The 453,644-nt window shown below is 70.1% G+C and carries 385 protein-coding genes, 2 tRNA genes, 16 pseudogenes and 1 other annotated feature; of the genes and pseudogenes, 219 read left to right on the top strand and 184 right to left on the bottom strand.

Translation table 11 applies throughout. The annotated features are described in order from the left end of the window. Positions 1–219 precede the first annotated feature (219 nt). Together DK412_RS16455 and DK412_RS16450 are read right to left on the bottom strand one after the other, a co-directional pair. Complete coding sequence (locus DK412_RS16455; protein WP_245446994.1) at positions 220–549, bottom strand: hypothetical protein; 330 nt, start codon at positions 547–549, stop codon at positions 220–222. Between the two features lie 54 nt (positions 550–603). Next, entirely contained in the window at positions 604–1,518 is a 915-nt protein-coding gene (locus DK412_RS16450; protein ID WP_109972815.1) for an EamA family transporter, read from the bottom strand. 317 nt (positions 1,519–1,835) lie between these two features. Here DK412_RS16450 and DK412_RS16445 point away from each other — a divergent pair, with 317 nt between their 5' ends. Further along, positions 1,836–2,717, top strand: a complete 882-nt coding sequence (locus DK412_RS16445; protein WP_109975310.1) for a YihY/virulence factor BrkB family protein — start codon at positions 1,836–1,838, stop codon at positions 2,715–2,717. 40 nt (positions 2,718–2,757) lie between these two features. Here the strand turns inward: DK412_RS16445 and DK412_RS16440 are convergent, their stop codons facing one another. Next, positions 2,758–4,533 carry a glucan ABC transporter ATP-binding protein/ permease gene (locus DK412_RS16440; RefSeq protein ID WP_109972814.1) on the bottom strand — a complete coding sequence of 592 codons (1,776 nt, stop codon included), beginning with the start codon at positions 4,531–4,533 and terminating at the stop codon, positions 2,758–2,760. A gap of 271 nt (positions 4,534–4,804) precedes the next feature. Here DK412_RS16440 and DK412_RS16435 point away from each other — a divergent pair, with 271 nt between their 5' ends. The 3 genes from DK412_RS16435 to DK412_RS16425 all read left to right on the top strand — a co-directional run bounded on the left by DK412_RS16435 (position 4,805) and on the right by DK412_RS16425 (position 7,673). Beyond that, complete coding sequence (locus DK412_RS16435; protein WP_109972813.1) at positions 4,805–5,578, top strand: MotA/TolQ/ExbB proton channel family protein; 774 nt, start codon at positions 4,805–4,807, stop codon at positions 5,576–5,578. 213 nt (positions 5,579–5,791) lie between these two features. Beyond that, complete coding sequence (locus DK412_RS16430; RefSeq protein WP_109975309.1) at positions 5,792–6,622, top strand: flagellar motor protein MotB; 831 nt, start codon at positions 5,792–5,794, stop codon at positions 6,620–6,622. A 193-nt stretch (positions 6,623–6,815) separates the two neighbouring features. Then, positions 6,816–7,673, top strand: a complete 858-nt coding sequence (locus DK412_RS16425; protein WP_204165386.1) for a GntR family transcriptional regulator — start codon at positions 6,816–6,818, stop codon at positions 7,671–7,673. A gap of 111 nt (positions 7,674–7,784) precedes the next feature. On the opposite strand, the gene DK412_RS16420 is transcribed toward DK412_RS16425, so the two are convergent. Continuing rightward, positions 7,785–8,036: a DUF2848 family protein gene (locus tag DK412_RS16420; RefSeq protein WP_162596226.1), complete on the bottom strand. Its 252-nt coding sequence runs from the start codon at positions 8,034–8,036 to the stop codon at positions 7,785–7,787. A gap of 71 nt (positions 8,037–8,107) precedes the next feature. Here DK412_RS16420 and DK412_RS16415 point away from each other — a divergent pair, with 71 nt between their 5' ends. Next, positions 8,108–9,421: an MFS transporter gene (locus DK412_RS16415; protein WP_109972810.1), complete on the top strand. Its 1,314-nt coding sequence runs from the start codon at positions 8,108–8,110 to the stop codon at positions 9,419–9,421. Positions 9,422–9,642: 221 nt separating this feature from the next. Here the strand turns inward: DK412_RS16415 and DK412_RS16410 are convergent, their stop codons facing one another. Together DK412_RS16410 and DK412_RS16405 are read right to left on the bottom strand one after the other, a co-directional pair. Next, positions 9,643–10,161 (bottom strand): CAP domain-containing protein, encoded by a 519-nt coding sequence (locus DK412_RS16410; RefSeq protein ID WP_245446990.1) that lies wholly within the window; start codon positions 10,159–10,161, stop codon positions 9,643–9,645. Continuing rightward, on the bottom strand, positions 10,158–12,833 hold the full coding sequence (locus DK412_RS16405) for a DUF3772 domain-containing protein (protein WP_109972809.1): 2,676 nt from the start codon (positions 12,831–12,833) through the stop codon (positions 10,158–10,160). The genes DK412_RS16410 and DK412_RS16405 overlap by 4 nt, the downstream gene beginning before the upstream one ends. A 657-nt stretch (positions 12,834–13,490) precedes the next feature. Here DK412_RS16405 and DK412_RS16400 point away from each other — a divergent pair. The 4 genes from DK412_RS16400 to DK412_RS16385 all read left to right on the top strand — a co-directional run bounded on the left by DK412_RS16400 (position 13,491) and on the right by DK412_RS16385 (position 15,955). Then, positions 13,491–14,039 carry an HNH endonuclease gene (locus DK412_RS16400; RefSeq protein ID WP_093566531.1) on the top strand — a complete coding sequence of 183 codons (549 nt, stop codon included), beginning with the start codon at positions 13,491–13,493 and terminating at the stop codon, positions 14,037–14,039. A 155-nt stretch (positions 14,040–14,194) separates the two neighbouring features. Further along, complete coding sequence (locus tag DK412_RS16395; RefSeq protein ID WP_162596225.1) at positions 14,195–14,608, top strand: hypothetical protein; 414 nt, start codon at positions 14,195–14,197, stop codon at positions 14,606–14,608. A gap of 124 nt (positions 14,609–14,732) precedes the next feature. After that, positions 14,733–15,113 (top strand): hypothetical protein, encoded by a 381-nt coding sequence (locus DK412_RS16390; protein ID WP_109972807.1) that lies wholly within the window; start codon positions 14,733–14,735, stop codon positions 15,111–15,113. Positions 15,114–15,271: 158 nt separating this feature from the next. Next, a complete protein-coding gene (locus DK412_RS16385) occupies positions 15,272–15,955 on the top strand; it encodes a DUF4142 domain-containing protein (RefSeq protein WP_109972806.1) in 684 nt (227 codons plus the stop codon). A gap of 101 nt (positions 15,956–16,056) precedes the next feature. On the opposite strand, the gene DK412_RS16380 is transcribed toward DK412_RS16385, so the two are convergent. Then, positions 16,057–16,656 carry a DUF4142 domain-containing protein gene (locus tag DK412_RS16380; RefSeq protein ID WP_109972805.1) on the bottom strand — a complete coding sequence of 200 codons (600 nt, stop codon included), beginning with the start codon at positions 16,654–16,656 and terminating at the stop codon, positions 16,057–16,059. Between the two features lie 356 nt (positions 16,657–17,012). On the opposite strand from DK412_RS16380, the gene DK412_RS30255 reads away from it, so the two are divergent. From DK412_RS30255 to DK412_RS16355, 6 genes are all read left to right on the top strand, one after another. Beyond that, positions 17,013–17,165, top strand: coding sequence for a hypothetical protein (locus tag DK412_RS30255; RefSeq protein ID WP_162596224.1), 153 nt, complete (start codon positions 17,013–17,015; stop codon positions 17,163–17,165). Between the two features lie 86 nt (positions 17,166–17,251). Beyond that, positions 17,252–17,785 carry a Spy/CpxP family protein refolding chaperone gene (locus tag DK412_RS16375; RefSeq protein ID WP_245446988.1) on the top strand — a complete coding sequence of 178 codons (534 nt, stop codon included), beginning with the start codon at positions 17,252–17,254 and terminating at the stop codon, positions 17,783–17,785. Between the two features lie 331 nt (positions 17,786–18,116). Continuing rightward, positions 18,117–18,443, top strand: coding sequence for a hypothetical protein (locus DK412_RS16370; protein ID WP_162596223.1), 327 nt, complete (start codon positions 18,117–18,119; stop codon positions 18,441–18,443). 122 nt (positions 18,444–18,565) lie between these two features. Beyond that, a complete protein-coding gene (locus DK412_RS16365) occupies positions 18,566–19,447 on the top strand; it encodes a branched-chain amino acid aminotransferase (RefSeq protein WP_109972802.1) in 882 nt (293 codons plus the stop codon). 89 nt (positions 19,448–19,536) lie between these two features. After that, on the top strand, positions 19,537–20,634 hold the full coding sequence (locus DK412_RS16360; protein WP_109972801.1) for a calcium:proton antiporter: 1,098 nt from the start codon (positions 19,537–19,539) through the stop codon (positions 20,632–20,634). 190 nt (positions 20,635–20,824) lie between these two features. Next, a complete protein-coding gene (locus DK412_RS16355) occupies positions 20,825–21,559 on the top strand; it encodes an IS5 family transposase (RefSeq protein WP_162596222.1) in 735 nt (244 codons plus the stop codon). 159 nt (positions 21,560–21,718) lie between these two features. On the opposite strand, the gene DK412_RS16350 is transcribed toward DK412_RS16355, so the two are convergent. Beyond that, complete coding sequence (locus DK412_RS16350; RefSeq protein ID WP_109972799.1) at positions 21,719–22,753, bottom strand: glutamine synthetase beta-grasp domain-containing protein; 1,035 nt, start codon at positions 22,751–22,753, stop codon at positions 21,719–21,721. Positions 22,754–23,157: 404 nt separating this feature from the next. Between DK412_RS16350 and DK412_RS16345 the strand changes: the two genes are divergently transcribed. Further along, positions 23,158–23,346 (top strand): DUF2735 domain-containing protein, encoded by a 189-nt coding sequence (locus DK412_RS16345; RefSeq protein ID WP_109972798.1) that lies wholly within the window; start codon positions 23,158–23,160, stop codon positions 23,344–23,346. A gap of 18 nt (positions 23,347–23,364) precedes the next feature. Here DK412_RS16345 and DK412_RS16340 read toward each other — a convergent pair whose 3' ends face one another. Continuing rightward, entirely contained in the window at positions 23,365–24,294 is a 930-nt protein-coding gene (locus DK412_RS16340; RefSeq protein ID WP_109972797.1) for a glutaminase, read from the bottom strand. A 195-nt stretch (positions 24,295–24,489) separates the two neighbouring features. Here DK412_RS16340 and DK412_RS16335 point away from each other — a divergent pair, with 195 nt between their 5' ends. From DK412_RS16335 to DK412_RS16330, 3 genes are all read left to right on the top strand, one after another. Then, a complete protein-coding gene (locus DK412_RS16335; protein WP_245446986.1) occupies positions 24,490–25,458 on the top strand; it encodes an FAD-dependent oxidoreductase in 969 nt (322 codons plus the stop codon). Positions 25,459–25,726: 268 nt separating this feature from the next. Further along, the gene (locus DK412_RS30655; RefSeq protein WP_177302962.1) at positions 25,727–25,870 is read left to right on the top strand and encodes a hypothetical protein; all 144 of its coding nucleotides are present in this window, start codon (positions 25,727–25,729) and stop codon (positions 25,868–25,870) included. 43 nt (positions 25,871–25,913) lie between these two features. Continuing rightward, a complete protein-coding gene (locus tag DK412_RS16330) occupies positions 25,914–26,411 on the top strand; it encodes a CinA family protein (protein WP_109972796.1) in 498 nt (165 codons plus the stop codon). 142 nt (positions 26,412–26,553) lie between these two features. On the opposite strand, the gene DK412_RS16325 is transcribed toward DK412_RS16330, so the two are convergent. Next, positions 26,554–27,843 carry a branched-chain amino acid ABC transporter substrate-binding protein gene (locus DK412_RS16325; RefSeq protein ID WP_245446984.1) on the bottom strand — a complete coding sequence of 430 codons (1,290 nt, stop codon included), beginning with the start codon at positions 27,841–27,843 and terminating at the stop codon, positions 26,554–26,556. Positions 27,844–28,253: 410 nt separating this feature from the next. Between DK412_RS16325 and DK412_RS16320 the strand changes: the two genes are divergently transcribed. The 8 genes from DK412_RS16320 (at position 28,254) to DK412_RS16285 (ending at position 35,111) form a co-directional block, all read left to right on the top strand. Further along, on the top strand, positions 28,254–29,393 hold the full coding sequence (locus tag DK412_RS16320) for a PepSY-associated TM helix domain-containing protein (protein ID WP_245446982.1): 1,140 nt from the start codon (positions 28,254–28,256) through the stop codon (positions 29,391–29,393). Positions 29,394–29,489: 96 nt separating this feature from the next. Then, on the top strand, positions 29,490–31,712 hold the full coding sequence (gene purL, locus DK412_RS16315; RefSeq protein ID WP_109972795.1) for a phosphoribosylformylglycinamidine synthase subunit PurL: 2,223 nt from the start codon (positions 29,490–29,492) through the stop codon (positions 31,710–31,712). Positions 31,713–31,727: 15 nt separating this feature from the next. Next, a complete protein-coding gene (locus DK412_RS16310) occupies positions 31,728–31,964 on the top strand; it encodes a BolA family transcriptional regulator (RefSeq protein WP_048444429.1) in 237 nt (78 codons plus the stop codon). 22 nt (positions 31,965–31,986) lie between these two features. Next, positions 31,987–32,508, top strand: a complete 522-nt coding sequence (locus tag DK412_RS16305; RefSeq protein WP_109972794.1) for a DUF29 domain-containing protein — start codon at positions 31,987–31,989, stop codon at positions 32,506–32,508. 27 nt (positions 32,509–32,535) lie between these two features. Next, on the top strand, positions 32,536–32,874 hold the full coding sequence (gene grxD / locus DK412_RS16300) for a Grx4 family monothiol glutaredoxin (protein ID WP_093566515.1): 339 nt from the start codon (positions 32,536–32,538) through the stop codon (positions 32,872–32,874). A gap of 119 nt (positions 32,875–32,993) precedes the next feature. Then, positions 32,994–33,890 carry an NAD(P)/FAD-dependent oxidoreductase gene (locus DK412_RS16295; protein WP_109972793.1) on the top strand — a complete coding sequence of 299 codons (897 nt, stop codon included), beginning with the start codon at positions 32,994–32,996 and terminating at the stop codon, positions 33,888–33,890. Positions 33,891–34,116: 226 nt separating this feature from the next. Then, complete coding sequence (locus DK412_RS16290; protein ID WP_109972792.1) at positions 34,117–34,299, top strand: hypothetical protein; 183 nt, start codon at positions 34,117–34,119, stop codon at positions 34,297–34,299. Between the two features lie 620 nt (positions 34,300–34,919). Further along, positions 34,920–35,111, top strand: a complete 192-nt coding sequence (locus DK412_RS16285; RefSeq protein ID WP_109972791.1) for a hypothetical protein — start codon at positions 34,920–34,922, stop codon at positions 35,109–35,111. A 9-nt stretch (positions 35,112–35,120) separates the two neighbouring features. Here the strand turns inward: DK412_RS16285 and DK412_RS16280 are convergent, their stop codons facing one another. Both DK412_RS16280 and DK412_RS16275 read right to left on the bottom strand, forming a co-directional pair. Further along, a complete protein-coding gene (locus DK412_RS16280; protein ID WP_109972790.1) occupies positions 35,121–36,029 on the bottom strand; it encodes a hypothetical protein in 909 nt (302 codons plus the stop codon). 212 nt (positions 36,030–36,241) lie between these two features. Next, positions 36,242–37,189, bottom strand: a complete 948-nt coding sequence (locus DK412_RS16275) for a ring-cleaving dioxygenase (protein WP_109972789.1) — start codon at positions 37,187–37,189, stop codon at positions 36,242–36,244. Between the two features lie 129 nt (positions 37,190–37,318). On the opposite strand from DK412_RS16275, the gene DK412_RS16270 reads away from it, so the two are divergent. The 6 genes from DK412_RS16270 (at position 37,319) to DK412_RS16240 (ending at position 47,808) form a co-directional block, all read left to right on the top strand. Continuing rightward, the gene (locus tag DK412_RS16270; RefSeq protein ID WP_109972788.1) at positions 37,319–38,296 is read left to right on the top strand and encodes a LysR family transcriptional regulator; all 978 of its coding nucleotides are present in this window, start codon (positions 37,319–37,321) and stop codon (positions 38,294–38,296) included. Positions 38,297–38,505: 209 nt separating this feature from the next. Continuing rightward, positions 38,506–38,775: a DUF6489 family protein gene (locus DK412_RS16265; RefSeq protein ID WP_109972787.1), complete on the top strand. Its 270-nt coding sequence runs from the start codon at positions 38,506–38,508 to the stop codon at positions 38,773–38,775. Between the two features lie 221 nt (positions 38,776–38,996). Continuing rightward, a complete protein-coding gene (gene aceE / locus DK412_RS16260) occupies positions 38,997–41,654 on the top strand; it encodes a pyruvate dehydrogenase (acetyl-transferring), homodimeric type (protein ID WP_109972786.1) in 2,658 nt (885 codons plus the stop codon). Positions 41,655–41,800: 146 nt separating this feature from the next. Then, positions 41,801–43,174 (top strand): dihydrolipoyllysine-residue acetyltransferase, encoded by a 1,374-nt coding sequence (gene aceF / locus DK412_RS16255; RefSeq protein ID WP_109972785.1) that lies wholly within the window; start codon positions 41,801–41,803, stop codon positions 43,172–43,174. Between the two features lie 29 nt (positions 43,175–43,203). Then, a complete protein-coding gene (lpdA, locus tag DK412_RS16250) occupies positions 43,204–45,036 on the top strand; it encodes a dihydrolipoyl dehydrogenase (protein ID WP_109972784.1) in 1,833 nt (610 codons plus the stop codon). A gap of 492 nt (positions 45,037–45,528) precedes the next feature. After that, positions 45,529–47,808 carry an NADP-dependent malic enzyme gene (locus DK412_RS16240; RefSeq protein WP_109972783.1) on the top strand — a complete coding sequence of 760 codons (2,280 nt, stop codon included), beginning with the start codon at positions 45,529–45,531 and terminating at the stop codon, positions 47,806–47,808. 599 nt (positions 47,809–48,407) lie between these two features. Here DK412_RS16240 and DK412_RS16230 read toward each other — a convergent pair. Beyond that, on the bottom strand, positions 48,408–49,316 hold the full coding sequence (locus tag DK412_RS16230) for a LysR family transcriptional regulator (protein ID WP_109972782.1): 909 nt from the start codon (positions 49,314–49,316) through the stop codon (positions 48,408–48,410). Between the two features lie 238 nt (positions 49,317–49,554). On the opposite strand from DK412_RS16230, the gene benA reads away from it, so the two are divergent. The 9 genes from benA to DK412_RS16185 all read left to right on the top strand — a co-directional run bounded on the left by benA (position 49,555) and on the right by DK412_RS16185 (position 58,931). After that, the gene (gene benA, locus DK412_RS16225) at positions 49,555–50,883 is read left to right on the top strand and encodes a benzoate 1,2-dioxygenase large subunit (RefSeq protein ID WP_109972781.1); all 1,329 of its coding nucleotides are present in this window, start codon (positions 49,555–49,557) and stop codon (positions 50,881–50,883) included. 381 nt (positions 50,884–51,264) lie between these two features. Further along, the gene (gene benB / locus DK412_RS16220; RefSeq protein WP_109972780.1) at positions 51,265–51,756 is read left to right on the top strand and encodes a benzoate 1,2-dioxygenase small subunit; all 492 of its coding nucleotides are present in this window, start codon (positions 51,265–51,267) and stop codon (positions 51,754–51,756) included. Positions 51,757–51,766: 10 nt separating this feature from the next. After that, complete coding sequence (gene benC / locus DK412_RS16215) at positions 51,767–52,780, top strand: benzoate 1,2-dioxygenase electron transfer component BenC (RefSeq protein ID WP_109972779.1); 1,014 nt, start codon at positions 51,767–51,769, stop codon at positions 52,778–52,780. Continuing rightward, positions 52,777–53,571, top strand: coding sequence for a 1,6-dihydroxycyclohexa-2,4-diene-1-carboxylate dehydrogenase (locus DK412_RS16210; RefSeq protein ID WP_109972778.1), 795 nt, complete (start codon positions 52,777–52,779; stop codon positions 53,569–53,571). Before benC ends, DK412_RS16210 begins: the two co-directional genes overlap by 4 nt. 32 nt (positions 53,572–53,603) lie before the next feature. Continuing rightward, complete coding sequence (gene catA, locus DK412_RS16205) at positions 53,604–54,539, top strand: catechol 1,2-dioxygenase (protein WP_109972777.1); 936 nt, start codon at positions 53,604–53,606, stop codon at positions 54,537–54,539. A 258-nt stretch (positions 54,540–54,797) separates the two neighbouring features. Next, complete coding sequence (locus tag DK412_RS16200) at positions 54,798–55,967, top strand: muconate/chloromuconate family cycloisomerase (protein WP_109972776.1); 1,170 nt, start codon at positions 54,798–54,800, stop codon at positions 55,965–55,967. Positions 55,968–55,971: 4 nt separating this feature from the next. Next, positions 55,972–56,250, top strand: a complete 279-nt coding sequence (gene catC / locus DK412_RS16195; protein WP_109972775.1) for a muconolactone Delta-isomerase — start codon at positions 55,972–55,974, stop codon at positions 56,248–56,250. A 288-nt stretch (positions 56,251–56,538) separates the two neighbouring features. Next, a complete protein-coding gene (locus DK412_RS16190; RefSeq protein ID WP_109972774.1) occupies positions 56,539–57,885 on the top strand; it encodes an MFS transporter in 1,347 nt (448 codons plus the stop codon). 749 nt (positions 57,886–58,634) lie between these two features. Continuing rightward, positions 58,635–58,931: a hypothetical protein gene (locus DK412_RS16185; protein ID WP_109972773.1), complete on the top strand. Its 297-nt coding sequence runs from the start codon at positions 58,635–58,637 to the stop codon at positions 58,929–58,931. Position 58,932: 1 nt separating this feature from the next. On the opposite strand, the gene DK412_RS16180 is transcribed toward DK412_RS16185, so the two are convergent. Both DK412_RS16180 and hppD read right to left on the bottom strand, forming a co-directional pair. Next, the gene (locus DK412_RS16180) at positions 58,933–60,660 is read right to left on the bottom strand and encodes an ABC transporter ATP-binding protein (protein ID WP_109972772.1); all 1,728 of its coding nucleotides are present in this window, start codon (positions 60,658–60,660) and stop codon (positions 58,933–58,935) included. A 636-nt stretch (positions 60,661–61,296) separates the two neighbouring features. Continuing rightward, entirely contained in the window at positions 61,297–62,424 is a 1,128-nt protein-coding gene (hppD, locus tag DK412_RS16175; RefSeq protein WP_109975304.1) for a 4-hydroxyphenylpyruvate dioxygenase, read from the bottom strand. Positions 62,425–62,538: 114 nt separating this feature from the next. Here hppD and DK412_RS16170 point away from each other — a divergent pair, with 114 nt between their 5' ends. Beyond that, the gene (locus tag DK412_RS16170) at positions 62,539–63,018 is read left to right on the top strand and encodes an Lrp/AsnC family transcriptional regulator (RefSeq protein ID WP_093569444.1); all 480 of its coding nucleotides are present in this window, start codon (positions 62,539–62,541) and stop codon (positions 63,016–63,018) included. Positions 63,019–63,070: 52 nt separating this feature from the next. Here the strand turns inward: DK412_RS16170 and glmS (DK412_RS16165) are convergent, their stop codons facing one another. The 4 genes from glmS (DK412_RS16165) to DK412_RS16150 form a co-directional block, all read right to left on the bottom strand. Next, a complete protein-coding gene (gene glmS, locus DK412_RS16165; protein WP_109972771.1) occupies positions 63,071–64,897 on the bottom strand; it encodes a glutamine--fructose-6-phosphate transaminase (isomerizing) in 1,827 nt (608 codons plus the stop codon). Positions 64,898–65,147: 250 nt separating this feature from the next. After that, a complete protein-coding gene (locus DK412_RS16160) occupies positions 65,148–65,702 on the bottom strand; it encodes a fasciclin domain-containing protein (protein ID WP_109972770.1) in 555 nt (184 codons plus the stop codon). Positions 65,703–65,838: 136 nt separating this feature from the next. Continuing rightward, positions 65,839–66,570 carry an anti-sigma factor gene (locus tag DK412_RS16155; protein ID WP_109972769.1) on the bottom strand — a complete coding sequence of 244 codons (732 nt, stop codon included), beginning with the start codon at positions 66,568–66,570 and terminating at the stop codon, positions 65,839–65,841. Further along, entirely contained in the window at positions 66,567–67,163 is a 597-nt protein-coding gene (locus DK412_RS16150; RefSeq protein ID WP_109972768.1) for a sigma-70 family RNA polymerase sigma factor, read from the bottom strand. The genes DK412_RS16155 and DK412_RS16150 overlap by 4 nt, the downstream gene beginning before the upstream one ends. A 201-nt stretch (positions 67,164–67,364) precedes the next feature. Between DK412_RS16150 and DK412_RS16145 the strand changes: the two genes are divergently transcribed. After that, positions 67,365–68,078: a DUF2270 domain-containing protein gene (locus DK412_RS16145; RefSeq protein WP_109972767.1), complete on the top strand. Its 714-nt coding sequence runs from the start codon at positions 67,365–67,367 to the stop codon at positions 68,076–68,078. 10 nt (positions 68,079–68,088) lie between these two features. Here the strand turns inward: DK412_RS16145 and glmU are convergent, their stop codons facing one another. After that, positions 68,089–69,450: a bifunctional UDP-N-acetylglucosamine diphosphorylase/glucosamine-1-phosphate N-acetyltransferase GlmU gene (gene glmU / locus DK412_RS16140; RefSeq protein ID WP_109972766.1), complete on the bottom strand. Its 1,362-nt coding sequence runs from the start codon at positions 69,448–69,450 to the stop codon at positions 68,089–68,091. Positions 69,451–69,657: 207 nt separating this feature from the next. On the opposite strand from glmU, the gene DK412_RS16135 reads away from it, so the two are divergent. Next, on the top strand, positions 69,658–71,241 hold the full coding sequence (locus DK412_RS16135) for a glucan biosynthesis protein D (RefSeq protein WP_109972765.1): 1,584 nt from the start codon (positions 69,658–69,660) through the stop codon (positions 71,239–71,241). A gap of 11 nt (positions 71,242–71,252) precedes the next feature. Next, positions 71,253–73,403, top strand: coding sequence for a glucans biosynthesis glucosyltransferase MdoH (gene mdoH, locus DK412_RS16130; RefSeq protein ID WP_280953992.1), 2,151 nt, complete (start codon positions 71,253–71,255; stop codon positions 73,401–73,403). A gap of 244 nt (positions 73,404–73,647) precedes the next feature. Here the strand turns inward: mdoH (DK412_RS16130) and DK412_RS16125 are convergent, their stop codons facing one another. From DK412_RS16125 to DK412_RS16095, 7 genes are all read right to left on the bottom strand, one after another. Beyond that, entirely contained in the window at positions 73,648–74,352 is a 705-nt protein-coding gene (locus DK412_RS16125) for a class I SAM-dependent methyltransferase (RefSeq protein WP_109972763.1), read from the bottom strand. Positions 74,353–74,918: 566 nt separating this feature from the next. After that, positions 74,919–76,151 (bottom strand): DUF2336 domain-containing protein, encoded by a 1,233-nt coding sequence (locus DK412_RS16120; protein WP_109972762.1) that lies wholly within the window; start codon positions 76,149–76,151, stop codon positions 74,919–74,921. A gap of 26 nt (positions 76,152–76,177) precedes the next feature. After that, on the bottom strand, positions 76,178–77,239 hold the full coding sequence (locus tag DK412_RS16115) for a transglycosylase SLT domain-containing protein (RefSeq protein ID WP_109975303.1): 1,062 nt from the start codon (positions 77,237–77,239) through the stop codon (positions 76,178–76,180). Positions 77,240–77,357: 118 nt separating this feature from the next. Continuing rightward, positions 77,358–77,570, bottom strand: a complete 213-nt coding sequence (locus DK412_RS16110; protein WP_348629402.1) for a type II toxin-antitoxin system RelE/ParE family toxin — start codon at positions 77,568–77,570, stop codon at positions 77,358–77,360. A 99-nt stretch (positions 77,571–77,669) separates the two neighbouring features. Continuing rightward, a complete protein-coding gene (locus tag DK412_RS16105; RefSeq protein ID WP_109972761.1) occupies positions 77,670–77,963 on the bottom strand; it encodes a ribbon-helix-helix protein, CopG family in 294 nt (97 codons plus the stop codon). A gap of 109 nt (positions 77,964–78,072) precedes the next feature. Beyond that, a complete protein-coding gene (locus DK412_RS16100) occupies positions 78,073–78,699 on the bottom strand; it encodes a flavin reductase family protein (RefSeq protein WP_109972760.1) in 627 nt (208 codons plus the stop codon). Positions 78,700–78,800: 101 nt separating this feature from the next. After that, positions 78,801–79,364, bottom strand: coding sequence for a nitroreductase (locus DK412_RS16095; protein ID WP_109972759.1), 564 nt, complete (start codon positions 79,362–79,364; stop codon positions 78,801–78,803). A gap of 165 nt (positions 79,365–79,529) precedes the next feature. Here DK412_RS16095 and DK412_RS16090 point away from each other — a divergent pair, with 165 nt between their 5' ends. The 5 genes from DK412_RS16090 (at position 79,530) to DK412_RS16070 (ending at position 85,783) form a co-directional block, all read left to right on the top strand. Continuing rightward, complete coding sequence (locus DK412_RS16090; RefSeq protein ID WP_109975302.1) at positions 79,530–81,971, top strand: YfhO family protein; 2,442 nt, start codon at positions 79,530–79,532, stop codon at positions 81,969–81,971. Next, positions 81,943–82,872, top strand: coding sequence for a hypothetical protein (locus tag DK412_RS16085; protein ID WP_109972758.1), 930 nt, complete (start codon positions 81,943–81,945; stop codon positions 82,870–82,872). Before DK412_RS16090 ends, DK412_RS16085 begins: the two co-directional genes overlap by 29 nt. 213 nt (positions 82,873–83,085) lie before the next feature. Beyond that, positions 83,086–83,628 (top strand): TadE/TadG family type IV pilus assembly protein, encoded by a 543-nt coding sequence (locus tag DK412_RS16080; RefSeq protein ID WP_109972757.1) that lies wholly within the window; start codon positions 83,086–83,088, stop codon positions 83,626–83,628. Further along, positions 83,628–84,353, top strand: a complete 726-nt coding sequence (locus DK412_RS16075) for a TadE/TadG family type IV pilus assembly protein (protein ID WP_109972756.1) — start codon at positions 83,628–83,630, stop codon at positions 84,351–84,353. Before DK412_RS16080 ends, DK412_RS16075 begins: the two co-directional genes overlap by 1 nt. Next, positions 84,344–85,783 (top strand): pilus assembly protein TadG-related protein, encoded by a 1,440-nt coding sequence (locus tag DK412_RS16070; protein WP_109972755.1) that lies wholly within the window; start codon positions 84,344–84,346, stop codon positions 85,781–85,783. The genes DK412_RS16075 and DK412_RS16070 overlap by 10 nt, the downstream gene beginning before the upstream one ends. Before the next feature lie 349 nt (positions 85,784–86,132). Here the strand turns inward: DK412_RS16070 and DK412_RS16065 are convergent, their stop codons facing one another. The 5 genes from DK412_RS16065 to DK412_RS16045 all read right to left on the bottom strand — a co-directional run bounded on the left by DK412_RS16065 (position 86,133) and on the right by DK412_RS16045 (position 90,722). Continuing rightward, positions 86,133–86,528 (bottom strand): cupin domain-containing protein, encoded by a 396-nt coding sequence (locus tag DK412_RS16065; RefSeq protein ID WP_109972754.1) that lies wholly within the window; start codon positions 86,526–86,528, stop codon positions 86,133–86,135. A 9-nt stretch (positions 86,529–86,537) separates the two neighbouring features. After that, the gene (locus tag DK412_RS16060; RefSeq protein WP_245446978.1) at positions 86,538–87,344 is read right to left on the bottom strand and encodes a MetQ/NlpA family ABC transporter substrate-binding protein; all 807 of its coding nucleotides are present in this window, start codon (positions 87,342–87,344) and stop codon (positions 86,538–86,540) included. Positions 87,345–87,778: 434 nt separating this feature from the next. Then, positions 87,779–89,791 carry a threonine--tRNA ligase gene (gene thrS / locus DK412_RS16055; protein ID WP_109972752.1) on the bottom strand — a complete coding sequence of 671 codons (2,013 nt, stop codon included), beginning with the start codon at positions 89,789–89,791 and terminating at the stop codon, positions 87,779–87,781. Positions 89,792–89,961: 170 nt separating this feature from the next. Beyond that, the gene (yidD, locus tag DK412_RS16050; RefSeq protein ID WP_109972751.1) at positions 89,962–90,279 is read right to left on the bottom strand and encodes a membrane protein insertion efficiency factor YidD; all 318 of its coding nucleotides are present in this window, start codon (positions 90,277–90,279) and stop codon (positions 89,962–89,964) included. Beyond that, a complete protein-coding gene (locus tag DK412_RS16045) occupies positions 90,276–90,722 on the bottom strand; it encodes an iron-sulfur cluster assembly scaffold protein (protein WP_109972750.1) in 447 nt (148 codons plus the stop codon). The genes yidD and DK412_RS16045 overlap by 4 nt, the downstream gene beginning before the upstream one ends. A gap of 253 nt (positions 90,723–90,975) precedes the next feature. Between DK412_RS16045 and folE the strand changes: the two genes are divergently transcribed. The 3 genes from folE to DK412_RS16030 all read left to right on the top strand — a co-directional run bounded on the left by folE (position 90,976) and on the right by DK412_RS16030 (position 93,687). Further along, a complete protein-coding gene (gene folE, locus DK412_RS16040; protein ID WP_109972749.1) occupies positions 90,976–91,635 on the top strand; it encodes a GTP cyclohydrolase I FolE in 660 nt (219 codons plus the stop codon). Next, positions 91,632–92,054, top strand: coding sequence for a phosphoribosyl-AMP cyclohydrolase (gene hisI, locus DK412_RS16035; protein ID WP_109972748.1), 423 nt, complete (start codon positions 91,632–91,634; stop codon positions 92,052–92,054). Before folE ends, hisI begins: the two co-directional genes overlap by 4 nt. A gap of 112 nt (positions 92,055–92,166) precedes the next feature. Continuing rightward, positions 92,167–93,687: an AMP-binding protein gene (locus tag DK412_RS16030; protein ID WP_204165385.1), complete on the top strand. Its 1,521-nt coding sequence runs from the start codon at positions 92,167–92,169 to the stop codon at positions 93,685–93,687. Between the two features lie 142 nt (positions 93,688–93,829). Here the strand turns inward: DK412_RS16030 and glgX are convergent, their stop codons facing one another. The 5 genes from glgX to DK412_RS16005 form a co-directional block, all read right to left on the bottom strand. Continuing rightward, on the bottom strand, positions 93,830–95,938 hold the full coding sequence (gene glgX, locus DK412_RS16025) for a glycogen debranching protein GlgX (RefSeq protein WP_109972746.1): 2,109 nt from the start codon (positions 95,936–95,938) through the stop codon (positions 93,830–93,832). A gap of 145 nt (positions 95,939–96,083) precedes the next feature. Next, positions 96,084–97,130, bottom strand: a complete 1,047-nt coding sequence (gene dusA / locus DK412_RS16020) for a tRNA dihydrouridine(20/20a) synthase DusA (protein WP_109975301.1) — start codon at positions 97,128–97,130, stop codon at positions 96,084–96,086. A 112-nt stretch (positions 97,131–97,242) separates the two neighbouring features. Beyond that, positions 97,243–98,157: an inositol monophosphatase family protein gene (locus DK412_RS16015; RefSeq protein WP_109972745.1), complete on the bottom strand. Its 915-nt coding sequence runs from the start codon at positions 98,155–98,157 to the stop codon at positions 97,243–97,245. Positions 98,158–98,377: 220 nt separating this feature from the next. Beyond that, positions 98,378–100,699, bottom strand: coding sequence for a methyl-accepting chemotaxis protein (locus tag DK412_RS16010; RefSeq protein WP_109972744.1), 2,322 nt, complete (start codon positions 100,697–100,699; stop codon positions 98,378–98,380). A 212-nt stretch (positions 100,700–100,911) separates the two neighbouring features. Next, entirely contained in the window at positions 100,912–101,550 is a 639-nt protein-coding gene (locus DK412_RS16005; RefSeq protein WP_109972743.1) for an urease accessory protein UreE, read from the bottom strand. A gap of 269 nt (positions 101,551–101,819) precedes the next feature. Between DK412_RS16005 and DK412_RS16000 the strand changes: the two genes are divergently transcribed. The 3 genes from DK412_RS16000 (at position 101,820) to DK412_RS15990 (ending at position 103,763) form a co-directional block, all read left to right on the top strand. Next, positions 101,820–102,089: a hypothetical protein gene (locus DK412_RS16000; RefSeq protein ID WP_048453159.1), complete on the top strand. Its 270-nt coding sequence runs from the start codon at positions 101,820–101,822 to the stop codon at positions 102,087–102,089. A gap of 173 nt (positions 102,090–102,262) precedes the next feature. Further along, on the top strand, positions 102,263–102,988 hold the full coding sequence (locus DK412_RS15995; RefSeq protein WP_109972742.1) for a DnaJ family molecular chaperone: 726 nt from the start codon (positions 102,263–102,265) through the stop codon (positions 102,986–102,988). Between the two features lie 19 nt (positions 102,989–103,007). Beyond that, a complete protein-coding gene (locus DK412_RS15990) occupies positions 103,008–103,763 on the top strand; it encodes an N-acetylmuramoyl-L-alanine amidase (protein ID WP_109972741.1) in 756 nt (251 codons plus the stop codon). 24 nt (positions 103,764–103,787) lie between these two features. Here the strand turns inward: DK412_RS15990 and DK412_RS15985 are convergent, their stop codons facing one another. Next, entirely contained in the window at positions 103,788–104,312 is a 525-nt protein-coding gene (locus DK412_RS15985) for a CoA-binding protein (protein ID WP_093570601.1), read from the bottom strand. Continuing rightward, positions 104,309–105,091, bottom strand: coding sequence for an enoyl-CoA hydratase (locus tag DK412_RS15980; protein ID WP_109972740.1), 783 nt, complete (start codon positions 105,089–105,091; stop codon positions 104,309–104,311). The genes DK412_RS15985 and DK412_RS15980 overlap by 4 nt, the downstream gene beginning before the upstream one ends. A 96-nt stretch (positions 105,092–105,187) precedes the next feature. Here DK412_RS15980 and DK412_RS15975 point away from each other — a divergent pair, with 96 nt between their 5' ends. The 3 genes from DK412_RS15975 to rpsI all read left to right on the top strand — a co-directional run bounded on the left by DK412_RS15975 (position 105,188) and on the right by rpsI (position 106,785). Further along, a complete protein-coding gene (locus DK412_RS15975; protein WP_204165384.1) occupies positions 105,188–105,628 on the top strand; it encodes a PaaI family thioesterase in 441 nt (146 codons plus the stop codon). Between the two features lie 202 nt (positions 105,629–105,830). Next, positions 105,831–106,292, top strand: coding sequence for a 50S ribosomal protein L13 (gene rplM / locus DK412_RS15970; protein WP_093570598.1), 462 nt, complete (start codon positions 105,831–105,833; stop codon positions 106,290–106,292). A 1-nt stretch (position 106,293) separates the two neighbouring features. After that, on the top strand, positions 106,294–106,785 hold the full coding sequence (gene rpsI, locus DK412_RS15965; protein ID WP_093570597.1) for a 30S ribosomal protein S9: 492 nt from the start codon (positions 106,294–106,296) through the stop codon (positions 106,783–106,785). A 99-nt stretch (positions 106,786–106,884) separates the two neighbouring features. On the opposite strand, the gene DK412_RS31045 is transcribed toward rpsI, so the two are convergent. Beyond that, a complete protein-coding gene (locus DK412_RS31045; RefSeq protein ID WP_245446976.1) occupies positions 106,885–107,064 on the bottom strand; it encodes a DUF2380 domain-containing protein in 180 nt (59 codons plus the stop codon). A 494-nt stretch (positions 107,065–107,558) separates the two neighbouring features. On the opposite strand from DK412_RS31045, the gene DK412_RS31040 reads away from it, so the two are divergent. Next, the gene (locus DK412_RS31040) at positions 107,559–110,879 is read left to right on the top strand and encodes a GAF domain-containing protein (protein WP_245446974.1); all 3,321 of its coding nucleotides are present in this window, start codon (positions 107,559–107,561) and stop codon (positions 110,877–110,879) included. A gap of 4 nt (positions 110,880–110,883) precedes the next feature. Next, a complete protein-coding gene (locus tag DK412_RS15940; protein ID WP_109972737.1) occupies positions 110,884–111,258 on the top strand; it encodes a response regulator in 375 nt (124 codons plus the stop codon). 197 nt (positions 111,259–111,455) lie between these two features. On the opposite strand, the gene DK412_RS15935 is transcribed toward DK412_RS15940, so the two are convergent. Continuing rightward, positions 111,456–111,839, bottom strand: a complete 384-nt coding sequence (locus tag DK412_RS15935) for a response regulator (RefSeq protein ID WP_109972736.1) — start codon at positions 111,837–111,839, stop codon at positions 111,456–111,458. 36 nt (positions 111,840–111,875) lie between these two features. Beyond that, complete coding sequence (locus DK412_RS15930) at positions 111,876–113,792, bottom strand: PAS domain S-box protein (RefSeq protein WP_109972735.1); 1,917 nt, start codon at positions 113,790–113,792, stop codon at positions 111,876–111,878. A gap of 930 nt (positions 113,793–114,722) precedes the next feature. Between DK412_RS15930 and DK412_RS15920 the strand changes: the two genes are divergently transcribed. Beyond that, positions 114,723–117,653, top strand: a complete 2,931-nt coding sequence (locus DK412_RS15920; protein WP_109972733.1) for a PAS domain-containing protein — start codon at positions 114,723–114,725, stop codon at positions 117,651–117,653. Positions 117,654–117,752: 99 nt separating this feature from the next. Here DK412_RS15920 and DK412_RS15915 read toward each other — a convergent pair whose 3' ends face one another. The 4 genes from DK412_RS15915 to DK412_RS15900 all read right to left on the bottom strand — a co-directional run bounded on the left by DK412_RS15915 (position 117,753) and on the right by DK412_RS15900 (position 120,389). Then, entirely contained in the window at positions 117,753–118,499 is a 747-nt protein-coding gene (locus tag DK412_RS15915; RefSeq protein WP_109972732.1) for a glutaredoxin, read from the bottom strand. Positions 118,500–118,678: 179 nt separating this feature from the next. Further along, entirely contained in the window at positions 118,679–119,083 is a 405-nt protein-coding gene (locus tag DK412_RS15910; protein WP_109972731.1) for a DUF305 domain-containing protein, read from the bottom strand. Positions 119,084–119,310: 227 nt separating this feature from the next. After that, complete coding sequence (locus DK412_RS15905) at positions 119,311–119,772, bottom strand: hypothetical protein (protein ID WP_109975299.1); 462 nt, start codon at positions 119,770–119,772, stop codon at positions 119,311–119,313. A 158-nt stretch (positions 119,773–119,930) separates the two neighbouring features. Continuing rightward, complete coding sequence (locus DK412_RS15900; protein ID WP_245446970.1) at positions 119,931–120,389, bottom strand: GNAT family N-acetyltransferase; 459 nt, start codon at positions 120,387–120,389, stop codon at positions 119,931–119,933. Positions 120,390–120,548: 159 nt separating this feature from the next. Here DK412_RS15900 and DK412_RS15895 point away from each other — a divergent pair, with 159 nt between their 5' ends. Then, entirely contained in the window at positions 120,549–121,562 is a 1,014-nt protein-coding gene (locus DK412_RS15895) for a chemotaxis protein CheB (protein WP_109972730.1), read from the top strand. A gap of 231 nt (positions 121,563–121,793) precedes the next feature. Here the strand turns inward: DK412_RS15895 and DK412_RS15890 are convergent, their stop codons facing one another. Then, the gene (locus tag DK412_RS15890; protein ID WP_109972729.1) at positions 121,794–122,690 is read right to left on the bottom strand and encodes a hypothetical protein; all 897 of its coding nucleotides are present in this window, start codon (positions 122,688–122,690) and stop codon (positions 121,794–121,796) included. Positions 122,691–122,877: 187 nt separating this feature from the next. On the opposite strand from DK412_RS15890, the gene DK412_RS15885 reads away from it, so the two are divergent. Further along, a complete protein-coding gene (locus tag DK412_RS15885; protein ID WP_109972728.1) occupies positions 122,878–123,954 on the top strand; it encodes a patatin-like phospholipase family protein in 1,077 nt (358 codons plus the stop codon). A 135-nt stretch (positions 123,955–124,089) separates the two neighbouring features. On the opposite strand, the gene DK412_RS15880 is transcribed toward DK412_RS15885, so the two are convergent. Together DK412_RS15880 and DK412_RS15875 are read right to left on the bottom strand one after the other, a co-directional pair. Beyond that, positions 124,090–124,521 (bottom strand): CBS domain-containing protein, encoded by a 432-nt coding sequence (locus DK412_RS15880; protein WP_093568120.1) that lies wholly within the window; start codon positions 124,519–124,521, stop codon positions 124,090–124,092. A 266-nt stretch (positions 124,522–124,787) separates the two neighbouring features. Further along, positions 124,788–125,606 carry a rhomboid family intramembrane serine protease gene (locus DK412_RS15875; protein WP_109972727.1) on the bottom strand — a complete coding sequence of 273 codons (819 nt, stop codon included), beginning with the start codon at positions 125,604–125,606 and terminating at the stop codon, positions 124,788–124,790. 496 nt (positions 125,607–126,102) lie between these two features. On the opposite strand from DK412_RS15875, the gene DK412_RS15870 reads away from it, so the two are divergent. Beyond that, on the top strand, positions 126,103–126,705 hold the full coding sequence (locus DK412_RS15870; protein ID WP_109972726.1) for a PAS domain-containing protein: 603 nt from the start codon (positions 126,103–126,105) through the stop codon (positions 126,703–126,705). A gap of 217 nt (positions 126,706–126,922) precedes the next feature. Here the strand turns inward: DK412_RS15870 and DK412_RS15865 are convergent, their stop codons facing one another. From DK412_RS15865 to DK412_RS15850, 4 genes are all read right to left on the bottom strand, one after another. Further along, positions 126,923–127,291, bottom strand: a complete 369-nt coding sequence (locus tag DK412_RS15865) for a hypothetical protein (protein ID WP_109972725.1) — start codon at positions 127,289–127,291, stop codon at positions 126,923–126,925. 69 nt (positions 127,292–127,360) lie between these two features. Further along, on the bottom strand, positions 127,361–129,316 hold the full coding sequence (locus DK412_RS15860; RefSeq protein ID WP_109972724.1) for an alpha/beta hydrolase domain-containing protein: 1,956 nt from the start codon (positions 129,314–129,316) through the stop codon (positions 127,361–127,363). Positions 129,317–129,526: 210 nt separating this feature from the next. After that, on the bottom strand, positions 129,527–130,228 hold the full coding sequence (locus DK412_RS15855) for an NUDIX hydrolase (RefSeq protein ID WP_109972723.1): 702 nt from the start codon (positions 130,226–130,228) through the stop codon (positions 129,527–129,529). Next, on the bottom strand, positions 130,228–131,130 hold the full coding sequence (locus DK412_RS15850) for a PhzF family phenazine biosynthesis protein (RefSeq protein WP_109972722.1): 903 nt from the start codon (positions 131,128–131,130) through the stop codon (positions 130,228–130,230). Before DK412_RS15850 ends, DK412_RS15855 begins: the two co-directional genes overlap by 1 nt. Before the next feature lie 296 nt (positions 131,131–131,426). Here DK412_RS15850 and DK412_RS15845 point away from each other — a divergent pair, with 296 nt between their 5' ends. After that, positions 131,427–132,431, top strand: coding sequence for a DUF2891 domain-containing protein (locus DK412_RS15845; RefSeq protein ID WP_245446968.1), 1,005 nt, complete (start codon positions 131,427–131,429; stop codon positions 132,429–132,431). Positions 132,432–132,435: 4 nt separating this feature from the next. Here the strand turns inward: DK412_RS15845 and pdxY are convergent, their stop codons facing one another. Beyond that, positions 132,436–133,284 carry a pyridoxal kinase PdxY gene (gene pdxY / locus DK412_RS15840; protein ID WP_109972720.1) on the bottom strand — a complete coding sequence of 283 codons (849 nt, stop codon included), beginning with the start codon at positions 133,282–133,284 and terminating at the stop codon, positions 132,436–132,438. A gap of 218 nt (positions 133,285–133,502) precedes the next feature. Here pdxY and DK412_RS15835 point away from each other — a divergent pair, with 218 nt between their 5' ends. Beyond that, positions 133,503–134,027, top strand: a complete 525-nt coding sequence (locus DK412_RS15835) for a DedA family protein (protein WP_109972719.1) — start codon at positions 133,503–133,505, stop codon at positions 134,025–134,027. A gap of 175 nt (positions 134,028–134,202) precedes the next feature. Beyond that, entirely contained in the window at positions 134,203–135,369 is a 1,167-nt protein-coding gene (locus tag DK412_RS15830) for a GGDEF domain-containing protein (RefSeq protein WP_109972718.1), read from the top strand. Positions 135,370–135,373: 4 nt separating this feature from the next. Here the strand turns inward: DK412_RS15830 and DK412_RS15825 are convergent, their stop codons facing one another. Genes DK412_RS15825 through DK412_RS15815 form a run of 3 tightly spaced genes read right to left on the bottom strand, consistent with a single transcriptional unit; the run spans position 135,374 to position 138,043 of the window. Beyond that, the gene (locus DK412_RS15825; protein WP_109972717.1) at positions 135,374–136,378 is read right to left on the bottom strand and encodes an ABC transporter substrate-binding protein; all 1,005 of its coding nucleotides are present in this window, start codon (positions 136,376–136,378) and stop codon (positions 135,374–135,376) included. A gap of 29 nt (positions 136,379–136,407) precedes the next feature. Continuing rightward, positions 136,408–137,193, bottom strand: coding sequence for an ABC transporter permease (locus DK412_RS15820; protein WP_109972716.1), 786 nt, complete (start codon positions 137,191–137,193; stop codon positions 136,408–136,410). A gap of 22 nt (positions 137,194–137,215) precedes the next feature. Then, entirely contained in the window at positions 137,216–138,043 is an 828-nt protein-coding gene (locus DK412_RS15815; protein WP_204165612.1) for an ABC transporter ATP-binding protein, read from the bottom strand. Positions 138,044–138,323: 280 nt separating this feature from the next. Here DK412_RS15815 and DK412_RS15810 point away from each other — a divergent pair, with 280 nt between their 5' ends. Beyond that, complete coding sequence (locus DK412_RS15810) at positions 138,324–138,806, top strand: MmcB family DNA repair protein (RefSeq protein ID WP_245447761.1); 483 nt, start codon at positions 138,324–138,326, stop codon at positions 138,804–138,806. A gap of 105 nt (positions 138,807–138,911) precedes the next feature. On the opposite strand, the gene DK412_RS15805 is transcribed toward DK412_RS15810, so the two are convergent. Continuing rightward, positions 138,912–139,559, bottom strand: coding sequence for a PilZ domain-containing protein (locus DK412_RS15805; protein WP_109972713.1), 648 nt, complete (start codon positions 139,557–139,559; stop codon positions 138,912–138,914). A 220-nt stretch (positions 139,560–139,779) separates the two neighbouring features. Between DK412_RS15805 and DK412_RS15800 the strand changes: the two genes are divergently transcribed. Both DK412_RS15800 and fhuF read left to right on the top strand, forming a co-directional pair. Continuing rightward, positions 139,780–141,018, top strand: coding sequence for an MFS transporter (locus DK412_RS15800; RefSeq protein ID WP_109972712.1), 1,239 nt, complete (start codon positions 139,780–139,782; stop codon positions 141,016–141,018). Then, on the top strand, positions 141,015–141,818 hold the full coding sequence (gene fhuF / locus DK412_RS15795) for a siderophore-iron reductase FhuF (protein ID WP_245446966.1): 804 nt from the start codon (positions 141,015–141,017) through the stop codon (positions 141,816–141,818). Before DK412_RS15800 ends, fhuF begins: the two co-directional genes overlap by 4 nt. Here the strand turns inward: fhuF and DK412_RS15790 are convergent. The 4 genes from DK412_RS15790 to DK412_RS15775 form a co-directional block, all read right to left on the bottom strand. Further along, positions 141,805–142,983, bottom strand: a complete 1,179-nt coding sequence (locus tag DK412_RS15790) for a glutathionylspermidine synthase family protein (protein ID WP_109972711.1) — start codon at positions 142,981–142,983, stop codon at positions 141,805–141,807. The genes fhuF and DK412_RS15790 overlap by 14 nt on opposite strands. Continuing rightward, entirely contained in the window at positions 142,983–143,639 is a 657-nt protein-coding gene (locus DK412_RS15785) for a DUF1190 domain-containing protein (RefSeq protein ID WP_109972710.1), read from the bottom strand. The genes DK412_RS15790 and DK412_RS15785 overlap by 1 nt, the downstream gene beginning before the upstream one ends. A gap of 7 nt (positions 143,640–143,646) precedes the next feature. Next, a complete protein-coding gene (locus tag DK412_RS15780; RefSeq protein WP_109972709.1) occupies positions 143,647–144,045 on the bottom strand; it encodes a DUF350 domain-containing protein in 399 nt (132 codons plus the stop codon). Positions 144,046–144,189: 144 nt separating this feature from the next. Further along, positions 144,190–145,089, bottom strand: a complete 900-nt coding sequence (locus DK412_RS15775; RefSeq protein ID WP_109972708.1) for a LysR family transcriptional regulator — start codon at positions 145,087–145,089, stop codon at positions 144,190–144,192. A 173-nt stretch (positions 145,090–145,262) separates the two neighbouring features. Between DK412_RS15775 and DK412_RS15770 the strand changes: the two genes are divergently transcribed. From DK412_RS15770 to DK412_RS15740, 7 genes are all read left to right on the top strand, one after another. Next, positions 145,263–146,810: an ABC transporter substrate-binding protein gene (locus tag DK412_RS15770; protein WP_109972707.1), complete on the top strand. Its 1,548-nt coding sequence runs from the start codon at positions 145,263–145,265 to the stop codon at positions 146,808–146,810. A 10-nt stretch (positions 146,811–146,820) separates the two neighbouring features. After that, positions 146,821–147,735, top strand: a complete 915-nt coding sequence (locus DK412_RS15765; RefSeq protein ID WP_109972706.1) for an ABC transporter permease — start codon at positions 146,821–146,823, stop codon at positions 147,733–147,735. Then, complete coding sequence (locus DK412_RS15760) at positions 147,732–148,652, top strand: ABC transporter permease (protein ID WP_109972705.1); 921 nt, start codon at positions 147,732–147,734, stop codon at positions 148,650–148,652. Before DK412_RS15765 ends, DK412_RS15760 begins: the two co-directional genes overlap by 4 nt. A 40-nt stretch (positions 148,653–148,692) precedes the next feature. Next, complete coding sequence (locus DK412_RS15755; RefSeq protein WP_109972704.1) at positions 148,693–150,108, top strand: M20 family metallopeptidase; 1,416 nt, start codon at positions 148,693–148,695, stop codon at positions 150,106–150,108. Between the two features lie 274 nt (positions 150,109–150,382). After that, the gene (locus tag DK412_RS15750; RefSeq protein WP_109972703.1) at positions 150,383–151,996 is read left to right on the top strand and encodes an ABC transporter ATP-binding protein; all 1,614 of its coding nucleotides are present in this window, start codon (positions 150,383–150,385) and stop codon (positions 151,994–151,996) included. Between the two features lie 334 nt (positions 151,997–152,330). Continuing rightward, positions 152,331–153,554: a PLP-dependent aminotransferase family protein gene (locus DK412_RS15745; protein ID WP_109972702.1), complete on the top strand. Its 1,224-nt coding sequence runs from the start codon at positions 152,331–152,333 to the stop codon at positions 153,552–153,554. A 109-nt stretch (positions 153,555–153,663) separates the two neighbouring features. Beyond that, positions 153,664–154,644 (top strand): catalase family peroxidase, encoded by a 981-nt coding sequence (locus tag DK412_RS15740; RefSeq protein ID WP_109972701.1) that lies wholly within the window; start codon positions 153,664–153,666, stop codon positions 154,642–154,644. A 229-nt stretch (positions 154,645–154,873) separates the two neighbouring features. Here DK412_RS15740 and DK412_RS15735 read toward each other — a convergent pair whose 3' ends face one another. The 6 genes from DK412_RS15735 to DK412_RS15710 form a co-directional block, all read right to left on the bottom strand. Beyond that, entirely contained in the window at positions 154,874–155,686 is an 813-nt protein-coding gene (locus DK412_RS15735) for a BLUF domain-containing protein (RefSeq protein WP_109975296.1), read from the bottom strand. Continuing rightward, positions 155,683–157,446, bottom strand: coding sequence for an EAL domain-containing protein (locus tag DK412_RS15730; protein ID WP_109972700.1), 1,764 nt, complete (start codon positions 157,444–157,446; stop codon positions 155,683–155,685). Before DK412_RS15730 ends, DK412_RS15735 begins: the two co-directional genes overlap by 4 nt. A gap of 468 nt (positions 157,447–157,914) precedes the next feature. Then, positions 157,915–158,553: a class I SAM-dependent methyltransferase gene (locus DK412_RS15725; protein WP_109972699.1), complete on the bottom strand. Its 639-nt coding sequence runs from the start codon at positions 158,551–158,553 to the stop codon at positions 157,915–157,917. Positions 158,554–158,668: 115 nt separating this feature from the next. Beyond that, entirely contained in the window at positions 158,669–159,403 is a 735-nt protein-coding gene (locus DK412_RS15720) for a PIG-L family deacetylase (RefSeq protein WP_109972698.1), read from the bottom strand. Then, complete coding sequence (locus DK412_RS15715; RefSeq protein ID WP_109972697.1) at positions 159,403–160,533, bottom strand: acyl-CoA dehydrogenase family protein; 1,131 nt, start codon at positions 160,531–160,533, stop codon at positions 159,403–159,405. The genes DK412_RS15720 and DK412_RS15715 overlap by 1 nt, the downstream gene beginning before the upstream one ends. After that, the gene (locus tag DK412_RS15710; RefSeq protein WP_245446964.1) at positions 160,526–161,746 is read right to left on the bottom strand and encodes a glycosyltransferase family A protein; all 1,221 of its coding nucleotides are present in this window, start codon (positions 161,744–161,746) and stop codon (positions 160,526–160,528) included. Before DK412_RS15710 ends, DK412_RS15715 begins: the two co-directional genes overlap by 8 nt. A 250-nt stretch (positions 161,747–161,996) precedes the next feature. Here DK412_RS15710 and DK412_RS15705 point away from each other — a divergent pair, with 250 nt between their 5' ends. Next, positions 161,997–162,689, top strand: coding sequence for a hypothetical protein (locus DK412_RS15705; protein WP_109972695.1), 693 nt, complete (start codon positions 161,997–161,999; stop codon positions 162,687–162,689). A gap of 439 nt (positions 162,690–163,128) precedes the next feature. Continuing rightward, positions 163,129–164,229: a hypothetical protein gene (locus DK412_RS15700; protein ID WP_109972694.1), complete on the top strand. Its 1,101-nt coding sequence runs from the start codon at positions 163,129–163,131 to the stop codon at positions 164,227–164,229. A gap of 24 nt (positions 164,230–164,253) precedes the next feature. Here DK412_RS15700 and DK412_RS15695 read toward each other — a convergent pair whose 3' ends face one another. Then, positions 164,254–165,447, bottom strand: coding sequence for an MFS transporter (locus DK412_RS15695; RefSeq protein WP_109972693.1), 1,194 nt, complete (start codon positions 165,445–165,447; stop codon positions 164,254–164,256). 91 nt (positions 165,448–165,538) lie between these two features. Here DK412_RS15695 and DK412_RS15690 point away from each other — a divergent pair, with 91 nt between their 5' ends. Further along, positions 165,539–166,099, top strand: a complete 561-nt coding sequence (locus DK412_RS15690; protein ID WP_109975295.1) for a TetR/AcrR family transcriptional regulator — start codon at positions 165,539–165,541, stop codon at positions 166,097–166,099. A 315-nt stretch (positions 166,100–166,414) separates the two neighbouring features. Here the strand turns inward: DK412_RS15690 and DK412_RS15685 are convergent, their stop codons facing one another. Next, a complete protein-coding gene (locus tag DK412_RS15685; RefSeq protein WP_109972692.1) occupies positions 166,415–166,981 on the bottom strand; it encodes a cytochrome b in 567 nt (188 codons plus the stop codon). A 180-nt stretch (positions 166,982–167,161) separates the two neighbouring features. Here DK412_RS15685 and radA point away from each other — a divergent pair, with 180 nt between their 5' ends. The 6 genes from radA to DK412_RS15655 all read left to right on the top strand — a co-directional run bounded on the left by radA (position 167,162) and on the right by DK412_RS15655 (position 175,083). After that, on the top strand, positions 167,162–168,631 hold the full coding sequence (radA, locus tag DK412_RS15680; RefSeq protein ID WP_109972691.1) for a DNA repair protein RadA: 1,470 nt from the start codon (positions 167,162–167,164) through the stop codon (positions 168,629–168,631). 118 nt (positions 168,632–168,749) lie between these two features. Next, positions 168,750–169,343 carry a CvpA family protein gene (locus DK412_RS15675; RefSeq protein ID WP_093568074.1) on the top strand — a complete coding sequence of 198 codons (594 nt, stop codon included), beginning with the start codon at positions 168,750–168,752 and terminating at the stop codon, positions 169,341–169,343. A gap of 283 nt (positions 169,344–169,626) precedes the next feature. Beyond that, positions 169,627–171,129, top strand: coding sequence for an amidophosphoribosyltransferase (gene purF / locus DK412_RS15670; protein ID WP_109975294.1), 1,503 nt, complete (start codon positions 169,627–169,629; stop codon positions 171,127–171,129). A gap of 4 nt (positions 171,130–171,133) precedes the next feature. Next, a complete protein-coding gene (locus DK412_RS15665) occupies positions 171,134–171,922 on the top strand; it encodes an SDR family NAD(P)-dependent oxidoreductase (protein WP_109972690.1) in 789 nt (262 codons plus the stop codon). A gap of 410 nt (positions 171,923–172,332) precedes the next feature. Beyond that, complete coding sequence (locus tag DK412_RS15660; protein ID WP_204165383.1) at positions 172,333–174,528, top strand: EAL domain-containing protein; 2,196 nt, start codon at positions 172,333–172,335, stop codon at positions 174,526–174,528. A 150-nt stretch (positions 174,529–174,678) separates the two neighbouring features. Further along, positions 174,679–175,083 carry a dihydrofolate reductase gene (locus DK412_RS15655; RefSeq protein ID WP_109972688.1) on the top strand — a complete coding sequence of 135 codons (405 nt, stop codon included), beginning with the start codon at positions 174,679–174,681 and terminating at the stop codon, positions 175,081–175,083. Positions 175,084–175,187: 104 nt separating this feature from the next. On the opposite strand, the gene DK412_RS15650 is transcribed toward DK412_RS15655, so the two are convergent. Both DK412_RS15650 and DK412_RS15645 read right to left on the bottom strand, forming a co-directional pair. Next, positions 175,188–176,432: an MFS transporter gene (locus DK412_RS15650; RefSeq protein ID WP_109975293.1), complete on the bottom strand. Its 1,245-nt coding sequence runs from the start codon at positions 176,430–176,432 to the stop codon at positions 175,188–175,190. A gap of 16 nt (positions 176,433–176,448) precedes the next feature. After that, complete coding sequence (locus DK412_RS15645; protein ID WP_109972687.1) at positions 176,449–177,198, bottom strand: SDR family NAD(P)-dependent oxidoreductase; 750 nt, start codon at positions 177,196–177,198, stop codon at positions 176,449–176,451. A 99-nt stretch (positions 177,199–177,297) separates the two neighbouring features. Here DK412_RS15645 and DK412_RS15640 point away from each other — a divergent pair, with 99 nt between their 5' ends. Both DK412_RS15640 and DK412_RS15635 read left to right on the top strand, forming a co-directional pair. Continuing rightward, positions 177,298–177,921: a TetR/AcrR family transcriptional regulator gene (locus DK412_RS15640; protein WP_109972686.1), complete on the top strand. Its 624-nt coding sequence runs from the start codon at positions 177,298–177,300 to the stop codon at positions 177,919–177,921. Positions 177,922–178,179: 258 nt separating this feature from the next. Then, positions 178,180–179,259: an acyltransferase gene (locus DK412_RS15635; RefSeq protein WP_109972685.1), complete on the top strand. Its 1,080-nt coding sequence runs from the start codon at positions 178,180–178,182 to the stop codon at positions 179,257–179,259. A 79-nt stretch (positions 179,260–179,338) separates the two neighbouring features. On the opposite strand, the gene DK412_RS15630 is transcribed toward DK412_RS15635, so the two are convergent. Then, positions 179,339–180,205, bottom strand: coding sequence for an NmrA/HSCARG family protein (locus DK412_RS15630; RefSeq protein WP_109972684.1), 867 nt, complete (start codon positions 180,203–180,205; stop codon positions 179,339–179,341). 120 nt (positions 180,206–180,325) lie between these two features. On the opposite strand from DK412_RS15630, the gene DK412_RS15625 reads away from it, so the two are divergent. Beyond that, the gene (locus DK412_RS15625; RefSeq protein WP_109972683.1) at positions 180,326–181,207 is read left to right on the top strand and encodes a LysR family transcriptional regulator; all 882 of its coding nucleotides are present in this window, start codon (positions 180,326–180,328) and stop codon (positions 181,205–181,207) included. Positions 181,208–181,369: 162 nt separating this feature from the next. Then, positions 181,370–181,540 carry a hypothetical protein gene (locus DK412_RS30645; protein ID WP_177303054.1) on the top strand — a complete coding sequence of 57 codons (171 nt, stop codon included), beginning with the start codon at positions 181,370–181,372 and terminating at the stop codon, positions 181,538–181,540. A gap of 63 nt (positions 181,541–181,603) precedes the next feature. Here the strand turns inward: DK412_RS30645 and der are convergent, their stop codons facing one another. From der to DK412_RS15610, 3 genes are all read right to left on the bottom strand, one after another. After that, the gene (der, locus tag DK412_RS15620) at positions 181,604–182,947 is read right to left on the bottom strand and encodes a ribosome biogenesis GTPase Der (RefSeq protein ID WP_109972682.1); all 1,344 of its coding nucleotides are present in this window, start codon (positions 182,945–182,947) and stop codon (positions 181,604–181,606) included. Positions 182,948–183,147: 200 nt separating this feature from the next. Then, positions 183,148–183,951, bottom strand: a complete 804-nt coding sequence (locus tag DK412_RS15615; protein WP_204165611.1) for a tetratricopeptide repeat protein — start codon at positions 183,949–183,951, stop codon at positions 183,148–183,150. Between the two features lie 161 nt (positions 183,952–184,112). Next, on the bottom strand, positions 184,113–184,706 hold the full coding sequence (locus tag DK412_RS15610; protein ID WP_109972680.1) for an NnrU family protein: 594 nt from the start codon (positions 184,704–184,706) through the stop codon (positions 184,113–184,115). A gap of 102 nt (positions 184,707–184,808) precedes the next feature. On the opposite strand from DK412_RS15610, the gene DK412_RS15605 reads away from it, so the two are divergent. Next, positions 184,809–185,963 carry a hypothetical protein gene (locus tag DK412_RS15605; RefSeq protein ID WP_109972679.1) on the top strand — a complete coding sequence of 385 codons (1,155 nt, stop codon included), beginning with the start codon at positions 184,809–184,811 and terminating at the stop codon, positions 185,961–185,963. Between the two features lie 4 nt (positions 185,964–185,967). On the opposite strand, the gene DK412_RS15600 is transcribed toward DK412_RS15605, so the two are convergent. Continuing rightward, positions 185,968–186,579: a LysE family transporter gene (locus DK412_RS15600; protein ID WP_109972678.1), complete on the bottom strand. Its 612-nt coding sequence runs from the start codon at positions 186,577–186,579 to the stop codon at positions 185,968–185,970. 113 nt (positions 186,580–186,692) lie between these two features. Here DK412_RS15600 and DK412_RS15595 point away from each other — a divergent pair, with 113 nt between their 5' ends. Continuing rightward, positions 186,693–187,607, top strand: coding sequence for a LysR family transcriptional regulator (locus tag DK412_RS15595; protein WP_109972677.1), 915 nt, complete (start codon positions 186,693–186,695; stop codon positions 187,605–187,607). Here DK412_RS15595 and DK412_RS15590 read toward each other — a convergent pair. Continuing rightward, positions 187,583–188,020 carry an EamA family transporter gene (locus DK412_RS15590; protein WP_109972676.1) on the bottom strand — a complete coding sequence of 146 codons (438 nt, stop codon included), beginning with the start codon at positions 188,018–188,020 and terminating at the stop codon, positions 187,583–187,585. The two genes, DK412_RS15595 and DK412_RS15590, sit on opposite strands and share 25 nt — an antisense overlap. A 169-nt stretch (positions 188,021–188,189) precedes the next feature. On the opposite strand from DK412_RS15590, the gene DK412_RS15585 reads away from it, so the two are divergent. The 3 genes from DK412_RS15585 (at position 188,190) to DK412_RS15575 (ending at position 191,902) form a co-directional block, all read left to right on the top strand. Continuing rightward, the gene (locus tag DK412_RS15585) at positions 188,190–189,371 is read left to right on the top strand and encodes a cupin domain-containing protein (protein ID WP_109972675.1); all 1,182 of its coding nucleotides are present in this window, start codon (positions 188,190–188,192) and stop codon (positions 189,369–189,371) included. A 163-nt stretch (positions 189,372–189,534) separates the two neighbouring features. Beyond that, complete coding sequence (locus DK412_RS15580; RefSeq protein ID WP_109972674.1) at positions 189,535–190,485, top strand: LysR family transcriptional regulator; 951 nt, start codon at positions 189,535–189,537, stop codon at positions 190,483–190,485. Positions 190,486–190,564: 79 nt separating this feature from the next. After that, on the top strand, positions 190,565–191,902 hold the full coding sequence (locus DK412_RS15575) for a globin-coupled sensor protein (RefSeq protein WP_109972673.1): 1,338 nt from the start codon (positions 190,565–190,567) through the stop codon (positions 191,900–191,902). A gap of 277 nt (positions 191,903–192,179) precedes the next feature. Here the strand turns inward: DK412_RS15575 and DK412_RS15570 are convergent, their stop codons facing one another. From DK412_RS15570 to DK412_RS15560, 3 genes are all read right to left on the bottom strand, one after another. Next, positions 192,180–194,285 carry an FUSC family protein gene (locus tag DK412_RS15570; protein WP_245446962.1) on the bottom strand — a complete coding sequence of 702 codons (2,106 nt, stop codon included), beginning with the start codon at positions 194,283–194,285 and terminating at the stop codon, positions 192,180–192,182. A 127-nt stretch (positions 194,286–194,412) separates the two neighbouring features. After that, complete coding sequence (locus DK412_RS15565; protein WP_109972671.1) at positions 194,413–195,195, bottom strand: TIGR04290 family methyltransferase; 783 nt, start codon at positions 195,193–195,195, stop codon at positions 194,413–194,415. Further along, entirely contained in the window at positions 195,192–195,803 is a 612-nt protein-coding gene (locus DK412_RS15560; RefSeq protein ID WP_109972670.1) for a histidine phosphatase family protein, read from the bottom strand. The genes DK412_RS15565 and DK412_RS15560 overlap by 4 nt, the downstream gene beginning before the upstream one ends. Before the next feature lie 443 nt (positions 195,804–196,246). Between DK412_RS15560 and DK412_RS15555 the strand changes: the two genes are divergently transcribed. The 7 genes from DK412_RS15555 (at position 196,247) to DK412_RS30640 (ending at position 201,177) form a co-directional block, all read left to right on the top strand. Continuing rightward, a complete protein-coding gene (locus DK412_RS15555) occupies positions 196,247–196,636 on the top strand; it encodes a hypothetical protein (RefSeq protein ID WP_109972669.1) in 390 nt (129 codons plus the stop codon). A gap of 16 nt (positions 196,637–196,652) precedes the next feature. Next, positions 196,653–197,564, top strand: coding sequence for a polysaccharide deacetylase family protein (locus DK412_RS15550; RefSeq protein WP_109972668.1), 912 nt, complete (start codon positions 196,653–196,655; stop codon positions 197,562–197,564). A 283-nt stretch (positions 197,565–197,847) separates the two neighbouring features. Next, complete coding sequence (locus DK412_RS15545; RefSeq protein ID WP_109972667.1) at positions 197,848–199,797, top strand: methyl-accepting chemotaxis protein; 1,950 nt, start codon at positions 197,848–197,850, stop codon at positions 199,795–199,797. A 71-nt stretch (positions 199,798–199,868) separates the two neighbouring features. Next, positions 199,869–200,060 (top strand): type II toxin-antitoxin system HicA family toxin, encoded by a 192-nt coding sequence (locus DK412_RS15540; RefSeq protein ID WP_109972666.1) that lies wholly within the window; start codon positions 199,869–199,871, stop codon positions 200,058–200,060. A 30-nt stretch (positions 200,061–200,090) separates the two neighbouring features. Further along, positions 200,091–200,363: a type II toxin-antitoxin system HicB family antitoxin gene (locus DK412_RS15535; protein WP_109972665.1), complete on the top strand. Its 273-nt coding sequence runs from the start codon at positions 200,091–200,093 to the stop codon at positions 200,361–200,363. Between the two features lie 11 nt (positions 200,364–200,374). Next, positions 200,375–200,497: a ribbon-helix-helix protein, CopG family gene (locus DK412_RS30250; RefSeq protein ID WP_162596220.1), complete on the top strand. Its 123-nt coding sequence runs from the start codon at positions 200,375–200,377 to the stop codon at positions 200,495–200,497. Between the two features lie 518 nt (positions 200,498–201,015). Further along, entirely contained in the window at positions 201,016–201,177 is a 162-nt protein-coding gene (locus DK412_RS30640; RefSeq protein WP_204165382.1) for a hypothetical protein, read from the top strand. Between the two features lie 4 nt (positions 201,178–201,181). On the opposite strand, the gene DK412_RS15530 is transcribed toward DK412_RS30640, so the two are convergent. Both DK412_RS15530 and DK412_RS15525 read right to left on the bottom strand, forming a co-directional pair. Next, complete coding sequence (locus DK412_RS15530; RefSeq protein ID WP_109972664.1) at positions 201,182–202,015, bottom strand: PIG-L family deacetylase; 834 nt, start codon at positions 202,013–202,015, stop codon at positions 201,182–201,184. Between the two features lie 6 nt (positions 202,016–202,021). Beyond that, positions 202,022–202,951, bottom strand: coding sequence for a beta-xylosidase (locus DK412_RS15525; protein WP_109972663.1), 930 nt, complete (start codon positions 202,949–202,951; stop codon positions 202,022–202,024). Positions 202,952–203,267: 316 nt separating this feature from the next. Between DK412_RS15525 and DK412_RS15520 the strand changes: the two genes are divergently transcribed. Continuing rightward, positions 203,268–204,044: a ferredoxin--NADP reductase gene (locus DK412_RS15520; RefSeq protein ID WP_109972662.1), complete on the top strand. Its 777-nt coding sequence runs from the start codon at positions 203,268–203,270 to the stop codon at positions 204,042–204,044. A gap of 34 nt (positions 204,045–204,078) precedes the next feature. Next, positions 204,079–204,813, top strand: coding sequence for an aspartate/glutamate racemase family protein (locus DK412_RS15515; protein ID WP_109972661.1), 735 nt, complete (start codon positions 204,079–204,081; stop codon positions 204,811–204,813). Between the two features lie 140 nt (positions 204,814–204,953). Here DK412_RS15515 and DK412_RS15510 read toward each other — a convergent pair whose 3' ends face one another. The 7 genes from DK412_RS15510 to DK412_RS15480 form a co-directional block, all read right to left on the bottom strand. Then, positions 204,954–205,385 carry an OB-fold domain-containing protein gene (locus tag DK412_RS15510; RefSeq protein ID WP_109972660.1) on the bottom strand — a complete coding sequence of 144 codons (432 nt, stop codon included), beginning with the start codon at positions 205,383–205,385 and terminating at the stop codon, positions 204,954–204,956. Between the two features lie 4 nt (positions 205,386–205,389). After that, on the bottom strand, positions 205,390–206,556 hold the full coding sequence (locus tag DK412_RS15505) for a thiolase domain-containing protein (protein WP_109972659.1): 1,167 nt from the start codon (positions 206,554–206,556) through the stop codon (positions 205,390–205,392). Positions 206,557–206,662: 106 nt separating this feature from the next. Then, a complete protein-coding gene (locus DK412_RS15500; RefSeq protein WP_109972658.1) occupies positions 206,663–207,577 on the bottom strand; it encodes an SDR family oxidoreductase in 915 nt (304 codons plus the stop codon). 17 nt (positions 207,578–207,594) lie between these two features. After that, entirely contained in the window at positions 207,595–208,368 is a 774-nt protein-coding gene (locus tag DK412_RS15495; RefSeq protein WP_109972657.1) for an enoyl-CoA hydratase-related protein, read from the bottom strand. Next, on the bottom strand, positions 208,368–209,891 hold the full coding sequence (locus DK412_RS15490; protein WP_109972656.1) for an acetyl-CoA acetyltransferase: 1,524 nt from the start codon (positions 209,889–209,891) through the stop codon (positions 208,368–208,370). The genes DK412_RS15495 and DK412_RS15490 overlap by 1 nt, the downstream gene beginning before the upstream one ends. A 262-nt stretch (positions 209,892–210,153) precedes the next feature. Beyond that, the gene (locus DK412_RS15485) at positions 210,154–212,262 is read right to left on the bottom strand and encodes an acetate--CoA ligase family protein (RefSeq protein ID WP_109972655.1); all 2,109 of its coding nucleotides are present in this window, start codon (positions 212,260–212,262) and stop codon (positions 210,154–210,156) included. Continuing rightward, on the bottom strand, positions 212,249–213,508 hold the full coding sequence (locus DK412_RS15480) for an ABC transporter substrate-binding protein (RefSeq protein WP_109972654.1): 1,260 nt from the start codon (positions 213,506–213,508) through the stop codon (positions 212,249–212,251). Before DK412_RS15480 ends, DK412_RS15485 begins: the two co-directional genes overlap by 14 nt. Before the next feature lie 120 nt (positions 213,509–213,628). Here DK412_RS15480 and DK412_RS15475 point away from each other — a divergent pair, with 120 nt between their 5' ends. Then, positions 213,629–214,477 (top strand): helix-turn-helix domain-containing protein, encoded by an 849-nt coding sequence (locus tag DK412_RS15475; RefSeq protein WP_109972653.1) that lies wholly within the window; start codon positions 213,629–213,631, stop codon positions 214,475–214,477. Positions 214,478–214,483: 6 nt separating this feature from the next. On the opposite strand, the gene DK412_RS15470 is transcribed toward DK412_RS15475, so the two are convergent. After that, entirely contained in the window at positions 214,484–215,548 is a 1,065-nt protein-coding gene (locus tag DK412_RS15470) for an SDR family oxidoreductase (protein ID WP_109975292.1), read from the bottom strand. Between the two features lie 78 nt (positions 215,549–215,626). Here DK412_RS15470 and DK412_RS15465 point away from each other — a divergent pair, with 78 nt between their 5' ends. Beyond that, positions 215,627–215,992 (top strand): hypothetical protein, encoded by a 366-nt coding sequence (locus tag DK412_RS15465; protein WP_109972652.1) that lies wholly within the window; start codon positions 215,627–215,629, stop codon positions 215,990–215,992. After that, the gene (locus tag DK412_RS15460) at positions 215,989–216,231 is read left to right on the top strand and encodes a hypothetical protein (protein ID WP_109972651.1); all 243 of its coding nucleotides are present in this window, start codon (positions 215,989–215,991) and stop codon (positions 216,229–216,231) included. Before DK412_RS15465 ends, DK412_RS15460 begins: the two co-directional genes overlap by 4 nt. Before the next feature lie 57 nt (positions 216,232–216,288). On the opposite strand, the gene DK412_RS15455 is transcribed toward DK412_RS15460, so the two are convergent. The 3 genes from DK412_RS15455 to DK412_RS15445 form a co-directional block, all read right to left on the bottom strand. Continuing rightward, on the bottom strand, positions 216,289–217,110 hold the full coding sequence (locus DK412_RS15455) for an amidohydrolase family protein (protein ID WP_109975291.1): 822 nt from the start codon (positions 217,108–217,110) through the stop codon (positions 216,289–216,291). Between the two features lie 37 nt (positions 217,111–217,147). Beyond that, positions 217,148–218,146, bottom strand: coding sequence for an aldo/keto reductase (locus DK412_RS15450; RefSeq protein ID WP_109972650.1), 999 nt, complete (start codon positions 218,144–218,146; stop codon positions 217,148–217,150). Between the two features lie 332 nt (positions 218,147–218,478). Continuing rightward, the gene (locus DK412_RS15445; RefSeq protein ID WP_109972649.1) at positions 218,479–218,712 is read right to left on the bottom strand and encodes a hypothetical protein; all 234 of its coding nucleotides are present in this window, start codon (positions 218,710–218,712) and stop codon (positions 218,479–218,481) included. A 217-nt stretch (positions 218,713–218,929) separates the two neighbouring features. On the opposite strand from DK412_RS15445, the gene DK412_RS15440 reads away from it, so the two are divergent. Further along, the gene (locus DK412_RS15440) at positions 218,930–219,850 is read left to right on the top strand and encodes an oxidoreductase (RefSeq protein ID WP_109972648.1); all 921 of its coding nucleotides are present in this window, start codon (positions 218,930–218,932) and stop codon (positions 219,848–219,850) included. Between the two features lie 8 nt (positions 219,851–219,858). Here the strand turns inward: DK412_RS15440 and DK412_RS15435 are convergent, their stop codons facing one another. Then, entirely contained in the window at positions 219,859–220,314 is a 456-nt protein-coding gene (locus tag DK412_RS15435) for a hypothetical protein (RefSeq protein WP_109972647.1), read from the bottom strand. Between the two features lie 183 nt (positions 220,315–220,497). Between DK412_RS15435 and DK412_RS15430 the strand changes: the two genes are divergently transcribed. Together DK412_RS15430 and DK412_RS15425 are read left to right on the top strand one after the other, a co-directional pair. Continuing rightward, a complete protein-coding gene (locus DK412_RS15430) occupies positions 220,498–220,722 on the top strand; it encodes a hypothetical protein (protein WP_109972646.1) in 225 nt (74 codons plus the stop codon). 89 nt (positions 220,723–220,811) lie between these two features. Next, positions 220,812–222,038, top strand: a complete 1,227-nt coding sequence (locus DK412_RS15425) for a DUF2254 domain-containing protein (RefSeq protein WP_109972645.1) — start codon at positions 220,812–220,814, stop codon at positions 222,036–222,038. On the opposite strand, the gene DK412_RS15420 is transcribed toward DK412_RS15425, so the two are convergent. Beyond that, on the bottom strand, positions 222,029–223,882 hold the full coding sequence (locus DK412_RS15420) for an ABC transporter ATP-binding protein (RefSeq protein WP_109972644.1): 1,854 nt from the start codon (positions 223,880–223,882) through the stop codon (positions 222,029–222,031). The two genes, DK412_RS15425 and DK412_RS15420, sit on opposite strands and share 10 nt — an antisense overlap. A gap of 292 nt (positions 223,883–224,174) precedes the next feature. Between DK412_RS15420 and DK412_RS15415 the strand changes: the two genes are divergently transcribed. From DK412_RS15415 to DK412_RS15400, 4 genes are all read left to right on the top strand, one after another. After that, the gene (locus DK412_RS15415) at positions 224,175–224,444 is read left to right on the top strand and encodes a hypothetical protein (RefSeq protein WP_109972643.1); all 270 of its coding nucleotides are present in this window, start codon (positions 224,175–224,177) and stop codon (positions 224,442–224,444) included. A 92-nt stretch (positions 224,445–224,536) separates the two neighbouring features. Next, positions 224,537–226,366, top strand: coding sequence for a dihydroxy-acid dehydratase (gene ilvD / locus DK412_RS15410; RefSeq protein WP_109972642.1), 1,830 nt, complete (start codon positions 224,537–224,539; stop codon positions 226,364–226,366). Between the two features lie 4 nt (positions 226,367–226,370). Beyond that, positions 226,371–227,540 carry a crosslink repair DNA glycosylase YcaQ family protein gene (locus DK412_RS15405; protein WP_109972641.1) on the top strand — a complete coding sequence of 390 codons (1,170 nt, stop codon included), beginning with the start codon at positions 226,371–226,373 and terminating at the stop codon, positions 227,538–227,540. Between the two features lie 802 nt (positions 227,541–228,342). Continuing rightward, entirely contained in the window at positions 228,343–230,001 is a 1,659-nt protein-coding gene (locus DK412_RS15400) for a GMC oxidoreductase (RefSeq protein ID WP_109972640.1), read from the top strand. Positions 230,002–230,162: 161 nt separating this feature from the next. Here DK412_RS15400 and dnaE read toward each other — a convergent pair whose 3' ends face one another. Next, complete coding sequence (gene dnaE / locus DK412_RS15395; RefSeq protein WP_109972639.1) at positions 230,163–233,699, bottom strand: DNA polymerase III subunit alpha; 3,537 nt, start codon at positions 233,697–233,699, stop codon at positions 230,163–230,165. 511 nt (positions 233,700–234,210) lie between these two features. On the opposite strand from dnaE, the gene DK412_RS15390 reads away from it, so the two are divergent. The 6 genes from DK412_RS15390 (at position 234,211) to DK412_RS30635 (ending at position 238,221) form a co-directional block, all read left to right on the top strand. Beyond that, positions 234,211–235,578, top strand: coding sequence for a glutamate--cysteine ligase (locus DK412_RS15390; RefSeq protein ID WP_109972638.1), 1,368 nt, complete (start codon positions 234,211–234,213; stop codon positions 235,576–235,578). 330 nt (positions 235,579–235,908) lie between these two features. Continuing rightward, on the top strand, positions 235,909–236,340 hold the full coding sequence (locus DK412_RS15385) for a hypothetical protein (RefSeq protein ID WP_109972637.1): 432 nt from the start codon (positions 235,909–235,911) through the stop codon (positions 236,338–236,340). A gap of 113 nt (positions 236,341–236,453) precedes the next feature. Further along, on the top strand, positions 236,454–236,708 hold the full coding sequence (locus DK412_RS15380) for a sulfurtransferase TusA family protein (protein WP_109972636.1): 255 nt from the start codon (positions 236,454–236,456) through the stop codon (positions 236,706–236,708). Then, a complete protein-coding gene (locus DK412_RS15375) occupies positions 236,705–237,316 on the top strand; it encodes an NUDIX domain-containing protein (RefSeq protein ID WP_245446960.1) in 612 nt (203 codons plus the stop codon). Before DK412_RS15380 ends, DK412_RS15375 begins: the two co-directional genes overlap by 4 nt. A 184-nt stretch (positions 237,317–237,500) precedes the next feature. Further along, on the top strand, positions 237,501–237,803 hold the full coding sequence (locus tag DK412_RS15370; RefSeq protein WP_109972635.1) for a hypothetical protein: 303 nt from the start codon (positions 237,501–237,503) through the stop codon (positions 237,801–237,803). A 262-nt stretch (positions 237,804–238,065) separates the two neighbouring features. Then, positions 238,066–238,221 (top strand): hypothetical protein, encoded by a 156-nt coding sequence (locus DK412_RS30635; protein WP_204165381.1) that lies wholly within the window; start codon positions 238,066–238,068, stop codon positions 238,219–238,221. A 565-nt stretch (positions 238,222–238,786) separates the two neighbouring features. Here DK412_RS30635 and DK412_RS15365 read toward each other — a convergent pair. Continuing rightward, entirely contained in the window at positions 238,787–239,575 is a 789-nt protein-coding gene (locus DK412_RS15365; protein ID WP_109972634.1) for an enoyl-CoA hydratase, read from the bottom strand. A 138-nt stretch (positions 239,576–239,713) separates the two neighbouring features. Between DK412_RS15365 and DK412_RS15360 the strand changes: the two genes are divergently transcribed. From DK412_RS15360 to DK412_RS15350, 3 genes are all read left to right on the top strand, one after another. Further along, positions 239,714–240,085: a DUF3140 domain-containing protein gene (locus DK412_RS15360; RefSeq protein ID WP_280953951.1), complete on the top strand. Its 372-nt coding sequence runs from the start codon at positions 239,714–239,716 to the stop codon at positions 240,083–240,085. A gap of 258 nt (positions 240,086–240,343) precedes the next feature. Beyond that, positions 240,344–241,579 (top strand): hypothetical protein, encoded by a 1,236-nt coding sequence (locus tag DK412_RS15355; protein WP_109972633.1) that lies wholly within the window; start codon positions 240,344–240,346, stop codon positions 241,577–241,579. 80 nt (positions 241,580–241,659) lie between these two features. Continuing rightward, positions 241,660–242,787, top strand: coding sequence for an FAD-binding domain-containing protein (locus DK412_RS15350; protein WP_109972632.1), 1,128 nt, complete (start codon positions 241,660–241,662; stop codon positions 242,785–242,787). A 530-nt stretch (positions 242,788–243,317) separates the two neighbouring features. Here DK412_RS15350 and katG read toward each other — a convergent pair. From katG to DK412_RS15315, 6 genes are all read right to left on the bottom strand, one after another. Beyond that, positions 243,318–245,618 carry a catalase/peroxidase HPI gene (gene katG, locus DK412_RS15340; RefSeq protein ID WP_109972631.1) on the bottom strand — a complete coding sequence of 767 codons (2,301 nt, stop codon included), beginning with the start codon at positions 245,616–245,618 and terminating at the stop codon, positions 243,318–243,320. Positions 245,619–246,063: 445 nt separating this feature from the next. Continuing rightward, on the bottom strand, positions 246,064–247,116 hold the full coding sequence (locus DK412_RS15335) for a helix-turn-helix transcriptional regulator (RefSeq protein ID WP_109972630.1): 1,053 nt from the start codon (positions 247,114–247,116) through the stop codon (positions 246,064–246,066). A 112-nt stretch (positions 247,117–247,228) separates the two neighbouring features. Continuing rightward, a complete protein-coding gene (locus DK412_RS15330; RefSeq protein ID WP_109972629.1) occupies positions 247,229–247,993 on the bottom strand; it encodes an alpha/beta hydrolase in 765 nt (254 codons plus the stop codon). Between the two features lie 80 nt (positions 247,994–248,073). Then, positions 248,074–249,102, bottom strand: coding sequence for a UDP-glucuronic acid decarboxylase family protein (locus tag DK412_RS15325; protein ID WP_109972628.1), 1,029 nt, complete (start codon positions 249,100–249,102; stop codon positions 248,074–248,076). A gap of 145 nt (positions 249,103–249,247) precedes the next feature. Then, positions 249,248–250,378: a glycosyltransferase gene (locus DK412_RS15320; RefSeq protein WP_109972627.1), complete on the bottom strand. Its 1,131-nt coding sequence runs from the start codon at positions 250,376–250,378 to the stop codon at positions 249,248–249,250. Next, positions 250,375–251,469: a glycosyltransferase gene (locus DK412_RS15315; protein WP_109972626.1), complete on the bottom strand. Its 1,095-nt coding sequence runs from the start codon at positions 251,467–251,469 to the stop codon at positions 250,375–250,377. Before DK412_RS15315 ends, DK412_RS15320 begins: the two co-directional genes overlap by 4 nt. Positions 251,470–251,638: 169 nt before the next feature. Here DK412_RS15315 and DK412_RS15310 point away from each other — a divergent pair, with 169 nt between their 5' ends. From DK412_RS15310 to DK412_RS15290, 5 genes are all read left to right on the top strand, one after another. Then, entirely contained in the window at positions 251,639–253,579 is a 1,941-nt protein-coding gene (locus DK412_RS15310) for an SDR family NAD(P)-dependent oxidoreductase (RefSeq protein WP_109972625.1), read from the top strand. 572 nt (positions 253,580–254,151) lie between these two features. Beyond that, complete coding sequence (locus DK412_RS15305) at positions 254,152–256,260, top strand: glycosyltransferase (protein ID WP_109972624.1); 2,109 nt, start codon at positions 254,152–254,154, stop codon at positions 256,258–256,260. Further along, complete coding sequence (locus tag DK412_RS15300; RefSeq protein WP_109972623.1) at positions 256,257–257,207, top strand: class I SAM-dependent methyltransferase; 951 nt, start codon at positions 256,257–256,259, stop codon at positions 257,205–257,207. The genes DK412_RS15305 and DK412_RS15300 overlap by 4 nt, the downstream gene beginning before the upstream one ends. A gap of 52 nt (positions 257,208–257,259) precedes the next feature. After that, a complete protein-coding gene (locus tag DK412_RS15295; RefSeq protein WP_204165380.1) occupies positions 257,260–258,582 on the top strand; it encodes a hypothetical protein in 1,323 nt (440 codons plus the stop codon). A gap of 61 nt (positions 258,583–258,643) precedes the next feature. Next, on the top strand, positions 258,644–259,447 hold the full coding sequence (locus DK412_RS15290; protein WP_245446958.1) for a PIG-L family deacetylase: 804 nt from the start codon (positions 258,644–258,646) through the stop codon (positions 259,445–259,447). Between the two features lie 114 nt (positions 259,448–259,561). Here the strand turns inward: DK412_RS15290 and DK412_RS15285 are convergent, their stop codons facing one another. From DK412_RS15285 to DK412_RS15275, 3 genes are all read right to left on the bottom strand, one after another. After that, on the bottom strand, positions 259,562–260,608 hold the full coding sequence (locus DK412_RS15285; RefSeq protein WP_109972622.1) for a glycosyltransferase: 1,047 nt from the start codon (positions 260,606–260,608) through the stop codon (positions 259,562–259,564). Next, a complete protein-coding gene (locus tag DK412_RS15280) occupies positions 260,605–262,461 on the bottom strand; it encodes an alpha/beta fold hydrolase (protein ID WP_109972621.1) in 1,857 nt (618 codons plus the stop codon). Before DK412_RS15280 ends, DK412_RS15285 begins: the two co-directional genes overlap by 4 nt. 125 nt (positions 262,462–262,586) lie before the next feature. Next, positions 262,587–263,396, bottom strand: coding sequence for a WecB/TagA/CpsF family glycosyltransferase (locus tag DK412_RS15275; protein WP_162596218.1), 810 nt, complete (start codon positions 263,394–263,396; stop codon positions 262,587–262,589). A 358-nt stretch (positions 263,397–263,754) separates the two neighbouring features. On the opposite strand from DK412_RS15275, the gene DK412_RS15270 reads away from it, so the two are divergent. The 6 genes from DK412_RS15270 (at position 263,755) to DK412_RS15245 (ending at position 270,819) form a co-directional block, all read left to right on the top strand. Next, complete coding sequence (locus tag DK412_RS15270) at positions 263,755–265,137, top strand: lipopolysaccharide biosynthesis protein (protein WP_109972619.1); 1,383 nt, start codon at positions 263,755–263,757, stop codon at positions 265,135–265,137. 1 nt (position 265,138) lies between these two features. Beyond that, positions 265,139–266,155 (top strand): glycoside hydrolase family 5 protein, encoded by a 1,017-nt coding sequence (locus DK412_RS15265; RefSeq protein ID WP_204165379.1) that lies wholly within the window; start codon positions 265,139–265,141, stop codon positions 266,153–266,155. 8 nt (positions 266,156–266,163) lie between these two features. Then, positions 266,164–267,321 carry a glycosyltransferase family 4 protein gene (locus tag DK412_RS15260; protein WP_245446956.1) on the top strand — a complete coding sequence of 386 codons (1,158 nt, stop codon included), beginning with the start codon at positions 266,164–266,166 and terminating at the stop codon, positions 267,319–267,321. Between the two features lie 424 nt (positions 267,322–267,745). Continuing rightward, positions 267,746–267,937, top strand: coding sequence for a hypothetical protein (locus tag DK412_RS15255; protein WP_109972617.1), 192 nt, complete (start codon positions 267,746–267,748; stop codon positions 267,935–267,937). 4 nt (positions 267,938–267,941) lie between these two features. Further along, positions 267,942–268,403: a YaiI/YqxD family protein gene (locus DK412_RS15250; protein WP_109972616.1), complete on the top strand. Its 462-nt coding sequence runs from the start codon at positions 267,942–267,944 to the stop codon at positions 268,401–268,403. A gap of 82 nt (positions 268,404–268,485) precedes the next feature. After that, entirely contained in the window at positions 268,486–270,819 is a 2,334-nt protein-coding gene (locus DK412_RS15245; RefSeq protein ID WP_109972615.1) for an FdhF/YdeP family oxidoreductase, read from the top strand. A 709-nt stretch (positions 270,820–271,528) separates the two neighbouring features. Here DK412_RS15245 and DK412_RS31425 read toward each other — a convergent pair. From DK412_RS31425 to repA, 6 genes are all read right to left on the bottom strand, one after another. Continuing rightward, positions 271,529–271,768, bottom strand: a complete 240-nt coding sequence (locus DK412_RS31425) for an MgtC/SapB family protein (RefSeq protein ID WP_280953950.1) — start codon at positions 271,766–271,768, stop codon at positions 271,529–271,531. Further along, entirely contained in the window at positions 271,765–272,001 is a 237-nt protein-coding gene (locus DK412_RS31420) for an MgtC/SapB family protein (RefSeq protein ID WP_280953949.1), read from the bottom strand. The genes DK412_RS31425 and DK412_RS31420 overlap by 4 nt, the downstream gene beginning before the upstream one ends. Beyond that, a complete protein-coding gene (locus tag DK412_RS15235; RefSeq protein WP_109972614.1) occupies positions 271,998–272,222 on the bottom strand; it encodes a hypothetical protein in 225 nt (74 codons plus the stop codon). The genes DK412_RS31420 and DK412_RS15235 overlap by 4 nt, the downstream gene beginning before the upstream one ends. 304 nt (positions 272,223–272,526) lie before the next feature. After that, positions 272,527–272,730, bottom strand: a complete 204-nt coding sequence (locus DK412_RS15230) for a hypothetical protein (RefSeq protein WP_109972613.1) — start codon at positions 272,728–272,730, stop codon at positions 272,527–272,529. Positions 272,731–272,803: 73 nt separating this feature from the next. After that, complete coding sequence (gene repB, locus DK412_RS15225; protein WP_109972612.1) at positions 272,804–273,895, bottom strand: plasmid partitioning protein RepB; 1,092 nt, start codon at positions 273,893–273,895, stop codon at positions 272,804–272,806. Further along, positions 273,892–275,100, bottom strand: a complete 1,209-nt coding sequence (repA, locus tag DK412_RS15220; protein ID WP_109972611.1) for a plasmid partitioning protein RepA — start codon at positions 275,098–275,100, stop codon at positions 273,892–273,894. The genes repB and repA overlap by 4 nt, the downstream gene beginning before the upstream one ends. 725 nt (positions 275,101–275,825) lie before the next feature. On the opposite strand from repA, the gene DK412_RS15215 reads away from it, so the two are divergent. From DK412_RS15215 to DK412_RS15195, 5 genes are all read left to right on the top strand, one after another. Further along, the gene (locus tag DK412_RS15215; RefSeq protein WP_109972610.1) at positions 275,826–276,080 is read left to right on the top strand and encodes an acyl carrier protein; all 255 of its coding nucleotides are present in this window, start codon (positions 275,826–275,828) and stop codon (positions 276,078–276,080) included. 2 nt (positions 276,081–276,082) lie between these two features. Beyond that, a complete protein-coding gene (locus DK412_RS15210) occupies positions 276,083–277,291 on the top strand; it encodes an acyl-CoA dehydrogenase family protein (protein WP_109975287.1) in 1,209 nt (402 codons plus the stop codon). Beyond that, a complete protein-coding gene (locus DK412_RS15205; RefSeq protein ID WP_109972609.1) occupies positions 277,291–278,268 on the top strand; it encodes an amino acid--[acyl-carrier-protein] ligase in 978 nt (325 codons plus the stop codon). The genes DK412_RS15210 and DK412_RS15205 overlap by 1 nt, the downstream gene beginning before the upstream one ends. Before the next feature lie 7 nt (positions 278,269–278,275). Continuing rightward, a complete protein-coding gene (locus DK412_RS15200) occupies positions 278,276–279,262 on the top strand; it encodes a DUF1839 family protein (RefSeq protein ID WP_109972608.1) in 987 nt (328 codons plus the stop codon). Between the two features lie 376 nt (positions 279,263–279,638). Then, entirely contained in the window at positions 279,639–282,068 is a 2,430-nt protein-coding gene (locus tag DK412_RS15195) for a beta-mannosidase (RefSeq protein WP_109972607.1), read from the top strand. A gap of 238 nt (positions 282,069–282,306) precedes the next feature. Here DK412_RS15195 and DK412_RS15190 read toward each other — a convergent pair whose 3' ends face one another. Continuing rightward, complete coding sequence (locus tag DK412_RS15190) at positions 282,307–284,619, bottom strand: PAS domain S-box protein (RefSeq protein ID WP_109972606.1); 2,313 nt, start codon at positions 284,617–284,619, stop codon at positions 282,307–282,309. Positions 284,620–284,696: 77 nt separating this feature from the next. After that, positions 284,697–285,101, bottom strand: coding sequence for a DUF1236 domain-containing protein (locus DK412_RS15185; RefSeq protein ID WP_109972605.1), 405 nt, complete (start codon positions 285,099–285,101; stop codon positions 284,697–284,699). Between the two features lie 270 nt (positions 285,102–285,371). On the opposite strand from DK412_RS15185, the gene DK412_RS15180 reads away from it, so the two are divergent. Then, complete coding sequence (locus DK412_RS15180) at positions 285,372–286,463, top strand: replication initiator protein A (RefSeq protein WP_109972604.1); 1,092 nt, start codon at positions 285,372–285,374, stop codon at positions 286,461–286,463. 1,209 nt (positions 286,464–287,672) lie between these two features. Here the strand turns inward: DK412_RS15180 and hutU are convergent. From hutU to hutI, 3 genes are all read right to left on the bottom strand, one after another. Further along, positions 287,673–289,337: a urocanate hydratase gene (gene hutU, locus DK412_RS15175; RefSeq protein WP_109972603.1), complete on the bottom strand. Its 1,665-nt coding sequence runs from the start codon at positions 289,335–289,337 to the stop codon at positions 287,673–287,675. A 242-nt stretch (positions 289,338–289,579) separates the two neighbouring features. Continuing rightward, the gene (gene hutH, locus DK412_RS15170) at positions 289,580–291,115 is read right to left on the bottom strand and encodes a histidine ammonia-lyase (RefSeq protein ID WP_109972602.1); all 1,536 of its coding nucleotides are present in this window, start codon (positions 291,113–291,115) and stop codon (positions 289,580–289,582) included. Then, positions 291,112–292,335: an imidazolonepropionase gene (gene hutI, locus DK412_RS15165; protein WP_109972601.1), complete on the bottom strand. Its 1,224-nt coding sequence runs from the start codon at positions 292,333–292,335 to the stop codon at positions 291,112–291,114. The genes hutH and hutI overlap by 4 nt, the downstream gene beginning before the upstream one ends. Before the next feature lie 109 nt (positions 292,336–292,444). Here hutI and DK412_RS15160 point away from each other — a divergent pair, with 109 nt between their 5' ends. The 4 genes from DK412_RS15160 to mqo all read left to right on the top strand — a co-directional run bounded on the left by DK412_RS15160 (position 292,445) and on the right by mqo (position 297,695). Continuing rightward, positions 292,445–293,803 carry a formimidoylglutamate deiminase gene (locus DK412_RS15160; RefSeq protein ID WP_109972600.1) on the top strand — a complete coding sequence of 453 codons (1,359 nt, stop codon included), beginning with the start codon at positions 292,445–292,447 and terminating at the stop codon, positions 293,801–293,803. A 350-nt stretch (positions 293,804–294,153) separates the two neighbouring features. Beyond that, entirely contained in the window at positions 294,154–294,897 is a 744-nt protein-coding gene (gene hutC / locus DK412_RS15155; RefSeq protein WP_109972599.1) for a histidine utilization repressor, read from the top strand. A 137-nt stretch (positions 294,898–295,034) separates the two neighbouring features. Next, a complete protein-coding gene (locus tag DK412_RS15150; RefSeq protein ID WP_109972598.1) occupies positions 295,035–295,541 on the top strand; it encodes a CYTH domain-containing protein in 507 nt (168 codons plus the stop codon). Between the two features lie 453 nt (positions 295,542–295,994). Then, the gene (mqo, locus tag DK412_RS15145) at positions 295,995–297,695 is read left to right on the top strand and encodes a malate dehydrogenase (quinone) (protein ID WP_109972597.1); all 1,701 of its coding nucleotides are present in this window, start codon (positions 295,995–295,997) and stop codon (positions 297,693–297,695) included. 313 nt (positions 297,696–298,008) lie between these two features. On the opposite strand, the gene DK412_RS15140 is transcribed toward mqo, so the two are convergent. Then, on the bottom strand, positions 298,009–298,530 hold the full coding sequence (locus DK412_RS15140) for a hypothetical protein (RefSeq protein ID WP_162596217.1): 522 nt from the start codon (positions 298,528–298,530) through the stop codon (positions 298,009–298,011). A 210-nt stretch (positions 298,531–298,740) separates the two neighbouring features. Beyond that, positions 298,741–299,592, bottom strand: coding sequence for a LysR substrate-binding domain-containing protein (locus tag DK412_RS15135; RefSeq protein ID WP_093569794.1), 852 nt, complete (start codon positions 299,590–299,592; stop codon positions 298,741–298,743). A 170-nt stretch (positions 299,593–299,762) separates the two neighbouring features. On the opposite strand from DK412_RS15135, the gene DK412_RS15130 reads away from it, so the two are divergent. From DK412_RS15130 to hisG, 6 genes are all read left to right on the top strand, one after another. After that, complete coding sequence (locus DK412_RS15130; protein WP_109972595.1) at positions 299,763–300,794, top strand: bile acid:sodium symporter family protein; 1,032 nt, start codon at positions 299,763–299,765, stop codon at positions 300,792–300,794. Between the two features lie 269 nt (positions 300,795–301,063). After that, entirely contained in the window at positions 301,064–302,299 is a 1,236-nt protein-coding gene (locus tag DK412_RS15125; RefSeq protein ID WP_109972594.1) for an O-antigen ligase family protein, read from the top strand. Positions 302,300–302,431: 132 nt separating this feature from the next. After that, entirely contained in the window at positions 302,432–303,967 is a 1,536-nt protein-coding gene (gene hisS / locus DK412_RS15120; RefSeq protein WP_109972593.1) for a histidine--tRNA ligase, read from the top strand. A 229-nt stretch (positions 303,968–304,196) separates the two neighbouring features. Beyond that, positions 304,197–304,496, top strand: a complete 300-nt coding sequence (locus DK412_RS15115) for a transcriptional regulator (protein ID WP_109972592.1) — start codon at positions 304,197–304,199, stop codon at positions 304,494–304,496. A gap of 201 nt (positions 304,497–304,697) precedes the next feature. Beyond that, positions 304,698–305,825, top strand: a complete 1,128-nt coding sequence (locus DK412_RS15110) for an ATP phosphoribosyltransferase regulatory subunit (RefSeq protein ID WP_109972591.1) — start codon at positions 304,698–304,700, stop codon at positions 305,823–305,825. Next, positions 305,825–306,835 (top strand): ATP phosphoribosyltransferase, encoded by a 1,011-nt coding sequence (gene hisG / locus DK412_RS15105; RefSeq protein WP_109972590.1) that lies wholly within the window; start codon positions 305,825–305,827, stop codon positions 306,833–306,835. The genes DK412_RS15110 and hisG overlap by 1 nt, the downstream gene beginning before the upstream one ends. A 372-nt stretch (positions 306,836–307,207) precedes the next feature. Here hisG and hemA read toward each other — a convergent pair whose 3' ends face one another. Further along, entirely contained in the window at positions 307,208–308,488 is a 1,281-nt protein-coding gene (gene hemA / locus DK412_RS15100; RefSeq protein ID WP_109972589.1) for a 5-aminolevulinate synthase, read from the bottom strand. Between the two features lie 242 nt (positions 308,489–308,730). Between hemA and DK412_RS31035 the strand changes: the two genes are divergently transcribed. After that, entirely contained in the window at positions 308,731–308,931 is a 201-nt protein-coding gene (locus DK412_RS31035; protein WP_109972588.1) for a hypothetical protein, read from the top strand. Positions 308,932–309,043: 112 nt separating this feature from the next. Next, positions 309,044–310,333, top strand: a complete 1,290-nt coding sequence (gene murA, locus DK412_RS15090) for a UDP-N-acetylglucosamine 1-carboxyvinyltransferase (RefSeq protein ID WP_093569782.1) — start codon at positions 309,044–309,046, stop codon at positions 310,331–310,333. Between the two features lie 46 nt (positions 310,334–310,379). Here the strand turns inward: murA and DK412_RS15085 are convergent, their stop codons facing one another. The 4 genes from DK412_RS15085 to DK412_RS15070 form a co-directional block, all read right to left on the bottom strand. Beyond that, the gene (locus DK412_RS15085; RefSeq protein ID WP_109972587.1) at positions 310,380–311,423 is read right to left on the bottom strand and encodes a PAS domain-containing protein; all 1,044 of its coding nucleotides are present in this window, start codon (positions 311,421–311,423) and stop codon (positions 310,380–310,382) included. 141 nt (positions 311,424–311,564) lie between these two features. Then, positions 311,565–314,981 (bottom strand): acyl-[ACP]--phospholipid O-acyltransferase, encoded by a 3,417-nt coding sequence (locus DK412_RS15080; RefSeq protein WP_109972586.1) that lies wholly within the window; start codon positions 314,979–314,981, stop codon positions 311,565–311,567. A 168-nt stretch (positions 314,982–315,149) separates the two neighbouring features. Continuing rightward, the gene (locus tag DK412_RS15075) at positions 315,150–315,422 is read right to left on the bottom strand and encodes a YiaA/YiaB family inner membrane protein (RefSeq protein WP_099954130.1); all 273 of its coding nucleotides are present in this window, start codon (positions 315,420–315,422) and stop codon (positions 315,150–315,152) included. A gap of 44 nt (positions 315,423–315,466) precedes the next feature. After that, positions 315,467–316,195, bottom strand: coding sequence for a PspA/IM30 family protein (locus DK412_RS15070; RefSeq protein ID WP_109972585.1), 729 nt, complete (start codon positions 316,193–316,195; stop codon positions 315,467–315,469). A gap of 139 nt (positions 316,196–316,334) precedes the next feature. On the opposite strand from DK412_RS15070, the gene DK412_RS15065 reads away from it, so the two are divergent. Beyond that, positions 316,335–316,958, top strand: a complete 624-nt coding sequence (locus DK412_RS15065; protein WP_109972584.1) for a TetR/AcrR family transcriptional regulator — start codon at positions 316,335–316,337, stop codon at positions 316,956–316,958. 252 nt (positions 316,959–317,210) lie between these two features. Here DK412_RS15065 and DK412_RS15060 read toward each other — a convergent pair whose 3' ends face one another. The 3 genes from DK412_RS15060 to DK412_RS15050 all read right to left on the bottom strand — a co-directional run bounded on the left by DK412_RS15060 (position 317,211) and on the right by DK412_RS15050 (position 321,981). Continuing rightward, on the bottom strand, positions 317,211–317,897 hold the full coding sequence (locus DK412_RS15060) for an SDR family NAD(P)-dependent oxidoreductase (RefSeq protein WP_109972583.1): 687 nt from the start codon (positions 317,895–317,897) through the stop codon (positions 317,211–317,213). Positions 317,898–317,977: 80 nt separating this feature from the next. Further along, positions 317,978–321,148 (bottom strand): PAS-domain containing protein, encoded by a 3,171-nt coding sequence (locus DK412_RS15055; protein ID WP_109972582.1) that lies wholly within the window; start codon positions 321,146–321,148, stop codon positions 317,978–317,980. Positions 321,149–321,402: 254 nt separating this feature from the next. Then, on the bottom strand, positions 321,403–321,981 hold the full coding sequence (locus tag DK412_RS15050) for a MarR family winged helix-turn-helix transcriptional regulator (RefSeq protein WP_109972581.1): 579 nt from the start codon (positions 321,979–321,981) through the stop codon (positions 321,403–321,405). 208 nt (positions 321,982–322,189) lie between these two features. Here DK412_RS15050 and DK412_RS15045 point away from each other — a divergent pair, with 208 nt between their 5' ends. Together DK412_RS15045 and DK412_RS15040 are read left to right on the top strand one after the other, a co-directional pair. After that, a complete protein-coding gene (locus tag DK412_RS15045; protein ID WP_109972580.1) occupies positions 322,190–322,993 on the top strand; it encodes a creatininase family protein in 804 nt (267 codons plus the stop codon). A gap of 64 nt (positions 322,994–323,057) precedes the next feature. Next, on the top strand, positions 323,058–324,020 hold the full coding sequence (locus tag DK412_RS15040; protein WP_109972579.1) for a GTP-binding protein: 963 nt from the start codon (positions 323,058–323,060) through the stop codon (positions 324,018–324,020). Between the two features lie 152 nt (positions 324,021–324,172). On the opposite strand, the gene nhaA is transcribed toward DK412_RS15040, so the two are convergent. Next, positions 324,173–325,375, bottom strand: a complete 1,203-nt coding sequence (nhaA, locus tag DK412_RS15035) for a Na+/H+ antiporter NhaA (RefSeq protein ID WP_109972578.1) — start codon at positions 325,373–325,375, stop codon at positions 324,173–324,175. Between the two features lie 394 nt (positions 325,376–325,769). Between nhaA and DK412_RS15030 the strand changes: the two genes are divergently transcribed. Then, positions 325,770–326,540 carry a potassium channel family protein gene (locus DK412_RS15030; protein WP_109972577.1) on the top strand — a complete coding sequence of 257 codons (771 nt, stop codon included), beginning with the start codon at positions 325,770–325,772 and terminating at the stop codon, positions 326,538–326,540. Between the two features lie 100 nt (positions 326,541–326,640). Here the strand turns inward: DK412_RS15030 and DK412_RS15025 are convergent, their stop codons facing one another. Further along, the gene (locus tag DK412_RS15025) at positions 326,641–327,234 is read right to left on the bottom strand and encodes a helix-hairpin-helix domain-containing protein (protein WP_109972576.1); all 594 of its coding nucleotides are present in this window, start codon (positions 327,232–327,234) and stop codon (positions 326,641–326,643) included. A 218-nt stretch (positions 327,235–327,452) separates the two neighbouring features. After that, positions 327,453–328,343 (bottom strand): NlpC/P60 family protein, encoded by an 891-nt coding sequence (locus DK412_RS15020; protein ID WP_109972575.1) that lies wholly within the window; start codon positions 328,341–328,343, stop codon positions 327,453–327,455. 222 nt (positions 328,344–328,565) lie between these two features. Here DK412_RS15020 and DK412_RS15015 point away from each other — a divergent pair, with 222 nt between their 5' ends. The 4 genes and pseudogenes from DK412_RS15015 (at position 328,566) to DK412_RS15000 (ending at position 331,384) form a co-directional block, all read left to right on the top strand. Further along, the gene (locus DK412_RS15015) at positions 328,566–328,931 is read left to right on the top strand and encodes a hypothetical protein (protein WP_109975286.1); all 366 of its coding nucleotides are present in this window, start codon (positions 328,566–328,568) and stop codon (positions 328,929–328,931) included. Between the two features lie 201 nt (positions 328,932–329,132). After that, a complete protein-coding gene (locus DK412_RS15010; protein WP_109972574.1) occupies positions 329,133–329,594 on the top strand; it encodes a MarR family transcriptional regulator in 462 nt (153 codons plus the stop codon). A 369-nt stretch (positions 329,595–329,963) separates the two neighbouring features. After that, positions 329,964–330,419 (top strand): annotated as a pseudogene (locus DK412_RS15005) (NUDIX hydrolase); the annotation flags it as partial. A gap of 248 nt (positions 330,420–330,667) precedes the next feature. Continuing rightward, positions 330,668–331,384 carry an MgtC/SapB family protein gene (locus tag DK412_RS15000; protein ID WP_109972572.1) on the top strand — a complete coding sequence of 239 codons (717 nt, stop codon included), beginning with the start codon at positions 330,668–330,670 and terminating at the stop codon, positions 331,382–331,384. A gap of 36 nt (positions 331,385–331,420) precedes the next feature. Here the strand turns inward: DK412_RS15000 and DK412_RS14995 are convergent, their stop codons facing one another. Next, complete coding sequence (locus DK412_RS14995; protein WP_109972571.1) at positions 331,421–332,419, bottom strand: LysR family transcriptional regulator; 999 nt, start codon at positions 332,417–332,419, stop codon at positions 331,421–331,423. A gap of 105 nt (positions 332,420–332,524) precedes the next feature. Between DK412_RS14995 and DK412_RS14990 the strand changes: the two genes are divergently transcribed. Beyond that, positions 332,525–333,247 carry an SDR family oxidoreductase gene (locus DK412_RS14990; protein WP_109972570.1) on the top strand — a complete coding sequence of 241 codons (723 nt, stop codon included), beginning with the start codon at positions 332,525–332,527 and terminating at the stop codon, positions 333,245–333,247. Positions 333,248–333,404: 157 nt separating this feature from the next. Here the strand turns inward: DK412_RS14990 and DK412_RS14985 are convergent, their stop codons facing one another. The 9 genes from DK412_RS14985 to DK412_RS14945 all read right to left on the bottom strand — a co-directional run bounded on the left by DK412_RS14985 (position 333,405) and on the right by DK412_RS14945 (position 344,346). Next, on the bottom strand, positions 333,405–335,351 hold the full coding sequence (locus DK412_RS14985; RefSeq protein ID WP_109972569.1) for a cellulose synthase catalytic subunit: 1,947 nt from the start codon (positions 335,349–335,351) through the stop codon (positions 333,405–333,407). Between the two features lie 5 nt (positions 335,352–335,356). Continuing rightward, a complete protein-coding gene (locus DK412_RS14980; protein ID WP_245446954.1) occupies positions 335,357–336,574 on the bottom strand; it encodes a hypothetical protein in 1,218 nt (405 codons plus the stop codon). Between the two features lie 13 nt (positions 336,575–336,587). Continuing rightward, complete coding sequence (locus DK412_RS14975) at positions 336,588–338,225, bottom strand: HlyD family efflux transporter periplasmic adaptor subunit (protein ID WP_245446952.1); 1,638 nt, start codon at positions 338,223–338,225, stop codon at positions 336,588–336,590. Between the two features lie 618 nt (positions 338,226–338,843). Further along, positions 338,844–339,410, bottom strand: coding sequence for a hypothetical protein (locus DK412_RS14970; RefSeq protein WP_109972568.1), 567 nt, complete (start codon positions 339,408–339,410; stop codon positions 338,844–338,846). A gap of 24 nt (positions 339,411–339,434) precedes the next feature. Then, positions 339,435–340,178 carry a porin gene (locus DK412_RS14965; protein WP_109972567.1) on the bottom strand — a complete coding sequence of 248 codons (744 nt, stop codon included), beginning with the start codon at positions 340,176–340,178 and terminating at the stop codon, positions 339,435–339,437. A 19-nt stretch (positions 340,179–340,197) separates the two neighbouring features. After that, the gene (locus tag DK412_RS14960) at positions 340,198–341,094 is read right to left on the bottom strand and encodes an ABC transporter permease (protein WP_109972566.1); all 897 of its coding nucleotides are present in this window, start codon (positions 341,092–341,094) and stop codon (positions 340,198–340,200) included. Positions 341,095–341,098: 4 nt separating this feature from the next. Further along, entirely contained in the window at positions 341,099–342,046 is a 948-nt protein-coding gene (locus DK412_RS14955) for an ABC transporter permease (protein WP_109972565.1), read from the bottom strand. Beyond that, the gene (locus DK412_RS14950) at positions 342,043–343,317 is read right to left on the bottom strand and encodes an extracellular solute-binding protein (protein ID WP_109972564.1); all 1,275 of its coding nucleotides are present in this window, start codon (positions 343,315–343,317) and stop codon (positions 342,043–342,045) included. Before DK412_RS14950 ends, DK412_RS14955 begins: the two co-directional genes overlap by 4 nt. Before the next feature lie 39 nt (positions 343,318–343,356). Continuing rightward, positions 343,357–344,346, bottom strand: a complete 990-nt coding sequence (locus DK412_RS14945) for an ABC transporter ATP-binding protein (protein ID WP_109972563.1) — start codon at positions 344,344–344,346, stop codon at positions 343,357–343,359. Between the two features lie 208 nt (positions 344,347–344,554). On the opposite strand from DK412_RS14945, the gene DK412_RS14940 reads away from it, so the two are divergent. Both DK412_RS14940 and DK412_RS14935 read left to right on the top strand, forming a co-directional pair. Further along, a tRNA-Thr gene (locus tag DK412_RS14940) sits at positions 344,555–344,629 on the top strand. An 85-nt stretch (positions 344,630–344,714) separates the two neighbouring features. After that, a tRNA-Thr gene (locus DK412_RS14935) sits at positions 344,715–344,789 on the top strand. A gap of 126 nt (positions 344,790–344,915) precedes the next feature. Here DK412_RS14935 and DK412_RS31030 read toward each other — a convergent pair. After that, positions 344,916–345,035 (bottom strand): DUF2283 domain-containing protein, encoded by a 120-nt coding sequence (locus tag DK412_RS31030; protein ID WP_245446950.1) that lies wholly within the window; start codon positions 345,033–345,035, stop codon positions 344,916–344,918. Positions 345,036–345,177: 142 nt separating this feature from the next. Beyond that, entirely contained in the window at positions 345,178–345,360 is a 183-nt protein-coding gene (locus DK412_RS14925) for a DUF4258 domain-containing protein (protein ID WP_245446948.1), read from the bottom strand. 300 nt (positions 345,361–345,660) lie between these two features. On the opposite strand from DK412_RS14925, the gene DK412_RS30240 reads away from it, so the two are divergent. From DK412_RS30240 to DK412_RS14915, 3 genes are all read left to right on the top strand, one after another. Then, positions 345,661–345,819 (top strand): hypothetical protein, encoded by a 159-nt coding sequence (locus tag DK412_RS30240; RefSeq protein WP_162596215.1) that lies wholly within the window; start codon positions 345,661–345,663, stop codon positions 345,817–345,819. A gap of 535 nt (positions 345,820–346,354) precedes the next feature. Further along, complete coding sequence (locus DK412_RS14920) at positions 346,355–346,588, top strand: hypothetical protein (protein ID WP_109972562.1); 234 nt, start codon at positions 346,355–346,357, stop codon at positions 346,586–346,588. A gap of 123 nt (positions 346,589–346,711) precedes the next feature. Then, positions 346,712–347,119: a hypothetical protein gene (locus DK412_RS14915; protein ID WP_109972561.1), complete on the top strand. Its 408-nt coding sequence runs from the start codon at positions 346,712–346,714 to the stop codon at positions 347,117–347,119. 4 nt (positions 347,120–347,123) lie between these two features. Here the strand turns inward: DK412_RS14915 and DK412_RS14910 are convergent, their stop codons facing one another. Next, entirely contained in the window at positions 347,124–348,872 is a 1,749-nt protein-coding gene (locus DK412_RS14910) for a sensor histidine kinase (protein ID WP_109972560.1), read from the bottom strand. A gap of 232 nt (positions 348,873–349,104) precedes the next feature. Continuing rightward, positions 349,105–351,210 (bottom strand): hybrid sensor histidine kinase/response regulator, encoded by a 2,106-nt coding sequence (locus tag DK412_RS14905; RefSeq protein ID WP_245446946.1) that lies wholly within the window; start codon positions 351,208–351,210, stop codon positions 349,105–349,107. Between the two features lie 311 nt (positions 351,211–351,521). Here DK412_RS14905 and DK412_RS14900 point away from each other — a divergent pair, with 311 nt between their 5' ends. Beyond that, the gene (locus tag DK412_RS14900; RefSeq protein ID WP_048435019.1) at positions 351,522–351,767 is read left to right on the top strand and encodes a (2Fe-2S)-binding protein; all 246 of its coding nucleotides are present in this window, start codon (positions 351,522–351,524) and stop codon (positions 351,765–351,767) included. 21 nt (positions 351,768–351,788) lie between these two features. On the opposite strand, the gene bfr is transcribed toward DK412_RS14900, so the two are convergent. Both bfr and ribA read right to left on the bottom strand, forming a co-directional pair. Continuing rightward, positions 351,789–352,286 carry a bacterioferritin gene (bfr, locus tag DK412_RS14895; RefSeq protein WP_099899675.1) on the bottom strand — a complete coding sequence of 166 codons (498 nt, stop codon included), beginning with the start codon at positions 352,284–352,286 and terminating at the stop codon, positions 351,789–351,791. Between the two features lie 131 nt (positions 352,287–352,417). Further along, positions 352,418–353,536 carry a GTP cyclohydrolase II RibA gene (ribA, locus tag DK412_RS14890; protein WP_245446944.1) on the bottom strand — a complete coding sequence of 373 codons (1,119 nt, stop codon included), beginning with the start codon at positions 353,534–353,536 and terminating at the stop codon, positions 352,418–352,420. 200 nt (positions 353,537–353,736) lie between these two features. Here ribA and DK412_RS14885 point away from each other — a divergent pair, with 200 nt between their 5' ends. The 7 genes and pseudogenes from DK412_RS14885 (at position 353,737) to DK412_RS14855 (ending at position 362,172) form a co-directional block, all read left to right on the top strand. Then, positions 353,737–354,279: a cytochrome b gene (locus tag DK412_RS14885; RefSeq protein WP_109972558.1), complete on the top strand. Its 543-nt coding sequence runs from the start codon at positions 353,737–353,739 to the stop codon at positions 354,277–354,279. A 506-nt stretch (positions 354,280–354,785) separates the two neighbouring features. After that, complete coding sequence (gene gmd, locus DK412_RS14880; RefSeq protein ID WP_245446942.1) at positions 354,786–355,853, top strand: GDP-mannose 4,6-dehydratase; 1,068 nt, start codon at positions 354,786–354,788, stop codon at positions 355,851–355,853. A 1-nt stretch (position 355,854) separates the two neighbouring features. Next, positions 355,855–356,799, top strand: coding sequence for a GDP-L-fucose synthase (locus DK412_RS14875; protein ID WP_109972557.1), 945 nt, complete (start codon positions 355,855–355,857; stop codon positions 356,797–356,799). A gap of 186 nt (positions 356,800–356,985) precedes the next feature. Then, positions 356,986–357,942: an STELLO glycosyltransferase family protein gene (locus DK412_RS14870; protein ID WP_204165378.1), complete on the top strand. Its 957-nt coding sequence runs from the start codon at positions 356,986–356,988 to the stop codon at positions 357,940–357,942. Between the two features lie 250 nt (positions 357,943–358,192). Then, the gene (locus DK412_RS14865; RefSeq protein WP_109972555.1) at positions 358,193–359,635 is read left to right on the top strand and encodes a mannose-1-phosphate guanylyltransferase/mannose-6-phosphate isomerase; all 1,443 of its coding nucleotides are present in this window, start codon (positions 358,193–358,195) and stop codon (positions 359,633–359,635) included. A gap of 532 nt (positions 359,636–360,167) precedes the next feature. Then, a protein-coding gene (locus DK412_RS14860) for an IS630 family transposase (RefSeq protein ID WP_109972554.1) occupies positions 360,168–361,129 on the top strand; the annotation gives its coding sequence in 2 pieces (ribosomal slippage) (positions 360,168–360,516 and positions 360,516–361,129; 963 coding nt in all). Positions 361,130–361,150: 21 nt separating this feature from the next. Then, positions 361,151–362,172 (top strand): annotated as a pseudogene (locus DK412_RS14855) (IS630 family transposase). Positions 362,173–362,661: 489 nt separating this feature from the next. Here DK412_RS14855 and DK412_RS14850 read toward each other — a convergent pair. The 4 genes from DK412_RS14850 to DK412_RS14840 form a co-directional block, all read right to left on the bottom strand. After that, complete coding sequence (locus tag DK412_RS14850; RefSeq protein WP_109975281.1) at positions 362,662–363,732, bottom strand: glycosyltransferase family 61 protein; 1,071 nt, start codon at positions 363,730–363,732, stop codon at positions 362,662–362,664. Between the two features lie 29 nt (positions 363,733–363,761). Continuing rightward, a complete protein-coding gene (locus tag DK412_RS30235; RefSeq protein ID WP_162596214.1) occupies positions 363,762–364,325 on the bottom strand; it encodes a hypothetical protein in 564 nt (187 codons plus the stop codon). Positions 364,326–366,452: 2,127 nt separating this feature from the next. Then, entirely contained in the window at positions 366,453–366,761 is a 309-nt protein-coding gene (locus tag DK412_RS14845) for a hypothetical protein (RefSeq protein WP_162596213.1), read from the bottom strand. A gap of 225 nt (positions 366,762–366,986) precedes the next feature. After that, on the bottom strand, positions 366,987–367,358 hold the full coding sequence (locus DK412_RS14840; protein ID WP_109972552.1) for a transposase: 372 nt from the start codon (positions 367,356–367,358) through the stop codon (positions 366,987–366,989). 159 nt (positions 367,359–367,517) lie between these two features. Here DK412_RS14840 and istA point away from each other — a divergent pair. Both istA and istB read left to right on the top strand, forming a co-directional pair. Beyond that, positions 367,518–368,801: pseudogene (gene istA / locus DK412_RS14835) on the top strand (IS21 family transposase). Next, positions 368,798–369,673, top strand: coding sequence for an IS21-like element ISMtsp8 family helper ATPase IstB (gene istB / locus DK412_RS14830; RefSeq protein WP_109972551.1), 876 nt, complete (start codon positions 368,798–368,800; stop codon positions 369,671–369,673). The pseudogene istA and the gene istB overlap by 4 nt, the downstream one beginning before the upstream one ends. 67 nt (positions 369,674–369,740) lie before the next feature. Here istB and DK412_RS31025 read toward each other — a convergent pair. Both DK412_RS31025 and DK412_RS14820 read right to left on the bottom strand, forming a co-directional pair. Then, positions 369,741–369,899, bottom strand: a pseudogene (locus DK412_RS31025) (transposase family protein); the annotation flags it as partial. A 238-nt stretch (positions 369,900–370,137) separates the two neighbouring features. After that, a pseudogene (locus DK412_RS14820) lies at positions 370,138–370,613 on the bottom strand (transposase); the annotation flags it as partial. Positions 370,614–370,690: 77 nt separating this feature from the next. On the opposite strand from DK412_RS14820, the gene DK412_RS14815 reads away from it, so the two are divergent. Beyond that, positions 370,691–371,652, top strand: a protein-coding gene (locus DK412_RS14815) for an IS630 family transposase (protein ID WP_109972548.1) whose coding sequence is annotated in 2 segments (ribosomal slippage) — positions 370,691–371,039 and positions 371,039–371,652 — 963 coding nt in all. Because the reading frame shifts where the segments join, the coding sequence is not laid out codon by codon here. Positions 371,653–371,668: 16 nt separating this feature from the next. On the opposite strand, the pseudogene DK412_RS31020 reads toward DK412_RS14815, so the two are convergent. From DK412_RS31020 to DK412_RS14800, 3 genes and pseudogenes are all read right to left on the bottom strand, one after another. After that, positions 371,669–371,890 (bottom strand): annotated as a pseudogene (locus DK412_RS31020) (transposase); the annotation flags it as partial. 712 nt (positions 371,891–372,602) lie between these two features. Next, a complete protein-coding gene (locus DK412_RS30230; protein WP_162596211.1) occupies positions 372,603–372,854 on the bottom strand; it encodes a hypothetical protein in 252 nt (83 codons plus the stop codon). A 14-nt stretch (positions 372,855–372,868) separates the two neighbouring features. Next, entirely contained in the window at positions 372,869–374,983 is a 2,115-nt protein-coding gene (locus tag DK412_RS14800; protein WP_162596210.1) for a glycosyltransferase, read from the bottom strand. A gap of 74 nt (positions 374,984–375,057) precedes the next feature. On the opposite strand from DK412_RS14800, the gene DK412_RS30225 reads away from it, so the two are divergent. Both DK412_RS30225 and DK412_RS14790 read left to right on the top strand, forming a co-directional pair. After that, complete coding sequence (locus tag DK412_RS30225) at positions 375,058–376,536, top strand: DUF6212 domain-containing protein (protein WP_162596209.1); 1,479 nt, start codon at positions 375,058–375,060, stop codon at positions 376,534–376,536. After that, a complete protein-coding gene (locus tag DK412_RS14790) occupies positions 376,526–378,538 on the top strand; it encodes a glycosyltransferase family A protein (protein WP_109975278.1) in 2,013 nt (670 codons plus the stop codon). The genes DK412_RS30225 and DK412_RS14790 overlap by 11 nt, the downstream gene beginning before the upstream one ends. Before the next feature lie 147 nt (positions 378,539–378,685). Here the strand turns inward: DK412_RS14790 and DK412_RS14785 are convergent, their stop codons facing one another. Continuing rightward, a complete protein-coding gene (locus DK412_RS14785) occupies positions 378,686–379,756 on the bottom strand; it encodes an IS630 family transposase (protein ID WP_204165377.1) in 1,071 nt (356 codons plus the stop codon). Between the two features lie 170 nt (positions 379,757–379,926). Beyond that, positions 379,927–380,238, bottom strand: a pseudogene (locus DK412_RS14780) (transposase); the annotation flags it as partial. A gap of 1,651 nt (positions 380,239–381,889) precedes the next feature. Between DK412_RS14780 and DK412_RS14775 the strand changes: the two are divergent. The 5 genes and pseudogenes from DK412_RS14775 to DK412_RS14750 all read left to right on the top strand — a co-directional run bounded on the left by DK412_RS14775 (position 381,890) and on the right by DK412_RS14750 (position 390,800). Continuing rightward, positions 381,890–383,069: pseudogene (locus DK412_RS14775) on the top strand (IS3 family transposase). Between the two features lie 1,528 nt (positions 383,070–384,597). Continuing rightward, a protein-coding gene (locus DK412_RS14770) for an IS630 family transposase (protein ID WP_109972546.1) occupies positions 384,598–385,559 on the top strand; the annotation gives its coding sequence in 2 pieces (ribosomal slippage) (positions 384,598–384,946 and positions 384,946–385,559; 963 coding nt in all). A gap of 630 nt (positions 385,560–386,189) precedes the next feature. After that, positions 386,190–387,245 (top strand): group II intron maturase-specific domain-containing protein, encoded by a 1,056-nt coding sequence (locus tag DK412_RS31565; RefSeq protein WP_348629336.1) that lies wholly within the window; start codon positions 386,190–386,192, stop codon positions 387,243–387,245. Positions 387,246–388,993: 1,748 nt separating this feature from the next. After that, complete coding sequence (locus DK412_RS14755; protein WP_109972543.1) at positions 388,994–389,776, top strand: glycosyltransferase family 2 protein; 783 nt, start codon at positions 388,994–388,996, stop codon at positions 389,774–389,776. Between the two features lie 106 nt (positions 389,777–389,882). Continuing rightward, complete coding sequence (locus DK412_RS14750; RefSeq protein ID WP_109972542.1) at positions 389,883–390,800, top strand: alpha-1,2-fucosyltransferase; 918 nt, start codon at positions 389,883–389,885, stop codon at positions 390,798–390,800. Positions 390,801–391,303: 503 nt separating this feature from the next. On the opposite strand, the gene DK412_RS14745 is transcribed toward DK412_RS14750, so the two are convergent. After that, complete coding sequence (locus DK412_RS14745; RefSeq protein WP_109972541.1) at positions 391,304–392,119, bottom strand: IS5 family transposase; 816 nt, start codon at positions 392,117–392,119, stop codon at positions 391,304–391,306. A 102-nt stretch (positions 392,120–392,221) separates the two neighbouring features. After that, complete coding sequence (locus DK412_RS14740; protein ID WP_109972540.1) at positions 392,222–393,574, bottom strand: IS701 family transposase; 1,353 nt, start codon at positions 393,572–393,574, stop codon at positions 392,222–392,224. A gap of 812 nt (positions 393,575–394,386) precedes the next feature. On the opposite strand from DK412_RS14740, the gene DK412_RS14730 reads away from it, so the two are divergent. From DK412_RS14730 to DK412_RS14710, 5 genes and pseudogenes are all read left to right on the top strand, one after another. Further along, on the top strand, positions 394,387–394,872 hold the full coding sequence (locus DK412_RS14730) for a helix-turn-helix domain-containing protein (RefSeq protein ID WP_109972539.1): 486 nt from the start codon (positions 394,387–394,389) through the stop codon (positions 394,870–394,872). Further along, positions 394,873–395,460 carry an IS630 family transposase gene (locus DK412_RS14725; protein WP_109972538.1) on the top strand — a complete coding sequence of 196 codons (588 nt, stop codon included), beginning with the start codon at positions 394,873–394,875 and terminating at the stop codon, positions 395,458–395,460. It begins immediately after the preceding gene. A 331-nt stretch (positions 395,461–395,791) separates the two neighbouring features. Beyond that, positions 395,792–396,775 carry a UDP-glucose 4-epimerase GalE gene (gene galE / locus DK412_RS14720; RefSeq protein WP_109972537.1) on the top strand — a complete coding sequence of 328 codons (984 nt, stop codon included), beginning with the start codon at positions 395,792–395,794 and terminating at the stop codon, positions 396,773–396,775. Positions 396,776–396,835: 60 nt separating this feature from the next. Next, the gene (gene glmS / locus DK412_RS14715) at positions 396,836–398,662 is read left to right on the top strand and encodes a glutamine--fructose-6-phosphate transaminase (isomerizing) (RefSeq protein WP_109975276.1); all 1,827 of its coding nucleotides are present in this window, start codon (positions 396,836–396,838) and stop codon (positions 398,660–398,662) included. A 352-nt stretch (positions 398,663–399,014) separates the two neighbouring features. Continuing rightward, a pseudogene (locus tag DK412_RS14710) lies at positions 399,015–399,320 on the top strand (transposase); the annotation flags it as partial. A gap of 80 nt (positions 399,321–399,400) precedes the next feature. On the opposite strand, the gene DK412_RS14705 reads toward DK412_RS14710, so the two are convergent. Continuing rightward, a protein-coding gene (locus tag DK412_RS14705; RefSeq protein WP_109972536.1) for an IS3 family transposase occupies positions 399,401–400,503 on the bottom strand; the annotation gives its coding sequence in 2 pieces (ribosomal slippage) (positions 399,401–400,242 and positions 400,242–400,503; 1,104 coding nt in all). A 96-nt stretch (positions 400,504–400,599) separates the two neighbouring features. On the opposite strand from DK412_RS14705, the pseudogene DK412_RS14700 reads away from it, so the two are divergent. After that, positions 400,600–400,862: pseudogene (locus DK412_RS14700) on the top strand (transposase); the annotation flags it as partial. Positions 400,863–400,892: 30 nt separating this feature from the next. Here DK412_RS14700 and DK412_RS14695 read toward each other — a convergent pair. The 5 genes and pseudogenes from DK412_RS14695 to DK412_RS14675 form a co-directional block, all read right to left on the bottom strand. Beyond that, positions 400,893–401,192 (bottom strand): annotated as a pseudogene (locus DK412_RS14695) (integrase core domain-containing protein); the annotation flags it as partial. A 7-nt stretch (positions 401,193–401,199) separates the two neighbouring features. After that, positions 401,200–401,990: pseudogene (locus tag DK412_RS14690) on the bottom strand (IS30 family transposase); the annotation flags it as partial. A gap of 13 nt (positions 401,991–402,003) precedes the next feature. Then, positions 402,004–403,065 carry an IS630 family transposase gene (locus DK412_RS14685; protein WP_171070485.1) on the bottom strand — a complete coding sequence of 354 codons (1,062 nt, stop codon included), beginning with the start codon at positions 403,063–403,065 and terminating at the stop codon, positions 402,004–402,006. A gap of 58 nt (positions 403,066–403,123) precedes the next feature. Beyond that, positions 403,124–403,731 (bottom strand): annotated as a pseudogene (locus DK412_RS14680) (helix-turn-helix domain-containing protein); the annotation flags it as partial. 47 nt (positions 403,732–403,778) lie between these two features. Continuing rightward, positions 403,779–404,698 (bottom strand): annotated as a pseudogene (locus tag DK412_RS14675) (IS3 family transposase); the annotation flags it as partial. Further along, positions 404,313–404,429, bottom strand: a sequence feature (AL1L pseudoknot). It overlaps the preceding pseudogene by 117 nt. A gap of 325 nt (positions 404,699–405,023) precedes the next feature. Between DK412_RS14675 and DK412_RS30220 the strand changes: the two are divergent. Then, on the top strand, positions 405,024–405,320 hold the full coding sequence (locus DK412_RS30220; RefSeq protein WP_162596205.1) for a hypothetical protein: 297 nt from the start codon (positions 405,024–405,026) through the stop codon (positions 405,318–405,320). Between the two features lie 67 nt (positions 405,321–405,387). Here DK412_RS30220 and DK412_RS14670 read toward each other — a convergent pair whose 3' ends face one another. Continuing rightward, positions 405,388–406,557, bottom strand: a complete 1,170-nt coding sequence (locus tag DK412_RS14670; RefSeq protein WP_109972535.1) for an HNH endonuclease — start codon at positions 406,555–406,557, stop codon at positions 405,388–405,390. 1,489 nt (positions 406,558–408,046) lie between these two features. On the opposite strand from DK412_RS14670, the pseudogene DK412_RS14655 reads away from it, so the two are divergent. Beyond that, a pseudogene (locus tag DK412_RS14655) lies at positions 408,047–408,234 on the top strand (IS66 family transposase); the annotation flags it as partial. A 579-nt stretch (positions 408,235–408,813) separates the two neighbouring features. On the opposite strand, the gene DK412_RS14650 reads toward DK412_RS14655, so the two are convergent. The 4 genes from DK412_RS14650 to DK412_RS14635 are packed head-to-tail and all read right to left on the bottom strand — an operon-like array spanning position 408,814 to position 411,984. Continuing rightward, entirely contained in the window at positions 408,814–409,671 is an 858-nt protein-coding gene (locus DK412_RS14650; RefSeq protein ID WP_109972532.1) for a class I SAM-dependent methyltransferase, read from the bottom strand. After that, entirely contained in the window at positions 409,668–410,723 is a 1,056-nt protein-coding gene (locus DK412_RS14645; RefSeq protein ID WP_109972531.1) for a glycosyltransferase family 4 protein, read from the bottom strand. Before DK412_RS14645 ends, DK412_RS14650 begins: the two co-directional genes overlap by 4 nt. Beyond that, positions 410,723–411,124 carry a 6-carboxytetrahydropterin synthase gene (locus DK412_RS14640; protein ID WP_109972530.1) on the bottom strand — a complete coding sequence of 134 codons (402 nt, stop codon included), beginning with the start codon at positions 411,122–411,124 and terminating at the stop codon, positions 410,723–410,725. Before DK412_RS14640 ends, DK412_RS14645 begins: the two co-directional genes overlap by 1 nt. Positions 411,125–411,135: 11 nt before the next feature. Continuing rightward, positions 411,136–411,984 (bottom strand): FAD-dependent oxidoreductase, encoded by an 849-nt coding sequence (locus DK412_RS14635; protein ID WP_109975275.1) that lies wholly within the window; start codon positions 411,982–411,984, stop codon positions 411,136–411,138. 126 nt (positions 411,985–412,110) lie between these two features. Between DK412_RS14635 and mdoH (DK412_RS14630) the strand changes: the two genes are divergently transcribed. Further along, on the top strand, positions 412,111–413,916 hold the full coding sequence (gene mdoH / locus DK412_RS14630) for a glucans biosynthesis glucosyltransferase MdoH (RefSeq protein WP_109972529.1): 1,806 nt from the start codon (positions 412,111–412,113) through the stop codon (positions 413,914–413,916). A gap of 207 nt (positions 413,917–414,123) precedes the next feature. Here mdoH (DK412_RS14630) and DK412_RS14625 read toward each other — a convergent pair whose 3' ends face one another. The 3 genes from DK412_RS14625 to DK412_RS14615 all read right to left on the bottom strand — a co-directional run bounded on the left by DK412_RS14625 (position 414,124) and on the right by DK412_RS14615 (position 417,668). Continuing rightward, positions 414,124–415,242 carry an aminotransferase class V-fold PLP-dependent enzyme gene (locus DK412_RS14625; protein WP_109972528.1) on the bottom strand — a complete coding sequence of 373 codons (1,119 nt, stop codon included), beginning with the start codon at positions 415,240–415,242 and terminating at the stop codon, positions 414,124–414,126. A 299-nt stretch (positions 415,243–415,541) separates the two neighbouring features. After that, positions 415,542–416,669, bottom strand: a complete 1,128-nt coding sequence (locus DK412_RS14620) for a D-alanine--D-alanine ligase family protein (protein ID WP_109972527.1) — start codon at positions 416,667–416,669, stop codon at positions 415,542–415,544. Positions 416,670–416,765: 96 nt separating this feature from the next. Further along, positions 416,766–417,668 carry a LysR family transcriptional regulator gene (locus tag DK412_RS14615; RefSeq protein ID WP_204165569.1) on the bottom strand — a complete coding sequence of 301 codons (903 nt, stop codon included), beginning with the start codon at positions 417,666–417,668 and terminating at the stop codon, positions 416,766–416,768. Between the two features lie 223 nt (positions 417,669–417,891). Here DK412_RS14615 and DK412_RS14610 point away from each other — a divergent pair, with 223 nt between their 5' ends. The 3 genes from DK412_RS14610 to DK412_RS14600 all read left to right on the top strand — a co-directional run bounded on the left by DK412_RS14610 (position 417,892) and on the right by DK412_RS14600 (position 422,601). Continuing rightward, a complete protein-coding gene (locus DK412_RS14610; protein WP_109972525.1) occupies positions 417,892–419,178 on the top strand; it encodes an allantoate amidohydrolase in 1,287 nt (428 codons plus the stop codon). A gap of 39 nt (positions 419,179–419,217) precedes the next feature. After that, positions 419,218–419,631, top strand: coding sequence for a DUF3830 family protein (locus tag DK412_RS14605; protein WP_048450618.1), 414 nt, complete (start codon positions 419,218–419,220; stop codon positions 419,629–419,631). 138 nt (positions 419,632–419,769) lie between these two features. Next, positions 419,770–422,601, top strand: a complete 2,832-nt coding sequence (locus tag DK412_RS14600; protein WP_109972524.1) for an ATP-binding protein — start codon at positions 419,770–419,772, stop codon at positions 422,599–422,601. A 117-nt stretch (positions 422,602–422,718) separates the two neighbouring features. Here the strand turns inward: DK412_RS14600 and DK412_RS14595 are convergent, their stop codons facing one another. Then, complete coding sequence (locus DK412_RS14595) at positions 422,719–423,630, bottom strand: 3-keto-5-aminohexanoate cleavage protein (RefSeq protein ID WP_109972523.1); 912 nt, start codon at positions 423,628–423,630, stop codon at positions 422,719–422,721. 110 nt (positions 423,631–423,740) lie between these two features. Between DK412_RS14595 and DK412_RS14590 the strand changes: the two genes are divergently transcribed. Both DK412_RS14590 and DK412_RS14585 read left to right on the top strand, forming a co-directional pair. Then, on the top strand, positions 423,741–424,721 hold the full coding sequence (locus tag DK412_RS14590) for an acetamidase/formamidase family protein (protein WP_109972522.1): 981 nt from the start codon (positions 423,741–423,743) through the stop codon (positions 424,719–424,721). 4 nt (positions 424,722–424,725) lie between these two features. Continuing rightward, on the top strand, positions 424,726–425,367 hold the full coding sequence (locus DK412_RS14585) for a flavin reductase family protein (RefSeq protein ID WP_109972521.1): 642 nt from the start codon (positions 424,726–424,728) through the stop codon (positions 425,365–425,367). Here the strand turns inward: DK412_RS14585 and DK412_RS14580 are convergent. Beyond that, a complete protein-coding gene (locus DK412_RS14580; protein ID WP_109972520.1) occupies positions 425,357–426,028 on the bottom strand; it encodes an RraA family protein in 672 nt (223 codons plus the stop codon). The two genes, DK412_RS14585 and DK412_RS14580, sit on opposite strands and share 11 nt — an antisense overlap. A gap of 161 nt (positions 426,029–426,189) precedes the next feature. Between DK412_RS14580 and DK412_RS14575 the strand changes: the two genes are divergently transcribed. From DK412_RS14575 to DK412_RS14565, 3 genes are all read left to right on the top strand, one after another. Beyond that, a complete protein-coding gene (locus DK412_RS14575) occupies positions 426,190–427,008 on the top strand; it encodes an SDR family NAD(P)-dependent oxidoreductase (protein WP_109972519.1) in 819 nt (272 codons plus the stop codon). Further along, positions 427,005–427,784 carry a fumarylacetoacetate hydrolase family protein gene (locus DK412_RS14570; protein ID WP_109972518.1) on the top strand — a complete coding sequence of 260 codons (780 nt, stop codon included), beginning with the start codon at positions 427,005–427,007 and terminating at the stop codon, positions 427,782–427,784. Before DK412_RS14575 ends, DK412_RS14570 begins: the two co-directional genes overlap by 4 nt. 62 nt (positions 427,785–427,846) lie before the next feature. Then, a complete protein-coding gene (locus DK412_RS14565) occupies positions 427,847–428,032 on the top strand; it encodes a hypothetical protein (RefSeq protein ID WP_109972517.1) in 186 nt (61 codons plus the stop codon). Between the two features lie 61 nt (positions 428,033–428,093). On the opposite strand, the gene DK412_RS14560 is transcribed toward DK412_RS14565, so the two are convergent. Next, positions 428,094–430,475 (bottom strand): methyl-accepting chemotaxis protein, encoded by a 2,382-nt coding sequence (locus DK412_RS14560; RefSeq protein ID WP_109972516.1) that lies wholly within the window; start codon positions 430,473–430,475, stop codon positions 428,094–428,096. A gap of 130 nt (positions 430,476–430,605) precedes the next feature. Continuing rightward, complete coding sequence (locus DK412_RS14555) at positions 430,606–431,667, bottom strand: SDR family oxidoreductase (protein WP_109972515.1); 1,062 nt, start codon at positions 431,665–431,667, stop codon at positions 430,606–430,608. 286 nt (positions 431,668–431,953) lie between these two features. Here DK412_RS14555 and DK412_RS14550 point away from each other — a divergent pair, with 286 nt between their 5' ends. Further along, positions 431,954–433,816 carry a KUP/HAK/KT family potassium transporter gene (locus tag DK412_RS14550; RefSeq protein WP_245447757.1) on the top strand — a complete coding sequence of 621 codons (1,863 nt, stop codon included), beginning with the start codon at positions 431,954–431,956 and terminating at the stop codon, positions 433,814–433,816. Between the two features lie 233 nt (positions 433,817–434,049). Here DK412_RS14550 and DK412_RS14545 read toward each other — a convergent pair whose 3' ends face one another. Then, entirely contained in the window at positions 434,050–434,481 is a 432-nt protein-coding gene (locus DK412_RS14545; protein ID WP_109972514.1) for a VOC family protein, read from the bottom strand. Between the two features lie 134 nt (positions 434,482–434,615). Here DK412_RS14545 and DK412_RS14540 point away from each other — a divergent pair, with 134 nt between their 5' ends. The 12 genes from DK412_RS14540 to DK412_RS14480 all read left to right on the top strand — a co-directional run bounded on the left by DK412_RS14540 (position 434,616) and on the right by DK412_RS14480 (position 446,213). Beyond that, positions 434,616–435,971 (top strand): SAF domain-containing protein, encoded by a 1,356-nt coding sequence (locus DK412_RS14540; protein WP_109972513.1) that lies wholly within the window; start codon positions 434,616–434,618, stop codon positions 435,969–435,971. 104 nt (positions 435,972–436,075) lie between these two features. Continuing rightward, positions 436,076–437,422 (top strand): IS4 family transposase, encoded by a 1,347-nt coding sequence (locus DK412_RS14535; protein WP_109971307.1) that lies wholly within the window; start codon positions 436,076–436,078, stop codon positions 437,420–437,422. 788 nt (positions 437,423–438,210) lie between these two features. Then, positions 438,211–439,434: an ABC transporter substrate-binding protein gene (locus tag DK412_RS14525; protein WP_109972512.1), complete on the top strand. Its 1,224-nt coding sequence runs from the start codon at positions 438,211–438,213 to the stop codon at positions 439,432–439,434. After that, positions 439,431–440,678, top strand: coding sequence for a cytochrome P450 (locus tag DK412_RS14520; protein ID WP_109972511.1), 1,248 nt, complete (start codon positions 439,431–439,433; stop codon positions 440,676–440,678). Before DK412_RS14525 ends, DK412_RS14520 begins: the two co-directional genes overlap by 4 nt. Positions 440,679–440,796: 118 nt before the next feature. After that, positions 440,797–441,705, top strand: a complete 909-nt coding sequence (locus DK412_RS14515; RefSeq protein ID WP_109972510.1) for an aldo/keto reductase — start codon at positions 440,797–440,799, stop codon at positions 441,703–441,705. Beyond that, complete coding sequence (locus DK412_RS14510; protein ID WP_109972509.1) at positions 441,695–442,411, top strand: NAD(P)-binding domain-containing protein; 717 nt, start codon at positions 441,695–441,697, stop codon at positions 442,409–442,411. Before DK412_RS14515 ends, DK412_RS14510 begins: the two co-directional genes overlap by 11 nt. Further along, entirely contained in the window at positions 442,408–443,754 is a 1,347-nt protein-coding gene (locus DK412_RS14505; RefSeq protein ID WP_109972508.1) for an MFS transporter, read from the top strand. The genes DK412_RS14510 and DK412_RS14505 overlap by 4 nt, the downstream gene beginning before the upstream one ends. Beyond that, positions 443,747–444,400, top strand: a complete 654-nt coding sequence (locus tag DK412_RS14500; protein ID WP_109972507.1) for a class II aldolase/adducin family protein — start codon at positions 443,747–443,749, stop codon at positions 444,398–444,400. Before DK412_RS14505 ends, DK412_RS14500 begins: the two co-directional genes overlap by 8 nt. A gap of 59 nt (positions 444,401–444,459) precedes the next feature. Next, a complete protein-coding gene (locus tag DK412_RS14495) occupies positions 444,460–444,843 on the top strand; it encodes an MbcA/ParS/Xre antitoxin family protein (protein WP_204165568.1) in 384 nt (127 codons plus the stop codon). Then, positions 444,830–445,564, top strand: coding sequence for an RES family NAD+ phosphorylase (locus tag DK412_RS14490; protein ID WP_245447675.1), 735 nt, complete (start codon positions 444,830–444,832; stop codon positions 445,562–445,564). The genes DK412_RS14495 and DK412_RS14490 overlap by 14 nt, the downstream gene beginning before the upstream one ends. 23 nt (positions 445,565–445,587) lie before the next feature. Next, on the top strand, positions 445,588–445,875 hold the full coding sequence (locus DK412_RS14485; RefSeq protein WP_245447673.1) for a DUF4926 domain-containing protein: 288 nt from the start codon (positions 445,588–445,590) through the stop codon (positions 445,873–445,875). After that, entirely contained in the window at positions 445,872–446,213 is a 342-nt protein-coding gene (locus DK412_RS14480; RefSeq protein WP_109972504.1) for a DUF6883 domain-containing protein, read from the top strand. The genes DK412_RS14485 and DK412_RS14480 overlap by 4 nt, the downstream gene beginning before the upstream one ends. A gap of 33 nt (positions 446,214–446,246) precedes the next feature. Here the strand turns inward: DK412_RS14480 and DK412_RS14475 are convergent, their stop codons facing one another. Then, on the bottom strand, positions 446,247–447,191 hold the full coding sequence (locus DK412_RS14475; protein ID WP_109975271.1) for an MBL fold metallo-hydrolase: 945 nt from the start codon (positions 447,189–447,191) through the stop codon (positions 446,247–446,249). A 352-nt stretch (positions 447,192–447,543) separates the two neighbouring features. On the opposite strand from DK412_RS14475, the gene hydA reads away from it, so the two are divergent. Then, the gene (gene hydA / locus DK412_RS14470) at positions 447,544–449,040 is read left to right on the top strand and encodes a dihydropyrimidinase (protein ID WP_109972503.1); all 1,497 of its coding nucleotides are present in this window, start codon (positions 447,544–447,546) and stop codon (positions 449,038–449,040) included. A 57-nt stretch (positions 449,041–449,097) separates the two neighbouring features. Beyond that, complete coding sequence (locus DK412_RS14465; protein WP_109972502.1) at positions 449,098–449,502, top strand: carboxymuconolactone decarboxylase family protein; 405 nt, start codon at positions 449,098–449,100, stop codon at positions 449,500–449,502. 33 nt (positions 449,503–449,535) lie between these two features. Here DK412_RS14465 and DK412_RS14460 read toward each other — a convergent pair whose 3' ends face one another. Then, positions 449,536–450,288: a fumarylacetoacetate hydrolase family protein gene (locus DK412_RS14460; protein ID WP_109972501.1), complete on the bottom strand. Its 753-nt coding sequence runs from the start codon at positions 450,286–450,288 to the stop codon at positions 449,536–449,538. A 10-nt stretch (positions 450,289–450,298) separates the two neighbouring features. Further along, positions 450,299–451,876, bottom strand: coding sequence for a gamma-glutamyltransferase family protein (locus tag DK412_RS14455; RefSeq protein ID WP_109972500.1), 1,578 nt, complete (start codon positions 451,874–451,876; stop codon positions 450,299–450,301). Between the two features lie 302 nt (positions 451,877–452,178). Between DK412_RS14455 and DK412_RS14450 the strand changes: the two genes are divergently transcribed. Then, complete coding sequence (locus DK412_RS14450; RefSeq protein WP_109972499.1) at positions 452,179–452,418, top strand: hypothetical protein; 240 nt, start codon at positions 452,179–452,181, stop codon at positions 452,416–452,418. Between the two features lie 3 nt (positions 452,419–452,421). Here DK412_RS14450 and DK412_RS14445 read toward each other — a convergent pair whose 3' ends face one another. Continuing rightward, positions 452,422–452,637, bottom strand: coding sequence for a hypothetical protein (locus DK412_RS14445; protein ID WP_109972498.1), 216 nt, complete (start codon positions 452,635–452,637; stop codon positions 452,422–452,424). Positions 452,638–452,737: 100 nt separating this feature from the next. Then, positions 452,738–453,325: pseudogene (gene cysC / locus DK412_RS14440) on the bottom strand (adenylyl-sulfate kinase); the annotation flags it as partial. Between the last annotated feature and the right edge of the window lie 319 nt (positions 453,326–453,644).

The following is a 453,644-nucleotide window of genomic DNA, read 5'->3' as shown; positions in this document are numbered from 1 at the left end:
CTCTGCTCCCTGGCGGTATTCCACGAGAACTCTAACGCTGCGATGCCCCGCTTCGATCCAGGGCGATCGTCAGAGCCCGTAGCCTGCAACCGTCGGAGCCTGCTCGTGTTGGCCGGCCGAAATCGAACCCCGTACGTCATCCGGGGTTCTCGCCTTCGGCGATCACCGGGACGACGCGGAGGGATATCGGCGTCCGTGCCGGATCGATCGGGCGGGCTCTCACGGCTCCGGAAAGTACGGCGGCGGGATGTTGTAGATCGGCAGGTTGGTGTTGCGCGGCAGCCAGGCGTGGAAGACCGTGCCGTCTGTCTCGCCGTAGGAGACCGGCTGGACCGGGGCGACGGAGACAAGCGGAGGCCCGGGCCGGCGATGATGCCGGCGGACGTGCCGCACGGCCGGCCGGTGCGGCGCGTCCCTGACGCGCAGCCGGGCATGACCGACGGGCACCGGGCGATACGCCTCGGGCTCGCCATCCGCCGCAGCGGGCGCCAAACCCGCGAGCACCAAGCCCGCGGCGAGCACCGGGATCATCAGGGCGTGGCGCAGCATGCGGGCGGGTCTCCGAGGCGCCGCCAGCCTAAAGCCCCGAATCCCACCAGGGGCTTAACCGCGGCTCGCGATCGCCACACCCACGACCGCCACCACCATGCCGAGGAGCTGGACCGGCGCCAGGGTCTCGCCGAACAACCCGAACGCCATCGCGGCCGAGACCGGCGGGACGAGGTAGAACAGGGCGGCGACGCCCGCCACCGCGCCGCGGCGGATCAGCCCGAGCAGGATCAGGATGCCGCCGACCGACAGGCCGAACACCGCCCAGGCGAGGCCGAGGAGCAGCGGCGCCGAGAAGTCGAATTCTCCCCGCTCGGTCAGGAGCGCCAGCGGCAGGGTGAGCAGCACGGCGCCGACGAACTGCGCCGCGGCGTTGGTGCGCAGGTCGACGGCGGCGGCCGTGCGCTTCTGCCACAGGGTGCCGAGGGTGATGGCGATGGTGCCGCAGAAGCAGACGCCGAGAGCCTCCGGCGGGATGCCGCCGGCGGCCCCGGCCGCTCCGATCCTCGGCGCCAGCACCAGCCCGGCGCCGACGAGGCCGACCGCGATGCCGAGCCAGCGCAGCCCCGAGACCCGCTCGCCGAGGAGCGGCCCGGCCACCGCGGCGGTCAGGAGCGGCTGCAGGCTCGCCACCAGGGCGGCGATGCCGGCCGGCAGTCCGCGATGCACCGCCCAGAACACCGCGTCGAGGTAGAGGCCGTGGATCAGGATGCCGGCCACCATCGCGTCGCGCCAGCCGCGCCAGCCCCGGGGCCATTGGGCACCCACCGCGAGGGCGATCCCCGTCAGGACGATCGCGGTGAGGCCGAAGCGCACGGCCAGGAAGGTCAGCGGCTCCGCATGCGGCGCGATCAGCCGCGCGACGACGAAGCCCGTGGCCCAGATCAGGACGAACAGGCCCGGCGCCAAGCGGGCCGGCCAAGATACCTCGGGGATGGATGCATCGAACAGGGGCAGGAGGCGGCTCATGATGCCTGCGCAACGAGCACGAGCGCGGCCGTTCTGCAACCGGCACCTTGGCCGCATCGCCCCGCCCCCGGCGCGGGCCTCGGGGTGGACGCGGCCGCCGTGCCCGGAAGGACGCGGGGAGCGGATTTCTGGCCGCCCGGCTTTCCAGGACGGGGGAGCGCGCTCTACCTGAGGCAACGAGCCCGCCGGCGACAGTACGCCTGCCGGAGAGGAAGGCCCGCCGGGCGAGCGGTCTGACGGCAATCGCGAGATCCGCCGGAAGCCGGAAGACCGGAGGGCTTCATGACGTCGTCCAGCCCGAGAGCCCGCGCGCCGTGATCCGTCCCCGCACCGCCCTGGAGATCGCCGCGATCGCGGCGCAGCGCTTCGTCGCCCATGACGGCTGGGCGATCGCCAGCCACATCGCGCTCTCGCTCCTGACCTCGCTGTTTCCGTTCCTGATCCTGCTCACGGCCCTCGCCAGCGTGTTCGGCACCAAGTCGCTCGCCGACGAGGCCGGCAACCTCCTGTTCGAGATCTGGCCGAGCGAGGTGGCGGGGCCGATCGCCGGGGAGGTCCACCGGGTGCTGACCGAGCAGCGCGGCGGCCTCCTGACGCTCGGCGCGGTGCTGGCGCTGTACTTCTCGTCGAGCGGGGTCGAGAGCCTGCGGGTCGGGCTCAACCGGGCCTACGGGCTGCGCGAGATGCGGCCGTGGTGGCTGACCCGGCTCGAATCGATCGGCTACGTCATCTGTGCCGCCTTCGCGATGCTGGCCTTCACCTTCCTCGTCGTGCTCGGGCCCCTGGTCTGGCGCGGGCTGGTGCTGGTGGCGCCGGGGCTGGAGCCGCTCGGCCTGACGATCGCGGTCGGGCGGGTGACGGTGACGGTGCTGCTGGTGGCGGGCGTGCTGGTGATCGCCCACAAGTTCATCGCCGCCGGGCGCCGGCCGGTCACGATGGTGCTGCCCGGCATCGCCGTGACCCTGGGGCTGTGGGTGCTGGCGGGCCTCGGCTTCGGGATGTACCTCGACCGGTTCTCGAGCGCCTACGTCTCGACCTACGGGGGCCTGGCGACCGCGATGGTGTTCCTGGTCTTCGTCTACTGGCTCGCCGCGATGTTCCTGTTCGGCGGCGAGATCAACGGCACGGTGATCGCCGCCCGCCGCAGGAGGCTCCAGGCAAGGGCGCAGACCCGGCGGGACACGGTGAAGCTGATGTGAGGCGACGGGGCGGGCTCATGCGCCCGCCCCTCGATCGTGCTCACGCCGCCATCGCGTAATCCGGCTCCGGCGCGGGCGCCATGAACTGGGCCCGGGCGAGCTCGGCGAAGCGGCCGCCCTCGGCCACCAGCTCGTCGAAGGTGCCGCTCTCGACGATCCGCCCCTCGTGGAAGACCAGGATGCGGTCGGCGTCGCGGATCGTCGACAGGCGGTGGGCGATCACGAACGTGGTGCGCCCCTCCATCACGGCTTCAAGCGCGCCCTGGAGCTTGCGCTCGGTGGCGGCGTCGAGGGCGCTCGTCGCCTCGTCGAGGATCAGGACCGGCGGGTTCTTGAGCAGCGCCCGGGCGATCGAGAGCCGCTGGCGCTCGCCGCCGGAGAGCGAGCGGCCGCGCTCGCCGATGACCGTGTCGAGCCCGTCGGGCTGGCGCGCCATGAACTCCGAGGCCTGGGCCCGCTCCAGCGCGTCGAGCATCTCGGCGTCGGTGGCGTCGGGCCGGCCGACCTGGAGGTTCTCGCGGATCGAGCGGGCAAACAGCATCGGCTCCTGGAACACCACGCCGATGTTGTGACGCAAGGACGAGAGGCCGATATCGCGAAGATCCTCGCCGTCGATGCGGATCGTGCCGGAATCGGGGTCGAAGGCGCGGTGCAGGAGCCCCAGCGTCGTCGACTTGCCCGAGCCCGTGGTGCCGACGAGGGCCACGGTCTCGCCGGCCCGCGCCGTGAACGACACCCCGTCGAGGGCCGGGCGGCGGCCGTCATAGGAGAAGCGCACGTCCTCGAAGGAGACGTCGCCGTCGAGCCGCGCCACCGCCCTGGCGCCGGGCCGGTCGTGGACGGCCGGCACGGTGTCCAGGATCTCGAAGAATTCCTGCATCTTCGGCGCCTGCAGGAAGACGCCGTTGACGAAGGCGACGACCTGGTCGAGCCGGGCGACCAGCATGGTGGCGAGGCTCATGAACGAGACCACGTCGCCGACCGTCGCCATCCCGTGGCCGTGCAGCACGATGCCGGTGACGAAGATCGCCGTCATGGTCAGGGTCGCCGAGGCGCGGGTGGCGACGGAGGCCAGCGCCCACCACGACAGGACCGGGATCTGGGCCGCCAGAAGGTCGCGGATGATGCCGTGCATCGCCTCCTTCTCGGCCTTGGCGCGGGTGAAGGACTGGATCACCGCGACGTTGCCGAGCGCGTCCGAGGCATGCGCCGCGAGGCCCGAATGATACGCCTCGACCTTGCCCTGGAGCGACTCGGTGCGGCGCAGCACGAAGGTGGTGAGCGTGGTGAACACCACCATCAGGGCGACCAGGATCGAGCCGAGCTGCCAGTTGAGGAACAGCGTCAGCGGCAGGAGCACGACGAGGGAGACGAGCGCGGCGCAATGGTCGCGGAAGAAGCCGAGCCAGGTGGCGGCCATGCCGCTCGTGCCCTCCAGCATCGCCTTCAGCACCCGGCCGGAATGGTTGGCGGAGTGGAAGGCGAGCGGCAGGTCGAGGACGTGCTCGAAGTAGTTCGCCATCGCCGAGAGCCGGCTGCGATGGGCGAGCCGGTCGGCGTGGAGCGCGATCAGCACGCCGGCGCCGATCGAGAACAGCCCGAACGCCACCCAGGCGCCGACGAGGAGAAGCAGGCTCGACGTGCCGGCGCCGCCGGCCGGCAGGTGGGTGAGGCGGTCAATGATGCGGCCGAACAGCACCGGCTCGGCGAAGGCCGCCACCGCGAGCGCGACGTTCGCGGCGGCCAGAAGCGCCCCGAGGCGCAGATCGGGCCCGAGCTGGCCCATGACCCGAACGTAGAGCCTGATCAACCGCATCGACGGTGAACCCTGATGAGATGCCCTTGTGACGCGGCCCGGACGCTTGCCCGCCGCCTGCCCCGCGCGCGGCCTGTTTGGCGGCCGTTCGATCGCATGGTCGTCTCTATGACAGATCCTCGCTGAACGGCGCATGACGGCGAGGGCCCGGGGCAGCGGCATTTTTACCGTTCGTTGACCCTGTTCGCCGTAACCTCCGGGCCAGGACACACGCGACCGTCCGGTGCCGCGACCGGGGCCGCGCGACGGCGCATGAAGGGGCCGAGCTCAGATGGATATCGCAACCGGCGCCGGCCTCGTCGGCGGCATCGCGGTCGTGTTCGTGCTCATCATGATCGACGGCGGCAACTTCGCCGCCTATTTCGACAAGCACGCGGTCATCGTGATTTTCGGCGGCGCCACCGCCGCCACCATGCTGCGCTTCCCGTTCTCGGTCATCGTCCACGGCGTGCCGATGGGCCTGCGCTACGCCTTCAACATGCGGGCGATCCGGCCGCGCGAGCTGATCGACGAGATCACCAAGATCGCCGACGTGGTGAAGCGCCAGGGCCCGATGGCGATCGAGAACCTCGAGATCTCGGACCCGTTCCTGGCGCAGGGCGTGCGCTACATCGCCGACGGCTACGACCGCGAGTTCATCCGCGACACGATGGAGCGCGACCGCGACAACTTCCTGATGCACCTCGACGAGGGCTCGAAGGTGTACCGCGCCTTCGGCGACTGCGCCCCGGCCTGGGGCATGATCGGCACGATTCTCGGCATGGTGACGATGTTCGCCAACATGTCCGACCCCTCGAAGCTCGGCCCCGCCATGGCGACCGCGCTGCTGGCGACCCTCTACGGCGCGCTGATCGCCAACATGATCACCCTGCCGATCGCCGACAAGCTGCACGTCAAGCTCGAGGAGGAGGACGTCTCGCGCACGCTCATCATCGACGGGGTGCTGCTGATCCGCGACGCCAAGAGCGCCTCGCTGGTGCGCGAGATGCTGATCGCCTACCTGCCGCACAACCACCGTGAAGAACTGGCCGCCGAGGCGGCCTGATGCACCGTGAAGAACTGGCCGCTGAGGCGGCCTGATGCACCGTGAAGAACTGGCCGCCGAGGCGGCCTGATGCACCGTGAAGAACTGGCCGCTGAGGCGGCCTGATGCACCGTGAAGAACTGGCCGCTGAGGCGGCCTGATGCACCGTGAGGAAATGGCCGCCGAGGCGGCGTGAGCGAACTCCGGCGCGAGCGCTTCGAGGAGACCTGGGCGGTGGCTAGAAAGAAGCGCGGGGCCCATGGCGGCCACGGCTGGTTCGTGACCTTCGCGGACCTGATGGCGCTGTTGATGAGCTTCTTCGTCATGATCGCGGCCTACTCGACGCAGGATCAGAAGAAGCTCCAGGCGGTGGCCGGCTCGATGCGCGACGCCTTCGGCAACAACCGCGAGTCGCGCTTCAACGGCATCATCGAGAAGGCCGGCCTGCCGGGCGCGACCCGGCCGCGCGACACCCGCGACGTCGCGCCCGAGAAGGCGACCGACCGGCCCGAGCCGCCCAGCCCCGACGAGGTGCTGCCCGACGGGACCCAGCGCAATTCCTACAAGGACGGGTTCGGCCTCGCCGTGACGTCCCTGCGCCAGGCCCTGCAGGACCTGCCGGAGATCGCCGAGCTGTCGAAGAGCATCGTGATCGAGGTGACGGCGCGGGGCCTCGACATCTCCCTCGTCGACCAGGACAACCGCTCGATGTTCCCGGAGGGCTCGACCCGGCCGAACGACCGCACGCGCCAGGTGCTGGAGCGGATCGTCCCCACCTTGCGCCGCCTGCCCAACCGCATCGCGGTGACCGGCTACACCGCCGCCGACCGCCCCGGCCGCCGCGCCGCCGCGCCGCCCTGGGAGCTCTCCGCCGGCCGCGCGGTCAGCGTGCGCGAGATCCTGGCCGGCAGCGGCCTGTCCGCCGACCGCTTCGCCGCCGTCTCCGGCAAGGCCGACACCGAGCCGCTGTTTCCCGACAACCCCTACCTGCCGGCCAACCGCCGGGTGACGGTGACGCTGCTCAACGAGGCGCCGCCGACGCCACGGGGGGTGGGGTTCCCTTAGCGCCCGACCGGACCGTGCCCTGCTGTGCCTCGCGGCGGAACCTCCGCGGCTGCCCCGGCAGGCCTCCCGGAACTCGCGGCGCGGATACAGGCCAAGGGAACCGGGCGCCGGATCCTGAGCGCCGGTCCTGACGACTCGGACTCGCGTCCCCGCGCCGATCCCGCAGGTATCGGGCCGGAATTTTCTGGTACACGTGGTCCGGTCGCGCTGCGCGCCGCCGCAGGGCCGGCGCCGTCGCATTGCCGGATTTTCGGGAGGTCGGCCGGTTGCGGAGCGCTGGAGCATCATCCGATCGCGCTGCCGCCGGACGATGCTCCGGGTTTTCGGTCTTGCCGCATACCGTCGACGAACCGGTCTCCACTTCGTCGGACCATGCTCCGGGCATCCGAATCTGATCATGAACGAGCCAATCAAAACAAAGAAAATCTCGGGCCGCGACAGGGCTTATAGTTACGTCAGAAACATCATCTTGTCCGATCCCGAGACGGCCGGGACGTTCCTGAACGAACAGGAGCTCGCGGACCGGATCGGGGTCTCGCGGACCCCGGTGCGGGAAGCCCTGTTCATGCTCGCGACCGAGAACCTGCTGCAACTGGTTCCCAACCGCGGGGCACTCGTGATCCCGCCGAGCCCGGACGAGATCCGGCAGGTCATGCAGGCCCGCGAGATGATCGAGGTCTGGTCGGTTCGCCACCGCGTCGCCGACCATGCGAGGATCGCAGCCACGCTCGAGGCGCGGGTGCAGGCTCAGCGTGACCTGCCGAACGACGCCGAATTCGAGACGTTCATCGAGCTCGACCGCCAGTTCCACCTCGACCTGATCCGGTTCTCCGGCAATCCCGTCCTCAGCCAGATGTACGAGGTTCTCCAGGCGCGCCACATCACCTTGGGGATCAAGGCCATGAAGCGCAGCGCCGAGCGGCTGGCGCAGGTTCTCGCGGAGCATCAGGCCATCGTGGACGCCCTCGCCGCCGGCGACCTCGACCGGATCGAGGCGGCGATCCGGGCCCATCTCGACATGACCTTCCGGTCGCTGGTCCTTCCGGTCTGATCCGCCGGCGTCCGGAAGTGACGCGGTTTTCGGCATCGACGTCGCGGGCGGTCCCCCGCGGGGGCGGCCCCGCCGCGAGACCGGGGCGGAGACGCCGGTCGTGGCCTATTCTCACGCGGCCGGCCGAACCTCGATGGAATCGGCGACGCGGCTGAGACGGCCCTGGCCGTCCGCCATCTCGACCCGCCAGCCCTCCGCGACCTGATCGACGCCCTCGATCATGCCGATGATGCCGCTCATCACCAGGGTGCCCGGACGCAGCAGGCCCGCCCCGCGCAAGCGCTCGATCCAGTTGCGCGGCGGCAGGAGGCGGGACGCACCTGCCTCGTTCCGTGCCCAATAATTAGGCGACCGTGGCGCCAATGAGGTCTCGAACCCTGCGCACTCGCGTTGTATACAACATGCATATCAAAGTGGAAAGGAAGCTTCGTTCCATGCAAGCCACCGCCGCCACCGCCGCGGACCAGAAGAACGGCCTCAGGAGAGCCTTCGTCGCAAGTCTCGCCGGGACATCGCTCGAGTGGTACGACTTCGCTGTCTACGGCGTTGCGGCCGCGCTCGTCTTCGGTCAATTGTTCTTCCCGGTCGACGATGCTCTGACCGGCACCCTGAAGGCGTTCGGCACCTACGCCGTCGGCTACATCTCGCGACCGCTCGGGGGCATCGTCTTCGGCCGCCTCGGCGACGTCGTCGGCCGCAAGAAGGTCCTGATCTGGACGCTCCTCCTGATCGGCGTCGCGACCTTCTTCATCGGCTTCCTGCCCTCCTACGCGACGGCGGGCTATGTCGGCCCGGTCCTGCTGGTGCTGCTGCGCTTCGCCCAGGGCGTCGGCGTGGGCGGCGAGTGGGGCGGCGCGGTGCTGCTGACCAGCGAGTTCTCGAAGCCCGAGGAGCGCGGCTTCTGGGCCTCGGCCGCGCAGGTCGGCCCGCCGCTGGGGACGCTCATGGCCAACGGCGTGCTCGCGGTGATCGCCGGCGTCCTGACCAACGAGCAGTTCCTCGACTGGGGCTGGCGGCTCGCCTTCTTCCTCTCGGCCGTGCTGGTGATCTTCGGGCTGTGGATCCGCCACCACCTGGAGGAGACGCCGGTCTTCAAGCTCGTCGAGGAGCGCGGCGACCGGCCGACGGCGCCGGTGACCGACGTGTTCCGGACGCAGACCCGCGCCCTGATCGCCGCGATCCTGTGCCGGGTCGGCCCGGACGTGCTCTACGGCATGTTCGCGGTGTTCGTGCTCACCTTCGCGACGACCCAGCTCAAGATGCCGCGCAGCGAGGCGATCACGGCCGTCATGGTGGCCTCGGCCATCCAGGTGCTGACGATCCCCTTCGCCGGCTACCTGTCCGACCGGTTCAGCCGCAAGCTGGTCTACGGCGCGGGGGCGGTCGGCGGCGGCATCTGGATCTTCGTGTTCTTCACCATGATGACCCAGGCGAGCTTCCCGCTGCTGATGCTGGGCGTCATCGTCGGCCTGTTCTGCCACTCGCTCATGTACGGCCCCCAGGCGGCCTTCATCGCGGAGCAGTTCCAGGCGCGGCTTCGCTACACCGGCAGCTCGCTTGCCTACACCTTCGCCGGCATCATCGGCGGCGCCGTGGCACCGCTGGTCTTCACCTGGCTGCTCTCGGGCGATCCGAGCGGGACGGGCATCGCCATCTACGTGGCGGTGGCGGCCTGCATCACCCTCGTGGGCCTCGCCATGGGCAAGGCGGTCAAGGACGACCTCGACGAAGCCGCGCTCAAGGCCTGAGACGGCAAGTCCGAGACACCGTCTGGCTGTCTCACAGTCTTTCCACCCTCCGCGTCATTCCGGGCTCCGCTGCGCGGCCCCGTGATGACGCGGCGTGTGATCAGTCTGTAGAGGCCGTTCAAACAGGCTCTGAGACAGCAGGAGCGCCCTGGGGCGAATCCCCAGGGGCGCTCGTCTCCGCTTGATCCGCCCGACCGATCCCGGCGCGCGACGATCGCGGCCTACTTCGCCACCAGGAGCGCCCAGTACACCTTGTACTTCGACCCCGGCGCGTAGGCCGTCGCGATCCCCATCCGGGTCGCCGCAGGATCGAGCATCACGGCATTGTGGGAGGGACTCTCGCGCCACCCCGAAAAGGCTTCGGCCAGGGTGTGGTAGCCGGCCGAAAGGTTGGCGGCCGGCTCCGGGTAGCCCATCCGGGCCGCCACGGTCTTGACGATGTCGGCCTGGCTCGGCCGGCCGGCGGCGGCCATCGCGGCGGTCTCGGTCTCGGCGAGGCGCTGGAGGCCGGGATCGAGGGCGAGCGGCGGCAGGCCCTTGTTGCGGCGGTAGGCGGCGATCATGTCGCGGGCGGCACCCGCGTCGATCTCGGCGCCCGTCGCCGCCATCGGCCAGTACAGGCTCGGTCCCGCCGTCGCCCCGGTCGAGACCCGCGTCGCCTCGCTCGCCGAGCAGGCGGCGAGGGCGAGCGGCAGGGCCAGACAGGTCAGGCGCTTCAGCGCGGCGGGACGGAGGATCACGGCACGGTCTCGGGGGTTCGGCGACGCTCGGCCTCGGGCTCCGGGCGGGCTTCGTTCCGGGCCTCGGGGCGGAGGGCGGCAGGGCTCGCCATGCGGGCGATCTGCCCCATGGCGTCCTGCATCGCATCCAGCCCCTGGACCGTGACGATGCTCGCACCGGGTCCGAGATTGGGGATGAGACCCTCGTCCGACAAGGTCTTGAAGACCGCGAAGTTGAGATCGCTCTGCACTTTCGCCTGCGAGCCGACGTCGGTGATCATCGCGATCAGCTCGAATTCGAGGAAGGGGTCGCCGATCTTGCGGAACACCACCCGGGGCGGCGGCTCCTTCAGCACCTCCGGATGGGCCTTGGCGCAGCCGGCGATCAGCTCGGCGGCGTGGACCGGGTCCTGGTTGCGCAGGACGCTCACGGTGATCGTGACCCGGCCGGTGCGGTCGCCGCGCACCCGGTTCTTCACCACGCCGGAGATCAGGTTCGAGTTCGGCACGATCACCGCCGAGCGGTCGAAGGTCTGGATCTCGGTCGAGCGCACGCTGATGCGGCGGACGTAGCCCTCGTTGTCGCCGATCACCACGAGGTCGCCGACCCGGATCGGCCGCTCCCAGAGCAGCAGCAGGCCGGAGACGAAGTTGTTGACGATCGATTGCAGGCCGAAACCGATACCGACCGACAGGGCGCCGGCCACGATGGTCAGCTTTTCGAGGCTCAAGCCGAGATACGAGAAGGCGAGCGCGATGGTGAGCAGGAAGCCGACATAGCCGCTCACCGTCGAGATCGAGTTGCGCAGGCCCGGATCGAGGTCGGTGGCCGGCAGGTAGGTGTTCTCGAGCCAGCGCTGCACCGCCTTGGTGATGACGAGGCCCAGCGTGAACAGCCCGATCGCGATGGCGATGGTCGAGAGCGAGATCGTCACCCCGCCGACGGTGAAGCCGAAGAAGGCGGCCTGCGCCCAGGCGAAGATGTCGGTGGAATCGACGCCCCAGGAGGCGAGCAGCAGCACGCCCGCGGCGGTGAGCAGCAGCACCCGGACGAAGCCGGAGATCAGCACCGCGATCTGGTTGAGCGAGCGCTTGCGCAGGCCCGTATTGGCCTGGAGCGCCGTGGCGATGCGCGAATCGTCCTGGAGGGCGGAGGACACCACGGCGTCGACGCTCGAGATCGCCAGGTACAGGATGGCCGCGGCGATCGCGGTCCACATCAGCTGGTCGATCAGGAACGACGACAGGGCGATGTAGCCGACCAGCGCCGAGACGCCGATCGCCGCCACCACGATCCAGCCGAGGATGCGAAGCGGACCGCCGATGCCGGTATGCGACTCGGCCGCGATGTAGGGGCCGAGGCAGGCCTCGTCGGTCTCGGCGCGCGCCGCGAACCGGCGCAGGCCCTCGGCCAGCACCACCGCGACCACCGCGGCGAAGACGCCCTTGGTGACGATGGTGACCGGCAGGCTGAGCGAGATGCCCTCGTTCAGCCCCTCGATGGTGCGGCCGACCGCGATCACCGAGGCGATGGCGATGACGAGGCGGTTCAGCCGCTCGGCGGTGGCGTCGGTCATCGCGACGAGGCGCCAGGCCGGCCGGTCGGGCGAGAGCAGGGCGTCGGCCATCGCCTCGACCACCGCCACGAAGGCGAGCGAGGCGACGATCCGGTGGGCCGCCGGCAGGAGGCGCACCGGCAGGAGCTCGGTGACGTCGAGGGCGTAGCCGACGAGGAAGCTGCCGAGCACCGCCGGCACCGCGCCGACGAGGAAGACCCGCCAGGCCGCCATCACCCGGACGTAGCGGCTCGGCTGCGCGGTCTTCGACGAGCGGTGGCCGATCCGCGGGGCGATGTGCCGGCGCCCGACATAGAGCGCCACCGAGACGCCGATCGCGAGCGCCAGCAGGAACAGGTTGAGCGCCGTGCCCCGGCGCTGGACCTGGGTGACCGAGTCGTCGAGGGAGGATTTCAGCGCCCGCAGGTCGCGGCTGAGGTCGTTGGTGGCGCGCATCCACAGGTTCGGGCTCACCAGGCCGTCGGTGCGCTCGAACAGGGCGCGGGTGAAGGCGGCGCGGCGCCGGTTGCTGATCTGGTCGGTGATCTGCTCGCTCTGGACCAGGAGCGAGCGGGCCAGCCGCAGGGTGTCGTCGATCTCGGCGACGCCGGCCTCGCGCTGGGCCCGCTCCTGCGCCACGTCGGCGCCCTCGGGCTCCTTGGGCTTCGGCCCGAGCTGGTTCAGCCGCTCCTTCGCGGCGTCCAACCGCGGTCCGAGATGGTCGACCACCTGGCGCAGCCGGTCGGCCACCGGCGGGATGCCCTCGCGCAGGAGGGCGAGGTCGTCCTTGTTCAGCTCGCGGTGGGTGAGCGCCTGCTCGCGCTGGTCGAGATCGGCCTTCTCGGCGTCGAGCTGGGCGCGGATCTGCTTGATCTGCTCGGAGATCGGGGTCTGCGGCGGGGGCTTGGGAGCTTCCTTGGGAGCTTCCTTGGGAGCTTCCGCCGGCGCGGCGGGCTGGGCGGCGGGTTTCGCGTCGCCCTTCGCGTCCCCCTTGCCGGCGGGGGCCGGCGCCTGCGCGACGACCGCCCGCTCCGGCTTCGCCGCGTGTCCCTGGGCCACTTGCCCCTGCGCCGCCGCGAGCCCGGGGCTCAGCAACGCGGCCGCCAGGGCGATCGTCCATCGGCGGAGCTGTCTCATGCGCAATCCTTCTCACCCGCGGGCCGGGCTCGTCTCCCGGCGGCCCGGCCCGTCGGTCACGGCGAAGCGACCGGCGCGGCGGCCGGCTTTCCTCGCGATGGGTCGATTCGAGCCGTCTACCTAGGTCATCCCTCCGGACGAGGGAACCGGCGAGGAAACTGGCGAGGAAACCGGACCGGGGAAACGAGACGGAATGCGGCATCGCGGATCAATGGGGCGAAAATCCGGGGGCGCAAATCCGGGCCGGCCGGCTGCGGCCTCCGGGACGGGATCCCACCTCGGAATCCCGGGGGCGGCAGATTCGTGTGAGGCGTGACGAGACGCCCCGGCCTGAAACCTTCACAACCCTGTCATGCTGCTATTAGACTAAGCCCCAATGGACTCGGCCTTTTCGTTCTGCTGCGGGAGGATGTCGGTGATCGCCCCTCATCAGCAGCCCAGACGGCGCCCGGATCGCATCCCGGCCGCGCCCCCCGGCGTCCGCTCCCCGAGCGGCCGGCGCGGGCATACGCCGTGTCCCCCCACTCTTCCCCCCACTCTCCCCGACCGGCTCGGAGGATAGGCGATGGTCCCCATCCCCTCTCCTGGCGAGCACCGCGAGGACCGGCATCATGCCGGCTCCCCTCGCTGCGGTCGGCCCGTCGCCAGGGCAGGATGATGCTGGACCTTCAAACCCTCGTGCTCAACGCGGATTACCGGCCGCTCTCGTACAACCCGCTCTCGCTGTGGTCGTGGAAGGATGCGTTCACGGCCCTGTTCCTCGACCGCGTCACCCTGGTGGCGAGCTACGACGTCGAGGCGCGCTCGCCCAGCCGCTCGTTGCAGGTGCCGAGCGTGGTGGCGCTCAAGAGCTACGTCGCCATGGCGCGCAGCCCGGCCTTCACGCGCTACAACATCTACCTGCGCGACACGTTCTCGTGCCAGTATTGCGGCCTGCGCCTGCCCTCGGGCGGCCTGACCTTCGACCACGTGGTGCCGCGCTCCCGCGGCGGCCTGTCGAGCTGGGAGAACGTCGTCGCGGCCTGCAGCCCGTGCAACCTGCGCAAGGCCAACCGGACCCCCGAGGAGGCCGAGATGCCCCTACTCAACGAGCCGCGCCGGCCGAGCCGCCACGAGCTGCACCGCCGCCAGCCGGAATTCGACCACCGCCAGTACCACCACACCTGGATCGACTACCTGTACTGGGACAGCGAGCTGGAGACCTGAGCGGGGCGGCGGCCGCCTCCCGATTGATCGTCCGGGCCTGTCGACGAAGGAGCGGAGCCAGGCCTCCCGCGGCGCGCACGCACGCGGCCCTGCGGACCCACGACGAGAGCCGCTACGCCGTCCAGCGGCCGGGCATCGAGTTTCCCTGACCTCGGGTGATCCTCGCCGAGATGGAGAGGAACGGGACGTATAAGCCGGGGCCCGACGTGGCGGTGGTCGATTACGACAACGTGATCGGAGGCAAGCGCTTCACCGAGACGGTGCACCTCCTCGCCGAGGTGGTTGCGAGCACCGACGGGGACCTGACGCCGGTCGGCGGTGCGCGCTGGATCGACGTCAAGGTCAGGCTCTACCGGGAGCACGGCCCCTGCCGGGCCATCCTCGTCGCGGAGCAGGAGCGCGTGCACGTGACGGTGCAGGCCCGCGAGGCCGGTGGCTGGACCTGCCACGTGCTGACCGATCTCGACGACGACCTCGCGGTCCCCTCGGCCGGCCTGTTCTGCCGGGTCGGCGACCTCTACCGGGACACGCGCTGGCAGCCGCGCCGGGGCCGGGCACACCGAACCTGACCGGTTGACCGCGCGACACCCTGGAGCGGCGGGCGCGGATTGGGCTACACGCTGGAGGCTTGTCCCGTCGCGGCCGCGCCGATCCCACCCGGATGCCGGCGCGGCCCGCCAGCGCCGAAAGCCGATGCCGAACACGACCGTGACCGACACCCCAGCGCCCGCCCGCACCCGCCGTGACTGGCCGGGGCTCTTCCTGCGCGCCGTGCTCTCGCTGTTCCTCGGCCTGCCACTTGGTGGCCTCCTCTTCGCCCTGACCGGGCTCGGAATCGCGGTGCTCAACGACGACCCGCTCCTGCAGCACCCGTGGCTGCTCGCCTTCCGCACCCTGGCGGCGGCCGTCTCCTACGTGTTCCTGGGCGGCTTCGCCTGGACGCCGGAGGGCGGCTACGAGAGCATGCACGCCTGGTACGCCGCCGGCGTGGTGCTGGCCTTCGTGCTGATGAGCCGGCCGTGGCGGCGCTGGACCCAGCGGCAGCGGGCGGAACCCTGGCCGCGGCGGGCCTGACGCCAGGATCGGACCCACCCCGGGGCCTGCGCGATATCGCCGCGGTTGCAATCGGGGCTTGGGTGGAACGGAACGTCGGTCGGGCGAGACATTTACTCCCCCCGAGCATCCGGGCCTGCGAGCGCCGGGATGCGTGCCCTTCCTCAGGAGCTCCATCCATGCATCGTCGCGACGTTCTGGTCAGCATGCTCTCCGCCACCGCCGCCCTCGCGGTCACCCGCACCGCCGTGGCGCAACCGACACCGGCCGGCGCCATGCCGACGCCCGTCTACCTGGCGATGGCCACCAAGGGCGGCCTCTTCCTCGAGAACACCGCCCGCGACGCCTTCGCCAAGACCGGCAACCCGCGGGTCAAGCGCTTCGCGCGGGCGGAGGTGACCGAGCAGGTCAATCTCGCCAACAAGATCGACGGCGTGACCGGCGGCAACGTCGCGATGCCGGGCGGCGGCCGGCCGGGTCCCGGCGGCCTCGTCGGCGGCCTGGTGGCGGCGCCCCTGGCGGTCGCGGGCGGCGTCGCCGGCGCGGCGGTCGGCACTGTCGGCGGGGTGCTCGGGGTTCCCGGCGGCGAAGGAGCGCCCGGTGGCATGACCTCGGACGAGCAGAAGGCCCAGATCCAGGCGCAGCTCTCCGGCCTCCAGGGCGGTCCGCAATACGACGCCGCCTTCGTCAACGCCTCGCTCCAGGGCCACCGGGAGGCGCAGATGATCCACGGTTCCTACGCCCAGAGCGGCGAGGATCCGGCCCTGCGCCGCATCGCCGCCGGGGCCCTGCCGCTGATCCGGCTGCACATCTCGCAGCTCTCCCAGATGCAACGGATGATGGGCGGCGGCGCCGAGGGATAGGTCGCGCCCTAAGCGTCGGGCAAAGGCTCCGGCGCTCAGCGGGACGATGCGGACGAGTGGAAGCGCCCCCGAGCCCGAAGGCCGGGGGCGCTTCTCGTCGTTCAGTCCTTCAGGTCCTTCTCGATGTCGGCGAGCAGCGCCAGGTGCTCGCGGATCTGGCCGCGAGCGAGCTTGGCGACGCCGAGCATCTCGCGGTCCTTGCCGCTGCCGAGATAAGCCTCCTGGATCTTCAGGAGCGCCTGGTGGCCCTCGATCTGGCCGCGGATGTATTCGCTGTCGAAGGCCTTGCCGGACTTGGCCTGTTCGAGCTTGTCCAGCATCGCCTTGCCCTTCGGGTCGAGCTGGCCGGTGACATCGGGCTCGGCCGGCGGCTTCACCTGGCCGGACGCGGTCTGGGTCGGGTCGCGCATCGCCTTCAGGACGTCGGCAATGGTCTCCTGCTCGGCGACCTCGAAGCGCGCGAACTGCTTCACGTCGTCATCGGACGCCTTGGTGAGCGCGACGCGGCTCGCCGCGAGGGAGGCCGACCCGGCCGCGAGGGTGTCGGCGATGGCGCGGGCCTCGGCCTCGCCCATGCGGGCGCCGCTGTTGCCAGTTGCCGCGGCGGTCGGACCGCCCTGCAATTGCGCGAGCGCCATGGTGGCGAAGGAGGGTATCGCCATGGCCGAGGCGATGGCGGTCAGTGCGAGACGACGATGCATGGGACACCTTGCTCTACGCGGTGGACGCCCTGATCAGCGGACGCTCTCGGATGCGGAACACCCTCGATCGCGGCCGTGGGAGCAAGCACTAACGTCACGGCGGAAGAGGCGGTTTCAGCGTCGCCTTTCACGAATCGCACGCGATTCGCCTCGCTCGGCGCGCGGCGGCGGGAGATTGCACGGGCGGCGTCCTGCTCCGTTCGCGCCCGCGGCTACGTCCATCGGTGAGGTTACGCCGACCGTCGCTAACGTGTCGTCTGCCGGTGACAGGGCTCATCATCGGCAAGGCCCGATCGGCAGGGCCCATACTCGCCACCCCGGTGGCGAGACGGCCGTGGGGACGACAGAGGCTGGGGATGACCACGATCTTCTTCGGACCACTCCGCGCAGCCGCGGATGGCGGGCAGGGAGGCAGCGGCCAGACGGCCGCCAAGCCGGTCGCGCCGGTGTTCTGCTCGGTGATCGTCGTCTGCCACGTCCTCGACCGGCGCCGGGTGACGAAACCGTAATCCGGTGGCGAGGTCCGGGCCATCCGGCGGCGCGCAGTCTGCGGTCTCGGCGGCCCGACGGGCGGCCGCACGAGGACCTTCGAGCCATGCGACGCCTTCTCACCACCGGGGCCTTGGCAGGAATCTTGAGCGCGGGGATGCTCGGCGGCGCCCTGGCGCTGGCGCCGGACGCGCCGAAGCCGATGCAAGCCGCCCCGGTTCAGGTCGCCCATGCGGGCGACCCGCAGGGCCGGCACCGCCTCAGCGCTGAGGACATGCAGGCCTTCACCGACGCGCGCGTCGCGGCCCTTCATGCCGGCCTCAAGCTCACCCCCGACCAGGAGAAGCTGTGGCCGCCGGTCGAGGACGCGATGCGCAACCTCGCCAAGGTCCGGCGCGATCAGCGCGAGGCCCGGCGCGGGCGCGACCGCGATCCCGTGGCCGAGGCCGCGCCGGACGCGATCCGGGCTCGGGCCGACGCGCTCGCGGCGCGTTCGGACGCCCTGCGCAAGCTCGCCGACGCCTCGCAGCCGCTCTACGCCACCCTCGACCAGGCGCAGAAGCAGCGCGCCGCGATGCTGACCCGGCCGATGGGGCCGCGTCATCACCCGGGCATGCACCGGCACCGCCGCGACGACTGACCTGCCTCCGAACCGCTCCGCACCGCGCGGGCGGTGCGGAGGCTCCTTCCTTCCGGTTTTCTCCCCCAGTGCCGCCCTGGCCCCCGCCACGGGCGGCACTGCCGCATTCGGCGCTCGCAACATTCCGCGCAATCCGCACGCAATCCGGCCATGCGATACCGGAATACGTGATGAAGCTCGGCAGGAACCGACCCCCTGCCGAAACATTGCGAGGAGACGCGCCGCGGCGGGACCATCGCTGCCGACCGGTCCGGCAACGGACCGGGCGGCGCGATCGAACCAACCGAAGAGCAGCCATGACGGACTGAACGGCAACCAGCGGGAGAGGCAGATGGACAACGTCATCCGTCCGGATTTCCAGCGTGCGGCCAAGGCTCGAGCGAACGACGGAAGAAAACCCGCGGCAAGCGCTCCCGTGCAGTACATCAAGACCTACGGCGAGGTCGGCACGCACGCCGTGTCGCTGGTGCGCACCCGCTCGGCCCTGCGCGGCGACGTCTACCAGGTCGTGATCGACACGCCCGGCGGACAGGTCGGCCCGGTCGGCGTCGAGCCGGCGACCGACGACGGCATGTTCGATGCCGACCGCGTCGGCATGGCGGTGATCCGCACCCTCGAATTGCTGGCCCGGCGCTCCGGCGATTTCGATGTCGCCTGAGACAAGCCCGGCCTGATACGCGTCGCGCTCAACCCCCTCCCTCTCTCCCGGACGATTGTCCCGCGTGGACAGCACCCGCCGGGGCGCGCGATCATGCGGGACGCGAGGGTTGGGAGTGCGCGATGGCCGAGCCGACGAGAACCGACGACCGTTTCACCGAGGAGACCTGGACGTTTTTCGAAGGCGCCTGGCACCCGGGCAACGTGCGGATGATGGGACCGCGCACCCACGCCGCCTGGCTCGCCTCGACGGTGTTCGACGGCGCCCGGGCCTTCGAGGGCGTGACCCCGGACCTCGACCTCCATCTCGCCCGGATCAACCGCTCGGCCGCCGCCTTCGGCCTCGAACCGGTGGTGGCGGAGGGCACCTGGGCCGAACTGGTCCGCGACGGGCTCAGGCGGTTCGCGCCCGACGCCGCGCTCTACATCCGGCCGATGTACTGGGCGGAAGGGGGCTTGGGGGGCGCGGTGCGGTTCGACCCGGCCTCGACCAATTGGTGCCTCTGCCTCTACGAGGCGCCGATGCCGCCGCCGACCGGCTTCACCGCCACCGTGTCGCCGTTCCGGCGCCCGACGCCGGACTCGGCCCCCCTCGACGCCAAGGCCGGCTGCCTCTACCCGAACAGCGCCCGGGCGATCGCGGAGGCAGGCTCGCGCGGCTTCGGCAACGCCCTGATGCGCGACGCTTTGGGCAACGTCGCCGAGTTCGCCACTGCCAACGTGCTGATGGCTCGCGACGGCGTGGTCTATACGCCGGTGCCGAACGGCACGTTCCTGGCCGGCATCACCCGCGGCCGGGTGATCGCGCTCCTGCGCGAGGCCGGGGTGACGGTGGTCGAGAAGACCCTCACGGTCGACGACCTGATGGGTGCCGACGAGGTTTTTTCCGTCGGCAACTTCGCCAAGGTCGTGCCGGTGACCGCCCTCGACGACCGGACCTTCGCGCCCGGGCCGCTGTTCGGCAAGGCCCGCGAACTGTACTGGGCCTTCGCGCACCGGGGCTGACGCCTTCCGCTGCCCGGGCTGACGCCTGGACGCCCCCGGCCCCTGCCCTACCCTTGAGTCAGCGGGGCAGTTCGGGGGCTTTCAGGCAGATGATGATCGTGCGGCTCGGGGTGGCGTGGGCGACGGTGGCGGCTTTCGCGGTGTTCGGCGGGAGCTGGCTCGGGGGGCTCGACGCGCCGCTGGTGGCGGCGGGGCTGTTCGCCTGGCTGTTTGCCGTCATCCTGTGGTCGGCCTTCGGGGTCGTGCACGAGGCGGAGGAACTCGCCGACCGCCTCGGCGAGCCCTACGGCACCCTGATCCTGACGCTGTCGATCGTGGTCATCGAGGTCGCGCTCGTCGCCGCGGTGATGCTCGGCGCCAAGGCCGCCCCGACGCTCGGGCGCGACACGATGTTCGCCGTCATCATGATCGTGATGAACGGCCTCGTCGGGCTCGGGCTGATCCTCGGCGGTCTGCGCCATCACCGCCAGAACTACAACCTCGATGGCGCCAGCGCCTACCTGGCGGCGATCATCCCGCTCACCACCATCGCGCTCATCCTCCCGAACTTCACCACCTCGACCCCGGACGGCTCGCTGACGGCGTTGCAGGCGGTGGCGTTCTCGGTGCTGACGGTGGTGCTCTACGGCATCTTCCTGCTGCTCCAGACCGGCCGGCACAGCGACTTCTTCACCGACTTCGTCGCACCGGGCGCCACCGTGGAGAAGAAGGCGCCGCATCCGGATGCGGGCCGGGGCGCGATCCTGCGCCATGCCGGCCTGCTGCTGGCCAGCCTGCTGCCGATCGTGCTGCTGTCGAAGAGCCTGGCGGCGATCCTCGACCACGGCATCAAGGCCCTCGGCGCGCCCTCGGCACTGGGCGGCGTCATCATCGCCGCCATCGTGTTCACCCCGGAGGGCATCAGCGCCGTCAAGGCGATCCGCCGCGACCAGCTCCAGCGCGCGATCAACCTCTGCCTCGGCGCCGTCACCTCGACGGTTGGCCTCACCGTTCCGGCGGTGCTCGGCATCGGCCTGATCTCGGGCCAGCGGGTGGTGCTGGGCCTCGCACCCGCCGAGATGGCGGTGCTCGCCACGACGCTGCTGCTCAGCGTCCTCACCTTCTCGCGCCAGGGCACCACGGTGCTGGAGGGCGCGGTGCACCTCGTGGTATTTTTGACTTATCTGACGCTGATCTTCAGTCCGTGAGGCGGCGCACGCCCTCAAGCGCCTGAGAGCCTGTTTGAGGCCCTCTGCCGGCCGTCCCCATTTGTCTTGCTGGGAACAACCTGGGCTCCGCCTGGCCGGGCGGAGGCAAGAGCAGATGTGGACGGACCGACATCGGACGCGTCACGAGACGCGCCTCAAGAACATAGTTGTCCAGGCAGGCCTGGACGAGATGGCCCGCCTGGTACAGCGCCTCGACCCACCTGGCAGCCCGAGCGCGACGCCGGCCCGCCAAGTCGTGGCGGCGATCGCCTGGCATCTGCGGGTCGGCAGCGCCTGGCGCGCCCTGCCGTCGGGGTTTCCGCCCTGGTGTACGGTCTACGGCTGGTTCCGGCGCTGGGTCGAGAAGGGCGTGCTCGCGATCCTGATGCGGGCCCTGGCCCGGCGCCAGCGGCGTCGCGGCGGTCGTCGCCCGCAGCCCCGGCTGGCGATCATCGATACCCAGAGCGTCAAGTGTATCGGAGTGCGCGGGCCGCGTGGCTACGATGGCGCCAAGAAGCTGGTCGGACGCAAGCGCGTGCTGATGGTGGACGCCCAAGGCTTCATCCTGGCCGTGGCCGTCGTGCCCGCCGACGTGCAGGATTGCGACACGCTGCCGGCGTTGGATGCCGGCAAGGAGCAGTGGCCGAGCCTGCGCCTGGCGATCCTCGACGGCGTGTTCCGGGCCCATCGCTGCGAGGAGTGGTGCACCCTGCACGGCATGCGCTGCGAGGTGGTGCAGAAGGAGCCGGATCAGACGGGCTTCGTCGTGCTCAAGCGGCGCTGGGTGGTCGAGCGGACCTTGGGCTGGCTCAGCCACTGGAGCGGGTTGCTGCGCGAACGGGCCGGTCGCCTCGACGTCGCGACCGGCCGCATCACCTTCGTCGCCTGCCTGATGGCCCTCTCCGCACTCCACAATCCAGCATAAATGTAGACCCTCAAACAGGCTCTGAGTTCGGCAAGGTCGGACCTCAAGCCTGGAACGTCATCCCGGGGGGTGTCAAACCTGTCGGGGAAGGCCGCAACGGAAAACGGCGCGGGCCCCTTCGGGCCCGCGCCGCTCAACGTATCGCCACTCCGAGACGGCTCAGGCCGCGGCCGAGACCTCGGTCGGGACGGTCGAGATCGTCTTCAGGATCTGCGAGGCGATCTGGTAGGGGTCGCCCATCGAGTTCGGGCGGCGATCCTCGAGGTAACCCTTGTAGCCGTTGTTGACGAAGCTGTGGGGCACCCGGATCGAGGCGCCGCGGTCGGCCACGCCCCAGCTGAAGGTGTGGATCGAGGCGGTCTCGTGCTTGCCGGTCAGCCGCATGTGGTTGTCCGGGCCGTAGACGGCGATGTGGTCCTCACGGGCATCCCCGAAGGCCGCCATCAGCTTCTCGAAGTACTCCTTGCCGCCGACTTCGCGCATGTAGGCGGTCGAGAAGTTGGCGTGCATGCCCGAGCCGTTCCAGTCGGTGTCGCCGAGCGGCTTGCAATGGTACTCGATGTCGATCTCGTACTTCTCGCACAGGCGCTGCATCAGGTAGCGCGCCATCCACATCTCGTCGGCGGCCCGCTTGGAGCCCTTGCCGAAGATCTGGAACTCCCACTGGCCCTTCGCCACCTCGGCGTTGATGCCCTCGTGGTTGATGCCGGCGGCGAGGCAGAGGTCGAGGTGCTCCTCGACGATCTGGCGGGCGACCGAGCCGACGTTCGAGTAGCCGACGCCGGTGTAGTATGGGCCCTGCGGCGCCGGGTAGCCGGCCTCGGGGAAGCCGAGCGGGCGGCCGTTCTTGTAGAAGAAGTATTCCTGCTCGAAGCCGAACCAGGCGCCCTCGTCATCCAGGATGGTGGCGCGCTTGTTCGACGGGTGCGGAGTCTTGCCGTCCGGCATCATGACTTCGCACAGGACCAGGACGCCGTTGCTGCGGGCCGGATCGGGGAAGTGGCGGACGGGCTTCAGCACGCAATCGGAGGAGCTGCCCTCGGCCTGCTGGGTCGAGCTGCCGTCGAAGCCCCAGAGCGGGAGCTGCTCGAGGGTCGGGAAGCTGTCGAAGGCCTTGATCTGGGTCTTGCCGCGAAGGTTCGGGGTCGGCGTGTAGCCGTCAAGCCAAATATACTCGAGCTTGTATTTGGTCATCTCGCGTCTCTCTTCAGGTTCCGATGGAGCCCGGCTTCCTCGTCGGCGCCCATCACCCGCCAGCGGCATCCCCTGGCTTGCACGTCCCGTGCCAACCGCGATCGAGGTCGGAACGATCGCAGGAACGGTGCGTTTTCGACCACCCCGGACGGCGGGGGCGACCCGGCGGCACCCTCTTTCTTGGGCATCGAGGCGATGCCCTGCCCGGTTGCGCGTCAGAACGTCAGGACGCACAGCGAAGCGCCACACCCGCCAATTCGCGCGACGGCGCAAGCGGAGGCATGCACGAATTGTAGCCAACCACTGATTTTTCCGTGGTCAAACGGCGCACTTCCCAGGCACACTTCGTTACGAATCTCAGAGGCCGTCGCGAGACCGCGCGGCCCTCACGGGAGGCTTTTCCGATGAGCACCACCGGCCCGCGCACCACGGCGAAGATCTACGCCTTCCCGGTCGGCGGCCGCAGCCGCGGCGGCCGCAACGACTGGGCGCTGCCCGCCCCGGCCCCGCGGGAGCGCGGCCCGCAGATCATGCCGGCGAGCGGCGGCTACCACGACGAGGCGATCCGCGAGGAGCGCGCGCGCAAGCCGTAAGCAGGTGGGGCAGCGGCCTTACTCGCCGAAGATCGACCAGCCGAGGCGCTTCGTCAGCTGCTCCAGGGCGATGCGCCCGAGATGGGAATTGCCGGCGGCATCCAGCCCCGGCGCCCATACGGCGATCGAGGCACGCCCCGGCGCCACCGCCAGGATGCCGCCGCCGACGCCGCTCTTGCCCGGCAAGCCGACCCGGTAGGCGAACTCGCCCGAACCGTCGTAATGGCCGCAGGTCAGCATCACGGCGTTGATGCGCTTGGCCCGCTCGGCCTGCACCACCGACAGGCCGGTGCTGGGATCGCGGCCCGAATGGGCCAGGAACCGCCCCGCCACCGCGAGCTGCCGGCAGGTCATGCTGATGGCGCAGTGGTGGAAATAGACCCCAAGCGTGTACTCGACCGGATTGTCGATCACCCCGAACGACTTCATGTAGTTAGCGAGCGCGACGTTGCGGTATCCCGTGCGCTGCTCGGAAGCCGCCACCGCCTCGTCGATGGTGATGCTCGTGTCCTGGGCCAGGAACTGCATGAAGCGCAGGATCTCGCCGAGCGCCTCGCGCGGCTGGTGGCGCGACAGAATCAGGTCGGTGACGGCGATCGCGCCCGCATTGATGAACGGGTTGCGGGGGATGCCCCGCTCGTATTCGAGCTGGACGACGGAGTTGAACGGGCTGCCCGAGGGCTCGCGCCCGACCCGCCGCCACAGCTTGTCGCCGACCATGCCGAGCGCCAGCGTCAGGGTGAAGACCTTCGAGATGCTCTGGATCGAGAACGGCACGTCGCAATCGCCGGCCGCCGCCACCGTCCCGTCGGCGGCGATCACCGCGAGGCCGAAATGGCCGGGGTCGACCCGGGCGAGCTCGGGGATGTAGCGCGCCACCTCGCCGCGGTCGGGACGCTGGCGCATCTCGTCGGCGATCTCGCTCACGACGGTTTCGGGGTTCGGCACGGAACGGGGCTCCTCAGGGGCAGGAGACAGATGCGCAAGTGAAGCGTGGCCTTATCGGTGCAAGTTCGAGGCCTCAAGCGGGTCGCGACAAGTTCCAGGCCTCGCCGCAAGAGATTTCGCGCGATTGATTGGCACCACAGGGGATTGCCGTGCGTTGACCCCGCGTCTGGAGGCCAGGGCGTGGGAGCGGCAGGATTGGACCGGGACGGCACCATCGGCGACGGCACCATCGCGATCGTCGGGGCGGGCATCGCCGGCGCCGCGGCGGCGCGCCGGTTGAGCGATGCGGGCCGGCGGGTCGTCGTGATCGACAAGGGCCGCGGCCCCGGCGGCCGGATGGCGACGCGACGCGGCCCCGATTCCCTGCGCTTCGACCACGGCGCCCAATACTTCACCGCCCGCGACCCGCGTTTCGCCGCCCTGGTCGAGGACTGGACCGCCCGGGGCGTTGCGGGCGCCTGGGGTGGCGAGGGCCGGCATGTCGGCGTGCCCGGGATGTCCGCGCCGGTGGGCGACCTCCTCGATGGGATCGATCTGCGCTGCGGCCGGGCCGTCGGGCGCCTGGCCAGGGAGGGGCGCGGCTGGCGGCTAGCGGAGGCCGACGGTACGGCCCTGGCGAAGGACACCGCCTTCTCGCACGTTCTCCTCACCTGCCCGTCGCCCCAGAGCCTCGCGCTCCTCGCGAGCGCGGACCAGCACCTGCCGGGCGTCGCCGAGGTGCGCTACGCCCCGTGCTGGACCCTGATGCTGGCTCATGACGGCCCTCCCCTGCCGGATTCCTCGGTGCGCGAGGACCGCGACCCGGAGGCGGTCCTCGCCTGGATCGCCCGGAACGACAGCAAGCCCGGGCGCGAGGACGGTTCAACGCTGGTGGCGCACGCCTCCCCGTCCTGGTCGCGCGCCAACCTCGAATGCACGGCTGACGACGTCGCCGAACGCCTCGTCACCGCCCTGCGCGACCGCATTCCGGTCGGAGAGATCCGCCACCGCGCCGCCCATCGCTGGCGCTACGCCGCGGTCGAGCGGGCGGTGGGCGAGCCCTGCCTGTTCGCGCCGGAGACCGGCCTCGGCTTCGCCGGCGACGGCTGCCTCGGGCCGCGGGTCGAGTTCGCCTGTCTGAGCGGCCTCGCCCTCGCCGAGCGGGTGCTCGCGGAGGGGGCGTGATGGCCCGGACGGTCAAGGTGCGGGAGCACACCGCCGATCGGGTCCGGCCCGGACTAGCCTGGCGCCACATCAGGACCATCGTTCCGCCCAAAGGCGGTGCGACACCTCTCCTGACCGGGATGCCCGCATCCCTCAAAACCGGCGCTGCCGGCCCTCGAAGGTGGTGCCCCCCGGCACCGCCCCAAGCCACAGGGAGCCCATGAACCGGGACCACGGGAGGCCTAGCCTCTCGCGGTTCACCTCTGATCCTTCAAGTCGGGTGAGTCCAATGTCTGATGCGTCCCTTTTCCTCCATATCGGCCTGTCGCTGAGCTTCTGCGGCCTCGTCGGCCTCGGCATCGGCCGGGCCCTCGACGCCTGGGTGCGGCTGGCGCCGACCGGCGCCGACGACGAGGGCGCGCTGGCGGAGTAGGACCCGACCGGCTAGGTTTGTCCCTCCAGCAGGAGGACGCCGCTTGCGCGAATTGATGGAGAGGGCCGGGCTCGTCGCCGCCCGGCTGACGGCCCGGCGGGAGACCGTCGCGGTGGCCGAATCCTCCGCCGGCGGCCTCGTTTCCGCGACCCTTCTGGCCGTGCCGGGCGCCTCCGCCTACTATCTCGGCGGCGCGGTGGTCTACACCGCCCAGGCGCGCCGCGCCCTGATCGGGCTCGACGAGGCCGGGATGGCGGGCCTGCGCAGCGCCAGCGAGCCCTATGCCGAGCGCGTGGCCGCTCTCGTGCGCGAGCGCCACGGCGCGGTCTGGGGCCTGTGCGAGACCGGCGCCGCGGGGCCGGGCGGCAACCGCTACGGCGATGCCGCCGGCCATACCTGCCTTGCCGTCGCCGGCCCCGTCACCCGCCGCCTGACCCGCGAGACCGGCCATGGCGACCGGGCCGCCAACATGGAGGCCTTCGCGGCCGCCATGCTCGACGCCTTCCTCGATGCGCTGACCGAGGCGGACGGGGCTCCGTAGGAGCGTTCATCCGCTCGAGCGTCAGGCCCCTGTCCGATTGTCTCCCAACGATCTGACAACCTCCGGGTCATTCCGGGCTCCGCTACGCGGCCCCGGAATGACGCGGAGGCTGTCAGAACTGTCGGGTGAATGAGGTATGTTGTCAGCTCGGCCGGTCCATCCGGCAGGTGGTCGGCACCAGCGTGTCCTTGGTCTCGACCCGGCCGACCATCTTCCAGCCCCAGCCGGTGCCCTCCTCGTCGAAGCGCATGCCGGGCTCCATCGGGCCGAAGGAGTGGACGAACATCGTCTGGAAATACTGGTGGTCGTCTGGGCGCACATACCCCTCGCTGCCGACATGCGGCTTGAGGCGAGCTTGCTCGAGCTTCGGCGCCACCTTGCGCGCCTCGGACGAGCCGGCCTCCTGCATCGCGGTCAGGAGCGCGTTCATCGCGTTGAAGGCGCGCGGATAGGTCGAGCCGATGCCGGTGCGGGCCCGGAACGCGGTCTCGAAGTCCTGCGCGGCGGCATCGCCCTCGTTGGCGGCGCCCTGCGAGACCTCGAACACCCGGTGGGCGAGCCCGGTCTGGCGCACCACCGAGGGTCCGCCGGTGCCGCCGGCATAATAGGTGTAGAAGCTGGCCTGGAGCCCGGCCTCGGCGGCGGCCTTGAGCAGCAGGTTGATGTCCTGGGCCCAGTTGCCGGTGATGACCGCATCCGCCCCCGAGGCGCGGATCTTGGTGACGTAGGGCGCGAAGTCGTTGACCTTCTGCAGCGGCGTCACCTCGTCGCCGACGATCTCGATGTCGGGCCGCTTGGCCTTCAGCATGGCGCGGGCTTGGGACCGGACCGACTGCCCGAACGAGTAATCCTGGTTGATGAGATAGACTCGTCTGATCTCCGGCCGCGTCTTCATGAAGTTCGTCAGCGCCTCCATCTTGATGTCCGAGTTGGCGTCGAAGCGGAAGTGCCAGTAGTTGCACTTCTCGTTGGTCAGCGACGGATCGACGGCGGAGTAGTTGATGTAGATGACCTGGCGGTTCGGGTTGCGCTCGTTGTGCTTGGCGACGAAGTCGGTGAGCGCGGCCGCGGCCGAGGAGCCGTTGCCCTGCACCAGCACCCGGGCACCGGCATCGATGCCCTTCTGGGCGGCGATCAAGGTTTCCTGCGGGTTGACCTTGTTGTCGTAGGCCAACACCTCGAAGCGGAACTGCTTCTGGCGGGCGTTCAGGATCTCGGCCATGTACTGGAAGTGGCGCAGGCCCGCCTCGCCGGTCGGCGCGCCGCCGCCCGAGAGCGGATCGATGAAGGCGATTTTTACGCTTTCCTGCGCGAGGGCCGGGCCGGCGAGCGCCAGGGTCGCGGCGGCGGCGCCGACCACTGGGATCGCAAACGGGCCGCACAGGGACATTGCGACAACGGCGCCACGCAGCGCCTCGCGGATGGGCGTCATACTTCCTCTCCTCTCGGCCGCGATCGTCTCGAGCCCGCCAGGGCCGGCTTCGCGTTGCCGAGGACGAGAGTCCGGCGCGGGAGAGAGACTCGTCAAGCCGAAACTGCGCCCATTCGCCGTTGTTGGCGCCTTACATGTGAGATGCGCCCATATCCAAAATATATTTTGTAGTTCGACTGGCATTCGGGCTCATTTTGGAATCATTATAATAAATATCCCATACCTGACCCAAATCGAAATCATTGACACCCGCTTCGCCCGGGGCATAAGCGTCACCGCGACGAGGGATATCGGCGGGCGATCTTGCGGCAGCGATCGATCGCCCTGACGCGCGACGCGGGAATACGCACCATGATCCAGCCCGAGGCAGGCTCCGCACCCGCGACCCCGGCCGTCCCGGGGGCCCGCCGGTGAGACCCGTCCTGTTCCAGCTCCACTGGTTCCTCGGCCTGACCGCCGGCCTCGTGCTGATGCTGGTCGGGGTGACCGGGGGCATCCTCAGCGTCGAGGACGAGGTCACGGGCCTGATGAGTCCCGGCATCGTCACCGTGCCGGTGCGGGAGGGCCCGCGCCTGACGCCGGACGCCCTGGTCGCCCGCCTCAAGGAGGAGGCGCCGGGCCGCCGCGTCACGCTGATGACCTTAAGCGGCGCGCCGGACGGTGCGGCGCGGGTGCGGCTCGCCGACGGGCCCGGCCGCGGCACCGAGACCCATGTCGACCCTTACGACGGCCGAATCCTCGGACCGGCCCGGGGCGAGGAGGTCTTCGGCACCGTGCGGCGGCTGCATCGCTGGCTGCTGCTGCCCGGCAACGGCGACGGCTGGGGCCGCACCCTCACCGGCGCCGCGGCCCTGGCGATGATCTATCTCGCGCTGTCGGGCCTGTACCTGCGCTGGCCGAAGGGCCGCCGCGACTGGCGGATCTGGCTGAAGCCGGCGCTCGCCCGCCGCGGCCGGGCGCTGTACTGGTCGCTGCACGCGGTCGTCGGCACCTGGATGCTGGTGCTCTACCTCGTCATGGCGCTGACCGGCCTGTGGTGGTCCTACGGCTGGTACCGCGACGGGGTGACGATGCTCCTCACCGGCCGCCCGGCCGCCGCGGCAGCCCCCGCCCGGGGCATGGACAATAAGGGCATGGGAAAGCGGGACGGTGCGCCCGGCCCCCTCGATCCCGCCTTCGCGGCCTTCACGGCGGCCACGAAAGGCCGCTACGCCACCGCCTCCTTGGCGCCCGCCCGCGAGGGCGAGACGATCCGCATCCGCGCGGTGGCGCCGGACGCCGCTCACCCCCAGGCCCGCGACGAGTGGCGCTTCCGGCCCGACGGCACCCTCGAATCCCGCGACCTCTACGCCGAGCGGCCGCTGGGCGCCCGGCTCACCGGCAGCATGCTCGCCCTGCACGAGGGGCGGTTCTTCGGGCCCGTCGGCTGGATCGCCTTCATGCTGGCGGCGCTCGCCATGCCGCTCTTCGGGGTGACGGGGCTGCTGCTCTATCTCGGCCGGCGCCGCAGCCGGCGCCGGCACGCGGCCGCGGCGGTGCAGACCGCCTGACGATACCGTCGGGCGCGGCTCGCGAGTTGCCTTCCGGTCCCATCAGGCAGTAAGCGCACGGGCAGCAGGGCCGCCCGACCGGCGAGAGGATGCCGCATGATCCGCAACGACGTCTCCATCACGCCCGAGCTCGTGCGCCAGCACGGCCTGACCGAGGACGAGTACCAGCGCTTCGTCGGGCTGATCGGGCGCGAGCCGACCATCACCGAGCTCGGCATCGTCTCGGCGATGTGGAACGAGCACTGCTCGTACAAGTCCTCGCGCCTCCACCTGAAGACGCTGCCGACCAAGGCGCTGTGGGTGATCCAGGGCCCGGGCGAGAATGCCGGCGTCATCGACATCGGCGACGGGCTCGCCTGCGTGTTCAAGATGGAGAGCCACAACCACCCGAGCTTCATCGAGCCCTACCAGGGCGCGGGCACCGGGGTCGGCGGCATCCTGCGCGACGTCTTCACCATGGGCGCGCGGCCGATCGCGGCCCTGAATGCGCTCCGCTTCGGCTCTCCGGACCATCCGCGCACGCCCCACCTCGTCTCGGGGGTGGTCGCGGGCATCGGCGGCTACGGCAACTCGTTCGGCGTTCCGACGGTCGGCGGCGCGGTCGGGTTCCACACGCGCTACGACGGCAACATCCTGGTCAACGCCATGGCGGTCGGCTTGGCCAGGACCGATGCGATCTTCTACGCGGCCGCCACGGGCGTCGGGAATCCGATCGTCTATCTCGGCTCGAAGACCGGCCGCGACGGCATCCACGGCGCCACCATGGCGTCGGCGGCCTTCGACGCCTCGTCGGAGGAGAAGCGTCCGACCGTGCAGGTCGGCGATCCCTTCGCGGAGAAGCTGCTGCTCGAGGCCTGCCTGGAGCTGATGCAGTCCGGCGCCGTGATCGCGATCCAGGACATGGGCGCGGCGGGTCTCACCTGCTCGGCGGTCGAGATGGGCGCCAAGGGCAATCTCGGGGTTGAATTGAACCTCGACGCGGTGCCGACCCGCGAGCCCGGCATGACGGCCTACGAGATGATGCTGTCGGAGAGCCAGGAGCGCATGCTCATGGTGCTCAAGCCCGGCATGGAGGCGGAGGCGCAGGCCATCTTCGTGAAGTGGGGTCTCGACTTCGCGATCATCGGCCACACCACCGACACGCTCCGCTTCGTCATCAAGCACGGCGGCGAGACGGTCGCCGACCTGCCGATCAAGGAGCTCGGCGACGAGGCGCCGCTCTACGACCGGCCGCACCGCCAGAACGCCTACCAGCCGGAGGTCAAGGCGGAGGACGTCGCGGCGCCGATGCGCAACGTCGATGCGCTCGCCAAGCTCGTCGGCTCGCCGGACCTGTGCTCGAAGCGCTGGGTCTACGAGCAGTACGACCACTTCATCCTCGGCAACACCGTCCAGAAGCCCGGCGGCGACGCCGCGGTGGTGCGGGTCGAGGACGGGCCGAAGGGGCTGGCCATCACCACCGACGTGACGCCGCGCTACTGCGAGGCCGACCCGGTCGAGGGCGGCAAGCAGGCGGTGGCCGAGGCCTGGCGCAACATCACGGCGGTCGGCGGCCGCCCGCTCGCCATCACCGACAACCTCAACTTCGGCAACCCGGAGAAGCCGGAGGTGATGGGCCAGTTCGTCGGCTGCATCCAGGGCATCGGCGAGGCCTGCCGCGCCCTCGACTTCCCGGTCGTGTCCGGCAACGTCTCGCTCTACAACGAGACCGAGGGCGTCGGCATCCTGCCGACCCCGACGATCGGCGGCGTCGGCGTGGTCGACGACGTGAACCGGATCGCCACCATCGCGTTCAAGCGCGACGGCGACGCCCTGGTGCTGATCGGCGCGACCAAGGGCTGGCTCGGGCAGTCCGCCTACCTCGCCACGGTCTGCGGCCGCGAGGAGGGGGCGCCGCCCCCGGTCGACCTCGCCGCCGAGAAGCGCAACGGCGACTTCGTGCGCGGGCTGATCACCTCCGGGATCGTCGACACCGTCCACGACCTCTCGGACGGGGGCCTCGCCGTCGCGGTGGCCGAGATGGCGCTCGCCGGCAACATCGGCGCGGTGCTGCCCGAATGCCCGCTGCCGGTCGCCTGCCACGCCTACCTGTTCGGCGAGGACCAGGGCCGCTATCTCCTGGCGGTGGAGCCCGACGCGGTCGCCGACCTGCTCTACAGCGCGAGCGCGCAGGGCATCGACGCGGCGGTGATCGGCGTCACCGGCGCCGATTCGCTGACCCTGCCGGGCGACGAGATCGTCGACCTCGAGACCTTGCGCAAGGCGCATGAGGGCTGGCTGCCGACCTATATGGCGGGCCCGACCGCCGACGCGGCCTGAACAGGAGACGACCCGATGCCGATGGATGCCCGCGAGATCGAGGCGATGATCCGGGAGGCCCTCCCCGACGCCACGATCGAGATCCGCGACCTCGCCGGCGACGGCGACCACTACGCCGCCACCGTCGTGTCGGCGGCGTTCAAGGGCAAGTCGCGGGTGCAGCAGCACCAGATGGTCTACGGCGCGCTCCAGGGGCGCATGGGCGGCGTGCTGCACGCCCTTGCCCTGACCACGGGCGTGCCGCAGGATTGAACCACACCCCGAGGGCCGCCGCATGGACGAGATCCGCACGGATCAGCCGAGCCTCTACGACGAAGACGTCGTCGCCTGGGCGGAGCAGCAGGCGGCGGCGCTGCGCGCTCTGGCGGCGCGACCCGAGCTCTCGAACGTCCTCGATTGGGAAAACATCGCCGAGGAGGTGGAGGCTGTGGGTCTTTCGCAGATCAAGGCCTTCGAAAGCGCCCTTCGGGTCATGCTGATCCACGTCCTCAAGTACTTGTCCGCTCCCAGCGCCCAATCGACACGTTCCTGGCGGGTCGAGATCATCGCGTTCCACGCGACGGCCCGGCGACGCTATGCTCCGTCGATGCGCCAACGGGTCGATTGGGATGACCTGTGGCAAGTCTCGGTAGCGGATGCCGCAGCCGCCCTGGAACTGCACGGCGACGTGCTGGTGTCGGGCCTCCCCGATCGTAACCCGTTCACGCCCGAGGAACTGGTCGCAAAGACCTTCACCCTCGACTGGGCGCTCCTACGCCTCGCCGCGGTCTTGCAAAACCCGCGCGACCATCACTAGCTACGGCATACACGGAAGGTAGAGCCCATGACCGACGTCAACAGCCGCATCGAGACCGAGATCAAGTCCCAGGACGTGGTGGTGTTCATGAAGGGCACGCCGCAATTCCCGATGTGCGGCTTCTCGGGCCAGGTGGCCCAGATCCTCAACTACCTCGGGGTGCCGTTCAAGGGCGTGAACGTGCTCGAGGACATGGAGATCCGCGAGGGCATCAAGGCCTTCTCGCAGTGGCCGACCATCCCGCAGGTCTACGTCAAGGGCGAGTTCGTCGGCGGCTGCGACATCACCCGCGAGATGTTCCAGTCCGGCGAGCTGCAGCAGCTGCTCACCGAGAAGGGCATCGCCACCAGCACCGCCGCGGCCTGATCCAGCGGCGTCATCGCTGATCGGAAAGGGGCGCGCGAGCGCCCTTTTTCGTTGCGTTGCGGCGAACCCGGCCAGCCGCCGACGCGTCTACTCCCGAGGACGGCTCTCGGGACAGCGACATGCACGACGTCATCATCGTGGGCGGCGGGCCGGCGGGCCTGTCGGCGGCGCTCATCCTGGGCCGCTGCCGGCGCCGGGTGCTGCTGATCGATGCCGGCCACCCGCGCAACGCCGTGACGCCGCGGATGCACGGCTTCCTCGGCCGCGACGGCCGCGCCCCCGGCGCCTTGCGCGACGAGGGGCGGCGCGAACTCGCCGCCTACGACACGGTCGAGATCTGGGACGGGCGCGTCGCCGACGCGGTGCGCCGTCCGGACGGCTTCCGGGTGGTGATGGACGACCAGCGCCGGGCCGATGCCCGCCGGATGGTCCTCGCCACCGGCCTGCGCACCGACCTGCCGGCCGTCGAGGGCTTTTCGGAGTTCTGGGGCCACGGCGTCCATCACTGCCCCTATTGCGACGGCTACGAGAACCGCGACCGGCCGCTCGCCGTCTACGGCCCGGGCGACGCCGGCAAGGGGCTGGCGCTGGAACTCACCGCCTGGAGCCGGGACCTGACCCTGTTCACCGACGGGCCCTGCGACCTCGATGCCCCGGAGCGCGACCGCCTCGCCCGCCACGGCATCCGGATCGAGGAGCGCGCCGTCGCCCGGCTCGAGGGCAAGGACGGACGCTTCGCCCGGGTGCGCCTGCGCGACGGCACGGCGCTCGACTGCGCCGCCCTGTTCTTCGTCACCGGGCCCTGCATCCCCTCCCCGCTCGTCGAGCGGCTCGGCTGCGACCTCTCGCGCAAGGGCACGGTGCGCACCGGCGAGTACGAGGAGACGAACGTGCCGGGGCTCTACGTCGCCGGCGACGCCTCGCGGCGGGTCCAGCTCGCCATCGTGGCCGCCGCCGAGGGCGCGATGGCGGCCTTCGCCATCAACACCGAGCTCCTGCGCGAGGATACCCGCTGATTCGTCGGCTGCTTCGTCGGCCGCGCGCGAATCAGCATAGGTCAGGACAGATTTCTCGCGATCCGCGGCGCATCGCCCTCGCATAAATAACGAGGCAGCAGCAAGCGCTTGGCAGGCCGGGCGGCAATCCTTGCCGACCCGGCCGTGACGACAATCGTCCTGTCAAGACTTTATCGAACAGCGAAGGTTTGTTAGCTTTTATTGAACGATCACGGGAGGGGCGCCCATGATAGCGTTGGCGCAGGCATGGCGAGCCGGGCTCACCCGGCGCACGCAGCGCACGGTGCTGGCCCGCGAGGCCACCCCGCGGACGGCCGAGGCGGAGCCGCCCGAGCACCACGAACTCACCGTGCGGGACTTGATCCGCATGGCCCAGTCGGCCCGCGCCGCGTCGGAATCGCGCGGCTGACATACGGGACGGCCGGGCGACCGTCCGGCGGATCCGGAGGGTCGAGAACGCTCGTCTCCCGACGGATGGCAGGGCCTGCCGTGGACGCATCCCGCGGGCAGCCGGTCGCCCTCCCTGCCGGGGCGAACCTGCCCAGGCCGGTGGAACCGATTCACTTGGATCCTGGTTGGGGTGCGCGGCGGGGCGACGGCGGTGTCCGAGGACGACGTCACCTCCCGTCGCGACGATGAATCCCGACGCCGGGGCGGTTCCGGATCGCGTCGGGCCGCATGCCGGCCTGCACGAACGGATAAGCTTTCGCGTGTCGCGAGCCACGACTGATTCGGTATTCGCGGCCGTCCGACGCGCTGCGCCGCCTCGCTTCACCGCAACGCACGCACGATCACCATGCGCCGCACAACGCTCGGCGTGCGTTGCCGCACGCCGATCATGCCGGCGCGCGGTTAGACCCTCCGGCAGTGTTGCAAGGGGCGGATACCGTCTTTGGGTGGTAGGCCGAAACTTTTTCTTGCAGCGTGACGCGCGGTGCGGAACTGTACAAGTTCTTCACCGTTACTGGTTCTCAAGCGTGAGTATGCGTACCCCCCACCAGCCACGGGCCGCGCGCCCGGGGGACAATCATGCCCGATTTCGAGTCACGGAACCTCGACGACGCCGAGAGCCTCGCACGCCTCGCCGAGCTTCTCCATCCCACCAAGGCCGCCCGGACCGAGGCCAAGGCCCGTGGCCGCCGGCGCGCTGCCGCCGGCTTCCTGCCGGCGCAGGGTCCCGCCCCGACCGGGCAGGCGGCGCCGGCCCTGCAGCCCGCCTGAGCGCGGCGCCTACCAGGCCTGCGGGGTGATTATCCCTTTGCTGGTCACCACGACCCAGGACCTGCCGCGGCGCTCGATCGCCTCGACGCGACCGGCTCCCGGCAGCGTATCGCCCGGGCCGACCTCGACGAGGCGTCGATTGCGGTTCTCGATCATCGCCATCCCGTCATAGACGTCGCGCAGCACCCAGCCCTCGATGGTGCCCGGCTTGGCCGCGGCCGCCGGCTTGTCGGGGAGGCTGCCGGTCAGGACCGGCTCCGCGGCCGCGACGTGCTTCGGGGTCACCGCGGGAGCCGCCGCCGTCGGCGCCGGGTTCGGGGCGACCGGAACCGCGGCGACCGGCGCCGCGCCCTGGCGCTTCTCCAGCTTGTCGATCAGCGCGGCGAGGCGGACCGCCTGGTCGCGGTCGGCATGCTCCTGGCGCTCGGCGAGAGCGGCCAGGCGCTCGGCCACGGCCGCGACCTTGCCGGCGAGGTCGCCGTCCTGGCGCTGCAACCGATCCAGGCGCTCGGCGATCTGGCCCAGGCGGGCGCCGGCCTCGGCGCGGCCCTTGTCGGCGGAATCGTGGGCCTGGATCGTCCGGTCGCGCAGGAGCGACAGGTCGGTGGCGAGCCGGGCGGATTCGGCGGTGCCGGCCTCGACCCGCCCGCTGAGACGCGTCCACTCGGCCTGCGGGATGCCGGAGCCAGTCCCCTGGATGGCCCCCATCAGCGCCACCGTGCCGCCGCCCGCCAGCGCGCCGAGGCAGGCCGCGCAGAGGAGCCCGGCGAGGGTCGTCGTCTTCAGCTTCGGCAATCCGGGGAGGCCGCCAAACTTGGGCTTGGCCGGCCCCTGGGCCGGGCCGGGCGCCGCACCGACCGGGGCAGCCGCCGCACCGGCCGGAGCCGGCGCGCCGGCAACGTCGTTCTGATCCACCATGACCCGAGCTTCCCAGAAATCCAGGAAGAATTGGGTAACCATGTTTGCTTAACCGATGGTTACCACGCTCGGACGGCATCGGGAGTGTCGTGCGAGGGCGCGGATACCGGTCCGTCGCGGAAGTTGCAGGGGAAACAAAAAGATGGAGCGGTGCCCGCTCGGGCGCCGCTCCAGTGTGGCCCGGGCCTCCACGGCCCGCGCCCGGTCCCGGCTCACGCCAGCGCCGGCAGCACCCGCTCGATCTCGGCCCGGTGCGGCTCGAGGAAGGCCGGCAGCTTCAGCGCCTCGCCCAAGGCCTCGGCCGGCTCGTCGGCGGCAAAGCCCGGCGCGTCGGTGGCGATCTCGAACAGCACGCCGCCGGGCTCGCGGAAGTAGACCGAGCGGAAGTAGTTGCGGTCGCGCTGCTCGGTCACCTGGAGGCCCAGCGCCCCGGCGCGCTCCGCCATCGCGCCCTGGCCTGCGTCGTCGGCGGCCCGGAAGGCGATGTGGTGGACCGAACCGCCGCCGGAGCGGCCGGGCAGGAAGTCGCCGACCTCCCGCAGGGTGACGTGGCCGCCGAGCCCGGCCGTGCCGGTGTACCGGGTGAGCGTGCTCTCCCGTCCCGTCTCGGTCCAGCCGAACACCTCCGTGAGCACCCGGGCGGTCGGCGCAGCCTCCCGCAGCATGAGGGTCACCCCGTGGAAACCCCGCACCGCGTGCTCGGCCGGCACCTCCGACCCGCCCCAGGCCGGCTCGGCCTCGGCGCCGGCGACGCCGACCAGGGCGAGCCGCATCCCATCGGGATCGCGGAACGGCAGCACCGTCTCGCCGAAGACCTTGGCGGGCGCCTCGAAGGCGATGCCGGCCGCGACCAGGCGGTGCGTCCAGTAGCCGATCGAGCCCGCCGGTACCCGGAACGCCGTCTCCTCGGTCTGCCCGACCCCGACCCGGCCGGGGGCGACGTGCTCCCACGGGAAGAAGGTCAGGATCGTGCCGGGCGCGCCGTCCGCGTCGCCGTAATACAGGTGGTAGGTGCCCGGATCGTCGAAGTTGACGGTCTTCTTCACGAGGCGCAGCCCGAGGACGCGGGTATAGAAGTCGAGGTTGCGGCGCGCCGGGCCCGAGATGGCAGTGACGTGGTGCAGGCCCGCGGAGACGGCTTTGGTCGTGGTGGTGGTCATGGTCGGGAACTCCCGGTGGGCGGGCCGGCGGGGGAGGCTGCCGGCATCGCCGCGATGAGGGCAATCTAGGGGTTGCCCTGGCGGCCAGAAATAGAAACAATCGAAACCCATCGTTTCCGGACACGGCTCATGGCGCTGCCCGATTTCGAGGCCTGGGCGATCTTCGCCCGGGTGGCGCAGACCGCGTCGTTCTCCCGCGCCGCGACCGAGCTCGGCCTGTCGAAGGCGACCGTCTCGAAGGCGGTGAGCCGGCTCGAGCGGCGCCTGGGCGCGGCGCTGCTGCACCGCACCTCCCGGCGCCTGGCGCTGACCGAGGCCGGGCGCCTCGCTCTCGACGGCGCCGCCCGCATCCTGGCGGCGGGCGAGGCGGCGGAGGCCGAGGCCCTGGCGCAATCCACGACGCCCCGGGGCCTGGTGCGCCTCGCCGCCCCGATGTCGTTCGGTCTCGCCCACGTGGCGCCGCTCCTGCCCGACTTCCTCGCCGCGCATCCGGAGGTCGCCGTCGACCTCCACCTGAGCGACGCGCAGGTCGACCTCGTCGGCGACGGCTTCGACTTGGGCCTTCGCATCGCGGCGCTCGCCGATTCGAGCCTGCGCCTGCGCCGCCTCTGCGCCGTCGGCCGCTCGCTCGTCGCCGCCCCCGCCTATCTCGACCGGGCCGGACGACCGGAGCACCCGCGCGACCTCTCGGCCCATGCCTGCCTCGGCTACGCCTACCTGCCGAACCCGGAGCGCTGGCACTTCCACGACGCGACCGGCGCAGAGGCGACGGTGACGCCCGCCGGGCGCTTACGGGCGAACAACGCCGACGCGCTGACGCCGGCCTTGCGGGCGGGCCTGGGCCTCGCGGTGCAGCCCGACTTCCTGGTCTGGGACGACCTGCGCGCCGGGCGGCTCGAACGGGTGATGCCGGGCTGGTCCCCGCCATCGGTCGGGCTCAACCTGCTGATGCCGCCGGGCACCGCCCGGCCGGCCCGGGTCACGGCCCTGGTGGCGTTCCTGGAGCGCCGGCTCGCGGCGGCGCCCTGGGTCGCAGGATCGCGGGGGGCCGAGCCCGGAGCGGCCGAGTCGTTGACCGGTCCGGGTTACAGAATGGCCGACCCGTAACAATGCGGCTTTACAACGGTCTCGGAATCGCCGAGGGGGCGCATACGACCTTCGTCGTAGAAACCAGAGCGGCCGCGTCACGTGCGGCCACTTCCGTCTTGTCAGACTAGGTCCTTGATATCACCGCATTTTTTTGCGGCCGGCCCGGTTCCCACACGGGTCAAAAGGTGCTCTAAGCTCGATGCGGGGGCCGAGTAAGGAAGTATGCGATGAAGTTCCGCGTCGAGGTCGATTGCACCCCGGTCGAGGCACGCCAATTCGTTGGTCTTCCCAATGTCGAGCCGCTCCAGGCGGCGGTGATGGCCGAGGTCGAGCGGCGCATGATGGCCGAGATGGATCGCTTCTCGCCCGACGCGATCATGCGCAGCTGGTTCACTGCCTTCCCCCAGGGCGCGGACCAGATGCAGAACATGTTCCTCAAGATGTTCCAACAGGGCTTCGGGGGATCGACGCCCCCCACGACCAAATCCGAATCTTGAAGACGGCGCGAAGCCGTGATGTTTGTCGGGCCCCGCGGCGGTTCCGGGTTTCCGCACTGCAACGGCGCGGATGATGCGGATGCTCAGAACATCGGCCGCCGCCGGATGAGCTAAACCCTTGCAATATCAGTCGGGTTGCGGAAGCATAGCGGTGGCACGAACAATGCTGACGCCTGCGGCAGCTCGACCCGCCGATCGAGTATGACCTTAGGGAGGATAACGTGGAACGCAGTCGCGATCTCGACCCGGTCGAGACCCAGGAGTGGCTCGACTCGCTCGACGGCGTGCTGGAGGTCGAAGGCCCGGATCGGGCGCACTTCCTCATCGAGCAGGTCATCGAGGGCGCCCGCAAGAAGGGCGCGCCGGTTCCGTACTCGGCCAACACCGCGTACCTGAACACGATTCCGGCCGACAAGCAGGACCCGCATCCGGGCGACCGGGTGATCGAGCACCGCATCCGCTCGGCGATCCGCTGGAACGCGATCGCCATCATCCTGCGCAACAACAAGGACTCCTCCGAGCTCGGCGGCCACATCGCCAGCTTCCAGTCCGCCGCGACCCTGTACGACACCGGCTTCATGCATTTCTGGCACGGCGCCGAGGGCGACCGTGGCGGCGACCTGATCTACGTCCAGGGCCATTCCTCGCCGGGCATCTACGCCCGCGCCTACCTGGAAGGCCGCCTGACCGAGGAGCAGATGCTCAGCTTCCGCCAGGAAGTCGGCGGCAAGGGCCTCTCGTCCTACCCGCATCCCTGGCTGATGCCGGATTTCTGGCAGTTCCCGACCGTCTCGATGGGCCTCGGCCCCCTGATGGCGATCTACCAGGCGCGCTACCTCCGCTACCTGCACCATCGCGGGCTCGCCAACACCGACGGCCGCAAGGTGTGGGCGTTCATGGGCGACGGCGAGATGGACGAGCCGGAGTCCCTCGGCGCGATCTCGCTCGCCTCGCGCGAGAAGCTCGACAACCTGGTCTTCGTGATCAACTGCAACCTGCAGCGCCTCGACGGCCCGGTGCGCGGCAACGGCAAGATCGTCCAGGAGCTGGAGGCCAACTTCCGCGGCGCCGGCTGGAACGTCATCAAGGTGCTGTGGGGGTCGGGCTGGGACCAGCTTCTCGCCCGCGACACCACCGGCATGCTGGCGCGCCTGATGGAGGAGTGCGTCGACGGCGAGTACCAGGACTTCAAGTCGAAGAACGGCGCCTATATCCGCGAGCACTTCTTCGGCAGGTACCCGGAGACCGCCGCCCTGGTGAAGGACTGGAGCGACGACGACATCTGGCGGCTCACCCGCGGCGGCCACGACCCGAGCAAGGTCTTCGCGGCCTATTCGGCGGCGGTGAAGCACAAGGGCCAGCCGACCCTCATCCTCGCCAAGACCGTCAAGGGCTACGGCATGGGCGAGGCCGGTGAGGCCCAGAACATCACCCACCAGCAGAAGAAGATGGGCGAGGCGGTCCTCAAGCAGTTCCGCGACCGCTTCCAGATCGACCTCTCCGACGACCAGATCGCCGAGATCCCGTTCATCCGCTTCCCCGAGGGGTCGCCGGAGCACGAGTATCTCATGGCCCGCCGCAAGGCGCTGGGCGGCCCGCTGCCGGCCCGCCGGCAGCTTTCGCAGGCGTTGCAGGTCCCGCCGCTCGACGCCTTCTCGGCCCAGCTGAAGGAGACCGCGGGCCGCGAGATCTCCACCACCATGGCGTTCGTGCGGGTGCTCAACACCCTCCTGCGCGACAAGAACATCGGCAACCGCATCGTGCCGATCGTGCCCGACGAGAGCCGGACCTTCGGCATGGAGGGCATGTTCCGGCAGTTCGGCATCTTCAGCCAGGTCGGCCAGCTCTACCGGCCCGAAGACGCCAACCAGCTGATGTACTATCGCGAGGACGAGAAGGGCCAGATGCTCCAGGAGGGCATCAACGAGGCAGGCGCCATGTCGTCCTGGATCGCGGCCGCGACCTCGTACTCGCATTCCGACGCGCCGACGATCCCGTTCTACATCTACTACTCGATGTTCGGGTTCCAGCGCATCGGCGACCTGGCCTGGGCCGCCGGCGACATGCGCGCCCGCGGCTTCATGATCGGCGGCACCGCCGGCCGCACCACCCTCAACGGTGAGGGCCTGCAGCACGAGGACGGCCACAGCCACCTGATCTCGGCCACCATCCCGAACTGCGTCTCCTACGACCCGACCTTCTCCTACGAGGTGGCGGTGATCGTGCAGGACGGCCTGCGCCGGATGTATGCCGAGCAGGAGGACGTGTTCTACTACATCACGGTGATGAACGAGAACTACGAGCATCCCGGCATGCCCGACGGGGCGGCGCCCGGGATCCTCAAGGGGATGTACCTGTTCCGCGAGGGCAAGGCGGGCGGAAAGCTCAAGGTCCAGCTGATGGGCTCGGGCACGATCCTGCGCGAGGTCATCGCCGGGGCCGAGCTGCTGGAGCAGGATTTCGGGATCTCGGCCGACATCTGGTCCTGCCCGAGCTTCACCGAACTGCGCCGCGAGGCGATGGCGGCGGAGCGCTGGAACATGCTCCACCCGACCGAGCCGCAGAAGAAGTCCTACGTCGAGACCTGCCTTACGGGCCGTCAGGGCCCGGTGATCGCGGCGACCGACTACATGCGGCTCTTCGCCGACCAGATCCGCCCCTACGTGCCGGGCCGCTACAAGGTGCTCGGCACCGACGGCTTCGGCCGCTCGGATTACCGGGTGCGCCTGCGCGAGTTCTTCGAGGTCAACCGCTACTGGGTCGCCGTCGCGGCGCTCAAGAGCCTGGCCGAGGAGGGCGCCGTGCCGGCCGCCAAGGTCGCCGAGGCGATCGCCAAGTACGGGCTGAACCCGGAGAAGCCGGCCCCCTGGACGGTCTGACGACGACCCGCCGCGAGGCCTCCTCTCCCGTATCGCGGGAGGGGACGGCCTTGCGCGCCCGTCACCTGCCGGAGCGGCGCCCGACCGCAGTACCGTCGAGCACGGCTCCAGACCTTTGATGTACCCGCGTTTCCTGCGACGAACCGGTGTCCACGTCGTCGGAAAACGCCCCATCTGCGTCAAGCATAGCAAAGAATTCGGGAGAGCGCGCAGTGTCGATCGAAGTGAAGATCCCCGATATCGGCGATTTCAAGGACATCCCGATCATCGAGATCCTGGTGAAGGAGGGTGACACCATCGGGGCCGAGGACCCGATCGTGTCGCTCGAATCCGACAAGGCGACGATGGAGGTGCCCTCCCCGTCGGCCGGCGTGATCGAGAAGATCCTGGTCAAGGTCGGCGACAAGGTGAGCGAGGGCAGCGCGGTCCTGCTGCTGAAGGGCGAGGGCGAGGAGAAGGCGCCCGCCGCCGCGGCCGCCGCGACCCCGAGCGCCGGTGCGGCCCCCGCCGCCGACACCGCCGCCCTGATGCCGAAGCAGGAGCCGGATCCGGCGAAGCCCGCCGCTCCCCCGGTCTCCGCGCCGGCCTCGTCCGCGCCGGACTTCTCGAACGTGCATGCGAGCCCCGCCGTGCGGCGTCTCGCCCGCGAGCTCGGCGTCGACCTCACGGGGATCAAGGGCTCGGGCGAGAAGGGCCGGATCACCAAGGAGGACGTGAAGGGCTCGCTGGTGCGCTCCGCCGCCCCCGCTTCCGCGCCGGCCGCGGGCGCGCCCACCGGCGGCATGGGCATCCCGGAGATCCCGGCGGTCGACTTCTCGAAGTTCGGCCCGACCGAGGTCCGGCCGCTGCCGCGGATCAAGAAGATCTCCGGCCCGCACCTGCACCGCGCCTGGCTCAACGTGCCGCTCGTCACCCATTCGGACGAGTCGGACATCACCGAGACCGACGCCTACCGCAAGGAGCTCGACACCGCCGGGAAGGACAAGGGCTACCGCGTCACCCTGCTGTCGTTCCTGATCAAGGCCGCGGTCTCGGCCCTGCGCCAGCACCCGGAGTTCAACTCGTCGCTGAACCCCGAGAAGGACGCGCTGATCCTGAAAAAATTCTACAACATCGGCGTCGCCGTCGACACGCCGGACGGCCTCGTCGTCCCGGTGGTCAAGGATGCCGACCGCAAGGGCATCGTCGAGATCAGCCAGGAGCTGGGCTCGCTGTCGAAGAAGGCCCGCGACGGCAAGCTCGGCAGCGGCGACATGCAGGGCGCCACCTTCACGATCTCGTCGCTCGGCGGCATCGGCGGCACCGGCTTCACGCCGCTCGTCAACGCCCCCGAGGTCGCGATCCTGGGCGTCGTGCGCTCCAAGATGGCGCCGGTGTGGAACGGCTCCGAGTTCAAGCCGCGGCTGATGCTGCCGCTCTCGGTCTCCTACGACCACCGCGTGATCGACGGCGCGCTGGCTGCGCGCTTCACCCGCCACCTCGCCCACGTCCTCGAGGACGTCCGGCGCCTCGTCGTCTGACGTCGAGACCAGAGTAACGAGGTGATCCGATGAGCAACGAAGTCCGTCTGCCGGACATCGGCGACTTCAAGAACGTTCCGGTGATCGAGGTGCTGGTCAAGGCCGGCGACACGATCGCGGTCGACGAGACCATCGTCGTCCTGGAATCCGACAAGGCGACCATGGACGTCCCCTCCTCCGTGGCCGGCAAGGTCGTGGAGGTGAAGGTCAAACCCGGCGACAAGGTCACGGAAGGCGACCTGCTGCTGGTGCTGGAGGGTGCGGCCGCGGCCGGCGCCGCGAAGCCCGCGGTCGCCGACAAGGCCGCTCCGGCTCCCGCAGCGGCCGGCGGCTCGCCGCTCGCGGCGGGAACGGGCCAGGCCGGCTACGGCTCGCCCGCCACCGCCGGCGGGCAGGGTGCGTCCGCGGCGCCGGCCCCGAAGGGCGCGGCCCCGGTCTCCGGCGAGGAGATGCGGGCCGAGGTGCTGGTGCTCGGCGCCGGTCCCGGCGGCTACACGGCGGCGTTCCGCGCCGCCGACCTCGGCAAGAAGGTGATCCTGGTCGAGCGCTGGCCGAGCCTCGGCGGGGTGTGCCTCAATGTCGGCTGCATCCCCTCGAAGGCCCTGCTCCACGCCGCCAAGGTGATCGACGAGAGCCAGGCGATGGCCTCGCACGGCATCAGCTTCGCCGCGCCCCAGATCGACATCGATCAGCTCCGCAGCTGGAAGGAGGGCGTGGTCAAGCGCCTGACCGGCGGCCTCGGGGGCCTGGCCAAGCAGCGCAAGGTGACGGTGGTGACGGGCACCGCCCGCTTCGTCAGCCCGCACCAGATCGAGGTCGAGCACGAGGGCAAGAAGACGATCGTCGGCTTCGACAACGCGGTCATCGCGGCCGGTTCCGAGCCGATCAAGATGCCGTTCATCCCGCATGACGATCCGCGGGTGATCGACTCGACCGGGGCGCTGGAACTCGACGGGGTGCCGAAGCGCCTCCTCGTCGTCGGCGGCGGCATCATCGGCCTCGAGATGGCGACGGTCTACCACGCGCTCGGGTCCAAGGTGACCATCGTCGAGCTGATGGACCAGATCATCCCCGGTGCCGACAAGGACATCGTCACACCGCTGTTCAAGCGGATCTCGAAGCAGTACGAGGCGATCCACCTCAAGGCCAAGGTCACGGCCGTCGAGGCGCTGCCGGAAGGCCTCAAGGTGACGTTCGAGGGCGGCTCGGCCCCGGCGACCGACACCTTCGACAAGATCCTGGTCTCGGTCGGCCGCCGTCCCAACGGCAAGCTGATCGGCGCCGAGGCCGCCGGCGTCGCGGTGGACGAGCGGGGCTTCATCCCGGTCGACAAGCAGATGCGCACGACGGCGCCGCACATCTTCGCCATCGGCGACGTGGTCGGCCAGCCGATGCTCGCCCACAAGGCGGTGCACGAGGGCAAGGTCGCCGCGGAGGCGGCGGCCGGCAAGAACTCGTTCTTCGACGCCAAGGTGATTCCGTCGGTGGCCTACACCGATCCGGAGGTGGCCTGGGTCGGCCTCTCGGAGACCGAGGCCAAGGCGAAGGGCATCAAGGTCGGCAAGGGCGTCTTCCCCTGGGCGGCGAGCGGCCGCTCGCTGTCGCTCGGGCGCGACGAGGGTCTGACCAAGGTGCTGTTCGACGAGGAATCGAACCGCATCGTCGGCTGCGGCATCGTCGGCCCCTCGGCCGGCGACCTGATCGCGGAGGCCGCGCTCGCCATCGAGATGGGGGCGGATGCGGAGGATATTGGGCTCACCATCCACCCGCACCCGACCCTGTCGGAGACGGTCGGCATGGCGGCCGAGGCCTTCGAGGGCACGATCACCGACCTCTACATGCCGAAGAAGAAGGCGCATTGAGGCGATGACTTCGGGGTGGGGCGGCAATCGCCCCGCCTCGCTTCCGGGCGTTCTCGCCGAGGGTGAGCATCTCACCTCTCCCCGCGGGCGGGGAGAGGGCTTTGGTGACCTTGTCGTCACCAAAGCGAGGCGGCGCATCGATCCCTTGGGGATCGACCCAAGGGTGAGGGGGTGTTTCCGAAAGAGTCTCATTCGTCGAGACCCCCTCACCCTCGCCCTTCGGGCTCACTTCATCGACGACAAGGTCGATGAAGTCCTCTCCCCGCCCGCGGGGAGAGGGGAAACCCGCGCTTCTTTCGATATCGTCTGCGTCACGCCGGTCTGTTTGACAGGCACGTAGTTTCGATCTTCCCGCCACTCCCAGCGGGATCACGACCCCAACCTTGAGCGTTCCCATTCCGATCGGCGCCCGACGAAGGCGCCGGCCGGGAGACGACCCCGCGCGCCTCGGCGCACTCGCCTATCCCGCACGACACATCAGGAGGACACGCCATGGACGAGCAACTCGAGAAGGCCGCCCTCGACTACCACCGCTTCCCGACGCCCGGGAAGATCGCCGTGCTGCCGACCAAGGACATGAGCACGCAGCGCGACCTCGCGCTCGCGTACTCGCCGGGGGTCGCCGCCGCCTGCCTGGCGATCGAGAAGGATCCGGCCCAGGCCGCCGAGCTCACCTCCCGCGGCAACCTCGTGGCGGTGATCTCGAACGGCACCGCGGTGCTCGGCCTCGGCAATATCGGGGCGCTCGCCGGCAAGCCGGTGATGGAGGGCAAGGGCTGCCTGTTCCGCAAGTTCGCCGGCATCGACGTGTTCGACATCGAGATCGACGAGACCGATCCGGACAAGCTCGTCGACATCATCGCGAGCCTGGAGCCGACCTTCGGGGGCATCAACCTCGAGGACATCAAGGCGCCGGAATGCTTCGTGATCGAGACCCGCCTGCGCGAGCGGATGAAGATCCCGGTCTTCCATGACGACCAGCACGGCACCGCGATCATCGCCGCCGCGGCGATCCTCAACGGCCTCGAAGTGGTCGGCAAGAAGATCGGCGAGGTGCGCGTCGTCTGCTCGGGCGCCGGTGCCGCCGCCATCGCCTGCCTCAACCTGCTGGTGAGCCTCGGCCTCGACAAGAAGAACGTTCTCGTCACCGACAGCCGCGGCGTCATCTACCAGGGCCGCAACAACCTCGACGCCCAGAAGGCGGAATACGCCCAGGTCACGGACGCCCGCACGCTGGCCGATGCGGTGCCGGGAACCGATATCTTCCTCGGCCTCTCGGCCGCCGGTGCGCTGACGCCCGAGATGGTCAAGGGCATGGCCGACAAGCCCCTGATCCTGGCGCTCGCCAACCCCGAGCCGGAGATCCGGCCGGAGGCGGCCAAGGCCGTGCGCCCGGACGCGATCATCGCCACCGGCCGCTCGGATTATCCGAACCAGGTCAACAACGTCCTGTGCTTCCCGTTCATCTTCCGGGGCGCGCTCGACGTCGGCGCGACCACGATCAACGAGGAGATGAAGCTCGCCGCGGTGCGGGCCATCGCGGAACTCGCCCGGGCCGAGCAGTCGGACGTGGTGACGGCGGCCTACGGCACGCAGGACATCGCCTTCGGGCCCGACTACCTGATCCCCCGGCCCTTCGATCCGCGGCTGATCACCAAGGTCGCGCCGGCCGTGGCGCTCGCCGCCACCGAAAGCGGCGTCGCGACGAAGCCGATGCTCGACGTCGAGGCCTATCGCCGCTCGCTGGAGAGCCGCGTCTACACCTCCGGCACGGTGATGCAGCCGGTCTTCGCCGCGGCGAGCGAGGCGGCCCGCGCCCGCGTGGCTTACGCCGAGGGCGAGGACGACCGGGTGCTCCGGGCAGCCCAGGTGGTGGTCGACGAGGGCCTGGCCCGGCCGGTGCTGGTCGGCCGCCGCGAGGTGATCGCCGACAAGATGAAGGCGCTCGGGCTCCGCATCGAGGTCGGCCGCGACGTCGACGTGCAGGACCTCGACGACGAGGGCTTCCAGGCCCAGGCCGCGCAGGGCTACTACGCGCAGCGCCAGCGCCACGGCCTGTCGCGGGAGGTGGCGCTGGCGGAAGCGCGCCGCAACCCGACCCTCGTCGGCGCCATGCTGCTGAAGCTCGGCCGGGTCGACGGCCTGCTCTGCGGCGGCACCGGCTCCTATCACAGCCACCTGCGCCACGTGCGCGAGGTGATCGGGATGGCGCCGGGGGTGAAGGCGCTCACCGCCATGAGCCTCCTGCAGCTGCCGCGGCACACGTTGTTCATCTGCGACCCCTACATCCACCTCGATCCGGGCGCGGAGGAACTGGCCGACATGACGCTCTTGGCCGCGGCCGAGATGCGCCGCTTCGGCCAGACCCCGCGGGTGGCGCTGGTGTCGCATTCGAGCTTCGGCACCGCCCGCAACCCCTCGGCCGAGAAGATGCGCACCGCGCTCTCGCTCATCACCGAGCGGGCGCCGGACCTCGAGGTCGAGGGCGAGATGCAGGCCGACGCGGCGCTCAGCCGGCCGCTGATGGAGCGGGTGTTTCCGGACTCGCGCCTCACCGCGGAGGCCAACCTCCTGGTGATGCCGAACCTGGATTCCGCCAACATCACCCTGAACGCGCTCAAGGTGGTGGCCGGCCAGGGCATCAGCGTCGGCCCGATCCTGCTCGGCGCCGCCGCTCCGGTCCACATCCTTACCCACACCACCACCGTGCGCGGCATCGTCAACATGACGGCGGTGACCGCGGTCGCGGCGGGAGCGGCGAAGGCGGGCTGAGGTGGGGCGGGACCGCCGGGCGTCAGGCCCGGCGGTCCCGCCTTATACCAACGGCCCAAGATGCTGACGCATCTCGAATTTTCGGCCCCAAGCCAAAGACTTGGCGAAAAGTCGAGGCCGGAACCAAAGGTCGTCTTCAACGACCGTTGGTATTACCCGTTGCGACACCGATGGAGCGCGATCCCCCTCCCCTCTGAGAGCGGTGTACAGGTGCGGGGTAGCACGGGCCGGACTATCACCCGGCGTTCACGCGGCCAAAACGGCGGTCGGAGCCTGTCTGCGCTCACCGGCCGAGTCCCACCCTCCGTCGCGTCATCCCGAAACTCGCCGCAGGCGAGAACCCGGGATCCATGACCGCTGACAGTGCCAAACAAGGCGTGACGCGGTCCGCTCCATCCGGCATCGCCAGCGGGTATGGATCCCGGGTTCCGCTGCGCGGCCCCGGGACGACAAAGGGGGTGGGACGGGCGTCAGCGGGAGAGACTATTTCGTGATGTTGCCTGCTCTGTCACACTCATAACCACCCGTTCCATACCTCACCCGCGACCTCATCCTGAGGTCGTGAGTGGGATGACGCAAGCAATCCCAAGATTCTATCCTCATACCCCGAACGCCAACCCCTCCCGCTCGTAATCCTCCCTCACGCATTGCAGGATCAATCCGATCTCCGGCGAGGGATCGTTCTTGCGATAGCTCATGATCACCGGGATCAGCGCCCGCTCCTCGTCGAGGGGCCGGTAGGCGACGCCGTCGCGGCGCAGGCGCTCGATCGAGGCCGGCACCACGCACACGCCGGCCTCCGCCGCGACGAGGCCGAGCGCGGTCTGGAGCTCGCGCACCTCGTGGATCACCGGCGGCCGCACGCCGTGCTCGCGAAACAGCGCCAGGATGCGGTCGGCGTTGTTGGGCCGCGCGCTCTTCGGATAGAGGATCAGCGCCGTGTCGGCGAGGTCGGCCAGTTTCAGGGGGCCCGGCGGGCGCGCGGCGTCCCAGGCCATCGGCACCGCGACGATCAGTTTTTCATTACGCAGGAGCACCCGGGTGATCGCCGGATCCTCGATCTCGACCCGCCCGAAGCCGACATCGATCCGCCCCTCCTTCAGCGCCGCGATCTGCTCCAGGGTGAGCAGTTCCAGAAGCGTCATGTCGACGTCCGGGCGCCTCATCCGGTAGCCGCGCAGGATCTCCGGCAGGCGGCCGTAGAGCGTCGAGGCGACGAAGCCGATGCGAAAGCTGTTGCGCTCGGCGACGCGCAAGCGCCGGCCGGTCTCGCGCAGGTCGTCGACCCGCTCCAGGATCTGGAGCGCCTGCTCGTAGATCACCCGGCCCGGCTCGGTCAGGCGCACCGGCCGCGAGCCGCGCTCGATCAGCGCGAGGCCGAACTCCTCCTCGAATTGCTGCACCTGCTTGCTCAGCGCCGGCTGGGCGACGTGCATCAGGTCCGCCGCGCGGGTGAAGCTCTGCTCGCGCGCGACGGCCACGAAGTAACGCAGGTGGCGCAGCTCCAATCATTCCTCCCAGGAATGGTTTTGTTCCCAATCGGTCTTGGACCTCGGTATGCCCGTTCCTTAGAACTGGAGAAAGAGGGAACGCTCAGGGCGCGAGCGAGGCTCGGGATGCAAGAGTCCATCCGAGACCACGCCACCCTGCGCAAGACGAGAGACAGGTCCGAGCCGGCCCGCACAGCGCGTGGACCGGCAACGCTCCCTCTCGTCTCGCAACAGCCGCTGCGGCAGGGAGAATATCATGCTGGACGATCTGCATCAGGTGGTCGAGGGTGCGGTCGAGGAGAACGCCGAGACCGGCACCTATCGCTGCCGGCGGGACATCTTCACCGATCCCGACCTCTTCGAGCTGGAGATGCAGCACATCTTCGAGGGCAACTGGATCTACATGGCCCACGAGAGCCAGATCCCGAACCCGAACGACTACTTCACCACCTTCATGGGCCGCCAGCCGGTGGTGATCACCCGCAACCGCAAGGGCGAGTTGCAGGCCTTCGTCAATGCCTGCAGCCACCGTGGCGCGATGGTGTGCCGGCACAAGCGCGGCAACAAGGCGACCTTCACCTGCCCGTTCCACGGCTGGACCTTCAGCAACGGCGGCAAGCTCCTGAAGGTGAAGGATCCGGAGGGCGCTGGCTATCCCGAGAGCTTCAACCGCGACGGCTCGCACGACCTGACCAAGGTCGCCCGGTTCGAGAACTACCGCGGCTTCCTGTTCGGCAGCCTCAACCCCGACGTGAAGCCGCTCTCCGAGCATCTCGGCGAGGCCAAGCGCATCATCGACATGATCGTCGACCAGTCGCCCGACGGGCTCGAGGTGCTGCGCGGCTCCTCGACCTACGTCTATGACGGCAACTGGAAGCTCCAGACCGAGAACGGCGCCGACGGCTACCACGTCAGCGCGACGCACTGGAACTACGCCGCCACCACCAGCCGGCGCAAGGAATCGCACGTCGTCGACAAGACCCGCGCCATGGATGCGGGCGGCTGGGCGAAGCAGGGCGGCGGGTTCTACTCGTTCGAGCACGGCCACCTGCTGCTCTGGACCACCTGGTCGAACCCGGAGGACCGGCCGAACTGGGACCGGCGGGCCGAGCTGGCGGACCAGCACGGGCAGGCGATGGCGGACTGGATGATCAGCCGCTCGCGCAACCTCTGCCTCTATCCGAACGTCTACCTGATGGACCAGTTCTCGTCGCAGATCCGCACCTACCGGCCGATCGCCGTCGATAAGACCGAGGTGACGATCTACTGCATCGCCCCGAAGGGCGAGGCGCCGGAGGCCCGGACCCGGCGGATCCGCCAGTACGAGGACTTCTTCAACGCCAGCGGCATGGCGACCCCGGACGATCTCGAAGAGTTCCGCGCCTGCCAGATCGGCTATCGCGGCCGCGCGGCGCAGTGGAACGACCTCTGCCGCGGCGCCGAGCACTGGATCGAGGGCGCGGACGAGGGCGCGAAGGCGATCGGGCTGAAGCCGCTGCTCAGCGGGGTCAAGACCGAGGACGAGGGCCTGTTCGCGATCCAGCACCGCTACTGGATGGACACGATGCGGCGGCATCTGTCGTAACGCGGCGCCCCTGACCCCTCCCCCCCCGCGGCAGGACTGTCCAGGGAAAATCCCTTTGAGAATCAAGCGCGGGATCCCCTCTCCCGTTTGGGAGAGGGGTAGGGGCGATCGAAGATCGCGCAGGGTGGCGCGCTTCCGTGAAGGCTCCGAGCGTCGATCTGCCCAGCTCGACGGTTCAGGATCATCGCGGAAGCCGAGCCACCCTCACCCCCGGCCCCTCTCCCAAACGGGAGAGGGGAGGCGCGCCAGTTCTTTTACCCGGACAGGCCTGCCCTCCGCGGGGGAGGGGTCGGGAGCCCGACTCACCAACCACACCAAACACGACGGCGCCGCCCCCTCCGGGACGCCGAGCGCCCCCGCACGCCCTCAAGGAGCCCCCCGATGCCCCTCACCCTGGAGCAGGTGCAGCGATTCCTCTACCGCGAGGCCCGCTTCCTCGACGATCGCGACTTCGATGCGTGGTTGGCGCTCTACGCCCCCGACGTCGAGTTCTGGATGCCGTCCTGGGACGACGACGACCAGCTCGTGAGCAATCCGCAGACCGATGTCTCGCTGATCTACTACGACAGCCGCAGCGGCCTCGAGGACCGGGTCTTCCGCATCCGCACCGAGCGGTCCAGCGCCACCAGCCTGCCGGAGCCGCGCACCTCGCACAACATCTCGAACGTCGAGATCCTGGAGCAGGACGAGACGACGTGTAAGCTCCGCTTCAACTGGCTCACCTTCAACTACCGCTACAAGACGGTCGACACCCATTTCGGCACGTCGTTCTACACACTCGACATCAGCAGCGGGACCCCGCTCATCAAGACCAAGAAGGTCGTCCTCAAGAACGACTACATCCACCACGTCATCGACGTCTATCACATCTAGGGAGGGCGCCGTGAACCAGATCGCGCTCAATTTCGAGGACGGGGTTACCCGCTTCATCGCCTGCCGCCCCGGCGAGACGGTGGCGGACGCCTCCTACCGCCTCGGCATCAACATCCCGCTCGACTGCCGGGACGGTGCCTGCGGCACCTGCCGGGTGCGGTGCGAATCCGGCCGGTTCGATCCGGGCCACTACATCGAGGACGCGCTGACCGACGAGGAAGCGGCGCAAGGCTACGGCCTCGCCTGCCAGATGCGGCCGCGGACCGACCTCGTGCTCGCCGTCGCGGCCTCGTCCGAGGTCTGCAAGACGAAGGCGGCCGCCCTCAAGGGCCGGGTCGCGGCGGTCCGGCGGCTCTCCGACACCACCTTCGGGCTCGAGCTCGAAACCGAGGAGCCGGTCGGCTTCCTGCCGGGGCAGTACGTCAACATCGCGGTGCCGGGGAGCGCCCTGGCGCGCTCCTACTCGTTCAGCTCCGTTCCGGGCAGCGCCAAGGCCGAGTTCCTGATCCGCAACATCCCGGGCGGGCTGATGAGCACCTATCTCTCGCAAGGCGCGCGGGAGGGCGACGCCCTCGACCTGACCGGCCCGTCGGGCAGCTTCTACCTCCGCGAGATCCGCCGCCCGGTGCTGATGCTCGCCGGCGGCACCGGGCTGGCGCCGTTCCTGTCGATGCTCGGCACGATCGCGGAGACCGGGGCGGACCAGCCGATCCACCTCGTCTACGGCGTCACGCACGATGCCGACCTCGTCGAGACGGAGGCCCTGGAAGACGCCGCCGCGAAGATCCCGGGTTTCAGCTTCGAGACCTGCGTCGCCTCCCCCGAGAGCCGGCACGCGAAGCGGGGCTACGTCACCGAGCATCTGGCCGATGCGCACCTGCATGGCGGCGACATCGACACCTATCTGTGCGGCCCGCCCGCGATGGTCGACGCGGTCCGCAAGACCTTCGCCGAGCGGGGCCTGAGCCCAGCGAGCTTCCACTACGAAAAGTTCGCGGCGAGCGGCACGGGAGCCGGGGCATGACCGGCTTCGTCTCGCCGAACCGCTTCTCAGGCAAGGTCGCGGTGGTGACCGGCGCGGCGCAGGGAATCGGCCGCGAGGTGGCCCTGCGACTCGCCCGCGAGGGCGCCGCCCTCCTCCTCACCGACCGCTCGGAGATCGTCGAGGAGACGGCGGCCGAGGCCCGCGACCTCGGCGCCAAGGCGGCGGTGCAACTCGCCGACGTCGAGACGTTCGAGGGCTGCGACGCCGTAATGGCCGCGGCGGTGGCGCGACATGGCCGGCTCGACGTGCTGGTCAACAATGTCGGCGGCTCGATCTGGTTCAAGCCGTTCGCGCATTACGCCCCGCACGAGGTCGAGGCCGAGATCCGGCGCTCGCTCTACCCGACCCTGTGGTGCTGCCGGGCGGCCCTGCCGCACCTGCTGGCGGGCGGAGGCGGCAGCATCGTCAACGTGTCGTCGGTGGCGACGCGGGGCGTCAACCGCGTTCCTTACGCCGCCGCCAAGGGCGGGGTGAACGCCATCACCGCCTGCCTCGCCGTCGAATACGCCGAGCACGGCATCCGGGTGAACGCGGTCGCCCCCGGCGGCACCGAGGCGCCGCCCCGGCGCGTGCCGCGCAACTCGGCCCCGCCGAGCGACCAGGAGCGGGCCTGGATCGCCGAGGTGGTGGCCCAGACCAAGGCGTCGAGCCTGATGCACCGCTACGGCACCGCCGCCGAGCAGGCCGCCGCGATCCTGTTCCTCGCCTCCGACGAAGCCTCCTACGTCACCGGCGTCACCCTGCCGGTGGCCGGCGGCGACCTCGGATAATCCCTCACCCAACCACACAAGAGGAAACGCCGATGACCACCCCGTCTCCGATCACCGATTCCGCCGAGGCCCAGGCCCTGTTCGACAAGGTCGCGGGTCTCTCGACCCAGACCGGCAACCCGCGCATGAAGCAGATCGTGCGCCGCGTCGTCGAGGATGCCTGCCGGATCGTCGAGGATCTCGACGTGACGCCGAGCGAGTTCTGGACCGCGATGAGCTCCCTGACCGAGACCGGTCAGAAGAACGAGTTCGGCCTCCTGATGCCGGGCCTCGGCATCGAGCACTTCATCGACCTGTGCATCGACGCCAAGGAGCGGGCCGCGGGCATCGAGGGCGGCACGCCGCGCACCATCGAGGGTCCGCTCTACGTCGCCGGCGCGCCGCTGGCGAAGGGCGAGGCGCGCCTCGACGACGACCCGGAGGACGGCGAGGTGCTGATCGTCGAGGGCCAGGTGACGGGGCAGAACGGCGCGCCGGTGGCGGGCGCCATCGTCGACGTCTGGCACGCCAACACGCTCGGCAACTACTCGGTCTTCGATCGGAGCCAGAGCACCTGGAACCTGCGCCGGCGCATCGAGACGGACGGAGAGGGCCGCTACCGCTTCCGCAGCATCCTGCCGAAGGGCTATGGCTGCCCGCCCGAGGGCCAGACCCAGAAGCTGCTCGACCAGCTCGGCCGCCACGGCCAGCGCCCGGCCCATATCCACTTCTTCGTCTCCGGCCCCGGCCACCGGCAGCTGACGACGCAGATCAACCTCTCGGACGACCCCTACCTGCACGACGACTTCGCCTTCGCCACCCGCGACGGCCTGATCGCCGAGGTGGTGCGGGTCACCGACCCGGTGGCGGTGAAGGCCGCGGGGCTGGAAGGGCCGTTCTCGACCATCCGCTTCGACTTCGCGCTCAACCCGGAGGTGGCGCACGCGCCCGATCCGGTGGTGGTGCGCCCGCACGCGGAAGCCGCGTAGGACGCGACGCCCGAACCCTCCCCCCTCTGCGGGGGAGGGTGGCCTACGAAGTAGGCCGGGAGAGGGGCAGCGCGACGGTGCCGGATGTGGCGCCCTTCACGATGGTCGCAACCTCTCCGGAAGCGGCGTCCCCTCTCCCGCCCCACTCCGTGGGGCACCCTCCCCCGCAGAGGGGGAGGGTTGGGACTGCGCCGGAGGCACCACCCTGGCCACCCAGCCCCCCTGGCTATCCAGCCCCACACATTCCCGAGATACCCCATGCTCGCCAAGAACCAGCTCCACGACGCCGTGCGCCATGCGCCGGACCGAGACCTCACGGTCACCGGGATCCGCACCACGATCGTCGACGTCCCCACCGTGCGGAAGCACAAGCTCTCCCAGACCTCGGTCACCGCGCAGAGCTACGTCATCGTCCAGCTCCGCCTCGCCAACGGCGTCGAAGGCATCGGCGAGGCGGCGACCCTGGGCGGACCGCGCTGGAGCGAGGAGAGCGTCGAGGGCATCAAGGCCACCATCGACGCCTATCTCGCCCCCGCCCTGATCGGGCAGCCGGCCGACCGCTTCGTCACCGCCGGCGAGCGCCTCGACGCCGCGGCCAAGCGCAACAACGCCGCCAAGGCGGCGCTGGAGACCGCCCTGTTCGACGCCGTGGGCCAGAGCCTCGGCCTGCCGGTCGCCGCCCTCCTGGGTGGGGCGGTGCGCACGAGCTTCCCTGTCCTGTGGACGCTCGCCTCCGGCGATCCCGACCAGGAGATCGCGGAGGCCGAGGGGAAGCTCGCGGCGCGGCTCCACCGCACTTTCAAGATCAAGATCGGCGCGCTCGCGCCGGAGGCCGACCTCGCGCGGCTCGCCCGCTTGTCGACGGCGCTCGCCGACCGCGCGACGCTCATCGTGGACGCCAACCAGGCCTGGGACGAGGCCACCGCCCGCCGCTGCCTGCCGCGTCTGGCCGATCTCGGCATCGCGCTGGTCGAGCAGCCGCTGCCGGCCTGGAACATCGCCGGGATGGGCCGCCTGCGGGCGCGGGACGACGGGCCGCCGCTGCTCGCCGACGAGTGCGTGTTCACCGCCCACGACATGCTGGCGGTGGCCGAGGCCGCTGCGGCGGACGCGGTCTCGCTCAAGCTCGTCAAGCATGGCGGCCTGATCGGCCTGCACAAGGTCGCGGCGGTGGCGGAGGCCGCCGGCATCGGGCTCTACGGCGGCTGCCTGCTCGAGAGCTCGGTCGGCGCCGCGGCGCATCTCCATGCCTTCGCGGGCCTGCGCGATCTCGCCTGGGGGTGCGAGCATTTCGGGCCGCAGATCCTCACCGGCGACCTCGTCGCCGAGCCGCTGGCCTTCCACGACTTCGCGGTGCACCTGCCCGACGGCCCCGGCCTCGGCGTGACCCTCGATCCCGACAAGCTGCGCCACTACGCCCGGAGCTGATCCCATGCTGTACTGCGTCGAGATGGACGTCGCGATCCCGCACGGCCTCGACCCCGATCATGTCGCCACGCTGAAGGCCGAGGAGAGGGCCCGCGCCCAGGACCTCCAGAGCCAGGGCAAGTGGCGCCACCTGTGGCGGGTCGCGGGGCGCTACGCCAACATCAGCGTGTTCGACGTCGAGAGCCACGACGAACTGCACGACATCCTGTCCGGACTGCCGCTGTTCCCGTTCATGACGATGCGCGTGACCCCGCTCGCGCGGCATCCGTCGGCGCTCGGCTGAGCGAGAAGAGACGGGGCCAGCCAACCCCCGCCCCTGCCACCCTCCGGGTCATCCCGGGGCTCGCCGAAGGCGAGAACCCGGGATCCAGACGCGCAGGGGGTGCCGAACCAAGTGGAACGCGGCCCGCTCGGTTCTGAAAGCTCCGCGTTTCTGGATCCCGGGCTCCGCTGCGCGGCCCCGGGATGACCCGGAGTGTGAAAGATCTGTCGATTACCTCGAACAGGTCCCGACGCTGCCCGGCGCAAGATCGAGAAAACCCAAACAAATCTTTCAGGAGGAACCCAACCCATGCCCAATCCACGCAGCCTCGACGTCCAGGACGTCATCAACCGCCACGGGGTCTCCCGCTTCCAGGTGCGGATCGTGCTCCTGTGCTTCCTCGTCGTCGCGATCGACGGGTTCGACACCGCCGCGATCGGCTACATCGCCCCGGCCCTGCGGGCCCAGTGGGGCGTGACGCAGAGCCAGCTCGCGCCGCTGTTCGGCGCCGGGCTGTTCGGCCTGATGATCGGCGCCTTCCTGTTCGGGCCGCTCGCCGACCGGGTCGGCCGCAAGGCGATGCTCGTCGTCACCACCGCCTTCTTCGGTCTCGCCAGCCTCGCCTCGGCCTGGTCGACCTCGATCGAGATGCTGACGGTGCTGCGCTTCATCACCGGGCTGGGCTTGGGCGGCGCGATGCCGAACGCCATCACGCTGACCTCCGAATACTGCCCCGAGCATCGCCGCTCCTTCCTCACCATGGCGATGTTCTGCGGCTTCACCGTCGGCTCGGCGCTCGGCGGCTTCGCGGCGGCGCACCTGATCGCCGACCACGGCTGGGCCTCGGTGCTGGTGATCGGCGGCGTGCTGCCGCTCGCTCTCGTGCCGGCGCTGGCCCTCGGCCTGCCGGAATCGGCCCGCTTCCTCGTGCTCAAGCAGGCCCCGGCCGAGGCGGTCGCCCGGCTCCTCGAGCGCATCGCACCCGCGGAGGATTTCTCCGGCGCCACCTTCACGGGCATCGCCAAGCCGAAGGCCTCGCCGATCGGCCAGCTGTTCCAGCCCGGCCTCGTCGCCAGCACGCTGTGCCTGTGGGTGACGTTCTTCATGAGCCTGCTGATCTTCTACCTGCTGTCGAGCTGGCTCCCCACCATCATCAGCAGCGCGGGGCTCACCCTCAAGGAAGCCTCGCTCGTCACGGTCATGCTCGCCACCGGCGGCACCGTCGGCGGCCTCGTGCTCGGCGCGCTGATGGACCGGGTGAACCCGCACGCGGTGCTGGGCCTGTCCTACCTCGCGGCGGCCGGCTTCGTGGCGCTGATCGGCAGTTCCACCGGCTCGGTCACCCTCCTGGTGGCGGCGGTGTTCGGCGCCGGCTTCTGCGTCGCCGGCTCGCAGATCGGCATCAACGCGCTCGCGGCCGGCACCTACCCGACGGCGAACCGCGCCACCGGCGTCGCCTGGGCCAACGCCGTCGGCCGGGTCGGCTCGGTGGTCGGCTCGACGATCGGCGCCTCGCTCATCGGCCTCGGCTACGGCCTGCCGGCGACCTTCGGCATCGTCGCCGTGCCGGCGCTGGCCGCGGCGGGCAGCATCCTGCTCAAGGGCCGGCTCGGCACCCCGGCGGCCCGCCTCGCTCCGGCGCTCCAGAGCACCTGACGCTCCCTTCCCCCGCGCGGGGGCCAGAGCATTTTTTTGACGAAGTGGATACCGGTTCGTCGAAGAAAGTGCGACAAAACGAAGACTTAGAGAGCTTCGCGATTGCAACGCGATCGCGAAGCTCTCTAGTCCGAATCACCCGGCGGTGATTCGAGATGCTCGAAGCCGGCCCCAGAGCCAGCGCTGAGGCGTCCCCGTTACCGATCCCGTTTTCGGCGCCAGCACCGCGGCCGGGCGGTGCCGCTGGGCGGCCGCCCCCGCGACAGGCAAGCCGTGCGACGCCCGGATGACGCGCTGTCCCGAGGATTCCGGCTGGATCCACGCCTTCGACGAACGGGCCACACGGTGCTGGAGGTCGTCGCGGGAGAGATGAGGGCCGCAGGAGCCCTCCGCTCGGTCGGCTCACATCACGAAGCCCGACGATCTCTCCGACGACGGCGCCCGGTCTATGCGAGCCTCGACCGGCCGCAGGCATCGTGGAGCCCGGCCGGCCGGGCCGGCGGTCCAATCCTTCACCAGCGGCATGCCGCCGATCCGGGGCGCGATCCAAATACTATATCTCATTTGTTGTTGCGCGCGACGGTGCGCCGTGGCGGATAGCGGCGGACGAAACCCTGCGCGACCCGTTCCGAGACGGGCCGCCTTCGCTACGTCAAGGGCAGCGACGTCTTTGCGCGCGTGCTACGCCATAAGGCCTAGGCTGTAAGTCCGAATGTTTCTAACATAGATCAAGTACTACCTGTGCGCGCATGATCCTGACATATGACACGACGACGGCCGCCAAGGGTCGTCCCCCCACCCCTCCCCGCGCCGCGGAACTGCTCGCGCACGTCCTGCGCGACCTCGCCCTGTCCTACGAGGCGGAGTGTCCGGGCGGCTTCGCGCGCTTCCGGCAGGCGCTGTCGGTCGAATCGCTCGCGACCATCGCCCGCTTCAGCGGCGCGGCGGCGACCGACGAGGCGGCACTTGCCCTGGGGCGGCAGGTGCACGAGACCCTGCTCGACGTCGAGGAAGACGTCTGGGCGCTGCACACCGCCGCGCACTGAACTACTCGGCCGCGACGATCCCGGCCTGCGCCGCGTGCAGGCGCCGGTAGGCGCCGTTCGCCGCGACGAGCGCCTCGTGCGAGCCCTGCTCCAGGATGCGCCCGTTCGACACCACGGCGATGCGGTCGGCGTGCCGGATGGTGGCGAGGCGGTGGGCGATGACGAGGGTGGTCCGGCCTTCCGTCAGCTCTGCGAGCGCCTGCTGGATCTCGCGCTCGGTCTCGGTGTCGAGCGCCGAGGTCGCCTCGTCGAGGATCAGGACCGGCGGATTCTTCAGGAACACCCGGGCGATCGCCAGGCGCTGCTTCTGCCCGCCGGAGAGCTTGACGCCGCGCTCGCCCACCACCGTGTCGAGGCCGTCGGGCAGCATCGCGATCAGGGCGTCGAGTCGGGCGCGGTGCGCCGCCTCGACGATCTCGGCCTCGCTCGCGTCGAGCCGGCCGTAGGCGATGTTCTCGCGGATCGTGCCGGCGAACAGAAAGACGTCCTGCTGCACGATGCCGATCTGGCTGCGCAGCGACGCCAGGGTCAGGTCGCGGATGTCGTGCCCGTCGATGGTGATGCGCCCGGCCTCGACGTCGTAGAAGCGCGGCACCAGGGAGCACAGGGTGGTCTTGCCGGCCCCCGACGGACCGACGAAGGCGACAGTCTCGCCCGCACCCACCGCGAGGTCGACCCCGTCCAGCACCGGCCGTCCGTCGCCGTAGCCGAAATGCACGCCCTCGAAGCGGATCTCGCCGCGGAACGCGGGCGCGGGGATCGCGCCCGGCCGGTCGACGATGTCGGGGGCGGTGGCGAGCAGCGCCATGTAGCGGCGGAAGCCCGCTATTCCTTTGGGATACGTCTCGACCACCGCGCTGATCTTCTCCAGCGGCCGGTAGAACACCCCGACGAGGAGCAGGAAGCCGACGAAGCCGCCGGGGCTGAGATCGCCCCGCACCACGTAGGCCGCGCCGCCGAGCAGCACGACGATCTGGACGAGGCGCATGCCGAGGTAGTTGAGCGACAGGCTCGCCGCCATGATCTTGTAGGCGTCGAGCTTGGTGGCGCGGTAGCGCTCGTTGTCGGCGGCGAACAGGCGGCGCTCGTGCGCCTCGTTGGCGAAGGCCTTCACCACCCGGATGCCGCCGACATTCTCCTCGATGCGGGCGTTGAAGGCGCCGACGCGGCCGTACTGCGCTTGCCAGTTCCGGGTCATGCGGCCGCCGTAGCGCACGGTGACGAAGGCGATGACCGGCAGGATCGCGGCGGTCATCAGCGCCAGCGGCGGGTGGACGGTGAGCATCAGCCCGAAGGCGCCGACGAGCGTCATCACGGCGATGAACAGGTCCTCGGGCCCGTGATGGGCGACCTCGCCGATCTCCTCCAGGTCCTTCGTGACGCGGGCGACGAGGTGGCCGGTCTTCTGGTTGTCGAAGAAGCGGAAGGACAGCGTCTGCAGGTGGTCGAAGGCGCGGGCCCGCATCGTGGTCTCGATGTTGATGCCGAGCACGTGACCCCAGTAGGTCACCACCACCATCAGCCCCGCATTCGCGACGTAGAGCGCCGCGAGCCCCACGGCCGCGAGCAGGATCAGGCTCCAGTCCTGCTGCGGCAGCAGCACGTCGACGAAGGCCTTCACCGCCATCGGGAATCCGAGCTCGAGCAGGCCCGACAGGATGGCGCAGCCGAAATCGACGAGGAACAGGGTCCGGTACGGCCGGTAATAGGCGAGGAAGGCCTTGAGCATGTCGGTGGGACGGATCTGGCCGGCGGGGGTGGGGCGCAGCCGGCGCGGCGCGCGCGGTCCTGATACGCGGGAAAGCGCGGGCGCGACAAGGTCACGGCGCGTGCCAAAGGGCCGCTCCGGCGGGGAGTGGTCCGGCGGGGAAAGGACAGGGTGGGCCGGGAGGGGTGGCGGTGCTGTCGGCCGGCCGAATGTCAGGATTATTCTAAATCGAATAAGCAGCGGATGCGTTCGCCCGCCGAGGGAGAGGCCACGCGTTTACTTGCCGTCAGCCTCGCGCCACGGAGCAAGGCAGCGTGACAGAGGGCGGAACACAGCCTGTCTGCCCGTGCGTTGTCGCGGCCAGGCACAGACCGGCTTCCATGGTACACCCCCGCCCTTTCCCGGACGACTGGAGCGTCAGCGGAAGGAGATCCGGGATCCAGCACAAAGACTCGCCGCGAAGCGGCTCTGGATGTTGCACCATCACAGACAAGCAGACGCTTCGCGACTTCTCGTGCTGGATCCTGGATCTCCTTCCACTTCGTTTCAGTCGTCCGGGAAAGGGCGGTGGTGGCTTACGAGAACACTGTGCCGGCCCAGCGTCGATGCGGCCCGGCACCCTCTCGGATCAGGCGGCCTCTTCGGGCAGGAGACGCATCACGCCGCGTCGCGACCGTCCCCCGCCGTCAGCACGCCGCGGCGGATCTGGTCCTCCTCGATCGATTCGAACAGGGCCTTGAAGTTGCCCTCGCCGAAGCCGTCATCGCCTTTGCGCTGGATGAACTCGAAGAAGATCGGCCCGATCGCGTTGGCCGAGAACAATTGCAGCAGGATCTTGGTCATCCCGCCCTCGACCACGCCCTCGCCGTCGATCAGGATGCCGTTCCGCTCCATCCGCTCCAGCGGCTCGCCGTGGCCGGGCAGGCGGCTCTCGACGCGGCGGTAGTAGATCGAGGGCGGCGCGGGCATGAAGGCGACGCCGCCGGCCCGCAGGGCCTCGATCGTCGCGTAGATGTCGCGGCAGCCGCAGGCGATGTGCTGGATGCCCTCGCCGTTATAGGCGTGCAGGTATTCCTCGATCTGGCTCTTCGCGTCGGCCGATTCGTTGATCGGGATTCGGATCTTGCCGTCGGGCGAGGTCAGCGCCTTGGAGAACAGGCCGGTCTGCTTGCCCTCGATGTCGAAGTAGCGGATCTGCCGGAAGTTGAAGATCTTCTCGTAGAACCCGGCCCAGACGCCCATGCGGCCGCGATGCACGTTGTGGGTCAGGTGGTCGAGGTAGAACAGGCCGAGCCCCTCCGGCCGCGGGTCGCGCTCGGCGAGCCACGCGAACTCGGCCTCGTAGGGCGAGCCCTTGGCGCCGTACGTCTCCACGAAGTAGAGCAGCGAGCCGCCGATGCCCTTGATCGCCGGCACGTCGAGGGTCTTTGCCCCGTCCGCCGGGTCGGCGGGCTCGGCGCCCAGCGACACCGCGCGGTCGAAAGCCGCCTTCGCGTCGACGACGCGGAACGCCATCGACGGCGCGCAGGGGCCGTGGGCGGCGACGAAGCGGTGGCCGTGGCTGCCGGGCTCCTCGTTGACGAGGTAGTTCACGTCGCCCTGGCGATACACCGTGATCGCCTTGGTGCGATGGCGCGCGACGGCGGAAAAACCCATGGCGCGGAACAGGTCGTGCAGCGCCTGAGGCTCGGGATGGGCGTATTCCACGAACTCGAAGCCGTCGGTGCCCATCGGGTTCAGGGCGGTGACCTCGGCGGCGGGAGCGTCGTGCGGATAGGGGCCCATCGTTTCCTCCGTGCTGATGATCCGCATCACAGCATGGACGGCCCGCGCGGGGCGTGCGAAATCCGGGCGCCGGCCCGGGCTCCATGCACGGATCGTGCATGGACAGAGCCCTCGATGACCGATCCTCTCACCCTCGACGGGTTCGACCTGAAGATCCTCGCGGCGCTCCAGGAGGATGGCCGGCTCGGCAACCAGGAGCTCGCGGAGCGGGTGCACCTGTCGCCGAGCCAGTGCTCGCGCCGGCGCCTGCGGCTGGAGGAGCGCGGCGTGGTGCGGGGCTACCGGGCGGAGCTGGCGCCGGAGCCGCTCGGCCTGCGCGTCACGGTCTTCACCAAGGTCGCGCTCGCCACCCACAACCGCGACAATGCCCGGCGCTTCGCCGAGCTGGTCCGCGGCCTCGACTGCGTGCTGGAGGCCCACGTGATGACCGGCGACAGCGACTACCTGCTGAAGGTGATCGTGCCCGACCTGAAGGCGTTGTCGGGGCTCGTCAACGACGTGCTGCTGCCGCACGAGAGCGTGGCGCACGTCCATTCCTCGGTGGTGCTCGACACGCTGAAGGAGGCAGCGGCGCTGCCGCTGCCGCGCGGATAGGCGGCGGCATACCGAAGCAAGCCGCCGCCGCGCCCGCCGTGACGGGCCGGGCTCACTCCACGGTGACGGACTTCGCGAGGTTCCGCGGCTGGTCGACGTCTTTCCCGAGCACCACGGCGGTGTGGTAGGCGAGCAGCTGCACCGGCACCGCGTAGACGATCGGGGCGACGACCGGGTCGAGGTCCGGCATCATCAGGGTGGCGAGCGTGTCGAGACCGGCCGCGTCGGCGCCGCGCGCGTCGCCGATCAGCACGATCTTGCCGCCGCGGGCCGCCACCTCCTGCATGTTCGAGACCGTCTTCTCGAAGGTCGCGTCGTGGGGGGCGATCACGATCACCGGCACTGCGTCGTCGATCAAGGCGATCGGCCCGTGCTTCAGCTCGCCGGCGGCGTAGCCCTCGGCGTGGATGTAGGAGATTTCCTTGAGCTTCAGCGCCCCCTCGAGCGCCATCGGGTAGGCGGTACCGCGGCCGAGATAGAGCACGTCCCGCGCCTTGGCGATCTCGCGGGCCAGGACCTCGATCTCGTCCTCGCGCTTCAAGGCCTCGGCCATCAGGCCCGGCACCTTGATCAGCGCGTCGACGAGGCGCTTCTCCTGCGCCTCGTCGAGGGTGCCGCGCGCCCGGCCCGCCGCCAGCGCCAGGCAGAGCAGCACCGTGAGCTGGCACGAGAACGCCTTGGTCGAGGCGACGCCGATCTCGGGGCCGGCGAGCGTCGGCACCACGGCGGAGGCCTCCCGCGCGATGGTCGAGGTCGGGACGTTGACCACCGCCAGCGTGTGCTGGCCTTGCGATTTGGCGTAGCGGAGCGAGGCCAGGGTGTCGGCGGTCTCGCCCGATTGCGAGATGACGATCGTCAGCCCGTCCTTCTCCAGCGGCGGCTCGCGGTAGCGGGTCTCGGAGGCGACGTCGATCTCGACCGGCAGCCGGGCCAGCGCCTCGAACCAGTACTTGGCCACCAAACCGGCATAGTAGGCGGTGCCGCAGGCGGTGATCGAGATCCGGCTGAGCTTGGCGAAGTCGAAGGGCAACGCCTCCGGCAGGGCGACCCGGCCCGCCGCCAGGTCGACGTAGTGGGCGAAGGTGCGGCCCACCACCTCCGGCTGCTCGTAGATCTCCTTCGCCATGAAGTGGCGGTAATTGCCCTTGTCGACCAGGAAGGCCTGGGTGGCGATCTTCTGGCGCGGGCGGGCGACGACGTTGCCGGCGACGTCGCGGATCTCGGCGCCGTCGCGGGTCAGGATGGTCCAGTCGCCCTCCTCGAGATAGGTGATCTCGTCGGTGAAGGGGGCGAGCGCGAGCGCGTCCGAGCCGAGATAGGTCTCGCCGTCGCCGAAGCCGACCGCGAGCGGCGCGCCGTGGCGGGCGCCGATGAGAAAATCCTCTTCGCCGGCGAACAGGAAGGCGAGGGCGAAGGCGCCGCGCAGGCGCGGCAGGGCCGCCTCGACGGCGGAGAGGGGCTTCAGGCCGGTCCGCATCAGGTGGGTGACGAGCTGGGCCACCACCTCGGTGTCGGTCTCGGTCTCGAAGACGCAGCCCTCGGCGGCGAGCTCGGCCTTCAATTCGCGGAAATTCTCGATGATGCCGTTATGCACCACCGCCAGGCGCTCGGTGGCGTGCGGGTGGGCGTTGGTCTCGTTCGGCCGGCCGTGGGTGGCCCAGCGGGTGTGGCCGATGCCGATCGCGCCGGCGAGGGGGTTCTGCAGCAGCTTGAGCTGGAGGTTCGACAGCTTGCCCTCGGCGCGGCGGCGCTCCAGGCGGCCGGCTTCCAGGGTGGCGATGCCGGCGGAATCGTAGCCGCGATATTCGAGCCGGCGCAGCGCGTCGACCACCTGTCCCGCCACGGCATTCCGGCCGACGATTCCCACGATCCCGCACATGCTCACCGCCTCACGTCTCGCTCGCAGAGTGTCCCGCTGCGGGACGCCCCGGCCATTGTGCAGGGCATTGCGGCAGGATTCCTGCCGCACCGCACCCGCCACGCTCGCAGCGCTTCTACCGGACCGGCCGGCGATCCGGCGAGTCAACTTGCGTAACGGTTTGTGACGGCCAAGGTTCACCGCAGGGTCGTGGCAGGGTTGACGGACCGTGTGCGGGCGGCCCGGAGGCCGACCCGCCCGGCCGGATGCCTCAGGGCATCATCACCGCGTCGATGACGTGGATGACGCCGTTCGACTGCATCACGTTGCCGATCGTCACCCGCGCCGTGTTGCCCTTGTCGTCGGCCACGAACAGCCGCTTGCCCTTCTGCATCACCGTCAGGGTCCCGCCGGCGGCGGTCTTCAGCTCGGCCTGGCCGCCGCCCTGCTTCACCAGCCCCATCAGGTCCTTCGCCGTGTAGGTGCCGGGCACGACGTGGTAGGTCAGGATCTTGGTCAGCGTCGGCTTGTTCTGCGGCTGGACCAGGGACTCGACCGTGCCGGGCGGCAGCTTGGCGAAGGCGGCGTTGGTCGGCGCGAACACCGTGAACGGCCCGGGGCCGGCCAGGGTGTCGACGAGGCCGGCGGCCTTCACGGCGGCGACCAGGGTGGTGTGGTCCTTCGAGTTGACCGCGTTCTCGACGATCGACTTCGAGGCGTACATCGGCGCGCCGCCGACCATCGGGTTCTTGGCCTGGGCGGCACCGGCGGCCGTCGCCAGGGCGAGGGCGAGGACCAGGGTGCGGGCGTGGGTCCGGATCGTCATGAGGTGTCGTCCCGTCTCTCGGTTCAGCCCCGCTCTCGTCGGGGTCGAGGGCCGGTACGGTGGGCCGGACGGGAAAGTTTCAGGCCGAGCGCTATTTTTTCGCGCGTCTCTGCACGGAGGGCGATTTTTTCGCGCCCTATTCGCGAACCAGGCGGCCGGAATAGACCACCGGCCCGGTCGGGGCGCCCGAGGGCGAACCGCCCGGCGGCTCCACCGACACGGCGAGGCTCGCCCCGTCGAGGACGGCCCGGTCGGCCGCCGGCAGGGGGAGCCGGCTGCCAGCCTCGGCCTGGACGAGGCCCAGCGAGCGCGGGGCGCCCGCCGCCGGGACCACCCAGAGTTCGAGGCTGCGGTCGCGGGGCGCCTCGGCGGCGAGTGCCCGGACCTGGACCGTGCCGGCTCGCGGATCGACCCTTACCACCAGGGCCGGCAGTTCGCCGCCCCGGTTCACCACAGCGAGGTATTGCGACGACTCGGGCGAGAGAAACTCGGGTGAGAGGACCCCGGGCGCGAGGCGCTCGACCGCGATGAACAGGGCGAGGCCGGCGGCGAGCGCCCCCGCGGCGAGTGCGGCGCGGCGCCAGCGCCGGAGCGCCGGGCGCAGGTCGACGACGGAGGGCCGCGGCGCCTCGCCCGGCAGGCGGGCGGCGATGCCCGCCCAGGCGCCGGGCGGCGGTGCGACCTCCGGCACGGCCCCGGCCAGGGGGGCGAGGCGCGCCTCCCAGGCCCGCTCGGCCGCCTGGAGCGCCGGGGAGCCGGCGCGCTCGCGCCGATAGGCCTCGCGCTCGGGGCCGCTCAGGGTGCCGAGCACGTATTCGGCGGCCCGCAGGTCGGTCTCGTCGGGGGCGCTCATGTCGGGGGCGCTCATGCGGCCGCGTCCAGGCAGCCGCGCAGCGAGGCGAGCCCGCGGTGCAGCCAGGTCTTCACGGTGTTGACCGGCCGATCGTAGCGCAAGGCCAATTCCTCCCGCGACAGGCCCTCGCAATAGGCCCGCACCACGCAGTCGCGCTGCACCGGTTCCAGCCGGTCGAGGCAGGTGAGGAGCGCGTCGCGGCTCAGGAACTCCGCCTCGCTGTCCCGGGGATCGGCGACGCGGGCGAGCCAGTCGTCGTCCTCGTCGTCGCTCGCCGGCATCGGCACCTCGCTTCTCCGCCGCACCCAGTCGATGGCGCGGTGGCGCGCGATCGCGGCGAGCCAGGCCATCGGCCGTCCCGCCTCCGGGGCGTAGCCCGCCGCATTCTGCCAGACCCGCAGGTAGCAATCCTGCAGCACGTCCTCGGCGGCGCCCCGGTCCCGGACGATACGCAGGACGAGGCCGAAAAGTTTCGGGGCCGTGCGGTCGTAGAGCGTTCGGAGGGCGTCCTGCCGTCCCGCCGCCACCCGGGCGATCAGCTCGGCCAGGGCGGCGGCCTCGGGCGCGCCGGGCGGCTCTTCGTAGGGACGGTCCTCGACGCGCCGCATCGCTCGAAATCTCCGGGGACGCGCCGCCCCCTCCGACCTCGCCATAGATCAATCGCGCGCGAAGGACCACCGGGCGCGAAGGACCACGGGGTAACGGGCCGGCGTGCCTCGCGATGCGCCTTCCGGTCCCGCCGGGATCTGCGCCATGATGCCGGCCTCCGGGCCCGCACGGTGAAGAGGCCCGGCCGGGGGAGGCCCGCCATGATCGCCGCACCGACGGAGGCCGTCGCGCTCCCGTTCCCGAAGACGCCCTCCGAGACCATCACGGTGCTGGCCCATTACCACCGGGCCGAGATCGCCCGGATGGCCGGCTGGCGCGACCGGATCGACCGCACCACCAACTGGGCGATCACCGTCATCGCCGCCATGCTGTCGGTCTCGCTCTCGACGCCGACGGCGCATCACGGCGTGCTGCTGTTCTGCATGCTGCTGGTGATGCTGCTGCTCAGCATCGAGGCGCGGCGCTACCGCTTCTTCGACGTCTACCGCACCCGGGTGCGCCAGCTCGAGCGGCACTACTACGCCGAGGTTTTCGCCCCGGGGCATACGCCCGACCCCGGCTGGACCCGGCTGCTCGCCGAGGACCTGCGCCACCCGATGTTCCACATCAGCCTGCGCGAGGCCTTCGGCCGGCGGCTGAGGCGCAACTACGGCTGGATGTTCGCGATCCTGTTGCTGGCCTGGGTGCTGAAGATCACCTCGGCCCGGCTCCAAGAAGTGGGAGGCCAGGCGGGAGCCCCGGCGGGCGTCGCCGAGACCACGCACGGGATCCCCGAGATCCTGGCCGGGGCCGGCCTCGGGCCGCTGCCGGGCTGGCTCGTGCTCGCGGGCGTGGCCGCCTTCTACGCCTGGCTCCTCGCGGCGGGCCTGCGCGCCGGCCGCCGCGATCCCGACGACGGGTCGGTGCACGTGTGAAGGCGTGCCCTCACGTCTTCGTCGGCTTCGCCCACCCGGCCTTGACCACCTGCCGGCCGCGGCCGATCGCGAGCGTGCCGGGCGGCACGTCGTCGGTGATGACCGAGCCGGAGCCCACGAAGGCGCCGGCCCCGACCGTGACCGGCGCGACGAGCGCCGAGTTCGAGCCGACGAAGGCGCCGGCGCCGATCACCGTGCGGTGCTTGTTCACGCCGTCGTAGTTGCAGGTGATGGTGCCGGCGCCGAGATTGGCGCCCTCCCCCACCTCGGCGTCGCCCACGTAGGAGAGGTGGTTGACCTTGGCGCCGGCCTTGATCGCGGCGTTCTTCACCTCGACGAAGTTGCCGATCCGGGCGCCCTCCTCCAGCACCGCGCCGGGGCGCAGGCGGGCATAGGGGCCGATCTGCACGCCGGCGGCGAGCCGGGCCCGCTCCAGGTGCGAGAAGGCGTGGATGGTGCAACGATCGCCGACGACGACGCCGGGGCCGAACACCACGTGGGGCTCCACCACCACGTCGCGGCCGAGAACGGTGTCGTGGCTGAAGAAGACCGTCTCGGGGGCGATCAGGGTGGCGCCGGCGAGCATCGCGCGCCGGCGCAGGGTCGCCTGCACCGCCGCCTCGGCGACGCTGAGCTGCACCCGGTCGTTGACGCCCTGCGCCTCGGCCTCCGCCACCGGCACCACCGCGACGGGCAGGCCGTCCGCGACCGCGAGCGCGACGGCGTCGGGCAGGTAGTACTCGCCCGCCGCGTTGGCGTTGCCGATCCGCTCCAGGATCCCGAGGGCGTGGGCGCCCGACAGGGCCATCAGCCCGGCATTGCACAGGGTGACGCGGCGCTCGGCCTCGCTCGCGTCCTTCTCCTCGCGGATCGCCGTCACCCGGCCGTCCTCGACCAGCACCCGGCCGTAGCCGGTGGGGTTCGGGCTCTCGAAGGCCAGCACCGCGACCGCGGCGCCGTCCGCCAGCGGCGCGCGCAGGCGGGCATAGGTCTCCGGCGCGATCAGCGGCGTGTCGCCGAAGGCCACCACCACGTCGTCGGCACCCTCGGTGAGCGCCCGGCGGGCCGCCAGCACCGCGTGGGCGGTGCCGAGGCGCTCTTCCTGCGAAAAGGTCTCGGCGCCGGGAAAAGCCGCCACCACCCGGGCGACGTCGTCGCGGCCGGGCTCGACCACCACGGCGAGGCGCACCGCCCCGGCCTCCGCCACCGACGCGAGCACGTGGGCGAGCATCGGCCGGCCGGCGATGGGGTGGAGCACCTTCGGCAGGGCGGAGCGCATCCGCGTGCCCTTGCCGGCGGCGAGCACGACGGCGAGGAGGGAGCGCGTCCCTGCGGGCTCGGACGTCCCGGTGGGCTTCTGCGTGGCGGTCATCGGCGGCCTGTCATCGTCTCGGGACGTGTGGTCCCTGCTTGGCGCAACCGTCTAGCCGATCGTTCCGGATCGGCAAGCGCGCGGCGTCGCGGCCAGCGTCGCTGACGTTGCGGCGCCTGAGACGCGATTCTTAACCCCCGGTTCAGGACGGATCGTGGTAAACGGCCGGCGCCCCCATCCGAATCCGGCACGGTCCCCTTCCCCACGATGATGCAGCCTCCCACCGCTCAGCCCCCTCGCACAGCCCTCGACCGACGCGCGGTGCTGGCGCTCGCCGGCGGCCTCGCTGCGACCGGCGCAGCGGGCGCGCAGCCGGCGGAGCCGGCGCCGCTGTCGGACGGGCAGCGCTTCGATCCCGGCCAGGTGGTCGAGCTCGCCCGCGCGCTGGCGAAGAAGCCCTACGCGGCGCCGGCCAACGACCTGCCCGACCCGTTCAAGGACCTCACCTACGAGCAGTATATCGGCGTGCGGGCTCAAGCCCCCGCCCTGCTCTGGGCCGGCGAGGGCCGCGGCTTCGTGGTCGAGCCGCTGCACCGCGGCTTCGTGTTCACCACGCCGGTGGCCCTGCACGCCGTCGAGGACGGGGTGGTGCGCCGCATCGCCTACGACCGCACGCGCTTCACGTTCGGCAAGCTCAAACCCCCGGAGGAGGGGCGCGACCTCGGTTTCTCGGGCTTCCGGCTCTATGCCAGCTTCAACGGCGCGGCCCCGTCCGACTGCGCGATCTTCCAGGGCGCGTCGTTCTTCCGGGCGCTCGCCGCCGGCCAGAGCTACGGCGTCACCGCCCGCGCCCTGACCCTGAAGCCGGCCGAGGCGAAGGGCGAGGAATTCCCGCTGTTTCGCGCCTTCTGGCTCGAGCGGCCCGGCGCCGGCACCGGGCAGATCGTGATCCATGCGCTGGTCGATTCCGAATCCGCCACCGCGGCGCTCCGCATGACCCTGCGGCCGGGCGAGGCCACCATCGTCGACGTCGAGGCGACGCTCTGCCCGCGCGCGACCCTGGAGCATGTCGGCATCGCCGGCATGACCGGCGCCTACCTGTTCGGGCCGACCGACCACCGCGGCGCCGACGACGCCCGCCCCGCCGCCCACGAGGTCGACGGGCTCCAGATCCGCAACGGCTGGGGCGAGGCGATCTGGCGCCCGGTGCAGAACCCGGAGACGTTGCAGATCTCCGCCTTCCTGGACCAGGACCCGAAAGGCTTCGGGCTGATCCAGCGCGCCCGCGCCTACGGCGACTACCAGGACGACGTGCAGCGCTGGGAGAAGCGCCCGAGCCTGTGGGTCGAGCCGCTGGGCAGCTGGGGGCCGGGCGTACCGCAGCACGGCTGGGGCGCCGGCGCGGTGCAGCTGATCGAGATTCCGAGCGAATCCGAGGTCAACGAGAACATCCTGACCTACTGGCGGCCCAAGGACCCGGTCGCCAAGGAGATCGCCTTCAGCTACCGCCAGTTCTGGTGCTGGAGCGTGCCCGGCGCGCTGCCGCTCGCCGCCTGCTCCGGCACGAGGGTCGGCAAGGGCACGGGCGGCAAGCGCCGGCTCTTCCTCGTCGACTTCACCGGCGAGGCGCCGTTCGCCGACGGCATCGACCCGAACGCGCTGCAGATCGCGCTCTCCACCGCGCCCGGCAGCATCACGCGCCAGCGGGTCTACCCGTACCCCGAGCGCAAGACCGTGCGGGCGGTGTTCGAGCTCGATCCGGGCAACGACACGTCCTGCGAGCTGCGCCTCATCGTCAAGGCCGGCGACAAACCCGTCAGTGAGACATGGCTGTATCGGTGGACCCCGTGACCCTCGCACAAGTGACTCTCGCTCAAGACCCGGACACCCTCCGCCGCGATGCCCATCCCGTCGCCGTCGCGCCCGCGGTGCCGGAGGAATCCCCCCTCGCCATGCCGGTGCAGGACCTGCACGCCTGGTCGGAGGCGCAGGAGCACACGGTTCCCGGTCGCCGAGCGCCCTGGGGGGCCCGCGCCTTCGTGTTCGGCGGCGGCCTCGCGCTGACGGTCTACGGCGCCGTGCAGATGTACGAGGTCGTGTCGGTCGCCGGCTCCACGACCTGGCTGCAATGGCTGCTGCTCGCGCTGTTCACCCTCAACTTCTCGTGGATCGCGCTGGCCTTCTCCTCGGGGCTCCTCGGCTTCCTGGCGCTGCTGCGCCGGCGCCGGCCGGAGGTGAATCCCGCGCCGCTCACCACCCGCACGGCCGTGGTGATGCCGGTCTACAACGAGGCCACCGCCCGCACCTTCGCGGCGGTCGAGGCGATCCGCGAGTCGATCGAGGCGACGGGCGAGGGCGCGGCCTTCGACTACTGGATCCTGTCCGACTCGACCCAGGCCGATGCCTGGATCGCCGAGGAGCGGGCCTATCTCGCCCTGCGCGAGCGCCTCGGCGAGGGCGCGCGCCTGTACTACCGCCACCGGCAGAAGAACCACCACCGCAAGGCCGGCAACATCGCCGACTTCGTCACCCGCTGGGGCGGCCATTACGACCACATGCTGGTCCTCGACGCCGACAGCCTGATGAGCGGCGAGTGCGTGGTGACGCTCGCCCGCGCCATGGAGGCGGATCCGGATTCCGGCATCATCCAGTCGCTGCCCTTGATCATCAACCGCAACACCCTGTTCGCCCGGGTGCAGCAATTCGCGGCCCGCATCTACGGCCCGGTGATCGCCACCGGCCTCGCCCTGTGGTCGGGCCGCGACGGCAATTACTGGGGCCACAACGCGATCATCCGCACCAAGGCCTTCGCCGACCATTGCGGCCTGCCGGACCTCTCCGGCAAGCCGCCCTTCGGCGGCCACGTGCTCAGCCACGACTTCGTCGAGGCGGCGCTGATCCGGCGCGCCGGCTGGAGCGTCTACATGCTCCCCGAGTTGCAGGGCTCCTACGAGGAGAGCCCGCCCTCGCTGATCGACGTCGCGATCCGCGACCGGCGCTGGGCGCAGGGCAACCTGCAGCACAGCCGCATCATCGGCACGGCGGGCCTCAAGCTCGCCTCGCGCCAGCACTTCGCCACCGGCATCGCCGGCTACCTCGCCTCGCCGCTCTGGGCGGCGCAGCTCGTGGTCGGTATCGCCCTGGCCCTCCAGACCGCCTATATCCGCCCCGAATATTTTTCCACCGAGTTCCGCCTCTACCCGGTCTGGCCGCGCTTCGACCCCGTGCGCGCGCTCCAGCTCTTCGGGATCACGATGGCGATCCTGCTCGCCCCGAAGCTGTTCGGCCTGATCCTCGGCCTGCTCGATGCCACGGTGCGCCGCGCGAGCGGCGGGGCTTTGCGCCTGGTGCTCTCGGCCCTGATCGAGACCCTGCTCTCGGCGCTGATCGCCCCGATCGCGATGCTGGTGCAATCGGGCTCGGTGATCCAGATCCTGCTCCGGCGCGATGCCGGCTGGAACCCGCAACGGCGCGACGACGGCTCGATCCCGCTCTCGGACATCGTGCGCCGGCACCACTGGCACACCATCCTGGGGCTGGTGGCCGGCGTCTCGGCCTTCGCCATCGCGACCTCGCTGTTCCTCTGGATGTCGCCCACCATCCTGGGCCTCGTCCTCGCGATTCCGATCTCCTGGGCGAGCGGGCAACTGGCGCTGGGCCTCGCCCTCAAGCGCGCCGGCCTCCTGATGACGCCCGAGGAGCGGGAGCCCCCGGCGATCGCGGTCGCCGCCAAGGCGATCGAGGCGCGCAACGCGGCTCTGGGCTTCGACGATGCCGACGGGGTGCGGGCGCTCCACGCCGATCCCGACCTCCAGGCCGGCCACCTCGCCTTCCTCCCCCCGGCCGAGTCCCGCCCCCGCGGCGCGCCCCAACCCGACCACGTCATGGCCCAGGCCAAGGTGGTCGAGGCCGAGACCATCGACGAGGCGGCGGGCTGGCTCAACGCCAAGGAGAAGATGGTGCTGCTGCACGACCGGGCGCTGCTCGACCGGCTGGCGCGGCTCGGGGGGTAATCCCCGTACATCGGCGGCCCTGCGCGGCAGACTCGACATCCTCCGACGTCATTCCGGGGCCGCGATAGCGGAACCCGGAATCCACAACCGCCGACGCTTCAGGATGAGGCGGCTGGCGTTCAGACCGAGCCTGCACCCTCAGAGGTCATGGATCCCGGGTTGTCGCCTTCGGCGAGCCCCGGGATGACCCCGTGAGGGGGAAGCCGGCATGGACACGCCGCCCCGCGCATCATGGCGACAATCGTCAGTCGCTCGCCTTCTCCCACTCCATCACCACGAACCACGGCACCCGCCGGTAGCGCGCGACCTTCGCCGGATCGCCGCCCTGCGGCGCCGGCTCGTCGAAGTGGCGCAATGCCAGCCCCTGCCCGAGCAGCAGACTCATGGTGAGCGAGAGCGGCCGGTGCCAGTTGTGCACCCGGATGCCGTGCCACGCCGCCCACTCGGCCCGCTCCTCCAGGTAATCGTCGATCCGGAAGCGGCGGACGCCGTCGGGATCCTCGGTCCAGCCGCCGGCGGTGCAGAAACTCGCCAGGTTGGCGATCAGGAGCGAGCCGCCGGGCGCCAGGACGCGGGCCATCTCGGGGATCGCCGCGCGGATGTCCGGGATGTCGATCAGCGTGAGATAGCTGACGACGAGGTCGAAGGCGCCGTCCGCGAAGGGCAGCGCCTCGGCGCGGCCCGGGAGATAGATGCCCGCCGGATCGCGGGCCCGGGCCTGCCGCAGCAGGGCGTCGGTGGGATCGATGCCGACCGTCCCGACCCCGTGATCCTGCACCATTCGGCAGAAGCGGCCCTCGCCGCAGCCGACATCGAGGGCCCGGCGGAAGCCGCGGCCGCGGATCCGCGCCAGCATCGGCGCATCGAGCACGCAGGCGCGGCCGAAATCGCCTGCCTCGCCCATGTCGGCGATCCAGGCGGCGGCGGACTCGTCCCAGCCATGGGTCATCGGTGATGCTCGGTTCAGGAAGGGGCGCGTCTCTTACGCTCTCCGCGCCGCCGCCTCGCCGAGTTAACCGTTAAGCCGCAGCACGGCGGAAGACCGCGCGATGATGACACGATGTTCCAGGCTTCAAAATCGAGTGCGCCCCGCCGGGGAGCGCGGTCCTTCGCTTCGCCATACCGAGACCACGAAAGAACACCCGAATCTTAATCCCGACGGTTTAAGGATAAAATTCTCTGCAACAAAGGCTTGTCGCTGCACCGCACGGCAGCGTAAGCAAGATGCGCAACCCGAATCGGGAGGAATCGATGAGCGTTTCCGCGCATTTCGTTCGACCGATCTACACCCAATCCGTGATGGTCTCGCTCGCCGGCTACCTCGCCGCGGCGGTGATGTGCGCCGACCGGCGGGCGGTCGGGCGCTGACGGCGTCCGGAGCTTGGCCGATCGGTCGCGCCGGTCGATCGAGCACCCCCACTCCGACGCTTCTCTCCGTGTCATCCCGGGTTCCGCTGCGCGGCACCGGGATGACGTGGAGGGTTGTGAACTCTGCTTGCGAAGCCCGACTGGCTCTCACGCCGCGAGGCGCGGCCGGTCGCGGCGGTAGCTGGCGATCAGGCCGGCGGGGATCGTTTCCGCCGCGGGGCCGGTCGCCGTGTCGGTGGCGGCCTCGCTCGCCAGGGCGCGGGCGAGCAGCCGGGCCTCGTCGCGGGCCGCCTCGGCGTCGAAGCGGTTGAGCAGCGCGACGATGGCGTGGGCATCGGCGAAGGACAGGCGCTCGCAGGCGGTCACCGCGCGCTCGATCATCCGCCGCGACAGGCCGGGGCCGGTGCTCTCGTAGAGGCCGCTCGCCTCCTCGTGCCAGGCGGACATCGCCGCCGCGAAGGCGGGTTCGAGGGCGGGCGGCAGGCCGGCCCGGCGGTAGAGTGCCGCCATGCCGCTGCCGCGCGGATCGTGCAGCAGCCCCGCCACCCGCTCGGCCGCCAGGCCCGAGAGCTCGGTCAGTGCCGCCTCGGTGAAGGCCATCCGGCCCGACAGCATCGCCCGCAGGATCAGCCCGGGGGTGAGCTGGGCGGCGGCGCGCAGATGCGCGACGAGGCGGCGCAGGTCGGCCCGGTCCGAGCCTTCGGCGAGCCCGAGCGTCGCGCGCTCGCGCGCCTCCCGGGTCACCCGCTCGCTGCGCTCGCGCGAGAGCCAGCCGCAGCCGCTCACGAAGGCCGACAGGGCGTTGGCGAGACGGGCGGTCACCGCCTGGCGCACGTCGAGGGGCAGGTCGGCCCGGGCGAGCAGGGCCTCGCGGAGCGCGGCGTCCTCGCCGTGGCGCTCGACCATGCGCAGGAGGCTGCCGCGGGTGATCTCGGCGCCCGGATTGGCGGCGAGCGCCGCGAGGGCGCGGGCGCCGGCGATCTCGGCGAGCGCCCCGCACAGCATGGCCGAGAGGTGGGGCCGCCCGGCGATGGCGACCCGGCCCGACTCGTCGCCGACGGCGGCGCAATCGACGAGGTCGGCATCCGACAGCACGGGCGAGCGCGCCAGCACCAGCCCGGCGATCTCCGCCTGGTCCTGGGCGAGCGCCACCACCAGGGTTCGGGGCGCCTCCGCGGCGTTGGCGCAGGCCTCGGCGAGCGCCCGCCGCACCAGCGGCGAGGGATCGTCGAGGAGCGCCGTGATGGCGGTCTTCGCCTCCCAGCGCGCCGCCGGGTCGAGCTTGGCGTAGAGGTAGGCCCGGGCGAGCGCCGAGGCCGCCTCGGCCCGGCGCCCGGCAGATTCGTGCTGGGTCCAGAGCAGGAACTGGCGGATGATCATCGGCGCGGCTCCGTGAGGGGTTTTTTTCAGGACTGGATCGAGGAGGGCGTGACGGCGGCGCGGGTGCGCCCGCCGAATTCCCGCGGCCGGGCCGGCGGCAGGGGCACGCCGGTCGCCGCAGGGTCTTGGATCGGAACTTGGTTCGGATCTTGGATCGTGTCTCGGAGGGTATCCTGGATCCCGGCCGGCGCACCCGGCGACGGTGCGGGCGCCGCGGAGGCGACCACCGGCCCGTCGCTCGAGCGCGGGAAGTAGCTCGGCGCCGCCGCGCCGCTGCCCCGGCTGCCCCACAGCTTGGCGACGCTGTCGGAGACGGGTCCCCGGCGGGCATCGGTCTGGAACAGCGAGCGCAGGCCGCTGCCGGCCTCGGGCGCGTAGGCGGTCGGCGCGGCGGCCTGCGCGGTGAGCGTGGCGGTCGCCGACGGGACGCCCGGGCTGGTGCCGAGCACGGCGTAGAGCTCGGAGGCGCTGCGGGCCCGGCCGGTGCGGTCGTAGAACAACCCGCGATTGCCGGCGGCGGCTTCCGGCAGGTCGGCGGCGGCGGAGCGCCCCGGCGCGCCCTCGGCGGCCCGGATCAGGGTCAGCGCCCCGCGCACGCCGAGGAGGTGGGCGGCGTAGAGGTCGGCCCGGTTCGGCTCGCGGCCGAGCGCGTCCGAGAGGGCGTCGGCGTTGCGGCGGGTCAGCGCGCCGGCCATCGCCGAGGCGACCTCCGGGTCGCGCCGCAGGTCGAGGATCGCCTGCCGGGCGGCCGGATCGCTCACCGTGTAGCCCCCCGACGAGCGGGCGGTGATCGCGTCGGCGTAGGAGCCGAGGCCGAGCGACGGGCCGTCCTGCTTCATCACCCCGAGCCAGGTCTGCTCGATGAACTGGAACAGGCCGGTGGCCGAGGACGTGCCTGCCTTGGCGCTCGGGTTGAGGCTCGATTCGCGCTGGGCCGTCGAGAGCAGGTAGTCGAAGGCGGCGCCGGTCTTCTCGGCGCCCTGGCGGATCGCGTCGATCACCGGGTTGCCCGAGGCGGCGCGGCCGGTGCCCTGGGCGGCGCCCTGGCTGGCAGTCCCTTGCGACGGCGTGTTGCTGAACAGGAACATGGCGGCCCGGTGGAGCGGCACCGCAAGGCGCGGGCCGGCTCTCTCTCGGGCTTCAGGATGCTGGGGTTATGGTAAAGGAAGATTGAAGCGGGGGCGGGTGACGGGGTCCCGCTTCAACCTACCCCTCATCATCAGGCTCGTGATCGCGATACAGGGCCTCGAAATCCCGTCCGCCGTAGAAGACGTTGGTGATCCGCACCCGATCCGATTCCACCCGGTAGGCGATCACGGCACTGTGCTCGAACGGCACGGTGCGCAGGCCGGGTTCCAAATCGTCGCGGGGGCGCCCGCCGTGGGGGGCGTCGCCGATGCGTTTGCACCGGTCCCGGATCCGCGCACGAAGCCTTTCGCGGTGGTCAGGTTGCGACTGGCTTGCCAGACAACCTGGAAGATGTCGGCCAAGGCTTCCGGCTGAAGCTCAACCCGCAGCCTACGCACGTCCGGCGTCTTTCAGGGATTTCTCCGCTTCCGCGAACAGTTCTTCCAGATGGGCGTCGACCTGGTCGAGCGTGAGTGATGGACGCGGATCGTCCAGCGAACGGCGGATGCGGGCGCGGATGGCGTTCAGGCGCTCGGCGTGCTCCTCCCGCTGGCGCTGCCAGAGGCGCACCGCGTCGCGCAGCACTTCGCTCGTGGAGGCGTATTCGCCTAACGCGACGCTCTCGCGCACCGCGCGGAGCTGTTCGGACGTCATGGTGATGCTGATTGTCTCGGCGTCCTGCATGGCGGACCCTCGGCGATCAGCCATGCCGGTAGCATGAAATCGCACCCGGATCACGCGCGGCCGAGGGTGCGGCCTCCGGCACCACCCAAGCCGCGCGAGGCGCCCGCCCTCACCGCTTCGGCATATCCCCCCCGCCCGCAGGCCGGCGCATCTCGAAGCGGTTCTCGGACACGACCGTGAAGTAATCGAAATAGCCGCCGCGCATGATCGGGCGCATCGCCCCGGTATCCACCCGGCCCTCCGGGGTCACGAAGCGGTCGTCGATGTACATCGACACCACCTGGCCGATCACCATGAAGTAGGCCGCCTCCCCGCCCCCGGCCGGCACCAGCGGGATGGTCTGGAGCCATTGGCATTCGAGGGCGGCGGGAGCGTCCGCCACCCGCGGCGGGCGCACCTTGCGCGAGGGCGCCGTGGCGAGGTTCGCGAAGGCGAACTCGCTCTCGCCGCGCGGCAACGGCGCCGAGGACTGGTTCATCCCCTCCCGCAGGTCGAAGGTCGCGAGGCTGCAGACGAACTCGCCACCCTCCTCCGCGAAGGTCAGCGCGTCCTTGCGGCCGTAGGAGGAGAACATCACCATCTCGGGGCTGTCCCCGACCCCGTTGAAGAACGAGTAGGGCGAGAGGTTCAGCTGGCCTTCGGCGCTGAGCGCGCTGACCCAGCCGATCGGGCGCGGCGCCACCAGGGCCTTGAACGGGTTGTGCTTCAGGGTGCGGGTCTCGGCGTCGTAATGCATCGGCGGTCCCGGGGCGTTTGGAGAGCGGGCGGCCCGCCGGCGCGGGCCTTGAAGGCGACCGGTAGAGCATCCCGGGGGCCCCGAGACCAGCCCGCCGCCAGTCAGTACCGCGTCACGATCTCAGGCAGCGCCGGCCGCGGCCGGTCGGGCGGCACCTGCTCGGCCCGGCCGACATGGACGAAGCCCGCCAGCCGCTCGGCCGGGTCGAGGCCCAGCGCGTCGAGCACCCGGCGGTCATAGGCCATCCACTCCGTGAGCCAGGCGGTGCGAAAGCCAAGACCGTTGGCCGCCACGATGAGGTTCATGCAGGCGGCGCCGGCCGAGAGCACCTGCTCCCACTCGGGGATCTTCACGTGCGTGCCGGCCCGCGACACCACGGCGATCACGAGCGGCGCCTGGGCCAGCCGCCCGGCCTCGAGGGCGAGCCGCTTGTCGTCGGCCTCCGGGTGGTCGGCCCGGTAGGCCTCGGCCACCACGCGGCCGATGCGGGCCTGTCCCTCGCCCTCGATCACGATGAAGCGCCAGGGCGCGAGCTTGCCGTGGTCCGGCACGCGGGACGCGACGGCGAGGATGGCGTCCAGCTCCTCGGGGGACGGGCCGGGGCCGGCGAGCTGCGCCGGCGCGACCGAGCGGCGGGTACGGAGAAGGTCGAGGATTGCGTTCATCTCGGCTTCAGTGGCTTGAGCTATAGCGGACGGACGGAGACGACAGGCTGCCATCCTGGCGCCCCGATGCTCCCTTTAAGCACCATTCCGCCCCGGACGGCCACGTCCGGGCGCGACGTGAAGCCGGGCGCCGGGCGAACCGGGGCCGAGGACGCCGACCGCACCATGACGCGCTCCCCCGCATCCCGTTCCCAATCTGGCCTCGCCCGTTCCTGGAGTTCCCGGGACTTCTGGCTGGCGCTCGCCGCCGTGCTGCTGTTCTGGGCCGCCGCGGCGGCGGTGTGGCCGCTTCACGGCGCGGTGGTGCCGTGGGATTCGAAGAACCACTTCTACCCGATGCTGCGCTACCTCGGGGCGGCGCTCGCGAACGGCGAATTGCCGCTGTGGAACCCCTACCACTTCGCCGGGCACCCCTCGGTCGCGGATCCGCAATCGCTCCTCTTCACCCCGACCATGCTGCTCTTGGCGTGGCTCGACCCGTCGCCGTCGATGGAACTGTTCGACGCGGTGGTGTTCGCCCACCTGATTCCCGGCGCGGTCGCGACGCTGCTTCTCTTCCGCCGCCGCGGCTGGCACGCCGCCGGCGCGGTCGCGGCCGCGATGGTGTTCGTGCTCGGCGGCTCGGCCTCGGCCCGGCTCCAGCACACCGGCATGATCATCTCCTACGGCTTCGTGCCGCTGGCCTGGTGGCTCCTGGAGGAGGCCCTCGCCCGCCGCTCCTACGCCTTCGGGCTCGCCTTCGCGGTGGTGGCCGCCGTGATGACGGTGGGGCGCGACCAGGTGGCGTTCCTGTGCGGCCTGAGCCTGATCGGCGTCGCGGCTCACGCGGTGCTCACGGCGCCGGCGCCGTTCGCCTACCTGCGGGCGCGGATCGGCGTGCTCGCCGTGATGGCGGTGGTCGGCGGGGCGCTGCTCGCCGTGCCCTCGCTCCTCACGATGCAGTTCCTGATGACCTCGACCCGGCCGTCCTTCGGCTACGGCGCGGCGATCATGGGCTCGCTGCCGCCCTCGAGCTTCGCCACCGCGCTCTTCGCCGACGTGTTCGGTTCGCTGCGCTGGACCTACGATTACTGGGGTCCGGACTGGCAATCGATGGACGGCAACACCTGGACCGACCGGGCGGTGAACTACCTCTTCGCCGGGACCCTGCCGGCTCTGCTGATCCTGTGGCACGGCATCGCCGGCGGGCGGCTGGCCGCCCGGGAGATCCGCTATCCGGTCGTCGTGCTCGGCGTCGCCACGCTCTACGCGCTCGGGCGCTACACCCCGCTCTTCGCGCCGGTCTTCGATCATGTCCCCGGCGTCGACCTCTACCGCCGGCCCGCCGACGCCACCTTCGTCATCAATATCGGGCTGTCGCTCACCGCCGGCTACCTCGTCCACCGCTACGTCACGGAGGGCGCGCCCCGGCTCCGGTCGGGCGCCATCGGCTTTGCCCGCGCCGCCCGCCTCGCCCTGCCGGCTCTCGCGCTCGCGGCCGTCAGTGGCATCCTCTTCGTGTCCTACACCTACGCGGCCAAGGCCCAGCACCTGCCGGACGCGCTGCGCGACGGCCTGATCGGCGCGGGCATCGCGCTCGCCGCGGTGGTGGCGATGCTGCGGGCGGCCCCCGGCCGGCGCGCCCTCGTCGCCTCCTGCCTCGTGGCTTTGCTCGGGGCGGAACTCGTCTGGCGCAACGCCGGCAACTCCCTCAACGCCGAGCCGGCGGGCCGCTACGCGGTGTTCCAGAAGCTGCCGCCGGAGCAGCTCCAGGGCCTGACGCTGCTGAAAGCCGAGCTCGACGCCCGCCACGCCAAGGGCGAGCATCCGCGGGTCGAGATCCTGGGCCTCGGCGGCGCCTGGCAGAACGCCTCGATGGTGCTCGGGCTCGAGGACACGATCGGCTACAACCCCCTGCGGCTCGCCGACTACGAGCGCGCCGTCGGCCCCGGCGAGAACGCCGCCGATCCGAACCTGCGCCAGTTCCCCGGCCTGTTCCGCGGCTACCGCTCGCGGCTCGCGAGCCTGCTCGGCCTCGAATACCTCGTCCTCGACCGGCCGGCCGAGCGGCTGCCGCGGCACTTCCCGCAGCTGACCGGCGCCAAGCTGCTCTACGGCTCGGGCGAGATGTGGATCTACCGCCTCGACCCGGCCAAACCCCGGGCCTACCTCGCGACCCGCCTCGTCCCGGTCGATTCCGAGAGCGTGCTCAACCAGGACGAACTGCCCGAGTTCGAGGGCAGCGAGACGGCCCTGGTCGACCAGGACAGCGTACCGAAGATCAAGGGCGGGTTCGGCCTCAAGGATCCGGCCGCGCCGGTGACCGCCGCGACGGGCACGGCGACCATTCTCGCCTATCGCCGCAATGTCGTCACCGTGGAGGTCGAGACCGACCGCGACAGCGTGCTGGTGCTGCACGACATCTTCTATCCGGGCTGGCAGGCGCGGGTGGACGGTGAGCGCCGCCCGATCCTGCGCACCAACCTGCTCTTCCGCGGGGTCGAGGTGCCGGCCGGCAAGCACGTGGTCGAGTTCCGGTTCCGGCCGCTCTCGGTCGACAACCTGGTGGCGGCGGCGAGCGAATTGCTGGCGAGGGACGATGACGCGGGCGAGACGGCGGTTCGGTAAAACCCTGGCGCTCGCGCTCGCAGCGAGTCCTTTCCTTGCGGCGAGTCCTGTCCTCGCGCAGGCGCCGGCCCCGCTCCCGGGCGGGGCGCAAGGCGTCGCGCCGCAGGGCGTGACGCAGGGACCGCCCCCGGCACCGGCCCCCGCCGAGGCCAGCCTGTCCTTGCGGGCGGTGCTGACCAGCGAGGCCAAGCCCCTACGCGGCGGCCTGACCTGGCGGATCTACGAGGACCGGCCGGAGGGCGGCAAGCCCGTGGTGCTGGCCCGCTCCGAGGAGGCGCAACCGACCTTCCGGCTGCCGCCGGGCAGCTACCTCGCCAACGTGACCTACGGCTTCGTCAGCACCTCGAAGCGCGTGACCCTGAATCCGGGGACGGCGAGCGACCAGCTCACCGTCAATGCCGGGGCCCTGCGCCTCTCCGGCGCGGTCGGCGAGGCGAAGATCGCAGGGAGCCAGCTCGCCTTCGCGGTCTTCGTGCCGATCGGCAACAACCCGGAGGGGCGGCTCGTGCGCGACGGCGTCAAGGCCGGCGAGGTGGTGCGCCTGCCCGAGGGCACCTACCACGTCGTCTCGACCTGGGGCGATTCCAACGCGATCCAGCGCGCCGACCTGAAGGTCGAGAACGGGCGCCTCACCGACGCGACCCTCAACCACCGCGCCGCCACCGTGACCCTGAAGCTGGTGGCCTCCCCCGGCACCGAGGCCTTCGCCGGCACCGCCTTCAGCGTGCTGACGCCGGGCGGCGACACGATCCGCGAGGCGATCGGCGCCTTCCCGCAGGTGACCCTGGCGGAGGGCGAGTACCAGCTGATCGCCCGCCACGACGGCAAGGTCTACACCCAGGACTTCAAGGTCGAGAGCGGCGTCGACCGCGACATCGAGGCGATCGCCAAGGACCCCTGAGCGTCAGGACCCCTGAGCGTCAGGATCCCTGAGCGTCGGGCCCCGCGAGCCTCGGCATCGAGTGCGGGGGCCGGGCGCCGGTCCCCGGACGGAAGCGGCTTTCGGCGAACGGGCTAACACCCGATTAAGCGCGCGGCCGGTGTCACGGTGAAGCCCCGAAGTCTCGCGCGACGGCTTATCCGGATCTTAATCCAGCGACGCAACGTTGGCCGCATGCGATGCGTGCGTGACCTCATCCGCGACGAGAAGGGAGCGACGGCCGTCGAGTTCGGCCTGGTCGGCCTGCTGTTCATCGCCATCCTCGTGGGCACGATGACCGTGGCCCAGATCCTGTACTTCGGTCAGAAGCTCGACTACGCGACCGAGCAGGCGTCGCGGCAGGTCCTCATCGGCACGACCCAGCGGACCTCGACCGCCAGCCTGGCGAGCTTCACGCAGGCGCTGTGCGGCTTCCTGCCCGCGGCGATGTCCTGCAGCGACGTCATCGTCAACCTGTACGTCGTGCCGGCCGCCAATCCGGGCTACTACGCCTACGCCAAGTCCGACATGAGCGGCCTGGCGCTGCCGGTCCTGACGCCGGGCAGCGGCCAGTTCTCCCTCGGCAACCGCGGCGACTACCAGTACCTGCAGGTCATCTACCCGATCACCCTTCTGCCGCCCTTCGTGACCGGCTGGCTCGACGCCACCACGACCTACAAGGGCAAGGCGGCCTACCTGCTGATCTCGACCGCCGCCTTCCGCGTCGAGCAGTACTGATGCGGGCCGCCCTCCTCGCCCGGATCCGGCGCTTCCGCCGGGCCGATGACGGGCTCGCCGCCACCGAGCTCGCGCTCGTGCTGCCGATGCTCCTCGTGCTGCTCCTCGGGGGCATCCAGCTCGTCGCCTACGTCAACGCGTCGCGCAAGGTCGATCTGGTGGTGCGGTCGATCAGCCAGATGATCTCGCAGGCGAGGCCCCCCACCGACAACAGCACCGTCAACGGCCTCGTCAACCAGTGGGACCTGCATTTCAGCTACGACGCGTCGCTGGTGCTGTTCCCGTTCCTGATGAGCGAGGCCAAGCGCCAGGGCAAGCAGTGGTGGCAGGTCATCACGATCAACTACGCCAGCATCCAGTTCAAGCCGACCGCCGCGACCTGCGCGGACCCGACCGACCAGAGCGCCTGCTACAGCGCCGGCGTGGTGTGGACCAGCACCGGCACGACGCAGCCGGCGAGCGGGCCGCTCTACCGGCGCTGCGGCGCGACGCTGATCCCGGCCGACAACAATGCGGCCGCGTCCCCGACGACCCTGCCGCGCTCCCTCTACGGCCCCGCCTCGGTGGTGGTGATCGACGCGGTGTTCACCTTCACGCCGACCTTCGGGGCGCGGTACCTGCCCTCGTTCGACATCAAGCGTTCGGCCTACGTCCAGCCGCGCTACGCCCCGCTGATCGACTACGACACCACCGGCAACGACGGAATCGCCACGAAATGTCCCTGACCCGCGCATCCCGGCTCACCGCCGCGCTGGCATCGCTGATGCGGGACCGCGACGGCGGCATCGGCATCATCTTCGGGCTCAGCCTGATCCCGATCGTCGGCCTCGTCGGGCTCGGGGTAGATTACGGCATGGCGATCACCAACCGCGCGCGGCTCGACCGGGCGGCGGATGCGTCGGCGCTCGCCGCCGTGGTGACGGCCAAGGCCTACGTCGCCGCCAACTCGTCGCAGAGCGGCGTCCTCGACAAGGCGAAAGCCGCGGGGGTGGCGCAGGCCGTCAACACCTTCAAGGTCAATACCGGCAGCGTGCCGCTTTCGAGCGTGACGCTGTCGACGCCGGCCGTCGACATCTCGGGCCAGACGATCACCGCCACCGTCACCTACTCGGCGATCGTCCAGAACAGCTTCGCGAAGCTGTTCAGGGTCCCGACCACCACGATCGCCAACACGTCCAAGGCGTCCGCCGACCTGCCGAGCTACCTGGACTTCTACCTGATGGTCGACGTGTCGGGCTCGATGGGCCTGCCGTCGACCGCGAGTGGCATGACCCAGCTCGCGCAGAACAACGACGACATGTACGGCGATTACAAGCAGAACTGCCAGTTCGCCTGCCACTTCCCCGGCAATAAGGGCTGGGGTTTGGCCGCCGGCAAGATCCAGCTCCGCTCGGACGCGGTGAACAACGCCGTCTGCGCGCTGCTGCAGCGGGCCGCAGCGCCGGTGGTACCGAACCAGTACCGGATCGGCATCTATCCGTTCATCAATCAGCTCGCGACCCTCGCGAGCCTGACCAACGACGTGACCGCTCTGAAGACCTCGGCCCAATGCGGAATGGCATGGCCGCTCGCCTTCACCAACCTCCTCGATACCGGCACGACGCAGCTCAACTCGCCCGGCGATCCGACCACCGGCACCGGCTCGGGCGGCACCCATTTCAAGGTCGCGTTCCCGCAGATGAAGGGAATCGTCACCTTGAACGGCTTCGGCGACGGCTCGACCAGCACGAGCCGCAAGCCGTTCGTGTTCCTCGTCACCGACGGGATGCAGAACGGGCAGCACTTCTTCGTCAACGCGAACGGCAAGTACGCCTATCCGGGCAGTCCGTCGAGCTTCCCGGGGTACGGCAATGCCTGGTGGGACGGCTCGCAGCCAAGTCAGATCGACCCGAAGAACTGCGATGCCCTGAAGGCCGCCGGCGCGACGATTTCGGTTCTCTACATCCCCTACAACCAGATCGTCTTCACCGACAAGGGCGGCACCGTCGCCACGGAGAACAACAAGGTCAACGCCTTCAGCCCGACACTGGCCAAGCCGCTCCAGGACTGCGCCTCGCCGGGCTACTTCACCACCGCCGACGGTCCGGACAAGATCACCGCCGCGCTGAACGCGATGTTCGACCAGGCGCTCAAGATGGCGAGGCTGACCCAGTAGGGGGACGGACGCCTACGAGGAACAAGGCCACCGCCGCCGGGCGGCGCGTCTCCTGCGCCTCCGGATCGACCGCGATGCCGTCAAGCGCCTGCCGCGAGGCCTTGCCGAGGACGAGGTTGCGACGGTGCCGGCGCGCCTAGACGACCGCGAGCATGGCGTCACGCTCAAGCAGGCCGAGACGGGACGAGGGCCGCCGAGGGCGGCCCGGATCGGTCGGAGGCGCATCGACGCCTCCGACCGGCGACCACAAGGGGACTCGCCTGTTCCTCGGCCGGCTTGGCGCTGGCAGGCGACCCGGACCGTCGGCGTCCGAGCCGCCCTGAATGCCCGGGCCGGGCAGTGCGAGGGGTTACCGATAGTCCTCCTCTCGCACGTGCTCCCGCCAGTCGACCTCACGGCCGTCGGGGAGCGCCTCGTGGATCGCGAGATGGACGAAGTGGTGGTCCGGGCTCGCGCCATGCCAATGGTCCTCCTCCGCAGCGATCCAGGCCGTGTCGCCCGGGCCGATGGTCAGCAGCTCGCCGCCCCGTGTCTGCACCCTGCCCCATCCCGAGAGGACATGGAGGATCTGCCATGACGGATGGGTGTGCCAGGCCGTTCGCGATCCCGGTTCGAACGACACCCGGTAGACGCGCACGTCGTTCGGTGCGCCGCCGCGGATCACCTCGTCGCGCCACACGGTGCCGACGAAGCCGATTGCCGCGCCCTTGACGGTCGGTGCCGGCGCTTTCCACAGATGGACCATGACGCCGCCTCACCAGCCGGCGAATCCGGCGCCGGGGAACCGCTTCTCCACGAAGCTCCTGACCTCGTCCGACTGATAGGACGACACCAGCTTCTTCACCCAGGGCGCGTCCCGGTCCTTCTTGCGAACGACGATCTCGCAGACGTACTGCGATTGCGGCTTCTCGAGGAGGATCGAGTCGCGCTGCGGGTTGAGACCGGCGAGAAGAGCGTAGTTGGCATTCACCACCGAGGCATCGACGTCGTCGAGGGCGTGCACGAGCTGGGCCGCCTCGAGCTCCTTGAACCGGAAGCCCTTGGGATTCCCGACGATGTCAAGCGGTGTCGCCTTGGACTCGGAGCCGGGGCGAAGCGTCAGCAGGCCGGCTTCCTGGAGCAGGATGAGGCTGCGCGCTTCGTTGGCCGGGTCGCTCCCGATGCTGATCAGAGCCCCTTTCGGCAAATCTTCGATCTTTTTGTACTTCTTGGAATAGACGGCGATCGGGAACAGGACCGTGCGTCCGACGGGAACGATGTCGTAGCCGCGGGCATCGAGCTGCGCTTGCAGGAACGGCCGGTGCTGGTAGCTGTTCGCGTCGAGATCGCCGGCCGCGAGGGCTGCATTCGGCTGGATGTAGTCGTTGAACTCGACGATCCGGACCGTCAGTCCCTCGCGCGCGGCGACCTTGGCGGCGGCCTCGAGGACCTCGGCATGCGGGCCGGAGGTGGCGCCGACCTTGATCGTCTCCGCTCCGGCAGCGCTCAGCGAGCCGACAAACCCCAGAAGGGAGATGAGCGATAACAACATTCGCATGCAGGAACTGCCAATTTCATCCAAGATATTGTTTACCCTGGATTATTGACACAAAGATCCCGAGATAAAATTCCAATCTTCGCGCTATTTTGCGAAACAAACCTACGACAGCAGGGGAAGGTAGGAGATTTTGATCATGCCCGCAGAACGCGATGCCGGGCGCTCGGCCCGGGACCGCGTTGGGATCGCGCAAGAGCGCGCCTGCCGGCTCCGTGGGGAGTCATTCTCCCGTGTCGTTCCGGGTCAGATCGGCGGAGCCTGAACCCGAGCAGCGTCGCGCACGCGGTCCACGACAGGACGGTCCATACGAAATCCGACTGATTGATTCAGGCAATCCTGTTGGATCGCTTTCGCAATGCGGATTTCGGCTTCGCTCAAGCGTGCGGAGCAAAGCTCCGCCGTCGCGGGCTCGTGATACACATCGAGACCGGCCCCGAGGCCGGTCTCGTTGCTCCGCCCTACGGCACCGGCGTGTCCTCGTGCTGCCCGTCGAGCGTCACGCCTTCGCTCGGCACGCTGGCGGCCACCGCGTCCGCCCGGCGCAGATCCGGGAAGGTCGCCTCGGCCACCAGCTCGGCCAAGGCCTGGTCGAGCGGCAGGGTGCGGCTCTGCGGGCTGCCGAGGCGGCGGATCGAGACGGTGCGCTCCTCGCCCTCCTTGCGGCCGACGACCAGCATCACCGGCACCTTGGCGTGAGAATGCTCGCGGACCTTGTAGTTGATCTTCTCGTTGCGAAGATCGGCCTCGGCCCGCAGGCCCATCGCGTCCGCCGCCTTCAGGACCTCGCGGGCATAGGGATCGGCCTCGCCGGTGATCGTCGCGACGACCACCTGCAACGGCGCCAGCCAGAGCGGGAAGTGGCCGGCGAAATGCTCGATCAGGATGCCGGTGAAGCGCTCCATCGAGCCGCAGATCGCGCGGTGGACCATCACCGGGGTCTTCTTCTGCCCGTCGGCATCGACGAAGAACGCGCCGAACCGCTCCGGCAGGTTGAAGTCGACCTGCGTCGTGCCGCATTGCCAGTCGCGCCCGATGGCGTCGCGCAGCACGTACTCGAATTTCGGCCCGTAGAAGGCGCCCTCGCCCGGGTTGATCGCGGTCTTGATCCGGCCGCCGGACTGCTCCTCGATCTGGGCGAGCACCCGGGTCATCACCTCCTCGGCGTGATCCCACAGCGCATCCGAGCCGACGCGCTTCTCCGGCCGCGTCGAGAGCTTCACCACGATCTCGTCGAAGCCGAAATCGGCGTAGGTGGAGAGGATCAGGTCGTTGATCTTCAGGCACTCGGCGGCGAGCTGGTCCTCCGTGCAGAAGACGTGGGCGTCGTCCTGCGTGAAGGCGCGCACCCGCATCAGCCCGTGCAGGGCGCCCGAGGGCTCGTAGCGCGAGACCGAACCGAACTCGGCCAGGCGCAGCGGCAGGTCGCGGTAGGACTTCAGCCCGTGCTTGAAGATCTGCACGTGGCCGGGACAGTTCATCGGCTTGATCGCGAAGACGCGCTCGTCCTCGGTCTTCGTGACGAACATATTTTCCCGGTACCAGTCCCAGTGACCGGAGGTCTCCCACAGCGCCTTGTCGAGGATCTGGGGCGCGTTCACCTCGGCGTAGTCGCCCTTCAGGCGCCGGCGCATGTAGGCGATGAGGGACTGGAACAGCGTCCAGCCCTTCGGGTGCCAGAACACCACGCCCGGCCCCTCCTCCTGGAAGTGGAAGAGGTCCATCTCGCGGCCGAGCTTGCGGTGGTCGCGGCGCTCGGCCTCGGCGAGGCGGTTGAGATAGGCGTCGAGATCGGCCTGATTGGCCCAGGCCGTGCCGTAGATCCGGCTCAGCATCGGCTTCGTCGAATCGCCGCGCCAATAGGCGCCCGCCACCTTCATCAGCTTGAAGGCGGCGCCGACCTTGCCCGTCGAGGTCATGTGCGGGCCGCGGCAGAGGTCGAACCACGTGCCCTGGCGGTAGAGGCGCAGGTCCTCCCCCGGCGGGATCGCGTCGACGAGCTCGACCTTGAACGCCTCGCCCTTCTCCTCGAACAGCTTGCGGACGTCGTCGCGGGCCCAGACCTCCTTGGTGAAGGGGGCATCGCGGGCGATGATCTCGCGCATCCGCGCCTCGATCGCCGGAAAGTCGTCCGGCGAGAACGGGGTCTCGCGGTGGAAGTCGTAGTAGAAGCCGTTCTCGATCACCGGGCCGATCGTGACCTGCGTCTCCGGCCACAGCGACTGCACGGCCTCCGCGAGCACGTGGGCGCAATCGTGCCGGATCAGCTCCAGCGCCCGCGGGTCTGTGCGGTCGAGGAACTCGATGCGGACGTCCTCGGCGATCGTGTCGTCGAGGTCGCGGACGGTGCCGTCGAGGGCCATCGCGACCGTGCGCTTGGCCAGCGACTTGGCGATGCCCTCGACGACGGCGCGGCCGGTCACGGCGCCGTCGTAGGACCGCGTGGCGCCATCGGGAAATGTCAGGATCGGCATGGGACTTCTAAAGGCTCCTCGGGGCTCACTCCTGCGCACGGTGCAGGTAAGCCGGGTGGTGGACGGCGTCCGGCGGGCCCAAGGCCGCGGGGCTGATGGCCGCGCACCGGACCGGCGCCGTATACCAGCGAAACGCGGGACATGTCAGACACAGTCGCGCGGCTTCGCGCTCAGCCCTCGACACCCTCGCAGAGCGGCGGCGGGGCGTTGACCCCGCGCCAGCGGCCATAGGCCCAGGGCCGGTGCCAGGCGGCACCGGCGGGCGGCGCCTCGGGGACGAGGTCGATGCCGTGGGTGCCGAACGGGCCGCAGCGGCAGATCCGGGCGAAGCCCATCCAGCCGCCGGCCCAGAGGCCGTGGCGCTGGATCGCCGCGTCGGCATAGGCCGAGCAGGACGGCCAGTGCCGGCACTGGCGCCCGACGAGGCCCGACAGGCTCAGCTGGTAGCCGCGGATGGCGAGATGCGCCGCGCGGCGAGCCGGGCTCATGCCGGCACCGCTTCTTTCTTGGCCGCGACCTGATCGAGGGCATCGACCACCGCGTCGAAGGTGAGCAGCGTCGAGGCGTGACGCGCCTTGAAGTCCCGCACCGGCGCCAGCACCGCGAAATCGGCGAATTTTCCCTTCGGCACCGGGCCGTTCTCCTTCAGCATCCGCCGCACCGTCTCGCGCAAGCAGCGCAGCTCCTCGGCGCTGGCGCCGACCACGTGGCGGGCCATCAGCGAGGAGGCGGCCTGGCCGAGCGCGCAGGCCTTCACGTCGTGGGCGAAGTCGGTGACCGTGTCGCCCTCGGTGACGAGGTCGACCGTCACGGTCGAGCCGCACAGCTTCGAGTGCTTGGACGCGCTCGCCGCCGGCGCCGGCAACCGGCCGAGGCGGGGGATGTCCGCCGCGAGGGCGAGGATGCGGGCGTTGTAGATGTCGTCGAGCATGGCATTCGTACTTTGGACGAGAGGGGCCGCGGGACGGACGAATCGGGCTTGACCGGACGGGTCTGACTTTGGCTTGACGGAAGGATGAGCTTGAGAACGCGGTGACCTGCTGCGCGCCCGGCGCATTGCGTGCGCCGGGCGGATTCCCGATATAGGCACGGTTGCCCGGCGGCGCGAGGCGCGGCCGGATCGGGGCGCATCTCGAGTCCCGGCATGGCTCTCCCTGCGGGGCGGCCCTGATCTTGGAGGCGTGATGGATGCGGTGCTGAAGTCCTTGTCGGTCCGGGCCCCGGAGGCGGCCGACAAGCGCAGCGACGCCCCCCGGCCGGAGCGCGTCACCGAGCGCCCGACCCGCCAGGAGGCCGAGGCCGCCGTGCGCACCCTCCTGCGCTGGGCCGGCGACGACCCGGAGCGCGAGGGCCTGCTCGAGACGCCGCAGCGCGTGGTCAAGGCCTACGAGCAGATCTTCGGCGGCTACCGCCAGGACGCGGACGCCATCCTCGACCGGGTGTTCGAGGAGGTCGAGGGCTACAACGACATCGTGCTGGTGCGCGACATCGCCTTCCACTCCCATTGCGAGCACCACATGGTGCCGTTCATGGGACGGGCCCACATCGCCTATTACCCCAGGCGCGGCGTCGTCGGCCTGTCGAAGCTCGCCCGCGTGGTCGACGCCTTCGCACGCCGGCTCCAGACGCAGGAGACGATGACGGCCCAGATCGCCGAGACGATCGATTCGGTGCTGCATCCCCGCGGCGTCGCCGTGATGGTGGAGGCCGAGCACCTGTGCATGGCGATGCGCGGCGTGCAGAAATCCGGCGTCTCGACCATCACCACCCAGTTCACCGGCGTGTTCAAGCAGGACCCGACCGAGCAGGTCCGCTTCCTCACCCTGGTCCGCGACCGGCGATGAACCCCCTCCCCACCTTCGAGGCCCCCGGCGACAAGCGCGCGCTGGAGGAGGGCGAGACCTTCACCCCGCGCTTCGGCCCGGACGGGCTGATCACCGCGCTGGCGGTCGATGCCGATTCGGGCGCGGTGCTGATGCTCGCCCACATGAACGCCGAATCGCTCGCCCGCACGCTCGCCACCGGCGAGGTCTGGTACTGGTCGCGCTCGCGGTCCGAGCTCTGGCACAAGGGCGCCACCAGCGGGCAGGTCCAGACCCTCGTCGAGATGCGGGTCGATTGCGACCAGGACGCGCTGCTCCTGCGCGTGCGCGTCGGCGGCGACGGCGGCTGCTGCCATACCGGGCGGCGGGACTGCTTCTATCGCGGGGTGTCGTACGATGCCGGGAGCGGGGCGGTGAAGCTCGTGCCGCGCTCGTCGTAAGACGAAGGCGCGACCATCCTGCCCTGCGTGGCAGGGCTGGCCTGGAGCCTCTGGCCACTCCCCCCGCCCCCGCGCTAGCACAGGCCCGGACCCCAGGATCCGGAGCCGCCCCTTGCCCGACGACCGCCAGCCGCCCCGCTTCAACGGCGCCCGCTACTGCCTGGAGGCCAATGCCCGGGAGCGGGGCGACAAGCCGGCGCTGATCATGGTCGGCGATCACGGCCGGACCGACGTCATGACCTTCACGCAAGTCGACCGGGCGGTCCGCGGCGTCGCGGCGGGTTTTCGCGGGCTCGGCCTGCCGGCGGGCGCCCGGGTGATGATCCGCATGGGCAACGACGCGGATTACGTGATCACCTACTTCGCGGCTCTGGCCGCCGGGCTGGTGGCGCAGCCCTCCTCGCCCCAGCTCACCGCCGGCGAGGCGGCGTTCCTGATGCAGGATTCCGGCGCCGCGGTGATCGCCGCCGCCGACGAGTGCCCCCTCGATCCGGAGGCCTGCCGCGGCCGGATCGTGCTGCGCCGCGACGACATCGCCCGCCTGCGCGAGGGAGCGCCGCTCGAGGATTACGCCGACACCGCCGCCGACGATCCGGCGACGCTGGTCTACACCTCCGGCACCACCAGCCGGCCGAAAGGGGTGCTGCACGCCCACCGTGCCGTCTGGGGCCGGCGGCCGATGCACGATTTCTGGCTCGGCCTGCGCGAGGACGACGTGGTGCTGCATGCCGGCACCATGAACTGGACCTACACCCTCGGGGTCGGCATCCAGGATCCCTGGGCGCGCGGCGCCACCACGGTGCTCTATAACGGCCGGCGCGATCCCGCCCTGTGGCCGGCGCTGATCGCCCGCCACCGCGCCACCCTGTTCGCGGCGGTGCCGAGCCTCTATCGCCAGATCCTCAAATACGCGGATCTCTCCACCCACGACCTCTCGTCCCTGCGCCACGGCATCACGGCGGGCGAGGCGCTCTCGCCCCAGCTCCTCGCCGAGTGGCGGGAGGCGACCGGCACGCCGCTCTACGAGGCGCTCGGGATGAGCGAGATCTCGACCTACATCTCGACGAGCCCGCTCGTGCCGATCAAGCCCGGCTCGCCGGGCAGGCCGCAGCCGGGGCGGCGCGTCGCGATCCTCCCCGTCGAGGGCGCGCCGGAGCCGCTGCCGGCGGGCACGGTCGGGCTGCTGGCGATCCACCGCTCGGATCCCGCCCTGATGCTCGGCTACTGGAACCGCCCCGAGGAGGAGGCGGCGGTGATGCGGGGGGAGTGGTTCACCGGCGGCGACCTCGCCTCGTTGGATGCGGACGGCTACGTCTGGTTCGAGGGCCGCAACGACGACATCATGAACGCCTTCGGTTACCGGGTGTCGCCGAACGAGGTGGAGAGCGTGCTGATCGCCCATCCCGACGTGCAGGAAGTGGCGGTGACGGAGCTGTCCGTCCGCGACGACGTGCGGGTGATCGCCGCCTTCGTGGTGCCGAAACCGGACGCCGCGCCGCAGCGGGAGGCGCTGCTGGCCTGGTGCGGCGAGCGGCTCGCCGCCTACAAGTGCCCGCGCGAGGTCGTCTTCCTGGAGACGCTGCCGCGGACCCCGAACGGCAAGGTGCAGCGCAAGCGGCTGGCGGCGGGGTGAAAACTGCTTCGGCTCATTCGAGCTTCATCCCACCCGGGACCTCATCCTGAGGTCCCGGGTGGGATTTATGATGAAGAGATATCTGTCGTTCCAGACGGGATGATCCCATTCAAAACTTCGAGCAGGCCGCGCAAGCCTGCACCTATGTCGAGACCACCTTCGCTCCTCGCCCCGCGTTCCGCGCCAGCACCAAGAGCGCCCGCTCCGGCAGCCGCACCATCCCACCGGCCTTGACGCTCTCCCGCCCCGCCGGCCGGCCATCCGCCGCCGTCGTGTCGAAGAGCGGCGTCCACGGCCCGCCGATCACCGGGGCGAGCCGGAAGTCCAGAGCCGCCTCCCCCGCATTGGCGAGGATCAGGAGGCGCCGCCCGTCGGGCGCGTCGTTGCCGATCTGCATGCCGAAGGCCCGGCGCTCGCCGTCGCCCCAGGCGCCGTCATCCATCTCGGCGCCGCAGGGCGAGAGCCAGTGCACGTCCCTCAGGCCTCCCGAGGCCACGGTCTCGCCGGTGAGGAATTTTCGCCGCCGCAGGGCCCGATGGTCGCGACGCAGGGCGAGCAGGTTGCGCACGAAGGCGGTCAGGCTCGGATCGCCGTGATCGGTCTCCCAGTCGACCCAGGAGGTGGCGTTGTCCTGGCAATAGGCGTTGTTGTTGCCGCCCTGGCTGCGCGAGCGCTCGTCGCCCATCAGCAGCATCGGCACGCCCTGCGCGAGCAGGATCGTGGCGAGCAGGTTGCGCTTCTGGCGCGCCCGCACGGCCAGGATCGCGGGATCGTCGGTCGGCCCCTCGACGCCGTAGTTGCGCGAGACGTTGTGGCCGTGGCCGTCGCGGTTGCCCTCGCCGTTGGCCTCGTTGTGCTTCTCCTCGTAGGCGACCACGTCGGCCAGCGTGTAGCCGTCATGCGAGGCGATGAAGTTGATGCTGGCCGAAGGGCCCCGGCCGGAGGCGGAAAAAATCTCCTTCGAGCCGGTCAAGCCTTGCGTCAGCTTCGGCAGCTGGCCGGCATCGCCGCGCCAGAAGCCGCGGGCCGCGTCGCGGAACTGGTCGTTCCAGTCGCTCCAGCCGATCGGGAACCCGCCGAGCTGGTAGCCGCCCATGCCGATGTCCCACGGCTCGGCGATGAGCTTGACCCGCGACAGGAGCGGGTCCTGCGCCATCGCCTGGAGCACCGCGGCGCGGGGGCTGAAATCGTGGGGCGCGCGGGCGAGGCTCGAGGCGAGGTCGAAGCGGAACCCGTCGATCCGGTAGGTCCCGACCCAGTGGCGCAGGGAATCGAGCACCATCTGCATCACCCGCGGCACCGCCACGTCGAGGGTGTTGCCGCAGCCGGTGCAGTCGATGTCGCGGCGCGGATCGTCGGGGTTCAGCTTGTAGTAGCTGGCATTGTCGATGCCGCGGAACGACAGGCTCGGGCCGGTATGGTCGGCCTCGCAGGTGTGGTTGTAGACGACGTCGATCAGCACCTCGATGCCGGCGGCGTGGAGCTGGCGGATCGCGGCCTTGAGCCCCGCCGTCCCCGCCGGCCCGAGATAGCGCGGCTCGGGCGAGAAGTAGTTGAGCGGCGAGTAGCCCCAGAAATTCGTCAGGTCCTTCTCGACCAGGAAGCGGTCGTCGACGAAGGCCTGGATCGGCAGCAATTCGATCGCCGTGACGCCGAGGCGCACGAGGTGATCGACGATCGCCGGGTGGCCGAGCGCCGCGTAGGAGCCGCGCCAGGGCAAAGGCACGTCCGGGTGGGTCTGGGTCAGGGCCCGGACATGGGCCTCGTAGATCACGCTGTCGACGAGGGGGTGGCGCAGAGGCGGATCGTCGTGGACCGGCGCCTCGGGCGCGGTGACGACGCCCTTCGGCATCATCGGGGCGCTGTCGCGCCGGTCGAGCACGTCCTCGCGGTGGCTGCCGCGGCGATAGGGGTAGAGCGCGTCGTGCCAGCGCACGCGGCCGTGCAGCTCGCGGGCATAGGGGTCGATCAGGAGCTTGTGCGGGTTGAAGCGGTGGCCGCGCGCCGGCTCCCAGGGGCCGTGCACCCGGTAGCCGTAGAGCTGCCCGGGCAGCACGCCCGAGAGGTAGCCGTGCCAGACGTCGTCGGTGCGCCGCGGCAGGCGGACCACGTCGGTCTGGACCCGGCCGGTCGGGTCGAACAGGCACAGGTCCACCGCCGTGGCATGGGCGGAGAACAGCGCGAAATTGACCCCGCGCCCGTCGAAATGGGCGCCGAGCGGGCCCGCGGCGCCGTCGTCGAGTGCGATCATCCGGTCCGTCCAACCCTCGGGCGCGCCTGTTCGCTGGCGAACATGCCCGCGGAGCGCCCGGCTGCCAAGCTGAGGCGCGACAGCGATCCCCCGGCGAAATCTCACAAGACTTCGCCGGGGGATCGCTTGCGCCGGAATGCCGTCCTCAGGCGGCGGCGCTCGCCGGCTCGCGGCAGGACGTCTCACGGGACACGAGTGCCACCGCCTCGCGCAGGGTGTGCAGGCCCGCGTCGGGACGGGTGCCGGCGACCGAGAGGTGGCGGCGATACGGCCGCGCGCCCGGGCGGCCGTTGAACAGGCCGAGCATGTGCCGGGTCATGGCGTGCAGGCGCACGCCCTCCTGGAGCCGCGCCGCGATATACGGCTCGTAGGCCTCGACCGCCGCGAAGGGATCGGCCACCGGCGCCGGCGCCCCGAACAAGTCCGGATCGACGCCGAGCAGCAGGGCCGGCTCCGCATAGGCCGCGCGGCCGAGCATCACCCCGTCGAGGGCGAGACCGTCCCGCGGCTCCAGCTCGGCCTTCGCGGCGGCCAGGTCCTGCAGGCCGCCGTTGAGGGCGACCGGCAGGTCGGGATTCGCGCGCTTGAGACGGTGGACCCGGCCGTAATCGAGGGGCGGGATGTCCCGGTTCTCCTTCGGCGACAACCCCTTGAGCCAGGCCTTGCGGGCATGCACGATGAGCGCGTCGACCCCTGCCGCCCGTACCGCAGCGGTCAAGGCGTCGAGCGCCGCCTCCGGATCCTGGTCGTCCACGCCGATGCGGCACTTCACCGTCACCGGCACCGCGACCGCGGCCTTCATGGCGGCGACGCACTCGCCGACGAGGGCCGGCTCGCGCATCAGGCAGGCGCCGAAGCGCCCGTCCTGCACCCGGTCGGAGGGGCAGCCGACATTGAGGTTCACCTCGCGGTAGCCGAACTCTTCGGCGATGCGCGCCGCCGCCGCGAGGTCGCCCGGATCCGACCCGCCGAGCTGGATCGCCACCGGGTGCTCGGCCGCATCGAAGCCGATCAGCCGCTCCCGCGGCCCGTGCAGCACCGCGCCGGTCGTCACCATCTCGGTGTAGAGGAGCGCCCGGGCCGAGAGGGTGCGGTGGAACGCCCGGCAGTGGCGATCCGTCCAGTCCATCATCGGGGCCACGGAAAACCGCCAGGCGCTGCCGTCGCCGGCGCCATTGATCGTGTCAGCCATCATGGCGACCGTTATGCCGCATCGCCTGCCGTCGTTCCAGGCAGTGAGCCGCCGCTCGGTCGCGCCCGGCTCGCGGGCCCGCTCTTCAGGCCGCGATCCAGGCGGAGCGTGATCAGTCCGGAGAGCCCCGCCGCACCGGCCCCGACGGACACACGGCTCGGGCGAGCGCCCGTGCCGCCGCGAGATCGCGGCACACGAGCCAGAGCGCGTCATGGCCCGAGAACGTGCGATCGAACACCTCGATGAGCCGAGCAGGCGGAGGCGCGAGATCCGGCCAGCGGTACAATCCGAATCCGAGCGCTTCGAGAACCGGCAGGATCGCCGCCGCGTCCCAGAGCATGTGATTGAGGCAGGTGGCATCGATCCGCCCCAAAGCGAGAAGCGCGGCATCGGACACAGCGCTGCTCTCGCTCCACGGGAAGAATCCCTGCTCGTAGTCGAGCGTGTAGCGCTGGGCCGCGACGGGCAGCCATCCGACGTGATGCGTGAGGCGATCCGGTCGCTGCAGGCGCTGGAGCGCCCGCGTCCGCCTCCCCGCGCGTGTCGGGGCCCAGTACGCCACGCCATCCACCGCCGCGAGGAGAAGCCCGCGCTGATCGGCAGCGCGCCGCACCGCGAACGGATCGGACCGGTCGTCGAACCAGGCGGGCAGGCTCATGACGCCCGCCCGGGGCCAGCCGGACCGGCAGGCCGCCACCATCGTGCCCCAGCTCGCCAGCCCGGCGGCGTACGGCTTCGTTCCGTCGATGGGATCGCCCACGAACGTCCACTGGTCCTCGCTCAGCAGCCGCTCGGCCTGGTCGTAGCCGAGTCGATCGACGGTCTCCTCCTCGATGAGGCGGGGACCGAAACGGGCATGCATCAGACGGCTGACCGCGAGGTCCGCCTCGGTCAGCGCCTGGCCGAGGCCCACCTCCTTGTGGGTCACGGACACGCCACGCTCCCAATGCTCCAGGGCGAGGACGGCCGCCTCCTCCGCGACGGCGAGCAGGCGGTCGAGAATGGGTGTGTCGGACGGAGGGGACATGTCATTCGATTTCCGAGTGATTGCTTCAGGCGATCCTGCCGGATCGCTTACGCAATGCGGAAATCGGCTTCGCTCAGGCGTGTGAAGCCAGCGGCTTCACCGCGCGGGCTTGCGATACGATGTCCGGAAGGAATCTCCCGGACATCGTATCAGTTCGCCAATTTGCCGAAATCCCGCACCGATCCCACGCGCGGCGGCTTCACCGGTCCGAGCCTGATCCTCAGGCCGCCTTCACGCCCCCCAGGAACGCGTCCACCTCCCCGCGCAGGCCCGTCGCGGTGCCGGCCAAGGCCTCGGCGGCGGCGAGCACGCGGGCGGCGGCCGCACCGGCGCCCTCGGCGTCGCGGCGCACGTCGCGGATGCCGGTCGAGACCACCTGCGTCCCCTGCGCCGCCTCGCCGACGTTGCGGGCGATCTCCTGGGTCGCCGCGCCCTGTTGCTCCATGGCGGCGGTGATGCCCGTGGCGATCTCGGACATCTCGCCGATCACCCCGCCGATCGCGCTCAAGGCCGCCACGGCCTCGCGGGTCGCGCCCTGGATGCGGGCGATCTGGTCGCCGATCTCCTCCGTGGCCTTCGCGGTCTGGCCGGCCAGCTGCTTGACCTCGGCCGCGACGACCGCGAAGCCGCGGCCCGCCTCCCCGGCCCGCGCCGCCTCGATCGTGGCGTTGAGCGCCAGGAGGTTGGTCTGCCCGGCGATGCCCTGGATCAGGACCACGACCTCGCCGATGCGCTCGGCGCCGGCGGCGAGCGCCGCGATGACCGCATCGGTCTCCCGGGCGCGCCCGACGGCGTTCGTCGCGATGCCCGCCGAGTGCGCGACCTGGCGGGCGATCTCGCGGATCGAGATCGCCATCTCTTCTGTCGCGGCGGCGACCGTCTCGACATTGGCCGAGGTGCGCTCGGCGGCCTCCGCGACCTCGGCCGAGCGGGCGTTGGTGCGCGCCGCCGCCGCCGACATCGAGGCCGCCGTCTCCTGCATCGTGTCCGCGGCCTGGGCCAGGCCCCGGGTCGAGGAGGCCATCGTGTCCTCGAAGCCCGCGGTCAGCGTGCCGAGGCGGGCCGCCCGCCCGGCCTCCGTCCGGGCGGCCTCGGCGGCGTCCGCGTCGCTCCGCGCCTTGGCGACGAGGGCGTCCCGAAAGACGCCGACCGCCCGCGCCATGGCGCCGATCTCGTCGCGCCGCTCCCGGGCCGGGACCGCGGCGGAGAGGTCGCCGGCGGCGAGCGCCCGCATCGCGGCGGCGAGCTGCCCGATCGGCCGCACGATGCCGCGGGCGAGCCACAACGCCGCCGCGATGCCGAGGGAGGCGGCGAGCGCGACGCCGACGAGGAGCAGGATCTCGGCGGCGCGGCGCTCGGACCCGATCCGGGCGAGCTCGCCGTCGCCGGCCTGACGGGCGGCGGTGACGAGGGTGCTCAGGTGCCCGTCGCGCTCGCCGAGGATCGCGGCCTGCGCGCCGTTCGCCTGGACGATCCCCGGAACCTGGCCCTTGATGTCCCGCACCTTGGCGATCAGCTCCTCGATCGACCGGCGCGCGGCCGGATCGGTCTCGACGCGGTGGATCGTCTCGACCGCCTTCGTCAGCGCGTCGGCGCTGGCGACGACCGCCGCGCCCTCGTCCCGGGCCGAGAACAGGGCGATCTCGGCGATCTGGAGCGACTTCGCGGCGTCGAGCGCCTCCGCGCTGGCGCTCAGCAGGGCGGCCGCCTGCTCGACCCGGTCCTGCTCCGCCCGCAGGCGGGCCTGGACGGCGGCACCGGCATCGCTCTGGACCTGCTCGACCTCGCGCAGGGCCGCCATGATGGCGGTGAAGGCCTTGGTGATCGTCTCCGCCCGTCCCGCCTCCTCCGGGCCTAAGTCGACCGCGTCGAAGTAGTCGTCGAGGGCGTCGACCGCCGCCTTGGCCGGAACCCGCATCGCGTCCTGCCCGGCGAGACGCTTCAGAATCCCTGACAGGAGGCGGTAGCGCTCGGCGACCGACGCCCGGTCGCCGCCCGGAGCCTGCTCGCTGTTGCGCATCTCCAGGGCGCCGCGGACCGCCGAGCCCGCGAGCGAGCCGGCGGTGGCGGCTTCCTTGAGCGCCTCGATGCTCTCCTGGAGCGCCTGGCTCGCCGCCGCCAGGCGGGCCTTCTGCGCCGCGCCGATCCGGCCGGCCGCGCCCTGCAGGTCCTCGATCAGGCGCAGGTGCTCGGCCTGGACCCGCGCCTTGCGCTCCTGCTCGGCGGCGTAGGCCGTGCGGGTGCGCGCGAAGGCGTCGGTGCCGCGGGCCATCGCCTCCGCGCCCGGAACGGCGGAGAAGCCGGCGCGGACCCGCGCGAGGCCGTCGGTCACCGCTCCCTCCCCCCGGCCGGTCGCGTCGTGCAGCGAGCGCTCGGCGGCGAGCGCGAGGTCGCCGACGCGCCCCGCGAGCACCTGCGCGGCGTTCGCGGTGTCCACGCGCTGGGCGAAGCCCGAGAGGCTGACCCAGCCCGAGGCGGCGACGCCGGCGGTCAGCGCCAGCATCACCGAGAAGCCGCAGAGGAGGCGCGCCTTGATCGTCATCGGACCGTGAACCCGGGTCTGCTTGTCACCGGGACCGGAAGTTATGACGCCGGGCTTAAGTACGGCTTAAGACTTCGCGGCCGACTTGATTTCGCACTGCACAAATAATTGAAGTCGCATGCGGGCGAGACGGAACGAAGGGCAACTCGCCCCGTCCCGGCGGGGAGCGACCGGGGAAGGCCGATCCGCGCGGGGCAGCGGGCGACCCGCGATCAGTGGCCGTGCTTGCAGTTCGGGCCGTGGACATGCCCGTGATCGTGGTGCTGGTGGTCGTGCCCATGGCCGTGGCCGGCGTGATCGTGATGCCCGTGGTCATGGGCGTGATCATGGTGGCCGTGATGGTCATGGCCGTGGGCGTGGGGCTCGTGCCCGTGGTCGTGCCCGTGGTGATGGTGGTCGTGCCCGCAGGTGCTGTGGTCGTGGGCCGCCGCCTCCTTCTCGGGGCGGAACGGGCGCTGGAGCGCGGTCGCGGTGCAACCCTGGCCGCGGATCAGCTCCGCCACCACCGGGTCGTCGAGGACGTAGAGCGCGTCGGCGGTCACCTCGGCCTGGACATGGTTGCTGCCGAGCTGCCAGGCGAGGCGGGTGAGCCGGACCGGGTTCTCGGCCGTGACCGCGAGCAGGGCCTGGCTGGCGGCGAGGATGCGCACCAGGCGGCCGTCCTCCAGGCGCACCGCGTCGCCGTCCTCCAGCACCGTCGTCCGGTCGAGGTCGAGGCGGAGGCGGAGGCCGCCCTTCGTGGTGAGCTCGCTATTGCGGCGGGAGCGGGCGGCGTGGTCGAGGGCGACCTCGTCGGCGACGGCGTCGGGGCGCACGGCGGCTTTGCGGACGATGGTGGTGGCGCGCTGCATCGGGTCCTCGCGGGCGTGTCTTGCCTGGCGTGTCTTGCCTGAACTCTGTCCGGCTCCCTGTAGAGCATTTGGCCGGTTCGCGGCAGGTCCCGGGAGCTGTGGCTTTCGCGTCGCACCCCGGCGATTCGTCACCGGTCCGGCGCCGGCTCCGGGAACTCCCCGGCGGCCAAGCTCATTTGGCGTTCAGCCAGGTTACGGCTAAGCTCGGGGCCAGGGTGCGGGGTCGACGACCCGGTTCCGGACCGCGATATGCACGAGGGGAGAACTCCATGAAGAAGCTCATCGCCGCCACGCTCGCCGGCGCCATGGCGCTGTCGCTCGGCGCCTGCAACACCCCCGGCGACCGTGCTGCGGGCGGCGCCGCCCTCGGCGGCCTGACCGGCGCGGCGATCGGCGCGGCGGCCACCGGCCGGGCCGGCGGCGCGCTGGCGGGCGGCCTGATCGGCGCGGCCGGCGGCGCCGTGGTCGGCGCGGCCACTGCCCCGCAATGCCCCTACGGCACCTATCGCGATCCCTACGGCAACGTGTACTGCCGCTGATCGACCGAGCGTGAGCGCATCCGGCGATGTCGCCGGGTGCGCTACCACATTCCGCAGACGGCCCGGGGGCGCTACAACGGCGCCATGACGCCCTTGCCTCTCCGAACCTTGCCTCTCCGAAACCGCCCTCTCGAAGCTCCCCTCCCCTGCCCGACCGGGACCGGGAGGCGCCAGTGAGCCAGGGCGTCTGGGGCAAGCTCGGCGGGGCGGGCATCGGGCTCGCCGCCGGCGGTCCGCTCGGCGCGCTGATCGGCGCGGTGGCGGGCCATTTCCTCCTCGACCGCGAGGGCTCGCTGTTCGGGCCGACCCCGCGGGAGGTGGTGTTCACCACCGGGCTCGTGGCGCTCGCCGCCAAGATGGCGAAGTCGGACGGGGTGGTGACGCCCTCCGAGGTCGCGGCCTTCGCCGACATCGTGCAGGTCCCCGAGGACGAGCGCGCCGGGATCGAGCGCCTGTTCGACCTCGCCAAGCGCACCACCAGCGGCTTCGAGGGCTATGCCCGCCAGGTCGCTGACACCTTTCACGATGAGCCGGCCCTGCTCGAGGACGTGCTCGACGGCCTCTTTCACATCGCCAAGGCGGACGGCGCGGTCCACGAGAGCGAGGCGCGCTACCTCGCCGAGGTGGCGGCGATCTTCGGCTTCGACGAGGCGCGCTTCGCCGCCGTCACCGCCCGGCACCTGCGGCTCGCCGACGATCCCTACGAGGTGCTGGGCGCCGCCCGCACCCTCACCGATGCCGAGCTGAAGGCGCGCTACCGGGCCTTGGTCTCCGAGAACCATCCCGACCGGGCGATCGCCCGCGGCCTGCCGCCGGCCGCGGTCGCCATCGCGACGCGGCGGCTCGCCGCCATCAACGCCGCCTACGACCGCATCGCCGCCGAGCGGCACCTGAGCTGACACAGGGCTTTATCCCGTCATGAGCCTCACTCCCGACAGCCCGGTCGCCACCCAGGTGGTGCCCTCCCCCAACCACGACGAGCGGACCCTGCCGGTCGACGCCCTGATCCTGCACTATACCGGCATGGCGAGCGCCTCCGAGGCGCTGTTGCGGCTGTGCAACCCGCTCTCCAAGGTCTCGGCGCACTACCTCGTCTTCGAGGAGGGGCGGGTGGTGCAGATGGTGCCGGAGGCGCGGCGTGCCTGGCAGGCCGGCGTGTCGGCCTGGGAGGGGGTGCGGGACATGAACTCGCGCTCGATCGGCATCGAGATCGCGCATCCGGGCCACGCCCAGGACGGCAGCCTCGCGCCCTATCCGGCGGCGCAGATGGCATCGGTCACGGCGCTCTGCCGCGACCTCCTGGGGCGCTGGCCGATCCGCGCCGACCGGGTGCTCGGCCATTCCGACATCGCGCCCGAGCGCAAGATCGACCCGGGCGAGAGCTTTCCCTGGGAGCAGCTTCACCGCGAGGGCATCGGCCACTGGGTGCCGCCGGCCCCGATCCGCGACGGGCGCTTCTTCTCCGAGGGCGATGCCGGCCAGCCGATCGAGGCGCTGCAATCGATGTTCGCGCTCTACGGCTACGACGTGCCGGTGAGCGGCACCTTCGACGCCCGGACGAAGGACGTGGTCACGGCCTTCCAGCGCCACTTCCGCCCCGCCCGGGTCGACGGGGTGGCCGATGCCTCGACCATCACCACCCTGCGCGACCTGCTGGCGGCGAAGCCCGCGTGACGGCCTCCCGCGTGAGGGACGGCCTTACCGCTCCTCGATCGTCAGCTTCTGGAATCCCTTGGCGGCGAGCTTCGGCCGCTTGGCGCTGAGGATGCGGGAATTCACCCCCGTCCAGCCGATCTCGCCCGAGAGGCGGCCATACTCGATCTTCGGGCAGCGGTTCATCACCACGGTGACGCCCCGCGCCTCGGCCCGGGCCGCGCCCGCATCGTTGCGCACGCCGAGCTGCATCCAGATCACCTGCGGCAGCGGGTCGAGGGCGAGCGCCTCGTCGACGAGCGGGCCGGCGGCCTCGGAATTCCGGAAGATCTCGACCATGTCGACCGGCTGGGTCAGGTCGGCCAGCCGCGCCACCACCGGCCGGCCGAGGATCTCGCCCCCGGCGAGGCCCGGATTGACCGGGATCACCTGGTAGCCGCGCTCCAAAAGATACTTGGTGACGATCCAGCTCGGCCGGGCCGGGTTGGCGGAAGCGCCGACCAGCGCGATGCTGCGCACCTGCCGCAGGATTTTTCTCAAGGCCTCGTCGTCGTAGCGATCGTGATTCATCGGGCCGCCCTCTTGTCGAGGAAGGCCGCGATGCCGTCCTCCGCCGCGCGGGCGAGCATGTTCTCGGTCATCACCCGGCCGGCATGGGCGTAGGCTTCGGCCAGCGGCATCTCCAGTTGCTCGTAGAAGGCGCGCTTGCCGACCCGCACCGTATAGGCGCTGCGGGCCGCGATGCCGGCGGCGAGAGCTTGCGCGGCTTCGAGCGCCGTGCCGGCCGGCACCACCCGGTTGACGAGGCCGAGCGCCTTCGCCTCCTCCGCCTCCGCCATCTCGGCGGTGAGCAGCATCGCCATCGCGGCCTTGCGCGACAGGTTGCGCGACAGGGCCACCATCGGGGTCGAGCAGAAGAGGCCGATCTGCACGCCGGGCGTCGCGAAGCGGGCCTCCTCACCGGCCACCGCGAGATCGCAGGAAGCCACCAACTGGCAGCCGGCCGCCGTGGCGATGCCCTCGATGGCGGCGATCACCGGCTGCGGCAGGGCGGGGATCGCCATCATCACCGACGAGCAGAGATCGAACAGGTCCTTGAACCGGCCAGCACCCCGGTCGGCGTCCGCCCGGTAGGCGGTCATCTCCTTGAGGTCGTGGCCGGCGCAGAAGGCCGGCCCCTCGGCGGCGAGCACCACGGCGCGCACGCTCTCGTCCGCGGAGAGCCGGGCGAATTCTTCCGAGAGGGCGGTCAGCATCGCGTGCGACAGGGCGTTGCGGGCCCGCGGCCGGTTGAGGGTCAGGGTCGCGACGCCGTCGCGGTCGTCGCGGAGGAGCAGGGTCTCGGACATGCGGTCTCGGTTGCGGGCGAAACGGATGGCCTATTGTCCGGTGCCGGGCGCCGTGCTGCAAGATCGTGCATGACGCCGAACGGACACGCCCCACGCATGCCTGCCGCACCTCTTGCCCTGATGATGGACCGCGACGCGGTCGCGGCCTTCCTCGACGAGGTTTTTCCGCAGATCCATCACGGCGGCCCGGGCCCGGTGGTCGAGAGCGTCGGTCCCCTCACCGCCACGATGCGCCTGCCCTACCACGAGCGCCACCTGCGGCCCGGGGGCACCCTGTCGGGCCCCGCCATGATGGGGCTCGCGGATGTGGCGCTCTACGTCGCGATCCTGGCCCAGATCGGCCCGGTGGCGCTCGCCGTCACCACCAACCTGTCGTTCAACTTCATGCGCAAGCCGGCGCAGGCCGACCTCCTGGCGGAGGCCCGCCTGCTCAAGCTCGGGCGCTCGCTCGCCGTCGGCGAGGTGCTGATTCGCAGCGTCGGTCAGGACGATCTCGTCTGCCACGCCACCGGCACCTACGCGCTGCCGCCGCGCTGAACCCGATCGGAGTTTAGCGGTATCATGATACCGCTATGCGGAAGCCGCTCGAAAATATCGGCTTTTTGCCTCCTTGGAATTTCCGTGTCGCTTGACGGCGGCGCGATCCTCGATTAATGAGCCGGCCATCGCCGCCGCGCGCTCGTTTCCGACCGCGACGGCGTCCTGTTTTTTTGTCCAAGACTTCCGGGACCTATCCGCGATGAAGACCTTTTCGCTGAAGCCCGCCGACGTCGACAAGAAGTGGGTGATCATCGACGCGGAGGGCCTCGTGGTCGGCCGCCTGGCGTCGGTCATCGCGATGCGTCTGCGGGGCAAGCACAAGCCCCAGTACACGCCCCACGTCGATTGCGGCGATAACGTCATCGTCATCAATGCGGAGAAGGTGAAGTTCACCGGCCGCAAGTATAACCAGAAGGTGTACTACCACCACACTGGTTACCCGGGCGGCATCAAGGAGCGCTCGGCCAAGTTCATCCTCGAGGGCCGCTTCCCCGAGCGCGTCGTCGAGAAGGCCGTGGAGCGCATGCTGCCGCGCGGCCCGCTGTTCCGGCAGATCCTGGGCAACCTCCGGGTCTACAAGGGCAACGAGCACCCCCACACCGCCCAGCAGCCGGAGACGCTCGACGTCGCCGCTCTCAACCGCAAGAACGTGAGCGCGTAAGATGGCGACCCTTCAGTCCCTCGCCGACCTCGGCCAGGCCAGCAAGGCCCAGAACTCGTCGCAGGGCGAGAACGAGGCCCCGGTCCACGTCCAGAAGCTGGACTCCCTCGGCCGCGCCTACGCCACCGGCAAGCGCAAGGACGCGATCGCCCGCGTCTGGATCAAGCCCGGCGCCGGCAAGATCACGGTGAACGACCGCCCGGTCGACACCTACTTCGCCCGCCCGGTGCTGCGCATGATCCTGCAGCAGCCGCTCCAGATCGTGGACCGCGTCGACCAGTACGACATCGTCGTCACGGTCGCCGGCGGCGGCCTCTCCGGCCAGGCCGGCGCGGTGCGCCACGGCCTGTCCAAGGCCCTGACCTACTTCGAGCCCGAGCTGCGCAGCCCGCTGAAGCGCGAAGGCTTCCTGACCCGCGACCCCCGCGTGGTCGAGCGCAAGAAGTACGGCCGCAAGAAGGCCCGCCGCAGCTTCCAGTTCTCGAAGCGCTAAGGCGACCTTTCGGTCATTGCAAAATGGAAGGGCGGGCCCGCGAGGGCCCGCCCTTTTTCTTTCGCTGTCCGGGCTTCTCGGCTGCTCCGAAGGGGACGGTCAGTCGCTGCGGTGCCGGCCGGCATCCCGGATCTGCGAGACCCGGAACGCCTCGGCGCGCCGCCACGCCTCGTCCGTGTCGCGGCGGAAGGTGAGATCGCGCGAGAAGACCTCCCGGCCGGTCCGGGCATCCGCGAGCCATGCCCACATCTGCAGCAACAGGGTGCTGCTCTCGTGCACGACGCCGATGAAGACCAGTTCGGCCCCCTGCCGGCGCGCGGCGCCCAGGAGGCAGGCCGCCTCGCCAGCCGGACAAATCCCGCGGCAAATTCCCGACCGGGAGGATCGTCGCCCGATACAGGCCCCGCGCGGGTCAGGTCCCCCGCCGGGTGGGTATCACGCCGGTGCATGGAGACCGGACATTCAAGAGAATGGAGAAGGACGGATCGATCCAGCCGCAGCAGCGGCAGAGCGAGATCATGGACAAGAAAGAAGGCGCTTGCCCTCTTGGCAAACTGGACGTACCGACCGACTGCCACCGACTTGTCTTGGATGGCCCAAGCATAACGGACGGGCCATGCCAAGGTCCGGCCGCGGCCTGGCCCGCCTCCGCTTCCGGGCATCGCGCCAACTCCCGCTCCCCATCCACAGCGGCCTCTCTTATGGTAAAGCTGGCGGAGCTCGGACACTAGCGGCACGGTGCTCAGTCTGCGAGAAGGTGGAGGCGGGGCGCGATGTGGCCCTATCGGCCACTCGCGATGCAGAACGACACACCCGGCACAACCGTCAGCGACCCCGACCGCCTCGCAGCCCTCGAGGCGCTGGCCATCCTAGACACGCCTCCCGAGCAAGGGTTCGACGACATTGTTCGTCTGGCAACCCGCCTCTGCGCGACACCGGTCGCCCTCGTCAGCCTGGTCGCCGCGGATCGGCAATGGTTCAAGGCCCGCGTGGGCTTCCCGCGCTGCGAGACCGCCCTCAACGCTTCGGTCTGCGCCCACGCCCTCGTCGAACCTGATTTTCTCGTCATCCCCGACCTGACGGCGGACCCGCGCACGGCCGCGAATCCGCTCGTCACCGGCGAGCCCTTCATTCGGTTCTATGCCGGCGCGCCGCTGCGCCTGACGGGCGGACAGGTCGTCGGCTCCCTGTGCGTGATCGATACCGCCGCCCGACCGGGGGGTCTGACGCGTGACCAGGCCGACGACCTGCGCGCCCTGGCACGCCAGGTCTCGACCCTCCTGGAGATGCGCCGCGAGGTCGCGCATCGCGACGAGGTCCTCGACAATCAGCGCGCTGAACTGCAGCAGGCGCGACGCCTCGACCTCCTCGCCAAGGCCTCTTCCTCACTCGTCGCCGCGACCGATCCGGCGGCCGTGCTCGAACCGATCCTGGCCACCGGCACGCGAGCCTTGGGTTTCGACCTGTGCTTCATCTACGACATCGACCCTGAAGGCCGACATCTGCGGCTGATCCAGTCGGTCGGCACCACCAACGAGCAGCGCGCGGCCTTGAGCTGCGTCGATCTCGATTTGCCGCTATGCGGGATCGTCGTTCGCACCCGTCGGCCTCTCGTGCTCGAGGCCGTGCAGGCGAGCATCGAGCCGCGCTACGCCCTCGCGCGGGAGGCCGGCTTCGACGCCTTCGCGGGCTACCCGATCCTGAGCCGCGGTCAGCTCGTCGGCGTGGTGTCGTTCGTCTCGACGCGCGAGCCGGCCTTCGACGCTGGTGCCCTGACCTTCTTCGCCACGTTCGCTCGGCTGATGTCGGGCGTCAGAGAACGCCTCGATGTCGATGCGGTGTTGCGGGCCAGCGATACTCGCTCACGGCTCGCCCAGGAGGCTGGTCACATCGGCACCTTCGAGGTCGACGTCGCGAGCGGCCTTTCGCGCGTGTCGGCCGAGCATTGTCGGATCTATGGCGTACCGGAAGCCGGGGTCTACTCGCTGGAGACGCTCACGGCGCTGGCCGTTCCCGAGGACCGCGCGCTCCCCTCGACGCAGGCCACGATCCGGGATGGCACGGCCTCGACCGAGGTGGAGTACCGCATCCGGCGCGCCAACGATGGTGCCGTGCGCTGGATCTCACGGATCGGCCGCTTCGTGCGGGACGACGCCGGCGCAGTGCTCCGCATGGTCGGCACGGTGCAGGACATCACCGCGCGCAAGGAGGTGGAGGCGGAATTGCGGGCCAGCGAGGCCTTGGCCCGCGAGAACATCCAGCGCGTGCAACTGGCCCTGGCGGCCGGCGCGATCATCGGCACGTGGCACTGGGACCTGCCGACCGACCGGTTCACGGTCGACGACGCCTTCGCTCATTCCTTCGGTCTCGATCCGGCGCTCGGTCGAGATAGCATCCCCCTGGAGCAGATCGTCGCCACCGTTCATCCCGACGATCAGGCGGGTCTGGCGGCAGCGATCAACGAGGCCGTCGCGCGGGGTGGAACCTACGCTCACCAATATCGGGTCCGGCGCGCGGACGGACACTATTACTGGATCGAGGCGAACGGACGGGTCGATCACGGGTCGGACGGCACCCCGCTGAGTTTCCCCGGCGTCCTTCTCGATGTGGAGGAACGACGCGCGGCACAGGAAGCGTTGCGCGCGAGCGAGGCGCACTGGCGCGGCTTGTTCGAGCGCCTGAGCGAAGGATTTCAGCTCACGGAAGCGATCCGCGACGGCGCAGGTGTCATTACGGACTTCCGGATCCTCGATATCAACCCGGCTTGGACCACGCAAATCGGAATTCCAGCCGACCAAGTCATTGGATATACCGCACGCCAAATTTTCGGTGGGAGCGCCCAGGGCTGGATCGGCGCGTTTGGCCAGGTGGTTGAGACAGGCAAAACGTGGCGGTTCACCAAGCAGTTCGCTCCTAACGGCCGCTGGTATGACGGCAATGCATTCAGGCTCGACGGCGACCGCTTCGGGGTCATCTTCCTGGATGCGACCGCGCGTGTCGGCGCGGAAAGCCGCCGCATGGCGCTCCTGGCCCTCGGCGACGACCTGCGCGACCTGACGACGGTCGGAGCGATGACTCAGGCCGCCGCCGAGATCGTCGGGCGCACCTTGGGCGCGACCCGCGCTGGGCTCGGTCGCATCGTCGGCGAGGTCGAGGCTATCGACATCGAACAGGACTGGACCGCACCGGGTCACGTCAGCATCGCCGGGCGGCACCGCTTCGACGATTACGGCGACATACGGGCCAACCTTGCCCGAGGCGAGCCACTGGTCATCGACGACGTCACGACCGACCCGCGCACCAGGGACGATCCCGGCCCGATGCAGGCGATCGGCATCGGTGCCCTGATCAACATGCCGGTGCGCGAGCGCGGGCGTGCCGTCGCGGTATTCATCGTCCACGACGTGCGGCCTCGAACCTGGACGGCCGAGGAGCTTGCGTTCCTGCGCAACGTCGCCGACCGGGTCGAGGTCGGCGTCGCGCGCGTGCGTGCCGAGGAGTTGCAGGCCGTCCTGAACAAGGAGCTGGCCCATCGGTTGAAGAACACCCTCGCCATCGTCCAGTCGATCGCCGCGCAGACCCTGCGGGGTGTCACTGAGCGCGACCTGGTCGAGGCGTTCGAGCGCCGCGTGCTGGCCTTATCGCGGGCTCATGACGTGCTGATCCAGAAGAACTGGTCGGCTGCCAGGCTTCGCTCGGTAATGGAGAGCGTATTGAGTATGCAGACAGACCTGGACCGGTTTGCGCTCGACGGCCCTGACATGGACATCAGCCCGCAGGCTGCATTGTCTCTGTCGCTTCTGCTGCACGAGCTCGCGACCAATGCCCTCAAGTACGGCGCGCTTTCGGCTGCAACCGGCGCGGTGCGCGTAAGATGGCGCGCCGACAGCGGTGCTGCTCCGACATTGGTCTTAGACTGGGCCGAAACGGGCGGGCCGGTGGTGACGCCACCACGCAACAAAGGCGGCTTCGGGTCGCGCCTGATCCGCATGGGATTGCTCGGAACCCGCGAGGCCGACCTGGATTTTAATCCTGGGGGCCTTAGAGCTCAGTTCCGCGCGCCGCTCGCCGAAGTTCAGGTTCAGGTTCACTAGCCCCATGGGTCAGTCTCACCCCCCGGCCTTGCCTCGGGTTCTCGTCGTCGAGGATGACCCGATCCTGATGATGGCGCTGACGGAGTTCGTCGAGAATGCGGGCTGTGAAGCCGTTGAAGCCACCAGCATCGTCGAGGCGATCCAGATCTTGGAAGCCCGCACCGACATCCGCACGGTGTTCACCGACCTCGACATACGCGGCTCGACCGCCGGGATGGAGCTGGCGCTGCTGATCCGCGATCGCTGGCCGCCGATCGAACTCCTGATGGTTTCCTCGCAGCCGTGGGATGCCGCGCAGATCCCGTCACGCGGAATCGTACTCGGCAAGCCGTTCGACCGGCGGAAGATCGAGGCCACGCTTCGACGGTTCGCTGAATAGCTCACACATGAAGTACGCAGCTGATGCAAGGTCAGCTGATATGCTGGATCGGGTGTCTCACGGTGCGACAACCCTCTGTCATACGTCGTAGTCGCGATAATGATGGCGAGCGCTTCTCCGCACTCTTGCCGCATCCGTGAATTCGGCTTGGAACTCGCGCGCTGACAAACATAGCACGACGGATCTGCGCCTCGACCTCACTCGGTCGCGAGTCGCAGCCCCAACTCGCGAACCACCCGCGCGAGCCCGCTGGCATAGTAGGGCTTCTCCAGGAACCGCGCTCCTTCCGGCAGTTGCGCCGGGTCGGGCTTGATCTGACCCGAAGCGATGATGATCTTCACCGCGGGCCACCGCCGCCGAACCTCGTGGGCCAGCGCCAGCCCGTCGATCGGGCCCGGCATCACCACGTCGGTGAACAGCAGCGTGATCTCCGGGTGGATCTCGAGGCAGGCGAGGGCCGCCGGGGTCGTGCTGGCCTCGAGCACGTCGAACCCGGCATCCCCGAGCACGTCGGCGGCCTCCATCCGCACCAGCGGCTCGTCCTCGGCCACGAGGGCCACCGCGCCCTGTTTCAGAGTCATCAGACGTCCTTATGCAAAAAACTGTGTCGGCGCCTGTCAGACGTCGACGCGTAATCCCGCGAGCGGGGCGCTCAAGGTGCATCGCACCCCTTCGACGGCGTAGCGCAGCGCAACGTCGCCTCCGGCCAGGCCGCGCTGGATCAGCCGCGAGCCGAACCCCCTGCGGGTCGGCGGCGCCACCGGCGGGCCGCCCTGCTCGCGCCAGTCCAGCCGGAACTCGGCTGCCGCGCCCGTGCCCTCCACCGTCCAGTCGACGGTCACGCAGCCGGCCGCTGTCGAGAGCGCCCCGTACTTCACGGCGTTGGTCGCCAGTTCGTGCAGCATCAGCCCGAGCGAGAGCGCCACCGAGGGTCCGACGAACAGGCTCGGGCCGCTGACCCGGAAGCGCCGGCCGGTATCGTCGTGCAGGCGCAGCGCCTCCTGCACCACCCGATCGACGCTGGCGCTGTCAGTCTGCCCGGCGAGCAGGATGTCGTGCGCCTTGCCGAGCACAATCAGCCGCGCGGCGAGCGCGTCGCGAGCCGCGTCGAGGCTCGGGGCGTTGCGCAGGGTCTGCGACGCGATCGACTGGACCAGCGTCAGGGTGTTCTTCAGCCGGTGCGAGAGCTCGCGGTTGAGGATGTCCTGCTGCGCTTCCGCCGCCTTGCGGTCGCCGATGTCGCTGACCGCGACTACCGCGCCGACCGTCGCGCCCCCCTCGTCCTCGATCGCCTCGCCAGAGATCGCGATCCAGCGCCGCTCTCCGTCCGGGCGCTGGTACAGCACCTCGATGGCGGCTTGCTTGCAGCGGCCGCTGCTGATCTGCGCCAGTGGGTACTCTTGTGCCTCCACCACCCGGCCGTTGGCATGAGAGGCCACGAACTCGCCGTAGGCACTGCTGGACGAGGCATAGAGGGTGCTGTGGCCGAGGATCTCGGCCAGCCGTCGGTTGCCCATCAGGATGCGCCCGGACGGGGCTTCTGCGAGCAGGATCCCGACCGGCACGGTTTCCATGATGGATTTCAGCCGCGCCTCGCCGGCGAAACGGGCGGCATCCGCCGCCTTGCGGGCGGTGATGTCGACGGCGACGCCAGGGAAGCGCAGCGGTTTGCCGTCGCTGTCGTGGATACACCGGCCGCTGGCCTGGACCCAGGTCACGGTGCCGTTGGCGTCGCGCAGGCGATATTCCTCGCTGAACTCGGCCGCCGTGGCGACGACCTGCTGTATGCGTTCCCCGACCCACACGCGGTCGTCGGGGTGAATGCCCTCGACGAAGGCGGTCAGCGGCGCACCCTGCGCGGCGACGGCCGGATCGACGCCGTACATGCGGGCGAAGTACTCCCCGGCGTAGAGGCGGTCGGAGGGGATATCCCAATCCCACCACCCGAGGCTGCCCGCCGCCTCGAACGCGAAGACCAGTCGTTCCTCGGAGATCCGCAGGGCATCACGGGTGGCCCTCATCTCCATACCGAACTTGCGCTCGCGCAGCACGGTCGTCACCTGCCGCGCCAGCCGTCGCAGCCCGTCCCCCTGCCGGGCCGACAGCCCGTCGGGCCGCGGCTCATGGCCGATCACGCAGAGGCTGCCGAGTACCTGCCCGTCGGGCGCGCGCAGGGGTGCCCCGGCATAGAAGCGGATGAACGGCTCGCCCGTGACCAGCGGGTTGTCCCGCGTGCGCGGATCCGCCGTCAGATCGGGAATGATGAGCAGATCCGGTTCGGCCAGTGTGTAGGCGCAGACCGAGGCGTCGAGGGCGGTCTGGCAGGGCGGAAAGCCGACTCGCGCCTTGAACCACTGGCGGTCGCCGGCCACGAGGCTGACCAGCGCCACGGGCGTCTCGCACAGGCTCGCGGCCAGATACACGATGTCCTCGAATTCCGGCTCGGGCGGGGTGTCGAGCAAGTCGAGGTCTGCGAGCGCATCAAGGCGGGTGGTGTCTCGCACGAGGGCGGACGGGAACAGGTCAGGCGTCATGCGGGGCGATTCTCACCCGTGCCTTGTAGCGAATGGTGGGCGCTAAAGGCCCGCAATTTTATCACGCACAACGGGAAAACGGCGCCCTCCTATCGGAGGCGTCCGCCGCACCGATTTCAGGCCACTTCCTCAAGATGAAGCGAAAATATCTCGTACCGAACGAAAATTCCACTGGCGACCACGCAGTAGAGCGAGGCGATCCAGCTCAAGACAAGGGGCCTGATCTGCCTCGAAGCTGCTTTCTCCAGCCGCCGATGAGGCCCGCACCGTCCGAGTGTGCATCTCGGTCCGGTGTTCCGCAGCGGCAATCTCGGGGTTGATCGTCAGGAGCAGCGTATGCCGGGGCAGCGATCTCGTCATAGCTCGACCGTCTCGCGGCTGGACGGCGCCCGCCAACGCGTCAAAACGGTCAAGGTTCGCTTGGCCCCTCGTCTCTCGGCCATTCGAGGCAGGAAACGCAAAACGACCGCGCCCAACGCCCTTCGGGTCACGATGAGGCGCATCGAGCCACGCAATCTCCGCCATGCGGGACCAACCAGCCTGTTCGAGAGGGCGTGCGCACGCAACATGCGCTGGAGCAGCTTGACCATGGCGCCGTTCCACACTCTAAGCATGTCGGGCTGCATTACGGCAGCAAAACCCTCGTAAAATACGAATTGAATTGGCTGACTGCCATCAAATAATCTTATTTATCTAACTATAGAGCGATCCGTAGTTGCGAATCAGACACTTTCGACGGTTACCGACTTCGCCCACGAGCGCTTGAGCGCTCGCCTTGACCGTTATGCGAGGCGCCCACAGGTGGCAAATCCCTGGCATACCGTATACGACTCGGTCGCGCACCAATCAATTCAGGCCTGATTGGAGCATGCGAGGACGACGCTGATTTCTCTGTTTTCGCAGTGAGTTAGGCTCGAGGAAGGGTGTGGCGTGCCGGGACGTGAGTTAAGCAGTCTCTCGCGGGAGGAGCTGGAAGCGGAGGTGCTGCGGCTGCGCGAGCGGGTTCGCAGTGGCAACATCGATGCGGCCCGGCAGAACGCGGTGTTCGAGAGCGCCCTGGATTTCGCGATCGTCGTCACGGATCGCGAGGGGACCATCACCGACTGGAACACTGGCTCCGAGCACGTCATGGGCTGGACCGCCGAGGAGATGCGCGGACAGGACGCCGCGCGCTTCTTCACGCCCGAGGACCGGGCCAACGGCCGGGTCACCTACGAGATGGAAACCGCCCTCAAGAATGGGCGCGCCCAAGATGAACGCTGGCACCTCAAACAGGGTGAGGAGCGATTCTGGGCCTCCGGCGAGATGATGCCCTTGCGCGACGACGACGATCGGCACATCGGCTTCGTCAAGATCATGCGCGACCGCACCGCCGAGCACATGGCCGGGGTGGCCCTCCGCGCAGGAGAGCTGCGCCGCCAGGCGCTGCTTGAGCTGAGCGATCAGCTGGCTGAGCACGACCGCGATACCGCCAGCCTCGCCGACGTGGCGAGCGGCATCCTCGGCCGAGCCCTTGGCGTCCAGCTCGTCGGATACGGGCTGGTAGACCCCGAGGCTGAAACCATCGACGTCGAGCGTGACTGGACCAGCGACGGCGCGCATTCCATCGCCGGCACGCTCAGGTTTCGGGATTTCGGCTCCTATATCGAGGATATCAAGCGCGGCGAGACAGCCGTTATCGACGACGCTCGCACCGACCCGCGCACCCGCGCCCATGCCGATGCATTGGAATCGATCAGCGCCCGGGCTTTCGTCAACACGCCGGTGGTCGAGCACGGCCGCCTCGTGTCGCTGTTGTTCGTCTGTAGCGCCACCCCGCGCAAATGGACCAAGGACGAGCTTCTGTTCATCCGCGAAGTGGCCGCGCGGACCCGCACGGCAACGGCCCGCAAGCAGGCCGAAAGCGCCCTGCAGGCGCGCGAAGCGGAGCTGCGGCTGGTCGCCGATGCCCTACCGGTGCTGGTCGCATTCATCGATCGCTCGTTGACCTACCGCTTCGTCAATGCCGCTTATCAGTCGTGGTTTGGACGTGCCCCGGACACGGTGGTGGGGCGGACCATCGATGACCTCGTTGGCGAGAGTGGCTTGGCTGAGCGTCGTGCCGGGATCGAGCGGGCCCTGGCCGGTGAAGCCGTTCAGATGGACCTGGACTGGCCGTGGTCGGATGGGCGGCGGCGCATCGCGGCCATCCGCTATACACCCCGCCGCGACGCCAACGGCAGCGTCGACGGGTTCTACGTGTTCGCGCAGGATGTGACCGACCTGCGCGATGCCACAGCCCTGCTGGCTGCGCGGGCGGATACGCTGGCGCACGAGGTGGCGGAGCGGACGGTCGAACGCGACCGGATGTGGGAGACCTCTCCGGACCTGATGCTGGAGATCGATTTCGACGGGGTGTTTCAACGGGTCAATCCGGCGTGGACGCGCCTGCTGGGCTACGCTCCCGACGAGCTCGTCGGCCACCACGTCAACGAGTTTGTCCTGCCAGCAGACCATACCGAGACGACCGGAGCCTATACGCAGGCAGCCGAGGGCGGGCAGCCCCGGCTCGTGAACCGCTACCGCCACAAGGACGGCTCGGTGCGATGGATCTCCTGGTCGGCGGCCCCGGCGGGACGAATGACCTACGCCACCGGCCGCGACATCACGGCGGAGAGAGAGCAGGCTCAGGCGCTAGAGGCGACCGCGGAGGCTCTGCGCCAATCCCAGAAGATGGAAGCCGTGGGCCAGCTCACCGGGGGCGTCGCGCACGACTTCAACAACCTGCTGACGATCATCCGCTCGTCGGTGGACTTCCTGCGTCGGCCGAACCTCCCCGAGGAGCGGCGCAAGCGATACATGGATGCGGTCTCCGACACGGTCGAGCGTGCCGCCAAGCTGACCGGGCAGTTGCTGGCATTCGCCCGACGCCAGGCGCTCAAGCCGGAGGTGCTGAGCGTCGGGGAGCGACTGCGCGCAGTCGCCGACATGCTCGACACCGTGACCGGTGCCCGCGTGCGGGTGGTGACCGAGCTGCCGGACCATCCCTGTTTCATCGAAGCCGACGCAAGCCAGTTCGAGACCGCGCTGGTCAACATGGCGGTCAACGCCCGCGACGCCATGGAGGGCGAGGGCACGCTGACTCTGCGGCTCACCTGCGGCCTGCCGATGCCGCCGATCCGGGGCCACGGGGGTGGTCCTGGCCCATTCGCCAGAATCGAGCTGAGCGACACCGGCAGCGGGATCGCCGAGGCGGACCTGACCAGGATCTTTGAGCCGTTCTTCACGACCAAGGAAGTGGGCAAGGGTACGGGCCTCGGCCTGTCGCAGGTCTTCGGTTTCGCCAAGCAGTCGGGTGGCGATGTGAGCGTGTACAGCGTGGTCGGCGAAGGCACGACGTTTGCGCTCTACCTGCCCGAGGTCGCTGCTCCGGTGGACCAGGTGAGCGACCCGGAGGAGACCGGTCCCGCGCCTGACGGACGCGGCCTGCGCGTCTTGGTCGTCGAAGACAACATCGAGGTCGGCAAGTTCGCCACCCAGATCCTCGAGGACCTGGGCTATCGGACCGAATGGGCGGCCAACGCCGAAGCCGCGCTGGAACGGCTCGGCCCCGACGGCGATGGATTCGATGTGGTGTTTTCGGACGTCGTGATGCCCGGGATGGGCGGCATCGCCCTGGCAGAAGAGCTGCGTCGCCGCTTGCCGACGATGCCGGTGCTACTGGCATCGGGCTATAGCCACGTGCTCGCGCAGAACGGCACGCACGGATTCGAGCTGCTGCACAAGCCCTACTCGGCCGACCAGCTCTCGCGAGTGCTACGCCGTCTCATCAATAGCCATCAGCGCCGCCGAAAAGCCGACGCTCACGCGGAGCCTATTTGACTGATTGGGTCGGTCGCGCGTTGTGGTCGCCAGGAGGACCCGCCTCGTCTTCGCACGCCGCCCGCACCGGCCTGCGGCCGCGGGGAGACACCCCGGTGCTCACGCATGCATCGCCAGCATCCAGACCGCCATGGCGACCATCATCAGGTTCTCGGTCAGCGAGACGAAGCCGAGCGGCACCTTGCTCGACCCGCCGACGCAGGCGCACTTGATCTCGCGCCTGTCGATGTAGACCGCCTTGAACACCGAGACCGCGCCGACCGTGCCGATGAACAGCGCGACCGGGATCGACAGCCAGTTCAGGGCGCCCGCCGCCATCAGGATTCCGGCGATGCCTTCCAGGAACGGGTAGGCGTAGGCGTAGCGCACCCAGCGCTGCCCGAGCAGGTCGTAGCCGAGGAACATCGACGAGAAGCTCTCGACGTCCTGCAGCTTGAGGAGCGCCAGGACGCACATGCTGAAGGCGACGAACCACTCGGCCGCGCGCAAGCTGAACGGCGTGCCGTCGGCGGCGTAGCTGGCCGCCACCGCCATCGCGGCCGTCATGGCGAACACCGCGACGACCGGGGTGTAGGTCGTCGCGGCCGGGTCGTCGGCCGCCCGGCCGAAGCGGCGGCGCAGGTCGTCGTAGCCGCCGACCCGCGCGCCGTCGATGAAGGTCTGCGGCGTCGACGACACCTGATGCTCCGCCTTGAAGCGGTCGGTCTCCGCGCGGGTGGTGAGCCAGTGGTCCTCGACCGCGAAGCCCTGGCGTTCGAGAAGATCCTTGGCCTTCAGCCCGTACGGGCAGAGGTGCTTGTCCATCACCATGCGGTAGAGGATAGCCTTGGGGGCGGTGGCTGACATGTCGGTCTCCTGACGCGATCGGTCTCGCGGGAAGCGGACCGGGACGGCTTCGGCGGGATCTCCGGCCCGCGCAGCGGCTGGAGCGCCTCACGGTCGCACGGCGATCGCGAAACGCTCCAGGTCATTGATTTTGCGGAATTTTCTACGACGAACCGGTATCCTCTTCGTCGGGAAACGCTCTACCGGCCGCGCCGCTTCAGCCACGCCGCCATGGCGGCGATCTCCGTCTCCTGATCGTCGATGATCGTCTGCGCCATCGCCCGGGTCTCGGGATCCCTGGCATGGGCCAGCGCGACCTTCGCCATGGCGACCGCTCCTCTGTGGTGCGGGATCATGTGGGTGCGGAAGTCGACGTCCGGGTCGCCGGTATAGGGGACGTCCATATCCGTCATCATCGCCCGGTCGGCGGCCTTGAAGTCCCGGGTGGCGGCATCGTCGTTCGAGTCCGGCTTCGCCGCGCCCGTCCCGTGGCCGGACATGCCGCCGGACATGCCGCCGTGATCGTGCGGGCTCTGCGCGAGGGCGGGACCGGCGAGGCCGGCCGACAGGAGGAGGATGGCGGCGAAGGTGCGAGAGTCGGTCATGGGTGGTTCTCTCTGGAAGCAGAATCGATCGAGCGGGCCGCCCGGGATGATCCGCGAGACGGACGGCGACCGGCCGGCGGCGGACCCCGCCGCGCAGGGCGGCCAGGCCCACGGGGGACGGCGGGCGGACAGGATCGGGTGAGCGGGATGTCCCGCGCCTCGGGCCCGGGACGCGCCGTTGCGGCGGACGCAATCCGGGCGTCGCGCGCCTTCAGGCGCGCTTCATCTCACGCGCGGGTTCGGGGGGGCCTGGGCGGGGTCTCGGGCCCGGTGCCGGCGCGGGCGGGAACGTCGCGCGGGCGCAATCTGGCGGCCTGGAACGAGAGCGGCGCCAGACCGGGTGCGCCGGACAGGATGCCGGCGGCGCAACAGGCCATCGTTCCGCAGCAGCGGACCCGGCAGGGGCCGGGGCAGCACTGCTCGTCCCCGACCGGTGCGACGGCGGCGACCCGGAGCACGGGCTTCGACCAGGCCGGGGCCTCGGCCGGAACGATCGGGCGCGCAGGAGCGGTCGCCGCAACCGCATTTGCCGGGACGGGCCGCACCTGCGTCGCGGCTGCCGGGACGTGATGCGCGTGCCCCCCGCGCTCGTGCCCCTCATGCGCCTGGACGGCGGACGGCGCGAGATGGGCGAGGATCGCGAGGATCACCACCGCCATCAGGCGCACGATCGACCGGTCGGGGGTCATGGGGCTGGCTTGCACCTGCGCGGGCAACGGGGTCGCGTCCGGGTTCGGGGCGCGACCGTTCGCCGACTAGGTCGGTCGCGGGGCCCGGTGTTTCAAGTGGCGGCGGATCCCGGCCAGGTCGGCGGCGGGTCGATGCCGACGGGACGAGCCGACGCGGATCAGTCCATCCTCATCGCCCGGTGCGGGATCCCGCCATCCATGAAGTCCGGGCCGAAGGCGACGAAGCCGAGTGTCTCGTAGAAGCCGAGCTTGTCGGTCTGGGCCGCGAGGACGAAGCGGTCGACGCCGATCTCCCGGCAATGCGCCATCGCGTGGAGCATCATCCGCCGGGCGATGCCCGATCCGCGCCGGTCGCGGCGCACGGCGACGCGGCCGATCTTGGCACATTCGGGAATCTCGGCATGTTCGGGCTTGAAGACGACCCGCAGCGTCCCGACGACCTCCCCCTCGACGAGGGCGACGAAGTGGGTGGCGACCGGATCGTCCGCGTCGATCTCCTCGTCGGCCGGCACGCCCTGCTCGACGACGAAGACGGCGTGCCGGAGCGCCATGGCGGCCTCGCCGAGGATCGAGGCGGCCGATATCCGGACGATGTCGGTATCCGATGCTGCTGACATCGCGTCCCTGCCCCCCTGCCGGCCGCGACCGGCGCCCACGGCCGGTATGCCCCGCCTCCACCTAAGGCCCGCGCGCCCGCCGCTCCAGGGCACGACGAGCCGGTGCCCTTCGTGCAGTTCTCGGGCGTTGGCCGATGCGACACACCGGAGGATTCGCGCATGGACAATCGGGACATCGTCGTCATCGGCGGTTCGTCGGGGGCGACCGCCCCCTTGAAGACGATCCTCGGCGCCCTGCCGGCGGAATTCCCCGCAGCCCTGTTCATCGTTCTGCACGTCCCCGCCCGCAGCCTCGGCCTGCTCGCGACCGTGACCGCCGCGGCGGGCCGCCTGCCGGTCCGGGCGGCGGCCGACGGCATGGCGATCCGGCCCGGCACCATCACGCTCGGCGTGCCGGACCACCACCTCATCCTGACGGAGACGGGGATCCGGCTCGGACGCGGCCCGCGCGAGAACATGGCGCGGCCCTCGATCGATCCGCTTTTTCGCTCGGCCGCCGCGGCCTACGGCCCCCGCGTCATCGGAATCCTGCTGAGCGGCCTCCTGAACGACGGCGCCTCGGGCCTGGAGGCGATCAAGCGTTGCGGCGGGCTCACGCTGGTGCAGGATCCCGCCGAGGCCCTGGCCGACGAGATGCCGCGCAGCGCCCTCGCGGCGCTGGAGGTCGACCTCACGCTGCCGGCCGCCCGCATCGGCGACGTCCTGTCGGAGCTGGTGCGCGATCCCGCCGGGCCGCGCCTGCCGATCTCGCCGGAACTCCGCCTCGAGGTCGACATCGCGGCGGGCGAGCGCATCGACAGCGACGTGCTGCGCCGCCTCGCCGATCCCACGCCGATCACCTGCCCACAATGCGGCGGCGTCCTCTCACAGATGCGGGGCGCCAAGCCCCTGCGGTTCCGCTGCCAGGTCGGCCACGCCTTCTCGGCCGAGGCCGTCGCCAAGGAGCAGGAGACCGCCGTCGACGAGGCGATGCGGGTGGCCCTGCGCATCGTCGAGGAGCGGGCGGAGCTCGTCCGGCGCATGGGGCGGGACGCGCGCGACACCGGGCGCTCCGCCGTCGCCGCGTTGTACGAGGACCGCGCCGCCGAGTACCGCCGCTACGCCGAGACGATCCGCAAGGCGGTCCTCCTCAAGTGGCCCTCGCCCGAGCCCTCGGGCGACGAGGACGACTGATCGCGGCTCCCTGACGACCGTCGGGGGCCGTCATGCGGCACGATTCGACACCCGGGAGCACCATCCGATGGCAGCGCCACGGCACATGACGGCTTGGTCTGCTCGCTGGTCTGCTTGCGCCCGCGGCCCATCCCATCCGCGACCTCATCCTGAGGTCGCGCGTGGAAGGGAGAATCCTGCCGGCTCCACGCCCCGGTCCCGTACGGTGCAGCACCGCGGCCGGATGGCGCCCTAGAACTCCACCCCCAGCTTCACCCGCACCGCGTGGCGCTCGAAGTGGCTGAGGTCGAGGGGGCGGCGGGTCTGGCCCTCGGTGCGGTCGCGGCCGGCGACCTGGCCCGCATAGGCCAGCGTCACGAAGGCCTTGTCCGACAGCCGCCGGTAGAGCAGCGGGCCGAGCGTCAGCGCCCGTCCCTCGACGCGGTTGAGGAAGGCGCCGTCATAGGCCCGCAGGTAGCGGACTTCCGGGCCGAGGAAGGTGTCGCCATCGAGCCGGAACGCGAGCGCGTTCGACCACAGGAAGGTCGAGGAGCGGTCGGTCTCGCGCGATCCCCGCAAGGTGCCGACGGTCGGCTCGACGCTCAGGTTCATGCCGTACCAGACCTTGTCGGGCACCAGCCTCAGATCGAGCTGAACCACGCTCTCCATGTCGAAGATGTCGGCGCCCCTCCCCTCCACCGCCAGCACCCGGGCGAAGCGCGGGCGCAGCTCGATCGCGAGGCCGAGGGGCTGCGCGTCGCTGCCCTTGAGGAACTGGTACTTCAGCTCGATCCCGACCCCGTCGAAGCTGCCGTTGTCCTTGTCCGGCAGGTCGGCGGCGTTGCGCACCCGGCGGGCATCGCCGAACAGGCCGAACTCGACGCTGAACGACTCGGTCGGGTCGAACTGGTAGCTGAGCTTGGTGTTCGCGACGGCGTAGCGTCCCGGCCCCGCGTCGCCCCGCCGCTTGCCGGCCCGGCCGACGGTGTCGAGCAGGACCTCCTGTTCGCCCTTGCGGCCGGTGGTCGACCCTTCGGTGAAGCCGAACAGGTTCTCGGTGTCGATGTCGCTCTCCTCCCCGGCCGCGGCGGGCTGCGCCAGCGCGGCGGCGAGGAGGGCGCTACGGGCGATGCGGCCGGATCTCGTCATGTCTTTCGGCGGTGTCCCCGACCTCTGGCAGCGATGTGGCACGGGCGCGCACGCCGCCGCAAGGCCGCGTGCCGGGCCGGGCTCCGTCGTCTTCCCTAAACGGTGATGAAACCTTCGCCGTTGACGAACGCTTGATGGATCCAGGCCACACTGGAATCCGGGACAGGCCCGGCAGAGGTCAGGCGCCATGATGTGGGACGGCATCGCACTCTTCTCCGGCGCGCCGGTACGGCGCTCAGCGGACGGCGTGCTGGGTGCCGCGGGTGTGCCCGATTCCAGGTCGAGGCCCCCCGAGCACAAGCCTCCCGAGCTCAAGCCGCCCCGCCGGGCGAAGGTCGGGCTGGCGCTCGGCGGCGGGGCCGCCCGGGGCTGGTCGCATATCGGGGCGATCGAGGTCCTGCGGGAGGCCGGCATCACCATCGACGTGGTGGCGGGCTGCTCGATCGGGGCGGCGGTGGGCGCCTGCCACGCCGCCGGCAAGCTCTCGGAACTGCGCGACTTCGCCCTCTCGCTGACCAAGCGCCGGGTGATGGGCCTGCTCGATTTCCACATCAGCGGCTCTGGGCTGATCGCCGGCGAGCGCCTGCGGCGGCTGCTCGAGCGCGACCTCGGCTCCTCCCGCATCGAGGACCTGCCGCTGACCTTCGCGGCGGTGGCGACCGAGCTCGGCAGCGGCCACGAGATCTGGCTCACCCGCGGCGGTCTCGTCGAGGCGGTGCGCGCGTCCTACGCGCTGCCGGGCATCTTCGATCCGGTGAAGATCGCCGGGCGCTGGCTGATGGACGGGGCGCTGGTCAATCCGGTGCCGGTGACGGCGGCCCGCGCGCTCGGCGCCGACGTGGTCCTGTGCGTCAACCTCAACGGCGACATGCGGGTGCGCGGCACGGTGATCCAGTCGCACGGGGCGGAAGCCGCCGACGCGGTGATGGAGGCCGCCGCCGAGGCCGCGGCGCTGCCGGACGAGCCGCGGCGCTGGCCACTGATCGGCGGCCGGCGCCAGAAGCCGAAGCCCCGGCCGGAGGCCGGCGCGCCGAGCGGCATCGCCAGCGTGATGGTGGATGCCTTCAACATCACGCAGGACCGGATCTCGCGCTCGCGGCTGGCTGGCGACCCGCCCGACGTGATGATCAACCCGAAGCTCGCCCAGATGGGCCTGTTCGAGTTCCACCGCGCCGAGGAATGCATCGAGCTCGGCCGCCAGGCGACCCGGCGGATGCTGCCGGAGATCCACGAGATGATCGCCGCGGCGGTGACGCCGGTGTGATCGACCTTCGGCGGCGCTGGAGCACCCTTCAATCGCAACGCGATCGACAGGCGCTCCAGGCCTTCGATTTCGCCGCATCGCTGGACGAACCGGCATCCGCCCGGTCGGAGGATGCCCCGGACGTCGCCGAAGCCGTCAGGCCGTCGCGATGTACTCGCGCAGGGCCCGGTGCTCGGCCTCGACCGACTCGATGCGGTGCTTGACCACGTCGCCGATCGACACGAGGCCGGCCAGGCGGCCGTCCTCGACCACCGGGACGTGGCGGAAGCGCCCGTCGGTCATCAGCTCCATCACCTCGTCGATGGCGGTGGCGCGGGTGCAGCACACCACCTTGGCGGTCATGTGCCGGGAGACCGGCGCCTCGAGCGCCGCGCCGCCGCCGCGGACCACCGCCCGGATGATGTCGCGCTCCGAGAGCATGCCGAGGACGCTTTGGCCGGCATCGCTCACCACCAGGGCGCCGATGCCCTTCTCGGTCAGGAGCGCCGCCGCCTCCGCCAGCGTGCGGTGGGGCTGCACGGTCACCACGGTGCGGCCCTTCTGCGACAGGATGCGCGCAACGGTCATCAACACCTCCCTGGTAGAGCATTTTCCGACGAAGCGCGTACCGGTTCGTCGAAGAAAATGCAGCACAATCAACGACCTGGAGCACTGGACGGTCGTAGCGCGACCGTGCCGTGCTCCAGGCCCCGCCGGCCTCGTGGCGTTCCGGGCGGGGCGCTCGTTCGGAGGGGGAGTGTGTGACCGCGCGCCGGTCGAGGCAAGCACCCCGGAGGTCGAAGAGAAACAATCTTCGCGGGGAATTGATGACCCGCCACAACCTCCCGCCTGCCTCAGCGTCGCCCGAGCCGATCGACCAGGGGCAGCAGGAGGAACCCGACGACGAACCCGCCGAGATGCGCGTCCCAGGCGACCGCGGAGTCGCTCAGGCCCAGCGGCAGGGCGGCGAGGCCGAACAGCAGGTTGGTGACGAACCAGATCGCCAGGAACACCACCGCCGAGCGGTTGCGCAGGAGCTCGGGAATCGTCTGCAGCCGCGTCGGCACCGGGCGCTGCCACGGCACGGCGCCGGCGCCGGCCGCCTCGACCGGCTGGAAGGCGAAGCGCACCGCCGCCGCCATCAACCCCGATACGCCCGCCGAGGCGCCGATCAGCGGCACGGTGCTCAGGGGGTCGATGAGGACATGGAGGAAGCCGCCGGCGGCGGTCGAGACCAGGGCGATCAGGCCGTAGCGCCAAGCGCCGCAGCGCCGCGCCACCGGCGTGCCGAAGGCCGCGAGCCAGACGCTGTTGAGCAGCACGTGGGCCCAGGAGCCGTGCAGGAGCGCGTAGGTGACGAAGGTCCAGGGCATGCTGCCCGGATCGGCCACGAGATAGGCCGCGAAGGCCTTGCGCGCCTCGACCTCGAGGGCGCCGCCCCCCGAGGCGGCGGCGGCCCGGATCACGTCGGTGGCCCGGTCGGGGTCGAGGGCGAGGGTCCAGCGCGCCGGCACCAGGGCGAGGTCGAGGAGCAGGGTGATGTCCCAGACGTCGGGCAGCACCTGCCGCACGGCGTGGATCAGCACCAGGATCCCCACCGAGGCGGTGACCACGGCGGGCATGTTGAACACCGGCACGCGCGGCGGTCGCGGGAGGTCGGGGGTGGCATCCATCTCGGCACCATTGCGGGGCCCATGGCCCGACCGCAAGGGCGGCCGCCGCCGCGGGCCCGGCGCCCCCCCGAAAAGAGGACGCCATGTTTGAAAAAACATGGTCCCACGGACAAAAAAAGGGAGAGCGTCGCCGCTCTCCCCGAAAGAGGATGACTCCGCGCGCGACCGCTTTGCGGCCACGCGCGAAACGCCGTCAGGACCGTGACGACGCGGACCGTGACCGGTCCTCACCCCTTGGCATGCGGGCGGGCATAGGGTGGGCTCTCCATCCCTGCCAGCCCGAAATCACCGTCGCCTACGACAATCGCGCAGGTGTGGGAGAAACGCAACATTTATGACTTGGTAACCTTAATCAAACCTTACGGCTTCGCTGCTCGGCCGTTCGGCATACGGTCTGCTGAACCGAATCAGTCGCGCCGGCCGCCGTCCCGAAAGGGGACGGCGGCCGGCGCCTCCAGGACAGCCCGATCCCGCGACCGTGCCAGACCGAGACGCCATGAAGCACCCGACCAGCCGCATGCTCCACGCCTACTGGAACGGCCTGCGCGGCGCCCGCGCCGCGCCGGAGCGGGGCGAGATCGAGCCCGGCGAGATCCGTCACGTCCTGGCCGACAGCCTGATCCTCGAGATCGACGCCCCCCGGCACGCCGCGACGGTGCGGCTCGCCGGCACCCGGCTCTGCGCGCTGTTCGGGGCCGAGCTGCGGGGCCTCTCCTTCGCGGGCCTGTGGGGCGAGGCACCGGCCGCCGATCCGTGGCGACTCGTCGAGGTGGTGATCCAGGACACCACCGGCGTGGTGGTGGGCCTCGTCGGGGTGACGGAGGCGGGTGAGACGATCGACCTCGAATTGCTGCTGCTGCCCCTGCGCCACCGCGGCAAGACCCAGGCCCGGGTGATCGGCGCGCTGTCGCCGGCGGTGATCCCGACCTGGCTGGGCCTGCGCCCGATCGTGGCCCTGCGCACCGTGTCCCTGCGGATCCTCATCCCGGAAGCGAATGCCGCCCCCGCCCCCCTCGCGGCGCCGCCCCCGGCGGCCAACGACGAGCCGGGCCCGGAGCGCCGCAAGCGCTTCGTGGTGCATCGCGGTGGGCGGGTCTGAGCGGATCCGTGTCGCCAAGCCAGACGGTATGCGACCGCAAAATGCGGGGCATGCCGGTCTGTTTCAAAGCCTGTTTCGCTCTCTCGGCGGTCTGATACCCCGCAGGGTCATTCCCGGCTCCGCTGCGCGGCCCCGAAATGACGCGGTGGATCTTCATTCCGTTGAGGGAAGCGAACCGGGTCTCGGCCGTCCGGCGAGCGGGGCGAACCCGTCCGCGTCACCCCGCATCCCGCAGCCGATCCCCGGCCTCGCCATACCCTGATGCCGCCGCCGCCCGGTTGACGATGCCGCGGCTCAACGTGACCCATTCGAGATCGTTGATCGCCTTCACCAGCCGCTCGCGCTCGGGCCCATCGGCCTCGTCGCCGGGCGCGGCCTCGGCGAGGTTCACGGCGGCGATCAGGACCTGGTCGCGGCCATCCTCGATGCGGGGATCGCGCTCGACATGGCCGCGCACGTCGTCGTCGAAGCGCTTGATGACCGCCCAGGGCAGCGCCTCGGCGCTGCACCCCGACGGGTAGCCCCGGGCGACGAGCCGGGCTCGGGCGGCGGCCTCCCGGACGAGTTCGACGAGCTTGGCGGCCATGGCCCCTTCCTACCGGCATTGTCGAAGCGGGAACCCGCGGGAACGCCTGCGGGTCCCACGCCGGATGCGTCACCGCGCCAGGAGCCCCTCCCCGGCCGCCTTCTCCATCGCCTCGGCATCCGCCGACAGCAGCGTGCGCTCGGCCACCATCCGCTCGGCCGCCGCCTTCACCGCCGCGGCGTAGGCGCCCTCGGTCGGGTAGCGCTCCTCCAGCGGGACCCGCGGGTCGTTCGCGGCCTTGGCCGCCGCCCGCGTCTCGGGGAAGGCGAGGACGCCGCCCTTCTGGTTGCACAGGGTGTCGGCGGCAACGCCGCGGGTTGGGTTCCAGGCGGTGTAGGTCGCCCGCGGCGCCTCGATCAGCGGCAGGCGGATGCCCGCCAGCGTGTTGCCGTCGGGATCGACCTTCGGCAGCAGCACGGGGTAGGTGCCGCGCACCACCGGCGGGTCTCCGGGTTCCACCCCGGGTTCCACCCACTGCGCCGGGTTGTAGAGGCCCGTATAGGGCAGGCCGGGAATCGGCGGGTAGAGATGGGCGGGCGATCCCAGCGTGCCGTCGGCCCGCGACGCATAGCGGCTCGCCGGCGGCGCGACGCCGTCGGTGATCCAGGACTCGAGCGCGGCGAGGAGGGCGCGGGACGCCGCCCCGGCATGGACCGGGCTCACCGGCAGGGCGCAGCCGGGCACGCTGGCGGTCCTCGCGTCGGGATCCGCGAAGTGCGGCGCGCCGGTCACCATGTAGACCCGGACCTCCGGCGGCTGGGAAAGATCGGCGCCGCGCGTGTCGGTGGTCACGAGCGCGCCGCGGGAGCCCCACAGCTCGTACTCGCTGTCGACATGCATCAGGCGCGGGCAGGTATTGGTCAGCCGGCAGCGCAGGAACAGGCCGTCGCGCTTGCCCGTGAGCGCATCGGTGGTGGTCGCGTAGGCGAAGGGAAACTGGTCGGCGGGGTAGTAGCGGTCGAGATGGGGACCGGGATTGCGGCCGGGCTGGGCGAAGCGGGCATTGGTGAAGCTGCGCCGGCTGCCGGCGATGTGCGGCATCATCCCGTCGAACACCATCCGGCCCCGCTCGTCCTCGTTGAGGCCGAGATAGAGCACGTCGCGCAGGACCCGGCCCGCTTGCGAGATGCCGAAGCCGACCGCCCGGTCGATGGTGCTGCGGCCGTCCCGCGCGAGCGGGTTCCGGTCGCCCGTCTCGTGGTGCAGGAAGGTCGCGACGTCGCGGATCGCCGCGAGGCCGAGGCCCATCACCGCCGGGTCGCGGGCGGTGTAGCTCAATTCATAGAGGGCGCTGCCGTCGAAGCCCGCAGGCCGGGTGATCTCGATGCGCTTCGGGTCGAGGTAGCGGAACGACAGGTCGGGGGGCGTGGCACGCGGATCCTCCGGCCTCGCCCGCACGGTGAGGCGGGCCTTGCCCGGGTCGAGGTCGGCGGCGGGCCAGGTCAGGGCTGCGCTGATCGGGGATTGCGTGTTGTCGAAGCTCCACTCCTCGCGCGACGGGCCGGTGAGGCCGGCGAGCACCGGCAGGCGGATGCCCATGCCCGCGCCCGGCGCGATGTCGCCCTGCCAGCCGATCCAGGCCAGCGTGTAGCCGCGCGACAGGAGGAAGCCCCGTCCCGCATCGCCAGCCTGTTCGAGCCGGCTCGACGCCTCGGTCGAGGCGCCCTCGAACAGGGGGCCGATCAGCTTGCGGCCGCGATTGGGGATCTCGACGATCAGGAGCCCGTTGGGGCGCTCGGGGCGCAGCAGCACCACGTCGGCCACCGCCTCGACCCGGCCCGCGGCGTTGCGGGGCGCGAGCGCCAGGTCGGCGATGACCGCGTTGTGGGGGTCGGCGGGATCGAGGGCGATGGTCGCCCGGCCGGTGATTTTTTCCGCCTGGCCGCGCTCGCCGAAGCTGCGCCCCTGCAGGGCGGGTTTTTCCGCCGCGACGGTCTCGAACCGCGTCACCTCCGCGCCGGCCGGCCCGGTGGCGAGGCCGCAGCCGAGCATCGCCAGGGCCACGGCCCTCGGCATCCTGGTCATCGCTGGACTCCCCTGGCGGCGCCACGGACGGGCGCCTTCGGGAGGACAGTAATGGTACGGCACCCGGCATGGAACCGATTCCACCGCCGGGCTGCCCCGCGCGAGTCATACGATTTCCGACTGATTGCTTCGCAATGCGGAAATCGGCTTCGCTCAAGCGCCGCGCAGGCTTGTGATACGATTTCCGGAAGGAATCTTCCGGAAATCGTATCAGGCGGCCAGCACGCTCGCGAGGTAGTGCCGGACGAAGCCGGGCATCCGCGCCGGATCGAGGTCCGCCGCCGCGCGCACCCCGACGATGGCCGACAGCTCCGGCTCCGTTTCCGCCGCGAGGTGGGCTTCGATGCCCGCCCGCACGGCGGCCTCGTCCGCGGCGAGCTGCACCGGGCGCAGCAGGGCCATCAGGCCACCGTCGCGCACGATCATCCAGCCGGGATCCGGCCCCGCCGGGGCGACGAGGCCGGTTTCCTCCCGCAACTCGCGCAACGCGCTCGCCGCGAGGTCGACTTGCCCGTCGGGGCCGATATCGGTCGGATCCGGCGTGCCGCAGGGGAAGTAGACCCGCCCGGCGGCCGCCGTGTGCGGCCCCATCTCGCCGAGGAGGAAGGTGCCGTCCCGGGTGCGCGGCACCGCCGCCGCGAAGACGTTGAGGACGCTCCCGTCCGGAAAGCCCCAGTCCTTCAGGGCGATGAGGGCGGCGTAGTCGGCCTCGAACAGCTCGGCGTCGAGCACGCCGTCGGTCAGCGTCCAGTGGCGCAGCATCAGCACCGTGCCGTTGAACATCGCCGGGCGGGCCGCCCGCCGCTCGTCCCAATGGGCCATGATGGCGGCCCGGTGGTCGCGGGCCCAGGGCCAGTCGTGGGCGACCATCCGGGCCTCGACCCGGCGGGCCGGAGTGAGGGTGAGGCTCATCAGAGGTGCAGCACGCCCTCGGAGACCAGGACGGCGCTGCCGCCGATCTCGGCCGCGCGTAAGGAGCCGTCCTCGATCGTGAGCTGGAGCGCGATCTCGCTCGGCCGCCCCATCTCGACCCCTTGCGCGACGACGAGGTCGTGCGTGCCGCTGCCCAAGGGCTCGAACTGCATCAGGGCGCCGGCGAAGGCCGCGACCGCGCCGCCGGTCGCCGGGTCCTCGGCGATGCCGGCGGCGGGGGCGAACATCCGGGCGCGGAAGCTGTGGCCCGCCTCCCCGGTCTCGCCGGTATAGAGGAAGACCTTCGCGCCTTGCCCCAGGGCCCGCACCATCGCCTCGGCGCTGGTGCGGGCCCGCGCCAGGGCGTCGAGTCCCTGCACGGGCACGAGGTGGAACGGCGTGCCGGCGCTGTAGCGGCTCGGCCGGTGGCGGGCGAAGCCGATCTCGGACGGCGACAGGCCGAGCGCCCCGGCGAGGGTCGTGGCGTCCGGCTCCTCGCCCCAGCTCTCCGGCAGGCGCGGCAGGCGGAAGCGCGCGCGGCCTCTCCCCTCCCCGGTCTCGACCACGCAGGGCACCACCCCGACCTGCTCCTCGAGGCCGAACGCCACCGCGTCGGCGATCTCCGCCCGCCGGTCGCCGAGGGCGAGCAGCACCGCGGTGCCGACGGTCGGGTGGCCCGCGAAGGCGAGCTCCTGGGCCGGCGTGAAGATCCGCAGCCGCGCCCGGTGGCGGGGCTCGGAGGGCGGCAGCACGAACACCGTCTCCGACAGGTTGAACTCTCCGGCGATGGCCTGCATCGCGGCCTCGTCCAGCCCCTCGGCGTCGAGCACCACCGCCAGCGGGTTGCCGGCGAGGGCTGTGTCGGTGAACACGTCCAGGGTGGCGTAGCGGCGTGCGGGCATCCGGGTCTCGTCCTTCCGAAGCTCAGTCGCGCGAGGCAGCACGGATCGGGTGGGCGGTGCAAGTCCCGGGGATCGGGGAACGGTCACGCCGAGGCGTTATGGCAGTTTCGCGAAACGGCCATAACGACGCTCGGCCTCCTCGGCGTCGCTCGGCATGGGGACCGTTCGCTGCGTCGAATCGTGCGGCATCGGATCTCCTCTTGCGACGGCACGTGGCCCGTCGACCGGTATCCCACCCTGCAAGGGCCATGGTGGATGGTGTAGGCGTGCGACACGATCCGACGGAGCGCCCGCCCTTGCCCCACACCCTGACCCCCGACACCGCCGCCCGCTTCGCCGCCCTCACGCTCGGCCACGTCACCCGGGAATATCCGAACAAGCCGGACCACACGCTCGCCGGCCCGGAGGATGCCCGCACGCCGGCCGAGCTGCACCCGGTCTTCTACGGCAGCTTCGACTGGCATTCCTGCGTGCACGGCTACTGGCTGCTCGCCCGGGTGCTGCGCCGCTTCCCCGACGGGCCGCAGGCGCCGGCGATCCAGGCGCTGTTCGACCGGCAGCTGACCGTGGAGAAGGTCGCGGGCGAGTGCGCCTATCTCGACGCGCCGACGGCGCGGGGGTTCAAGCGGCCCTATGGCTGGGCCTGGGCGCTCAAGCTCGCCGACGAGCTGGCGCAGCTGCCCGAACCGCGCTGGTCGCGGGCGCTGGCGCCGATGGCCGAGATCTTCGCCCGGCGCTTCCGGGATTTCCTGCCGCTCTCGCCCTATCCGGTGCGGGTCGGCACCCACTTCAACACCGCCTTCGGGTTGCGGATGGCGGCGGATTACGCGGACGGCACGGGGGACGAGGCCCTGACGGCGCTGCTGCGCGCCACCGCCGCGCGCTGGTACGGCGCGGATGCCGATTGCCCGGCCTGGGGCGAGCCGAGCGGCGACGACTTCCTGTCCTCCGCGCTGATCGAGGCCGAGTGCCTGCGCCGCCTGATGCCGGCCGAGGCGTTCCGGCCCTGGTTCGACCGCTTCCTGCCGCACCTCGCCGAGCGCCGGCCCGACACCCTGTTCCGGCCGGCGACCGTCACCGACCGCAGCGACGGCAAGATCGCCCATCTCGACGGGCTCAACCTCAGCCGCGCCTGGTGCCTGCGGGCGCTCGCCGGCGCGCTGCCGGCGGACGACGCCCGCGGGCCGGTGCTGCGGGAGGCGGCGGAGGCGCATCTCGACGCGGCGCTCCCGCACCTCGCCGACGACTACATGGGCGAGCACTGGCTCGCGAGCTTCGCACTTCTGGCGCTGGAGGCGTGAGCCGTCACACCGCCTCGACCGGGAAGGTGCGGCTCGGCGCCACGAACTCGTCCTGGGCCGCCACGGTCAGGATCTCCCGGGCGCCGGCCTCCGCGGTGCGGCGCAGGAGGCCGTAGATCGAGGCGGCGGCGGCGCCCAGGGCCTCGCCGGCCGAGCGGCTGCGGGCGTAATGCACCAGGAACAGGGCCGCGGTGGCGTCGCCCGCGCCGTTGACGCTGAGCGACAGCCGCGGGGTGCGCAGGCGCCAGAACTGGCCGTTCGCGCCGGCCAGCATGTCGATGCTGTCGTCGGGCGTCTCCTCGGTGTGGAGCGAGGTCACCAGCACCACCTTCGGCCCGCTCGCCTGCACGGCGGCCACGGCGGCCTTGGCGTCGGCCAGCGTCCGGGTCTCGATCCCGCTCAAGTAGTCGAGCTCGAACTGGTTCGGGGTGATGAGGTCGGCCGCCGGCACCGCGTGGTCGCGCATGAATTCCGGGATGCCCGGGCGCACGAACACCCCGCGGCCGGTATCGCCGATCACCGGATCGCAGCAATAGAGCGCCGCGGGGTTCGCCTGCCGCACGCGCGCCACCGCCCGCAGGATCGCGGTGCCGATATCGGCCGAGCCCATGTAGCCCGACAGCACCCCGTCGCAGGAGGGCAGCACCCCGCGCTCGGCGATGCCCTCGACCAGCTCCTCGATCGCCGGCCCGTCGAACACCCGGCCGCGCCAGGCGCCGTAGCCGGTATGGTTGGAGAACTGCACCGTGTGCACCGCCCAGACCTCGACCCCGAGCCGCTGCATCGGGAAGACCGCCGAGGCGTTGCCGACATGGCCATAGGCGACGTGGGACTGGATCGACAGGACGTTCATCGCGACACGATCCTCGCGCAGGGGCACCCAAGGCCCGCACGATTCCCGGATCCGGACGCTCTTGGCAACAGGCTGGTCTCGGCAGCGGCGCAATCTCGGCGACCGCTCCGGGCGCGCGCCTTCACACGGCGCACATCCCTCTCGCGTAAGGGAGGGGAACGCCTGCCCGGCGCCCCGACTTGTCCCGCCGTCCCACCCCCCTCACGCCCAAGGCCGCCATGGATTTCGAGAGCTTACGCACCACGGTGCTCGACTTCCTGCGCGACCACCAGGCCTGGGCGCCGGTGATCACCGGGATCATCGCCTTCTGCGAGTCGCTCGCGGTGCTCTCGCTGCTGGTACCGGCGACCGTGATCCTGATCGGGATCGGGGCGCTGATCGGCTCGGGGGCGATCCCCTTCCTGCCGGTGATGGTCGGGGCGGCGATCGGGGCGATCCTCGGCGACTGGGTGTCCTACGAGATCGGCCGCTACTACAAGGACGGCGCCAAGAAGCTCTGGCCGCTCAGCCGCTACCCCGAGATGGTGCAGAAGGGCGAGACTTTCTGCCAGCGCTGGGGCGCCTGGGCGATCTTCGTCGGCCGCTTCATCGGCCCGGCGCGGGCGGTGGTGCCGCTCGTCGCCGGGGTGGCGCTGCTGCCGCGATTCTGGTTCCAACTCGCCAACCTGTCCTCGGCCTTCGTCTGGGCCTTCGTCTGGCTGGCGCCGGGCGCCGGGCTGATCGACTGGCTGCGACGCGCCTGACGCGACAGCAACCGGAACATAGGAAAGATGTCCGTCAACCATGACACGACCATGACACGACCATGACACTTGGCCGGACGTGTGCGATCGGGGCGGAAATCTCATGAAATATTAAGCCGCGGCGGCAGACTCGGGCGGCGCGGTCCGGGAGCGGACCTGCCCCGGAAGCCGCCCCATGCCCGACGCGACGCCGACCTACCTGCTGCCACGCGCCGCGCCGCTGCGCTGGCTCGTGGATCCGAGCCTCGACCTGCCGGCCGAGCTGCGGATCCGCCTGCTCGCGACGCTGATGGCGTCGCCGGCCCCGCTGGTGATCGGCGCGGTGGCGATGCTGATCATCGAGGCCGTGGCGGTGATCCGCCATCCGGGACCGACCTTCCCGTGCCTGCTGGCGGTGGATGCGGGCCTGCTCCTCCTCCGCCTGGTCCTCGTCGCGCGCAGCCAGCGCGCCGTCGCGGCCGGGCGCCCGGCGCCGACCGACCTCCTGCTCGCCAGCAGCCTGACCTGGGCGGGCCTCGTCGGCATCGGCACGGTGCTGTGCTTCGTGAGCGGCGATCCGGTGCTGCAGGTCCTGGCACCGCTGACCATGATGGGCATCCTCGCCGGCATCATCACCCGCAACTACGCCGCGCCGCGCCACGCCCTCGCGATGATCGTGCTGTGCGACCTGCCGCTGAAGCTGATGCTGCCCTTCCATTACGGCGATCCCTGGTTCCTGATCGGGGCGGTGCAGGGCCTGCTGTTCGTGGCCGCGATGCGCGTCACCACGGTCAAGCTCAACCGCACCTACGTCGAGGTGCTGCTCGCCCAGCGGGAGAACCAGCGCCGGGCCACCCACGACGCCCTCACGGGCCTGCGCAACCGCACCGGCCTGATGGAGGACCTCGCCGCCCGGCTGCGGCGCGGCGCCGACGGCCTCGCCCTGCTCTACCTCGACCTCGACGGCTTCAAGGCGGTCAACGACTGCCTCGGCCACGCCGCCGGGGACGCCCTGCTGGTGGAGGTGGCCGGCCGGATCTCCGCCGGAATCCCCGACGCGTGGCGAGCGGCCCGGCTCGGCGGCGACGAATTCGTGATCCTGGCCTGCGGCGACCGCGCCCGCGAGGCGGCGATCGTGGCGGCCCGCCTGATCGAGGCCGTGAAGGCGCCCTACACCGTCGGGGTCGGGGTCGGCCTCAGCGTCGGGATCGGCTGGGCGGCCCCGGGGATGACCCCGGAGGCGCTGCTCGCCGAGGCCGACGCCGCGCTCTACCGCGCCAAGGCCGCCGGCAAGGGCCGCCTGATGACCGCGGGTCCCGGCGCGCCCGGGCCGCGCGCCGCGGCCCGGGTCGGGTGGGCGTGAGGGTTCAGCTCATCGCCTTCTTGACGAACCGGTCCTCGACCGTCGTGGCGAGGTCGATCTTGGCGCCCTGCAGCTCGGGATCGAGGGTGCGCACCAGTTCCAGCACGCTCGCCATGCCCTCCTGGGTCGGGATGCCGGTGCGGGAATAGCTCTCGAGCGAGTTCTTCACCGCCTGCACGTAGAGCGGCTTGTCGCCGAAATGGTAGGCCGGCGGCACCGTGTCGGCGATCTCCTCCGGCGTCGCGGCGACGATCCACTTCAGGGCCTTGGCGAAGGCGTTGACGACCTTCTGGGTCCCGGCGGCGTGATGCTCGATCCAGTCCTGCTTGGTGTAGACCACCGCCGCCGGATTCGGACCGCCGAACAGCGCCCGGGTGCCGGCCTCGGTGCGGGTGTCGATGATCACCGTGATGTCGCCGTCGGCCTCGAGCTTGGCGATCACCGGATCGAGATGCGCGATGGCGTCGATCTCGCCCTTCTTCATCGCCGCGATGGCGCCGGCCCCGCCCCCGACCCCGATGAGGGCCGCGTCGCTGGCCTTCAGCCCGGCCTTGATCATCGCGTATTGGGCGGTCAGCGCGGTCGAGGAGCCCGGCGCCGTGACGCCGATCTTGCGGCCCTTGAGGTCGGCGGCCGACTTCACCGTGCCGGCGAGGTCCTTGCGCACCCCGATCACGATGGCGGGGAAGCGGCCGAGCTCGCACACGGCGCGCACGTCCTGGCCCTTGGCCTGCATCCGGATCGTGTGCTCGTAGGCCCCCGTCACCACGTCGACCGAGCCGCCGATCAGCGCCTGGAGCGAGCGCGCGCCGCCGCCGAAATCGTTGATCTCGGCCTCGACGCCCTCCTCCTTGAAGAAGCCCTTCCGCTCGGCGATCGTCAGCGGCAGGTAGTAGAGGAGCGGCTTGCCGCCGACGCCGATGCGGACCTTCACGATGTCGGCCCGGGCGGGCACGGCCGGGGTCAGCGCCAGGGCGGCGGCGCCGGCGAGGAAGCTGCGGCGTTGCATGGTTCGTGTCCTCCCGTAACTCTGGTGTCTCACCCCTGGCCGCCCGCCTGCGGGCGCCAGACCAGGAGGCGGTTCTCGATCAGGGTGACGACCGTGTCGATCACGATGACGAACACGGTCAGGATCAGCATGCCGGCGAAGACGCCGGTGACGTCGAACACGCTCTCGGCCTCGTGGATCTTGTAGCCGAGCCCGGCCGAGGAGCCGAGATACTCGCCCACCACCGCCCCGACGAGGGCGAAGCCGACCGCCGTGTGGAGCGAGGAGAACATCCAGGTCAGCGCCGAGGGCCAGTAGACGTGGCGGAGCAGCCCGCGCTCGCTCATCCCGAGCATCCGGGCGTTGTTGAGCACCACCGGGCTCACCTCGCGCACGCCCTGGTAGACGTTGAAGAACACGATGAAGAACACCAGGGTGAAGCCGAGCGCCACCTTCGACCAGATGCCGAGGCCGAACCACAGGGCGAAGATCGGCGCCAGCACCACCCGCGGCAGGGCGTTCGCCGCCTTGATGTAGGGGTCGAACACCGCGGCGAGGAGCGCGTTGCGGGCGAACAGGAACCCGAAGGCGATGCCGCCGAGCGCTCCCGTCACGAAGGCCAGCACGGTCTCCTGCAGGGTGATCCAGAGATGGCCCCAGATCTCGGGGTTGGTCATCTCGGTCCAGGTCCGCTTGAGCACCTCGACCGGGGTCGAGAAGAAGAACTGGATCTGCTTCGGGCTGCCGAGGATCGGATAGACGGTGAGCACGTGCCAGATCGCGAGGCCCGTCAGGCCGACGAGGATCTGGAGGGCGAGGAGGCCGAGGCGGTTCACGAATGGAGTCTCCGATCAGGCGTCACGCGGGACCGCCCGCATAGGCGCGGGAGACCTCGACCCGCAGGCACGACCAGATCTCCTTGTAGAGGGCGTGGAAGTGCGGCTCGAGGCGGATCTCGCTGATGTCGCGCGGGCGGGCCAGATCCACCTTGAACTGGCCGACGATGCGGGCGGCGGGCCCGGCCGAGAGCACCACCACCCGGTCGGAGAGCGCGATCGCCTCCTCGAGGTCGTGGGTGACGAACATCACCGCCTTGCGGTTGGCGGCCCACAGCTCCAGCAGCAGGTTGCCCATGATCTGCCGGGTCTGCGCGTCGAGCGGCCCGAACGGCTCGTCCATCAGCAGGATCTCGGGATCCCGGATCAGCATCTGGGCGAGCGCCACGCGCTTGCGCTGGCCGCCCGAGAGCATGTGCGGATAGCGGTCGACGAAGGCCGAGAGCCCGACCCGGCCGAGCCAGTCGCGGGCCCGCGCCAGCGCCTCGGCGCGCGGGACCTTCTGCGGCTCCAGCGCCACCGCGACGTTGTCGAGCGCCGTCTTCCACGGCATCAGGGCATCGGCCTGGAACAGGTAGCCGGCGCGGCCGTTCAGGCCCGACAGCGCCGAGGAGAACACCGTGACGCTGCCGGAGGCCGGCTTCAGCAGGCCGGCGGCGGCGTTGAGCAGGGTCGACTTGCCGGACCCCGTCGGCCCGACCACCGCCACGAACTCGCCGGGGCTCACGCCGAGATCGATGCCCTCGACGGCGACGTAGCGCTTGCCGCCCTTCAGGGTGAAGGCGATGCCGACATTCTCCAGCCGCACCGCATCGCCGTGGGCGAGCGCCGTGCCGCCGACGAGGCGCATGCCGGCCCGCCCGCCCTTCTTTCCCTCGGCGGCGCTCTGCCCCACCATCGATCTCCCTCCCGTCGCCCGGCCGTCTCGCCGGGCCGTCTCTTGCAGCCGTCTCGTGCGGCCCCTGCGGGGCCGACCATCGGCGAGCAGGCGCGTGAGATCAACCGCTACGTCCGTCGCGGATGCGCGCCGCCTGCGACACGGGTCGCAGGTGACAACGATGCGCGAAGCTGGTCCGATGACGTTCCCGATTCGGTCCCGCGCAACCCGCCAGAAGCAGCCCTCCACAGCCTTGTCCGCCGCCCTCGCCCTCTCGCTCCCCGTCGACCGCCGCCAATCGCCGACCGCGCTCAGCGTGCAGCGGGGGGTGCGGCGCCTCTTCGCCGAGCTCGGGCACGTCACGATCCCGGAATTCACCCTGGCCAACGGACGGCGCGCCGACCTGATCGCGCTGGGGGCCTGCGGCAAGCTGACGATCGTCGAGATCAAGTCGAGCGTCGCCGATTTCCGCGCCGACCGGAAATGGCCGGATTACCGCGACTTCTGCGACCGCTTCTACTTCGCGGTGCCGGAGACCCTGCCGGTGGAGATCCTGCCCGAGGCGACCGGGCTCATCGTCGCCGACGCCTTCGGGGCGGAGATCCTGCGCGCGCCCCCGGAGCATCCCCTGGCCGGCGCCCGCCGCAAGGCCGTGACCCTGCGCTTCGCCCATTCGGCGGCGGGCCTGCTCCACGCGCTGGCCGATCCGGGCTCGATCCGCGAGGGCGCGTTGTAGGTCTCCGTCACGCTTCCGCGCCTCAAGACCCGCGGGCGGCCAGGATCAGCAGCCACAGGCGGGCCCGCGTGCGCGACGTCGCCGGGCGACGGATCGGATCCGTCGCTACAGCACCAGGGTCTCGTCGAACCGGTCCGGCGACAGCGGCAGCCGGAACTCGACCGCGAGGCCGCCCTTGAACCGGCGCACCACCCGGGCGGGGGTGCGGCCGACGATGAGGGCGGATTCGAGCAAAAGCTCCGCCTCGCAGGCCAGGGCCGCGCCGGAGAGCGAGACGTCGATGATGCGGGCGGCGACCTCGCGCCCGTCGTCGAGCCGCAGGGTGGCGAGGCTCTGGCGCGGCACCACGCGCTCGTGCCGGCGGTCCTCCGGCAGGCCGAGCGCCGCCCGGTTGGCGAGCCAGGTCAGCTGCGAGGCGATCTTGTCGCGCTTGCGCAGCGTCGCGCCGATCGCCACCGCGACGCCGTCCGGCAGGAGCCGGGCGATCGTCCCCTCGATCCGCCCGACATGGTCGAGATAGATCACGATGCGCTCGCCGACCGCGCCGCCGACGGCGCAGGTCAGGCGCACCCCGCCGGGGGACATGTCGACGGTCTGGCACGGGTATTCCTGCCGGTCGGCGAGCATGTAGCGCCCGAGCAGGGCCACGGCCACGCGCTGGTGCCGGCGCTGGTCCGGCGCACCCCGCAGGGCGAGGGTCCGCGCCCCCGCCGGCGCAGCGCGATTCACGAGGCTCGCCAGTTCGCCAGCCATGACGCTCGACCCTCCCGGCGCGAAACGGACCGCTCGCGGCAGCCTGCACGGAACCGGTTAAGCAATCGCCGCCCGAAGCCGCGCCCGCGCGCCTTGGCCCGCCTCGGCCTTGCGGGCCGGGCCCCCGCCCCGTAAGCTCAAGTCCCTGTACGCAAAGACGAATTAGTGTGATTCCAAAGTACCCATCAGGCGCCGTGGCCGGTCCGGGCGCGCCCGCGCCGTGACGCAGGCCGTCGCGCTCGGCAGCGCCCGCACCCTCCTCGCGGCGCTGCGCCCGCTCATCCCGTTCTTCTGCCTGTACGTGACCTTCGGGGCCACGCTCGGCTTCCTGTCGGGCGGGGCGCCGCTGATCCTGCGGGCGCGCGGCCTCGACCTCGCGCAGGTCGGGCTCCTGCAGCTCATCAACCTGCCGGTCGGGCTGACCTTCCTGTGGGCGGCCCTGCTCGACCGGGTGCGCCTGCCGTTCCTCGGCCGCCGCCTCGGCTGGATCGTCGCGGCGCAGGGCGCGACGATCGCGCTGCTGGCGACCTTGAGCCTCGGCGAGCATTGGCCGCTCCCGGTGCTGCTCGCGCTCGCCATCGCCACCTGCGCCTGCGCCGCCACCATGGACATCGCGCTGGAGGCCCTGGTGGTCGAGACGGTGCCGGCGGAGCGGCGGGCCTTCGTCGCCTCGGCCAAGCTCTGCGGCGCCTCGCTTGGGGGGATTCTCGGGGTCGGCGTGCTGGTCGGCTCCTACGACACGATCGGCTGGCCCACCGCTTTGCTGGCCTGCGCCGGGCTCGACGCGCTCTGCCTCCTGCCGATCCTCGCCTATCCGGAGGCGCGGCTGCAGGGAGCCGGCGGCGTGCCGGAGCGCTGGTCGGGCTCGCTCGAACGCCTGCGGGTGCTGGCCGGCCGCATCGCGGCGCTCGGCGCCTACTTCGCCGCCGCCTACCTGCTGGCCGGGCCCAACACCCTGGCGCTGCTCGATCTCGGGGTGCCGCTCGGCCAGGTCGGCTTCCTCACCGGCACCGTCCTGCCGGCGGTGAACCTGGTGATGGCGCTGATGGCCGGCGGCCTGGCGGTCCGGTTCGGCACCGTGCGGCTGATCGGGCTGGGCGGGACCGGGGTGCTCCTCGCCGGCGGCCTGATGGCGGCGGCCTGCCTCCTCCGCTCCGAGGGGCTGGCCGTCGCCGCCACGGTCCTGAACTTCGTCTTCGGCGGCTTCCTCGGGGTCCCGGTGTTCAACATGATCTATCGCTGGGCCCAGGGTCCGCGGCCCGCCACCGACTACGCGCTCCTGTTCGGTGCCGCCTTCTTCGCCGCGATGCCGCTGCGCGTCGCGAGCCCGGCGCTCGCCGGCTGGACCGGCTGGCCGGGCTACTTCGCGGCGGCGATGCCGCCCTACGCCGCGGCGCTCGCCTGGCTGGCGCTCCAGATCGCCCGCACCCTGCGGACCGACCGGGCGGGGCCGCGATGAGCGCCGGTCTCGCCTCCCCGATGCCCGACATCGCCGCCCAGTGGGCAGCCCAAGTGGCCGCTCACGTGCCGGCCTCGCTCGGCACCTATCGCGACGGCGTGGCGGCGGGGACCAGCGGGGCGGCGACGCCCCTCGTCGCCTTGCGCGATCCCGCGGTGTTCGACGCCACCCTGGCGGCCTTCGCGGCCGGCCTCGGCGTGAGCCCCGGCACCGCCGACCGGCGGGCGCTGGTCTCGTACTGGAGCCAGTTCTACCTCGCGCCCCTCGCCACCCCGGTGATGACGGCCCTGGTGCGCCTCGGGCGGCCGCTGCCGCTCGCCTTCGCGACGACGAGCGTCGAGCTCGACGCGGCCGGCCGGCCGGCCCGCTTCCTGGTGCGGCCCGGGGCGCCGGAGGGAGCCCGCGCCGGGCTCGCCGGCCTCGTCGAGGACCACCTGCGGCCCTTCGTCGAGCTGTGCCGGGCGCAATGCGGCATCGCCCCCCGGGTGATCTGGGGCAACGCCGCGGTGATCCTCGACTACGTCGCCCGCGAGCTCGGCGAGCCCGAGACCCTGGCCCGCCCGGAGGTCGCGACCTGCCTCGGCTGGTGCGCCGAGGCCGCCCGCGACGGGGCCGCCTGCACCCTCAGCCCGCTGGCGCAGGCCCTGCGCGACCGGCGCCGGCGCACCTGCTGCCTGCGCCAGCGCCTGCCGGGGGTGGCGTCCTGCGGAGAATTGTGCCCGCTCCGCGAGAGCGGCGGGTGCTGCGGGGGCGACGCGCCCTGCGGGGGCGACGCGCCCTGCGAGGTCACGGATCGATGACGTGCGGCACGAAGCGGGCCCGGTCGGTGGTGATCGGCCCGTCGCCCTCGCGCAGGCACAGGCCCGCGGGCTCGTTCCCGACGATCCAGCTGCCGATCAGCGCGTGCCGCCCATCGAAGCGCGGCAGCGCGGCGAGACCCTGGCGGACGAAGCCCTCCGCGCCGTAGGGGCCCTCGACCCGGGCCGCCACCGCGCCCTCGCGCACGACCAGCACGTTGGCGCCCTCCCGGGCGTAGAGCGGCTTCTTCACGAAGCTGTCGCCGAGGGCGGCCTTGGCCGGGTCGTCCTCGAAGAAGGCCGGCAGCAGGTTCGGATGGCCCGGCGCCATCGCCCAGAGATGGGCCAGCATGCCCTTGTTGGAGAGAACCGCCTTCCAGGGCGGCTCCAGGAAGCGGGTCGGCGCGGCGGCGACCGCCCGGCCGAACGGATCGGCGAAGATCCACTCCCACGGATAGAGCTTGAACAGGGTCTCGATCGGGTGCCCGGCCTCGTCGACGAACCACCCGTCGGACTTGAGGCCGATCGCCTCGACCGGCAGGAACGGCGCCGCGAGGCCGGCCTGGAGCGCGCAATCCTGCAGGTAGGCGACCGTGCCGCGGTCCTCCGGCGCGTCGGCGAAGCTCGCGAAGGTGAGGCGCCCCGACCCGCCGATCTCGGCGAGGCGCGCGACCAGCCGCTCGTGCAGGGCGTTGTACTGGTCGGAGCCCGCCGGCAGGCGGCCGCGGGCGAGCCCGTCCTCGAGCCAGAGCCACTGGAACACCGCGCTCTCGTAGAGGGCGGTCGGCGTATCGGCGTTGTATTCGAGGAGCTTCGCCGGCCCGGTGCCGGCCCCGCCGTAGCTGAGGTCGAGGCGGCCGTAGAGCGCGGGGTCGCCCCGGCGCCAGCTCGCCCGGATCGCGTCGAAGGCGTGCTCGGGGATCGCCAGGGAGGCGAGGATCGCCTCGTCCTCGACCGCGCGCGCGACGAAGGCGAGGCAGAGCGCGTGCAGGTCACGGGTCGGTTCCTCGATGTCCTCCTCGATCTCCGCGAGGCTGAAGGCGTAGTAGGCGCTCTCGTCCCAGTAGGGCGCCCCGTCGAAGGAGTGATCGAAGGAGTGGAAGTGGAAGCCGGCCCGGGCCGCGTGCTCGCGCCAGTCGGGCCGCTCCGCCGTCGCGACGCGGCGCATCAGCCGCCTCCGGTCCCGTGCCCGCTCGAAGCCGCCGCGACCGCCCGCCCGGTCCCGCCGAAGCCGCCGCGGGCGATGGTGCGCGGGGTCGAGACGGGGCTGCGGGCGACCGCGGAGGAGACGCGGGCGCCCGAGCCGCCGCCCCCGGGCACGACCCGGGCGCCCGAGCCGGTGCAGTAGCCGCCGGCATACCCGCCGCCATGGCCGGCGTGAGATCGCTCCTCCGCCGGGGCGTGGGCGTAGAGCGGCTGGACCGGCAGGTTCTGCTCGTCCGTCCGCCCCATCATGAAGGCCGACATCAGCGGGAGGGTGCGGCCCTGCGCGTCCGGCGTCACCGTCGCGCCCGGCACGCAGCCGCCGCTGCCGTGGTGGCGCTCGCACTCGGCCAGGGTCTCGTAGCGCGGCGCGCTCGCCGCATGGGCGGCGCGGGCGGCGGCCTCGGCCTCGGTGCAGGCCTGGGCGCTGCGCACCCGCTCGGCGAGGCAGGCGTCGAGCGTGCGATAGACCAGCACGTCCTCGTCCCGCTTCGCGCCGGCGAGGCCGGCGAGCGCGAAGGCCCCGGCCCCGGCGCCCGCGACGAGCACCAGGGAGATCGCGGCCGAGCGCTTGGCGCGGCGGGCCGTTTCCTCGGGGGAGACGGGCGCGACCTCGCTCACAGGCGCCTCAGGAGGTCATCGAGGCGGCGTTCAGAACGCCGCCGGCCAGGGAGGCGGCCCCGAGCAGGCAGGCCGCCGCCATCCGATCGTCCTCGATCCGCCGCGACAGGTCCGGCACGACGAGGCGGACCAGCCAGTAGACCGCGATCTGCACCACCAGCGCGATGAGGCCCCAGACCAGGCAGTCGAGCACGGAGCCGGCGTTGGTGACCGCCGCCGCGAGCGGCAGGGTGAAGCCGACGAGGCTGCCGCCGAGGGCGACCGCGGCGGCCGTCACGTCCCGGCGGATCAGCGCCACCTCGTTATGCGCCGTGGCGAGGGTGTAGACGACGAGGTAGAGGCCGGTCAGGCCCGCGGCCGTGCCGAGATAGAGCAGGAACTCGGGCAGCCCGGCGATCGACGTCATCAGGTCGATCTCACGCCGTCGCCCGGATCGCTGCGGCCGGGGGAGATCTCTTCGAGACGAGCAAGGTGCAAGGCGGAACAAATCCTTCGATCGTCCAAGGGCGATCGATTCGCCCGGCCAGTGTCATCAGTCCCCTCGCCACCGTCAACTCCGCACCGGCGGCAATGTCGCCACCAGCGCCGTCAGGAAAGCCTGCACCGCGCGGGGCAGGCGCCGGTCGCGCATGGTCTGGACCTCGATGCCCCGCGCCAGGCTGCGGCGGGACCGGACCGGCAGCACCTGGAACTCGCCCCGCGCGACTTGGCCCTGGAGCGCGACCGAGGAGACCAGGGTCACGCCCCGTGTGCGGCGCAGGAAGGGCAGGACGGAGGAGAGGGTGTTGGCGGTGAGCGCCGGCTCGATCGCGACGCCGTCCGCTGCGCAGGCCGCGTCGAGGATGGTGCGCAGCGTCGTGTCCCGCGGCAGCAACGCCACCGGGTAGGCGGCGAGGTCGGAGAGCCCGATCGGCCCGCGCCCGGCGAGCGGATGGTCGGGCGCGCACAAAGCCACCATGTCGAGGCTGCCGCGATAGGCGACCGCGGTCCCGGTGGAGGGCTCCAGGCTGAAGGTGAGCCCGAGATCGGCGTCGCCCTGGACCACCCGGTGGGTGACCTGGCCCGGCGGCAGCACGGCGAGGTCGAAGCGGATGCCCGGATGGCGGGTGTGGAAGGCGGCCATCGCCTCCGGCACGAGGTCGATGGCGAAGGCCTCGGTGCAGGCGACCCGCACCAGGCCGCGCCACAGCCCCTCCAGCTCCCGGATCTCGGTGACGACCTGCTCGGCGCTCGCCAGCACCTGGTGGGCGTGGCGGGCGAGCAGCTCGCCGGCCTGGCTCAGCACCATGCCGCGCGGCCGGCGCTCGAACAGCGGGCAGGCGAGCTCGGCCTCCAGGTTGGCGATCTGCCGGCTGATCGCCGACGGCGCGACGTTGAGCCGGGCGGAGGCCGCCGCGATCGTGCCCTCGCGGGCGACCGCCAGGAAGTAGCGCAACGCCGTAGTCTGCATCCCGCCTGCATCCCCCGCCTTGCCGTTTCGGCAACGAGCCTATCGATAAATTCGACTTGCTGCGATCGGATCTGCGCAACATTCTGGCAGGGTGAATTTTGCGGCAGTGCAGCATGACGGGTGGATGCGCCCACGCTGCCCCACGACGAGGCGGAGCCGAGATGCCGACACGGATGCCGACACGGATCGAAGCGGGCCGGATCTGCAAAGCGGGGGCGCTGCTCGCGGGCCTCCTCCTCGCCGGGGTCGCGGGCCCAGCGCTGGCCGGCAAGGCCAACGACACCCTGGTCTACGCTTCCGACAGCGAACCGGAGAACCTGAGCCCCTACCACAACAACCTGCGCGAGGGCGTGATCCTCGCCCGCAACGTCTGGGACACTCTCCTCTACCGCGATCCGGCGACCGGCCAGCACCAGCCGATGCTCGCCACCGCCTGGACCTGGGTCGACCCGGTGACGCTCGACCTCACGCTCCGCGACGGCGTGACCTTCCACAACGGCGATCCGCTGACGCCCGAGGACGTCGCCTTCACGTTCAACTACGTGCTGACGCCCGAGGCGAAGATCGTCACCAAGGGCAACGTCGACTGGATGAAGTCGACCGAGGTGACCGGCCCCAACACGGTGCGGATCCACCTCAAGGCGCCGTTCCCGGCCGCCCTCGAATACCTCTCCGGCCCGACCCCGATCCTGCCCGCCGCCTACTTCAAGAAGGTGGGACTCGACGGCTTCAGCAAGGCTCCGGTCGGCACCGGTCCCTACCGCATCGTCTCGGTCGAGAGCGGCCGCAGCGTGAAGATGGTGCGCAACGAGAAGTACTGGCCGGGCAGCCCGGTCGGGAAGGCCAGGATCGGCAAGCTCGAGTTCCGCATCATCCCGGACGCCGACAGCCGCATGGCCGAATTGATGACCGGCGGCGTCGACTGGATCTGGCGCGTGCCGACCGACCAGGCCGACCAGCTCAAGCGCGATCCCACCCTCACGGTCGTCTCCGCCGAGACGATGCGGGTCGGCTACCTGCAATTCGACGTGCAGGGCCGCGCGCAGGACAACTCGCCGCTCAAGGACGTGCGGGTGCGCCAGGCGATCGCGCACGCCATCGACCGCAAGGCGATGGTCGACAACCTGGCGCGCGGCGGCGCCCGGGTGATGAACGCGCTGTGCTTCGTCGAGCAGTTCGGCTGCACCGACGAGGGCGTGCCCACCTACGCCTACGATCCGGCCAAAGCGCGGGCGCTCCTCAAGGAGGCCGGCTACCCCAACGGCTTCGAGATCGACCTCTCGGCCTATCGCGAGCGCGACTACGCCGAGGCGGTGATCGGCTACCTGCGCGCCGTCGGCATCCGCGCCAAGCTCAACTACCTGCGCTACGCCGCCTTCCGCGACGCGCTGCGGGCCGGCAAGACCTCGATCGGCTACCAGACCTGGGGCTCGTTCTCGATCAACGACGTCTCGGCCTTCACCGGGATCTACTTCCGCGGCGGCGAGGAGGATCTGGCCCGCGATCCGACCGTGATCGCCGCCCTACAGGCCGGCGACACCAGCACCGATCCGGCGACCCGCAAGGCCAAGTACAAGGAGGCTCTGACGCGCATCGCCGCCCAGGCCTACGCGCTGCCGATGTTCTCCTACCCGTCGAACTACGCCTTCAGCGCCGACCTGACCTTCACCGCGCAGACCGACGAGGTGCCGCGCTTCTACGCCGCCTCCTGGAAGAAGTAGGGGGGACGCCATGCTGGGCTTCGCGCTGCGGCGCATCCTCGTCGCGGTCGGCGTCGCGCTGACCGTCTCGGTGGCGAGCTTCATGCTCCTGCACCTCTCGGGCGACCTCGCCACCGCGATCGCCGGCCCGGAGGCGACGGGCGAGCAGATCGCGGCGGTCCGCGCGCAGCACGGGCTCGACCAGCCGCTGGTGGTCCAGTTCGCCGCCTGGGCCTGGCGGGCGCTCCACTTCGATTTCGGCCGCTCGTTCTACTTCCCCGAGCAGGTGACCGACCTCGTCGCCGCCCGCATGCCGGTGACCCTGACGCTCGGGGTGATCGCGCTCGCGGTCGCGCTCCTGGTGGCGATCCCGCTCGGCGTGCTGGCGGCGTTCTACCGCGACACCTGGCTCGACCGGGCGGCGCTCGCGATCTCGGTGCTGGGCCAGGCGATGCCGAGCTTCTGGTTCGGCCTCACCCTGATCCTGATCTTCTCCGTCAACCTGCGCTGGCTGCCGGTCTCCGGCAACGCGACCTGGAAGCACTTCATCCTGCCGGCGGTCGCGCTCGGCTACTACGCCATGCCGGCGGTGATGCGGCTCACCCGCAACGGCATGCTGGAGGTCCTGTCCTCGGACTACGTCCGCACCGCCCGGGCCAAGGGTCTGCCGCCGCGCAAGATCCTGATCCGCCACGGCTTACGCAACGCGGTGATCCCGGTGATCGCCCTCGCCGCGGTGCAGTTCGGCTTCATGCTCGGCGGCTCGATCGTGATCGAGGCGGTGTTCTCGCTCCAGGGCCTCGGCCAGCTCGCCTGGGAATCGATCGCCCGCAACGACTTCCCCGTCGTCCAGGCGATCGTGCTGGTCCTGGCGATGATCTATATCGGCCTGACCCTGGCCGCCGACCTCCTCAACGCCCTCCTGGATCCGAGGCTGCGCTCATGACGACCCGGCCCGCCTCACCTCTCGCCCCATCTCCGGCCGAGATCGTCCTGCCCCCGGCCCGCTCGCCGGCCGCCATCGCGCTCCGGCGCGGCCTGTCCCATGGCGGCTTCCTGATCGGGGCCGGCATCGTCGGGTTCGTCGTGCTGATGGCGCTCGCCGCCCCCCTCGTCGCCCCGCACGACCCCTACGCCCAGGACGTGTCGCGCCGGCTGATCCCGCCGTTCTGGCACGCCAAGGGCAGCGTCGAGCACTGGCTCGGCACCGACAAGCTCGGGCGCGACTACTTGAGCCGCCTGATCTACGGCAGCCAGATCTCGCTGCTGATCGGGCTGTCCGCCGCCCTGATCTCGGGGGTGATCGGCACCGCGCTCGGGGTGCTCGCGGGCTACTATGGCGGGCGGGTCGACGCGGTGGTGAGCTACATCGTCACCACGCGCCTCGCGATGCCGGTGGTGCTGGTGGCGCTCGCCATGGCCTCGCTCGTCGGCGGCTCGCTCAAGGTCGTGGTGCTGGTGCTGGGCTTCCTGCTCTGGGACCGCTTCGCGGTGGTCACCCGCGCCGCGACCCGGCAGGTCCGGTCCCAGGATTTCGTCTCCGCCGCGAAGGCCGCGGGGTTTTCCCCGGTGCGGATCCTCGCCCAGGAGATCCTGCCCAACATCCTCAACGCCCTGATCGTCGTCGCGACCCTCGAGATGGCGCACGCGATCCTGCTCGAGGCGGCGCTCTCCTTCCTCGGCCTCGGCGTGCAGCCGCCGCTGCCGTCCTGGGGCCTGATGATCGCCGAGGGCAAGCAGTACATGTTCTTCCAGCCCTGGGTCATCACCATCCCGGGCGTGGCGCTCCTGATCCTGGTGCTGGGCATCAACCTTCTGGGAGATGGCGTGCGCGACATCACCGCCCCGGAAGGCCGGCACTGATCTCCCCTATCGTCCGCGTAGAAGAAGAGAGAGTTCTCCCATGTCGCGACGCGACGCCATCGGGCTGGCCCACCGGCACTTCGACGACGGCGGCTTCCTCGCCGGCTTACGCGAGGCGGTGGCCCTGCCGACCGAGAGCCAGGCCCCGGACCAGGGGCCGGCGCTCGCCGCCTATCTCACCCGCTTCATCACCCCCCTGGTGTCGCGCCTCGGCTTCCAGACCCGCCTCCTCGACAACCCGATCCCTGAGCGCGGGCCGTTCCTGATCGCCACGCGGCACGAGGGCGCCGACCTGCCGACCGTGCTCACCTACGGCCACGGCGACACGGTGCGGAACTACCCCGAGCAGTGGCGCGAGGGCCTGCATCCTCTCGCCGTCACGGTCGAGGGCGAGCGCTGGTACGGGCGCGGCACCGCCGACAACAAGGGCCAGCACCTGATCAACCTCGGCGCCCTCGAGGCGGTGATGCAGGCGCGCGGCGGCACGCTCGGCTTCAACGTCAAGCTCCTGATCGAGATGGGCGAGGAGGCCGGCTCGCCGGGCCTGCACGAGGTCTGCCGCGCGGAATCCGCGGCGCTCGCCGCCGATCTCCTCATCGCCTCCGACGGGCCGCGGCTGGAGGCCGCGCGGCCGACGATGTTCCTCGGCTCGCGCGGCGGCGTCACCTTCGAGCTGGTGGTGAATCTTCGCGAGGGCGGCCACCATTCGGGCAACTGGGGCGGGCTCCTGCGCAATCCCGGCACCGTGCTGGCGAACGCCATCGCGACCCTGGTCGACGGGCAGGGCAAGATCCTCCTCGACGGCTTGCGCCCGCCGCCGATCCCCGTGGGCGTGCGGGCGGCTCTGTCCGACATCACCGTCGGGGGCGATCCGAACGCGCCTGAGATCGACGAGGGCTGGGGCGAGCCGGGCCTGAGCCCGGCCGAGCGGGTCTTCGGCTGGAACACCCTCGAGGTCCTGGCCTTCAAGTGCGGCGATCCGGACGGGCCGCAGAACGCGGTGCCGCCCTCCGCCAAGGCGACCCTGCAACTGCGCTTCGTCGTCGGCACCGACTGGCAGGGCGTGCTGCCGGCGGTCCGTGCCCACCTCGATGCGAACGGCTTCCCGATGGTCGAGGTGCGGGCGACCCGCGGCGAGGTGTTTCGCGCCACCCGCCTGCCGGTCGAGGATCCGTGGGTGACCTGGGGCCTGGCCTCGATCGAGGCCAGCACGGGCAAGCGTCCGGCGCTGCTGCCCAATCTCGGCGGCTCGCTGCCGAACGACGCCTTCTCGGAGATCCTCGAGCTTCCGACGCTCTGGGTGCCGCATTCCTACCCGGCCTGCGCCCAGCACGCGCCGAACGAGCACCTTCTGGGCCCTCCGACCCGCGAGGCGCTCGGGCTGATGGCCGGGCTGTTCTGGGACCTCGGCGAGACCGGGCCGGCGGTGCTGGCGGAGCGCCGGGCGGCGGGGTGAGAACCCCTGTTCGATCCTCGCAACGGAACTGACACCCTCCGCGTCATTCCGGGGCCGCGGTAGCGGAGCCCGGAATCCATAACCGCAGGTGTTTCCGAAGAAGCTGGAACGATTGCCGCCTCATCCTGAACCATCGGCGGTTCTGGATCCCGGGCTCCGCTTCGCGGCCCCGGGATGACGCGGAGGTCTTCACGTCCGCCGGGACCAACGAAACACGCCGGGAGCGGCTTTCTACTCGAAACCAACCCGCCCACCGGGCGCATGAGGGCCAGAGATGAGCGAACCGATCGTCCAGATCCGCAACCTGACCCTCGCCCTGCCGAAGGGCGCCGACCGGCCGCACGCGGTCGAGGACCTGAACCTCGACCTGATGCCGGGGAAGATCCTGTGCGTCGTCGGCGAATCCGGATCGGGCAAGTCGATGAGCGCCTACGCGCTCACCGGCCTCCTGCCGCGCTCGCTCACCGTGGCGGGCGGCGAGATCCGCTTCGAGAGCCGGGACCTGCTCCGCCTCGACGAGCGCGCCTGGCGCGGCTTGCGCGGCCGGCGGATCGCGATGATCTTCCAGGAGCCGATGACGGCGCTCAACCCGGTGATGCGCATCGGCGACCAGATCGCCGAGATGTTCGAGGCCCACGACCTCCTCACCCCCAGGGAGCGGCGCGAGCGCGCGGTCTCGCTCGCCCGCGAGGTCGGCCTGCCCGAGCCCGAGCAGATCGTGAAGGCCTATCCGCACCAGCTCTCGGGCGGGCAGCGCCAGCGGGCGATGATCGCGATGGCGCTGGCGCTCGAACCGGCCGTGCTGGTCGCCGACGAGCCGACGACGGCGCTCGACGTCACGACCCAGGCGCAGATCCTGAAGCTGATCCGCGACATTCAAAAGCGCCGCAACATGGCGGTCCTGTTCATCACCCACGATTTCGGCGTCGTCGCCGACATCGCCGACCACGTCGCGGTGCTCCAGCGCGGCCGGCTGGTCGAATCCGGCTCGGCCGAGGCGGTCCTGCGCCATCCCCAACACGCCTACACCAAGGCGCTGCTCGCCGCCGTGCCGAGCCTGACCCCGCCGCCGCGCGAGCCGATCACCGAGGCGCCGGTCGCCCTCTCGGTGGTGGGCCTCGCCAAGACCTACGCCACCCGCGCCGGCCTCCTCGGCAAGCCCCGGGTGGTGGCCGCGGTCAAGGAGGTGAGCTTCGATCTGCGCCGCGGCGAGACCCTCGGGATCGTCGGCGAGTCGGGCTCCGGCAAGTCGACCACGGCGCGGCTGGCGATCCGGCTGATCGAGCCCGATCACGGCACGGTGCGCCTCGGCAGCCTCGACTTCACGGCGCTCAAGCCCACGGCGCTCCGCGACGAGCGCCGGCGGATCCAGATGATCTTCCAGGACCCCTTCGCCTCGCTCAATCCCCGCCGCACCGTCGAGCAGATCATCGCCGGCGGCCCGATCGCCCACGGCACCCCGGCCCGCCAGGCGCGGGCGCGGGCGCGCGAGCTCCTCGACCTCGTCGGCCTGCCTCCGAGCGCCGCCGAGCGCTATCCCAACGCCTTCTCGGGCGGCCAGCGCCAGCGCATCGGCATCGCCCGGGCGCTCGCCATGGAACCGGACGTGCTCGTCGCCGACGAGGCGGTCTCGGCCCTCGACGTCTCGGTCCAGGCGCAGGTCCTGGCGCTGCTGGAGGACCTGAAGCAGCGTCTCGGCATCGCGATGCTGTTCATCACCCACGACTTGCGCGTGGCGGCGACGATCTGCGACCGGATCGCCGTGATGCATCGCGGCGAGGTCGTCGAGATGAACCGCACCGAGGCCCTGTTCCGGGCGCCGGAGCATCCCTACACCCGCAGCCTGCTGGCGGCGGTGCCGGGGGCGTTGTTCGCCGAGACGGCGTGAGGGGGCGGTACGGTTTCATCTTAACCAACTCCGATACTCTTCAAGCGCGGGATCCCCTCTCCCGTGTGGGAGAGGGGTAGGGGTGGGGGTGTGGCGCTTCCGTGTGAAGCTGAGAGCGTCGTGCTGGCAGCGGAACTGTCGAAATCCCTTCGGCACCGTCGCCACCCTCACGCGGGATCTTCGATCCCCCCAGCCCCTCTCCCATACGGGAGCGGGGAGCGCGCTCTATTCTTTTGCGCACCGAACAAGCAGAAATCGCATTGAGATCGCCCGCACCTCTCGCGCGTCCGGTGGTAGACCCGCGCGGTCCCCCGGAACCCCGCGAGCCCACCCCATGGTGCCCTCCTCCCCCCGCCCCGCCCCGCGGCCGGCCTTCGCCCGGTGGATGGGCACCACGAACCAGATCACCCGCACCTTCCTCGCCGCCGGCGCCATCCCCGACCTGATCAACGTCGCCGGCGGCCTGCCTGACCCGGACATCTACCCGACGGAGCGCATGGCCGAGATCGCCCGTCGCGCCGTCGCCGAGCATCCGGACGAGGTGCTGGGCTACGGGCCGGTCGAGGGGCTGCCGCCCCTGCGGGACGCCCTCGCCCGGCGCTTCAGTTCACGCGCCCTGCCGCTGACCCGCGACAACGTGCTGGTGACCACCTCGGGGATGCAGGCCCTCGACCTCGTCGGCAAGGTGCTCCTGGACGAGGGCGGGCTGATCGCCGGCCAGCACCCGACCTATCTCGGCGCCCTCGACGCCTGGCGCCCGCGCTCGCCGTCCTTCCGCAACCTCGTGCTCGATGCCCCCGGCTTCGACGCCCACGAAGGCTTGGCGGGCGCGCAATTCGCCTACGCGGTGCCGAACTTCTCCAATCCCACCGGGCGCCTCGTCGGCCTGGAGACGCGCCGGGCCCTCGTCGCGGCGGCGCACGACACCGGCACCTGGCTCGTCGAGGACGATCCCTACGGCACCCTCCAGTACGACGGCGCGCCGCTGCCGCGCCTGATCGACGTGTCGGCGCAAGGAGCGCCGGGCGAGCCCTATGCCGGCCCGGTCGTCTCGCTGGGCACGCTGTCGAAGGAGATCGCGCCGGGTCTCCGCATCGGCTGGATCGTCGCGGCGCCTGCGATGATCGAGGCGCTGACGCTCGCCAAGCAGGGCTCGGACCTGTGCACCAGCGGGGTGACCCAGCGCATCGCGCTGGCGGCGATCGAGACGGGCCTCGTCGAGGCGATCCGGCCGGCCGTGGTCGCGCTCTACCGCGCGCGCCGGGACGCGCTCTGCGCCGCGCTCGCGACGCACCTCTCCGAATGGTTCACCTGGGAGGTGCCGGTCGGCGGGATGTTCGTCTGGGCGACCGCCCGGGACCCGGACCTCGACACCGACGCGCTGCTGCCGCACGCCCTCGCGGCCGGGATCTGCTACGCGCCGAGCAGCGTGTTCGATGCGGGCGGGGCGGACCGGCGGGGGATGCGGATCAACTTCACCCTCAACCCGCCGGAGCGGCTGGACGAGGGGATGCGGCGTCTCGCGGCGGCGGTCGCGGCGCTCCGGCGCGCGGCCTGATCCCGCCCGTCACGATCGGGAAACGATCGGCTACGGACTGGAAATCAGTCTTGCTATAAAGTTGCGCGCAATCCAAAGTGCCCCTCGGTAAATCCGAGGAAACGCCCTGATGATCCGGTCCCTCTCCCTTCTGGCCGGCGCTGCCGCGCTCGCCTCTCTCGTCGCGCCTGCCGCCGCGGAGGAGGCCGATCCCGCCGCCATCGTCGCCCTGCAATTCGCCGTCAGCGGCGACCACAAGGGCGTGCGCGCGAGCGGCGCCAAGGGCGTCTGCCTCAAGGGCACCTTCACGCCGGCCTCCGACGCGGCGAGCCTGTCGAAGGCGCCCCAGTTCAACAAGGCCGTGCCGGTCACCGCCCGCTTCTCGATGGGCGGCGGCAACCCGAAGATCTCGGACAAGACCAAGGCGACCACCCGCGGCTTCGCGATGCGGATGGCGGATCCGGCGGGCGACCTGACCTTCGTGATCATCTCCGCCCCGGTCTTCTCGACCAAGACCCCGGGCCAGCTCCTCGAGTTCCTGAAGGTCCGCGTGCCGGGGCCGGACGGCAAGCCGGATGCCGAGAAGATCAAGGCCTTCGCGGCCCAGAACCCGGAGACCGGCCGCCAGGCGGCATGGCTCAACGCCCGACCGGTGCCGGCGAGCTTCGCGGGCACCGATTACTGGGCGGTCCACGCCTACACGCTGACGAACGCCAAGGGCGACAAGACGACCGCCAAGCTCAAGTTCGTCGCCGCCGACAAGGCGACGCTCTCGGACGAGGAGCTGAAGGCCAAGCCCGACGCGTTCTACGCCGACGAATTGAAGGAGCGGCTGACCCGCGGCCCGGCGAAGTTCGACCTCGTGGCGATCCTGGCCGAGCCGGGCGACCCGACCGCCGACGTGACCGCGACCTGGCCGGAGGACCAGCGCAAGACGAAGACGCTCGGCACCCTGGCGATCACCGAGATCGCCCCCGACGCGACCTGCGACGCCGCCACCTTCGATCCGGTCGTCGACCTGCCCGAGGGCATCGCCGGCCCGGCCGACGACCCGATGTTCGCGATCCGCTCCCCGGCCTACGCGGTGTCGCTGTCGCGGCGCTCGAACTGAGAGCCGATCCGACTCGCGCGAGCAGGACTGCGAGAGAGGTTTTTCTTAATCCCACTCGCGACTGTGGGTAGGATGAACGATATCGACAGATCGAAGCTTGTTTGACTTGCCCGATCGTCTTGACATGACTTCAGCGTCATCCCGGGGCCGGGCAGCGGAACCCGGGATGACACGGAGAGGTCGTCGGCCGGTGTGCCGGATCGTTCGACGCGAATCGTCGAACAGGCCCTCACGCCACCGCCCGCCGCGGCGCCAGGGTTGCCTCCCCGTGGCGCACCTCCTCCACCTCCCGGCACAGCATCCCGGCGAGCACCCGGGCGCGCTCGGCCCAGTGGTCGCGCTCGGCGCGCAGGGACGCGAGTTCGTCGCGGTGAGACGCGAGGGCGACTGCGAGGTCGTCGACCTCGGCCGAGAGGGCGTGCGCCCGGTCGCGCTCGCGGGCGAGCGCGGTCCGGATCACCGCGAGCGCCGCGGACCCCGCCTCCGGCAGGGGCGCCTCAGGCGGACGGGCGGGCGCCGCCGGCGGGACCGGCGCCGCGGCCGGCGCCTGCGCGGCGACCGCGCGAGGGCCGGTCGGAGCCTGCACCGGCGCGGGCGCGACCGTGATCGAAACACCCTCCTCCTCCAGCACGAGGCCGTGCAGCATCGCGAACACCCCGTCGCCGTCGAGGCGCGCGAGGTCGAAGCCGCTCTCGGCGGCGAGCCCGCACCACAGGGCCTGGCCGCGGGCGGACTGGCCGACGAAGGCCATCGACCAGTCGGGGAAGCCGCGGGCTTCGGCCGGGCCGCATTGCAGCACCGTGACGTCGCCGTGGCGCTCGTCGCGCTGGATGCGCTCGAAGGTCTCCTCGACGCCGGCCCGCGGCCCCTCCAGCACCTGCGCGAAGGCGCCGCCGTTGAACATCAGGGCGCCGGTGACGCCGGCCGCGCGGTTGTTGCGTTGCGAGGCGTCGAGGATCTGGCGCATGGCCGCCGCGACCTCGTGGTCCGGGCCCTGGATCAGGTTCTTGCTGGCATAGACCAGGCGGTAGAGGTCACTCATGACGGGCTCCGGCATGGCGGGCTTCCGGGAACGGCGGCGGCGAGGAGGCTCAGGAGGGCGTCGGCCGTGAGCGGCCGGCTGATCAGGTAGCCCTGGACGTCGGTGCAGCCCTCGGCCCGGATGCGCCGCAGCTGCTCGGGCGTCTCGACGCCCTCCGCCACCGTGGTCATGCCGAGGCTGCGGCCGAGCCCGGCGATCGCCCGGATGATCGCCTCGCCGTCGGCCTTCGTGCCGGGGTCCGTCCCGGTGCATAGGCCGGCGACGAAGGAGCGGTCGATCTTGATCTTGTCGAACGGAAAGGCGCGCAGGTAGCTCAGGGACGAGTAGCCGGTCCCGAAATCGTCCATCGACACCCGCACCCCGAGGGCGCGCAGGCGGTGGAGGGTGTGCAGGGTCTTCTCGTTGTCCTGCAAGAGCACGCCCTCGGTGATCTCGACCTCGAGCCGCGCCGCCGGCAGGCCGGTATTGGCGAGGGCCGACACGATGGTCTCGACGAGGCGGTCGCTCGTGAACTGCGCCGGCGAGACGTTGACGGCCACCGTCAGGGGCTGCGGCCAGGCGGCGGCGTCGCGGCAGGCCTGGCGGATCACCCACTCGCCGATCGGCACGATCAGGCCGATCTCCTCGGCGAGCGGGATGAAGTCGACGGGCGAGACCAGCCCGCGCTCCGGGTGGTGCCAGCGGATCAGCGCCTCGCAGCCGACGAGCCGCTCGTCGGCGAGGTTGAGCTGCGGCTGGTAGTGGAGCTGGAACTCACGCCGGGCCAAGGCCTGGCGCATGTCGAGTTCGAGGCGCCGGCGCGCCTGCATGCGCGCGTCCATCGCCGGCTCGAAGAACCGGAAGGTGCCCCGCCCGTCGAGCTTGGCGCGGTAGAGGGCGAGGTCGGCGTTCTTCAGAAGCCGGTCGGCGTCGCGCCCGTCGGCCGGCGCCAGGGCGACGCCGACGCTCGCCCCGATCGAGAGCAGCTGGCCCTCGATCATGTAGGTGCGGCCGACGAGGTCGACGACGCGGCGCGCCAGCGCCTGGGCCTCGCCGGGCTCGGTCACGCCGGCCTGCAGCACCACGAACTCGTCGCCGCCGATCCGCGCGACGGTGTCGCCGGCCCGCACCATCGCGCGCAGCCGGTCGGCCACCTTGCGCAGCAGCGCGTCGCCGACCGGATGGCCGAGCGTGTCGTTGACCGGCTTGAAGCGGTCGAGATCGACGAGGAGGACGGCGCAGCCCTCGGCCTTGCGCTCCAGGCGCGCCAGCGCCGCGTCGAGGTGCTCGCGCAGCTGCAGGCGGTTCGGCAGGCCGGTGAGGGGGTCGAGGCGGGCGAGGTCGTGGGCCCGGCTCTCCGCCGCCCGGCGCAGGCTGACATCCTCCAGCACCAGGGCCACGCCCTCGCCCGGGACGTCGTGCATCTCGACCTGGACGCTGTGGCCGTCCACCGCCACGTCGAGGACGGACCGGCCGCCGAGGCTCCCGAGGATCTCCCGCGCGGACAGGCCGGAGCCGGCGCGAGCGAGGCGCAGCAGCCGCCGGAAGCTGGGCGTGCCGTGAAGGCCGAGCCGTTCCAGCAGTGCGCGGGCCGGCGCGGTGCAGACCGCGACGCCGCCGTCGGGGTCGATCAGCACGAAGCCGTGCCGGACGGCGTCGAGGCCGCGGGCGAGACGGCGGGTCGCGGCGGGGTCCGGCCCGTCCGGGCGCGCGGCGGCGCGAGCCGGCACGGCGGCGCGGACCGGCACGGGGCGCGGCTCGGCCGACAGGAGGGCTGTCATGGGGGTGTCGGGCTCCGCGAGGGGCGCCGGCTCGGCGCGGCTTGCTACTGAATAGGACTATATTGAAACGATGAACGCTTCGTCTCGCCCGGTGGCGGACCGGAAGATCCGGCGCTGCATCGCGCGTCGCCGGGATACCGTTCGGCGGGTTCCGGAACCGCGCTCCATTGCAACGAGGCAAGAGACGACAAGCTCCGCCGAAACTTCGCGCATGGCTAATGGACTGTGATCGGGCGTTCGTCGGCCGGCAAGAGTCCCGGCCGGCAAGAGTCCCAGCCGGCAAGAGTCCCAGCAAGAGTCCCGGCGACCGGGATGGCCTCACGGAAGTGCGGGACGCCGCACCGACTGCGCCCTAGGATCTCCGCTTGATCCGTTCAACCCAAGATTGAGCGCGTCTCCCCTCTTCAGGCGAAGCCGGGCAAGGATCTCTGGCAAGCCCGGCATCGCCTGGAGAGGGGATCCCGCGCCTCACTCGTATCGGAATGGATCAAGCGGACGGCGTATCATGCCCCCGTGCCGGGCGCCGCGCGCGCGCAGCACGTCGAGCCGGTAGGCCTGCGCACGGACCTGCCGGTCGACCGCGAGGGTCTCGCGACTCTCGCGGATGAACAGGTCGGCGGCCTCGTCGCCGGTCAGGGGATAATGCGTCTCGCCGGTCCAGTGCACCAGGACGACGTCGCCGCCCGGACGCAGGCTGCCGCGAACCCGGGCCGCCAGGCGGGCGACGTCGCCGGCATCGAGGTAGTAGACCACCTCCGAGAGCAGGATCAGGTCGAAGGTGCCCTCCGGCCACTCGCCCGGCACCTGGGCCCGCATCAGGCGGACCGCCGGGAGGTCGCGGCAGCGGGCGCGGGCCTGGTCCAGGGCGGCCTCGGCCACGTCGAGGCCGGTGAGGGTGTCACAGCGGGGCGCGAGCGCCGCCGTCAGCACCCCGATCGAGCAGCCGATCTCGAGGCACGCCGCGTAACGCGGGCGCGGCAGGGCCGCGAGGGTGGCGTCGTACTTGTCGCGCTCGTAGGGGCTCGTCTCGAAGTTCCACGGGTCGGGATCGGCGGCGTAGCGCTCGTCGAAGTAGCCCGGCGGCAGCGAGGTCGTGTGGCGGGTCAGCGCGGCCTCCTCACGAGAGCATTGTCCGACGAAGTGGATACCGGTTCGTCGCAGAAAATGCGGCTAAGTCAGAAACTGAGAGAGCTTCGCGATGGCGGCGCGATCGTGAAGCGCTTCAGGCGACGTTGAGGAAGATCTCGTGGTCCCGCGCGAAGCGGGCGAGCATCGCCGGCTCCAGGCGGAAGCCGGCGGGATCGTCGGCGATCAGGTCGGTGGTCTGCGAGCGGTGGGCGGCGATGGCCGCCGCCTTGGCGCGAAGATGCCGGGAGACCACGAGGCGGACGCCCCGGGGCTCCCCGTCGATCTCGGTCTCCGGCGGCAGCGTCCAGCCCCAGACCGGGTAGGCATGGAGGGAAACGTTTCCGAGGAGGTCCCGCGCGCGGCGGGCGAGCGCCGCGCTCGCCGCGTGGTCGCAATGCGGATCGTGCTCCCAGGTCACGAACAGGGCGCCCGCCGCGCAGGCCCGGGCGGCCTCGGCGATCGTCTGGGCCGCCGCCTCCGCCTCGGGGCCCGAACGCGGCACGAACCGGTCGGGCAGGCGCAGGAAGGCGACGTGCTCGGGGCCTAAGCCCAGGCATCCCGCCGCCGCCAGGGTCTCGGCTTCGCGCAGACCCCGCAGCCGCTCGGGCGGGTGGGTCCTCGAATTCGGGTGCGAGCCGACTCCGTCACTCACCACGACGAGCCGGACCGGGATTCGCCGGAGGCAGGCCTCGGCGATGAGCCCGCCGCAGCCGAGGCTCTCGTCGTCGGGATGGGGCGCCACCACCACGATTCCGCCGGCCGGCACGAGGTCGCGCAGGGAGCCCTCGGGCAGCGCCTCGGCGGCGGCGAGGAAGGCGTCGGCCCGCATCACCGTGGCTCCCAGAGCGCGGCGACCGGCCCGTCGGCGGCGAGGATCGTGGCGGCGGCCCCGGTCAGCGCCCGGTCGGGGGCGGGCTGGCGCAGGTAGGTCGCGAGGTCGCGCGACAGCCGCTCAAGGGGATGGCCGCGCAAGAAACCCTGGAGGCCGACCGAGCGCTGGGCGAGGCCCAGCACCTCCAGCCCCGCCCGCTCGACCGCGAGCCGGGTGAGATCGACGAAGGCGACGACCCGCTCCACGGCCAGCGCCTCCTCGGAGACGAGGACGGCCGCCCGGGACACGAAGAGCCGGGCGCCCTCGAGGGCGATCGCCCCCTCGCCGAGGCGGGCGAGCTGGTGGGGATCGTCGCCCCGCCCGGTCCGGGCGAGGTGGCCGCGCCAGGCCTCGAACACCGCCTCGATGCCCCCTAACTGCACCGCCGCGAAGCGCCAGGCGCCGCCGGAGAAGTGCGGCTGGCGGTGGTAATCGTCCGGCCCGCCGAGCACCGCCTCCGGGGCGAGGCCGGTGAGGTCGACGGTACCGGTCGCCGAGGCGCGCATCCCCTGCGCGCGCCAGGCCGAGAGGTCGGCCCGGGTTCCGGGCTCGAGGGCGACGACGAGCATCAGCGGCCGCCCGTCGCCGGGCCGGCGCGCCGTCACCAGGGCGCGGGTGACGCGGCCGGCACCCGAGGCGAAGGTCTTGACCCCGGAGAGCCGCCCGCCCGCGCCCAGGGTAAGGCCAGCCGTCGGCGGCTCGGTGTTCCACACCCCGAACAGGTGCCCCGCGCGGGCGTCGGCGAACAGGGCGCGCCGCTCCGCCGGCGCGGCGTAGCGGGCGACGAGCTGGAGCGCGTTGACGTGGCCCTCGTAGACCCGGCCGAGCGCCAGGCTGCCGAGGCCGACGAGGCGCAACACCTCGGCGAGGTCGGCCGCGCCCGGCTCCTGCCCGAGGCCGGCCCCACCCTCCTCCACCGGCACCGGGGCGGCGAGGAGGCCTTCGTGAGCGAGCTCGTCCGTGTCCTCGGCCGGGAAGCCGTCGTCGTGGTCCTGCGCGTCGGCCCGCGCGGCGGCGAGAGCCGAGACCCGGCGGGCGGCGGCGACGCAGTCGCGGGTCGAACCGGGGAGGATCCAGGGATCACGCATTGCCGGCCTCCTCCGACGCCCGGCCGAGGGTGGGCAGGGATGCCAGCGCCTCGGCACGGCCGGACTTGGGCGCAACGAGACGCCGCCATCCTTGCCCGCCCCGCCGCAGCCCTGCGAGCAGGAGGCGGGCGGCGAGGATGTGACGGGGCAGCGCGCGGGGGCGCAGGGGCCGAGGGGCGAGGAGCGGGCTTGCCGCCTCGACCGCCGCGAGGACCGCCCCGAGGGTCGGGAGACCGGCGATCCGCCGCGCCTCGGCGGGCGGCACGCGCAGCCAGGGCGCCCAGGCTCCGGTCCGGGCGAGGCGCCCGGCCCCGTGCAGGGACCGCAGCCGGCGCCGCCAGGCGTAGCGGAACAGGGCGCGGGTGAGGGGTTCGAGGCGCGGGTCGCACGGGGTCTCGGGCACGGCGCAGCGCTGCCGCATCGTGTCGGCGCAGCCGCCCGGGGCGCGGCCGTCGAGCCGCCCTGAGGTGACGACGACGAGGCCGGGGGCGTGGCGCACCCGGGCATCCGCCCGCAGCAGGGCCGCCACGAAGGCCCGGTCCTCGCCGAGGGCCAAGGCCGGCATGCCGCCGGCGGCGCGGTAGGCCGGGAGGCGGACCGCGAGGCTCGCCCCCGAGCGGGTCGCGTGCCGCGGCCAGGGGTCGTGCGCGACCGGGTCGATGAGCGATTCGAGGGCGACGAGCAGCGCCTCGTAGGCGCCCTCCCGGCGGCCGCGGGCGTGGAGCGCGTCCGGCAGGCGCGCGGCCTCGGCCGCGTCGAGGGCCACCGTGCCGGCGACCGCGTCGGCGCCCTGCGCCAGGGCCGCGAGGTTGCGGGCGACCCAGTCCGGCGGCACCCGGCTGTCGGCATCGGTCGTCAGGATCGCGCCGTCGGACCCGGTTTCCTCCAACCAGCCCGCGGCGGCTTCCATCGCCTCGCGCCGGGCCCATCCGGCCTGCGCCCCGGCGAAGTCGCGCGCGACCACCCGCACCTGCACGTCCAAGTCGGGCACGAGCGTCGCGACGGCCTCCGCCGTGCCGTCGGTGCAGTTGTTCAGGAAGAGGACGATCCCGAAGCCGTCCGCCGCGATCCCCTCCTGCGCCGCCAGCGCGCGGAGGCAGGGGCCGATCCGGTCGACCTCGTTGCGGACCGGCACGGCGACGATGCAAAGCGGCGTGGGCGGGCCGCCGGAATCCAATCCCCGGGTTCGGTCCCGGTTGTCCGAATGGGTCACGCGCAGCGTCTCCGGCGGGCCGAACGTGCCCTTGGGAGATTCACATATGTCATACTCTACCCCAGTCTCTGGGGTGCGACCAAATCGACCGCGTCTCCCTGAAAATCCGGTCTGCGTCCCGCGATCGAGTCACGAGCGGCGGATCGCCCCGTTCCGGTACGCCCCGGGGAATCTGCCGTCACGTTTGCAGTTACAAACCGTCGCCAGGCACCCCGATGCGGAGCGGCCGGCTCTCGGCTATCGTGGCCGTATGACCGGATGCGCCGCTTCCCGCTCCCGCCGCTGCTTCGCAGCCAGCTCCCGCCGCTGCTTCGCAGCCAGCGCTCGCCGCCGCCTCGCGGCCTGCCTCGCCCTCGGCCTCGCCGCCCTCGCGCCGGATCCCGGCCGGGCGCAGGGCCTCGTCGGCTTCGGCTTCCTCCCCGTCTTCGCTTGGCCCGAGAACACGTGGCCGAAAGCCCTCGAGCAGGGACCAGGCATCGACAGCCGCTGGTCCGGCTCCTACGCCCGGATGTCGACCGGGTTCGAGGCGGTGTCGTCGCGGCGGTTCGGCAGCTATGCCGGGCCGACCCTCGGCTTCGAGGGCGGACGGCTCTGGCAGGAGGGCCGTTTCGTCTACGGCATCTCCGGCGGGTTCGACTATCTCGCGGCGACCTCCGGCGGCCTGACGCCGGGCTTCGGCGCCCTGAGCTACACCCGCGACTTCGCCGGCTCGGTGCAGGTGAAGGTCGGCGCGCTGCTGACGCCGGAGGTGCTGCTCTACGCCCGCGGCGGCGCGGCGGCCGTGCACGGCACGATCCGGGCCGGGGCGACGCCGGTCTCGGGGCCGTTCTCGCGCGACGACATCGCGGTCCTGCCGAACGCGCATGTCGGGGTCGAGTGGGCGATCACCGACCGCCTGTCGGTCGCCGTCGAGGCGGGCGTGGTCGGCGGCGGCCTGCGCTGAGCCGGGCGCGACCGTCCTTCCGTCACGCGCCACAACATTCCGCATCGAAGCGGAACGCATTCGGCAACATCGAGACCCAAAAATAAATCGAACTCGACGTCGATCCGCGTCCGCGAGAACGAATTCCCGGCAAATTCAACGGCATGATCCGCGTCTCGACGGTTATTGCCGTCGGATCTTGCCTCGCGGGACCGGGGCTTTGCCCGGCGCCCGGGCCGGAATGCCGCAAAATCGCCCTGTTCGGGCTTGCAGTTCTGCCTATCGAACGGCTCCGCTTGAGCCGTGACCGCCGGCGCCGGCAGGGTGCGACCCCGTGCCCTCCGGGACGCCGGCACGAGGCATGGGAGATCCGCATGATCCCTGACCGGACGATGCCCCGCGCATTCCCGACCGCTTCCGCGCAAGCGGGCCCGCCCAGGGACCGGCGCTGAGGACCGCCATGCGCCGCGCCATCATCCATATCGGCACCCCGCGCACCGGCACCTCGTCGCTGCAGATGCTGCTGCACACCCGCCGGGACTCCTTGCGCGGAGCGGGCATCCTCTACCCCGCGCTGACGCCGGCCTCGGCGGCCCACCCGCATGTCAGCCACCAGCATCTCGGCGAGACCCTGGACGGGCGCCGGCCGCGGCGCGAGCGGGGCGAATTGATCGACGCCCTCGACCGGGCGCTGGCCGCGAGCCGGGACGAGGTCGCGCTTCTCTCCTACGAGAGCCTGTGCCTGCTGCCGCCCTGGCACCGGGCGCCGAAGCTCCTCTGCGGCCTGTTCGAGCGCCGGGGCTTCCGGCCCGAGATCCTGATGACGGTGCGCCCGCAAGCCGCCTACCTGCAATCGCAATATACCTGGCGGATCCAGTTCCTGCGCGAGGCCCGGGCCTTCGCGGCGTCGTTCGAGGCCGAGCTGCGGGCGCGCCGGTTCGATTACTGGCGCGGCCTGAAGGGCTGGGCGCGGGAAGCCGCGGGACGCGTGCACCTCGTGCCGGTCCAGGACCGGCACTCCCCGGCCCCGCTGATCGAGCGCATCGCCGTCGAGCTCGGCCTTGCCGACCGCCTGCTGCCGCTCCTGACGCCCGCCGACCTCGCCTACCGCACCAACGAGAGCCTCGGGCCCGTCGGCGTCGAGGTGTCGCGCCGCCTGCGGGCGGGCGGGGCCGGCGGCGCACAGGCGCCCGCCCGGGCGGTCACCGCCCGCATCGACGCCCTGGCGCACGAGTACGGCCTCGACGCCGAGCCGTTCCGGGCCCTCGACCCGGCGATGACCGCCCGGGTCGACGAGGTCTACCGCCGGCGCAACGACGCCCTCGCCCGCCGGGTCTGGGGCACCGACTGGAGCACCCGCGTCGCCGCGCCGCCGCCCCGGGCGGTGAACGAGCTGGCGCGGCTCGGGCCCGAGAGCGGGCGGGAGGCCGAGGTGGCGGAGATCCTCGGGGCGATCCGGGGCGAGTTCGGCGACCGGGTCCCTCAGGGAGCGCCGGGCCTGCGCGGCCGCTTCGGGGCGGCGGCGTCCGAGCTCGCGCGCTTCGCCAGAACCATCATGTGACGACGATCCTGTGATCCAGCGCTCTTACGCCGCCGCCAGCTCCCGCCCCGCCCGTACCCGCATCGTCGCGAGCCCGGTCAGGCTGACCACCAGGATCGCCGCCGCGTAGAGGTCGGCGGTCGCCGCGTAGCCGAGGGCGCGGGCGAGGAAGCCGGCGCCGACCGCCGGCAGGCTGAAGGCGAGATAGCTCTGGACGTAGAAGGCGGCCAGCAGCCCCGCGCGCTCGTCAGGCTCGGCCAGCGGCATGATCGTGCCGAGGGTGCCGAGGAAGCTGGTGCCGAAGCCGCAGCCGGTGACCAGGGTGGCGAGGATCAGCACCGGCACGCTCGCCGCGTGGATGCCGGCGACGACCCCGACGACGCCGAAAGCCGTGGTGAGCACCCCGAAGGTCAGGTTCTCCCGCGGCGGCGCGGTGCGGCGCAGGAGGACGGTGACGGCGCCCGCCACCATCAGGGCGGCGACGACGGCACCGCCGGTGAGCGGCGCCCGGCTGCCGGTGGCCGCCGCGACCACCGAGGGCACCAGCGACAGGTAGAAGCCGCCGAGCGTCCAGTTGGCGATGTTGATCGGCGTCACCAAGGCGAGCGGCCGCCGGATCCGGGGCGGGACCGCCATGCGGGGCCGCAACGAGGCGAGCGCCCCCGGCCGCGTCGCGGCGCTCTCGGGGATGAGGCGGACCGCCAGCGCCAGCCCGGCGAAGGTGCAGAGCAGGACCCCGTAGACGAGGTGCAGCGGCAGCGGCGCATACTGGGTCAGCGCGCTGGTGCCCAGCGCCCCGACGGCCATGCCGGCGAGCGGCGCCACCGCGTTGACGATCGGCCCGCGGGCGCGATCCACGTCGACGAGGGCGGCGCCCAGCGACGCGGCGGCGATGCCGGTGGCGAGCCCCTGCACGATCCGGGCGACGACGAGCCAGCCCGGCCCGTTCCCGACGAGCAGGAACAGGCCCATCGCCGCGGCCTCGAGCCACAGCGCCCCGGCGATCACCGGCCGGCGCCCGAGATGGTCGGAGAGCGAGCCGGCGACGAGGAGCGCCTTGAGCAGGGCCACCGCGTAGACCGCGAAGACCAGGGTGACGAAGACCGGCGAGAGCGCCAGGGTCTCCTGGTAGATCCGGTAGAGCGGCGTCGGCGCCGCCGCGGCGGCGAAGAACGCCCCGAGCGTCACGGCGTGGACGACGAGCGGGTCGACCCGCCGGGATCCTTGACCTGTGCGCATCGCCGTGCCCCTAAAGCAAATTCATTGCGTTAAGGATCTAGCGCTGTGGAGCGCTAAAAGCAAATTCTTTGCGTTTGGAGGAAGGATGGCGATGGCGGAGAGGGAGGCGGGGCCGCGTCCGGGCGGGCGCAGCGCGCGGGTCCAGGCCTCGGTCCACCGCGCCGCGCGGGATCTCCTCGCCCGGATGGACCGGGCCGAGGTGACGATCCCGCTGATCGCCGCCGAGGCCGGCGTCACCCCCTCGACGATCTACCGGCGCTGGGGCGAGCTGAACGAGCTGCTGGCCGACGTCGCGGTCGAGCGGCTGCGGCCGGACATGGTGCCGGTCGAGACCGGCAGCGGCCGCGGCGACCTTTTGGCCTGGGCCGAGCAATATGCCGAGGAGATGTCCTCCAGCCTCGGCCGCGAGATGATCCGCGACGTGCTCGCCGCCGAGGGCGGGGCCGGGCCGCGGCGCTGCTGCGGCTATGTCAGGCAGCAGATCACAGTCATCGCGGAGCGCGCGGCGGCGCGGGGCGAGGTGTTTCCGCACATCGACACGGTGCTCGACCGGGTCGTCGCACCGATCGTCTACCGCATCCTGTTCGACGAGGCGCTCGGGGCGGAGCGGGTGGGCGGGTTGGTGGAGAATGCGTTCTCCGCCTGTGCCTGACGAATTTGAGGGCAAGGTCCTCTCTCATCGTGAGCGATAGAGCTGTCCGATGAAAGAAGAAGCTCGGTTTCTCTCCTCTCCCCGCGGGCGGGGAGAGGGCCGTGTTCCCGTCCAGGGAACGCGGCGAGCGCAGGCGAAGCCGGAGCGAGGGTGAGGGGGTCTCGACGGATGAGGCTTCTCCGGAACCACCCCCTCACCCTCGCGGCGAACCTCCGGTTCGCTACACGGGCTTGCCGAACCCTCTGAACGAGGGTTCGGCCCTCTCCCGCCCGCGGGGAGAGGAGGAATCCCGAGCTTTACTTTTATCGGAGCAGATCAAGCGGAAGCCCTGGCCCCCCGCCGCGGCCACATCCGCCCCATCACCTCGTCGCGGCGGATCCAGGCGTGCCAGGCGACCGCCAGCAGGTGCAGGGCGAGCACGACGCCCAAACCCCAGCCGATCCAGTAATGCGCGCCGTAACCCGCCTGCGACAGCGCCTTGTCGACCGGGACGACGCGCGGGAAGGAGAACACCCCGAACCACGGTAGGCCGTAGCCGCCCGCCGCCGAGTAGACGTAGCCGCTGATCGGCAGCAGCAGCATCAGGGCGTAGAGGGTCAGGTGCGCCAGGCTCGCGGCGAGATGCGCGCTGCGGGTCGGCGGCGCACGGTAGGCCGGCTCGCCGGCGACGAGCCGGTAGACGAAGCGGAGCGGCAGGAGCAGCAGCACCGTCAGGCCGAGCGACTTGTGGATGTCGAGGAGTTCCCGCCGCGGCGAGGTGCCGGGCACCTGCCAGGCGGCGTAGATGCCCAGCCCGAGCGCCGCCACGATCAGGGCCGCCATCAGCCAGTGGAAGCCGCGCTGGACGCGGTCGTAGTGAAAACCCTGGCTGGACCGGGACATCGGGCACGCTTCCTTCACGCGAGTTGCGCCCAAGCTGTCGCGGGGGATTGGGACGCCAGCGCGGCAGCTTCGTTTCCGAATGGTCGCGGGCTCACGGTTGCACCATGGCACGCCTCGGGACATATCAGGAACACACGCGGCTGCCGGCGCGCGGCCCCCCCTCTCGGAGATCCGCCGCCGATGGCGAAGAACCACCAGACCTTCGCCTGCCAGTCCTGCGGCGCGGTCTACAACCGCTGGCGCGGGCGCTGCGAGGCCTGCAACGGCTGGAACACGATCGTCGAGGAGACCGGTGCGGCAAGCCCCGTCTCCGGGCCGGTCGCGACGCGGCCGAGCCGGGCGCGCGGCCGGATCTTCCCGCTGGAAGGCCTCACCGGCGAGGTCAAGGAGGCGCCGCGGACCTCGTCCGGCATCGCCGAGCTCGACCGGGTCACCGGCGGCGGCTTCGTGCGCGGCTCGGTGATCCTGCTCGGGGGCGATCCCGGCATCGGCAAGTCGACGCTGCTGATGCAGGCCTCCGCCGCCCTGGCGAAGCGGGGCGAGCGCGTCGCCTACATCTCGGGCGAGGAGGCGGTGGGCCAGGTGCGCCTGCGGGCCGAGCGGCTGGGACTCGCGAGCGCGCCCGTCGAGCTGGCCGCCGAGACCAACGTCGAGGACATCATCGCGACCCTGAGCCAGGGCAAGCCGCCGGCGCTCGCGATCATCGATTCGATCCAGACGATGTGGACCGAGACGGTCGAGTCGGCCCCCGGCACGGTGACGCAGGTCCGCGGCTCGGCCCAGAGCCTGATCCGCTTCGCCAAGACCTCCGGAACCGCCGTGATCCTGGTCGGCCACGTCACCAAGGACGGGCAGATCGCCGGACCGCGGGTCGTCGAGCACATGGTGGATGCCGTCGCCTCGTTCGAGGGCGACCAGGGCCACCATTTCCGCATCCTGCGGGCGGTGAAGAACCGCTTCGGCCCGACCGACGAGATCGGGGTGTTCGAGATGACCGACGGGGGCCTGGCGGAAGTGCCGAATCCCTCGGCCCTGTTCCTCGCCGGGCGCGACCTCGCGGCGCCGGGCACCGCGGTCTTCGCCGGGATGGAGGGCACGCGGCCGCTCCTCGTCGAGATCCAGGCCCTGGTGGCGCCCTCGGCGCTCGGCATGCCGCGCCGCGCCGTGGTCGGCTGGGATCCCAATCGCCTGTCGATGGTGCTCGCCGTGCTGGAGGCCCATGGCGGCATCCGCCTGGGGGGCCACGACGTCTACCTCAACGTCGCCGGAGGCCTGCGCATCGGCGAGCCCGCCGCCGATCTCGCGGTGGCGGCGGCGCTGGTCTCCTCGCTCTCCGGCGCGGCCTTGCCGTCGGACGCGGTGTATTTCGGCGAGGTCGGCCTGTCGGGGGCGATCCGCCCGGTGGCGCAGGCGCCGGCGCGGCTCAAGGAAGCGCAGAAGCTCGGCTTCGCCAAGGCCCTGATGCCCCAAGGTCGCGAAGGGATCGGGCGCGAGGGCGCCGGCCGCGACGGGTCCGGCACGGGGTTTCCAGCGGAGAGCCTTCGCCACATCGCCGACCTGGTGGCGGGGGTGGCGGCCAGCGGCAAGCCGGTCCGCGGCGGGCGGCGCCAGCCGCAGCGGATGCCGGCCTACGACGACGAGGACATCTGAGCGGGACGGCCTGTCAGCGCGAGGGTGACGGATCCGATCCGGCAGCGTATACAACCCCGGCGGTCAGGGCAGCCGCGAACCCCGAGGCAACGCTACAGCCCCCGAACCGTTCCTGCCGATGCCGTTCTCCGTTCTCGATCTCGTCGTGCTGGGTGTCGTCGTCATCTCCGCGTTGCTCGCGGCGGTGCGGGGCTTCACCCGCGAGGTGCTGGCGATCGTGGCCTGGGTCGCGGCGGCCGGCCTCGCCTGGACCCTGCACCCGCTGCTGCTGCCGACCGTAAAGCAGCACGTCTCCAGCGACACCGTCTCGCTGGTGGTCTCGATCGCCGCGATCTTCCTCGTCACCCTGCTGGTTGTCTCGGTGATCACCGTGAAGATCTCGGACCTGATCCTCGATTCGCGCATCGGCGCGGTCGACCGCAGCCTCGGCCTCGCCTTCGGGGCGGCCCGCGGCTTCCTGATCTGCGTCATCGGCTGGGTCTTCCTCGCCTGGCTGGTCCAGGGCAAGGTGCCGGACTGGGCCCAGCAGGCCCGCAGCCGCGAGATCCTGGAGAATAGCGGCCAGAAGCTCGTGGCGATGCTGCCGGACAACCCGGAGGGGCTGCTCAAGCAGTTCCGCAAGCCCAAGCCCGAGACCGATCCCGGCACCGACGCCCCGGCGGAGGCCGACACCCCGCCCCAGCGCCGGACCGACGCCAGCCCGCGCCGCTGAACCGGCCCTGATGAACCGGCACTGAACCGCACGACGAGAAGGGCGCCCGACCGGCGCCCTTTGCATGTGAGGTACGCCGCGCAACGCACGCGTGACGCCTTGGTTCCGCCGACCGCAACGACTACATAGCCGGCGCGAGGTGAGATTCCGGACGCAACGCTCCCCGGCGGGCGCGGCCCGGACCCTGCTTCGCTGGAGACATCAGGCCCGCGCGCGGAGGTTTCGGTGCGCGGGGTCGGCGAGGCGAGGCCGTGCGGTGACCGGCCACCAGGGGCTTCTCATCATGTCAGCACGCAGCGAAACCTTCCGGGGTGCCCCCGGGGCGAGCGAGGCGTTCGGCGGCGATCTCGATCTCGACGGCGACACCCTGCGCGAGGAGTGCGGCGTCTTCGGCATCTACGGCCATCCGGACGCCGCCGCGATCGTGGCGCTCGGCCTCCACGCCCTGCAGCATCGCGGCCAAGAGGCGGCCGGCATCGTGTCGTTCGACGGCCGGGTCTTCCACTCCGAGCGCCGCATGGGCCTCGTCGGCGATTCGTTCTCCGACCTCGCCACGATCGAGCGCCTGAAGGGCGAGGCCGCGATCGGCCACGTGCGCTACTCGACGACCGGCGAGACCATCCTGCGCAACGTGCAGCCGCTCTTCGCCGAGCTCGAGACCGGCGGCCTCTCGGTCGCCCATAACGGCAACCTGACGAACGGCCTGCTCCTGCGCCGCCAGCTCGTGCGCGACGGCGCGATCTGCCAGTCGACCTCCGACACGGAGGCGATCCTCCACCTCGTCGCCCGCTCGCGCCACGTCCGCATCGTCGACAGGGTGATGGATGCGCTCCGCCAGATCGAGGGCGCCTACGCCCTCGTGATGATGACGAACAAGAAGCTGATCGGCGCCCGCGATCCCTTGGGCATCCGCCCGCTGGTGCTGGGCGAGCTCGACGGCCGCTACATCCTGGCCTCCGAGACCTGCGCCCTCGACATCATCGGCGCCCGCTTCGTGCGCGACGTCGAGAACGGCGAGATGGTGGTGATCTCGGAAGACGGCATCGAGTCGATCCGCTTCGCCCGGGCGCAGCCGCTCCGTCCCTGCATCTTCGAGTACATCTACTTCGCCCGTCCCGATTCGATCGTGAACGGCAAGAACGTCTACTCCGTGCGCAAGAACATCGGCGTCGAGCTGGCGAAGGAATCGCCGGCCGAGGCCGACATCGTCATCCCGGTGCCGGATTCCGGCGTGCCGGCGGCGCTCGGCTACGCCCAGCAGACCGGGCTGCCCTACGAGCTCGGGATCATCCGCAACCACTATGTCGGCCGCACCTTCATCCAGCCGACCCAGTCGGTGCGCGAGCTCGGCGTGCGGATGAAGCACTCGGCCAACCGCGCCGCGGTCGAGGGCAAGCGCATCATCCTCGTCGACGACAGCCTGGTGCGCGGCACCACCTCGGTGAAGATCGTCCGGATGATGCGCGAGGCCGGCGCCCGCGAGGTGCATTTCCGCATCGCCTCGCCGCCGATCACCCATCCCGACTTCTACGGCATCGACACGCCGGAGAAGGAGAAGCTGCTCGCCGCGACCCACGACCTGGAGAGCATGCGCCAGTATATCGGCGCCGACTCGCTCGCCTTCCTGTCGATCCCGGGGCTCTACCGGGCGATGGGCGAGGAGGGCCGCGACGCCGCCTGCCCGCAATACACCGACCACTGCTTCACCGGCGACTATCCCACGCCGCTGACCGACCTCGCGGTCGCCTCGCCGCGCCGGATGGCGATCCTCGCCGAGGCCGATTGATCCGATGTCCGACACTCCCCTCCCCGAGACGCCCGTCTCCGGCAAGCCTTTCTCTGGTAAGCCTCTCGCCGACCGCATCGCGGTCGTCACCGGGGCCTCGCGCGGCATCGGCCGCGCGGCGTCCCTGGCGCTCGCCGAGGCCGGCGCCCACGTGATCGCGGTCGCCCGCACACAGGGTGCCCTCGAGGACCTCGACGACGCGGTGCGGGCGGCGGGCGGCTCCGCCACCCTCGTCCCCCTCGACCTGTGCGACTACGACGCCATCGACCGCCTGGGTGCGGCGATCCACGAGCGCTGGGGCCGGCTCGACGTGCTCGTCGGCAATGCCGGCGTGCTCGGCAAGCTGATGCCGCTCGGTCACGTCGACCCGAAGGTCTGGTCGAGCGTGATGGACGTCAACGTCACGGCGAACTGGCGCCTGATCCGCTCCCTCGATCCCCTGCTGCGGCGCTCGGATGCGGGGCGGGCGGTGTTCGTCACCTCGGGCGCGGCCTCGTCGTGCCGGGCCTATTGGGGGCCCTACGCGGTGTCGAAGGCGGCCCTGGAGGCGCTGGTGCGCACCTACGCGGCCGAGACCGCCTCGACGCCGGTACGCGCGATGCTGCTCAATCCCGGTCCCTTGCGCACCGCGATGCGCAAGGCAGCGATGCCGGGCGAGGATCCGGAGACCCTGCGCACGCCCGAGGACCTGGCCCCCCACATCGTGCGCCTGGCGAGCCCGGCCTCGACCGAGAGCGGGATGATCTTCGACTTCCCGACCGGCCGCGTCCTGACGCCGCAGAAGCCGGCCTGACCGGGCGGAGCCGCGCCGCGGCTCCGTCGCCGCTGATCGTTTCGATCGGCAGGGGCCCGCGCGTGCAGGTCGCGGGGGGCCGCGCGGATATCCCGGCGCCTCGCAGGCGGGCCGGCCCGTGCCGCGAGAAGGGCTTGCAGCCTGATACGCCTTTTATCCCCAGGCCCGACGCTCGACTATTTCACCGACAAATATAGGACTTTAGTCCTATTATGTGGCATTTCGCCCCTGCGACGCATAAGATGCCCGTCGAGGCGTCAGAGGCGGTCCTTCCTCTTAGTCAGACGCCTTTTGAGCTCTGCGGCGGCGCGATTTAAGACGGTTTTAGGACCTTCATCCCAATTAGGACGCAAGGGAACCCCATCATACGGGACCCGGCCGGGGTCCGGCCGCAGACGGGACGGCCAGCCGTGACTGCAACAAGCACCGACGTCATGTACCGGCTGCTCGTCCAGGGCGTGACGGATTACGCGATCTTCATGCTCGATCCGGACGGGATCGTGGTGAACTGGAATGCCGGGGCGGAGCGGGCCAAGCAGTTCACCGGCGACGAGATGATCGGCCGGCACTTCGCCTGCCTGTACCGGCCCGAGGACCGGGCGGCGGGGCTGCCCGAGACCGGCCTGCGCCAGGCGCGCGAGACCGGGCGGTTCGAGGCCGAGGGCTGGCGCATCCGCCGCGACGGCACCTCGTTCTGGGCCGAGGTCGTCATCGACGCGATCTGCGACGAGGCCGGCCGCCTCGTCGGCTTCGCCAAGATCACCCGCGACCGCAGCGACCGGCGGGCGCAGGAGCTGCGGCTCCTGGAAGCCAAGGAGATCGCCGAGCGCCACCGCGACGGGCTGACCGCGACCACGTCCTTCCTCGACAGCGTGATCGCCACCATGCCCTCGAGCGTCGTCGTGCAGGACGCCGCGACGGGTCTGATCCGGCTCGCCAACCGGCAGGCGGAGCTGCTGCTGTGCGGCTGCACCGGCCATCTGGTCGGCCGGCCGGCGGAGGCGGTCCTGCCGACGGCCGTCGCGGCGCTCCTGAAGACCGCCCTCGCGGCGGCCGGCCAGCCGACCGCGGCGGCCGGCCAGCCGGCCGCGGCGGGGGCCGGCGATCCCGCCGCCGTCACCCGCGAGCTGCCGGTCCAGACCGCCCGGGGCTTGCGCACGCTCCGGATGCGTGCCCTGGCGATCGGCGGGCACGGCGAGCAGCCGCCCCACGGCCTGCTCATCGCCGAGGACGTCAGCGAGGAGCGCGCCGCGAGCATGCGGATCCATCATCTCGCCCATTACGACGGGCTGACCGGGCTGCCCAACCGCGAGCTGTTCCGGCAGCGGCTCGGCGAGGCCCTGGCCGCGGCGGCTTCGGGATCCGGCGCCGGAACCAGTACGGCGGTGCTGTGCATCGACCTCGACGATTTCAAGCGCATCAACGACACCCTCGGCCATCCGGTCGGCGACCAGATGCTGCGGGCCCTGGTCGGTCGGCTCCGGGAGGTCCTGCGCCCGGGCGATTGCCTGGCACGCCTCAACGGCGACAAGTTCGCCGTCGTCGCCCCGCTCGTCGCCACGGATGCGGAGGAAGAGGCGGTGGTCCTGGCCGAGCGGCTGATCGCGGCGGCGCGCGAGCCGATCGAGGTCGAGGGCCAGCGGATCGAGACCGGCCTCAGCGTCGGCATCGCCCTCGCGCCCGCCGATGCCGACAGCGGCGAGGGGCTCCTGCGCTGCGGCGACCTCGCGCTCTACGAGGCGAAGCGCCGGGGCCGCGGCCGGTTCCTGCGCTACCAGGACGCCTTCGCGACCGCGGCCCGCTACCGCCGCCTGATCGAGGCCGACCTGCGCGGAGCGATCGCCCGGCGCGAACTCCGCCTGCACTACCAGCCGGTCGTGCGGGCGCAGGACGGCGAGACGATCGGGTACGAGGCGCTCCTGCGCTGGCAGCATCCCGTGCGCGGCCCGATCTCGCCCCTCGACTTCATCCCGATCGCCGAGGAGACCGGGCTGATCCACGCGATCGGCGCCTTCGTGCTGCACGAGGCCTGCCACGAGGCGAGCCGCTGGGCGAGCGGCCGCAGCGTCGCCGTCAACCTGTCGCCGGCGCAGTTCCGCAGCCCGGCGCTCGCCGCCCAGGTGGCCTCGGCGCTGGCCGCCTCCGGCCTGCCCGCCGGCCGGCTCGAGCTGGAGATCACCGAATCGGTGCTGCTCGACGCCTCGGCGAACAACCTCGCGCTGCTGGAACAGATGAAGCAGCTCGGCGCCCGGATCGCGCTCGACGATTTCGGCACCGGCTACTCGTCCCTGAGCTACCTGTGCGCGTTCCGGTTCGACAAGATCAAGATCGACCGCTCGTTCGTGCGCGAGATCTGCGACAGCCACGAGGCCCTGGCGGTGGTGCGGGCGATCACCGGGCTCAGCCGCAGCCTGCGCATCGCCACCACCGCGGAGGGCGTCGAGACCCCCGACCAGGCCGCCTGCCTGCGCCGGGAGGGCTGCACCCAGCTCCAGGGCTACCTCTACGGCAAGCCGATGCCGGCGGCCGCTTTGCCGGAGGTCCGGAATGCGGGCCGGGCGGCGCGGAAGGAGACGGGCCGGGAGGCAGTGGCTTGCAGGTCGTGACTTGTCGGTCGTGACTTGCCGATCGTAATTTGCCGATCGTAATTTGCCGATCGTGAGCCCCCGCCCTTCGGCCGGCTGGCCCCCGGCCCGGCGGGCGGGCTATCAGTCGGTCCGGGGCCTTTCGAGCCCGGACCGGAGGATGCCGAGCCGATGATCGACGTGCGGGCGATGTGCGCCATCGGGCAGCGGGGCCAGCTCGGCCTCCACGGGCGGTTGCCCTGGGAGGGCAACACCGACCCGCTCTACGTCGAGGACGTGACGCGTTTCTTCGCCGTGACGCAGGGCCACGTGCTGATCGCGGGCCCCAAGACCATCGAGGCCGTGCCGGACTTCGCCTACCAGGACCGCACCATCGCGATCATCCGCTCGCACGAGGACCCGCTCGCGGTGCTGGCGCGCTATCCCGGTCGGCGCGTCTATGTCGGCGGCGGCATCGCGGTCTGGAACGTCTACGCGCCCTTCATCCAGCAATGGGACATCACCCGCCTGCCCTATGACGGCGAGGCCGACCGCTGGTTCGATCCGGCCTGGCTGGTGGGGCGGGGGCGGGGCTGAGGCCCGTCTCCAGCCTTTGATGGGCTGATCGATGACAGTCGATCGATCGTCCGCGGCAGGACCACCCGGGACCGCGCGTGCCGGGCCCATCGGAGTGGCACCCGTCATCGGATGAGATCGGGCGTTCCGGTGGATCGCCGCGGCGACGCCTCGGCGATCATCCGTCTCGCGCCGGCCGCACGGCCGGCGAGAAGACTGGCGAGACCGAGAAGGGCCAGGACGAATCCGATCCATAACGGTGCCGTGAGCCGGAAGCCGGCATCGATCGCAGCCCCTCCCGCCCAGGTGCCGAAAGCCAGCCCGGTCGTGATGACCGAGGTGTGCATCGTGTTGACCAGGGCGCCGGGATGCGCCGCCCGCATCACCCGTGCGACCATCGCCGGATTCATCGGAACGCCGACCAGGCCGATCACCAGGAAGGCCGTCAGGGCGACCGAGCCGTGCGACGCGAAGGCCCCGAAGGCCGCCAGGGCCGCGGAAAGCAGGACGAGGCCGCCGGCCAGGATCGGCATGGTGTAGCGATCGGCGAAACGCCCGACGATCAGGTTGCCGACCACGTTGGCGACCCCGTAGACGGCCAGCAGGATCGGCAGCGCGCTCTCCGGGAAGCCCACCGCCGAGACGAGGAGCGGACCGGCATAGCTGAAGGCGGCGAAGGTCGCGCCGATGATGAGGCCGCTCGTGGCGTAGGCCGCCCACAGCCCGCGGCTCTTCAGCGCCGCGAGTTCCGGTGCCAGCCCGGCCTGGGCCTCCCGGCGATGGGTGGAGGGGACGACCCACAGGACGATGGCGGTGCAGAGCGCCGAGAGCCCTGCCACGGACCAGAAGCTCGCCCGCCACCCGAACGTCTGGCCGATCCAGGTGGTGACCGGAAGCCCGAGGACGGGCGCGAGCATCAGCCCGCCGAGCACGATCGACGCCGCCCTGCCCCGCGCCTCGGGACCGGCCAGCCCTGCCGCGACGGTGAGGGCGACCCCGAAACATGCCGCGCTGGTGGCCCCCGTCACGACCCGGGCGACCGCCATTACGCCGTAGCCCGGCGCGACGGCCGCCAGCACACCGCCCGCGACGTAGAGGATCAGCAACACGAGGAGGGCCGGCTTGTCCGGCGCCCGCGCGTGCAGCAGCAGCGCCGTGACCAGGGGGCCGCCGACCGCCATCGCCACGGCGTAGAGCGCGATGAGATAGCCGATCTTCGCGACGGAGGAGCCGAGGCCCACGGACAGCGCCGGCATCATGCCGGCAACCATGAACTCGGAGGTGGTCAGCGCGAAGATCGTCAGACCGAGACTATACACCACGAGTGGTGTCGCCGGTCTGTTCAGGGTCGCGGATCGGGTTTCGGCCATCGTGACGGTCTCCGATTCAGGCTGAGGCGCCGCCATCGATCACGATGTCCTGCCCGACGATGTAGCCGGCGGCCCCGGAGGCGAGCCAGAGCGCCGCTCCGGCGATCTCGGTCGGCTGCGCGACCCGCCGGGACGGATTGGTGGCGGCGATCCGGGCATCCCGCCCCTGGCGGTCCTCGCCCGGCCGGATGGACATCGGCGTATCGACGGGGCCGGGGCACAGGCCGTTGATCCGGATGCCGTGCGGGATCGCCTCGATCGCCGCCGTTCGGGTGAGGGAGCTGACCGCGGCCTTGGAGGCGGCATAGGCCCCCAGGGACGGGCGCACGAGGCGCGCGCCGACATTCGACCCGATATTGACGATGGCCCCGCCGCCACTCGCCTTCATCGCCCGGATCTCGTGCTTCATCGACAACCAGAGGCCGAGCACGTTGACCGAGAGGACGCGCGAGAACGCCTCCGCCTCTATGTCGTCGATCGCCCCCGCCACGAGGGTGCCGGCGGCATTCACCGCGACGTCCAGCCTGCCGATCCCGGCCACCATCGCCGAGAACGCGGCCTCGTCGGTGACGTCGAGGGCATACACGCGGGCCTCGCCGCCGCGCTCGCGGACCAGCCTCGCGGTCTCGTCCAGTTCCGATTTCCGTCGCCCGGTCAGCACCAGGCTCGCACCCTCGGCGGCGAAGGCTGCCGCGATGCTCCGGCCGATCCCGCCGCCCGCGCCGGTCACGAGCACGGTTCGTCCGGAGAACGAGGAGGTCGGCATCGGTCGCTCCATTTATGTGCTGATCGACACACAAATAGGCGGGTGGGAGAATCCTGTCGAGGGAATTATATGCCAAACGACACAGAAAGAGAGGCGCGCATGGCCGAGCGGGGCCGCCCCAGACGTTTCGACCGTACGGACGCCCTGGATCGCGCGCTGATGGCGTTCTGGCGCAAGGGGTACGAGGCGACGTCGATGGGGGACCTCGTCGCGGCGATGGGGATCAATTCGCCCAGCCTCTACGCCGCCTACGGCTCCAAGGAGGCGCTGTTCTGCGAGGCCGTGCAGCATTACTGCGAGCATTATGCGGTGGGCCTGCTGTCCGCCTTGAACGACGCACGGGATGCGGCCCATGGCTTGGCCGCCATGTTCGATGCCGCGATCACCCTCTTCACCCAGCCCCGCCATCCCTATGGATGCTTCATCGTGATGGCGGCGGCGGGCAATGCTCCGGCATCCCCCGAGATCCAGGACAAGCTGTCCGAGCTTCGCCGAGAACGGAGCGACCATATCGCGGCGCGGATCGAACGGGACGTTGCCGAGGGCCGGCTGCGGCCCGATCTCCCGATCGGAGCGCTGGCGGATCTGTATACCGCCATCCTCCAAGGCATGGCCGTCGCCGCTCGCGACGGGATCTCGCCGTCGAGATTGGCCCATCTCTACATTCCGTCGCTCAGCCTCCTGGACGGCATCCCGCGCTGCCGCCGAGGCGACGATCCATAGAGCCTCCTTCCGGCGTTCCGGCCGCCACGACGCCCGCGGGACCCGAGGAAAGCGACCGGCGGCGCGGCGGACCGACGACTCCGTCGCCCGAAGAGACCGGCACACCCGACTCTCGCCGGACGAGACGCCATCGCTCGGGCGGATGGGATTCGATCAATCAACGTCTATACAAGAATTCGCGATACTCGAATCTATAAAATATTAAGGCTCCGCCTGTAGCATACCGGAATATTGTCCAAGACCAGGATAGGCAAGCGAATGGCGCCGATCGGGAGTGCCGGCGGCGTGGCCGAGCGCCACGAGCCGGGCCGTTACCATGCCCTCGATGCCCTGCGCGGCGTGGCGGCGTTCGGCGTGCTGGTGACGCACTGCCTGCAGATGGCCCTGCCGGACGGCACCTTGAACCACACTCCCTTGCGTGTCTTCGCCAACGGCCGCAGCTTCGTCATCTTCTTCTTCGTGCTGAGCGGCACCGTCCTCGCCACCGCCCTCTGGAACGGTCGCCGGCGCGACGGCTACGCGCGCTACGCCGCGCGACGGTTCGCCCGGCTGTATCCGCCCTATCTCGTCGCCGGGCTGGGGGGCATGCTGGTGGCGGCCGGTACGGGGATCGTCGATCCGGCGGGCTGGCTGCATTACCTCGCCTTTACCGGCCATCCCGCCGGCACGTCGATCAATCCACCGAGCTGGTCTCTCGTCTACGAGATCCGCCTGTCGCTCGTCATGCCGCTGATCTGCTTCGTCATCCTGCGGCGGCCGCGCGCGGCCTTCTGGGCCATGGCCGTCCTCTTCCTCGGCACCGAAGCGGCGTTCGTCGCCCTGCGGATCGGGCAGTTCCCCTACGGCTCGGCGGATCCCGTCGCGGCCGCCGTGATCACCGCACGGTTCGCCGTCTGCTTCGGCGTCGGCGCGTTCCTGGCCTGGGATTGCCACGGCCGGCGCACCGTCTTCACCGCCGTCGCGCGCTACCCGCTGGCGAGCTTCGTCGCCGCGCTCGTCCTGATGAGCGTCCTGCTCGATCAGCTGAGCCTGATCGCCGCGATCCTCCTGATCGTCCTCGCGCTGGAATGGCCGGTCATGGGCCGGGTGCTGATGCTGCCCGTCCTGCTGTGGCTCGGCCGGATCTCCTACAGCCTCTATCTCACCCATGTCGTGCTGCTCGACGGCCTGAAGACGGGGCTGTCCGGCCTCCTGCCGGTTCCCGTCATCGTGGCACTGGCGATTCCGACGGCCCTGCTGCTGGCCGAATGCCTCTACGAATTCGTCGAGAAGCCGTCGATCGCCTGGGCGCGCCGCATCGGCCGGGGACCGGCCGAGACGCTCGCGCCCTCCGTCTGAGGCAGCCGCACCCGTCGGCCGGCCCGTGCGGGGCCGGGGACGGGGGCGGCCTCATCGCATCGGCGGCGGCCGAAGGGACCTACCCGGCGGAGGCCGCCACGCCGGCGGCGAAGTCGCGGTAGGCGCGCAAGGGGCGCCCGAGCAGCGCGGTCAGGCGCTCGCGGTCGCCCGGCTCCGGGATCATCCCGTCGGTCCGGAAGCGCTCGCTCATCAGGCGCATGTCGAAGGCCATCCAGGGCGGCATGAAGGCCCGCAAGGACCGCTCGAACGCGGCCGTGTCGTCGCCCGCATAGGCGATCGGGCGGCCGAGCGCCTCCGACCAGATGCCCGCGACGTCCGGACCGGTCAGCGTGTCGGGTCCGACCACGTTGAGGCGCAGGAGCGGTCCGGCGCTCCGCTCGCGCCGGATCAGTTCCAGGGCCGCGACCTCGCCGATATCGCCTGCATCGACCATCGCCAGGCCCTTGTGGCCGAGCGGCATCGGGTAGACGCCGTGTTTCAGCACCACGTCGGTGACGGTCCGGTCGTTGTCGATGAAGTAGGCCGGGCGCAGGATCGTCGCCTCGAACCCCATCGCCTCGATCATCCGCTCGACGCCGTACTTGCCGGCGAAGTGCGGCACGTTCACGAAGAGGTCGCTGTGGATCACCGACAGGTAGACCACCCGCGCGACCCCCGCCTCGCGGGCGAGGTTGAGGGCGACGAGCGCCTGGGTGAATTCGTCGGGCACCACCGCGTTGAGCAGGAACAGGGTGGAGACGCCCGACAGCGCGCCGCGCATCGCGTCGACGTCGAGGAGGTCGCCCTGCGCAACCGCGACGCCCGTCGGGAGATCCGCTTTGGCAGGATCGCGGACGAGGGCGCGGATATCGGCCCCGCGCCGGGCGAGCTGCCGGACCACGTGGCGGCCGACCGTGCCGGTGGCGCCTGTCACCAGGATCGTCATGGGATTGCTCCGGGTTCGTCGTTGAACACACAGGCAAGATGAGCGATCCAGGTTCGGACCGATAGGCGTCCGATCTGGACGCACCGTCTCGTGAGTGGAACGATCGCTCGGGTGGAACGGATGGACCTGCTCGCGTTGGCCGATTTCGTCGTCGTCGCCCGTCACGGCGGGTTCGGGCGCGCCGCCCGCGCGACGGGCCGGCCGAAGGCGACCCTGTCGCGCCGGGTCGCGGAACTGGAGGCGAGCCTGTCCCTGCGCCTGTTCGAGCGCGGCCCGCGGGTCCTGACCCTGACCGAGGAGGGGCGCGCGCTCGCCGCGCGGGCAGGCGCCCTGCTGACCGAGCTCGACGAGACCGCGGCGGCGATCGCCGCGGGCGGGGGCCGGGTGCGGGGCCGCCTGCGGATCAGCGCGCCGCTGCTGTTCTCGCAGGTCGCGATGGGCAAGGTCGCGGCGGGCTTCGCACTGAAATATCCGGAGGTCCGCCTCGCGGTCACGACCGAGGACCGGGCCGTCGACATGGTCGAGGAGGGCTACGACCTGGTGATCCGGGTCGACCCGGATCCGGACGAGGGTTTGGTCGGGCGGGCCTTCCTGCGCGACCGGATGGTGGTGGTGGCGGGACCCGGCCTCGCGCGCCCGGCGGAAGGGGGATGCGCCCCGGCGGTGGTGCGCGCGATGGAGGACCGGACGGTCTGGGCCCTGGCGGACGGGTCGAGCCTCGCCGTCGCACCGGTGCTGGCCCTGTCGTCGCTCGTGATGATCCGCGACGCGGTCCGCACCGGCCTCGGCGCCGCGCGCCTGCCGGTCTCCCTCGTCGCCCACGACATCGCCGCCGGCCGGCTGGTCGCCTGGGGCGACGTGGCGGGATCGGAGATCGCCCTGTGGGCGCTCTACCCGTCGCGGCGGCTCCTCAGCGCCCGGGTCTCCGCCTTCCTGGACCACTTGCGGGAGACGTTCCCGACCGGCGCGCCGGAGGAACTGGCGGCCTACCTGGCGGGGTGAGGGCCGGGCCCGGGCTCCGCCGCCCCCGGGGCCTCCGACCCAGCCGGCAAAGCTCTCTCGGACCTGCGAGATTCCGCCTGCCGCTCGGTCATTCGCGGTCGCCAAGGCCCGTCGAACGCGGTAGCTTCGTCCGCAATCAGTCAACACGGGGGTGTTCAGGCGATGAGCGAATCCACCGACCGGTTCAAGCGTGCCCCGAAGCGCAAGTCAGCGCAGGCGCGCACCCTCACGGTTTCGCCCGAGGCCAAGGCGGCCTACGAGAAGCTGATCCGCGAGAAGGAGGAGCGCGAGGCCTACGCCCGCAACCTCCCCGCCGACCAGAAGCCGCGCTGACCGCGCGCTTCCAGGTCCTCCCCGCCCCTTCGCCTACTCGCCCGAGCCCACTTCGTCCGAGCCCTACTCGCCCTTGTCGAACGGGTTCTTCGAGGTCCGGAGCGACAGGCGGATCGGCACGCCCGGCAGGTCGAAGGCCTCGCGCAGACTGTTGACGAGGTAGCGGGTGTAGGATTTCGGCAGAGCGTCGAGCTGGTTGCCGAACAGGGCGAAGTGCGGCGGCCGCGACTTCACCTGCGTGGCGTAGCGGATCTTGATCCGCCGGCCGGACACCGCCGGCGGCGGGTTGGCCTGCGTCGCCTCGCTCAGCCACTGGTTGATCTTCGCGGTCGAGACGCGGCGGTTCCACACCTCGGCGGTCGAGACCACGGCGTGCATCAGCCGGTCGATGCCCTCGCCGGCGAGTCCCGAGAGCGGCACCACCGCCGCGCCGCGCACCTGCGGCAGCAGGCGGGTCGCCTTCTCCTTGAGATCCTTGAGGAGCCCCGGCTGGTCGGCGACGAGGTCCCACTTGTTGAGGCCGATGACGAGGGCGCGCCCCTCCGACTCGACGAGGTCGACGATGGTGAGGTCCTGCTTCTCGAACGGGATCGTGGCGTCGAGGAGCACCACCACGATCTCGGCGAAGCGCACGGCGCGCAACCCGTCCGAGACCGCGAGCTTCTCCAGCTTGTCGTCGATCCGGGCGCGGCGGCGCATGCCGGCGGTGTCGTGCAGCTTGATCCGGCGGCCGCGCCACTCCCAGTCGAGGGAGATCGAATCGCGGGTGATGCCGGCCTCGGGGCCGACGAGCAGCCTGTCCTCGCCGAGCATCCGGTTGATCAGGGTCGACTTGCCGGCATTCGGCCGGCCGACGATCGCGACCTTGAGCGGCTTGCCCTCGCCCCCCTCCTCGTCGTCGTCGTCGGATTCCGGCAGCACCGCTTCGAGGGCATCGAGCAGGTCGCCCATGCCCTCGCCGTGCTCGGCCGAGAGCGGAACGGGATCGCCGAGGCCCAGCGCGAAGGCCTCGTAGACCCCGGCCATGCCGGCCCCGCCCTCGGCCTTGTTGGCGAGCAGGATCACCGGCTTGTCGGCCCGGCGGACCAGCTCGGCGAAGGGCTGGTCGGCCGGCAGCAGGCCGGCGCGGGCGTCGATCACGAACAGGACCGCGTCGGCCTCGGCGATGGCGGCCTCGGTCTGGGCGCGCATGCGGCCGGCCAGCGAATCGGCCTCGGCCTCCTCGAGGCCGGCGGTGTCGAGGATGCGGAAGCGCAGGTGGCCGAGACGCACCTCGCCCTCGCGCCGGTCGCGGGTCACGCCCGGGCGGTCGTCGACGAGCGCGAGCTTGCGGCCGACGAGGCGGTTGAACAGCGTCGACTTGCCGACGTTGGGACGCCCGACGATCGCGACGATGGGCATCGACATGGAGGTCTTCCTGAAAATAGCAGCGGGCGGGCACGCCGCGAGGCGCGCCGCCCTCTTCAACATGATGCGGGACGAAAGAGCCCCGCGCTACGGGATTTCCAGAACGCCATCCGATCGCTGCGCGATCGGATGGCGTTCTGGATCTTTGATTTTGCCGCATTTTCTTCGACGAACCGGTGTCCACTTCGTCGGAAAATGCTCTAGCGCGTCGCCTCGGGAGCCGGAGCCTCGGGCGCCGGGGCGTCCTCGTGTGCGTCGGAGTCGTGAGCGTCGGGCGCGGGCAGAGGCGTCCCGAGGAGGCTCGGCGGCGGCGGCGCGGCGGGAGCCGGAGGCGCCGCCTCGGTCACCTGCACCGGCCCGCCGGCCACCAGGCCGACATAGATCTCGAGCCGCTGGCGCAGGCCCGCGGGGGTCTCGCGGTCGGCGGCGATCTGGTCGAACCAGCGGCCCGCCCCCTCGACATCGCCCTTCTTCAGCGCCACGAGGCCCAGCGTCTCGCGGGCGGTATGGCGAAAAGCGCTCGACGGGGCGGCGAGGCTCTGGAGGCTGTTGAGCGCGCCGGCATCGTCCTTGTCGACGAGGAGCAGCGCCCCGCGCAGCCGGGCGAGGTCGCGCAGGGACTGGCCGACGGCCGAATCGTCGGCGATGGCCGCGTAGGCCTTGGCCCCGGCGGCCGGGTCGGCCTTGCCGGCCTCCGCCGCGGCGCGCAGGCGCGCCAGCAGGCGGTAGCCGAACGGCGCGTCGGCGGCGACGCCCGCGAAGGCCTTCTCGGCATCCTCCGGCGTGCCGCCCTTGGCGCGGCGCAGGGCCTCCTCGAAGCGCAGGCTCGCCGCCTCGGCCTGCTGGGCCTGCGCGTGCTGCCAGTAGCGCCAGCCGCCGACCCCCAGCACCACCAGCACCGCGAGACCGATGAACACGCCGCTGTAGCGCGACCAGATCTGGGCCAGGCGGTCGCGCCGGTACTCGTCGTTGACCTCGCGGATGAACTCGTTCTCGCTCATGATCTCTTTGGCTCGCCTCCACCAGGGACCTGCACCAAGGACCCGGTGGGCTCTTCGCCGCGACCGTGCGACAGGGCCGGTCGCGTAGCACAGTCCCGGCGGGAAGTCAGGCCTCGCGAGAAGAGTTGAGGATCAAGCTTGCTCGGCTTCAGGCTCGGCCGATCTCAGGCTTGGCCCGGCCAGACCGCGACGCCGATGAGCCAGGGATGCAGCACCCGGGCGAAGACGAACCAGGCCGCGACGCCGATCACGACGGCGAGCGCGTCGTTGCGCCAGCCGGCGGGCGCCGCGACCGGCCCCGCATGGGCTTTCACCTCGTCGCGGCGCTTGGCGCTGATCCGGGCCATCACCGCCCAGGCCAGGATCGCCCCGAACAGGATGAGCGAGCCGAGATCGCCGTTGGCGAGGAGATGCGCGGTCGCCCAGATCTTCACGCCGAGCAGCATCGGGTGCTTGAGCCGCGCCTTGATCCGCCCCGGCAGGTAGGCGGCGACGAAGCTGATGAAGGCGAGGAGGACGAGCAGCAGGGCGAGGTGCCGGGTCCAGACCGGGGGCGACCACAGTTCGATGTAGCCGTGCGCCCGGTACTGGCCGTAGCCGATCCCGGTGACGACGAGGCCGAGCAGCGCGACCAGCGAGTAGCCGATCTTGTAGGGCCCCTCCCCCACCCGCCCGATCAGCGCGGCGCGGGGGCCGCGGGCCATCGTGAAGGCGTGGGTGCCGAGGAACAGCGCGAGGCCGACGATCAGGAGCAGCATCGGAAAAAAAGTCCTCGGGATGGGCGGCCGATCCGGCGGATCGCCGAAAGCAAGCCTCAAGCACTCTGGGGCAGGCTTCGCCGTCAAGTCCAGGGACGCCGCATGCTCCTCCGCCTCCTCCTCGCGTGTCTCTGCGTCGCGGCCGTGACGGTGCCGGCCGCCGCCGAGCCTCCGCTCTCGGCGCTCACGCTCGTCGGCCCGGCCCGCACGGTGTTCAAGGCCGGACGCGACGCCTGCGACGGCCACGACGTGCCGGACGCCCCCGCCCGGGCCCTGCGCGAGGCCGATGGCGGGATCGCGCTGTTCGGGATGCACTATCGCAACCGGGCCCTGCGCGGCCGCGACTTCGACGGCCTGACGCTCGATTGCCGGATCGTGCTCGATTCCGCCTTCAAGCCGGAGCCCGAGGCGTTCGACGACCGTACCTGGATCACCGCGACCTGGACCGAGGACGGCACCCGGGTCGAGGCGCTGCTGCACGAGGAGTACCACGCCGACGAGCACGGCCGCTGCCGCGCCACCGGCATGCTCGCCTGCTGGTACAACGCCGTGCTGGCCGCCCGCTCCACCGACGGCGGGCGCAGCTTCACCCGCGCGACGCCCCCCACGGTGGTGGCGGCGCCGCCCTTCCGCCAGGAGGTCGAGCAGGGCCGCCACCGCGGCTTCTTCAACCCCTCGAACATCTTTGCCGACGGCCGCTCCCGCTACTTCTACGCCTCGACCACCGGCTGGACCGGCCAGCCCTTCGGCGTCTGCCTGTTTCGCAGCGACGACGTCTCGGACCCCGCCCGCTGGCGTGCGTGGGACGGGAAAGGCTTCACCGCCCGCTTCCCCAACCCCTACCTGAAGGGCGCGAAACCAGCCGGCTCCTGCGCCCCGATCGCCCCGTTCCCGGCCCCGGTCGGCTCGGTGAGCCGCCACCGCGGCACCGGCGCCTGGATCGCGGTGTTCCAGGCCGCCGCCGGCGGCGTCTTCTCGCGGTCGGGCCTCTACTGGAGCACGTCGCGCGACCTGCTGACCTGGGATGCGCCGCGCCTGCTCGTCGCCGGGGCGACGCTCTACGACGATCCCTGCACCGCCGGGGGCGAGCTCGTCAGCTATCCCTCGCTGATCGACCCGACTGCTCCCGGCCGCAACTTCGACACCGTCGGCGACAGCGCGGCGCTGTTCTACGTCACCCTCAAGACCAAGGGCTGCGAGATCACCTCGGAGCGCGACCTCGTGCGGCGGCCGGTGGCGATCAAGGTCTGGCCGTGAGCGATCAGAGGCGGGTGAGGAGAAGCACGACGCCCAGGCTCACCAGCACGGCGCCGATCCCAAGGCGCAGGGCCGCCTGATGCCGCAGCACCCTGGCCCGCACCGCCACGCGCGACAGGAACAGCGACACTGCCGCGAACCAGGCGAGGTGGGACAATGAGATGAAGGCGCCCCAGGCGATCTGGACCGGCACCGAGGTCTCCGCGCCGATGAGCTGGCTGTACAGGCTCAGCACGAACAGGGAGGTCTTGGGGTTGAGGCCGTTCGTCAGGGCACCGACGGCGATGTCGCGGCCGAGCGATCGGCGGGAGGAGGCCGAGGCGGCGTCGGCCGGCTCGAGCCGGGTCGAGGCCGTCGCGATGCCGACATGGACGAGGTAGAGCGCGCCCACGACCTTGACGATCTCCAGCGCGCCCGGCGCGAAACGCTGGATGACCGCCACCCCGGCCATCGCGTAGGCGACGTGGAACCAGCAGGCGAGCGCGATCCCGGCCGCCGCCGCGAGCCCGGCGCGGCGGCCGAACAGGCAGCTGTTGCGGCTGACGACCGCGAAATCCGCTCCGGGGCTCAGCACCGCGAGCCACGTGACCGATGCGATGAGCAGAGCCTGCTCCATGACGCCGTTCTCCGATAGACCTGCGCCTGGACAGCGCGACCGCAAGGGGATCACGGCGGGGGGCGCGCGAAAATCGAAACTCTGTCCGCCGATGCGTGAGGATCGCTCACAGGATGCCCGAGACCCGCACCCGCCTGCCGCACCTCGGATCCTTGCGCGCCTTCGAGGCCGCGGCGCGCCACGGAAGCCTGGTGGCGGCCGCCGCGGAGTTGCACGTGACCCACGGTGCCGTCAGCAAGCAGATCCGGAACCTGGAGGCCGAGCTCGGGGAGCCCCTGTTCGAGCGGCGCAACCGGGGCCTCTTCCTGACCGAGCGGGGCCGCCGGCTCGCCGACAGGCTCTCGACGACCTTCGCACAGCTCGAGGACACCCTGGCGGATTTCGCGCGCCGCGAGGACGACCCGCCGCTCGTCGTCTCCTGCGAGCCGACCCTGTGCCTCCGGCTGCTGATCCCGAGCCTGCCGGCCTTGCGCGCCGAGACCGGCCTCGACATCCGCGTGCTGGCGGCGGGTGGGCGGATCGACCTGCGGCGCGACCGCGTCGACCTCGCGATCCGGCGGGACGACTTCCCGATCCCCGGCCACCTCGCGGTCTGCCCCCTCGCGGACGAGGCGATGGGACCGGTCTGCGCACCCGCCCTCGCCGGGACAGCCGGCCTGCCGATCCTGCACACGCGCAGCCGGCCGGATGCGTGGCCGGCTTGGCGGCGGCGGGGCCACCCGCCGTTCCTCGGCTCGCGCGACGTGCAGTTCGAGCATTTCTCCCTGATGCTCGAAGCCGCGGTCGCCGGCCAGGGCATTGCCCTGGCCTCGCTCCACATGGTCGCGGACGATCTCAAGGCGGGCCGTCTGACGGCGTTGCACCCGTTCCAGCCGGACGGCAGCCGCTACGTCGCCCTGACCGACAAACCCATGGCGGCCGAGGGGCGCGAGCGGCGTGGATCGGCGACCGGATGGCCCGGACGGTCGCCGATCCTCCCGGGGGCTTCACCCCCGCCAAGTGATCACCCCCGCCAAGTGAGCAGATAGGCCCCGAGCACCACCAGCCCGACCCCGAGCCAGTTCACCCCCGACAACCGCTCGCCGAGCATCGTTGCGCCGAACAAAGCCACCAGCACGATCGACAGCTTGTTGAGGGTCGCGACCTGCGCCGCGCCGCCGACCTTGAGGGCGCGGAAGTAGCAGGCCCAGGAGCCGGCGGTGGCGAGCCCCGACAGGCTGAGCAGGCCGAGGTTGCGCCCGGTGAGCGCCCGCAGGGCCTGCCACTGGCCGGTGGCGAAGCAGAGCGCCCCGAGGGCCAGCAGGATCACGACCGAGCGCATGAAGGCGGCGGCGTCCGATTCCGCCCCGGCGCTGCCGGCTCGGGCCAGCACCGCCGTGAGCGCGGTGAACACCGCCGAGACCAGCGCCCAGACCTGCCAGGACATCGGTGACCAGGACATCTCCGCCCCTCATTCCATCCTCGTGCGGCATCATGAATGCGCAGCATGCGCGAATGCCGACAATGCGTTTCACGGGCGCACCGCCTTGGCTCAGCTTGCCCCACCACGGCCCGGGGACAGGGCCCGACGGATGGCGGCCGGCGCGAGGCCGGCCGCAGGGGGACGCATCATGGACCAGACGCGGCGGCTCTTTCTGGGATCGGCGGCGCTCGGCGCCAGCGTGATGGCGACGGGCGCGAAGGCGCTGGAGCACGACCACGGCAACCCGGGCGATGGCGGCTTCGGCCGTCAGTCGGTCTCGCTGCCGCCGGGTGCCAAGGTCGCCTACCACGATCCCAAGGATGTTGGGGCGATGCCCGACTTCCGCTTCTCCCTCGACGGCAACAGCCCGAAGGTGACCTCCGGTGGCTGGGCCAAGGAGGCGACGGTGCACCAGTTCCCCATCAGCAAGGGGATCGCGGGCGTGCACATGTTCCTGGAGCCCGGCGCCTCGCGCGAGCTGCACTGGCACGCCATCGCGGCCGAGTGGGCCTACGTCATCGACGGGCGCTGCCAGACCGTGGTGCTCGATCCGTCGGGCGCCAGCGAGATCAACAACTACGAGCCCGGCGACCTCTGGTACTTCCCGAAGGGCCACGGCCACTCGATCCAGACCATCGGCGACAAGCCCTGCCACTTCATCCTGTCCTTCGACAACGGCGCCTTCTCGGAGCACGGCACGTTCTCGATCACCGACTGGATCGACGTGACGCCGAAGGACATGCTGGCGCTGGAATTCGGCCTGTCGCCGGAGGCGCTGGACGCCTTCCCGAAGGGCGAGGCCTACATCCAGGCCGGCCCGGTGATCCCGGTGTCGGACGCCCTCGACGCGCCCTGGCCGAAGGAGTCGACCCACAAGTTCCGCCTGCTCAAGGACCCGCGCGCCGTGCGCGAGTTCGACGGCGGCACCTTCCGCCTCGCCACGGTCGACGAGTGGCCGATCCAGCGGACGATGTCGGGCGGCGTGATGACGATCCGGCCGGGGCAGATGCGCAAGCTGCACTGGAACGTCAACGCCAACGAGTGGCACTACTATCTCAAAGGCAAGGGCCAGGTGGCGCTGTTCGGCTCCGGCGGGCGCGGCAAGGTCGCCGAGTTCAAGCCCGGCGACGTCGCCTACATCCCGATGGGCTTCGGCCACGCGATCAAGAATATCGGTGACGAGGACCTGGAGATCGTCCAGACCTGGGACAACGGCAAGTTCGAGGAGATCGACCTCGACACCTGGATCAAGGCGAGCCCGCGCTACCTCCTGTCGAACAATTTCACGGGCGTGCCGGGCGAGACGATCACGAAGCTGAAGCGGGCGTAGGTCCGGCGTTTCGAAACGCGCGGGCGAACCTTCCCCCATCCCAAGTCGGGCCTGCCCGACTTGGGCAGAGGATCGGAACTCGGGCAAGCCCGAGTTCCGTGGGGGGGAGGGTTCACGCGTCGCGCCTATCCGCCACCGCCCGCCTCGGCTACAACCCGCGCCCGTGAACTGGGACGCGTTCGACTTCAAGCTGCTCATCGTGTTCGACGCGATCATGCGCGAGCGCCACGTGACGCGCGCCGGCGAGCGGCTGGGCCTGAGCCAGTCGGCGGTGAGCCACGCGCTCCAGCGCCTGCGCCGGGCGCTCAGCGACGAATTGTTCGTGCGCGGGCCGGAGGGCATGAGCCCGACGCCCCGCGCCCTCGACCTCGACCTCGCCGAGCCGGTGCGCCGGGCGCTGGCCGAGATCGAGGGGGCGCTGCACCAGGACCGGTTCGATCCGGCCACGTCCGGCGCGCGCTTCCGCCTGGTGCTCAACAACACCGCCGCGGTGGTCCTGGCCGCGCCGATCGCCGAGTGGATCGGCCAGAGGGCGCCGTCCCTGAGCCTGCACATGAGCCCGAGCGGCACGGTGCGGGTCGACGACCTGCTCGATCGCGGCGACGTCGATCTCGGCATCGTCGGCGCCGGCCGGGTCGAGGGCGAGCGCTTCGGCACCACCACGCTGATCCGGGACGGGTTCGCGGTGGTCGCGCGGCGCGGGCACCCGGCCTTCGCCTCGCCCCTCACCTACGAGCGTCTCGCGGATCTCGCGCACCTCGTCGTCTCCTCCACCGGCGACGATGTCGGCTTCCTCGACGCGATCCTGTCGCGCCGGGGCTTGGGCTCGCGCCGCATCGCGATGGCGGCGCCGTTCCTGTCGGCGGCGCCGATCCTCGCCCGCTCCGACCTGGTGGCGGTGATGGCCGGGCGGATCGCCCGCACCCTCGCGACGGTGCACCCGGTCGCCTGCGCGGCCCTGCCGGCGGATCCGGACCTGCCGGTCACCGCCTCGGTCCTGGTCTGGGCCCGGCGGGTCGAGCGCCATCCGGGCCACGCCTGGCTGCGCCGGGAGATCGCCGCCTGCGTCCGCAGCCTGGCGGGCGGGCCGGAGGACCTCACAGGCAATGATTAGCGGCCCAATCGATCGGCGATAACCGAAAATTATCGAACTACTCGCATCAGTTGTGTACCCGAGCAGGTGCAACTGAGCCATGGATCAGACGGTCGTCACCGCCGCGCAGAGCCGGCGCTTCGCCACCTTCGGCCTCACGGAGGACGACCGGACCCGCCTGCGCGGCCTCGCCGGCTTCGCGCGCGAGCGCCTGCCGGGGCTGCTCGCCGCGTGGAACGCCCGCTTCGGCGACTGGCCGGAGATCCAGGAGGCCCTGCGCGACCCGGAGGTGCACGCGGCCCGGGTGGCGCACTGGGTGCGGGTGGTGAGCGGCGATTTCGGGCCGGACTTCACGGCCTCCGCCGAGCGGCTGGCCTCGGTCTTCTACGCCCGGCGGGTACCGGCCTACGCGGTCGCGATCTGCCACGCCACGGTGTCGGCGGGGCTCGCCGAGGCCCTGGGCCTCGCCGGCCCGCGCCGGCTGCTCGGTCGGAGGGATGCGGCGGCGCTCCAGGGCGCCCTCACCCGGGCGGCGTGGCTCGACCTCGAAGTGCTGCTCGAGACCTACGCGGCCGCCGAGCAGGCGAGCCGCCGCCGCACCACCGCCGCCCTGGCCCAGGCCTTCGAGGAGCGCGTCGGGGCGGCGATCGGCGCGGTCGCCGACCAGGCGCTCGCCCTCGACGGCACCGTGGGCGCCCTGTCGCGCAATGCCGCGCGCTCGACCGAGGCGGCGACCGCCGTCGCGGCGGCGGTGATCGAGGCCTCGGCCGGGACCGAGCAGGTGGCGCGCTCCGCCGAGCAGCTGCGGGCCGCCATTGCCGAGATCGCCGGCGAGGTCGGCCGCTCCCACGCGGTGGCGGAGGACGCGGTGGCGCAGTCCGACGCGGTGGCGGCGCGGGTGACGGCGCTCGCCGGGGCGGTGGCGCAGGTCGGCGAGGTGGTGACGCTGATCACCGGCATCGCCAGCCAGACCAACCTGCTGGCGCTGAACGCCACGATCGAGGCCTCCCGCGCCGGGGCGGCGGGACGGGGCTTCGCGGTGGTCGCCGCCGAGGTGAAGGCGCTGGCGCAGCAGACCGCCCGGGCGACCGGGACGATCGCCGGCCAGATCGACGCCATGCGGGCGGCGGCAGGCGGCTCGGTCGAGGCGATCGCCCGCATCCGCGAGACGATCGGGCGGGTCAGCGAGAGCAGCGCGATGATCTCCGCCGCGGTCGAGGAGCAGAGCGCCGCCACCGCCGAGATCGCCCGCAGCACCCGCGACGTCAGCGCCGGCACCGACGAGGTCGCCCGCCTGATCGACCGGGTGCGCGAGGATGCCGGCGGCACCGCCGAGGCCGCGTCCCGCGTCACCGGCTCCACCCAGGATCTCGGCCGGCAGGCGGCGGCGATGAGCGCGGCGGTGGGAGCGTTCCTCGGGGAAGTCAGGGCGGCGTAGCGCGGCCTTCGCGGGAGCATGTCCGGGAAAAGAATGGAGCGCGGGAATTCTCCTCTCCCCGCGGGCGGGGAGAGGCCTGAGTACCCCTTGTCGGGTACTCAGGGAGCCCGCAGGGCGAGGGTGAGGGGGTGTTTCCGGAGGAGCCGTGTCCGGACACACCCCCTCACCCTCGCTCCGGCTTTCGCCTGCGCTCACTTCATCGACGACGAGGTCGATGAAGTTCTCTCCCCGCCCGCGGGGGAGGGGAAACCCGCGCCATTTTCATTTTTTGGGGAGGTCACGGCGGCGCGCCGCCGATCCCCGCCCGCTTCAAGGTCCCGGCCAGGAGCTCGACCTGGGCCGCGATGCGCCCGAACGCCGCCGAATCCGCCCCGTCCGGCTTCGGCGGCAACCGCTCGCCGCTCGCGGTGCGGGCGAGCGCTCCGGCCAGCCAGTCGCGCCAGGCCCGCCAGGCCGCGGCGTCCGCCCCGGCCGGCTCGGGCTCGTGGCGCAGGATCGCCAGGCGCCCGGCCATGCGGCGCAGGGTGGCGTCGGCGACCATCGCGGCCTCGATGCGGGAGCGGCCGCGCCGCCGCGGCTCCTGGAGCGCGCGGGAGAGCGCCGCTTCGAGGTTGTTGCTGGCGAGGCCCGCCGCCCGGGCCGCGGCCTCGGCGGCGGCGGGGGTGCCTTCGCCCAAGCGCTCCGCCACCACCGCCTCGGCGTAGCGGGCGTGGGTCGTCAGCGCGGCGCGCAGCGCGTCGCGCACCCGGCCCGGCTCCCAGAGCGGCCACAGGAGCAGGCCCGCCAGCACCGCCACCGCGCCGCCCAGCACCGTGAACAGGGCCCGCATCCCGACGATCTCCCAGGACGAGTGGCCGGGCTCGACGAGTTCCACCAGCACCACCACGAGGGGCGTCAGGCAGGCGATGAAGGTGCCGTAGCTCACGCCGCGGGCGGCGAAGCCGATCACGCTGAGCGGCACCATCATGGCGGCGAGGATCGGCGGCGAGGTGGCGTAGAAGGCGAGCACCGCCCCGATCACCCCGCCCAGCACCGTGCCGCCGATGCGCTCCAGCGCCCGCTGCCAGGTGGCGGCGTAGAAGGGCTGCATCGTCAGCACCACCGTGATGGTGAGCCAGTGGGTGAAGGGGCCGGGCCACCAGAAGGTGACGGCGAGCGCCGGCAGCGCCACCACGGTCGCCCGCACGGCGTGGCGCAGATTGGCCGAGGACCAGGTCAGGTTGGCGCGCAGCGGGGCTAGCACCGTCTCGCGCCAGGGCGGGGCCGGCGCGCCGGCCAGCCCCCCGCCGCCGGCGAGGTCCTCCGGCCCCGACAGCTTGGCGCCGATCCGCACCCGGTCGAGGATGCGCTCGGCCATCCGGCGATAGGCGGGGTCGGCGTCGGCGGCGGGCTTCGCCCGGGCGAGCGCCCGCTCGATGCGCCTCAGGTCCACCGGCCGGTCGCGGCGGATCGCCCGGGACAGGATCTTCAGCATCGGCGGCAGCAGGCGCAGGAGCTTTGCGGCCTCCGCCCGCTGCGCCGGGGTGGCGCGCTCGAGATAGTCCGACAGGGCGATCATCACCCCGAACAGCTGCTCGGCGGCTTCCAGCCGGATCAGCGCCCGGGCATTGCGCTCCGACAGGCGGGCGCGGCTGCGGGCGAGATCGAGCACCAGGGTGCGGGCGGCCTCGATGGCGTCGCGCACCGCCCGGCGGTGGCCGCGGGCATGGGCCTCCCAGACCGCCAACTCGGTCACGTTCGTGTCGACCCCGTTCGTGTCGTCTCCCGGCAGCTCGGCGGAGAGCCGGCGCAGGTCGCGGGCCAGCCGCGACAGCCCGCGCCAGACGCCGCCGATCGCCGCGTGGGCGGGCCGGTAGGGGTGGAGCCGCCACACGACGAGGGCCAGGAAGGTGGCCCAGAGCCCGCCGGCCCAGAACATCGCGGCGACGACCGCGCCCTGCTCGACCGTGAGCGCCCGGTCGAGGGCGAGGCAGAGCACCACCACCAGCACGTTGCCGACGGTCTGGGCCGGCACGCCCCAGACCCGCGCGAAGGTGCAGCCGAAGATGACGACGAGCGCCACCGGCAGCACCAGGGCCGGGCCGTAGCCCTCCATCACCCCGAAGGCGCCCCAGAACAGGCCGCCGAGCCCCGCGAAGGCGAGGAGTGCCCGCAGCCGCGGCCGGATCGGCCCGCCGATGTCGCAGAAGCAGGTCAGGTTGGCGGCGAGCGCCATGGTGAGGAGCGGCGGCCAGGCCAGCCACCATTCGAGCAGGATGATGCTCGCGAAGGCGACCGCCGCCCGCAGGCCCTCGGCGACGTTGATGCCGGCGAGGTCCGGCGCCACCGGCAGCCGGGCGAGGTCGGGGCCCGGCTCGCGCAGGGTGCCGCGGCGGAGGGGCAAGGGGACGGGCCGGGGCTTCATCGGGGGGGAAGGGTCACGGGCGCGCGGATCCTCGAGGGCGCCGCGAGCGTGGCAAATCGCGTACCCCGTGACCCGTTATAGGATGCAGGACCGCCCCGTGTACCGGTCAGGCCTCCGGCCGCGCCGGGGTGACCGGCCGGCCCGCGTCCGGCATCGTGACCCGGCGGCAGAGATAGACCTCTTCTTCCGGATGCGCCTCGATCCGGAAGCCGGAGGCCCGCAGCATCGCCTCGGTGCAGGCGCGGTTGGGCGCCCACCAGTTGGTCGGGTCGCCGGCGTAACGGTGCTCGATGAAGTGCAGCTTCGGGTAGCCCGGATCGTCGAAATGGCGGGCATCGAAGAAGTCGTAATCCGCCGCCACCGGTGCGATCGTGCCCGCGCCCCGTTGCATCGACTGGAACACCATCAGGTCGCCGGCGACGTGGGCGTGGATCAGGTCGAGGGCGAGGAGCGGGTGGCGCAGGTGGTAGAGCACCCCCATGAACAGCACCACGTCGAAGCGCTCGCCCAGCGCCCCGACATCGTAGACCGAGAGGTTGCGGAACTCGATCTCGGCGCCCAGCGCCTCGGCGACGAAGCGGGCTTGCGCGAGGTAGCGCTCGTCCTCGTCGATCCCGAGCACCCGGGCCGCGCCGCGGCGCTTCATCTCGACGGCGTAGAAGCCGGCATTGCAGCCGATGTCGAGCACCGTCTTGCCGGTGAGGTCGCGGGGCACCGCATCGGCGAAGGTGCGCCACTTCACCATCGGGTAGTCGCCGAGGAAGTGGCCGGGCGCGGTGAACACACCCGGCGCGATCTCGATGTTGTGGAACCACGGCCCGAGGGCCTCGGCCCGTTCGCGCAGGGATTCGGCGTGTAGAGACTGGGCGCGCAAGGTCTCGTCGGTCATGCGTGGCTCCCCAGGAAGGCCCGCTCGTTCAGGCTCTCGACCTTGGCGCCCCAGGCGCCCAGCACCAGCACGCTCACCGAGGCCGGGCCGATCTCGAAGCGTTGCATCGCGTCCGCCCCGAGCCCGAGGGCGTGGGCGATCACGAGCTTGATCACGTCGGCGTGGCTGACGAGGGCGAGGCGGGCCTCGCCGTGGCGGGCACGCAAGGCTTCCAGCCCCTGCAGCACGCGGGCTTGCGCCTCCAACGCCGTCTCGCCCCCCGGCGGCCGGGTGACGTGGCGGGCCTGGTTCCAGCCGGTCCAGACGGGATCGCCGTGCAGGGCGTCGAAGCTCCGCCCGGTCCAGGCGCCGAAATCGATCTCGTTCAGGGCCGGCAGGGTCTCGACCGCGAGCCCGGCCCGGGCCGCGAGCGGGATGGCGGTCTCCTGCGCCCGCTCCAGCGGCGAGGCGAGGACCGCCGCCAGCCCCTCGCCGGCGAGCCGCGCGGCGAGCGCCTCGGCCTGCGCCCTCCCCTCGCGCCCGAGCGTCACCCCGGGCATCCGCCCGCACAGGACGCGGCCGAGACGGTCGTGGGCGGCGTGCCGCACCAGGAAGAAGGTCGTGGTCATGCGCCCTCAGGCCATCGTCGCGTCGGACGGCAGATAGGCCGGAGGGCGGGGGCGGCCATGGGCGGGACGGATACTGGTGGGTAGTTTTTTGCAGGAACCGGCCGCGGCTGCGCGGCTGGTGCGAAAGCCATCGCCCGTTTCACGATCCCTCCACGCCCTTTCCCGGACGACTGGAGCGACGCGGAAGGAGATCCGGGACCCAGGAGAGAAGTGCCGCGAAGCGGCTCCGAATGCTGCAACGTTGCAGACAGGCAGACGCTTCGCGACTTTTTGCGCTGGATCCCGGATCTCCTTCCGCTGACGCTCCAGTCGTCCGGGAAAGGGCGACGAGCAGACGATGGTCCAATCCCCTCACCCTGGCGCAGGCGGCCGGCCGCGCTAGCTTCGCTCCCGTGCCGAAGCCCGGCCCCAGACCGCGCGGCCCCGTCCGGAGGATCCCCGTCATGCGCCCGACCCTGCTCCTCGCCCTGACGGGCGCGCTCGTCGGTGGTGCGGCCGGCGCGCAGGGCATCCGCAACGCACCCCCGCCCCGGGCGCTGGAGACGGCGGCCTACGTGTTCGCGGCGGCCAATGTCTGCGGCTACCGCATCGGCACCGCGCCGTTCGAGGCGCTGCTCGCGCGCTATCAGGTGTCGATCGAGGACGTGCGCCCGCCCCGCGGCCCGTTCGGCGCCAAGGTGCAGACGATCTTCGCCCTGATGTCGAACCAGATGATGCAGAACCGGGACGCCGCCTGCCGGGCGGTGGCAGGCGAGTACGGCCCCGAGGGCAAGATCGCCCCGGGGATCCTCCTGCCCGCCGCCCCGGCGGAGCCGCCCGCGAAACAGCCTTGAGACCACGGAGACACGGATGAGCGACGAGGCCCGCCCGCCGGCCCGACCGCACGGGCGCTACGCCTACAGCCCCCTGCCGCGGCGCCCCGCCTACGACTGGCCGGAGGGCAAACGGCTGGCGGTCTACGTCGCCCTCAACGTCGAGTGCTTCGCGTTCGGCGGCGGCCTCGGGGCCGAGCTGGCCCCGGGCGGGCCGCAGCCGGACGTGCTGAACTACGCCTGGCGCGACTGGGGCAACCGCGTCGGGGTGTTCCGCCTCGCCGCACTGTTCGACGACCTGTCCCTGCCGGCCTCGGTGCTGGTCAACAGCCGCATCTACGCCGAGTGCCCCGGCCTGATGGACGCGTTCCGCGCCCGCGGCGACGAGGTGGTGGGACACGGCCGCAGCAACGCCGAGCGCCAGGGTACCTTAGCCGAGGACGAGGAGCGGGCCCTGATCGCCGAGGCCACCGCGACCCTGACCCGGGAGGAGGGCCGGGCCCCGGCGGGCTGGCTCGGCCCCTGGATCTCGCAGAGCCGCACGACCCCGGACCTGCTGGCGGAGGCCGGCTACCGCTACCTCCTCGACTGGTGCCACGACGACCAGCCGACCTGGTTCTCCACCCGCGGCGGCGGGCGCATCCTCTCGGTGCCCTATCCGCAGGAGCTGAACGACATCCCCTCCATCGTCGGGCGCAAGGATTCCGGCGCGCAATTCGCCGAGATGATCGTCGACACCTTCGAGGAGATGCGCGAAGCCGCCTCCGCGGCGCCGCTGGTGATGGGCATCGCGCTCCACCCCTACCTCGTCGGCCAGCCGCACCGGCTGCGGCCGCTGCGCCGGGCGCTGGCGCATCTCGCGCAACACCGCGACGCGGTGTGGATCACCCGCGCCGGAGACATCGCGGATCACGCCGCCGGGCTGCCGGAGGGGATGGTGCCGGGGTGAGGCGCGGCCGCCTCCGGTCGCCATGGGGCGGAGCGGACTCGGCGTCGAGGCGGGGTTGCGCCGGCCGCCCCTGGCCACGGCAGCGTGATCGAAGTCGGGAGCGTACACACAACCTGAAATTGTGATATACCCGCCCTCCATCATAGCGTTATGCGCCAGGTAATATCTTAACCAGCAATTAGTAATGTTTACATACACCACACGAATATAATTACATTCGGGTAATGGTATGTTGCGCAGGCTGACCGTCCGATCCCGCCTCTACGTCGGTTTCGCATCCTTGATGATCATCGCCGCCGGCCTGGGCGGCTTCTCGATCTACCAGCAGGCCGGCCTCACCGAGCAGTACGAGCGCCGGGCGCTGCTCGACGACCTGTTGCGCTCCGCGCTCGGCGTGACCCTGTCGACGAGCACGATGTCGGGCCTGGCCGAGCAGTACCGGCTCGCGCCGCGGCCGGAGCTGATCGCGGGCATCGACGGGGAGCGCCGCTCGATCGAGGAGGCGGGCGACCTCATGGCCAGCCGGGCGATCGCCGAGGACCGCCGCCGGCTCTACGGCGAGATCCGCGACCGGGCCCGCGACCTGAAGCCCGACCTGCAGCGCCTGGAGGCGGCGGGGCGCAGCATGGCCGAGGCCAAGGACAAGCTGTTCAAGGGCGGCGACGAGCTGACCCGCGCGAGCAACGCGATGGTGGCCGAGATGCGCGCCCGCGCCGGCGACGCGCAGGTGCTCCAGGCCGCCGCGACCGAGAGCGCCGTGCTGCTGGTCCGGGTCGCCAACTGGCGCTTCCTGGCGACGCAGGACCCGAACGGCCCGGCGACCTTCGCGACCAATGCGGGCAAGGCGGAGGCCGCCCTCAAGGTCCTGCATGGGAGCGACGCCGCCGGCGCCTTCGCGCCGGCGATCCGGGCGACCGAGCAGGCGCTGGCCGCCTACGTCACCGCCTTCCAGGCCTACACCGCCGCCGCGGGGGAGAGCCGGCAGGCCTACGATAACGGCATCAAGCCGCGGGTGACGGCGATCGACCAGGCCACCCGGACGGTGCGGGCCAAGGTCGAGGCCGTGGTCCGCGAGATCGCGGCCGACAGCCAGGCGATGACGGCCCGGACGCGGACGATCCAGTTCGTCCTGATCGCCGTCGCCCTGTCCCTCGGCGCCGGCCTCGCGATCCTGATCGCCCGCAGCATCGTCGGGCCGATCGGCGGGATGACCGCCGCGATGAAGCGGCTGGCCGAGGGCGAGACCGATCTCGCCGTGCCCTCCCGCGACTCCCGCGACGAGATGGGCGAGATGGCGGAAGCCGTCGAGATCTTCCGCCAGAACGCCATCGCCCGCGAGCAGCTTGAGGCGCAGCAGCGCGACGAGCAATCGGCCCGCCAGCGCCGCGCCGACCGGGTCGACCAGCTGGTGCGGGGCTTCCAGCACCGGGTGGCGGGCTCGCTCGAGATCGTCACCTCGGCCGCGACCGAGCTCGACGCCACGGCCCGCACCATGACGGGCGTCGCCGACACCACCAGCGCCCAGGCGCAGGCCTCCAGCGCCACCGCCGAGCAGACCTCGGCCAACGTCCAGATGGTCGCGGCCGCCGCCGAGGAGATGGTGAGCTCGCTCCAGGAGATCGAGCGGCAGGTGCTGCGCTCGAACGAGGTCGCGGGCAACGCCACCCGCGAGGCCGCGGCGACCGACGCCGCGATGACCAGCCTGAGCGCCGCCGCCACGCAGATCGGCGCCGCCGTCGCGACGATCACGGCCATCGCCGACCAGACCAACCTGCTGGCGCTGAACGCCACGATCGAGGCGGCGCGGGCCGGAGCCGCCGGCCGCGGCTTCGCGGTGGTCGCCGCCGAGGTGAAGGAGCTCGCCGCCCAGACCTCCCGGGCGACCGTGGAGATCGGCGGGCAGATCAACGCGATCCAGGCGGCCACCGGCCAGGCGGCGGGCGCCATCGGGCAGATCGGCCAGACCATCGCGACGATCAGCGAGATCAGCGGCATGATCGCCGCGACGGTGACGGAGCAGACCGCCGCCACCTCCGAGATCTCGCGCAACGCCTCGCAGGCGGCCCGCAGCACCCAGGACGTCACCGCCGCGATGGCCGGCGTCCTCGGCTCCGCCGGCGAGACCGGCAGCGCCGCCTCCCAGGTGCTGATGGCCGCCGCCGACCTCGCCACGCAGTCGCTCACCGTGAAGCAGGAGGTCGACGGCTTCCTGCGCGACATCCAGGCGGCCTGACGCGAGCACGGGCCCACGATCGACGGCCCTGCCGTGGCGACACGGCGGGGCCGTTTTCGCGCATACACACGATCGCGCAGGCTCGGTGTCGTCGAGAGCTCGTCGCGCAGCTCAAGCGGGACGGCTGGGTGTCAGGCGGGTCCGAGGGCAGCCGCCACCACTTCAAGCACCCTACGAAGCCCGGGCGAGTGACCGTCCCGCACCCGAAGAAGGATCTGCCCATCGGCACTCTGAGGGCCGTCCTCAGACAGGCGGGACTCTGAAAATCCGAGCCGCATCGGGAGACGAGCCGGATGCGGGGATCCATCGCCATCATCCAGCCGCCCGATCGCAGCGGGGAATATGCGGTCGTCTTCCCGGACGTGCCGGGCTGTGCCAGTTGCGGAGAAACCTTCGCGTCGGCCGTCGCGGCGGGCCGGGAAGCACTCTCGCTCCATCTCGGATCCATGCGGGCGGATGGCGAGGCTGTCCCGGTCGCGCGCAGCTACGAGGCCATCGTGGCCGATCCGGACTGGGCCGAGGAGCGGCAGGGAGCGACGCCCATCTCATCACCCCGCGCGCCCTGACGGGTGAGCGGGTGCGAGTCAACATCACGATCGACAAGGGCTTGCTGCGTCAGGCCGACGAGGCCGCTCAGGCACGGGGCCTGACCCGCTCGGGCCTGATCGAGGATGCGCTCGCGGCAACGATCGGGGCTTGATCACGTCTCCCGCGACGGATCCGACGGCGGACGGCCCGTCGCTGGGACGTTCCGTCCGCGAGACCTGATGCGAGGGTCGGCAGGTGTCGGGACCCGCCTACCCGCGAGCCTCGGTAGCAACGGCGCCGAACCTCGGCCGTATCCGCCGCAACGTCACGGCGAAGAATCCGATATTTCCGCTGCCGACCGGCTCCGTGGAGCAGCCCTGCAAGCACCGCCGACATTCAAGAGCAAGATGTCGGAAAGATTCGGACACGAAACGACTTTGTGCGCTGGCGCACACCGGGCGCCGGCGAGGCGCCGCTGGCGAGTGACGAATGTTGACATTCATCACCCCTCCGGTAGGTTGCTGGACATGCGGCCGGGCCGGCCGCGACCTTGAGTTGAGCTCCGCCCCCTCGCTCCGCTCAAGGCCGTGGATCGGCCCGGCCGTACCTGTTTTCACGATGGATGCCGCTGGGGGCCGCTGCGAAAGGGGCCGCTTTACGCCGGACGGCGTTTCTGGCACCCCCCGCGCCATGTCCCCTTCCACGTCGCTGCGCGCCTGCCTTGTCCTCGCCCTGCTCACCGGCCTCGCGGGCCTGGGTTTGCGCCTCGCCGTGCCGGTCGCGCCGGTCGATCAGGACTATCGCGACGTCGTCGCGTTCTACCGCGCGATGCCGGCGGGCAGCGGGCACTGACCCGTCAGCCGATCTCCCGCTCCGCCGCCTCGGCCAGCGCCCGGAACCGCTCCCCGGTCGGGCCGGCGCCTAAGGCTCCGTAGAGCAGCCGCCCGCCATTCGGCAGCACCCCGAACCCGCCCTCCGGCGCCTCGCGAAAACGCTCCAGCGCGATCGGGATCTGGTTCAGGGTCGCGGCCTGGCTCGCATGGGCGGCGAAGAGCGCGGCCTTGAAGGCGCAATCCTCGGGATCGAGATGAAGCGCGATCGCCCGGCGCGGCGGGTCGGTGGCCAAGAAGCTGCCGGCGTCGAAGCCGTCCGGGCCGGCATGGTAGAACGGCATCTCGATCACCGCGAGGCGCTCCGGCCCGATGAGCCGGCGGGCGCCCCTGAGGCTGAGGGCCACGGCGTCGTGATCCGGGTGGCCGCCCTCGACGGCATGGGTGAGCGCCACGGTGATGCCGCGCGCGGCGAAGAGGTCGGCCAGCCGCCGGGCGAGCGGCGCGATCGCCTCCGCCACGCCCCCGTCGGGGTAGCCCAGCGCGATGCGCCGCGCCGGCGCGATCCTCGCGAGGGTCAGGGCCGCGTCGAGTTCCCGGGCGCGGGCGGCCGCGTAGGACGCGGGATCGGGGAAGCCGCGGCGCGCGGCGTCCTGCCCGTCGCGGGGCGCGCCGTCGGTGGCGTGGATCACCGTGAGGCCCGAGAGGCGCGGCAGCTGGGCGCCGCAGCCGATGCTCTCGTCGTCCGGGTGGGCGACGACGAGCGCAACGTGATCCGCCGGAACCGGCCCGCAGGCCGGATCGGCGAGGGCCGCCAAGAAGGCTTCGGCCGCCGGCGAGGTCGGGGCGATGGCCGTCATCGCGGGTCAGATCGCCGGCTGCGGCCCGAGGGCCGGCCCGGGCCGGATCATCCCGGCATAGCGCCGGACCATCGCGGCGCAGAACTCGGCGAATTCCTCCTTCACCTGCGGCGGGCTGGTGTGATGGGGGGCGATGCCCCGGTGCTCGGGGGTGAAGCAGAAGGTCACGGTCACGTCGAACTCCGCCAGGGCCTCCATCTGCCGGTCGAACCAGTCGAGGGCATCCGGCCGGAACGAATCGGCCCAGGACAGGCCGGTGCGCAAGTAGGTCACCCCGAGCCGCCGCATCCAGGCCACCGCCTCGTCGAGGCGGTGATCCTGGTAGTGGAACCACTGGCACAGGCCCAGCGCCGGGGTGTGGCGGGCGAAGTGCTCCAGGGCGGGCTTCGGCGTGCCGTCCTCGCGCAACAGCCCCATATAGAAGTGGCGGTAGTAGGAGGAGCCCTCCGCCTCCCGGTGCCGGGTGGTGGCGCCCCAGGCCTGCGGCAGGTCGTAGAGGCTGTACCAGTGGATCCGCGGCGCCCGGCCGACGAGCAATTCGGCGGTGCGGTCGAGCCCGAAGACCTGGACCTCCTCGGCCCCGAAGGTGGAGACGCCGACCTCGGTGACCCAGATCGGCTTGTCCGTCACCGCGCGGATCTCGGCGATCTTGGCCGGCCACTCGTTGATCTGCCAGAGGTTCCAGTCGAGGGGGAAGCCGTGCACCGCCACCACGTCGACGTGGTCGAGGGCGCCCCTCCCGTCGAGCATCTGGATGAAGGTCGGGTCGATCGGCGAGATGCCGCCCAGCACCGTCGGCAGGTGCGCCGCCTCCGCCTTCACCGCCCGCGCGGCGCAGCCGAGGGTCTCGGCGAAGAGCGACCACCCCGGATCGATCTCGGGATCCCAGTGCGACTTGTTGTTGGGCTCGTTCCAGATCATCGCCGCTTCGATCATGCCGGCCTCGTCGCGAAAGGGCAGGAAACTAGGGGGTGGGAGTATGAGGGACCGTCATGGCGGCAGGCCGGGCGCTGTGCAAGCCGTCCGCCACCGGGCGGCGGCGATCGGGATGGCGTGCATGCGTCCCGGAGGTCTTGCCGGGCGCGAACACACTGGAAGCATTCCGAAGAACAGCCGGTTGTCCCTGCGGCGTGACGGCCACGCAGACCTCGCTTGTGCGACGACGCCTTGACGGCGATGCCGCACCTGCGAGATGACCTCTCCCAAATCGAGAACCGCCGACCCGTCGAACGCCTTCAGGATTCCTGGCACGATGAGCAACTTCAACGAGGAGCGCGTCCTGTCCGTCCATCACTGGACGGATTCGCTCTTCAGCTTCCGCACCACCCGTGACCCGTCGTTCCGCTTCCGCAACGGCGAGTTCACCATGATCGGCCTCAAGGGCGAGGGCGCCAAGCCCCTCCTGCGCGCCTACAGCGTGGTCAGCGCCAATTACGAGGACGAGCTGGAGTTCTTCTCCATCAAGGTGGCCAACGGCCCGCTCACCTCGAAGCTGCAGCACCTGAAGGTCGGCGACCCGATCGTGGTCAGCCGCAAGGCCACCGGCACCCTGGTGCTCGACAACCTGATGCCCGGCCGGCACCTCTACCTGCTCGGCACCGGCACCGGCCTCGCGCCGTTCCTGGCGATCATCAAGGACCCGGAGACCTACGAGCGCTTCGAGAAGGTGATCCTGGTCCATGGCTGCCGCCACGTCCAGGAGCTCGCCTACGGCGAGACGATCACCGAGACGCTGCCGAACCACGAGCTGATCGGCGACATGGTCCGCGACCAGCTGATCTACTACCCGACCGTGACCCGCGAGCCGTTCCGCAACCGCGGCCGCATCACCGACCTGATGACGTCCGGCAAGCTCTTTTCCGATATCGGCCTGCCGATGATGACGCGGGAGGCCGACCGCTTCATGCTCTGCGGCAGCCCCGACATGATCCGCGACACCCGCGACCTGCTCGCTGGCGCCGACTACGTCGAGGGCAACCACGGCGAGGCCGGCCACTACGTGATCGAGAAGGCCTTCGTCGAGAAGTAGCGGCGTGATAGGCGGGATGCGACGGGAGACTCGCGTGCGCATCCTGCTGATCAACCCCAACACCACCGAGGCCGTCACCGAGCAGGCCGCCGCCCATGTCCGGCACATCTTCCACCGGCGCCTGATCCCGGCCGAGGTCGTGCCGGCCACCGGCCGGTTCGGCGCCCGCTACATTGCGAGCCGCGCCGCGGCGGCCATCGCCGGCCACGCCGCCCTCGACGCGCTGGCGGCGAACGTCGCGGGCTGCGACGCGGTCTACCTCGCCTGCTTCGGCGATCCGGGCTTGCTCGCCCTCAAGGAGGTCTCGCCGGTGCCGGTCGTCGGCATGGCGGAGGGTGCGCTGCACCTCGCCTGCACCCGGGGCCGGCGCATCGGCATCGTCACCGGCGGCGTGCTGTGGAAGCCGATGCTGACCGAGTTCGTGGCGATGCTCGGCCTCTCCGAGCGCCTCGCCGGCATCCGCACCGTGGCCCCGACCGGCGGCGAGATCGCCCGCGACCCCGACGCCGCCCTCGGCCGCCTGGCCGAGGCCTGCCGCTCCTCCGCCGAGATCGACGGCGCCGACGTGGTGGTGCTCGGCGGCGCGGCGCTGGCGGGCCTCGCCGAGCGGGTCCAGCCGCAGGTGGAGGTGCCGGTGATCTGCTCGGTCGAGGCCGGGGCGCGGGCGGTGATGGCCGCGGCGGGTCTCGCCGGCGCGCGCGCGACCCTGCCGCGGACCGAGAGCGTGGGGCTGTCGGAGGAGCTGGCGGGGTTGCTGCGCGGGGGGTGAGGGGTGCGGGTCCCCGCCGCGCAGAGTCGTCCGGGGATGGAAATGGCGCTGGCTTCTTCCCTCCCCCCTCTGCGGGGGAGGGTGCCCCGCGGATGCGGGGCGGGAGAGGGGCAGCGCGACGCTTCAGGACATGGTGCCCTTCATGGAGCGCCCGGCGGCGCTCCAGACAAATTCCCCACCGGCCGGAAGCACGGCACCGGCGTCCCGTTCTTCGACGCCGCGAAGACCAGCCGCACCGGCTGGCCGACCGCGAGCCCTCCGGCCTCGCAATCGACGAGGCTCGTCAGCAGCGTCGGCCCCTCCGCCAGGGTGACGTAGGCGATGGCACGCGGCGGGTCCTCGCGGGTGAGCACGGTGTAGCTGTAGATCGTGCCCTCGCCCGAGGCCTCCTCCCAGGCGGTCTCGCCGAGGCAGAACGGGCATAAGCTGCGCGGGTACCAGTGCGCCTTGCCGCAGGCCGTGCAGCGGCGCAGCAGGAACCGGCCCTCCTTCGCCGCCGCCACGAAGGGCGTGGCTTCGGGGCTCGCGGGCGGATCGGGCCAGTCGCCGTCGCGCAAGGGGATCAGGGTCATCGTCTCACTCCCTACCCAGCACCAGGGTCGCGGCGCCGTGGCGGCTGCCGAGCAGGCCGCCGATCCCGGTCGCGACGGCAAGGTCGCAGTTCTTCACCTGCACGGCGGGATGGGCCTCGCCCCGTAATTGACGCACCGCCTCGATCACCTTGGTGATGCCGCCCCGGTTGGCCGGGTGGTTGTTGCACAGGCCGCCGCCATCGGTGTTGAAGGGCAGGCGGCCAGATCCCGAGATCAGGTTGCCGTCGGCGACGAAGCGGCCCCCCTCCCCCTTCGCGCAGAAGCCCAGATCCTCGAGCTGCATCAGCACCGTGATGGTGAAGCTGTCGTAGATCGAGGCGTACTTGATGTCGGCCGGCGTGACGCCAGCCTCCGCGAAGGCCGCGGGCCCCGAGTGGCGCGCGGCCGAGTAGGTGAGGTCGACCTCCCCGCCGAGCTGGCCCTTGTGGGCCTCGCCCGCCCCCATCACCCGCACCAGCGGGCGCTTGAGAGCCCGGGCGATCTCGGGCCGCACCACCACCAGCGCCCCGCCGCCGTCGCTGACGACGCAGCAATCGAGCCGGTGCAGCGGATCGGCGACCATCGGCGAGGCCAGCACGTCCGCGACGCTCACGACGTCGCGCAGCATGGCGTGGGGATTGTGCTGCCCATGGTGCGAAGCCGCGACCTTGATCCAGGCGAGCTGCTCCGCGGTCGTGCCGAACTCGTGCATGTGGCGGCGGGCGCACAAAGCGTAGAGGTTGACCGTGGTCGGCCCGAACGGGGTCTCCCACGGGCTGTCCGGCGCGTCGGCGACGACGGGCCGGGCGGCGGTGCCGGAATGCCCGGCGCTGCGCGGCCGGCCGGCAAGCGTGATCAGCGCGACATTGCACGTCCCCATCGCGATGGCCTGCGCCGCGTGGGCGACGTGGGCGATGTAGGAGGCGCCCCCGAGATCGGTGCTGTCGAGGTGGCGGAGCTTGAGGTTCATGTAGTCGGCCATCGCCAGCGGCCCGAGGCCCGGCGCGTCGCCGGCGCAGAAATAGCCGTCGACGTCGTCCTTGGTGAGCCCGGCATCGGCGAGCGCGCCTGCGGCGGATTCGGCGTGGAGCTGGGCCACGGATTTGTCCGGGGCCTTGCGGGTCGGGTGCTCGTAGGCCCCGGCGATGTGGGCGCGTCCGTTGATCGTCATGGTCCTTCGAAATCCGATGGATTGCTGCGCAACGCGAATTTCGGCTTCGCTCAAGTGCCGCGCGGGCTGGTGACCCGTCGTCCGGACGATGCGTCCGGACGACGGGTCACACGGGGTCCCAGGAAAAGACGTCGGGGCTGCGGTCGAGGGGGGCGAGGTGGCCCGAGAGCGCCGGCATGCCGTGCTCGGCGATGGTCTCCGGCGTCCAGCCTTCGCCGCGGTGCACGCCGCGCACCGGGCGGGGATGGTTGAAGACGAACAGCTCGTTGTGGCGGGCGGCGAAGATCTGGCCGGTGACGTGGCTGGCCGCGTCGGAGGCGAGGAAGACCGCGAGCGGCGCGTTCTTCTCCGGCCCCATCGCCTGGAGCTTGGCGACGCGGGCCTTCTGCTCCGGGGTCTCGGCGGGGATCGAGCTCGTCATCCGGCTCCAGGCGAAGGGCGCGATGCAGTTCGAGCGCACGCCGAACCGGCCCATGTCGAGGGCGATCGACTTCGACAGGGCGGCGATGCCGAGCTTGGCCGCCGAGTAGTTGGCCTGCCCGATATTGCCGATCAGCCCCGAGGTCGAGGTCATGTGGACGTAAGCGCCCCCATTCTGGCGCCGAAAGGTCTCGGCGGCGGCGCGGGAGACGAAGAAGCTGCCGTTGAGGTGGACGTTGATGACCGACAGCCACTCCTCCGGGGTCATCTTGTGGAAGATCTGGTCGCGCAGGATGCCGGCATTGTTGACCACGATGTCGAGGCGGCCGAAGGCGTCGAGGGCGGTGGCGACGATGCGTTGCGCCGCCTCCCACTCGGCCACCGTGTCGGTGTTGACCACGGCCTCGCCGCCGCGCTGCTCGATGATGGCCCGGGTCTGCTCGCCCGGCGTCGCCGAGGTCTCGCCGAGGCCGCTCAGGGACGCGCCGACGTCGTTGACCACCACCTTGGCGCCGGCGAGCGCCATGGCGAGCGCGATCTCCCGCCCGATGCCGCCCCCGGCCCCGGTGACGAGCGCGACCTTGCCGTCCAGCATGCCCATGGGGTTCCTCCCTTGCTTCACCGCCCCGTCCATCGCGGCGGGCGCTTCTCGACGAAGGCCCGCGGGCCTTCGCGAAAATCCTCCGAGGCCTGGATCCGGGCCCGGGCGGCGGCGCTCGCGGCGCGCAACCCCGCCTCGTCGGCGTCCGGCGCCAGCCGCGCGACGGCGAGGCTCTCGCGCACGGCGAGCGGGGCGTTGCCGGCGATCGTTTGCGCCAGCGCCACCGCCGCCTCCCGGGCCGAGCCCGGCGCCACCAGCCGGTTGACGAGGCCGAGCGCGTGGGCGCGGGCCGCCTCCAACCGCGCGCCGGTCAGGATGAGTTCGAGCGCGACCGCCCTAGGCAGGGCCCTCGGCAGCCGGTAGAGGCCGCCCGCCGCCGCGACGAGGCCGCGGGTCACCTCGGGCAGGCCGAAGCTCGCGCCCTCCCCGGCGACGATCAGCTCGCAGGCGAGCGCGATCTCGCAGCCGCCGGCGAGGGCCGGGCCGTCCACGGCGGCGATCCAGGGCTTCGCCCGCGCCGCGTGGACGAAGCCCGCGAACCCGCCATCCGGCGTCCAGAGGTCGTCGGCGGCGCCCGCGGAGACCACCTTCAGGTCGGCCCCGGCGCAGAAGACCGGACCCGACCCGGCGAGCACCACGGCGCGGACCGCGTCGTCGGCCTCGGTCTCGGCCACCGCCCGCGCGAGGGCACGGGCGAGGCACGGGTCGACGGCGTTGCGGGCCGCCGGCCGGTTCAGCGTCACGACCGCGACATGCGCGCCGTTGCGCTCGACGAGGACCGGATCCGCCATCACGCCGCCTCCCATTCGAGGAGCCCGTCGAGGGCCGTCCACAGGGTGCCGTCGCGCCCGACGGGCGACCGATCGAGGTCGGTGAGCACCGCCAGCGTCGCGCGGTCGGCGGCGGGCACCCGGGCCAGCAGCCGCGATCCGCCCTGGCGCAGCACCACGACGCCCCGATCCGGCGCGCCCTCGCGGTCGAACAGCACTGTGTGGGTCTCGACGATGGCGCGGCCCGTCGCCGCCTCGATGACCGGCGGCACCGGCCCGCGGCGGCGATCCGCCTCGTCCTGGACCGAGACCGGCGCGTCGTCGGGCACGCGCGGCCGGCCACCGAGGACCAGGGCGTGATGCTTGGTCACGAACTCGCCCTGGCCGTAGAGGAGGCCGGCCGCGCCCGGCGCGTCGCGTAGCCGCCGCACCATCGCGCAGGCGGCGTGCGCCATGAAACCGTTGAGCGGCGCGCCGAAGAAGGTCAGCCCGCCCGCCACGGTCGGCACGCTGTCCGCGGGCAGGCCGAGGCTGCGCCGCGCCATCTTGGGCACGCAGGGAAAGCAGCTGTAGAGCTCGATCGCCGCGAGGTCGGCGGGGGTCAGGCCGGCCCGGCGCAGGGTGGCGGCCAGGACCGCGTCCTGCGCCGGGGCATGGTCGAAGCGGTCGCGCGACAGCCAGTCCCGCGGCTCGGTCGCGGCGGCGCCGGGGCCGACCGGGACCAGGCGGTGCTCGGGCAAGCCGGCGGCGCGGGCCAGCGCCAGATTCGTGACGATCAGGGCGGCGGCCTGGTTCACCACGGGGTTGGCCACCATCAGCTTCGGGTAGGGCCAGGCGATCGGCCGGTTGGCGGCGGACGGGGTCGCGATCTCGTCGGCCGTGAACGGGCGGCGCAACCACCCGGACGGGTTCTCCGCCGCGACGCGGGACATCGCGGCGCCGAGCAGAGCCGATTCGTCGCGGCCCTGGCGCGGGGTCTGGCCCCAGGCGGCCTGGAGCGCGGTCTCGTAGAGGGGATAGACGACGACCGGCTGCGACAGGCCGTGGCGCAGGGCCTGGGGGTGGAGGTAGTCGCGCGCCCGCGGGTTGGTCCAGGCGGGATCCGGCGCGGTCCAGGGCGGGGCGGCGTCCCGTTCGGGCTTCAGCCCGGCCCGGCGCGCGGCGCCCGCGCTGTGCTCCGCCTCGCCGCTGCACAGGGCCGCGACCTCGGCCTCGCCACGGGCGATCCGCCGCGCCGCCTCGTGCAGGAACCGCACCGGCGTCTCGCCGCCGACCGGCCCGTAGGCGAGGCGGGCCGGGCGGTGACCGATGAAATCGGCGATGCGGGCGGGCAGGTCGGCATAGGGCCAGGACACCGCGTTGACGACGTCGAGGGAGGCGACGCGGGAGAGCCAGCCGCCGCCGGCATCCCGGTCGGCGCGGGCCAGGGCCTCGGCCATCAGGGCGGCGGGCTCGGGGCCGATCGGGCCACGGCCGAGGACGTCGGGCCGGTCGGCGATCTCGCCGACGCCGATGATGACGGGGATGCGGGTGGGGTCGGTCATGCGAGGTTCGCCGCTCGGGAGGCGCCCACGCCCGACCCCTCCCCCCTCTGCGGGGGAGGGTGGCCTGCGGAGCAGGCCGGGAGAGGGGCAGCGCGACGCTGATCGAGGAGGCGCCTTTCAAGACGGGTGCGACCCTTACGGAAGCGTGGTTCCCCTCTCCCGCCCGGCGCACGAGTGCTTCGCACTCGCAGCCGGGCACCCTCCCCCGCAGAGGGGGGAGGGGTCAGGCGCTCCACCTCGAAACCGCCCAGCCATGCCCCCATCACCCCGCCTCCCCCACCTCGATCACCGCATCCGCCGCGAAGGCCCCCTCCGGCAGGGCGAAGACCGGGTTGAGGTCGATCGAGGCGAGCCGCGGCCCCGCCCCTGCGGCGAAGGCCGAGAGGCGCGACAGCATCCGGGCGAGCGCCGCGACGTCGCAAGGCGGCCGGCCGCGGGCGCCGGTGAGCAGGGGCGCGGCCTTGATCGAGCGGATCATCGCCTCGGCCACGTCCTCGCCGAACGGGCAGCGGCGGAAGACCACGTCGCGCATCACCTCGACGAAGACCCCGCCGAGGCCGACCATCGCCACCGGGCCGAAGACCGGATCGCGCTGGACGCCCATGATGCACTCGACCGCGCCCTTGATCTGGCGCGCCACCAGCACGCCCTCGATCCGGGCCGACGGGGCGTGGCGGGCCGCGCGCGCGATCAGCGTGGCGTGCCCGCGCCGGACCGCCTCGGCATCGGCCACGTCGAGGAGCACGCCGCCGATCTCGGTCTTGTGCAGGATGTCCGGCGACAGGATCTTCATCACGACCGGAAACCCGAAGGCCTCCGCCGCCGCCACCGCCGCCTCGGCATCGGTGCAGACGGCCTCCGGCACCGTGGCGATGCCGTAAGCGGCGAGCAGGCGCTTGGCCTCGGCCTCGCTCGGCGTCGCCTCGGGCAGCCGGACGGGCTCGCCCATCGGCACGGTGGCCGGCTCGGGCTCCGAAAAACTCGCGCCGAGGCGGCCCATCGCGTCGAGGGCGACCACCGCCCGAGCCGGGTCCTCGTAGAGCAGGTAGCCGTCGGCCTCGTATTCCCGGTTGCGCTCCTCCGGGGCGAGGACCGAGAGGGCGTAGAGCCGGTCGGGGTGGCGCGCCTTGACGGCGTTGAGCTGGGTGCGGATCGCGGGCGCCATGCTGGGGGCGCCGCCGATCTGGGTGAAGAAGGCGAGGATCGACGCATAGCCGCCGTCGGCGATCATCGATTCGGTAAAGCGGCCGATCAGCGACAGATCGTTGAAGGCCTGGGCGGTGCAATCGACCGGGTTGAGGGGCGAGGCGATCGGCAGGATTGCCTTGAGGCGCGCCTGCGCGTCTTCGGGCATCGGCGGCATCGGCAGGCCGGCCGCCTCGGCGGCGTCCGAGATCAGCACGCCGGCTCCCCCTGAGATGGTGATGACCCCGAGGGTATTGGGCACCGGGTAGATCCGCCGCGTCGCCGCGTAGGCGATGTCGATCAGTTCCTCCGTCGAGCGGGCCCGGATCGCGCCGTGCTCGGCGAGCACCGCGGAGAAGACCGCGTCGTTGCCGGCGATCGAGGCGGTGTGCGACTGCGCCGCCGCGCTGCCGACCGCGCTGCGCCCGACCTTCATCAGGATCACGGGCTTCTTCGCCCGCCGGGCCGCCGCCAGGGCCTCGGCGAAGGCCGGCCCGTCCTGTACGCCCTCGGCGTAGGCCATGATCACGTCGAGGTCGTCGTCCCGGGTCATCCAGCCGATCGCGTCGGCGACCGCGAGGTCGGCCTCGTTGCCGGTGGTGATCAGCATCCCGGTGCCGATGCCGCGCGCCCGGCAGGCGGCGAAGAGGTGGGTGCCGTAGGCCCCCGACTGGCTGGCGATGCCGATCCGTCCCGGCAGCGGCAGCCCGCCCTCGAGCGAGGCGGTGAAGATCGGGTAGAAGCCGGACGCCGCGTTGAACAGGCCGAGGCAGTTGGGGCCCAGCAGCCGCATCCCGTGCCGCCGCGCCGCCGCGACGAGGGCGCCTTGCGCCTCCACATCCCCGACCTCGGCGTAGCCCGCCGTGAACATCACGGCGAAGCGCGTGCCGCGCGCGCCCAGTTCCTCGACCGCCCGGAGCGCCGCCGCGCCCGGCACCGCCACCACCGCGACGTCCGGCACCTGCGGCAGGGCCGCCACCGAGGGGTAGCAGGGCAGGCCCTGCACCTCGGCCCGGTTCGGGTTCACCGGCAGGATCGCGCCCTGAAAACCCGCGCGCAGCATGTAGGCGATCGGCCGGCCGCCGATGCGGGTCGGATCGGCGGAGGCGCCGATGATCGCGACCGCGCCGGGACGGACCAGGGGCGCAAGATCGGCGGACTTCACGTCGGCGTCAGTTCTGGACATACGGGCATCCGCCTTCGCTGAGCGGCCGGAACGCCTCGTCGCCCGGCACCGTGGCGACGAGCTCGTAGAGGTCCCACTTGCCCTTCGACTGGGACGGCTTCTTGAACCGCATCAGGTACATGTCGTGGACCATGCGGCCGTCGACCCGGACCTTGCCTCCTTCCGCGAAGAAGTCGTTGACGGGTGTGGCGCGCATCTTCGCCATCACGGTGGCGGAGTCGGTGGTGCCGGCGGCCTGCACCGCCTTGAGGTAATGGGTGAGCGCCGAGGTCACCCCGGCCTGGTAGGCGGTCGGCATCGCCTTGCGGCGGGCGTAGAACCGCTCGGCATAGGCCCGGGTCTCCGGCGTGCGGTCCCAGTAGAAGCTGTCGGTGAACAGCGCGCCCTGCACCACGTCGAGGCCCAGCGAGGCGGAATCGGTCAGCGTGACCTGGAGCGCCGCCATGATCTTGTCCGACTGGGACAGGCCGAATTCGTGCGCCTGCTTGATCGCGTTGGCGAAGTCGCTGCCCGCATTGGCGAGCGCGACCACCTGCGCGGGCGAGGATTGCGCCTGGAGCAGGAAGGACGAGAAGTCGGGATTGTTGAACGGGTGACGGACCTTGCCGACCACCTTGCCGCCCGCCGCCTCGACCGCCCGGGTCGCGTCGCGCTCGAGCGCGTGGCCGAAGGCGTAGTCGGCGGTGAGGAAGTACCAGGACTTGGCGCCGCGGGCGACCAGCGCCTTGGCGGTGGCGTTCGACGAGGCGTAGGTGTCGTAGGTCCATTGCACGCTGGTCGGCGAGCACGACTTGCCGGTGAGGTCGGACGAGCCGGCGCCCGAGATCAGGAAGATCTTGTTGCGCTCGCGGGTCACCGCCTGGACCGCGAGGGCGACCGCGGAATTCACGCCTTCCGCCACCACGTCGACGCCCTTCGTGTCGATCCAGTTGCGCACGATGGTGGAGGCGATGTCAGGCTTGTTCTGGTGGTCGGCCGAGATGATCTCGATCCGCTTGCCCAGAACCGTCGGGCCGAAATCCTCGACCGCGATCTGGGCGGCGGCGACCGAGCCCTCGCCGTTGCCCTCGCTGTACTGCCCGCTCATGTCGGTGATGATGCCGATCCGCAGCACGTCGCCGTCGGCGCGGGCCGCGGAGGCGAAGGGGGCGAGAAGCGCGGTCGCGGCGCAGAGCGCCCGCAGCGTCGCGCCGGCGCGGCGCTTGCCGGCACCGGGCGCTGTCCGGGCCCGTCGGGTCCGTGCCATCCTGGTCCTCCCATGATGTGTGCCCCCGGTGTTCCGGGTGACGCGCGGATCGTCGTTTTCATTCCGTCCGCTGAACGCTATTCTGTACCGTAAACGACACGTACGGCAAGGGGGTCGGAGTTGGGGGAGCAGAGCGAGGCGGCCGTCGAGCGGGTGGGCGTGATGGAGGTCGGCCGCGAGGTCGGGGCGGTGGCGCAGGCCGCGGCGATCCTGCGGGCGGTCGCGGGCGCGCGCGAGGCGCTGGGCGTCACGGCGATCGCGCGGGCCGCGGGGGTCAGCCCCTCGACCACGCTCAACATCCTGCGCACCCTGGTGCACGAGGGTTTCGTCGCGCTGGTGCCGGACACCAAGACCTACCGCCTCGGCCTCGGCCTGCTGGAGGTGGCGCGCCCGCTCCTCAACCGCTCGGACGTGGAGCTGCTCCAGCCGCGCCTGCAGCCGATCGCGACGGAGTTCGAGGCGACGGCGACCGTCTGGCAGGTGGCGCCCGACGACAAGGCGCTGCTCCTCGGGCGGATCGTGCCGGCGAGCGGCATCCATATCGAGTTTCGCCTCGCCACCCGCATCCCGGCCTATGCGGGCGCGATCGGCCGCGCGGTGGCGGCAGCCCGGCAGAGTGCCGGCCAGTTGCCGCGCGCCACCCTGCGGGCCCGGTTCGGGGCGATCCGCTGGCACGTCCCGGTGGCGTTCGAGAGCTACCTCTCGGAGATCGAGACGGCGTCCGCGCGCGGCTACGCCGTCGATCTCGGCCACCTCATCCGCGGCGTCACCTCCGCCGCCGCCGCCCTGTGCGATCGCTCGGGGCGCCCGCGCCTCGTGGTGGCGGCCCACCTGTTCCACGGACAATTGACGGAGGAGCGGCTGGAGGCGCTGGGCCTCGCGTTACGCGGGCTGGTCGACGCGGCGCAGCCGGCGATGTTCGGGGTCGTGGAGGCGCCCGCGCCGCTGCGCCGGGGCGGGGGGCGGTGACTTTCCCTACCGCGGCAGCACCTTGGCCTTCTGCAGGCGGCGGATCGCGTCGATCAGGGCCGCGACGCCGTCGACGCTCTCGGTGAAGCCGGCGCGACGGATCTTGCCCATGTCGGAGACGAGATCGAAGTCGCTGTGGAACACGAAGTCGCCGAATGCCCAGCCGACGGCGCGCGCATAGGGCGTGTCCACCAGGCCCTGCTCGGCGACGAGGCGCGCCCAGGCCGGCGCCTTGTCGGCCATGTGCTGGCTGAGGCGGAGCGGCACCGGGGGCCCGGGGGGCAAGTCGAGGACGGCGGTGAGCTTCTCCCAGACGCGGCGCCAGCGGAACGGCTCGTGGACGTAGTTGAAGGCCTCGCCCCGTGCCGCGTCGGCGGTGGCAGCCCACAGGCTCGCCCGCGCCAGCGCCCCGGCATCGGTCACCTGGGCGAGCACGCCGTCATAGACGTGGGCCGGGCCGGGGAAGCGGAAGGCGGCGCCTTCCGCCCGGCACAGGGCCGCGTAGGCGCCGATCACCATGGCGATGTTCATGGCGTTGCCGGCGGCGTCTCCCACCACCACGTCCGGCCGCAGGATCGCGAAATCGGGGCCGCCGCGGGCCGCGCGGGCGCGCAGCTCGTCCTCCTGCGTGAAGTAGAAGTTCGGCCCGACATGGCGCGGGTTCTCGTCCTCGTAGAACGGCGAGGGCACCGGCCCCAGATGGACGCCGTAGACCTTGGCGCCCTGGTACAGCACCACCCGCTCGAGCGGCGCCCCGGCGGCCTCCAGCCCGTCGAGGAGGTGGCGCAGCATCGCGCCGTTCACCCTGTCCTCCTCCGCGAGATCCGGCTGCGGCGCGAGGGCGGCGTAGAACAGGTGCGTGACATCGCGGGCTTGGCCAAGAGTCTGGCCAAGAGCGGCGCGGGTCGCCGCCGCGTCCGTGAGGTCGACCGCCACCGACCCGGGCGAGCCGTGCGGGCGGCGGGACAGGGCGCGGGCCCGCCAGCCGGGCGCGGCGGCCAGCGTCTCCATCAGGGCCTTGCCGATGATGCCGTTGGCTCCGGCGACCAGGGCGGTTCGGGTGTCCGACATCGTGTGCATGCCTCCTCTGGGACCGAGAGGCAACATCCGCCGGCTGACCCGGATCCTGCCGGCCGGCGTTGAGAGGGGATGAGGAGACGCGCCCGCCGCAAGGCCCCACCCCGGAAACCCTCGGCCTGGTTCGAGGTTGCCCGCCGGGCGGCCGGCACCCTGCCGGGCGTCACGGAGCACGCGGCTGCGGCCGGACCGATCTTCCGGATCGGCCGCCGGCGGCTCGCCTGGCTGGCGGAGGACGGGGTGTCGCTGGTGGTGGGCATCGGGGAGGACGAGCGGGCGATGCTGATCGCGGCCGAGCCCCGGACCTTCGCGGCGGCGCCGGCCGTGGGCGGGTGCCCGATGGTGCGCATCCACCTCGCCTACGCCGATCCCGGCACCCTGGCGCGCCTCCTCGCGCAAGCCGCCCTCACCCTGACCGGAGCAAACCCGACATCATGAGCGAACAGCGCGACGTGACCACCCCGGACGGCACCGCCTGGACCTGCATCGAGGCGCTCGCCGACCTGCCGGAGGCGGCGAAGGACAAGCTCGCCGGGGCGGGGCGCCGGGCGGTGGTCTGCACGCCGTCGGGCGGCGCGCAGTCGGTGCGGCTCTCCCTCGGGGAGGACTGGCGGGACATGCCGGATTCCGACCTCGCCGCCGCGATCGAGGCGGCGCGCGCGGGCGGCGACCGATGAAAGCCGCCCCCGGTCAGGTCCCGGCCGCCCGGTCGCGATGAGAAGACTTCTCCATCCTCAGGGACGATCGAGCCGGTAGAACGAGACCGCGTTGCCCCCGAACACCGCATCGTGGTGGGCGGGGGGCACCAGGGCCCGGCACGCGTCGAGCCAGTCGCCGTACGCGCCCGCGAGGTTCAGGACCGGCCAGTCGCTGCCCCACAGCACCCGGGAGGGCCCGAACAGGTCCAGGATCGCCGCGGCATAGGGGCGCGCGGCCTCCATCCCGCCCGCCCCCGCCTCGGTCAGGAGGCCGGAGAGCTTGCACCAGACGTTCGGCCGGGCGGCGAGCGCGGCCATGGCCTCCCGCCAGCCGGGCGTGCCGCCCGCCCCGATCTCCGGCTTCGCGCCGTGGTCGACGACGATGCGCAAGTCGGGATGGCGCACGGCGAAGGTCAGGAGGGACTTGAGCTGGCGCGGGCGGACCAGGGCGTCGAAGGCGAGGCCGCGCGCCGCCATCGCGTCGATGGCGGGCGCGAGGGCCGGGTCGGCGATCCAGGCATCGTCGGGATGGTCCTGGAGCATCGGGCGCAGGCCCTTCAGGCCCGGGTCGCGGGCGAGCCGCGCGATTCGGTCCGGCGCGCCCGGCGCCTTCAGGTCGGTCCAGCCGACGACGCCGCGGATGACGGGCGCGCGCGCGGCGAGCGCCAGCATCGCGGCGGTCTCGGCCTCGTCCTCCAGGGTCTGGACCAGCACCGTGCCGTCGATACCGGCCGCGGCGAGGAGCGGCGCCAGGTCGTCGAGGGTGAAGTCGCGGTAGAGCGCCGCGAGGTCCGGCGGCGGCCATTGGCCGGCCCGGTCGGCGATGCGCCAGAGGTGGTGGTGGGCATCGATGCGCAGGGTGCCCTCGGACATGGCGGTCTCGGACATCACGGCCTCAGACCGGGGCGGCGTCATGGACGAGGCCGCGGGCCTTCAGCCGGGCCCAGAACCCGTCCGGGATCGGCTCCGCGAACCAGGCGGCGTTGGCCTCGACCTGCGCGGCGTTGCGAGCCCCGGTGACGAGGGTCAGCGCGGCTGGGTGCAGCAGCGGGAATTGCAGCGCCGCGGCCTCCAGCCGCACACCCTCCTCCTCGCACGCCGCGCGCAGGGCCTGCGTCCGCGCCACGAGGGCGGGCGGTGCGTCGGCGTAGTTGAACTTGGCCTTGCCGGCGAGGAGCCCCGAGTTGAACGCGCCGGCGACCACGATGCCGACGCCGCGGCGGGCGCATTCGTCCATCAGCGGCAGACTGTCCTGTTCGAGCAGCGTGTAGCGCCCCGCCAGCATGCAGAGATCGAGGTCGGCCGCCTGAATCGCCTCCGCGACGATCTCCCATTCGTTGACGCCGAGCCCGATCCCCCGCACGGCGCCCTCCTCGCGCAGCCGCATCAGGGCCCGGAAGCCGCCGCCCGTCGTCAGCTGCTCCCAGGTCTGGGCGTGGCGCTCGCCGTGGGTGAAACGGCCGATGTCGTGGACGTAGAGGATGTCGGGCGCGAGAATGCCGAGGCGCTGCCGGCTCGCCTCGAAGGACCGCAGGACGCCGTCGTGGCTGTAATCGAAGGTCGGGCGGAACGGCAGAGGGTCGGCGTAGCCCTCCTCCATCGCGCCGACGGTCGGGTCCGGCACCATCACGCGGCCGACCTTGGTGCTGACGACGTAGTCGCTGCGGGGCTCCTCCGTCAGAAATGTGCCGAGGCGGCGCTCCGAGCGGGTGAAGCCGTAGAACGGCGCCGTGTCGTAGTAGCGGATGCCCCGCTCCCAGGCCGCCCGGAACGCGCCGGCGGCCTCGGCGAGGCTCGTCGGCCGGTAGAGGCCGCCCATCTGCGCGCAGCCGAGCCCGAGGGCGGTGAGGGTGAGGCCGGTGCGGGCGTGGGTGCGGAGGGTGGCGGGGTGCATGGAGGTCCTCGGGGATCGGGGCCGCGGATCCGGTCGGGCGACGGAGGCCGACCGTTCTCACCCTCTACCCCATCCTGGGGCTACGAAGGCGGAAGCCGGGATCCGGAGGCGCCGACGGTTCAGGGTGAATCGGACCGCGATCGGCCCCGTTCCCGATATCGGCGACGATGGACACCGGGTGCCGCTTTCGCTGCCGTGGACGACGTGGAGAGATGTCGACGGTCGGACCGGATAGAGCGCGGCAAACCGGTCAGACGGACGCCCTGGATGCGGCCGCGCACGGGAAAACAACGGCATTGCGGTCCCGAGCCGGTCCCGAGCCGAACGGGCTGTCACTCTCCCGACGCCTCCGGCAGGTATCCCGCCGTTCGCAACGCCGCCTCGACCGCGTCGCACAAAGCCTCCTCGGGATCGTCGTTGACCGCCGCCGGCGGCGCGAGCGGCACCATCGGCGCGAACCGCGCGACCTCCTCGGGTGGAGCGGCCAGGACCGCCTCCTCCGGCGCCGCCTCGCGGGCGTCGGGCAGCCTGTGCGGACGCAAGGTGGAGATCAGCCGTCCGATCATTCGGGTCCCTCACGCCCTCCAGTTTATCGATAGCATCCATGCAAGCCAAGCGTGCAGCGGCGATCGAGGCCTGGACGCGACGGCGAGCAAGCGAGAAACGTGCGCGCGGCCGGTTTCGATCCGCTCCCGGACCCTGCCTTCTCTCACCCGCGCCCTCTTCTCACCGGCACCCGAGCGCCCATCTCGGAATTCTCCCGAACCGTTGAGGAGCGCGCCGATGCCCTGGACCCCAGCCCTGATCCCGCCCCAGGCCGGGCACCGCGCCATCGTCACCGGGGCGACGAGCGGCATCGGCTACGAGGCGGCCCTGGCGCTCGCCGGGGCCGGTGCCGAGATCGTGATCGCCGCCCGCGATCTCGCGAAGGCCGGTGCGACGGAGGCGGCGATCCGCCGGGTGCACCCGGCGGCCCGGATCGAGAGCCGCGCCCTCGACACCGCGCGCCTCGCCTCGGTGCGGGCCTTCGCGTCGGCTTGGGCGGCCGAGGGGCGTCCGATCGACATCCTGCTCCTGAATGCCGGCATCGCCGCGGTGCCGCGGCGCGAGGAGACCGAGGACGGGTTCGAGCGCCAGCTCGCCACCAATTATCTCGGCCACTTCGCCCTGACTGGGCTGCTGCTGCCGACCTTGCGGCAACAATCGGGGACGCGGGTCGTGGCGGTGGCGAGCATCGCCCACCGCTCCGGCACGATCGCCTTCGACGACCTGCACCTGCGCCGCGCCTACGGGCCGCAGAGCGCCTACCGGCAGACCAAGCTGGCGATGCTGATGTTCGCCCTCGAGCTCGACCGGCGCCTGCGCGCGGTCGGCTCCCCGGTCCGGTCGGTCGCGGCCCATCCGGGGGTCGCGGCGACGGCCATCGCCCGGCGGGGCGACCGGGCCGGGCGGCTCGCCGAGCGCATCGGCGCGGGCCTCCTCGGGCTCGTCGGCCAGTCGGCGGCGCGGGGCGCCCTGCCCCTGCTCTACGCCGCCACGGCGCCGGAGGCGGAGGGCGGGCACTATTACGGCCCGGACGGCCTGTGGGAGGTCCGCGGCCAGGTCGGCCCGGCGACGATCGCGCCCCATGCTGCCGATCCCGCGGCGGCGGCGCGGCTCTGGGCGCTGTCCGAGACGCTGACCGACGTGACCTATCCGCTCTGACGCGCCGCCTACTCGTCGTCGTCCTCGTCGATCGACGGGGCCGGGACGGCCGGAGCGACGGAGGGCGCCAGGACGGTCGGTCCCGTCGCCACCTGCGGGCGCGAGGGCATCATGCCGGCCGCGAAGGCGACGAAGCCCGCCGCGTCGCGCAGGTCCCGGGGCTGGCGCGGATCGCGGGAGATCAGCTCGGCCTCGCGCTGCAGGCGGGCGTTGCAGGCTGCCGTGGCCATGCCGCCGCGGGGCGTGCAGGCATCGTGCCGGGCACAGGCCGCGTCGAGGGCGTCGATCGGCGGCAGGGGCGCGTTGTTGCCCGGGCCGCAGTAATTGCCGTGGATGAGGAGGGCCGGCGGACGGCCGGACTGCGCGAGGGCAGGTGCGACGAGGGCAGGTGCGACGAGGGCAGGTGCGACGAGGGCTGGCGCGGCGAGGCCGCAGGCGAGGACGAGCGGAACGGCGAAGCGCATCGGTCTGATCTCTCCGGTTGCCCCCCGCCAACCTTAGCGCAAAAGTCGAGTTCCGTCTTGCGTCCAACCGTCCCGCTCTCCGCCCAACGACTGGCATCGGACGCGGACAGCCCGGACCATGGCAGGCTTCGTTTGAATCGCGGGAGGCTTGCCGTCGGCCCCCGCCTGCCAAATGTAGGGCCGATGATCGCATCCGAATCCGATACGTCCGGGTCCCGCGAGCCGTCGGACGGCGGCCCGACCCTCGACGCGGCGAGCCGGGAGCGGCTCGGCCGCTACCTCCAGGCCCTCTACGAGCCCATCCTCGACGAGGGGCTCGACCCGCGCCTCGCCGAGCTGCTGCACCAGCTCGACCGCGACCGGGCCGGGCTGGACGACGAGGGTCCGCCCCAGGGACCGGGCCATTGAGGACCGCCCGCGCCGCCTCTGCCCTTGCGGCAAATTCACCCTAGTTTCTCCACCCTCGTTTCACCCGTCGAGGTCGGGGACACGGACAGATGGGCCGCTGGGCGTGGATGGGGAAGCGGGTCGTCCGGCAGGTCTGGTTCCGGGCGGCGCTGATCAGCCTGTTCGGCGTCGGTCTCGCGGTCGTCGCCGCCCTCGTCGGGCCGTTCCTGCCGGGGGACATGCACGGCCGGCTCGGGCAGGACGCGGTCGGGACGATCCTCCAGATCATGGCCTCGAGCATGCTGGCGGTGACGACCTTCTCGCTGACCGCGATGGTCAGCGCCTACGGCTCGGCGACCCAGCTCGCGACGCCGCGGGCGACGCAGCTCCTGATCGGCGACCCGACCTCGCAGAACGCGCTCTCGACCTTCCTGGGCGCCTTCGTGTTCTCGGTGGTGGGCATCATCGGGCTGCAATCGAGCCTCTACGGCGACAGCGGGCGCGTCGTCCTGTTCGGCGGCACGGTGCTGGTCGTCGCGGTGGTGGTGGTCACGCTCCTGCGCTGGATCGGCCACATCACCGGCTTCGGCCGGATGGGCGACGTGATCGACCGCGTCGAGGAGGCCGCCGCCGCGGCGATGCGGGCCTTCGCCGCCGACCCGCGCCTCGGCGGCCGGCCGGCGGTCCCGGTGCCCGCCGGCGCGACGCCGGTCTTCGCGAAAGCGACCGGCTACGTCACCCATATCGACGTCGCCTCGCTGGGGGCCGACGCGGCACGGCGGGGCCTCGTTCTGCATGTCGCGGCCCTGCCGGGCACCCTCGTCCACCCGACACGGCCGCTCCTGCACGTCGAGGGCGACCCCGGAGAGGAGGGCAAGGCGCTCGCGAGCGCCTTCGCGATCGAGCGGCACCGGCGCTTCGACCAGGATCCGCGCCTCGGCCTGATCGCGCTCTCGGAGATCGCGAGCCGGGCGCTCGCGCCGGCCACCAACGATCCCGGCACGGCCATCGAGGTGCTGAACGCGCTCCTGCGCGTCCTCCTGCACCTGCCGCCAGACGATCCGGAGGGCGAGGAACTGGCCGAGCGGCCGCCGGTCCACGTCCCGCGGCCGACGCTCGACGACATGCTGACCGACGCCTTCCGGCCGCTGATCCGCGAGGGCACGGCCGAGATCGAGGTGACGATCCGCCTCGCCAAGACGCTGCAGGCCTTGCGCGCCGCGCGGCCCTACGCGGCGGCGCCGGTCGCCCGGGTCGCCGAGCGCCTGGACCGGGCCGCCCGCGAGAGGATCACCGATCCGGTCGACCGCGCCGATTACGAGGCCGCCTACCGGTAGCCGGCGGCCTGCAGCTCGAACAGTTCGGCGTAGCGCCCGCCCAGCGCCACCAGCGCCGCGTGCGTCCCCTCCTCCAGCACCCGCCCGCCGGCGAGCACCACGATCCGGTCGGCCCGGCGCACGGTGGAGAAGCGGTGCGAGATCAGGAGCGCGGTGCGCCCCGCCGCGAGGTCGCCGAAGCGGCGAAAGACCTCGGCCTCGGCTCCCGCATCGAGGGCGGCGGTCGGCTCGTCGAGAACCAGCATCGCCGCGTCGCGCCGGTAGGCCCGGGCGATCGCCACCTTCTGCCACTCGCCGCCCGACAATTCGACCCCGTCCTCGCAGCGCCGGCCGAGGCGCTGGTCGTAAGACGCCGGCAGCCGCTCGATCACCGCGTCGGCGAGCGCCCGCCGGGCGGCGGCCGCGATCCCGTCCCGGTCCGCCCGCGCCTCGATGCGCCCGACCGCGATGTTGTCGCCGGCCGTGAAGTCGAAGCGCATGAAGTCCTGGAAGATCACGCCGATGCGGGCGCGTAAAGATTCGATGTCGTACTCGGCGAGGTCGCGGCCGTCGAGCAGGATACGCCCTTCCGTCGGCGCGTAAAGGCGGGCGAGCAGCTTGACGATCGTGGTCTTGCCGGCGCCGTTCTCGCCCACCAGCGCCACCACCTCGCCGGCCCGGATGCGCAAGGACAGGTGCCGTACCGCCCAGCGGCTCTCGCCGGGATAGCGGTAGCCGACATCCTCGAACACGAAGCCCTCGCGCAGGCGCTCCGGCACGGCGCGCGTGCCGGAGCGGATGGTCGGCGCGATGGTGAAGAACGAGAACAGGTCGTCGAGATACTGCGCCTGGCCGAGCAGCTGCGAGGCACCGAGCAGCAGCCCCTCGACGAGGCCGCGCAAGCGCAGGAACGCGCCGCCCAGGAAGGTGAGGTCGCCGACGGTGAGCGTACCGGCGAGCGCTTCGCCCGCGATGACGAGGTAGGCGGCGTAGTAGGCGAGCGTGCCGAGGCTCGCGAAGGCGCCGCCGGCGAGCGCCCGATGCCCGGCGAGCGCCCGGTTCTCGGCGAGGAGCCGGCCGGCGAGATCGCGAAAGCGGTCCGAGAGGTGGGAGGCCAGGCCGAACAGCTTCACCTCCTTCGCGCTGTGCGCGTCGGCGCCGAGGTAGCGCAGGTAATCGGTCTCGCGCCGGTCCGGGCTGCGGCGCCAGGCCAGCCGATAGCCGCGGGCGTTGAAGTGCAATTCGTTGAGGAAGGCCGGGATCAGGGCGAGCACCAGGAGCAGCACCAGCCCCGGCAGCATCGTGCCGACCGCGACCGCCAGGGTGACCGCCGTGACGAGGTCCTGGAGCTGGCCGAGCAGCTGGCCGATCAGGTTCGAGCGCCAGGCGACCTGGCGCCGGGCCCGCTCGAGCTGGTCCTGCACCGCGCTGTCCTCGAACTGCTCGAGGTCGAGGGCGGCGGCATGCGCCATCAGGCGCAACGTCGTGGCGTTGCCGACTTTTTCCGCCAGCACGCCGTCGACGTAGGAGGTCGCGCGTCCCAGCAGGTCCGAGACGACCGCGAGCCCGAGCTCGATCCCGACGAGGAGCCCGACATGGTGCAGCCGCGGATCGGCGAGCCAGCCCTCCACCGGCGGCGGACCGCCCCGTCCCGCCACCACCGCGTCGACCACGAGCTTGGCGACGTAGAGCATCAGGGCCGGCAGCCCGGCGCGCAGGAGGCGCAAGGACAGGCTCGCGAGGGTGAGCCGCGGATCGGTCGCGAAGGCGAGGCGGAACAGGGCGGGGAGATGGCGCAGCGGCCCGAGCCGGGCGGCGGCGGCGCGGCGCCAGGTGGTGAGGCGGCTGTCGGCGGGGGTGTCCATGGGGGAGATATAGGCTCGCAAGGCGCCACCGCCCGAACCCTCCCCCCTCTGCGGGGGAGGGTGCCCCACGGAGTGGGGCGGGAGAGGGGACGACGCTTCCGGAGAAGTTGCGCGCTTCATGAAGGGCGCCACATCCTTCACCGTCGCGGTCCCCTCTCCCGGCTCACTCCGTTCGCCACCCTCCCCCGCAGAGGGGGGAGGGTTCACGCGCGGGCCCTCGTCCCGGGAACTTCACCGTTCCCACCGCGTCGACTCCCCGACAGAGCTTCACTGCCCCGAAAGGGATCCGACCATGGCCACCCGCCTCCTCACCCCCCTCCTCGCCCTCGCGCTCCTCGGCCCCCTTCCCGCCCTCGCCCAACCCTCCGTGAGCGAGACCGGCACCGGCGGCGGCCCGGCCTCCACGATCCGGGCGCCCAACACCAGCGCCGTCGGCCAGACCGTGCCGAAACCCGGCGCCCTCGGGCCGGACGAGACCGGCACCGTCACTCCGCGCAACCGCCAGGAGGAGAAGCGCGAGGACCAGATCATGAAGGGCATCTGCATCGGCTGCTCGAAGTAGCGGCCAGAGCGGACCAGTCCTGCATCAGGGGACTTGCGGCGGGCGGGGTCGCGGCGGCATGACGCCGTGGCGCCTACTTCAGAAGAGTTCCGATGCCCGCCTATCGCTCCCGCACCACCACCCACGGCCGCAACATGGCCGGCGCCCGCGGCCTGTGGCGCGCCACCGGCATGAAAGACGCCGATTTCGGCAAGCCGATCATCGCGGTGGTGAACTCGTTCACGCAGTTCGTGCCCGGCCACGTCCACCTGAAGGACCTCGGCCAGCTCGTCGCGCGGGAGATCGAGGCGGCGGGCGGCGTCGCCAAGGAGTTCAACACCATCGCGGTCGATGACGGCATCGCGATGGGCCATGACGGCATGCTCTACTCGCTGCCGTCCCGCGACCTGATCGCCGATTCGGTCGAGTACATGGTCAACGCGCATTGCGCCGACGCCATGGTGTGCATCTCGAACTGCGACAAGATCACCCCCGGCATGCTGATGGCGGCGCTCCGCCTCAACATCCCGGTGGTCTTCGTCTCCGGCGGGCCGATGGAGGCCGGCAAGGTCCACCTCTCGACCGGGATCAAGAAGGTCGACCTCGTCGACGCGATGATCGCCGCCGCCGACGACCGCGTCACCGAGGAAGACGTGCAGGTGATCGAGCGCTCGGCCTGCCCGACCTGCGGCTCGTGCTCGGGCATGTTCACGGCGAACTCGATGAACTGCCTCACCGAGGCGCTCGGCCTGTCGCTGCCCGGCAACGGCTCGGTGCTGGCGACGCATGCCGACCGCAAGCGCCTCTTCGTCGAGGCCGGCCACCTCATCGTCGACCTCGCCCGGCGCCACTACGAGCAGGACGACACCTCGGTCCTGCCGCGCGCGATCGCCTCGATGACGGCGTTCGAGAACGCCATGACCCTCGACATCGCCATGGGCGGCTCGACCAACACGGTGCTGCACCTCTTGGCCGCGGCCTACGAGGGCGAGGTGCCCTTCACCATGGCCGATATCGACCGGCTGTCGCGCCGGGTGCCGGTCCTGTGCAAGGTCGCGCCGGCGGTGGCCAACGTCCACATGGAGGACGTGCACCGCGCCGGCGGCATCATGGCGATCCTCGGCGAGCTCGACCGGGCCGGCCTCATCGACACCTCCGTCGGCAACGTCGCCGCGGGCACGCTGAAGGACGCGCTGGCGCGCTGGGACGTGCGCCAGACCGGCAGCGAGAGCGTGCGCGAGTTCTACCGCGCGGCCCCCGGCGGCGTGCCGACCCAGGTCGCGTTCAGCCAGGCCTCGCGCTTCGACGCGCTCGACCTCGACCGCGAGGCGGGCGTGGTGCGCGACGCCGCCCACGCCTACTCGCAGGATGGCGGCCTGGCAGTCCTCTACGGCAACCTCGCCGAGGATGGCTGCATCGTGAAGACCGCCGGCGTCGATGCCAGCATCCTCACCTTCTCCGGCCCGGCCCACGTCTTCGAGAGCCAGGACGCGGCGGTCGAGGGCATCCTGGGCGGCAAGGTCCAGGCCGGCGAGGTGGTGCTGATCCGCTACGAGGGCCCCCGCGGCGGCCCCGGCATGCAGGAGATGCTCTATCCGACGAGCTATCTGAAGTCGAAGGGCCTCGGGAAGGCCTGTGCGCTGGTCACCGACGGGCGCTTCTCGGGCGGCTCCTCGGGGCTGTCGATCGGCCACGTCTCGCCGGAAGCCGCCGAGGGCGGCCTCATCGGCCTCGTCGAGCAGGGCGACCGGATCGAGATCGACATCCCGAACCGGCGCATCCACCTCGCGGTCGATCCCGCCGAGATCGAGCGCCGCCGCACCGCGCAACAGGCTAAGGGCTGGCAGCCCGCCACCCCGCGCAAGCGCCGGGTGAGCGCGGCGCTCCGGGCCTTCGCCAGCATGACCACCAGCGCCGCCCACGGGGCCGTGCGGAAGATCTGATCCCGTGACGGTCGTGCGGCTGACGCCCTCGGAAGCCCGCCGGGTCGCCCTGGCGGCGCAGGGCTTCCATGCCGCACGGCCGGCCGCGGCGGGGCACCGCCACCTCGCCGCCACGATCGACCGGCTCGGCCTGCACCAGATCGACAGCGTCAACGTCCTGGTGCGGGCCCACTACCTGCCGGCCTTCTCGCGGCTCGGCGCCTACGACAAAACCCTCCTCGACCGACGGGCCTGGGGGCCCAAGCGCGACCGGCGGCTGTTCGAGTACTGGGCGCACGAGTGCTCGCTCCTGCCGCTGGCGCTCCACCCGCTGCTGCGCTGGCGCATGGCCCGGGCCGACCGGGGCCAGGCCGGCTATACCGGCATGCGGGTCTTCGCCGGCGAGCGCCGGGCGGAGGCGATGGCGCTGCTCGCGCGCCTGCGCGACGAGGGCCCGCTCTCGGCCTCCGACATCCAGACCGGCCGGGCCGGCTGGTGGGAGTGGAGCGAGCCCAAGCGCATGCTCGAATGGCTGTTCTACGCCGGCCACGTCACCACCGCGACCCGGCGGCGCAGCTTCGAGCGGGTCTACGACCTCGCCGAGCGGGTGATCCCGCCGGACGTGTTTTCCCTGCCCGACGTGCCGGAGGCGGAGGCTCACCGGGAGTTGGTCGACCTCTCCGCCCGGGCGCTCGGGATCGCCACGGCCGCGGAACTGCGCGACTATTTCCGCCTCGACGCGTCCGACGCCGCTCTCGCCATCACCCGGCTCGTCGAGGAGGGCAGCCTGCTCCCGGCGGAGGTGCCCGGCTGGCCCGCCGCCTACCTCCACCGCGACGCGCAATGCCCCCGCCGCGTCCAGGCCCGGGCGCTCCTCGCCCCCTTCGATCCCCTGGTCTGGGAGCGCGCCCGCACCGAGCGCCTGTTCGGCTTCCGCTACCGCATCGAGATCTACACTCCGGCGGCGAAGCGCCAGTACGGGTATTACGTGCTGCCGTTCCTGTTCGGGGAGGCGTTGGTGGGGCGGGTGGATCTGAAGGCGGATCGGGCGGGGTCGCGGCTCGTGGTACATGCGGTGCATTGGGAGAAGGGGGTGGCGGAGGGGGCGCGGGAGGCGTTGGGGATGGAGTTGGGGGCCTTGGCAGGGTGGCTGGAGTTGGAGCGAGACTCAACTGACCGCGACCTGTCGCAATAGTATTTTCCCATCGCATATCGCCATAGTGGAATCATCCGCTGCCATTCAATCATGCGAGTTGGATCACCACTTGTCTCGCCCCGTCTCGGGCATCTTACATGATATCCGCATACACAATAGTAATGATATTTATCTTGATTGCGGCGACTCTTGCCGTGTTCATATAGCGACTCGGGTTTAGCAATGAGGTCGCGGCAGATGCCAATGTGGGCATTTGCTGGATGGTCTATGTTTTTAATTAACACGGCCGGATAGGATGAAACGTCGTCGCGGATAACGCCGCATGCCCGTCTGGTGGCGGGCGGCCGCCTGGTCGAGGGGTTCGCAGGTCTGGATGCGCGCACGTCCTCGCCCTCGGTGATGGCCTGGAGCTGGATCGCCAGGGTGGCACTGGGCTCCGGCGGGCCGCGGTCGGGTGGAGCCCGTCCGGGACGAGGCGCTGTTCCACTGGGCGAGAGGCGAAACGCTCCGGCGCACGCGATGCCCCGGCAGGGCACAGCATCCTCAGCCTCCACGAAGCCCAGGAACATCTCCTCCTGCTTCGGATTATCAGTTTTCTCGTGATGGCGAAACGCAGTTCGCGTTATAAAATTACAACAAAAGTGGCATGCTCGCCCTAAATCAATCGCCAATTATGATGAAAATCGAACCAAAGTGGTAAAAATTGTATTCTCTCGTGTCTAAAGATTTTTAACATATATAAATTCCCGCAAATTCGGATCGGACAAAATTTCAATCTTTCCATCGCTTGTCTCACCGTCCGCTGGGCGGCGACACACTCTTCGTTGCCGGAGCCGCGGCCATGATCATCGATCATTGTGAAGGATTGGAGGAGTCGCGTCACGACGTCTGCATCATCGGGTCCGGACCAGCCGGCTTGTCTCTCGCCCTGGAATTGCGGCGGCTCGGCTTCTCCGCCCTGGTGCTGGAATCGGGCGGCCTGCACGCCGAACGGCCCGTCCAAGACCTCTCCGACGCCGAGCTCGCCGATCCGGACCGCCACGACGACATGGCGATCGCCGTGGCGCGTCGCCTCGGCGGCACCTCGAACCTGTGGGGCGGGCGCTGCCTGCCCTTCGATCCCGTCGACTTCCGGCCTCGGCCCGGCATGCCGGATTGGCCGATCGGCCTCGCGGATCTCGCCCCGTTCCTGCCGACCGCCTGCCGCATCGTCTCATGCGGCGAACCGGTCTTCGAGGCTCCCCTTCCCGGCCTCCGCGCCGCCGACGACGCCTTCACGTTCGAGACCCTCGAGCGATGGAGCGGACGGCCCAGGCTGCAAGTGTCCCACGCCGACACCCTCGCATCCGACCGGGATCTCGACATCCGGTTGCACGCGACGGTGGTCGACGTGCTGTTCGACGAGGGCGGCGCCGCCAGCGCGGTGGTGGTGGTGCGGCCCTCCGGCGAGCGCAGGACGGTGCCGGTCACGCGCCTCGTGGTGGCGGCCGGCGGCCTCGAGACCACGCGCCTCCTGCTCAGCCTGCAGCGGCGACGGCCGCAGATGTTCGGCGGACCCGACGGGCCGCTCGGACGCCACTACATGGGCCATGTGATCGGCGAGATCGCCGACATCACCTTCGCGTCGGACGCCCTCGACACCGCCTTCGCCTTCGCGCGCGACGACCAGGGCTGGTACGTGCGCCGTCGCCTCGTGCCGAGTTCGGCTCTGCAGGCCGAGCACAACCTCCTCAACGTGGCGTTCTGGCCTGTCATTCCGAGAATGGCCGATGCCGGCCACGGCAACGCGCTCCTGTCGCTGGCCTTCCTGGTCCTGTCCTTCGACCCCGTCGGACGAGCCTTGCTACCGGAAGCCCTGCGGGTGCGGCATGTGCCGAAGGCGATCGCGCGATGGCCGCATCTGCGCAATGTCTGTCGAGACCTGCCGGAGGCGCTGGTCGCGGGCGCGCGGGTGGCCTGGCAGCGCTACGGTGCCGCGCCGCGGCTGCCCGGCTTGTTCGTGCGCAATCCCGGCCGGCGCTACGGCCTGTCCTACCACTCCGAGCAGTCGCCCTGGGCCGAAAGCCGCGTGCGGCTCGACGACCGGATCGATGCGACCGGGCTGCCGCGCCTGCACATCGACTATCGGGTGCATGATGACGACGCCCGGGCGGTGGTGCGAGCCCACGATTTGCTCGCGGACTGGCTCGCCCGAACCGGGTTCGGCCGTCTCGACTACCGTCAGCCGGCGGAGCAGAACGTCGAGGCCGTGAGGCAGTTGTTCGGCCACGGCACGCACCAGATCGGCACCGCCCGCATGGCCGACACGCCGGGACGTGGTGTCGTAGACCGCAATCTTCGCGTATTCGACACACCCAACATGTACGTCGCCAGCGCCGCCGTCCTGCCGCGCTCGGGCCAGGCGAGCCCGACCCTGACGGTGGTCACGCTCGCCACGCGCCTGGCGCACCACATCGCCGCCGAGGAGGCGCGGCCGGGCGTCCTGCGGTCGGCCGCCTGAGCCGGCAGGAGCAGCGCGAGACCCCTCGAACGCGGAGCCGGGATGCCCCAGCCCGGTGCCGCGCGGAGACGGGGCATGACCCTCGGCCGGCCGGGCGCGACGGTAGGGAACCGGAGCGTCGCCGCCACTGACGGGTCGCCCCGGGATCCCGGAGCCCCCCCTCAGCTCACCTCCACCTGCACCACCCCCGGCACCGCCCGCAGCGCCCCCGCAATCTGCGGCGTCGCCTGGTACTTGCCCCCCAGCTTCACCTCCACCTCCCGCTCACCCCCATCGAGGATCAGGATCAGCGACACCTCCCCCTCCCCCCGCACCTGCAACCGCTGCTGCACGCTCGAGATCGGCCGCTCGTCGCGCAGGTAGATGCGCATGCCCTTCTGGTGGCGGGAGGCGGCCTGGTCGAGGGGTTCGCAGGTCTGGATGCGGGCGCGCACGTCCTCGCCCTCGGTGCTGGCCTGGAGCTGGAGCACCAGGGCGGCGCCGGGCTCCAGCAGGTCGCGGTAATGCGAGAGGCCCTCGGAGAAAATGATCGCCTCGAAGTGGCCGGTCTGGTCGGAGAGGGTGACGATGCCGAGCTTGTTACCGGTCTTGGTGCGGCGCTCGGCGCGGTCGAGCACGCTCGCCGCCACCCGGCCGACGCTCGAGGTGCCGGCGCGGACCGAGCGGCAGAACTCGGCCCAGGTCTGGACCCGGAGCTTTTGCAGCAGGTCGCCGTACTCGTCGAGCGGGTGGCCGGAGAGGAAGAAGCCGACGGCGTCGTATTCGCGCTTGAGCCGGTCGGCCATCGGCCAGGGCTCGTAGGGCGGGATGCGCAAGGACACCTCGGCCGCCGCGACGCCGCCGAACATGTCCATCATGCCGACGGTCTCGGCCTCCGCCGCGCCCTGGGCGAGGCGCATCATCGGCTCGACGGCGGCGAAGGCCTTGGCCCGATCGGGCTCGATCGCGTCGAGGGCGCCGGCCGCCACCAGGTTTTCGAGCGTGCGCTTGTTGACGAGCTTCGGGTTGAGGCGCCGGGCGAAGTCGCCGAGATCGCGGAACGGTCTGTCGCCGCGGGCCTGCACGATCGCCTCGACGGCGGCGCGGCCGACGCCCTTGATGGCGGCGAGCGCGTAGCGGATCGCGCCGTCATGCACCTCGAAGGTGACGCCGGAGCGGTTCACGTTCGGCGGCTCGACCTTGGTGCCGAGGCGCTGCGCGTCCTGGCGCAGTTCGGCGAGCTTGTCGGTGTTGTCGATGTCGAGGGACATCGAGGCGGCCATGAACTCGACCGGATAGTTCGCCTTGAGGTAGGCGGTCTGATAGGTGATCAGCGCGTAGGCCGCGGCGTGCGACTTGTTGAAGCCGTAATCGGCGAATTTTGCGAGCAGGTCGAAGATCTCGTTGGCCTTGGCCTTGTCGAGGCCGTGCTCGACCGCGCCCTTCACGAAGCGGTCGCGCTGGGCGTCCATCTCCGCCTTGATCTTCTTGCCCATGGCGCGGCGCAGGAGGTCGGCGTCGCCGAGCGAGTAGCCGGCGAGGACCTTCGCCACCTCCATCACCTGTTCCTGGTAGACGATGATGCCGAAGGTCTCGGCGAGGATCGGCTCCAGCTTCTCGTGCGGGTACCAGTTCTTCTCGTTGCCGGCGTCACGGCCGAGCTTGCGCTCGCAATAGACCGGGATGTTGGCCATCGGGCCCGGGCGGTAGAGCGCCACGAGCGCGATGATGTCCTCGAACCGGTCGGCGCACATCTCGACCAGCGCCTTGCGCATGCCGGCCGACTCCACCTGGAACACGCCGACCGTCTCGCCCTTGCGCAGGCGCTCGTAGGTGCGCTCGTCGTCGATCGGCAGCGAGGGCAGATCGACCTCGATGCCGCGCAGCTTCAGGAGGTCGGTCGCGGCGCGGAGCACCGTCAGGGTCTTGAGGCCGAGGAAGTCGAACTTGACCAGCCCCGCCTGCTCGACCCACTTCATGTTGAACTGGGTCACCCGCATCCCGGTCTTCGGATCGCGGTAGAGCGGCACCAGCTCCTCCAGCGGCCGGTCGCCGATCACCACGCCGGCGGCGTGGGTCGAGGCGTGGCGGTGCAGGCCCTCCAATTTCTTCGCGATGCTCATCAGGCGCGCGACGACCGGCTCCTCCTCGATCGCGCTCTGGAGCTTCGGCTCGCCCTCGATCGCCTGGGCCAGCGTCACGGGATTGGCCGGGTTCTGCGGCACCAGCTTCGTCAGCTTGTCGACCTGGCCGTAGGGCATCTCCAGCACCCGGCCGACGTCGCGCAGCACGCCGCGGGCGAGCAGCGTGCCGAAGGTGATGATCTGGCCGACCTGGGCTTCGCCGTAGCGCTCCTGCACGTAGCGGATCACCCGCTCGCGGCCCTCGACGCAGAAATCGATGTCGAAATCCGGCATCGAGACGCGCTCGGGGTTGAGGAAGCGCTCGAAGAGGAGGCCGAAGCGGATTGGGTCGAGGTCGGTGATGAGGAGCGACCAGGCAACGAGGGAGCCGGCGCCCGAGCCGCGGCCCGGCCCGACCGGGATGTCGTGCTCCTTGGCCCACTTGATGAAGTCCGAGACGATCAGGAAGTAGCCCGGGAACTTCATGTTGGTGATGACGCGGATCTCGTATTCGAGCCGGTCGCGATAGTCCTTCTCGGTCAGCCCCTCGGCCGGACCGTGCTGGCGCAGGCGCTCGGTCAGGCCTTCCTCGGCCTGGCGGCGCAGCTCGGCCGCCTCGTCGGGGGCGATGTCCTTGGCCACCGCGGTCGTGGCGGCGGCGGCGAGCGCCTGCTGGGCCGCCCCCTCCGGCGTCCCTTGCGCTGGGGTGGTGAGGCTGGGCGCGCCGAAGCTGGGAAGAATGGGCTTGCGGGTGCGCGCCCGGCAGGCGCAGCGCATCGCGATCTCGACGGTGGCCTGGAGCGCGTCTGGCAGATCGCGAAACAGGTCCGCCATCTCGGCCCGGGTCTTGAAGGCGTGGCGCGGGGTCAGGCGCCGGCGCTTGTCGTCGGAGACGAGGCGCCCTTCGGCGACGGCGAGCAGCGCGTCGTGAGCCTCGTAATCCTCGGGCTTGGCGAAGTAGGGCTCGTTCGTCGCCACCAGCGACAGGCCGTGCTTGTCGGCAAGCCGGATCAGCTCGCCCTCGACCATGCGCTCGTCGCTCAAGCCGTGGCGCTGCACCTCGACGTAGAGCCCGTCCTCGCCGAAGGCGGTCTTCAGGGCTTCGAGGCGGGCGAGCGCCAGCTCGGTCCGGCCGGCGCGGAGCGCCGTATCTAGCGGACCGCCCATGCCGCCGGTGAGCGCGATGAGCCCCCCGGAGCATTCGGCCAGCGCCTGCGCGGAGACGCGGGGTGATTCGCCGATCTCGTTGTCGAAATAGGCCCGGCTCGCCAGGCGCAGGAGGTGGCCGTAGCCGGTCTCGTCCTTGGCGAGCAGCACGATGTGCGGGTGGACGGCGTTGAGCTTGGCGCCGGCCTCCGGTGCCTCGAAGGCGACACTGAGCTGCATCCCGGCGATCGGCTGGAGCCCGGAGCCGGCCGCCTTCTCGGAGAATTCGAGCGCGCCGAACAGGTTGTTGGTGTCGGTGAGCGCGAGCGCCGGCTGCCGGTCGGCGCAGGCGGCCTTCACGAGGTCGCCGATCTTCAGCGCCCCCTCGAGCAGCGAGTAGGAGGAGTGGACGTGCAGGTGGACGTAGCCGACGGGCTTCAGGATCTGCAAGGCGACTCACTCCGACGCGGAAGCGCGGAAGGATTCCCGCCCGAGCCCGGAGAGTCACGACCCGGAGCGCCTCACCGGGCCGAAAATCGCGGGGGATTCACCGCGGAATCGATGGAACCTCCCTTGCCGTTGCCACGCGGCAACGCGGTGCATCAGTGCATCGGCGACAGCGCCACCGCCCACATCACGATCGCGCCGGTGAGCAGGCCCATCGAGGCGACCTCCGTGACAGCGAGGAGGATCTTGCGTATGTTCATGGTCTGTCCCCTTTCGTCGGCCTTATGTTTGTTCTTGTTTTGTTCCATGTCAAAGGGGGATCGGCCCGGATCCGGCCGCAGTGGTGAACGGTTGGTTGACGGGCCGGGACGCGAGGCGCCTCCGGATGGAGCCCGGGGGTATGCCGCAGCCGCGTTGCGGGTCGGTCGCCCACGGCCTATCTAAGCGCAACCTTGACGGTGGGTCGCCGGCCCGCCGGGAGTCATCGTTTTTCGTTCTAAGCACGAGGTGGCGCATGGCGCGCGACGTGTCCGACGCGACCCCGCTCAGCGCGCGGTCCGAGCTGATCGAGTGGTTTGCCGCCGGCGAGAAGCCGCACGACGCCTTCGCCATCGGGACCGAGCACGAGAAGGTCCCGTTCTACCGCGCCGACCTCTCGCCGGTGCCCTACGAGGGCGAGCGCGGGATCGAGGCGCTGCTGGAGGGCCTGCGGGCCATCACCGGCTGGGAGACGATCGAGGATGCCGGCCGGGTGATCGGCCTCTCGGCGGTCGAGGGCGGGGGCGCGATCTCGCTCGAGCCCGGCGGCCAGTTCGAGCTCTCGGGCGCGCCGCTGCCGGACGTCCACGCCACCGCCCACGAGCTGAGCCAGCACCTCGACGCGGTGCGCCAGGCCGCCGACCCCCTCGGCATCGGCTTCCTCACCCTCGGCATGAGCCCGAAATGGACACGGGAGGACACTCCCGTGATGCCAAAGAGCCGCTACCGCATCATGAAGGGCTACATGCCGAGGGTCGGCTCGCTCGGCCTCGACATGATGCTGCGCACCGCCACCGTGCAGGTGAACCTCGACTTCTCGTCCGAGGCCGACATGGTGACGAAGATGCGGGTCGGGCTGGCCTTGCAGCCGGTGGCGACCGCGCTCTTCGCCAACTCGCCCTTCACCGACGGCAAGCCGAACGGCTTCCTGTCGCGGCGCTCCGAGATCTGGCGCGACACCGACCGCGACCGCACCGGCATGCTGCCCTTCGCCTTCGACGAGGGCTTCGGCTACGAGGCCTACGCGGACTGGCTGCTCGACATGCCGATGTACTTCGTCAAGCGCGACGAGACCTACCACGACGTCAGCGGCGCCTCGTTCCGCGACCTGATGGAGGGGCGGCTTCCCGCGCTGCCGGGCGAGCGCGCCACCGTCTCCGACTGGGCCAACCACGCCTCGACCGCCTTCCCCGAGGTGCGCCTGAAGCGATTCCTCGAGATGCGCGGGGCGGATGTCGGCGACGCCAACATGATCGCCGCGCAATCCGCCTTCTGGGCCGGGCTGTACTACGACCCGGCCGCCCTCGACGGCGCCTGGCAGCTGGTGCGCGACATGACGGCGGAGGAGCGCGAGACGATGCGGGCCGAGGTGCCGCGCCTCGGCCTCGACGCGCCGGCCGGCAAACGGCGCCTGCGGGAGCTCGCCCGCGACGCGCTGGCGCTCTCCGAATCGGGCCTGCGGGCGCGGGCGCGCCGCGACGCGCAGGGGCGCGACGAGACGCTCTACCTCGCCCCGCTCCAGGCCATCGCCGCCTCGCGCAGCCGAGCCGAGGACCTGCTCGCGCTCTATGACGGGCCGTGGAACCGTTCGGTCGATCCCGCCTTCGGCGCTTGCGCGTTCTGAGGAGTCGTCGGCCCCGACTTTCCGGGCCGATCCTGACAGGCTCCATGTCGTTCCGGCCTCCGCTGCGCGGCCCCGGAACGACCCGGAGGGTGTTCGTCTTGCCGAGGCAAATCGAACAGTCGGCCGGGCAAGCCCCGGCGCCGCTCCCCCAATCGAGCCGATGACGCGCGCGGCGATCCGGCGAACGCGCAAGCTTATCCGCGCCGCGCAAGCGTAGCCGCTACTGATTGACCATTCGTCATTTCGCACCGAATCTTGGAACAGAGGCCGGCCCTTGCCCGTTCTTGAGGCCTACGGGACATGGTCCTCACACGATCGGAGACATCTTTTATGTCGCGCATCACCACCCTCGCCCTCGCGGCCGGCGCCGCCGCCGCCCTGACCGCCGGCACCGTCGGGGCGCAGGCCGCCCCGCTGCCGGCCGCCACCTCGGCCGCCATCGCCGGCTCGGGCGCGACCGTCGACCAGGTGCGCTGGCGCGGCGGCGGCTATTACGGCGGCGGCTACCGCGGCTATCGCGGCTACGGCTATCGCCGCGGCATCGGCGCCGGCGGCGCTCTCGCGGCCGGTGCGGCGCTCGGCATCATCGGCGGCGCCATCGCGGCCGGCTCGGCGTCGTCCTACGGCTACGGCTACCCGGCCTATGGCGGCTATTACGGCGGCGGCTACGCCCCGGTCGGCGGCTACGGCTACGGCTACAGCTATCCGTCCTACGGCTACAGCTACCCGGCCTATGGCGGCTACTACGGCTACGGCTACTGATCGCCGGACGTCCTGACGTGATGGAAGCCCGGCGCGGGATGCCCCCGCGCCGGGCTTTCTCGTTCGCGCCGGATATGCTCAACCGGTCGACGGCGAGTTGTATTCAGGCGACCATGCGACACCACGACCTCGACCTGCGCGGGCTGAAATGCCCCCTGCCGGTCCTGCACACCGCCAAGGCCCTGCGCGGCCTCGCGCCGGGCGACGGCCTGTCGGTGCGCTGCACCGATCCGATGGCCGCCATCGACATCCCCAACCTGCTGCGCGAGCGCGGCGACCATCTCGACCGGATGCTGCGCGACGACGGGATCCTGACCTTCGAGATCCGCCGCGGCGCAGCGCCCGACGCCGAGGAGAGACCCGCGTGAGCCGAGACGAGCCCCTGCCGCGCATTCTGGGCACCCGCACGGTCTACGAGGGCTGGGCGCGCTACCTCGTGGCCGAGGTGCAGCTGCCGGACGGCACCCGGATCGGCCGCGAGGTCGAGGATCACGGGTCCGCCGTGGCGGTGCTGCCCTACGATCCCGAGCGCCGGGTCGCCCTGCTGGTGCGGCAGTTCCGCACGCCGCCCTGCTTCGTCGACGGCACGGCCTCGGTGCTGGAGGCCCCGGCGGGCCTGCGGGACGAGGACGATCCGGAGACCTGCGCCCGGCGCGAGGCCTTCGAGGAAGCGGGCCTGCGCCTGCCGGTGCTGGAACCCGCCGGCCGGGTCTGGTCGCTGCCGGGTCTCTCGACCGAGCGGATGGACCTCTTCCTCGCACCCTACCGGGCCGCAGACCGCGAGGGCGCCGGCGGCGGCCTGGCGGAGGAGCACGAGAGCGTCGAGGTGGTGGAGGTCGCGCTCGCGGAGCTCGCCGCCCTGGCCGAGCGGGGCGAACTCGCCGACATGAAGACGCTCTGCCTCGTCCAGACCCTGCGCCTGCGGCACCCGGAGCTGTTCGCGGAGCCATCCCGAATGTCATCGGGCGAACGATGATCGCCCGAAGGGCGGTCTTGAGCCGAGAGAGCGGTATCGCCATCCTGGCTCGCATCCTGAACGGACGGTGTACAAGCAGCATCGTTCACGGTTTCGTGATCAGGGCTAGCGTCTCGTTCAGCAGCTGTTAACTTTGAGCGGTTCCGATAGCCCTCCGTCGCAGGGGCCTCGACAGGAGACGCCGATGTTCAGCATTGGACCCTTCCACCGTCCGACCGGCCAGCCCGTCGGTTACGACAGCTCGCTCCTCCCGCTGGAGCCCGAGCCGCTGGATCTCGCTCCGGCCGCACCGCACGCCCCCGCAGCAACCCCGGCGGAGCCGAGCATGGCGCGCCACGCCGTCTCGATGCTGGTCCTGCTCTGCCTCACCCTCGCGGTGCATTCGGCGGTGGGCTGGTGGACCCTGCCCGGCAAGGCCCCGATCCTGGCGCCCTCCGCTCAGACCGCGCCGACGATCCACGTCTCGAGCGTCCGCTCGCCGTCCTGAACCTGATTCCTCTGACCTCCCCCTGCGGCGCTTTTTCTTGAGATACTGAGCCGGCGAAGCCGGATCCCGAGGCTGACCGGCACGTTGCCGGTCCGGTACGGGGAGACGGCGCGGCGCCCTTCCCCCCGACTGTACTTTGGTCAAGATCGTGTCGAGAAGCCGGCGGTTTCGCGGTCACCCCTCTTGCGCGCCTCCGCCGATTCGTTAACGTCACGTTCAAATCCAAGAAAATCAGTCGTGATTCGCGCAAGGGAGCCAGCGCATGTCCCAGGTCATTCGCGTCAAGCCTACCCAGGACGGCACCTACACGGTCTATCGCGGCGCGCTCGTGCTCGTCAGCGGCCTGACCCGTGCGCAGGCCGAGAGCTACGAAGCCTCGCTCGCCCAGAACGAGCGCAAGGACCAGCCGCTCCACTGACACGCGACGCGCCGCACGACGGCGCGTTCCGAATCCGGCGCCCGACGCGCCGGCCAGCGCCGACGACGCCATGCGCCGTCGGCTTCATCCTATGATGACGTCGGGTGGTCTGTAGACGCCAATGAGTGCGCAGCCGGCGTGGAGCGGCGGGTGCGACCGTCGTGTCCTAGAAAACCCGGTGCGTGCCAGCGTCTGTTGGTTGCAGACCACAGAGGTGATACCCCGAATGTCGGAGCTTGTCTGACTTTCGAGAACAGCACCGCGAGACACTCCTCCCTCCCACACACAACCTCATCCTGAGGTGCGGCTGTAAGGAGCCTCGAAGGAGGCCTCCGGTCGCCTCTGCGATCTCTGGAGCCCTCCTTCGAGGTCAGTCGATCAAAATCGACCGACACCTCAGGATGAGGTCGTAGGTGGGATAGAGACTATCGATCAATCGAACAGGCACTCATTCTGGTATCCGCTGCGCGGCCTCGGGATGACTCCGTGAGTGTCGATGCCGTCGCGGCCGATCAACCCATACAAATCAAAGCCAGCTCCGGGCCTTCGCCCCCGCAGTCACGCCTCACCGTCCGGTCCATTGCGGCGGACGCTTGCCCAGGAAGGCCTCCATCCCCTCGCGGAAATCCGCGCTCGTGTAGCATTGCAGGATCAGGTCGTCGCCGGACTCGGACGGCGCCTCGTCGCGCACCCGGCGCAGGCCCTCCTTCGTGGCGGCGAGCGTCAGCGGCGCGTGGCCGGCGACCAGGCGGGCCAGCGCCGTCGCCCGCTCGGCGAGGGCGCCCGCATCCTCCACCACCTCGCTCACCAGGCCGATCGCCCGCGCCTCCTCCGCCTCGACCAGGCGGGCGGTGAAGATCATCTCCTTGACCCGGGCCGCGCCGACGAGCGCCGAGAGCCGGCGCAGGTTGCCGACCGAGAGGCAGTTGCCGAGGGTGCGGGCGATCGGGAAGCCGAACCGGGCGTCCCGCGTGGCGATGCGCAGGTCGCAGGCCGCGGCGATGGCCGCGCCGCCGCCGGTGCAGGCCCCGGCGATCGCCGCGATGGTCGGCTTGGCGCAGCGTTCGAGCGCGCCTAGCACCCGGTCCATGAAGCGCTCGTAGCCGAGCGCGTCCTCGGGCGTCGAGAAGGCGCGGAACTGCGCGATGTCGGTGCCGGCCGCGAAGGCGCGCCCGCCCGCCCCCTGGATCACCACCGCGCGGATCGCCGGATCGGCGTCGATCGCCTCGGCCAGGCCGTGCAGGCGCTCGTACATCGCGAAGGTCAGGGCGTTGCGCGCCTGCGGCCGGTTGAGGGTGATCCGGGCGATGCCCTCGGCATCGACCGCGTAGAGCAGTTCGTCGGTGTCGGTCATGGCGATGATCCGTGCGGCGGGTGCCCACGACCCTAGCGCCCGCCATCGTCCCCGTCTCCCGACGATCCACCGCAGGGCGGCGAACGCCGGGCCCCGCGCGACGTTGATGCGCGACGTGCGATCATCAGGAGACGACCCGTGAGCAAGCAGACCGCATCCGACGATCACGAGGAGACCTACGCGGCCTTCCGCGAGGCGGTGAACATGGCGCCCGGCGAGCTGGAAAAGTGGCTCGACACCGAGGAGAGCCGGTCGGTCGGCTGGAGCGACGGCGCCAAGAAGGAGAGCGCGAAGGGCGGCGAATCGGTCGGCCACCACCAGGGGCGCCGGATCGTCGAGATCAAGCACACCAAGAAGGCGGACCTCACCGACGACGACTACGCCGACATGCGCAAGGTCGCGGCCTACGTGAAGCGTCATCTCGCGCAAGGAGGGCCGAAGGAGGACGTGAAGACCTCGCGCTGGCGCTACTCCCTCATGAACTGGGGCCACGATCCGCTCAAAGATTGAGGCAATTCCGCCGCCGCGACACGGTGGCACGGGGCGGAGCGCAAGTTTCTCCCGCGCCGCCGCCCGCGTGAGAACTGTTTCCACCACCGGACACATTGGCGAAACGAACCATGCTCCGGCCCCAGTTCGGCCCGGATCTTGCTGACCCTGAGCCGTACCTCAACGTCTTCGCATCGCCCCGGCGATGTGGCTGAGTGGGGTCAAGGACAAAGGGCGAAGCCCGGCCAGGCATGGGGGACCGGAATGAGGGGAGCGGGTGTGCGGCGGGGCTGGGCCAAGGGCAGAACCTGGACCGGCGCCGGTGTCGTGATGGCGTGCCTCGGGCTCGCCGGGATGGCGGGGGCCCTGACCCCGGCCTTCGGGGGCTTGTCGCGCAACCTCGAGGCGGTCCTCGACACGAGCCCCGACGGGCCGCCGGCCCGCGTCACCCTCGGCCCGGGCGGCCGCGACGTGCGGCTGTGGGGCGACCTCAACGACGGCACCGCCGAGCGCCTGCGCCGCCTGCTCGACGCGAATCCGGGCGTGACGCGGCTGCACCTGACCAGCGACGGCGGCCTCGTCGACGAGGGAGCGGCGGTCGGCGCGCTCGCCGCCGAGCGGGGGCTCACCACCTACGTGCCGGATTACTGCGTCTCGGCCTGCACGCTGGCCTTCGTGCGCGGGCGCGAGCGGCTGATCGTGGCCGACAGCCGGCTCGGCTTCCACGCCCCCTACGAGCCCGGGCTGTTCGGGCAGATGATCCCGGTGGATTCGAGCGACGAGCGCGGCCGCTACCTCGCCGCGGGCCTGGAGCCCGCCTTCGTCGAGCAGGCCCTCGCCACCCCGTCGCGGGACGTCTGGATCCCCGATCCGGCCCGCCTGCGCGCCGCCGGCGTCGTCACCGGCGTGGTCGGGCCGGGCGACCTGCCGGATTCGACCCTCGACGACGACGATTCGCCGGGCGGCGCCCGGGCGGCGGTGCTGCGCGCCGTCGACCTCCTCGCCGCCTTCGCGAGCCGACGGCCGGGCGTGCTCGACGGCATCGCTGCCCGCTACCGCGATTCCTATCGGCAGGGCCGCAGCGAGAGCGACGGGCTCGACCTGATCCGGACCGAGGCGGCGGGTGCCCTGCGGGCGGCCTTCGCGGGCGCCGACGACGCGACCCTGGCCGCCCTCGGCCGCCTCGTCCTCGACGCCATGGCGGCGAGCGGGAGCGAGGAGAGCTGCCGCACGATCGGCCGGGACGGCGACCTGCTCGCCGTCGCGGAAGCGCTGCCGGGCCGCCGGGGCGGCGTCGCGCGGATGCGCGCCCTCCTCGACCGGGCGCTCGCCGGCCCGGCGCCGATCGTGCCCGATGCCGTGCCGCACGCCCGCCCCCCCTCCCCCGGCTGCGCCGAACTGCACCGCCGCCTCGCCGAGACCCTGGCCCGGGGCGACGCCCTGCGGCTGCGGGAGGCCCTGTTCGGCCGCAATGCCCGGCGCCTGGAGGCCTCGGCCCGGCCGGGAGAGCCGTGAAGCCGCGGCCGATCGGCTCAGGCCCCGGATGAGCCGGTCGCCGCCGCTGCCCGAGCGCGCGGCCGGCCTAGATCCGGGTCATGCCCCATTTTCCCAGCCTGACCCGCGCCGCCGGCCTGGACGCGCTCTCCGCCTTCCTGGCCGGCCCCGGCGCGGATTACGCCGCCGCCCGCAACACCGATCGCGGCCGGGCCGCACCGACGACCTCGGCGCTGTCGCCCTACCTGCGTCGCCGGCTCCTGACCGAGGAGGAGGTCGCCCGCGCGGCGATCCGGGCTCTCGGTGAGCGCGGCGCAGAGAAATTCGTCACGGAGGTCTTCTGGCGCACCTACTTCAAGGGCCATCTCGAAACCCATCCCGAGGCCTGGGCGCGCTACCGGGCCGGGCGCCACGCTGCGCATGAGCGCCTCGCCGCGGAGCCCGGGCTGCGCCGGACCTACGAGCGGGCGGTCACGGGCGGGACCGGGATCGACGGCTTCGACGCGTGGGCGGTGCAGCTCGTCGAGGAGAACTGGCTGCACAACCACGCCCGGATGTGGTTCGCCTCGATCTGGATCTTCACCTTAGGCCTGCCCTGGGAGCTCGGGGCGGAGTTCTTCCTGCGCCACCTCCTCGACGGCGACCCCGCGAGCAACACCCTGTCCTGGCGCTGGGTCGCGGGCCTGCACACGCGGGGCAAGCCCTACCTCGCGCGGCGCGACAACATCCGCGAGTTCACGGACGGGCGCCACGATCCCGCCGGCCTGAACGAGGGGGCCGGGTCCCTGGAGGAGGAGACGCCGCCCCGGGAGGTGCCGCTGGCCTCGGCGGATCCCGCGCCGGAAGGCCCCGTCGCCCTGCTCCTCCACCTCGACGACCTGCATCCGGACAGCCTGCCCCTCGGCGGGGCCCGGGTAACGCGTGTGGGCGGCCTGGTCGCCTCGGTCGAGGAGGCGGCGGAGCCGGTGCGCGCGGCGGACGAGGCGGCGATGGCGGACGCGCTCACGCGCGCGGGGGCGCATTTCGGCTGCCCGGCCGGGCCCGTGCGGGAGGGCTGGGCGGGCGACCTGCCGGTGGTGACGGCGTGGGCTCCCGTCGGGCCGTCGGCGGATGCCCTGCCGGCGGGATGTCGTCGCGTCCGCCGGGACTGGGACGCGCGGGCCTGGCCGCTGTCGAACCGGGGGTATTCGCGCCTACGAGGCGCCATCCCGAAGGTGATGGCGGGGTGAGGGCACGAGGCGGCGCGCTCGTGCGGTGATGAGGTGCCTGCTCGACGCGCCAGGACAGTACCGCGAGAAGATTTCTTATCCCACCCACGACCTCATCCTGAGGTGTGAGCGTCAGCGAGCCTCGAAGGAGGGCTCCAGAAGCCCCTGTGATCTCTGGAGACCTCCGTCGAGGCCACCGCTTCGCTCCGGCACCTCAGGATGAGGTCGTACACAGGATAAGCCGTGCCGTCCGAAAAAACCATCGAAATACAGTTACCATTACTCAGAATATGTCTTGATCCTCGCGTCATCCCGGGACCGCGCAGCGGAACCCGGGATCCATAACCGCCGACGAGACAGGATAGGTCGAGACGCGATCCGCTTCGTTCTGAAGCGTCGACGGAGATGGATCCCGGGTTCTCGCCTCTCGGCGAGCCCCGGGATGACATCGAGGGTTTCGATCTCGGCCGTGGATAGACTTAGGCCATGCCGGTCGCGCAATCCCCTCTCCCGTGGGAGAGGGGAAGCGCTTCATTCCAAAAGCGGCGTCCTCACGCCGCCGTGGTCGTCCCCGCCTCGTTGCGCTTCACGTCGTAGCGGTCGAGCATCATCAGCTTGTGCCAGACCTTGACGAAGTCGCGCACGAACCGCTCCTGCCCGTCGCGGCCGGCATAGATCTCGGCCACGGCCCGGAGCTGCGCGTTCGCGCCGAAGACGAGGTCGCAGCGCGTTGCGGTGAACCTGGTCTCGCCGGTCTGCCGGTCGTCGAGGGTGAAGGCCAAGCCCGCCGCGTCCGTCTTCTTCCACTCGTAGTCCATGCTGGTGAGCACGGTGAAGAAGTCGTTGGTGAGCACGCCGACGCGGTCGGTGAAGACGCCGTGGCGTCCGCCGTCGTGGTTCAGGTTGAGCGCCCGCAGGCCCCCGGTCAGCGCCACCCATTCGGGGGCGGTGAGCGCGAGCAGGTTGGCCTTGTCGAGGAAGACCTGCTCGGGGGCGACGCGGCCCTGCGTGATCTCGGCGAAGGACGGATCGACGTAGTTGCGGAAGCCGTCGACGACGGGCTTGAGCCACTCGAAGCTGTCCTCGTCGGTGAGCTCCGGGGTCGTGTCCATCCGGCCCGGGACGAACGGCACCGCCACGGACGTGCCGGCCGCCTTCGCCGCCTGCTCCACTGCGGCGCAGCCACCGAGCACGATCAGGTCGGCGAGCGAGACCTTCTTGCCCCCGGCCGCCTTGCCGTTGAAGCCCGCCATGATGCCGCGCAAGCGCTCGATCACCGGCAGGGTGCGCCGGTTGACGGTCCAGCCCGATTGCGGGGCGAGCGCCAGCCGCGCCCCGTTGGCGCCGCCGCGCTTGTCGCTGTTGCGGTAGGTCGAGATCGACGAGAACGCCGTGAAGGCGAGGTCCGAGACCGACAGGCCGCTGCCCAGGATCTCCGCCTTCAGGGCGGCGATGTCGGACGCGTCCACCAGCGGGTGGTCGACCGGCGGGATCGGGTCCTGCCAGAGGAGGTCGTCCTCGATCTTCGTCTCCGGCCCGACGTAGCGCTCCTTCGGGCCCATGTCGCGGTGGGTCAGCTTGTACCACGCCTTGGAGAATTGCAGCGTGAAGTAGTCGAAGTCGGACAGGAACTTCTCGCAGATCGCGCGGTAGACCGGGTCGGTCTTGAGCGCGATGTCGCTCGTCATCATCATCAGCGGGTGGGACCGGCCCGGGATGTGGGCGTCGGGTGTCTTCGGTGCGTCAGGATCGATCGGCTCCCATTGCAGGGCACCGGCGGGGCTGCGGGTCTGCTTCCACTCGAACTTGAACAGGTTCTCCAGGTAGCTGTTGTCCCATTTCGTCGGATCCTGCGTCCAGGAGCCCTCGATGCCGTTGGTCATGGTGTTCTCGGCGGCGCCCGTCCCTTGCGGGTTGTGCCAGCCGAGGCCCATCGCCTCGATCGGGGCGATCTCCGGCGGCGGGCCGATCCGGTCGGCCTTGACCATGCCGTGGCTCTTGCCGAAGGCGTGGCCGCCGGCGATCAGCGCCACCGTCTCCTCGTCGTTCATCGCCATGCGGGTGAAGGTGACGCGGATGTCGTGGGCCGAGCCCATCGGGTCGCCGTTGGCGTAGGGCCCTTCCGGATTGACGTAGATTAGCGACTGGTGCGACGCGGCGAGCGGGTTCTCCAGGTCGTAATCGGCCTCGCCGTTCTTGCCCCGCCAGCGCTTGTCACGGCTCACCATCTCGTCGAACGACTTGACGGTGGTCGGATCCCACAGCTCCGGGCCCCAGTAGGTCGCGTTGTCGGCCTCCCAGGCGTCCTCGCGGCCGCCGGCGAAGCCGTAGGTCGGGAAGTTCATGATCTCGAGTGCGCAAGTCCCGGTCAGCACCATGAGGTCGGCCCAGGACAGGGCGCTGCCGTATTTCTGCTTGATCGGCCAGAGCAGGCGGCGCGACTTGTCGGTGTTGCCGTTGTCCCACCAGCTGCTGATCGGCGCGAAGCGCTGCAGGCCCTGGCCGGCGCCGCCGCGCCCGTCGGCGATGCGGTAGGTGCCGGCGGAGTGCCACGCCATGCGGATCATCTGCGGGCCGTAATTGCCGTAATCGGACGGCCACCACGACACCGAGCTGGTCAGGAACTGCTTGATGTCGCGCTTCAGCGCCTCGTAATCGAGCGACGCGAAAGCCGCGCGGTAATCGAACTCGGCCCCGAGCGGGTTCGCCTGCGGGCCGTTCTGGTGCAGCGTCTCGACGCGCAGGCGGTCCGGATACCAGTTCTCGAGGGTGGGCGGCGTGCCGAGCGCACCGCCGACGCGGTCGCCGCCGAAGGGGCACTTGCCCGACAGGACGTCTTGATAGGTTTCCACGTCGTCGCTCCTTCTGAGCCGATCGCGCGCCGCGATCGTGATGGGCAAGCATGCGCCGTCCGGCTGCGCAGTACGCGCCGTTCAGGCAGCATTCGTCGATCCGGAAAGGTGCGCTATACTCGTGCTGGGTATCTGATGCGGGCCGCAATGTCCGGCAGTGGACAGATCGATCCACGACGCCGACTTGGACAAGCGATCCTTCATCCCGAACTCGACACGATCATACGGTGCGCCGACGCAGATAGGCGCCGCTTCCGCTGCGGCCACTCAATTCGCGTTCACCGCGTCACGGCGTCTCGGAGGGGGTCCGGGCGCGGGCCTGGGAACGCGCAGGCCCCACGGCCCGGGACCGCTCAGCTTGGCCGGCCGATCGTGACACCCGTGTGTCCCACGCCTCAGGGGCAGCATGGCCCCTCGGGGCGGCCCGGTCGAAGGTCGGGGCAGCTCACCCCTGCGCCACGGCGCGTCCCTTGACGAGGGCGATGGTGCCGTCGTCGAGGGCGGTGAAGCGGATGCCGGCCCGGCGCAAAGCCGCGACGGCGCCGTGATGGGAGCGGGTCACGGGCGGGCGGATCCCGTCCGGCTCCGCCTCGTCCTCGAGGCGCCGCACCGTCGACAGCGACAGGCCGCTCGCCCGCGCCAGATCCTCCCGCGACCAGTCGAGCAGGAAGCGGGCGGCCCGCAGGTGGCGCCCGCGCAAGGCCTGCTCGAGCCCGCGGCGGAAGGGGCCGGCCGTCGGCGGCGAGGGTGCGCCGAGCGGCGCCATCAGGCAGTGCCAGCCGGTGATCCGGCCGGCCTCGTCGCGCACCGGCGCCGACACGACCCGGAACCGCAGCGGGCCGGGGTCCCGCAGCTGGAAGAGCGGCCGTGCCTGGAACAGGGTGCCCTCGCCGTGGTGGTGCTCGGCGCGGGCACGGAACTCGTCCCGCTCCGCCGCGGCGACCTCGGCGAACGGGTCGGCGTTGAGGTCCGCCAGGGAGCGCCCGATCCGGGCGGCCGCCTCGGGCAGGAAGTCGAAGCGCAGGTCGGGGCTGACCGAAACCAGGATCAGGCCCGCCTGCAGGAACAGCGCGCTGCGCTGGCGTTGCGCCGCGCGCCGGGCCTCGGCCAGGGCGTGCGGGTCGGTCTCGTCGAGGACGAGGCCGACGGCGCCGAGAGGCCGGCCGTCCGGCGCCAGCCGGATCTCGGTGCGGATGCCGAGGCGGCGCACGGTCCCGTCGGGCCGCACGACCCGGACCTGCACATCGGGCAGCGCGAAGCCCTGCCGGAGTTCGGTTGCGCTCGCGAGCGCCCCCTGGTCATCCGGGTGGACGAGGCTCGCGAGCAGGTCGTAGCCGGGCGGGACCGCCAGCGGATCGAGCCCGAGCAGGCGGAACAGGCCGGGCGACCAGGACTGACGCTCGGGCGCGAAGCGCCAGCTCCAGTTGCCGCTCAGCTGCGCGCCCTCGATCAGCCGCAGGACGTCGGTGCAGGCGAGATCCGGATCGAATGCAGACATCGACGACCAAGGCAGCGCGACCAGACGCGGTCGCCAGCCATAACGCAGATGGCGCCAACAATTGTTAGTTCCTGGACCCGCGTCACGGTTATCCGCGGCGGCGCCCGCGCCGTCAGGGCCGGGCGTCGAGGAACTCCAGCACCCCGGCCTTGTGCACCTTGTCGCCGACCGCGAGGTTGTGGTCGCGGTTGGGGATGTCGAGGGCCTTGGCCTCCGGGATCAGGGCGGCGAGCGCCGGCCCTGAACCCGCCACGGTGTCGGTGGTGCCGACGGCGACCAGGACCGGGACCTCGATCTGCGCAACTTCCGCCCGCGACAGGGTCTGGCGCGAGCCGCGCATGCAGGCGGCGAGCGCCCGCAGGTCGCTGCCGGTCTGCTCGGCGAAGACCCGGAACATCCGCGCCGTCGGCTCGGCGATGGCGTCGCGGGAGGGCGCCTCCATCGCCTCCGAGATGCCGGCCGGCAAGCCCCGCCCCTCGACGAGGTGGATGCCGAGACCCCCCAGCAGCGCCGAGCGGACGCGGCCGGGATGGGCGAGCGCCAGGAAGGCGGTGATCCGCGCGCCCATCGAGTAGCCCATCACGTCGGCGCGGGGGATATCGAGGTGGTCGAGGAGCCGGCGGGCATCCTCGGCCATCAGGTCGGAGCCGTAGGCCTCCGGGTCGTAGAGCTTGCCGCTGCGGCCGTGGCCGCGATTGTCGAGGGCGATCACCCGCCGCCCGGCCGTCGTCAGGCTGCGCACCCAGGAGGTGTTGACCCAGTTGACGGCGTGGTTCGACGCGAAGCCGTGGATCAGCAGGATCGGCTCGGCCGCGCCCTCCTTCGGCGGAACGTCGATATAGGCGATCGAGACGCCGTCCGAATCGAAGGTCTGCATGGCAAAAGGGCTCCCGCGCGAGGTCGGACGCGGGCTTAGCTCAGGCGCAGCCCGGCCCGCAACGCGGGAGGGCCGCCGCGTCAGGCCACCACCGCCGCCGGTGCGGCGAGCTCCAGCCGCCGGCCGGCCCGCGGGCCGTCCTCGGCCTCGTCGGCGAACCACGTCACGGTGGCGCGCAGGCCCTGCTCCAGCGGCACCCGGGGGGCCCAGCCGAGCAGTGCACCGGCGCGGGCGATGTCGGGCCGGCGCCGGCGCGGATCGTCGACGGGCAGGGGATGGTTGACGACCGTCGAGGGCGACCCGGTGAGGGCGAGCACCCGGCGCACCAGGTCCGACACCGTCAGCTCGACCGGGTTGCCGAGATTGACCGCGCCGATGTCCCGGGCCTCGGCCGGGTGCTCCATCAGCCGGTAGAGCCCGTCGATCAGGTCGTCGACGTAGCAGAAGGAGCGGGTCTGGCTGCCGTCGCCGTAGACCGTGACGTCGTCGCCGGCCAGCGCCTGGCAGATCACGTTCGAGACCACGCGCCCGTCATCGGCGCGCATCCGCGGCCCGTAGGTGTTGAAGATGCGGGCCACCCGCACCGCCGCGCGTCCGGCCCGGGCGTAGTCGGCGCAGAGCGTCTCGGCCGCCCGCTTGCCCTCGTCGTAGCAGGCGCGGGGACCCGTCGGGTTGACGTGGCCCCAGTAGCCCTCGGCCTGCGGGTGCATCTCCGGGTCGCCGTAGATCTCGGAGGTCGAGGCCTGGAGCAGGCGCGCGCCGCTCTCCTCGGCGGCCAGCAGCAGGTGACGGGTGCCGAGCACGCTGGTGAGCAGCGTGTGCTCCGGGTCGGCCTGGTAGTGCGGCGGCGAGGCCGGGCAGGCGAGATTGTAGATCCGGGCGAAGCGCTGGCGCCTGAGCCGGGCCGGCAGGGGCTGCACCACGTCGTGGGTGACGAGGTCGAAGCGCGGCTCGTGCTCGAGGTGGCGCAGGTTGCGCCGCCGCCCGGTGCCGAAATGGTCGAGGCAGACGACCTCGTGCCCTTCCGCCAAGAGCCGGTCGCACAGGTGAGACCCCAGGAACCCCGCGCCGCCGGCGACCAGGACGAGCGTGCTCTCGCGGTGTCTCATGCGGTCGATCCTCTCCAGGCTGGCCGGGCGACGACCGCCCGGGGCGCCGGTTCGGCGCCGCGGATCCGGGATCTTTGTTCCTGGATCCGCACCCGCACACAACGCGTCGCTCCCGCGCCTCGTTGCGATACATGGTGTGAGTATTTTAGGGTGCGGCGCGGACGCGGCCAGCCCCCGCTTCATGCAAGACGGCCTCGTGTAAGGCGGCCTCCTGCAAGGCGGCTTCGAGTTCCGCCGCCCGGCAGGCGGCGGTGTGGCGGGACAGGACCCGGGCGCGGGCGGCCTCGGCCTGGGCCGTCCGGGCGGCCTCGTCCCGGCCGTTCAAGGTCGCCAGCACCGCCTCGGCCCCCTCCGCCACCAGGATCTCGCGGCCGGGGGTCAGCACGGTGTCGAGCCCGTCCCAGGAATCGGAGATCAGCGGCGTGCCGCAGGCGGCGGCCTCGAACAGGCGCACGCTCGGGCTGTAGCCGGCGGCGATCATGTCGGCGCGGGTGACGTTCAGGGTGTAGCGGCTGGCGGCGTAGAAGGCCGGATGGTCGGCCGGCGCGACGTGGTCGAGGCGCGCGACGTTCTCCGGCCAGTCGATCCCGTCCGGGTATTGCGGTCCGGCGACCGCAAAGGCGAGGTGCGGCGCGCGGCGCGCCGGCTCGATCAGCAGCCGCTCCAGGGTCGGCTGCCGGTCGGGGCTGTAGGTGCCGAGGTAGCTGAGGTCGTAGCGCAGCGGCGCCGGGACCGGGGCGTAGCGCTCCGGATCGACCGAGCAGTACAGCGCCCGGGCCATCGGAGCGCCGTGCTCGCGCTCCAGCCGCCCCAGGGTCGGGCCGCCGGTGAAGGAGAGGTAGAGGTCGTAGGACCGGATCAGCTCCGGCGTGAGGTATTCGTGGTCGCCGCGGGCGAGCTTGGCCAGCGTCACCGGGGTGTCGATGTCGTAGAAGGCGGCGACGGCGTTCGCCCGGTGGGCGGCCCGGATCGCCATCTGCCCGACCGCGACCCCGTCCGGCACGTAGGAGCCGACCATCACGGCATCGGCGGCTTCCAGCCGCGGCGTCAGGTCGGCGAGCTCGGACAGGTCCCGGTAAAGCACGAGGTCGCAGTAGCCCGGCTCCGCGAGGTCGCGGTGGGCGGCGTACCAGGGCACGTCGCGCTCCAGGAAGGTGACCCGGTGGCCGCGGGCGGCGAAGGCCTTCAGCAGCGCCCGGTAGGTCGTGGCATGGCCGTTGCCCCAGGACGAGGACAGGCTCAGGCCCAGGACCACGAGGTCGAGGGGGCGGCTCACGCGGCAGCCCCCCGGCGGGCGGCGAGCGCCCGGCGCAACAGTGCGTCGACCTCGGCGCCGCGGCGCGCATAGGTGTGCTCGGACAGGATGCGCCGGCGCGCCGCCGCCCCGATCGCCCGCGCCCCGTCTTGCGTCAGCGCCTCGACATGGGCGGCGACGTCGCGCCCGTCGCGGGCGACCAGCACCTCGCTCCCCTCGGCGAGGAACATCTCGAGACCGGTCCAGGCATCGGTGATCAGGCAGGCCCCGGCGCCGGCGGCCTCGAACACCCGGGTCGCCGGCGACCAGCCGGTGGCCGCCATCGAATCGCGGGCGATGTTGAGCACGGCCCGGGGCGAGGTGTTGAAGGCGTTGTGGTCCGCCGTCGGCACGTGGCCGATGCGGCGCACGTTGTCGGGGAGCGTTCGCCACTCCCAGCCGTTGCCGCCGATGAGGAAGCGCCGCTCGGGCAGGCTCGCGGCGGGATTAAGAAAAAACTCTTCCACCCGCGCCTCGCGGTCGGGCAGGCGGTTGCCCAGGAAGGCGAGGTCGGCGGAGAACCGGGGTTCCGCCGGGACCGGGTGGTGGGTGTCGGGATCGAGCGCGTTGTAGATCGGCACGCAGGCCCTGGCCCCGAAGCCGCGATACGCCTCCACCACCGGCGGCCCGCCGCCGTAGGTCAGCACGAGGTCGAGGTCGGGCAGGACCCGCCGCAGCGGGTGGTCGGGGGAGGCGCCGATCTCGGCGAGCGTCGCCGGCGCGTCGACGTCCCAGAACAGCCGCACCGCGTCGGGCCGGGCCGTCCGCGCCAGCTCGACGAGCAGGAGGTCGTCGAAGACGCCGACGCCGGAGGCCTTGACCACCACGTCGGCGCTCGCCGCCTCGCCGATCACGTCGCGCGCCGCCGCCTCGGTGGCGGGGTAGACGACCACCCTCGCCCAGTCCGGCGGGTCGATGTCGCGGTGCTGCTGACGCTCGAAGGCGTCGGGCTCGTAGAAGGTCGTGTGCCAGCCCCGACCGGCGAGATCGCGGATCAGGCCGCGATAATAGGTGGCGGCGCCGTTCCAGTAGGCGGAGAGCAGGCTGGAGCCGTAGAAGGCGAGGCTGGGCATGCGGCGCGGGGGTCTCCCTCTTGCGCATCGCGCACCCGCGATGCTCCCTGTCTGTATGTCCAGATGGCGGAGCGCCGGCATTTGGCAAATCCCGGAGCCCGAAAGAATCCGGGCGTCCCCGCCGCGTTGACACCGCGGGAGCCCCGGCCGATACCGCGCCCGGCTCCCGATGCGCAGACAGATCCTCAAGACCGCGACGATCATCGTCCACGACCTCGTGGCGACGGCCCTCGCCGTGCTCCTCACCTTCGTGATCCGGTTCGACGGGCCCCTGCTCGCCGAGCGGCTCGCCCACCTGCCGGTGCTGCTGCCGCCCTTCGTGGCCTGCGCCGGCCTGGTCTATCGCGCCTTCGGGCTCTACCGGACCAAGTGGCGCTTCGCCTCGCTGCCGGACCTCGCCAACATCGTGCGCGCCGTGGCCGTGCTCACGCTGCTGCTCCTGGTGCTCGACTACGTGCTGGTGTCGCCGGTCGCGTTCGGCATCTACTTCTTCGGCAAGATCGCCATCGGGCTGTACTTCGTCCTGCAGGTCTTCCTGCTCGGCGGGCCGCGGCTGGCGTTCCGCTACCTGAAATACAGCCGCTCGCGCCAGAGCGCGGCGCGGGCCGCCAGCACGCCGACGCTGCTGATCGGGCGCGGCCACGACATCGAGGTGGTGCTCCGCGCGATCGAATCGGGCGCGGTGCGCAAGCTCGACCCGAAGGGCATCCTCTCGCCCCGGGCCGAGGAGCAGGGCCAGACCATGCGCGGCGTGCCGGTGCTCGGCGCCGTCTCCGACCTCGACGCGGTGGTGGCGGGCCTGGCCGCCCGCGGCGTGCCGATCCGCCGCCTCGTCGCGACGCCGAGCGCGCTCGCGCCGGAGGCCGAGCCCGAGGCGCTGATCGCGAAGGCGCGCCGCCTCGGCCTGCCGCTCGCCCGGGTGACGAGCCTCGGCGACGCGGGACGCGGGGCTGAGCTCGCCCCGATCGAGATCGAGGACCTGCTCCTGCGCCCGACCGTCGCCATCGACCGGCCGCGGCTGGAGCACTTCCTCACCGGGCAGCGGGTGGTGGTCACGGGCGGCGGCGGCTCGATCGGCTCGGAGATCTGCGCGCGGGCCGTGGCCTTCGGGGCGAGCGCCGTGCTGGTGCTGGAGAGCTCGGAGCCCGCCCTGCACGGGGTGCTCAGCCGTCCCGGGCTCTCCGGCCAGGAGGGAGTCAGCGGCGTCATCGCCGATATCCGCGACCGCGACCGGATGATCCGGGTGCTGAAGGACTTCCGGCCCGACTACGTCTTCCACGCCGCGGCGCTCAAGCAGGTGCCCTACCTGGAGCGGGACTGGAGCGAGGGCATCAAGACCAACGTCTTCGGCTCGGTCAACGTCGCCGACGCGACGCTGGCGGCCGGCGCCAAGGCGCTGGTGATGATCTCGACCGACAAGGCGATCGAGCCGGTGTCGCAGCTCGGCGTCACCAAGCGCTTCGCCGAGATGTACGCCCAGGCCCTCGATGCCGGCCGTGGGCCGACCGAGACCCGCCTCGTCGCGGTGCGCTTCGGCAACGTGCTGGGCTCGGTCGGCTCGGTGGTGCCGGTGTTCAAGGCGCAGATCGCCCGCGGCGGTCCGGTCACGCTCACTCATCCCGACATGGTGCGCTACTTCATGACGGTGCGCGAGGCCGCCGACCTCGTGCTCACCGCCGCCTCCCACGCCGACCGCGAGGCCCGTGCGCCCGGCGCCGGCGACCAGCGCGCCGCCGTCTACGTGCTCAAGATGGGGCAGCCGGTGCGCATCCGCGACCTCGCCGAGCGGATGATTCGCTTGGCCGGCTTCGAGCCCGGCGAGGACATCGACGTCGTCGTCACCGGCGCCCGCCCGGGCGAGCGCCTGAACGAGATCCTGTTCGCCCGCGACGAGCCGATGGTGAACCTCGAAGGGATCGACGGGGTGATGGCGGCCAAGCCCGTCTTCGCCGATCGCGCCCAGCTCGCCGCCTGGCTCGACCGCCTGGCGGCGGCCGTGGCGGCCAACGACCGGGCGGCGGCCGATGGGGTGTTCGGCGAGGCGATCCCGGACTTCCTGCACCGGGCCGGCCACGCGGGCGAGGCCGCGCCCCTCTCCCGCGCGGGATAGGGCATCCTCGACGAAGCGGAGGCCGGTTCGTCGACGACGCGGCGAAACCGGAAGTCCATTCGATTCGACCGACGAGATCGACCCGGTGGGTGTTCGCTCCGTGAGCGCCCATCGAACAGGCTCGCGACGGCGCAGGGCAGGTCCGGACGCAAGTCGCGCCGTCGCCGGTCCATACTCTTGCCCGTCCGCACGCGACGGCACACCCGCTCCTCCGACCGCCGGTCACATGCGCCAAGTGGACGATTCGCGCCTCGTCATCGTTTCGTCGCGACTCTACAATCTTGGATTGCGCGATCGGGCCGGTCTGTCTCGCACGACCTGCATGACAGTCTCATCCTGAACCTCTGACGCACGGCAAGTCGTCGTCCACACCCTCGTTACTTTACAGGATTGGCGCGGCCTGATACGGCGTGTCGATCGTAAGTCAGCAAGCCGGCAAATTTGTATTTTCATGGTGCATTGGTCTTGCGCGGCGAAGCATGAAATTACTCAAGAACATATCAAGAAATATTCACCTGCTTCGCAGCAATCGCCCGGCAACAACGGGCGACGATCAGCGTCTTCCCAAGGAATTGCGCGCAAATTTAAGTGAAAATTCCCATCTCCACCTGGGCGGTCCGGAGCCGCTACGGGATGGCACTGACCGACCCGCCGGTCGCGACGGCGGGGCGGGGCGCGGCACCCCGCGCCTACCGGCCGATTTCAGCCCGCAGGGCTACCGCGACCGCAACCCGGAGCTCCGGGACCTGTCGGACGACGAGGCCGGCCTGCACTACGCCGCGGCCGGCAAGGCCTCGGGCCTCGCCTACCGGCCGGACCAGATGGCGGGCTTTGATCCGGACCATTTTCGCGAGACCCACCCGGCTTTCGCCCATGCCGACGACGCGACCTGCCTCGCCGCCTGGCAGGCGCAGGGCGGAGCGGAGGGCGACCCGGGCCACCAGGCGGCGCATCTCGCGCGCCTCGGCCTGTCCCTGAGGGCCTACCCCGCGGCCTTCCCGTGGCGCTTCTACACGCGCCTCTACCCGCGCGCCGCCGCCCATCGCTGGGCGGCCCTCGCCCATTTCCTGCGCGAGGGCTTCGCCGAATCCGGCGAGCAGATTCCCTACGGCGAGGACGCGGCGTCGTTCCTGATCGCGGTCGGGGACCATTTCGCCGCACGCCACTCTTCCGCGGCGATCCGGGCCTACGAGCTGGCCGCGGCGCGCGCGCCCTCCCGCACGACGCGGGCGCGACTCGCCGAGGCCTATGGCCGCGCCGGCGCCTGGAGCGCCGCCCTCGCCCTCTACGAGGAGCTCTTGGACGACGAGGAGCTCTTGGACGGTCTTCCAGGCAGCCCGGCGGCGGACGCGGCGGCCTGTGAGGTCGCTTTCCGCGGCTTCGTGACCGCGGCGGCGGCGCGCGCCGCGTGGCCGCGCCTGTTCGCCCGCCTTCCCCGGGCGCTCGCCGGCCCGGTGCCCGCGCCTTTGGGCGACGCCCTGGTCCGCGACGCCGCCGAGCGCTACTTCGCCGAGCGCGGCCGCGCCGCTCGGGCGCTCTACGCGCAAGGACGCCGGGAGGAGGGCGACGCCTGCCTCGCCGAGGCCATCCGCGGCGTCGCCGACCTGTCGGCCGCCTGCCTGCCCGCCGGCACGCGGGCGCCGTCGCCCGAACCCTTCGTCGCGGTGCTGGCCGACGGCCTGCCGGACGGCGCCCGCCGCCGGCTGGAGCGGTCGATCGACCTGCTCGGCTGCGCCGTGCGCGTCTTCGATCTCGGTGCGGTCCGGGCGTTCGAGGAAGCCCTGCCGGAGGCGCACGCCGCCATCGTGGTGCGGATGCCGGCCTGGCCCACCGTGGTTCAGGCGCTCGTGCGCGCCCGGCGGCTCGGCGTCCCGACCGTGTACGAGACCGACGAGCTGACGGTCGATCCGCACCATGCCCCGCCGCCGCTCGCGGCCTTCGCGGGCCGGATCGGCGAGCAGGTCTACGACGACCTGGTCTTCGGGGTGGCGCTCTATCGCGGGGCGGCCGCGCTCTGCGCGTACGGCCTCGCGCCGACCCGGGCGCTGGCCGCGCATCTCGACCGGGTCGTCGGGACGGGCCGCAGCTTCGTCGTCCGGGACGTCGCGGTGCCGGACGCAGCCTCGCGCGAGACCGGCGACGGGATCGGCCTGTTCCTCCACGCGGCGCGATCGCGGGTCGTGGGCCCGGCGGATGCCACCGGCGCGGCGCTGCTGCACGTCCTGGAGAGGGAGCCGCAGGTCAGGCTGACGACGGCCGGCTTCGTCCTTCTCGACGACGCCTTCGCGCCGTTCTCCGATCGCATCACGCAAGCCGGCCCCGTCCGGGACTGGGAGGAGGCGCTGCGCGGCTGCGACCTGAACCTCGTCCCGGCGGACGGCAGCGAGGCCGAGGCCTGCCTGGCGCCGACCGGCTGGCTTGCCGCCGCGCGCTTCGGGATCCCGACCCTGGCGGACGACACGCCCGCCCACCGCGAGACCCTGCAGGACGGGGTCGACATCCATCTCGCCGCGGGGCGGGACGCCTGGACGACCGCCCTTGCCACGCTCGTCGCCGCGCCGGACCGGCGCGCGGCGCTCGGATCGGGGGCGGCGCGCCGCCTGCGCAGCACGCACGCGCCCGAGGCCGCCGCCGCGGCGTACCGCGCCATGATCGAAACCCTTCGGAGCCGACGGCCGTGACGCGCCCGACCACCCGCCCCGGCCTCACGGCCCTGCGCCGCACCCTCGCACGGATCCTCGATCCCGACCGCGGCAAACCTGCCCCGGCGCCCGCCGCCCCGCCGGATCCCGGGCCGGCCGCGCCCCCGGAGCCCGAGACCCCGGAACCCGAGACCCTGGACGCGCAGCTCGAGCGCCTGATCGGCGCGATCGCCGCCCGGGCGACGACGCTGGCCATGGACGGCTCGTTCTACCACGAGGTCGGCCCGGCGGTGCGCGGCGACAGCCTGGAGGCGGCGTCCGCCGAGGACCTGCTCGCCGCCGCCTTCCGGCCCGGCGCGCGGCTGCTCGATTTCGGCTGCGGGGCGATGCACAGCCGACCCTTCATCGAGTCGCTCGGCTACGCCTGGCAGGGCGTCGACTACCTCGACAGCGTCTCGGGCTTGGTGCGGGACGACGTGGCGCGCCTCGGCGACGCGGTGCGCTTCTACGACGGGCGGGTGCTGCCCTTCGCCGACGGGGAATTCGACGTGGTCTGGGCGATGGTGGTGCTCCACCACGTGCAGCACATCGATCTCAGCTTCGGCGAGATCGCCCGGGTGCTGCGGCCCGGTGGCAAGCTGATCGGGCAGGTGGCCTACCTGGAGCAGATGCAGGATTTCGGCACCTTCAACTTCACGCCCTACGGCATGAAGGTCGCCGCGCGGGAGGCGGGCCTGCGGCTGACCCGGGTCGAGCCGAAGCACGACGCCTTCGTGTTCCTGCTCCGGCGCCTGCTGATCACCCTGACGGCGAGCGACGAGACGCCGTTCAACCCCATGATGGGACCGGAAGGCTTCGTCCACCGCACCCTGATCGAGACCGGGCAGCGGCTCGGCCTCGACATCCGCACCACCAACCTGCTCCGGCTCCTGTTCTGCACGCATTTCGTGTTCGAGATCGAGAAGGCCGGGGGCGACGCGCCGTGAGCGGGTCCGGCGCGTCCTCCCCCGCCGCGACGGGCGCGCCGGCGGGCGCACCATGACGGCCGCCGAGCCGATGCGACGGGCGCCGGCGCGGGGCGGCTGGGCGCGGGCCGGCGCCGATCCCGTCGCGGCGGTCCGGGCCGCCGAGGCCCTGCGGGATCGCGGCGACGTCCTCGGCGCGGCGGCGATCGTGGCGGAGCTGTGCCGGCTTTTTCCGCACCTGCCCTACGGCTGGCGCGAGCGCGCGGTCCTGCGCCGGCGGGCGGGCGACGGGCCGGGCGCCGCGCGCGACTTCGCGCGGGCGCGGGCGGCGGATCCGGGCGACCTCCTCACCCTGGTCCAGTCCGTGCGCCAGCTCGCCGGGGCGGGCCGGCTCGCCGAGGCGCAGGCCTGCCTCTCGGCCTTCCCGGCGAGGCCGGCGCAGTCGAGCCGGGTGGAGCGGCTCGAGCAGCTGATCGCCTACATGCGGCGCTATCCCGAGGCGGAAGCGATGCGCCTCGCCATGGCGGTCCGCGAAAGCCCGCGCCACCTCGACACCGCCTCCGTGGAGGCGCGCATCGCCGCGGCCTTGGCCGGGCGGCATCCCTTCTCGCTGGTCCGGCTCGGCGACGGCGAGGGCGCCTGGATCAGCGATCCCGACGAGGAGGACGGGCGTTTCCACAGCCTCTACCGCCGCAACCGCAAGCGCATCCTGCGGACCTGGTTCGGCAGCGACGCCCTGGTCGACCGCCCGGACTTCGTGGCCTTGCGCGAGCGCGTCCTGGAGGCGATCCGGGCCGCCTCGGTGGTGGGCGTGACCTACCCGGAGCGGATCCGGCACGAATACGGCATCGCCAGCCCCGACGGCGTACCGAGCTGCACCAACGTGCTGCGCGAGGTCGCGCCCCTGCTGGAGCAGGGCGACACGGCCTTCTGCACCCACGACATCCACCTGGACCTGCACCTCTCGGGCGCCCTGCATCGGCTGCTCGCGGCCGGTCACCCGGTCGGCCTGATCTCCTGCCACCCGGCTCTGGCCGCCGCGCTGGCGCGCCGGCCCGGCACACGGGTCGCGGCCGCCCTGCTCGTGCCGGAGGAGAAGCGCTTCGCCGCCGTCATCGGCGCGACCGGGATGCCGGGTCCCCACTACCCGGACGCCTTCGGGCGGGTGACGGCGCGGCTGCGCGGCCGGGACTGGCCGGGCGTGCTCTGGCTCGTCGCGGCCGGCTACCTGGGCAAGCTCTACTGCCGCGAGATCGCCGCCCGCGGCGGCGTCGCCGTCGATATCGGGTCGATCGCGGATGCGTGGTCCGGCAAGGCGACCCGCCCGGGCCTCGCCGACCTCGCCCGCTACCGCCTCGAGACCGCCGACCAGCCCGTCCCCGCGGGCGCACGATGAATCTCACCGCATGACCACCCGGGCCGAAGCCGCCAAGAAGACGACGACCATGAGGACGCCCATGACGACCGATCCTGCCGCGGCCGGGGAGCGGGTGCTGCGCACCCTGGCGGCGCGCCAGCCCCTCGATCTGGCGGTGGCGGTCGTCACGGCGCATCCGGACGACGAGACGATCGGGCTCGGCGGCGTGATGGCCCATCTGCGGGACCTCACCCTGCTGCAGATCTCGGACGGCGCGCCGCTCGATCCGGCCTTCGCGGCGCAGGCCGGGTTCCCGACGCGCCAGGCCTACGCGGCGGCGCGACGCGGCGAGCTCGTCGACGCGCTCGCCGTGCTGGTCGAGGGCCGCCTCGCCCGCCAGGTCTTCTACGAAATCCCGGACGGGCGGCTCGCGGACCACCTGGCGACCGTGATCGAGCGGCTGGCCGAGGACCTGATCTGCGTCGACGCGGTCCTGACCCACCCCTACGAGGGCGGCCATTTCGATCACGACGCGGCGGCCTTCGCGGTGCAGCAGGCCTGCGCGCGCCTCGCCCGCCAGGGCAGCCACGCCCCGGCGCGGCTCGAATTCACCAGCTACCACCGGGTGAACGGGGCCTTGCGCACCGGGCGCTTCCTCGACGATCCGGGCTGCCCGGAGGTCGTCGTCCCGCTGACGCCGGAGGCGGCCCGCCGCAAGGAGGCGGCCTTCGCCTGCCATCGCAGCCAGACCGGCAACCTCGCCCTGTTCGGGTTCGGCCCCGAGCGCTTCCGGGCGGCGCCGGTCTACGACTTCTCCCGGCCGCCGCCGGGCGGCGAGATCATGTACGGGATGGAGGTGTGGCAGGGGCTGAGCCGGGCCTTCGCCGCGGCGGCGGGGGGCTGACCCGGAGGTCAAACGCTTTCCGCCCGAGATGTTCGAGAAAAGATAAAGCGCGTCCCCCCTCTCCAGGCGATCCCGCGGTTTATTAGCAATACAATAGATCAAACAGACGCCACGTCATCCCAACCCGTACAGTGCCAGGTGCCGCTCGGCGATGCTCGGCCAGGTGCGGGCGCGCAGGGCGTCCGGATCGCGGCCGGCGAGGGCCGCGCGGTGGCCCTCCGCCGAGACCAGCCCGCGGATGGCGGCCGCCGTCGCCTCGACCGAGAGGTGGGGCACCGTCGCGGCCTCGAGCCAGTCCGGCGTCTTGGCCGAGTGCGTGGTGACGACCGCCAGGCCGTGCTCCAGGCACGCGAGAGCCGATCCGCGCTTCTCGCTCACCCCGTCGGGGAACGGCAGGAGGGCGACGCGGGCCCGGGACAATTCGTCGGAGACCCGCTCCGGCTCGGCATTGAGGACGAGCCGGATTCCGAGCCGTTCGGCCCGCGCCGAGACCTCCCGGAAGACCGGGCAATCGGGGCCGGAGGGCGAGCCGATGACCGCGATGGCGAGCCGCTCGCCCTCGGCGCGCAGCCGCTCCGCCACCGCCAGGAAATCCTCGAGACCCTTGTCCGGGCCGATCTGGCCGAAATAGACCAGCGTCGGCTCGCGCGCCTCGGAGGGGACGTCCGGCCGGCCGACCGCGATGTTGGAGCCGATCGGCACCACCAGCGTGCGGCAGCGGCGGACAGGGAAGAACGCCTCGAAGGCGCGGCGCTCGAACTCGTTCGAGAAGATCACCGTGGCGCGCGACAGCGCGAAGGTCAGGAAATAGCATTTCCGGACCCGGTTGAAGATCGTGAACTCGTGCAGGGTCAGGTAGAGGCGCGAGCCCCCGACCAGGACCGGCGCGAGGGCGACGGCCGGCGACTTGCCGAGATTCATCGACGGGTACTGCACGTGCAGGACCGAGCGGCGGCCGGCGCCCTGCCGCCAGACGCGCAGCAGGCCCCGGACCGACCAGGTCGGCAGGCGCTCCACCCGGACGTCGAGGCCGCGCTCGCCGATGATCGTGCGCAGCTTCTCGGTGTAGTCGGAGACGCCGCAACGCGCTCCGGGCCTGGCCGTCACGACGAGGGTCGCCCGCGCGGCCCCCGGGCCGCCGGTGAGGGCGACGCCGCTCACGCCCGCACCGCCGCAACGGGGGCCGGACGGGACCCGGACGGGTCCGGGACGTCGCGCGGGCGGGCCGCCAGGCCGGCTTCGGGCTCGGCGCTGCGGGCGCGCCGCGCATCCTCGACGGCGTCCCGCACGATCGCGAAGAGCCGCTCCTGGTCGGCGGGCCGGCTCAGGTTGTGGTCGACGTCGTCCAGGACGGTGACGGGGTAGCCGAGCTTGCGCGCGATACCCTCGGGCGACTGGCCGAGATTGGCGGCGAGCGCGGCGATGCCCCGGTCGCCCCGGCTGTAGACCGCGTGGATCCGTGCGCCGCGGCGGCGCAGCCGCGCCACCCGCCGGGCCACCGTCACGCCGCCCGGGGCGAGGCCCGGGATGCGCGCCGTCCAGGCCGCGAGCCGGGCCCGGGCGTCGCGCCCCACCGCCCGCAGGATCCGGCCGACGGGCAGTTCGCCGCTGACGATCCGGCGCCAGAGGGCGCCCTGCCGCGCCCGCTCCGCGTAGCTCACCTCGCCGCGGAAGGAATCGCGGATCATCGTCTCGACGTCGGTGCCGGGCGCGACGTCGAAGCAGTACAGGTTGACCAGGACCGCCGCGGACAGCCGTTCGTCGCGGCAGATCGTCTGGAAGGCCAGGAACGCGCCGCTGCAGACGCCGAGGACCACGCAGGGCGTGTGCTGCCGGGCCTCGAGATGGTTGAGCGCGGCCTGGACGTCCTCGACCGCGTCCACGGTGTAGAGCGGCGGGGCGCCGTCCGGGCGCTCGGCGCTGTCGCCGACGCCGCGCAGGTCGAAGCGGAACGAGGCGATGCCGGACGCAGCCAGCCGCCGGGCGAGCTGCGTCGTCTGCCGGCCGTGGCCGGCGCGCGGGTTGCGCCCGGAATTGACCACCAGCACCGTGCCGCCGCCCCACGCCCCCCGCGGCCGGCACAGGATGCCGACGAGGCCGGGGCCGAAGCGCGACACCTCCTCCTGCCACGCCGCATCGGCGAGCCGGCACGGCGCGGGCGAGGGGATGGACGCGGGGACGGGCGAGGAGGCGGCCGGCGCGGGCGCCTGCGCCACGGCGAAGTCGCGCACCCGCGCGAAGGTCTCGGCCGGAAGGCGGGGGAAGAGCGGATCGGAGACGAGCTGGGTCAGGTCGGGGAGCGGCCCGGTCTCGACATCGCTCCCGAGCGCCCGGTAGCGCTCGGCCAGGGTCTCGATCTTCGGCCCGAGCATCAGGATCTGCGGCGCCGGGGCGCGCTTGGAGGCCGCGAGGTCGAGCCGGGCGAGGTCGGCGAGGGTCCGCGGCCCGAGGAGGAAGCTGCCGACCATCAGCGAGTCGGGCTCCTGCGGCATCGGCGTGCGGTCGGGCATCACGTCGATGAGCCGCGACTGCATCGCCATCTCGCGGCGATAGGCCTTGCCGGTGGAGAACGGCGCCAGCATCACCAGCCGGTCGATGTCCCCGCCCGAGAGCGCGGCCAGGGTCGCGCCGAGGCGCAGGCCCACCACCACGACCTCCTCCGCCCCCGCCCGCTCGCGCAGGTAGGCGATACCGGCCCGGATCGCGTCGAGCGCCGCCGGGATCTCGGGGCCCGCCGGATCACGGGAATCGCCCTGGCCCGGATAGTCGAAGCGCAGGGTCGGGCAGCCGGTGCCGGCGATCATCGCGGCGAGCTCGCGCCAGGAGCGGTAGGCGCACCATTGCTCGAACCCGAAGGTGCCGCAAAGGAGAACGCCGCGCCGGCGCGCGCCCGGGCTGAACCAGCCGAACGCGTCGCCGAGCACGACCGGGACCGGCTCCGCCGCCAGGCTCTCCGCGGCCGGTCCCAGGATCGGCCCCGAGATCGGCCCTTCGCGTGCGCCGTCGGTCAGCATCTGAACTCGTCCTTCGCCCTGTCCGCCGAGCAGCGCCCGATGCCGTTGCCCTCGTCGATTGTTCTAGGTCTTCAAGTTTGCCGAATTGTCTACGAGAGGCCAGCCCCCTCGCGCCGGCGCCAGGATCACGAGCGGGCGACGCGGAAGGGACGGTCGCGCACGAGGCCCGCCAGCCGTAGGCGGAGGATCGTCGCCACGAAGACCACGATGTCGACGGTGTAACGGCGCCCGAGGCGGCGCGGCTCGCGCAGAAGGCGGAACAACCACTCGAGCCGCACGAGGCGGAACGCCGCAGGGGCCCGGACGGACGCGCCGGCCGTGTAGTCGAGCAGCGCCCCGACCCCCATCAGCAGCCGCGCGTCGATCCGGTGCGCGTGCTCGGCGATGAAGGTCTCCTGGCCCGGATTGCCGAGGGCGACGAGCAGGATGTCGGGCGAGGCGGCGTTGATCCCGGCGATCACCGCCCCCAGCTCCTCGGCCGGAAAGTAGCCGTCCTGCACGCCGACGACCCGGTGCTGGGGATAGAGCAGCGCCAGGTTGCGCGCCGCCGCCTCGGCGATGCCGGGCTTGGCCCCGAGCAGGAACAGCGTGCGCGGTACCGTCTCGGCGGCCAGGAAGGCCGGGATCAGGTCGGTGCCGTTGAGGTTCTGGCGGAAGAAGCGGCCGCGGAACAGGGCCGAGCACAGGTCGATCCCGAGCCCGTCGCTGACGAGCAGGAAGCTGCGCAGGGACGCCGCGTAGGCCGGCGTGCACAGGGCCTTGAGCAGCATGTTGGCGTTGCAGAAGCCGAGGCACAGCTGGGCGCGCCGGTCGAGGACGTCGCGCAGGCGGGCGAGCAGCTGGTCGCGGGTGAGGTCGCTCACGGTGACGCCCTCGAGATCGAGACGGTCGACGCTCGCGGCTCCAGGCGCCATGTCGAGGGTGCGGTCAGGCATGGGACGCATCCAATCGGGGTTGAGGTGATCCGTGTCGAGGCAAGACCATCGCCGGGATCGATGAAGAATTACCGGCCGGTCGCGCCCCGCGCAAAGTGAATGCAGCCCACCCCATCCGAGATGCAGTCTTAATTCAGCGCAGGGTTAACGACAGATTGGACGAATACCGACAACGCCGTATCTGAGTCGTTGCGAATGGCTAAGCTTCTCGTCCCGGGCCGGCAAGGCGATGATGTCTCGGCATTCGCAGCGGGTGCGAGGGATCGCGTTAAAGTCCCGATAGGGGATGACTGCTACCCCGGGAGTCGGAGCGGCGGGCGCGACAAGCCCCCGCGCTCAGCGAGAGGCCACGGACACGATGCTGACACTCGTCGCGCGGCTGCGCCGGTCGGGCCGCACGCAGCAATTCGCCTCGGCCTTCGTCGCCCGCATCGCGAGCGCCGTCCTCGGCTTCGTGATGCTGCTGGTCGCGAGCCGCCTGCTCACCACCTACGAGTACGGCGTCTACGTGTTCCTGTTCACCTTCGGCAGCGGGCTCGGGCTGATCGCGGCGTTCGGCCAGCAGAACCTGGTGCTGAAGCATTACCGGGCGCGCGACGGCGTGGTGCCGCACAACGACGCGCTGGTGCGCTACAACCTCGCCTGGGTCACCGCGGCGATTCTGCTGATGCTGGCCTCGAGCGCGGTGGTCTTCGTCGCCGAGGAGGCCCTGCCCGACCCCTATCACCGGCTCCACCTCGCCTGTGCCTTCGCGGGCGTGTTCGCCCTGTCCGAGTACCTGCAGAACTATTTTCGCGTTCACGGCCGGATCTGGCTCGCGCTGCTGCCCCGGGAGGTGGTGTGGCGCGGCGCCTGCTCGGTGCTGCTCTGGGGCGCCGCCTCGGCCGGCCTCCTCACCGGCGCGACGGTCGCGATGGAGATCGTGCTCGGTCTGCTCCTCGCGATGACGCTCTACCAGATCCGCCACCTCGCGGGGCTGCACGGCTGGGATTCCTGGCGCGGGGGCTTCCGCCACCCGCACAAGGCACAGGGTTGGCGCGGCGAGAGCCTGCTGTTCACCGCCAACAACGTGATCGTGGCCGCGGCCGCCTTCCTCGAGACCGTGATCGTCGGCGCCGCTCTCGGCATGGAACAGGCAGCGTTCTACTTCGTCGCCCTGCGCTACGCGACGCTGATCAACCTGCCGAGCGCGGCGATCGACACGGTCAGCATGCCGATGATCGCGAGCCACTTCCAGGCCCGCGACCGGGAGGGGGCGCAGCGCCTGATCGGCCGGCTGTCGCTGGCGAGCTTCGCGATCTCGTCGGCGGGCGCCGTGGTGATGGCGGTCGGCGCGCCCTTCGCCCTCGGCCTGTTCAAGCCGGATTTCGCCGCCCATACCGACGTGCTGATGGTGCTCAGCCTGTCGGCGGTGGTGGGCGCCTTCTTCGGCCCCGGCCCGACGTTGCTCACGATCGGCGGCGGCGAGCGCTACATCCTGATCAGCAACGCGATCCTGTACTCCGTCTACGCGGTCCTGCTCTGCCTCATCGCGGTGCCGTTCGGCATCATGGGCGTCGCGGTGGCGAATGTCGGCTGGACGATCGTCATCAACCTGGTGCTCGCCCGCTGGGTGCGGGCGAACTGGGACATCGACAGCCGCGCGACCGCCTTCTTCACCCGCCGGGCCTGGGCCCCGGCGCAACCCCTCTCCCCGGCCCCCGCGCACGCGGCGGCGGCTCCCGCGCATGCGGCGGAATGAGATGCGCCGCCTCCTCGCCCTCGCCTGCCTGATCCTGGCGCTCCCCCCCTCCCCTGCCGCTGCGGCGCCCACCTGCCTGCGCGGCGTCAACATCAGCGGGGCCGAGTTCGGCACCGTGCCGGGCCGCTACGGCTTCGACTACCTCTACCCCTCGGCGCCGACGATCGGCCGCTTCGCGGGTCTGGGGATGACGACGATGCGGCTGCCGGTCCGCTGGGAGCGGCTGCAGCCGGCCCTGCGCCAGCCCCTCGATCCGGAGGAGCTCGCCCGCCTCGAAGCCGCGGTCTCGGCCGCGACGCAAGGAGGGATGCGCACGGTGATCGACCTGCACAACTACGCCTATTACGGCAAGGCGCGGATCGGCACCGAGATGGTGACGCCAGAGGCCTTCGCCGACGTCTGGCGGCGCCTGGCGCGGCACTTCCGGGGCGATGCCTCGGTGGTGTTCGGGCTGATGAACGAGCCGCACGACATCCCGGCCGACCGCTGGCTCACCGCCGCCAACGCCGCCATCGCGGCGATCCGGGAGACGGGGGCCAAGCAGCTGGTGCTGGTGCCGGGCTCAGGCTGGACCGGGGCGCATAGCTGGACCGCCGACCTGCCGACCGGCAACAACGCCGCGATCATGCTCGGTACGGTCGATCCGGGCGACAACTTCGCCTACGAGGTGCATCAGTACCTCGACGCCGACTATTCCGGCACCCATGCCGAGTGCAGCCGCGGCGCCGACGCCCTCCAGGCCGTGGAGCGCCTGACCGGCTGGCTCGCCCAGAACGGACGCCGCGCTTTCCTCGGCGAGATCGGTGCCCCCGGCAACCGCGGCTGCGCCGATCGCCTGGGGGCGATCCTGCGCCACCTCAACGCGAACCCGCAGGCCTGGATCGGCTGGACCGTGTGGGCCGCCGGCGACCTGTGGGCACCGGATTATCCGCTGCGGCTCGACCCCGCCGGCGCCACCGCCCCCGTCGTGGCCGCGATCCAGGCCGCCGCCCGGTCCAAGCCCTCCTGCGAGCCGTGAGCGACATCGTGAGCACCCCGACGCGATCCTCCCTCTCGATCCTGCACGTAGTCCGCCAGTTCCTGCCCAACCGCGGCGGGCTCGAGGATTTCGTCGCCAACCTCGCCCGCGAGCAGGCCCGCCTCGGCCACCGCGTTCGGGTCCTGACCCTCGACCGGCTGTTCTCGGCGCCCGAGGCGCGGCTGCCGGCGCGGGAGCGGCTGGAGGGGATCGACATCGAGCGGATCCCGTTCTTCGGCTCGCACCGCTACCCTGTCGCGCCCTCGGTCTTCCGGCACCTCGGCGACGCCGACCTCGTCCACGTCCACGCCGTCGATTTCTTCTTCGACGCCTTCGCGCTCGCGAAGCCCCTGCACCGCCGCCCGATGGTGGCGACGACCCATGGCGGCTTCTTCCACACCAGCGCGCATTCGCGGCTGAAGAAGCTGTGGTTCGACGGCCCGACCCGGATGAGCGTGCGCGGCTACGAGGCGATCGTGGCGTGCAGCGACAGCGACGCCCGGCTGTTCCAGGGCATCACGCACGGCGGCGTGCCGGTGATCCAGAACGGCGTCGACCTGGAGAAATTCGCCGGCGCCGCCGCTCCCGAGCCCCGCCGCGCGCTGCTGACGATCGGGCGCTTCGCCTACAACAAGCGCCTCGACCGGCTGCTCGCGACCATGCAGGCGCTGAACGCCGACGGGGCCGGCTGGCGCCTGCGGATCGTCGGCGTGCCCTCCGACGTCACCGCGGAGGCCCTCACCGCCGAGGCCGACCGCCTGGGGCTCACCGGTTCGGTGAGCCTGCATACCGGCCTCGACGCCCCTGCGGTCCGCGAGCTGATCGGGCAGTCGAGCCTGTTCGTCTCGGCCTCGCAATACGAGGGATTCGGGATCGCGCTGATCGAGGCCCTGAGCGCCGGCCTCGTCCCGGTGGCCCATCCCAACGACGCCTTCGCCTGGCTGAAACAGCGCCACCCGTCGATCACGCTCACGGATTTCGCCGATGCCGCGGCCGCCGCCGCGGCGATCCGCGGCGCCTACGACCGGCTGGAGCGCGGCGCGATCCTGCGCGGCGCGGAGGACCTGTCGGATTACCGCTGGTCGAGCGTCGCGGCGCGCTACGTGGAGGTCTACGAGGCGGCGCTCGCAGGCAGTGGGCAGGTGGTGGCCGCCACGGCGGCGTAGGTGGTCCGGGCGAATGGCGGTGCGGCGCGGGAGAATCCTCCCCCTCTGCGGGGGAGGGTGGCCTGCTGCGAGTGCGAAGCACTCGTGCGCAGGCCGGAAGAAGGGACGCCGCTTCTCAAGAGGTCGCGACCTCGATGCAGGGCGAACCCTGGATCAGGGTCGCGCTGCCCCTCTCCCGGCCCCTCCGGGGGCCACCCTCCCCCGCAGAGGGGGGAGGGATCAGGCGGCGCGCCTCATCAACACACCGTTAACCCTCATCCGCGACCCTGGCCGAGCCGCACCGGCTGCTCGCCGGGGCGGCGAGAGCGGCTGTTCGGCGCGAGCCCCCTTCCAGCAGAGGAAAGCCGCCCTCCCCTGCCCGGGTGCTCGCCGCGTCGCGCAAAAGCGTGCGATAAGCGCCGAACCCACCTGCACAAGGATGACAATGCACCTCGTCGTGACCGCCCACACCGCCACCGGCCCGCTCTCGCACCAGCGCACCTCGCCGGAGGATGCCCTGGAGAAGGCGCAGGAGCTCGAGGCCGAGGGCCACGACCACGTCGTCATCACCGACATCACCGGCCGGGACTACGCGCCGCCGGAATTCGACAGCCTCTTCCTTAATCCCGGCACCTGACCCGATGATCACGGTCTACGTCGACGCCGATGCCTGCCCGGTGAAGGACGAGGTCTACCGCGTCGCCGGGCGGCACGGCGCGCACGTCGTGGTGGTGTCGAACAGCTTCATCACGATCCCCCGCGAGCCGTGGATCGAGCGAGTCATCGTCTCCGACAAGTTCGACGCCGCCGACGACTGGATCGCCGAGCGGGCCGGGCCGCAGGCGGTGGTCGTCACCGCCGACGTGCCCCTGGCGAGCCGCTGCGTGAAGGCGGGCGCCAGCGTGCTCGCCCCCACCGGCAAGGCCTTCACCGATTCCTCCGTCGGCATGGCGCTCGCCACCCGCGACCTGATGCAGTCCCTGCGCGAAGCCGGCGCCGTGACCGGTGGCCCGAAGCCGTTCTCGGCCAAGGACCGCTCCGCCTTCCTCGGCGCCCTCGACCGCGCCCTGGTGCGGCTGCGGCGCAACGCCCAGGGCGGCTGAGACCGCTCCTCGCGAACTTTCCCTACTCCCTGCGGGTTCCCTCTCCACGGCGGCGCCACGCCTGCCGCAGGGGAGAGCCGGCATGTCGGTCGAGGAGAACACGGTCCATTACGACAGCCCGGCCGGCGGCTGGGGCTCGGTCCGCGGCATCGCCGAGGTGTTCGGCAAGGAATGGGCGACGCCGCTCGCCACCGAGACCCTGTTTCGCCAGAACAAGCCGAAAGGCTTCATGTGCGTCTCCTGCTCCTGGGCGAAGCCGGCGAACTACCACCCCTTCGAGTTCTGCGAGAACGGCGCCAAGGCGACCCTGTGGGAGCTGACCACGCGGCGCTGTACCCCGGACTTCTTCGCCAAGCACACCCTGGCCGAGCTGCGCGGCTGGAGCGACTACGCGCTGGAGCAGACGGGCCGGCTGACCCACCCGATGCGCTACGACCGCGCCAGCGACCGCTACGTCGCGTGCGGCTGGGACGAGGCGTTCCGCGAGATCGGCGCGGAACTCCGCCGTCTCGACCCGAAATCGGTGGTGTTCTACTCGTCGGGCCGTGCCAGCCTCGAGACCTCGTATCTCTACGCCCTGTTCGCCCGGCTCTACGGCAACAATAACCTGCCCGATTCCTCCAACATGTGCCACGAGACGACCTCGGTGGCGCTGAAGAAGGTGATCGGCGCCAGCGTCGGAACGGTCGTGTTCGACGATCTGTCGAAATGCGACGCGATGTTCTTCTTCGGCCAGAACACCGGCACCAACTCGCCGCGCTTCCTGCACCCGCTGCAGGAGGCCGCGAAGCGCGGCGTCAAGATCATCACCTTCAATCCCGTGCGCGAGCGGGGACTGGAGAGCTTCACCAACCCGCAGAGCCCGGTCGAGATGCTGACCGGCAAGGCGACGCCGATCAGCGCGCAGTACCATCAGGTCCGGCCCGGCGGCGACATCGCGGTGATGCTCGGCCTGTGCAAGCACGTCTTTGCCGCCGACGACGCCGCCAAGGCGAAGGGCACCCGCGTCCTCGACGTCGACTTCATCGCCCAGCACACGACCGGGCTCGACGCGTTCGAGGCGAAGGTCCGGGCGACCCCGTGGGAGGAGATCGAGCGCGAATCCGGGATCAGCCGCGCCGACATCGAGGCGGCGGGACAGGTCTACGTCGAGGCCGAGCGGGTCTGCGCGTTCTACGGCATGGGCCTGACGCAGCACGTGCACGGCTTCGAGAACGTCGCGATGGTGGTCAACCTCCTGCTGCTCAGGGGCAATATCGGGCGCGAGGGCACCGGGGTGTCGCCGGTGCGCGGCCATTCCAACGTGCAGGGCCAGCGCACCGTCGGCATCTCGGAGAAGCCGGAGCTGGTGCCCCTCGACCGGCTCAGTGCGCAGTTCGGCTTCGAGCCGCCGCGGGAGAAGGGCGTCAACACGGTCGAGGCCTGCGAGGGCATCCTCTCGGGCGAGATCAAGAGCTTCATCGGCCTCGGCGGCAACTTCGTGCGGGCGATCCCGGACCAGGACCGGATGGAGAAGGCCTGGACCGGCATGCGCCTCACCGTGCAGGTCGCGACCAAGCTCAACCGCTCGCACCTCGTCAACGGCGAGATCGCCTACCTCCTGCCCTGCCTCGGCCGCACCGAGGAGGACCGGCAGGCGAGCGGTCCGCAGGCGGTGAGCATCGAGGACACGTTCAGCTGCATCTACGGCTCGCAAGGCCGCCGCACCCCGGCGAGCGACTTCCTGAAGTCCGAAGTCGCGATCGTGGCCGGGCTCGCCAAGGCGACGCTTGCGCCGAACCCGAAGGTGACCTGGGACGCCTGGGTCGGCGATTACGGCCTGATCCGCGACGAGATCGCCAAGACCTACCGGGAGGAGTTCCACGACTTCAACGACCGGCTCTGGATCCCCGGCGGCTTCTACCGCGGCAACTCGGCGCGCGAGCGGATCTGGAAGACCGAGAGCGGCAAGGCGGAGTTCACCGCACCCGAGGTGATGTCGGCGACGGGCTTCGACGACGCGCCCGGCCGCTACCGGCTGATCACCATGCGGTCGAACGACCAGTTCAACACCACGATCTACGGCTACAGCGACCGCCTGCGCGGGATCGAGGGAACCCGCGACGTGCTGCTGATGAACCCCGAGGAGATCCGCCGGGCGGGCCTCCGCGACGGCCAGGTCGTCTCGCTGGTCAGCGACGCCGGCGACGGGATCACCCGCGAGGTAACGGGCCTCACGGTGACGCCGTTCTCGCTGCCGGACGGCTGCCTGGGCGCCTACTACCCCGAGATGAACCCCCTGATGGCGCTGTCGCACCACGACATCCAGTCGGGGACGCCGGCGGCGAAGTCGGTGCCGGTGCGGATCCGGCCCGAGGCCGGCGGCCCGAAGACGGACCGGCGCGAGCCGACGGGGCACGGGGCGCATCCGATCTGAGGGTGCGGGTCCCCTGCCCTGCCCCGTCGTCCGATCTCACGATGTTCGGGGGTGCGCTCCTCGTCCCGAAACCAACCACACGTCGGGGAAAGAAGCCGGGATGAATTGAAGCGCGGGATCCCCTCTCCAGGCGATGCCGGGCTTGCCAGAGATCCTTGCCCGGTCTCGCACCAAGGTGTGGGAGGGGGTAGGGGCGATCGAAGATCGCGCGAGGATGGCTCGGGTCCCGCAATGATTCTGAACCATCGAGCCGCGCGGCTCGACGCTCGGCGGTTCATCCTGAGGCCGAGCCACCCTCACCCCTGACCCCTCTCCCAAACGGGAGAGGGGAACGCGCCGCGTCTTGCATCGACCAGAACAATGCGCCCCTGGGGAGAATAGAAAACAGCGCTCCATCCAGCAAAACCGGACCGCCCTCCCCTCCCCGGGCCACCCGCCGCCTGCGCATGAAAATGCCAGATGCCCGCGAATGACGCACAATTGTGCTTGTGCCGGCGCAGATCGCCGGATACCACTGTGATCACAGACACGAAAAAGGCCGCCCTCGAGAGCGGCCCGAAGTCTGGGGAGGAAGGCCCTCGTCGAGGGCGAGCACCGCCGCGACGCCATCGCGGCGGTGCTTGTATTTTGTCCCATGCCGGCGCGGGCGGGACAATCCGTCCTAAAGGACGAGACCCTTGAAGCCGAGACCCTTGGGGCATCTCGCCGGTCAGCCCTCCTCGCGGCCCGGCAGGCCGAAGCGGTCGAGCAGGCGCAACACGATCAGGATCGTCAAGCCGAACCCCGTCGCGACCGCGAGCAGCGTGAATTGTGCCGCCCCGGCGACGATCCCGGCGAAGGCCGAGCACCAGACGCTCGCGGCCGTGGTCAGGTTCTTCGGGCTGCGATGGGCGACGAAGATCATCCCGGCCGCGATGGAGCCGATGGCTTGCGCCAGGCCCTGGATCACCCGCAGCGGATCGGCGTCACCCCCTCCCGCCGCACCACAGCGTAGAGGCTGAGCGCCGAGGTGGTGATGACGGCCGCATCCGAGGCGACGAGGGCGTGAGTGCGCAGGCCCGCATCCTTTGCCCGCCACTCCCGCTCGAACCCGAGCACCAAACCGCACAGGGCGGCGCCGGGGCGCGAGACGATCTCCCCGAGGGTGACGGCGGTCGCGTCGGGCGGCATGGCACCGGTCATGTCCCCTGCCCCGCTTCCGGCGGGTCCGGGAACGGCGTCCAGTGGGTGAACGCGTCCGGCGCGTAGCCGTAATCGGTGGTGGCGACGTGCCAGGGCCGGCCATCGCCGAGGCGCCCGGGATCCCAGCGGATCACGGCGCGCCGGTCCGGCTCGTCCCGGTGGATGGCGATGATCCAGCGCCCGTCCTGGGGCGCGCGATCGATGGGCCGCCAATCGGTCATCGGATGCTCCGCGGCGAGTGCCTGTGCGGCATCAACGCGCCGGATCCGTTGCCGTTCGCCTCGGCGCTTGTTCGCGGTGGCCGGCAGAAATCTCATCCTCCATCGTCATCCCGGAGCCGCGCAGCGGAACCCCGGGATCCACAACCGCTGACACTGCCGGATGAAGCGGAGCGCCTTCCGACCTCTTCTCAAGCGCCAGCGGTCATGGATCCCGGGTTTTCGCCGTCAGTGAGCCCCGGGATGACGTCGAGAGAGGTCGGCCGGTCTGCAGATCGATCGATGCGCCCGATCATACCGGTTCCGATCAGCGCGGCGCGGTCCCCTGTTTCAGACGCTCGCCGGCCTCGCATTCGCGCAAATACGTCGCACGATTGTCGCCGGTGATGCCGCTGCGGTCGGCCTTGGCTTCGCAGGTCCGGCGCCCCTCGGCGGGATCCGGGTCGGGTGCGGACTGGGCGATCGCGGCGACGGGGGCGAGCAGCGCGAGGATCACAAGGGCGTGGCGCATGGCGGGCCTCGATACGGACGATTGTCCCGAGACAGGCCCGACCGGGTGCTTCGGTTCCCGGCCGGGGTGATCGTCACGGCTGCTTGCGGCTGGCGCGGTAGGCGGTCAGGATCTCCGGCAGCCGGTCGAGGACGTAATCGGCGAGGCCGGGCTCCAGGCCCTCGTCGAAGGACAGGGCGACCCGATCGGGACTGCGCTCGATCCGGGCGATGCCGCGGCCGGCCTCGTCGCTCCAGACCTGCGGCGCCGGGCGCTTCGCGGCGGGAGGCGCCAGCGCATTCAGCACGGCGGCGAAGCGCTCGTTGGTCGGCTTTTCCCGGAAGCCGGGCTCGGCGAGGAGGCCGTCGATCCGGCTGGGCTTGGCCGCCTTGATCCGCTCGGCGAGCAGCATCCAGCGCGGCCGCCCGGCGGCGGGTGCCGGGCCGATCGCCCGCACGATCTCCGCCGGCACCGTACGCGCCACCGAGATCAAGGTCGAGAGGTCGCCCTTGCCGACGCCCATCGCGGCGGTGATCGTGGCGCGGGAGAAGCCGTGCTCCTCGAGCCGGAGCGCGAAGAAGGCGCGCTCGATGTAGCTCAGGTCCTGCCGCTCCAGGTTCTCCTTGCCCTGCGCCACCACAAGCTCGGCATCGCTGAGCGGACGCACCACGGCGCGCACCGGCCGTGCGAGGCGCCGTGCCGCCTGGATGCGGCGGCGGCCATAGGCGACCTGGTAGCGCTCCGGGTTCTCGGGATGCGGCCGGACCAGGATCGGTACCTGCTGGCCGCTCTCGCGGATGCTCTCGACGAGAGCCGCGAGGCCCGGATCGTTGGCGTCGGCGACCCGGTCGGCGATGAAGGAATCGTCGATCCGCTCCGGCTCGATCTCGACGACGACGGTACCGGCCTCGATCTCCGCCGCGGCATCGGCGCGGGCGGCGAGCCCGCGCAGGGTGCTGCTCATCGCCCGCACCGGCCCGCTGCGGCTGCGCTCCGGGGCGCGGGGCTCCGCGCTATGAGGGTCATGGGCACCCGCGTTTGCAGCTGCAAACCCGGGCTCGGGCGGCGGTGGGTTTGCAGCTGCAAACGCCTCGGCCTGCGGCGCCGGCGGGGCTTCGGGGGCGGGTGTCGGCTTCGGCTGCGGCCGGGCGCCGAACAACGCGTCGAGGTTCGACTTGCGGCTCATGGCCGGCCCCAGGCGCGGCGGATCAGGCCCTCGATCTCGCCGTTGACCGCTTCCAGCGATTCGAGCGCCCGGTCGTAGGTCGAGCGGGTGACGCTCTCGCGGCCGATCTCGTAGAGGGTCTGCTTCGACAGGCCGGCATCCGAGACGGCCGACGACTTCAGCATCGGGGCGGTCAGCACCGCGTCCTCGAACAGGGTGCGCAGCATGCCGACGATGCGGGTCTGCGGCGCGTCCTGCTGCTCGTAGCGGGTCACGAGATAGCGCAGCCAGTCGTATTGCAGCCGCCCGCCGGATTCGGCCACGACGCCGAGCAGATCCTCGGTCATCGCCAGGAACTGGCTCATCGAGGCGACGTCGAGCATCTGCGGATGCACGGTGATCAGCAGCGAGGTCGCGGCGCAGAGCGCCGAGAGCGTCAGGTAGCCGAGCTGCGGCGGGCAATCGATGACGACGACGTCGTACGACTCGGCCACGCTGTCGATCGCGTGGGCGACCCGGTCGAAGAACAGGGGCTCGCCGGCCCGGCGGCGGCTCAGCGCGCGGGGCGTCTCGTGCTCGAACTCCATCAGTTCGAGATTGGCCGGCACGAGGTCGAGGCCGGTGAAGTAGGTCGGGCGCACCACGTCGCGCAGGGGCTTGGCGTCGTCGTAGCGGATCGCGCCGTACAGGGTCTCGTCGGCCCCGACATCGAGCTCGGGCTGCACGCCCATCAGGGCCGAGAGGCTGGCCTGGGGATCGAGGTCGATGGCGAGCACCCGGTAGCCGCGCAGCACCAGGGCCTGGGCGAGGTGGGCGGTGGTGGTGGTCTTGCCCGATCCGCCCTTGAAGTTCGCCACCGCCACGACCTGCAGGTGCTCGGCGGCGGAGCGCCGCGGCTGGTAGCGCCGGCCGCCCCGGGTGTTCTCGTCGAGATAGGCGCGCAGGCCGTGGATGTCGGCCAGCGTGTAGGAGCGGCGCCCGTTGGCCGAGACCTCCGGCTGCGGCCCGAGCCCGTCGGCAGCGAGCTGCTGCAGCCGCGACACCGTCACGCCGATGATCCGGGCGGCCTCGGTCGAGGTGAAGCGGCGCAGGCCCTTGGCGGCAGTGGGCGGAAACAGACCGGAGGAGATCGCCTGCAGCTGCTCGCGGAGCGTCGCCGCGTGGGCGCCGATCATCGCGGCGGGCGCGACGGGAGCAGGGGGTTGCGGCGGCCTGTGCTGATTCATCCCCACGGACCCTGTTTGCAGAAAATTCGCCGGTTCGGCGCTGAAACTGCAATTGGCCCGGTTCCCACCCGATTCGCAATCACCCGACCGGATGCGGCGCAAGCCCTGCGCAAGCCAAACGCGCCTGTGACGTGCCTGGGGCCTCCCGCCGATGGGCCGCCCCACCGGCGGGGGAGGGGGGTTCTCGGGCGGCGCCCCTCCACCCGGAGCGGCAGCGCCGCCCCCGGACGGGCAGGCGGACTACATCGAAGTGGGGCGGCGCCGGCCGCTTCATCGCGGGTCCTGCCGGGTCTAGGGTCCGGATCGGCGCCAAGTGCACGTCACAAAACTCCCGCCGCGCTGACGCCGCCACAGCCAGCGACGACGGCGATCGGAAGTTCTGTGAGAGACACTCAATCGACTGCCACCGACACGAACCCGCTCCACCTCGCCACCGGACGGCGACACGACGCGAGACCTTACGCGGCGTGGCAGACCTCACGCCCTCTCCCGACGAAATCCGTAAGCTTGATGAAATCCTGTCATGCCATCGCTCAAGCGGTTTGCCGGCCGTTAAGCTGTTCAGAGTTTAGTATCTCGCATCCACTCGGCTCCACTCCCCGCCGCCGCAATGGATCAAAACTTTCCCTAAAATAAACATCAGAAAATTTACCAAGCCTTGCGCCCGAGATTGCATCCTCATCTGCCAGATGCGACTCGTGCCTCAGACAGGAAGGTGGTGCCTCATGGTCGAGATCTCTGACATCCGGGACGTGCTGAAGTCGCTCGAAGCACTCAAGGGCGTGGTCGACACTCTGTCGGACGACGACGACCTGTTCGAGAAGGGGCTGGATTCGTTCGGCTCGGTGCAGCTGATGCTGGCCCTCGAGGAGCGGTTCGACATCGAGTTTCCCGATTCGGCGTTGGGCCGGCGCTCGTTCTCGACCATCCGCATCATCCGCGACACCGTCGCGGGCCTTCGCCAGCAGGAGGCCGCATGAACATGCACGTCGAGGTCGCGGCGGCCCTGCCCGTCGCGGCACCTCCGGCCGGCGCCCTCGACGCGCGGGCCAAGCGGGTGGCGGAGATCGCGGCCCGGCACGCCGACGCGGTCGACCGCGAGGGCCGGTTCCCGGCCGAGGCGGTCGCGGCCCTCAAGGCCGAGCGCCTGCTCGGCATCCAGATCCCGCGCTCCCTGCGAGGGGAGGGGGCCTCGATGAGCGAGATCGCCGAGCTCTGCGCCATCCTCGGGCGCGCCTGCTCGGCCTCCGCGATGGTGTTCGCGATGCACCACATCAAGCTCGCGAGCCTCGTCACCCACGGGATCGACAGCGCCTGGCATTGCGGGCTGATGGAGCGGATCGCCGACGACCAGCTGCTCATCGCCTCCTCGACCACCGAGGCCGGCATCGGCGGCGACCTGCGCAACAGCCTCTGCGCCGTCGAGGCGGACGGCGACACCTTCCGCCTCACCAAGGAGGCGAGCGTCATCTCCTACGGGGCGCAGGCCGACCTGATCCTCGCCACCGCCCGCCGCCACCCCGAGGCCGCGACCTCCGACCAGGTGCTGGTGGCGTTGCTCGCCAACCAGATCACGCTGGAGCGCACCAGCGTGTGGGACACGCTCGGCATGCGCGGCACCTGCAGCGACGGCTTCCTGCTCAAGGCCGAGGGCCTGCCCCTCGTGCAGGTGCTGCAGAAGCCCTTCGCGGAGATCGCCGCGCAGTCGATGCTCGCCGCCTCGCACCTGCTCTGGGGCAGCGTGTGGTTCGGCATCGCCGCTTATGCCGTCGACCGCGCCCGCGCCTTCGTGCAGGGCGAGGCGCGCAAGAAGCCGGGCCAGGTGCCCCCCGGGGCGCTCCGCCTCGCCGAGGCCGCCAACGAACTCCAGGCGATGAAGAGCAATGTGGTCGCCGGGCTCGCGCGCTACGAGGCCGCGAAGGGCGACCCCGACGCTTTGAGCGCGATCGGCTTCTCGATCATGCTCAACAACATCAAGACCACGGTCTCGGCCCAGGCCGTCGACATCGTGCAGCGGGCGCTCGGCGTGGTCGGCATCCTCGGCTACAAGAACGGCACCCCGTTCAGCCTCGGCCGGCAGCTGCGCGACGTCCTCTCGGCGCCGCTGATGATCAGCAACGACCGCATCCTCTCCAACACCGCCAACCTCCTGCTGGTGCAGAAGGGCAGCGGCAAGCTCCTGAGCGCGTGATGGACCAGAGCCTCTCCTCCGACCTTCTCCCGGCCCTCGACGAGGCCGCTGCCAACGGGGATTCCCCGGCGCCCGCGCCGCGCTCGTTCCTCGACCGCCTGTTCGACCGCGGCCTCCTGATCCGCACCGGGGTCGACGGGCTCTACGGCCGCTCCGGCGCCTTCGAGAGCGTGGTCGAGGCCCTCGACCGCCTCGTCTCGCGCATCGGCGGTTCCGATGGCGCCGAGGCCCTGCGCTTCCCGCCCGGCATGGCCCGCTCCAGCTTCGAGCGCAGCGGCTACCTCAAGGGCTTCCCGCACCTCGCCGGCACGGTGCACAGCTTCTGCGGCAACGAGGCCGACCACGCCCGGCTGCTCGCCTGCCTCGATGCCGACGAGGACTGGACCGCCAAGCAGGCGGCGACCGACATCGTCCTGACCCCGGCCGCCTGCTACCCGCTCTATCCCGTCGCCGCCGCCCGCGGCCGGCTGCCCGAGAACGGGCTCTTGTTCGACCTGCAATCCTACTGCTTCCGGCACGAGCCCTCGCTGGAGCCGACCCGCATGCAGCTGTTCCGCATGCGCGAATACGTCCGCATGGGCACGCCGGAGCAGGTGCTGGCCTTCCGCGAGCTGTGGCTCGCCCGCGGCACCAAGATGATGAGCGACCTCGGCCTGCCGCTCGCCATCGATCCGGCCAACGACCCGTTCTTCGGCCGCGCCGGCAAGATGCTCGCCAACAACCAGCGCGCCCAGGCGCTGAAGTTCGAGCTGAACGTGCCGGTCAACAGCGTCGAGAAGCCGACCGCCTGCCTCAGCTTCAACTACCACCAGGACCATTTCGGCACGACCTGGGGCATCGACCAGGCCGACGGCTCGGTGGCGCACACCGCCTGCGTCGGCTTCGGCCTGGAGCGGATCACCCTCGCGCTCCTGCGCCATCACGGCCTCGACCTCGACGCCTGGCCGGCGAGCGTCCGCGACCAGCTCTTCGGCTGAGGCGGCGATGTCGGCCGCCCTCGCCCTCTCACTCGAGGCGCCGCGGACGGAGACGTCCGCGGCCCCCCATCGCCCGCACGCGCTCCACGCCGCCGACCGGACGTGGCCGGAGACGAACTGCTACGTCGACCTCTGGATCGAGCTCCTGCACCTGCGGGGGCTCTCGCCCGAGGCGATGCTGGGCTTCACCCTGCGGCAGGATTTCGAGGGCGATCAATTCACCTTCTTCAAGCCGAAACCCGCCGACCTCGAGGCGCTCTACGGCCTGGAGATCCTGGAGCTGGCGCTCTACGAGACCCTGGAGGGCCACAGCCTGGTCCAGGCGGCGCGGGGCCTGCCGGTGCTCGTCGAGGTCGACGCCTTCTACCTGCCCGACACCGCCGGCACCACCTACGGCCGCGAGGCCTCGAAGACCACGATCGCGATCCTCTCCCTCGACCCGGAGACGCGGTTCCTCGACTACCTCCACAATGCCGGGCGCTTCCAGCTCGCCGGCGCCGATTACGACGGGATCTTCGCGAAGGGGCGGCTCCTGCCCTACGCCGAGTTCGTGAAGCCGTGCGGCCCGGCCCTGACCGGATCCGCGCTGACGGACGCCGCCCTGGCGCTGCTGCGCCGCCACCGCGCCTACGCTCCCAAGCACAACCCGGTCACCGCCTTCCGCGAGGCTCTGGCGGCGAAGCCCGACGCCTTCGTGCAGCGCCAGCTCTCGGCCTTCCACTCCTACGCCTTCAACACCACCCGCCAGCTCGGGGCCAATTTCGAGTTGTTGGGCAGCCACCTCGCCTGGTTGACCGCGCAGGGGGCGGGATCGTTCGGCGAGGCGGCGGAGGCGGCGACGCGGCTGGCACAGGAGGCCAAGGCGTTCCAGTTCCAGCTCGCCCGCGCCTTCGCCCGCGGCAAGCTCGCGGGGCTGCCGGAGCGTCTGGCGGCGGCCGAGGCGACCTACGCGGCGGTGTTCGCGGCGCTCGACCGGGCGCTCGCGGCGGGCTGATCGATAGTCCGTGCGATCTGTCCGACTCCAGAATAAAGTGCGTTCCCCTCTCCCGGGTGGGAGAGGGGTTAGGGGTGAGGGTGGCTCGGGTTCCGCAACGATCCTGAACCGTCGAGCTTCGCAGCTCTATGCTCAGTGCTTAATCCTGAACCCGAGCCACCCTGCGCGATCTTCGATCGCCCCTACCCCTCTCCCACCCGGGAGAGGGGATCCCGCGCTTTACTCGTTCGGAACCGATAAAGCGGAATTTGTACGAGAGGCTGTTCGAGTGGCGAGAACAGCAACGCAGTGAAATTTTCATCCCACCCACGACCTCGGGATGAGGTCGTGGGTGGGATACTGTTGACCAATTCCTCGCGCAGGCACCGACACCAGCATGGCCCTTCTGCGGACCGTCGACCGGACCCTCGACGGTCCGTGGGAGATGATCGTGACCGCTCCCAGCGCCTGCGCCGGTCCCGGCGACCTCGCCGGCCTCTCGGGCTTCATCCCCGCGCCGGTGCCCGGCACCGCCGCGGGCGCGCTGCGCGCCGCCGGCCAATGGTCGGACCGCGAGCCGACGCCGCTGCACGGCTCCGACATCTGGTACCGCACGCCACTCTCGGGGAAAGGCCGCGAGATCCTGCGCTTCGAGGGGCTGGCGACGCTCTGCGAGGTCTGGCTCGACGGTCATCTCCTCCTCACCTCGCGCTCGATGTTCCTCGCCCACGAGGTCGCGGTCGATCTCGACGGCTCCCACACGCTCGCGCTCGCCTTCCGCTCGCTGGCGCAGGACCTCGCCCGGCCGCACAAGCGCGGCCGCTGGCGGCCGCAGCTCGCCACGCCCGGATCGCTGCGCCACGCCCGCACCACGCTGCTCGGCTTCATGCCGGGCTGGTGCCCGAGCGTCGACGCCGTCGGACCCTACCGGCCGGTCACCCGGAGAGGGGAGGGGGGTCGGCCGACCGGGATCGACCTGCGGGCGAGCGTCGAGGACGGGACCGGGATCCTCGACCTCGCCTTGAGCCTGCCCGGAGCCGGCGGCCCCGTGACGCTCCGCTGCGACGGCCGCGAGACCGTGCTGCCCGAGACCGCGCTCGGCCGGTTCGAGGGCCGGCTCGCGCTGCCGGGCATCGCCCTGTGGTGGCCGCACAGCCACGGCGAGCCGCGGCTGCACGCCGTCTCGGTCGAGGCGGGGGGCGGGACCTTCGATATCGGCCGGGTCGGGTTCCGCACCATCACGCAACTGCGCCCCTTCGCGGAGGGCTTGAGCCTCGCGGTCAACGGCGTGCCGGTCTTCTGCCGCGGCGCCTGCTGGACCCCGGCCGACCTCGTCGGGCTCCCGGGCGACCGCGCGTCGTACGCCCCGCTGCTCGCGCTGGCCGCCGAGGCCGGCATGACCATGCTGCGGGTCGGCGGCACGATGCTGTACGAGGCGCAAGCCTTCCACGACCTCTGCGACGAGCTCGGCATCCTGGTCTGGCAGGACCTGATGCTGGCGAATTTCGACTATCCGACGGACGATCCGGCCTTCCGCACGGCACTCGAATCCGAGATCGCGCAGCTCCTCGACCGGTGCCAGGCCTCGCCCTCGCTCTGCGTCGTCGGCGGCGGCAGCGAAATCGAGCAGCAGGCCGCGATGCTGGGCTTTCCCGAATCGGCCTGGCGGGCGCGGGCGGTGGAGGCGATGTTGCGCGAGGCAGTGGCCGTGCGCCGGCCCGACCTCGTCGTGGTGCCGAACTCGCCCTCGGGCGGCGACCTGCCGTTCTCGACCAATGCCGGCGTGACCCATTATTACGGCGTCGGCGCCTATGGCCGGCCGTTCGAGGATGCGCGCCGGGCCGAGGTGCGCTTCGCCTCCGAGTGCCTGGCCTTCGCCAACGTGCCCGAACCCGTCTCCCTGCACGAGGCGGGCCTGAGCGACCCGCGCGATCCCGCCTGGGCCCACGGCGTCCCGCGCGACCGCGGCGCCGACTGGGATTTCGAGGGCGTGCGCGACCATTACGTCGGCGCTCTCTACGGGATCGATCCCGAAACCGTGCGCCGCGACGATCCGGAGCGCTACCTCACCCTCGGCCGCGCCGCCGTCACCGATGTGATGGAGGCGACCTTCGCCGAGTGGCGCCGCGCCGGCTCGCCCACCGCCGGCGGCCTGGTCTGGCTCTACCATGACCTCGCGCCCGGTGCCGGCTGGGGCGTGGTCGACGTGGCGGGGCGGCCGAAATCGGCCTGGTACGCCCTCAAGCGCGCCTTCCGGCCGGTCCAGGCCCTGCTCTCGGACGAGGGGCTGAACGGCCTCCACGCCCACGTGGTGAACGAGACTGCCGAGGCCCTCGACGTCACCTTGGCTCTCAGCTTCGCCAGCACCACCGGCAAGGTCGCCGCCAGGGCGGAGCGGGCCCTGTCGCTCGCGCCCCGCGAGACGATCACCCTGTCCTCGGCCGCCTTGCTCGGCCGCTTCTTCGACGCGACCGCGTCCTACCGCTTCGGCCCGGCGGCGCACGACCTGGCGCATCTGCGGCTGAGCGGGGCCGACGGGACGCTCCTGGCCGAGGCGTTCCATTTCCCGGCCGGCCGGGACGCGACGCCGCGGGAGATCGGCCTCTGCGCCGCCCTGGTCGAGGACCGGGACGACCTCGTGCTGCGGGTGGCGGCGGAGCGGCACGCGCTCTCGGTGCACGTGGCGCTCGACGGCGAGGGGCGCCCGGCCGACAACTGGTTCCATCTGGCGCCGGGGGGAGAGCGCCATCTCAGGCTCACCGGGACGGCGGGACGGCCGAGCGGGGTGGTGCGGGCGGTGAACGGGAGCGAGGTGGTGCGGTTCTGAGGAGCTGGCCGATCGTCCACCGGTCGGTTCGACACCCTCCGCGTCATTCCGGGGCTGCGAAGCAGAGCCCGGAATCCAGAACCGCAGGGCGTTCAGGAAGAAGCGGAACGGCCACAGCTCCGTTCTGCAACAAACGAGCGTCTGGAGTCCGGGCTCCGCTTCGCGGCCCCGGAATGACGCGGAGGGTGTGACTCGTGGTGGGGCAACCGATACGGCAACCTCGCCGAACCCGCGGCCCTCACTCCTCCCGCTGCAGCTCCGCCAACGGCGCCGTCAGGGTGCACACCACCCCCTCGGGCGGGTAATGCGTGGCGACCTCGCCGTCGACGGTGCCGGCCAGCCCCCGTTCGATCAGGCGCGACCCGAACCCTTTGCGGGCGGGCGGCGTCACCGGCGGACCGCCATGCTCCTGCCAGCGCAGGGCCAGGACCGGCGCGCCCGCGCCGCCGACCGTCCAGTCGAGGGTGACGTAGCCGTCGGGGACACGCAGGGCCCCGTACTTGACCGCGTTGGTGGCGAGCTCGTGCGTCATCAGGGCGAGGGAGAGGGCCGCCGGCGCCCCGCACGGCACCGGCGGTCCGGCGAGCCGGAAGCGGCCGGGCCGGCCGTCGTCGTGGATGGCGAGCGCGCCCGCGAGCACCGCCCGCAAGGAGGCGCTCTCGCCCTCGCCGGTGAGCAGGATGTCGTGCGCCTTGCCCAGCGCCACCAGCCGGGCCACCAGCGCCTCGCGGGCGGCCGCCGGGTCGGTGGCGTTGCGCAGGGTCTGCACCGCGATGGCCTGCACCATCGCCAGGGTGTTCTTGAGCCGGTGGCTCAGCTCGCGGTTGAGGATCTCCTGCTGCGCCTCCGCCGCCTTGCGGGCCGAGATGTCGTGACTCACCGCCGCGAAGCCCTCGAACGCACCGCCGGGTCCGCGCAGGGGAAACAGGCTGTAGCGCACCGGCGTGACGGCCCCGGTGGCGAGGTTGCGCAGGCGGAACTCGCCGCTCCAGCTCCCGCCGGCCCGGATGGCGGGCAGGATCGTGCCCTCGGCGAAGGGCAGGTCGTCGGACGGGAAGAAATCGGTCAGGCGCGCCTCCGGCGCCGCGTCCTCGCTCACCCCCACCAGGGTCCGGCCGGCCGGGTTGACGTAGTCGATGACCCCGTCCGCATCGGCGATGGCGATGAAGTCGCTCGACTGCTCGGCGACGAGGGCGAGGCGGCGGAGCGCCGCCTCGGCATCGCGCTGCTCGGTCACGTCGAGGAAGACCGTCACCGCCGCGCGGATCGTCCCGTCCTCGTCCCGCACCGGGCTGCTGGAGACTTCGAGCAGGCGAAGCGCTCCGGTCGCCGCGTGGCGGTAGCGCATCGCCTCGGCGGTCACCACCGCGCCGTCCCGCAGGGCGCGCAGGGAAGGGTACTCGTCGGGGACGTAGGCGCGCCCGTCGGCGTGCACGGCGCAGAAGGACCCGTAGCGGGTGAGCCCGGCCTCGCCGAGGGCGTGGCCGAGGATCGCCTCGGCCTGGGCGTTGATCAGGTTCGGCGCGCCCGGGCCGAGGCCCGCGACCGAGATGCCGACCGGCGCCTGCCGAAACACCGCTTCGAGCAGGCCGCGCTCCAGGTCGAGCCGGCGCTCGGATTCGCGCCGCTCGGCCTCGGCGCGCCGGCGCTCGGTGAGGTCGAGCATGGCGCCGATCATCCGCACCGCCCGGCCGGCCTCGTCGCGGATCACCGAGCCGCGGTCGAAGACGTGGGCGAACGTGCCGTCGGCGCGCCGGAAGCGGTACTCGTCGCGCCATGCCGTCCCGGTCCCGTCGATGACGGCGTGGATCGAGGCGTCGATCCGGGCGCGGTCGTCGGGATGGATGTGGTCGATCCACCACGCGCCGGTCGGCGCGACATCGGCGAGCGTGTGACCGTAGGCGGCCTCGAGCGCCTCGTTCCACAGGACGTGGTCGGTGGAGAAGTCCCAGTCCCAGATCGCGTCGTTCGTCGCCTGCGCCGCCCGGCGGTAGCGCTCCTCGGTGGCCCGCGCCGCCCGCAAGGCCGCCTCCTGCTGCGCATTCGCCCGGCGGAGCGCCAGCAGGCCCATCACCTGGCGCGCCAGCGCCCGCAGGTCGTCAGCCTCGCCCGCGGTCAGGCCCTCCGGCCGCGGGACGTAGTCGATCACGCAGAGCGTGCCGAGCACGTGGCCCTCCGGCGTGCGCAGAGGCGCCCCGGCATAGAACCGGATGCCGGGATCGGCGGTGACGAGCGGGTTGTCGCGGGTGCGGGGATCCCGGGTCAGGTCCGGGATGACGAGGAGCGAATCCGGCTGCGCCAGGGCGTGGGCGCAGACCGAGCGGCCGAGATCGGTCTGCGGCAGCGGAAAACCCGTCCGGGCCTTGAACCATTGCCGGGTGCCGGCGACGAGGCTCACCAGCGCGACCGGCGCGTCGCAGAGCCGGCCCGCCAGGCGCACGACGTCGTCGAACCCCCGCTCGGGCAGGGTGTCGAGGATCGCGTAGGAGTCGAGCGCGGCGAGGCGATCGGGATCGCACAGGGCGGTCGGCGGATCGGGAGGGCGTGACATCGCGGGCCGGGGAGGGTGACCCCGGCTCTTAGCCCGAATACAGCCCTCGCGTCACGGACGATCGCGCGCCGCGCACCTCAATCGATCACCTCGACGATGCGGCGCGTGCCCGGCTCGACCAGGACCGGGTGATCGTTGACGATGGTGTAGTTGATGCCCTTGAGGGCGAATTCCGGCGGCACGTCGTAATAGACCACGCCCTCGGGCGGCAGCACCGTGCCGACGCGCACCGGCCCCTCGTGGCGGAAGGACGGCCGGTGCTCGCCGGCGGCGTAGATGCGGAAGCGCTCGCGCCGGTCGATGCCCAGGATGCTGTTGGCCGTGCCGACCGCGGCGCCGATGGCGCCCCCCACCACCGCGCCGACCGGCCCGGCGATCGCCTCGCCCCGCGCCGCGCCGTCCTGCGCCCCGCGGGCGGTGCCCTGGGCGTGGGCGGCGGCGACGCCGGTGGCGAGGAGGAGGGCGGCGAGGGCGAGGCGCATGGGCGGGGGTCCCGGCAAGAGCTTGGCTGTTGCGGGAGAACGGCGGGCCGGCACGGGAGGTTCCGGTGCCGGATTCTCGGATTCGGCGTTAACCGCGATTGAAGAGGATTGGGGATGGAACCCAAAAACCCTGTTCCGTCCACGATTTGGAAGGCGGGCCGCCCCTAGCGTCGGCGCCATGAGAGCGATGCGGAACGACGGGACGGCAGGGGGCGGCGCGGCGCGGGGACGGGCCTGCGCGCCGGCCAGGGACGCGACACGGGCGTGACGATGAGCCATCGGCGCAACGACCAGATCGACATGGTGGTGCCCTTCGTGCACTTCCGCGACCAGCGGGAGACGATGGAGCGGCCGTTCTTCTCGATCGCCAAGCAGAAGCGCCTGAAGGAGATCGATTACACCAGCCCCGACGGCTCGGTCTGGGTGCGGGTGCTGCCGAACCAGGCCTACGGCATGGCGACGATCTGGGATGCCGACATCCTGATCTGGGCCGCCTCGACGATCTGCGAGATGAAGAAGCGCGGCCGCAACGACATCCCGCGCAAGCTCCACTTCATGCCCTACGACCTCCTGAAGGGCATCGGCCGCGAGACCGGCGGGCGCCAGTACAAGCTCCTGCGCGACGCGCTGTTTCGCCTGCAATCGACCTCGGTGCGCACCAACATCCGGGCCGAGAAGGCCAAGCGCAAGGAGCGCCAGTTCAGCTGGATCGACTCGTTCGACGACACGATCGACGAGGAGACCAATGCCAGCCGCGGCATGTCGATCACCCTGTCGGACTGGTTCTACGAGGGCGTGCTGATGGATGGCGGCGTGCTCGCCATCGACCCGGCCTATTTCGGCATCACCGGCGGGCGCGAGCGCTGGCTCTACCGCATCGCCCGCAAGCATGCCGGCGGGGCGGGGGAGGGGGGGTTCGCCATCAGCCTGCCGACGCTGTTCGAGAAGTCGGGCGCCGAAGGCACCTACCGCCGGTTCAAGTTCGAGATCGCCAAGATCGCCAAGGCGGACGAGCTGCCGGGCTTCGTCCTGCGGCTCGAGGAGAAGGAGCGCGGCGAGCCGCACCTGCGGATGATCCGCCGCGACCTCGTCGCCGACGAGGGGCTGATCGAGGCGGCCCCGAAGCCCAAGTCCGGCTCCACACGCACCCGCAAGCCGAAGGCCGCGTCCGTGCTGCCGCTCTTTCGCCACCTCTCCGACGAGACGATCGCGCTCTGCCGCAAGGCCCATCCGGGCTGGGACGTGTACGGGCTGAAGACCGAGTTCGACCACTGGCTCGAGGGCGACGCGACCCGCGAGCCGAAGCACTACGAGAGCGCCTTCCTGGGGTTCGCCGAGCGCTTCGTGCGCGACGCCCACTGATCCACAGGCCCGTCCGTTCCCGATGTACGAGGGAGAGGGCGGGCGACGCGGGCGGCCCCGAGGGGAAATCCCCGGAATCCCTGTGAATGACTCAGGTCGAGTCGGCACTTCGGGAACGCTCCGCGGCCGGAACGGCACTTCGGGAACGCCCACCGTGCGATCGGGAACGCCGGCACGGTACTTCGGGGACAGGACGCGCGGTACTTCGGGGACGAATCCTCGGTACTTCGGGAACGGCCCACCCGTATTAAGCATTTGGGCGAGTTCCAGGAATCGCCGCCGTCCGAGCGCCTAAATCGATAAAGATTCCTGTAACTCTCTAAGCGGTGCATTCTGGGGAAAAGCCGGACGGCGAGTCCGACTCCGAGTCGGGGGCCGCAATCGCGAGTCGAGGCGGGGTCCACAGGGCACCCACAGGAATCCACCGGACTCGCCGGAACGAATCAGCCGGCCACGGCATCTGTCGAACGGGGGTGAGCGAGCTGGACTCGACTCGCGGAAGCTTTCCTGTGGGACTCTCCGGGGCGGAGGATCGGGATCTCGACTCGCCTGACCTCGCATCGTACGAGCGGATTCACGAGGTCAATGGGATCGGGCGGCGATGCGGGAGGGCGGACGATCGGGGAGGCTCGCCAGGGTGGAGCGTTCGTGAAGTACGCCCCGGCGGTCGGTGACGAGGCGGATCGGTGATCGGAAGCCGGGGCGGAGCGGGGAGTGGATTGACGATCACGATCCCGGTTCACGGGCGGCCGCCTGCGCGATGCCCGGGGTGGCGGGACGGGCGCGGCGACGCGCGGACGTATATCGGGAACAGTGGGGAGAACGAGCGATCGGCGCGGGGGGTTGCGCACGGTCTCCCCGCAATCCCGGACGCTGCAGGTGTGGACGAGATGGACGCAGGACGGGCGATTGCGAGTCGGCGGCGATGAATTCGAGGTCCTGCGAGCCTCACTGCGCCGGAGCTTCCTGAAGCACTTGAAGCAGGCGGACGCCAAGTTCCCGAAGTACGTCGAGCAGAGTGCGGACACTTCCTCGAAAAGGATCGAACGATACCGACGCCGGTCTTCTGGTTATCTGGGAAGAGTGGCACATAGACCGACATCTCTCTGTGTCATCCCGGGTTCCGCTTTCGTGGCCCCGGGATGACGCGGAAAGTTTGAATTTGGTCAGCTGAACCAAACAGGCGTTCTGTTGCCGTCGACGGACCCCTCAGCCGAGCGACGGCAAGTCCAGCCCGTGCTCCCGGGCGCACGCCACCGCGTCCTCGTAGCCGGCATCGGCGTGGCGCATCACGCCGGTGGCGGGGTCGTTCCACAGCACCCGCTCCAGGCGCCGGTCGGCGGCCTCGCTGCCGTCGCAGACGATCACCATGCCGGCATGCTGCGAGAAGCCCATCCCGACCCCGCCGCCATGGTGCAGCGAGACCCAGGTCGCGCCCGACGCGGTGTTGAGGAGCGCGTTCAGGAGCGGCCAGTCGGACACCGCGTCGGAGCCGTCGCGCATCGCCTCCGTCTCGCGGTTCGGCGAGGCGACCGAGCCGGAATCGAGGTGGTCGCGACCGATGACGATCGGGGCCTTCAGCTCGCCCTTGCGCACCATCTCGTTGAAGGCGAGGCCGAGGCGGTGGCGGTCGCCGAGGCCCACCCAGCAGATCCGCGCCGGCAGGCCCTGGAACCGGATCTTTTCCCGCGCCATGTCGAGCCAGCGGTGGAGATGGTGGTTGTCGGGCAAAAGCTCCTTCACCTTGGCGTCGGTGCGGTAGATGTCCTCCGGGTCGCCGGAGAGGGCGCACCAGCGGAACGGGCCGACGCCGCGGCAGAAGAGCGGGCGGATATAGGCCGGCACGAAGCCCGGGAAGGCGAAGGCGTCCTCGACGCCCTCCTCCAGGGCCATCTGGCGGATGTTGTTGCCGTAATCGACGACCGGCACGCCGGCGCGGTGGAAATCGAGCATCGCCCGCACGTGCACCGCCATCGAGCGCTTGGCCGCCGCCGCGACGGCAGCGGGGTCGGTCTCGCGCTTGGCCTCCCACTCGGCGACCGTCCAGCCCGCCGGCAGGTAGCCGTTGACGGGGTCGTGGGCCGAGGTCTGGTCGGTGACGCAGTCGGGGCGCACGCCGCGGGCGTAGAGCTCCGAAAAGATCTCGGCCGCGTTGCCGAGCAAGGCGACCGAGCGCGGGGTCTTCGCTCGGCAGGATTCCTCGATCAGCGCGAGGGCATGGTCGAGGTCGCGGGCCTGGACGTCGACGTACCCGGTGCGCAGGCGGAACTCGATGCGCGAGGCCTGCGCTTCGACGGCGAGGCAGGAGGCGCCCGCCATGGTGGCGGCAAGCGTCTGCGCGCCGCCCATGCCCCCTAAGCCCGCCGTCAGGATCCAGCGGCCCGACAGGTCGCCGGCATAGTGCTGGCGGCCCATCTCGACGAAGGTCTCGTAGGTGCCCTGCACGATGCCCTGGCTGCCGATATAGATCCAGGACCCGGCCGTCATCTGGCCGTACATCATCAGGCCCTTGCGATCGAGCTCGTGGAAATGCTCCCAGGTCGCCCAGTGCGGCACGAGATTCGAGTTGGCGATCAGCACCCGGGGGGCATCCGCGTGGGTGCGGAACACCCCGACCGGCTTGCCCGATTGCACCAGCAGGGTCTGGTCGTCGTCGAGGTCCCTCAGCGCCGCCACGATGCGGTCGAAGCTCGCCCAGTCCCGCGCCGCCCGGCCGATGCCGCCATAGACCACCAGCTCGCCCGGCCGCTCGGCGACGTCGGGATCGAGGTTGTTCATCAGCATCCGGAGCGGCGCCTCGGTGAGCCAGCTCTTGGCGGTGAGGTCCGGGCCGTGGGGGGCACGGACGATGCGGGCGTTGTCGATGCGGGTCATGGGCGGGAGCTCCGGATGGGAGGCTATCGTTGGTTCAACGAGCGGATTTGAAGTCCTCCGCGTCATCCCGGGGCCGCGAAAGCGGAACCCGGGATCCATAACCGCCAACAGTCGAGGATGAGCCGGAACGCGGTTCGCCCGGTTCTTTGGCGTCGGCGGTCATGGATCCCGGGTTCTCGCCTACGGCGAGCCCCGGGATGACGCGGAGGGTGTCAGGTCTGTGAGATCACTGGCATGGGTGATCAGCCGAGAACAGGCAGCGGCACGCCGTCGACCGCCGCGACCAGGCTCCCATCCCGCACCAGCGCCAGCGCCGCCGCGATGTCGGGGTGGAAATGCCGGTCGTCGTCGAGAGGCGGCACCTCGGCGCGCAGCCGCGCCCGCACCGCCTCGAGCGCCGGGCTGGAGGTCAGCGGCGCGTGGAAGTCGCAGCCCTGCGCCGCGGCCAGCACCTCGATCGCCACCACCGCGGCGGCGTTCTCGGCCATCGGCATCAGGCGGCGGGCGCCGTGGGCGGCCATCGAGACGTGGTCCTCCTGGTTGGCGGAGGTCGGGATCGAATCGACGCTCGCCGGCATCGCCCGCTGCTTGTTCTCGGAGACCAAAGCCGCGGCGGTCACCTGGGGGATCATGAAGCCGGAATTCAGCCCCGGCCTCGGCGTCAGGAAGGCCGGCAGGCCCGAGAGCGCCGGATCGACCAGCATGGCGATGCGCCGCTCGGACAGCGAGCCGATCTCGCACAAAGCCATGGCGATCATGTCGGCGGCGAAGGCCACCGGCTCGGCGTGGAAGTTGCCGCCGGACAGGGCCTCGTCGGTCTCCGGGAAGATGAGGGGATTGTCGGAGACGCCGTTCGCCTCCGTCGCGAGCGTCTCGGCGGCCTGGCGCAGCAGGTCGAGGCAGGCGCCCATCACCTGCGGCTGGCAGCGCAGGCAGTAGGGGTCCTGCACCCGCTCGTCGCCGACGAGGTGCGAGGCCCGGATGGCGCTGCCGGCCATCAGCGCCCGGAGCGCCGCGGCGGTCTCGATCTGACCGCGGTGGCGGCGAAGCAGGTGGATGCGCGGATCGAACGGCGCGTCGGAGCCCCGGGCCGCGTCGGTGGCGAGCGCCCCGGCGACGAGGGCGGTGCGCAGCAGGGTCTCGGCCTCGAACAGGCCGGCGAGCGCGTTGGCGGTCGAGAACTGGGTGCCGTTGAGGAGCGCGAGGCCCTCCTTCGGCCCGAGCGAGGCCGGCGCGAGGCCGGCCGCCGCCAGGGCCTCGGCGGCGGGCAGGCGGCCGGCGGGGGTGACGGCCTCGCCGACGCCGATCATGACGGCCGCCATGTGGGCGAGCGGCGCGAGGTCGCCCGAGGCGCCGACCGAGCCCTGGCACGGCACCACCGGGATCACGTCCCGGGCGAGCATCGCCCCCAGCAGGTCGAGGGTGGCGGGCTGCACGCCCGACGCGCCCTGCGCCAGGCTCGCGAGCTTGAGCGCCAGCATCAGGCGTACCACCGGCACCGGGCTCGGCTCGCCGACGCCGGCGGCGTGGGAGAGCACGATGTTGCGCTGGAGCGTCGCGAGGTCGGCGGCGTCGATGCGCACGCTCGCGAGCTTCCCGAAGCCCGTGTTGATGCCGTAGACCGGCTCGCCCCGGGCGAGGATGCGCGCGACCGCCGCCGCGCTCTCGGCGACCGCCGGGGCGCAGGCGGGATCGAGGACGGCCGGAGCGCCGCGATAGACCGCGCGCCAGCCGGCGAGCGGCACCGCGCCCGGCACGAGGGTGATCGTCTCGGTCATCGTGTCCCCCGGATGCGGGCGTGGAGCGGGTTGAAGCCCATGCGGTAGACGAGCTCGGCCGGCCGCTCGACCGACCACACCGCGAGGTCGGCGCGCTTGGCCGTTTCGAGGGTGCCGGTCTCCGACAGGATCCCGAGGGCGCGGGCGGCCTCGCGGGTGGTGCCGGCCAGGCACTCGTCGACGGTGAGGCGGAACAGGGTCGCGGCCATGTTCATGGCGAGCAGCAGCGAGGTCAGCGGCGAGGTACCGGGATTGGCATCCGTCGCGACCGCCATCGGCACGCCGTGCTGGCGGAAGAGCGCCACCGGCGGCAGCTTGGTCTCGCGGATGAAGTAGTAGGCGCCCGGCAGCAGCACCGCGACGGTGCCGCTCCGCGCCATCGCGGCGGCACCGGATTCGTCGGTGTGCTCGAGGTGGTCGGCCGAGAGCGCGCGGTAGCGCGCGGCGAGCGCGGCGCCGCCGAGATTCGAGAGCTGGTCGGCGTGGAGCTTCACCGGCAGGCTCAAGGCTTGCGCCCGGTCGAACACCCGGGCGACCTGATCGGGCGAGAAGGCCAGCCCCTCGCAGAACGCGTCGACCGCGTCGACGAGGCCTTCCGCGGCCAGCGCCGGCAGCATCCTGTCCGCGACCTCCGCGATATACGCGTCCTTGTCGCCGCCGGCCTCCGGCGGCAGGGCATGGGCGCCGAGGAAGGTGGTGCGGATGCCGACCGGCCGCATCTGCCCGAGCCGCCGGGCGGCGCGGAGCGCCTTGCGCTCGCTCAGCAAATCGAGGCCGTAGCCCGACTTCACCTCGACGGTGGTGACGCCCTCCGCGATCAGCGCGTCGAGCCGCGGCAGGGTCTGGCGCACGAGGTCGTCCTCGCTCGCCGCGCGTAAGGAGCCGACCGAGGAGACGATGCCGCCGCCGGCCCGCGCCACCTCCTCGTAGGAGGCCCCGGCGAGACGCAGCTCGAATTCGTGCGCCCGGTCGCCGGCCCAGACGAGGTGGGTGTGGCAGTCGATCAGCCCCGGGGTGATCCAGCGGCCCTCGCCGTCGATCACCTCGGCCCCGGCGAGCGCCGCGCCCGGCAGGTCGGCCTCGGGCCCTGCGAACAGGATGCGGCCGTCGCGGATCGCGAGCGCCGCCTTCTCCACCGCGCCGATGCCGGGGAGGCCGCTTGCGAAGGTGGCGAGCCGGACGTTGCGCCAGACCTGCGGCACGCCTTCACTCCCGCTCATGCGCGTCTCCTCCGTGATTCGCCGCATATGTATAGACATGAGCGACACGCTTTGTATAGACATGATGGGACGCGCAGGAGCGCGAGAAGCCCATGCAGGAGACGCGCCGATGACCGTACTGCACGCAGCTCAAGGTCTGACGCCCACGGGCTGGCAGGCGGATCTCCGGCTCACGGTGGAGGCGGGCCGGTTCGCCTCCGTCGAGGCCGGCCGGAGGCCTGAGCCGGGCGACACGCGGGTGGCGGTGCTGGTGCCGGGCCTGCCGAACCTGCACAGCCACGCCTTCCAGCGCGGCATGGCCGGGCTCGCCGAGCGGCGGGGGCCGTCCTCCGACACGTTCTGGACCTGGCGCGAGACGATGTACCGCTTCGCCCTGCGGATGAGCCCGGACGAGGCCGAGGCGGTGGCCGCACAGGCCTATGTCGAGATGCTCGAATCCGGCTTCACCCGGGTCGGCGAGTTCCACTACCTGCACCACGCGCCCGACGGGCGGCCCTACGCCAACGTCGCCGAGATGGCCGGGCGGATCGCCGCCGCGGCGTCGCTCGCGGGGCTTCGCCTGTCGCTGCTGCCCGTGCTCTACCGCTGGTCGAACTTCGGCGGGCTCGCGCCGACGGAGGGCCAGCGCCGCTTCGTCAGCGACCTCGACCTGTTCGCCCGCCTCGTCGAAGACTCCCGCACCGCTCTGGCGGCTCTCCCCGGGGCGACGCTCGGCGTCGCGCCCCACAGCCTGCGGGCGGTGACGCCGGAGGATCTCTCCGCCGCGGTGGCGCTCGCGGGCAGCGGACCGGTCCACATCCACGCCGCCGAGCAGGTGCGCGAGGTGGAGGAGTGCGAGGCCTGGTCCGGCGCCCGGCCGGTGCAGTGGCTCCTCGATCATGCGGGGCTCGATTCCCGCTGGTGCCTGATCCACGCCACCCACATGACGGCGGACGAGACCGCCCGGTTCGCGGAGAGCGGCGCCGTCGCGGGCCTGTGCCCGGTGACGGAGGCCAGCCTCGGCGACGGCATCTTCCCCGCCCCCGGCTTCGTCGCGGCCGGCGGGCGCTACGGGGTGGGCACCGATTCGAACGTGCTGGTCGGCGCCGCCGACGAATTGCGCCAGCTCGAATACGCCCAGCGCCTCGGGAACCGGCAGCGCAACGTGCTCGCCGCGCCCGGCGCCTCGACCGGACGGGCACTGTTCGAGGCCGGCCTCGCCGGCGGCACCCAGGCGCTCGCGGCGGAGAGGGGAGGGCTCGCGGCCGGGGCGCCGGCCGATTGCGTCGCGCTGTCCGGGACGGACCCGGCCCTGATCGAGCGCCACGGCGACGCGCTCCTCGACGGCTGGATCTTTGCGGCGGGCTCGCGGGCGGTCGACGCGGTGTGGGTGGACGGCCGCCAGGTGGTCGCGGACGGGCGGCACGTGGCCCGGGAGGCGGTGGCGGCCCGCTATGCGGGGGTGCTGCGGCGGTTGATGGCGGAGTGAGGTGTCGTTAACGCTTCCAACTCACCCAGCTTTCACAAGTGGAGCGCATCTCCCCTCTCCCGTGTGGGAGAGGGGTCGGGGGTGAGGGTGGTGCGCTTCAGTGTGAACCGCTGAGCGTCGTGCTGGTAGCTCAACAGTCGAGTTCTATTCTGAACCCGAGCCACCCTCACCCCTACCCCTCTCCCACACGGGAGAGGGGATCCCGCGACTTCCCATTATCGCACCGAGCCAAGTCGAAATGTCATGCAGCGTCCGGCGCCAAGCTCGGGTAGGAGAGAGGCGGCCGGCCCGTCGTTAAGATCGGTTGCAGGAGACGGCGCGTGCGCGCGAGAAAGCGGACCTGATCCCCGATGACCGCCCACGATCCCGCCCGCCCCGAGTCCCGGCCGATCTCCCTACACCAGCAGATCCTGTCGGAGCTCCAGGGCCACATCCTGTCCGGCCGCTGGCCCCCCGGCCACCGCATCCCGTTCGAGCACGAACTGACGGCGCAGTTCGGCTGCTCGCGCATGACCGTCAACAAGGTGCTGACCCAGCTCGCCGCCGCCGGGCTGATCGAGCGGCGGCGCAAGGTCGGCTCCTTCGTGCGCCAGCCGCACTCGCAATCGGCGGTGCTGGAGATTCCGGAGATCCGCAGCGAGGTCGAGGCGCTCGGCCTGCCCTACCGCTTCGTCCTGCTCCAGCGGCGCCGCCGGCGCAGCACGCGAGCCGACCGCGCGGCGCTCGGGCTCGACGCGCCGGCCCCGGTCCTGGCCCTCACCGGCCGGCACGAGGCCGGGCCGCGGCCGTTCTGCCTGGAGGAGCGGCTGATCCACCTCGCGGCGGTGCCGGAGGCCGAGGCGCAGGACTTCTCCGCCGAGCCCCCGGGGGCGTGGCTCGTCCACCACGTGCCCTGGAGCGCGGCCGAGCACCGCATCCGCGCCCGAAGCGCCGATGCCGACCTCGCCGCCGCGATGGCCTGTCCGGCGGGCACGCCCTGCCTCGTCGTCGAGCGCCGCACCTGGAGCGCCGCGCGACCGGTCACCGTCGTGCGGCTGACCTATCCGGGCGAGGCGCACGAGCTCGTCGCCCGTTTCGCACCGTCACGGAACTGACGCAATGCCCCTAGCCCTCACAGGCCCGATCAGCTATCAGCCGCGCCGCCCCGGCAACGGCCGGGCTTGTCGGGCGTTCCGTACGGTCACCGCCCGGCGCCCGCCGCCGCGCGGCGGGGCACGAACGGTCGAGGGTGATGCGGTACGAGGTCGAGCGGAAGTTCCTGGTCGCCCATGCGGGATGGCGCGAGCGGGCGGTGAGCCGGCACCGGCTCACGGACGGGCTCGTGGGTGAGTTCGCCGGCGGCAAGGTCCGGGTGCGGCTCGACGACGAGCGGGCCTGGCTCACCGTCAAGGGCCGGCGCGAGGGCCTGTCGCGGCCGGAATTCGAGTACGAGATCCCGCGCGACGAGGCCGAGGACATGCTGCGCCTCGTTTGCGAGACCTGCCTGATCGAGAAGACGCGCCACTGCGTGCCGCATGGCGGGCTGCTCTGGACCGTGGACGAGTATGGCGGCGCGCTCGCCGGCATGGTGCTCGCCGAGATCGAGCTGGAGCACGAGGCGCAGGTCGTCGCCCTGCCGGACTGGCTCGGCCGCGAGGTCACGGCCGATGCCCGCTTCCGCCAATCGACCCTGCTGCGGCTCGCCCGCGAGGCCGGCCGCCCGGTGACCCTGACCGAGGTGATCGCCGCGCGCCTGTGAGGATCCGGGCACCGACGGGACACCGAATCGTCACCGAAGCGGATCTGCCGGTGAGGAAATGCCGGCGTTCCACAGCACGGGCCGGCGATGAATGCTGCGGCCGGGCCCCTTGTCGGGCGGTCGTTGTCCTTTGCCCGGGCATCGTCTAAGACGCGGCCCCAGAATAACCGAGCCACACCAGCCGGCGTCTTCCAGAGAGCCCCCGAAGCGGCCGTCAGGCCGCCGCGAAGAGCGGGCGAAGCGGACGCCGCCCCGCCCTCCGGCCCATCCGGACGCGGGCGGGGATTGTTCAGGCCGCGAGGGACCGACAGCGTCGGGGTACCGCGGCTGCCCTTCGAGGAAACCACCCGAAAAGGCCTTGCGCGGCGAGCCGGCGGCTCGCCCGCGATCGGACGCCTGTCACGGCCGGGGGTGCGCGCGCCCGCTGGTCCTGTACCAGAACGGGGTTTGGCCATGCGTGCCGACGACAAGACCACCTCTCCGGCCGGCATCAGCCGGCGCCAGATCCTCGGCGGCGCGGCCGCCGGCCTCGCGGCCACGGCGCTGCCCGAGTCGCTCGCCCTCGCGCAAGCCGCCGACAAGGTCGACGTGCTGCTGATCGGCGGCGGCGTGATGAGCGCGACGCTCGGCGTGTGGCTGAACGAGCTGGAGCCCGGCTGGTCGATCCGGATGCTCGAGCGCCTCGACACGGTGGCGATGGAGAGCTCGAACGGCTGGAACAACGCCGGCACGGGCCACTCGGCGCTCGCCGAGCTGAACTATACCCCTGAGAAGAAGGGCAAGGTCGAGATCGCCAAGGCGGTCGAGATCAACGAGGCGTTCCAGGTCACCCGCCAGTTCCTGGCCTGGCAGGTCAAGAACGGCGTGCTGAAGGACCCCAAGACCTTCATCAACTACACGCCCCACATGAGCTTCGTCTGGGGTGACGACAACATCGAGTTCCTCAGGAAGCGCTACGAGGCGCTGAAGGCGAGCCCGCTGTTCGCCGGGATGGAGTTCTCGACCGACCCCGAGCAGCTGAAGAAGTGGGTCCCCCTGATGATGGAGGGGCGCGACCCGAACCAGAAGGTCGCCGCCACCTGGTCGCCGCTCGGCACCGACGTCGAGTGGGGCGAGGTCACCCGCCAGTACGTCGCCCACCTCCGGCGCCAGCCGCGCTTCCGCCTCGACGTCTCGACCGAGGTCCAGGGCATCGCGAAGAACGCCGACGGCTCCTGGCGGGTCACCGCCCGCAACCTCAAGGACGGGTCGCGGCAGGCGGTCGACGCCAAGTTCGTGTTCATCGGCGCCGGCGGCGGCGCCCTGCACCTGCTCCAGGCCTCCGGCATCCCGGAGGGCGAGGACTATGCCGGCTTCCCCGTCGGCGGCTCGTTCCTGATCAACGAGAATCCGGACGTCGCGACGCTCCACCTCGCCAAGGCCTACGGCAAGGCCTCGGTCGGCTCGCCGCCGATGTCGGTGCCCCATCTCGACACCCGGGTGCTCGGCGGTAAGCGCGTCCTGCTGTTCGGCCCCTTCGCGACCTTCTCGACCAAGTTCCTGAAGGAGGGCTCGTATCTCGACCTGCTCACCTCGACCACGACCAGCAACGTCTGGCCGATGATGCGGGTCGGTCTCGACGAGTTCCCGCTGGTGGAATACCTCGCCGGCCAGCTGATGCTCTCCGACGACGACCGGCTGGCGGCGCTGCGGGCGTACTTCCCCAATGCCAAGAAGGGCGAGTGGCGCCTGTGGCAGGCCGGCCAGCGCGTGCAGATCATCAAGCGCGACAAGGACAAGGGCGGCGTTCTGAAGCTCGGCACCGAGATCGTCAACGCGAAGGACGGCAGCATCGCCGCGCTGCTCGGCGCCTCGCCGGGCGCCTCGACGGCGGCGCCGATCATGCTCGAGGTGCTCCAGAAGGTCTTCGCCAAGAACGTCGCCACGCCCGAGTGGCAGGCGAAGATCCGCCAGATCGTCCCGAGCTACGGCCAGCGCCTCAACGACGATCCGGAGAAGGTGGCCCAGGAATGGGCCTATACCAGCGAGCAGCTGCAGCTGCCGGCCCCGCCGGCGATCGACCGCGGCCAGCTGAAGCCGACGCCGGTGAGCGACACGGTGCTCAACAGCAGCGACACCCCGGTGAAGGCGCCGGTGCACGACCTGGCGCCGTGAGGCGCGCCCGGTTCGCAAATAGTCTCGGGTGGCAAGGGTGCCCGCGGTAAGGATTAAACGCAGGGTCTCCCCTCTCCCGTGTGGGAGAGGGGTCGTGGGGATCGAAGATCCCGCGTGAGGGTGGCGCGCTTCAGTGTAAAGCTGAGAGCGTCGTGCTGGCAGCGTAACGGTTCAGATTTATCCCGAACCGTCTCCACCCTCACCCCTACCCCTCTCCCAAACGGGAGAGGGGATCCCGCGCCCGATCTTCAAAATATTTTGCCCTGAACATTCGATGCTTCGCGTCGGACGGAAAATCACTACGAAGCCGATCTCACATCAGATCAAACGCCAGCTCGTCCGGCCGATGATCGAAGACCCCGCAGGTGCGCCGGTCGACCCGGGGCGCCATCCCGCGCATCACCACCCGGCGGTCGGCCACCACGTAGCCGTCCACAGTGTAAGTGAAGGTGCCGCAGGCGCCGGCGAAGACCGTCGCTGTGCCCGAATAGGTGTTGCCGCGCCGCACGCCGTCGAACAGCAGGCTGCCGCTGCGGGCACCGGCCTCCGCCATGCCGGGACGCGGCCGGTGATAGTAGAACCGCCGCCGCGCGCCGTCGGCCACCAGCACCATCACCGAGTCGTTGTGGTCCCAGTACGATCCGCCCCTGGGCGCCGCGCCGAGAGCCGCCTGCGGCGCCGGTGCGCTCTGTCCGCCGAAATTGTTGTAGATGTGGACGTGGGTGGTCCCGCCGCTCTGGTTGATCTGCTGGTTGACGACCTGCGCCTGCGCGACGGAGCTGGCGCCCGCCGCGAGCGCGACCACGGCGAGACGACCGAGACAGTCCCTGAACATTGAAAAGTCCTGATTGGCGGGAAGCGTGCCGTTGCCAGGACTGCCCGGGTGCCTGGATAGACGTTCCACGTTGCAAACTGTGAGTGAAAACACCCTACGGGAATTCGCCCCGCGGGCAATCGCAGCCGCGATCCAGCCTTAAGGAAGGCCGAAGGCGCGCCCCTAAAATCCGCGCCTTCGGGTGAGGTGAGCCGGCGAACGCCCTTCGATTCAATCCCAGATGTCCGCGTTCAGGATCTCGTGCGCCAGCGCCCGGCTCGGCTCGCGGTGCAGGCCGGGGCCCGACAGGACAAACTCGACGTCGGCGAGACGCGGCAGGTCGGCGTGGGAGAGTTCCTGCAACCCGTCCGGGATCAGGCTGCGCGGCTGCGCCATCAGGCCGACGCCGGCGAGCGCTGCGGCGCGCAGGCCGCTGAGGCTGGCGCAGGTGCAGGTGATGCGGAAGGCCCGCCCCTCCTGGGTGAGGGCCGCCAACGCCACCGCCCGGGTGATGCTGGGGGCCGGAAAGCTGGCGAGCGCCACCGGCTCGCCCCGTTCCGGCAAGGCGGTGGGGAGCCCGACCCAGACCAACCGGTCGCGCCGCACCAGCATGCCTTGCGTCTCGCCGACATGGCGCTTGCCGAGAACGAGGTCGAGCTCGCCCCGCGCCAGCGCGTCGTGCAGGAATCCGGTCAGCGCCACGCTCAGTTCGAGGTCGACCGACGGATAGGCCTCGCGGAAGTCGCGCAGCACCTCCGACAGCCGGCTCTGCACGAAATCCTCCGAGGCGCCGAACCGCACCTTGCCGCGCACCGGGCCCCCGGCGAGCGCCCGCTCCAGCCGCTCGTGCGCGTCGAGCACCGTGCGGGCGAAGCCGAGCACCGTCTCGCCCTCCGGGGTGAGGGCGACCGAATGGGTGTCGCGCGCGACCAGGCGGCGCCCGACCTGCGCCTCCAGGCGCTGGACGTGCTGGCTCACCGTCGACTGGCCGAGGCCGAGCTGCTCGGCCGCCCGGCTGAAGCTGCGGCTGCGCACCACCGCCGCCAGGGTGCGCAGCAGCACGGGATCGATCAGGCGGGTCATTTCAGGCGAGTCATGGAGGCTCTCCGCATCCTGCATGAACGACGGTCATGCTATCGCATCTCACGATAACTGTAATCCTGGGCGCCGGCGTACCCATCCGGGGCCGGCCCGATTAGGTAGGCCAAGATCCTTCCGGATCCTCGAGACCCTTCCAGATCCTCCGGCCCGCCATGCTCTCGCGCTTTCGTCCCGACACCTTCACGCTGATGATCGTCGGCGCCCTGATCCTCGGCAGCGTGCTGCCGGTGCAGGATCAGGCCGCCGAGTGGCTCAGCGTCTTCGCCAACGGCATGATCGCGCTCCTGTTCTTCCTGCACGGCGCGCGCATCGACCGTCAGACGGCTTTGGCCGGGCTGGTGCATTGGCGCCTGCACCTCGTCGTCTTCGCCTCGACCTTCGTGCTGTTCCCGATCCTCGGCCTCGCCGCGGGCCTCCTGAGCCCGACCCTGCTGACCCCGGCGCTCGCCGCCGGCGTGCTCTTCCTCTGCGTGCTGCCTTCCACGGTGCAATCCTCGATCGCCTTCACGTCGGTGGCGGGGGGCAACGTGCCGGCGGCGATCTGCTCGGCCTCGGCCTCGAACATCCTCGGCATGTTCATCACCCCGCTCCTCGTCGCGGTGCTGCTGAACACCCAAGGGAGCCACCACGAGTTCGACTGGGGGGCGGTGGCTAAGATCATGGCGCAGCTGCTGCTGCCCTTCGCCCTCGGCCAGCTCTTGCAGCCGCGGCTCGGCCCGTGGCTGACCCGGCACAAGCCGCTGACCATGGTGGTCGATCGCGGCTCGATCCTCCTCATCGTCTACATCGCCTTCAGCCACGCGGTGGTGACGGGCCTGTGGAGCCGCACGCCCCTGCCGGCGCTGGCCACCATGCTGGTCGTCGACCTGGTGCTGCTCGCGCTGGTGCTCGCGATCACGACCGCGGCGAGCCGCCTCCTCGGCTTCTCGAAGGAGGACGAGATCACCATCGTGTTCTGCGGCTCGAAGAAGAGCCTCGCCTCCGGCGTGCCGATGGCGAACGTGATCTTCTCCGGCCAGGATGTCGGCGGCATCCTGCTGCCTCTGATGCTCTTTCACCAGGTCCAGCTGATGGCCTGCGCGGCGCTGGCCCGCCGCTACGCCGCGCGCACGCAGCCCGTGCTGGCCGAGGAGGGCCCGGCCCGGGCCGGCGTCGCACCCGCCGCGAAGCTCGCGGCGCGCTGAGTTGCAGACGGCGTTGACGAAAGATTCACTCCGTCGCGCCATTCTCAACCAGAGCCAAGTTGCGTACCGGCTCTGTTGAGTGTCCGGCCCCGTCGCGCGTTCCGCGGCGGGGCCGCGCCGTTTCTCGGGTCTGTTCGGCGGACGACGCCGGCAAGACTGTCGAGCTTCGTCTACCGGTCTTTTTTAGTCTTCATTCACCCTGTCGCTTCAGCCGGCGCACACCATCCCGCCGCTAACCTCCCGGGCGTCGTCACCCGAGGAGGCGCCCGATGGCCACGTTCGTCCTGCCGCGCCGCGATCTCGCCGCGGTGCCGGTCCTGTCGCTGCTGCGCGGCTTCGGCCATGGGCTGATGGCGGCGTTCATCTTCTTCGCCTGCTTCGCGTTCTCGGACACCTCGCCCTACGACATCGTGGCGATCCCGACGATCGTGCTCTGGGTCCTGCTCGGCGTGCGGCTCTATCGCGGCGCGGTGCCCGTCGTCCTGGTGCTGCTCGTCTTCGTCGGGGCCACGGTCGTCGCCCTGATGCCCTATCTCGACGAGGATCTCTCGGCGATCTGGACGGTGCAGCTCTGCTACCTCGCGATCACCGGCATCTTCTTCACGCTATTCTTCTCGGACGGTACCGACCGCCGGGTCGAGGCGGCGCTCAAGGTCTACACCGCCAGCACGCTGCTCAGCGCGGTGCTCGGGATCGGCGGCTACCTCGAGCTGATCGGCAACGAGGACCTGTTCGCCAAGTACGGCCGCGCCGCCGGCACCTTCCAGGACCCGAACGTGTTCGGCTCGTTCCTGACCCTCGGCGCGCTCTACCTGATGCACAACCTGCTCACCGGCCGCGCCCGGCGCCCGCTCCTGTCGGGCTTAGGGCTCGGCATCCTGCTCGCCGGCGTGTTCCTGTCCTTCTCCCGCGGCTCTTGGGGCGGCACCCTGGTGGTGGCCGGCCTGATGGTCCTGATGGTCTACCGCACGAGCGCGCCGCGTTTACGCCGCCGCATCGTGCTGCTGGCGGCGCTCACGGCGGGGTTCGGGGCGGTCGCCCTCGTCGGCCTGCTCTCGATCGGCACCGTCGGCGAGACCTTCGCCAAGCGCGCCGCCGTCACGCAGGATTACGACGAGGGCGAGACCGGCCGCTTCGGCAACCAGCTGCGCGGCATCGGCATGCTGATCGAGGACCCGCTCGGCATGGGGCCCCTGCGCTGGCGCCGGACCTTCAACCTCGAGCCGCACAATTCCTATATCGGCGCCTTCTCCAACGGCGGCTGGGTCGGCGGCGTCGCCTTCGTGTTCCTGGTGCTGATGACGAGCCGGGTGGGTTTCCGGCTGATGAGCCAGGACACGCCCTACCGGCGCCACGCCCAGATCGTGTTTCCGGCCCTGCTGATGTTCTTCCTCCAGGCGATGCAGATCGACATCGAGAAGTGGCGCCACGTCTACATGATGCTCGGCATCGTGTGGGGGCTGGAGGCGGCGCGGGTCAGGTGGCTGGCGACCGGGGAGGCGTGAGGGCAGGCATCGGTTTGCAGGCTCCGGCAAATGGGCTAGAGCCCGGCGAACCCCGTCTCCGCGTCCAGCCCGCGCCCGTCACCGTGATGGGCCGCTCCGGCCGCGCCGACCGATTCCTGCCTGCGAGACCCGATGTCCAAGCCCGCGAAGGCCGAGAAGGCCGCCACCCTCAAGCCCCGCCTGCCGCGCGGCCTCGTCGACCGCGGGCCGGCCGAGATCGCCGCCACCAACCGGATGCTGGACAAGATCCGCGAGAGCTTCGAGCTCTACGGCTTCGAGGCGGTGGAGACCCCGTTCATCGAGTACACCGAGGCACTGGGCAAATTCCTGCCCGACCTCGACCGGCCGAACGAGGGCGTGTTCTCGTTCCAGGACGACGACGAGGCCTGGCTGTCCCTGCGCTACGACCTGACGGCGCCGCTCGCCCGCTACGTCGCCGAGCATTTCGACGCGCTGCCCAAGCCCTATCGCAGCTACCGCGCCGGCTACGTGTTCCGCAACGAGAAGCCGGGCCCGGGCCGCTTCCGCCAGTTCATGCAGTTCGACGCCGACATCGTCGGCGCGCCCACCGTCGCGGCGGATGCGGAGATCTGCATGATGGCCGCCGATACCCTGGAGAAGGTCGGCATCGGCCGCGGCGACTACGTGGTGAAGGTCAACAACCGCAAGGTCCTCGACGGCGTGATGGAGGCGATCGGCCTCGGCGGCGACGACCAGGCCGGGCGGCGCCTCACCGTGCTGCGGGCGATCGACAAGCTCGACCGCCTCGGGCCCGACGGGGTGCGCCTGCTGCTCGGCCCCGGCCGCAAGGACGAGAGCGGCGACTTCACCAAGGGCGCCGGCCTCTCGGATGACGCGATCGAGCGCATCCTGCGCTACGTCGCGTTCCAGGCCGTCCCCACCGAGGGCGGCGACCGCCTCGCCTTCTGGGAAAACTTCTTCGGCGGCTGGAGCGAGGTGGTCGGAGAGTCCGAGACCGGGCGCCAGGGCATTGCCGAATTGCACACGATCATGAAGCTGTGCGAGGCGGCGGGCTACGGCCACGACCGGGTGCGGGCCGATCCGTCGGTGGTGCGCGGCCTCGAATATTATACCGGCCCGGTCTTCGAGGCCGAGCTGACTTTTCCCGTCGTCAACGAGGACGGCCAGACCGTGCGCTTCGGCTCGGTGGCCGGCGGCGGGCGCTATGACGGCCTCGTCGGCCGCTTCCGCTCCGAGCCGGTGCCGGCGACCGGGTTCTCGGTCGGCGTCTCGCGCCTGTTCTCCGCCCTCCAGGTGGTCCGCAGCCCGATCGTGTCGGGTCAGGCCGCCCCCGGCCCGGTCGTGGTCCTGGTGCTCGACCGCGAGGAGACTGCCGCCTACCAGGCCCTCGTCGCGGCCCTGCGCCAGGCCGGCATCCGCTCGGAGCTCTATCTCGGCGCCTCCGGCATGAAGGCCCAGATGAAGTACGCCGACCGCCGCGGCGCGCCGTGCGTCGTTATCCAGGGCAGCGACGAGCGGGCGAAGGGTGAAGTCCAGATCAAGGACCTGATCGAGGGCGCGAAAGCCGCCGAGGCGATCGGCAGCAACGCCGAGTGGAAGGCCGCCCGGCCGGCCCAGTTCTCGGTGCCGGTGGACGAGATGGTCGCGCGGGTGCGCGAGGTGCTGGGGCGGCATTACGGCGGGTGAGGCGGGTTCGCCCTTCGGAGACTGCGTCATTGACATAGCATGCCGGCAGGCTCGGATATGAGCAGCAAGTCTCCGTTGCACACGCTCGCTCTGTTGGCCGTGCTAAGCAAGAGCGACCGGGACAACTTCAGCGATGCCGAGGTGCAGCAGCTCGCCAAGCTGACATCTTCAATCAGAGCGTATTGGTCTCATCGGCGGCATTGATCCGCTTAGCACTGGGTTTGAGAGCATGGCCAGAGACATCTTCGAGAGGACGTTGTCGGCCTTGAGAGAAGCGGAGGCTCACGCGAAAGGTGAAACGCCTCCGGGCATGATCATTCATGTTCCCGACACGATCGACGTCGCCGAAATCCGTCGTCAGACCGGAAAGGCACAGACGGCCTTCGCCGCAAGCATCGGGGTTCCGGTCGCGACGCTTCGGCAGTGGGAGCATCATCGGCGGCAGCCGCAGGGCCCTGCGCGCGTGCTGCTGGCCCTCATCGAGAAAAACCCGAGGTTGGTGGAGGACATGCTCGGCCAAACGGAGTGAATGTTCATCATTCGTGATGCGCTCACTTGATCGGAGTTGGGCGGGCTACAGGGTTCCACGGAGGGGTGGACTGCGAGAGGATCCCGTATCCGGCACATCCTGACCGACTGCCATCTGCGCACATGTCCCCAACAGCGATCGGTCGCCAAGCCCGCCCGCGGCTGCTACAGGGCCGTCCAGACATTGTAGGTGTTGGGACCAATGACGGGTAACGGAGCCGCGGCCCCCCGGCCGGCGGCGGCGCACGAGGCGCTCCTGGCGCTGTTCGAGGACCGGGGCTACGCGCGGGTCGAGCCGCCGGTGCTGCAGCCGGTGGAGCCCTTCCTGGAGCTGTCCGGCGAGGACATCCGCCGCCGCATCTTCATCACCCAGGACGGGGCCGGGGCGGAGCTCTGCCTGCGGCCCGAATACACGATTCCGGTCGGGCGCCATCACCGCGCCGTCGCCGACGGGCAGGCGGCCGATTACAGCTATCTCGGCCCGGTCTTCCGCCTGCGGGCGGCCGAGCCCGACGAGTTCCACCAGGCCGGCATCGAATCGATCGGCCGGACCGACGTGCCGGCGGCGGATGCCGAGATCCTCGGCCTCGCCCTCGACGGGCTCGACCGGCTCGGGCACCGCGACCGGCAGGTGCGCCTCGGCGACATGGGGCTGATCACCGCGCTCCTCGACGCGCTGAACGTCCAGCCGGCGGCCAAGCGCCGGACGCTGCGGGCGGTGGCCTCCGGCCGCTCCCTCGACGAGATCGCGGTGCCGGTCTCGGTCGACGCGGCCCATGCCGGCCTCCTCTCCGCCATCCAGGGCCAGGACCCGCAAGGGGTGCGCGCCTTCGTCGAGGACGTGCTCGCGATCGCCGGCATCAGCCGGGTCGGCGGCCGTACCGCCGGCGAGATCGCCGAGCGCTTCCTCGCCAAGGCGGCGGCGCATGCCGAGGGCGGCGCCGGCCTGGGCGCCCGCGCCCGCGAGGTGATGGATTCGTATCTCGCCCTCACGGGCGACCCCGATGCCGCGGCGCTTGCCGCCCGCGACCTCGCCCGCCGGGCCGGGCTCGACGATCCCCGGCTCGAGGCGGCGCTCTCCCTGTTCGAGGAGCGCAACGGCTTCATCGCCGCCCGCGGCCTGCCGCTCGAGCGCTTCGTGTTCACCGGCAGCTTCGCCCGCAACCTCGACTACTATACCGGCTTCATCTTCGAGGTCGCGCAGGACGGCGAGAAGCCGGTGGTCGGCGGCGGGCGCTACGACGGCCTGCTCCAGCATCTCGGCAGCGCGGATGCCCTGCCGGCGGTGGGCTGCTCCTTCTGGCTCGAACGCCTCGGGGGGGCGCGCTGATGACCGACACGACGAAAGCCGCTCCCCTCGACGGTCCTCTCGATGGCCCCCTTGTCCTGGCGGTGCCCTCGAAGGGCCGCCTGCAGGAGAACGCCGCCGCCTTCTTCGGCCGCGCCGGCCTGACCCTCGCCCAGACCAGCGGCGCCCGCGACTATCGCGGCCGTCTCAAGGGCGTGGACGGGGTCGAGGTGCGCTTCCTCTCGGCCTCCGAGATCGCCGGCCAGCTCGCGTCCGGTGCGGCGCATCTCGGCATCACCGGCGAGGATCTGATCCGCGAGACCCTGCCGGACGCCGCCGGCCAGGTCGAATTGCTGACGCCGCTGGGCTTCGGCCAGGCCACCGTGGTGGTGGCGGTGCCCCAGGCCTGGATCGACGTGCGCTCGATGAGCGACCTCGACGAGGTGGCGAGCGACATGCGGGTGCGCCATGGCAAGCGCCTGCGCATCGCCACCAAGTACGTCAACCTGACCCGCCGCTTCTTCTACGAGCACGGGGTCGCCGATTACCGCATCGTCGAGAGTCTGGGCGCCACGGAAGGCGCGCCGGCCTCCGGCAGCGCCGAGATCATCGTCGACATCACCACCACCGGCGCCACCCTCGCGGCGAACGCGCTGAAGATCCTCGACGACGGGGTGATCCTGCGCTCGGAGGCGAACCTCGTCGCCTCGCTCGCCGCGTCCTGGAGCGAGACCCCGCGGCGCGCGGTGCAGGCGGTGCTCGGCCGCATCAGCGCCGAGGAGCGGGCCCGTACCACCCGCGAGGTCCGCGCCGGCATGCCGGTCTCCGGCGAGATCGACCTCGCAGGCCTCGCCGCCCTGCACGAGGCCGAGCTGCCCTACGGCGCGCCGGAAGGGCGGGGGGAGATCGTGCTGCGCTGCCCCGCGGACGCGGTGTTCGGGCTTGCCGACGCGCTGGTCCAGGCCGGCGCTGAAGCCGTGAGCGTGCGGCGGATCGACTACGCCTTCGCGGCGGAGAACCCGCTGGTGGAAAGGTTGCTCGGGCGGCTGTGAGCCGCCCCGCGCCCGGATGACAGGGAAGGGGAGCCCGCGCGGGCTCCCCGGATCTACTGCGACAGGCGCAGCTTGCCGGTGGTCGTGGCGATCCGGCTGAAAGCCGCGATCAGGGACGTCGAGTCGTTCACCACGAAGGACCGGCTCGGTGAGGGCGCGCAGTCCTTGAGCAACTCGAGCCCTGTCGCGTCGGGCGGCGCGCGACCTCGGCATCGTTCGCCGGAGCGGTCACCGGTTCGGCGGCGAAACGGATGCCGAACCCGCTTCCAGCAGAGCTGCATCGTACGGCTCTGCTGGAAGCGGGCGCCGTCGCGCCGGCGGGGCGAACCCCGTCGGCCGGGCCGCGGTCGCGGAAGGCGGGTCCTGCTCGGGCTATTCCGCCGCCTCGACGAACACCGTCCCGGCCCGCGGCAGGTTCAGTGCGTCCCACACCTCGACCAGCGCTTCGCGGAGCGCCGCGATCTGCGCCTCGCCGTGGAACGGGGAGGGGGTGATGCGCAGGCGCTCGGTGCCGCGGGGCACGGTCGGGTAGTTGATCGGCTGGATGTAGATGCCGTGGCGCTCGAGCAGCCGGTCGGCCGCCGCCTTGCAGGCCTCCGCGTCGCCGACCATCACCGGCACGATGTGGGTGTCGGTGGCGAGCACCGGCAGGCCGGCATCGAGGAGGGCCGCCTTGGTGCGGGCGGCCTGGCGCTGGTGCGCCTCGCGCTCGGCACCCGACCGCTTCAGGTGGCGGATCGACGCGATGGCGGCGGCGGCGATCGCCGGGGGGAGCGCGGTGGTGAAGATGAAGCCGGGGGCGTGGCTGCGCACCGCGTCGCAGAGCGCCGCCGAGCCGGTGATGTAGCCGCCGACGCAGCCGAAGCCCTTGGCGAGGGTCCCCTCGATCACGTCGACCCGGTGCATCACCCGGTCGCGCTCGGCGATGCCGGCGCCGCGCGGGCCGTAGAGGCCGACGGCGTGGACCTCGTCGAGGTAGGTCATGGCGCCGTAAGCTTCGGCGAGGTCGCAGATCTTCCCGATCGGCGCCACGTCGCCGTCCATCGAGTAGACGCTCTCGAAGGCGATCAGCTTCGGCCGGTCGCCGGCCGCGATCAGGAGCTCCTCGAGGTGGGCGAGGTCGTTATGGCGAAAGATCTGCTTGTCGCAGCCCGACTGGCGCACGCCCTCGATCATCGAGTTGTGGTTGAAGGCGTCGGACAGGATCAGGCAGTTCGGGATCAGCTTGGCGATCGTCGAGATGCCGGCCTGGTTCGAGACGTAGCCGGAGGTGAAGACGAGGCCCGCCTCCTTGCCGTGCAGGTCGGCGAGCTCGCGCTCCAGGTCGACGAGCGGAGAGTTGTTGCCGGCGATGTTGCGGGTGCCGCCGGCGCCGACGCCGCAGCGCTGCGCGGTCTCGGTCAGCGCCGCGACCACCAAGGGGTGCTGGCCCATGCCGAGATAGTCGTTCGAGCACCACACGGTGATCTCGCGGGTGCCGGTGCCGCTGCGCCACAGGGCGGTGGGGAAGCGGCCGTTGATGCGCTCGATGTCGGCGAAGACGCGGTAGCGGCGCTCGTCGTGCAGGCGCGCGAGCGCGCCGCGGAAGAGGGCCTGGTAGTCGGTCGCGCCCTGAACGGTTTCGGGGCGGGTCTCGGGCCGGGTCTCGGGCATCGTGGTCCTTCGCGGTCTGGCCGGATGGGCATCCGGGGGGCGGGACCGGGCCTGACCCCGGGGAGGAGCCGGTCCGCGCGGCGGATGGCCGAATCGCCGATCCATCGCTGGTCGCGCCTTGATCTCGCTCAAATGCGACGGCTTTGTCTTTTGAAAAAGTCGAGGGCGAGGCGGGCGTTCTGACTCCTCTCGCACGGTCACGGAAGCGGGAAATTGGTCATGGCGACGAAGGGTCGCGCGCGATGAGCGGGCAGGGCGAAGGAACCCGCGAGGGAACCCGGCAGGACGACCGGCAAGGGGCTCGTGAAGGGACGCGCGACGAGCGGCTGAAGGCGGCGCTCCGCGAGAATCTGCGCCGCCGTAAGGCGCAGGTGCGGGGTCGCGAGGCGGCCGAGCCGGCGCCGGACGCGCCCGCGGATCGAAAGGCCGGGGATGAGCGTTGACGCCCAAGCGTAGCGGTAGCATCGCTGCGGTGCAATAAAGCAGGTTTCGGAATCATGAGGCGCGCCGGTCCGGCGCGCGGGACGCGCCGCGGGCGCGAGGGACGTTGTCACCATGGATCGCATCCACATCGTCGGCGGCCAGCCGCTTCACGGCATCATCCCGATCTCGGGCGCCAAGAACGCGGCGCTGCCGCTGATGATCGCCAGCCTGCTCACCGGCGAGACGCTGGAACTGTCGAACGTGCCCCGGCTCGCCGACGTCGCCTCGCTCCTGCGCATCCTCGGCAATCACGGCGTCGACCACATGGTGGTCGGCAAGCGCCCGGGCCAGACCACCGAGGCCGGCCAGACCATCCGGCTCACCGCCTCGAACGTCATCGACACCACGGCGCCCTACGACCTGGTCTCGACCATGCGGGCGAGCTTCTGGGTGATCGCGCCGCTGCTCGCCCGCTTCGGCGAGGCGCGGGTGTCGCTGCCGGGCGGCTGCGCCATCGGCACGCGCCCGGTCGACCTGCTGCTGATGGCGCTGGAGACGCTCGGCGCCACGATCGAGATCGACGGCGGCTACGCGGTGGCGCGCACGAAGAACGGCTTGCGCGGCGGCGAGATCAAGTTCCCCAAGGTCACGGTCGGCGGCACCCACGTCGCACTGATGGCGGCGGTGCTGGCGCACGGCACCACCGTGATCGAGAATGCCGCCCGCGAGCCGGAGGTGGTGGACCTCGCCGCCTGCCTGTCGCGGATGGGCGCGCGGATCGAGGGCGCCGGCACGCCGCGGATCGTGATCGAGGGCGTGTCGCGCCTCTCGGGCGCCCGCCACGCCGTGCTGCCCGACCGGATCGAGACCGGCACCTACGCCATGGCGGTGGCGATGACCGGCGGCGACGTGACGCTCGAAGGTACCCGGGCCGACCTGCTGCACAGCGCCCTCGACATCCTGGCCACCACCGGCACCGAGGTGACGCCGCTCGACCACGGCATCCGGGTACGCCGCAACGGTCACGGGGTGGCGGCGGTGGACGTCACCACCGATCCGTTCCCGGGCTTCCCGACCGATCTCCAGGCCCAGTTCATGGCCCTGATGACCAAGGCCAAGGGCCAGTCGCGCATCCGCGAGACGATCTTCGAGAACCGCTTCATGCACGTGCAGGAGCTGGCGCGCCTCGGCGCGAAGATCCGGCTGGAAGGCGACGTCGCGGTGGTCGAGGGCGTCGAGCGCCTGAAGGGCGCCCCCGTGATGGCGACCGACCTGCGCGCCTCGGTCTCCCTGGTGATCGCCGGCCTCGCCGCCGAGGGCGAGACCCAGATCAACCGGGTCTACCACCTCGACCGCGGCTTCGAGGCCCTGGAGGCCAAGCTCGTGCGCTGCGGCGCCGAGATCCGGCGCGAGCGGGTGTGATGATCGTCCGCGATGGCCCTGCCTCCGGCGGGGCCGTCGCCGGCGGTTACTTCCGGTAGACCGCCACCGCGTTGCCGTCGGTCAGCAGGAACACGATCCCGGCCTCCCGGAGCGCCGCGACGGCGGTCCGGCGGGTGCGGGAGGTCAGGGCCTCGCCGTCATCCTCCAGGCGGCGGATCGAGGAGAGCGAGAGGCCGCTCCGGGCGGCGAGATCCTGCATCGACCAGCCGAGCAGGCCGCGGGCGGCGCAGAGATGCCGGCCGCCGATCCCGCTCTCGAGCCCCTCCCGGATCGGCTCGTCGAGGGGGGCGGCCATCGGGCCGTCGAGGCGCGAGACCATGATCGCCCAGGTGCGGATCGCGTCGGTCTCGTCGCGCAGGGGCGCGTAGGCGAAGTGGAAGCGGGCCTCCCCGCCCTGGGCGAGGCGCAGCACCTTGCCCATCACGAAGGGCCGGCCGGCCTGCAGCAGGGTGCGCACCTGCTCGCGCGCCCGCGGCCGGTCGCCCGCGGCGATCACCCGGCAGCAATCCTCGCGGAATTCCTCCTGCGTCAGGCCGGTCAGGGCCAGCACCTCCTGCGAGCCGACCCGCTGCGTCGCATCGTCGGCCATGGAGTGGGTCCAGGACTGGGTCTGCTCGAACAGGGCCCGGCGGCGGCGGCGCTCCTCCGCCTGCACGGCGGCCAGGCGTTCGCGGTCGGTGACGTCCAGCAAGGTGCCGGCGGCGGCCCGCGGCCGTCCGTCCAGATCGTGGTAGACCTCGCCGCGGACGGACAGGATGCGCAGCGACCCGTCCGGCCGGATCACCCGGACCGTGCGGTCGTGCTGGGTTCCGCCTTGGATTACCTGCGCCGCCGTGGCGAGGTCGAAGCGGTCTTCCGGGTGCACCATCGCCAGGAGGTTGGCGTAGCTCGGCCGGATCGCGCCGAGGTCGAGGCCGAGCAGGCGGTACAGGCCGGGCGACCAGACGTGCTCGTCGGTGGCGAAGGTCCAGCCCCAGCTGCCGGTCAGACCGCGGATCTCGAGCAGCCGCAGGAAGTCCCGCGACGAGAAGGCGGGCCGGTCCGGCGCACCGGGAGGAGGGGGAGACATGCAGCGATCCTGACAACCGTGCGATGCCGGTCCGAAGTCATGTCGACTTCTCGACAGAGCGGCATCCAGGCCAGACCAGCCGGCCACGACGCAACGTCAACGCGAGACTGACACGTCCGCTGCATGCGTATCACCGTTAGGTCAAGCCGCCTCCGCCGGCCGCGTCCTCTCGGCGGCGAGCCGGGTCACCGCGGCGAAATCGACCTTGCCGGAGCCGAGCTGCGGCAGCTTGTCGACCGTCACGATCTCGGCCGGGACGGCGAGCTCGCTCATTCCGCTGGCGCGGGCGCGGGCCTGGAAGGCGGCGCGCGTCGCGTCCGCCTTCTCGGTGACCAGCACCAGGCGCTCGCCCTTGCGCGCATCCGGCAGGGCCGCGACGGCGCTCGCGGCCTCCGGGTAGAGCTCGGCGGCCAGCGCCTCGACGGCCGACAGCGAGATCATCTCGCCGCCGACCTTGGCGAAGCGCTTGGCCCGGCCGCGGATGGTGACGAAGCCGTCTGAATCGATCGTCACGATGTCGCCGGTGTCGTGCCAGCCCTCGGGCGGGGCTTCGAGCACGCCGGGATTCTCGGCCCTGAGATAACCCAGCATCACGTTGGGGCCGCGCACGAACAGGCGCCCGCCTTCCGCGACGCCGGCGACCGGCTCCAGCCGCGCCTCCATCCCGGGCATGATCCGCCCGACCGTGCCGAAGCGGTTGAACATCGGCGTGTTGAGGGCGAGCACCGGCGCCGTCTCGGTGACGCCGTAGCCCTCCAGGATCCGCAGGCCGAACTTTTCCGCGTAGGTCTTGCGGGTCGCCGGCTTCACCGGCTCGGCCCCGGCCAGGATGTAGCGCAGCGAGCGGAAATCGTAGGCGTGGGCGACCCGTGCGTAGCCGGACAGGAACGTGTCGGTGCCGAACAGGATGGTCGCGTTCGAGCCGTAGACCAGCTCGGGCACGATCCGGTAGTGCAGCGGCGAGGGGTAGAGGTAGACCGGCACGCCGGAGACCAGCGGCAGCACCAGCCCGACGGTGAGCCCGAACGAGTGGAACACCGGCAGGACGTTGAACACCTTGTCGGTGCGGCCGAAATCGATCCGCGCCTGGGCCTGGGCGGCGTTGGCCAGCATGTTGCGGTGGGAGAGCACCACGCCCTTCGGCGTGCCCTCGCTGCCGGAGGTGAACAGGATCGCCGCCGGGTCGTCGGGCCGGCGCGGGTGGAGCGCCTGGCGCCAACCGACGAGGCCGCGCAGCTTGTCGAGGCGGCCGACCTGCCCGCGGACATCCTCCAGGTAGACGATGGTCAGGCTCTCGCTCAGCGCCTGCAGGAGGGCGTCGAGGCGGCCCTTCTGCACGAAGGCCCGGGAGGTGACGATCGTGTCGACCTCCGCCGCCTTGCAGGCGTTGAGGATGTTGGTCGGGCCGGCGGTGAAGTTGATCATCGCCGGCACCCGGCCCGCCGACATCAGCCCGAGCACCGTGACGGCGGCGGCGTTGGCGTTCGGCAGCATCACGCCGATCGCCCGGCCCCGCGGCGCCAGCGGCCCGAGCTTGCCCCCGAGCACCCGGGCGCCCATCAGCAGGCGGCGATAGGTGAGCGTGCCGGAGACCGGATCCTCGACGGCGACGCGGCCCGTTCCCTCGCGCTCGGCCGCCTGGACCACCGCGTCGAACACCGTGCGGTCGATCGGCGCGGTGCGGAAGATCAGGTCCGACATCACCCCGTAGAGGGCCGCGCCCGCGGCCTGGCGGCGGGCCTTGCCCTTGAGCGCGGGATCGACGTCGAGCCGCACCGGCTCCAGCACCGTCACGGTGAATTTCGGCCACCAGCGCCGGCGCACCTGGGCGCGGGACAGGCGCGAGAACACCGTGTGCTCCGGCCCCTCGATCTTCACCGGCACCACCGGCACGCCGGACTTGTCGGCGATGAGGCCGGCGCCGTCATAGACCTTCATCAGGCTGCCGGTGACGGTGAGCCGTCCTTCGGGGAAGATGATCAGCGTCTCGCCCGCCTTCACGGCGTTGATCAGGGTGCGCGTCGCCATCGGCTTCGTGGGATCGAGGGGCAGCGCCCGGGTCAGCCACAGGAACGGGCGCACCCACCATTTCTGCGCGATGGTGTGGTCGATGGCGAAGGTGGGGTCGCGCTCGGTCAGCGACAGGGCGAGGCCGGCATCGAGGAAGCTGACGTGGTTGAGGGCGATGATGGCGTTCGGCCCCGCCTTCTCGACGTTCTCGATGCCCCGCACCTCCAGCCGGTAGAAGGCCCGGAACAGGATCGACAGGAAATCGCGAAAACCGCTGGTCGGCAGGACCAGGAGGATCGCGACGCCGGCGAGGAGGTTGGCGATGCCGACGATCAGGAACTGGCCGGCGGACGACAGGCCCGCCTTCTGCAGCACCGCGAGGCCGACGGCCCCGAGCACGATCAGCGCCGCGGCGAGCACGTTCGAGGCGGCGATGACCCGGGCGCGGCGCTCCTTCGGGGTCCAGGCCTGGAGCGCGGCGAAGGACGGCACGATGAACAGGCCGGCGGCGGCGGCCAGCAGCACGAAGTCGAGGGCGATCCGGGCGCCGCGCCAGGACCCCAGGAAATCGAGGGCGCCGACCGGGGAGGGGGGCGGCACGCTGGTCGCGGCGACGTGCGCGAGATCCAGGGAGACGAGGCCCATGATGAGCGCGGCGATCGGCGTCGGCAGCATCACGATCCGTCCGGCGCAGAGCCAGGAGGCGAGGCCGGAACCCAGCGCCACGCCGACCGAGAACATGGCGAGGAGCGCCGTCACCACGGTCTCGTCGCCGCCGAAGGTGCCCTTCACGAGTGCCGGCAGCAGGGCCAGCACCACGGCGCCGACGAGCCAGAACCAACTGGTGATGACGCCCGTGCGCCACAGCCGCGTGTCCTCGTAGAGGTCGCGCATCAGGCCGCCCGTCGAGCGCAGCACGTTGCGGTCGACGGTGAGGGTGGGGGCCGCCTCGCCGGTCTTCGGGATCGCGAGGCTCGCGAGCCAGCAGAGGACGGCGAAGCCCATCACCAGGAGCCCGAAGGCGTGCGCCCCGCCATGGGTGACGGCGAGGCCGCCCGCGATGGTGCCGGTGAGGATGGCGAGGAAGGTCGCGGCCTCGATCAGCGCGTTGCCGGCCGGCAGCTCGGCGCGGGCGAGGTGGTCGGGCAGGATGCCGTACTTGATCGGCCCGAACAGGGCCGCGACGATCCCGAACAGGACGAGGGCCACGAACAGGATCGGCACCGAGGCGAGCCAGAAGCCGAGCACCGCGACGCCCGCCGCCACGATCTCCGCCGCCTTGAGGCGGCGGGCGATGAACGCCTTGTCGTAGCGGTCGGCGAGCTCGCCGCCGAGGCCCGAGAGGAAGAAGAACGGCGCGATGAAGGCCGCGCCCGCCAGCGTCACCAGGGCCGCCGAGCCGCCATCCGCCCCGCCGCCGACCCCGCCCGCCCCGAACATGATCAGGAACACCAGGGCGTTCTTGAGGAAGTTGTCGTTGAAGGCGGAGAAGAACTGGCACCAGAACAGGGGCGCGAAGCGCCGGCTGGCCATCAGCGGTCCGGACATGGAGGGCGTTCCTCGCTCGGTGACGGGTGGGCGGAATGGCCGGGCGCCGCCGCGGCAGGAGACGGAGCCCTTAGCCGGTAAACCCTAACCGGCTTTGCTGCCGCGGTCTCGGGGTGATCCCGTTTGGCGATCCCGTTTGGCGATCCGATGTCGGGAACCGGGGACCGGCTACTCCTTGCCCATCTCCATCAGCAGGCGCTCGGCCCGAGCATCCTCGATGCGGTTGACGAGGCGCTTGCCCTCGTGGACGTCGCGCACGGTCTTGACCAGGGTGATGCAGGACTGGACCAGCATCGTCACCCCCATGGCGAGGTAGCCCTTGGTCCAGAGATCCAGGGGCAGGAACAGGATGCCGCCGGCCACCATGGTGGCGGCGCCGATGAAGGAGGCGTAGGTGAAGGCCACCCAGGCGGAGGTGTGCTGCGGGGTCTGCGGGGTCATGGATGGGGTTTCCTCGGACGGGTGAGACGGGGGGCGGGTCGCGCTCAGGCGGCGCCGGTCGGGGACTGGGCTTGGGATTGGGCTTGGGACTGGGCCTCGGCTTTCGCCCGCAGGCGCTCCATCACGCGGCCGGCGCTCGGCCGGGTGCGCGGGCCGAAGCCGGCCTCCTCCAGGCGCTCGCTCAGGGATTCGGGCGTCGCCGCCTCGATGATCGCCAGGGCCTCGTCCGAGGCGGCCTCCGCGGCCTGGGCCTCGCGCAGGCGGCGCAGGGTGGCCTGCGCCTCGGCGAGCGCCGCCGGGCTCCCGAGGCCCTGCCCGCGGCGGGCCCGCAGGCGATGCACCGCCTCCGCCGCCCGGGCGATGCGCTGGCCGCGCTCCAATTCGGCGAATTGCCGGCTGCCCTTGCGCACGGCCCGGCGCAGGGCCGCGACCTCCGCGGCGTAGGCCGCGCGGCTCGCCTCCAGGGCCGCGGCCTCCTCCTCCATCTCGGCCAGGGCCTCGGCCGCCTCGGTCGCCAGGTCCTCGCGCCCGCCGCTCAGCGCCGCGACGGCGCTCCCCTCCAGTTCGGCGATCCGGGCGGCGAGCGCGGCCTGGCGCTTGGCGTCGGCCGCCTCCTGGGCGAGGGCGCGCCCCAGCGTCCGGCGGCTGTCGTCGAGGGCGGCGGCCGCGTCGCGCAGCTGCTGCTCCAGGATCAGGAAGGCGTGCTGGTCGTGAAGGTCCTCGGCGGCCCTGGCGGCGGCGCCCCGGACGAGGGTGGAGAGGAGGTTGAGCATCTTTGGCTCCGCTGGCGTGAACGTTGTTCACGAACGCAGGTTTCCACAGCTCTGAACGGTGTTCAAGCGCAAATTTGAACATCGTTCACGAGGCTTTTTCACGACGGTGCGAAAACGCACGCGAGAGGCAAAGGACGGCATGCGCAACGACGAGAGGCGGGAGCGGCTGCGGACGGCCCTGATCGACGCCGCGGAGGCCACCATCGCGGCCGACGGCCTGTCGGCCCTGAAGGCGCGCGACCTCGCCAAGAATGTCGGCTGCGCGCTCGGCGCGATCTACACGGTGTTTCCCGACCTCGACGCCCTGATCCTCCGGGTGAACCTGCGCACGCTCGCCCTGTTCGAACGGGCGATAACCGCGGTGCCGATCGCGCCGGAGCCGGAGGGGAATGCGACGCCGGCCGAGCGGGACGCGGCGGTGGAGACCCTGGTGCGGCTGGCGGTGGCCTACCTGCACTTCGCGGCGGGCCATCCGGCGCGCTGGCGCGCCCTGTTCCAGCACCGGGTCACGCACGCATTGCCGGACTGGTACCTCGTCGAGCAGGTGCGCCTGTTCCGCTACATCGAGGCCCCTTTGCGGGTGCTGCGGCCCGACCTCAGGGACCGCGAGCGGGCGCTGCTCGCCCGCTCGCTGTTCTCCGCCACCCACGGCCTCGTCAGCCTCGGCCTCGACGAGAAGCTGATGGTGCTGAGCGAGCCGGTCCTGCGCGGGCAGATCGAGATCGTGGTGGGGGCGCTGGGAAGGGGGTTGGCGGGGGGGTGAAGTGGGTCGTCTCTTCTCCGCTCGGCCGCTTGGACGCGACCTTCGCGCGCCACAGGGTCATTCCGGGGCCGCGAAAGCGGAGCCCGGAGTGCCGAAGGCACGCCCAGACACGCGGGTCTTTCCGAACCGAGCGGCACGCATCCCGCCATGATCTGCATCACCGGCGGCTCTGGATTCCGGGCTCCGCTGGCGCTGCCCCGGAATGACGCCGAGGGTGTCGGAGCCGGTGCGTCGATCGACGGGGCCGCCCGCCTACCACGGCACCGTCTCCCCCCGATAATCCAGGTACACGCAGCCCCGCTGCCCGAGCCGCCCCTCGACCACCGCCACCATCCCCTCGGCGCTCGTCGCCACGTCGATGTCGGCCTCCGGGCCGCCCATGTCGGTGCGCACCCAGCCCGGATGCATCAGCACGGTGCCGAAGGGCGCGTCGCCGTGGCGGGCGGCGAAGGAGCGGGCCAGCGTGTTGAGGGCGGCCTTGCTCGCCCGGTAGCTCTCCCAGGTGCCGCCCTCGTTGAGCGAGACGCTGCCGAGGATCGAGCTCATCAGCACCATCAGGCCGCCGGGGGCGACCCGGTCGGCGAAGGTCTCGGCGAAGCGGATCGGGCTCACCGCGTTGGTCTCGTAGACCTTGAGCGCCGTCGCCCGGTCGCCCTGCGGCAGCGGCACGTGGGCGCCGTCGGCGACGCCCGCCACCACGAACACCACGTCGAAGCTTTGTGCCGCGAGGTCGTCGTGCAGGCGCGCCACGCCCGCGTCGTCGTCGATGTCGACCCGCGCGAGGGCGGGCGCGACGGGGCTTAAGGCGGCGAGCGCCGGCGCCTCGCCCCGGGCGGTGGCGGTGACGGCCCAGCCGCGGGCGAGGAAGGCCCGCACCAGCCCGAGACCCAGGCCCCGCGAGGCCCCGACGATCAGCGCGCTGCGTTCCTGTTGGGCCATGGCGGAAATCTCCCGTGTCGGTTCCGGCGCAGGAGAAGTAGGGCTCGCGCGGCCGCGGCAAGCGGTCCGGGGTCGCGCCCTCAGGCCGCGTCGGCCGTCCGCGGCGCGCTCCACCGCTCCACCGTCGCCAGGAGCTCGTCGGGCCGGAACGGCTTGCCGACGTGGTCGTCCATGCCGGCGGCGCGGAACTGGGCGACCTGCTGCGGCAGCACGTTGGCGGTGAGCGCCACGATCGGCAGGCGGCTCGCCGGGGAGCCCAGCGCCCGGATGTGGCGCGTCGCGGTCAGCCCGTCCATGCCGGGCATCTGCACGTCCATCAGCACCACGTCGTACCCGCCCGCCTGCAGGGCCGAGACCGCCTCGGCGCCGTCGCCCGCCACGCTCACGGCGTGGCCGCGGCGCTCCAGGATGGCGCGGGCGATGTCCTGGTTGATCGGGCTGTCCTCGACGAGGAGGACCTTGGCCGGGCGCGCGAGCGGCGCGAGCGGGGGCCGCTCCCGGGCCGGGTCGTCCTCGGCGGCGGCCGCCAGCGGCACGGTGAACCAGAAGGTCGAGCCGGCGCCCGGCCGGCTCTCGACCCCGATCGTGCCGCCCATGGCCTCGACCAGCTGCCGGCTGATCGCCAGGCCGAGGCCGGTGCCGCCGAAGCGGCGCCGGATCGAGCCGTCGACCTGGCTGAAGCGCTGGAAGAGCTGCCCGAGCCGGTCGGCCGGGATGCCGATTCCAGTATCGCTGACCGCCACCCGCAGGGCGTGGCGCCCGCAGGTGAGCGGCGCGCTCGCGAGGTGCAGGGTGACGCGGCCCGCCGGCGTGAACTTGATCGCGTTGTTGACGAGGTTGAGCAGCACCTGCCGCAGCCGGTCCGGGTCGCCGACCAGGCGGGGCGCGAGGTCCGGCGCGGTCTCGACGCCGAGCGCCAGGCGCTTGGCGTCGGCCGCGGTCCGGACGATCGAGACCGCGCCGTCGGCCAGGGCTGCCGGCCCGAAGGGCTGCGGGTCGAGGTCGATCTGCCCCGCCTCGATCTTCGAGAAGTCGAGGACGTCGTTGACCACCGTCAGCAGGGCCTGGCCCGCCTCCTGGATCCGCGCGGCGCTGCGGCCCTGCACCGGCGACAGGTCGCCCGCCCGGACCAGCAGCTCGGCGTAGCCGATCACGCCGTTCAGCGGCGTGCGGATCTCGTGCGACATGGTGGCGAGGAACTCGGTCTTGGCGGCGCTCGCCGCTTCCGCTTGGCGCTGCGCGATTTCCGCCTGGCGCTGCGCGATTTCCGCCTGGCGCTGCGCGATTTCCGCCTGGCGCTGCGCGGCTTCGGCCTGGACCCTGGCCGCCTCGGCGACGCGGTTGGCCTCCAGGACGGCGAGCTCGCGCCGCTTGCGCTCGGTCACGTCCGAGACGGTGCGGATCGCCCCGCCCTCGGCGAGGCGCACGGTGCGCACCTCGAGCACGGTGCCGTCCGGGCGCGTGCGCTCGTAGACCGGCGGAGCGCCGAGGAGGTCGCCCGTGAGCGCGAGCCACGGGGGGCGCTCCGCCGCGGCGTCGCCGAACTCGCCGCTCGCGCTCTGCCAGGCGACGAGCTCGGCCAGGGTCGGGTGGCCGTGGCGGTACTCCGGCGGCAGGCCGAGGAGGTCGATCGCCCGCTCGTTGCAGAGCTGGACGATCCCGGCGGTGTCGATCAGCAGCACGCCCTGGTCCATGTTGGCCAAGGTCGCGTCGAGCAGGGCCTTCTTGCGCTGCAGGGCCGCCTCGGCCTTCCGGCGTGCCGTGATGTCGGTGAGGGTGCGCAGCACGCCGCCATCGGCGGTCGGCGCGTTGTGGACCTCCAGGATCGTGCCGTTCGGCCGCGTGCGCTCGTAGCGCTCGCCGATCACCGCGAGGTCGCCGACCGTGATCGCGTGCTCGAAAGCCGGATCGACCCCCGCATACTCTCCGGCCGCCGTCAGCACCCGCCGCATCTCCGCCCGGGACGGCCGCGCCGCCAGGAAGGCCGGGTCGAGGTCGAGGAGCTCGGCGAGCCGGCGGTTGGTGACGGCGACCCGCCCCTGCGCGTCGACCATGATCAGACCCTGGTCCATCGCGTCGAGGGTCGTCGTGAGCACCGCCTCCTTCGCGACGAGCTCCCGGGTGCGCGCGGCGATGCGGTCCTCGAGGTCGGCGTTGCTCTTGCGCAGGGCGTCCGCCTGCCGCTGCAGGATCGCGGAGGTCTGCGCCAGCACCGCCCCGACCTCGTTCACCTCCCGGATCGGCGTCACCGGCATCCGCAGGGTGACACCGCGGCTGAGGTCGTCCGCCGCCCGTGCCAGCAGCGCCTTGGCGAGCAGGATCCGGCGGCCGACGAGCAGCGAGGCGATCAGGGCGATCAGCGACAGGCCCAGGATCACCGGCGCCAGCACCAGCACGGAGGTGACGAAGGGCGCCCGCAGGGCCGCCTGCTCGATGCCGATCGTCACCACCCAGCCCGAGAGGGCGGAGCGGTGATGGGTGCCGAAGACCGGGATGCCGCTGAGGTTGCGGCCCCACCACTGCCCCGTCGTCCCGGAGACCGAGCGGAAGCCCGGCAGCGGCTTGCCGGCCGCCGCCGCGGTGTCGACCGACCGGCCGATGATGATCCCGTTCCGGTCGGCGACCGAGCCGGAATAGGGCGCGGAGACGCCCGCGCCCCGCAGGAACCCGCCGAAGAGCGGCGCCGGCAGGGTGGCGTTCAGGAAGTAGGCGAGCGCCCCGTCGCGCCGCACCGGCACCGTGACGACGACGATCGGCTGGCCGGTGACGGTGCCCGCGACGAGGTCGGAGATCGCCGGCGCGCCGGTCTCCCGCACCACCCGGTCGTTGTCGAGGACCGCCCGGGGCAGGGGGGCTCCCCAGGGCAGCCGCGTGTTCACGCGCTGCTGCCCGTCGGCGTCGCGCAGCACGATGTTGATGCCCTGCAGGCGCACCAGCTCCCGGGCCTGGCGGTCGAACCGGGCGAAATCCTCGTGCTCCAGGGCCGGCGAGGTGGCGAGCGCCTGCAGCATCGCGATCTGGCCGCTGAGGAAGCGGTCGATCTGCTCGACCGCGTGGGCGTTGAGGGTCGCGGTCCGCTCCTCCATCCGCGCCTGCTCGGCCTGAACCCATCGATGCGCGATCAGCCCGATGATGAGGAGCGCCGGCACCAGCAGGGCGACCGCCAGGGCCGCGACATGCGTGCGCAGCAGGCGCGCGCGGAAGCCGGATGGTCCTGCCTCGCGCGCCTCACATTGTTCGTGATCGGACACTCGTCTCTACCGGCCAACCCGTTCTTGCGCCCACCGCAAGCCGATCGTCTATACGGTAGAAGACTGGAGAACGGTGTCCCTGGTAAGGCGATAACCGTTATGCGCGCCTGATCTTCGAGATCGAGCAGGCGGCGTGCGAACTAATCCATTCGGCGGGACGGTATAGGCTGCGCGACTGGTCCGGACCTTGATCCAAGCCCCGCCTCAATCCAAGCCCCGCCTCAATCCAAGCCCCGCCTCGATCCAAGCCCCGCCTAATCCATATCACGGCTCGAATCCCCGCCGTCGAGCCCGCCCTCGAGATCGTCCTCGGCCTCGGCGTCGGATTCGTGCGCCTCGAGGCCGGCGGCCTCGGCGAGGTTGCGGGTGGCGCGGCGCAGGAGCTTGCGCAGGCGCCGGCGCTCCTTGTTGTCGAAGCCTTCCAGCATCTCGGCCTCGACCTCGTCCCAGAGGCCCTCGATCGCCGCGGCCTTGGCCAGGCCCGCCTCGGTCAGCCGCACCCGGACGATGCGGCCGTCCCCGGCTTCGGTCCGGCGCTCGACCACCCCCATGGCGGCGAGCCGCGTGATGGTCTTCGAGGCGGTGGGCGGGCGCACCCGCAGGGTGGCGGCGAGGTCGCCCATGGTCATGGTGCCGGCGGCCGCGAGCGCCTGCACCACCTGCTCCTGGCCGGCGAAGAGATCGAGTTCCGCCAGGCGGTCGCCGATGCGGCCGCGATGGAGGCGGGCCGCCTGCATCAAGGCCCAGCCGACGCTCTTGGCTCCGGGGGGCCGGAGGCGCTTGGCCGCCCGGCGCGGCGCATCCACGGCCAAAGCCTGCTCGCCCGCTGCCATGGCATCCGCCCCCGCTCTCGAGACAAATCCTGCCGCGCGTGCATCGTGGGAGCAAGCGCGGCGGGCGAGGCGCCGCGTGGCGCCCTCGACGGCGCACATGCCAGCCGGCCTGTGACGACTGGATGACGCGAAGGTGAAGAACATGCGCCGGTTTCGGCCGATCGGTCCGCGGCTTATGGTCGGCCGCGTGACAGACGGAGGATGCGCGATGCCGGCCCGGCCCTGGGGCGACCTGACCACCGAGGAGTGCCGCGACGGCGCGCTCAAGGCCACCGTGGCGGTGCTGCCGGTGGCGGCCGTTGAGCAGCACGGGCCGCACCTGCCCCTGTCCACCGACGTCGTCATCGCCGAGGGCTACCTGGCGCGTGTCGCCGACCTCGTTCCCGCCGACCTCGACGTGCGGGTGCTCCCGGTGCAATCCGTCGGCCTGTCGCCCGAGCACGGGGATTTTCCCGGCACCCTGACCCTGAGCCCTGAGACGGCGCTGAAGGCCTGGACCGAGATCGGCGACGGGGTGGTGCGGGCCGGCTGCACCCGGCTCGTCATCGTCTCGTCGCATGGCGGCAACAGCGCGCTCATGGACCTCGTGGCTCTGTCCTTGCGCGGCCGGCACGGGATGGTGGCGGTCACCACCGCCTGGAGCCGCTTCGGCACCCCGCCCGGCCTGTTTCCGGACGAGGAGGTGCGCCACGGCATCCATGGCGGCGGGATCGAGACCGCCCTGATGCTGGCGCTCCGCCCCGACCTGGTGCGGCGCGACGCGATCCGCGACTTCGTGCCGGCGAGCCGCGCGATGGAGCGGACCTACACCCACCTGCGCGCCGGCCGCCCGGCGGCGCTCGCCTGGCACGCGCAGGACCTCAATCCGGAAGGCGCCATCGGCGACGCCCGCCTCGGCACGGCGGAGGCCGGCCGCGCCCTCCTCGACCACGGCGCCCGGTGCTTCGTCGAGCTGCTGCGCGACGTCGCCCGGTTCACCCGCTCCGGACCGGCCTCGCGCCCGGAGGAGTGACACACTATATCACCCGTCGCGGCGCCCCCCGGCGCCCGGCTCACCAGCGAACAGACGGCCCCGCATGTCCGACAAGATCCCCGTCACGGTGCTCACCGGCTATCTCGGCGCCGGCAAGACCACGCTCCTCAACCGCATCCTCACCGAGCCGCACGGCAAGCGCTACGCCGTGATCGTCAACGAGTTCGGCGAGATCGGCATCGACAACGACCTCGTGGTCGGCGCCGACGAGGAAGTGTTCGAGATGAACAACGGCTGCATCTGCTGCACCGTGCGCGGCGACCTGATCCGCATCATGGACGGGCTGATGAAGCGCAAGGGCAAGTTCGACGCCATCATCGTCGAGACCACCGGCCTCGCCGACCCGGCCCCCGTCGCCCAGACCTTCTTCGTCGACCAGGATGTCGGCGAGGCCGCCACCCTCGACGCGGTTGTGACGGTGGCCGACGCCAAGTGGCTCTCAGAGCGCCTGAAGGACGCCCCCGAGGCCAAGAACCAGGTCGCCTTCGCGGACGTGATCCTGCTCAACAAGTCCGACCTCGTCGACGCGGCCGGCCTCGACGCCGTCGAGCGCCAGATCCGGGCGATCAACCCGTCGGCCGAGATCCACCGCACCCAGCACTGCGCCGTGCCGCTCGAGACCGTGCTCGACCGCAAGGCCTTCGATCTGTCCCGCATCATCGAGGTCGAGCCGGACTTCCTGGAGGAGGGGCATCACCATCACCATTCCGACGAGATCCAGTCGATCTCGGCGCGGCTTCCCGGCGCAGTCGATCCCAACAAGTTCATGCCCTGGATCTCCGACCTGACCCAGGTGCAGGGGCCCGACATCCTGCGCTGCAAGGGCATCGTCAGCTTCCCCGACGAGCCGCGCCGCTTCGTCTTCCAGGGCGTGCACATGATCCTCGACGGCGACCTGCAGGACGAGTGGAAGCCGGGCGATCCGCGCGAATCCCGCGTCGTCTTCATCGGCCGCCACCTCGATCCGGAGGCGATCCGCAAGGGCTTCGAGGCCTGCCGCGCCTGAGCGGAGCGAGCGATCCCGACCTGTCCGGGAGCGACCGAACTCTGCGCTTTCGCGGCACGCTCGGCCGGACCATGGCGGCGGGGGCCGGGGCCCGATGGGCTCGAAGGTCCGGATCTCGGGGGCCGGCACGTCGATCGCCCGGCCGCCGGTGATCACGATCTTGCCGCGGGCCTGGGCGCCCGCGGCGCCAGCCGCAGCACCAGCGCTCCCGCCGCCATGCAGGCCAGCGAACCGGCCAGCACGCCGATCTTGGTCTCCGCCTCCAGCTCGGGGCTCGCGGCGAAGGCCAGGAGGCCGATGAACAGGCTCATGGTGAACCCGACCCCGCACAGCAGCGCCACGCCGTAGACCTGCGGCCAAGTCGCGTGCGCCGGCCGCTGGGCCCAGCCGAGCCTGACCACGGCGAGCACGAACCCGAACACGCCGAGCTGCTTGCCCACGAACAGGCCGAGCGCCACGCCGAGCGTCACCGGATCGAGCAGCATGGCCGGCTCGAACCCGGCCAGCGACACGCCCGCATTGGCGAACCCGAAGATCGGCAGGATCAGGAACGACGACCACGGGTGGATCGCGTGTTCGAGGATGTGCAGCGGCGAGGCCGGGTCGTCCGGCTTGCCGGCGCTGAGGCGCAAGGGGACCGTCAGCGCCAGCAGCACGCCCGCGATCGTCGCGTGCACGCCGGACTTCAGGACGAAAACCCACAGCACCGCGCCGAGCAGCAGGTAGGGCCACAGGCGCGCCACCCCGGCCTTGTTCAGCCCGTAGAGCACGGCGAGCGTCAGGCCGGCGCCGCCGAGCATCGGCAGCGAGAGGTCGGCGGTGTAGAACGCCGCGATGATGACGACGGCGCCGAGATCGTCGATGATCGCCAGCGCGGTCAGGAACACCTTGAGCGACACCGGCACGCGCGAGCCGAGCAGCGCCAGCACGCCGAGCGCGAAGGCGATGTCGGTCGCAGCCGGGATCGCCCAGCCGCGCAGCGTCTCCGGCGAGTGCCGGTTGACCGCGACGTAGACCAGCGCCGGCATCGTCATGCCGCCGAGGGCGGCCACGCCCGGCAGGATGCGGTCGGGCCAGGTGCGCAGGCGCCCGTCCAGCATCTCGCGCTTGATCTCCAGGCCGACCAGCAGGAAGAACAAAGCCATCAGGGCGTCGTTGATCCAGTGCAGCACCGAGAGCGGGCCAATATAGGCCTTGAGGGCCGAGAAGTAGGTCTCCGCCCAGGGCGAGTTCGCGACCACCAGCGCCAGCGCGGCGCTGGCCATCAGCACGAGGCCGCCGCTGGCCTCGTTGCGCAGCATGTTGCGGAGCGCCGAGAGCGGCCGGCGGACCGGCAAGGATGCCTGGATGGTCATGTCGGCTCCTTGCGGGGATGCGGGGAAATCGGCCGGGCGATCCGCCCCGTCTCCGGGCGCGCCAGGGTCGCGGCGGGACTCGCGTGGAGGGAGCGCGTCGCGACGGCCGCGCCGAGATCGGTGCCACGGCCATGCCGCCGGTGGTGCCGACGAGCCTGCCGAGCGGTACGAGGCGGAGGGGCCGGATTGGACGAGGCATGGGGATGAGGCATGGGCACGGGTCTTCCCCGCGGGCGGCCCGACCCGCGGAAGACATCCTGCAAGCCCCATCCTGGGACCGCACACCTTGGCGCCCGTATCCCATCGATGGGCTCGGCGCGCAACGGGCGCCGGCGATCCGGATGCGCTATGGGGCAGGCCCGCTCCGCCCGACCGGACCCGTTCCCCCTTCAGCATGACCCCGCTCAAAGTCAGACTGCACGCCCTCTACGAGGGCGACACCGACCAGGCGCACCGCTTCCGCTACGCCCTGCTCGCCTTCGACGTCGCGACGATCGCCTTCGTCATCGTGACCTCGTTCCTGCCGCTCTCGCCCTGGATCGTCGCTCTCGACGTGGCCCTCGGCCTCGGCGTCCTGGCCGACTTCCTCGGCCGCCTGGCGATCAGCCGCGCACCCGCCCGCGAGTTCCTGCGCCTGAGCACTTGGACGGACGTGGTCGCCATCGCCTCGTTCCTGGCGCCGATGGTCATGCAGGGCGTCGGATTCCTGCGCATCCTGCGCACGCTCCGCCTGCTGCGCACCTACCAACTGCTCGACCGGTTGCGCCACGACAGTTCGTTCTTCCAGCGCAACGAGGAGGCGATCCTCGCCGCCACCAACCTGGTGGTGTTCGTGTTCGTGATGACCGGCGTGGTCTACATCTCGCAGCACGGCACCAACCCGGCGATCGGCAGTCCGGTCGACGCGCTGTATTTCACCGTCACGTCGCTGACGACGACGGGCTACGGCGACATCACGCTGCCGGGTACGTCCGGACGATTGATCTCGGTGTTCGTGATGATCTGCGGCGTGACGCTGTTCTTCCGCCTCGCCCAGGTGGTGTTCCGGCCCTACAAGGTGCGCTTCCCCTGCCCGACCTGCGGGCTGCAGCGCCACGAGCCGGACGCCGTCCACTGCAAGGCCTGCGGCACCACGCTCAACATCCCCGACGACGGCGCGGACTGACCCGGTATCGGGCTCATCGCCGGCGATCCTGGTGGGTGTCGCTCCGGCCCGACGGACCGGGCGTCGGACCCTGCCGGGGAGCTTCGTCCACCGACGAGGCCTACCGCAACGTCACCTGACCCTTGATCTTGTCGTAGGTCGCCCGGCTCAGCACCCGCTTCGACAGGAGCTCGCCCGGGGAGGCATAGGGCCGCTTGGCGATGATCGCCTTGCCGATCATGCCGCCGCCCAGGCCGTTCAGTTCCGCCACGCTGGCGGTGTTGAGATCGACCGTGCCGCTCGACGGTGCGTCGGCGGTGGTGTCGGCCTGCGGCACCGGCGCGGAGGGCGCGGCCGGGGTGAAGACCGGGGGAGGGGAGGGCGCCGGCGCGGGAGGCGGCGGGGGCGCCGGAAGGGGCGCCGGCATGGCGGCGGGGCTCGCGGGGGCGGGGCTCGCGGTCGGGGGCGCCTCCGCCGTCGGGGCGGGGCGCGGCGCCGGCGGGTCGGCCGGGCGCGGGCCGCCCGGATAGACCGAGCGCACCGCGTCCCCGCTCGTCGGGGCCGGCGCCGCGCCGCGGCCGGCCTCGGCGCGCTTCTGCGGCTCCGACAGGTTGGGGCCGGCGGCGCGCGGCATCAGGAACTGCCACAGCCCGGCGAGGCCGGCCGCCAGCACGACGATGACGAGGGCGCGGGTGATGGCCGAACCGGTCAGCATCGCGGGCAGGTGTCCTCAGGGCTCGGAGACGGGGCCGCCGGCGGCGGTCCTCAGGGCTATTCTACCGCGGGTTATGGCCGGCGCGAGGCACGAACGGTCGCGCGCGGCCAAGATCCCGCCGGATGTCCACGGATTTGACGCGAAATTCCCGTCCCGCGGGGCGCGAGTGCCGCAGGGTTACGGGGATCGTCCGCGGGCCGGACCGGCGGGCGGCATCGTCAGGCGGCCGGCTTCAGGCGCCGGACCGCCCGGATCGCCCCGTCCCCCGTGCCCGGCCCGGTCCGGCCGGCGCGGATGCGGTTTTCCGCCTCCGCCAGGGGCTCGACCGCCACCGCCATGTGGTGCCCGTTGGCGTGGATCAGCCGGGTCTCGTCCAGCATCATCCCGACATGGCCGCGCCAGAACACCAGGTCGCCCCGCCGCAGGCCGGCGAGACCGGGGTCGAGCGCCACCGCCTCGCCCAGAGCTGCCTCCTGCTGGTCGCTGTCGCGCGGCGCCGGGAGGCCGGCGGCGGCGAGCGCCGTCTGCACCAGCCCGGAGCAGTCGAGCCCGAGGCTGCTGCGCCCGCCCCAGAGATACGGCGTGCCGAGGAAGCGCAGGGCCGTCGCGGCGACGTCCGGCTCGAAAGCCGCGACGGGCGCGAGGTGCCCGGCCCAGACGAAGCCCCCGTCGGAGAGGCGCGCGTAGGCGCCCTCCCGGGCCGCCACCGTCACGAGGGCGCCGAAGCTGAGCGCGCCGAGGACCGGGCGCTTCAGGTCGGCGGCGGGGTAGAGGAAGGTGCGCAGGCCCGAGACCCGGTGGGTCGGGGCGGGACCCGCGGGGCCGAGCGCCTCTTCCGGCAGGTAGCCGACATAGCCGTCGGCGGCGAGCTGCGCGAAGGCCCAGCCGTCGCGCAGCTCGTAGACCGTGGCGGCTTCGCCGAAGAGGGCCTCGCTGTCGAGGGCGGCGGTGGGATCGGGCGCGCGCCGCAGTGGCGCGACGGGCACGACGATCCGGTGCGGCCGGCCGGGCACGTAGCGCGCCGCCTCGACGCGGCCGCGCAGGCGCTCGTCGGCGAGGTCGGGCCGGGCGGGGGTCAGGCGCGGGTCGAGGCGGGGGAGGTCGGTCATGACCGCTCCCTTGTCCCAGGTCCGCCGGATCCGGACAAGTCGTCGCTCGCGCCGCGGTGCGACCTTATGCCCGATATCCTGCCGGCGCGTGAGATCGGGTCGAATTCTCCTGGCCGCAGCGTGGGCTAACCGTGAGTCAGGGGCAACCATTCCAACGGCGCCGGGTTGGACATGCGCGTGTTGCACTGCAACAATCGCACTCTCCGCGCTATGCTCAGCCGCATGATGATGAGCCGCACCGTGAAGAAGCCGACCGACAAGCCCCGCAACCTGCCGCCGATCCGGGTGCGCAAGGAGCCCCCCACCGTCTCCGAGGCGGTGGCGGCTGCGCAGGACCTCGCCGACGACGTCGAGCAGCAGGTCGAGATCGCCGCGGGCCTGATCGGCCTGCCCCCCGAGGAGGTGCGCCCGCACGTGCTCCAGGCGGCGCAGGCCCTGGCCGCCAAGCCCAAGACCGAGCGTGCGCCGGAGCGGATCATCAGCACCGGCAGCGGCCTGCGCGGCCCGCGGACGGTGATCGTCGAGCGCCGGGCCGGCCGCCCGCTGGTCGAGCGCCGCCTCCGCCCGCCGCTCGACGGCCGGCGCTGAGAATCCGGCGCTGGAGATTTCGGGCGGCCGCGATCCAGTCGCCCATCTTATGCTGTTGCGGATGGATCCCCATTCGAGAGATGATCGTTCACCATCGAACGCATCCGCATGGATTTCGGTGGTCCGTCCGGCGTGTTAGGCTGGCGGCATGAGGATCCTGCGGCGAGGGCGGCGCCCAGGTGCCGTTGGTATGGTGTGAACATGAACTCTCTCGAGCCTGTCCTGTCAGGTGTGGAAGCGCTGCGGCTCGACAACCAGCTCTGCTACGCTCTCTACGCGGCCTCCCACCGCATGACGAAGTGCTACCGGCCGCTGCTCGAGCGGCTGGGCCTCACCTACCCGCAGTACCTCGTGCTGATCGTGCTGTGGGAGAGCGACGGGCTGACCGTCTCCGACATCGGCCGGCGCCTGCGCCTCGATTCCGGCACGCTGACCCCGGTGCTCAAGCGCCTCGAGGCCGCCGGCTTCGTGCGCCGCACCCGGCGGCAGGCCGACGAGCGCGAGGTCGAGATCAGCCTGACCGAGGAGGGCCACGCCCTCCAGGCCGAGGCGGTCGAGGTGCGCCGCGCGGTGGTTCGGACCCTGCAGATGTCGGAGGGCGAGATCGCCGATCTGCGCGCCCGCCTCGACACCCTCATCGCGACTCTCGGCAGCGAGGGCTGAACTCCCGCGCAGCAATTGTTTTGCCGGTTAACAAATCCTGCTTGAGCGCCGCGACCCGCACCGGCTAAAGGGACGGACGAGGTGCGCCGTCCGCCGCGAGGGAGTCCGGACCGCGGAGCGTGCCCCCAAGGATCTTTTTCGAGGGATCTTTCTCGAAGGATCTTTCCCGGCCGATGCGGTTTCTCGCGAGGGGAACCCGCGCCGGGATCCCTTCCAACGGGGTACTCCCGGGCTCGCCGCCCGGGAACGGGACCAGCGAGTGCGCCGCGACGTGACATCCGTGACCTGCCCCGGGCCCGGTTCGAGCCCTCCTCTGAGCCTTCGCTCCTGCTGCCCGGGCCGCCGTTCCGCCGTGGACCGCGCCGGATCATGAAGAGCCTGAAGGCCCTGGCGGGTTTCCTGACCGGCTGGTCGGAGCGCGGCGGCGAGCCGCGCCGGCAGGTCGCCGTGCTGCCGGTCCGGCCCGGGCCGGACGGCAGCCTCCAGGTCATGCTCATCACCTCCCGCGAGACCCGGCGCTGGGTGGTGCCGAAGGGCTGGCCGATGAAGGGCCTGAAGAACTACGAGGCCGCCGCCCGCGAGGCCTACGAGGAGGCGGGCCTGATCGGCCGGGTCGGCCGGCGGGCGCTCGGCAGCTACTTCTACAACAAGCGCCTGAAGAGCCGCGACGCGGTCCTGTGCCAGGTCCAGGTCTTCCGCCTGGATGTGCGCAAGCAGCTCAAGACCTGGCCCGAGCAGAACGAGCGCGAGTGCCGCTGGTTCAGCGTGCCGGAGGCGGCCGAGGCGGTGACCGAGGCCGGGCTCGCCGCCCTGATCCGCGCCGCCGGGGCCGAGGGCGCCAAGGCGCGCAAGGACAAGGCGAAGGCGGTCAAGGCACAAAGCCTCAAGGGATCGGCCCTCCGGGGCCAGACTCCCAAAGATCCCGCGCCCAAAAATCCCTCCTCCAAAAGTTCTCCGCCCAAGGCCGCGCCCTGACCCCGCCGCTATCCGGCCGTCACACGGCCCCGCTATAGGCCGGGGTTTCGGCGCCGGCCGTCGCGGCCGGCGCGATCCTCCACGGGCGGCGCGACGCGATGGCGATCATCCAGGCCTTCCAGGCCGGCGAATTCCTCAACTCCACCCTGAGCCTGTTCTGCGCCTTCGTGCTCGGCACCCTGATCGGGGCGGAGCGCCAGTACCGGCAGCGCACCGCGGGCCTGCGCACCAACGTGCTGGTGGCGGTGGGGGCGGCCGCCTTCACCGATCTCGGCATGCGCATCGGCCATGCCGACGGGGCGATCCGCATCGTCGCCTACGTGGTCTCGGGCGTCGGCTTCCTGGGCGCCGGCGTGATCATGAAGGAGGGCATGAACGTCCGCGGCCTCAACACCGCCGCGACCCTGTGGTGCTCGGCCGCCGTCGGCGCCCTGTCGGGCGTCGATCTCGCGGCGGAGGCGACGCTCGTCACCGTCGCGGTGCTTGCTGGCAACACGCTGCTGCGGCCCCTCGTCAACGCGATCAACCGCATCCCGATCGACGAGCGCGATTCGGAGGCGACCTACGAGGTCCGCGCCACCACCGACACCGACCGCCTCTCGGAGGTGCGCGACCTCCTGGTCGAGCGCCTGGAGGCGGCCCACTACCCGGTGAGCGAGGTCGACGTCGAGGAGCGCGGCGAGGACGACGTCGAGGTGGTCGCCACCCTGGTCAGCACGTCGATCGAGCCGGAGGAGATCGACGCGGTGATCGCGCGGCTCGGCGCGGCGGAGGGGATCCGCCGGGCGACCTGGACGGTGCGGACGACGGACTGACGGCGAGTCCCGCCGGCATTTGCGAGTCGGTCGGGTTCATCGAGTTCGAGCGCCCGTTGGGACGGAACTCAGCGGTCTCTCGACGGATGACGCGCGCCCTTCCTCCTCGAGCGCTCGGTCCCAGGGGGCCGGCGAGGGAAACACCTCTTCGAGGAAGGCGAGGAACGCCTTCACGTTCGGGCTGCCGCGCCGACTCTCCGGCCAGAGCGCCGTGAAGGCGGAGCGCTCGACCGAGAAGTCCCGCAGGACCGGCACCAGCGCACCCCGCTCGACATGCGGCGCGGCGATGTAGGTCGGCGAGACGCCGATGCCGCCGCCGGCGACCAGCATCGCCGCGACGGCATCGCTGAAGTCGGTGACGATGCCGGCATCCGGCGTGAGTTCGACCGTGCGGCCGCCGACGCGGAACGGCCAGCGCAGGACTTGGCCGGTGCTCTGGAAGCGGAAGTTCACGCAGTCGTGGTGGACGAGATCGTCCGGGTGACGCGGCATGCCGCGCCGCGCCAGATAGGTCGGCGCGGCGAAGGCGCAGACGAAGTGCGGCGCGAGGCGGCGGGAGATCAGGCGCGAATCCGAGAGCTCGCCCACCCGGATCGCAACGTCGATGCCCTCCTCGATCAGGTCCGCCATGTGGTCGCCTAGGCGCAGGTCGATCGTCAGCCTCGGGTGGCGCGCGCGGAACCGCGGCAGCGCCGGGGCGAGCAGGTGCGTGCCGACCGGGAGCGGCGCCGTCACCTTCAGAAGGCCGGCCGGCTCGGCGCGGGCCGCCGCGGCGGCCTGCTCGATCGCCTCGGCCTCGCGCAGGAGCCGCAACGCCCGCTCGTGCAGGTCGCGGCCCTCCGGCGTCAGGGTGAGCGAGCGCGTGGTGCGGGTGAACAGGCTCACGCCCAGACGCGCCTCCAGGCGCTGCACGCTCTTGCTCACCGCCGAGGGCGAGATGCCGAGGGAGCGGGCCGCAGCCGTGTAGCTGCCGAGCGAGGCGGAGCGCGCGAACGCGACGAGGCCGGTGAGGCGGTCGAGACCGATCTGTTCCATGACAGCATGACTGAAGCGAGTTCAGGCCCGATTATCAAGCTGTGGCCCAGGCGCCATTCTCCTCCCATCGGCGCGCCACCAGCGCCTGCGGGAAGGACTATCGTCGTGAGCAGCACCCTCCAGGACCGCACCGTGGTCGTCTTCGGCGGCACGTCCGGCATCGGCCTCGCGGCCGCCCGGCAGGCGAAGGCGGCCGGCGCCGCGGTCGTCGTGATCGGCTTCAACGCCGAGGGCGCCGCGCGCGTCGCAGCCGAGAACGGGTTCGCCGGCTGGCGGGCCGCGGACGTGACCCGGCCCGAGACCATCGCGGCGGCGCTCGCCGGCATCCCCCGCGTTGACCACCTCGTCCTCCTCGCTGGCACCTTCGTGGCCGGCAGGATCCTGGAGGCCGAGGTCGATTACCTGAAGCGGGCCTTCGACGAGCGGATCTGGGCCGCGATCCATGCCCTTCGCGCCCTGGGCGACCGGCTGGCACGGGATGGGTCGGTCACCTTCATCTCCGGCGCCCTGGCGGATCGCCCCAGCGCCCAGGGCACCGCGGTGCTCGCCGCCGCCTCGGCCGCGATGGAGGCTCTCGCCCGCGGTCTCGCGCTCGAACTGGCGCCGGTGCGGGTCAACGCCCTGTCCCCGGGTACCACGGACACTCCGCTCCTCGCCCGCACGCTCGGCGCCCACCGCGACGCCTACGTCTCCGCGCTCACCGAGAGGCTGCCGCAAAGGCGCCTCGGCACGGCCGAGGAGGCCGGCGCGGCGGTCGTGTTCCTGATGAGCAACGGCTTCATGAACGGCGAGACCCTGCACGTCGATGGCGGCGCCCGCCTCGTCTGATCGCCCGCGCCCGAGCTCCTTCGCCCGCACGACGATTCGGAAGGGCTGTTCGGTGACGACCTTTCGCGGCCGATCACGCCTTGCATCTTAGCCCACGCTTCCAGCCCGTCAGGGGTCCGAGACGCTGAGGCCCGGAAAACGACACCCCCCTCCCGTCTCAGGAAAGCCCGAACCCCCGCCGCACCAGCCCGGCCATCGCCCCCGACAGGCGGGCCTGGCGGGCGATCCGGTCGCGCGGCGTGCCGTAGAGCATCAGCACCAGGGCGCGGCGCCGGGCGAAGTCCGGATCGAGCCGCACCAGGCCCTCGCCGAGGGGGGCGACGGGCACCGGGCCGATGCCCGGCAGGTGCAGCACCGCGCCCGCCGGGATCGCGACGTCCGGCGCGAGGGTGGCGCGGTCGGTCGAGAGGTGGGTGACCCGGGCCGGCACCGAGCACCCGTCCGCCTCCAGCACCGCGTCGAGCGCGCAGGGAAACAGCAGGTCGGCGCGCGGGTACTCGAAGCAGACCAGGAAGGCCACGAAGGTCAGCACCATCGCGACGCCGGCCCAGACCAGGTTGAAGTAGTCCATCGAGGACACCTCCGTCGCGGCCTCCGGCGCCACGAAGGCCCAGACGATGCTGAAGGCCGAGAGCAGCGAGAAGCCGCCGAACAGGGCGGCGAGGCGCCAGCGCACCATCATCCGCGAGCGGTCGCCGCCCTTGTCGGTCACCTTGAACGGCCGGCCGAACGGCTTCACGGCGGCCACCGCCAGCGTCACGGTGATCGGCAGCGCCGTCATGGTGTGGGTGACCTCCATGAACAGCGGCAGGGTGCGCGAGCCGGAGATCCAGCCGTTGTAGGCCCAGACCGCGAGCAGCATCGGCAGGCCGAAGCGCAGGAAGGACAGGTAGTCGGCCTGGAAGGCCGGCAGCCCGGCAAACCAGTAGATCGAGGGGGCGATCAGCATCAGCACGATGAACGGCTTGCACAGCCAGTTCAGGACCCCGTGGACGAAGTGCAGGCGCTGGATGAGCGTGTAGCCGGAGCCGAAGAGCGGGCCGGAGCGCAGCAGCGCCACCTGCATCGTCCCGAGGCACCAGCGGGTGCGCTGGGTGATGTATTCCGGCAGCCCTTCCGCCGAGAGGCCCATGCTGAGGCGCTCGTTGAGCCAGTGGGTGCGATAGCCCGCCCGCATCATGCCGCAGGAGAGGTTGAGGTCCTCGCAGATCGCCGCGTCCGGGAAGCCGCCGATCTCGTCCAGCCGGTCGCGCCGCACGATGAACGAGGTGCCGACGCAGAACGAGCAGCCCCAGGCATCCTTGGCCGGCTGGAACACGTCGAAGAAGATGCGCTGGTCGTCGACCCAGCTCTCGGCGGCCGAGAGATTGTGCTGGATCGGGTCGGCGTTGAAGAAGAATTGCGGCGACTGCACCACCGCCGCGCGGGGATCGTCGAACAGGCCGACCATCCGCGTCAGGATGTCGGGTTGCGGCGCGAAATCGGCGTCGAGGACCAGGATCAGGGGAGCGCCGGTCTCGGCCGCGGTCGCCCGCAGGCCGTTGTTGAGGTTGCCGGCCTTGGCGCCCTTGTTGTCGGGCCGGCGCAGGTAGCGCGCGCCGACCTTTTCGCAATAATCGCGCAGCCAGTCGCGGCGGGTGTCGTCGAGCACCCAGACGGTCTTGTGCGGATAGTCGATGGCGAGCGCCGGCAGGATCGACTTCTCGAGCACCTCGAGCGGCTCGTTGTAGGTGCAGATAAAGACATCGACCGCCGGCCAGTCGTTCGCGGCCTCGTGGCGGGCCTGCGCCAGATCGGCCTCCGCCGAGCGGTCCTTGTGGCGCATCAGGATCGCGATCGACATCAGCGTGTAGGTGATCGCCACCGCCTCGAAGATGAAGAACAGGTAGGGCCACAGGGCCTCGGCCGAGAGTTCGAGGGGCGGCAGGGTGTCGGTCCAGCGCCACGCGACGTAGGTGACGACGAGCGCCGCCGTGAGGCCGCCGAAGACCCAGCGGTCGTAGGCGCGCTGCGGCACGAGCAGGGCCGGCAGGGCGTAGAGCGCCAGCGCGACCGCGAGGTTGAGGGCGAGCACCGTCGAGACGTCGCCGGGAGTGCCGAACATGCGCGCTACCTCAGAAGCTTGCCGTCGAAGGGGTTCCAGCCCGCCTGCGCCAGCACGGCCCAGGCCGTGGCGCCGAGATGCGGGCGGCGGAAGTAGAGGAAGTCCGGCGTGGTGCTCCCCGGGCCGATCGTCAGGCCGGTGGTGAGCTTGGCCTCGCGGGTGGCGTAGAGCAGGCCCGAGGGTGCCCGCTCCCCCAGCGCAGTCCTGAGCAGTGCCGCGCTGCGGGCGTGGTCGCCCACGGCCCGGTAGGCGAGGGCGGCCTGCGCCGTGCCCTCGACCCACAGCCCGTCGCGGTCGTCGTTGAAGTCGAACCCGCCGGGCACGGCGAGGCGTTCTTCGGCGCAGGCCAGCGCCCGGCGCCAGGGGGCAGGCGGATCGGCCACCGCGAGCAGCGGCCAGAGCTGGGTGTCGAGGGCGATCTCGGTCGTGTCGCGCATCCGTCCGTCGGGCCCGGTTCCCATCCGGAAGCAGCCCGCGCCTTCGTCGAACGCCGCGTCGACGAAGGCGCGGGCGGAGCGCGCCGCCCCTTCCCCCTCGGGGCCGAGCCAGGTGCCGAGCCAAGTGCCGAGCGCCACGACGTCGAGGTTGTGCTCGGTCGAAGCCCAGGGCAGCGGGGTCTGCTCGGGATCGTAGCCGTCGCGCCCGCCGGTGAAACCGGCAGTGAGGCCCGTCTGTGCGGCGGCGTTGGCGGTGATCCAGCCCAGGAGCCGGGCGGCGCCCGCCCGGTAGCGCGCCTCGCCGGTGGCCGCGTGCAGCGTCATCAGCGCGAGGCCGACCCAGGCGACGTTGCCGGTGGCGCTGCCGACCTGGTAGCGGTCCTCCGACCAGCGCTTGGCCTTTCCGTCCCACCAGCCCGGCAGCAGCACCGGCCGCGCGGTCGCCGGGCCGGCCCGGTAGGCGTTGCGCACCCGTCCATCCGCGAAGGTGCGGTCGGCTTCGAGCGCACCGAGGAACGCGTCGCCGATCCGGCGGGCGCGCTCCCGGTCGCCGCAGGCGGTGAGCGCGATGACGGCGAGCGCGTTGTCGTAGGCGAAGGCGGTGTTGCGCAGGGGCAGCGGCACCGCGGCCTCGCCGGGGCCGGGGCCGTAGCTCGCCGCGAAGGCGGGCCCGCTCGGCGCGGCTGCGTCGAGGGCGGCGGCGACCGCCCCGCACGGGGCGGGCGCAGCCTGCACCGGCGCCGCGAGGCCGGTCGCCAGGGCGAGGGCGGCGAGGAGGGCCTTCACGCGCTCGGGCCCTTCAGCGCTCGGCCCGCTGCTCGCGGCGGGCCTGCTTCGGCTCGGCCGGGGTCGTTCCGAATTCCTGCGGGCGCTGGGGCGGCAGCGGCATCGCATCGGTGCGCAGGGCCGGCGCCGGCCTCGTCGAGGCCGTGGTCTCGGGCGCAGGGATCGCCGGGACTTGGGTTGCCGGGACCTGGGTTGCCGGGACTTGAGCTGCCGGGACCTGGGGCGCCGCCCTCGCCGAGGCCTGCTGCGGTGCGGGCGCACTGACCGGGGCGACGGGTGCCGGCTCGGTGGCGGCGACCGCCGTCTCGGCGGTGAGGGGCTTCAGCGCCGCCGTCACGAGGGTGCCGGCCCGGGTCGCGAGGCTCGCGACGTGGTCGCCGGCCGAGCGCCACAGCATCGAGGTCGAGGGCACCCAGCCCGCCTCGCGGGTCACGCTGACCCAGCGGCCGACGCCGCAGCTATTGGCGGGAATCGCGCTGCCCGCTTCCGTGGCGGGGGCGGCCGGGGCCGGATCGGGCTTGACCAGGACGTAGAGCTCGCGCCGCTCGGTCTGCGGGAACGGCACCGCGTAGCCGGCGTCGGCCTTGTCGCTGGTCTTCGGCAGGATCTCGGTCACGGTGCCGGGCCGCGGGCCGGACGGCTCGCCGTCGATGGTGACGCGGCTGCCGACCTGCAGGTTCTGGCCCTGGCGGTAGGAGAAGATCGCGACGACGAAGCTCTGCCCGCAATCGACGAGGGCGGCGAGGCTGTCGCCGGCGGTGACGTGGCGGCCGACGCTCGCCCCCACGTTGAGCACGAAGCCGCCGCCCGGCGCGCGGATCTCGGTGCCCGAGAGGCTGTCGATGCGGGTGTTCTCGCGGGCAAGCAGGCGCTGCTGCTCGGCGAGCGCCGCCTTCAGCTCGGTCTCCTCGATCTGCAGGCGCTGCGCGTCGTAGAAGATCGCCATGCGCTTCTGGGTGATCTCGGCCAGCCCGCTGAGGTCGTCGCCGGCATAGACCTTGCGCAGAAGGCCGTCGAGCTGCCCCGTCTTCTGGACGAGCCGGGCTTCCGCCGCCTTCTGCTCCTGCTGTGCCGCCGTGTAGGCCTGCGAGGTCGACTTGACCATGTCGGGGCTGGCGACGTTGCGCGACACCATGCTGACCTGGCGGTCCATCAGGACCTTCTTCTCCTCGGCCGAGGCCTGGGCCGAGGCGATCTTGGCCCGCAGGGCCTCGATCTCGGAGCGGAACATCTGGGCGATGCCGTCCGACTGGAGCTTGATCGCGGTGTCGAGGCTCTCGAGATAGGCGAGGTTCGACAGGCGCTTGCGCTCGGCCGAGAGCGAGCGCTCGCGCAGGTCGGTCACCTTGCTGTCGAGCTGGATCGCCGTCGTGCGGTCGACCCGTGGGTTGGCGATCCGCGCGAGCAGCGCGCCGGGCTCGACGCTGTCGCCGGGCTTCACGGGAATCGCCGCGACATCGCCCGAGATCGGCGCGGTCAGGAGCGCCACCGGCGCGTTGACCACCGCCCGGTCCGACTGGTCGGCCACCAGCGGCGGCAGGACGGAGGTTCCGATCAACAGGGCGAGGACCGAGGCCAGGCCGACGCTCGACAGCCGGACGAGGCCACGGTGCCGGTGCGGCGCCTGGGGGCTGGAAGACGATTGGGTCACCGGGACCTCCGATCGAAGCGTTGCGGACGAGCACCGACGATCAGGAGCGCGCTGACGGCGCAGCCCATGGCTCTCGTTGATGCGGTTGTTCTTGAAATACCGCACTGCGAAATTCGATCAAATTTTTTAACCGGTCGTTTGTAGTTGATTCTGAACTGAACAAATTTTTACTCCGGCTTCACGGAACGGTTTCGCGACGGCCTTTTTCGCCGGTTGGAACCCGCGTAGGACTTCGGTCCGATGCCGTTGTTGCGGTGCAGCAAAGGTCGGAATGCGGCGATGATCGGGCGGGCGAGGTGTTCTGGAAAATGTGCCTAGCTACGCCGGGGGCGAAGACTGGACGGTTTCGTCACCGTCACGCCGACGATGATGTCGAAGCATCTTCGTTAGAGTTGCGCGGTTCGCGTGTCACAATGTGACATCAGTCGTAGGCGGGTGGGTGCGCGGCGGCAAATCGGGGCCGGGAGCGGTTCCGCCAGGCAGATCGAGCCTGCAAAGCGGCGTCCCGCGGCACTCGTCATGCGGCATTATGCCAGGCGGTGAGCGGCGAGACGCGGCCTCCGCGCGGTCAGAACTCGCGCTGGACCCGCATGCGGAACTGGAACACGCCGGTGCTGCTCACCATCCGCAAGGGGCGCCGGCCGCGGTGACCGGCACGCCGTCGGCGACGACGGCGCCGGGGTAGCGGCCGAGGTCGATCGTACGGCCGGACTGGAGCCCGACGCGGCTGTGGAGGCCCTCGAGCCCGATATCGAGGTCGCGCACCGGCGACCAGATCAGGTTCATGCCGGTGACGCGCTGGCTGGTGTCGCGCAGGGTGCCGCTGAGCGCGAAGGCCGCGGGCCGCAGGGCCGGATTCGGGATGCCGGCGAAGTCGAGGAGGCCGAGCCCGGTCCGCGCCGCCTTGCCGAACGCGATCTCGCCGTAGCGGCCGAAGAACGCCGAGCGCCAGTTCGGATTCCAGTTGTGGAGGTAGAAGGCGAGGATCGTCCAGCTCGCCGAGCGGTCGAGGCGGCCGGTGACCGGATCGAGCACCGCGTCGACGAAATCCTGCGGCACTGCGGTGCCCTGGCCGAGCGAGGCGGTCGCGGTGTCGCTGGCGGTGTAGTTGGCGTAGCCGGTATGGAGCGTCGCGCCCTCGCCGTAGGCGCCCTGGCGGTAGAGCGCGTCCCCGGCCGCGATCATCGGCAGGTTGAGCTTCGCGCCGACCTAAACCGCGAAGCCGTAGGCCGCGGCCGGGCGCAGGGTCGCGACGGCGTCGGCCGGCGCTCCGGAAAAGCGCGTCAGCGACGAGGCGTTGCCGATGGTGATCTCGTGCAGGGCGGCGGAGGCCTGCATCGAGCCCCAGGACGCGTCGTAGCGCAGGACGCCGACGATGTCGGGCAGGCGCGAGCGCTGCGCCACGTCGTAGAACGCCCCGCCCAACGGCACCCCGGCGGCGTCGGTGACGACGAGGGGGGGCGAAGTTGCCGCTGCCGGGGAAGAAGACCTGGAACTGGCTCGCGGTCTTGCCGGCGACGCCGTTGCCGAAGACCGGGTTCTTGCGGTGGATCGGATCCTCGATCGACAGCGTCGCCTGAAGGCCGTCCCCCCCTTCGCCGTGTAGGCGATCAGGTTGGTGGAGAAGAGGTCGGAGCCGAGCGAGGCTCCCGCGATCTCGAAGTCGTGGGCGTGGAAATCGTAGAACGAGGCGGCCCGGCCCGCGGTGAGGCCGGCGAACTGGATGAACGCCTCGTCGACGTTCACGTAGGTCTGGCCCCGGCCGAACGTGTCGACGCCGAGCGGCGGGAAGGCGCGGCCGAGGCGCTGCTGCGAGCCCGACGTCACGTAGTTGCCGGTGCGGCTGATCAGGTGGAAGCGCACGAAGGCGCGAAGCGTGCCGTAGGCGGTCTCGGTGCGGGCGTCGAGGTTGAGGCGGCCGGCGCCCCAGAAGTTGGTGAGGTCCCTTGGCACCGCCCCACGTGCTGCCGGGTCAGGTGCCCGGCAGCGTCACCCGCCGGGCGCGCCGGTGCTGGATCGCGAGGTAGCTGCCGAAGGCGAGCCCGATGACGAGGAGCGACACGCCCGTCGTCACGGTGCCGAGCGCGTAGATCTCCGGCGTCGTCACGGTGGTGGTGAGGCCCTGGAGCTCCAGCGGCAGGGTGTTGCGCCCGCCGATCGCCTGGCTGGTGCGGGCGAGCTCGTCCCAGGACAGGGTGAAGCCGAAGAGCGCCACGCCGACGAGGGAGGGCAGGATGATCGGCACCACGACGTGGCGCAGGGATTGCGGGCCGGTGGCGCCGAGGTCGCGGGCGGCCTCCTCGTAGGCCGGGTTGAAGCGGTTGAACACCGCGAACATGATGAGGAGGCCGAAGGGCAGGGTCCAGGTCAGGTGGGCGCCCAACCCCGAGGTGAACATCCCCATCACGGTGCCGTGGTCCTGGAGGAAGCCCCAGCCGGTGCGGGCGGCGAGCGCCTTGATGCCTTCGTCGATCAGCCGGAACTCGAGGCCGATGCCCAGCGACACCACGATCGAGGGCACGATCAGGCTCGCCACCGCGGTGTAGAACAGGGGCGTCTGCCCGCGAAAACCCTTGCGGAAGGCGAGGCCGGCGAAGAACGCGATGGTGACCGTGAGGCCCATGACGACGACGCCCAGCGCCAGCGAGCGCCGGAACGCCGCCCAGATGTCGACGACGCCAAGCCCGGCCCAGAGGCGCGAGAACCAGAAGGTCGAGACCCCGTTCATCGGGAAGGTGAGGCCGCCCTGCGGGCCCTGGAAGCTGAGCGCCAGGATCGTCAGGGTCGGCCCGTAGAGGAACAGCACGAACAGCCCGAAGAAGGCCGCGAGCACGTAGAACGAGAAGGGGCGGGGCCCGTCGCGGCGCATGGTGTCAAAGCTCCCGGCGCAGGTCGATCAGGCGGGTGAGCGCGGCGATCAGCACCATCACGGCGCCGAGCAGCACGACCGCGTTGGCGGCGGCCGCGGGGAATTGCAGGTAGGCCATCTGCACCTGGATCACCTTGCCGACCGAGGCGATCTGCTGGCCGCCCATCACGCCCACCGTGACGAAGTCGCCCATGATGAGCGTCAGGACGAAGATCGACCCGATGGCGATGCCGGGCTTGCACAGCGGCACGATGACGTTCCACAGGGTCTGCCACGGCGTGGCGCCGGCATCGGTCGCCGCCTCGATCAGCGAGCGGTCGATCCGCATCATCGAGTTGAAGATCGGCACGATCATGAACACCGTGTCGAGGTGGATGAAGGCCAATACCACCGAGAAGTCGGAATAGAGCAGTCCCTCGATCGGGGTGCGGATCAGGCCCAAGGACATCAGCGTGTCGTTGACGAGGCCGTTGCGGCCGAGCAGCGGGATCCAGGCGATCATCCGGATCACGTTCGAGGTCCAGAACGGGATGGTGCAGATGAGAAACAGCACCGTCTGCATCGCCGTCGAGCGGACGTGGAAGGCGACGAAGTAGGCGACCGTGAAGCCGATCCCCAGCGTCGCGGCCCAGCCGAGCAGGCAGAACTTCAGCGTCGACAGGTAGGTGCGGAAGGTGGTGCAGAGGTCGCCCCCCGACAGGCAGCCGTCGAACACGTCGGCGTAGTTCTGGAGCGTGAAGGCCGGGATGATCTCGTACTCGTTGTATTCCCAGAAGCTGACGATGAGGGTCAGCGCCAGCGGCACCAGGAAGAACACGAGGAACACGAGCCCCAGCGGCATCGCCTGCCCGTAGGCGAGGCGGCGCTGGCGCTTCGTCGCCGCGGCAAGGCCCGGCGAGGTGGAGGCGGCCGGCGCCGCCTCCGGAAGGGCTGGAGCCGCGACCGTGCTCATGCGGCGATGAACTCGTTCCACTTGCGCACCATGTAGGTGTTCTCGTCCATCACCGAGTTCCAGCAGGCGACGGCGCCCATGCGTTGCTCGAACGAGCCGCCGTCGCGCACCGCGCCGGCCTTCTCCATCACGGTGCCGTCCGGGGCCTTGATGTCCTTCTCGGCCGGCTTGCCCTCCATCCAGAATGCCCATTCGTAGGGCTCCATGTGGGCTTTTGCCGTCTCGAGCACCGCCGAATAGTAGCCCTGGCGATTCAAATAGGCACCGGCCCAGCCGGACAGGAACCAATTGATGAAATCGTAGGCAGCGTCGAGCTTCTTGCCGGTCAGGGTCTTGGGCAGGCCGAAGCCGGTGGCCCAGGCGCGGTAGCCTTCCTTCAGCGGCTGGTAGGTGCAGGCGACACCCTGCGAGCGCACCTTGGTGACGGCGGGCGACCACATCGACTGGATCACCGTCTCGCCGGACGCCATCAGGTTCACGGATTCGTTGAAATCCTGCCAGAAGGCGCGGAACTGGCCGGCGCGCTTGGCCTCGATCAGCACCTTCATGGTGCGGTCGATCTCGGCCTTCGTCATGTTGCCCTTGTCGGGATAGGTGTAGTCGCCGGTGGCCTCCACCACCATCGCGGCGTCCATGATGCCGATCGACGGGATGTTGAGGATCGAGGCCTTGCCCTTGAACTCGGGATTCAGGAGTTCCTTCCACGAGGTGATCGGGCGCTTGATCAGGTCGGGCCGGATGCCGAGCGTGTCGGCGTTGTAGGTGGTGGGGATCAGGGTGATCCACTCGGTCGGCGACGCGGCGAACTTGGTCGAGTTCTGGCCTTCCAGGTAGAACACCTTCTTCGGTGCCGTGCCCTGGTCGCCGATCTTCTTGCCCGCCACTTCGCCCTTGGTGAAGACCGGGGTGATCTTGTCGGCGTTCTTGATGCGCTTGGCATCCATGCCGACGAGGTTGCCCGACGGCATCAGCTTCTTGAGGCTGAAATACTCGGAATCGACGATGTCGAACGAGTTCGGCTGGGTGACGACGCGCTTCGAGACCTCGTCGGTCACGACCGGGATGTACTCGATCGTGATGCCGAGATCCTCCTTCACCTTGCGGGCGATGTCGCCGCTCTGGTTCACGGCGGTGCCGAGGTAGCGCAGGGTCACCGGCTCGGCGGCGATGATCGCCGGGAAGCCCGTGATGGCGCCCGAGCCGGCGGCGAGGCCGGCCGCGGCGCCGGCCCCCTGCAGCAGCGTGCGGCGCGACAGGCGGGGCGTCTTCATATCTGCCATGGCGAAAGTCTCCCTTTGTAGAAGTCGTGCTCAGGCGTCGAGGCGGTGGGCCTCGTTCGCCGGCCAACCCACCCGCACCGTGTCTCCGAGGGCGAGGGGGTGGCCGGCATAGGCGTGGTCGCTCAGGATCGCCGTGAGGGCGGCCCCCGGCTCGGCCGAGAGGTCCGGCGCCTCCAGGCTCACGTGGACGGTGCTGCCCTGGTACTCGACCGCGACGACGCGGGCGCTGCGCGCCTCCGGGCCGGCCTCGTCGCCGAGGCGCATCCGGTCGGCCCGCACCGCGATGCGCCGGTCGGGAAGCGCGATGACGTTGTGGCCGCCGATGAAGCGGGCGACGAAGGCGGTGGCCGGCCGCTCGAACACCGTGCGGGGATCGGCGGCCTGCTCAATGCGGCCCCCGTTCATCACCACCACGAGGTCGGAGAGCGCCATCGCCTCCTCCTGGCTGTGGGTGACGTGCACGAAGGTGATGCCGAGCTCGCCCTGGAGCCGCTTGAGCTCCGTGCGCATCCGCACCCTGAGGAACGGGTCGAGGGCCGAGAGCGGCTCGTCGAGGAGCAGCACCTTCGGGCCGGTGACGAGGGCGCGGGCCAGCGCCACCCGCTGTTGCTGACCGCCCGAGAGCTGCGCCGGCAGCCGCCCGGCGAGGTGGTCCATCTGGACCAGCGCCAGCATCGCCTCGGCGCGCTTCGCCCGCTCCGCCTTCGGGACGCCCCGCATCTTGAGCCCGAAGGCGACGTTGTGGCGGCAGGTGAGGTGGGGAAACAGCGCGTAGCTCTGGAACATCATCGCGGTGCCGCGCTGGGCCGGCGGCAGGTCGCCGACGGCCTTCGGGCCGATCACCACGTCGCCGGAGGTGACGGTCTCGTGCCCGGCGATCATCCGGAGCGTCGTGGTCTTGCCGCAGCCCGACGGCCCGAGCAGGCAGCAATACGAGCCGGACCGGATCTTCAGGTCGATGGCATCGACCGCGACGGTGTCGCCGTAGCGCTTGGTCAGGCTGGCGAGTTCGATGTCCACGCGCTCTCCCCTCGGCGGCTCCCCTTGCGCGACGGTCCAAGCAAGGTGCGGGCCAGGGGCGCGGCGCCCGAGGGGTCCGGCGGGGCGGCGATTCCTGTCGGCGAGCCTGTTGCAATGCGCCGGGCGATCCGCTATCCCCCCGCTCGTCTTCGGCGCACCACGGTTCGCCCGGCCACGAGGCCATGGGCGGGACGAGCGGCGCCGACGGGCCGTTGTAGCTCAGTGGTAGAGCGCGTCATTGGTAATGACGAGGTCGGGAGTTCAATCCTCCCCAGCGGCACCATCCTTCACCGTGAGAGTCAGAGATTTCGCTCGGTGTGTCTGAAGGCTGTTCGATCCCGTCCGGGATGGCAGCGCGGCACCGGCGCGCCGTTGTAGCTCAGTGGTAGAGCGCGTCATTGGTAATGACGAGGTCGGGAGTTCAATCCTCCCCAGCGGCACCATTCCTCTCGCCGGAAAATCCAAGCATCCGAACTAGACACTCTGATCGGCGGGCTTCCGATCATTCGGTTCGGTCTGAGCTTCCGCGCAGGCAATGCCGCACACCGCTCGGCCGCCTCCGCCTGGTTTCACGCTGCCGCTACATGCCGGAAGTCCGCATCCGAGGAGATATGCTCGGACGCATCGAGAATCTCGACGGCGACGATCCGGCCGTCGGCATCGAAATCGAGGATCAGGCCGGGGCGCATCTCCTCGCTCTCCACCACGGGGCGTCGGCAAGACGCACGTACAGCGCGTCCGTCTCGGCATCGTACCGTGATTTCACAGGGCCCGTCTCCGTCCACGATCGAGGAAGGCGGGCACGATGTGAGCACCTCCATTGATCGGTACTTATATCTCACGCAGCACCCGTCCGTCGCGCTCCGGTACCGAGCGATAGGCGCGCACGCGCTCCGGATGCTTCGGGTCCGGTTCGGTGCTATCCGGCTCGATCACAGTACGCTCGATCCATGACCGATCCAGCCCATGGTCGGCCAGTGATGCGAAGGCGTGAGCGCCGTAGGTGATCCGCACGGGTCGTCTCCGGGCTTCCATGTCGCCGCCCTGGCGGCGGTGCGTTAGGGCACCGTTAACCCTTCGACGTTTGGAATGCGTATCCACAGTGCCGCTCTGCACGATGGCGGCGGCTGACTGCGCCGGACCCTCCAGGTACGACGCTGCCGACAGCGTATTCGCCCATCCGACACCTTCGCCGCACGTGACCCCGGCCGCGTGGAGAACACGGACGGCCTGAAGGCCGAAGCACGAACAATTCGTCCATCTCCGCGCTTCCGGTAACAAAACGTTAACCATAAACGGTGCACTGAGCCGGCTATGTACTCACAGCTCCGCCAGTACGGCTGGCGCCCGCTCGAAGCGGCCGGCCACATCGCGCTCTGGATTGCTCTGCTGACGGTCGGCCTCGCCTGCGCGGGGGCGGACCTTCTCGGCGGCTGGGAGCAGGCGGGCCGGCTCGTGATGGGCCAGGGCTGAGTCCGCGGGCGAGAGGCCGGGCGGCCCTCCAGCAGAGTGGGAATGCCTGTCCCGTCGTCGGTTATCCGTGATCGCCGACGGTGAATCGACCCGGCTCCGGCGAGGGGACAAGCAAGCCAGACGATGACGCTCCCGACGCGGGCTGTCGCCATCTTGTCGTGGCGGAAGATGCCGGGCGTCGTACGGACCGCATGCTGTCGCCTCACCCGTGAACTTCGCGAATCCGGCGGCCGGATACGATCTCGAAACCATCCGGGTTGCATCGGAGGGCCCAGCTGCTAAGCTTGGCCTTGCCGGCCCACGCGCGAGGCGGGCTCGATGACCGCATCGCCGCCCGAGGATGGGCGGCGCCACACGTCTCCCGCGCCGCCTGAGGGCGGCGCCGGCCTGGGCCGCGCGCCGGTCATGAACCCGGGCGCGGGCGAGTCTCGTCAATCCGGACGCGGCTCCCGCGTCCCGCCGGCCGTGGCCGCCCGTCGCTCCCGCGTCGGGTCCTGTGCGCACGGCCGCATCAACTTAAAAAGGATCCGACGCGATGATCGATCACCGTCGCCGCCTCCTCAGCCGCGCTGCCCTCGCCGAGGAGGGCTGCATCACGCTCCGGCGCGAGCCCGACCGGGCCTGGCCCGGCGACCACAGCCGGCTCTGCGCCCTCGAGAATGACGGCCATCTGCTGTTCCTGGGCGAGCAGCCCGGTCCGAATCCCGGCAGCGCCTCGGCCGCTTGGCGCATCACCGCGCAGGGCCGGGAGATGCTGCAGCAGGGGTGAGGCCGCCCCGGCGACCGGCCGGCCACACGGGCCCGGGGGCCGCCCCGGTTCTTCAAAACCCGGCTGTTCGCGCCTACATTGGAAGGCGAGGGCTACGGCCCGGATAGGCCGCCGAGGTGAGCGATGGACTATGTCTGCGACGTCCCGGGCGGAAAGACCTGGTTCCAGATCGAGACCGAGGCGGAGGCGATCCAGGAATCGGCCCTGATGGGCCACGCCGTCGAGAAGCACTTCCGTCAGGCCCTGGCCCGGGCCGAGGCCTCCTACGTGCCGCCCTCCGGCCCGTTCATCGAGCAGCAGATCGGCCTCAAGGCGCATCTGCGCCGGACCATGCCGCGCTTCTTCACCCTGCGCGACCCGGAGGGCGGCGGGCTCGCCACCGCCATGGTCCCGTGGGGGGCGGGCTGCCCGATCGTCGTCGGCGTGGGCAACCGCGATCCTTACGTCGAGCACGCCGAGGCGATCCGGGTGCTGGCGACGCATCTCGGCATCCCGCTCGATCGCGGCCGCTGCTACCCCTACGGCCGATGACGACTCACGCCGCTTCGGTCCGGGCCGCGAGCGGCACCGCGATCCGGCAGGTGAGGCCGGCTTCCGCGTAGTCGAGGCGGACCTCGCCGGCGAGCTCCCGCTCCAGGCTGGTGCGGATCAGCCGCGTGCCGAAGCCGGTCCGGGCCGGCGGCGCAACCGGGGGACCGCCGCTCTCGCGCCAGCTCATGGACAACGTCTCCGCGACCGCCCGCCGGTCCGCTTGCCGGTCCACCTGCCACTCCACCGCCACCTGCCCGGTCTCGACCGAGAGCGCGCCGTACTTCGCCGCGTTGGTGGCGAGCTCGTGGATCGCCATCCCGAGGGGCAGGGCCACCGCGGGGGTGAGGGAGACGGGCGGTCCCTCGAGGCGGATGCGGTCGGCCCGGCCCCCGGCATAGGGCTCCAGCTCCGCCGACAGGATGCCGCGCAGGCCCGCCCCCTCCCAGTGGTTGGCGGTGAGCACGTTGTGGGTCTGGGACATCGCCAGGAGCCGGGACTCGAAGCTGCCGGTGAAGTCGTCGAGGGAAGCGGCGCTGCGGGCGGTCTGGCGCGCCATCGACTGCACGGTGGCGAGCGTGTTCTTCACCCGGTGATTGAGCTCGTGGATCAGCAGCTCCTGGCGCGCATCGGCCGCCCGGCGCTCCTCCTCCTGCTGGCGCAGGGTGCGGGAAGCGGCCGTGAAGGCGTGGCTGATCGCCTGTGCCTCGCGCACGGCGGAGGCCGGCACCTCGACCGGCTCGCCCCGGCCGAGCGACACGGCGGCGACCGCGAGGCGGCGCAGGGGCCGGGCGAGCAGGCCGGCGGCGAACCAGCCGATGCCCGCCGCCACGGTGGCGACGACGAGGCCCCAGAGCAGGATCTGCCGGCGCAGCTCCGCCACCGACGCGAAGGCGGTGCCGGCGTCCTGGCGCACCAGCACGCTCCAGCCGAGGCCCGGGAAGCCGCGATGGCCCTGGGTCGCCCGGTAGCCGGTGAGGTAGCGCCGCCCGTCCGGCCAGGTCTCGGCCTCGGTGCCGGCGCGGCCGGCCCGCGCCGCCGCGACGCTCGGCAGGTCCGGCGGCAGACCCGCGCGGCGCAAGGGTTCCGGGCCGATCAGCACCGTGCCGTCCCGAGCGAGCACCAGGGCGGTGACGTCGCGCGTCCCGGCCGAGGTCTCGCGCAGGGACGCCTCCACGCCCTGGGCCCAGGCCCAGTCGAGATGGCCCGAGACGACCCCGACGAGGCGACCGTCGTCGCCTCGCACCGGGGCGGCGATGTCGAGCACCCGCGGCGGGTCGGCCGGGTCGCGCCCCGGCGTCAACCGCGCCAGCAGAAGGGCGTCGTGCACGTCGCCGACGAAGGGCCCGTGTTGCCCTTTCGTGAAGTAGTCCCGGTGCGCGACGTCGATCCCCTCGAGCGCGCCCGTGCTCGTCGCGGCGACCCGTCCGGCGGCGTCGATCAGCCCGATGATCGCGTAGTCGGGATAGGTCTCCTGCGCCCGCCGCAGCACCCGGCGCTTGCGCTCCGCCGGGGCGTCGGGATCGCGGATGGTGTCGTTCTCGGCCAGGATCACCATGTCGCGCCAGCGCTCGAACAGGCCGCGGTCGAGCCGGCCGGCCATGTACGTGGCGACGTCGGCGAGCTCGGATTCGATGCGCGCCTCGAGCCGCTGGCTCGCCACCCGGGAGGCCACGAGCGCGAGCACCAGGGTCGCCACCAGGCCCGAGGCCCCGAGACCGAGGGCCAGGAAGACGCGGAGCGGCGGCTGGGGCAAGGGGAATCCGGGTCTTCGTCTCGGCGGGGGCCGGCCCCTTTCGGGGCGGGCCGAATCCTACCCTACAGCAACCGACACCGGAAAGCCTCGCCGTTTCCGCGCCGGCATCCGATCTCCGGTTGATCGCTCGGCGACGGCTGCGCAAGCGCTGTCGCGATGCGAAGATGGGCTCGGCTCATGGGCCGCGCAGGATTTGGATACGATCTCCGGAAGAGGCCTTCCGGAGATCGTATCAATCCCGTCCCGGCTCGATCATCGCCCGGACCTTGGTGGCGAAGGCCTCGATCGAGAAGGGCTTGGTGATCATCCGCATGCCGGGCGCGAGGTGGCCGTTGCCGAAGGCGGCGTTCTCGGCGTAGCCGGTGATGAACAGCACCCGCAGGTGAGGGCGCGCCGCCAGGGCCTCGTCGATCATCCGGCGGCCGTTGAGGCCCGGCAGGCCGACATCGGTGACGACGAGGTCGATCCGCCCGGGCGCCTCGAGCAGGCGCAGCCCAGTCTGCCCGTCGGGCGCCTCGATCACCCGGTAGCCGAGTTCGGTCAGCGTCTCGCCGATCAGCGTCCGGACGGTGGAATCGTCCTCCACCACCAGCACCGTCTCGCCGCGCTCGGCCCGCGGCACCTCGCCCCGCACCTCGGCGGTGGCTTCGACCTCGCCGTGGTAGCGCGGCAGGTAGAGCTTGACCGTCGTGCCTTGGCCGGCTTCCGAGTAGATCCGGACGTGCCCGTCGGATTGCTTGGCGAAGCCGTAGATCATCGACAGGCCGAGGCCCGTGCCCTGGCCGAGCGGCTTGGTGGTGAAGAACGGATCGAAGGCCCGCGCGATCACGTCCGGCGGCATGCCGGCCCCGGTATCGCTGACGCCGACGCAGACGTACTGCCCCGCCCGCACCCCGATCTCGCTCGCCACGTAGGCGTCGTCGAGATGGGCGTTGGCGGTCTCGATGGTGAGGCGCCCGCCCTCCGGCATCGCGTCGCGGGCGTTGATGGCGAGGTTCAGGATCGCGTTCTCGAGCTGGTTGGGGTCGCAGAGCGTCAGCCACAGGCCGCCGGCCACCACCACCTCCAGCTGCACCCGCTCGCCCAGCGTCCGGCGCAGGAGCTCGTCCATCGCGCGCACCAGCCGGTTGGCGTCGATCGCCCGGGCTTCCAGGGGCTGGCGGCGCGAGAAGGCGAGCAGCCGGTGGGTCAGCGCCGCGGCGCGATGGGCCGAGGCCATGGCGAGGCCGGCATAGCGGGTGAGGTTCTGCGTACGGCCCTCGTTGATGCGGGTCTGCATCAGGTCGAGGGAGCCGACGATGCCGGTGAGCAGGTTGTTGAAGTCGTGGGCGATGCCGCCGGTGAGCTGGCCCACCGCCTCCATCTTCTGCGCCTGGCGCAACGCCTCCTCGATCCGGGCGCGCTCCTCGATCTCGGCGGTGAGCCGCGCATTGGCCTCGGCGAGCGCTGCCGTGCGCTCCGCGACCTGCGCCTCCAGCGCCTCGCGGCGCTCGGCCAGGGTGTCGCGGGCCCGGACCTGGTCGTCGATGTCGGTGCAGGTGCCGAACCAGCGCTCGATCGCCCCGTTACGGGGATCGCGGATCGGCACCGCCCGGCCCAGCACCCAGCGATAGACCCCGTCGTGCCGCCGCAGGCGGTACTCGATCTCGTAGGGCTCGCCGGTGGCGAGCGAGTGGCGCCAGCGCCGCCAGGCCTCCGGCTGCTCCGCGGGATGGAAGATCGCGTTCCAGCCCTCGCCGTCGGTCGAGCCCTCCGGCATGCCGGTGAACTCGTACCAGCGCGGATTGTAATAGTCGTGGTAGCCGTCCGGCAGGGTCGACCACACCATCTGGGGCATCGATTCGGCGATGGCCCGGAATTTCAGGGCGGTGTCGGCGAGCGCCGCCCGCGCGTCGGTCTCGGCGGTGATGTCGACGCCGAGCAGGTGCAGGTCCGCCACCGCGCCGTCGGGGCCGCGATGGGGCACGTAGCGCACGAGCGCGTGGCGCCCGTCGGCGTCGGGATGGGGCGTCTCGAACGTGACGGTCTCGCCCGCGAAGGCCTGGGCCAGCAGCGGCCGGCGCACGGCGTAGAACGCCTCGCCGACGATCTCCCGCAAGGGGCGCCCGACTGGCTCGTCGGGATCCAGGCCGTACCAGCGCGCGAAATTGCCGTTGGCGAAGCGGCAGACCTCGTCGTGGTCGAGGGCGGCGATCAGGGCCGGGGCGGCCTCGATGATGCTGCGCAGGTCGTCGCGCTCCGCCCGCGCCGCGGCGAGCGCCTGCGTGAGGCAGGCGGTCTCGGCGAGGTGCGGCGCGCCGGCCGCGAGCGCGACGGCGTCGTCTCCGGCCGATGGCATCTGTCCGCTCGCGTCCTGGCTGCTCATGACTGATCGTTGCGGTCCGCCGCCGCCAAACCCTGCGGAACGGCTGCCGATAGACGGGACGATACCCTCCAGGCAACCACCGAAGCGGCGCAGGGTTTCCGGCCGCGCACAGCCGGCCTGCAGGCCCGCACCCTGCGGCGCAATGACCGCGCCGGCCGGGTTGCGGCCCTCGGGCCGAATCGGTAACTTATTGATTATGTTGTAGTTTTCAAAAGTTCTAATCTGAGAGCGGTCAGCGGGAGCACTTCCCCGGCCCTCCGCGGATCGGGTGCTCCAGTCACAACATGATCGTCTGTTCCTGCAACGTGCTCTCCGACGGCCAGGTGCGCGCGTGCCTCAATCCCGGCCCGGGCTGCCCGCGCACGCCCGCCCAGGTCTATGCCTGCCTCGGCTGCAGCCCGAAATGCGGCCGCTGCGCCCGCACGATCCGGGGCATCCTCGACCGGGCCCTCGCCGACGCCCACGCCGCCTGCACCACCACCTGCGGGGCGGCCTGCACCCTGAAGGAACTGAAGGAGGAGGCCGCCTGACGGCGGCCCCCGACCCAAGGTTCACTCGACCTCGGGCTCGATCTTCTCCAGGCCACCGATGTGGCGCTGGGCGTAGAGCGGCAGGCCGACCTGGCGGATCAGCTCGAGCTGCGTCTCGAGGAAGTCGATATGGCCCTCCTCGTCGGCGGCCAGGTCCTCGAACAGCTGCTTCGACACGCGGTCGTTGATCGAGTCGCAGTACTTCGCGGCCTCGAGATAGAGGCTGCGCGCCTCGACCTCGGCGGCGAGGTCGCACTCGATGATCTCCTGCACGTTCTGCCCGATCCGCAGCGGGTCGAGCTCCTGCAGGTTCGGGAAGCCTTCGAGGAACAGGATCCGATCGACGAAGCGATCGGCGTGGTTCATCTCCTCGATCGATTCCTTGCGCCAGAACTTGGCGAGATCGATGTAACCCCAGTCGTTCAGCATCCGGAAATGGAGCCAGTACTGGCTCACCGCGGTCAGCTCGCTGCGCAGGCCGCGGTTGAGGTACTCGACGACCTTGGCGTCACCCTTCATCGCTCGATCTCCCGTGTCGATCGTCCATCGGGGCCAGGTGGTGCCGGCCCAACCGGGGCCCTAGCTAGCAGTGAACGTGCCGCAGGGCCACCATGAGCGTGGCCTGACCCAACGCGAACGGCGAGCGGCGATCACACGTCGATGCAGGCGAAGGCGTCGAGGTCGAGGGCATGGCCGGCCCGGTCGCGCTTGGCCGTGAGGTAGCGGATGTTCTCCGGCGTGACCCGGCCGAGCGCCCGCTGGGTCTCCACCACCGTGAGGCCGGCGGCCTCCAGGCTCGCGGCCTTCTCGGGGTTGTTGCTCACGAGCCGCACGGCGGTGACCCCGAGGGCCTTGAGCATCGCGGCCGCGAAATCGAACCGGCGCTGGTCGAGGCCGAAGCCGAGGGCCTCGTCGGCCTCGTAGGTGTCGAGCCCGCGCGCCTGGAGGTCGTAGGCGCGGATCTTGTTGGCGAGCCCGTTCCCGCGTCCCTCCTGGTCGAGGTAGAGCACGATGCCGCCGCCGTGTTGCGCCATCCAGCCGGCGGTGCCGCGCAGCTGGTCGCCGCAATCGCATTTGAGCGAGCCGAACAGGTCTCCGGTGAGGCAGGCCGAGTGGAGCCGCACCGCCACCGGGCCCGACAGGTCCGGCCGGCCGATCACCACCGCCACCTGATCGCGCAGCCCCTCGCCGCCGCGGAAGACCACGAACTCGCTGTCCGGCGCGCCGGCGAGCGGCACCGGCGCCCGGCTCACGGGCCGCAAGGCGGCGGCCTGCCGGGCCGGATAGCGGGCGACCGCCTCGGCCGCGACGCTCAGGGTGCCGGGAGGGGCGCCCCCGCCCGGCACCACCAGGACGGCCGGCAGCACCTGGGCCAGCGCCATGAGGGCGAGCGCCGCGGCATCGCCGGCGGAGGCCGGCGCCACGGGAGCGTCGATCCGTCCGTCGAGGCGCAGGGCCAGGGCCTCGATCCGGTCCGGGTCGATCACCGGCAGGGCGACCGCGCCGGCCTCGGTCCGGTCGGCAAGGCCGAGGCGGCGCAGGCGCGGCGCCGGCAGGACGAGGCGGGCGCCGCTGCCCGCGAGCGCCGCGAGGGCGGCGGCCGTCTCCCCGTCGAGGGCCTCGGCCGACAGGACGAGCACGGGATCGGCGAGCACGGGATCGCGACCGCGCAGGACCACCGGCCGGCCGGCACGGATTTCCGCCAGGGCCCGCTCGACATCGATCTGGTCCCGGCCCGCGGCCGGGTCTACATTGCTGCTGCTCTGCATCGTGACCGACATCATCGACCCTGAGAGAGATGGCCGGCCCCGTCGCGGCGGACCATGAGTGAGAACCGGTGAGGGGAGGGCGCTGCAGTTCGACGGACGACGAACGGCATGTGGTGCGTGCAGTCCCGCTTCGCCGCGGATCCCTCCATCAACCTTTCGCGATTGTCCAGTTCGACCATACACCCCGGGAGTGAGGCTGCATGACGCCGCGCATCTACGCTCCGTCCCAGAAGGCGCTGCATTGGGCGGTCGCGATCCTGATCTTCGTGCTGGTGCCGATCGCGCTCGCCATGGCCAACCTGCCCGACGGCCCGCTGAAGAACGCCCTCTACGAGTGGCACAAGTCGTTCGGGCTCACCGTGCTGGCCCTGGCCCTCGCGCGGCTCCTGGTGCGCGCCGCGCGCGGCGCCCCGCCGCTGGTGGAGGGCCTGCCGGCCTGGCAGCGCCAGGCGGCCCACGCCTCGCATATCGCGCTCTACGTCTTGATCGTGGTGGTGCCGCTGCTCGGCTGGGCCGGCACCTCGGCCTGCTGCGCGCCCGTCATGCTGTACTTCACGCTGCCTCTCACCCTGCCGGTCTCCGGCGGCATGCCGGTGGGGGAGGCGATCCTCAAGGTGCACCAGGTCGCGGCCTTCACGCTGGTGGGACTGGTGGGGCTTCATGCGGGCGCCGCCCTGCATCATCACCTGGTGCGCCGGGACGGAACGTTGCGGCGGATGCTGCCGGAGCAGGTGAAAGCCTGAAACGGTCTCATCCGCTGCGGATGCAACCCGGACACGCGCTGACGGACCGACGCATCATTCGCCCGCACCTCCGCCCGCGATGATCGCGAGACGCAGGCCGGTCGTATCACCGCCAGACTGCTCTTGCTGGCAGGCGGCCTGATCCCACGCCTCCTCCATTGTCTCCTACGCACCGTCTCGCACGTGCCTCCTTGGACAAATACAACCTTAGATTGTTTTTATGGCAGGTGATCGACCTGAGCGAATTGACGCCGATCTTTGTCTTTGCACGATTGAAGTGATGTAATAAGGAGGGCAAATCGCGGGCCATGCAGTGTGGCCGGCGGCCCCATCGTCTGTCGCATAACCCCGAAAAGCCAAATTCAAGAAAAGGATTGGCCAACAAAGGTGGGCTCGCGCATCAAGATGCGACACTATGGTGAATGTGACAGAACCTAACGTGACGATAAGATCCTAGGCAGACTTGATGTTTGTCTGGTGGGCATTTCTATGTGGAAGGATTAGGCGTGCAAGATAAGAAGGTTGCGCTCGTTACGGGCATTACTGGTCAGGATGGCGCATATCTCGCCCAGCTCTTGTTGTCGAAGGGCTACGAGGTGCATGGCGTGAAGCGGAGATCATCTTCGTTCAATACTGCGCGTATCGAAGATATTTACGAAGATCCTCATGTCGATAATGCAAGATTCTTTCTGCATTATGGAGATCTGACGGATGCAACGAACCTCATCCGTCTCGTGCAGCAAACCCAGCCGTGCGAGATCTATAATCTTGCGGCTCAGAGCCACGTGCAGGTCAGCTTCGAGACACCTGAATATACGGCCAACGCAGATGGCATCGGCACATTGAGGCTCCTTGAGGCCATACGCATCCTCGGCCTCGAGAAAACTTGCCGCTTCTACCAAGCCTCGACCTCCGAGTTATACGGCCTCGTTCAGGAAGTGCCGCAGTGCGAGACGACACCCTTTTATCCGCGTTCGCCTTACGCCGCCGCTAAGCTCTACGCCTACTGGATCGTGGTAAATTACCGCGAAGCCTATGGCATGCATGCGTCGAACGGAATTCTCTTCAATCACGAGAGCCCGCTGCGTGGCGAGACCTTCGTGACGCGAAAGATCACCCGCGCGGCCGCCGCGATAAAGTTGGGTCGGCAACATAAGCTATGGCTCGGAAACCTCGACGCTAAGCGCGACTGGGGACATGCCCGCGAATACGTCCGTGGGATGTGGCTCATGTTGCAGCAGGATCAACCGGACGACTACGTGCTCGCCACGGGTGAGACGACGACCGTGCGTAACTTCGTTGAGTGGGCTTTCGCAGCGGTCGATATCGACCTGCGGTGGGAAGGCAGTGGCGTCGACGAGAAGGGTTATTGCAAGTCCTCCGGACGCTGCCTGATCGAGATCGATCGCCGGTATTTCCGGCCGACGGAGGTCGACCTTCTCATCGGCGACCCAACCAAGGCCCGTGAGAAGCTTAACTGGACGCATGAGACGTCGGCCCGCCAGCTCGCGCAGGAGATGGTCAAGGCGGATCTGGTGGTCATGAAGGACGCTCCGATCGCGAAGGGAGTGTAGGATGGCCAAGGACTTTTCGCTCTCGGGGAAGAAGGTCTTCGTCGCAGGCCATCGCGGGATGGTCGGCTCCGCGATCGTGCGGAGGCTCGCATCCGAGGGATGCGAGATCCTCGTCGCGGATCGCGGCGAACTCGATCTTCGCGAGCAGGGCGCAGTCCGGGACTGGTTCTCGCGCAAGCGTCCCGACGCGGTCTTCCTGGCCGCCGCCAAGGTCGGCGGCATCCTCGTCAACTCGCAATTCCCGGCGGATTTTCTGTACGACAATCTGATGATCGAGACCAACGTCATCGAAGCGTCGCATCGGCATGACGTTGAGAAACTTCTCTTTCTCGGGTCGAGCTGCATCTACCCCAAATTCGCGCCCCAGCCGATCGAAGAGGGCGCCCTGCTGTCCGGCTCCCTCGAGCCGACCAATGAGTGGTACGCGGTGGCTAAGATCGCCGGCATCAAGTTGTGTCAGGCGTATCGGCAGCAGTATGACCGGGACTATGTCTCCGCGATGCCTACCAATCTGTTCGGTCCTGGCGACAATTTCGATCTGTCGTCTAGCCACGTGCTTCCCGCGCTGATGCGGAAGGCTCATCTCGCAAAGATGAACAACGATCCGCAGATCGTGGTGTGGGGCACAGGTTCGCCGCGTCGCGAATTCCTTCACGTCGACGATCTCGCTGATGCCTGCATCTTCCTGATGAAGAGCTATTCCGACGATCAGCACATCAACGTCGGCAGCGGCGAGGATCTCGCTATCAGCGAGCTGGTCGACTTGGTATGCGATGTCGTGGGGTATAAGGGCCGCATTGAATACGATCACTCGAAGCCCGACGGAACGCCGCGCAAGCTGATGTCGGGTGAGAAGCTCGGCGCCATGGGATGGCGGCCGCAGATCACGCTGCGCCAGGGCATCGAGAGCACATACCGGTGGTTCCTCGACAAGCACGCGAGCTGACGACGAGACGCAGCGTGACGACGCAGCGGCACGCTTCATACTGGGTGTGATCGCCCGGCATGAGGATTGAACGTGCAGCCGGCATGTCCGCCGGCCGGGCGGACGATCATTACAAGGCATGGAGAACATCCATTGAGTGACCAATTTTCCGTCGTCGTGACGACCATCAATCATCCGACGAAAGCCATGATCGACCTCCAAGAGGGCTGTGATCGCCTGAATAGCAGCTTCTACGTCATCGGCGACACGAAGAGTCCGGCGGATTTCTCGCTGCCGGGTTCGCATTACTTCGATATGAAATCCCAGCTCGGGAGCGGGTTCCGATTCGCGGAAGCGTGCCCGACGCGCCACTATGCCCGGAAGAATGTCGGATATCTGGCGGCCACTCGGGCGGGCGCACGGATCATCGTCGAGACGGACGATGACAACATCCCGAACGCGGAGTTCTGGCAGCCGCGTACGCTCTCCGTCCAGGCGCCCGTGGTGAGGGAGCGCGGTTGGAACAACGTCTATCGCTACTTCACTGATGCGCCGATCTGGCCGCGGGGCTTGCCGTTGAATGAGGTTCGGGCTGCCCAGGCGTCGCGGCCGAGCGTGTACGAGGAAACGGCCTGCCCGATCCAGCAGGGGCTGGCCGACAAGAACCCGGACGTCGACGCCATCTATCGCCTCGTCCTCCCGCTGCCGCTCTCGTTCGACAAGAAGGATCCGATCGTTCTCGGTGAAGGCGTGTGGTGCCCCTTTAACAGTCAGAACACTACCTTCTGGCGCGAGACCTTCCCGCTACTCTACCTGCCTTACTATTGCTCGTTCCGGATGACTGACATCTGGAGAAGCTTCGTTGCGCAACGCATCATGTGGACCAACGGTTGGTACCTGATGTTTCATTCGGCGACAGTCTACCAGGAGCGCAACGAGCATGACCTGATGATCGATTTCCGCGACGAGATTCCCGGATATTTGAACAACGATCGTATCAAGAAGACCCTTGAAGATCTGGATTTGCGAACCGGCGTCGACAATATCATGGACAACATGAAAGTCTGCTATGACGCTTTGATCAAGATGGAGGTCATTGGTTCGGAAGAGCGGTCGCTGCTGGATATCTTCCTATATGACATGGAAAAGGCCGGTTGGAAGTAGGCCCGACTCGTCGAGCGCGTGACACATCAATGAGAAAATGGTGGAAACGCCCAAATTTTACAAGATTAAAAAATGTGATGATATTTTTATTGCAGTTTACAAGATTGCCTCATGCCGGGATTGGGACCGAGTGCATATTTGCGAATTGATATAAAAAATTTATAACCATCTTACGTGTTTCCTGCGTAAGGGCGGACCGGCTCGAGCGCAGGAAAATCGATAGTGTAGGTGCTCCGCAGGAGGCAAGTTGATGTCACACGATACCAATGATCTGATCCACCCGGTGATCCTGTGCGGCGGATCGGGGACGCGGCTGTGGCCGGCCTCCCGCGAGAGCTTTCCCAAGCAGTTCCTGCCCCTGGCAGAGCCCGGCCGCTCGTCATTCCAAGGCGCCGTCGCGCGGCTGTCCGATCCCGCCACCTTCGCCCGGCCGGTGGTCATCACCGCCAATGACGCCCGCTTCCTCGTCGCCGAGCAGCTCGCGACAGGCGGCGTCGCGGCCGACATCCTGCTCGAGCCGTGCCGGCGCGACTCTGCCCCGGCCGTCGCCGTCGCCGCGCTCCACGCCGCTGCCCGCGATACCCAGGCCCTGGTGCTGATCCTGCCCGCCGACCACGCGATCGGCGACGACGCGGCCTTCGTGGCGGCCGTCCGCAACGCCCGCGCCGGGGCCCGTGCCGGCCACATCATGACCCTCGGCATCGCACCGTCCTATCCTTCCACCGCCTACGGCTACATCCAGCCCGGCAGCCCGCTCGCAAGCGACGAGGCCGCCTGCACCGTCGTCCGCTTCCTTGAGAAGCCAGAGGCGACCCGCGCCGCGGCCCTAATCGCGGAGGGCGCTCTGTGGAACGGCGGCTATTTCCTGTTTCGCGCCGACGTGATGCTCGACGAACTCGAAGCCCACGCCCCGGCGGTGCTTGAGGCGGCCCGCGCGGCGCTGGCGGCGGCGACCCGCGACCTCGACTTCGTGCGCCTGGATGCGGCCGCGTTCGCGCGGGCGCCGCAGATCTCGATCGATTACGCGGTGATGGAGCAGACGGAGCGGGCGGGCGTGGTACCGGTGAGCTTCCCGTGGTCCGACATCGGCAGCTGGGGGGCGCTGTGGGAGATTTCGCCGCGGGACGACGCAGGCAACGCCGTGCGCGGCCGGGTGGCCGTGCGGGAGACGCGCAACAGCCTGATTCACTCTAGCGGCGAGGTGCTGACGACGGTAGTCGGACTCGACGACGTGGTGGTGGTGACGACAGATGACGCGGTCCTCGTGACGAGCCGGCACGCGGCCGGCGAGGTGAAGGGCTTGGTCGAGGCGCTGCGGCGGCGGGGTGAGCCTGAGGCGGATGCGCATCGTCTGATGTACCGTCCGTGGGGGTCGTACCAGCGCATCGACATCGGGAGCAGGTTCCAGGTGAAGCGGATCACGGTGAAGCCGGGGGGGCGCTTGTCGCTGCAGAAGCACCATCACCGGGCCGAGCACTGGGTGGTGGTGCGCGGCACCGCCGAGGTAACGGCGGATGGAGTGGTGCGGCTGGTGCACGAGAACGAGGCGGCATATCTGCCGATTGGCTGCGTTCACCGGCTGGCCAACCCGGGTAAGATTTCGCTCGAGCTGATTGAGGTGCAGGTCGGCAGCTACACGGGCGAGGATGACATCATCCGCATCGAGGACATATACGGGCGCGGCAACGCATAGCTGGCATGGACGGCTCCATAGGCGAATGACTTTCAGGGTCGGCGGACGCGGCGCCACCAAACGTGTTTTGACAACCGATGCACGTTCAGTACTGCACCCGCTGCGCGATCGTCGCGGCCAGGCATCAGCCCTTTGGGCCTTCCCCGCCGCGCGTTTTGCCTCGTTTCGGTCTTTCAGCGATTCGCAGAGACGATTCGCTGTTGCCTTGCGCGCCTGGGTGTCGTCTGTGGCACGTGCCGTCGAGATCCTAACAGGTGTCTCCAAGGCCGCCGAACAGCGGCGTCCTAGCGAAGCGGCAGCCGCGTCGATTCATGGCCCTGCGCCTTCTGCGATCGCGACGCCCTCAACGGCCTGAACCGTGCCCGTAGTGCATTGACGCATTCAGAGGATTCACAAGAGGCGTGAGCCGTGCGAGTCTGAGGTATGGCTCAGACTGTCTGCGTGATCCCTAGCGCCGCCGACCTAGAGCGCTGTGCGATCGGTCTGCAACGGCCAAGTTGGTAAGGGCGTTGGTTGGCTGAAGGAGCCAGCGATGACGTCACCCTTGTCCGTCGATCTGCGTGAGCGCGTCGTGTCTGCCGTCCTGGCAGGCGCGTCCTGCCGCCAAGCTGGCGAGCGGTTCGGCGTCAGCGCCGCCAGCGTCAGTCGCTGGCACGCCCGCCATCTCCGGGACGGCCACGTCCGACCCAAGCCGATGGGCGGAGACCAGCGCTCGCAGGTCATCGAGGCTCACGCCCCGCGGATCCTGAGGCTGTGCGAGGAGCGCGGCAACATCGTGCTGTCGGAGTTGCGCCACGCTTTGGCCGAGCAGGGCGTCACCACCAGCACCAGCGGCCTGTCGCGCTTCCTGGCCCGTCATCGCATCACCCGTAAAAAGGGGCTCTCCACGCCGCCGAGCAGGACCGTCCGGACGTAGCGCAGGCGCGCCAGGCGTGGTTCGAGGGTCAACTCGACCTCGATCCGGACCGTTTGGTGTTCATTGATGAGACGGCAGCCTCGACCCGGATGGCACGCCGCTACGGCTGGGCCCCACGCGGCCAGCGCTGTCGCCTGCCGATGCCATGCGGGCACGACAAGACCACCACCGTCACGGCAGCCCTGCGCGCGAGCGGCCTGACGGCAACGGCGATCTTCGAGGGCGCTACCAACGGCCAGCGCTTCCTGGACTACGTCACCGACACGCTGGTCCCAGTGCTCCGGCCGGGCGATACGGTGATCCTCGACAACCTCCAGGCCCACAAGGTGGCGGGCGTGCGCGAGGCCATTGCGGCGGCGGGCGCGCGGGTGGTGTACCTGCCGCCCTACAGCCCGGAGTTCAACCCGATCGAGCAGGCCTTCGCCAAGCTCAAGACGTTGCTGCGCACCGCAGCCGCGCGCACGGTCGAAGACCTGCATGCTGCGATCCGCCAAGCCTTCGCAGCTTTCACCCCGCAGGAGTGTCGCAACTACCTCAATGCAGCGGGATACCAGATAGACTGCTGCGTTGCAGACTGATCGGGCGATGCTCTAGCGCACCTGTCCGCCATCGTCGCCGATCGGGCGCGGCCCCACAAGCACATCCAGCGCGCCCGCATCGTTCTGCTCTCGGCCGAACGCCTCTCCGTCCTCGACGTCGCCCAGCAGGCCGGCGTCAGCCGGCCAGCCGTCTGGCGCTGGCAACAGCGATACGCCGAAGAAGGTGTCGAAGGACTGTTGCGCGACAAAACCCGTCCGCCCGGCAAGCCACCCTACTCCACCGACACCGTCGCCAAGGTGCTCGCCCTGACCTGCTCCGAGCCGCCCGGTGAGGTCACCCACTGGACCGGCCGCGCCCTGGCTCAGGCCGTCGGGATCTCCCTGCGGTCGGTCCAGCGCATCTGGGATGTCCATCGCCTGCAGCCGCATCGCGTCCGCAGCTTCAAGCGCTCGAACGATCCGGCCTTCGCCGAGAAGGTCGAGGACATCGTGGGCCTCTACATGGATCCACCGCGCCATGCCGTCGTGCTCTCGCTCGACGAGAAGAGCCAGATCCAGGCCCTCGAGCGCACCCGCCCGAGCCGGCCCGTCACGCCAGGTCGCCCCGAGACACAGACTCACGACTACATCCGCCACGGCACCACGACGCTGTTTGCCGCGCTCGACGTGCTGGAGGGCACGATGATTGGGCGCTGCATGCAGCGTCACCGCCACGAGGAGTTCCTGCGCTTCCTCAACACCATCGAGGCGGCGGTGCCGGCCGGCAAACTGATCCACGTGATCCTGGACAACTACGGCACGCACAAGCACCCAAAGGTGCGTGCCTGGCTGACCCGGCATCCGCGCTGGATCTTCCACTTCACCCCGACCTCGGCCTCGTGGATGAACGCGGTCGAGGGCTTCTTCTCTGCCCTGACCCGGCGCAGGCTAAACGTGGCAGCTTCAGCGGGATCGTCGACCTGCAAGCGGCGATCAACCGCTACATTGCCGAGCACAACGGCAGGCCGAAGCCCTTCGTCTGGACCAAGCCGGCCGCAGCCATCCTCGATGCCGTCAACGGCAACGCTGCACCATCCGATTGAATCACTGCACTAGTGGAAGCTGGTGCAGGAGCGGATGACCTTGGTCTGCTCGCTCAACTACGGTTTCCCGCTCTGACCTACAGGCGAAGTCAGCCAACATTCGCTCGAGGAACGCCTTGGGTAGGCCGCGGAAAGGTTCAAATTATCACGCCGCTGGCCGACGCTGGCGCCATGAGGGCAGTAACGTGCAGCCACTTGACACGATGACGGCCCGGTGCCGGCGGCCGCTCGCCGGCCGGTGCCCAGACCCGACGCCTGACCGGCTTGAGCCCGAAACGGTGCTTGTCAGTTGTATCGCCGACGGATGGGCAGGCGCGGCGATACAATCTCCGATTGCTCGCTTCGCGATGCGGAGATCGGCTTCGTTCAGGCGACGGGCGGGCTTTGGGTAAGATTCACGGAAGGGATCGTCCGAATACCGTAGCAGTACCGGTCGCTAAACCTTGACGCCCTCGTCCTACATATCGCACATATAATATATCGTGATCGTCAATCCAATATACTAGATACAATATTAACTAATTGACTCACGTCTGCTTTTCCCAGCCAATGAAACATTCCTTGAATATCGGACTGCATCACTTCGCATTTTATAGGCATATAATTTATACCTAACCCACCTGCTATTGCGCTGTAGGCGGTCCCTCCCCATCCAAATGCCTCAAATTCAATGAGGTGTCGACAGCGCGATGATGCAACCAATGGCGTTAAACCATTGCCATGCACGGCAACGACAATCTCGGCATTGGCATATAACTCGCACTGGGTTTGAAATGAATATTCTCCCGGGCAAAGATTTGTGAAGCCAAATTGTCTCAAAGCTACAATGACTTCATCTTCATTTATCAAATTTCTGATAGGGGTATCAGCACGCGAAATAAACAGGCGAGTGGGGTGAGAAGCTTTATTTATATTCAGCTTTTGGTTGATAGTGTGGTTCACATACTTCGTAGCGCGAGAGCAGAAATATTCATTGCGATTTCCGAGTGGAGGAACAACGAGCTTGCCGACTTTATATTTAATTCCTGCCGCAATTTCTTTATAATTTATGTCGTCCATAAAGATCGACTTAAGCGCCTTTCCAGCTGGCGTGCTACTGTCCTGCTTCGGAAACAGATATAATAAATTTTGCAAACTTACGTGATCGCAATACGCCAATCTTGCGTAATTATCCATAGTTGAATGGAATAGGTGATTAAGATCCCTTAGCATGAAAGGAAATACTACGGTATCATTGGCAAATGTATCATTTACCGGAAGGTCTTGAACATTGATAGTTTCACCGTCCTCTGTTAAAATATGCGCCAAAGGCCACGATTTTGGATATATTTCTTGAAGGTACAAATCTCTCGATGTGGTGATAATGCAAGTATTCTTCTCAATAATTATATATCCATCGTTTACTACGTAATAGTTCTCGTTCGTCTTTGCAGATTTTTCCGGTGTCAAATAAGATGCTGTTGGAGGCGCCTTACAGTAACCATCCTTTTCTCCATCGATCAAAGACTCGAGACTGTCTGCGAAATAGAGCTGACGCGAATTCGCCGGCGATAATTTCATCGTTCTTCTCCGTAGTAGAGCAGAAATGCTCAAACCGCATTCAGTAGATGAATAACCTTCCCTATGTATTCGCTTTGCCTTGAAAGCTTTACGGAGTGAACCAGTAGCAACCCTGATGCAAATTCCTCGGCTAAGCCTTCTTCAGAAACGGATCTGTCCGAGAATGACCAATCGCTACGCATACCAATGTCAGAAGATTGCTTAATATTTTCGGAAGCATGCATTAATCCTGTAGGAATTGCAACCTCAGCAAAAATATTCGCGGCAGCGAGCACTCCGAGATAATGTGCAACATCTGCAAATATATCACCGCCGATGGCGAAAAAGTCGGAATACCCGCCCAAAAATGGTACCGGCGTCCTCATAGACGTTTCAGGATTATTCCCAAACATGCCTGTTATAATCGTATCGGTAACTTCTTTGTCGAAAAAGTGATTTGCAAATGCATTTGATACCGGCGGCGGTGCTCCGGGATCATATCTGAAATCTTCAAATACAATATTGTACTTTTGCTCGAGATATGTTTTTGTTTTAGATATATTTCTTAAAGTCTCAGTGAGAGATTCCAGTCCGCTTCCTGACAAGAAATTCATCGGAAACGTCGATTTCCATATGATACCTGGCGACCAGCACCATCCTGCCGACGACGAACTACTTAGAGCGCCGCCGAAGGGAAAGTACATCGGCAGGAACGATTCGCTCCGACCAATTTTTAGATAGTCAATTATATTGTTTTCATTCAATTTCGGATTTAACAATACATCGTCATGTACAAATATATAGTAATCCGATTTTTTTTCTTTAAGTCGAGCGACATTGTCCGAAACGAAGCCGTGAAAGTTGTATGAGCCCCTGTATGCGGTCCACACATCTGGATCTTGCGACCGTAGTACGGGCTGTATAAAAATGATATCTTTAAATCTGTTTTTATAAATTTCCCTAAGAAGTGGTATATTCCTTGGAAAGGCATGATTAAATAGTACGCACAACGTTACCATGGCTTAGATCCTTCTATAGCTGTCCAGCCAGCAAACTGTGATTTTTTCTCAAGTTTCTCTGATCGTTTGGAATATATACAGCGTTGACTCATGCGTGGTGATTTAGATCCTCCTCTTCGGGGCCAGTGCCTCGGCATCGCATCCGTTATCCTTGTTGACAACATATCCTATATCCTAAACTGTCCTCGCCGCACAGGCCGACAGCTTGATTTTCATTAGCTGCTACATTTAACGAGCAATGGAGTCTTATGCACTAGTCGCTAAACCTCAAGGGGTGCCAACAGTCGGGCCGATATGAAATACTTAGAAGGTTATCAGGTCAAAATTTAAAACAAAAATACGCAAGCGGTTAGTACCCGCTTGCGCCGCGACGAGATAAATGCTGCCAAACACGCATAGTCGACAATTTTCATATGTGTCCGGTCGCGAAACCCAAATATCCGTATGCGCTGAGGCAACGAGCGTTTAGCCCTACCCTAACCCATCTTTGCTATGCATGCCAGCGTCTTCGGGCGAGAAAAAATATTTCTAAATACTTTAAGATGAATCACAACCATTAATAGATTTAAAAAATATTATTTACAACTTAGGCATCTAAAAAAAAGATTAGGCATGAAAAAATGCATGCCTATTTTTATCAAAATAGGAGATCCCGCCAAAAGGCATTGTAGTGGGGTTTATCCGCATCTCCAGTGCTGATTCGTGCGATCGCGCGTTAATTGTGTGGCAGCCATAGGGTATGCCAATGGCCCAGATTTGCGTTCCGTGTCCCCTCGTGAGGGCGGCCCCTCGGACGCAAAGTTCTCGCTTCAATGGTTGCGAAGTTCCGTTCTCTTTCGGTCGGCGAGCGGCAACGAGGGTCCGCCATCTGATTGTGGGTTTCACGATCGGTGCTGATCCTGCTGCAAGAGGTCATCGTGGCCGTTATAAGCCTGGTTCGATGCACTGGCCAAGGTGCTCGGCAAGCTGCACGCGGAACGGTTGCCGACGGCGGAAGGCGAGTTCCAGATGGGGCGGCCGAGAGTAGCCCCGGCCAGAGCTGGGCCCGCATCTCGATCGAGACCTGATCCATCATCCAGGAAGCGTCGGATACCGGGCCAGGCATCCGGGTGAGCCCATGGGTCGACGCTGAGATCGCGAGGGAGGTGGCAGTCCGTCCAGCAAGGGAGTCGGGCGGAATCTGGGATTGAAATTGCCCCGGATCGGTGGTTCTTGCTCGTCTTGCGTGGAACAGGCGGCAAGAACCAAGCGGCGCTTCAGGAGATCGAGGCCTGCCCGTCCATAGCACTGGCGCTTGATGAGCTTGAGCCGGTTGATCTGGCCTTCGGCCTAGCCGCTACTCCAGGGTTCCGTAAGTGCACCCCGGACGGCAGCGATGTCTGCATCCAATCCCGAGGCGAACGTCGCGATAGCAGGAGCGTCGCAGCTCCGTGCTTGCGTGATCCAGGCGGAGATGTCCGCTGCGGCGTCCGCGTTCTGACCATCGGCGACGGTCTTGCCCTTCCCTGCGGCGCGCACCAGGGCTGCAAAGCGGCGAGCGAGACCCATGACCGTCCGTGCGGTGTCGTCCCGCTCGACACGTGTCACCACATCTGCGTCGCTCGGATCCAGCCCGGATGGGGGGCTGGACGAGCAACCACGCCGGTTGCCGTGCGGGCGGCAATGGGGCTTCGGTGCTAGGCCGCTACGATGCACTGGCCCTCGCACAGAGAGGCTTGCGGCCTATTCGGACCGGCCTTGTCCGGCGTTGGCAACTAAACGGTGCACCTGCCGGCTCGTCCCTGGATAGCCCCGTTTCCGGATCTCGCGCCACAGGGCCACGGCGTTCTCGCAGCCCTCGTCGATCCGAGCTGCCAAGTACGCGACATGCGGATCAAGGAGGCTCGGCCCGGAACCGTGACGCAGCCGCACCGGGAACGTCTTGGCTGCCGCGTACTTGCGCACGGTGGCGCGCCCCAGCCCCATAGCACGGGCGATCCCGAGCAGGGGCTCCCCGCCGGAGTGCCGGCGGCGGACCTCGTCGTAGACCACCTGCCATCGCATCCGACTCTGTGCTCCCACTTCCAACTCCGACGGAGTGCGGGCAAAGGCGCGATCACGCCGGGCGGGACGAACGGTTGAGCCAGGGAGGGATGGAAGGTTCCGCAGCCGGGCATGGGTACCAGGGAGCCAGCGTTCGACGGCCTGCCGCATGTTGGTGAGCAGGTGCCATCGATCGGCGACCTGCTGTGCCTGGGGAGCGCAGAGGCTTGCACCTCAGGCATACTCGGCCGTGCGATCCCGGGCGACGAGTTCGACGCCGGAGTGCCGTTCGAGCCATCCGGCCAGCGTGAGTGCCGTGCGATCCGGGAGGAGATCGACGACGCGGTGACGGTCGAGGTCGACGACGATCGTGCCGTAGCGGCTGCCCTTGCGGATCGCCCAGTCGTCGATCCCGACCCGGATGGGAGCCGGCGTGTCGGGCATCGGCAGGCGGGTGACGAGCCGCAGCACGGTCGCGCGGCTTGCCGGCATGTGGATGTGCGCGAGGAGACGCGCGCCGCCTGCACCGCCGCAGGCGAGGCCGACCCTGGCCTGCGCCTCGCCAAGCCGCCGAGTGCGCCGGGCGTGCGGTCCGAGAAGGGTCATAGGCGCCTCGGCTGTGAGCGGGCGTAGGATCCTCCTCACTTGTGGGCCTGCAATTTTCCCCACCCTCCTGGCCACCCCTGAGCCTCCCGTCTGAGCCGGGATGCCCGCGCGGCGGCCGTTTCACCGAAGCTGCTCTCCGTGGCGGGAGGGAGTGGCGCGGTGGTTAGCCTCGGGGAACTCATGACAATCCTGGACTTCCACCGGCATGGCCTTTCGGTCACCGCCATCGCCCGCCAGCTCGGCCTCGACCGCAAGACTGTCGCCAAGTACATCGCTCGCGGCCTCGAGCCGCCCGTCTACGGACCACGATCATCCCGCCCGCGGGCCACCGACGCCTTCCTTCCCTACCTGCGCGAGCGCTTGGCCGCCTACCCGCAGCTCACCGCCGTCCGTCTCTGGCGCGAGTTAAAGGAGCGCGGCTTTGCAGGGGCCTACACCGCCGTGAAGCGCGCCGTGGTTACGGTCCGACCCTCAGCCCCTCTGCCGATCGAGCGCCGCTTCGAGACCCCGCCGGGCGAGTAGGCCCAGGTCGACCTCGCCCGCTTCGGGGCCGTCTTCGCCGACGAGCCGGGAGTGACCCGCATCGTCTGGCTGTTCGCAATGGTGCTGGGCCACTCGCGCTACCTCTGGGCCCGCTTCGTCGTCTATCAGGATCTGCAGACGGTCCTGCGCTGCCACATCGCCGCCTTCCAGGCCCTCGGGGGCGCTCCGCGCGAGATCCTCTATGATCGCATGAAGACTGCCGTGATCGGCGAGGGTCCCGACGGGCTGGTCATCTACAATCGCAGCCTTCTCGATCTCGCGCGCCATTACGGGTTCCTGCCGCGCGCCTGCCGTCCCTACCGGCCCAAGACCAAGGGCAAGGTCGAGCGCCCGTTCCGCTACCTGCGCGAGGACTTCTTCCTCGCCCGCACGTTCCGCAACCTCGACGACCTGAACGGTCAGCTGCGCCACTGGCTCGATACCGTGGCCAACGCCCACCGGCACGCCACGACCAAGCGGATCGTCGCGGACGCCTTCGCGCAGGAGCGCAGCCAGCTGCGCGCGCTGCCGCCCGTGCCCTACGAGGCCGTGCTCAGCCTGGAGCGGCGCGTCACCCACGAGGGCTTCGTCTCGGTGGCCGGCAACCTCTACAGTGTGCCCGACACCACCCGCCGGCGCGCCCTGGAGGTGCACGTACGGGCCGATCAGATCCGTATCTACGAGGCGGGTGAGCTGGTCGCCTGCCACCTGCCCCTGGAAGGGCGCAGGCCGACGCGGGTCGATCCCGCCCATCGCCGGCCGCGATCTCCCCCGCCCGAGCCACGAGACCCTGCCGAGCCAGTGGTCGTCAGGCGAACCGGCGACCAGGTCGCGCGTCGGCCGCTGGCCATCTACGACGCCGTCGCCCGCCAACTCGCGGGGGCCGGCGTACCCAGGACCGACCGGGGAGACGCGGCCTGAGCGGGCTTGGCGAGATGATCCCCTCACTCGTTGAGCGGATCAAGGCGACGCTGGTGGGACTGAAGATGTCGCGCGCCCTGGAGATCGTCGACACCACCGTGCGGCGGCTGGAGCGCGGCGAACTGAGCGCGCTCGAAGCGGTCGACGCCCTGCTGAGCGAAGAGTTGAGCCTGCGCGAGAGCCGGCGGATCAAGACCGCGCTGGTGATGGCGCGGCTCTCGACGATCAAGACGCTGTCGGGCTTCGACTTCGCCTTCCAGCCCTCGCTCGACCGCACCCGCGTCCTGGCCCTGGCCGAGCTGGGCTTCGTGGATCGCTGCGAGGTGCTGCACTTCCTCGGCCCGCCCGGCACCGGCAAGAGCCACTTGGCGGTGGCCCTCGGGGTCGAGGCGGTGAAGGCGGGCCGCAGCGTGTACTTCACCACCCTGGCCGACCTTGTGGGAGCGTTGGCGCGGGCCGAGCGGGAAGGAACGCTGCGGGAGAAGATCCGGTACTTCTGCCGGCCGGCGCTGCTGATCGTGGACGAGATCGGCTACTTGCCGGTGGTGCCGGGCGGGGGCAACCTGTTCTTCCAGCTCGTCAACGCGCGCTACGAGCGGGGCGCGATGATCCTGACCTCGAACCGCGGCTTTGCGGAGTGGGGTGAGGTGTTCGGCGATCCAGTAGTGGCGACCGCGCTCCTGGACCGGCTCCTTCACCACGCTGTGGTGGTGCAGATCGAGGGCTCAAGCTACCGGTTGCGCCAGCACACCGCGCTCATGCCCGAGCACATCCGCGCGAAGGCGGCCCTACAAGCTCCGCCGCTCGCCACGCTCCCGCGTCGGCGCGGACGCCCACCTAAGAATGGAGGTGCTCACCTCGGCATCGCCTGACCGCCGAACCCGCCGATCTGAGGAAAATTGCGGGCCCGAAATTGCGGAAGGTTCGAAGCCCGTTGACATCGGCGAAGGTCCGGCGTCGGCAGGCCGGGATGCGGCAGTAGAACCGCCGCACCTCGATGCGAAGCGTGGTCCGCGATGCCGATAGCGGCAGGTCGGCGGGATGGCGCTGGTAGCGGCTATGGACGGACCGGCTCGCATGCCCGCACTCGGGGCACCGGTCGCTGGCTGCGTCCAGTTGCACGGGGATGATGAGGTGATCCTCGTGATGCTCTACGAACCGCGCGAAACGGCACTCGGGGATGGCGAGGGTAATGTCCATGCCGTCCACGATAAGGAGGGCAAGCCTAACCATCAGTGGCCCGGGACGATCCACCGCTATCCACGAAAAACTAGCAAGAACCAGAGAAAAGGAACAATTCCAGTTCGTCGAGAACGGCCTCGACGGTGCGTAGGTTCTGGTCAGGGATTACTTTTAGTGCGCGATCGGGCGGCGGCACGAGGGCGACGTCGTCGGCGTAGACCTTCTGCGTGCACAGGATGCCGACCGCAAAGCGTAGGCTTCTCTCATCCAGGGCACGGCGGAAGGCAGCGTTGCTGCCGTAGCCCGCATTGGCCAGGACGGTAACGAACCGGGCCCCGTTGTCGCGTAGCCGGTCGAATTCGGCCAGAGCAATCTCGCCCTCGCAGCGTGACGCGCGAGCAGCTTCGGGCACGCTTGCTCGGGCAAAGCGTGCTGGATCGCTGGCCAATTCCTCGGGGAAGAACAGGTGCAGGCCGACCGGCTGGGGACCTCGTTGCGCGCCAGGGTGAGCGAGACGAGAGATTGGCGGTTAGCCTTCTTGCCCAACAAACCGTAGTACTGGCGGTCGACACCGACCGAGTGCATGCCTTGCTTAGGCAGGGTGGTGACGTCGATCACCAGGAGCGCATCTGGTCAGCTAGAGCGCTGTGCGATCGGTCTGCAACGGCCAAGTTGGTAAGGGCGTTGGTTGGCTGAAGGAGCCAGCGATGACGTCACCCTTGTCCGTCGATCTGCGTGAGCGCGTCGTGTCTGCCGTCCTGGCAGGCGCGTCCTGCCGCCAAGCTGGCGAGCGGTTCGGCGTCAGCGCCGCCAGCGTCAGTCGCTGGCACGCCCGCCATCTCCGGGACGGCCACGTCCGACCCAAGCCGATGGGCGGAGACCAGCGCTCGCAGGTCATCGAGGCTCACGCCCCGCGGATCCTGAGGCTGTGCGAGGAGCGCGGCAACATCGTGCTGTCGGAGTTGCGCCACGCTTTGGCCGAGCAGGGCGTCACCACCAGCACCAGCGGCCTGTCGCGCTTCCTGGCCCGTCATCGCATCACCCGTAAAAAGGGGCTCTCCACGCCGCCGAGCAGGACCGTCCGGACGTAGCGCAGGCGCGCCAGGCGTGGTTCGAGGGTCAACTCGACCTCGATCCGGACCGTTTGGTGTTCATTGATGAGACGGCAGCCTCGACCCGGATGGCACGCCGCTACGGCTGGGCCCCACGCGGCCAGCGCTGTCGCCTGCCGATGCCATGCGGGCACGACAAGACCACCACCGTCACGGCAGCCCTGCGCGCGAGCGGCCTGACGGCAACGGCGATCTTCGAGGGCGCTACCAACGGCCAGCGCTTCCTGGACTACGTCACCGACACGCTGGTCCCAGTGCTCCGGCCGGGCGATACGGTGATCCTCGACAACCTCCAGGCCCACAAGGTGGCGGGCGTGCGCGAGGCCATTGCGGCGGCGGGCGCGCGGGTGGTGTACCTGCCGCCCTACAGCCCGGAGTTCAACCCGATCGAGCAGGCCTTCGCCAAGCTCAAGACGTTGCTGCGCACCGCAGCCGCGCGCACGGTCGAAGACCTGCATGCTGCGATCCGCCAAGCCTTCGCAGCTTTCACCCCGCAGGAGTGTCGCAACTACCTCAATGCAGCGCGATACCAGATAGACTGCTGCGTTGCAGACTGATCGGGCGATGCTCTAGGCGAGTAAGTTCGGTCCAGAGAGGGGCGTCGTCCGAGGGCGGGCTGGAGATAAAGTGTTGGAGTTGGCCGTACCCGGCGAGCCCCAGGCGCTTGGCGATCGGCTGCGGGCTTTTGCGATCATCCGGCCCGGGCAGGCCGCACAGGTAGAGCGGCGCCCAGTGCTATCGGGTCTTGCGACCCGTCGCAGTTACGAACGGCGCCAAACACGTGTCCAGATCCACCGCGTCGACACGATCCTCGCTCAGGGCCGCCTCCTGCTGCTCCAGCTGGGCGAACAACGCACTATGCCACTATAAAACGCTCAGGTAACGCTAAGCCAAATCAGAACTTTCGGGCTCAAAGCAGGACTTTGAGCCTCTGTTCAGGTTAAGACAAGGCGGATCACGAACCCACCGAAGCCGTCAGTCCCGCACGACCTCCACGTCGTATATCTGTCACGTAAAAGGGACGCAGATGTCCATGCGATGCGCAGCGCAACGACAAGGATCATGTCCAGCGTTGGGGCCTGCTGTCCTCGCAGTAGGTGCCAGGCAGGTTGACCCCGAGTAACACGCCACGTGCGTCCGCGACGAGTGGGTGCTTTATGCCCGCCTTGCTCCGGCCCATCGGACGCGGGTCGGTGCCAATATCTGTTGATCTAGCCGGCATCCTCGTACCGGCGATGTTCGCCCGGCTTCGTTGGATCTCGCCAGCGCCGGTGCGGGACGCCTGTACGCGGCCCGCAGCCTCTGACGAAACTACCGAGATCCGACGCCGTGTCGCCGCCGGACTCGTCGTCCACCCGGCTGTGAACGGCCTCGCTGCCGTCCGTTACCAGAATAGTCGCCGTTACGAGCGGGCGAGCCGGATGCAAAGTGCATTATCTGCAAAACCGCAAGCGCGCCCCAGACTGGTCACCAATCCAAGGCCGTCGTGCTCAGAGAACTGGGCATATCATCCGCTCCGACCTGCTAAGGTCGCAAGTTGGGTCTCCGCATCTTTGCACCGCCGAGTCAAATCAAGATTTGTGTGTTCCAGATACGCGACCCTCGGCCTGAACCACTCATCGATAAGCTTTTGAAGCTCGGCAATTTTTTCTTCCAAGCGCTTTTGCTGAGCCCGGTATTGCAGCTGGTCCTGATCGGCCAGAACTAACGCACGTTGCGCGTGCTGAAGAGCGAGCTCAACCGATTTGATATCTGACATTCTAACACTCCTACTCAAATATCCTGCAACTCGTTCGAGGCTATCTTAAATATCTCGCATACTTGCCGCCTATAAGCCTCTCGGCTATGATTGGCTTGGACATGGTGTAAAGCTCGATTGCCAACAGCTTCAATTCGACCATCTTCGTCATAAAGCCAATCAATAGCAGCGACGTAAGACGTTACCAGCTCCTCATCTTTACGTGCTCCGTCAATCAAGACTCCGGTGACATGATTTATGACAGCCTCCGAAATTCCCCCAATGTCGGGAGCAATGACTGGCAATGAGCAAGCCATAGCCTCCACGACTACATTGGGGAGACCATCGTACGCGGATGTATATAAAAACATGTCATACTGATCTGTGCCAATAGAAGTAAATCCAGAGTAAGATCCTCGCACCTGAATATTGCGATGTTGCGCTAACGCCGCTACATCAAATCCGGAAAAGCTTTCACCCCATACATCGATCACAACGTCTGGATGCCGACTTTCGAGAATCGCGGCAATCATCCCGATTAATTCCGGACGCTTCTCGGGGTCAAGTCTAGATGCCCAGAGAATTCGCCGTTGGACCACCTTCTTGGGTATAGGTACCTTTTCAATCTCACACAGGGTATATAGGCAAACCTCTTTTTCTGCGAGAGTGTCTATGCGAGCAACATCATTTCGCATAATCTTATGGTTATCACAAATAACTAAATCGAGAGTTTTAATGTTGTCTGATATAAAGTCCCAGGAGTAACCGTTAACAAAAAATCTATCTTCAAAACGCCTGATTTGGTCAGAAAATCGATAAAAAACATTGAAATTTTCTAGTACTGCGGAATATCTGGAATAGAAATCTTGCGCATATTCGCTGCACTTAAGATGCAGGACAGCGGTGGGCGCAACTGACTGAATTATCTTTAATGTGATAAGGTCCCTGTGCTCGTTGGTTAGATTAGGATACCTGTTAAAAATATCAATGAAGACGCTACCTGCCGGCAGCTTTTCGATCCACTTATGACGAACGCCGCCTTGCCCTGAGATGAGCAACAACTTACGATCAGGGTTCACTTCAACCAGGCAGTTTAGTACATTGAGAATATATTTTTCGCCACCGCCGGTCGTCATAAAAGGAAATAAGGCGACGTCTGTAAAAGATTTTCCTTTCAGTTCACGCGCAATCTCAAAATAAGCCGCGCCAGCTGAGAGGTCGCTCTCGTGATTTGTTAGTGCGGGTATGTGATTTATAACGCTTATATCAATTGCGGAGTCGATGAAGTTAGCTTTATGGGCCGAGTGAATATTTACCTGACTAGACATAAAATCCGATCGTACGTCGAGTTGGTCCACGGAATGTCTCTCACCACGGCTAAATTTGAAGTAATCTTCTCGACACACCTCCAGATACACTTCAGGATTGAAGAATCTCGCTGGTGGAATCGTTCTCACCGAACGACTGTCAGCTTCTTTCAAGAGACTGTTGGCTCTCTGCCGATAATATATAGTCGTATTCCGTGCTACATTCACCTCAAAACCGTGGCCAACCGCCTCGACATTGAGATGCCAATCTTCGTAAGCATAGCCGCTTGAGGCGCGAAGATCTTGATACTGGATTTTGGAGAAGTTGCTTCTCCTTGTCATCACGCGGGACATCAAGGGATGAGTGGTAATAAAAGCTAATGATGAAATATCGGGCTGCCCACGATACTGCGCAAGAAAATGATTAGCACCGAATGCGTACAGATACTCCGCGAATATGAGGCTTTGTTCTTTAGATTTCGTCGCAACATCGAACAAAGATGATAAATAATTGAAAGACACTAAATCATCGGCATCGCAAGTCGCAACAAAAGTTCCACTCGCAGCTTTAATGCCGTCGTTTCTTGACAATCCTAAGCTACCATTATCAACGAGTATGACAACTTTATCGTCAAAGCATGACGCGTCGTAGGCATGAACCCAGTCTTTAGTGGCGGAGTCGGATCGGTCCAGCACCATCACTAGCTGGACGGACACTCCGAATGACCGTGTGTAATTTGCTGCCTCCTCCAAAGAAAGCATTGTTCTTCTGATATATTGCAATTCTCTGTGTATATTGAGTACAATACTGATATCGAAACGATCCCTGACTTCCGACTGCATCGCGCACTAAATCCTTTATCGACGGCCGAGCCCTGCCATTGCCATTCACTGCGAGCTTTACGGGTGAGGCTGCGATGCCCTATGATAGAGCACACTCATACCAAGCCGCACTCGTCATGACAGCAACCTCAACAGCGAAAATCCCTCAAGCGACGTTTGGCACACTTTTTGTGCCCTGTGAAGATACGGAGCTTATTAAGTGTCTCGGTGAAGAAATCGGGTGGCGAATCGTCTATTTTCGCAAGCACAAAGAAATATATTTTATATTTGACGAACAGATGACACATACTGTAGATTTCGCAACCAACCCCCTTCCGTATATTGATGCGGCAGCGATTCTTTTTACAGGCGATGCGAAGTTTCAAGCCGAGGAATTAGCGCGGTTGATGGGCCTCAATATTGTCCTAAGAAAATGTTCACCCTCGTTATCGTTGAGCGATAGGAGATGGCTTGACGGGCTGGCAGTGCATCGATTCGGCGATATGCTCGAGGAATTACATAACGGACAAGTGGAGCTCGGCCAATTAAGATCGACAATTGATAGATTGAGAACAAACTTTAGTCTGATAGAGAATTACTTGTACCAACGTGATACTCCGCTGCTCAGGAAAATATGGCGATCTCCTTACCGCAGCGGGCGAAACATCGATGTAACTACTCGGCTGGTCAGAAAGTTACCCTGCTCCCCTTGGGGGCTCACACGAATACAACTTTGGATCGTGACGCCTGCTCATATCTCAGATCAGCCTCTAACCGTCAAATTAAACACAGTCGGATGCCACGAGGCTCTCTCTACCTGGACGGTAACACCAGCTCAATGCGATTATCGGTCGGGGTGGCTATCGTTCGATTTAGCAGAGAGCCTTTCACTTTTTGGAGATGCTCTCGCGTTGGAAATTGTCGGCAAAGGATGGCAGGTCGGTGGATCCGTGCCCTGGCTCATTGAGGATGATGGCGTCAAAACCATCGACGGACCCGCGGTTCGTGTTTACGCTACGTTGCCTGGTACACGCGGACCAAGAGGATTACCGTTACCGATTGATGATAGAAGCAGGATCCGCCTATATGAACATGACCTGTCCCGGGCTCGAGCCGTGGCTATCCCAGCAGGTCTGAATTTTCGACCGGTCGATACGACCTCCAGGGGACTCACAGTCCACCCGGTCGCCAATATGGTAATGGTAGCAAAGATAGAGGACGCTTGTCCCCCAAATGCTTGTTGTGCGATTCTGAAAGTATATCATGCCCATGCAGATGGGGACTCATTTCTTGTGAGTTTGACGATCGGTGATCAGATAGGATCAGACAAGCACGACGAAGCAGAGATTTTTGACATACGTTTGGAGTCAGGGGTTGTTAATGAAATTGGCCCCGTCGACGTTGGCGGTTGGATCAAAGTCGAAGCAGGTCAATACGCGTCGATTATTTTTAACTTAAATAGATCGACTAAGATACAATCCTTGCAAATAATGACCAGGGCCGCATCGTATGAGCGTACAAATCTAGCGTGGGCTACGGTCACCAGTGTGGAGTTTGTAATCGATGACGAGTGAAGCGACGGAAAATAATATAAAAATATGCATTGTAGTCCCAATATACAGACATGTTTCACTCGCGATCGAAGCTTTATTGTCAGCTCTAGATCAAGAGCCAGAAGACTTCATACATGTTGTCGCGATCGTCGATGGCGACGCCGATCTACACTTGGCACGCGGATTGCAAACCCTTCAGTTTGTCCATAGAAATAGATGTTCAATATTTTGGAAGAAAAACGCTGGACTTAGTGCGGCGCGGAATACCGGCATAGAAATCGCTTTATCCAAATTTGCTAGACTTGAATCCATCTATTTTCTCGACGCGGATAACCATCTCGGCCCAAACTCTCTTGCTAATGCCTCAAAAAAAATAAGCCGTAATGAGGCTGATATCATATATCCGAATCTCAACAATTTTGGACTTAGAGGTTCGCAGGACACGGCTGGGAAGTTTTCTCTTACGGCATTGTTGCGTGGCAATTATATCGAAGCGGGTAGCTTAGTGTCAGTGAAGGTATTTCAGTCCGGATTGCGTTTCAACGAAATATTAAAGCATGGTTACGAAGACTGGGATTTTTGGCTTCGTGCCGCGCACGCTGGATTTCGCTTCTTTCACGATAAGACGCTCGACTTACGTTATAGAAAGAGACCAGAAAGTATGCTTGCGGAAACTAATCGTCGCAAGTCGACCGTGCTTGCTGAGATTATGTCCTCCAATCGGGATCTTTTTTCGCTTCAGTGCCGTCGGCGGTTTAATGCGCAGGATGAACCCAGATTCGCGATATTCAACCTTGATCAAGATTTCGTTGAGATAAGCGACGATCTCGTCACCTCCGTTGAGAGGCTCAGCATCGGCGATTGCGCGAGTCGGTTCCACGCTCACCAAGCCAGGCCGAATTGGATTCATTTTCCTGAATTTCTGTGCTTCTCGACTAAAGCTGTCCTTGATGACATGCGCAGCGTGCGCATCATCAATGGAGCGATTTGGAGTATAATCAGCGAGTTGCAGTTCGGCGTTTGCGGCATTAGCCATAGCAGCCAAGCGAGCATTCGCGTAGTCAGCACAAAATGCAATGATGAATCTTGCCATTTAGTTGTAATCTCGCGAAAATATTTTGCAGACATTCTTTACGAATATAGAGGAGTAATTTTGCCCGATCAGCAAGAAATTTATCAAATCGGTCGACGTGCGCTGAACTCAGGCGACACACCATATGAGTCGGTGAGCAACTACCTGAGACTAATGCTTGAGCGTTGGCGGATGTTGGACATTTCTGAGTTGCGCTTAGTTCCGTGGAGTTGGCGAACGCCGATCGCATCACGGCTCCCCGTCGAGGATGCGAGAGAGTTTCCGCGCTTCGATGATGGCTGTCGGCACATCGGCTTCATCTTTGATGCGGACTCCCAATCGCGAGAGAAGCTGTTACGCTTGGCCCACTGTTTTCATGACCTCGGGTGGACGTTGCATCTGTTGTCAGTTGATCAAGAGATTGATTTGACAAGCGATGACATATTTTCGACCATAAATTTTATTCGACCGTCGCGGACGGACGAGTGTGAAATTAGGGATGTCCCCATAGACAGCATTTATTTTGGTGCTGAGTTGGGTGGCGGATCAGGCACTTATCGGGGGCGGGCGACAATGGACGGCTTCTCATGGCTGGATGCGGTTGTCGTTTTAGATTTGGAACATATTCCTTGTCTCAACGGGTCTGCAGTCAATCGGCCAAGCATTATAGTTATGCTAAATCACGATTTGTCGCTTGCGGAATCTTTTAAACTTGGGAAACCTTATAAAAAAGACTCCGATCTGGCGTATAAAATATCGGCCTACGAGCATATTTTGACAGTTGTGTGGTGCGCGAACCCGGCATCAAGTGTTCTAATAAGTGCTCTTTCCGTACCACGAGTAAAAATTGCTTTTGGCTACGATCAAATTTCGTTAATGAAAATTGTTGAGCGAGTAACGTTTGCAGGGAAAGAAAGAATACAGGTTGGCGCTGAAATACCTCATCATTGAACATCAGACTGCTAATCTCGATCATAGATCGCAGGGCATGCGGTTTGGAGGCGTTTCGGGAGGGGTCTGGACTAACAGTGCCGCCCGCTCACCGTCGTTGAGGATCTCTCGCAAGAGGTCATGCCGACGATCCACTAGTGCATTGACTCATTCGGATGGTGCAGCGTTGCCATTGACGGCATTGAGGATGGCGGCGGCCGGCTTGGTCCAGACGAAGGGCTTCGGCCTGCCGTTGTGCTCGGCAATGTAGCGGTTGATCGCAGCCTGAAGGTCGACGATCCCGCTGAAGCTGCCCCGCTTCAGCCTGCGTCGGGTCAGGGCGGAGAAGAAGCCCTCGACGGCGTTCATCCACGAGGCCGAGGTCGGGGTGAAGTGGAAGATCCAGCGCGGATGCCGGGCCAGCCAGGCCCGTACCTTCGGGTGCTTGTGGGTGGCGTAGTTGTCCGGGATCACGTGGATCAGTTTGCCGGTCGGCACCGCCGCCTCGATGGTGTTGAGGAAGCGCAGGAACTCCTCGTGGCGGTGACGCTGCATGCAGCGCCCAATCATCGTGCCCTCCAGCACGTCGAGCGCGGCAAACAGCGTCGTGGTGCCGTGGCGGATGTAGTCGTGGGTCTGGGTCTCGGGACGACCTGGCGTGACGGGTCGGCTCGGGCGGGTGCGTTCCAGAGCCTGGATCTGGCTCTTCTCGTCAAGCGAGAGCACGACGGCGTGGCGCGGTGGATCCATGTAGAGGCCCACGATGTCCTCGACCTTCTCGGCGAAGGCCGGATCGTTCGAGCGCTCGAAGCTGCGGACGCGATGCGGCTGCAGGCGATGGACATCCCAGATGCGCTGGACCGACCGCAGGGAGATCCCGACGGCCTGTGCCAGGGCGCGGCCGGTCCAGTGGGTGACCTCACCAGGCGGTTCGGAGCAGGCCAAGGCGAGCACCTCAGCGACGGTGTCGGTGGAGTGAGGCGGCTTGCCGGGCGGGCGGGTCTTGTCGCGCAGCAGACCCTCGACGCCTTCCTCGGCGTAGCGCTGTTGCCAGCGCCAGACGGCCGGCCAGCTGACGCCGGCCTGCTGGGCGACGTCGAGGACGGAGAGGCGTTCGGCCGAGAGCAGGACGATGCGGGCACGCTGGATGTGCTTGAGGGGCTGCGCCCGATCGGCGACGATAGCGGACAAGCGCGCCAGGTCGGCGGCGCTGGGGATCACGCAGACAGTCTGAGCCATGCCGCAGACTCGCATGGCTCAGGCCTCCTGTGAATCCTCTGAATGCGTCAATGCACTAGCATTACAGTTGCAGGTTTGAGTACCTATCTGACGGCGAGCGATGGGAGGTTTTCATGCCGACTGCCTCGCTTGAAGCGATGCTGGAGATCTGGTCGACGAGCCTGCGTGATGTGGTCGAAGCCTATATCGGTGAGCTCCAGGCACAGGAGGTACTTCCAGTCGATCCGCGTGCGGACTGCGTCGGCGGCTTGGCGATCGGTGAGTCCCTCCATGAACTGCAGCAAGGTCGCGAGGGCGAGCCGGACCGGCGCCTCAGCGGGGCGTCCCCGCACCGGGAACAGGTCGGCAAAGTCGTGATCCTCCACGGCCCGATGCAGGTCGTCATAGAGGCGCATGACTGGATTGCCGTTCGGAAAGATCGCCCGCGCGACCTGCGCAGTCTGATCAGGTACGACATAGGTGCGTCTCACGTTGAGCGACATGCTCCCCTCCTGATGAGCGTCGGGGCAACATCGTCACTCTTCGCGCCGTGCTGGTCGTCCTCTTATCGCAGGATGCCACGCTGAATTCGCCACCAATATCAAAATGAGCAAGAACGACCGACCCGGGGCAATCCCAGACTGACTTCATGATGTACTCGACGGCCTCGACGGAGCGCCACGGGCAGCGTTGACAGATCGCCCAGGATCGCGTCCGGGGTAAACTCTCCACCTTGAACAGGCCGTCGACCGTCTCCGCCGAGGCGTCGTCGTTGCGGACCCGTCGACGCGATATCTGTTCCTGCCAGTCGCTGCGTCGTCGCGCAAAGCCATGTACATTGCGCTGCGGTCCCAACGGTGCATAAAGGCCGCTGCCTGTAACAGGGCAACGCTCGTGCAGTGCCTGCTCCGGGGTATCCAGTACGAGGCTCGCCTGAGCACGATGTGAGGCCCGCCGGTCGGATGCCCCGAGCAAACACGTCGATGACGAGAGATACTGGGGCGAAGGCCAGTTATGTGGCCCAGCGCTTGACGATGTGTTCCTGTCTTGCCGGCGACAGCGGAGCTTCGAACTGATGGATGATGCGTTCGACAGGGTTGAAATTGCAGGCGGGTTTGGGGATGGGGTGGGCGCGGTGCTGCCGCACACTACCGCCCGAAGCTTATCTCCTGCACTAATTAGGCCGCCGTGCACTTCGCACCGAAGTTCCCCGTTCGAGGCACCTACTAAATTCTTGAAGGGCATTTTCTATGTCAAATTGCGCGCCGCATCCCATTGCGAGTTCGCGATGCGTTCGTCTGTTCACATTGGTGATGAGCATTTCTTTCATCATCCATCCCCTACCGTTGTGGGAAGGATGCTGCGCGCTTATGTTGAGCCAGCAATCCTCTTTATTTCTGAGGGAAACTCTCATAACTTCGCAGGGCACTCATTGGGCTACAGAGCGAGGTCGGATTTTTTTGATGAAGGGGAAGCCAACTTGAATCATAGCTCGGAGACGAACAGCCAACATCGCAATGGGGAACGTAAAAGGCCACGGTGGTGCTAGCAAATAAAACTATTGAGAGGAGATTTACTCGAATCGCCTCAATTGAATTGTGCTTATCTGGAGAAAACCATGATTAGGCCTGATCTCGATGGTCTCTTGTTTCGTGATGAAAAATCTATGAAAATATGGCTCGTATTTCATGGTCATTTTCACAGGATCGAAGATCAAAAAACGCTCGATGATCTTTTCCTCTCGCCCGTGATGCACCTCCTGGACACGACCGAATTCACAGAGGGAGATGCCTTAGAAAGAGGAACATGCCTCACCCGATCCGATCATAACTCTCCCATTTATTTACTTAACATTGGTACTCATAAGATTACAAAGCATCGTATCAAAAATTTCGAAACATTCCAAGAGTTTGGCTTTGCGCTGGAGAAGGTAAGGGAGTTTCCGAGACAGCTCCTCAATGTCGTCCCCGATGGACACGATGTCACGGGTGCGATGTCACGTGTTGGAAAATGGTAATGCCTGCAAAATTGAAAATTTAAAACTTATCGAAAGTGGTGAGTATCAACGGAGGGCGGACAACCCTCCTGTTGGTCAGCCCCCATCGGAGTGGTCCGCCCTGAAGTATGGCTCTGAGCCGACGGAGGACGGACCCGATGGGAACCAAGAAGCACCAGCCGGAAGAGTTTGTTGCCAAGCTGCGACAGGTGGATGTGCTGGTCTCACAGGGGCAGAGCGTGGCTGACGCGATCCGGGGTATCGGCGTGACCGAGGTCACGTATTACCGCTGGCGCAAGGAGTTCGGTGGGCTGAAGTCCGACCAGGTGCGCCGGATGAAGGAGCTGGAGACCGAGAACCAGCGGCTGCGCAAGGCGATCGCGGACCACACACTCGACAAGCTGATCCTGCAGGAGGCCGCCCGGGGAAACGTCTGAGCCCCGCGCGCCGGCGCGCCTGCATCGAGCATGTCCGACCGTGCTGACGGTCTACGAGCGGCGCGCCTGTCGCGCTCTCGGGCAGCATCGCTCGACGCAGCGCAAGGTGCCGCGGGGGAGACGACGAGGCGGCGCTGCTGGCTGACCTGATCGAGTTGGCGCGCCGGTATGGCCGCTACGGCTACCGCAAGATCGCCGCCCTGCTGCGGGCGGCGGGCTGGCTGGTCAACGACAAGCGGGTGGAGCGACTGTGGCGGCTGGAGGGGCTGAAGGTGCCGGCCCGTCAGCCCAAGAAGGGCCGGTTGTGGGACGGGATGGCTCCTGTGTCCGGCTGCGGCCCGAGCACCGCGATCATGTCTGGTCCTACGACTTCGTCGAGGCGCGCACGCATGACGGGCGCAAGGTCCGCCTGCTGAACGTCATTGACGAGTTCACCCGCGAGTGCTTGGCCATCCGGGTGGCGCGCAAGCTCAAGGCCCCGGACGTGATCGATGTGCTCTCGGACTTGTTCATCCTCCGCGGCGTGCCTGCGCACGTTCGCTCTGACAATGGACCTGAGTTCATCGCCCAATCTGTGCAGAAGTGGATCGCCGCCGTGGGCGCAAAGACGGCCTACATCACGCCTGGCTCACCGCGGGAAAACGGTTACATCGAGAGCTTCAACGCGAGGCTACGGGATGAGTTGCTGAACGGGGAGATCTTCTACTCTCTGCGGGAGGCGCAGGTCCTGATCGAGATCTGGAGAAGGCACTACAACGGAGTTCGGCCGCACGCCTCGCTCGGCTACCGCCCGCCCGCCCCGGAGGTGTTCGTGCCCGCCCTGGCCGCTTGGCCGGCTGCGCTCGCCCGACCGGCTCCGCCGGGCAAGCTACCCGTGGTGGAAAGGCCCACGGTCCACTAACATTCCACTCGGGCCACCCCGTGGGGGCTGATCAATCCGCCGCGCCGTGATCGAGGGATTGTTCGCCGACAGGCGGAGCAGCACTGCCGTCGCAGCAACGTTGAGCATGGGTAGCTTACGGTCTGCAAGTAACGCGAATGGTTCGCCCGTGAATGTACTGACGGACCGCTTGACGGGCCGCGATTAGGAGCACCTTGTCGGATTGACGATAACCAGGACTGCCGAACTGGCCGACTGTCCGCTTTCTGAGCCGGCGCAGCGGCCTCGCGTGCATGATGTTCGAACCACGATCCGCTACTACAAGCGCGCCCAACGATCGTTCCGTTGTCACCCTTGGTACGACTGCACTCCAGCTTAGGTGATGTTGCAACGACGCCGCGTTGCTCAGGCCGGGCAGGTCCGAGAGGATGCCTCTGCGTCCGGTGAATACTGTACAGCGGCCATCGTAGACCCCCTCTCTGCGAGGATCTGTCATTTCTCGGCTCGTAGTCCCTCGGCGAGACGCCGACAGATAGCGCTCGTACCGCCGTTGCAGTTCCCGCTTACCTCCCCCTTGCGGGTCTCCCCGCTATCGGAGGAAAGTGAGGTTCGAAGGCAACCGCCTGCGCCTCACGGGTATCGGGGACGTTGAGGACGGACCGGACAGGACGTGAGAAGTGCGGATCGAAGGCATCGACCGCCGGCTTGCGCCTGTTTGAAGGCTTGCTACCGACTACCGCTTTTGGGTGATTTCCTTGCATTACCGATCCTCATGCTATGAAGCTTCGGCTTGTAGATCGTAAGCGATCTTTGATCTGTAGCTGCCCCGCCACAGTGCCGCGGGCTTGAGAGCTGGTCTCGTCGTCGGTCTGATCGACCTCGCGCGCAATGCGCCGGAGGTGAGTCAGGTCGCGGATCGCTGGCGTGCGACCTGAGGGCTGCTGGAACCCACACCGCTCCAGTAGCCCGCAAGGTCCGATGGAGGAGTGTCCCGTAAGGGAACCTCGTCCACCCGAGTGCTGCTACCCGGACGTGCGAAGGAGCGATCCGACGTGCGAAGCTCCGGAGACAACAGCCCTAATCTGGAAGCACCAATCCGGAGGCGGCCCAGCAGAGGATGGAAGGCTCAACGTGTGTGAACGCCCGCAGTCAAGGTCCGTCATCCGCAACCGGCCAAAGGTGCTGTCAGGCCGGCGCCAAAACGGCACGCGGGTCGGATCGTCGAGTGTCAGCATCGACGACGGTGGCAACATGACCCGCCGGACCATAGGGCGCAGCCCCCCCCTCCGCTTCTCCCCATCGGGCAACAGGGTAAGCCCCACCCGTCCCGCCGCCGCAAGGCGACGGTCTCCCGACCGCAAGGAAGGGCATGGCGGAGGGGGTAGAGGAACGGCGGAGCAAGCGAAGGCCGCCCTGTAACCGGGCGGACAGGGCCTCGGCGACGAGGAGATACCCGACCCGAAAGGGTGCTGACTTCCGCTAGAGCGCTGTGCGATCGGTCTGCAACGGCCAAGTTGGTAAGGGCGTTGGTTGGCTGAAGGAGCCAGCGATGACGTCACCCTTGTCCGTCGATCTGCGTGAGCGCGTCGTGTCTGCCGTCCTGGCAGGCGCGTCCTGCCGCCAAGCTGGCGAGCGGTTCGGCGTCAGCGCCGCCAGCGTCAGTCGCTGGCACGCCCGCCATCTCCGGGACGGCCACGTCCGACCCAAGCCGATGGGCGGAGACCAGCGCTCGCAGGTCATCGAGGCTCATGCCCCGCGGATCCTGAGGCTGTGCGAGGAGTGCGGCAACATCGTGCTGTCGGAGTTGCGCCACGCTTTGGCCGAGCAGGGCGTCACCACCAGCACCAGCGGCCTGTCGCGCTTCCTGGCCCGTCATCGCATCACCCGTAAAAAGGGGCTCTCCACGCCGCCGAGCAGGACCGTCCGGACGTAGCGCAGGCGCGCCAGGCGTGGTTCGAGGGTCAACTCGACCTCGATCCGGACCGTTTGGTGTTCATTGATGAGACGGCAGCCTCGACCCGGATGGCACGCCGCTACGGCTGGGCCCCACGCGGCCAGCGCTGTCGCCTGCCGATGCCATGCGGGCACGACAAGACCACCACCGTCACGGCAGCCCTGCGCGCGAGCGGCCTGACGGCAACGGCGATCTTCGAGGGCGCTACCAACGGCCAGCGCTTCCTGGACTACGTCACCGACACGCTGGTCCCAGTGCTCCGGCCGGGCGATACGGTGATCCTCGACAACCTCCAGGCCCACAAGGTGGCGGGCGTGCGCGAGGCCATTGCGGCGGCGGGCGCGCGGGTGGTGTACCTGCCGCCCTACAGCCCGGAGTTCAACCCGATCGAGCAGGCCTTCGCCAAGCTCAAGACGTTGCTGCGCACCGCAGCCGCGCGCACGGTCGAAGACCTGCATGCTGCGATCCGCCAAGCCTTCGCAGCTTTCACCCCGCAGGAGTGTCGCAACTACCTCAATGCAGCGGGATACCAGATAGACTGCTGCGTTGCAGACTGACCGGGCGATGCTCTAGGGTCTCAACGGTCGAGAAGCTTTGGATCGATTGGACTTGCCGGGGACGTTGGACGGTGACAGCCGAACTGACCGGTGAACGCGGACAGACGACGTGGCCCGAGATCGATTGGGCCGCGACGGAGGACGCCGTGAAGCGATTGCAGGGCCGCATCTTCCGTGCCGCGGCAGCCGGGAAGGCTCGGCAGGTCAAGAACCTGCAGAAGCTCCTGGTTCGCTCCACATCCGCAAAACGGCTCGCGGTCCGCCGGGTGACCCAGCAGAACGCGGGCCGCGATACGCCCGGCATCGACGGCGTGGTGTGCAGGACGCCCGAGAGCCGGATGAGGTTGGCCGATCACGGCCTCGGCCTGAGGGGCTACCGGCCGCAGCCGGTCCGGCGGGTGTACATCCCCAAGCCAGACGGGCGGCAGCGCCCCCTGGGCATCCCGACGGTCCGGGACCGGGCCATGCAGATGCTCGTCAAACTGGCGCTGGAACCCGAATGGGAGACGCGCTTCGAGGCGAACAGCTACGGGTTCCGACCCGGCCGGTGCGAGTGGCTGGCTGCTCGATGCGGACATCGCCGGCTGCTTCGACGCCATCGGACACGATCCGTTGCTGGCGAGGCTGCCGGTGTTCACCACCCTGATCCGGCGCTGGCTCAAAGCCGGCGCGGTGGATCTCGGCAGGTGGTCGGCGACGACGGCCGGGACGCCGCAAGGCGGTCCCCTATCGCCATTGCTGGCCAACGTCGCGCTCGACGGCATGGAGCGGCTCTTCGGAGCCGAGGATGCTCGGGGCCGGTACGTCCGCCCGAGCCTGCGCCGCGGTGAGAACCGCGGCGTCAGCCTGATCCGCTACGCCGACGACCTGGTGGTGACGGCACCGACACAGGAGGTCCTGCAGACCCACGTCGTTCCCGCGCTATCCCGGTTCCTGGGTGCACGCGGTCTGCAGCTGAGCGAGGCGAAGACCCGGATCGTTCACATCGACGACGGTGTGGACTTCCTGGGCTTCACCGTTCGACGCATCCGGGGCAAGGTTCTGACGCGGTCGCAGAAGGCCAAGGTGGTGCGGCACCTGCGCGCCATCGGGGACTACCTGCGCGACCATCGTCAGGCCAGCCCGAGCCAGGTGATCGCCGCCCTGAACCCGGTGATCCGGGGCTGGACGGCCTACTACCGGCACGGCGCGTCGAAACACGCGTTCCACACGGCGGATCATCACGTCTTCGCCAAGCTGTGGCGGTGGGCCAAGCGGCGCCATCCGACCAAGGCGGCAAGATGGGTTCGGTCGAGGTACTTCGACCCGGCGTGGAACTTCGTGGACGGCAAAACCAAGCTCGTGCGGCACGACGAGGTGGGGATAGTCCGGCATGCGAAGGTCCAGGGCAAGCGCAGCCCGCTGAATCCCGACGACCGAACATACTGGCAGGCCCAGCGGCGCCGGCGACGGGACGAGACGATGCGGTCTCGCACGCGAGCGACGCTACTACGGCAGCAGGACTACCGATGTGCGCTCTGCGGCGTGATGTTCGATCCCGACGAGGACATCACCTTCGTCGAGGTCCACCACGACACACCGCGCCATTGCAGCGGGACGGACCGGATCACCAACCTGAAGCTGGTGCATCGGTGGTGCCACAAGGCTCACCACGCGCGGACGATGAGCCAGGCGGCAGAGGCTTGAGCCGGATGACGAGAGATCGTCCCGTCCGGTTCTGAGGGAGCCGGGGCTCGGCAACGAGCCCCGGCCCCGACACCTGCTCGGCCACGACTCATGGTGGGGCCAGAAGGAGCTGGATCGGCAGCGCCGCGCGCCGCCCCTCGTGTGGCTCGGAGCCTGGTGAGTCGCAGCGGCTGCGTCGACGGCCGAGCCTCGTGCGCCCATCCCAATCGCGTTCCAACGCGCGACAGCAGGTCCGGCGGGTGGAACGCCCACTACCGTCACGCCTATGCTATTGCGAAAAATTCCAGCTAGATCAACGGTTCGATCCGTCAGCATCTCGGATCGTTGATAATAGGCGTGACTCCGGGCAGTCGCGGAATACGGTGCGGCACTGATTGCGTCCCAGCATGGCGCCGATTTTCCGCCAAAGGGGCGGACGTTGATCACCAATTCGTTCATCCTCCACCTCGTTTCGGCGGTTCGGAGAAAGCGAGCTCTACGTTGGTGTGGTGCGACCGGCGAATACCGGGCTTCCGGGGTGGCATGAGATGCATCCGGCTCTGCGATGCTGCGCTTCGAGGGCGGCTTGCCTCGGATGAGATCGATTCCCAGGCGGCGCCCTTCGGTGCGGCGGACGGCGCTGAGACTCCTGCGGGATGGTGAGCGCAGCGAGCTGGACGGGCGGCTCATCGACGGCATTGTGCTCCTGTCCCAGAGATCGAGCCGTCATGAACGCTGTGCTGGTGCTGGCACGGAGCGTTTCGGGGGAGCCGGCGGAGACGGCGGAGACGGAAGCGGACGGTGTAAGGGCGCGCCAAGCACGACCTGCGGCACGCCCGGTTCCTCGCGACGCGACCGTTACCGGCGAACGCCGGACGCTGGGTCAGACTTCGAACGGCGTTGACAACTTCTTCCCTCGAAAGCAAACCATGGATATAAGCTGCGTGATCACGGGCGGGGAGGGCGGAGGCTCAAGCTTTGAGGCTGCGCCGGGGCATGGACGTATGACCGGCAGAGCATTAAAAGCATGGCAAGGCTCTGCCGAGAGGCGGGGTGCAGATTTGGCGGTTGACCCAAGGGAAGAGATGGGTGCGGAACCACGTGGTGGTAGGGCGCTGCTCGCGCCTTGCCGCTCGGGACCTTGAGCCCCCGATCACGGGAGATTGCGCGATCGCATCTGTGAAGTACCTCTTCGTCGCGCCACCTCCCAGACGGCGGTTGAGCCACTGCCAGGCTTCGCTGCTAAGCGTAGGCGCTTTGGTGTTTCGATCCCCCTTCGGTGAGAGCGACGGATCATGTCTCCATCAGGGGGGGCACGCCCGAGACGCCGCTCAGGCTTTGCTATCGCTCTTTGAGCAATTTCCCGGCTGGGGAATGAAAGGCATAAGAGCAGCGAGACCTCATTACCTATGACGCTCTTGCTCGATTATATTCCGCGCTTTCTGTCAGCGTCGCGAATGTCTCTCGCCCGGCCTCTGCGCGTTCCCCAACCAAGTGACCGCTGGCCTGTTGGACCCGGTGCGGAAATGGGGTGGCGCGCTTGGTCCTACCGTTTCAGAGCTTCACTTACTTCAAAGGACGGAGAAAATGCCAATTCGCTTTGAATTGTGTAAATAGCCGAGTTCAGAGAGGCACCTTTGTCCGCATGCAAGTTAAGATGCAGCATATCTATCCGTGAAGTTGAGCCCGTATTGTTGATGGAGGCCGAGTCAGCATTGAAATTACGTAAATTAGTCGCCCGAAATCAAAGAAAGCTCAAGGTATAAGCAATGGTCGGATCATATGATACGGTATCTGTCATTATACCCACGTATAATAGGCTTGGATTGCTCATCAGAGCTGTAGATAGTGTGCTCGCGCAGACATATCCGCCCATGGAAATTCTCATTTGCGACGATGGTTCCGCGGACGGGACCGACAAGTTCGTCCTTGAGCACACAGATCCGCGTGTCAAATGGGTTGAAGCGGAGTTTCATTCAGGGTGGCCAGGTGTTCCGAGAAACAGAGGAATTCGCCAGGCAAAAGGAGAATGGCTCGCTTTCATGGACGACGATGATACGTGGCATCCGACCAAGTTGAGTCGTCAGATGACATCTCTGAAAGACGGTAAGTATTTAGCAAGTAGTACAGAGGCGTGGCGGTTTATTAGCGGGAAGCCAGATCCTGTATTGCTGGTAAACAGCAATAGTGAATATTTTGATTTGAAAGCTTTGGCATGCTGTAACTTTGTCGTTTGCAGCTCCGCAGTTGTCAGCAAAAAAATAATTGATAAGGTCGGGTTCTTTCCAGAAGATAAGCTTTGTGAAGATTACGCGCTATGGTTGGGCGTTTGTTGTTTCACGAGTTTCGTATATATAAATGATCCGCTCGTTTCATACCGCGACGCCCCCGAGGTGAGCGTTCGTCAGAAATCAAAGCCTGAAGCACAGCAGCAATTAGCGGTCTTTGAACAGTTCAAAGCATGGCTCCTTTCCGAACGCCCGCCAAATGTAGATGATGCGCTCTCGATTGCTAACGATCGTATCGATTGGTGGCGAGGGCAAATCGAGTGATATCAAGGTCAGATAAATATTCGCCTGTTGGATCTGAGTGCGGTTGTGTCAACAAGCTATTTGTGAATTGAAGTCAAGCACTAATCGCGTCTTTTTGGAGAATATAATGATCGTGACTAGAATAATAGGCGGGCTCGGTAATCAAATGTTCCAGTACGCTATCGCGCGTAACCTATCGATTCATAATAAAAGTTCTATTGTTCTCGATACGTCTTGGTTTGATCGCGGCAGGCCTAATACTGATACTCAACGTTCGTTTAGTCTTAGTGCGTTTCAGATCAAAGGGCGAGTGTTGTCTTCAGCACTTGGGGGTGTTCCGGTCAGCGTCGAGCCTGGCAAAAAATGCAGATTCCATGTGGGTGACGCCGCAAAGCGACAGCCTTTCCAGGGTTTCGAATTGCTGTACACCCCACAACTTGGTTATCCTGTTGATCGTGATGCCATGAATGTCAGAGAGTCGGCCTATCTAAGTGGATACTGGCAAAGGCAAGAATATTTTAATACGATAGCCGATGTAATCAGAAGTGATTTTACGCTCTCTTATCCGGTGCCAGAAAGCAGAAAAAAATATTATAATGGCATTTTGCAAAAATCTTTACTCTATCCTCTGGTTTCGTTACACGTGCGCCGAGGGGACTACATTTCAAATCCCAACGCGGCCTCACATCACGGAACTATGAGCCAGGATTGGTATAATCTTGCAATCGAGGAAATGAACAAGCTTGTTCCGGGTGCATGCTTTATTATTTTCAGTGATGACATCGATTGGTGCAGGAAAAATATGATTTTTCCTTCCAATTCAATATTTGTTGAGCAACTTGATGGCGGCCTTGAGAAGAGAGATGCTGAGGAGATTATATTAATGTCAAAATGCGCGCATCATATCATTGCAAATAGCTCTTTTAGCTGGTGGGGCGCTTGGCTCAATGCCAATCCTAAAAAGTATGTAATCGCTCCACGGAACTGGACGCTAACCCATGCCGATCGCGGGAGCCCGGTTCCTGCGGAGTGGATCACGATCTAGATGTCGTGGAGAAAATATGAAATTGTACGACCTCGGCTGGTTGCTATTACATTTATTGCCCCCAGGAAAGTTGCAAAATATTTTTCGAATGATTACTATCGGGTTTTCGGAAGTACTAGACGGCTAAATACTGGAGGGCCAGATGCATGTCGTATGAAATGTCGCACGGTTCGATTTATGATGAGTTATGTCATATTATCGATCCAAGGGGCTGATAGCTTAATAGTAGAATTGGGCGCCAACGATGGTATAGATACAAAAAAGATCTCCGAGATGTTTCCCAAGGCGCGTATCTACACGTTCGAATGTGATCCCAGAGCGATCCGCTTATGGAAGGCGAGGCTCGATAAATCAGACATCACGCTCGTGGAAACAGCAATAGGGAAAGAGGACGGAGAGATAGAATTTAATATGAGCGGCGGCATACCGCCGGAATACGATCCGAAGCTTTATCCAGAGGGCTGGCATCTTTCCGGCTCCATTTGGAAGCCTAAGACCCCGTTTCATAAGGGTCGTGCGAGCCGCCTGACGAGGACCATGGCGGCCGCGAGGACGAAGAAGGTGAGCGCCGAGGAGACAGTGGCCTCGTGGTCGCGGGCCAGTCGACGGCAGCGGCCGATCCAGCCGAGCGTGCGCTTGATCACCCAGCGTCTTGGCTGCACCGCAAAGCCTATCTGGCGGTCCTCGGGCTCGACGATCTCGACGGTGATGGCTGTGGCCGTGCCGACCCGCTCACCCCGGTAGGCGCGATCGGCAAAGCAGTGAGCGAGGAACGGCCAGAGCTGACGCGAGGCCCGCAGGAGCGCGACGCCGTGGCTGTCATGCAGGTCGGCGGGCGAGACGGCAGCCATCAGCAGACGGCCGTCGGTGTCGGTCAGCGCATGGCGCTTGCGGCCGACGACGCGCTTGGCGGGGTCGTAGCCGCGCACACCCTCGACCCCGACGCCGCCAGAGCGTGCGGCCTGCGCATCCAGGATGACTCCCGTTGGACCGGCCTCGCGCCCGACCCGCTCGCGATCGGCCAGGGTCAGGGCATGAGCCAGCCGCTCGAACACGCCTGCTTCGGCCCAGCGCAGGAACCAGCGGTGCACGGTGCCCCAAGGCGGGAAGTCGAGCGGCAGGTGGCGCCAGGCACAGCCGGTGCGCAGGACGTAGAGGATGCCGTCGAGCACGGCGCGCTGCGACCAGAGCCACGGGCGGCCGGTCCGGGCAGGCGCGGTCAGCAGCGGGGCGAGCACGGCCCATTCGGCATCGCTCAGGCAGGTTGCATAGGGCAGGGTTTCGCGCACAAGCTCGGCGCGGGCCGCGGGCGTCCACATCGGGTCTCTCGGGTGAGCGTCAGACACTCTCCCAACGCCCGCGACGCCTGCCGCTCACCCAACACCCAAGCTTGCGAACCCGTTCTGAAACGGGGTCTAACGCTACTCTGCCATGTTCATAGCAGCATGTGGATGAGGTTTGGCCGGCGGCAGTGCGGGCAGCGCGTGAGATGCACGAGGAGCGCGGCGGCGACACGGCGCCTGACCTCGGGCAGCGTCGGCCGCGGCGGCGGGCCGGGCGCCTGTGACCCGCACCTTTTTTTCCCCGACCCGCTGGCTCTGCAGGAAGGCGAACGCGATCTGGCAGAGGAGTGCATGATGGTGCAGCCCGATCCAGGAGCGACCCTCGAAGTGGTCGAGGCCCAGTTCCTCCTTGAGCTGCTGGTGCGCCTGCTCGCAACTCCAGCGCGCCTTGATGGCCGCTGCCAGCTGCTCCAGCGTCGTGTCGGCCGGATGGTTGGTCAGGTGCAGCTTGCGCTCGCCCGTGGGGCGGTGCTCACACACTAGCCAGCGCTCGGCCCCTGGCAGGTGCTGGGCCCCTGAGGCGAGCGGGCCGTCGGCCACGCGCACGCGGTGGGCGCTGAAGGCGGCCTGAAGCGGCCCCTTGGTGCCGGTGCGCCACGACAGGCTGCGGAACGTCGCGTCGGGGGGATCGGCGAACAAGGCCGCCGCCGGGCGGCTCGGCGCCGAGGGCACGGGGTGCTTGCGCGGGCGTCCTCCCGCCCTGGTGGGCGCGGGCATGGCCGTCGTGACGTCGGCGGCAAACACCTTTTGGGTCGGCGGCAGGCCCAGGGCCCAACGAAGGCCCCGGGCGTCGAGGGCGTGACGGAAGGCCGCCACCTTGCCGTACTCGGCGTCGCCCAGCACGCATCCGAAGCGCACGGTCTGCTCGCGCAGCCGATTGATCTCGTCGAGGGCGATCTGCCACTTGGGCCGACCGGCGACATCGTCGGGCACGCCTGCCGCGCGCCGCCGAGCCGGATCGTCCGCCCAGCTGTCGGGCAGGAACAATCGCAGCGCCACCGGGATCGGAACCTCGCCCTGGGCCAGCGTCAGCGACACCAGCGCCTGACAGTTCGCCTTCTTGCCGAGCTGGCCGCAATATTGGCGCTGCACGCCGACGGAGTGGCGCCCCTGCTTGACCAGCGCGGTGTCGTCGATCACCAGCACGGCCTGTAGCCCGCCCACGAGCCGGTCGGCCTGCTCGGCCAGCACGCGCTCGAGCCGTGCGTACGGCCAAGGCGAGGCGGATACGAAGTGATGCAGTTGCTGCACGTTGCCGGGCGCGACGCGCGCCGCCATCGGTTCCACGCTCTTGCGCTCGCCAGGCAGAAGCAGGCCTCGCAGATAGAGCGGCGCCCAGCGTCGCTGTTCGGCGCGGGGCAAGGCGGCCAGAAAGGGAGCCAGCCATGCCTCCAAGTGGTCCAGCCACACCTTCGACCCGAGCTCATCCATCGCGGTTCTCCCGCTCGCCTCAGCAAACAAGAGATAGGAGACATCAACCTGGCAGAGTAATGCTAAGATGCACACAAAGACGCATCTATGGATAAGATTTGATAAGCAGATCACAGTAAATGTTCAAAGCTTGGATGGCTGGGCTTCTCGCGATAATATTGATAAGATCAATTTTATTTTTGGCGAGTATACAAGGTGCAGAGATCGATCTTATTGGTGGAGGTAAGGACGCGCTGAGCAGAACAAAATACCTATATACGGAATATTCGGACCTGGAGCTCTATGAAGGCGGGATTAATCTCGATAATATTGTTTCGGCATTGACTAACTTCAGAATTGCCAGATTATATAGACATGACGTTTTGTTGAAAAACAAGTATATACGAATGAATTATTAAAATAATAAATATTTACTGACGAGCAAGCCCCGGCTTTGCCGGGGTGAGCTCGATATTATGTGGTTCGCTGGACAAGCATCATCGGCGCTCGCAAGTTACAGGGGCTATGCAGACTCGCAGGGTTCACAGTCCAGAGATAAAGACTCTGCATGCCAGCATTGGCCGGGAGCATCGCACCGCGGATGCCAGAGTGCAGTTTGGACAAGGTGCTGGCCATGACGGCTCGGTCGTACGGCAGAGGGCCCCCGCTCGTAGCGCGGGTAGTGTCTCGCGGTAGAAATAGTGTCCCGCGACGAAGCGGAGCAATCGCAGCCCGCACTCATAAGGTTTCCATGTGATTTGATCAGCTTAGCTGTGAACCGATGGGCGGGTTGGTGCATTGCAAGGGGATTGCGTTTGTCGAGGGAGGCGGCGATGGCCGGCCCGGTGTCACACCTGAGCGTGTTGGAGTTGGAGGAGCGCTTCACCGCCTGTGGTGATGCGCGCACCGCCCGTCAGACCCAGGCGATCTGGCTTTCGGCCAAGGGCCACAGTTTCGCACAAGCCGCCGCGGCCTCCGCCTTCAGCGAACGCTGGGTGCGCCGTTTGTGCGACCGCTACAACGCCGAGGGGGTCGAGGCGTTGGGCGACCGGCGCCGCCACAACGGAGCCGCGGCCAGCCTCCTGACGCCAGACGTCCTCGACCGCCTGCGCCAACGCCTGGCCGAGCCGCCGCCGGACGGGGACGTGTGGACGAGCCGCAAGGTGGCGGACATCCTGGCTCAGGACCTGGGGCGCGAGCAGGTGGCGGTGCAGCGCGGCTGGGAGGCGCTCAAGGCGCTGGGCTGGTCGCTGCAACGGCCGCGCCCGCGCAATCCACACGCGGCCACGCCCGAGGCTGCGCAGGCTTTTAAACAATAGTTGGCGCAGACCGTCGATGACGAGGAAGCTCGTGAGCCGCATTTCCCAGTCGTCGTCTATGCGACGGACGAGCACCGCCTCGGCCTGAAGTCAGTTACGCGGCGGGTCTGGGCGCCGGCGGGCGAGCGGCCGGTGGCGCTGGGCCATCACCGCTTCAAGTGGCTGCACGTCACTGCCTTCGTGGCACCGGCGACGGGCGAGACGGTGTGGTACCTCTCCGACGGCCTGTCCAAGCCGTTCTTCGAGCCGCTGTTGGCCGACTTCGCGCGCAAGGTCGGAACGGGCACGCGCTGCCGGGTGGTGGTGCTCGACAATGCCGGCTGGCACACAAAGCCCAGCCTGGCGGTGCCCGAGGGTGTACGGCTGGTCTACCTGCCGCCCTACACCCCCGAACTGCAGCCCGCTGAGACGTTGTGGCCGCTGGTCGATGAGCCGGTGGTCAACCGGCACATCGCCAACCTGGACGAGCTGGAACGCGTGGTCGAGCAGTGGTGCAAGACCTTGTGCGACCAGCCTGACGTCCTCAGCTCACGCACGAGCTTCCATTGGCTGCCCAAAACTACCAAGCCAATACCTAAGCTGGCCTAATCAACCGGAATTGGTATCAGTCGGAATGAAGCGGGCGAGCCATCCCAGGCCAACGCCTCCCGATCGTGCCGTTCTGCTAGTCGCCCAAAGCTGATTCATCAGAAAAAATTCTCTTTCAACGGTTGCGGAAATGCCACAGACTTAGAAATCTTAATACCCTATTAGTGGCGCCGCTTGGAGACTATTCGACGATGCCCTCACCGCGCACAACGTTAGGCTGCTGAAATACTGTACTATAGTCCTGATTTGAGTGCTCATTTTCGACGCACCTCGCGCATATTCATTCTAAGATCTAGGTCCTAACCAGTAGAGAAATGATGAGGATTAGATAATGGCTGTTTTGGTTACAGGCGGCGCCGGATATATCGGCAGCCATATGGTGCTCGCCCTGATCGACGCCGGCCACGACGAAGTGGTGGTCCTCGACGATCTCTCGACCGGCTTCGACTGGGCGCTGCCGCCGGAAGTCACGCTGGTGCGCGGCGACGTCGCCGACCAGGCGCTCGTCGCCGAGACCATCCGCCGGCACAACATCGATGCCCTGGCGCACTTCGCCGCCAAGATCGTGGTGCCCGACTCGGTGTCGGATCCCCTCGGATACTACCTCGCCAACACCGTCAAGTCGCGCGCGCTGATCGAGGCGGCGATCAAGGCCGGCGTGCGCCACGTGATCTTCTCCTCGACCGCCGCGGTCTACGGCGAGCCGGCGGTCGTGCCGGTGCCGGAGGACCTGACCCCGAACCCGATCAACCCCTACGGCCGCTCCAAGCTGATGACCGAGTGGATGCTGGAGGACGCCGCCCGCGCCCACGGCATCAGCTACGTGGTCCTGCGCTACTTCAACGTGGCGGGCGCCGATCCGCGCGGGCGGTCGGGCCAGTCGACACCCAACGCCACGCATCTCATCAAGGTCGCGACGCAGGCGGCGTTGGGCAAGCGCGGCCAGCTCGAGGTGTTCGGCACCGACTATCCGACGCCGGACGGCTCGTGCCTGCGCGACTACATCCAGGTCTCGGACCTGGCGGCGGCCCACCTCGCGGCGCTCAGCCACCTGCGGGCCGGGGGCGAGAGCCTGACGCTCAATTGCGGCTACGGCCGCGGCTACTCGGTGCTGGAGGTGATCGACATGGTGAAGTCGGTCTCCGGCGTCGACTTCCCGGTCAAGCTCTCGCCGCGTCGGGCCGGCGACCCGTCGCGGATCGTCGCCGGGGCGGACCGCATCCGGGTCGAGCTCGGCTGGGTGCCGCAGCACGACGACCTGCGCGAGATCGTCACCCAGGCCTTTGCTTGGGAAAAAAGGCTGTGGGAGAAATAGTTCACGGCGAGAACGCATAATAGTTAGGTCAAATCAACTTCTGTCACTTGGGTGCTGCACATGTGTGGAATAGTTGGAATCGTGGGCCGGAATGCCGTGGCGGGACAGGTGGTCGACGCGCTGCGCCGGCTCGAATATCGCGGCTACGATTCCGCCGGCATCGCCACCCTGGAAGCCGGCCGCCTGGAGCGCCGCCGCGCCGAGGGCAAGCTCTCGAACCTCCAGCTCAAGCTGCTGCAGAACCCCCTCGCGGGCGCGATCGGCATCGGCCACACCCGCTGGGCCACCCACGGCCGGCCGAACGAGACCAACGCCCACCCGCACGCCACCGAGCGCCTGGCGGTGGTGCATAACGGCATCATCGAGAATTTCCGCGAATTGAAGGCCGAGCTCGCCGCCGAGGGCTGCGTCTTCGAGACCGAGACCGACACCGAGGTGGTGGCCCAGCTCGTCACCCACCTGATGCGGACCGGCCTGAAGCCCCTCTCCGCCGTCGAGGCGGCCCTGCCGCGCCTGCGCGGCGCCTTCGCCCTCGCCTTCCTGTTCGCCGGCGAAGAAGATTTTCTCATCGGCGCCCGCCACGGCGCGCCGCTCGCGGTCGGCTTCGGCGACGGCGAGACCTATCTCGGCTCGGACGCGCTCGCGCTCGCCCCCTTCACCGACGAGATCACCTATCTCGAGGAGGGCGACTGGACCATCCTGACCCGCGACGGCGCCGAGATCCGCGACGGCGCCGGCAACGTCGTCGCCCGCCCGCGCCAGAAGATCGCCACCCAGGCCTTCCTGGTCGACAAGGGCAATTACCGCCACTTCATGGCGAAGGAGATCTACGAGCAGCCGGAGGTGGTGGGCCGCACCTTCGCCCACTACGTCGACTTGGCGGCGGGCCGGGTCGCCCTGCCGGAGGCTCTGCCCTTCGACTTCGCCAAGCTCAGCCGGATCTCGATCACCGCCTGCGGCACCGCCTATTATGCCGGCCTCGTCGCCAAGTACTGGTTCGAGACGCTGGCCCGGCTGCCGGTCGAGATCGACGTCGCCTCCGAGACCCGCTACCGCGAGCCGCCGCTGGAGAAGGACGGGCTGACGATCGTCATCTCGCAATCGGGCGAGACCGCCGACACCCTGGCCTCGCTCCGCTACGCCAAATCGCAAGGCCAGCACACGCTGGCGGTGGTCAACGTCCCGACCTCGACCATCGCGCGGGAGGCCTCCGCCGTGGTGCCGACCCTCGCCGGCCCCGAGATCGGCGTCGCCTCGACCAAGGCGTTCTCGTGCCAGCTCACGGTGCTGCTCTGCCTGGCGCTGGCGGCGGGCCGGGCGCGCGGCACCCTCGACGAGGCGCAGGAGAAGCGCCTCGTCGACGCGCTGATCAAGGTGCCGGGCCTGATGGCCGAGGCCTTGAAGCGCGAGGACGAGATCGAGGTCCTGGCCCGCGAGATCGCCAAGGCGCGGGACGTGCTCTATCTCGGCCGCGGTACCGCCTACCCGATGGCGCTCGAGGGGGCGCTGAAGCTCAAGGAAATCTCCTACATCCACGCCGAGGGCTACGCCGCCGGCGAGCTGAAGCACGGGCCGATCGCCTTGATCGACGACGCGGTGCCGGTGATCGTGATCGCCCCCCACGACGCGACCTTCGAGAAGACCGTGTCGAACATGCAGGAGGTGGCGGCCCGCGGCGGGAAGATCGTGCTGATCGGCGACGCGCGCGGCGCCGACGCGGCCGGCCTCGACATGCTCGCCACCGTGATGATGCCGGACCTCGACCCGGTCGTGGCGCCGATCGTCTACGCGGTGCCGGTGCAGCTGCTCGCCTACCACACCGCCGTGGTGCTCGGGAAAGACGTCGACCAGCCGCGGAACCTCGCCAAGTCAGTCACAGTGGAATGAGGGAGACCGACAGTGTCCCCCCGTAGCCGGCCGCTATCATCGCTCCGCAGCCGGGGTTGCGGTCCACGCGCCGCCAGTTATTTCAGGGAGCTCCATCCTTGGTCTATGGCAAAGCGTATGGCTATGTCAAAGCCGGCAGGCGCGTGGAGCTGTTCACCGAAGCCGGCCGGCGGCGGACGTGGTCTGAGGTGCAGGGGGCTATTCATCGTCACCGAGGGTGAGCCGCCCCCTCGGCGATCGGCGCCGTAGCACGCCGACTGGGATTGCCCCGTTTCTGATACTGCTTGCGAATCCGTCTGCTTGGTTAGCTCGTTGATGTGAAAGCGCAATCCAACGCTCGCCGAGGCTCGTCATGTCGCTGCAGCCAAGCTCGCCCGCCGAGGTTCCCCGCCAGACCGCCGCCGTGGCCCGAGCCGCGTTCCCGCGAGGCAATGCTTACATGCGGCTGAGGGATGAACTCGGCACCGTGTTCACCGACGCGCAGTTCACGGCATTGTTCTCCTCCCGTGGCCGCCCGGCCGAGGCACCCTGGCGGCTGGCGCTCGTTACCTTGTTGCAGTTCGCCGAGAACCTCTCGGACCGCCGTGCGGCCGAAGCGGCGCGTGGCCGCATCGACTGGAAGTACCTCCTGGGCTTCGACCTCATCGACCCGGGCTTCTGGTCAGCCCCCATCCGAGTGGTCCGCCCTGAAGTATGGCTCTGAGCCGACTGGTCTTGCCCTAGTTTGTGGTCCGGGGCCTATGCAAGTTCTCGGGCTGTGACAGCTTGGTTGGCGAAGGCTCGAGGCGTCAAGCCGCCCAGGGCCGTGTGAGGTCGGTCTTCGTTGTAGTGGCACCTCCATTCCTCGATGCGCGCTCGGGCATCAGCGAGCGACAAGAACCACGACGCGTTTAGACACTCTGCTCGTAAGCGGCCGTTGAAGGCCTCGATGTAGGCATTGTCGGTCGGTTTTCCCGGACGAGAGAAGTCGAGCTCCACCCCATTGAGGTAAGCCCAGTGATCCAGCATACGACCGGCAAATTCCGGCCCATTGTCCACCCGCAGGCTTTTGGGTCTCCCGCGGAGCCGGATCAGTGCGTCGAGAACCTCCACCACCTGGAAGGCGCGGAAGGTGGTTCTCGGTGCCAGCGAGAGCGCCTCTCGCGTGCGGCAGTCTACGACCGTCAGGATCCGGAACGGACGTCCGTCGAAGAGGCCGTCGGACATGAAGTCCATCGCCCAGACCTCGTTGGGACTGTCGATCGCGGGCCGCCCTTGCCGGTAGCGCCAAGCTCGCTTGCGCTTGGGCAGCTTGGGCCAGATCGACAGCCCCTCGTCCCGGTAGAGCCGGTAGGTGCGCTTGTGGTTCACGATTAAACCCTCCCGCCGCAATAGGACGTGCAGTCGCCGGTAGCCGTAGCGGACCCGCGCAGCCGCTAACTCCTTGAGCCTCATGCGCAACGCCACCTGTGGGTCCGTGCGCGTCCGGTAGCGCTGGGACGAACGGCCGAAGCCGGTGGCCTGGCAGGCCCGCCGCTCGCTGATGCCGTAGGTCACCTGCAGGTGACCGGCGACCTCACGCCTAACGGCGGGCCTCATCACTTTCGCTTGAGCACGTCCTCCAGCATCGAGCGATCCGGCGTCAGGTCGGCGACCAAGCGTTTGAGCTTGCTGTTATCGTCCTCTAATTGCTTCAGGCGTCGGATCTCCGGCACGCCCATGCCGACGAACTGCTTCTTCCACCGGTAAAAGGTTGGCTCAGACACGCCCATCTTTCGGCAGACCTCGTCCACCGTGCTGCCGTTCTCCGCCTGTCTCAGGGCGAAGGCGATTTGTTCGTTCGTGAAGCGTTTGCGAGGCATGGCATCCACCCTCCTTCAGGGGTCAGGATGCCCGAAAATCTTGCACTCGGCCCGGACCAGTTTCGTGGGTCAGGACCACGACGGAGGACGGACCCGATGGGAACCAAGAAGCACCAGCCGGAAGAGTTTGTTGCCAAGCTGCGACAGGTGGATGTGCTGGTCTCACAGGGCAGAGCGTGGCTGACGCGATCCGGGGTATCGGCGTGACCGAGGTCACGTATTACCGCTGGCGCAAGGAGTTCGGTGGGCTGAAGTCCGACCAGGTGCGCCGGATGAAGGAGCTGGAGACCGAGAACCAGCGGCTGCGCAAGGCGATCGCGGACCACACACTCGACAAGCTGATCCTGCAGGAGGCCGCCCCGGTTTTCTCGGAGGCTGTTTGTCTTGGGTCATGCGGCCAAGGCTTGGTCGCCGCCATGGGCATAATAGCGCGCTTCAGCCTCGGCGGGAGGGACGTTGCCGATGGGCGCGAGGAGGCGAAGGTGGTTGTACCAGTCGACCCATTCCAGGGTGGCGTACTCGACCGCCTCGAAGGAGCGCCACGGCCCGCGTCGGTGGATCACCTCCGCCTTGAACAAGCCGTTGATCGTCTCCGCCAAGGCGTTGTCGTAGCTGTCGCCGACGCTGCCGACCGACGGCTCGATGCCGGCTCCAGCCAGGCGCTCGGTGTAGCGCAAAGCCAAGTATTGCTTGGGTTCAAGCGGTCGTCGCAACACCATCTTGCATGGCAGCCAGCACAGCGTCGAGTGCCTCTGCCGGCATCTTCCAGTTCAGCGTCTTGCGGCGCCTGCTGTTCAGGACGGTGGCTACAGCAGCAAGATCATTCGCACTATGCTTGCTCAGATCCGTTCCCTTCGGAAAGTACTGCCGTAGTAGTCCATTCGTGTTCTCGTTCGTGTCCCGCTGCCAGGATGAGCGCGGATCGCAGAAGTACACCTGCAGACCTGTATCGATCCGTAAGCGCGCATGCTCGGCCATCTCCGTTCCCTGGTCCCAGGTCAACGAGCGTCGCAGGTGCTCCGGCAAGCTCGCAATCGTACCGGCGATCGCCTTGCGGACCGCTTCGGCCCCATGCCCAGCCAAGCCGGCCCGTTCTTCGCGCGCGGCGTCACCCCATGACCGTCCATCGGCGGAAGATGCAGCAGCATCGTGAAGCGTGTCGTGCGCTCGACCAGGGTCCCGATCGCCGAACTCTTCAGACCCAGGATCAGATCGCCCTCCCAGTGACCTGGCACCGCGCGATCCTCCACCTTGGGCGGACGCTCGCTGATCAGCACCTCGGGAGTGACGAACGACTTGCCTCGGCCCAGGCTGCGGGCCCGCGGCAACCGCAAAGCCCGTCCTGTGCGAAGACACGCGATCAACTCACGCTTCAGCGCGCCCCGGACCTGGACGTAGAGCGCCTGGTAGATCGCCTCGTGACTGATGTGCATCATCGTATCGCCCGGGAAGTCGAGCCGCAAACGCTCGGCGATCTGCTGCGGGCTCTAGTGCACTGACTCAGACGGAAGGTGCAGCCTGGCTGTTGAGGATGGCGGCGGCCGGCTTGGTCCAGATGAAGGGCCTGGGCCGCTCGTTGTGTTCGGCAATGTAGCGCTTGATCGCCGCCTGCAGGTCGACGATTCCGGTGAACGTGCCGCGTCGCAGTCGCCGACGCGACAGCGCCGAGAAGAAGCCCTCGACGGCGTTGAGCCAAGACGCGGAGGTCGGGGTGAAGTGGAACACCCAGCGCGGATGACGCGACAGCCAGGCCCGGACCTTCGCATGGGTGTGGGTGCGGTAGTTGTCGAGCACCACGTGGATGATCTTGCCGGCCGGCACCGCCGCCTCGACGGCGTTGAGGAAGCGCAGGAACTCCTCGTGGCGGTGGCGCTGCATGCAGCGGCCGATCACCGTGCCCTCCAGCACGTTCAGCGCTGCAAACAGCGTCGTGGTGCCGTGGCGGATGTAGTCGTGAGTGCGGGTCGCCGGGCGTCCTGACGCGAGCGGACGGTCGGGCCGGGTGCGCTCCAGGGCCTGGATCTGGCTCTTCTCGTCGACCGACAGCACCACCGCGTGACGAGGCGGGTCCATGTAGAGGCCGACGATGTCTTCCACCTTCTCGGCGAAGGCCGGGTCAGTGGAGCGCTTGAAGGTGCGCACGCGGTGCGGCTGCAGGCGGTGTTCCTGCCAGATGCGCTGGACCGAGCGCAGCGAGATGCCGGTCGCGGCAGCAACCGCGCGACCGGTCCAATGAGTGACCTCACCCGGCGGCTCGGAGCAGGTCAGCGCCAGCACCTCGGCGACGGTGCTGGTGGAGTGGGGCGGCTTGCCGGGCGGGCGGGTCTTGTCGCGCAGCAGGCCGTCGACCCCCTCTTCCGCGAAGCGCTGTTGCCAGCGCCAGACGGCGGTTCGGCTGACGCCGGCCTGGTGGGCGACTTCAAGCACGGGAAGGCGCTCGGCGGAGAGCAGGACGATGCGGGCGCGCTGGACGTGCTTGAGCGGGCGAGCACGATCCTGGCTGATCGCGCGCAGCCGTGCCTTTTCGTCCTCAGTGAGGATTACGCAGACGGTCTGAGCCATGCCGCAGACTCGCACGCCTCACGCCTGGTGTGAACCTTTCGAATGCGTCAGTGCACTAGGATCGCCCCCAGCGCCGGCTCTGGCGCCGTCCGTGTCGCCGCCCCTTCCAGGTGACGCTCGTCCCAGGCAGGGTGGTCCCGCCCGGCGTGGCGACAGCACCGGCGAGCCGTTCCTGGACATACGTCCGCAGTACCACGTTCTCAGCAAGCTTCGCTGGCTTGGGCCGGCGTGCCGCGCGTTCAGCGTGCCACTGCGCGGTCGTGGCGCGATAGTCCAGGCCGCCATTGCGGGTCGCTGCATTGCGCCGCAACTCTCGAGAGATGGTCGATGCTGCACGTCCCAGATGCCGAGCCACTCCCCGAACCCCATGCCCCTGGGCTCGCAGCAGCGCGATCTCCTCCCTCTCGGCCATCGACAGGAAGTGGGTCGACAGTGGCTTGGATGATGGCGACAGGTGGCTGGGCGCCATCCCGCGCCCGCCATCCGGAACCACCGCGAGCCAACCGACGGCGAGATCCCGACCTTCATGGCTGCGTCCTCGCTCGACACCCCGTCCGCGATGATCGCCCAGAACTCCCGCCGAGTGGCGCGCAAACCGACCCCGGGACGACCCGGTGACCGAAGCTTCTCTCGAAGACACCGATCCGAACGCCGCCGACCTGCCATCACAAATGCCCTCCGCTAAGCCGTTGCGACGATCACTTGAATCCACCTTGCGAGCCGCGGTCCGAGTGATGCACCAGCCCGCTGCCTTGCACAGGACGACGCTCGTGCAGCGCCTGCTCCAGAGCATCCAGCACGAAGCTCGCGTGAGCACGACGTGAGGCCCGCCAGCCCACGATGCGCCGGGCGAACACATCGATGACGAAGGCCACATAGACGAAGCCCGACCACGTCGCTACGTAGATGAAGTCGCTGACCCACAGGGCGTTCGGCCGGGGAGCCTTGAACTGTCGATTGACCCGGTTGAGGGGGCAAGCTGCGGCCGGGTCGGGGATCGTGGTGCGCACGCTCCTGCCACGCACCACCCCCGCCAAGCCCAGTCGGCGCATCAGCCGCGCCACCGTGCATCGAGCGGTCACGATCCCCTCCCGGGCCAGTTGCCGCCACACCTTCCGCACGCCGTAGACGCAGAAGTTGGCCTCGAACACGCGCTGGATCTCGATCATCAACGCAGCGTCGCTGTGAGCACGAACCAGTTGCTTCTCGGGATCGGCACGCCGGGCGGCATGCACGTAGTAGGGCGACGGGGCGATCGGCAGCACCCCGCAGATCGGCTCGACCTCGTAGACCTCCCGGTATTCGTCGATGAAGCTGATCATGGCCGCGACCGGCGGTCCCGTTCTGCCATGGCAAAATACGCCGACGCCTTGCGCAGGATCTCGTTGGCTTGGCGCAGCTCGCGAACCTCGCGCTCCAGCGCCTTGATCCGCTAACGCTCGTCCGTTGTCTGGCCGGGCCGCACACCTTGATCACGCTCGGACTGGCGCACCCAGTTCCTCAGCGTCTCACCCGAGCAGCCGATCTTGGCAGCAAACGACTGGATCGCTGAGCATTGCGAGCCGTGCTCGCGCACCATCCGCACGGCACGCTCGCGCACCTCAGGGGAAAACGGGGCTGTTCGCTTCGTTATGGCTCCTTCCTCTCAGAAGTTGGAGCTTCCGGGAAACCCGGGGCGGTTCACCCGCTTCTGCAAACAGACTTCTAACTCAGATCACTAGCCGCACCATGGTTGTAGGTGATTACCGAGTCATGACTGCCGCAGGCGCATGTTCGGCCTACCCACATCCGCTTCGGCTTTTATCAAGAATACGGATTGCGGATTTGCGCCGAGACAAGGCACTTCGCTCGTAGCGATCAAGTGCTGTGAGATCGCGGGCGAACTGCACTAGTATCTGCGCCTCGCGATCAGGTTTAACAGTTAATCGAGCATCTACATTGGGAGAGCCTAAATATGATTGAAGATTTCTGATGTTTGCTGGCAGCAGACTCGTGATGTGCTTGTCATTATGTGGCAACCCCCTTGCCCTGCCGACCGATGGTTCCGCGTGTGCCTGAGCAATCAGCCGGTGGCGCGCGTGCCGAACGCGCTCAAGATCAATTTGCGCTTCGGCCACGCGCAGGACGAGATTGAGATCCTCAATGCCGCTCAAGCTCGTCAGGATCTGCTGCGCCAACGCTTGGGCCTGCGCGCTGAACGAGGGGTCCGCCATTATTGGAATCGCGAGGCCATGCCGCTCCGCGTTCCGGGATGATGTAGCTTTTCCCTTAGCAGAGCGAGGGCCAGTGCTACGTTGCGCGTTGTCACGGTTCGCTGCAACTCTACGGGCGCTTGGCATAAGGTTGGCCAGAAGCGGACGGGGATACATTCGGAGTTTGAGGATTCACGTCGGTGAATTCTGCCTCGATGATCGTTTCTCCGATGCGGGCAAGCCGGACGGCCAGCGCCTCACGGTGGCGGTCGACCTCGCGCAGAATTGCATTACGACGTGCTTCGGCGTTGGCGATAAGCCGGTCGAAGCGTTCGAAATCGTCGAGACGAGCGGCCAGTGCCTCAGCCTTAACGGTATCGAATGAGAGGGCTGCGTCGGCCAGGAGGGTATCAACTGCTGCGTTCGCCTGGTTCTCCCCTCTGAACCAATCCTCTGCGAGTCGTTCTGCAAAGCTCGCTTCAACAAGCAAGGGCAGTACGCGCTCAAGGCCGTTGCGCATTGCCACTTGCAGGAGTGCGCCTCGAAGACGGCGGAGGCGTAATGTCTCCCAGACAAGGTCCGCGACGTCCCGAACCCAAAACTCCTCAATGATGTCTGTTGGACCAACCGCGCTAGCGATGTCAGCGTGGAGTTTCTCGTACTGTGCAGCCTCTTCGCCAGCGAGAACTACGTGCGATGCAGGAATGCGTAACGCTGCTGATTTAGGCGCAGCTTTGACGCTTCGCGGATGCGAGCCGTCCGGACCAGTAGGTTTGCGCATTGATTCAGAATTCGCCATACAGTGAATGCCTGGCGGCGTGCCATCTCTGGGCGGACAATGCAATTTCGATGCTCGTTCTTCAAGAGGCTGAGAGGAAGAAACGGGTGCCGCCAACTCCGCGAGTGCCAACCTGCTCATCGACTCAGCGCGCAACACCACTTGGCCATTAATCTTTCTCTTGAGAGGGCTGCCACGTGAGCCGGGGAGAGGATGGGACGTGGTGGCTGCGCCAAGGTGCAGAATCTTCTGCCGTTTGGCGCGCGCTGTGAATGCGTGATCATCACGCGTTTTGGCGCGCGCGCAGCCCTCGTGCGCAGGTCCCATGTTTTCCAAATCGTCGGCTCCACCGAGTTCTAGGGCTCGTATGTGCTCGACGATCCAGCGCTCGCGGACGCCGTCGATGGGTGTCTCACAGATGACGCAGACGCCCTTGGTTCTCTCCCAGGCCTGGAGGCGGCGGTGGGCGGAGAGGGAGCGGCGAGGCGTGGTGCCAACGTCCTTAGGAGCGATGAACGGCATTGTAGGCCTCGGCGGAAGCGCGGGAGCGTCGGGCTATAAGCGTGAGCGCGCGGTGAGAGAGGGCCTCCCATTCGGCAGTGAGCCGCTCGTAGCGCTCGATGAGGGCGCGCAACTCCGTGTCATCCTCGTGGGGAACGAGGGTCACGCGAAGGCCGAGACTGGCGATGGTTGGGCGTGCAAAGTCGGCCGCGCGGGATCGCTGTGGTTTCTTCGGCATTGGGATGGCCGCATGTTAGAGAACAAGGGAGATTATCGATGGTTGCTGGCGCGGTATTGGGAGTATTTCCGCGCGCCGCACGTGAGACAAGTAGTCGTACCGAAGCTCTGGCGATTAACATAAAAGTTTGTGCCGCAGCGTGCTGCAATCATTTATTAGGACAAATTTGGAATGATATCGATTTAAACTTATCAATCTGAATTTCTGGAAGTCAGCGAAAATGGATCGGAGCCGCGTAGAAATCAGCCAGTGCCTAACAACCTAGAGATCGAGCGTGTCAGTCAAATTATTTTTGGCGAGCACAACAGATAAGCCGGAGCTCCACAATTGTCTCATTCCCGCGCGGTGCGCTATGGCCGCGGCAATAGCCAACATGACACCCACGCGGTGATAGTACCAACCACTGCTAATGTGGAGTTCTGAGGCAGCCGAAGCGCGGGGACGCTCAAATGCAACCTTAGGCTAAGCCTCGTAGGGGCAGCTCGCCGCACAGCTACCCGGACGGCAGGTGATGTGGTTCGCGACAATATCGCCTATTGCTGCCGGATTCGGTACAAGACGGACTTGATACATAGGCTTCCTCGGTGTCTGATACCCTGAGTATCATTATGATGGCGGGCCATGTCAATACCTCAGGTATCGTTTTGGCCCTGGATCGCGGATCTCCTAAGCATGTTGACGAGCGAGTTGGTGAAAGCGGCGCGAGCTTTGATCCGGTGGGAACAGAAAGATTTGGCTGAGGCATCGGGAGTCTCACTCCCAACCATCAAGCGGCTAGAAGCTAAACCTGGCAGTCTTAATGCGCATAGCTCAACCATATCTGCAATACAATTAGCACTTGAGCGCCAAGGTATCAACTTCATACCTGAAAATTGTGGAGGCCCCGGCCTTCGATTGGGCTCAAAACGCATTTAATTTCGATATCGAATCAATCAATATATTTTTATATAAAATACTTTTTGATTTGGATATGAAATCAAGGCTGGGAAAGGAATTTTTATATATTATTTCTGCTAATATTAAATAAAATGGAGACATAAATTTGCAATCTGCTGGCCAGACGACTGAAAATCCGTCAATACCTCGACGCATGAATTCTATTAATTAAGGCATTTGTCGTACCAATCGACGATGGCTGGGATCACAACCTGTGTCGGTATTTCATAAATACTTATGGGGTACGCTCGGCCGCAGCGTAACGACAGCGGGGCGTCGATGCAGAGTGCTCACTGTACCTCTTGCCGAGAGCTGATTTCGCTGACTAACTCGTGAGTGGGCCGCTGTGATCTTGAGCATTCGATTAAGGAGGAGCTGATCGAGCTGGTGCTGCGGCTGCAACGCCCGAAGAAGACCTCGCGCACCTTCACCAAGCCGCCCTCCGGTGACCGCAAGAAGCGCCGCAAGCAGGCCAAGCCCGACTAGGCAAGCCTGATCACGAGGGGGCTAGCCGCCCGCTCAGCGCGGCCCCGTGACCCACCGCTCCGCTGCACCACAAACGCGGGCAAGCTTCCAAAAAAAGCGGGGGATGGGTTTTGGCAGAACGAACCCAAAATGCCGTCAGCCGAAGCGCGCGCATAACGAAGCAGCCCAATGGACCCTCAGTCGCCGCCGCATACAGGCGCTAGGAGTGCTAAGGACTGTGCTGAGCTTAAGAACTGGGTTCGCTGCTGCGCGGTAAAGCTCGCTCTAGGGTGAGCAGAGTCCGGACGATCCGAACCTGACCGACCCTCGACGCCTCGACGCGATCGTGGCGAACTCGATCCTGCGCAACCGCTCGCCGGTGATGTGCCTGCGGGGTGCGCCGATGCTAGCCCCCTGGGACGGTGCCAGATGTATCGAAGGCCCAGCAGGGCGTCTCACCACAAGGCTAGCGAGCGGATCGTCGATGAGAACGGCCGCCGCGTTGCTTCGTCGGAAACCATCTCCCGACCAGACACGATCCAAATCCGCTCTCATCCTCGGGCAGCTCCACGTCGCTCGGGGCCGGGTCGAGCGTACTCGCCGGCCCCGCGTCGGCCCTCACCACAGGCGCTGCCTGCTCACCCGCGCTCAGGCCCGCCGGTGTCGGGTAGCGCCAGAAGATCCCGGTGCCCGATCTCCGCTCTGGTGCCGGGCCGCCGCCTGGCCGCCGCCCACTCCGCCGCGTCCGCCGCACACACCCTCCCGGTCTCCGCCGCCGCCCGCGCCGCGCCCGCGGCGAGATCCTGCAGCAGCGCGGCCTCGCCCGTGCCGAGGCGCCAGGGGCTCGCGGCGGTCGAAACGGCGTAGCCGTGGTGCCGGAAGGCCGTGGCGAGCGCCACCGTCGCGCCGGGGCCGGCGGCGGGCCCGAAGCCCTTGTCGCCGGCCTGATGGGCGAGGAACGCGGCATGGATCGCGGCATCGGCCGGGTGCGGCGGGGTCCAGCTTTCCTGCCCGTCATAGGTGAGGGCGGTGTAGAACACGGCGCAGGCCCCGACGACCGCGCGCGCGACCTCGGCGATCCAGGCCTCCGAGGCGAGATCGAACAGGGCCGCCGCGGTGACGAGGTCCGGCCCCTCCGCGAGGGCCGCCGCCGGGTCGGTCGCGAGGTCGAGGGCGCGCAAGCGCACGGCGATCCGCTGACCGCCGCGATGCAGGACCAGGCCGTCCCCGGTTTCCTCCGCCCGCTCCGCCCAGGCCGACAGGCGCTCGGCCGCGGCGGAGAGCAGGGCGGGATCGTGGTCGACGAGGAGCCAGGCCTGCCGGGAGCCCAGATGCGGCGCCAGCGCCCGCAGGTTCGAGCCGGTGCCGCAGCCGAGATCGACCGCCCGCATCGACTTCGGCAGCACCCGCGCGAGGGCGGCGACGAGGCCCGCGTCGCGGGCGGCGCGGTCGGCGGGCTCGCGCAGGGCGAGCCAGTCGGGGCTGAAGCCGCTCATGCTGTCCTCGGGGTCGGGTCTCTCAGGGCCGCGGCGACCGCCGCCGCGGTATCGGGCCAGTCCGGCAGGCGCCGGCCGGCGGCCCAGGACGCGGCGGCGGCCTCGGCGCGGCGGGCCGGATCGGCCATGAGCGCGCGCAAGGCGCCGGCGAGGGCGGGGGCGTCGCCGGGCGGCACCGCGCGGCCGGCGCCCGCCGGCACCGTCTCGGCGGCCGCACCGCCGGAGGTGGCGACGAGGGGCAGCCCGCGGGCGAGGGCTTCCGCGAGCGCCATGCCGTAGCCCTCGAACAGCGAGGCCGAGACCGCGAGGTCGGCCTCGGCATAGAGCCGCTCGAGCGTCCCCGGCGTCACCGCGCCGGCCAGCGCGATGCGGGAATCGAGGCCGGATGCGGCGATCTGGTCGCGGAGGGACGCGGCGCAATCCGGTGCCCGGTCGAGGCTGCCGGCGACCGTCAGCGACCAGTCGAGGTCGGTGAGCGTCGCGAGCGCCCGCACCAGGACGTCGTAGCCCTTGCGCGGGGAGACGGTCCCGACCGAGAGGAGCCGGACCGGCGGGCCGGGCCGCGGCACGACCCGGGCGGCGGGGGGCGTGCCGGGCTCCGCGACGGCGATCCGCTCCGGCGCCACGCCGAACTCGGCCGCGAGCAGCCGGGCGGTGTAGCGGCTCGTCGTCACGATGCGGGACGCGAGCGCCAGAGCCCCGCGCTCGCCCGCGACCAGCGCCGCCGCCCGCTCCGGCGACAGGCCGGTCTCGTAGCCGAGAGGGTGATGCACCAGAGCCGCCACCGGGCGTCCGGCGGCGCGGATCACCTCCGGCGGCAGGGCCCCGTAGGCGAGGCCGTCGACGAGGAGCGCGGCGTCTCTCGGCACCTGCGCCAGGAGGGCGGCGGTGCCGGCGAGGTCGTCCGGGCCTGGATCCGGGAACCCGCCCGGCAGGGCGAGATGCGTCGCCGCCACCCCTTGCGCCGGCAGGTGCGCCAGGAGCTGGCGGGCATAGGCGTAGCCGCCGGTCGGCGCCGACAGGTCGCCCGGGACGGCGAGAACCAGACGCATCAGGCGAGCGGCGCCTCGAACCAGGCCCGGGCCAGGTGGGATTCGTGCAGGGTCACGCGCAGGCGGCTCACCCCCTCGCCGCCGGAGCCGAGGGCGCCGGCTCGCGTCGCGGCGGCCATCGCCCGGTGGATGTGGCCGCACAGGAACTCGGTGGTGGTGTTCTCTCCGGAGAATTCCGGCAGGTCGTCGAGGTTGCGGTAGTTGAGCGGCGCCAGGATCGTCTTCAGCGCCTCGCTCGCCCGGCCGATATCGACCACCACCCCGTCCGGGGTCAGGCTCTCGCGGAAGAACGCCACGTCGACCACGAAGGTCGCGCCGTGCAGGGCTTGCGCCGGCCCGAACAGCTCGCCCCGGAAGCTGTGGGCGATCATCACGTGGTCGCGGACCTCGACGGCGTACATGCGGGCTCCTGTCAGTAGCGGATCACGGTGCACAGGCCCGGCGCGCCGGGGGCGAGCAGGCGCGGCAGTTCGGCGGGCAGATCGTCGAAGGCGACCTCCTCGGTGACGAGGGCGTCGAGGCGGTCGTCGCGCAGCAGGTCGAGGGCCTTGAGGAGGCGCCGCCGGTGGCTCCAGCGCGGGCGGCGCGAGGCCGCCACCGCCCCGACCTGGCTGGCGACGAGGCGCAGGCGCTTCGCGTGGAAGGCGAGGCCGAGGGGGGCGGCGACCATGCTCTCGCCGTACCAGCTCAGCTCGACGATTCCCGCCTCCTCGCCGGCGAGCGACAGGGCGAGCGCCAGCCCGGCCTCGCTGGCGCTGGCGTGGAAGACGATGTCGGCCTCTCGAGGCGCCGCCTCCGGCAGCGCGAAGGCGAGGCCCAAGGCCCGCGCCGTCGCCGCCCGGGCCGGCGCGCGGTCGATCAGGCAGATGTCCGCGCCCGGCAGTCCGGCGCAGAGATGGGCGACGAGGAGCCCGACCACGCCGCCGCCCACCACCGCGATCCGGTCCCCCGGCCCGGCGCCGGACTCCCACACGGCGTTGAGCGCCGTCTCCATGTTGGCGGCGAGCACGGCGCGACGGGGCGGCAGGCCCTTCGGCAGCGGGCAGAGGGCGACCCGGGGGGCGTTGAACGCCTCCTGGTGCGGCTGGAGCGCGAAGACGCGCTCGCCGGCGTCCGTCTCGGCCACCGCGCAGTAGCCGTACTTGACCGGGAACGGGAACTCGCCCTCTTGCGCCGGCGCCCGCATCCGCCCGGCCACCGCCTCCGGAACGCGGCCCTCGAAGACCAGCCGCTCGGTGCCCCGGCTCAGGGCCGTCCACAGGGTGCGCGCCCGCACCTCGCCCTCGCCCGGTGGGGACAGGCGTTCTTGCCGCAGCTCCGCCTGGCCGGCTGCGCTATACCAGAGCGCCCGCACGGCGTCCGCCGTGCCGCTCCCGGATGCCTGACGATGCCGCAAACCGACTCCTCGGTGGTCACCCTCGCGGAGGGAGCGTCCCGCGCTCCTCTCACGACGCCGACGGGCCTGCAAGCCTGCATCGCCCTGCGTCGCCGGCGGTGGCTGGTGCTCGGACTCGTCCTCGCGACCACCTTCAGCCTCGCGGCGGCCCTCGCGGCGGTGCTGGCGCAGGACGGGGTCGACGCCCTCGACCTCGCGCTCCTCGCCTGCGGCCTCGCCACCCTGCCCTGGACGGTGCTGGGATTCTGGAACGCCGCGATCGGCTTCCTGCTCCTGCGGGCCGGCCGCGTCGGGCTCATGGCCGCCGCGCCGCAGGCCGCGGTGGGGGAGGGGCAGGTCCCGCCCCATCTCACGACCGCCGTGGTCATGACCCTGCGCAACGAGGACCCGGCCCGGGCCCTGGCACGCCTCGCCCTGGTGCGCGAGAGCCTGGAGCGCACCGGCCACGGCAATGCCTTCCATTATCACGTGCTCAGCGACAGCGACGAACCGGCGGTGATCCGGGCCGAGGAGGCGTGGGTCGCGGGCTGGCGCGCCGGGCTGCCCGACGGGGAGGCGGCCCGGATCCACTACCGCCGGCGCACCGACAATGCCGGCTACAAGGCCGGCAACCTGCAGGAATTCTGCGCCCGCAGCGACGCCGACCTGATGCTGCCCCTCGACGCCGACAGCCTGATGACCGGACCGGCGATCCTGCGCCTCGTGCGGATCATGCAGGCGCATCCGCGCCTCGGCATCCTGCAGAGCCTGGCGGTCGGGGCACCGGCGGGCAGCGCCTTTGCCCGGCTGTTTCAGTTCGGCATGCGCCACGGCATGCTGCCCTACACGCTGGGAGCTGCCTGGTGGGGGGCGGAATGCGGCCCGTTCTGGGGCCACAACGCGCTGGTGCGCATCGCCCCCTTCGCGGCCCATTGCCGGCTGCCGGGTTTACGCGGCGGCGGGGCGGTCCTGTCGCACGACCAGGTCGAGGCGGTGCTGATGCGCCGGGCCGGCTACGAGGTCCGGGTGCTGCCGCTCGAGGAGGGCAGCTTCGAGGACAACCCGCCGACGCTCCTCGACCACCTCACCCGCGACGCCCGCTGGTGCCGCGGCAACCTCCAGTACCTGCGCCTGCCCCGTCTCCCGGGCCTCCTGCCGATGAGCCGGTTCCAGCTCGCCTGGGCGGTGATGATGTTCCTCACCCCGCCGGCCCTGACGCTCGCCCTCCTGCTCCTGCCCTGGCGCGCCGCCACGCAAGGGGGCCCGGCGACGGGCGCCGCTTCGCTCTACCTCGTCTGGCTCCTCCTCTCGCTCGCCCCGAAGCTCGCCGGCTACGCCGCCGTGCTGGCGGACCGCGAGGCCCGGGCGGCCCATGGCGGGGGAATGCGCTTCCTCGCCGGGATGGTGGCGGAGATCGCGGCCTCGTTCCTCTTGCTCGGCGCCTCGTCGGTCCGGCTCACCGGGGTGATGATCGGGCTCGCCCTCGGCCGGACCGGATTGTGGAGCGCGCAGGACCGGGATGCGCGGGGCGTGCGCTGGGGCGAGGCTTTCCGCGCCCTGGGCGGCGTCACCCTGTTCGGGATCGTGGTGTGCGGGGCGCTGGCCGTCGTCTCCCCGGCGCTCCTCGCCTGGAGCCTGCCGCTCACCCTCGGCAGCCTGCTCGCGGTGCCGTTCTGCGTCCTCACGGCGGCGCCGGAGGTGGGACGGGCGATGGTCCGGGCGGGCCTCTGCGCGACGCGCGAGGAGATCGCACCGCCGTGGGAGATCGCGCGGGTGGGCGAGGGGGGCAGCGGTGTCGCGATGGCGTCGGTCCGGTGAAGCCGGTGGCCGAAACGTCCGGCGCTCCCTGGCGATCCCGCAAGGGACCGCCGAGGGCGGGGAGCGGCCGCGTGCGCGCCATCTCCAAGGCCATGTCGAAGACCGGGCATCCGGCTTCCGGCCCGGCCGTCGCGTCGTGTCGACTGCTGCACCGGGTGACTCGTGCCCGTTCGACAGATCGGACGGCCGGTGAAGGTCGGGCGGGCTCTACAAGGCGTGGCGCAGTGCCTCGACGCAGCGCTTCACGTCACCCTCGTCGGCCCAGACATGCGGGCTGAGGCGCAGGGCCCCGGATCGTTCGCTCGCGAAGATGCCCGCCTGCCGCAGCCGATCCGCCAGGCCCGGTGGCAGGCCGCCCGCCGCGCGGAGGCCGAGGATGTTCGGCGAGCGGAGGTGCCTCGCCGCCGCGGAGACGCCGAGCCCGACGACGCCCTCGGCCAGCTGATCGGTGAGGCGTCGCAACCGGGTCGCCACCGCCGACACGTCCCAGGACAGGACCAGTTCGAGCCCGGTCGCCGCCATCGGCAGCAGGATCGGATCGTTCAACTCGCCCCGGTCGTAGCGCCGGGCACCCGCCGCGGACGGGCGGTTGCCGATGTTGTCCTCGATCGGTGTGCCGCCCTGCCGATGCGGTGCGGCATACAGGAAGGCGAGCCCGTAGGGACCGAGCGCCCACTTGTAGGTCGGGAAGGCCAGGAAGTCGGGGCGCCAGCGGCCCACGTCGACCGCCAGGGCTCCCGCCGCCTGGGTCGCGTCGATCACCAATGCGACACCCGCGGCGTGGACGGCTGGTGCGAGCCGATCGAGGTCGATCAGCCCGCCGTCGGTCCAATGGAGCGGCGTCAGGGTCGCGACCGCGACGGGCGGTGCCCCGGGGCGTCCGATCGCCGCGAGCAGCGCCGCCGTCCAGTCGCCGTCCCCGGGGCGCGGCACCTCCTCGACGATCAAGCCCCTGGCCGTGGCGAGCCGGTCGAAGGCGTAGCGCAGCGACGGGAACTCGTCGGCGACGCGCAGCACGCGCCCGCCCGGCGCGACGACCAGGTTCGCGGCGGCGGTGGCCATCGCGTGGCTGACGGACCCCATGATGGCCACATCGTCCGTGGCCGCGCCGATGAGCCGGGCCGCCGCCCTCCGCGCCCGCTCGGCCTGGGCCGGCACCGCCTCGCGCGGGTGCTCCCAGGGCCGGGCCTTCACCAGCAAGCCCGCTTCCCCTGCCTCGCGCACGGCCCGTGGCAGCGGCGACCACGCTGCCGCGTCGAGGTAGCTGACGTCGTCCGGGACCTCGAACAGGTGCCTCTGGCAGGGCAGGCGGTCGGTCGCGTCCATGCTAGCGCACCTGTGTCCGCGCTCCCGGATAGGGGCGCGGGCCGCGCATGGTCGTCGAACGGAGGAGGGCGACCGGGGCCGTCGCGATCCTGCCGCGACGAGGCCCGGAGCGGTTCATGATCTCGCCGGAGGCCTCCGGTCCACCCGCGACGCTCCACGAGCGGGCAGAGGCGGCTTGCGCCCGTTGCACCACGATCCTGGAGAGCTTCACGATCGCGTTGCCATCGCGAAGCTCTCTAGATCTTTGATTTTGCAGCATTTTCTTCGCCCGACCGGCGTCCGCCTGGTCGGAAAATGCTCTAGCCCTCGAACTCCCGCGTCAACCCCCGCCGGGTCCGGTGCCGCTCCAGCGCCAGTTCCACGAGCCGCGTCAGCAGCTCCGGATAGGGCACGCCGGAGGCCTCCATCATCTGCGGGTACATGCTGATCGAGGTGAAGCCCGGCAGGGTGTTGACCTCGTTGAGGTAGAAATCACCCGTCTGCCGGTCGAGGAAGAAGTCGACGCGGGCCATGCCGCTGCATTCGAGCGCCTCGAAGGCCTGGAGCGCCAGCGCGCGCACCCGCTCCATCTGCGCCGGCGTGATCTTGGCCGGGAGATCCACGCTGGCACCCTCGGGGTCGAGGTACTTGGCGGCGTAGGAGTAGAAATCGTGGTGGGGTTGCGGGTTCAGCTCGCTCGCGACGCTGACGAAGGGCGGGTCGCCGTCGAGCACCGCCACCTCGACCTCGCGGGCGTCGATGCCCTGCTCGACCAGCACCTTGACGTCGTACCGGAAGGCGTCGGCCAGCGCCGCGGGCAGGTCGTTCCAGTCCTTGACCTTATGGATGCCGACGCTGGAGCCCATGTTGCAGGGCTTGACGAAGACCGGCAGCGTCAGGGTCGCGGCGATGTCGTCGTGGGAGACCGCGCCGCGCTCCCAGGCGCGGCGGGTGAAGGCGCGGTAGGGCGCGATCGGGATGCCGGCGAGGCCGGCCAGCCGCTTGGTGACGTCCTTGTCCATGCCGACCGCCGAGGCCATCACGCCCGAGCCGACATAGGCCGTCTCGGTCAGCTCCAGCAGGCCCTGCAGGGTCCCGTCCTCGCAGAGCGGCCCGTGCAGGACCGGAAACACCACGTCGATCTCGGCGCGCGCCGGCGCGCCGTCGAGGGCGACCACGGCGGCGCGCCCGCCGGCTCCTTCGCCGATTCCCGGCGCCAGCCGCACCTCGGGGCTCTCCGGCGGAATCGCCAGGCTCTCGTCGCCGGTCTGGGTGATGCGGCGCAGGTCGTGGCGCTGCCACCGCCCGGCCTTGTCGATGCTGACCGGGATCACCTCGAAGCGATCGCGGTCGAGGTGGCGGATCACCGAAGCGGCGGAGCGCAGCGAGACCTCGTGCTCGCCGGATCTGCCGCCGTACAGGACGGCGACGCGGGTCTTCTCGGTCATGCGCGAACCCTCGATCACCTGGAATCCAATGAACCCTGCCGCGCCTGAGCCCTGCGCGGCGGCCCTGATTATCGCCGGATGAAGATTTCAGAAACCCTACGGGGCGGCCGAGCCCTCCGAGGAGGCGCCGAGTTCGTCGCGCATCAGCCCCAGAAAGTTCTCCGTCACGGCGCCGGCCGGGGCGCGATAGAGGGCGCAGACATCGGCGACCGGGGCCGGGCCGGAGAGCGGACGGTAGGCGATATCCGGCCGCTTCAGGGCGCCGATCGAGTCCGGCACCAGGGCGACGCCGAGCCCCGCCGCGACGAGGTTCACGAGCGAGGCCGATTCGACCACCTGCTGCATGATCCGCGGCGCGAAGCCGGCCGCGAGGCAGGCCTCGCGCAGGGAGGTGGCGAAGCGCGAATCGCGCAGGCGCAGCGAGACGAAGGGCTCGTCGGCGAGGTCGCTCAAGGCGAGTGCGGCGCGCTCCGCCAGCGGGTGGCCTGCCGGCAGGGCGACGCCGACCGCCTCGGGCCAGGCCCGCACCACCCGCAGGGTCGGATCGTCCGGCGGCGCGCGCAGGAAGCAGAGATCGGTGCGGCGGGCGTGCAACGCCGCCGGCTGCTCGCCCGGCGGCATCTCGTGCAGGCGCACCAACACGTCGGGATAGCGCACGCCGAAGCACCGGATCAGCCGCCCGAGGGGGCCGGCCAGGATCGAGCCGGTGAGGCCGAGATCGAGGGTGCCGGTACGCCCGGCGCCGACGGCCCGGGCCTCGTCGCAGGCCTCCTCGACCTCCGCCAGGATGCGCCGCGCCCGGGCGAGGAAGGCGGTGCCGGCGGGGGTGAGCGCCACGCTGCGGCTGGTGCGCCAGAGGAGGGCGGTGCCCAGCTCCGCCTCGAGGTCGCGGATCTGCTGGCTCAGCGGCGGCTGCGAGACGCCCAGGCGCTCCGCCGCCGCGGTGAAGCTCAGGGAATCCGCCACCGCCGCGAAGTAGCGCAGGTGCCGCAAGTCCACGATCGGTCGGCCGGATCCAGACGAAAGACGACTGGACCATACGCAACGGAATATTGGACGTCCAGCGCCGCCGGCCGCAAGGGTGAGCCGCTGCTCCCGGTCTCGACCGGCGCGGCTCCCATCCAAGGCGCCTACGCCGACCAAGGGGCGGCTGGACAGCTCTCCGCCACGGCCATACCCCAGGGCCATCGAAAGCCCTAGGCATCGATCGGACCCCACCGCCATGCCGCACGACCGGCCGCACGACCAGACATCTCCCGGCCAAACGTCCCTCGGTGCCGCCGTGATGGCGCGCCTCGACGACCTCGCGCGCTTCAGCGCCGACGCGGACGGGCTCACCCGCCTCTACCTCACCCCCGCCCACGCGGCGGCCGCCCGGCAGGTGGCGGCCTGGATGGAGGAGGCCGGGATGACTACCCGGCTCGACGCCGCCGCGACCGTGGTCGGCCGCTACGAGGCGGCGGTGCCGGGCGCCCCGACCCTGCTCCTCGGCTCGCACATCGACACCGTGCGCCATGCCGGCCGCTACGACGGCAATCTCGGGGTCGTGATGGCGATCGCCGCCGTGCAGGAGCTGCACCGGCTCGGCGAGCGGCTGCCCTTCGCGGTCGAGGTGCTGGCCTTCGGCGACGAGGAGGGGGTGCGCTTCCCCGTCACCCTCACCGGCTCGCGGGGTCTCGCCGGGCTCGTCTCGCCCGACGCCCTCGATGCGCGCGACCGCGACGGGGTGAGCCTGGCGCAGGCGCTCCGCGAATTCGGCGGCGATCCGGACGGCGTGGCGGGCCTCGCCCGCGATCCGGCGTCGGTGCTCGGCTACCTCGAGGTCCATATCGAGCAGGGCCCGGTCCTGGAGGAGGCGGACTTAGCCGTCGGCATCGTCACGGCGATCGCCGGGGCGAGCCGCCTCGTGGTCACGGTCGAGGGCCGGGCGGGCCATGCCGGTACGGTGCCGATGGCCTTGCGCCACGATTCCCTGGCGGCGGCGGCCGAGATGGTGCTGGCGATCGAGGCCGAGGCGAAGGGCACCCCCGACCTCGTCGCCACGGTGGGCCAGATCGAGGTGCCGCGGGGCGCCGTCAACGTCATCCCGGCGCTCACCCGGTTCAGCCTCGACCTGCGCAGCCCGAGCGACGCCGTGCGCCACGCGGCCCTCGCGCGCCTCTCCGCCGCCTTCGCGGCCATCGCCGAGCGCCGCGGCGTCGCGGTGAGCGCGCAAGGCAGCTACGACGAGCCCGCCGCTTCCTGCGCGCCCGGGCTGATGGCGGCCCTCGCCGAGGGCATCGCGCGCCTCGGCCTTCGCCCCCTGCACCTGCCGAGCGGGGCCGGCCATGACGGCCTGGCGCTCGCCGGCCTGTGCCCGATCGGCATGATCTTCGTGCGCTGCGCCGGCGGGCTCAGCCACTCCCCGGCGGAATCCGTCACCGCGGCCGATGTCGACGTGGCGACGCGCCTGCTCGTCGACGTGCTGCGCGGCTTGCAACCGGACTCCCTGGCCCGACCCTCGCTTTAGGGACCGGTCCGCTTCTCGACACCCACCAGGAGACATCCCGTGAAGGAACTGAAGATCAAGGCCGGCCCGTTCGATCTCGTCGGCCGGCTCGAGCTCGAGAAGGCGCCCCAGACCTGCGCCGCCTTCCTCAAGGCGCTGCCCTTCGTCAGTGAGGTGATCCACGTGCGCTGGAGCGGCGAGGGCGTGTGGATGCCCCTCGGCGACCTCGATTTCGGCGTCGGCTACGAGAATCACACCAGCTACCCGGCCCCGGGACAGATGATCCTCTATCCGGGCGGCATCAGCGAGACCGAGATCCTGCTCGCCTATGGCGGCGTGCACTTCGCCAGCAAGGTCGGGCAGCTCGCCGGCAACCACTTCCTGACCATCACCACCGGCATCGAGCACGTCTACGACCTCGGCCGCATGACGCTGTTGAAGGGCGCCCAGCCGATCCGCTTCGAGGCGATGTAGCTCCCTTACCGCCACGCTTGTCCTCACAAGATCCACTTGCGGCGGGGCTTTCCGCCCCGTACGCCTGACGGACGGCCCGCCCGGTCGGGCCGTCCGCGACTCCCGGAGGGGGCGCGCGGGGCGCGGGGCGCGTGTGAGATGAACCTGAAACGGTCCTACCGCTCTCTCGTGGGCGGCGTCTGGGCGGGCGTGCTGACGACCTGCCTCGGCCTCGCCACGGTCACGGTCTGGACCGACACGCGCGACTACGAGCGCACGATCCGCGACGCGCAGAGCACCGCCGAGGCGGTGGTGCAGGCGCTGGGCCAGGAGGCGAACCGCCTCGTCTCCTCCGTCGACATGCTGCTCAGCGCCGCCGCCGCCCGGGTCGACGCGCACACCTTCGGGGCGAGCCAGAACTACACCCGCCAGCTCCTCTCCGGCCTGATGGCCCACATCCCGGCGGTGATGGCCGTGCGGGTGCTCGACGGCAGCACCGACGGCGTGCTGTTCGCGCAGGGCGGGGCGGAGGCCGAGGGCCGCGCCACGGACGCCGAGCTCGTCCGCGCCGCCCTGTCGGTCGGCCAGTCCGAGCTCGCGGTCGGCTCGCCGACCCGGGTCGGGCCGGCCGATTCCTGGTTCGTCAGCGTCGCCCGCCTGGTGGTGCCGCGCCCGGGCGAGACGCCGCTCGTGGCGGTGGCCGACCTCTCGCTCTCCGAGCTGCAGCGGCTCTACGGCCGGCTCGATCTCGGGCCCAACGGCGCCATCGGGCTCCTGCGCAGCGACGGCGTGATCCTGGTGCGCCACCCCTACGTGCCCGACAAGGTCGGCCGCAGCGTCGCCGGCGGCACCCTGATGCGGGCCGCCGCCAGCGCCGCCGGCGGCACCTTCGGGGGCAACGCCTCGCCAATCGACGGCGTGCCGCGCTACGGCAGCTTCCAGCGCGTCGCCGGCGCGCCGCTCCTCGTCACCACCGGCGTCGCGAAGGACGAGACCCTGGCGGCCTGGCGCGAGGGCGTGCAGCAGGATGCCGCGGTGGTGCTCGGGATCAGCACCGTGCTGGTCGGCCTCGGCTTCGGGCTGACCCGGGCCCTGATGCGCCACCGCGACCTCGAGGCGGAGGCGCGGCGCGCTGCCGGCATGCTCTCGGCCGGCGAGGCGCGCTACCGGCTGCTCGCCGAGAACACCAGCGAGCTGATCGTGCTCGCCCACGACGACGGCCGGCGCAGCTACGTCTCGCCGGCGGTGCGGCGCCTTCTCGGCTACACGCCGGAGGAGGCGGCGGCGATGCGCCTGCGCGACTGCGTCCACCGCGAGGACCTGGCCCTGCTGGTGACCCAGGCCCGCCGCCTCGCCGCCGGCGAGACGCAGGTGAGCGTCGTCTGCCGCGCCCGCCACCGCACCGGGTCCTGGGTCTGGGTCGAGGGGGCGTTCCGGCGCATCCCGGGCGCGGCGCCGGGCGAGCCCGCCATCATCGCGACCTTCCGGGACGTCGGCGAGCGCCAGCGCCACGCCCGCGCCCTGGAGGAGGCGCGGATCACCGCCGAGCGGGCGAGCCAAGCCAAGACCGACTTCCTGGCCTCGATGAGCCACGAGATCCGCACGCCGCTGAACGGCGTCATCGGCTACGCCGACCTCCTGCTCGCCGACCGCACCCTGCCGGGCCGGCACCGGCGCTACCTCGACCGGATCGCCTCGGCGGGCGGGGCGCTGCTCACCGTCGTCGACGACATCCTCGACTTCTCGCGCATCGAGGCCGGCGGCATCGCGCTCGCCGAGGTGCCGTTCGCGCCGGCCGCCCTCGTCGACAACGCCGCCTCGATCGTGCGCGGCCTGTCCGAGCCCAAGGGCCTCGCCCTCGACGTCACCCTCGGGGAGACGGTGCCGGACTGGGTCCGGGGCGATCCCGACCGCCTGCGCCAGATCCTGCTCAACCTGCTCAACAACGCCGTCAAGTTCACCCCCGCCGGCCGGGTCGCGCTGCGGGTCGAGGCCGAGGGCGAGGGCCTGCGCTTCTCCGTGTCCGATACCGGCATCGGCATCGCCCCTGAGCAGCACGGCCGCCTGTTCCAGCGCTTCAGCCAGGTCGACGGCTCGATCCGCCGGCAATACGGCGGCAGCGGCTTAGGGTTGGCCATCTGCAAGGGCCTCGTCGAGCTGATGGGCGGCACGATCGGCCTCGAGAGCCGGCCGGGCGCCGGCTCGACCTTCTGGTTCCGGGTACCGCTGCCGGCCTGTCCGGCGCCGGCGGCGGAGGCCGCGGAGGGGCATCCCGCCCCGGTGCGCCCGGCCCGCCTGCTGCTGGTCGAGGACGTGCCGATCAACCAGGACCTCGCCCGGGCGGTGCTCGAATCCGAGGGCCACAGCGTCGACGTCGCGGGCGACGGCGCGGCGGCGATCGAGGCGGTGCGGGCGAAACCCTACGACCTCGTGCTGATGGACGTGCAGATGCCGGGCATGGACGGGATCACCGCCACCCGCACCATCCGGAGCCTGCCCGGCCCCACCGGCACCGTGCCGATCGTCGCGATGACCGCGAACGTGCTGCCGGCCCAGCTCGAGACCTTCCGGGCCGCCGGGATGGACGGCCATGTCGGCAAGCCGTTCAAGCGCGCCGAGCTCGCCGCCGCCATCGCCCGCCACCGCGCCGATGCCGGCCCCGCGCCGCTGCCGGCGCTGATCGACTTCGAGGCCTTCGCGGCGGCCCGCACCCTGATGGGGCCGGAGCGGATCGACGGCCTGCTCGGGATGCTGGCGGCGGAACTGGAGCAGCGCTTCCGCGCCCGCAGCGGCGACCGCGCCGGCCTCGCCCGCGACGCCCACGCGATGATCGCCGCCGCGGGGCTCCTCGGCTTCACCGGCCTGTCCGATCTCTGCCGCGAGATCGAGGGCGCCTGCCTCGCCGGCGCCGACCTGCCGGAGCTCCAGCGCCGGATCGAGGCGGCGCGGGCGGCGGCTTTGGAGCAGATCGAGACGTTGCGGGCGGCGTAGCGGCCGGGACCGTGACGGTTCTCGATAGGCGCAAGGCGTCCTCACCCTCCGCGTCATCCCGGGTTCCGCTGTCGCGGCCCCGGGATGACGCGGAGGGGATGTCGACGTGAGGGCCAGTCACGCGTGAGCGTCCTGCCTGGCCGCCCCATCCCGCACCGCCAGCTCCCGCCGTACCGCCGCGGCATCGGCCACCCGCCCCCCGGCCGCCTCGATCGCCCGCCGCGCCGCCTCGACCCAGGCCCGGTTGCCTCTCTCGCTTCCCCACGGCGCGTCCTCCAGCCCGACCCGGACGTGACCGCCGCGCACCACCGCCGCCGGCACCAGCGGCAGGATGTCGACGCCGAGGCCCGCCACCATCCAGGGCGCGCCCGGCGCGCATTCGGCCAGCAGCGCCAGATGCGCGGCGAGATAGGCCTCCCGCGGCGGAAACCCCCAGGCGAACTCGTCGGAGAACATGAAACGGTAGACCGGCATCGGCGGGCGCGGCTCCAGCGCCGCGAGGGCCGCGCCCAGCCGCGTGAAGCCCGGCTCGTAGATGGCGTAGCCCGGACGGATCCGGTGGGTGCGGGCGATGCGCAGGCCATCGCGGATATCGGCCATCGGGTTCTGGTAGAGGAAGCCGCTCGCCTCGGCCGAGACCTCGTCGTAGCGCAGGAAGGTGGTGGAGCCCGGATCGCACACCGCCCACTCGATCAGGCCGCGCCGGGCCAGCTCCTCGGTATGGGCGTAGCGCTTCGCCGCGCTCGCCGCGTAATCCGAGCCGGCGAGCGGGATCGTCGGGTAGACGATCACGTCGGCCTTCGCGCGGATGCCCTCGATGATGCGGGCATAGGTCTCCCAGGCGTCGTTCTGGCGCCCGGTCTCGGGGTCGTAGGCGTGGACGTGGACGATCGCCGCCCCGGCCTCGGCGGCGGCGAGCCCGTCGGCCACCACCTCCTCGACCGTGATCGGGATGCCGGGCTGGCGCTCGCGCCCCCACGGCCCGTTCAGGGCCGCCTCGATCCAGATCTCCGCCGTGATCTCCGCCATGACCGGCCTCCCTCGCATTTTGCCGGCATCGTGCGCCGGACGCGGGCCGCTGTCTCCCGTGGCGGCTCGGCTCTTGCAGGACGTGATGAGCGAACATCCCGGGAGGATCCATGCCGACGCACCACGAGATTCCCGCCACGCCCGACACGATGGTGCTGGGCTACTTCGACGCCGCCCTGCCGCCGGTGCTGACGGTGGAATCCGGGGACACCGTCACGCTGCACTCCCATCCGGCCGGCGGGCGGTCCTCGCTCCACCCCGATCCCGCCCGCCACCCGGCCGATTACCTCGCCGCCCTCGACGCGCTCTCGCCGGGCCTCGGCCCGCACTTCGTCACCGGGCCGGTCCATGTCCGCGGTGCGATGCCGGGCGACGTGCTGCAGGTCGACATCCTCGACCTCACGTTCCGGATGGATTGGGGGTTCGTCGCGATCCTGCCGCTCCTCGGCACCCTGCCGGACGAGTTCGACACGTCCGAGACCATCCACCCGGACATCGACGTCGGCCGTGGCGTCGCCGTGCTGCCCTGGGGCACGGAGCTGCCGCTCGACCCGTTCTTCGGCATCCTCGCCACCTCGCCGCCGCCGGCCTGGGGCAAGGTCACCTCGCCGGTGCCGCGCCGCTTCGGCGGCAACATGGACAACAAGGAGCTGAAGGCCGGCACCACCCTCTACCTGCCGGTCCTCGCCGAGGGCGCGGGCTTCTACGCCGGCGACGGCCACGGCGTGCAGGGCGACGGCGAGGTCTGCATCACCGCGCTCGAGACCGGGCTCACCGGCACGTTCCGGCTCACGCTCCGCAAGGACCTCGCCCACGACTGGCCCTTCGCCGAGACGCCGACCGACCTGATGTCCATCGGCCTGCACGAGAGCCTCGACGAGGCGATGCGCCAGGCGGTGCGCGAGATGATCCGCCACGTCTGCGCCCGCACGCACCTCACCCGCAACCAGGCCTACATGCTGTGCTCGCTCGCCGGGAACCTGCGCATCACCCAGACGGTGGACGGCAACAAGGGCGTGCACATGCTGCTGCCGAAAAGCGCCTTGCCCGAGAGCCCCTTGCCGAACGGCGCGAATCCCGGGACGCTGTGAGCGCATGGACCTCCGCTTCGACGACCTCCCGCCCCGCGACCGCTACCGCCTGCTCACTGCCCTGGTGACGCCGCGGCCGATCGCCCTCGTGACCACGCGCTCGGGCGACGGCACCGACAACGCGGCACCGATCAGCTTCTTCCAGGTGCTCGCCGAGGAGCCGCCGATCGTGTGCTTGAGCTTCAACCTGCGCTCCGACGGCACCCTGAAGGACACCCCCCGCAACATCGCCGAGACGGGCGAGTTCGTGGTCAACCTCGTCGACGAGGCGATGGTGCCGGCGATGAACGTCTGCGGCGCCGAGTTCCCGCACGGGGAGAGCGAGATCCCGGCGGCGGGGCTGACGCTCATGCCCTGCACCGGCGTCGGGCCGGGGCGGATCGCCGAGGCGCCGGCGAGCCTCGGCTGCCGCACCCACACGGTGATCGACCTCTCGCCCGAGCGCCGGATCGTGCTCGGGCAGGTGGTGTCGCTGCACGCCCGCGACGACCTCTTCACCCCGGACGGGCGCCACCTGCGCCAAAACGCCTTCCTGCCGGTGGGCCGGCTCTACGGCGACCTCTACGCCCGCACCGGGGACCGCTTCGCGGTGCCCCGGGTCACGCCGGAAGAAGCCATGGCGAAGGGATCCCGCCTCAGCCCCTGACCGCGTCCGGCACGCCGAACACCGCCAGCGTGGTCTCCCCGGCCGAGAGCCGCTTCTCCCAGCCGATCTCGGCCTGGGCCCGCTCCTCGGCCTTGGCGATCAAGTCTTCTGCCGCCTCGCGCGGGATCACCACGACGCCGTCGTCGTCGCCGAGGATCAGGTCGCGAGGGCGCACCGGGGCGCCGCCGATCGTGACCGGGGCATCGACCGTGCCACCGTCCTTCGAGGCCGGGCCGCGCGCCGTGACATGGCGGGTGAACACCGCGAAGTCGCTCCAGCCGCCGAGGATGCCGGTGTCGCGCACCGCCCCGTCGGCGACGAGCCCGACGATGCCCTTGCGCCGGGCCGCGGTGGAGAGAAGGTCGCCGATCATCGCGACGTCGCTGCGCCCGCCGGCATCGATCACCACCACGTCGCCGGCCTCCGCCACCGCGATCGCGTGGTGGACGGCGCCGTAATCCTTCGGATCGCAGGACGCGGTGACGGCGCTGCCGAGAAGGCTCGGACCGCCGGCGATGCGCCGCAGCGGCCGGATCGCCGGATCGACCTGGGTGCGGCCCTCCAGCAGATCGACCACCACCGCCACCGGCACGGCGGCGAACCGCTTGATCAGGTCGGCGGACAGGCGGGGCGGGGTCTCGGCGATGATGCGGGTCGGCATGGCGTCTCCTCGTCGTCCGGCCGTCTTCGCTTTGCGGCCGGTCGCCGATCTCTATAGGCTGCCGGGCAGCGCGCCGACAGGCGCGGAACAAGCAAGAATCCAAGGCGCCGACAGGCGCGAGGACAACATGGCCCCCTCAGGGAGCCGCAAGGGAGGACGACATGGCGGAGGGCGGAAGCGCCCCGGGCTCGCGGCGGCTCGAGGGCAAGGTGGCTCTGCTGTTCGGCGCCGGCTCGGCGGGGCCGGGCTGGGGCAACGGCAAGGCCGCGGCGGTGACCTTCGCGCGCCACGGCGCCCGGGTGGTCTGCGTCGACGTACGGCGCGAGGCGGCCGAAGAAACCGCCGAGATCATCCGGCGCGAGGACGGCGCCGCCACGGCCGCCGCCTGCGATGCCACCAATTCGGAGGCGGTCGCTGCCCTCGTCGCCGAGGTGATGGCGGCGCAAGGGCGCATCGACGTGCTGCACAACAATGTCGGCTACGCCCAGATGGGCGGCCCGGTCGAATTGAGCGAGGCCGACTGGCACCGCACCCTCGACCTCAACCTGACCACCTGCTTTCTCACCTGCAAGCACGTGCTGCCGCACATGCTGGCGCAGCGCGCCGGCAGCATCGTCAACATCTCGTCGGCGGCGGCGATCCGCTACACCGGCTACCCTTATGCCGCCTACTACGCCGCCAAGGCCGCGGTGAACAACTTCACGCTCGGCCTGGCGCTGCAATACGCGAAGGACGGGATCCGGGTGAACGCGATCATGCCCGGGCTGATGAACACACCGCTGATCCACCAGCAGATCTCCGGCCAGTACCAGGATCCGGAGGCGATGGTGCGCGCCCGCGACGCCGCCTGCCCGATGGGCCGGATGGGCACCGCCTGGGACGTCGCCAACGCGGCGCTCTTCCTGGCCTCCGACGAGGCCGCCTACATCACCGGCGTGGCGCTGCCCGTCGATGGCGGCCTGACCGGGAGGGTGGCGTGACGCGTCAGGCCGCCTCGGACCTGCTCTGGCGCCACTGGCGCGAGGGCCGGCTGCTGGCCGCGATCCCGCCGGACCTCGCGCCGGCCGACCGCGGGGAGGCGTACCGGATCCAGGCGCTGCTGGAGCCGCGCAGTGCTCACGCCCTCTACGGCTGGAAGATCGCCGCGACGAGCCTCGCCGGCCAGCGCCATATCGGCGCCGACGGGCCTCTCGCCGGGCGGCTGCTGGCCGAGCAGGTCCTGAGCGCGGATGCCGTGGTGCCGCTCACCGGCAACCAGATGCGGGTGGCCGAGCCCGAGGTGGCGTTCCGGATCGGAGCCGACCTGCCGCCGCGGCCCGAGCCCTACACCGTCGACGAGGTGATGGCGGCGGTGGCCGACGCCCACCCGGCGATCGAGTTCCCGGATTCGCGGCTGGAGGCCTTCGAGCGGGCAGGGGAGGCGGCCCTGATCGCTGACAATGCCTGCGCCCACCTCTTCGTCCTCGGCCCCCCGGCGCGCGAGGGCTGGCGCACCCTCGACCTCGCCGCCATGCCGACGCGGATCGGTGCCGAGGGGCGGGCGCCCCACGAGGGCCGCGGCGGCAACGCCCTCGACGACCCGCGCCTCGCGCTGACCTGGCTCGCCAATGCCTTGTCGGGGCAGGGCATCACCCTGCGCGCGGGCGAGGTCGTCACCACCGGCACCACCGCGGTGCCGCTGCCGGTCGAGGCGGGGGACGTGGTGCGGGCGGAGCTCGGGGGGCTCGGCGAGCTGACGGTGCGGGTCGGGGCGTAGCCGCCGGTGCGCGGGGTTGCACGGGGCTGCAACCTTGGATCGATGGCACTCGGCGGTCGACGATGTCGGCGCCGTCCCGCGCCTTCGTGCTCGCGCCGAACGGGTCCTGGGGCTCCGCCAATGCAGGGACCGATCCGCTCCCGGCACTCCTCGCCGAGTGCCGCGCCAACGACCCGGCCCGCCGCCCCTATGCCGTCGACGGCGACGTCGTCTGGACGGCGCCGAAGGCGGGCGGGCCCCCGCAATGAGAAAGGGGGATGCGGGCCTACCCGCATCCCCCTGTTCCATCCCGTCCGTGACGGTCCGGCCTCAGGCCGCCTTCACGCCTTTGAGGAACTCCGCCACCTCGCGCTCCAGCTCGCCGGCATAGCGCCCGAGCCGATCCGCCGCGCCGAGCACCTCGGCCGCGGCGGCTCCCGTGCTGCCGGCCTCGCGCTGCACCGCCACGATGCCGGTCGTCACGGCCTGCGTGCCTTGCGCCGCGTGCTGGACGTTGCGGGCGATCTCCTGGGTCGCCGAGCCCTGCTGGTCGACGGCGCCGGCGACGCCCTCGGCGATCTCCGACATCCGCTCGATCACCCCGGAGATGTCGCGGATCGCCTGCACGACGCCGCCGGTGGTCTCCTGGATATGGCCGATCTGCTGGGCGATCTCGGCGGTGGCGCGGCTGGTCTGGCTCGCCAGGTCCTTGACCTCTGCCGCCACCACCGCGAAGCCGCGGCCCGCCTCGCCGGCCCGGGCCGCCTCGATCGTGGCGTTGAGCGCGAGCAGGTTGGTCTGGGAGGCGATCGAGGAGATCAGCGCCACGATGTCGCCGATCTGGTCGGCGGACTTCACCAGCCGCTGCACCGTCTCGTCGGTGCGGCGCGCCTGGTCGACCGCGTCGCGGGCGATGTCCGAGGACTGCGCCACCTGGGCGGCGATGCCGCCGATCGACACGGAGAGCTCCTCGCTCGCCGCCGCCACCATCTGGACGTTGGCGAGCGTCTGCTCGGCGGCGCCCGCCACCTCGACCGAGCGGCCGTTGGTGGTCTCGGCGGCCTGGGTCATGGCCCGCGCCGTCGCCTCCATGCCGGAGGCGGCCTCGCCCAGGGTCTCGGTCATCGCCACCACGTTGGCCTCGAAGGAGCGGGTCACGGCGTCGAGCCGCGCGGCCCGCTCGGCCTTGGCGGCGGCCTCGGCGGCGGCCGTCCGGTCGGCCGCCTCCTTGGCGAGCAGGGCCTCGCGGAACACCCGCACGGTGCCGGCCATCGCGCCGATCTCGTCGCGGCGGTCTTGCGCCGGCACCTGGGTGCCGAGGTCGCCGCCGGCCAGTGCCCGCATGGCGCCCGACAGCTGGTCGATCGGCCGGGTGATGCCGCGCCCGATCAGGAGGGCGAGCGCCGCCCCGATGGCGCAGGCGAGGCCGACGCCGCCGGCGAGCAGCCACACGGCCCGGTTGCGCTCGGCGGCGAGCTGGGCGAGCTCGCTCGCGCCGATGCCCCGCGCCGCCGAGACCAGCTCGGCCGCGCGCCGGTCGAGATCGGCGAAGATCTGTCCTTGCGCCTCGTTGGCCTTGACGATCTCCGGGATGCTGTCCTTGAACGCCCGCACCTTGGCGCCGAGGTCGCGCAGGACCGCCTGGGCGGCGGTGTCGATGTCGCCGTACTGGATCGTCTCGGCCTGGTCGATCAGCGCGGCGGCGGTCTCGTCGAGGGCCTTGGCGGCGCCGGCGTCGCGGGCCAGGATCAGGCGCTGCTCCAGCCGCTCGGCCTCCTTGGCGGCGGTGATCGCCTTGCCGCTGGCGACGAGCAAGCTCGTGCCCGAGGCGACCTTGTCCTGCTGCTGGCGCAGCGTCACCTGGGCGGCGGTCTGGGCGTTGTTCTGCGCCTGCTCGATCTGGCGCAGGCCGACGATCAATCCGCCGAACAGCGGCGCGAGCTCCTCCGTCCGCTCCGCCTTGCCCCCCGGTCCCATCGGCTCGTCGAGCTTGGCATGATACGCGTCGAGGGCCTTCAGCGCCGGCTCGACGGCGTCGGGCGAGGTCATGGCGCCGAGGCGGCGGAGCAGCACCGCGACCGAGTTCACCTTCGACTGGATCTCGAGCTTGCCGTCGTCGCCGTCGCCCGCCAGGTAGCCGACCTGCAGCACCTGCATCTCGAGCGCCGAGCGGATGGCGAAGGCGACCACGACCCCGGTGTTGGTGGCGCTCTTCTGGTCGGCCAGCGCCCGGTCGAGGGCCTTGCCGGCTTCCGCGAGCTGGGCCTCCTGCGCCGCGCCGATGCCGGCGACCGTCGTCTGCAGTTCGGTGATCAGGACGGCGTGACGGTCCTGGAGCCCGCGCTTCTCGCTCTTCTGCGCGCCGAAGGCCTTCACGGCGGCCTCGAAGCCGTCGAGGGCGCTGCCGATCCCGGCGGCGGACGCCGCCGCCTTCGGGTCGTCGGCGAGGCGGCCCGAGAAGGCGCCGGCGCTCGTTCGCACCCGGCCGATCGCCGCCTTGAGCGCGTCGTCCCGGCGCGCGTCGTCGCTCTTGAGGGCACGGTCGGTGGCGAGCGCCAGATCCCCGATCTCGCCGGCCAGGAGCTGCGCCGCGTTGGCCGTGTCGACCCGCCGGGCGAAGCCCGTCAGGCTCTGCCAGCCGATCGCCGCGACCGCGACCGTCAGCAGGAGGATGAGGCCGAACCCCCCGAATACGCGCGCCCTGATGGACATTCTCTCGTGTCTCCTTGTCAGAGTCACGGTATCGGCAGGGTCTGAAGCAATTCCTACTATATCGGCGCGACTTAGGATTGACCGCAGGTATTCTGCGTCCGAGGGCCCGGCGCCGGGGCGCCGGGCCCTGTCACGGGATCAGCCGGTCGGCGCGCAGGCGCCCAAACAGGTCGAAGAAGGCGTCGTCGGTGGGCTGGTAGTCGAGGAAGCCGAGGCGGCGGCTCTTGCTCATGTCGGTGACGACCTCGATCGGCCGGCCGAGATCGGCATCGGTGTGCCAGGGCGAGGCGAGGCGGTCGAGATCCGGCTCGGCGAGGTTATGCTTCTTCGCGATCTCGGCCCAGAGGGGAGCGTTGCCGGCCATCTGCTGCTCCAGCGGCCGCACCGTGCCGTCGAAGGGCGCCGGCTCGATCCCGAACCAGGCGGCGAGGCGCCCCCACATCCAGCTCCAGCGGAAGACGTCGCCGTTCACCACGTTGAAATCCTGGTTCTCGGCCTGGGGCGCGGTCGAGGCCCAGAGCAGCTGGCGGGCGAGCAGCCGCGCGTCGGTCATGTCGGTGAGCCCGTTCCACTGCATCGCCGAGCCGGGAAAGCGGAACGGCCGCCCGGTCTCGCGGCAGAGCGTGGCGTAGACCGCGAGCGTGGTGCCCATGTTCATCGCGTTGCCGACCGCCTTGCCGATGATCGTGTGCGGGCGGTGCACGCTCCACGAGAAGCCGTCGCGCTTCGCCGCGGCGAAGACCTCGTCTTCTTGAGCGTAGTAGAAGTTCTCGACCGGCAGCCGGCCCTGCTCCTCGCGGAACGGCGTCTGGGGCACCGCGCCCTTCCCGTAGGCCTCGAACGGGCCGAGATAATGCTTCAATCCCGTCACCAGCGCGACGTGGCGCACGCTGCCGGCCGGCCGCAAGCCGTCGAGGAGGTTCTTCACCATCGCGCCGTTGACCCGGATCATCTCGGCCTCGGTCGGCCGGCGCATCCAGGTCGAGAGCACCACACGGGTCGGCCGGTGCGGCGCGAGGGCCTGTTTCAGGCTGTCGGGGTCCTGGAGGTCGGCGGCGACCGGCACCACGCCGTCCTGCGCCGGCGGGGTGCGGGCGAGCCCGAGCACGCGCCAGCCGGCCTCCCCCATCACCGTCGCCGCGGCGCTGCCGACGATCCCGCTCGCGCCGACGATCAGCACGGTCTCCGTCATGTGCGGCTCCTCTGTTCGTTCCTGGTCGGCGGGACAACGCCCGTCGGGCGGGTGGGTCCCGCGCCGCAATCGCGCCCTGCCGCCAGGGCATAGCTTCTTCGCCATAGGCCATGACCGGGCGGAGCCCGACGCGGAGATCCGCGTTCCTTGACGCGGCAGCGGGGCCTTGAGCGCCCGGGCATGCCGGCGGAGGCGACCCGTGGGCCAGCTCATCGGCACGGAGGACGAGGCCTCGTCGAACGAGGCGTCGGCCCGAAAGGCACAGGCGCACGAGCCGGCGCGGCGGCTGAAGCCCGCGCTGCTGCTCGGCGCCCTCGGGGTCGTCTACGGCGATATCGGCACGAGCCCGCTCTACGCCTTCAAGGAGGCGGTGCGGGCGGCCGGGCACGGCCAGGCCGAGCCGGCGGCGGTGATCGGCGCGGTGTCGCTGATCCTGTGGGCGCTCATCATCGTGGTCTCGCTCAAATACGCGGTGCTGATCCTGCGGGCCGACAACCACGGCGAGGGCGGCATCGTGGCGATGCTGGCGCTGCTCGGTGCTCGCCACGCCGAGCCGCGCAGCTGGGCCGGCCTTCTCCTCATCGTCGGTCTCGTCGGCGCCGCGCTCCTCTACGGCGACGGGGCGATCACCCCGGCGATCTCGGTGCTCAGCGCCGTCGAGGGCCTGAAGGTCGAGGCCCCTAGCCTCGCCCGCGCGGTGGTGCCGATCACCCTCGTGATCCTGGTCGGGCTGTTCCTGATCCAGAGCAAGGGCGTGGCCTTCATCGGGCGGATCTTCGGACCGGTGATGCTGGTGTGGTTCTGCGTCCTGGCGCTGCTGGGCCTAGGCGGCATCCTGCAATCGCCGCAGATCCTGTCCGCCCTCAACCCGCTGAAGGCGGTCGACTTCCTCACCCATGCCGGCTGGGGCGTCAGCTTCGCGATGCTCGGCGCCGCCTTCCTGGCGGTGACCGGCGGCGAGGCGATGTACGCCGATCTCGGCCATTTCGGCGCCCGGCCGATCCGGCTCGCCTGGTTCGCCCTGGTGCTGCCGGCCCTCGTCATCAACTATTTCGGACAGGGCGCGGTGCTGCTCGCCGAGCCCGACGCGATCGAGAACCCGTTCTACCGCCTCAGCCCCGACTGGGCGCATTATCCGCTGATCGGGCTCGCCACGCTCGCCACCGTCATCGCCTCGCAGGCGATCATCTCCGGCGTGTTCTCCCTGACCCAGCAGGCGGTCCAGCTCGGCTTCCTGCCCTATATCCGCATCATTCACACCGCGCGCGAGGAGCGCGGCCAGATCTACGTCCCGATCGTCAACTGGCTGCTCGCCGCCGCGACCTTGAGCGCCGTCCTGATCTTCGAGACCTCCGACGCGCTCGCCGGCGCCTACGGCATCGCGGTCTCGCTGCTGATGGCGATCACGACCCTGCTCGCCGGGCTGATCGCCCGGCGCTGGGGCTACAACCTCCTCCTCGTCCTCGCGGTCAACGGCCTGTTCCTGGTGATCGATCTCGTGTTCCTCTCGGCCAACAGCGTGAAGGTGCTCGAGGGCGGCTGGTACCCCCTGGTGCTCACCGCCATCGTCGCCGTGACGATGCTGACCTGGCTCCAGGGCACCCGGCTGATCGAGGCCTACCGGGTCGGCGCCCGCCAGGACGAGGCCGTGTTCCTGGGGCGCTTGCGCGACGACCCGCCGATCCGCCTGCCCGGCGCGGCGGCGTTCCTGTCGGCGGCCACCAAGGGCATCCCGCTCCACATGACCCGCTTCCTGGAGCGCAGCCACGCCCTGCCGTCCCGCTGCACCATCGTCACCGCGCTCTACGAGGAACTGCCGGTGGTGCCGGAGGCCGAGCGCGCCGAGGTGACCCGGATCGCCCCCGACCTCTACCGCGTGACGCTCCGCTACGGCTTCATGGAGGAGGCCTCGATTCCCGAGGGGCTGGCCTGCGCGGTGGCGCATCGCGGCCTGCCGGCCGACTTCGTCGAGGACGTCACGGTCTTCGTCGGCCACGAGACCGTCATCCCCAAGCGCAACCACCAGGGCATGGCGACGTGGCGCGAGACCCTGTTCGCCTTCATGATGCGCAACGGCGAGCGCACCGGCGCCTTCTTCTGCGTGCCGACCCGGCAGGTGGTGGAGGTGGGGACGGAGATCGAGATCTGAGGTTTGGGCTCGTCTCTCGCGACGGAGCCGACATCCTCCAGGTCATTCCGGGGCCGCGCAGCGGAGCCCGAATCCAGAAACTCAGGTGACGCCGGACGAGGCGAAAGACGTTCCGCTCTATTCTGAGCATCCTGCGGTTCTGGATTCCGGGCTCCGCTTTCGCGTCCCCGGAATGACGCTGTGGGTTGTGAATGGCGTCAGCCCGGTTCCTCGAAGGAAGTGTAGTGCGTCTCTCACGTACCCACCGCCCGCTCCCCCAGCTTCGCCCCGAGCCGCAGCAGGTAGCCGTCCGGGTCCTGCACCAGGAACTGGCGCTGCCCGACCTCGACGGTACCGGCCCGGTACCAGGCATCCTCGACCGCCATGTACAGCGGCCAGCCGGCCTCCTCCAGGCGCGCCAGAATAGGCTCCACCGCCGGGACGCCGATCTCGAAGTTGATGCCGCGCCCGAGCGGCGCCTCCAGCGGGCCGGTCTCCCATTGCCGCGAGGCGGGGTTGCGCGTCTCCAGCATCACCTGCGCCCCGTCGAGGTCGAGATAGGCGAAGCCATCCTCGGGCCGGTCGTAGGCGACCCGGAACCCGATCAGGTCGACCCAGAAATGCAGGCTGGCCGCAAGGTCGGTGATCAGCAGTTCCGGGGTCAGCCGCGCGAAGGTGAAACCCATGCCTCTCTCCCTCTCCCGGCCCGCGCCCGGCACCGGTTGACCCCAGGCTGCCGATCCCCGACGGTTCCCGCAACGGCGCCCGCTGAGCGCCGAACGATCGGGCAGGCGGCCGCAGGGCCGCCCAGGGAGGGGACATGAGCCTGTACCACAAGCTCGCCGCGCGGGCGGAGGCCGGCAATCCGGTGCGGATCGGCGTGATCGGGGCCGGCAAGTTCGGCTCGATGTTCCTGTCGCAGGCGCCGCGAACGCCGGGGCTGCACGTCGTCGGCATCGCCGATCTGGATCCGCAGCGGGCGAAGGCGGCGCTCGCCCGGGTCGGCTGGCCGGCGGAGCGCTCGGAGGCGAGGAGCGTCGCCGAGGCGATGCGGACGGGCACCACCTTCCTCACCGACGACGCGGAAGGGCTGATCGCGGCGGACGGAATCGAGGTGATCGTCGAGGCGACCGGGCATCCGGGTGCCGGCATCCGCCACGCGCTCGCCTGCTGCCGCCACCGGCGCCACATCGTGATGGTCAACGTCGAGGCCGACGCCCTCGCCGGGCCCCTCATCGCCCGCCGGGCGGCGGAGGCCGGCATCGTCTACTCCTTCGCATACGGCGACCAGCCGGCCCTCATCGCCGAGATCGTCGACTGGGCCCGCACCGCGGGCTTCCGGGTGGTCTGCGCCGGCAAGGGCACGAAGTACCTGCCGGTCTACCACGCCTCGACCCCCGACACGGTCTGGGGGCATTACGGCTTCTCGGAGGAGCAGGTCGCCGGCGGCGACTTCAACCCGCAGATGTTCAATTCCTTCCTCGACGGCACCAAGTCGGCGCTGGAGATGGCGGCGGTGGCCAATGCCTGCGACCTGACTCCGCCGCCCGCCGGCCTCGCCTTCCCTCCTTGCGGCGTCGACGACCTGCCGACCCTGCTGCGTCCGGAATCCGCCGGCGGCATCCTGCCGGTCGACGGCACGGTCGAGGTGGTGTCGTCGCTCGAACGCGACGGCCGCCTGGTGTTCCGCGACCTGCGCTGGGGCGTCTACGCCACCTTCGAGGCGCCCTCCGACTACGTTCGCAAGTGCTTCTCGGAGTACGGCCTGAAGACCGACCCGAGCGGGCGCTACAGCGCGATGTACAAGCCCTACCACCTGATCGGGCTCGAGCTCGGGCTCTCGGTCGCGAGCATCGCCGTGCGGGGCGAGCCCACCGGCACGACCAGGGGCTTCTCCGGCGACGTGGTGGCGACGGCCAAGCGCGCCCTGAAGGCCGGCGAGCGCCTGGACGGGGAGGGGGGCTACACCGTCTACGGCAGGCTGATGCCGGCGGCCGATTCGCTGAAGGCCGGCGGCCTGCCGATCGGGCTCGCCCACGGCCTCACCCTCACCCGCCCGGTCGCCGCCGGCCGGCCGGTGTCGTGGGACGACGTCGCGTTCTCGGCCGACGACCCGGCGATCCGCTTCCGGCGCGAGATGGAGGCGGTGTTTCGGGGTGGGGCGGGAGCGGGGTGAGGCGCCGCCGCTTCCAACCCTCCCCCCTCTGCGGGCTACGGCCTTGACGGAAATGGTTCGGCGTCTGTGAGTTGGGCGTCTTTGCGGTTCAGCGAGGACAACCGATGCGAGGCTTTGGATCGGGCGACGTACGCACCGAGGCCCGGGGGGCGTGGCTGTTTGAGCGGATCGTCACCACCGGCAGCGTGGTGCTGAGCACGGTGGGCGGCAGCGAAGCCGGTACGGCGGCCGCCCATCGCTACCTTTCCTCGCCCTGCGCTGACTGGCAGGGCATCCTGCAGGCTTTTGCAGCCCGCACGGCCCAGGCCTGCGCCGGGCGTCCGATCGTGGCCGTCCAGGACACGAGCGAGATCAACTTCACCCCAGCTGCTGCTGGCCGCCATGGCCTGGGGCCGGCCGGCAACGGCCGCAATCCCGGCTTCTTCCTGCACCCGGTCATCGCCGTCGATGCCGAGGACGAGGCGGTGCTGGGCTTGGTCGACGCCCAGCTCTGGACCCGCGCCGCCCGCCAGACGGCGCCACGTCACCGGCGGCCAGTCGAGGACAAGGAGAGCCAGCGCTGGATCACCGGAGCGGCCGCTGCCGCGACGGCTTTGGCCGACACGGCCCGGAGCTTGATCGTGGTCGCCGACCAGGAGGGCGACATCTACAGCCACTTCGCCCGTCGGCCCGCGGGCAGCGATCTTCTGGTGCGGGCACGCCATGACCGGCCACTGGTTGAAGGGGGCAGCCTTCAGGACAAGGCGTCATGGCCCGTCGCGACAACCGGCACCGTGGAGGTGCCGGCTCGCCCTGGGGTGCCGGCCCGCATCGCCAAGGTGAGGCTGCAGGCCGGACCGGTCGAGGTGGTCCGTCCCTCCGGCCCAGGCGCCCGCGAGCCGGCCAGCCTGAGGCTGCATGGCGTCTGCGTGCAGGAACTCGAGCCGCCTGTGGGCGTGACGCCCTTGTGCTGGCGGCTTCTGACGACGCGGGCGGTGCCGGATGCCGCCGCCGCGCAGGACATGGTGCGGCTGTACCGGTTGAGGTGGCGGATCGAGGAGGTGTTCCGCGCTCTCAAGCGCGACGGGCTCGGCCTGGACGAGACACAGGTGCGGGTGCCAGACAAGCTGTTCCGGCTGAGTGCCTTGGCGCTGGGAGCCGCCGTGCGGATCCTGCAGTTGGTCGATGCCCGCGACGGCAGCCGACGACCGATGCAGGACGTTCTGGATAAGGCGGCTCTGCCAGTGGTCGCGGAACTGGGGCGGGCCTGCGAGGGCAGCACGGACCGCCTGCGCAACCCTCACCCCGTCGGCAACCTGAGCTGGTTAGAGTGGATCGTGGCCCGCCACGGCGGCTGGAACGCTCCCAACTCGCCACCCGGTCCCAAGGTCGTCGCGCGCGGATGGGAGCGCTTCTCGGCCATGCTCGCCGGTGCCCTCCTCGCGAGAGACTCACTTCCGTCAAGGCCGTAGCTCTGCGGGGGAGGGGGCCCCACGGAGTGGGGCGGGAGAGGGGACGCCGCTTCCGGATATGACTGAGCCGTTCTGTAGGGCGCGAGCTGAACCAGCGTCGCGCTGCCCCTCTCCCGACCTGCTCCGCAGGCCACCCTCCCGGCCGAGGCCCGGGATGGTCTGGGCCGAGACCTGGAGCCAGGTGCCGCGATGCTCGAACTCGAACGGCCGGGTCTGGGCCTGGTGGCGGGCGATCCCGCTCGCGACGTATTCCTCGATGTAGGGAAGCTCGTCGGAGGTCAGGCGGGTGCGGTAGAACCGCAGCAGGTTCTCGCGGTAAGGCTCGCCGGCATGGACGAAGCCGTCATGCTCGGGGAAGAGGTACAGGAAGGTCTGGTTCCAGGCGAGCGTCCGGTCCTCGGCGTCGAACGCGCACAGGCCGATGTCGAGGCCGTCGAGCAGGTCGGCGAGGAGACCGAGGCTCGGCTTGGCTTCAGCATGGCTCGGGCTTCAGCATGCGGGCGACCTCGGTGGCTCGTCTCGGCGTCGATGCCGGCCGTCACGACCGGCGGCGTGGACCGTTGCGGCCGAGGCGGGCCGTACCGTGCTTGCCGGCCCGGCCCAAGGTCCCGCGACCCGGGTTCTCGAGGCCCAGCGTCCCACGAACAGGTTGACGTCGTCCTGCCGAAGAACTCGCCGACAAACCCGTCGAAGAGCCCTTGCCAGACCGGCCCGGATCGGCTGTGAAGGCAGACGTGACGACAGGGCGACCACGCGCGGACGACGCGGGCGCCGGGAGGAGCCGACCGATGATCCGTTTCACCACCGCCCTGGGCGGAGCGCTCCTCGCGCTCGCGGCGCTGGCCGGTCCCTTCGCGGGTCCCGCCGCGGCGCAGATTTCCGACGACGTGGTGCGGATCGGCGTGCTCACCGACCTCTCGGGCCCCTACGCCGATAGCGGCGGGCGCGGTTCGGTGGCGGCGGCCGAGATGGCGGCGAAGGACTTTGGCGGCAGCGTGCGGGGCAAGCCGGTCGAGATCGTCTCGGCCGACCACCAGAACAAGCCGGACGTGGCCTCGTCGATCGCCCGGCGCTGGTACGACGTCGACAAGGTCGACGCCGTCGTCGACCTGCCGGTGACGGCGATCGCGCTGGCCGTCCAGGCGGTCGCCAAGGAGAAGAACCGCACGGTGATGATCACCGCCGCGGCGACCTCCGACCTCACCGCCAAGACCTGTTCCCCGGTCAGCTCGCACTGGACCGACGACACCCACGCGCTCACCGCCGGCACGGCTCGGGCGGTGTTCGAGCGCGGCGGCAAGTCCTGGTACTTCATCACCGTCGACCACGCCTTCGGCCACGCCCTGCAGAAGGAGGCGACCACGGTGGTCGAGGCGCTCGGCGGCAAGGTGGTGGGCACCTCGCGCCACCCGATCAACACCGCCGACTACTCCTCCTTCCTGCTCCAGGCCCAGAGCTCGGGGGCGGACGTGGTCGCCTTCGCCAGCGTCGGCGACGACTTCACCAAGGCGGTCAAGCAGGCCGACGAGTTCGGCCTGACCGGCGGGCGCCAGACGCTGACGGGCTTCCTCGTCTACGTCACCGACATCAAGGGCCTCGGCCTGCCGGTGGCGCACGGCCTGACCTTCTCGGAGGCGTTCTACTGGGACCAGAACGATGCCGCCCGCACCTTCGCCAAGCGCTTCTTCGAGCGCACCGGCGCGATGCCGACGAAGAACCAGGCGCTGATCTACACCGCCGTCACCCACTACCTGAAGGGGGTCGACAAGGCCGGCACCGACGAGGCGGTGGCGGCGAACGCCGCCATGCGCAGCCTGCCGGTGGCGTTCTTCGACCACCCGGCCACCCTGCGGGCCGACGGGCGGCTCCTCTACGATCCCGTGCTCTACCGGGCGAAGGAGCCGAGCGCGTCCAAGGGGCCGTGGGACCTCTACGAGGTTTTGCGCACCATCCCGAAGGAAGAGGCGTTCCTGCCGATGAACCCGGCCTGCGCGGGGAACGGGCGCGGATGACGAGCGGTCCCGCTCTCGCCCAAGGGTTCGACCTCCGGCGCTTGCCGGAGGGCTTCATCGAGGATCCCTATCCGGTCTACGCGGCGCTCCGCGCGCACGCGCCGGTCCACGTGATGGGCCGGACGTCCTCGGGCGAGGCCCAGATCCTGCTCTCCCGCTACGCCGACCTGGAGCGGGTCTACAAGGACGCCGCGACCTTCAGCTCGGACAAGACCGTCGAGTTCGGCACCAAGTTCCGGGTGGCGGAGGAGGGAGCCTGCCCGCTCTACCGCCACCACACGACGAGCCTCGTCTTCAACGATCCGCCGCGCCACACCCGGGTCCGGCGCATCATCGCCGGGGCGCTGACGCCGCGGGCGGTCGCCGCGATGGAGCCCGGCATCGTCGCGCTGGTGGACGGCCTGCTCGACGCGGCCGCTTCGCGCGACACCATCGACCTGATCGAGGATTTCGCCGCCGCGATCCCCGTGGAGGTGATCGGCAACCTGCTCGGGGTGCCGCGGGCGGAGCGCGGCCCCTTGCGGGACTGGTCGCTGGCGATCCTCGGCGCCCTCGAACCGGTGCTGTCGCCGGAGGTCGAGGCCGCCGGCAACCGGGCGGTGACCGAGTTCCTGGACTATCTCGCGCACCTCGTCGAGGATCGCCGCCGCCGCCCGGGCGACCCGGACAAGGACATCCTCACCCGCCTGATCCAGGGCGAGGTCGGCGGCGAGCGGCTGTCGCCGGAGGAACTGCTCCAGAACTGCATCTTCATCCTCAATGCCGGGCACGAGACCACCACCAACCTGATCGGCAACGGGCTCCACCTGCTGACCGGGCACCCCGAGGCGCGGGCCCGCCTGCTCGCCGAGCCGGACCTGATGCGCAAGGCCGTGGAGGAGATCCTCCGCTTCGAGAGCTCGAACCAGCTCGGCAACCGCGTCGCGACGACCGCTTTCGCGATCGAGGGCCGCGACTTCCCGGCCGGCACCCAGATCACGCTCTGCATCGGCGCCGCCAACCGCGACCCTGCGCATTTCGCCGATCCCGACACCTTCGACGTCGCCCGCGACCCCAACCGCCACCTCGCCTTCGCGAGCGGGATCCACCAATGCGTCGGCATGGCGGTGGCCCGGCTGGAGGGCCGGATCGCACTCTCGCGCTTCCTTGCCCGCTTCCCGGATTACCGCCTCGACGGCGCGCCGGTCCGCTCGCAGCGCGTGCGCTTCCGCGGCTTCCTGCGGTTGCCGGCGCGGCTGGGGTGAACAGAGCTTCCCTCAGACGCGAGTGACCTCAAGCGCTTGTGTGCGGGCGCGGCGTGGGCGAGCCCCCCGCCGCGCCCTAATCTTGCGCCGGCGATCGACGAGCCGAAGGGATCCTTGCATGAAGCTCCACCGCCGCGCCGTGCTGGCCGGTACCCTGGCCTCGGGCCTGCTCCCGGGCCGCCTTCTGGCGCAAGGCGAGGGGCTGCTCCGCCGCCCGATCCCCTCGACCGGCGAGACGGTGCCGGCCATCGGCATCGGCACCTCGCGGCGCTACGACGTGGCGCCGGATTCGGAGGCGCTGGCGCCGTTGCGCGAGACGGTGGCGACGTTCGTCGCGAGCGGCGGCACGGTGATCGACACCGCGCCGGATTACGGCCGGGCCGAGGAGGTGCTGGGCCGGATCCTGAAGGACACCGGTCTGCGCGAAAAGATCTTCCTGTGCAGCAAGGTGGCGGCGCGTGGGCGCGAGGCGGGCCAGGCGCAGATCGAGCAATCGTTCCGCCGCCTCGGCACCGACCGGATCGACCTGATCGCGGTCCACAACCTGATCGACCCGGAGGCGCAGCTGCCGCTCCTGCGGGAGCTGAAAGAGAAGAAGCGCATCCGCTATCTCGGCGCCACGACCTGGGCCGAGAAGCAGTACGGCGATCTCGAAGCGCTGATGAAGGCCGAGAAGCTCGACGTGATCCAGGTCAATTACGCCGTCGATGCCCGCCAGGCCGCCGAGCGCATCCTGCCGCTCGCGCGTGAGCGCGGCATCGCCGTGATGGTGAACGTGCCGTTCGGCCGCGAGCGGTTGTTCAACCTGGTGCGCGGCCGCGAGCTGCCGCCTTTCGCGGCGGAGTTCGACTGCCGGAGCTGGCCGCAATTCTTTCTCAAATACGTCCTGTCGCACGAGGCGGTGACCTGCCCGGTGCCCGGCACGGCGCAGGTCCGCTACGCCGAGGACAATCTCGGCGCGGCCCGCGGCCGCCTGCCCGACGCCGCCGCCCGCCGCAAGATGGAGGAGTTCATCGATGGCCTGTGATCGCCGCACGCTCCTGCGCGCAAGCGCGTTCGTCCTGGCGCTCGCCGCCGGTCCCGCTCTCGCGCAGCAGGACTCGAAGATCCCGATCGCGGTGATCGGCGGCGGCAATATCGGCGGCACCATCGGGGGCTTGTGGGTCAAGGCCGGCCACCCGGTGATGTTCGCCTCGCGCCACCCGGAGGACCTGAAGCCGCTGGTCGAGAAACTGGGACCGCTCGCCAAGGCGGGCACGGTCGAGCAGGCGCTCGCCTTCGGCGACGCGGTGCTGATCGCGGTGCCCTACAAGGCCTATCCGGAGCTCGGACAAACCCATGCCGGCCTCCTGAAGGGCAAGGTGGTGCTCGATGCCGGCAACGCCACCAAGGCGCGGGACGGGGAGCTGGCGGCCGAGGCCGAGAGCGCCGGCATCGGCGCCACCTCGGCGAAGTACCTGCCCGGCGCGCGGCTGGTGCGGGCCTTCAACGCCGCGAATTACCGCCTCTTCGCCCAGAGCGCCCATCGCAGCGGCGCAAAGATGGCGGTGCCGATCGCCGGCGACGACAGACAGGCGCTCACCGTCGCGGCGGCCCTGGTGCGCGATGCCGGCTTCGACCCGGTGGTGGTCGGCGGCCTCGACGCGGCGCGGCAGTTCCAGATGGGCGCCCCGAACTACGGCCGCGACGTCACCGGCCCCGAGGCCCGCAAGGCCTTCGGGGTCGCCGAATGAGCGCGACCCCCGGCGCCGCCTCTTCTGCGGAGGCGGCGCGCGCCGGCCTCAGGGTGCCGGCCTGGCTGCGCCGCCTCACCGACGTGCGGCCGGAGGAGGTGCCGGCCCTCGGCTGGGCCTGGCTCTACATCTTCGCGCTGCTCTCGTCCTACTACGTGATGCGGCCGATCCGCGACCAGATGGGGCTGGCGGGCGGGCTCGAGAACCTGCCCTGGCTGTTCACCGCCACGCTGGTGGGCATGCTGGTCCTCAACGTGCCGTTCGGCTGGCTGGTGCGCAAGCTGCCGCGGGCCCGCTTCATCCCGATCACCTACCGCTTCTTCGCCGCCAACATCCTCGTCTTCGCGGTCGTGCTCTACCGCGCCGGGCCGGAGGATACGGTGTGGATCGGCCGGGTGTTCTTCGTCTGGCTGTCGATCTTCAACCTGTTCGTGGTCTCGATCTTCTGGGCCACCATCGTCGACGTGTTCGACACCGAGCAGGGCAAGCGGCTGTTCGGCTTCATCGCGGCCGGCGCGACGCTCGGGGCCATCACCGGCTCGGCCTTCACGGCGGTGCTGGCCCGCGACGTGCCGATTCCCTTCCTGCTGCTGGCGGCGGCGGCCCTCCTCGAACTCGCCGTCGTCAGCATGCGGGGTCTCGCCCGGATCTCGGACGCGCTGTCGCGCGAGCCGGGGGCGGCGGCGCAGGCGATCGGCGGCAGCCCGTTCGCCGGCATCAGCCGGGTGCTCGGCTCGCCCTACCTGCTCGGCATCTGCCTGTTCCTGCTCCTGTTCTCGATCACCTCGACCTTCCTGTACTTCGAGCAGGCCGGCATCGCGAAGCGCAGCTTCCCCGATCGCGGCTCCCAGACGGCGTTCTTCGCCTCCGTCGACCTCGCGGTGAACGTGCTGACGCTCGGCATCCAGCTCTTCCTCACCGGGCGGATCGTGCGCCGGCTCGGCGTCGGTCTCACCCTGGCGATCCTGCCGCTCGTCAGCGCGCTGGGCTTCGGGCTGCTCGCGGTGGCGCCCACCATCGCCAGCGTGGTGGTGTTCGGCGTGCTGCGCCGGGCCGGCAACTTCGCCATCGCCCGGCCGGTGCGCGAGGTGCTGTTCACCGTGCTGCCGCGGGAGGACCGCTACAAGGCCAAGGCCTTCATCGACACGGTGGTCTACCGCCTCGGCGACCAGGTCGGCGCCTGGTCCTACGGCCTGGTCGGGTTCCTGGGCTTGAGCGCCACCGCCCTCTCGGTCCTGGCGGTCCCGCTCTCCTTGGCCTGGCTCGTCAACGGGCTCTGGCTCGGGCGCCGGCAGGACGCTATGGCGAAGGAGCGGAGCGCGACGGAGGCGGAGAATGGCTGAGACCGAGGCGAGCTTGCGTGCGGCGATCGTCGCGACCTGCCGCAGCATGGCCGAGCAGGGCCTGAACCAGGGCACCTCCGGCAACGTCTCGGTGCGGTTCGGCGACGGGCTGCTCATCACCCCGTCGGGCCTGCCCTACGAGGAGATGACGCCCGACGACATCGTGCCGATGACGATGGACGGCCGGACCGACCACGCGCTGTCGCCCTCCTCCGAGTGGCGCTTCCACCGCGACATCCTGCGGGCCCGCCCCGACGTCGCGGCCATCGTCCATGCCCACCCGACCTACTGCACCGCCTTCGCGATGTGCCGGAAGGACATCCCGGCGGCGCACTACATGATCGCCGCCGCCGGCGGGCCGAATGTGCGCTGCGGCGGCTACGCTTTGTTCGGCACCGAGGAACTGTCGCAGCGGGCGCTGGAGGCGCTCCAGGACCGCACCTGCTGCCTGCTCGCCAATCACGGCATGATCGCCACCGGCCCGACCCTGGCGAAGGCCCTGTGGCTCGCGGTCGAGCTCGAGACCCTGTGCCGGCAATACGCCGTGGCGCTCCAGGTCGGCCGACCGCACATCCTCAGCGAGGCCGAGGTGGCGGAGGCGATGGAGCGGTTCAAGTCCTACGGGCCGCGGCCGAAGGCGGGGTGAGCGGCCCTTTCCTCTGAAAGGTTCATGTCCTATATTTTCCTCAGAAAGAGGACATGACCATGCTCAAGTCCGTCACCCAGCCCGACCGGGCGCAGCGCGAGGCGCAGACCGTCAGCAAGGCGGTCGTGCGGGCCGCCGCCGCTCTCGGCCTCAGCAACCGAGCTCTCGCCGGCATCCTCGGGCTGTCCGAGGCCTCGGTCTCGCGCCTGACCCGGGGCGAGTTCGTGCTGGATCGCCAGGCCAAGTCGTTCGAGCTCGCCGTGATGCTGATCCGCCTCTACCGGTCGCTCGACGCGGTCACCGGCGGCGATCCGGCCATGGCGGCGGCGTGGCTCAGGGGCGAGAACACGGCCCTGCACGCCGTACCCCTGGACCTGATCCAGACCGTCGAGGGCCTGGTGAGCACCGTCCTCTACCTGGACGCCCGGCGTGCCGTCATTTGAGACCCGGGCCCTCACCGGTACCTGCTGGCGCCTTGTCGAGGCGCAGCACCTCGTCGCGACGATGAAGCTGACGGACACGCTCGACGAGCAGCAGATCCTCGAAGAGCTGATCGAGGCGTCCAAGCCGCCGATGCCGGCGGAATGCCGGTCTCTCGACTACCTCCTGTCGGCGCCGTTCCGCTACCGGCCCTACCCGCACGGCTCGCGCTTCCGGCGCGCCAACCAGATGGAGGGCGTGTACTACGCGGCGGAGGCCGTCGAGACCGCCGTCGCCGAGGTGGCGTTCTACCGCCTGCTGTTCTTCGCCGAATCGCCCGGGACGCCCTGGCCGGAGAACCCGGCCGAGTACACCGCCTTCTCGGCCCGGTTCGCGGCCGACCGGGGGATTGACCTCACCGCTGCGCCCTACGCCGGGCAGGCGGAGACGTGGTGCCACCCGACCGATTACGGACCGTGCCAGGCCCTCGCGGATGCCGCGCGGGCCGACGGCGTGACGGCGATCCGCTACGCCTCGGTGCGTGATCCCGGCCGGGGCGCCAACCTCGCGCTCCTGACCTGCCGGGCCTTCGCGAGCCGCCGCATCGTCGCCCGGCAGACCTGGCGCATCCATCCCGGACCGGCGGGCATCCGCGCGATCCGGGAATTTCCGACCCTGCGCCTCGGCTTCGCGCGGGAGTCCTTCGACGACCCGCGCCTCGCCGGGATGGTCTGGGAGCGCTGACGGAATCGATGGGGTGAGGAGCGTTGCTCGACCTCTCCGTTGAGCGTACCTTGTCGGACATGAGCCACATGTCGACGACCTTCGTGCTGACAACCGATGCGCCCTCGGCGATCCGGGAACTGGACACGGCGCGGTTGCTCGTGCCGGTCACGGACGATGACGGTCACGAGGTGCCGGCCGGCTCGGTCGGCACGGTCGTCGGAGTGTGGAACCAGGGCGAGGCCTACGAGGTGGAGTTCGTCGTGCCTTTTCAGGCTCTGGCCACGGTCGAAGGCGGGCAAATCGTTCGGGTGTCGGATACCACGCCGTGACGGGTGGACCGCCATCCAGCACGCAGTTCAAGCTCGATAGCGCGAAGATCACCGGCTACCTTCTGGATCCCGACCATCCGGCCGGCGGACCCAAGGCCAGGTTCTTCCTGCGCTTCGGCTTCTCGCCTGAGGCCCCGGAGGTACTGGCCGAAGCGCTCCTCCGCCATCCCTCGCCGTCCCGCCTTGTCCGGTCCGCGCCCTCCGTCCATGGCATGAAGCACATCTACGACGGGCCGACCCAGACACCGGACGGGCGCACTCCTTCGATCCGCATGGTCTGGATCGTCGATCGAACCGGCTTCGCGAGCTTCGTGACGGCCTACCCGTCGAAGGAGTGAGCCGGCGCGATGGATCGCGCCGGCCTGAGCCCCCTACAGCTCCATCTTCATCGCCTGCGGATAGTACCGGAACCCGCCCTGGCCGTTCTCCGCGACGTGGCCGATGCCCGGCCAGGCGAAGTGATAGGCGAGCACCGGGATCCGGTTCTTCGCCAGCATCGTCAGCATCCGGAGCCGGGTCTGGGCCGACTGCTTCGGGTCGGTGTCGTAGGCGAACTCGGTCAGCGGCTTCTCCATCAGCAGCACCGGATGGTGCGTCAGGTCGCCGAGGTAGCAGAGGCTGTCCTTGCCCGAGGTGATCATGAACATCGTGTGGCCGATGCTGTGGCCCGGCGCCGCCAGGGCCTGGATGCCGGGCAGGAATTCCTGACCGTCCTTGACGAAGACCAGCCGGTCGCGGATCGGCAGCAGGTTCTTGCGCGCGGTATCGAGGAAGGCGCTGAACGAGGCCGGCACCTTGCCCGGGTCGGTCCAGTAGTCGAAATCGGCCTGGGAGATGTAGAACTGGGCGTTGGGGAAGTGCGGCACCCCGTCGTCGCCGACGCAGCCGCCGCAATGGTCGACATGGGCGTGGCTCATCACCACGGCGTCGATGTCCTTCGGGTCGATGCCGGCCTGGCGCATCGTGGTCAGAAGCTTGCCGGTGGTCGGCCCGAACAGCTTGAGCGAGCCCATGCCGGTATCGAACAGCACCAGCTTGCTGCCGGTGTTGAGGATCAGGATGTTCTGCTCCAGCACCGCGTTCGAGAGCGGCAGGAAGTTGTTGGTGAGCTGCGCATCCATCTCGGCCGGGGTGAGGCCGAGGAAGTTGGCGTGGGGGTCGCCGAGCGGCAGGGTGCCGTCGGAGACCATCGTCGCCTCGGCATCGCCGAGGGTGAAGCGGTAGAAGTACGGGCTCTGGCTGCGCAGCATCGGCGCCTTGGCCTGCGCCACGCCCGGCAGCCCGGCCGTCACCGCGGCCGCCGCCGCGCCGAGCATCAGGCCGCGCCGGCTGGGAGACGGCAAGCTTTGGCTGTCCAACCGAATCGTCATCTGAGTTTCCTCCACGCTGCACCGTGGGCGCCCTTATGCGCGCGCTCGATCGCGGGACGTCCCTCGGCGCGAGCGCGGCCGGTCACCTCAGCGGTACCGTAGTTCTCCGCCGGCTGGATAAGCTTGTCAAACCGGTCGTTAGGTCATGTGCCGCCGGTGCGGGCACGCGGCCGGCATCCCCGCCCGAATGGTGGGCCCCCTGCGCAAACCCCCGGCAGGCAGGGCCTTCGCCCCGGCACCCGAATTGACAGCCTTCCCGGCCGGTTCCTACACCGCTGGCAACGAGGGAGGATCCGCGATGTCGAGCCACGATTGCGACTACGACCTGGTGGTGCGCGGCGCGACGCTCGCCGGCCCGGCCGAGGTGTTCGAGTGCGATCTCGGCGTGCGCGGCGGGGTGATCGCGGCCGTTGGCCGGAACCTGCGGCGTGGGCACGAGGAGATCGACGCCAAGGGCCTCGTCGTCACCCCGGGCGGCCTCGACCCGCACTGCCACATCGAGGAGCCCTCCGAGGGCGGCGGCGTGCAGGAGGAGAGCTTCGCCAGCGGCTCCGCCGCCGCGCTCGCCGGCGGCACCACCTCGTTCATCTGCTTCGTGCCGCAATGGAAGGGCCACCCGATCGCCGCGACGGCGACGGATTACGAGGTCCGCGCCCGGGCCTCGCGCGCCGATTACAGCTTCCACCAGATCATCACCGACCCGACGCCCGACGTGCTGGAGCGGGAGGTGCCGGCCCTCGTCGCGCGCGGCATCCGCAGCCTCAAGGTTTTTCTCACCTACGATCCCTTGCGCCTCACCGACGGGCAGTTCCTGGAGGTGCTGGCGACCGCGCGGCGCCTCGGCGCCTTCGTGACGGTGCATTGCGAGAATTACGACGCCATCGGCTGGCGCATCCGCGCCCTTCTCGCGGCCGGCCTCACCGACCCGCTCCAGCACGCCTGGGCCCGGCCGCCGGTGGTCGAGCGCGAGGCGACCCACCGGGCCATCGCGCTCGCCGAGCTCGTCGACCAGCCGATCCAGGTCTTCCACGTCTCCTGCGACGAGGCGGCGGAAGAGATCGCCCGGGCGCGCGCCCGCGGCGTCAAGGTCTGGGGTGAGACCTGCCCGCAATACCTCACCCTCTCGACCGACGACCTCGCGAAGCCGAACTTCGAGGGCGCCAAGGTGGTGTGCTCGCCGGCTTTGCGGGCGCCCGGCGAATCGGAGCGGATCTGGGCCCGCATCCGCGAGGGCACCCTCGACGTGGTCTCCTCCGACCATTGCGGCTTCTCCTTCGCCAAAGCCAAGCGCGATCCCGGCAGCAGCGGCTACGGCCAGGGCGGGGCAGGGGCCCGGCCCGACGGCATGCCGGCCTTCAACGCGATCCCGAACGGCGTGCCGGGCATCGAGACCCGGCTGCCGGTGCTCTTCTCCGAGGGCGTCTCGGCCGGCCGCATCGACCTGCCGACCTTCGTGCGCCTGACCTCCACCAACGCCGCCCGCCTGTTCGGCCTCGCCGGCCGGAAAGGGACGCTGGCGCCCGGTGCCGACGCCGACCTGGTGCTGTGGAACCCCGACGCCGAGAAGATCCTGACCAACGCCGACCTGCACCACGCCATCGACTACACGCCGTGGGAGGGCATGCGCCTCAAGGGCCTGCCCACCATGACGATCCGGCGCGGCGAGATCGCGGTGCGCGACGGTGAGGTCCTCGCCGAACCGGGCTCCGGCCGCTTCCTCGCCCGCGGCCCCTACGCGCTCGCGACCCCCTCGGGCCGGGTGCCGGACGGCTTCGACGCGGCGGCGCGGCGCTGACGCCCTCGACGCCGGACGCCGCCTGATGGATCCTGCGCGCTCCACCGGGAGGAGCGCATGGCGACCGTGAGATTGTGGAGCGACGCGGAGGCTGAAGGCCATCCCCGCGTCAAGGCGGTGTTCGACGACATCCGGGCGGCGCGCCGCTCCGACTTCATCAACAATTTCTGGCGTGCGCTCGCCAACCAGCCGGCGGTCCTGGAACGGACCTGGGCCGACCTGAAGCAGGTGATGGCGGCCGACGGCGCCCTCGACCCACTGACCAAGGAGCTGATCTACATCGCGGTCTCGACCGCCAACGGCTGCAGCTACTGCATCCACTCCCACACCGCCGCGGCCCGGGCCAAGGGCATGACCGAGGCGCAGTACGGCGAGCTCCTGGCGGTGATCGGCATGGCGAACCAGACCAACGCGCTCGTCACCGGCCTGCAGGTGCCGGTGGACCGGGAGTTCCAGGTGTGAGGGAGAGCGACGCCCGCGGGCGTCGCTCTCACCCTATTCGATCGCCAGCGTCACGCTGCCCAGGCCGGGGAACTCCGCCGTCATCCGGGTCGGCGCCGTGACGAAATCGGTGCCGGTGCAGGAGCCGGTGGTGACGACCTGGCCGGCCTTGATCCCGCCCAGCGACCGCGCGCCCTCGTTGGCGAGCCAGACCAGCAGGCGCACCGGATCGACCGCCGAGTTGCCGCCGACCTTGTCATGGACGACCCGGCCGTCGAGGGTGAGCCGCACGGGCTGGGTCACCGGGTCGAGGCCGCGCCACTCCGTGAGCCCGGGCCCGAGCACCAAGACGCCGTGATTCTGCTGGTCGGCGCGCTGGCTGGGGGCATCGACCGCGCCGAAGGTGGAAAACCGCGTATCGGCGATCTCGATCGCCGGATGCATCGTGGCGACCGCCGCCAGCACCGTCTCGCGGTCGTAGGGCCCCAAATCCGGCGGCAGATCGCGGCCGAAGCGGTAGGCGATCTCGGCCTCCGCCCCGATCACGTGGAACAGTGAGGCCGGCAAGACGTCGGTCTCGAAGATCGTCTCGGCGTGGAGCGCCGCGCGGGCCGGAGTGGCGGTGGCGCTCGGCGCGCCGACCTTCCAGCCGGCGACCGGGCCGAGAACGCGGGCGACCGCGTCCTGCACCGCGTAGGCTTCCGCCTCGCTGCCCGGCCGGGCGCCCTCCGGAAGGGCGTCGAGGCGGGTGCCCGAGCGGCGGGCGTCGAGGAGTGCCGCCGCGGCGGCGTCGATGTCCAGTGGCATGACGATCCCCTCAATAGCCGAGCGCGCTGCCGTCCTTGCGCGGGTCGGAGCCCGCGGCGAGCACCCCGCGCTCCCGGTCGATCCAGATGATCTGGCCGCCACCGATCGGGCCGGAGGCCGGGATGAGGCGGTGGCCCCGCGCCTCGAGGCCGGCGACCACCTCGGGCGCGAAGCCCGGCTCCATCTCGATCCCGCCGCCATAGGCGAAGCTGCGCGGGGCATCGAGCGCCTCCTGCACGTCGAGGCCGCGGTCGAGGATGCCGGTCAGGAGCTCGACATGGCCCATCGCCTGGTAGTGCCCGCCCATCACGCCGAAGGGCGCCACCGCCGCGCCGTCCCGCATCAGCATGCCCGGGATGATGGTGTGCATCGGCCGCTTCCTCGGCCCGATCGTGTTCGGGTGGCCGGGATCGATGCGGAAGGACAGGCCGCGATTGTGCAGCAGGACCCCGCTCTCCGGCGCGGTGATGCCGCTGCCGAAGCCCTGGAAGATCGAGTTGATCAGCGAGAGCGCGTTGCCGTCCCGGTCGACGACGCTCAGGTACACCGTGTCCTTGTGCGCCAGTTCGGGCCAGATCACCGGCTCCTGCGCGCGGGCCATGTCGATCGCCCCGTGGGCGCTCGCCCGCCAGGCTTCCGACAGCAGGTGCTCCACCGGCACCCGGTTCAGCACCGGATCGGCGAAGAGCGCGTCGCGGTGGTGATAGGCCTGCTTGCAGGCCTCGGCGAAGAGGTGGACCCGGTCGAGCTCCGGCAGGCCCGCGATATCGTAGTGGGTGAGCACGTTGAGCATCATCAGCACCGCGAGGCCCTGGCCGCTCGGCGGACACTCGTAGACGTCGTAGCCGCGGTAGCGCGTGGTGACCGGGGTGACGACCTCGGGTGCCGCCGAGGCGAAGTCCTCCAGCGTGTGCAGGCCGCCGAGATCGCGCAGGCGCGCGACGATGTCCTCGGCCACCGGCCCCTCGTAGAAGCCGCGCGGGCCGTGTTCGGCGATGCGCCGCAAAGTGGCGGCGAGCTTCGGATGCCGCATGATCGTGCCGACCTCCGGTGCCCGCCCGTCGATCAGGTAGGTGGCGGCGGAGGCCGGATCGCCGGCGACGCGCTCGACGCTGCGCGACCAGTCGAGGGCGACGCGGGGCTGGACCGGGTAGCCGTCCTCGGCGTAGCGGATCGCCGGCTGCAGCAGCTCGCCGAGGCTGCGGGTGCCGTGATCCTCCAGGAGCTTGCCCCAAGCGGCGACCGCCCCCGGCACCGTGACGGCGTGGGGCGAGGTCGGGGTCAGGGTGATGCCGCGCTCGAGGAACCAGGCATCGTGCGCCGCCGCCGGGCTGCGGCCGGAGCCGTTGAGCGCGACCGGCGTGCGGGCGCCCTTCGGCGCGTAGAGGGCGAAGCAGTCGCCGCCGATGCCGGTCATCAGCGGATCGACCACGCATTGCACCGCCACCGCGGCGATGCCGGCATCGACCGCGTTGCCGCCCGCGCGCAGGACCTCGATCGCCGCGAGGGTCGAGAGCGGGTGCGACGTCGCGACGGCGGCGTTGGCGGCGTAGACGGGCGAGCGCCCGGGCTTCGAGAAATCCCTCACCGCGACGTTTCCTCCTGATGCGTGAACCGGTTGCGCCACGAGGTGGCGTCGGCCTGGCCCCGGTTTAGGGGCGGCGTCGATCCCCGTACAGGGTATTGCCGTCGGGGAGCCGCGCGGGCCGGCCGCTTTCATGCATCAGGCATACCATCGGGACATGGCGCCCGAACGAGGCGCGGGCCCAAGCCCCCCATGCGCCGGGGCATCGTCCGTGCTATGGAGCGGCCGGCGCGAGCCCGGCACGGAGCCGGGACCGCGCGGCGCGGCCCTTCCGCCGCCCCGAGACGAGGTTCCAGGGCATCGCCATGCAGGCTGAGATCCCGATGCGCCGCGTGACGGCGATTCGCTGCTATCCCTCCGGCGAGCGCGACGATCCCGATCAGCGCGTGCTCAACGTGCTCGAATGCGGCCACGTCGTCAGCTTCGAGGGCGCGAACGCGGTCGCCGCCCTGCTCGCCAAGCGCCAGCTCTGCCTCAAATGCGCCGAGGAGGCCAAGATCGAGGCCAAGTCCGAGGCTTCGCCAGAGGCGTCGCCGCCGGCCTGATCGTCAATACGTCGCCATCGCCTGCGTCATCATCGCGACGAGCTGGTCCGGATCGGACGCGTTCTGGATGCCGGCGACGATCAGCAGGCAGACGGCCAGGGCGAAGACCAGGTAGGTCAGGATCGGCGTCAGGGTCTCGGCCCAGCGCCGGGCCGCGTGGATGGCCAGGCAGCCTGCGGTGAATCCGGCCGCCTCCGCCACGGGTATCAGCTCGACCATCTCTTCGCTCCGTCGCCACGTCATGCTGCACTGCAACATAGCGTGACGCCGCGGGCGGGACCACCGTCCGGCGCGCATCCGCCTCATGCGGTGCGGACAGTTACGGAGCGCAGGTCGTGATGCCCCTCCGCCGCAGCGCGTCCAGGACCTGACCGGCCAGCGCATCGACGCCGTCCACGTCGGTCCGCAAGTGAATCTCGGGCGATTCCGGGGGTTCGTAGGGCGAGGAGATGCCGGTGAAGTTCGGGATCTGCCCGGCGAGGGCGCGGGCATAGAGCCCCTTCGGATCGCGCCGCTTGCACAGGTCGAGAGGCGCATCGACGAAGACCTCGAGGAACTCGTCCGGGCCCACCAACTGGCGCGCCAGCATCCGCTCGCGCCGGAACGGCGAGATCAGCGAGCAGATCACGATCAGCCCGGCCTCGAGCATCAGCTTGGCGACCTCCGCCGTCCGCCGGATGTTCTCGACCCGGTCGGCATCGGTGAAGGCCAGATCCTTGTTGAGCCCGACGCGCATGTTGTCGCCGTCGAGCAGCATGGTGTGATGACCGCACCGCCACAGCATCTCCTCGACCCTGTTCGCCACGGTCGACTTGCCGGCGCCGGACAGGCCGGTCAGCCAGAGGATCACCGGCTTCTGGCTCTTCGACTCCGCCCGCACGGTCTTCCCGAGCGTGGCGACGGTTCGAAGCACCGTCGGAGCGGCGGGCCGCAGGGAGCAGACGGGAGCGACGGGTTGGTCCGCGGAGACGGCGACCCCCTGGCGATCAAGGCGACCTGGCATTCGGCATGGTTCGTTCGTCGGATTCGGGACGTTCTTCCGGAAGTTGCGAACGCCCGTCAAGCGCTGCCCTTCTGGCTGTATCTGCTCCGTATCCGATCGTATCGGCCCGACCCGGTCCCGGGCCCCTGGGAGGCCGTCGCGGGCCCGGGAGGGGAGGAGGCTTGTCGCGGGAGCGTCACAAAGGAGTTGACGGGGGAAAAGGCGGGGCCTATACGACCACCCA

The sequence above is a fragment of the Methylobacterium sp. 17Sr1-1 genome (assembly GCF_003173775.1).
In the GTDB taxonomy this organism is placed as follows: domain Bacteria; phylum Pseudomonadota; class Alphaproteobacteria; order Rhizobiales; family Beijerinckiaceae; genus Methylobacterium.
Note: the sequence above shows the minus strand (reverse complement) of the source record. Positions and strands in the feature narration are given on the sequence as shown.

Excerpts from the sequence above, each read along its gene's own strand:
- DK412_RS16455 (WP_245446994.1), bottom strand. The coding sequence starts at position 549 with ATGCTGCGCCACGCCCTGATGATCCCGGTGCTCGCCGCGGGCTTGGTG.
- DK412_RS16450 (WP_109972815.1), bottom strand. The coding sequence starts at position 1,518 with ATGAGCCGCCTCCTGCCCCTGTTCGATGCATCCATCCCCGAGGTATCT.
- DK412_RS16440 (WP_109972814.1), bottom strand. The coding sequence starts at position 4,533 with ATGCGGTTGATCAGGCTCTACGTTCGGGTCATGGGCCAGCTCGGGCCC.
- DK412_RS16435 (WP_109972813.1), top strand. The coding sequence starts at position 4,805 with ATGGATATCGCAACCGGCGCCGGCCTCGTCGGCGGCATCGCGGTCGTG.
- DK412_RS16415 (WP_109972810.1), top strand. The coding sequence starts at position 8,108 with ATGCAAGCCACCGCCGCCACCGCCGCGGACCAGAAGAACGGCCTCAGG.
- DK412_RS16405 (WP_109972809.1), bottom strand. The coding sequence starts at position 12,833 with ATGAGACAGCTCCGCCGATGGACGATCGCCCTGGCGGCCGCGTTGCTG.
- DK412_RS16400 (WP_093566531.1), top strand. The coding sequence starts at position 13,491 with ATGCTGGACCTTCAAACCCTCGTGCTCAACGCGGATTACCGGCCGCTC.
- DK412_RS16390 (WP_109972807.1), top strand. The coding sequence starts at position 14,733 with ATGCCGAACACGACCGTGACCGACACCCCAGCGCCCGCCCGCACCCGC.
- DK412_RS16385 (WP_109972806.1), top strand. The coding sequence starts at position 15,272 with ATGCATCGTCGCGACGTTCTGGTCAGCATGCTCTCCGCCACCGCCGCC.
- DK412_RS16380 (WP_109972805.1), bottom strand. The coding sequence starts at position 16,656 with ATGCATCGTCGTCTCGCACTGACCGCCATCGCCTCGGCCATGGCGATA.
- DK412_RS30255 (WP_162596224.1), top strand. The coding sequence starts at position 17,013 with ATGACCACGATCTTCTTCGGACCACTCCGCGCAGCCGCGGATGGCGGG.
- DK412_RS16375 (WP_245446988.1), top strand. The coding sequence starts at position 17,252 with ATGCGACGCCTTCTCACCACCGGGGCCTTGGCAGGAATCTTGAGCGCG.
- DK412_RS16370 (WP_162596223.1), top strand. The coding sequence starts at position 18,117 with ATGGACAACGTCATCCGTCCGGATTTCCAGCGTGCGGCCAAGGCTCGA.
- DK412_RS16365 (WP_109972802.1), top strand. The coding sequence starts at position 18,566 with ATGGCCGAGCCGACGAGAACCGACGACCGTTTCACCGAGGAGACCTGG.
- DK412_RS16360 (WP_109972801.1), top strand. The coding sequence starts at position 19,537 with ATGATGATCGTGCGGCTCGGGGTGGCGTGGGCGACGGTGGCGGCTTTC.
- DK412_RS16355 (WP_162596222.1), top strand. The coding sequence starts at position 20,825 with ATGGCCCGCCTGGTACAGCGCCTCGACCCACCTGGCAGCCCGAGCGCG.
- DK412_RS16350 (WP_109972799.1), bottom strand. The coding sequence starts at position 22,753 with ATGACCAAATACAAGCTCGAGTATATTTGGCTTGACGGCTACACGCCG.
- DK412_RS16345 (WP_109972798.1), top strand. The coding sequence starts at position 23,158 with ATGAGCACCACCGGCCCGCGCACCACGGCGAAGATCTACGCCTTCCCG.
- DK412_RS30655 (WP_177302962.1), top strand. The coding sequence starts at position 25,727 with ATGTCTGATGCGTCCCTTTTCCTCCATATCGGCCTGTCGCTGAGCTTC.
- DK412_RS16325 (WP_245446984.1), bottom strand. The coding sequence starts at position 27,843 with ATGACGCCCATCCGCGAGGCGCTGCGTGGCGCCGTTGTCGCAATGTCC.
- purL (WP_109972795.1), top strand. The coding sequence starts at position 29,490 with ATGATCCGCAACGACGTCTCCATCACGCCCGAGCTCGTGCGCCAGCAC.
- DK412_RS16310 (WP_048444429.1), top strand. The coding sequence starts at position 31,728 with ATGCCGATGGATGCCCGCGAGATCGAGGCGATGATCCGGGAGGCCCTC.
- DK412_RS16305 (WP_109972794.1), top strand. The coding sequence starts at position 31,987 with ATGGACGAGATCCGCACGGATCAGCCGAGCCTCTACGACGAAGACGTC.
- grxD (WP_093566515.1), top strand. The coding sequence starts at position 32,536 with ATGACCGACGTCAACAGCCGCATCGAGACCGAGATCAAGTCCCAGGAC.
- DK412_RS16295 (WP_109972793.1), top strand. The coding sequence starts at position 32,994 with ATGCACGACGTCATCATCGTGGGCGGCGGGCCGGCGGGCCTGTCGGCG.
- DK412_RS16290 (WP_109972792.1), top strand. The coding sequence starts at position 34,117 with ATGATAGCGTTGGCGCAGGCATGGCGAGCCGGGCTCACCCGGCGCACG.
- DK412_RS16285 (WP_109972791.1), top strand. The coding sequence starts at position 34,920 with ATGCCCGATTTCGAGTCACGGAACCTCGACGACGCCGAGAGCCTCGCA.
- DK412_RS16280 (WP_109972790.1), bottom strand. The coding sequence starts at position 36,029 with ATGGTGGATCAGAACGACGTTGCCGGCGCGCCGGCTCCGGCCGGTGCG.
- DK412_RS16275 (WP_109972789.1), bottom strand. The coding sequence starts at position 37,189 with ATGACCACCACCACGACCAAAGCCGTCTCCGCGGGCCTGCACCACGTC.
- DK412_RS16270 (WP_109972788.1), top strand. The coding sequence starts at position 37,319 with ATGGCGCTGCCCGATTTCGAGGCCTGGGCGATCTTCGCCCGGGTGGCG.
- DK412_RS16265 (WP_109972787.1), top strand. The coding sequence starts at position 38,506 with ATGAAGTTCCGCGTCGAGGTCGATTGCACCCCGGTCGAGGCACGCCAA.
- lpdA (WP_109972784.1), top strand. The coding sequence starts at position 43,204 with ATGAGCAACGAAGTCCGTCTGCCGGACATCGGCGACTTCAAGAACGTT.
- DK412_RS16240 (WP_109972783.1), top strand. The coding sequence starts at position 45,529 with ATGGACGAGCAACTCGAGAAGGCCGCCCTCGACTACCACCGCTTCCCG.
- benA (WP_109972781.1), top strand. The coding sequence starts at position 49,555 with ATGCTGGACGATCTGCATCAGGTGGTCGAGGGTGCGGTCGAGGAGAAC.
- benB (WP_109972780.1), top strand. The coding sequence starts at position 51,265 with ATGCCCCTCACCCTGGAGCAGGTGCAGCGATTCCTCTACCGCGAGGCC.
- DK412_RS16210 (WP_109972778.1), top strand. The coding sequence starts at position 52,777 with ATGACCGGCTTCGTCTCGCCGAACCGCTTCTCAGGCAAGGTCGCGGTG.
- catA (WP_109972777.1), top strand. The coding sequence starts at position 53,604 with ATGACCACCCCGTCTCCGATCACCGATTCCGCCGAGGCCCAGGCCCTG.
- DK412_RS16200 (WP_109972776.1), top strand. The coding sequence starts at position 54,798 with ATGCTCGCCAAGAACCAGCTCCACGACGCCGTGCGCCATGCGCCGGAC.
- catC (WP_109972775.1), top strand. The coding sequence starts at position 55,972 with ATGCTGTACTGCGTCGAGATGGACGTCGCGATCCCGCACGGCCTCGAC.
- DK412_RS16190 (WP_109972774.1), top strand. The coding sequence starts at position 56,539 with ATGCCCAATCCACGCAGCCTCGACGTCCAGGACGTCATCAACCGCCAC.
- DK412_RS16185 (WP_109972773.1), top strand. The coding sequence starts at position 58,635 with ATGATCCTGACATATGACACGACGACGGCCGCCAAGGGTCGTCCCCCC.
- DK412_RS16180 (WP_109972772.1), bottom strand. The coding sequence starts at position 60,660 with ATGCTCAAGGCCTTCCTCGCCTATTACCGGCCGTACCGGACCCTGTTC.
- hppD (WP_109975304.1), bottom strand. The coding sequence starts at position 62,424 with ATGGGCCCCTATCCGCACGACGCTCCCGCCGCCGAGGTCACCGCCCTG.
- DK412_RS16170 (WP_093569444.1), top strand. The coding sequence starts at position 62,539 with ATGACCGATCCTCTCACCCTCGACGGGTTCGACCTGAAGATCCTCGCG.
- glmS (WP_109972771.1), bottom strand. The coding sequence starts at position 64,897 with ATGTGCGGGATCGTGGGAATCGTCGGCCGGAATGCCGTGGCGGGACAG.
- DK412_RS16160 (WP_109972770.1), bottom strand. The coding sequence starts at position 65,702 with ATGACGATCCGGACCCACGCCCGCACCCTGGTCCTCGCCCTCGCCCTG.
- DK412_RS16155 (WP_109972769.1), bottom strand. The coding sequence starts at position 66,570 with ATGAGCGCCCCCGACATGAGCGCCCCCGACGAGACCGACCTGCGGGCC.
- DK412_RS16150 (WP_109972768.1), bottom strand. The coding sequence starts at position 67,163 with ATGCGGCGCGTCGAGGACCGTCCCTACGAAGAGCCGCCCGGCGCGCCC.
- DK412_RS16145 (WP_109972767.1), top strand. The coding sequence starts at position 67,365 with ATGATCGCCGCACCGACGGAGGCCGTCGCGCTCCCGTTCCCGAAGACG.
- glmU (WP_109972766.1), bottom strand. The coding sequence starts at position 69,450 with ATGACCGCCACGCAGAAGCCCACCGGGACGTCCGAGCCCGCAGGGACG.
- DK412_RS16135 (WP_109972765.1), top strand. The coding sequence starts at position 69,658 with ATGATGCAGCCTCCCACCGCTCAGCCCCCTCGCACAGCCCTCGACCGA.
- DK412_RS16125 (WP_109972763.1), bottom strand. The coding sequence starts at position 74,352 with ATGACCCATGGCTGGGACGAGTCCGCCGCCGCCTGGATCGCCGACATG.
- DK412_RS16120 (WP_109972762.1), bottom strand. The coding sequence starts at position 76,151 with ATGATCATCCGCCAGTTCCTGCTCTGGACCCAGCACGAATCTGCCGGG.
- DK412_RS16115 (WP_109975303.1), bottom strand. The coding sequence starts at position 77,239 with ATGTTCCTGTTCAGCAACACGCCGTCGCAAGGGACTGCCAGCCAGGGC.
- DK412_RS16105 (WP_109972761.1), bottom strand. The coding sequence starts at position 77,963 with ATGCAGGACGCCGAGACAATCAGCATCACCATGACGTCCGAACAGCTC.
- DK412_RS16100 (WP_109972760.1), bottom strand. The coding sequence starts at position 78,699 with ATGCATTACGACGCCGAGACCCGCACCCTGAAGCACAACCCGTTCAAG.
- DK412_RS16095 (WP_109972759.1), bottom strand. The coding sequence starts at position 79,364 with ATGAACGCAATCCTCGACCTTCTCCGTACCCGCCGCTCGGTCGCGCCG.
- DK412_RS16090 (WP_109975302.1), top strand. The coding sequence starts at position 79,530 with ATGACGCGCTCCCCCGCATCCCGTTCCCAATCTGGCCTCGCCCGTTCC.
- DK412_RS16085 (WP_109972758.1), top strand. The coding sequence starts at position 81,943 with ATGACGCGGGCGAGACGGCGGTTCGGTAAAACCCTGGCGCTCGCGCTC.
- DK412_RS16080 (WP_109972757.1), top strand. The coding sequence starts at position 83,086 with ATGCGATGCGTGCGTGACCTCATCCGCGACGAGAAGGGAGCGACGGCC.
- DK412_RS16075 (WP_109972756.1), top strand. The coding sequence starts at position 83,628 with ATGCGGGCCGCCCTCCTCGCCCGGATCCGGCGCTTCCGCCGGGCCGAT.
- DK412_RS16070 (WP_109972755.1), top strand. The coding sequence starts at position 84,344 with ATGTCCCTGACCCGCGCATCCCGGCTCACCGCCGCGCTGGCATCGCTG.
- DK412_RS16065 (WP_109972754.1), bottom strand. The coding sequence starts at position 86,528 with ATGGTCCATCTGTGGAAAGCGCCGGCACCGACCGTCAAGGGCGCGGCA.
- thrS (WP_109972752.1), bottom strand. The coding sequence starts at position 89,791 with ATGCCGATCCTGACATTTCCCGATGGCGCCACGCGGTCCTACGACGGC.
- yidD (WP_109972751.1), bottom strand. The coding sequence starts at position 90,279 with ATGAGCCCGGCTCGCCGCGCGGCGCATCTCGCCATCCGCGGCTACCAG.
- DK412_RS16045 (WP_109972750.1), bottom strand. The coding sequence starts at position 90,722 with ATGCTCGACGACATCTACAACGCCCGCATCCTCGCCCTCGCGGCGGAC.
- folE (WP_109972749.1), top strand. The coding sequence starts at position 90,976 with ATGGATGCGGTGCTGAAGTCCTTGTCGGTCCGGGCCCCGGAGGCGGCC.
- hisI (WP_109972748.1), top strand. The coding sequence starts at position 91,632 with ATGAACCCCCTCCCCACCTTCGAGGCCCCCGGCGACAAGCGCGCGCTG.
- glgX (WP_109972746.1), bottom strand. The coding sequence starts at position 95,938 with ATGATCGCACTCGACGACGGCGCCGCGGGCCCGCTCGGCGCCCATTTC.
- dusA (WP_109975301.1), bottom strand. The coding sequence starts at position 97,130 with ATGGCTGACACGATCAATGGCGCCGGCGACGGCAGCGCCTGGCGGTTT.
- DK412_RS16015 (WP_109972745.1), bottom strand. The coding sequence starts at position 98,157 with ATGTCCCCTCCGTCCGACACACCCATTCTCGACCGCCTGCTCGCCGTC.
- DK412_RS16010 (WP_109972744.1), bottom strand. The coding sequence starts at position 100,699 with ATGACGATCAAGGCGCGCCTCCTCTGCGGCTTCTCGGTGATGCTGGCG.
- DK412_RS16005 (WP_109972743.1), bottom strand. The coding sequence starts at position 101,550 with ATGCAGCGCGCCACCACCATCGTCCGCAAAGCCGCCGTGCGCCCCGAC.
- DK412_RS16000 (WP_048453159.1), top strand. The coding sequence starts at position 101,820 with ATGAAGAAGCTCATCGCCGCCACGCTCGCCGGCGCCATGGCGCTGTCG.
- DK412_RS15990 (WP_109972741.1), top strand. The coding sequence starts at position 103,008 with ATGAGCCTCACTCCCGACAGCCCGGTCGCCACCCAGGTGGTGCCCTCC.
- DK412_RS15985 (WP_093570601.1), bottom strand. The coding sequence starts at position 104,312 with ATGAATCACGATCGCTACGACGACGAGGCCTTGAGAAAAATCCTGCGG.
- DK412_RS15980 (WP_109972740.1), bottom strand. The coding sequence starts at position 105,091 with ATGTCCGAGACCCTGCTCCTCCGCGACGACCGCGACGGCGTCGCGACC.
- DK412_RS15975 (WP_204165384.1), top strand. The coding sequence starts at position 105,188 with ATGCCTGCCGCACCTCTTGCCCTGATGATGGACCGCGACGCGGTCGCG.
- rplM (WP_093570598.1), top strand. The coding sequence starts at position 105,831 with ATGAAGACCTTTTCGCTGAAGCCCGCCGACGTCGACAAGAAGTGGGTG.
- rpsI (WP_093570597.1), top strand. The coding sequence starts at position 106,294 with ATGGCGACCCTTCAGTCCCTCGCCGACCTCGGCCAGGCCAGCAAGGCC.
- DK412_RS31040 (WP_245446974.1), top strand. The coding sequence starts at position 107,559 with ATGTGGCCCTATCGGCCACTCGCGATGCAGAACGACACACCCGGCACA.
- DK412_RS15940 (WP_109972737.1), top strand. The coding sequence starts at position 110,884 with ATGGGTCAGTCTCACCCCCCGGCCTTGCCTCGGGTTCTCGTCGTCGAG.
- DK412_RS15935 (WP_109972736.1), bottom strand. The coding sequence starts at position 111,839 with ATGACTCTGAAACAGGGCGCGGTGGCCCTCGTGGCCGAGGACGAGCCG.
- DK412_RS15930 (WP_109972735.1), bottom strand. The coding sequence starts at position 113,792 with ATGACGCCTGACCTGTTCCCGTCCGCCCTCGTGCGAGACACCACCCGC.
- DK412_RS15915 (WP_109972732.1), bottom strand. The coding sequence starts at position 118,499 with ATGTCAGCCACCGCCCCCAAGGCTATCCTCTACCGCATGGTGATGGAC.
- DK412_RS15910 (WP_109972731.1), bottom strand. The coding sequence starts at position 119,083 with ATGACCGACTCTCGCACCTTCGCCGCCATCCTCCTCCTGTCGGCCGGC.
- DK412_RS15905 (WP_109975299.1), bottom strand. The coding sequence starts at position 119,772 with ATGACCCCCGACCGGTCGATCGTGCGCCTGATGGCGGTGGTGATCCTC.
- DK412_RS15900 (WP_245446970.1), bottom strand. The coding sequence starts at position 120,389 with ATGTCAGCAGCATCGGATACCGACATCGTCCGGATATCGGCCGCCTCG.
- DK412_RS15895 (WP_109972730.1), top strand. The coding sequence starts at position 120,549 with ATGGACAATCGGGACATCGTCGTCATCGGCGGTTCGTCGGGGGCGACC.
- DK412_RS15890 (WP_109972729.1), bottom strand. The coding sequence starts at position 122,690 with ATGACGAGATCCGGCCGCATCGCCCGTAGCGCCCTCCTCGCCGCCGCG.
- DK412_RS15885 (WP_109972728.1), top strand. The coding sequence starts at position 122,878 with ATGATGTGGGACGGCATCGCACTCTTCTCCGGCGCGCCGGTACGGCGC.
- DK412_RS15880 (WP_093568120.1), bottom strand. The coding sequence starts at position 124,521 with ATGACCGTTGCGCGCATCCTGTCGCAGAAGGGCCGCACCGTGGTGACC.
- DK412_RS15875 (WP_109972727.1), bottom strand. The coding sequence starts at position 125,606 with ATGGATGCCACCCCCGACCTCCCGCGACCGCCGCGCGTGCCGGTGTTC.
- DK412_RS15870 (WP_109972726.1), top strand. The coding sequence starts at position 126,103 with ATGAAGCACCCGACCAGCCGCATGCTCCACGCCTACTGGAACGGCCTG.
- DK412_RS15865 (WP_109972725.1), bottom strand. The coding sequence starts at position 127,291 with ATGGCCGCCAAGCTCGTCGAACTCGTCCGGGAGGCCGCCGCCCGAGCC.
- DK412_RS15860 (WP_109972724.1), bottom strand. The coding sequence starts at position 129,316 with ATGACCAGGATGCCGAGGGCCGTGGCCCTGGCGATGCTCGGCTGCGGC.
- DK412_RS15855 (WP_109972723.1), bottom strand. The coding sequence starts at position 130,228 with ATGAGCCTCACCCTCACTCCGGCCCGCCGGGTCGAGGCCCGGATGGTC.
- DK412_RS15850 (WP_109972722.1), bottom strand. The coding sequence starts at position 131,130 with ATGCCCGCACGCCGCTACGCCACCCTGGACGTGTTCACCGACACAGCC.
- pdxY (WP_109972720.1), bottom strand. The coding sequence starts at position 133,284 with ATGAACGTCCTGTCGATCCAGTCCCACGTCGCCTATGGCCATGTCGGC.
- DK412_RS15835 (WP_109972719.1), top strand. The coding sequence starts at position 133,503 with ATGGATTTCGAGAGCTTACGCACCACGGTGCTCGACTTCCTGCGCGAC.
- DK412_RS15830 (WP_109972718.1), top strand. The coding sequence starts at position 134,203 with ATGCCCGACGCGACGCCGACCTACCTGCTGCCACGCGCCGCGCCGCTG.
- DK412_RS15825 (WP_109972717.1), bottom strand. The coding sequence starts at position 136,378 with ATGCAACGCCGCAGCTTCCTCGCCGGCGCCGCCGCCCTGGCGCTGACC.
- DK412_RS15815 (WP_204165612.1), bottom strand. The coding sequence starts at position 138,043 with ATGCGCCTCGTCGGCGGCACGGCGCTCGCCCACGGCGATGCGGTGCGG.
- DK412_RS15805 (WP_109972713.1), bottom strand. The coding sequence starts at position 139,559 with ATGGCTGGCGAACTGGCGAGCCTCGTGAATCGCGCTGCGCCGGCGGGG.
- fhuF (WP_245446966.1), top strand. The coding sequence starts at position 141,015 with ATGAGCGCCGGTCTCGCCTCCCCGATGCCCGACATCGCCGCCCAGTGG.
- DK412_RS15790 (WP_109972711.1), bottom strand. The coding sequence starts at position 142,983 with ATGCGCCGCGTCGCGACGGCGGAGCGGCCCGACTGGCGCGAGCACGCG.
- DK412_RS15780 (WP_109972709.1), bottom strand. The coding sequence starts at position 144,045 with ATGACGTCGATCGCCGGGCTGCCCGAGTTCCTGCTCTATCTCGGCACG.
- DK412_RS15775 (WP_109972708.1), bottom strand. The coding sequence starts at position 145,089 with ATGCAGACTACGGCGTTGCGCTACTTCCTGGCGGTCGCCCGCGAGGGC.
- DK412_RS15770 (WP_109972707.1), top strand. The coding sequence starts at position 145,263 with ATGCCGACACGGATCGAAGCGGGCCGGATCTGCAAAGCGGGGGCGCTG.
- DK412_RS15765 (WP_109972706.1), top strand. The coding sequence starts at position 146,821 with ATGCTGGGCTTCGCGCTGCGGCGCATCCTCGTCGCGGTCGGCGTCGCG.
- DK412_RS15760 (WP_109972705.1), top strand. The coding sequence starts at position 147,732 with ATGACGACCCGGCCCGCCTCACCTCTCGCCCCATCTCCGGCCGAGATC.
- DK412_RS15755 (WP_109972704.1), top strand. The coding sequence starts at position 148,693 with ATGTCGCGACGCGACGCCATCGGGCTGGCCCACCGGCACTTCGACGAC.
- DK412_RS15750 (WP_109972703.1), top strand. The coding sequence starts at position 150,383 with ATGAGCGAACCGATCGTCCAGATCCGCAACCTGACCCTCGCCCTGCCG.
- DK412_RS15745 (WP_109972702.1), top strand. The coding sequence starts at position 152,331 with ATGGTGCCCTCCTCCCCCCGCCCCGCCCCGCGGCCGGCCTTCGCCCGG.
- DK412_RS15740 (WP_109972701.1), top strand. The coding sequence starts at position 153,664 with ATGATCCGGTCCCTCTCCCTTCTGGCCGGCGCTGCCGCGCTCGCCTCT.
- DK412_RS15735 (WP_109975296.1), bottom strand. The coding sequence starts at position 155,686 with ATGAGTGACCTCTACCGCCTGGTCTATGCCAGCAAGAACCTGATCCAG.
- DK412_RS15730 (WP_109972700.1), bottom strand. The coding sequence starts at position 157,446 with ATGACAGCCCTCCTGTCGGCCGAGCCGCGCCCCGTGCCGGTCCGCGCC.
- DK412_RS15720 (WP_109972698.1), bottom strand. The coding sequence starts at position 159,403 with ATGCGGGCCGACGCCTTCCTCGCCGCCGCCGAGGCGCTGCCCGAGGGC.
- DK412_RS15715 (WP_109972697.1), bottom strand. The coding sequence starts at position 160,533 with ATGCGTGATCCCTGGATCCTCCCCGGTTCGACCCGCGACTGCGTCGCC.
- DK412_RS15705 (WP_109972695.1), top strand. The coding sequence starts at position 161,997 with ATGACCGGATGCGCCGCTTCCCGCTCCCGCCGCTGCTTCGCAGCCAGC.
- DK412_RS15700 (WP_109972694.1), top strand. The coding sequence starts at position 163,129 with ATGCGCCGCGCCATCATCCATATCGGCACCCCGCGCACCGGCACCTCG.
- DK412_RS15695 (WP_109972693.1), bottom strand. The coding sequence starts at position 165,447 with ATGCGCACAGGTCAAGGATCCCGGCGGGTCGACCCGCTCGTCGTCCAC.
- DK412_RS15690 (WP_109975295.1), top strand. The coding sequence starts at position 165,539 with ATGGCGGAGAGGGAGGCGGGGCCGCGTCCGGGCGGGCGCAGCGCGCGG.
- DK412_RS15685 (WP_109972692.1), bottom strand. The coding sequence starts at position 166,981 with ATGTCCCGGTCCAGCCAGGGTTTTCACTACGACCGCGTCCAGCGCGGC.
- radA (WP_109972691.1), top strand. The coding sequence starts at position 167,162 with ATGGCGAAGAACCACCAGACCTTCGCCTGCCAGTCCTGCGGCGCGGTC.
- DK412_RS15675 (WP_093568074.1), top strand. The coding sequence starts at position 168,750 with ATGCCGTTCTCCGTTCTCGATCTCGTCGTGCTGGGTGTCGTCGTCATC.
- purF (WP_109975294.1), top strand. The coding sequence starts at position 169,627 with ATGTCAGCACGCAGCGAAACCTTCCGGGGTGCCCCCGGGGCGAGCGAG.
- DK412_RS15665 (WP_109972690.1), top strand. The coding sequence starts at position 171,134 with ATGTCCGACACTCCCCTCCCCGAGACGCCCGTCTCCGGCAAGCCTTTC.
- DK412_RS15655 (WP_109972688.1), top strand. The coding sequence starts at position 174,679 with ATGATCGACGTGCGGGCGATGTGCGCCATCGGGCAGCGGGGCCAGCTC.
- DK412_RS15650 (WP_109975293.1), bottom strand. The coding sequence starts at position 176,432 with ATGGCCGAAACCCGATCCGCGACCCTGAACAGACCGGCGACACCACTC.
- DK412_RS15645 (WP_109972687.1), bottom strand. The coding sequence starts at position 177,198 with ATGCCGACCTCCTCGTTCTCCGGACGAACCGTGCTCGTGACCGGCGCG.
- DK412_RS15640 (WP_109972686.1), top strand. The coding sequence starts at position 177,298 with ATGGCCGAGCGGGGCCGCCCCAGACGTTTCGACCGTACGGACGCCCTG.
- DK412_RS15635 (WP_109972685.1), top strand. The coding sequence starts at position 178,180 with ATGGCGCCGATCGGGAGTGCCGGCGGCGTGGCCGAGCGCCACGAGCCG.
- DK412_RS15630 (WP_109972684.1), bottom strand. The coding sequence starts at position 180,205 with ATGACGATCCTGGTGACAGGCGCCACCGGCACGGTCGGCCGCCACGTG.
- DK412_RS15625 (WP_109972683.1), top strand. The coding sequence starts at position 180,326 with ATGGACCTGCTCGCGTTGGCCGATTTCGTCGTCGTCGCCCGTCACGGC.
- DK412_RS30645 (WP_177303054.1), top strand. The coding sequence starts at position 181,370 with ATGAGCGAATCCACCGACCGGTTCAAGCGTGCCCCGAAGCGCAAGTCA.
- der (WP_109972682.1), bottom strand. The coding sequence starts at position 182,947 with ATGTCGATGCCCATCGTCGCGATCGTCGGGCGTCCCAACGTCGGCAAG.
- DK412_RS15610 (WP_109972680.1), bottom strand. The coding sequence starts at position 184,706 with ATGCTGCTCCTGATCGTCGGCCTCGCGCTGTTCCTCGGCACCCACGCC.
- DK412_RS15605 (WP_109972679.1), top strand. The coding sequence starts at position 184,809 with ATGCTCCTCCGCCTCCTCCTCGCGTGTCTCTGCGTCGCGGCCGTGACG.
- DK412_RS15600 (WP_109972678.1), bottom strand. The coding sequence starts at position 186,579 with ATGGAGCAGGCTCTGCTCATCGCATCGGTCACGTGGCTCGCGGTGCTG.
- DK412_RS15595 (WP_109972677.1), top strand. The coding sequence starts at position 186,693 with ATGCCCGAGACCCGCACCCGCCTGCCGCACCTCGGATCCTTGCGCGCC.
- DK412_RS15590 (WP_109972676.1), bottom strand. The coding sequence starts at position 188,020 with ATGTCCTGGTCACCGATGTCCTGGCAGGTCTGGGCGCTGGTCTCGGCG.
- DK412_RS15585 (WP_109972675.1), top strand. The coding sequence starts at position 188,190 with ATGGACCAGACGCGGCGGCTCTTTCTGGGATCGGCGGCGCTCGGCGCC.
- DK412_RS15575 (WP_109972673.1), top strand. The coding sequence starts at position 190,565 with ATGGATCAGACGGTCGTCACCGCCGCGCAGAGCCGGCGCTTCGCCACC.
- DK412_RS15565 (WP_109972671.1), bottom strand. The coding sequence starts at position 195,195 with ATGACCGACGAGACCTTGCGCGCCCAGTCTCTACACGCCGAATCCCTG.
- DK412_RS15560 (WP_109972670.1), bottom strand. The coding sequence starts at position 195,803 with ATGACCACGACCTTCTTCCTGGTGCGGCACGCCGCCCACGACCGTCTC.
- DK412_RS15555 (WP_109972669.1), top strand. The coding sequence starts at position 196,247 with ATGCGCCCGACCCTGCTCCTCGCCCTGACGGGCGCGCTCGTCGGTGGT.
- DK412_RS15550 (WP_109972668.1), top strand. The coding sequence starts at position 196,653 with ATGAGCGACGAGGCCCGCCCGCCGGCCCGACCGCACGGGCGCTACGCC.
- DK412_RS15545 (WP_109972667.1), top strand. The coding sequence starts at position 197,848 with ATGATCATCGCCGCCGGCCTGGGCGGCTTCTCGATCTACCAGCAGGCC.
- DK412_RS15535 (WP_109972665.1), top strand. The coding sequence starts at position 200,091 with ATGCGGGGATCCATCGCCATCATCCAGCCGCCCGATCGCAGCGGGGAA.
- DK412_RS30640 (WP_204165382.1), top strand. The coding sequence starts at position 201,016 with ATGTCCCCTTCCACGTCGCTGCGCGCCTGCCTTGTCCTCGCCCTGCTC.
- DK412_RS15530 (WP_109972664.1), bottom strand. The coding sequence starts at position 202,015 with ATGACGGCCATCGCCCCGACCTCGCCGGCGGCCGAAGCCTTCTTGGCG.
- DK412_RS15525 (WP_109972663.1), bottom strand. The coding sequence starts at position 202,951 with ATGATCGAAGCGGCGATGATCTGGAACGAGCCCAACAACAAGTCGCAC.
- DK412_RS15520 (WP_109972662.1), top strand. The coding sequence starts at position 203,268 with ATGAGCAACTTCAACGAGGAGCGCGTCCTGTCCGTCCATCACTGGACG.
- DK412_RS15510 (WP_109972660.1), bottom strand. The coding sequence starts at position 205,385 with ATGACCCTGATCCCCTTGCGCGACGGCGACTGGCCCGATCCGCCCGCG.
- DK412_RS15505 (WP_109972659.1), bottom strand. The coding sequence starts at position 206,556 with ATGACGATCAACGGACGCGCCCACATCGCCGGGGCCTACGAGCACCCG.
- DK412_RS15500 (WP_109972658.1), bottom strand. The coding sequence starts at position 207,577 with ATGGGCATGCTGGACGGCAAGGTCGCGCTCGTCACCGGGGCCGGGGGC.
- DK412_RS15495 (WP_109972657.1), bottom strand. The coding sequence starts at position 208,368 with ATGGCGGATCCGGTCCTCGTCGAGCGCAACGGCGCGCATGTCGCGGTC.
- DK412_RS15490 (WP_109972656.1), bottom strand. The coding sequence starts at position 209,891 with ATGACCGACCCCACCCGCATCCCCGTCATCATCGGCGTCGGCGAGATC.
- DK412_RS15485 (WP_109972655.1), bottom strand. The coding sequence starts at position 212,262 with ATGTCCAGAACTGACGCCGACGTGAAGTCCGCCGATCTTGCGCCCCTG.
- DK412_RS15480 (WP_109972654.1), bottom strand. The coding sequence starts at position 213,508 with ATGGCACGGACCCGACGGGCCCGGACAGCGCCCGGTGCCGGCAAGCGC.
- DK412_RS15470 (WP_109975292.1), bottom strand. The coding sequence starts at position 215,548 with ATGTCGGACACCCGAACCGCCCTGGTCGCCGGAGCCAACGGCATCATC.
- DK412_RS15465 (WP_109972652.1), top strand. The coding sequence starts at position 215,627 with ATGAGGAGACGCGCCCGCCGCAAGGCCCCACCCCGGAAACCCTCGGCC.
- DK412_RS15460 (WP_109972651.1), top strand. The coding sequence starts at position 215,989 with ATGAGCGAACAGCGCGACGTGACCACCCCGGACGGCACCGCCTGGACC.
- DK412_RS15450 (WP_109972650.1), bottom strand. The coding sequence starts at position 218,146 with ATGCACCCCGCCACCCTCCGCACCCACGCCCGCACCGGCCTCACCCTC.
- DK412_RS15445 (WP_109972649.1), bottom strand. The coding sequence starts at position 218,712 with ATGATCGGACGGCTGATCTCCACCTTGCGTCCGCACAGGCTGCCCGAC.
- DK412_RS15440 (WP_109972648.1), top strand. The coding sequence starts at position 218,930 with ATGCCCTGGACCCCAGCCCTGATCCCGCCCCAGGCCGGGCACCGCGCC.
- DK412_RS15435 (WP_109972647.1), bottom strand. The coding sequence starts at position 220,314 with ATGCGCTTCGCCGTTCCGCTCGTCCTCGCCTGCGGCCTCGCCGCGCCA.
- DK412_RS15430 (WP_109972646.1), top strand. The coding sequence starts at position 220,498 with ATGATCGCATCCGAATCCGATACGTCCGGGTCCCGCGAGCCGTCGGAC.
- DK412_RS15425 (WP_109972645.1), top strand. The coding sequence starts at position 220,812 with ATGGGCCGCTGGGCGTGGATGGGGAAGCGGGTCGTCCGGCAGGTCTGG.
- DK412_RS15420 (WP_109972644.1), bottom strand. The coding sequence starts at position 223,882 with ATGGACACCCCCGCCGACAGCCGCCTCACCACCTGGCGCCGCGCCGCC.
- DK412_RS15415 (WP_109972643.1), top strand. The coding sequence starts at position 224,175 with ATGGCCACCCGCCTCCTCACCCCCCTCCTCGCCCTCGCGCTCCTCGGC.
- ilvD (WP_109972642.1), top strand. The coding sequence starts at position 224,537 with ATGCCCGCCTATCGCTCCCGCACCACCACCCACGGCCGCAACATGGCC.
- DK412_RS15400 (WP_109972640.1), top strand. The coding sequence starts at position 228,343 with ATGATCATCGATCATTGTGAAGGATTGGAGGAGTCGCGTCACGACGTC.
- DK412_RS15390 (WP_109972638.1), top strand. The coding sequence starts at position 234,211 with ATGGCGCGCGACGTGTCCGACGCGACCCCGCTCAGCGCGCGGTCCGAG.
- DK412_RS15385 (WP_109972637.1), top strand. The coding sequence starts at position 235,909 with ATGTCGCGCATCACCACCCTCGCCCTCGCGGCCGGCGCCGCCGCCGCC.
- DK412_RS15380 (WP_109972636.1), top strand. The coding sequence starts at position 236,454 with ATGCGACACCACGACCTCGACCTGCGCGGGCTGAAATGCCCCCTGCCG.
- DK412_RS15370 (WP_109972635.1), top strand. The coding sequence starts at position 237,501 with ATGTTCAGCATTGGACCCTTCCACCGTCCGACCGGCCAGCCCGTCGGT.
- DK412_RS30635 (WP_204165381.1), top strand. The coding sequence starts at position 238,066 with ATGTCCCAGGTCATTCGCGTCAAGCCTACCCAGGACGGCACCTACACG.
- DK412_RS15365 (WP_109972634.1), bottom strand. The coding sequence starts at position 239,575 with ATGACCGACACCGACGAACTGCTCTACGCGGTCGATGCCGAGGGCATC.
- DK412_RS15350 (WP_109972632.1), top strand. The coding sequence starts at position 241,660 with ATGCCCCATTTTCCCAGCCTGACCCGCGCCGCCGGCCTGGACGCGCTC.
- DK412_RS15335 (WP_109972630.1), bottom strand. The coding sequence starts at position 247,116 with ATGTCTGCATTCGATCCGGATCTCGCCTGCACCGACGTCCTGCGGCTG.
- DK412_RS15330 (WP_109972629.1), bottom strand. The coding sequence starts at position 247,993 with ATGCAGACCTTCGATTCGGACGGCGTCTCGATCGCCTATATCGACGTT.
- DK412_RS15325 (WP_109972628.1), bottom strand. The coding sequence starts at position 249,102 with ATGAGACACCGCGAGAGCACGCTCGTCCTGGTCGCCGGCGGCGCGGGG.
- DK412_RS15315 (WP_109972626.1), bottom strand. The coding sequence starts at position 251,469 with ATGCCCAGCCTCGCCTTCTACGGCTCCAGCCTGCTCTCCGCCTACTGG.
- DK412_RS15310 (WP_109972625.1), top strand. The coding sequence starts at position 251,639 with ATGCGCAGACAGATCCTCAAGACCGCGACGATCATCGTCCACGACCTC.
- DK412_RS15295 (WP_204165380.1), top strand. The coding sequence starts at position 257,260 with ATGACGGCCGCCGAGCCGATGCGACGGGCGCCGGCGCGGGGCGGCTGG.
- DK412_RS15290 (WP_245446958.1), top strand. The coding sequence starts at position 258,644 with ATGACGACCGATCCTGCCGCGGCCGGGGAGCGGGTGCTGCGCACCCTG.
- DK412_RS15280 (WP_109972621.1), bottom strand. The coding sequence starts at position 262,461 with ATGCTGACCGACGGCGCACGCGAAGGGCCGATCTCGGGGCCGATCCTG.
- DK412_RS15275 (WP_162596218.1), bottom strand. The coding sequence starts at position 263,396 with ATGCCTGACCGCACCCTCGACATGGCGCCTGGAGCCGCGAGCGTCGAC.
- DK412_RS15270 (WP_109972619.1), top strand. The coding sequence starts at position 263,755 with ATGCTGACACTCGTCGCGCGGCTGCGCCGGTCGGGCCGCACGCAGCAA.
- DK412_RS15265 (WP_204165379.1), top strand. The coding sequence starts at position 265,139 with ATGCGCCGCCTCCTCGCCCTCGCCTGCCTGATCCTGGCGCTCCCCCCC.
- DK412_RS15255 (WP_109972617.1), top strand. The coding sequence starts at position 267,746 with ATGCACCTCGTCGTGACCGCCCACACCGCCACCGGCCCGCTCTCGCAC.
- DK412_RS15250 (WP_109972616.1), top strand. The coding sequence starts at position 267,942 with ATGATCACGGTCTACGTCGACGCCGATGCCTGCCCGGTGAAGGACGAG.
- DK412_RS15245 (WP_109972615.1), top strand. The coding sequence starts at position 268,486 with ATGTCGGTCGAGGAGAACACGGTCCATTACGACAGCCCGGCCGGCGGC.
- DK412_RS31420 (WP_280953949.1), bottom strand. The coding sequence starts at position 272,001 with ATGACCGGTGCCATGCCGCCCGACGCGACCGCCGTCACCCTCGGGGAG.
- DK412_RS15235 (WP_109972614.1), bottom strand. The coding sequence starts at position 272,222 with ATGACCGATTGGCGGCCCATCGATCGCGCGCCCCAGGACGGGCGCTGG.
- DK412_RS15230 (WP_109972613.1), bottom strand. The coding sequence starts at position 272,730 with ATGCGCCACGCCCTTGTGATCCTCGCGCTGCTCGCCCCCGTCGCCGCG.
- repB (WP_109972612.1), bottom strand. The coding sequence starts at position 273,895 with ATGAGCCGCAAGTCGAACCTCGACGCGTTGTTCGGCGCCCGGCCGCAG.
- repA (WP_109972611.1), bottom strand. The coding sequence starts at position 275,100 with ATGAATCAGCACAGGCCGCCGCAACCCCCTGCTCCCGTCGCGCCCGCC.
- DK412_RS15215 (WP_109972610.1), top strand. The coding sequence starts at position 275,826 with ATGGTCGAGATCTCTGACATCCGGGACGTGCTGAAGTCGCTCGAAGCA.
- DK412_RS15210 (WP_109975287.1), top strand. The coding sequence starts at position 276,083 with ATGCACGTCGAGGTCGCGGCGGCCCTGCCCGTCGCGGCACCTCCGGCC.
- DK412_RS15205 (WP_109972609.1), top strand. The coding sequence starts at position 277,291 with ATGGACCAGAGCCTCTCCTCCGACCTTCTCCCGGCCCTCGACGAGGCC.
- DK412_RS15200 (WP_109972608.1), top strand. The coding sequence starts at position 278,276 with ATGTCGGCCGCCCTCGCCCTCTCACTCGAGGCGCCGCGGACGGAGACG.
- DK412_RS15195 (WP_109972607.1), top strand. The coding sequence starts at position 279,639 with ATGGCCCTTCTGCGGACCGTCGACCGGACCCTCGACGGTCCGTGGGAG.
- DK412_RS15190 (WP_109972606.1), bottom strand. The coding sequence starts at position 284,619 with ATGTCACGCCCTCCCGATCCGCCGACCGCCCTGTGCGATCCCGATCGC.
- DK412_RS15185 (WP_109972605.1), bottom strand. The coding sequence starts at position 285,101 with ATGCGCCTCGCCCTCGCCGCCCTCCTCCTCGCCACCGGCGTCGCCGCC.
- DK412_RS15180 (WP_109972604.1), top strand. The coding sequence starts at position 285,372 with ATGAGCCATCGGCGCAACGACCAGATCGACATGGTGGTGCCCTTCGTG.
- hutU (WP_109972603.1), bottom strand. The coding sequence starts at position 289,337 with ATGACCCGCATCGACAACGCCCGCATCGTCCGTGCCCCCCACGGCCCG.
- hutH (WP_109972602.1), bottom strand. The coding sequence starts at position 291,115 with ATGACCGAGACGATCACCCTCGTGCCGGGCGCGGTGCCGCTCGCCGGC.
- hutI (WP_109972601.1), bottom strand. The coding sequence starts at position 292,335 with ATGAGCGGGAGTGAAGGCGTGCCGCAGGTCTGGCGCAACGTCCGGCTC.
- DK412_RS15160 (WP_109972600.1), top strand. The coding sequence starts at position 292,445 with ATGACCGTACTGCACGCAGCTCAAGGTCTGACGCCCACGGGCTGGCAG.
- hutC (WP_109972599.1), top strand. The coding sequence starts at position 294,154 with ATGACCGCCCACGATCCCGCCCGCCCCGAGTCCCGGCCGATCTCCCTA.
- DK412_RS15150 (WP_109972598.1), top strand. The coding sequence starts at position 295,035 with ATGCGGTACGAGGTCGAGCGGAAGTTCCTGGTCGCCCATGCGGGATGG.
- mqo (WP_109972597.1), top strand. The coding sequence starts at position 295,995 with ATGCGTGCCGACGACAAGACCACCTCTCCGGCCGGCATCAGCCGGCGC.
- DK412_RS15140 (WP_162596217.1), bottom strand. The coding sequence starts at position 298,530 with ATGTTCAGGGACTGTCTCGGTCGTCTCGCCGTGGTCGCGCTCGCGGCG.
- DK412_RS15135 (WP_093569794.1), bottom strand. The coding sequence starts at position 299,592 with ATGACCCGCCTGATCGATCCCGTGCTGCTGCGCACCCTGGCGGCGGTG.
- DK412_RS15130 (WP_109972595.1), top strand. The coding sequence starts at position 299,763 with ATGCTCTCGCGCTTTCGTCCCGACACCTTCACGCTGATGATCGTCGGC.
- DK412_RS15125 (WP_109972594.1), top strand. The coding sequence starts at position 301,064 with ATGGCCACGTTCGTCCTGCCGCGCCGCGATCTCGCCGCGGTGCCGGTC.
- hisS (WP_109972593.1), top strand. The coding sequence starts at position 302,432 with ATGTCCAAGCCCGCGAAGGCCGAGAAGGCCGCCACCCTCAAGCCCCGC.
- DK412_RS15115 (WP_109972592.1), top strand. The coding sequence starts at position 304,197 with ATGGCCAGAGACATCTTCGAGAGGACGTTGTCGGCCTTGAGAGAAGCG.
- DK412_RS15110 (WP_109972591.1), top strand. The coding sequence starts at position 304,698 with ATGACGGGTAACGGAGCCGCGGCCCCCCGGCCGGCGGCGGCGCACGAG.
- hisG (WP_109972590.1), top strand. The coding sequence starts at position 305,825 with ATGACCGACACGACGAAAGCCGCTCCCCTCGACGGTCCTCTCGATGGC.
- hemA (WP_109972589.1), bottom strand. The coding sequence starts at position 308,488 with ATGCCCGAGACCCGGCCCGAGACCCGCCCCGAAACCGTTCAGGGCGCG.
- DK412_RS31035 (WP_109972588.1), top strand. The coding sequence starts at position 308,731 with ATGAGCGGGCAGGGCGAAGGAACCCGCGAGGGAACCCGGCAGGACGAC.
- murA (WP_093569782.1), top strand. The coding sequence starts at position 309,044 with ATGGATCGCATCCACATCGTCGGCGGCCAGCCGCTTCACGGCATCATC.
- DK412_RS15085 (WP_109972587.1), bottom strand. The coding sequence starts at position 311,423 with ATGTCTCCCCCTCCTCCCGGTGCGCCGGACCGGCCCGCCTTCTCGTCG.
- DK412_RS15080 (WP_109972586.1), bottom strand. The coding sequence starts at position 314,981 with ATGTCCGGACCGCTGATGGCCAGCCGGCGCTTCGCGCCCCTGTTCTGG.
- DK412_RS15075 (WP_099954130.1), bottom strand. The coding sequence starts at position 315,422 with ATGACCCCGCAGACCCCGCAGCACACCTCCGCCTGGGTGGCCTTCACC.
- DK412_RS15070 (WP_109972585.1), bottom strand. The coding sequence starts at position 316,195 with ATGCTCAACCTCCTCTCCACCCTCGTCCGGGGCGCCGCCGCCAGGGCC.
- DK412_RS15065 (WP_109972584.1), top strand. The coding sequence starts at position 316,335 with ATGCGCAACGACGAGAGGCGGGAGCGGCTGCGGACGGCCCTGATCGAC.
- DK412_RS15060 (WP_109972583.1), bottom strand. The coding sequence starts at position 317,897 with ATGGCCCAACAGGAACGCAGCGCGCTGATCGTCGGGGCCTCGCGGGGC.
- DK412_RS15050 (WP_109972581.1), bottom strand. The coding sequence starts at position 321,981 with ATGGCAGCGGGCGAGCAGGCTTTGGCCGTGGATGCGCCGCGCCGGGCG.
- DK412_RS15045 (WP_109972580.1), top strand. The coding sequence starts at position 322,190 with ATGCCGGCCCGGCCCTGGGGCGACCTGACCACCGAGGAGTGCCGCGAC.
- DK412_RS15040 (WP_109972579.1), top strand. The coding sequence starts at position 323,058 with ATGTCCGACAAGATCCCCGTCACGGTGCTCACCGGCTATCTCGGCGCC.
- nhaA (WP_109972578.1), bottom strand. The coding sequence starts at position 325,375 with ATGACCATCCAGGCATCCTTGCCGGTCCGCCGGCCGCTCTCGGCGCTC.
- DK412_RS15030 (WP_109972577.1), top strand. The coding sequence starts at position 325,770 with ATGACCCCGCTCAAAGTCAGACTGCACGCCCTCTACGAGGGCGACACC.
- DK412_RS15025 (WP_109972576.1), bottom strand. The coding sequence starts at position 327,234 with ATGCTGACCGGTTCGGCCATCACCCGCGCCCTCGTCATCGTCGTGCTG.
- DK412_RS15020 (WP_109972575.1), bottom strand. The coding sequence starts at position 328,343 with ATGACCGACCTCCCCCGCCTCGACCCGCGCCTGACCCCCGCCCGGCCC.
- DK412_RS15015 (WP_109975286.1), top strand. The coding sequence starts at position 328,566 with ATGATGATGAGCCGCACCGTGAAGAAGCCGACCGACAAGCCCCGCAAC.
- DK412_RS15010 (WP_109972574.1), top strand. The coding sequence starts at position 329,133 with ATGAACTCTCTCGAGCCTGTCCTGTCAGGTGTGGAAGCGCTGCGGCTC.
- DK412_RS15000 (WP_109972572.1), top strand. The coding sequence starts at position 330,668 with ATGGCGATCATCCAGGCCTTCCAGGCCGGCGAATTCCTCAACTCCACC.
- DK412_RS14995 (WP_109972571.1), bottom strand. The coding sequence starts at position 332,419 with ATGGAACAGATCGGTCTCGACCGCCTCACCGGCCTCGTCGCGTTCGCG.
- DK412_RS14985 (WP_109972569.1), bottom strand. The coding sequence starts at position 335,351 with ATGTTCGGCACTCCCGGCGACGTCTCGACGGTGCTCGCCCTCAACCTC.
- DK412_RS14970 (WP_109972568.1), bottom strand. The coding sequence starts at position 339,410 with ATGATCGCGGCCGGGGACGCGCTCTACCGCCAGGGCGCCTACGGCGAG.
- DK412_RS14960 (WP_109972566.1), bottom strand. The coding sequence starts at position 341,094 with ATGCGCCGCGACGGGCCCCGCCCCTTCTCGTTCTACGTGCTCGCGGCC.
- DK412_RS14955 (WP_109972565.1), bottom strand. The coding sequence starts at position 342,046 with ATGAGCACGGTCGCGGCTCCAGCCCTTCCGGAGGCGGCGCCGGCCGCC.
- DK412_RS14950 (WP_109972564.1), bottom strand. The coding sequence starts at position 343,317 with ATGAAGACGCCCCGCCTGTCGCGCCGCACGCTGCTGCAGGGGGCCGGC.
- DK412_RS31030 (WP_245446950.1), bottom strand. The coding sequence starts at position 345,035 with ATGCGCCCCGGCCTGATCCTCGATTTCGATGCCGACGGCCGGATCGTC.
- DK412_RS30240 (WP_162596215.1), top strand. The coding sequence starts at position 345,661 with ATGTACTCACAGCTCCGCCAGTACGGCTGGCGCCCGCTCGAAGCGGCC.
- DK412_RS14920 (WP_109972562.1), top strand. The coding sequence starts at position 346,355 with ATGATCGATCACCGTCGCCGCCTCCTCAGCCGCGCTGCCCTCGCCGAG.
- DK412_RS14915 (WP_109972561.1), top strand. The coding sequence starts at position 346,712 with ATGGACTATGTCTGCGACGTCCCGGGCGGAAAGACCTGGTTCCAGATC.
- DK412_RS14905 (WP_245446946.1), bottom strand. The coding sequence starts at position 351,210 with ATGCCATCGGCCGGAGACGACGCCGTCGCGCTCGCGGCCGGCGCGCCG.
- DK412_RS14900 (WP_048435019.1), top strand. The coding sequence starts at position 351,522 with ATGATCGTCTGTTCCTGCAACGTGCTCTCCGACGGCCAGGTGCGCGCG.
- bfr (WP_099899675.1), bottom strand. The coding sequence starts at position 352,286 with ATGAAGGGTGACGCCAAGGTCGTCGAGTACCTCAACCGCGGCCTGCGC.
- ribA (WP_245446944.1), bottom strand. The coding sequence starts at position 353,536 with ATGCAGAGCAGCAGCAATGTAGACCCGGCCGCGGGCCGGGACCAGATC.
- DK412_RS14885 (WP_109972558.1), top strand. The coding sequence starts at position 353,737 with ATGACGCCGCGCATCTACGCTCCGTCCCAGAAGGCGCTGCATTGGGCG.
- DK412_RS14875 (WP_109972557.1), top strand. The coding sequence starts at position 355,855 with ATGGCCAAGGACTTTTCGCTCTCGGGGAAGAAGGTCTTCGTCGCAGGC.
- DK412_RS14870 (WP_204165378.1), top strand. The coding sequence starts at position 356,986 with ATGATCGACCTCCAAGAGGGCTGTGATCGCCTGAATAGCAGCTTCTAC.
- DK412_RS14865 (WP_109972555.1), top strand. The coding sequence starts at position 358,193 with ATGTCACACGATACCAATGATCTGATCCACCCGGTGATCCTGTGCGGC.
- DK412_RS14850 (WP_109975281.1), bottom strand. The coding sequence starts at position 363,732 with ATGAAATTATCGCCGGCGAATTCGCGTCAGCTCTATTTCGCAGACAGT.
- DK412_RS30235 (WP_162596214.1), bottom strand. The coding sequence starts at position 364,325 with ATGAATTTCTTGTCAGGAAGCGGACTGGAATCTCTCACTGAGACTTTA.
- DK412_RS14840 (WP_109972552.1), bottom strand. The coding sequence starts at position 367,358 with ATGACCCTTCTCGGACCGCACGCCCGGCGCACTCGGCGGCTTGGCGAG.
- DK412_RS30230 (WP_162596211.1), bottom strand. The coding sequence starts at position 372,854 with ATGTCAGATATCAAATCGGTTGAGCTCGCTCTTCAGCACGCGCAACGT.
- DK412_RS14800 (WP_162596210.1), bottom strand. The coding sequence starts at position 374,983 with ATGCAGTCGGAAGTCAGGGATCGTTTCGATATCAGTATTGTACTCAAT.
- DK412_RS30225 (WP_162596209.1), top strand. The coding sequence starts at position 375,058 with ATGCCCTATGATAGAGCACACTCATACCAAGCCGCACTCGTCATGACA.
- DK412_RS14790 (WP_109975278.1), top strand. The coding sequence starts at position 376,526 with ATGACGAGTGAAGCGACGGAAAATAATATAAAAATATGCATTGTAGTC.
- DK412_RS14785 (WP_204165377.1), bottom strand. The coding sequence starts at position 379,756 with ATGGCTCAGACTGTCTGCGTGATCCCCAGCGCCGCCGACCTGGCGCGC.
- DK412_RS14755 (WP_109972543.1), top strand. The coding sequence starts at position 388,994 with ATGGTCGGATCATATGATACGGTATCTGTCATTATACCCACGTATAAT.
- DK412_RS14750 (WP_109972542.1), top strand. The coding sequence starts at position 389,883 with ATGATCGTGACTAGAATAATAGGCGGGCTCGGTAATCAAATGTTCCAG.
- DK412_RS14745 (WP_109972541.1), bottom strand. The coding sequence starts at position 392,119 with ATGTGGACGCCCGCGGCCCGCGCCGAGCTTGTGCGCGAAACCCTGCCC.
- DK412_RS14740 (WP_109972540.1), bottom strand. The coding sequence starts at position 393,574 with ATGGATGAGCTCGGGTCGAAGGTGTGGCTGGACCACTTGGAGGCATGG.
- DK412_RS14730 (WP_109972539.1), top strand. The coding sequence starts at position 394,387 with ATGGCCGGCCCGGTGTCACACCTGAGCGTGTTGGAGTTGGAGGAGCGC.
- galE (WP_109972537.1), top strand. The coding sequence starts at position 395,792 with ATGGCTGTTTTGGTTACAGGCGGCGCCGGATATATCGGCAGCCATATG.
- glmS (WP_109975276.1), top strand. The coding sequence starts at position 396,836 with ATGTGTGGAATAGTTGGAATCGTGGGCCGGAATGCCGTGGCGGGACAG.
- DK412_RS14685 (WP_171070485.1), bottom strand. The coding sequence starts at position 403,065 with ATGGCTCAGACCGTCTGCGTAATCCTCACTGAGGACGAAAAGGCACGG.
- DK412_RS14670 (WP_109972535.1), bottom strand. The coding sequence starts at position 406,557 with ATGCCGTTCATCGCTCCTAAGGACGTTGGCACCACGCCTCGCCGCTCC.
- DK412_RS14650 (WP_109972532.1), bottom strand. The coding sequence starts at position 409,671 with ATGAGCGGCTTCAGCCCCGACTGGCTCGCCCTGCGCGAGCCCGCCGAC.
- DK412_RS14645 (WP_109972531.1), bottom strand. The coding sequence starts at position 410,723 with ATGCGTCTGGTTCTCGCCGTCCCGGGCGACCTGTCGGCGCCGACCGGC.
- DK412_RS14640 (WP_109972530.1), bottom strand. The coding sequence starts at position 411,124 with ATGTACGCCGTCGAGGTCCGCGACCACGTGATGATCGCCCACAGCTTC.
- mdoH (WP_109972529.1), top strand. The coding sequence starts at position 412,111 with ATGCCGCAAACCGACTCCTCGGTGGTCACCCTCGCGGAGGGAGCGTCC.
- DK412_RS14625 (WP_109972528.1), bottom strand. The coding sequence starts at position 415,242 with ATGGACGCGACCGACCGCCTGCCCTGCCAGAGGCACCTGTTCGAGGTC.
- DK412_RS14620 (WP_109972527.1), bottom strand. The coding sequence starts at position 416,669 with ATGACCGAGAAGACCCGCGTCGCCGTCCTGTACGGCGGCAGATCCGGC.
- DK412_RS14610 (WP_109972525.1), top strand. The coding sequence starts at position 417,892 with ATGCCGCACGACCGGCCGCACGACCAGACATCTCCCGGCCAAACGTCC.
- DK412_RS14600 (WP_109972524.1), top strand. The coding sequence starts at position 419,770 with ATGAACCTGAAACGGTCCTACCGCTCTCTCGTGGGCGGCGTCTGGGCG.
- DK412_RS14595 (WP_109972523.1), bottom strand. The coding sequence starts at position 423,630 with ATGGCGGAGATCACGGCGGAGATCTGGATCGAGGCGGCCCTGAACGGG.
- DK412_RS14590 (WP_109972522.1), top strand. The coding sequence starts at position 423,741 with ATGCCGACGCACCACGAGATTCCCGCCACGCCCGACACGATGGTGCTG.
- DK412_RS14585 (WP_109972521.1), top strand. The coding sequence starts at position 424,726 with ATGGACCTCCGCTTCGACGACCTCCCGCCCCGCGACCGCTACCGCCTG.
- DK412_RS14580 (WP_109972520.1), bottom strand. The coding sequence starts at position 426,028 with ATGCCGACCCGCATCATCGCCGAGACCCCGCCCCGCCTGTCCGCCGAC.
- DK412_RS14575 (WP_109972519.1), top strand. The coding sequence starts at position 426,190 with ATGGCGGAGGGCGGAAGCGCCCCGGGCTCGCGGCGGCTCGAGGGCAAG.
- DK412_RS14565 (WP_109972517.1), top strand. The coding sequence starts at position 427,847 with ATGTCGGCGCCGTCCCGCGCCTTCGTGCTCGCGCCGAACGGGTCCTGG.
- DK412_RS14560 (WP_109972516.1), bottom strand. The coding sequence starts at position 430,475 with ATGTCCATCAGGGCGCGCGTATTCGGGGGGTTCGGCCTCATCCTCCTG.
- DK412_RS14555 (WP_109972515.1), bottom strand. The coding sequence starts at position 431,667 with ATGACGGAGACCGTGCTGATCGTCGGCGCGAGCGGGATCGTCGGCAGC.
- DK412_RS14545 (WP_109972514.1), bottom strand. The coding sequence starts at position 434,481 with ATGGGTTTCACCTTCGCGCGGCTGACCCCGGAACTGCTGATCACCGAC.
- DK412_RS14540 (WP_109972513.1), top strand. The coding sequence starts at position 434,616 with ATGAGCCTGTACCACAAGCTCGCCGCGCGGGCGGAGGCCGGCAATCCG.
- DK412_RS14535 (WP_109971307.1), top strand. The coding sequence starts at position 436,076 with ATGCGAGGCTTTGGATCGGGCGACGTACGCACCGAGGCCCGGGGGGCG.
- DK412_RS14525 (WP_109972512.1), top strand. The coding sequence starts at position 438,211 with ATGATCCGTTTCACCACCGCCCTGGGCGGAGCGCTCCTCGCGCTCGCG.
- DK412_RS14520 (WP_109972511.1), top strand. The coding sequence starts at position 439,431 with ATGACGAGCGGTCCCGCTCTCGCCCAAGGGTTCGACCTCCGGCGCTTG.
- DK412_RS14515 (WP_109972510.1), top strand. The coding sequence starts at position 440,797 with ATGAAGCTCCACCGCCGCGCCGTGCTGGCCGGTACCCTGGCCTCGGGC.
- DK412_RS14510 (WP_109972509.1), top strand. The coding sequence starts at position 441,695 with ATGGCCTGTGATCGCCGCACGCTCCTGCGCGCAAGCGCGTTCGTCCTG.
- DK412_RS14505 (WP_109972508.1), top strand. The coding sequence starts at position 442,408 with ATGAGCGCGACCCCCGGCGCCGCCTCTTCTGCGGAGGCGGCGCGCGCC.
- DK412_RS14500 (WP_109972507.1), top strand. The coding sequence starts at position 443,747 with ATGGCTGAGACCGAGGCGAGCTTGCGTGCGGCGATCGTCGCGACCTGC.
- DK412_RS14495 (WP_204165568.1), top strand. The coding sequence starts at position 444,460 with ATGCTCAAGTCCGTCACCCAGCCCGACCGGGCGCAGCGCGAGGCGCAG.
- DK412_RS14475 (WP_109975271.1), bottom strand. The coding sequence starts at position 447,191 with ATGCTCGGCGCGGCGGCGGCCGCGGTGACGGCCGGGCTGCCGGGCGTG.
- hydA (WP_109972503.1), top strand. The coding sequence starts at position 447,544 with ATGTCGAGCCACGATTGCGACTACGACCTGGTGGTGCGCGGCGCGACG.
- DK412_RS14465 (WP_109972502.1), top strand. The coding sequence starts at position 449,098 with ATGGCGACCGTGAGATTGTGGAGCGACGCGGAGGCTGAAGGCCATCCC.
- DK412_RS14460 (WP_109972501.1), bottom strand. The coding sequence starts at position 450,288 with ATGCCACTGGACATCGACGCCGCCGCGGCGGCACTCCTCGACGCCCGC.
- DK412_RS14450 (WP_109972499.1), top strand. The coding sequence starts at position 452,179 with ATGCAGGCTGAGATCCCGATGCGCCGCGTGACGGCGATTCGCTGCTAT.
- DK412_RS14445 (WP_109972498.1), bottom strand. The coding sequence starts at position 452,637 with ATGGTCGAGCTGATACCCGTGGCGGAGGCGGCCGGATTCACCGCAGGC.